Below are 461,373 nucleotides of genomic sequence, written 5' to 3' on the forward strand. Positions count from 1 at the left end.
CCGTCCGCACGCTGGCGGAGAAGCTCAAGAGCCGGATGATCCGCAAGCAGCGCTCGCACCGGCGCGGGTCGCTCCACGCCCAGCGCACGCTGCGCCGTAACATGCCGTGGGACGGCATCCCCATGGTGCCCGTGTTCCGCACCCGCCGCCCGGAGCGTCCGGAGCTGGTGGTGCTCTGCGACGTGTCCGACTCCGTGCGCAACGCGTCCCGGATGATGCTGCTGTTCATGCACACGATGCAGTCGCTGTTCGTGCGCGTGCGCTCGTTCGTCTTCGTGTCCGACGTGGGCGAGGTGACGCAGTTCTTCAAGGACCTGGACGTGAGCGAGGCCATCGACGCGGCGACCGCCGGGCGCACCGTGTCCATGAGCTCCAACTCCAACTACGGCCGCGCGCTGGCGGACTTCACGCGCGACCACCTGGGCAGCATCACGCGCCGCACCACCGTGATGATCATCGGCGACGGCCGCAACAACTACAACGCGAGCAACGCCTGGGCCCTGAAGGACCTGAAGCGCAAGGCCAAGCGCGTGCTGTGGATCTGCCCCGAGGACCGGGGCAACTGGGGCATCGGCGACAGCGAGATGCTCACCTACGAGAAGCACTGCACCCAGGCCGTGGTCGTCACCTCCGTGTCGGACCTGGCCCGCATCGCGGAACAGCTCGTCCCCGTCTGAAAACCCCTTCACCCAACGAGGAGCGCCCCCATGGCCCCGTCCTTCTTCGACGACTACCAGGACGTCCCCAACGTGGAGACCGGTCCGGCCTTCGACGCCGCCGACGACCGCACGCTGCGCATGGCGTCCCGGCCGGTGGACAAGGCGCTGCTCGAACAGCTGGTCCGCTACCAGGAGACCTTCCTGTCGCACGTGGAGGCGGACACCAGCCCGGAGGCCATGGCCGGGGCGGCCAAGGCGGCCCTGGAGTCGAGCGGCCTGGACGTGAAGGCGGCGGAGTGGGGGAGCGCCGTCCTCCGGGCCTTTGGTGGGCGGCGGTGGACCGCGCAGCGGCTGCGCTCGAAGCTGACGGAGCTGGAGTCCCGCTCCGGGCCGGAGGTGGACGAGGTGAAGAAGCGCGTCCAGGACGAGCTGGTGAAGCAGGAGCGGGAGACGGACGCCCTGGGCCGGCGGTACGGCGTGGAGACGGTGGCCCTGCTCCGGGAGCGTGAGCCGGAGCTGGTGGCCCTGCACACCCGGCTCACCAAGGTGCTCAGCCGGGGATGACCCGGAGTGCCCGCCCGGTTGCATTCCGCGTCCGGGCGTTCCATAACGGCCCGTTTTCCTTCAAGGCCCACCCATGAAGCGCTACTTCATCCACACCTTCGGCTGCCAGATGAACGTCAACGACTCGCTCCGCATGAGCGAGGCGTTGTCGAAGATGTCCTACGTCCCCACGCCCGAGGCGGACAACGCGGACCTCATCATCCTCAACACCTGCTCCATCCGGGAGAAGGCCGAGGACAAGATGCTCTCCGCGCTGGGGCGCTACCGCGCCGTGAAGGCCAGCCGGGGCGCCATCCTGGGCGTGGGCGGCTGCGTGGCCCAGCAGGAGAAGGACAAGCTGCTGAAGAAGGTCCCGTACCTGGACTTCGTCTTCGGCCCGGACAACATCGCGAAGCTGCCGGAAGTGATCGCCCGCGTGCAGGACGCCCGCGAGCGCGTGGTGGAGACGGCCTTCGTGGACTCCGAGGAGTACGTCTTCCCGCGCGCCGACGCGGAGACGTCCCGCGGCAAGGTGTCCGAGTTCGTCACGGTGATGAAGGGCTGCGACAACGTCTGCTCGTTCTGCATCGTCCCGCACACCCGTGGCCGCGAGGTGAGCCGCAACTTCCCGGAGGTGCTCAACGAGGTGGCGGACCTGGCCGGCGTGGGCGTGCGGGAAGTCACGCTCATTGGCCAGAACGTGAACTCGTACCAGGGCGGCATCAGCTTCGCGCAGCTGCTCCTGCGCACCGCGGAGGTGCCGGGCATCGAACGCGTGCGCTTCACGACGAGCCACCCGCATGACCTGTCGGACGAGCTGATCGAAGCGTTCCGGGTGCAGCCGAAGATCGCCCCGCACTTCCACCTGCCCGTGCAGTGCGGCAGCGACCGCATCCTGAAGATGATGCGCCGCGACTACACCGTCGAGCAGTACATGGAGCGGCTGGAGAAGCTGCGCGCCGCGCGTCCCGGCATCGCCATCACCACGGACATCATCGTCGGCTTCCCCGGGGAGACCGAGGAGGAGTTCGAGATGACGATGCAGCTCACCGAACGGGTGAAGTACGACAACCAGTTCTCCTTCGTGTACAGCCCGCGCCCCAAGACGGGCGCCGCGCTGCGCGAGAAGGACTGGGGCCCCATCCCGCACGAGGTGAAGGTGGCCCGGCTGGAGCGGCTGCAGAAGCTGCAGCGGCGCATCAGCGGCGAGTACACCCAGGCGCAGGTGGGCCTGGACGTGGAGGTGCTGGTGGAGGGCCGCTCGCGCTACGACGCCACCAAGCGCTTCGGCCGCACGCCGGAGAACCGCACGGTGAACTTCGAGGGTGACGCTGCGGCGGGCTCCGTCGTGAAGGTGCACGTGGAGCGCGCCACGCCCAACCAGCTCGCGGGCAAGCAGGTGGCGGTGCTCCAGGCCCCCACCGTGGCGCCGCCCGCCGTGGAGCTGCCCGTGCCGCAGCATGTCCCGGCGGAGGCCTGACGCCTCCGCCGCTGTCCCGCCGTCGGAGGTGCCACCATGCCGTTGAAGCCGTTTCGCGGGGTGTCCCCCCGCGTCCACCCGAGCTGCTTCATCGAGGACTCCGCCCAGGTGGTGGGCGACGTGGAGCTGGGCGAGGACTCGTCCATCTGGTTCAACTCCGTGCTGCGCGGGGACGTGAACTCCATCCGCATCGGCAAGCGCACCAACATCCAGGACCTCACCATGATCCACGTCACCAGCCAGGGTGACTCGACCACGGTGGGCGACGACTGCACGGTGGGCCACCGGGTCATCCTCCACGGGTGCGTCGTGGGCCACCGAGTGCTGGTGGGCATGGGCGCCATCCTGATGGACGGCGTGGAGGTGGGGGACGACTGCATCATCGGCGCCGGTACGCTGCTGACGCCCGGGACGAAGATTCCCCCCGGGTCGCTGGTGGTGGGCTCGCCCGGCAAGGTGAAGCGCCCCATCCACGACGGCGAACGCGAGTTCCTGGTGCAGTCCGCCCTCCACTACGTGCACACCGCCGCCGAACACCGCGCCAGCCGCTGACGCGGCCGCGCTGTGCGTGTTAGGAACACCCCATGGCGCTCGCCCCCGAGACGACCCTGAAGGCCTGTCCGCTCTTCAAGGGCTTCACCGACACCGGCATCTCCATCTTCGCGGCGGCGGCCGTGTCGCGCGCCTACCCCAAGGGGACGGCCCTGTTCACCGAGGGCAAGGCGGGGGACTCGCTGCTGATCGTGGGTGAGGGCACGGTGCGGCTGAGCGCCCGGAGCCCCTCGGGCGAGGACGTGCCCCTGGGCGAGGTGACCGCCGGTGAGCCCCTGGGTGAGCTGGCGCTCGTGCAGAAGGGCGAGCGGCTGTGCTCGGCCACGGCCCAGACGGACGTGATGGCGCTGGAGATCCGCGCGGCGGACTTCCAGAAGCTGCTCGCCCAGAAGCCGCAGGCCTGCATCAAGTTGTTGATGGGCATCGTCAGCCACTTCGGCGCCAAGGCCCGGGACAACCGGGACATGCTGCGCACGCTGGTGGCGCGGGCCCCGGGAACCTGAACGACTGTCGGACAGGTGGCCCCGGGCTCCTGCCGGGAGGCCAGAACGGCGAACGGTCCTGCCACCCGCACCGGAGGTGGTTACTGTGCTCGCCTGGAGCCTCTCCAGGCTCTCGGGATGTCGCACACCGTGGGTGTGGGTAGACAGACGGGCGGCGGCTTTCGTGATGTGGCGCGGGCGCTTGAGGTGGGAAGCTGGGCGGCCGGAGTTTTCAACTGCCTCACCCGGTTGATGGCTGGGTGATGGACGGGCCGGCCCGGGTGGTTGCCGAGCGGCCCTTCGGGAAGTGATTGGACGGAACGACGCGTGGAAGAACTGCTCACCAACCTGCTCGGTAGCTCCCAGGGCCTCTTCGCCTACCTGTCCGTGTTCGCCATCCTGGTGGCGTGCGGACTGGGCGTGCCGCTGCCGGAGGACATCTCGCTCATCCTCGGTGGGTTCCTGGCGCACAAGGGCGCGGCGCACCTGCCGGTGATGATGGCGGTGGGGTTCTTCGGCATCCTGGTGGGTGACAGCCTCATCTACCTGGCGGGGCGCCGGCTGGGCACGCGGCTGGGGCGCGATCCGGGGGCGAAGGGCGGAGGGTTCTTCTCCAAGATCGTCACGCCGGAGAAGCGGGCGAAGGTGGAGTCGCTCTTCGTCACGCACGGCCAGAAGATCGTGATGATCGCCCGCTTCATGCCGGGCGTGCGCGCGGTGACGTACTTCACCGCGGGCTCCGTGCACATGTCGTACTGGCGCTTCATCTTCTGGGACGGCCTGGCGGCGCTCCTGTCCGCGCCGGTGTTCGTGTGGCTCGGGTTCCACTTCGGTGGCGAGCTGGACATGGTCATCCGCAAGCTGAAGGACGGCCAGGTCGTGGTGATGGGGACGCTGGCGGTGCTGGCGGTGGGCTACTTCCTCTACCGCCGCCGCAAGAACGCGAAGATCAAGGCCGAGGCCGCCGCCCAGGCGCAGATGACGCCGGTGGCCCTGCCGCCCGTGCCGGAGACGCTGGAGAACAGCATGTCGCCGACGCGCGCTTCCAGCCCCAACGCCTTCTTCGACGTGCCCGCCGACAAGGCGCCCACGTCCGAGCCGGACCTGAACGCGCACAAGTAGCCGCGGTCCAGCGGTGACGCGGTTCACGGACCCCGCCCCCTCGACGAGAGGGAGCGGGGTTCTTCGTTGCTACCTGCCTGCGTCCCGGAGTGCCTTCGCCAGCAGCTCCGCCACTGACTGCACCGTGGGCTCGCGCAGCAGCGTGTGGTGGGTGCCCGGCAGTTCGTGCGATTCGAGCTGCTCGCCCACCAGCGCCGCCCAACCGCCGTCGATGGGGCGTGACTCGTCCCGCTCCTCCGCGTGGATGCGCAGGACGTGTTGCTCCATCGCGGGTGGGTGGTAGCGCCGGGCCGCTTCGAGGTTCGCCTCGAAGACCTGGAAGAGGGCCGTGGCGTCCACGCCGGGCGGCAGCGCGCCGGCCTGGACCGCGGCTTCCAGCACCTCCATGATCGACGCGTCAGGTGCCAGGGCCTCCAGCGAAACGCCCAGGTCCTGCGCGAACAGGCCCGCCGCCAGCGTGCGGTCCAGGTCCGGCTCCGAGTCCGGCACCGTCTCTGGGACGTATGAGTCGATCATCGCCACCAGCTCCACGGCTTCGCCTGCTTCGCGGAGCTGGTACGCCATCTCGTAGGCGATGACGCCGCCCAGGGACCAACCGCCCAGGCGGTACGGGCCGTGGGGTTGGACACCTCGCACCGCCCGTACGTAGCTGGCGGCCAGGGCCTCCACGGTGTCCAGCGGCTGATCCGTTCCGTCGAGGCCCCGGGCCTGGATGCCGTAGAAGGGCTGATCCGCTCCCAGCTTCCGCGCGAGCTCCGCGTAGGCCAGCACGTTGCCGCCCACCGGGTGCACGCAGAAGAACGGCGTGCCGGTGCCTTCGGTCGTGAAGGGCACCAGCGGCGTGAAGGGCTTCGGCGCCTCTGGCTCGGCCTCTCCCAGCAGGACCGCGAACCGCTCCACGCTGGGGGCCTGGAAGAGCGCTGACAGCGGGAGCTTGCGGCCCGTCTCCCGGTGCACCGCCGCCATCAGCCGCACCGCGAGCAGCGAGTGCCCACCCAGTTCGAAGAAGCTGGTGCGCACGTCCACCGCGGCCACGCCCAGGGCTTCGGCCCAGAGACGCTCGAGCAGCGCTTCCTGTTCGTCCCTGGGGCCGACCCTCGCTTCGGGGGGCGCGGCTTCATCCAACGGAGCCGGCAGCGCCTTGCGGTCCACCTTGCCGTTGGGCGTCAGCGGCAGGACGGGCAGGGCGACGTAGGCCGCCGGGATCATGTAGTCCGGCAGCGAGCGCTGGAGGTGGCTTCGGAGCGGAGCGGTGTCCACCTCCGGCGCCACGTACGCCACCAGCCGTTGCACGCCCGGCACGTCCTCACGCGCGAGCACCATCGCGTCGCGGATGCCCGGGTGCGTGCGCAGCGCGGCCTCGATTTCGCCCGGCTCGATGCGGTAGCCGCGCAGCTTCACCTGGAAGTCCACGCGCCCCATGAAGTCGAGCGTGCCATCGTGCTTCCAGCGGACCCGGTCGCCCGTGCGGTAGAGGCGGGCTCCGGGCTTCGTGCTGAACGGATGCGGCAGGAAGCGCTCCGCCGTCAGGTCTGGACGGTTGCGGTAGCCACGCGCCAGGCCCTCGCCCGCGATGAACAGCTCACCCGGGACGCCCACCGACACGGGACTCAGGTTCGCGTCCAGCACGTAGGCCCCCATGTTCACCAGGGGCCTCCCGATGATGGGCGTGGGGTGCGCCGTGCCGGAGATGCGCTCCCAGGTCGCATACACCGTCGTTTCCGTCGGGCCGTAGAGGTTGAACGCCCGCGTGCGCCGCGCCTCCGCGAGCGTGCGCCACGTCACCTCGTCCACCGCCTCTCCGGCGAGGAGGATGTGCGCGGGCACATGCCCCTGCTCCAGGAGCCCCGCCTCCAGCAGCAGCTTGAACTGCGACGGCGTGCAGTCCAGGACGTCTACCCTCCGCTGCTCCAGCCACGCGAGCATCGCCTCTGGATCCTGCCGAACGGCTTCCGGGACGAGGCACAGGCAGTGGCCGTCTCCCATCAGCACCCACTGCGCCACCGACACGTCGAAGTAGTACGGCGCGTTGAGGGCCACCCGCATGCCCGGAGGCACTTTGCTGAAGCACGCCTCGGACATCGCGTGCCGCAGGTGCGAAAGCGAGCGGTGCTGGACCATCACGCCCTTGGGCATGCCCGTGGAGCCCGACGTGTAGATGACGTAGGCCAGATGCTCCGGCCGCACGCCCGAACGCGGGTTGCCCGGCGAGGACGCTTCGATGCGCCGCGCGTCCGCGTCCAGTCGCACCACGTGCCGCACCGCCGGCTGCCACGACTCCACCTGATCCTGCATGGTCAGCAGCACGGCCGCGCCGCTGTTCTCCAGGATGAAGGCCCGTCGCGCTTCAGGGGCCGCGGGGTCGAGCGGCACGTACGCGCCGCCCGCCTTGAGGATGCCCAGGAGGGCGACGATGGCCTCCGGCGAGCGCTCCAGGCAGAAGGCCACCGGCGCCTCCGGGCCCACGCCCAGCGAGCGCAGGTAGTGCGCCAGCTGGTTCGCGCGCACGTTGAGCTGGTGGAAGGACACCGTCGTGTCGCCCATCACCACGGCGGGAGCCTTGGGCGTGCGCGCCACCTGCTGTTCGAAGCGTGCGTGGAAGAGCAGGTCGGCGTCGAAGCGGGCTGTTTCGCCACTCCACTCCTCCAGTACCCACTGGCGCTCCTCGGCCGTCAGCAGGGGCAGGGTGTCGAGCGCGGCGTCGGGCTTCGCGACCGCGCCCTCCAGCAGTTGGACCAGGTGCTCGGACAGCCTACGGGCCGTGGCGGGCTCGAAGAGGTCCGTGGCGTAGGAGAGGGTCCCCTCGAAGCCCTGCTCCGTGCGGGACAGCGCGAGGTCCAGGTCGAACTTCGTCGTGGGCAGGTCCACCTCCACTGGACGCAGCGTCAACTCCGGCAGGCGCACCTCCGCGTCCGGCATGTTCTGGAGCGCGAAGAGGGCCTGGATGAGCGGCGTGCGCGACAGGTCGCGCGCGGGCTGCACGGCCTCCACCAGGCGCTCGAAGGGGATGTCCTGGTGCTCGTACGCGCCCAGCGTGGTGGCGCGCACCTGCGCGAGCAGCGTCCGGAACGACGGGCGTCCATCGAACCGCGCGCGCAGCACCAGCGTGTTGACGAAGAAGCCAATGAGGCCCTCCGTCTCCGCGTGACGCCGGCCCGCGATGGAGGTGCCCACGAGCAGGTCCTCCTGGCCGGAGTACCGGTGCAGCAGCGTCTGGAAGGCCGCGAGCAGCACCATGAAGGGCGTGGCACCCTCCGCCTGGGCCAGTGCCTCCACCGCCTCGCTCAACGGCTGCGACAGTCGCACCGGGAAGGTGGCGCCCCTCGCGGAGCGCTGGGGCGGACGCGGCTTGTCAGTAGGCAGCGCCAGGGCCTGAGGGGCTCCGGCCAACTGCTGCGTCCACCACGCGAGCTGCGCGTCCAGCACTTCGCCCTGGAGCCAGCATCGCTGCCACACGGCGAAGTCCGGGTACTGCACCGGCAACGGAGCCAGCGGCGAGGGCTGGCCCTGCCGGAATGCCTCGTAGAGCGCGGTGACTTCACGCACCAGGATGCTCATGGACCAGCCGTCTCCAATGGCGTGGTGCATGCACAACAGCAGCACGTGCTCCGCTTCGCCCAGCTTCAGCAGCGTGAGCCGCACCAGCGGCCCCGTGGCGAGGTCGAAGGGCGTCAGTGCGTCCTCGCTCGCGAGCCGGATGGCCTCCGCTTCCCGCAGGTCATCCGGCAGGCCCGTCAGGTCCACCACCGACAGGACTCCGGTGGGGGCGGGGTGCACGTGCTGGCGGGGTTCACCGTCGTGGGACTCGAAGGTGGTGCGCAGCGCTTCGTGGCGTTCCACCAGCGCGTCGAAGGCCTGCTGGAGCGCGGGCACGTCCACCGTGCCTGTGAGGCGCAGCGCCGTGGGCATGTTGTAGAGCGCGCTGCCCGGCTCCAACTGGTCGATGAACCACAGCCGCTGCTGCGCGAACGATAGCGGATGAGGACCGGGGGGCGCCGCGGGCCGCAGCGCCGGGAGGGCGCTGGCCTCCGGTGCATCCGGCAGCCGCTGGGCGAGCCCCGCCACGGTGGGCGACTCGAACAGCGCCCGGACGCCCACGTCCACGCCGAAGCGGGCGCGGATTCGGGAGACCAGTTGCGTGGCCAGCAGCGAGTGGCCGCCCAGTTCGAAGAAGTGGTCGTTGCGGCCCACGACGGGCACGTTCAGCAGTTCCTCCCACAGCGAGGCCAGGGCCACCTCCGCGGGTGTCGCCGGAGCTTCGTACGAGCGCGACGCGCGCCGCTGCGCTTCCGGTGACGGCAGCGCCTTGCGGTCCAGCTTCCCGTTGGGCGTCAGCGGCAGGGCGGGCAGGGCGACGAACGCGGACGGCACCATGTACTCCGGCAGGTGCCGGCGCAGGTGCTCGCGCAGTCCCTCCGTGTCGCCCTCCGTCACCACGTAGGCCACGAGCCGCGCATCGCCTGGCACGTCCTCGCGCACCAGGGCCACCGCGTCATTGACGCCCGCGTGCGTGCGCAGCGTGGCTTCAATTTCGCCCAGTTCGATGCGGTAGCCGCGCAGCTTCACCTGGAAGTCCAGGCGGCCCATGAACTCCAACGTGCCGTCCGGCTTCCAACGGCCCCGGTCTCCCGTGCGGTAGAGGCGGGCGCCGGGCTCGTCGCTGAACGGATCCGGGACGAAGCGCTCGGCCGTCAGTTCCGGACGGCCCAGGTAGCCTCGCGTGACGCTCTCGCCGGAGAAGCACAACTCTCCCGGCATCCCGATGGGCACTGGCCGCTGCCGCGCGTCGAGGACATATGCGTTCAGGTTCGCCACGGGCCGGCCGATGAAGGGCTCGGTCCGGCGCGTTCCCTGGATGGTGACGCCCGCCGTGCAGACGGTGCACTCCGTGGGGCCGTAGCCGTTGAAGACGCGCGTGCGGTCCGTCGCGGCCAGCTTGCGCCACGACTCCACGTCCAATGCGTCGCCTCCCATCATCACGAGGGGCGGGACCCAGGCGCGCTCCAGCATCCCCGCCGCCAGGAGCGGCTTGAGCTGCGCGGGGGTGCAGTCGAACGAGTCAATGCGGTGCTGCTCCAGCCACGTGAGCATCGCCTCCGGGTCCACGCGCAGCGCGTCCGGGACGATGTGGAGGCAGTGGCCGTCGATTAGCTGCACCACGCGGTCCATCACCGCGTCGAAGTACAGCGGCGCGTTGACGCTGACGCGCTGGCCCCTGGGCTGGCCCGCGTAGAAGGCGCGGATGAAGGCCCGGTGCATGTTGAGGATGGTGCGGTGTTGCACCATGACGCCCTTGGGCCTGCCCGTGGAGCCGGAGGTGTACAGCACGTAGGCCAGGTGCTCCGGGCCTGTCAGGGCGGGCAGGGGCTCGTGAGAGAGGGCGCCCAGTCCGGTCTGCTCCACGTCCAGCCACAGCGTCTGCACCGTGCCCGGACTCCAGTCGCCGCACGCGGCTCCCGTCGTGACGAGCACGGCCGCGCCGCTGTCCTTCAGCACGTAGTCCTTGCGCGCGGGTGGTGCCCTGGGGTCCAGCGGCACGAAGGCGCCCCCGGCCTTGAGCACCGCGAGGAACGCCACGATGGCCTCCACTGAGCGCTCCAGGCACAGGCCCACCCGCACCTCCGGGCCCACTCCCATGGAGCGCAGCCGCCACGCGAGCTGGTTCGCCCGCGTGTCGAGCTGCCGGTAGGTCAACGCCGTCTCTCCGAACACGACGGCCGGCGCATCCGGGGTGCGCGTCACCTGCCGCTCGATGAGGCCGTGCAGGGTGGCGTCACGCTCGAAGTCCACCCGCTCGCCGCTGCCCATGCGCACCAGCCGCACCAGTTCCTCCGGCGAGACGAGCGACACGTCCGACAGCGGCAGGTCCGGCGCGTCGCACACGGCCTCCAGCAGCCTGCGCAGGTGCGCGACGAGCCGCTCGATGGTGCTCGCGTCGAAGAGGTCCGCGGCGTAGTGGATGCGGCCCTCGTAGCCGTCGCGGGTCCGGTTCAGGTCCAGCGCCAGCTCGAACTGCGTCGGCGCGCCGCCCTCGAAGTGGGCCGGCCCCACGGTGAGTCCGGGTACCGCCATCTCCGGCACGGGCGCGTTCTGGAGCGCGAACATCGCCTGGAAGAGCGGGGTGCGCCCCAGGTCACGCTCGGGTTGGAGCGCTTCCACCAGGTGTTCGAACGGGATGTCCTGGTGCTCGTACGCGCCCAGAGTGGTGGCGCGAATCTGCGCGAGCAGCTCGCGGAAGGTCGTCCTCGCGCCGAAGCGCCCGCGCAGCACCAGCATGTTCACGAAGAAGCCGATGAGGCCCTCCGTCTCCGCCTGCCGGCGGTTCGCGATGGGCGAGCCCACCAGCACATCGTCCTGCCCGGACACGCGTGACAGTACGGCCTGGAATGCAGCCAGAAGCGCCATGAAGGGCGTGGCGCCTTCGGCTTGCGCCAATGCATCCACGCGCTCGCTCAAGACTCGCGGCAGCGTCACCCGGACCAGGCCGCCTTGCTGCGTGGCGGTGGTGGTCCTCGGCCGGTCGGTGGGCATGTCCAGCACGAGGGGCGCTCCGGACAACTGGTTCTTCCACCACTCGACCTGCGCTTGCAGCACGCCGCCCTGGAGCCAGCCGCGCTGCCAGACGGCGTAGTCCGCGTACTGCACCGGCAGCTCCGGCAGGACGGCGGCGCGGCCTGTGCGCATGGCCTCGTAGAGGGCCGTGAGTTCCCGCACGAGGACGCCCAGCGACCACCCGTCGGAGACGATGTGGTGCAGGTGCAGCACCAGCACGTGCTCGCGTTCATCCAGCTTCATCAGCAGCGCGCGGACGACCGGCCCGCGCTTCAGGTCGAAGGGCTTCAGCGTCTCCGCGTGGCCCAGGCGCTGGGCTTCGGCCTGCCTCGCGGCGCGGCTGCCCAGGACCGTCAGGTCCACCGTCTCTAGGGGGACGTGGCCCTCCGGGTGGATGTCCTGCACGGGCTTGCCGGACTCCATGCGGAAGGTGGTGCGCAGGGATTCATGCCGCGCCATCAGCGCGTCCAGGCTTCCTTGCAGCGCGGCTACGTCCAGGTCGCCGGTGAGGCTCAGCGCCAGCGGCATGTTGTAGAGCGGGCTGCCCGGCTCCAACTGGTCGATGAACCACAGCCGCTGCTGAGCGAACGACAGCGGCGGCGCGGACGTGCGCTCTGCTCGGACCAGCGGTGGCGCCTGGGTGCGGCGGGCATCCACCAGCCGCTCCGCCAGCGATGCCACCGTGGGCGAACGAAACAGTTCGCCCAGCGGCAGCTCCAGGCCCAGCGTCGAGCGGATGCGCGACACGACCTGCGTGGCCAGCAGCGAGTGGCCACCCAGCTCGAAGAAGTCGCCGTGGATGTCCACCGTCTTCAGTTGCAGCACCTCCGCCCAGATGCCCGCGAGCGTCTTCTCCAGCGCGCTTCGGGGGGCAGCGGTGGAACTGTCCGTGGCACGGGGCTGGGGCGCGGGCAGGGCCTTGCGGTCCACCTTGCCGTTGGGACTCAGCGGCAGCTTCGGCAGTACCACGATGGCCGAGGGCACCATGTACTCCGGCAGCTGCTTCTGCACGGACACCCGCAGTGCTCCCGTGTCCAGGCCTTCGCCGCTCACGACGTAGGCCACGAGGCGCTTGTCGCCCGGCACGTCCTCGCGCACCACGACCACCGCCTCCTCGACTTCCGGCGACAGGCGCAGCACAGCTTCGATTTCGCCCAACTCCACGCGGAAGCCACGCAGCTTCACCTGGAAGTCGGTGCGGCCCAGGAACTCCAACGTCCCGTCACGCTGCCAGCGCACGCGGTCGCCCGTGTCGTAGAGGCGTGCTCCCGGCTCGGTGGCGAAGGGGTGGGGGATGAAGCGTTCGGCCGTGAGGTCCGGGCGCTGGAGGTAGCCCCAGGCCAGACCGTCTCCGCCCACGTACAGCGTGCCCGGCACTCCCGGCGGCACGGGCTGGAGTGCCGCGTCCAGCACCCACACCGTGGAGTTCGACAGCGGCCGGCCGATGGGCACCGAATGGCCCACGGTGTCTCCGGCGCGCAGCGTGTGCGTGGCGGAGAACGTCGTGTTCTCCGTGGGGCCGTAGCCGTTGACCAACACCGCGCCCGGGGGCAACCGCTTCAGGTGTTCGCGCACGCGCTCCACGCTCAGCACGTCGCCGCCCGCGAGCACCTGCTTCACGCGGGCCAGCGCTTCACCCTGGTGCAGCACCATCTGGTCGAAGAGGGCGGCGGTGAGCCACAGCGTGGTGATGCCTTCGCGCCGCAGCAGCGCTCCCGTCTCCTCCAGTGACAAGACCCTGGGCGGCGCCAGCACCAGCGTCGCGCCGTTCAGCAGCGCGCCCCAGACCTCCAGCGTGGACGCGTCGAACGCGAGGGGCGCCAGATGGAGGAAGACCTCCTCGGGGCCGAAGTGGATGAAGTCCGCGCCGCGCACCAGACGCGTGATGCCCCGGTGCGGGACTCTGACGCCCTTGGGCCGGCCGGTGCTTCCCGACGTGAACATCACGTAGGCCAGCGCGTCGGCGTGCACGCTCAGGTCCAGCGGCGTCTCCGGCTGCCTCGCGATCTGGGATTCATCCGCGTCCAGCAGTACCTGGAGGTCCGTCACCTGCGGCAGCTCATCCGCCAGGGACTCCTGCGTGACGAGCACGCTGACGCTGGCGGCCTGGAGCATCCAGGTGATGCGCTCCGCCGGTGTCTTCGCGTCCACCGGCACGTAGGCCGCGCCGGCCTTGAGGATGCCCAGCAGACCGGTGACGAGGTCGAATGACCGCTCCAGGCACAGGCCCACCCGGTGTCCGGGCCGTACGCCCTGGCGCCGCAGGTGGTGCGCGAGCTGGTTCGATGCGCGCTCCAGCGCCGCGTACGTGAGCGTCTCCCCGCCGGACTTCAGCGCGATGGCGTCCGGCGTGCGCGCGGCCTGCTCGGTGAAGAGCGCGGTCACGGACGCGTCACGCGGGTAGTCCCGAGCCGTGTCGTTCCATCCGACGAGCAGCCGCTGACGCTCCGCCTCCGTGAGCCACGGCAATTGCCCCAGCCGCGTGTCCGGTGCGCGGACGACGGCCTCAAGCAACACGCGCAGGTGCTCCACCATGCTGGCCGCCGTGGCCGGTTCGAAGAGGTCCTGGTTGAAGACGAGTGCTCCGTCGAAGCCCTCCGGCGTGCGCTGCATCAGCCACTGGAGGTCGAAGAGGATGACGTCGGCGTTCGCTTCCAGCGGGCGCAGCGTCAGGCCGGGCAGGGACAGCTCCGGCATGGGCGCGTTCTGGAGCGTGAAGGTCACCTGGAAGAGCGGCGTGCGCCCCAGGTCGCGCTCGGGCTGGAGCACCTCCACCAGCTTCTCGAACGGCAGGTCCTGATGCTCGTACGCGCCCAGCGTGGTGGCGCGCACCTGCTCCAGCAGTTCACGGAAGCGCAGCGTGTCGCGGACCCGCGTGCGCAGCACCACCGTGTTCGCGAAGTAGCCGATGAGGCCCTCGACCTCCGCGTGACGGCGGCCCGCGATGGGGGACCCCACGAGCACGTCCTCCTGGCCCGCGTACCGGTGCAGCATCAACTGGAACGCCGCGAGCAGCACCATGAAGGGCGTGGTGGAGGTCTGTCGTGCCAGGGCCTCCAGCGCCTCGCTCAGGTCTCGCGGCAGGGGCATGGGCCGCACGCCGGCCCGGAAGGACTGACGCGCCGGACGCGGGTGGTCCGTGGGCAGCTCCAGGAAGGGCGCGGCGCCTTCCAGCTGTCCGCGCCAGTACGCCACCTGCGAATCCAGCACTTCCCCCTGGAGCCAGCCACGCTGCCAGAGGGCGTGGTCCGCGGCCTGGACCGGCAGCTCCGGCAGCGGCGACGGCTGCTCCTCGGAGAACGCCGTGTAGAGCGCGGCCATCTCGCGCACCAGCACGCCCGTGGACCAGCCGTCGGAGATGATGTGGTGCGTGTTGAGCAGCAGCCGGTGCTCGGTGGGGCCCAGCTTCATCAGGAGGCCCCGGAACAACGGCCCCTGTTCCAGGTCGAACGGGGTGTGCAGCTCCTCCTGCGCCAGCCGCGACACCTCGGCCTCCCGAGCCTCCTGCGTCGGGAGCGCGGAGAGGTCCACGTGCCGCAGGGGCATGGGGAAGGGCGGATGGATGACCTGTGACGGCGTGCCTTCGTGCGAACGGAAGGTGGTGCGCAGCGCTTCGTGACGGCGGACCAACTCGTCGAACGCCGCGAGCATCACGATGATGTCCAGCGTGCCTTGCAGCACGAGCATGCTCGGCAGGCTGTACGCGTTGCCCGCGGTGCCCAGCTGCTCGATGAACCACAGCCGGTGCTGCGCGAACGACAGGGGCAGCACGTCGGGCCGCTCCGCCCGGATCAGCGCGGGCAGGGCGGACGTGGGCGCCTGCGGAGCCTCTGGCTTCCGGAGCGCGTCGATGCGCTCGGCCAGCGCCGCGACCGTGGGGCCTTCCAGCAGGGCTCGCAGGGGCAGCTCCACGCCGAAGTGCGTGCGCACCCGCGACACCAGCTGCGTGGCCAGCAGGGAGTGGCCGCCCAGCTCGAAGAAGCCGTCGTGCCGGCTCACGGCGGGGACTCGAAGCACTTCGGTCCACAGCGGGATCAGCGCCGCTTCGGTGGGCGTCGCGGGCGGTTCGATCACGCGCTCGGTGACGGGGGCGGCCTCCGGTGCGGGCAGCGCCTTGCGGTCCACCTTGCCGTTGGGCGTGAGGGGCAGGGCGTCCAGCGGGATGAACGCGGCGGGCACCATGTACTCCGGCAGGTGCTGACGCACGTGTTCGCGCAGGGGCGACGTGTCCACCTGGGGCGCGATGTACGCGATGAGCCGGTCGTCGTGGACCTGCACCACCGCGTCCCGGATGCCCGGGTGCGCTCGCAGCGTGGCTTCGATTTCGCCCAGCTCGATGCGATTGCCGCGCAACTTCACCTGGAAGTCCAGGCGGCCCATGAAGTCGAGCGTGCCATCCTCCCGCCAGCGGGCCTTGTCGCCCGTGCGGTAGAGGCGCGCGCCGGGCTCCGGGCTGAACGGATCCGGCATGAAGCGCTCGGCCGTCAGGGCGGGCAGGCCCAGGTAGCCTCGCGCGAGGCCTTCACCCGCGAGGCACAGCTCGCCCGGCGTTCCGACGGGTGCCAGGCGCCCGTCCGTGTCGAGCACGTAGGCCCGCAGGTTGGCGATGGGCCGGCCGATGACGGGCACCTGCTGGGGCGCGCCCTGGACGACGCTGACCGTCGCGTCCACGGTGACCTCCGTGGGGCCATAGCCGTTGTAGCCACGACCGCGCTTCGCCGCGGCAAGCTGCCGCCAGGTCACCTCGTCCATCGCCTCGCCTCCGATGGAGAAGTGCTTGGGGACGTGGGCGCGCTCCAGCAGCCCGGCGGACAGCAGGAGCTTGAGCTGTGACGGCGTGCTGTCGAACACGTCGATACTCTGACGCTCCAGCCACTCGAGCAGGACCTCCGGCTCCAGGCGCACGTCCTCCGGGACGATGTAGAGGCAGTGGCCGGACAGCAGCTGGATCACCTGTTCGATGGACGCGTCGAAGTACAGCGGCGCGTTCACGGTGATGCGCTGAGCCGGCGGCAGGTCCTCGTAGATGCTCAACGTCATCGACTTGTGCAGATGGAGCACCGAGCGGTGCTGCACCATCACGCCCTTCGGCGCGCCCGTGGAGCCCGACGTGTAGATGACGTAGGCGAGGTTCGCCGGACCCGCCGCCCGGGGCGGGTTCTCCGAAAACCTGTCCGACTGTCCGACAGGTTCTGCGTCCAGCAGCACCCGGTGGGGCACCTCCGAGTGCCACGCTTCTTGCAGCGCCTGCGTCGTGATCAGCACGGTCGCGCCGCTGTCCTCGATGACGAACGACTTGCGCGCGGCCGGAGCCCTGGGGTCCAGCGGCACGAAGGCGCCTCCGGCCTTGAGCACCGCGAGCAGCGCGACGATGACCTCCGCCGATCGCTCCAGGCACAGGGCCACCGGGACCTCCGGGCCCACGCCCAGCGACCGCAGGTGCCAGGCGAGCGCGTTGGCCTTCGCGTTGAGCTGACGGAAGGACAGCGTCGTTTCCCCGAAGACCACTGCGTCCGCGTCCGGCGTCTCCTCGGCCTGCCGTTCGAAGCGGCCGTGCACCGTGGAGTCGCGCTCGAAGTCCACGACATCACCGAGCCCGGCGCGCAACAGCCACGCGCGGTCTTCGGCCGACACGAGGGACACGTCGGCCAGCCGGGCTTGGGGCCGGGCCAGCTCCTCCAGCGCCTGCCTCCACTGGCCCAGCACCCGGCGGACGGCATCCTCGTCGAAGCGGTTCGCGTCGTAGGTGAGGTGCAACTGGAGCTCGCGGCCCGGCAACACCGAGGCCGCCAGCGGGTAGTTCGTGCTCTCGCCCATCACCAAGTCGCGCAGGTCCAGCGCGGTGGAGCGGCGCAGCAGGGATTCGTCGAAGGGGTAGTTCTCGAAGATGAGCAGTGACTGGAAGAGCGGCTGTCCCCGGGGGATGTCACTCCACCCGTGCGCGGCGACCAGCGGCGTGTGCTGGTGCTGCTGGATGCCCAGGAGCTTCGCCTGGAGGGACTGGAGCCACGGCAGCACGGGCGAGTCCTCGTCAGGGAGCGTGACGCGGACCGGCAGCGTGGCGATGAGCAGGCCCAGCATGGACTCCGAACCCGCCAGCTCCGGCGGACGGCCGGCCAGCGTGGTGCCGAAGAGGACGTCGCGCGTGTCCGCATGGCGCGCCAGCACCAGCGCCCAGGCCGCCTGCGTCAGCGTGTTGAGCGTGAGCTGGTGCTGCTTCGCGAAGGCGTCGAGCGCCTGGGTCCGGGCCTCCGGAACCGCGATCGCCAGGTCGGGCTGCTCCACCACGCCCGAGGGCTGCGCGGCCAGAGGACGCACCGCGGGCAGGGGCGTGGGCGACGACAGGCCGGACAGTTGGCCGCGCCAGAAGCGCTCGTCCCCGGCGGCGTCACGCTGTCCCAGCCACGCGATGTAGTCGCGGAAGGGGGGCCGGCCCGCGGCGGGCAGCGGCGTTCCGGCGCGAAGGGCGTCGTAGAGGGCGAAGACCTCCTGGAAGAACAGCCCCAGGCTCCAGCCGTCGAACAGCAGGTGGTGGTGGCTCCACACGCAGCGCCAGCGCGCGTCCGACAGCCGCACCACCGTCATGCGCGACAGCGGGGCCCGGGACACGTCGAAGCCGCGCGAGCGGTCCTCGGCCATCAGCCGCTCCAGGGCGGCCTGCTGCTCCGCGTCCGGCAGGTGGCGCCAGTCATGCACTTCGAACGGCAGCGCCGCGTGCGAGTGCACCGCCTGCAGCGGCGTCTCCAGTCCCTTCCACACGAACGCGGTGCGCAGGATGGGGTTGCGGTCCACCGCCGTCTGCCACGTCCGCTGGAGCAGCGCGACGTCCACGTCCGAGTGGAACGTCCACGCGGTGTGCTCCACGTAGAAGCCCGCGTGCGGGTCCTCCAGGGCGTGGAAGAGCATGCCCTCCTGGAGCGGAGACAGCGGGAACAGGTCCTCCACCGTGGGGCCCTGCGCAGCCAGCACCGCGTCCAGCGCGGCCTGGGAGAGGTGCGCCAGGGGGAAGTCGCTCGGCGTCCTCCGGCGCGCGTCCTCCGAGTGGCGCTGTGCGATGAGCTCCCGCAGCACGGAGAGGAAGCGCTGGGACAGGGTCCGCACGGTCTCCTCGTGGTGCAGCAGTGGGCTGTAGCCGAAGGCCATGCGCAGCCGCCCGTCCAGCACCGAGCCATCCACCACCAGCGCGTGCGGATGCGCGGCCTGGGGGGCCACGTTCGGGCCCACGGGCTCGTCGCTCAGGGCGAAGAGGGTGCTCGCGGCGGCCGAGCCATCCAGTTGTCCCAGGTAATTGAACGACACCTGCGCCTGGGGCAATGCGGCCAGCCGGGCCCGCGTTTCGACGGGACCCAGGTGGCGCAGCAGCCCGAAGCCGATGCCCCGGCCGGGCCACGCGCGCAGCGTGTCGCGCACGGCGCGCAGCCGGTCTCCCAGCGTGCCCCTGAAAGACAGCCGCAGCAGGGCGGGCGTGAGGGACGTGAACCAGCCCACGGTGCGCGACACATCCGCGTCCGCGAACAGCTCCTCGCGGCCGTGGCCCTCCAGGTCGATGAGGACGTCGGGTTTGCCGGTCCACTCGCCCAGCGCCACGCCGAGCGCGGTCAGCAGCACGTCGTCGATGCGCGCCCTCCACGCGCCGGGCGTCTCCTGGAGCAGGAGCCGGGTGGCCTCCGCGTCCAGCTCCGCGGCCACCGTCCGGTGCGTGGCGTAGGTGCGCGGCCCCGGTCCGTCCACGGGCAGCGGCGCCACGTCCGCGCGCGCCGCCTCCAGCCAGAAGGCGGCCTCCGCGCCGAGCACGTCCGACAGGGCATGCGTCTCCAGCCTTCGGGCCCACGACAGGAAGGACGTCGTCTTCGCGGGCAGCGTGATGCCCTGGCCCGACTGGAGCTGGCGGTAGGCCGTCTCCAGGTCCTCGACGAGGATCCGCCACGACACCGTGTCCACCACCAGGTGATGGATGACGAGCAGCAGGCGCTGCGCCTCGCCCGGCCCGAAGTGGAACAGCACCGGCCGCACGAGCGGCGGCGCGGACAGGTCGAACGACGCCTGGATGCGCGTGGCCTCCGCTTCCATGGCGGACGCGTGCGCCTCGGCCGGCAGCGCGGAGAGGTCCACCTGGAGGAGCGTGAGCGGGGCTTCGTCAGGCCCGGCGTCGCGCTGGCGCCAGGTGCCCTCCGGGCCACGGAGGTAGTGCAGGCGCAGGGCGTCGTGGTGGACGACGAGCGCTGTGAGGGCCTGCTCCAGGTGCGCGGGCGAGAGCGGCTGCCGGGCCTTGAGGAGCAGGGCGTGGTTGAAGTGGTGCGCGTACACCGGCTCGCGCTCCAGGAAGCCCGCCTGGATGGGGGTGAGGGGCACGTCGCCCACCACCGGGCCCTGTTCAGCGAGGCTGGCCGCGCTCACGCGGGCCACGGCCGCCAGCGCGCCCAGGGTGGGGTGCTGGAAGAGGTCCTTCACCAGCAACTGGACGCCGGCCTGCCGCGCCTTCGCGACGACCTGGAGGCTGATGATGGAGTCGCCGCCCAGTTCGAAGAAGTTGTCATCCAGGCCCACGCGCTCCACGCGCAACACCTGGGCGAGCACCTGCGCCAGCGACTGCTCCATGCGCGTGCGGGGCGCGACGTACTCACGGCGCGAGGCGCGCTGGCCCTCGGGAGCGGGCAGGGCCTTGCGGTCCACCTTCGCCTGCGCCGTCAGCGGCAGGGCCGCCAGGGTGACGAACGCGGACGGGAGCATGAACTCCGGCACCCGCTGGCGCATGAAGTCGCGCAGCGCGTTCGCGTCGAGCGGCCCGCCGTCCGGGACGACGTAGGCCACGAGCCGCTTGTCGCCGGGCACGTCCTCGCGCACCCAGGCCACGGCTTCGCGCACGTTGGAGTGGGCGCGCAGGGCGGCCTCCACCTCCGCCAGCTCGATGCGGAAGCCGCGCACCTTCACCTGGTGGTCCACGCGGCCCAGGAACTCCATGACTCCGTCGCGCCGCCAGCGCGCCAGGTCGCCCGTGCGGTAGAGCCGCTCACCGGGCCGCGAGGAGAAGGGGTGCGGGACGAAGCGCTCCGCCGTGAGGTCCGGCCGGGACGCGTAGCCGCGCGCCAGGCCGTCGCCGCCGACGTACAGCTCGCCGGGCACACCCGGGGGGACCGGCTGTCCGTGCACGTCCAGCACGTAGAGCTGCGTCTGCGCGATGGGCCGGCCTATGGGCATCGTCGCGCCCACGGACGCCGCGTCTGGCACGGACCAGGTGGACGCGAGGAGGGTCGTCTCCGTCGGGCCGTAGCAGGCCGTGACGGCGGTCCCCAGGTCCGACTCCAGCACCCGGCGCACGTGGACCGGTGACACGACGTCACCGCCCACGAGCACGCGCCGCACGCCGCGCAGCGCCTCCATGTTGACGTCCACCACCTGCGTGAAGAGGCCGGAGGTCAGCAGCAGCGTGGTGACGCCGTGGCGCTGGAGGACCCTGGCCAGCAGGTCCACGTCCGACGGTGAGGTGGGCGGGAACACCGCCAGCTTTCCGCCGTGCAGCAGCGGTCCCCAGATCTCCAGCGTGGTGGGGTCGAAGGAGATGGGCGCGACGAGCAGGAAGGTCTCCTCCGGCCCCACGTGCCCGTACGTCGGGTGGTGCAGGAGGCGCATCACGGCGCGGTGCTCCACCGCGACGCCCTTGGGCCGGCCGGTGCTGCCGGACGTGAAGTCCACGTAGGCCAGGTGGCGTGAGCGCAGGCCGGTGTCTGCCACTCGCGACGTGGGCTGATCCGCGACGGGCGCCTCCTCCACGAAGAGGGACGGCAGCTCCACCGGCAGCGCTTCGCGCGTCGCGCGTGTGGTGACGAGCAGCTTCGCGGGCGCGTCCTCCAGCATCGCGGCCAGGCGCGCCGCCGGGTAGGACGCATCCAGCGGCACGTAGGCGCCCCCGGCCTTGAGGATGCCCAGCAGCGCGACGATGAGCTCCACCGAGCGGTCCAGGGAGACCGCCACCAGCACGTCCGGGCCCACGCCGTGCTGGCGCAGCAGGTGTGCCCACTGGTTCGTGCGCGCGTCCAACTGCGCGTACGTCAGGCGCTCCTCTCCGAACTCAAGCGCCACCGCGTCCGGGCGCAGCTCGGCCTGACGGGCGAAGAGGTCCGGGATGCACGCGTCATGGGGGTAGTCGCGAAACGTGTCGTTCCAGGCGTCCAGGACCTGGTGCCGCTCCGCCTCCGCCAGCAGCGGCAGCAGGGCGACGGGCGTCCGGGGGCTCGCGACGACGGCGCGCGCCAGGCCCACCAGGTGCTCCGCCATGCGCTCGATGGTGGCCGCGTCGAAGAGGGCGGTGGCGTACTCCAGGCTGCAGCTGAAGCCGTCGCGGCCCTCCAGCACCTCGAAGCCCAGGTCGAACTTGGACGTGTCCGTGGGGACGGTCACTCCGCTGAGCGTCAGGTCCGCGGGACGGGCCTGGGCCTCCGGGGTGTTCACCACGTTGATGCTCACCTGGAACAGCGGCGTGCGGCTCAGGTCGCGCGGCAACTGCATCGCGTCCAGCACGCGCTCGAAGGGGGCGTCCTGGTGCGAGTAGGCCTCCAGGGCCTGGGTGCGCACGCGGACCAGGAGCTCCGCGAAGGACGGCAGGCCGGACAGCTTCGCGCGGAAGGGCAGGGTGTTGATGAAGCACCCCATCAGCCACTCGAGCTCCGGGCGCGTGCGGCCCGCGATGGGGGTGCCCACCACGAAGTCGTCCTGGCCGGAGTAGCGCGACAGCATCGTCTGGAAGAGCGCCATCAGCACCATGAACGTCGTGGCGCCGTGTTTGCGGCCCAGCGCCAGCAGCGGTGTGGACACGTCCGGAGGGAGCGTGAACCGGTGCCGCGCGCCCGCGAAGGAGATGACGGCGGGACGTGGCCGGTCCGTGGGCAGCTCCAGGTTGGGCGCACCGGAGAGCCGCTGCTTCCACCAGGCGAGCTGCGCCTCCATCTCGCCGCCCTCCAGCCACGCGCGCTGCCACACGGCATAGTCCGCGTACTGCACCGGCAGCTCCGGCAGGGGCGACGGCTGGCCCGAGCGGAACGCGGCGTAGTTCGCCGTCAGATCGTGCGCGATGACCATGTTGCACCACGCGTCGGACACCGCGTGGTGGAAGACGAGCGCCAGCACGTGCACCTGGGGCTCCATGCGCAGCAGCGTCGCGCGCAGGACGCCCTTCTCCAGGTCGAAGGGGAGCAGCACGTACGCCTTGCAGAAGCGCAGCATCTCCGCTTCGCGGGCCTCGGGTGTGTCGCCCGTCACGTCGCGCAGCGGGAGCGGCAGGCTTCGCGGCGGGTTGATGTTCTGCACCGCGCGGTCGCCCTCCAGTGAGTATGTGGTGCGCAGCACCTCATGCCGCGCCACCAACGCGTCCAGTGCGGCCTGGAGCGCGTCCACGTCCAGCGCTCCGACGAGACGGAAGAGGGACGGGTTGTTGTACGCGCCGCTGCCGGGCTCCAACTGCTGGAGGTACCAGAGGCGCTGCTGCGCGAAGGACAGGGGCAGCGGCGTGTCGCGCCCCACGCGAGGGATGGGCGGCGGACCCGCGTCCATCCGGACCGGGGGCCGTGTGGCCACTTGCGACACCGGGCGCGCGGTCTGTCCCACGGCGGGATGCGCTCCAGGGCGCGGGGCTTCCGCGCTGGCGGCATGCGCTCCAGGCCACGGACTGTTCGCACCGGCAGGCTGCGCGCCAGGCCACGGGGTGTTCGCACCGGTGGGCTGAGCCCCAGGGCGCACGGCTTCCGTGCCGAGAGTCTGCGCGCCAGGCCACGGGGTGTTTGCACCGGTGGGCTGCGCTCCAGGGCCCAACGCTTCCGTACCGACAGGCTGCGCGCCAGGCCACGGGGTGTTCGCACTGATGGGCTGCGCTCCAGGGCGCAGGCCTCCCGCGGCGACAGGTTGCGCCGCAGGCCGCAGTCCATCCACGCCGACGGGCGCTATGGGACTCAGTGCCTCCACGGCGGGATGCGCCACGGGCGGAGGGGGGAGGCGGGACGGCGAGGCCACCGGCTCCACACGGCCATCCGCGCGCAACCGTGCATGGCGGCCCGTGCGGTACAGCCGGGCCGCGGACTCGCGAGGGTGCGGCACCAGGCGCCGGTGCTCTTCATCACCCGCGCGCCACAGCGCCGTGGGGAGTCCCGCGCCCGCGAGGGCCAGCTCGCCCACCACGCCCGCGGGCACGGGCTGACCGGCCGCGTCCAGCACCCAAGCCTGGAGGTTCGCGGGGATGCGCTCGCGCGGGGTGCGCGGCAGCAGGGCTCCCTCCTGGGCATCACCGGACAGCCACACCTCCACGCCCGCCGTACGGTGCAGCGCCGCGCCCAGCTCCACCGACGCGCCCTCCACCACCAGCGCGCCCACGCGGGACAACGATTCGCGTGCTCCGGGCAGCTCGCTCAGCGTGCGCGCCAGACGCGCCGACGTGTGCACCAGCACCGCGCCGGACTGGCGCGCCAGCTCCAGCAGTCCCTCCACGCCCGCCTCGGCCTCCACCAGCACCTGCTCCTGGCGGGCGGCGGCCTCCGCGTCCATGCGCTCGCGCACCACGGCCAACCGGCGCAGGCCGTCCAGCACCACCGGCGTATCCAGGCCGAAGTCGATGAGCGCCGCCACTTCGTCCACGTCCGCCGCGCGCACGTCGCGCAGCCGCCGCATCGCGCTGTCCACCGTGCCCACGAGGCCCGTCGTCTTGGCGTGGTGCTCGAAGGTGTGCTCCAGCAGCGCGTTGATGTCATCCGCGGACAGTTTCTGGATGTCCCCCTGGTAGCCCTGCGTGAGCAGCAGCGACGTGACGATGTCCACCGAGCTGCGGAAGTACGCGAGCAGCGGCTGGCGCACGAGCTTCAGCACCTGCTCTTCGTCGTCGCCCAGGTACGTGTGCAGCATGCAGGTGACGTGGCCCCGGCCCGGGTGCCCGTTGCGGCGCCACGCCTCGCGGTACAGCGCCACCTTCGGCTTCAGCTCCTCCAGCGAATGGGACAGCAGGCCCGTAAGCACGCCCGCACCCAGCTCGCCCGCCATGCGGAAGGTCTCCGGATTGGACGTGGCGGTGAGCCACACCGGCAGCTCTTTCTGCACCGGCTTCGGCCGCAGGGCGCCCTCCACCGTGGTGCCCGCACCGCCGGGCCGCTTGAAGCGCTCGCCCCGCCACAGGGCGCGCAGCGTGGCCAGCTTCTCCAGGAGGATGTCGCGGCGCTTCTCGAAGTTGGCCGGCGCGAAGGTGAAGTCCTGCGTGTGCCAGCCCGTTGCCACCGATAGACCCACGCGGCCCTGGGACACGTTGTCCACCACGGACCACTGCTCCGCGATGATCAACGGATCATGCAGCGGCAGCACCACGCTGCCGGAGCGCACGTGCACGTGCTTCGTGACGGCCGCGATCGCGGCGGAGATGACCGCCGGCTGCGGGTACAGGCCGCCGAAGGAGTGGAAGTGCCGCTCGGGCGTCCAGATGGCGGAGAACCCGTTCGCGTCCGCGTACTTCGCGCCCTCCATCAAGAGCTCGTACTTCGGCCCCTGGAGCGTGTCCTCGTCGTTGGCGAAGTAGATGAGGCTCAGGTCCATGGCCTTCGCGCGAGGCCCACCCCCGTGCAGGTTCACCAGCCCCGCGGTGATGCGCTCCGGCGGGTACACCACGCGCAGCCCGCGCGTGAGCGCCCACAGGGCCTCCAGCTCCGGCCGATCCGCGGACGGCTCGCTCGCGGACAGCCACGCGCCGCCATCCGGGGGCGACAGGCGCGTGTCCAGGGCGGTGAAGAACTCCGCCAGCTCGCGGTGCCCCAGGGCCCATGCGGGCTGACCCGCGCCCGTGGGCAGCAGCCACGCCAGGGCGTGCGCGTCCGCCACGGCGCCGGAGGAAGCCGCCGCTGCCTCCACGTCCTCCACGTACACGACGCGCGAATCCTCCATGCGCACGGAGGCCACCAGCGCGCGCGTGGTGACGAGCACCGGCACGCGGGCGCCCTCCGGCGCGTAGACGGACAGCCGCGCCAGTTCCGAAGGGCCCAGCGCGATGGCCGCGCCACCGGCGGACAGCACGGCCCACAGCGCGGACAGCTTCTCCGGTGATGAGCGCAGGCACACCGCCACGGGCGTCCCAGCCGACACGCCCAGGGCCATCAGTCGCGAGGCCAGGGCCTCCGCGCGACCGCCCAGCTCCGCCCAGGTCCAGTGGCTGTCCCCACGCGACACGGCGATGGCGTCCGCCTGACGCTCGCGACGTTCCGCGAGGAGCGACGGCACGGAGGTGAAGCCCGGCGAGGCCCGGGGCGCGGGCCAGGCGCGGCGCTCGGCCTCCGTGGCCAGGGGCAGGTGGGAGACAGGCGTCTCTGGCCGGGCGAGCCCGGCGCCGAGCAACACCTGGAAGTGCTCCACGAGCCGTGCCACGGTGGCCGCGTCGAACAACTCCGTCGCGTACTCCAGTGCGCCGTGGACGCGGCCGTGGGACTCGGAGAGCACGAGCGTGAGGTCCGCCAGCGTGGCGCCCCACTGCACGGGCGTGCCCGGCACCTCCACCAGCGAGCCACGCAGGCCGGTGAGGTTCAGCGTCGTGGCGCCCGCGGCCGCGCCCGTGTGGTAGACGAACACGGAGTCCGTCATGCGCCCGCGGCCGATGTCCTTGCCCGGGACGAGGGCTTCCACCAGGGACTCGAAGGGGACGTCGGGACGCGTCTGCGCGTCGGCGACCTCCTCGCGCACCTGGGCCAGCAGCTCGCGGAACGTCAGCCCGTCCGTGAAGCGCGTGCGGAACGCCGCCGAGTGCGCCACGTAGCCGATGAGCGGCAGCAACTCCGGCCGCGTGCGGTTGGCGATGGGCGTGCCGACGATGATGTCCGTCTGCCCGGAATAGCGGTGCAGCAGCGTCTGCCACGCGGCGAGCACCGTCATGTAGCCGGTGAAGCCCTCGCGGCGGCCGAAGGCCGTGAGCTCGCGGGCGAGCGCGGGCGGGAAGTCCACCGTCATGCGAGCGGAGGTGAGCGGGCTGTCGGCGGGGCGCGGACGGTCCGTGGGCAGGTCCAGCCTGCGCGGCATGCCGGCCAGTCGCTGCCGCCAGCCCTGGTCCTGCTCCGGCAGGTGGTTGCCCGCGACGCTGTGGCGCTGCCACGCGCCGAAGTCCGCGTACTGGAGGGGCAGCGGGGGCAGGGGCGAGGGACGGCCCTGGAGGAAGGCGTCGTAGAGCTGGCCCAGCTCCTGGACGAACAGGGCGATGGACAGCGTGTCGCTGACGATGTGGTGGATGCAGCCCAGGAGCAGGTGCACCTGGGGGGCCACGCGCACGAGCGTGGTGCGCAGCACGGGGCCATGAATCAGGTCGAACGGCTTCGCGGCGTCCTCGCGGGCGAGCCGCAGGGCCTCGGGTTCGCGGGTCTCCATGGGGCCGCGCAGCTCCACGAGGGTGAGCGGGACGTGCATCCGCGCGTGGAAGCGTTGCACCGGGCGGCCGTCCACGGCGTCGTAGGTAGTGCGCAGCGCTTCGTGGCGCTGGACGATCTCCTGGACGCCGCGCTCCAGCACCTCGGCGTTCACGTCGCCTTCCAGGCGCAGGACGAACGGGATGTTGTACGCGGACTGACCGGGCAGGTGCTGCTCCAGACGCCAGACGCGCTCCTGCACGAAGGACAGCGGCAGCTCGCCGGTGCGCGAGAGCGGCACCAGGGGCAGCTCCACGGAGACGTGTGCGTGCGGCGCCTGCCGCAGCAGGGGCTCCAGGCGCTCCGCGATGCCCGCGACGGTGGGCGCTTCGAAGAGGGCGGCGAGCGGGAGGTTCACGCCGAACGCGTCGCGCACCTGGTTGAGGAGCTGCGCGGCCGTCAGCGAGTTGCCGCCAATCTCCAGGAAGTCGTCGTTGCGGCCGACGAACTCCAGCCCCAGGCGCTCACGCCACAGCGCGGCCACGCGTTCCTCCACCTCACCGCGAGGCGCGTCGTCACGGGCGGTTCGCGAGGTCGCGGAGGCAGCGGTCTCAATCGCGTCGTGCGAGGCCGTGGGGACCGCGGTTTCTGACGTGTGAATCGAGGACGCGAAGGACCCGGTCTCAGGACCGTCAGAGGAAGGAGCGTCCGTGCGCGTGGACATCGGGCCTCTGTCGACGGAGGCAGCGTCGGTCTGCGCCAGGAGCGGTGTCGTGGCGAAGGACGCGGCGGCGCCGGGAGTTGCCGACGGAGGTTCTTCGGAGGACGAGGTCTGAGTCACTGTCGCTACCCGGCCCGCAGCTCGGCTCTGCATGGAGCCGGACGGCCCGTGGGCTCCTCCGAAGGCTCCAGCGGGTACCGGGCGCGGGGCCTCAACGGAACTTGAAGCGGGGAGGGCTGCAGCCTGCGCCACCACTTCCACTGCGGGAACACGGCCGGACGCAGGGGCTTGCGCCTTGGATTCCACCCAGACGGTCTTCTCCTGGAAGACGTAGGTGGGCAGGTGCAGCCGCATGCGCTGCTCGTGCGCGTAGAACGCGTTCCAGTCCACGGCGACGCCCGCGGACCACAGCTCGCCCACGGCCTGGAGCCAGCCCATCTGCTCCGTCGTCGTCCCGCCCATGCGCAGTGACGCGAGCCCTCGCACGCGGGGCGCTCCGGGCTCCACCGGCAGCAGGTTCGCGCGCACCAGCGGCGTCACGTCCTGGCCGGGACCCACCTCCAGCATCACCGCGCAGCCTTCCTCCTGGAGCGTCTCCACCGCGCGGGTGAAGTGCACCGGCCGGCGCATCTGCTCCGTCCAGTAGGCTGGATCCGCGAGCTGCCCGGGCCTCGCCGCCATGCCCGTGAGGCTGGACACGTAGCGCACCGTGGGCTCCGTCCAGCGCAGCGTGCCCACCACGCGCGCCAGCTCCGGCATCAACGGCTCCACGTCCGCGGAATGGAACGCGTGCGGCGCCGGCATGCGCACCGCGCCGGCCTTCTGGGCCCTCAGCTCCGCCTCCAGCCGCTCCACTTCCTCCACCGGCCCGGAGACCACGCAGCGGTCCGGCGCGTTCACCGCCGCCAGCTCCAGCCGGCCGGACAGCAGGGGCTGGACGCGCTCCACGGGCAGCGCCACCGCGAGCATCGCGCCCGGCGGCATCCGGTGCATCAGCTCACCGCGCGCCACCGTGAGGCGCATCGCGTCCTCCAGCGACAGCGCGCCCGCGACGCACGCCGCCGCGTACTCACCGAAGCTGTGTCCCATCACCGCGGACGGCGTGACGCCCAGGTCCTGCCACAGCCGCGCCAGCGCCACCTGCACGCTGAACAACGCGGGCAGCGCCACGCGCGTGTCCGCGAGCAATACCGAGGCCTCCGCGTCGCCTTCGGGCGCGAGCAGGACCGATACCCGTTCCCGCAGCGGCGCATCCAGCAACGCGAGGCACGCATCCAGGTGCGCGCGGAATCGGGGCGAAGCCTCCGCCAGCTCGCGCCCCATCGCGACCCGCTGCGCTCCCTGGCCGGAGAACACGAACGCCACGCGCGGCGAGCGCTTGCCGGTCTTCACCGCCGTCACCGGCTTGCGCAGCTGCCGCGCCAGGTCCTCCGCGTCCTTCGCCACCACCGCGTGGCGGTACTCGAACACCCTGCGCCCCACGGCGTGCGTGAACGCCAGGTCCGCCAGCGCCCGCGCGTCCACGCCCTCCGCCACGTGCGCATCGAGCTGCCGCGCCGCCGCCTCCAGGGCCTCCGGCGAGCGCGCGGACAGCACGACGAGCTGGTGGGAACGCGTGGTGAAACCACTCTGCCGCATGGGGGCTTCCTCGAGGATGGCGTGGGCATTGGTGCCACCAATGCCGAAGGAGCTGACCGCGGCGAAGCGAGGCGTCTCGCTGCGAGGCCACGACCGCAAGGTGGTGTTGACGAAGAACGGCCCCGCGTCGAAGTCGATTTGCGGGTTGGGCTTCTCGAAGTGGAGGCTGGGGGGAATCTCCCCGTGGTGCAGCGCCAGTGCGGCCTTCATCAGGCCCGCCAGCCCCGCGGCCGTGTCCAGGTGCCCCACGTTCGTCTTCAGCGACGCCAGCGCGATGTGCCCCCGGTGCTCCGCCCCCAGGCCATACGCGCGCGTCAGCGCCGCCACTTCAATCGGGTCGCCCAGAGGCGTCGCGGTGCCATGGGCCTCCACGTAGCCCACGGCCTCCGGTGACACGCCCGCGTTGGTCAGCGCCTGGGACACGACCGCCGCCTGGCCCTGCACGCTGGGCGCGGTGAAGCCGGACTTGTTCCGCCCATCGTTGTTGATGGCCGAGCCCCGGATGACGGCGTAGATGGAGTCCCCATCCCGCACCGCATCTTCCAGGCGCTTGAGCACCACCGCGCCCACGCCATTGCCGGAGAGTGTTCCGCCCGCCTTCTCATCGAACGCACGGCAGTGGCCGTCCGGGGAGAAGATGAGCCCCTCCTGCGCCACGTAACCCGTGCGCTGCGGGACCGACAGACGCGTCGCGCCCGCGAGCGCCACGTCGGACTGCCCCACGCGCAGGCTCTGGCAGGCCAGGTGCACGGCCACCAGACCCGTGGAGCACGCGGTGTAGAGCAGCGTGCTCTCACCCGTGAGCCCCAGCTTGAAGGACGTCTTCGTCGCCAGGCTCTCGTGCGTGGCCGTGCCCTGCAGCTCCATGAACGACGCCGCGTCCATCGGCATCGCCTGGCGCACGGCGTCCGTGTACCCGGAGCCCGTGGCTCCCGCGTACAGCGAGATGGCTCCAGGGAAGCGCTCCGGATCGATGCCCGCGTCCTCCAGCGCGGCCCACGCCGTCTGGAGAAACAGCCGCTGCTGCGGATCCGTGAACTGCGCCTCGCGCAGCGACATGTCGAAGAACGTGTGGTCGAACCGGTCCACGCCGTCGAGCACGCCCGCGGCCGGGACGAACGCCGGGTGCTGCCACAGCTCCACGCCCTCGGGCAGGACGGGCAGGTGCTCCAGTTCCTCCGGTGCGAAGCGCGTGATGGACTCCACGCCCCCGCGCAGGTTGCGCCAGAACTCCGCCACCGTCATCGCGCCGGGGAAGCGGCCCGCCATGCCGATGATGGCGATGGAGCCGGACGCGCCCGGCTTCGACGCCTCGCGCGGACGGTGACCGGGGGCCGGGGCCACGGACGGTGCGGCGTTCGAGCCCTGGGACTCGCGCTCCAGCCGCTGGACGAGCCCTTCGAGCGTGGGGTGCTCGAACAACCACACCACGGGCACCTCGCGCTGGAGCTCCTCGCGCAGACGCGCGGCCAGACGCACCACCGTCAGCGACGTGGCTCCCAGCTCCTCGAAGAGGTGGTCCTGCGCGCCCACGCGATCCGTGCCCAGCTCGCGGGCGAAGAGGGGCGCCAGCCGCTGCTCCAGCGGGTGCGACGGCTCCACGAAGCGGACCTGCCGTCCCGTGGACGCGGCATCCGGCGCGGGCAGCGCCTTGCGGTCCACCTTGCCGCTGGGGTTGAGGGGCAGGGTGGCCAGCGTCACGAACACCGACGGGACCATGTACTCCGGCAGCCGCTGCCGCAGCGCCGCGCGCAGCGCCGAGGCCTCCAGCACCTGACCCGCGCGGGGCATCGCGTAGGCGACGAGCCGCTTGTCTCCGGGCACGTCCTCGCGCACCACCACCGCGGCCTCCTGCACCGCGGGCAGGTCGCGCAGGGCCGCCTCCACCTCCGCCAGCTCGATGCGGAAGCCGCGCACCTTCACCTGTTGGTCCGCACGGCCCAGGAACTCCAGCGTGCCGTCCGGACGCCAGCGCACCAGGTCCCCCGTGCGGTACAGCCGGGCACCGGGCATCGCGCCGTGCGCATCCGGGACGAAGCGCTCCGCCGTGAGGTCCGGCCGTGACACATAGCCCCGGGCCACGCCGTCGCCGCCGAGGAACAGCTCGCCCGGCACGCCCACCGGCACCGGGTGCAGCCGCGCGTCCAGCACGTACACCGACGTGTTGGAGAGCGGCGAGCCAATGGGCACGGACAGGGACACCTGCTCCGGCCGCTCCACCGTGAAGGTGGTGGCGACCACGGAGCACTCGGTCGGTCCGTACGCGTTGGTGAAGGGGATGCCCAGCGACTCCACGGCCCGGCGCACGTGCGGCGCGGACACGATGTCGCCGCCCGCGTGCAGCTCCCGCAGCCGCCCGAGGATGTCCGGCCGGTGCTCCATCAACTGCGAGAAGAGGCCCGCGGGCAGATGCACGAAGGTGACGCCGTGGCGCTCCACCACGTGGGCCAGTGCGTCCATGTCGCTAGCGGGGACGTGGCCCGGGAAGACGACCAGCCGGCCGCCGTGCAACAGCGGCGTCCACAGCTCCAGCACGGAGCCATCGAAGGACACCGGCGCGAAGAGCAGCCCCGTGTCGCGCGCCCCGTAGCGCGTGTACGGCGCCGAGTGCATCAGGCGCAGAAGCCCGCGCTGCTCGATGCCCACGCCCTTGGGCCGTCCGCCGCTGCCGGACGTGAAGATGACGTAGGCCAGGTTGCGCGGCCCTACGCCGGTCTCGGGTGCGGTGACGGGCTGGTCCTCCAGCGCCAGCTCCTCCAGGAACAGGCACGGCAGGGACGCGTCGGGGAGTTGCAGCCGCCCATGCAGCTCGCGCGTGGTGACGAGCAGGTGCGGCCGTGCGTCCTCCAGCATGAAGCGCAGCCGCTGCGCGGGATAGGACGCGTCCAGCGGGACATAGGCGCCCCCGGCCTTGAGGATGCCGAGCACCGTGACCACGAAGCCCACGGAGCGCTCCAGGCACAGCGCCACCGGCACGTCCGCGCCAACGCCCCGCGAGCGCAGGACGTGCGCGAGCTGGTTCGCCCGGGCATCCAGCTGCGCGTACGTGAGCTGGGCTTCGCCGTCCTCCACCGCGATGGCGTCCGGCCGCCGCGCGGCATGCAGCTCGAAGCGCGCCGCGACGGTGCTGTCGGAGGGATAGGGCAGGGCGGTGTCGTTCCACGCGACGAGCACCTGCTGGCGCTCCTCCGGCGTGAGCCACGGCAGTTGGGAGACCGGCACGTCCGGCCCGGAGACGGAGGCCTCCAGCAACACGCGCAGGTGGCCCGCGAGCCGGGCCACGGTGTCACGTTCGAAGAGGTCGGTGCTGTATTCGATGGAGCCGCGCAGCCCGTCCTGCGTCTGCGTGAGCAGCAGGCCCAGGTCGAAGTGCGCCGTGCCCGCGTCCACCTCCAGCAACTCCATCCTCAGTCCGGGCGCTTCGAGCACCGCGGCCGGAGCGTTCTGAAGCGCGACCACGGCCTGCACCAGCGGCGTGCGCCCCAGATCGCGAGACACCTGGAGCTCCTCCACCAGCTTCTCGAACGGCAGGTCCTGGTGCTCATAGGCCGCGACCGTCGTGTCCCGCGCCTGTCCCAGCAGCGCGCGGAAGGAATCCTCCGGACGGACCCGCGCTCGCAGGACCAGCGTGTTGACGAAGAAGCCGACCAGCCCCTCCACGTCGCCGTGGGTGCGGCCCGCGATGGGGGCGCCGACGAGCAGATCCTCCTGCCGGCTGTAGCGCGACAGCAACACCTGCCACACGGCCAGCAGCGCCATGAAGGGCGTGGCGCCCTCCCGCCGCGCGAGCTCCGCCAGCCGGTCCGTCAGCTCGCGAGGCACGTGCACGGGCAGGAGCGCGCCGCGCGGACTTCGCGTCGTGGGGCGCGGCTTGTCCGTGGGCAGCTCCAGCACCCGGGGCGCGCCGGCCAGTTGCTCCTTCCACCATGCGACCTCGTCCGCGAGCACGTCGCCCTGGAGCCAGCCGCGCTGCCATGCCGCGAAGTCCGCGTACTGCACGGGCAGGGCCGGCAGCACCGGAGACACCCCGGAGGCGAAGGCCGCGTAGGCCGTGGCCACCTCGCGCACCATCACCTCCAGCGACCAGCCGTCGGAGACGACATGGTGCATGCCCAGCAGCAGCACGTGATGGGACGGGGGCAGCCGCAAGAGCAGGGTGCGCAGCAGCGGTCCCGTGCCCAGGTCGAAGGGCCGGGCCGCTTCTTCCCGCACGAGCCGCCGCACTTCCGCCTCGCGCTCCTCCGCCGGCACGCTGGACAGGTCCGTCAGAGGCAGGGCCCAGGAGGGCGTGGCCTGGATGACCTGGGAGGGGTCGCGGCCCTTGAGCGTGAAGGTGGTGCGGAGCGCCTCATGACGATCGACGAGCAACTCCAGCGCGCGGCGCAGGGCCTCCGCGTCCAGCGCGCCCTCCAGCCGCACGGCGCCCAGCAGGATGTAGGGCGTGGCGCCGGGTTGCAGTTGCTCCATCACCCAGAGCCGCTGCTGCGCGAAGGACAGGGGAAGCTCGCCGTCGCGAGGCACCTTGCGGATCGCCGGCACGCGCGGAAGGCCGGTGCGCGCGAGGAGCCGCGCCTCCACCTGGTCGGTGACGTCCGCGACGGTGGCGCCGTCGAAGAGGCCGCGCAGGGGCAGCTCCACCTGGAACGTGGATCGCACGCGGGACACGAGCCGCGTGGCCAGCAGCGAGTGGCCACCCAGGGCGAAGAAGTCATCGTGCACGCCCACGTCCGGCACGCGCAGGACGTCACGGAACAGGTCCGCGATCCGCTGCTGGAAGGGCGACATCCGCCGAGGCTTCGAAGGCGCCACGGCGACCGAGCGCGCATCCGGAGCGGGCAGGGCCTTGCGGTCCACCTTGCCCACGGGCGTGAGGGGCAGGGCCTGGAGCGGCACGAACGCGGAGGGCACCAGCGGCGCGGGCAGCCGCTCGGAGACGAAGGCGCGCAGCTCCGCCGCCTCCATCGGTGAGCGGGGCACGTACCACGCCACCAGGCGCGAATCGCCCTCACCGTCGTCGAGCACCGACGCCACCGCGGCCTTCACCGCCGGGTGCTGGCGGACGATGGCCTCCACCTCTCCCAGCTCGATGCGGAAGCCGCGCAGCTTCACCTGGTTGTCCAGGCGGCCCAGGAAGTCCAGCGCCCCGTCCTCCCTCCAGCGCACGCGGTCGCCCGTGCGATAGAGCCGTGCGCCGGGCACGTCACCGAAGGGTGAGGGCACGAAGCGCTCCGCTGTGAGGTCCGGCCGGCCCACGTAGCCCCGGCCGACGCCGTCACCGCCGATGTACAGCTCCCCCGGGACGCCTACGGGCACGGGCTCGCCGCGCGCATCCAGCACGTACGCCCGGACCCGTGTCATCGGCCGACCGATGGGGACCGATGTTGCATCCTCCGGCAGGGCTACGATGTCGTGCGTGGTGACGCCCACGGTCGTCTCCGTGGGGCCGTACAGGTTCACCAGCCGGCCCGGAGGCCCCGCGCGCAGCACCGCCCGAGCCGCGTCCGCGTTCGCGGCCTCCCCGGCGTACAGGACCGTGCGCATCGTGGCGAAGGCATCAGGGACCTCGCGCGCCACGGTGTGGAACAGGGCCGTGGCGAACAGGGCCGTGGTGGCGCCCGTCTCCCGCAACACGCGAGCCAGTCGCACCGGCTCCAGCGTCACCTCGCGAGGCAGGATGACGAGCCGGGCGCCGTTGAGCAGTGCGCCCCAGACCTCGAAGGTGGCCAGGTCGAACGAAGGCGTGCCCGCCTGCACCATGCGGTCGTCGGGCCCGAGCTGGATGTAGCCCGTGTCCCGTACCACGTGGACGATGGAGGCGGCCGTGACGCCGACGCCCTTGGGAGTGCCCGTGGAGCCCGACGTGAAGAGCACGTAGACGCACGCGTCGGGCAGCAGCCGCACGCCCGGAGCGGACACGTCATGGCGCGCGATCGTGTCCCGGTCCGTCTCCAGGCTCACCGTGGGCCATGAGCGATCCTGGACGGACGGGGGCAGCGAGCGCTCCGTCACCACCAGCGACAGCCCGGCGTCCTGGAACATGAACGTCAGCCGCGAGGCCGGGTACGCCGGATCCAGCGGCACGTAGCACCCGCCCGCCTTGACGACGCCGAGCATGCCCACGATGAGGTCCAGGCCTCGCTCCAGACACAGGCCCACGCGGCCCTCGGGCGGGAGGCCCTGGGACAGCAGGTGCCGCGCCAGCTGGTTCGCCCGTGCATCCAACTGCGCGTACGTCAGCGTGCGGCCTTCGTGCTCCACGGCCACGGCCTCCGGAGCCCGCTGGACCTGCGCGTCGAAGCACTCCAGGAGGGACGGCGTGCTCAGCGGCCGGAGGTCCGGTGCGCTGAAGGCTTCGAGCACCCGCGCACGCTCCGCCGCGTCCATCAGGGGCAGCCGCCACACGGGCGTCGCCGTGTCGTGGGCCACGGCCTCCAAAAGGACCCGGAAGTGGGTCGCGAAGCGCGGGGCGGCATCCTCGGAGAAGAGGTCGCGGCTGTACTCGAGCGTGCCCTCCAGCCCGCCGTCCCGCGCGGTGAGCGACAGGATGAGGTCGAAGCGCGCGGTCTCGGTCGAGGTGTGCAGCCGCTCCACGTGGACGCCGGGCAGGGACGGCGTGGCCAGCGGCGCGTTCTGCAGCACGAACATCACCTGGAACAGCGGGGTGCGGTCTCCACCCCGCGCGTGCGCCACCGCCTCCATCAGCTTCTCGAACGGCACGTCCTGGTGCGCGTACGCGGCCAGGGAGGACTCGCGCACACGGTCCAGGAGCTCGGAGAAGCGAGGCGCTCCGTCCAGGCGGGCGCGCAGCACCAGCGTGTTGAGGAACACGCCGATGAGCGGCTCCAGCTCCGGCCGGTTGCGGTGTGCCACCGGCATGCCCACGGCGAAGTCGTCCTGCCCGGAGTAGCGCGACAGCACGGCCTGGTATCCGGCCATCAGCACCATGAACAACGTGGCGTCCCGGTCGCGGCCCACCTGTTCCAGCGAACGCACCAGGGACTCAGGCAGCGTGAAGACATGGCTGCCCCCACGCGTCGACCGGGTCCCCGGCTGTCCCTGCTCGGCGGGCAGGGTGAGCACGGGCACGTCCTTCAGGGACTCCTTGAGGGTGTCCAGCCGGGCCCGGGCCGTCTCGGAGTCCTCCTGCTGGCGCTGCCATGCGGCGAAGTCCGCGGCCTGCACCTCCAGCGCCGGAAGCGGCGACGGACGTCCCGCCGCGAGCGCCGGGTAGAGGCTGGCCACCTCGTGCACGAGGACACCCATGGACCAGCCATCCGTGACGATGTGGTGCATGCACAGCAGCAGCACGTGTTCGTCCGGGGACAGCCTGAGCAGCCGCGTGCGCAGCAACGGACCGGTGCCCAGATTGAACGGCCGGGTCGCGTCCTCCCGCATGTGCTGCCGCAGGAGGGCGTCGCGCTCGGCGCCTTCGGGCAGGGACTCCACCGGCAGCGGCCAGTCCGAGGGCGGCGCGTGGATGCGCTGGAGCGGTTGGCCCTCGTGATCCTCGAAGGTGGTGCGCAGCGGTTCGTGCCGGCGGACGATCTCCGCGAGCGTGCGGCGCAGCACGTCCACGTCCAGGGGACCAGAGAGCCGCAGGGCCAGGGGGATGTTGTAGAGGGTCTGGCCGGGCTCCAACTGGTCCAGGAACCACATGCGCTGCTGCGCGAACGACAGCGGCAGCGCCCCGTCCCGGGACACGGTGGGGATGGGGTCGGCGGGGTATCGGGAGGGGAGCGCTTCGATGCGCTCCGCGAGCCTGGCCACGGTGGGAGCGTCGAACAGCGCGCGCACGGGCAGGTCCACGCCGAACCGGGCGCTCACCCGGGTGACGAGCTGGGTGGCCCGCAGTGAATGCCCGCCTAGCGCGAAGAAGTCATCGTGCGCGCCCACGCGCTCCACGTGGAGCACGTCCTGGAACAGCGCGGCCAGCTTCTCCTGGAGCGGCGTCAGAGGGCCGGTGTCCTCGGTGGCGGCGGGCGTCGCGGGGGTGGGCAGGGCGCCTCGGTCCACCTTGCCGTTGGGCGTGAGGGGCAGGGCGTCCAGGCCGACGTAGGCCGAGGGCACCATGTACTCCGGGAGGCGGGAGCGCAGGTGCTCACGCAGGGCGCCGGCATCCGCCGAGGCTGGGACGACATAGGCCACGAGCCGCTGGTCGCGCACGTCGACCACGGCCTCGCGGACCTCGGGGTGCATGCGGAGCGCGGCTTCGATTTCGCCTGGTTCGATGCGGAAGCCGCGCAGCTTGACCTGGTGGTCGATGCGGCCCAGGAACTCCAACGTCCCGTCCGCGCTCCAGCGCACCCGGTCGCCCGTGCGGTACATCCGCGTGCCAGGCGCGTCGCGGAATGCGTCCGGCACGAAGCGCTCGGCCGTCAGGTCTGGCCGGCCCAGGTAGCCGCGCACCACGCCTTCGCCGCCGATGAACAGCTCACCGGAGACACCGACCGGCACCGGCCTCAGCCGATCATCCAGGACGTGCAGCCCGGTGTTCGCCAGTGGCCGTCCCAGCGGCACCGTGCCGGCCGTGTCCGTCTCCACACGATGCATGGACGACCACACCGTCGTCTCGGTGGGACCGTACATGTTGAGCAGCGCGGGGACGTGCGCCCGCAGCTTCGAGGCGAGGCCTCCCGGAAGCGCTTCGCCGCCCACGAGCATCTGCCGCAGCCCGCCCAGCGCATGCAGTGCCCGGGGCTCCTCCACGAGGGCGCTCGCATACGACGGCGTGCACTGGAAGTGGGTGACGGCGTGGCGCTCCAGCAGGTCCGCGAACGCGGCGGGCTCCAGGCCCGTGGGCGCGAGCACCACCTGGAAGCCGCGCGTCCAGGTCCAGAGCAGCTCCAGCACGGAGATGTCGAACGAGATGCTCGTCATCGCCAGCCACGTTCCCGGGCACGGCGTGACGTGCGCATCCATCGCGCGGAAGAAGTTCATCACCGTCCGGTGCGGCACGCCCACGCCCTTGGGCCGCCCGGTCGAACCCGACGTGTAGAGGACGTAGGCCAGCGTCCGTGCGTCGCTCGCGGACCGCACGAAGTCCGCGCCCAGTGAAGGGTCCACGTCGTCGAGGAGGAGCCGGCGCTCGGCCGGCACCGCGATCACGCCCTCCAGGCGGCGAGGCCCCACGAGGACCTTCGCCCCCGAGTCCTCCCACATCGCCGCGAGCCGCTGCGCCGGGTACGCCGGATCCAACGGTAGGTACGCCGCACCTGCTTCGAGGATGCCAAGCATCCCCACCGCCAGATCCACCGACCGGTCCACGCACAGGCCCACCACCGACTCCGGCCCCACGCCACGCTGCCTCAGCGTGTGCGCCACGGCCCGGACCCGAGCACGCAGCTCCCGGTACGTCAGGCGGTGCTCCCCAGCGACGAGCGCCACGGCATCTGGAGTGCGGGCCACCTGCGCCGCGAAGCGCGAGGAAAGGGTTGCGTCCGACGGGAACTCGTTGCCGGGTCCTCGCGACAGCGCGAGCAGGTGCTCCGACTCGTCGGCATCCAGCCACGGGAGCGCGTCCACCTGGCGCGAAGGATCCGCGACGGCGGCCTCCAGCAGCACGCGCAGGTGGCCAGCGATGCGGATCACAGTGTCCGCGTTGAAGAGGCCGGTGGCGTACTCCAGCCAGCCCTCGAAGCCCCGCGCGGATTCGGAGAGCGAGAGCGTCAGGTCGAACATCGCCGTGCCCGAATGAAGGTTCATCAAGCGCGACTGGAGGCCTGGCAGCACGGGGGCGCCCACCTGCGCGCCCTGGAGGATGAACATCACCTGGAAGAGGGGCGTGTGCCCGCGCTCGCGCGTGGGCTGGAGCGCTTCGACCAGCTTCTCGAAGGGCACGTCCTGGTGCGCGTATGCGCCCATCGCCGTCCCGCGCACCCGGCCCAGCAGCTCACGGAAGGTGGGCGCGCCGGATAGCTTCGTGCGCATCACCAGCGTGTTGACGAAGAAGCCCACCAGGCCCTTCAACTCCGCGCGGTCGCGGCCCGCGATGGCGGTGCCCACGCTGACGTCGTCCTGTCCGGAGTGGCGCGCGAGCACCGCCTGGAAGGCCGCGAGCAGGACCATGAAGGGGGTGGCGCCCTCTTGAACCGCCAGCGCGCGCACCGCATCAGCGAGCCGCGAGTCGAGCACCACCGGCACGCGGGCGCCCTGCGTCCCGCGCTCGGCGGGACGCGGCCGGTCCGTGGCCAGCTCCAGCAACCGGGGTGCGCCCGAGAGCTGCTGGCGCCAGTAGTCCAGGTGCGAAGCCAGCGCGGCTCCGTCCAGCCATTCGCGCTGCCACTCCGCGTAGTCAGCGTAGGTCACCGGCAGCGCGCGCAGCGGCGACGGGCGGTGTTCGCGCAGCGCCGCGTAGAGGGCGGAGAGCTCGCGCACCAGCACGGCCATGGACGTGCCGTCGGAAACGGCGTGGTGCATGACGAGCACGAGCACGTGCGTGCGCTCGTCCAGCGTCAGCAGCGTGGCGCGTACGAGCGGCCCTTGCGTCAGGACGAACGGGCGGCGGGCCTCCTCATGGGCCCACCGGGAGGCTTCGGCCTCACGTGTGTCGGAGGGAAGGGACTCCAGTGACACGCGAGCCAGCGGCAGGGATGCGGACTTCGAGATGACCTGAAGCGGCCTGCCGTCTTGTTCCCGGAAGGAAGTCCTCAGCGCGTCATGGCGCGCGGCGAGCACCATGAGACTGTCCTGGAGCACGGCGACGTCCAGTTCGCCTTCCAGCCACACGGCGGCGGGAAGGTTGTAGGTCACGTCGCCCGGTGCGTAACGGTCCAGGAACCACAGCCGCGCCTGCGCGAAGGACGCCGCCCGGTCACCATGCACATCCCTGCGATGCAGCGTGCTCGATGCAGGGGCGGACGCCTGCGTCCGGGCCGAGAGCAGCTGCCGCGCCAGGGACGTGATGCTCGGCCCCTGGAGCAACCACTCCATGGGCACCGTCAGGCGCGTCGCGCCGACACCCATTTCATGCGCCAGTTCCACCGCGCCCAGCGAGTCCAATCCGTAGCGCGTCACTGGAGCATCGACGTCGATGTCCTCACGGCGCATGCGCATGTGACGGGCCACGACATCGCGCAGCCACGCGACCAACTCTGCCTCATCCGGATTCGCGGGCAGCCCCTTGGAGCCGGACACCGCTTCGCGCGCTTCCGAACCAGCGCCAGGAGAAGTAGAGCTGACGGCTCGGCCCTCATGACCCGCCGACGGACCAGACGAGGCCAAAGGCCTGGTGGCCCCAGTCGCGCCAGAGCCCAGGACGGCTGAAGCAGCGGCTCCAGAACCGGAAGCGGCGGCTCCCGAATCAGCGGCTTCAGTCGAAGCCACCAGCACAGACGCGCTGATGCTCGCTGCTGTGTCGGACCTGGGCCTGCCGTCGCCCGGAATGGATGCAGCGCGGGCCTCAGTCGAAGCCCCCAGTCCAGATGCACCGAAGCCTGGCGCCGCGGATGAAGCGGGGAGGGGAGCCCGAGCCGTGCCGCCTGGCGGCACCGCCCGCCACGCCGTCACCTCCTGCAACGTCCCCGCGAGGAAGGCCGCGCGGCACGCATGCCGCTGCACCTTGCCGCTGGACGTCTTCGGCAGACTGCCCGGCTCAATCAGCACCACCGCGTGCGCCTGTACCTCGTGCGACTCCGCCAGCCGCTGACGGAGGGTGCCCACCGCCGCGTCCGCCGCCGCCAACTGCTCACGCAGTCCGCCCAGCCGCCGCACGTCGATTTCCTGCACGACAACCGCGCGCTCCTCGCCCCCCACCTCCACCGCGAAGACGGCGCCGCCCCCGGGCCTCAGCGCCGGGTGCGCTCCCTCCACCGTCGCCTCCAGGTCCTGCGGGTAGTGGTTTCTCCCTCGCAGGATGATGAGGTCCTTGCGCCGTCCCGTGACGTACAGCTCGCCCTCCGGGCGCAGGAAGCCCAGGTCCCCGGTGCGCAGGTACGGCCCGCCGTCCTCATGGGCGATGCGCGCATGGAATGTCTCGCGCGTCGCTTCCTCTCGGCCCCAATACCCCTGGGCCACGCTCGGCCCCGACACCCAGATTTCGCCCACCTCCCCAGGCCCACGCCGCTCCAGCGTCTCCGGATCCACGATGGCGATTCGCTGCGCCTCCAGCGTCCGGCCGCACCCCACCAGCGTGCGCGCCCCAGGCTCCGCCGCGACCACTTCCTCCGCGCGGTGCCGCTCCATCGCCTCGCCCGAAATCGTCACCGACACCGGCGGCGTCGACTTCTCGCCTCCGGAGACGATGAGCGTGCCTTCCGCCAGGCCGTAGCACGGATAGAAGGCCTCACGCCGGAAGCCACTGGGGCCGAACGCCTCCACGAAACGCTCCAGCGTCTCCGGGCGAATCGGCTCCGCGCCGCAGAAGGCCACCTCCCACCGGCTCAAGTCCAACGCTTGGCGCTGCTCCGGCGTGCTCTTGCGCACGCACAAGTCGAACGCGAAGTTGGGCCCGCCGCTGATGGTGCCCCCGAAGCGAGACACCGCCTCCAGCCACGCCATGGGCCGCTTGAGGAAGGACATGGGCGACATCAACGCCACCGGGAAGCCCCCGTACAGCGGCTCCAGGATGCCGCCGATGAGCCCCATGTCGTGGTACGGCGGCAGCCAGATGACGCCCACGCTGTCCGCACGCGCGCCGAACGCACCGTGGATGAGCGACAGGTTGTGCAGCAGGTTGCCGTGCGTGAGCATCACGCCCTTCGGCGTGCCCGTACTCCCGGACGTGTACTGAAGGAACGCGAGCGACTCCGCGCCCAGTCCCTCCGGAGCCACCCAGTCCCTCTCGCCGCCCTCCGGCAACGCGTCCGTCGCCATCCAGTGCAGCTCTCGGAAGTCCGGCGCCTGCTCGAAGACGAAGTCCGACAGTCCGAGGATGCCCGACGTGGTGAGCACCACCGACGCGCGCGCGTCCTGGATGATGGCGCGCAGGCGGGGCAGGGTGCGCTCCAGCCGCATCGGGTCCGGCGGATACGCGGGCACCGCCACCGCTCCCGCGTACAGGCAGCCGAAGAAGCCCGCGATGTAGTCCAGTCCCGGCGGGTACAGCAGCAGCACGCGCTCGCCTCGCGCGCTTCGCTCACGCAATGCGGTCGCGATTCGCCGCGCCCGGACGTCCAGATCGAACGCGCTCCAGACGGTCTCTTCACCGTCGGACTCACCCAGGAATGTGTAGAGCGGCGCGTGGGCGGATGGCCCTTGGGCGAGCTTCAGCAGGACGCCAGGAAGGGTTCGCGAGAAGTCGTGCACGGGGAGCCATCCATGTGTCGAAAAACCGCCGACACTTAATAGCAGCCCGAGTGCTCAATTCCTCGGCACTCCTGGTCACGAATCCCGGCGGGTTCGCGACGCCAGCCCACTCGGGGAGCGGGGACTCGGCACGCACTCACACGCGGCCGAGAAGCCCCTTCAACCACCCCATGAAACCTTTCTACCTTGATCCAACTGATACATCCCGTATGACCCCGCCCCCTCGATGGAGGGAGCGGGGGTTGGCGCGCTACTCCTTGTCCGCGTCGCGGAGCGCCTTCGTCAGCAACTCCGCCACCGACTGGACCCCCGGCTCGCGCAGCAGCGTGTAGTGGGTGCCCGGCAGGCGGTGCGACTCCAACCGGTCTCCCACGAGCGCCGTCCAGCCTCCGTCACCCGTGCCCGTGTCATCGGCGAGCTCCTCCGCCTGGATGCGCAGCACGCGCTGCTCTATCGCGGGCGGGTGGTAGCGCCGGGCCGCTTCGAGGTTCGCCTCGAACACCTGGAAGAGGGCGGTGGCGTCCACTCCGGGCGGGAGCGCGCCGGACCGGGCCGCGGACTCCAGCACCCTCGCGAGCGACGCTTCAGGCGCAAGCGTCGCCAGCTCCGCCGTGTCCACATCCAGGTCCGCCAGCGACACGCCCATCAGGTCCTGCGCGAACATGCCCACCGCCAGCGTGCGGTCCAGGTCCGGCTCCGAGTCCGGCACCGTCTCGGGCACATACGAGTCGATCATCGCCACCAGCTCCACGGCTTCGCCTGCTTCGCGGAGCTGGTACGCCATCTCGTAGGCGATGACGCCGCCCAGGGACCAACCGCCCAGGCGGTACGGGCCGTGGGGTTGGACACCTCGCACCGCCCTCACGTAGCTGGCGGCCAGGGCTTCCACGGTGTCCAGCGGCTGATCCGTACCGTCGAGGCCTCGGGCCTGGATGCCGTAGAAGGGCTGAGCCGTTCCCAGTTTCCGCGCGAGCTCCGCGTAGGCCAGCACGTTGCCGCCCACCGGGTGCACGCAGAAGAACGGCGTGCCGGTGCCTTCGGTCGTGAAGGGCACCAGCGGCGTGAAGGGCTTCGGCTCGGCCTCTCCCAGCAGGACCGCGAACCGCTCCACACTGGGGGCCTGGAAGAGGGCCGACAGCGGGAGCTTGCGGCCCGTCTCCCGGTGCACCGCCGCCATCAGCCGCACCGCCAGCAGCGAGTGCCCGCCCAGTTCAAAGAAGCTGGCGCGCACGTCCACGTTGGACACGCCCAGCGCCTCCGCCCAGAGCGCCGCGATCCGCGCCTCGGCTTCGTTCCTGGGGCCCACGTGGGTCTCGGTGCTCATGGGTCCGTCCACGGGGACGGGCAGCGCCTTGCGGTCCACCTTGCCGTTGGGCGTCAGCGGCAGGACGGGCAGGGCGACATAGGCCGCGGGCACCATGTACTCCGGCAGCGAGCGCTGGAGGTGGCTTCGGAGCGGAGCGGTGTCCACCTCCGGCGTCACATAGGCCACCAGTCGCGGGAGCCCGGGAACGTCCTCGCGCAGCACCACCGTCGCGTCGCGCACGCCCGGAGACGCACGCAGCGCGGCTTCAATCTCTCCCAGCTCGATGCGGTAGCCGCGCAGCTTCACCTGGAAGTCCAACCGGCCCAGGTACTCCAGGGTGCCATCCTGCATCCACCGGACCCGGTCTCCCGTGCGGTACATCCGCGCTCCGGGCTCCGTGCTGAAGGGGTGGGGGATGAAGCGCTCCGCGGTGAGGTCCGGGCGGTGGCGGTAGCCGCGCGCCAGGCCCTCGCCCGAGATGAACAGCTCGCCCGGGACGCCCACGGACACAGGGTTCAGGTTCGCATCCAGGACGTACGCGCCCAGGTTCAGCAGCGGGCGCCCGATGACGGGCGTGGGCATGGGGCTGCCCTGGATGGGGGCGATGGTGGCGTTCACGGTGCATTCAGTGGGCCCGTAGGCGTTGAAGGCCCAGGTCCGCTCCGTCGCCGCGAGCGTGCGCCACGTCACCTCGTCCATCGCCTCACCGCCGATGGAGCAGAGGCTCGGCACGTGCTCGCGTTCCAGCAGGCCCGCCCCCAGGAGCAGCTGGTATTGCGACGGCGTGGTGTCCAACACGTCGATGCGGTGCTGCTCCACCCACGCGAGCATCGCCTCCGGGTCGCGCCGCACGGCCTCCGGGACGAGGCACAGGCAGTGCCCGTCCAGCAGCAGGGACAGTTGCTGCACCGACGCGTCGAAGAAGTACGGCGCGTTGACGCTGACGCGCAGCGGCCGGGACGACGCCCGCTCGAAGCAGGTTTCGTTCATCGCGCGCCGCAGGTGCGCCAGCGAGCGGTGCTGAATCATCACGCCCTTGGGCATGCCCGTGGAGCCCGACGTGTAGATGACGTAGGCCAGGTGCTCCGGCCGCACGCCAGAGCGCGGGTTGCCTGGCGAGGACGACTCGATGCGCCGCGCGTCCGCGTCCAGCCGCACCACGTGCCGCGCTGGCGGCTGCCAGGACTCCACCTGAGCCTGGGTGGTGAGCAGCACGGCCGCGCCGCTGTTCTCCAGGATGAAGGCCTTGCGCGCCTCAGGGGCTGCGGGGTCGAGCGGCACGTACGCGCCGCCCGCCTTGAGGATGCCCAGGAGGGCGACGATGGCCTCCGGCGAGCGCTCCAGGCAGAAGGCCACCGGCACATCCGGGCCCACGCCCAGTGAGCGCAGGTGATGCGCCAACTGATTCGCGCGCACGTTGAGCTGGTGGAAGGACACCGTCGTGTCGCCCATCACCACGGCGGGCGCCTTGGGCGTGCGCGTGACCTGCTGCTCGAAGCGCGCGTGGAAGGGCACGTCGGCCTCGAAGGCAGCCGTCTCGCCGCTCCACTCCTCCAGCACCCACTGGCGCTCCTCCGCCGTCAGCAGGGGCAAGCTGTCCACCTTCGCGTCCGGCCGGGTGATGGCACCCTCCAGCAACTGGACGAAGTGCTCGGAGAGCCTACGGGCCGTGGCGGGTTCGAAGAGGTCCGTGGCGTAGGAGAGGGCGCCCTCGAAGCCCCGCTCCGTGCGGGCCATGCTCAGGTCCAGGTCGAACTTCGTCGAGTGCAGGTCCACCTCTACCGGACGCAGCGTCAGCTCCGGCAGGCGCACCTCCGCGTCCGGCACGTTCTGGAGCCCGAAGAGGGCCTGGATGAGCGGCGTGCGCGACAGGTCGCGCGCGGGCTGCACGGCCTCCACCAGACGCTCGAAGGGGATGTCCTGGTGTTCGTACGCGCCCAGCGTGGTGGCGCGCACCTGCGCGAGCAGCGTCCGGAACGACGGGCGGCCGTCGAACCGCGCGCGCAGCACCAGCGTGTTGACGAAGAAGCCGATGAGGCCCTCCGTCTCCGCGTGACGTCGGCCCGCGATGGACGTGCCCACGAGCAGGTCCTCCTGCCCGGAGTACCGGTGCAGCAGCGTTTGGAAGGCTGTGAGCAGCACCATGAAGGGCGTGGCGCCCTCCGCCTGGGCCAGGGCTTCCACCGCCTCGCTCAACGGCTGCGACAGGCGTACCGGGAACGTCGCGCCCCTCGCGGAACGCTGCGGCGGACGCGGCTTGTCGGTGGGCAGGGCCAGCGCCTGCGGGGCCCCGGCCAGTTGCTGCGTCCACCACGCGAGCTGCGCGTCCAGCACCTCGCCCTGGAGCCAGCCGCGCTGCCAGACGGCGAAGTCCGGGTACTGCACCGGCAACGGAGCCAGCGGCGAGGGCTGGCCCTGCCGGAAGGCCTCGTAGAGCGCGGTGACTTCACGCACCAGGATGCTCATGGACCAGCCGTCCCCAATGGCGTGGTGCATGCACAACAGCAGCACGTGCTCCGCTTCACCCAGCTTCAGCAGCGTGAGCCGCACCAGCGGCCCCGTGGCGAGGTCGAAGGGCGTCAGCGCGTCCTCGCTCGCGAGCCGCGCGGCCTCTGCCTCTCTCTCTCCGCCAGGGAGATTCGACAGGTCCACCACCGACAGGACACCGGTGGGGGCGGGATGCACGCGCTGGCTGGGTTCGCCGTCGCGGGACTCGAAGGTGGTGCGCAGCGCTTCGTGGCGATCCACCAGCGCGTCGAAGGCCTGCTGAAGGGCGGGCACGTCCACCGTGCCTGTGAGGCGCAGCGCCGTGGGCATGTTGTAGAGCGCACTGCCCGGCTCCAACTGGTCGATGAACCACAGCCGCTGCTGCGCGAACGACAGCGGATGAGGACCGGGCGTCGCGGCGGGCCGCAGCGGCTGGAGGGCGTTGGCCTCCGGCGCGTCCGGCAGCCGCTGGGCGAGGGCCGCCACGGTGGGGGACTCGAACAGCGCCCGCACTCCCACGTCCACGCCGAAGCGGGCGCGGATGCGGGAGACCAGCTGCGTGGCGAGGATGGAGTGGCCGCCCAACTCGAAGAAGTGGTCGTTGCGGCCCACGACGGGCACGTTCAGCAGTTCCTCCCACAGCGAGGCCAGGGCCACCTCCGCGGGCGTCGCAGGGGCCTCGTACGAGCGTGCGGCACGCAGCCGTGCCTCTGGCGAGGGCAGGGCCCTTCGGTCCAGCTTCCCGTTGGGCGTCAGCGGCAGGGCGGGCAGGGCGACGAACGCGGACGGCACCATGTACTCCGGCAGGTGCCGGCGCAGGTGCTCGCGCAGTCCCTCCGTGTCGCCGTCCGTCACCACGTAGGCCACGAGCCGCGCGTCGCCTGGCACGTCCTCGCGTACCAGCGCCACCGCGTCATTGACGCCCGCGTGCGTGCGCAGCGTGGCTTCGATTTCGCCCAGTTCGATGCGGTAGCCGCGCAGCTTCACCTGGAAGTCCAGGCGGCCCATGAACTCCAACGTGCCGTCCGGCCTCCAGCGGCCCCTGTCTCCTGTGCGGTAGAGGCGGGCTCCAGGATCCGCGCTGAAAGGATCCGGGACGAAGCGCTCGGCCGTCAGGTCTGGCCGGCCCAGGTAGCCGCGCGTGACGCTCTCACCGGAGAAGCACAGCTCGCCCGGCATCCCGATGGGCACCAGGCGCTGCCGCGCGTCCAGCACGTAGGCGTTCAGGTTCGCCATGGGCCTGCCAATGAAGGGCTCCGTGCGGGAACTGCCCTGGATGGTGACGCCCGCAGTGCCGACCGTGCACTCCGTGGGGCCGTAGCCATTGAAGACGCGCGTGCGGTCCGTCGCGGCCAGCTTGCGCCACGACTCCACGTCCAGTGCGTCGCCTCCCATCATCACGAGCGGCGGTACCCAGGCCCGCCCCAGCATCCCCGCCGCCAGGAGCGGCTTGAGCTGCGCGGGGGTGCAGTCGAACGAGTCAATGCGGTGCTGCTCCAGCCACGTGAGCATCGCCTCCGGGTCCACGCGTAGCGCGTCCGGGACGATGTGGAGGCAGTGGCCGTCGATGAGCTGCACCACGCGATCCATCACCGCGTCGAAGTACAGCGGCGCGTTGACGCTGACGCGCTGGCCCCTGGGCTGACCCGCGTAGAAGGCGCGGTTGAAGGCCCGGTGCATGTTGAGGAGGGTGCGGTGTTGCACCATCACGCCCTTCGGCCTGCCCGTGGAGCCGGAGGTGTACAGCACGTAGGCCAGGTGCTCCGGGCCCGTCAGGGCGGGCAGGGGCTCATGGGACAGGGCGCCCAGCCCGGTCTGCTCCACGTCCAGCCAGACTTCGTGGACACCGTAGGGGCTCCAGTCGCCGCACGCGGCCTCCGTCGTGACGAGCACGGACGCGCCGCTGTCCTTCAGCACGAAGTCCCTGCGCGCCGCCGGGGCGGAAGGATCCAACGGGACGAAGGCGCCACCGGCCTTGAGCACCGCGAGGAGCGCCACGATGGCCTCCACCGAACGCTCCAGACACAGCGCCACCTTCACCTCCGGCCCCACGCCCAGCGAACGCAGCCGCCACGCGAGCTGGTTCGCCCTCGTGTCGAGCTGCCGGTACGTGAGAGACGACTCCTCGAACACCACTGCGGGGGCATCCGGGGTGCGTGCCACCTGCCGCTCGATGAGGCCGTGCAGCGTGGCGTCGCGTTCGAAGTCCACCCGCTCGCCACTGCCCACTCGCACCAGCCGCACCAGTTCCTCCGGCGAGACGAGCGACACGTCCGCCAGGGGAAGGTCCGGCGCGTCACACACGGCCTCCAGCAGCCGCCGCAACTGGGCGAAGAGCCGCTCGATGGTGGCCGTGTCGAACAGGTCAGCCGCGAAGCCCAGGTGGCCCTCGTAGCCTTCCGCGGAGCGGCTCAAGTTCAGGGCCAGCTCGAACTGCGATGGGGCATCGCCCTCCAGATGGGCCGGCGCCACGGTGAGGCCGGGCACCGCCAGCTCCGGCAGCGGGGCATTCTGGAGCGCGAACATCGCCTGGAAGAGCGGGGTGCGGCCCAGGTCACGCTCGGGTTGGAGCGCTTCCACCAGGTGCTCGAAGGGGATGTCCTGGTGCTCGTACGCGCCCAGCGTGGTGGCGCGAATCTGCGCGAGCAACTCGCGGAAGGTCGTCCGCGCGCCGAAGCGCCCGCGCAGCACCAGCATGTTCACGAAGAAGCCGATGAGGCCCTCCGTTTCCGCCTGCCGGCGGTTCGCGATGGGCGAGCCCACCAGCACGTCGTCCTGTCCGGAAGCTCGCGACAGCACGGCCTGGAACGCCGCCAATAGCGCCATGAAGGGCGTTGTGCCTTCCGCTTGTGCCAGTGCGTCCACGCGCTCGCTCAGGGCGCGCGGCAGCGTCACGCGGATCCGTCCACCGCGCCGATCCGCACCGACCGTCCTCGGCCGGTCCGTGGGCATGTCCAGCACGAAGGGTGCACCGGACAGCTGCTGCTTCCACCACTCCACCTGTGCCTGGAGCACGCCGCCCTGGAGCCAGCCGCGCTGCCAGACGGCGTAGTCCGCGTACTGCACCGGCAGCTCCGGTAGGGCTGCGGAACGACCCGCGCGAAGGGCCTCATAGAGCGCCGTGAGCTCGCGCACGAGGACGCCCAGCGACCAGCCGTCGGAGACGATGTGGTGCAGGTGCAGCACCAGCACGTGCTCCCGTTCCTCCAGCTTCATGAGCAGCGCACGGATGACCGGCCCGCGCTTCAGGTCGAAGGGCTTCAGCGTCTCCGCGTGGCCCAGGCGCTGGGCTTCGGCCTGCCTCGCGGCGCGGTTGCCCAGGACCGTCAGGTCCACCCGTTCCATGGGGACGTGGCCCTCCGGGTGGATATCCTGCACGGGCTTGCCGGCCTCCATGCGGAACGTGGTGCGCAGGGATTCATGCCGCGCCATCAGCGCGTCCAGGCTTCCACGCAATGCGTCCACGTCCAGGTCGCCGGTGAGGCTCAACGCCAGCGGCATGTTGTAGAGCGGGCTGCCCGGCTCCAACTGGTCGATGAACCACAGCCGCTGCTGCGCGAACGACAGCGGTGGGGCTGAAGCGCGCGACACGGGGACCAGCGGTGGCGCCTGGGTGCGGCGGGCATCCACCAGCCGCTCCGCCAGCGACGCCACCGTGGGCGCGCGGAACAACTCACCCAGCGGCAGCTCCAGTCCCAGCGTCGAGCGGATGCGCGCCACCACCTGCGTGGCCAGCAACGAGTGCCCACCCAGCTCGAAGAAGTCGCCGTGGATGTCCACGGTCTCCAGGTGCAGCACCTCCGCCCAGATGCCCGCGAGCGTCTTCTCCAGCGCGCTTCGGGGTGTGGCGGATGCGGGGTCCGCGACGCGGGCCTTCGGCGCGGGCAGGGCCTTGCGGTCCACCTTGCCGTTGGCGCTCAGCGGCAGCTTCGGCAGCACCACGATGGCGGACGGCACCATGTACTCCGGCAGCTGTTTCTGCACGGACACCCGCAGTGCTCCCGTGTCCAGGCCTTCGCCGCTCACGACGTAGGCCACGAGGCGCTTGTCGCCCGGCACGTCCTCGCGCACCACGACCACCGCCTCCTCGACTTCCGGCGACAGGCGCAGCACAGCTTCGATTTCGCCCAACTCCACGCGGAAGCCACGCAGCTTCACCTGGAAGTCGGTGCGGCCCAGGAACTCCAACGTCCCGTCGCGCTGCCAGCGAACGCGGTCGCCCGTGTCGTAGAGGCGTGCTCCCGGCTCGGTGGCGAAGGGGTGGGGGATGAAGCGTTCGGCGGTGAGGTCCGGGCGCTGGAGGTAGCCCCAGGCCAGGCCGTCTCCGCCCACGTACAGCGTGCCGGGTACTCCCGGCGGCACGGGCTGGAGCGCCGCGTCCAGCACCCACGCCGTGGAGTTCGACAGCGGCCGGCCGATGGGCACCGAACGGCCCACGGTGTCCCCGGCGCGCAGCGTGTGCGTGGCGGAGAACGTCGTGTTCTCCGTAGGGCCGTAGCCGTTGACCAGCACCGCGCCCGGGGGCAGCCGCTTGAGGTGTTCGCGCACGCGCTCCACGGGCAGCACGTCGCCGCCCGCGAGCACCTGCTTCACCCGGGCCAGCGCTTCACCCTGGTGCAGCACCATCTGGTCGAAGAGGGCGGCGGTGAGCCACAGCGTGGTGATGCCCTCGCGCCGCAGCAACGCTCCTGTGTCACCGAGCGACAGCGCTCCAGCAGGGGCCACCACCAGCGTCGCTCCGTTCAGCAGCGCGCCCCAGACCTCCAGCGTGGACGCGTCGAACGCGAGGGGCGCCAGGTGGAGGAAGACCTCCTCGGGGCCGAAGTGGATGAAGTCCGCGCCGCGCACCAGACGCGTGATGCCCCGGTGCGGGACGCTGACGCCCTTGGGCCGCCCCGTGCTTCCCGACGTGAACATCACGTAGGCCAGCGCCTGCGAGGACACCGCCACGTCCAACGCCGCTTCGGACTGCCGTGCGATGACGGCAGCGTCCGCGTCCAACAGGACCTGGAGGTCCGTCATGGCCGGCAGCTCGTCTGCGACAGCTTCCACCGTCACGAGCAGGCTGACGCCCGCCTCGCGCAGGACCCACGCGATTCGCTCCGCGGGGGCCTGAGGGTCCACGGGCACGTAGGCCGCACCGGCCTTCAGGATGCCGAGCAGCGCGGTGATGCTCTCGAACGAACGCTCCAGGCACAAGCCCACCCGGTGGCCGGGCCGCACGCCCTGGCGCCGCAGGTGGTGCGCGAGCTGGTTCGACGCCCGGTCCAGCGCCGCGTAGGACATCCGCCGCTCCCCGGCCTTCAGCGCGGTGGCGTCCGGGGTGCGAGCGGCCTGCTCGGTGAAGAGCGTGGCCACGGACGCGTCACGCGGGAAGTCGCGGGAGGTGCCACTCCAGTCGGAGAGCAGCCGCTGACGCTCCGCCCCGGTGAGCCACGGCAACTCCGGCAGCCGCATGTCCGGCGAGCGGAGCGCGGACTCCAGCAGCACCCGCAGGTGCTCCACCATGCCGGCCACGGTGTCCGCATCGAACAGGTCCTGGTTGAACCCCAGCACGCCTTCGAAGCCGTCCGGTCCCCGGGACAGCACGCATTGCAGATCGAAGACGGTGGACGCCTTCAGGTCCTCGCGGCCCTTGAGCGTCAGGCCGGGCAGCGACAGCTCCGGCATGGGTGCGTTCTGTAGCGTGAACGTCACCTGGAAGAGCGGCGTGCGCCCCAGGTCGCGCTCCGGCTGGAGCGCCTCCACCAGCTTCTCGAACGGCAGGTCCTGGTGCTCGTACGCTCCCAGCGTGGTGGCACGCACCTGCTCCAGCAGCTCGCGGAAGCGCGGCGTCCCGCGCACCCGGGTGCGCAGCACGACCGTGTTCGCGAAGTAGCCGATCAGCGACTCCGACTCGGCGTGACGACGGCCCGCGATGGGCGCCCCCACGAGCACGTCCTCCTGTCCGGAGTACCGGTGCAGCAAGAGCTGGAAGGCCGAGAGCAGCACCATGAACGGCGTGGCGGACGCCTGCCGTGCGTAGGCCTCCACCGCTTCGCTCAGCTCGCGCGAAAGCACGAGCGGCTGGGAGCTGGCGCGATAGGCCCCCTGACCGGCCGGACGCGGGTGGTCCGTGGGCAGCTCCAGGTAGGGCGCGGCGCCTTCCAGCTGCGCGCGCCAGTACGCCACCTGCGACGCAAGCACCTCGCCCTGGAACCAGGCGCGCTGCCAGAGGGCATGGTCCGCGAACTGCACAGTCAGCGCGGGCAACGGCGACGGCTGCTCCGCCGCGAACGCCGCGTAGAGCGCGCCCATCTCCCGGACCAGCACGCCGGTGGACCAGCCATCCATGATGATGTGGTGCGTGTTGAGCAGCAGCACGTGCTTCGTGGGGCCCAGCTTCATCAGGAGGCCTCGGAACAGCGGGCCCTGCTCCAGGTCGAACGGAGTGGAGGACTCCTCCCGGGCCAGCCGCGATACCTCCGCCTCCCGAGCCTCCTGCGTCGGGAGCGCGGAGAGGTCCGCGTGCCGCAGGGACATGGGGAACGGCGGGTGGATGACCTGCGACGGCGTGCCTTCCCGCGACTGGAACGTGGTGCGCAGCGCTTCGTGGCGGCGCACCAGTTCGTCGAACGCGGCCAGCAGGACGATGACGTCCAGCGAGCCATCCAGGTCCAGCAGGTTCGGGAGGCTGTAGGCGGTGCCCGCGGTGCCCAGTTGCTCCGCGAACCACATGCGCTGCTGCGCGAACGAGAGCGGCAGCACGTCCGGCCGCTCCGCGCGGACCAGCGAGGGCAGCGCGGACGCCTCATGCGATTGCGGCTGGTGGAGCGCGTCGATCCGGCGCGCCAGCTCCGCCACGGTAGGGCCCTCCAGCAGGGCCCGCAGGGGCAGCTCCATGCCGAAGCGAGCACGCACTCGCGACACCAGCTGCGTGGCCAGCAGCGAGTGGCCTCCCAATTCGAAGAAGCCGTCATGACGGCCCACTGCCGGGACGCGAAGCACTTCGCTCCACAGCGCGGCCAGCGTCACCTCCGTGGGCGTCGAGGGCGGTTCGATGACGCGCTCGGAGGCCGGGGCGGCCTCGGGCGAGGGCAGGGCGTTGCGATCCACCTTGCCGTTGGCAGTCTGGGGCAGGGCATCCAGCGCCACGAACGTGGCGGGCACCATGTACTCCGGCAGGGTCCGCCGGAGGTGCTGACGCAGGGGCGCGGTGTCCACCTGGGGCGCGACCCAGGCGATGAGCCGGTCCTCGCGCACCAGCACCACCGCGTCCCGGATGTCCGGGTGGGTCCGCAGCGCGGATTCGATTTCGCCCAGTTCGATGCGGTAGCCGCGCAGCTTCACCTGGAAGTCCAACCGGCCCAGGTATTCGAGCGTGCCGTCCTCGCGCCAGCGGGCCTTGTCGCCCGTGCGGTAGAGGCGCGCACCGGGCTCCGTGCTGAACGGATCCGGCACGAAGCGTTCGGCCGTCAGGTCCGGCCGGCCCAGGTAGCCGCGCGTGACGCCTTCACCGGAGAGGCACAGCTCCCCCGGCGTGCCCACGGGCACCCAGCGATGGTGCGCGTCCAGCACATACGCGTTCAGGTTGGCCAGCGGCCGACCGATGACGGGCGTGGCGCGTGCCGAGCCTGAGATGCGCTCCCAGGTCGCGTACACCGTCGCCTCCGTCGGGCCGTAGAGGTTGAACGCCTGCGTGCGCCGCGTCTCCGCGAGCGTGCGCCACGTCACCTCGTCCACGGCCTCGCCTGCGAGGAGGACGTACGCGGGCACGTGCCGCTGCTCCAGGAAGCCGGCCTCTAGCAGCAACTTGAACTGCGACGGCGTGCAGTCCAGGACGTCCACCCGCTGCTGCTCCAGCCACTTGAGCATCGCCTCCGGATCCTGCCGCACGGCCTCCGGAACAACGCACAGCGTGTGGCCCTCCAGCATGAGCGCCAGCTGTCCCACCGACACGTCGAAGGAGTACGGCGCGTTGAGGGCGACCCGCAGCGGTCCGGACGCTTGGGTGAAGCACGCCGCGTTCATCGCCTGCCGCAGATGCGCCACCGAGCGGTGCCGCACCATCACGCCCTTGGGCGTGCCCGTGGAGCCCGACGTGTAGATGACGTAGGCCAGGTTCGTCGGACCCGCCACCGGCGGCGGGTTCTCCGAAAACCTGTCCGACTGTCCGACCAGTTCGGTGGTCCCGGCCGCCAGGGCGGTCTCCCAGAACCTGTCCGACTGTCCGACAGGCGCTGCGTCGCTCAGGACCGGCTCGGTCGCCACGAACCTGTCCGACTGTCCGACAGGTTTGGCGTCCCCGGCTCCCGGCTCGGTCTCCGCGAACCTGTCCGACTGTCCGACAGGTTCGGTGGGCCCCGAGGACCGCTCGGCGTCCGTGAACCTGTCCGACTGTCCGACAGGTTTTTCGTCCAGCCGCACCAGGTGGGGCACCTCTGGGTGCCACGTCTCTTGCAGAGCCCGAGTGGTCACCAGCACGCTCGCGCCACAATCCTTGAGGACGAACGACTTGCGCGCTGCTGGCGCGGCCGGGTCCAGGGGCACGTAGGCGCCGCCGGCCTTGAGCACCGCCAGCATCGCGACGACGGTCTCCACCGACCGGTCCAGGCAGAGCGCCACCGTCACCTCGGGGCCCACGCCCAGCGACCGCAGGTGCCACGCGAGCCGGTTGGCCCGCGTGTTGAGCTCCCGGAAGGACAGCGTCGTCCCGTCGGACACCACGGCGTCCGCGTCCGGCGTCTCGGCGGCCTGCCGTTCGAAACGCGCGTGCAGGGTGGATTCGCGCTCGAAGTCCATGGCGCCGCCGGTCCCGGTGCGCAGCAGCCAGTCACGGTCTCCGGCGGACAGCAGCGAGACGTCCTCGATCCGGGCGTCCGGCGGGAGCAGTCCCTCCAGCGCCTGCCGCCACTGGCCCAGCACCCGCCGCACGGCGTCCGCGTCGAAGCGGCCTTCGTCGTAGGCCAGGTTCAGCTGGAGCTCCTCGCGCGGCACCACCGTGGCGGACAGCGGGTAGTTCGTGCTGTCGCCAAACTCCAGGTCGCGCAGGTCCATCGCGGTGAAGCGACGCAACACCGACGCGTCGAACGGGTAGTTCTCGAAGACGAACAGCGACTGGAACAGCGGCTGTCCCCGGGGGATGTCGCTCCAGCCATGCGTCGAGACCAGCGGCGCGTACTGGTGCTGCTGGATGCCCAGCAGCTTCGTCTGGAGCGACTGGAGCCACGGCAGCACCGGCTCACCTTCAGCGGGCAGCGTGATTCGTACCGGCTGCGTGGTGATGAGCAGACCCAACATGGCGTCCGCGCCCGGCAGCTCTGGCGGACGGCCCGAAAGCGTGGTGCCGAAGATCACGTCACGCGTGTCCGCATGGCGCGCCAGCACCAGCGCCCAGGCCGCCTGCGTCAGCGTGTTGAGCGTGAGCTGATGCCGCCGCGCGAAGGACTCCAGCGCGGTGGTGACCGGCGCCGGCAGCGTCACCCTCACGTCGGGCCGCTTCTCGGACGTGGTGGGCCGCACCAGGGACGCCGGCCGCGCCGAGGGCAGGGGCGTGGGCGCCGTCAGGCCCGCGAGCTGCTCACTCCAGAAGCGCTCGTCCTCCCCAGCGTCGCGGCGGTCCAACCACGCGATGTAGTCGCGGAACGGAGGCCGGCCCGCGGGCGGTGGCGTCGTCCCGGCGTGCACGGCGTCGTAGAGGGCGAAGACCTCCTGGAAGAACAGGCCCATGCTCCAGCCGTCCATCAGCAGGTGGTGGTGGCTCCAGAGGAAGCGCCAGCGCGCTTCACCCAGGCGCACCACCGTCATCCGCGACAGCGGCGCTCGCGACACGTCGAAGCCGCGTGCGCGGTCCTCCGACGTGAGCTTCGCCAGCGCGGCCGGCTGCTCCGCCTCCGGCAGGTGGCGCCAGTCATGGACGATGAACGGCAGCGTGGCGTGCGAGTGCACCACCTGGAGCGGCGACTCCAGTCCCTCCCACACGAACGCGGTGCGCAGCATGGGGTTGCGCTCCACGGCCGTCTGCCACGTCCGCTGGAACAGCGCGATGTCCACGTCCGAGTGGCTCGACCAGGCAGCCTGCTCGAAGTAGTAGGCCGCCTCCGGCGTATTCAGGGCGTGGAAGAGCATGCCCTCCTGGAGCGGGGACAGCGGGAACAGGTCCTCCACCGTGGGGCCCTGCGCCGCGAGCACCGCGTCCAGCGCGGCCTGGGACAAGCGGGCCAGTGGGAAGTCGCCGGGCGTGCGCCGCCGCGCGTCCTCCGAATGGCGCTGGGCGATGAGCTCGCGCAGCACGGAGAGGAAGCGCTCCGCCAGCGCGCGCACCGTCGCCTCGTGGTGCTGCTGGTGGCTGTAGCCGAACGTCATCCGCAGCCGGCCCTGGAACACCGAGCCGTCCACCGCCAGCGCGTGCGGCTGCACGGCCCGGGGCTCCACGATGGGCCCCACCGGCTCGTCGCTCATCGTAAAGAGCGTGCTGGCGGCGGCGGTGCCATCGAGCTGGCCCAGGTAGTTGAACGCCACCTGCGCCCGGGGCAGCGCGGCCAGCCGGGCCCTCGTCTCCGGAGGCCCCAGGTGCCGCAGCAGGTTGAAGCCGATGCCGCGGCCGGGCCACGCCTTCAGCGAGTCTCTCACGGCGCGCAACCCGTCACCTGGCGAGCCGCCCTTGGGCAGCCGCAGCAGGGCCGGCGCCACGGACGTGAACCAGCCCACCGTGCGCGACACGTCTACGTCCGCGAACAGCTCCTCGCGGCCGTGGCCCTCCAGGTCGATGAGGACGTCCGGCATCCCCGTCCATTCGCCCAGCGTCCGCCCGAGCGCGGTCAACAGCACGTCGTCGATGCGCGCCCGCCAACCGGTGGGGGTCTCCTGGAGCAACTGCCGCGTCTCCTCCGCGTCCAGCTCCACCGCGACGCTGCTTCGTGACGCGTACGTGTACGGGCCCGGGCCATCCACCGGCAGCGGGGCCACGTCTCCGCGCAGCGCTTCCTGCCAGAAGGCTTCCTGCGCTCCCAGCTCGTCGGACAGGGCGTGCTGCTGGAGCCGCTGCGCCCAGGAGCGGAACGACGTCGTCTTCGCGGGCAGCACCGGCGCGCGCGCGGACTGGAGCTGGAGGTACGCCGTCTCCAGGTCCTCCACCAGGATGCGCCACGACACCGCGTCCACCACCAGGTGGTGGATGATGAGCAGCAGGCGCTGCGGCTCACCGGCACCGAAGTGGAACAGCGCCACGCGCACCAGCGGCGGGGTCGCCAGATCGAAGTCCGCCTGGAGGCGCGCGGCCTCCCGCTCCATCGCGGTGATCCGTGCCTCCGGAGGCAGCATGGACAGGTCCACCTGGGCGAGCTCGGGAGGCGCTTCCACGGGCGCCACGTCCTCCTGGCGCCACGTGCCGTCATCGGCGTGGACGTAGCGCAGGCGCAGGGCGTCGTGGTGCGTGACCAGCGCCTGGAGCGCCCGCTGCAACAGGTCGGCCTTCAGCGGCTGACGGGTCTTGAGCAGCAGGGCGTGGTTGAAGTGGTGCGGGTACGTCGGCTCGCGCTCGAACAGGTCCACCTGGATGGGCGTGAGGGGCACGTCGCCCACCACCGGTCCCTGCTCGGCGAGGGTCGCCTCACCGTCACGCGCCACCGCCGCCAGCGCGCCCAGGGTGGGGTGCTGGAAGAGGTCCTTCACCTGCAACCGCACCCCGGCCTGCCGCGCCCGGGCCACCACCTGGAGGCTGATGATGGAGTCGCCGCCCAGCGCGAAGAAGTTGTCGTCCAGGCCCACGCGATCCACGCGCAGCACCTGCGCCAACACCTGCGCCAGCACCTGTTCCCGCCGCGTGCGCGGCGCGACGTACTCGCGGCGCGAATCGCGTTGGCCCTTCGGCGCGGGCAGCGCCTTGCGGTCCACCTTGTCCTGCGCCGTCAGCGGCAGAGCGTCCAGCGGGACGAAGACCGTCGGCAGCATGTAGTCCGGCACCCGCTGGCGCATGAACTCGCGCAGGACCTCCGGCTCGGGGACGGACGCAGGGACGACGTAGGCAACGAGCCGCTTGTCGCCGGGCGCGTCCTCGCGCACCACGGCCACGGCCTCGCGCACGTCCGGATGCGCGGACAGGGCGGCCTCCACCTCCGCCAGCTCGACGCGGAAGCCGCGCACCTTCACCTGGTGGTCGGTGCGGCCCAGGAAGTCCAACACCCCGTCCGGCCGCCAGCGCGCCAGGTCGCCCGTTCGATAGAGGCGCTCACCGGGGCGCGAGGCGAAGGGGTGGGGGACGAAGCGCTCCGCGGTGAGGTCCGGCCGCGAGATGTAGCCGCGCGCCAGGCCCTCGCCGCCGATGAACAGCTCGCCGGGGACGCCCGGGGGCACCGGCTGTCCGTGCGCGTCCAGGACGTACAGCTCCGTGCACGTGATGGGACGGCCCAGGGGCACGGGGGGCTCCACGTGCGCGGGGTCGGACATCTCGTGCACGGAGGCGATCACCGTCGCCTCCGTGGGGCCGTAGCAGGCCAGGAACGTGAGGCCCGGATGTGCCTCCAGCACCTTGCGCGACTGTGCGGGCGGGATGACGTCTCCGCCCGAGATGAGCCTGCGCACGCCGCGCAGGGCCTCCGGCTTCAGGTCCACCACCTGCGTGAAGAGGCCCGCCGTGAGCATCATCGACGTGACGCCGTGACGCTGGATGACCTGCGCCAGCACCTCCAGGTCCGACGGCGACGTGGGTGGGAACACCACCAACCGCCCGCCGTTGAGCAGAGGCCCCCAGATCTCGAGCGTCGCTGGATCGAACGAGATGGGCGCGACGTGGAGGAACGTCTCACCCGCGCTCATGTCCACGAAGGCCGGGTGGTGCAACAGGCGCATCACCGCGCGGTGCTCCACCGCGACGCCCTTGGGACGCCCGGTGCTGCCGGACGTGAAGTCCACGTACGCCAGGTGGCGCGAGCGCACCCCTGACACCACGGGCGCCGTGGGCAGGTCCGTGGCGCCGAGCTCCTCCACGAAGACGGACTCCACCCCTTGAGGCAGGGGCACCGTCCCGCGCATCGAACGCGTGGTGAGCACCCACTTCGCGGGCGCGTCCTCCAGCATCGCGGCCAGGCGCGGCGCCGGGTAGCTCGGGTCGAGCGGCACGTACGCGCCGCCCGCCTTGAGGATGGCGAGCAGCGAGACGATGAGCTCCAGCGAGCGCTCCAGGCACACCGCCACCAGGACGTCCGGCCCCACGCCGCGCCCGCGCAGCAGGTGTGCCCACTGGTTCGAGCGTGCGTCCAGCTGCGCGTACGTCAGGTGCGCGTCCCCGAACTCCACCGCCACCGCGTCCGGACGCAGCGCGACCTGACGGGCGAAGAGGTCCGGCAGCACGGCGTCGCGCGGGATGTCCTGGAAGGTGTCGTTCCACGAGCGCAGCACCCGCTGGCGCTCCGTCTCATCCATGAGCGGCAGCAGGGCGACGGGCGTCTTGGGATGGGCCACCACCTCGCGCGCCAGGGTCACCATGTGCCCGGCCAGGCGCTCCATGGTGGACGCGTCGAAGAGGGCGGTGGCGTACTCCAGGCTGCAACTGAAGCCGGCGCGGTTCTCCACCACCTCCATGCCCAGGTCGAACTTGGACGTGCCGGTCGGCACCTCCACCTGGGTCAGCTCCAGACCCGCCGGGCGGGCCTTGCCCTCCGGCGTGTTCACCAGGTTGATGCTCGCCTGGAACAGCGGAGTGCGGCTCAGGTCACGCGGCAGCTGCATCGCGTCCAGCACGCGCTCGAAGGGGGCGTCCTGGTGCGCGAAGGCTTCCAGGGCCTGGGTGCGCACGCGGCCCAGCAGCTCCACGAAGGACGGCATGCCGGACAGCCGCGAGCGGAAGGGCAGGGTGTTGATGAAGCACCCCATCAGCATTTCAAGCTCCGGCCGTGTGCGGCCCGCGATGGGCGTGCCCACCACGAAGTCCTCCTGGCCGGAGTAGCGCGACAGCACCGTCTGGAAGAGCGCCATCAGCACCATGAACGTCGTGGCGCCATGCTTGCGGCCCAGCGCGAGCATCGGCGCGGACACCTCCGACGGCAGGAGGAACGTGTACCGCGCGCCCGCGTACGACATCACCGCCGGACGAGGCCTGTCCGTGGGCAGCTCCAGCGGAGGCGCGCCGGTCAGGTGGTCCTTCCACCAGGCCACCTGCTTCTCCATCACGCCGCCTTCCAGCCACGCGCGCTGCCACACGGCGTAGTCCGCGTACTGCACCGGCAGCTCCGGCAGCGGCGACGGCTGGCCCGCGCGGAACGCGGTGTAGTTCACCGTCAGCTCATGCGCGATGACCATGGTGCACCACGCGTCGGACACGGCGTGGTGGAAGGTGACGAACAGCACGTGCTCCCGGTCCCCCAGGCGCAGCAGTGCCCCGCGCACCACGTCCTTCTCCAGGTCGAAGGGTTGGCGGATGGCCTCCTGGCAGAAGCGGTGCATCGCCGCCTCCCGGGCCTCCGGCGTGTCGCCGGGCGCGTCCCAGTGCTGGAGCGGCAGGCCGCGAGGCGGGTGGATGACCTGCACCGCGTGGTCCCCCTCCAGGGAGTACGTGGTGCGGAGCACCTCGTGGCGGACCACCATCATGTCCAGCGCGGTCTGGAGCGCGTCCCTGTCCAGCTCGCCCGTGAGCCGGAAGATGGCCGGGTTGTTGTACGCGCTGCTCGTGGGCTCCAACTGCTGGAGATACCAGAGGCGCTGCTGCGCGAAGGACAGGGGCAGCGGCTGATCCCGGCTCACGCGAGGGATGGGCGGCGGGCCCAGGTTCACCACCGCCGGGGCGGCGGGCGCCACCGGACGCGGCGCCTCCACGACGGCGGGACGCGCCACGGGCGGAGGGGGGAGGCGGGACGGTGACGCCACGGGCTCCAGCCGGCCATCCCCGCGCATGCGGGCGTGGCGGCCGGTGCGGAACAGCTTCGCGGAAGCCTCGCGAGGGTGCGGCACCAGACGCCGGTGCTCTTCATCACCCGCGCGCCACAGCGCTGTGGGGAGCCCCGCGCCCGCGAGGGCCAGCTCGCCCACCACACCCGCGGGCACGGGCTGACCGGCCGCGTCCAGCACCCAGGCCTGGAGGTTCGCGGGGATGCGCTCCGCCAACGTGCGCGGCAGCAGCGCGCCCTCCTGGGCATCACCGGACAGCCACACCTCCACGCCCGCGGCCCGGTGCAGCGCCGCGCCCAGCTCCACCGACGCGCCCTCCAACACCAGCGCGCCCACGCGGGACAGGGACTCACGCGCTCCGGGCAGTTCGCTCAGCGAACGCGCCAGCCGGGCCGACGTGTGCAGCAGCACCGCGCCGGACTGACGCGCCAGCTCCAGCAGGCCTTCGACGCCCGCCTCCGCCTCCACCAGCACCTGCTCCTGGCGGGCGGCGGCCTCCGCGTCCATGCGCTCGCGCACCACGGCCAGCCGGCGCAGGCCGTCCAGTACCACCGGCGTGTCCAGGCCGAAGTCGATGAGCGCCGCCACCTCGTCCACGTCCGCCGCGCGCACGTCACGCAGCCGCCGCATCGCGCTGTCCACCGTGCCCAGCAGGCCGGTGTTCTTCGCGTGGTTCTCGAACGTGCGCTCCAGCACCGCGTTGATGTCGTCCGGCGACAGCTTCTGGACGTCGGTGATGCCCTGCGCCTGGAGCAGCGACGTGCTGATGTCCACGGAGCTTCGGAAGTAGCCGAGCAGCGGCTGGCGCACCGTGCGCAGCACCTCCTGCTCGTCGTCGCCCAGGTACGTGTGCAGCATGCAGGTGATGTGGCCGCGGCCCGGGTGCCCGTTGCGGCGCCACGCGTCGCGATACAGCGCCACCTTCTGCTTCAGCTCCTCCAGCGAGTGCGACAGCAGGCCCGTGAGCACGCCCGCGCCCAGCTCGCCCGCCATGCGGAACGTCTCGGGGTTGCCCGTGGCGGTGAGCCACACCGGCAGCTCCTTCTGCACCGGCTTCGGGCGCAGACCGACCTCCGCCGTGCTGCCGGCACCGGCGGGGCGCTTGAAGCGCTCGCCGCGCCACAGGGCGCGCAGCGTGGACAGCTTCTCCAGCAGGATGTCGCGGCGCTTCTCGTAGTTGGCGGGCGCGAAGGTGAAGTCCTGCGTGTGCCAGCCCGTGGCCACGGACAGGCCCACGCGGCCCTGGGACAGGTTGTCCACCACGGACCACTGCTCCGCGATGAGCAGCGGATCATGCAGCGGCAACACCACGCTGCCGGAGCGCAAGCGCAGGTGCTTCGTGACGGTGGCCAGGCCCGCCGCCACCACGGCGGGCTGCGGGTACAGACCGCCGAACGAATGGAAGTGCCGCTCCGGGGTCCACACCGCGGAGAAGCCGTTCGCGTCCGCGAACTTCGCGCCCTCCAGCAGCAGCTCGTACTTGGGCCCGGTGAGCGTGTCCTCGTCGTTGGCGAAGTAGATGAGGCTCAGGTCCATCGCCTTCGCGCGGGGGCCGCCATCGCCCAGGCTCACCAGCCGGGCGGTGATGCGCTCCGGCGGGAACACCACCCGCAGGCCGCGCGTGAGCGCCCACAGGGCCTCCAGATCCGGACGGTCGGAGGACGGCTCGCTCGCGGCCAGCCACGCGCCGCCGTCCGGGGGCGACAGGCGCGTGTCCAGACCGGTGAAGAACTCCGCCAGCTCCCGGTGGCCCAGGGCCCACGCGGGCTGGCCCCGGCCCGTGGGCAGCAGCCACGCGAGGGCCTGCGGCTCCACGTCCACGGCGGTGGCTTCGGTCGCGGCTGGCACGTCCTCCACGTAGACGACGCGCGCTGCATCCACGCGCACGGAGGCCACCAGCGCGCGCGTGGTGACGAGCACCGGCACCGGAGCACCTTCGGGCGCGTACACGGGCAGGTGGCTCAGGTCGGACGGGCCCAGTGCGACGCACGCGCCGCCAGCGCCCAGCACGCCCCACAGCGCGGCCAGCTTCTCCGGCGACGTGCGCAGGCACACGGCCACCGGTGTTCCAGCCTTCACGCCCAGGGCCTTCAACTTCGCGGACAGGGCGTCCGCGCGGGCGCCCAGCTCCGCCCAGGTCCAGTGCGTCTCCCCCTGGGACAGGGCGGTGGCATCCGCGTGGCGTGCGCGCCGCTCCGCGAGCAGCGTGGGCACGGGGACCAGCCCCGGCGTGGCGCGAGGCGTGGGCCAGGCGCGGCGCTCGTCCTCGGTGGCGAGCGGCAGGTGCGCCACCTGCGTGTCGGGGTTCGCGAGCGCCGCGGCGAGCAGGACCTGGAAGTGCTCCATGAGCCGCGCCGTGGTGGCGGCGTCGAACAGGTCGGACGCGTACTCCAGCGCGCCGTGGACGCGGGTGGGGGACTCGAAGAGGACCAGGGTGAGCGCGCTCAGGGTGGAGCCCCACTGCACGGGCGTGCCTGGCACCTCCACCAACGTGGCGCGCAGGCCGATAAGCTCCAGCGTCTCCGAGGAGCTCGCGCCCGTGTGGTAGACGAATACGGAGTCCGTCATGCGCCCCCGGCCGATGTCATGGCCCGGGATGAGCGCCTCCACCAGGTACTCGAAGGGGACGTCCGGGCGCGTCTGCGCGTCCGCGACCTCGCCTCGCACCTGGGCCAGCAGCTCGCGGAACGTGAGCCCTTCGGTGAAGCGCGTCCGGAACGCCTCCGAGTGCGCCACGTAGCCGATGAGCGGCATCAGCTCCGGACGGGTGCGGTTGGCGATGGGCGTTCCGACGACGACGTCCGTCTGGCCGGAGTAGCGGTGCAGCAGCGTCTGCCACGCGGCGAGCACCGTCATGTAGCCGGTGAAGCCCTCGCGGCGCGTGAAGGCCACCAGCTCGTGGGCGAGCGCTGGCGGGAAGTCCAGCGTCATGCGGTGGGAGGAGATGCGGGGCTCGTTGGAGCGGGGCCGGTCGGTGGGCAGGTCCAGCTTGCGCGGCATGCCGGCCAGCCGCTGCCGCCAGCCCTGGTCCTGTTCGGCCAGACGGCCGCTCGTGATGCCCCGGCGCTGCCACGCGCCGAAGTCCGCGTACTGGAGGGGCAGCGGCTTGAGCGGAGACGGCTTGCCCTGGAGGAAGGCGTCGTAGAGCTGGCCCAGCTCCTGGACGAAGAGGGCGATGGACATCGTGTCGCCGACGATGTGGTGGATGCTGGCGATCAGCAGGTGCAGCTTCGTGTCCAGGCGGACCAGCGTGGTGCGCAGCACGGGACCGTGGACCAGGTCGTAAGGCTTCGCGGCGTCCTCGCGGGCGAGGCGCAGCGCCTCGGGCTCACGCGTCTCCATCGGGCCGCGCAGCTCCACGCGGGTGAGGGGCACGCGCATGCGCGCGTGGAAGCGCTGCACGGGGCGGCCGTCCACGGTGTCGTAGGTGGTGCGGAGGGACTCGTGGCGCTGGACGATCTCCTGGATGCCGCGCTCCATCACGTCCGCGTCCAGGTCCCCTTCGAGCCGGAGGACGAACGGGAGGTTGTACGCGGACAGGCCAGGCAGGTGCTGCTCCAGGCGCCAGACGCGCTCCTGCACGAAGGACAGCGGCAGCTCACTGCCGTCACGAGGCAGCGGCACCAGCGGAAGCTCCGTGGAGACCGGCGCCTGGGGCGCCTGGAGCAGCAGGGGTTCCAGGCGTTCGGCGATGCCAGCGACCGTGGGCGCTTCGAAGAGGGCGGCCAGGGGCAGGTTCACGCCAAAGGCCTCACGGAGCTGATTGAGCAGCTGCGCGGCCGTCAGCGAGTTGCCGCCAAGCTCCAGGAAGTCGTCATGGCGGCCCACGAACTCCAGGCCCAGACGGTCGCGCCACAGCGCCGCCACGCGCTCCTCGATGTCGCCCCGAGGCGCGTCAGCGCGGCCGGGAGGAGGGGCAGCGGGCGCGGGTTCCACGACCATGGGAACGGCAGCCCCGTGCGCGGCCTCCTCCGCCTCCGGACGCAGCCCGTGCACCGGGACCCCGTGTGAGCCACCGGCTGGCTCCGTCGTTGCCGATGCGCCCTGGGAGGAGTCGATTGGATCCGCCATCGCCGAGGTGGATTGAGCCGCACTGGCCGGAGCCGACATCGCGGACGCAACCTGGGGGGCGAGGACCGACGCCGTGGCCGTCATCGCCGATTCGCTTTGTGAAACGCCGTTCGGAGCCGTCACCGTTGAGGACGCGCTCTGGGGAGCACTGGTCGAAGCCGACATCGCGGACGCGGTTTGAGGGGCGCGGACCGACGCCGTGGCCGTCATCGCAGAGGAGGCTTGAGGAGCACGGACTGACGCGGTGACCAGGGCCAGGTCGGAAGTCACTTCGAGCACACGCCCGGTGGACGCGGCAGGCGCCAACGGTTCGGGCGCATGATCAGCGGACGCGGCCGGAACATGCGGCGGCCGGACGGTGCCTGCCGAGGGCGGTGCGAACGGCGACGTCGTGGCGCGTGCCCTCGGCTGCACCCAGACCGGCTTGGTCTGGAACGCGTACGTGGGCAGGTGCAGCCTCAGTCGCTGCTCATGCGCGTAGAACGCGCTCCAATCCACGGACACACCCGCGACCCACAGCTCGCCCACGGCCTGGAGCCAGCCCATCTGCTCCGTCGTCTTCCCACCCACCCGCAGCGACGCCAGCGCGACGACGGAGGCACCGCCGCCCTCGGGCCTGGCGACGTTCGCGCGCACCAGCGGCGTCACGTCCTGTCCCGGGCCCACCTCCAGCAGCACCGTGCAGCCATCCGCCTGGAGTGCCTCCACCGCGCGGGTGAAGCGCACCGGCTGACGCATCTGCTCCGTCCAGTAGTCCGGCGCCGCCAGTTGCCCGGGCTGCACCACCGCCCCCGTGAGGCTGGACACGTAACGCACCGCCGGCTCCGACCAGCGCAGCGTGCCCACCACGCGCGCCAGCTCCGGCATCAACGGCTCCACGTCCGCGGAATGGAACGCGTGCGGCGCGGGCATGCGCACCGCTCCGGCCTTCAGGCCCTTCAGCTCGGCCTCCAGCCGCTCCACTTCCTCGACCGGACCCGACACCACGCAACGGTCCGGAGCGTTCACCGCCGCTACCGACAGCCGGCCCGACACCAACGACTGGACGCGCTCCACGGGCAGGGCCACCGCGAGCATCGCGCCCGGCGGCATCCGGTGCATCAGCTCCCCGCGAACCACCGCGAGGCGCATCGCGTCCTCCAGGGACAGCGCCCCCGCGACACACGCCGCCGCGTACTCACCGAAGCTGTGTCCCATCACCGTGGACGGCGTGACGCCCAGGTCCTGCCACATCCGCGCCAGCGCCACCTGCACGCTGAACAGCGCGGGCAATGCGACCCGCGTGTCCGCGAGGTCCGCCGAAGCATCGGCCTCGGGCGCCAGCACGGCCGACACCTGGGCCCGCAGCGGCGCGTCCAGCAGCGCAAGGCACGCATCCAGGTGCGCGCGGAACAGGGGCGAGGCCTCCGCCAGCTCGCGCCCCATGGCCAGCCGCTGCGACCCCTGGCCGGAGAACACGAACGCCACGCGCGGCGCCTTGCCCGGGCTCTTCGCCAGCGTCACCGGCTTCTGGAGCTGCCGCGACAGGTCCTCCGTGTCCTTTACCACCACCGCGCGGCGGTACTCGAACGCCTTGCGGCCCACGGCGTGCGTGAACGCCAGATCCGCCAGCGCCGAGTCCCCGACGCCCTTCGCCTCCAACCGCCGCGCCGCCGCCTCCAGTGCCTCCGGCGAGCGCGCGGACAGCACGACGAGCTGGTGGGAACGCGTGGTGGAACCACTCTGCCGCATGGGGGCTTCCTCGAGGATGGCGTGGGCATTGGTGCCACCAATGCCGAAGGAGCTGACCGCGGCGAAGCGAGGCGTCTCGCTCCGAGGCCACGACCGCAAGGTGGTGTTGACGAAGAACGGCCCCGCGTCGAAGTCGATTTGCGGGTTGGGCTTCTCGAAGTGGAGGCTGGGGGGAATCTCCCCATGGTGCAGCGCCAGCGCGGCCTTCATCAGGCCCGCCAGCCCCGCGGCCGTGTCCAGGTGCCCCACGTTCGTCTTCAGCGACGCCAGCGCGATGCGCCCCCGGTGCTCCGCCCCCAGGCCGTACGCACGCGTCAGCGCCGCCACTTCAATCGGGTCGCCCAGCGGCGTCGCGGTGCCATGGGCCTCCACGTAGCCCACGGCCTCCGGTGACACGCCCGCGTTGGCCAGCGCCTGCGACACGACCGCCGCCTGTCCCTGCACGCTGGGCGCGGTGAAGCCGGACTTGTTCCGGCCGTCGTTGTTCAGCGCCGAGCCCCGGATGACGGCGTAGATGGAGTCCCCATCCCGCACCGCGTCCTCCAGGCGCTTGAGCACCACCGCGCCCACGCCGTTCCCGGGCAGCGTCCCCTGGGCCCTGGCGTCGAACGCACGGCAGTGGCCGTCCGGGGAGAAGATGAGCCCCTCCTGCGCCACGTAGCCCGTGCGCTGCGGCAGCGACAGCCGCGAGGCCCCCGCGAGCGCCACATCGGACTGGCCCGTCCGCAAGCTCTGACAGGCCAGGTGCACCGCCACCAGGCCCGTGGAGCACGCGGTGTAGAGCAGCGTGCTCTCACCCGTGAGCCCCAGCTTGAAGGACGCCTTCGTCGGCAGGCTCTCGTGCGTGGCGGTGCCGTTCAGCTCGAAGAAGGACGCCGCGTCCAGCGGCATCGACTGCCGCACGGCCTCCGCGTATCCGGAGGCCGCGGCCCCCGCGTACAGCGAGATGGCGCCGGGGTAGCGCTCCGGATTGACGCCCGCGTCCTCCAGCGCGGCCCACGCCGTCTGGAGGAACAGCCGCTGCTGCGGATCCGTGAACTGCGCCTCGCGCAGTGACATGTCGAAGAACGCGTGGTCGAACCCCTCCACGTCGTCCAGGACACCCGCGGCCGGAACGAACGCCGGGTGGTACCAGAGCTCGAACCCCTCGGGCAGGGAGGGCAGGTGCTCCAGCTCCTCGGGGGAGAAGCGCGTGATGGACTCCACGCCCTCGCGCAGGTTGCGCCAGAACGCCTCCACCGTCCCCGCGCCGGGAAAGCGGCCCGCCATGCCGACGATGGCGATGGAGCCGGACGCGCCCGGCTTCGACGCCTCGCGCGGTCGGTGGCCCGGTGCGGTGGGCGACGGCGCGGGTGAACCGGGGGACCGCGACTCATGCTCCAACCGCTGGGCGAGCGACTCCACCGTGGGATGTTCGAACAACCAGACCACGGGCACGTCGCGGCCCAGCGCCTCCTTCAGGCGCGAGGCGAGCCTCATCACGGACAGCGACGTTCCACCCAAATCGTTGAACAGGTGGTCCTGCGTGCCCACGCGGTCGGCCCCCAGCTCACGGGCCCACGCGGCGGCGATCTGCTCCTCCAGCGGATGGGACGGTGCCACGTAGCGCTCGCTCCGGCCGGTGGCCTCCGAGTCCGGAGCGGGCAGGGCCTTGCGGTCCACCTTGCCGCTGGGGTTCAGGGGCAGGGTGGGGAGCGCCACGAAGAGTGACGGCACCATGTAGTCGGGGAGCTTGCGGCGCAGGGCCTCGCGCAGCCGCGTGGGCTCCAGCACCTGACCCGGGCGAGGCATCGCATAGGCGACGAGCCGCTTGTCGCCGGGCACGTCCTCGCGCACCACCGCCGTGGCCTCGTGCACTTCGGGCAGCTCGCGCAGGGCGGCTTCCACTTCCGGAAGCTCGATGCGGAAGCCGCGTACCTTCACCTGGTGGTCCGTGCGGCCCAGGAAGTCCAGCGTCCCATCCGCGCGCCAGCGCACCCGGTCGCCCGTGCGGTACAGCCGCGCCCCCGGCTTCGTGCCCCAGGCATCCGGCACGAAGCGCTCCGCCGTCAGGTCCGGCCGCGACACGTAGCCCCGGACCACGCCATCACCGCCGAGGAACAACTCCCCCGGCACGCCCACCGGCACCGGCTGGAGCCGCGCGTCCAGCACGTACGCCGTGGTGTTCGCGAGCGGCGCGCCGATGGGCACCGACGCGCCCGCCTGCTCCGGCCGCTCCACCGTGAAGAACGACGCGGCCACGGAGCATTCACTGGGGCCATAGGCGTTGATGACGGACCGGCCTCGGAGTTCCACCGCGCGGCGCACATGCGGGGCGGAGATGACGTCGCCCGCCACGTGCACTTCGCGCAGCCGCACGAGGAGGTCCGGCCGGTGCTCCACCAACTGCGAGAAGAGCCCCGACGGCAGGTGGGCGAAGCCGACCGCGTGGCGCTCCACCACGCGCGCGAGCGTGTCCATGTCTCCGGCGGGGACGTTGCCAGGGAAGATGACCAGCCGGCCGCCGTGCAGCAGCATCGTCCACAGCTCCATCACGGAGCCATCGAAGGACAGCGGCGCGAAGAGCATGCCCGTCTCGCGCTGACCGACGCGCGAGTAGGGCTCGGCGTGCACGAGGCGCAGCACGCCGCGATGTTCGTTGGCCACTCCCTTGGGGCGCCCGGAGCTGCCGGAGGTGAAGATGACGTAGGCCAGGTTGCGAGGCCCGACGGTGACCTCCGGCGCGGCGACGGGCTGGTCGTCGAGCGCCAGCGCGTCCACGAAGACGCAGGCCAGGGACGCGTCGGGCACATGCAGCCGCTCACGCAGCGCGCGCGTGGTGAGCAGCATCCGGGGCCGGGCGTCCTCCATCATGAGCGCCAGCCGCCGCGCGGGGTAAGACGCGTCCAGCGGGACATAGGCGCCGCCCGCCTTGAGGATGGCGAGCACCGTGACGACGAAGTCCACGGAGCGCTCCATGCACACCGCCACCGGCACGTCCGGGCCCACGCCCCGAGCACGGAGGAAGTGCGCGAGCGGATTGGCCCGCGCCTCAAGCTGCGCGTACGTCAGGCGAAGGTCCCCGTCCTCCACGGCGACGGCGGCCGGAGTCCGCGCTGCCTGGAGCGCGAACTGCTCGGGGATGGTCCCGCCAGAGGGGTAGTCGAGGGCCGTGTCGTTCCACGCGGTGAGCACCTGGTGGCGCTCCGCGTCCGTCATCCAGGGCAGCTCGTGGATGGACGTCCCAGGGGCCGCGATGGCGGCCTCCAGCAGCACGCGGAGGTGGCCGGCCAGCCGCTCCACGGTGTCCGCGTCGAACAACTCCGTGGAGTACTCCAGCCAGCCCTCGAAGCCGTGGGGGGACTCCGCGAGCGACAGCGTGAGGTCGAACATGGACGTGCCGGTGTGCACGTCCAGGAGCCGGGACTGGAGCCCTTGCAGGACGGGCGCATCCACACGGGCACCCTGGAGGTTGAACATCACCTGGAACAGCGGCGTGTGCCCCAGCTCGCGAGGGGGCTTGAGGGCCTCCACCACGCGCTCGAAGGGCACGTCCTGGTGCGCGTACGCCCCCAGCGCCGTGTCCCGCACGCGGCCCAGGAGCTCCCGGAACGAAGGGGCACCGGACAGTCGCGTGCGCAGGACCAGCGAGTTGACGAAGAGGCCGACGAGCCCCTGGAACTCCGCGCGCTGGCGGCCCGCGATGGCCGTGCCCACGCTGATGTCGTCCTGGCCCGAGCGGCGGGCGAGCACGGTCTGGAAGGCCGCGAGCAGGACCATGAACGGCGTGACGCCTTCGCGCTCCGCCAGCCTCCGGACCGAGTCCGCGAGTCCCGCCTCCAGCACCACCGGGACGCGAGCACCCGAAGATCCACGCCGCGAGGGACGCGGCCGATCCGTGGCCAGCTCCAGCAGCTGGGGAGCACCGGCGAGCTGCGTCCGCCAGTAGTCCAGCCGCGACTCCAGCGCGGCGCCGTCCAGCGAGTCGCGCTGCCAGTCGGCGGCGTCGGCGTAGTCCAGGGGCAGGGCGGGCAGGGGTGACGGACGGCCCTCGCGCAGCGCCGAGTAGAGGGCGGAGACCTCGCGCACCAGCACGGCCATGGACGTCGCGTCCGACACGGCGTGGTGCATGACGAGCACCAGCACATGGGTCCGCGCATCCAGCGTGAGCAGCGTGGCGCGCACCAGCGGTCCGCGCTCCAGGTCGAACGGGCGGCGGGCCTCTTCGTGGGCCATGCGGAGCGCCTCGGCCTCGCGGGCGTTGGCGGGCAGGGACTCCAGTGACACGCGCGTCAGCGGCAGGGACGCATCCTCGGAGATGACCTGCCGGGGCTGTCCCGGAGCCTCACGGAAGGAGGTCCGCAGTCCCTCATGCCGGGCCGCGAGAGCCACGAGGCTCCCCTCCAGCGCGGCCACATCCAGGTCGCCCTCCAGGCGCACGGCGGCGGGCAGGTTGTAGGACACGTCACCCGGGGCGTACCGGGACAGGAAGAACAACCGGGCCTGCGAGGACGACGCCTCACGGTCGCTTCCCACGTCCCTGCGGCGGGGCGCGGGGCCCGCCGCGTCTCGGAGCGAGGCCAGCCTGTGCGCCAGGGACGTGATGCTCGGTCCCTGGAGCAACCACTCCATGGGCACCGTCAGCCCGGTGCCCGTGCCCACTTCGTGCGCCAGATCCACCGCGCCCAGCGAGTCCAGCCCGTAGCGAGTCACCGGAGCATCGACGTCGATGTCCTCACGAAGCATCCGCACGTGCCGGGCCACGACGTCGCGCAGCCACGCGACCAGCGCTGCCTCGTCCGGATTCGCGGGCAGGCCCACGGAGCCGGGCACCGCTTCGCGCACTTCCGAACCAGCGCCAGGAGAAGTAGAGCTGACGGCTCGGCCCTCATGACCCGCCGACGGACCAGACGAGGCCAAAGGCCTGGTGGCCCCAGTCGCGCCAGAGCCCAGGACGGCTGAAGCAGCGGCTCCAGAACCGGAAGCGGCGGCTCCCGAATCAGCGGCTTCAGTCGAAGCCACCAGCACAGACGCGCTGATGCTCGCTGCTGTGTCGGACCTGGGCCTGCCGTCGCCCGGAATGGATGCAGCGCGGGCCTCAGTCGAAGCCCCCAGTCCAGATGCACCGAAGCCTGGCGCCGCGGATGAAGCGGGGAGGGGAGCCCGAGCCGTGCCGCCTGGCGGCACCGCCCGCCACGCCGTCACCTCCTGCAACGTCCCCGCGAGGAAGGCCGCGCGGCACGCATGCCGCTGCACCTTGCCGCTGGACGTCTTCGGCAGACTGCCCGGCTCAATCAGCACCACCGCGTGCGCCTGTACCTCGTGCGACTCCGCCAGCCGCTGACGGAGGGTGCCCACCGCCGCGTCCGCCGCCGCCAACTGCTCACGCAGTCCGCCCAGCCGCCGCACGTCGATTTCCTGCACGACAACCGCGCGCTCCTCGCCCCCCACCTCCACCGCGAAGACGGCGCCGCCCCCGGGCCTCAGCGCCGGGTGCGCTCCCTCCACCGTCGCCTCCAGGTCCTGCGGGTAGTGGTTTCTCCCTCGCAGGATGATGAGGTCCTTGCGCCGTCCCGTGACGTACAGCTCGCCCTCCGGGCGCAGGAAGCCCAGGTCCCCGGTGCGCAGGTACGGCCCGCCGTCCTCATGGGCGATGCGCGCATGGAATGTCTCGCGCGTCGCTTCCTCTCGGCCCCAATACCCCTGGGCCACGCTCGGCCCCGACACCCAGATTTCGCCCACCTCCCCAGGCCCACGCCGCTCCAGCGTCTCCGGATCCACGATGGCGATTCGCTGCGCCTCCAGCGTCCGGCCGCACCCCACCAGCGTGCGCGCCCCAGGCTCCGCCGCGACCACTTCCTCCGCGCGGTGCCGCTCCATCGCCTCGCCCGAAATCGTCACCGACACCGGCGGCGTCGACTTCTCGCCTCCGGAGACGATGAGCGTGCCTTCCGCCAGGCCGTAGCACGGGTAGAAGGCCTCACGCCGGAAGCCACTGGGGCCGAACGCCTCCACGAAACGCTCCAGCGTCTCCGGGCGAATCGGCTCCGCGCCGCAGAAGGCCACCTCCCACCGGCTCAAGTCCAACGCCCGCCGCTCTTCCGGCGTGCTCTTTCGCACGCACAAGTCGAACGCGAAGTTGGGCCCGCCGCTGATGGTGCCCCCGAAGCGCGACACCGCCTCCAGCCACGCCATGGGCCGCTTGAGGAAGGACATGGGCGACATCAACGCCACCGGGAAGCCCCCGTACAGCGGCTCCAGGATGCCGCCGATGAGCCCCATGTCGTGGTACGGCGGCAGCCAGATGACGCCCACGCTGTCCGCACGCGCGCCGAACGCACCGTGGATGAGCGACAGGTTGTGCAGCAGGTTGCCGTGCGTGAGCATCACCCCCTTCGGCGTGCCCGTACTCCCAGACGTGTACTGAAGGAACGCGAGCGACTCCGCGCCCAGTCCCTCCGGTGCCACCCAGTCCCCCTCGCCGCCCTCCGGCAACGCGTCCGTCGCCATCCAGTGCAGCGCACGGAAGTCCGGCGCCTGCTCGAAGACGAAGTCCGACAGCCCGAGGATGCCCGACGTGGTGAGCACCACCGACGCGCGCGCGTCCTGGATGATGGCGCGCAGGCGGGGCAGGGTGCGCTCCAGGCGCATCGGGTCCGGCGGATACGCGGGCACCGCCACCGCTCCCGCGTACAGGCAGCCGAAGAAGCCCGCGATGTAGTCCAGCCCCGGCGGGTACAGCAGCAGCACGCGCTCGCCGTGCGCGCCCCGCTCACGCAACGCTGAAGCAATGCGCCGCGCACGCACGTCCAGGTCGAACGCGCGCCAGACGGTCTCCTCGCCGTCATCTCCGAGGAATGTGTAGAGCGGCGCGTAGGCGGACGACCCTTGGGCAAGGGTCAGCAACAAGCCAGAAAGGCTTCGGGGGGCGAGGTCGGTCACGGGGGGGGCCGTCCAGGTGTCGAAAAATTTCGACACTTCATAGCAGCCCGACTGCTCAATCCCGTAGGCACTCCCGGTGATGGCTCACGGGAGGCCCTGTCTCAGGCGCGGCCGAACAGTCCCTTCAACCACCCCATGAAACCTTTCTGCTTTGACACGACGGAGACGTCCGCCGCCACTTCCGGAACGACCGACGGAGCAGCCGCCACCTTGCGCGCCGCTGGCGCCGCTGCCCCAGGCGTCACAACCGGAGGCGCCGGAGTGGCCGCCGCGGACTCCTCCTGCGCCAGCCGGGCCCTCACCGCCTCCGGCGTGTCGCGGGTGGTGAACGTGCTGACGACCTCGCGCCCCGTGGTGCCTTCCTTCGCGGTCACCTTGAGCAGCGATTCGTTGTTCACCTCGAACGTCACCGTCACCTGCACCGCGCCGCGAGGCTTCTTCGGCAGGCCCGCGAGCCGCAGCGTGCCCAGGTACTCGTTGTCCTGCGCGCGATCGGAGTCGCCCTGGAACACGGTGAGCTCCAGCTCCGTCTGCCCGTCCCGGTGCGTGGAGAGCGTGTAGCTCTTCGCCGCCGGCAGCGACACGTTGCGCTCCAGCACCGGCTTGAAGCGCCCACCCGGCAGCCCCACGCCAATGGCCATGGGCAGCACGTCGATGAGCACCACGCCTTCCAACTGCCCCAGGCTGTGCGCCAGGAGCGCCGCGCCCAGCGCCACGGCCTCGTCCGGGTGCACGCCCTTGCTGGGCGGCCGGCCGAAGAACTTCGTGATCTTCTCGTGCACCAGCGGGAAGCGGCTCTGCCCACCGACCAGGATCACCTCGTCGATGTCCGAGGGCTTCAGCCCCTTGGCCTGGAGCACCTCTTCACAGACCTGGACCGTGCGGTCCACCAGCCCCTCCGTCAGGGCGATCAACTTCTGCCGCGAGAGCGTGACGTCCAGGTCGTACGGCTTGTTGTCGATCATCGTGACGAAGGCCACGTGCACCCGCATCTCGGAGCGCTCGGACAGGGCGCACTTGGCCCGCTCCGCCGCGTCGTTGATGCGCTGCAGGGCCACCCGGTCCCCCTGGAAGGCGCGGCCCGTCTGCCGCTCGAACTCCTGCAGGAGGTACTCCACGATGGCGTTGTCGAAGTCGATGCCGCCCAGGAACGTGTCGCCGCCGGTGGAGATCACCTCGTAGACGGTGTCGTGCAGCTCCAGCACCGACGCGTCGAACGTGCCGCCGCCCAGGTCGTACACCAGCACGCGCTGGTTCAGCTTCTTGCCGTAGCCGTACGCCAGCGCCGCCGCCGTGGGCTCGTTGAGGATGCGCTCCACGTACAGGCCCGCGAGCTTGCCCGCCTCGCGCACCGCGTGCCGCTGGTTGTCGTTGTAGTAGGCGGGCACCGTGATGACCGCCCGGGAGATGGGCTGGCCCAGCTGGTTCTGCGCCACCTCCCGCACCTCGCGCAAAATCAGCGCGGAGATCTGCTGGAGCGAATAGATGCGGTCACCCAACCGCACCGCCGCCTCGCCGGACTGGCCCGCGGCGATCTCGTAGTGGAAGCGGCCTTTGATCTGCCCCACGATGGGCGACGCGTACGGCCGGCCCACCAGCCGCTTGGCGCCGTACACCGTCTGGCGCGGGTTGGTGAGCATCTGCCCCTTCGCGGGGTGGCCCACCACCAGCTTGCCGCGCTGGTTGAACGCGAGGATGGAGGGCACCGTGTTGTGGCCCTCGCGGCTGGGTAGCACCCCGGGCTTGTTGCCGCGCACGAACGCGGCGCACGAGTTCGTCGTCCCCAGGTCGATGCCGATGACGGGCCCCGTGCGGGGCGGCTCCTCGACGCTCAGCCCCAGGGACGCATCCGTCACCATCTCCAGGGCGGGCGCGGGGGCCGGGGAGTCCAGCCGGGCCGGGGCGGCGCCAGACTCCGCGGCCACGGCCTGGGGCAGGGCAGGGGCCGCCGCCTGGACGGGCACGGTGAAGTCCGCCGCGCCCACGCCGTTGGGCACGGGAGGAACGTCCGACTGGGCGTGCGGGAGGATGGCGACCGCGGTCTCCAGGAACCGGCGGGTCGGCGGATCCGCCTCCCCGAACTTCAGCCCCATGCCGGAGATGCCCTGACCCTGCTGGCCCGTGACGAAGTGGACGATGGCCGCCGTATAGAGGAGCCGGTCGCCGCTTGCCAGGCGGAGGTCCAGGGTAACGGCCGTGCCTGGGGGGCGCACGGCCTTGGCGCGCAAATAGATGCCGCCCCGGGTGATGTTGCCCCCGTATTTCGCGAGGAACTCCTCGGGGGTGGCGAAGGGCAGCTTCACCACCAGCCCCACCGCCCCCGCTTGATTCAATTCCGCCAAGGCCCGGTCCAAGTCCCAAAGTGTTGGTGGGACGCCGAGTATCACCTGAAGTCCCCGGGAACGGGCGGCAAAAAACCTTCTTCCGTTGCGCGGCAGCCGCGCAAACCGTATGGACACGCACCCGCCGGGCGCTGGTGCCCCGCGGGGCCTCCGGGAGCCCCCATGTTGAACCCCGATATCCGGCTGGCCCTCACCTTCGACGACGTGCTCCTGCTGCCCGGTGAGAGCGCCGTCACCCCGCGTGATGCCGACCTCACCACCCGCCTGACCCGCAACATCCGCCTGAACGTGCCCCTCCTGTCCGCCGCCATGGACACCGTGACGGAGGCGCGAACCGCCATCGCCATGGCGCAGGAGGGCGGCATCGGCGTCATCCACAAGAACATGACGCCCGAGCAGCAGGCCCTGGAAGTCCTCAAGGTCAAGAAGTTCGAGAGCGGCATGGTGGTGGACCCCATCACCATTGATCCGAAGGCGCCGCTCGCCCGCGCGCTGGAGTTGATGAAGGTCCACGGCGTGTCCGGCGTGCCCGTGGTGCAGGGCAAGCGCCTGGTGGGCATCCTCACCAGCCGCGACGTGCGCTTCGAGAAGAACCTGTCCCAGAAGGTCGAGGACGTGATGACGACGAAGCTCGTCACCGGCCGCGAGGGCATCACCCAGGACGACGCCACGAAGCTGCTGCACGAGCACCGCATCGAGAAGCTGCTCGTCGTCAACGAGTCCTACGAGCTCAAGGGCCTCATCACCATCAAGGACATCGAGAAGCGCCGCACCCACCCGTACGCCGCCAAGGACGCCAAGGGCCGCCTGCTCTGCGCCGCCGCCGTGGGCGTGTCCGCGGACCGCGAGGCCCGCATCGACGCGCTGGTGAAGGCGGGCGTGGACGTCATCGTGGTGGACACCGCGCACGGCCACTCGAAGGGCGTCATCGAAGGCGTGCGCGACACGCGCAAGAACTTCAAGGGCTTCGACCTCATCGCCGGCAACGTGGCCACCGCGGAGGGCACGCGCGCGCTGATCGAGGCGGGCGTGGACGCGGTGAAGGTGGGCATCGGCCCGGGCTCCATCTGCACCACCCGCGTGGTGGCCGGAGTGGGCGTGCCCCAGGTGACGGCGGTGGATGACTGCGCCCGCGAAGCGGACAAGCACGGCATCCCCATCATCTCCGACGGCGGCATCAAGTACTCGGGCGACATCGTGAAGGCGCTCGCCGCGGGCGCCAGCTCCGTGATGATCGGCTCGCTGTTCGCCGGCACGGAGGAGTCCCCCGGCGACGTCATCCTGTACCAGGGCCGCAGCTACAAGAGCTACCGGGGCATGGGCAGCCTGGGCGCCATGAAGCAGGGCGCCAAGGACCGCTACTTCCAGTCCGACGTGGAAGCGGTGAAGCTGGTGCCGGAGGGCATCGAGGGCCGCGTCCCGTACAAGGGCACGCTCTCCATGAACGTGCACCAGATGCTGGGCGGCATCCGCAGCGGCATGGGCTACGTGGGCTGCGCCACCATCGAGGAGCTGCGCACGAAGGCCACCTTCACGCGCATCACGTCCGCCGGGCTCAAGGAGAGCCACGTGCACGACGTCATCATCACCGAGGAAGCGCCCAACTACCGCATGGAGTAGGGCAGGGGACTCTCCCCCGGCGGTGCGCCGGGGGAGGGATGCGGACGGCTACTTGCCGCGGCGCTTGCCGCCGCCCGTGGACGTGTCCTCGGCGGGGGCCGCCGTGGTGGACACGCGCTTCTCCGCCGCGTTGACGCGCTGGAGGAGCGACTCGCGGTCGTCCGGGTCCAGCGTCTCGATGGCCTTCTTCAGGGTGCCGAAGTCCAGGCGGGCCACCGTGACGGTGTTGCCACCCTTGATCTCCTGCACCGTGGGCACGTCCACCAGCTCGCGCAGGTAGGTCTCGAACTCCACCCGGACGTCCGCGGTCTGCTGGATGCAGGTGTCCTTGGCGTTGACCAGGTTCTGGCTGCCCTCGCGGTAGCTCAGGTCCGGGTTGCGGGACATGGCCTCCTCGAAGGTGTGGGTGCGGTCCTTCAGGGAGGAGTAGAGGTTGACGTAGTCCACCAGCCGGTCGGACTCCGGGCGGTTCACGTCGCGCGCCTTGTTGAGGGGCGCGGTGGTGTCGTCACAGGTGAGCTTGGACAGCTGCTCGACCCCGGGCGCGTCCTTCACCGCGACGCTGCGGGTGTCACGCTCCAGACGCTCGTCGGAGGTGATCTCCTTCACGCACCCCGAGGCGGACAGGAGGAGCATGGCTGCTGCAGTGGAAGCGGACAGGCGGCGCACGAACAATTGACGGCCTTTCAGCGTTGATTTCCCGAAGTTTGTAGCGATAAGGGCCCCCACCCGTCAACGACGCCCCCTGGGAGAATCGCCGGTGGACCTGCACTCCGAGAAGATCCTGATCCTTGATTTCGGGAGCCAGTACACCCAGCTCATCGCCCGCCGGGTGCGCGAGCTGGGCGTCTACTGCGAGATCCACCGCCCGGACCTCCCCGCCGCCGACATCCGCCAGTTCGCGCCGAAGGGCATCATCCTCTCCGGCGGGCCGGCGTCCGTGGAAGCGCCCGGCTCCCCGCGCTGCGACCCGTACGTCTTCGAGGCCGGACTCCCGGTGCTGGGCATCTGCTACGGCCTCCAACTGATCTCCAAGCTCCTGGGAGGCCGCATCGACCGGAGCGCCCACCGCGAGTTCGGCAGCGCCGCGGTGGAGGTGCTCGCCGCGCGGGGCCCCTTCGCGGAGTTCCGCCCGGGCGACCAGGTGCAGGTGTGGATGAGCCACGGCGACCGGGTGGACGAGCTGCCGCCCGGCTTCGAGGCCATCGGCCGCAGCGGCAACTCGCCCTTCGCGGCGGCGGCCCACAAGACGAACCCCTGGTACGGCTTCCAGTTCCACCCGGAGGTCGTCCACACGCCGCAGGGCAAGGCCATGCTGCGCGCCTTCCTCTTCAACGACTGCAAGGTGTCCGGCTCGTGGACGATGAAGGGCTTCATCGACGAGGCCGTGGAGACCATCCGCAAGCAGGTCGGTGACGAGGGCCGCGTCATCTGCGGGCTGTCTGGCGGCGTGGACAGCTCCGTGGCGGCGCTGCTCCTGCACCGGGCCATTGGCCCCCGGCTCCAGTGCATCTTCGTGGACAACGGCGTGCTGCGTCAGGGCGAGCGGGCGCAGGTGGAGGCGCTCTTCGTGGACCGCTTCCACGTGCCGCTGAAGACGGTGGACGCGCGCGAGCGCTTCCTGTCGAAGCTGGCCGGCGTCACGGATCCGGAGCAGAAGCGGAAGATCATCGGCCGGGAGTTCATCGCCGTCTTCGAGGAGGCCTCGCGCGACGTGCAGGACGCGGGCTTCCTGGCGCAGGGCACGCTGTACCCGGACGTCATCGAGTCCGTGTCGTGGAAGGGCCCGTCCGTCACCATCAAGAGCCACCACAACGTGGGCGGCCTGCCGGAGCAGATGAAGCTCAAGCTGGTGGAGCCCCTGCGCGAGCTCTTCAAGGACGAGGTCCGCGCGCTGGGCCGCGAGCTGGGCCTGCCGGACGAGATGGTCTCCCGCCAGCCCTTCCCGGGCCCGGGCCTGGCCATCCGCGTGCTGGGCGAGGTGAACGAGAAGCGCCTGGACCTGGTGCGCCGCGCGGACACCATCGTGCAGGAGGAGATCCACAAGGCCGGCCTGTACAAGGAGGTGTGGCAGGCCTTCGCCGTCCTGCTGCCGGTGCAGAGCGTGGGCGTGATGGGCGACGAGCGCACCTACGAGTCCACCTGCGTGCTGCGCGCCGTCACCAGCGTGGACGGGATGACGGCGGACTGGGCCCGCATCCCGTTCCCCATCCTGGAGAAGATCTCCTCGCGCATCACCAACGAGGTGCGCGGCATCAACCGCGTCGTCTACGACATCTCCTCCAAGCCGCCCGCCACCATCGAGTGGGAGTGAGGCGGTAGCGCTTCTCAAGTCACCGCGCGCCGGATGGCCTCCTCCACCGGCGACGTGTCCTCCGGGAGCCGCGCCAGGCTCAGGGGCTCCCGGGGCAAGAGCGGCGGCTGCGCCATGAAGCGCGGCCGCGTTCCCCGGTGCGGTTGGGCCGAGTGCACGAGGAAGGGGTGGCACAGGTACACCGTGCCCGCCTCGCCCGTGGCCAGCACCTCGCGCCGGTGGGCGGACTCCGCGAAACCGTTGGCCGCGAGCTGGCGCAGCGTCAGGCCCGCCTCGCCCGCCGGGCCCAAGAGCCGCGCGATGTCCTGGTGCGAGCCCACGCGGATGCGGGTGGGCGCGTCGTCCTCGCCCACGTCGGAGAAGAGGAAGAGCATGAGCAGCGCCCGGCCCCTGGAGGCGACGTTGGCGCGCCAGTCCATGAAGTCCGGCTTGTCGAAGTCGAAGCCCACGTCGATGTGCCACCCCACGTCGCCCGGGTCCTCGGGGGAGGGGAAGCGCACGGGGAACGTGCCCATGGCCCCGGGCGGCAGCCACCGGCCGGCGCCGACGAGCGCGTCATAGGCCTCGTGGAGCACGGGCGTGTTCGCGGCGTCCACGAAGGGCTTCTGGGTGTACATGCCCAGGCGGATGACGGGGCGGGTCCAGGTGGCGGTCCGGTCCGGGTCGCACCCCGTGTCCCGCCAGAGAAGGGCCCGGGCCTCGTCCGCGACCTCCCGGGGGAAGGCCCCGTCGATGCGAAGGAACCCGTCCCGCATGAACTGCTCGGCGCGCGCGTCCATCTGCCTCCTGTCCCCGGGGGAAGTGCCGGGGCGCCGTGACTTCACTCCAGGTAGCCGCTCTCCCTGACAAACGTCTTCACCGCGGCGGTGTCCGCATAGTCCAGTTCGATCATCCGCTGGAGCGCCGCCTGCTTGTCCGGGGCCTTCGCATGGTAGGCGCGGGCGATCGCGTAGCCCACGTAGTAGCCCAGGTCCGCCACGCCCTCCGCGTTGTCCGGGCCCGACCAGAGCCACGGCGCGAAGCGCGTCGAATCCTGGGCCTCTCGGAACCGCTCGCGCAGCGCCGCGTCGTGCTGGGGGCCGTAGGTGACGTAGGCCAGCGCGGGCAGCCGGCCGGTGACCTGCTCGGCCACGAAGTCCGCCACCCCCTCGTAGACGACCCAGTCCACCAGCACGTCCGCGGGGGCCTTCTGGCGCGTGTGCACGGCCTCGTGGGCGATGAGCAGGTCCATGCCTTCATGCGGGCGGCTCTGGAAGTAGGCCCCCAGGCCCGCGCGCAGCTTCGGTGGCAGCTCCGACACGTCCACCCGCGCGTCGCCGGTGGCCAGCTCCGCCCCCAGCAGCACCCGGCCGTCCAGCGCGGTGCCGCTCGATTGGAGCGCGCCCACGGTGAAGTACACCTCCGTGGTCCCCAGCCGGGGATAGAGGGCGCGGAAGCGCGCCAGCGTGGGGGCCACGCGGGCCACGGCCTCCCGGGCGCGTGCGGTCAGGGGGCGCACGGACTCCCAGAAGCGGGGGTAGTCACGGATGGCGTCCACGTAGCCCTGCGCCGTGTAGCGCCTGGCACGCATGAAGCTGCGCAACCCGGGCGTGCCCCGGTCGATGTAGAGCGCCTGGAAGCGGGCCAACTGCTCGGCGGGCTCCGTCGTGGCCCGCACGGCGTCGTAGGCCTCCCAGAAGTGGTCCACGTCCACCGTGGAGACAACGTCCTGGACCGCGGCGGGGGCGGGCTCCACGGGCGGCCTCGCGGCACAGGCCGTCAGGGCGAGGAGGGTGGGGGACAACAGGGAGCGCAGGCCCATGGGACTCCAGGGGAAGACATGAACGAAGAGGCTGCCCGGTTCGCACCGGACAGCCTCTGGGGACTTCAGGACTCGGCGGGGAGGACTACCCCGCCGGGTTCGCCTTCACCGGCGCGACCTTGGTGCTGCCGGGGCGCAGCTCTTCCAGGACGCGGTTGGCGCCGTAGATCTTCTTGAGCGCCTCGATGATGGCCTCCGAGTGCACGGCCACCGTGCGGTTCACCGACTCGTCGAAGCCGTACTCGCCGCCCAGCGACTGGATGTTGCCGTCGAACACCAGGCCGACGATCTCGTGGTTCTTGTTCACCACGGGCGAACCGGAGTTGCCGCCGATGATGTCGTTGGTGGTGACGAAGTTCATCGGCGTGGTGCCGGTGACGATCTTCTCCGACTTCAGCCACGACTTGGGCAGCGCATACGGCTCCTGGCCCGTGGCGTGCTCGAAGGTGCCGGACATCTGGGTGATGGGGGCGACCTGCTGGCCCTCGTCCATGTAGCCCTTCACGGAACCGAAGGACACGCGCGGGGAGAAGGTCGCGTCCGGGTACTGGCTGGTGCCGTAGATGTCGAACTTCGCCTTGGCGACCAGCTCGCTGTTCTTCTTGATGATGGACTCGACGTCGTCCTCGAACTTCTTGCGGATGGCGCGGGCGTCCGCGTCCGTCAGGACGGCCAGCTGGACCATGGGGTCCTTGGACGCGTCCACGGCCTTCTTGCCGCCGTTCCAGAGCGCCTGGCGCGCCTTCGGGTCGAAGAGCTTCGTGCCCTTCACCACGCGGGTGGCGACCTGCTCCGGGGACTCCTTGCCCAGCACCTTCTTCACGAACGGGTGCTTGGCGCCCAGCTCCTCACGCATCTTGGTGAGGCCGAACGTCAGGCGGGCGATCTCCAGGTCCGCGTAGATGGGCGCGGGGCTGAAGAGCTGCGCCTTGAGGGCGGGCAGGTTGGCGTCGTTGAACTCGCGCAGCCGCTGGCCGTTGTCCTTGGGCAGCTCGTCGCCAGCGCGCACCAGCGCCCGGGCGGTGTGGAACAGGCTGGCGGACAGGCCCTGGCCCTGCTCGATGAAGTTCAGGTCCTTGCGGATGGTGAGCAACTGGGCCTCCGCCTTGGCGATCTCATCCCAGGCGGCGGCGTACTTCTTCTTCAGCTCGGGGTTCGCGTCGACCTTCTTGCGCAGCTCCTGCTCCGCGGCGACCTTGGAGGCGAAGAACTTCTTGTCGAGCAGCGCCTCGTGGCGGCCCTTGGACGCCTTCAGGCCGTTCTCCACGCCGAACAGCAGGTTGCTGGAGATGCGCTTCTGCTCGGGGCCACGCTTCTGGAACTCGGTGAGCACGCCGCGCAGCTCGGAGAGGTACATGAGCGTCTTGGGCAGGGCCACGTCGCGGGTGTACTCCAGCTCCGCGATGGTCAGCGCGCGCGAGGTGCGGCCCGGGTTGCCGGCCACGAACGTGAGGTCGTTCTCCTTCGCGCCGCCCTCGGACCACTTGAAGTAGTCCGGCGTCTTCACCGGCTGCTTGTCCTGGTAGACGCGCACGAAGGACACGTCCAGGTCGTAGCGGGGGAACTCGAAGTTGTCCGGGTCACCGCCGAAGAAGGCGATGGCGTGCTCCGGGGCGAACACCAGGCGCACGTCCTGGAAGCGGCGGTACTTGTACAGGTTGTACTTGCCGCCCTGGTACAGCGTGACGACGTCACAGCGCACCTTGTCGTCGCCGTTGGAACAGGCCTTCTCCGCCTTGGACATCTCCGCCTTCAGCGTGTCCGAGTACTGCTTGCCGGTCAGCGACGCGGTGGCCTTGTTGAGCTGCTCGGTGATGTCGGTGATCTCGACGAGCTGGTTCACCTCCATCGCCGGGCACTGCTTCTCCTCGCCCTGCGTCTTGGCGTAGAAGCCGTTGGCCAGGTAGTCCTGCTTCGCGGTGGACAGCTGCTCGATGCAGCCGCGCGCGCAGTGGTGATTGGTCATCACCAGGCCGTCCGGCGACACGAAGCTCGCCGAGCAGCCGCCGGCCAGACGCACCGCGCCCAGGCGCAGCTTGTCCATCCACTGCTGATCCGGCTGGAAGCCGTACTTCTCCTTCACCTTGGCGGCGGGGAAGTTGTTGAACGTCCACATGCCTTCATCGGCGAGCGCCGGGGCGGCACCCACGAGGGCGGCGATGACGACCAATCGCTTCATTGAATGGGATCCTTTCGGGCCGCGGGAAGGAGCTCCGCGGGGACGGGGCGTTTGTGGTGGATGCCCCAGCGTCGGTCAAGCTGGGAAAACGCCTCCGCCAGCCGCATAACGTACGAGCGCCTGAACGATTCCCTGGGACCCCCACCGGGCAGGCGCTTTCCCCACCCGCCGGGTCCCGACGCAGCGCGTCCGGACCCGCTCAGGCGGCCCGTGCGCGCGCCCACGCGCCCGGCGTGGTGCCCAGCACGGCCCGGAAATCCGCGATCAAGTGGGCCTGATCATAGTAGCCCACCCCGGCGGCGATGCTCCCCCAGTCCGGCCGGCCGCCCTGGGCGGTGGAGGCCTGGAGCGCGCGCTGGAGGCGGACGAGCCGCGCATAGGACTTGGGTCCCATGCCGAGCACGTCATCAAAAGCGCGGCGCAGGTGCCGTTCGCTCACGCCGAGCGTGCGGGCCAGGTCCGCGACGCGGGGGATGTCCCCGGGGCCGGTGAGCAGACGGACGCCGCGCCGCACGAGGTACGCGGCGGCCGGTTCGTAGACGTCGTCGCGGTGGAGCCGGTCCACGAGCGCGGATTCCAATGTGCGCAGGCGGGCCTGGGAGGAGGGGGCCTTCGCGAGCGCCTCGCGGAGCTTCGCGCCATCCGCCTTGCCCCAGAGCGTGTCGATGGAGCGCGACCGGTGGGCCAGCTCCGACATGGGCAGGCCGAAGAAGGGGTAGGCGCCGCCGGGCTTGAACTGTAGGCCCAGCGTGTCGGGAGGAACCTCCGACGGCGCCTTGCGCACCACCTGTTCGCGCGGCCCCAGGGCGTGCACGTCGCAGGTGGTGGAGGTGACGCGGACCACCAGCTCCACGGTGCCGTCCGGCACGCGGACGTAGTCGCCGTGGGAGGGACCGCGCCAGAGGACGCGCACGCGCTGGACGAAGCGGGACAGGTCGGCCCGGGGGGCCAGCGCGTTGTCGGGCGGAGCGGCCATGCGAAGGGAAGCATGGGCTGGCCGGGCCCGCGCTTCAACCCGGGGCCGGGGCGCATGGCCGATTCCTCCAATCGGGGACCGGGGCCCGGTCCGTACCTTGCCGGGCATGCGAATCCATCACCTCAACTGTGGAACCCTGTGTCCCGCCAGTGCCCGGTTCGTCACGGGCTCGGGCGGGCTGTTCGAGCGGGCCCGGATGGTCTGCCACTGCCTGCTGCTGGAGACGCCCCGGGGGCTCGTGCTCGTGGACACGGGCCTGGGGACCCGGGACGTGCAGGACGCGCGGGGGCGGCTGGGACAGCGCTTCCTGCGACGGAACACGCCCCGGTTGGACCCGGCGGAGACGGCGCTGGCCCAGGTGCAGCGGCTGGGCTTCCGGCGCGAGGACGTCCGGCACATCGTGCCCACGCACCTGGACCTGGATCACGTCGGAGGCCTGGCGGACTTCCCGGACGCCCAGGTCCACATCTTCGCGGACGAGCACGCCGCGGCGGTGGTGCCCCCGGTGGCGGGCGCGAGGCACGGCTACAAGCCGGCGCAGTGGGCCCACGGACCAAAGTGGAGCCGGTATGCGGTGGACGGCGAGCGCTGGTTCGGCTTCGAGTCGGTGCGGGTGATTCCAGGCCTGGACGAGGAGGTGCTGCTGGTGCCCCTGACGGGCCACACGGCGGGCCACTGCGGCGTCGCGGTGAAGGGGCCCGGAGGCTGGATGCTGCACGCGGGGGACGCGTACTTCAGCCACCACGAAGTGGACCCGGTGGCGCCGCGAAGTCCGTGGGGCCTGGCGCTGTTCCAGCGGCTATACTCCGAGGACAACGCCGTGCGCCTCCAGAACCAGGAGCGCCTGCGCGGCCTGGTGCGCGCGCATGGGCACGAGGTGAAGGTGTTCTCCGCGCACTGCGCCGTGGAGTTCGACCGGATGCGTGCGTGAGGGTGGGGGCGGTAGCATGGCGGGACCTTGCGACGCGCTCTGCTCTTCGGCTCCCTCTTGTGGTCGCTGTCCTCTGCCTCCGCCGCTGAACCCGCCCGGGTCCAGGTCTTGAAAGCCGCCCGCCTCTTCGATGCGAAGGCGGGGAAGGTCGTCACCCCGGGTGTGGTGGTGGTGTCGGAGGGACGGGTGGTGGGCGTGGGCCCGAAGGCGCCGGTGCCGGAGGGCGCGAGCGTCGTGGACCTGGGCGACGCCACGTTGCTGCCGGGCTTCATGGACGCGCACACGCACCTGACGGTGGAGCCCGGTCCGGACTGGCGGAAGGACCTGGTCGACAGCTTCCAGCGCACCATCCCTGAGCAGACGCTGGACACGCTGCCGTGGGCGCGAGCGACGCTGATGGCCGGCTTCACCACCGTGCGCAACCTGGGCGCGGAGGACTTCATCGACGTGGGCCTGCGCAACGCCACCGCGCGAGGCATCGTGGTGGGGCCGCGCATCCTCGCGGCGACGTCCAGCCTGAGCTCCACGGGCGGGCACTGTGACTACGGCAACTCGTTCCGCAAGGGACTGCTGGCCCACGACGCGAGCCCCGGCGTGGCGGATGGCCCGGACGCGCTGCGCGCCAGGGTGCGCGAGAACGTGAAGTACGGCGCGGACGTCATCAAGGTCTGCGCCACGGGAGGCGTGATGAGCCTCAACGCGGACCCGGACGCGCCGCAGTTCACCCAGGCGGAGCTGGACGCGGTGGTGGACGAAGCGCACGCGCACCGGCGCAAGGTGGCCGCGCACGCGCACGGCGCGGAAGGGGCGAAGCGGGCCATCCGCGCGGGAGTGGACTCCATCGAGCACGGCACGCTGATGGACGATGAGGGCGTGGCGATGATGAAGCAGAAGGGCACCTGGTACGTTCCCACGGCCTTCGCGTTCTTCGGAATCAAGGAACTGGCGGACCAGGGCAAGCTCCCGGCGGACACGGTCGCCAAGCTGCGAGCGGTGGACAAGCGGCGGGAGCACGTGCTGCGCAAGGCGATCTCCCTGGGCGTGCGCATCGCGTTCGGCACGGACGCGGGCGTGTTCGCCCACGGGCGCAACGCGGAGGAGTTCGCGCTGCTGGTGCAGGCGGGGCTCACACCGGCGGAGGCCCTACGCACCGCCACGGTGAACACGGCGGAGCTGCTCGGGGTGTCGGACAAGCTGGGGACGCTGGAGCCGGGGAAGCTGGCGGACGTGATCGCCGTGCCGGGCAATCCGCTCCAGGACATCCGCGCGACGCAGAAGGTCTTCTTCGTGATGAAGGAAGGCGTCATCCACCGAGATGACTCAGCGGCCGGCTCACGCGCCGCGCCATGAAGACTACGGCCCCAGTCGCCAGGCCGACCGTCCGCGTCACGTGCCGGGCCAGCGCGCCCCCGGGCCGCGAGCTCCGCGAACCTGTCCGACTGTCGGACAGGTTTTTCGCCTGCCGGGCCCGCGACCTCGGCCCCCGGGCGACAGGAACCTGTCCGACTGTCCGACAGGTTTTCAGTGTCCGCCGGACCGGCGCAGCCCCGGGTTCGGGAGGCGCGAACCTGTCCGACAGGGTCTCACTGTCCGCTGGGCTGGCGCTGCCCTGGGCCACGGGCGCAGCGAACCTGTCCGACTGTCGGACAGGTTTTCCATCTTCCGGCGGGACGAGCGCGCCCCCGGGCCGCGGGCATCGCGAACCTGTCCGACAGTCGGACAGGTTTTGGCGCACGGTGCTCCTGGCGGGCGGGTTTGCGTCATGGCGGCTGTTTGCGCAGCGCGCCATGGGGCTCACTTTCGGATGAGGACGTCGCTCAGCAGGAAGTCGAGGGTGTTCCCCGTCAGCCAGCGTTCGCTCACGCCCGCGAAGTCCGGCTCCGCTTCGGCGTCGGCCTGGCGCCAGAGGTCCTCCAGGCGGTAGCGCGCGGCGGTGCAGTAGACGTCCGCCAATGCGTCGGCCTGGGGTTGGCCGCGTGAAGCCAGGGCCGACGCGTGGGCCAGCGTGACGGACATCGTGAACAGCTCGTTGCAGAGCTGGTTCATCAGGATGAGCGTCCGCTGCTTCGCGTGCAGGGCCCCCGCGTCCGGATGGCGGCGCGACAGGTCCAAGCTTCGCTTCGCGAGCCGATGCACCTCCCGAGCCGTGTGCTGGAGATGCTCGCGGTTGCGAGGGGACAGGTGCTCCTCCTCGGGGAGCGGGGCCGGGGGCGACTCCAGCTCCGCCGCGTGAGAGGCCATCGGGTAATAGAGTGAGAAGAGGCCCTCCCTCGCGGCCTTGTGGTCCACCAGGAAGTCCACGCCTCCCGCGACCCGGAAGGCCCGGGCATCTCGCAACGTGCGCTCCATCGGGACCGGCGTGGCACCCCGGGCGGCCTTGCTCTCGGACGTCTCGTAGCCTTCGGCGGCGAGCAGCGACATCGTCCGGTCGGTGATCCGCGCGCACGTCAGGGACGCGATGTTCTTGGCCGCCACCTGTTCGAACCAGCGCAGGGGCAGGGTGTCCGCCGTCACGCCCGTGAGGCTCCAGCGGGCCACGCTCTCCATGGCGAAGACCTCCGCCGCCGTGGCGGACACCTGACGCTGGATCTCGTCGAAGTCCCCGAGCCTGCGCCCCTGGGCGAGCCGCCGATGAAGGAACCCGCGCGACCACTGGAGGCACTTCTTGGAGAGCGCCAGCGACGCGGCCACGATGATGTACATGCGGCCCAGGGCGCTGAGCGGCTCCAGCAATGGCGTGTTCCGCCAGTGCTCCTGCGACATCGCGAGCATCCGCTCCTTCGGCACCCGCACGTTGTCGAAGCCCAGCGCGGCGATGGGCAGGCCTCGCAGGCCCATCAGGCTGTGCTCGGCCCGGACGTGGAAGCCGGAGCTGGAGGTCTCCACGAAGAAGAGGCTGATCTGCTCACGGCCGTCCTCCTGGAGCGTCGCGGTGACGTTCAGCAGATCCGCGATGGAGCCGTTGCCGATGAACACCTTCTCCCCGTTGAGGACATACGCCGCTCCGTCCTCCGTGGGCACGGCCGTGGTGGACGCGCGCCGCACGGAGGCTCCAATGGGCTCCGTGTCGGCCCAGCCGGAGATGACTCCGTCGGCGACGCGGCCTCGGACGTAGTCCTTGAGGGGACCGTCCTGCACGGCCTCGATGATGGCTCCCGCGCCCAGGCCGCTGTGGATGGCCAGCGTGTAGCCCACCGGCAGGCACACGCTCATCACGGCCTCGATGACGCGGAACGTGTTCAGCATGGAGAGGCCCCGGCCTCCCAGTTCCCGCTCCACCTGGAGCTTGTAGTAGCCGCGTGAGCGCAGGGCCTCGCGCAGCTCCGGTGGAATGCGGCCCGTGCGCTCAATCTCGTCCGGGTCCACGTGCTCCTGGAGGAACTGCTCGACCTCCGCGATGACGGCGTCACCTTGACGGCGTTCCTCGGCGTCCTGTTCGGGGAACGCGCGGACGAGATCCCAGCGGAGCCTCCCCGCGAAGAGCTGGCCCAGAAAGCCCTCGCGGCTGCGGGTGGCGGGGTGCAGTGGCTCGTGGCTCATGGGGTTGGCGTCCTTCTGGAGAGGGTCTCCGCGATGAGGCGCAGGAGGGTGGACTTCGGTTCTGGGTCGCGAAGGTAGAAGTGCCCACCGGGCAGCAACTGGAGCGCGAAGGGCCCGGAGGTGTGGAGGCTCCACGGCTCCAACTCGGCGCGGGTCAGGTCGTCCTGGATGCCGCCCGTGACGGTCATCACGCAGGCGAGGAGGGCTCGCTCCTGGTGCCGGTGGGACTCCACGAGCCGTAGGTCCGCTCGCAGGCCGGGGAGAATGAGCTCGCGCAGCTCTTCGTCCTCGCGCAGTTCGTGGATCAGCTCGCCGTAGGTGGGCTCCAGGGCGGTGAGGAGTCCGTCCTCGTCCAGGTGGCTCGAGGGGATGCCTCGTGGCGGGAGCTGTGGGGCCGGAGCCGCGGAGAGGAACAGCGCGGTGGGCGGCACCCGGCCCAGGTCGCGCAGGCGGCGGGTCGTTTCGAAGGCCACGACCGCGCCCAGGCTGTGACCGAAGAACGCGAAGGAGGATCCGAAGTCCACCGCTTGCACCAGCGCATCCACCAGTGCGTCCAGTTGGGTGAACGGGGCTTCTTCCGCCCGAGCCCCTCGCCCCGGAAGCTGCACGCCCCAGACCTCGATGTCCGGGAGCAGGTCCGCCCATCGGACGTACTCACCCACGGAGCCGCCGCTGTGCGGGAAGCAGAAGAGGCGCACGGAGGCTTCCGGGCGCCGGATGCGGCACGCGAGCCAGGGAGAAGTCGCCGTCATGCCGGGGCCGACTCCGCGATGAACCGGGTCAGGCGGGCCACGGTGGGCGCGCGGAAGAGGGCCTTCACCTTGAGGGGCGTGGCGACATGCGGGCGCAACCGCGCGATGACCTGCGCCGCCATCAACGAGTCGCCGCCCAGCGCGAAGAAGTTGTCGTGAAGCCCGACGCGGGGCAGCCCCAGCACCTCCGCGAACGCGGTGGCGACCCTGCGCACGACTTCGTCCTCGGGCAGCTCCGGCACCGCCGTGGTCTCAGGTTCGGGCGGCGGTGAAGCAGGCGCGTCGACGAGGTAGCGCTGACGGTCGAATGGATACGTGGGCAGAGGCACCCGGCGACGAGGAGCGCCCCCATGAAGTCCCTGCCAGGAGATCGCGACGCCCGCGCTCCACAGGCGCCCCGCGGCGGTGAGCGCGCTGACCGCATCGGACGTGTTGTCCGAGGGATGGGGCAGGGTGGCCACCGTGAGGTGCGGCCCCGAGCCCGGGTGCTGGCGCGCCAGCGTCGCCAGGGTTCTTCCGGGTCCGATCTCCAGGAACACGGCGGGCGGACCCGCGAACAACGTGTCGAGCGCGTCGCCAAAGCGCACGGTGTGGCGGAGGTGCGCGGCCCAGTAGGCCGGGTCCACGGCCTCCTCCGCGGTGACCGCCACACCCGTCCGGTCGGAGATCCACGGGAGCTGGGGCGGACGCCGTTCGACGCGCTGAACGAAGGCGGTGAACGCGGCCAGGGACGGCTCGACGAGCGGCGAATGTCCCGCGCCCGGGATGCGCAGCAGCTTCGACTCCACACCGCGCTCCATCAGTCGCGCCTGGAGCGCTTCGATCTCCGTCGCGGGGCCAGACACCGCGCACTGCGCGGGACCGTTCACGGCCGCCAACGCGAGTCCTCCGTGAAGCAGGGGCGCCAGCTCCGACTCGGGCAGTGGCACGGCCAGCATGGCGCCGGAGGGCAGGCTCGCGAGGATGCGCGAGCGCTCCAGGACCAGCCGCAGCGCGTCCTCCAGCCGGAACACCCCGGCCACCGTGGCCGCGGCATAGGCCCCCAGGCTGTGACCCACGACCGCCGAGGGCTGAACGCCCCAGCGCTTCCACAGCCGCGCCACCGCGTACTCGATGATGAACACGGAGAGCTGGCCGGTGACGAACTCGCCCATCCGGACAGAGGCCTGCTCCAGCGCGGCGGCATCCGTGGGATCCGGATGGAGCACCGTCCCCAGGTCGAACCCGAGGAGCGGCGTCAGGTGCGCACGGCACGCGTCCACGGCCTCGCGGAACGCCGGCTGCGAACCGTACAGCTCCCGGCCCATGCCCACGTGCTGCCCACCGTGGCCGGGGAACATGAACACCACCTGGCGCTCGCCGGCCTCGTGGTGCGCGGAGCCGTCCTGCTCCGACAGGGCGCGAAGGACCTCCACGGTGTCCTGGCCCACCGCGAACGCCCGGTGCTTGTGAGCGCCGCGTCCCATCTGGAGCGTCCAGGCGACGTCACCCAGCTCCACTTCCGGATGCGCGCGCAGGTGTCCTCCGAGCCGCTCCACGGCACGGGCCAGTGAAGCGGGCCTGTGGGCCGACAGCACCATCAACTGCGGCGTGCGCGAACGCTCGGAGGCGGGCAGGGTGGGGGCCTCCTCCAGCACGGCGTGCGCGTTGGTGCCGCCAATGCCCAGCGAACTGACGCCGGCCCGCCTCGGATGACCGCTGGTGTTCCAGTCCCGCAGCTCCGTGTTCACGCGGAAGGGGCCGTGCTCGAAGTCGATCTCCGGGTTGGGCCGTTCGAAGTTCAGACTCGGTGGCAGCTTCCGGTGCTCCAGCGCGAGCACCGTCTTGATGAAGCCCGCCACACCCGCCGCCGCGTCCGTGTGGCCGATGTTCGTCTTCACCGAACCCAACCAACAGGACCGGGGCTCGCGGGCACCGAAGGCCTTCGTCAGCGCGGCGACCTCGATGGGATCTCCCAGCCGCGTGCCGGTGCCGTGCGCCTCCAGGTAGCTGATGCTCGCGGGGTCCACGCCCGCGGCATGCAGGGCGGTCTCGATGACGCGGGACTGGCCCTCTACACTCGGCGCGGTGAAGCCGATCTTCCCGGCGGCGTCGTTGTTGACGGCGGTGCCTCGGAGGACGGCGCGGAGGGTGTCCCCATCCTCCAGCGCATCCGCGAGCCGCTTGAGCACGACGATCCCCGCGCCGTTGCTGCCCACCGTGCCCTGTGCCCGAGCATCGAATGCACGGCAGCGCCCGTCCGGGGACAGCGGCCCACCTTCGCTGTAGTGACCGAACCGGGGCGGCACATGTACCGACGCGCCGCCCGCGAGCGCGATGTCACAGTCCCCCGCGAGCAGCGCCTGCGCGGCCAGGTGGATCGCGACCAGGGACGTGGAGCACGCGGTCTGCACCGTGACGGCCGGCCCGCGAAGCCCCAGCTTGTAGGCCACGCGGCTGGTGAGGAAGTCCACGCCCGTGGCCAGCCGGAGCTGCCAGTCACTCGCACCCGCCAGCAGGTCCCTCCGGGCCCGCAGCGCGGACAGGTAGTCCGTCTCACTGCCACCCGCGTAGATGCCAATGGCGCCCCGGTACCGGGCCGGATCATACCCGGCATCCTCCAGCGCCTCCCGCGCGCACTCAAGGAACACCCGGTGCTGCGGGTCCAGCATCAGCGCTTCCTGCGGCGACATGCCGAAGGCCTGCGCGTCGAACCGGTCCGCATCCGTGACGAGACCGAACGCGGGCACGGCTTCGCCCACGGCGCGCTCGGTGGGAGGCTCGGCGCAGGGCTGTCCGTCCGGACCGAAGAAGGTGATGGACTCGACGCCGCCGGCCAAGTTGGACCAGAACTCCGCGGCGTTGGCCGCACCGGGAAGCCGGCACGACAGGCCCACCACCGCGAGGTGCGCCGAGCGGTCCTCTTCCTCCATCACGTCGAGCGGCGCGCTCATTCCACTTCCTCCCGCGAGCGGTCCGACGACAGCCGGCCCTGACGCCCCAGCAGGCGCGCACGGCCACTGCGCCGTTGCTCCTGGCGCTGCGCCTGCGCGGCCTCGGCCTCTCCACCATCGTCCCGGCCCTGGAGATGCCCCGCGAGCGCGCGGACGGTGGGGAACTCGAACAGCGTCACCATGGGCACGTCATGGCCCATGCGGTGCTTCAGCAGGTACTGCACCTGCGCCAGCAGCAGCGAATGGCCACCGAGGTCGAAGAAGTTGTCCTCCGCGCCCACGTGCTCCAGGCGCAGCGTCTCGCACCAGATGCCGGCGATCCGCTGTTCAGCCTCGTTCGCGAGCGGGACCCGGGGCGCCTGGGTTCCGGGCGTGGGTTCGGGCAGCGCCCGTTCATCCACCTTGCCACCATGGGTGAGCGGCAGCGCCTTCAGCTCCACGTACGCGGAGGGGATCATGTACGCCGGCAGCTCGTGCGACAGGTGCTCGCGCAGCCGCGCAGGTGTGGGCACGGCCTGTCCCGCCAGGGGCACCAGATATCCGACCAGTTGGGGCGCGCCACCGGGAGGGCTCCACGCCCGGACGTGCGCCTCCGCGAGTCCTGGATGCGTGCGCAGGCGGACAGCGACCTCCGCGGGCTCCACGCGGAAGCCCCGGATCTTGAGCTGCGCATCCATGCGGCCCAGGAACTCGAGCGTCCCGTCCGCACGGCACAGGACCCGGTCGCCCGTGCGGTACATGCGCGCGCCTGGATGTGTCGCGTACGGGTCGGGGACGAAGCTCGCGGCGGTGAGGTCCGGGCGGTTCAGATAGCCGCGCGCCACACCGGCACCGCCGATGTACAGCTCTCCCGCGACGCCCAGGGGGACAGGTTGCAGCTCCGCGTCCAGGACATGGGCCGTGGTCCCGTCGATGGGCCGGCCGATGTCAGGCAGAGTTTCGAAGGACCCCGAGGGCAGCACCTCGCCGGAGGTGGCCGTCACGGTGGCCTCGGTGGGGCCGTACTGATTGAACATCCGCCACGGGAGTCCGGGCACGGGACGCGCGTGGAGCCGGTCTCCACCCGCGAGCACCGTGCGCAACTCACACGACGCCGGCCATGGCAGCGCGAGCAGACGTTCCGCGAGCGCGGTGGGCAGGTCCGTGAAGGTGATGTGCTCGGAGAGGAGCCAGGCCTGGAGCCGCTCCGGGGACAGGCGCACGTCCTGTCCGGGGACATGCAACGTGGCACCCGCGGTGAGGGCAGGCCAGAGCTCCGCGACGGACGGATCGAACGCGGGCGAGTAGAGCAGCGTGGTGCGGCTGTCCGCCGTCAGGTTGAACGCGCGCCGGTGCCACCCGACGAGGTGGGCCAGTGCGCCGTGCTCCACCACCACGCCCTTGGGGGCGCCCGTGGAGCCAGACGTGTACATGACGTAGGCCCGCTGTCCGGGCCGATCCTCCGTGGGCAGACCACCCTGCGGCGTACCAGGGCCATGGAAGGACTCGATGCGCACGCGCTCCACCGTGGCAGGGAGCCGTTCCGCGAGCGGCCCGGTGGTAACAACATGACGCACGCCTGCGTCCGCCAGGATGAGCGCGATGCGTTCAGCCGGATGTTCCGGATCCAGGGGCAGGAAGGCGGCTCCGGACAGCATCACGCCCAGCTCGGCCGTCACGAGCTCCACGCCACGAGGCGCGCAGACGCCGACAACCGACTCCGCGCCTGCACCGTGCGCGTGAAGATGCTCGGCGAGCAGCGTCGCGCGCCGGACGAGCTCCGCGTAGGTGAGGGTGCCTGCCTCGTCGCGCACGGCAATGGCGTCAGGGGTCCGCAGGGCCTGCGCCAGGACCTGCTGATGCACGGACGGATCCGCGCTGAGGGGCTTCGTGGAGCCATTCGCCAGGAGGACCTGTCGCTCCGCGTCCGAAAGCATCGGCAGTCGCGACACCGGCACTCCGGGACTGGCCACCGCGGCCTCGATCAACCGGAGGAAGTGCGCGGCCATCCGCTCCATGGTCGAGCGGTCGAACAGGTCCCGGTTGTACTCCCAGATGAGCGAGATGCGCGCGTCACCGCGCTCGCGGTCGCCCAGGTGCCGGCCCGCGTGCGGAATGGCGACGACGTCCAGGTCCACCTTCGACGACCCGTTGCCCCGCTCGAAGATGGTGCACGAGGCATCCCCCAGCCGGGGGCTCCGCACCGCGGAGTCATGGAAGCTGAACATGGCCTGCACGAGCGGGTTGCGGCTGGGGTCACGCTTCACGCCCAGGGCTTCGATCAGCTTGAGGAACGGATACGTCTGATGCTCGGCCGCCGCCACGGTGAGGTCCCGCACCTGACGGACCAGCTCGCGGAACGTCGGCGCGCCGGAGACGTCACACCGGAGGACCACGGCGTTGACGAACATCCCGATGACATTCTCGATGTTCCGGACGCCGGCCCGGGCCGCGAACGCCGAACCGATGCACAGGTCCTGCTCGCCGGTGTAGCGGTGCAGCAGCGTGGCGAAGGCGGCGAAGAGGGCGTTGAAGAGCGTCACGCCCTCCTGCTGGCAGAACGCGCGCAGGGCGCCGGGCAGGGCGGGCGGCAGCTCCAAGCGAAGCAGGTCACCATTGAACGTCTGCACGCGGGGACGCGGATGGTCGGTGCGCAGCGGCAGCACCTCCGGAGCACCGGCCAGCCGCTTCCGCCAGAAGTCGAGCTGGGTCTTCATGGCCGGGCCGTCGAGCGCCTCGCGCTGCCACGCCGCGAAGTCGCGGTACTGCACGGGGAGCTCCGGGAGCGGCGAGGACTCTCCACGCAGATACGCGTTGTAGAGCGCGTCCAACTCCCGCATCAGCACGGAGAACGACACGCCGTCGTGTACGACGTGATGCTCCACGAGGACCAGTTCGTGATCGTCCTGAGCCAGGCGCACCACGGTCCAGCGCACGAGCGGCGGTTCGAAGAGCGACAGGGGCCGCCGCAGCTCCTGGCGGAGCGCCTCTTCACGCCGCTGTTCACGCTCGACCGGGGGCAGCTCGGACAGGTCGATCAACGGGACCCGCACCGGCGTCACGGGGAGGACGCGCTGCCACGGCCGGCCGTCTACTTCTTCGTAGGTCGTCCGCAGCAGCTCATGGCGCCGGGTGATCTCCGTCAGCGCGCGTTCGAGCACCGCCAGGTCCAGGCCGCCCAGTACGCGGAGGGTCGTCTGCGCCTGGTAGGAGATGCTGCCGGGGGACAGCTTCTGGAGGAACCAGACCTGCTCCTGCTGCACGGACAGGGTGGCCCGTTCGGGGTCGGCGACGCGGACCACGGGCGGCAACACGTCCTTCGCGGGAGCAGTTCGAAGCACGGCCGCCAGTTGGGAGATCCGGCGGTGCGCGAAGAGCTCCGTCAGCGACAGCGGGAGCCCCAGCACCTCGGCGACCCGTGCGGTGATCCGTGTGGCCAGCAGCGAGTGGCCACCCAGCTCGAAGAAGTCGTCCTCGATGCCGACCTGCTCCAGGCGCAGCTCCTCCTGCCACACCTGGACGAGCCCACGCTCCAGCTCCGTGCGAGGCGCGACGTAGGCGCTGCTCCGGGTTGTATCGGGCATCGGCAGCGCCCGGACGTCGACCTTGCCGGTGGGACCCAGGGGGAGGGCGTCCACGACGACGAAGGTCCGGGGGAGCATGGCCTCGGGGAGCCAAGCGCGGAGGTGCTCGCGGAGCTGCTCCGTCCCTGGAACGGCCCGAGCGTCCTTCGGCGCGAACCACGCCACGAAGAAGACGTCCCGATCCTCGGTGCCACGAGCCAGGACGTGCGCGGCGCCGACGTGCGGATGGGTCAGCAGCGCGGCGGTGATCTCCGCGGGCTCGATGCGGATGCCTCGGACCTTCACCTGCCGGTCGGAGCGGCCATGGAACTCCAGCGTTCCATCCGGTAACCGGCGGCCCAGGTCGCCCGTGCGGTACAGCCGTTCGCCGCCGAAGCGGGAGAAAGGATCCGGAATGAAGCGGTCCGCGGTCAGGTCCGGCGTGCCCACGTAACCGCGAGCCAGTCCGGGGCCGCCGATGAACAGCTCCCCGGTCTCGCCATCCGCTACGCGCCGCAGCGCCGGATCGAGGACATGCACCTCCACACCGCCAATGGGACGGCCAATGGACGGCAGCCGCTCCCCGGTCGATGCGTCGCCAGGAGGGACGACACCGGACGTGCTGTAGATGGTGCACTCGGCGGGGCCGTAGCCGTTCACGAACTGGAACGGCAGCCCGGGCCTGGGGTGCAGGTGCAGCCGGTCGCCGCCGGTGAGGATCAGGCGCAGGGCACAGGACTCGGGCCAGGACAGCGGGAGGACGCGTTCGGCCAGCGGCGTGGGAAGGAAGACGCAGGTGATGTCCCGCGCCAGGAGCCAGTCCTGGAGCCGCTGGGGCGACAGGCGGGTCTCCTCGTCGGGCGGCAGCTCCAGCCGAGCCCCCGCCGCCAGCGACGGCAGGAGCGTCATGACGAAGGCGTCGAAGCCGACCGAAGCCACCACGCCGATGCGATCCGCGGGCGACAGGCCGAACGTGTCGAGGTGGTACTCCGTGAAGGCGGACAGCGCCCGGTGGCTGATCATCACGCCCTTGGGCAGCCCGGTGGACCCCGAGGTGTGGATCACATACGCGAGGTGATCCGGTTGGACTGCGACGCCCGGGTTCACGTCCGGGAACGACTGGAGCGCCAGTGCCTCCGGAGCCAGGACCTGGACGCCGTCCGCCGCGAGCCGCTCGACGGACGGGCCCGTGCCGATGACGAAACGGGCCCCCGCGGAGACGGCCATGTATCGCAGGCGTTCAGGAGGGGAGGATGGGTCCAGGGGGAGCCAGGCGGCTCCGGCCTTGAGGACGCCCAGGACGGACGCGACCAGCTCCACGCTTCGCGGAAGGCAGACGCCCACGAGGAGGTCCGGTCCGGCGCCCCGGGCGATCAGCGCATGGGCCACCCGGTTCGCGTGCGCATTCAGCGCGGCGTGGGTGAGGGAGCGGGCCCTGGAGGCAACGGCGATCTGGGAGGAAAGTTCGGTCGCTCGTCGCTCGACGAGCTGATGGACGGGGGGCAGCAAGAATCCTCCAACCGGCGCCGCACCCGTCCGAAGAAAATCAAGCGTTTAGCGGATTTGGGCCGTTTTCAGGATTTTACATGACCCGGTGAAACACCGTGAGACACGTCGGGTGTTTCAGGAGCCCGGGACCCGCACGACGCCAATGATGGCCTCGGCGTCGATGTAGCCGAGCTGCCGCGAGTCCTGGGTGTTCTCGGCGTTGTCTCCCGACACCACCACCTTGCCGGGCGGGACGCGCGTCTGGCTGTCAGCGCCAATCTTCGGCCAAGCCCAGTCCGGTACCGGATCTCCCGCGACGGCGGCCACCCGCTTGATGAGATAGGGCGGGTCCTCCGCGTTCATCACCGCGAGCCGCTCCGCGGGCTGCATGAAGACGATGACGTCCGAGCGCGCGTAGCCGCCGTCTCCCGCCCGGCGCCTCGCGAGGAGTTGCTGCCCGTCGCGCAGCGTGGGCGACATGCTGTTGCCCCGCACCGTGATCACGAGCCAGCGGCGCCGGGCCCAGGCCGTGAGCGCGGCGCCCGCCACCAGGAGCCCCGCACCCACGCCCATCGCCGAGAGCATCACGCGACCTCCCGCGATGTGGACCGGGAGGCAACGCGCTCGTCCTGATAGCCGCTGGCCTGAAGGGTGAACAGGCGTGCGTACTCGCCACCCGCGGCCATCAGCTCGTCATGCGTGCCCTGCTCGATGACGCGGCCGTCGGAGAGGACATAGAGCCTGTCCGCGCTCCGTAGCGCGCTCATCCGGTGGGAGATGAGCAGCCGCGCTCGGCCCGCGCCGTGGCGCTCGAGCGTCTGGTGGATGTGGAACTCCGCGGCCGCGTCCAACCCGGAGCTGGGCTCGTCCAACACCAGCAGGTCCACGTCCTCGCGCATCAATGAGCGGGCCAGCGCCACCCGCTGCCACTGGCCTCCGGAGAGCGACACGCCCGCTGGCGCGTCGTCGTCCTCTCCCGCGAAGACGCGGCTCAGCAGCGTGTCGTAGCCCGCGGGCAGCGAAGCGAGCGTGGCGTCCATCTCCGCCAGCCGCGCCACGTCTCGGATCCGCGCGCCGTCCTTCATCCGGGCCACGTCTCCCAGGCCGATGTTCTCCGCCGCGCTGAAGTCGTAGGTCATGAAGTCCTGGAAGGTCGCCGTCATCCGCGCCCAGAGCGCCGGCGCATCCAGCTCCCGTACGTCCACGCCGTCCCAGAGGATCTGCCCTCGCTCCACGTCGTAGAAGCGGCACAGCAGCTTCACCAGGGTGCTCTTCCCCGCGCCATTGACGCCGACGAGCCCCACCGATCCACCCGCCGGAATGAAGACGTTCACGCCGCGCAAGACCCATGGGCCGTTGGCGTCGTAGCGAAACCAGACGTCGCGCAGCTCGATGCCATGTCGCAGCGGCGCCACCGGACGCGAGGGCCCCGCCGCGCGGACCGGAAGCTCGATGATGTCGAGGTAGTTCTTGAACGTCTGGATGCTGCGGCTCGCGAACTCGATCTGCGAGAGCAGCCCGTTGAAGGCGCTCTGGATGCCCGACACCGCCGCGAGGAAGAGGGCCACGTCCCCGAGCTGGAGCTGCCCCCGGATCGCCCCGCGCGCGACGATGAAGGCTCCCACCGAGGCCACCGCGGCCGTGAGCAGCGACAGCGCCGCCTGCACGCCCAACCCCTTGCGCGTCACGGCCAGCTCCTGGGTCGACGCCTTACGCAGCGACGACACCATCCGCTCCAGCAGCAGATCCCCCAGGTTGAACAGCCGGCTCTCCTTGGCCGCCCGCACGTCCACCAGCAGCAACCGGTAGAAGTCACTCCAGCGGTACGTGGGCACGAGCGCCGCGGTCAGCTCCACCATCCACCGGCTGCGCGCGAGCTGCGCCGCCAGCGCCACGCCTCCGGCCAGCAACAACAACAACGCCATGGGCGGGGACACCATCAGCACCACGGCGCTCAGCGTCCCCACCGACACCAGCGTGCGCACCATGGCGCGCACGAACTCGGCGAGCTGCTGGGGCGCGTCCTGGGCGGCCTCCTTCGCGAGCCGGAGCCGGCCGTGGAAGGCGGGGTCCTCGAAGTGGCGCAGGCCCTCCAGCGCCACCACCTTCGCGAAGAGGGTGCGCTCGACCTCGATGGTGACGCGCCAGCGGATGACCCCGGCCAGGTACTCGGTGACGTTGAGCACCGCCATGGCGCCGCCCGCGACGGCTGCGGCGCCCACCGCGAGCGTGAGCGCCCGCTGCGAGTCGGCGAGCGCACCACGGCTCAGCTCGTCCAGCAGTTGCTTGGTGAGCCACCCGCCCACGGCCGCCACGGAGCCGGTGCACAGCGTGAGCGCGAAAGCGAAGGCCGACGCCAGCGGAGCCGAGCGCCACTGGAGCACCACGGCCGCGCGCACCGTGCGCAGCACCTCACGCACGAGCCTCCGCGCGTTCCGCGGCCCGGTCATGGCAGGACTTCGTGCACGAAGTGCCCCGCGGCCGTGACCACGCCCTTGTCGACGAGCACGAGGGTAGGGTAGCCGGCCTGCTTGACCGCCCGAGTGATGGAGTCCCCATCACTCAGGTACGCCACCCGGGCCACCTGCTTCAGCGACGCCCCGAGCGAGACCACGTCCGGGTCCCCGGGGCTCCCCTCGATGAACGCCAGGATCGGCATTCCGGGCGGCGACGCGATGAGCTTCTCGCGCACCGACGAGCAGGGGCGGCAGCCGGGCGTGAAGAAGCCAATCAGGGTCTGCCCGTCGGCGAGGATGGCATCCGTCACGGAGTCGCCCTCCACCGTGGTGGCCTCGAAGCTGCCCACCTTGTCGCCTTCCAGGGGCAGGGCCGGATCCCGGGTGGGGACCTGGTTGGCCACCGTCTCCTGGAGTGTCCGCAGCCGGCCGATGAGCGCGAGCGTCAGCAACAGGTTGAGCACCACCAGCACGGCCAGGATGGCGCCACCCACGACAAGAATCTCAACCATCGTCTTTCTCAGCTCCTTCGGGCTCGCGAAGACGCGGCGATGGGCGCCGGTCCGCGAAGCAGGAACACCAGATCGTCCCAACGCGTGACGAAGATTCCCGCCAGCACGCCGGCCGTCCCCGCGATGGCCCCCATCGCCACCGTCACGGGCGCGCCCGACGCCGCGTGGCTCACGGCACCCACGGCGGTGACGGCCAGCAGCAGGACATTGCGCACCAGGTGCGCCGCGCCCACGGGGGTATTGCTGGCGCCAAAGCACCGGCAGGCCACCTTGCCGCCCCGGCGCAGCACCCATGCGATGCCCAGCGTGAAGCTCCCCAGGAGCGCCAGCGCCAGCGCATAGCCCGCGGCCACGTTCAAGAGCAGCAGGACCGCGGACGCGGCCTCCGCGAGGATCAAGAAGGCCGCGAGCGGCGAGCCCACCAGGGAGGGCGGAAGGCCGAAGTTCCCAAGCGTCTGGATGAAGTCCTCGAAGGGCTTGCGTCCGCGCGCCTTGCCGAAGGCGGCGACCACGAACACCAGGGACAGCATCAGACGACACGCCAGATTGACCGCGCTCAATGGAAGAGGTCCCAGGGACAACGGCTGGACGCCACGAAGGCGCGTCCAGCCGCGGTCATGAAGCAGAGGTCACTTGCAGCCGACGGACGCGACGCAGGTGCCGTAACAGTTGTGGACCTTGCCCTTGGTGGAGCAGCACTCGCCGTTGGAGGGCACGCAGGCGCCAGCAGGAGCCTCGGACAGGAACAGCTTCAGAAAGCGGTCGCTCAGCGTCTTGAGGATCTTCATGGGTGTGGTCCTTTCGGGACGCGTTGAGAGGGGGGTGAACAACATCCACTCAAACGCGATGCGAACGTTACCGCTCGAAGGTTCCGCAGCGAAAGGGGGCTTTCGCGCAATCTTGGTATTTGAGGATTAACGCGGCGCGCCTTGCGCGGCACGGCTGGACGCGGTGCAGCACGTCCAGCCGTGGCCGTGATGCGGGAATCAGCAGACGGTCGACTTGGTGCAGACGCCATAGCAGTTGTGGCTCATGCGCTTGGTGTTGCAGCACTCGCCATGGTTGATGACGCACGCACCGGCGGAGACCTCGGACAGGAACAGCTTCAGAAAGCGGTCGCTCAGCGTCTTGAGGGTCTTCATGGTGTGGTCCTTTCGGTATGCGTTGAGAGGGTTTCTCCACGCGACGCGAACGTTACATCCCAAAGGTTTGTCACGAGAACAGCCCATCCAGTTCTCTCAGAAAAAAGCGGATAACGCACTGCAAGATTGACTTCGCGGGAGCGGCGCACGGCGACCAGGCTTTACGCATCGCCCCGCGCCCGTTTCATCGCCCGAGCGAGCGCCTCGACCATGCGCGGTCCGGTCGCGAAGCCGCTCGCGAGCACCTCGATGCCGGCGCCGCCACGGAAGAGCACGGTCGGGAACCCGCTCACGCCCAGGGCTCTGACCTCCTGGAACTCGTTCGCCGTCGCCCGCTTCGCGTCCGCATGCTCGAACCGGTTCAGGAACACCTTGAAGTCGAGGCCGTGCGCGGCACAGATGCTCTCGTAGAAGGACGCCACGGTCGGGTCCTCTCCATCGGCGTAGAATTTTCGCTGGATGGCGGCGAATACCGCGTACGCGCGCGGCTCCGGTCCCGGCAGCTCCTCGAGCATCCCGCGCATGACGAGGAACGCGCGGCACGCAGGCTCGGTGTCGTAGTTGAACACCGGCCGGTCGAGGAACCGGGTGGAGAACGGCTGCCCGGTGCGCGCGGCAATTTCCTCCCAGTGATGGCGCAGAAAGCCTTTGAACCGCTCGTTCCAGGGGTCTCCGCCTCCCGCACGGAGCCCGCCCACCCGGATGCGGAAGGGGATGCCCCGACGGCTTGCCTCCGCCTCCAGTTGGAGAAGGCCAGGCGAGACGCCCCAGCACCAGGAGCACATCGGGTCCCCCACATAGAGCACCTCTCCCGCGGCTCCCTCGTCGCCCGACCCGGCGCTCTTCTGGACCACGCCGGGGAGCGCGCACGTCCCGGTCTCCGAATCACACAGAGCCTGTGCGTCAGGGGTCGTCTCGTTCTCGTTTCTCATGGCCAGCTCCTGGTGACGGTCATTGGCACACCCGGAGAGATAGTCCCAACCCCCTGCGTTGACGATTCGCGTGGACGCGCACAGCATGTGCGTTCATGCACATCCCCTGGGACGACCTGCAGACGGTGGAGGCGCTGGTGCGCACGGGGAGCGTCGTGGGCGCGGCGCGCGAACTCTCGCTGCGCCACTCGTCCATCTCGCGGCGGGTGGACGCCCTCGAGCGCACGCTCGGGGTGCCGCTCTTCCTGCGTGGGGCGACGCTGCGCCCGACACCGCTCGGCCTCGCCATCGCCGAGCGCGCGGGCCGCATGCGCCCCCTCGCCGTGGACGTGGGGGCGCTCATCGAGGAGCAGCGCCGGACGCGCGCAGGCCGGCTCGTCATCACCACGAACGAAGTGCTGGCGTCCCTGCTGTTCGGCGCGCTGCGCACGTGCGGATTCACGCAGCGAGTCCAGGTGCGCATCTCCGAGAACGAGCTGGCGCTGGAGCCCGGGGTGACGGATCTGGCCTTGCGACCGAGTCACACGCCGGGCGGGGCGCTGCGGGGACGGCAACTGGGGAGGCTGCGGCTCGGAGTGTTCCGGGCGCGGGCAGCCAAGCAGGACCCGGCAGCGTGGGTCCTGCCGTCCGGGAACCTGCGCACCCGTTCCTCCATGCGCTGGTGGAAGGCGGTCCCCGAGGAAGCGGAGTCCCTCGTGGAGTGTGACACGCTGCTCGGCATCAGGGATGCCTGCGTCGCGGGCCTGGGGCAGAGCGTGCTCCCGGCGCTGCTCGCCGAGGGAGACCCGCGACTGGTGCTGGAGAAGGAGCTCCCGGGCGGCCCACCGGTGTGGCTGCTGTCCGCCGCTACCCGGCGCGCGGACGCGGCGCTCCGGCGGGCTCGGGAGTCACTCTCCGAAGCCCTCCGGAGCGCCCCAGGCGTGTGGGAGGACTGAGGTCCTCGTTCAGCTCTCCGCGCTGGCGTCCGGGTGCTCCTCGCTGCACACCTGCGGGACGTCATCGGACGGGAGCGCTTCGTCCGGCATTACCGACGCCGAGGGCTCGGAGGGGGCGACGACGCCCGAGGCGCACTCGACGATGTTCCAGTCCGCGCACGTGGCCCACCGGTTGTGGAAGGCACACGGGTAATCGCAGGTCTTGTCCCAACAGATGTCATCGCACTGCGGCGGCAGCGCCAGGGCCGCGGTGGGCGCGAGGGTGAGGACCGCCGACACAGCCAGCAGGGACTTCATCAGCGTACGCATGATTGCTCCGTTCATGTGCACTGCAACTCCCAGGTGAATGCCTTTCCATGACGAAGAGGAGAGGCATTCATCCGGGGGACCCAATTCTTAGCAGGACAATGACTTCACAACCACGTCCGCAGCAGGCCGGCCAATGCACCGCTCAACACCAGCCAGGCCGAATTGACCCGCCAGCGGAGCAGTAACATTGCGCCGAGCACGGCCAGGGCCACCGTCCAGCCATCCACCAGGGCCGCGCGTCCCAGCTGCCACGTCACCACGGCCATCAGAGCCAGCGAGGCCGCGTTGACGCCATCGAGCACCGCGCCCGCGGTCCTGGACCGGCGAAGCCGGGGGATCAGCGGACCGCTGAGGGCCACGAAGACGAAGGCGGGCAGGAAGATGCCCAGCGTCGCGAGCCCGGCGCCGGGCGTGCCACCCACCAGGTAGCCAATGAATGTCGCCGTGGTGAAGACGGGGCCCGGCGTGAACTGGCCCACGGCCACGGCGTCCAGGAGCTGGGCCTCGGTGAGCCAGCCCCAGCGTTCGACGAGGTCTGCCCGGAGGAAGGCCAGCAGCACGTAGCCGCTGCCGAACAGCACGCTGCCGACCTTGAGGAAGAACAGGAAGAGGCCGCCGAGGCTGGCCGGAACGGGGGCCGTGGCAGCCATGGCGGTGACGCCGTTGAGGGCGAACGGCGCCAGAATGAGCGTTGGCCTGGGCTCAGGGGACGACCGGAGATGGCTCCAGGCCGCCAGGGAAACGCCGGCCAGGGTCAGGATGAGCAGTTCGTTGGCGCCAAGGGCGCTCGCCACGGCTGAGCCGACGGCCACGGCGCTCCTGGGGCGCGTCGTCAGGGCCGTCTTGCCGAGGCCCCAAAGGGCCTGGAGGACCACGGCCAGGATGACGGGTTTGACGCCGTACAAGAGGGCGCCGGCTTGCGGAAGGGTGCCAAAACGCACGTAGGCCCAGGCCGCCGCGAGCGTCAGGAGCATCGCCGGGACGATGAAGCACGTGCCGGCCACCAGCAGCCCAGGCCAGCCGGCACGCCGGTGGCCCAGGTGGATGGCCAGCTCCGTGGAGTTCGGGCCCGGGATGAGGTTGGTGGCGCCCAGCAGGTCGAGGAACTCCTCACGGGGCAGCCACCGGCGCCGCCGCACGAGTTCGTCTTCCATCATGGCGATGTGCGCGGCAGGGCCCCCGAAGGCCGTCAGCCCCAGCCGGAGGAAGACCCGCGCGACCTCGCCGAGTGAGCCCCGGGTGACGTCACCGGAATGAGGGGAGTCCATGCGCCGAAGGAGCCTCGTGATGAGCCGGAACCAGCGGAATCGCGGCGGATGGTGCCACGGCGCCAGGCAGGGAATGCCGATGAAGCAGGGGAGGGGGCAGGTCGTCTCCGGGGACAGGGACTTCAAGTCGGCCTCGCCCCGCCCCGCCGACACGGGCGCGCTTCGCCATGGGGGTTCGCATCTTCTGCTCGAACCCTCACAACAGGAGGATGTGCGCATGGCCTACCAAGTCTACTTCGATGTCGAGTTTGAAGGTCCCGTCCTTGACGCCGACGGCCGCCCCACCGGCCCCGTCCAAGCACAGAGCGGCCGCATCATCATGAATCTGTTCCACAACGTCGTCCCCAAGACTGCGGAGAACTTCCGTGCCCTGTGCACCGGTGAGAAGGGCTTCGGCTACCAGGGCTCGTCCTTCCACCGCATCATCCCGGAGTTCATGTTGCAGGGCGGCGACTTCACCCGCGGCAATGGCACGGGGGGCAAGTCCATCTACGGGGAGAAGTTCGCGGACGAGAACTTCCAGATCAAGCACAACAGGCCGGGGCTCCTGTCCATGGCGAATGCGGGCCCGAACACCAACGGCTCACAATTCTTCATCACGACGGTCGTGACGTCGTGGCTGGATGGCAGGCACGTCGTCTTCGGCGAGGTGGCCGATGAGGAGAGCATGAAGCTCGTGAAGGCGCTCGAAGCGACGGGTTCAAGCTCAGGCATGGTGAAATTTGGGAAGCGCCCGACCATCGTGGCCTCGGGTGAGCTGTAATCCACGGGCGCTGCTTCCGGCCGTACGGCCTGTGGACGCCAACTCCCAGGCGTGGAGCGACGCGTGGCTCGACGCCCTGGCCGGCGTTGCCGCGGACCACATCGAAGTGAGCTTCGCCGCGGCGACGAGTGGCAAGGTGGCCCGGGATTGAGCGCAGACGTCTGCGCGCGCCCCGTGGGAGACGCACGCGCCTACCGGTTGGCGGGGGACGGCGCCGACGTCGCGGCAGTTGCTTAGCGGGTGGACTATCCGGTTAGTTTACATAACGCTTCTTATCAGACGTAAACGCTAGAAATCTGAATGGTTTCGGGCACTTCCGAGGCCGCTTCCAGTTTCATGACCCACCCCCTGGAGCCCTGAAATCCTACGTTCCAGGTGGTGAGTATTTCCCACTACCTTTCAGGTGGTATGCGGCGGCTGATTTCGCGCTTCCGCGACGTCAACGCCGGGCATTCGCGAGGGACCCCTTCTGGACCTGCGAAAGCCCCGATGGGTGGCGTCACAGGGGGCCGCGCAACCGCCTGGTTCCCGGCTCGTCGGCCTGGCGGTGCCCCACCTGCGGCCGGACGTTCTGCGCCTCGTGCGTGGACGTCCTCATCGATGTCCCGGACGTCTGCGAGCTGTGTCCGCCTGACCTGGTGGCGGCGCTGCTGGAGCCCTCCGGCCCGCGCGCTGACCGCTTCTACGCCCAACCTGCGCTTGAGCCGTGGGGCTCGCGCGGCGCGCTTACTTCTTCCTCCCCAACGTCTGCGCGGCCTGGGGAGGCCGCAGACCTTCCCGCGCTGGAGTTCTGAGCCATGGCCACGAAGAAGAAGCTGACGCTGAGGAACCCTCTCAAGGCGAAGCGCGGCAGCGCCTCCCCGCATGCTGCGGCGCTGCAACACATCGACACCGCACTGACGCTGATTCCATCCGCTGCTGCGATCTCCGAGGCCTTCGAGGGTGACAACCCCCGGGAGCTGTCGGACGCATTCGCGGGGGCGATGGCCGCCATGGATGACGCGGGCAAGGCGTTGCCGGCGAACGCGGCGGCGCAGAGGAAGCTGGACGAAGCGTTCCAGTCTCTCCCCACGCCTCGGGGCGTCCTGGAGGCGTTCCGCCTCTACGAAGGCCAGCAGGAAGAGCTGGAGGAGCTGGACGAAGACGAGGAGCCGAACGACACCACCGACTATCCGTCTGAGATGGCGTCCGCTGCGAGCGGTGCCGTGTTGGCGCTGGAGAGCCTCCGGGGGGCGCTCACGGATGCGGCCCGCCTCACGGGGCTGAGCGTCTGCATTGACTGCGGGTACTGCGCACTGAGCCCCGCCCTCGTGAGTGCCCATGGCATCACCAAGAAGCACAGCGTGACCACCGTTGAAGCGCTGCGCGCGGCCGTGCGGCGGCCGGCGACGATGCCAAGCGTTCCGCTCACGGCGGCTTCGCAGCTCGACAGGGCCAGCAAGGCCGTTGTGCTCGCATCGGAGTGCATGGAGACGTTTGCGGCTGGTCTCGGCACTGAGAAGCGCAAGAACGACACCGCGCGCAGGGCCTACGAGCTGGCGGATGCACTCCGGATCACCGCACGGCAGGTCACGGAGTTGGCGGCCCGGAAGGGGGCTGACGAATGACCACGTTCATGGTCCTGGACCCCCATAGAAACCCGTGGAGCTGCCTGCGGTGCGGCGTGAACTTCGTCAACCCGGAGTCTGCGGCTGCCCACTACGCGGAGACGGGGCACGACTCGACGGGCAAGGCCCCTACTCCGGCGCCCAGGTGCCCGGAGTGTGAGCTGTTCCAGACCGACGAGGACCGGCTGGGGCCTCACGGGTCTGACTGCCGCATGGACCCGATGCAGCCCACGCTCTGGGTCTGCACCGAATGCCCCTGGTCATACCGCGCGCCCCTTGAGGACTTGGAGGTCATCGAGCGGCACCGCCACGAACAGCGGACGGGGCACGTCACGTCCACGGTGCCGGTCCTGGTCGAGAAGTCGCGCCCGCGCCCTTCGTTTCCTCCCGTCCCCACGGACGCGGCGGACCTGGCCGCGTCCGCTGCGCGGGCGTTCGCTTACGCTCGGAGCTGCCTGACGGACCTTTCGGTGGCGCTGGACAAGGACCCTGCGCCGGATGCCGCAAGCGCGTTGGAGGTCCGCCGCTGGGCCCGCTCCGCAGACAAGGACCGGAAGGCGGCGCTGTGGCAGGCGCTCCAGCTCCTCAAGCGGCGCAAAGAGAAGAGTGCGCAGGAACGCACCGCGGAAGGACTGGCGGCGGCGAAGGGCGAGGTGAAGCCTTGAGCGCGAACCCGCAGCAGGACAGCCGGGAAGTTGCGGCTGTGCGTGTCGCGAACGCGCATGCCCAGATGAAGGCCGCAGAGGAGGCGCTGAGCCGCGCACTCCAAGAGCTGGAGGGAATCACCGGGACTGGCCACGCGCCGAAGCGGCTTAAGCAGATGGTCGGGACCCTTCGCTCGGACTCGGCGTTTCTTGCGCTCTACAAGGACCGACGGTGGTTCGACCTGGACCGCATCGGAAAGGCGTCGCTGGAGGCTGAGGAATGAGCCCCCGCGCGAAGTCGAAGCTCGATGAGAAGGGTGCGCTCTTCATCGCGTTGTGGCGGGCCGGCGCGGTGATTCGTGCGGAAGCTCGTCACGGCCTCTGTGAACAGCTGCTGGGCGACGAGGACATGGAAGGCGTGCGCCGGCAGTTGCACGCGCTCGCGGTCGTGCTCGATGCCGTGCAGCACTCCGGCAAGACCAGCCTGACGGATGCCCTGCGCCAGGTTGCACGCGATGCGCTGGACGAGGATGCGCGGGCGCTGCTGGTCTTGCTGTCGGATGCTGCTGAGGCTTCCCATGCTTCGTGACAGCACCGTTGCGGACCAGCTCGAAAGCACGTTGCTGTTCATGCAGCACGTTCGGCAGGAGCTTCACGCGCTGGAGTCTGAGGGCCGCACCGTCCTCGCAGAATCGGAGCGCGCGAGCCTCCGGCGCTCCCTGGCGCGGGCCGAGATGGAAGCGCGGATGCTGCGCCATCGCGCCGTTGCGGAACGCATGGAGGCGAGCCGGCGACGGCCGAAGAAGAAACCGATGCCGGCCGTGCAGCTGCTGCTCTTCGAGATTCCGGCGCTCCCTGTCCCTGATGACGACGTGCCGACGCTCGACGCGTCGGAGTTCGAGGAGGTGCCCGACGAGGGCCCCGCAGTGGTGCTGCTGCCGAGGCCGACGTGCCCGCAGGAGCGGATGCAGTGCTCGCAGCCGGACTTGCCCGCCAACGTGGTGCGGCTGCCGGCGCGCTTCCCCGTTCGTGAGGCCGCGTGCGCGGCTGGAGGTGCGCAGTGAGGACAGAAGGCAGTGACACGAAGTTCACGGTCAACCGCGAGGTGAGGAGCCCGCGCTTCAATGGTCGCGAGTGGGACCGCGTGGTGACGGGGGCTGCGGTGCTACCGCATCCCGAGCGGCGCTGGCAGGACCATACCGAGCCCCTGACGTTCGTTCGGGAAGTTGCGGCTGACTGGGGTGGCTACCTGGCGGAGCGGCCGACGGGCGAGCCGGCGGAGCTGCCCAGTGTGACCGTGCAGCGCCTGCGGGCTCGCATCGCGGAGCTGGAGAGCCGCTCCACGGCCGCTCCCACGAAGAAGCGCACGGCGGGGAGACGGTGATGGACGCCAGCAAGCTTTCACCGTTCATTCAGAAGCACGTGGAGCAGTACGGGCTAAGCCTTCGGGCCGTTGAGTCCTCGCTGAAGGACGAAACGGCGGCCTGTGTGGCCTTCCTCGAAGCCGTCACTGCACACGGGGCGGCTTCCGACGAGGCAGCAAGAGCGCAGCTGGAGCTGGAGAGCATCGCCAATCGTCGTGAGGTGGAAGGGACGGACGCCGCCCGCGCCGCTGGTCGCCTCTTCCTCGCGGTGAGCCTGGAGGACCTGGGGCGGCAGATGAGGAGCACGGGTCTCGACCTCAATGCCCTTGTGATGCGCCATCAACAAACGATGGCGGGCACTGCGGACAGTGGCGCGGCGCTCTTCGATGCGATGGACGCATGGGTCCAAGCTTGGGAGCACGCCGGCATCGGGTCGGAGCATGAGCTGGGCCGGCGTGCGGCGCTCATGGAGGCGATGGACGCACGCAAGGCAGCGCTGACGGCAGAGGCGCTGGCGATGGTCCGCCTGACCTACGTGCTGCGGCACCTGCCCAAGGAACGCCCCACGGAGCGCCCGACGTGAGCCCCGCGACGATGCTTCCGGGAGCCAGCTCAACGCGTTGGGGCGGGCGCCCTGCCCAGACTCCGGCCGAAGTCGAGTATCAGCGCGCGGTGGTTTGGCACGCGGTGAAGCGCGAGCACCTGGCCGAGCGCGTGGCTGAGAACGTCGTGGCGCGGAAAGCCCTGATGGAGGCCGTTGCGTCGGTGGGCCCGCATCACGCGTGGGCTCGGAGCTGCATGACGGACCTGCTGACGTCGCGCGCTGCGGTGAACGCTGCGCACACGGCCGTGGCAAAGGCCGACGTGCGGATCATCAAGGCGCTTGAAGCGTGGGCAGCGGTGGAAGCACACGCAGAGGCGACCCGGTGAGGGCCGCACGCGTTCGACTGCTGGCCATCGGGTTGCCGGTGGCGGTGGTGGCTCCCGTGCTGCTGATGCGCGGGGAGCTGCTTTGCGCCGTGCTGCTCGCGGTGTGCAGCGGGGTTGGCCTGGTGCTGATGGAGGTCGGCGGCAAGCCATGACGACCCAGCGCTGTGAGTTCGTGCGGAACGGGGAGCGCTGCCGGCGCCGTGGCATCAGGCGCGTGCAGGCGCGGTGGTTCTGCCCCGGCTGCGCGGGCCGTGGAGCTGCACAGCTCCTCACGCTGACGAAGAAGAAGCACGCGCACGCCCAGGCGGCAGCGCGGAAGGAGCGGGAGACGTGAGCCCGTGAGCTGGCGGAGGGACGGCGCGGCGGTTGACGCTCGCGCCTCCCTCCCCCAGCCCGCGCAATGCGCGCGCATTGCGCGGGCGAGCTCCGGCGCAATGCGCGCGCTCGAGCTCCACCAGGCCACGCCGTCACCCGTGGGCGCCAGTGCCTGGAGCCCCCCACGGTTCGGCCGGCACTGCGGCACGTCGCCAGAAGCGACCAACGGGAGCGATGCGGGGCACCTGGTGCCGCCCGGCGAGCGGCAGCGGCAGAGGGACGGACGCGGAGCTGCTGCGCTCGATGTCGGGTGGCGGCGCCCGCCACCCGCCGCCTGTGAGTGCGAATCCCACCACCCCCGCCTCCCCGGATGCCAACCGCCCGAGCGTGACGGCCAGGCCGCCCTGCCCCGTGGTGCGCGTGGAGCCCCGGAGGTGTCCCGGTGAGGCTTCGGAGCGCTGCGCGCGTCCAGGAGGCCCCAGCGGCGCCCCAGGTGGGCGTTTCGCTGGCGTCGCCGCTGCCTGGGGTCCAGGGGGCGGCGCCCCCGGCTTGTCGTAGTAACGATAAGTCGGACAAGCGCAGAGGGGCCGGGCAGCCAGAAGCCCCTCCCCCCTCGCCGTGGGTGCCCCGGTCCTGCACGGCCTGTGAGCGCAAGAGCTGGCACATTCGGACCTGGAAGCGGAGTGAGCCCCTTTCGCGCACGGCTACGCCCTACCAGTGCCGCAACTGGCGGCACGCGGGGGACTGCGCCAGGTGGGTCAGCCAGCGGGACTATTCGCGAATCATGGCGGCCCTGGAGGGATGCGCGCTGGAGGGGCTGCTGCTGGTGGTGCTCACGCTGGACCCGAAGAACGCCCCGGCCGAGCTGGATGAGCGCTACCGGTGCCTACAGCCCCGCTGGGCGATGTTGCAGAAGTACCTGACCCGGGGATGGGAGGCCGGTGACGTTCCACGCCTGGGGAAGTTCAAGTTCGTTTCCACGGTGGAGCAGCACCGCAGCGGCACGCCGCACATGAACGTCATCATCTACTCGCCTGAGCTGGCGCAGCTCCTCCGAGAGGAGCCAGCGACGGAGGCGGAGACGGCCCGGGGAGTGGGGCCGCGCTGGTGGCGGGACCTGGTGGCCCACTGCGGATGGGGCCACCGCTCCAGCATTGGCCACGCACGCAGCAAGAGCGACGTCGCCTCCTACGCGGTGAAGGTCGAAAAGGCCGCGGTGCCTCACCCAACGCTGGTGGGCGAGGTGGTGAAGACGAGCCAGCTCCCGACGTGGGCGCCACCGAAGACGCGGCGCATTCGCGCGACGAAGGGATGGCTTCCGCCCGCGCGCCGGCCGACCCATCCGGACTGGACCGGAGAGCTGGTGCAGGCCCCGACGCCGGAGCTACAGCGCCAGGCGCAGGCGGAAGGGCTCGCACAGCTCGGGCAGGCGCTGGGGACTGGGCTGGAGTACCCAACGACTGCGCCGGACCTTCACCGGTCCGTCTGGGCGATGACGACGGGGGATGAGGTTCGCATCCTGGGCGTGAAGACGACGCCGGCGGAGGTCAGCTGTGTCTTCCGCACGGGCTGGTACAAGTTCGCGTGTCCGGAGCGCTTGCGCTGGGCGGATCCACACCGCAAGCGGACGCGTTGGGACGCCTACGCGCCGTTGACCGATGAGGCGCGAGCATGGGTCCGCGCACGGGCGGCTGAATGGGTGGAGGCGCCTCCGCCACGCGTTCTGACGCTCGACGAGCTGGTGGACGTGGAGAGGTTCCGGCGTGCAGCGAAAGCAGCGCTGACGGTCCAGGAGATTCATCGCGCGTGGGAGAACCGCCCAGCGGATGACGTCATGGACGCATGGCACGCGATGCTCGACCGCGCGGAGAAGCCGGAGGCGCCAGAGGTGGATGACGGCGGGCGCCCGGCGGAACAGTGGGAGCCTCCGCGCAGCGCGGCGGACGTGGAGCGCTTCAAGTTCGGAGCGGAGCTGACGGCCCGCTTCGAGTTTTGGCAGGACGTCGCGGAAGCTTCCGCACGCGGCGAGGACGTTGCGCGCATCGAGGCTCCGACAAACTGGCGCATTCGCAAGCCGGCACGAGGGAGGAGTGCATGACGAGGCCGAGTGATGGCAGGTGGACGCCCGCAGCTGCGTTGGGCCAGTTTCTGAGCAGCGTTGACCGAATCGCGCGAGCGCTGGAGCGGCTAGCGGTTGCGGCGGAGGACGCGACCGCTGAGCCCCGTGCGAAACGACAGGCGGAACAAGCACGCCTCTGTGATGCCGAGGGCGACCAGGGCAGAAAGTGCACTCTCCGCCTCAACCACGATGAGTTTTGGCACACGGACGGTCGCTGTCAGTGGCGTTAGGCGGTGGACTTGGAGGTAGCTCACAGGGCGCGAACACCGTGCGTTGAGAAGGGTCCGCGCCCACGCGCTTCCGCCCCTGAGTGCAGTTCGTGGAGGATGTCGGACCCAAGCGCGTCGGTCAGCGCGCTGAGGTGGGCCACGGCGTTCATGACTTCCGCGATGCGCGCAGCCTCTTTGGCGGTGATGCTGGGATGCGCTGTCGAAAGCTCAAGCGCGAGCTTCCCGATAGCGGGATAGAGGCCCTGATGGACGGCGATACACGTCTCGTAGATGGGGAGAAGGCGGTGGTGCCGAAGCTGGGTCTCGCGGTTGTGCATCAGGGAGATCATCGTTGGGAGCCTTTCGCGTCAAGGAAGTCGAGGAGCTGCGCGGCGAGCACTTCCGCGTCCGCCTGGGTCAGGTAGACGAACGGAAAGAGCAGCTCCACGGCGATGCGCGCGAGCTTGAGGCGGACGGGACGCGGAAGCCGGACCCGAAGCACGCGTAAGAGATTGAGCGAGCGCACTGCGGAAGTCAGGGCGCGTGCGCGCACAACTCGGTGAGCCCAGGCGGGACATAGGGCCGAGTGCTGATGGGCTGGTTGTGCGCGTTCAGGGCAATGAGCCATTCGCCCTCACCAGACGCGAGGCGGTCAGCGAGGATTTTCGCGCGCTTCGCCCAGCGATGGATTGTCCGCGGGGAGTGGTTCGAGAGGTGCGCGGCTTCCTTCACGGAGAGCCACTGCACAACAGGTCCGGAGGTTGGGAGGGAAGGCAGGTCCACGGGGCAGATCGTACCGGCAAAGCCTGACGGGTGCGCACCGTGGCGAAAGTGGCGAGGACGGCCGGCCGCTGGCGGCGGAATGGGTTCCGCGTCACCCATTGCGAAACGTGCGACGCGCCATGCCAACGTGGCGAGTCCTGGCGAAACCCCCGCCTGTGATGGCGGAGGCGAAAGCGAGACAACGATTCCCGCTTGCTGACGGCGGCGGTGCGTGGGTCCGCCCGTAAGTCCTGAGTCGTTGCGCCCCTTTCTGTCCTCGCGCTTTTCGCGGAGGTCCAACAGTTCGGGAACAGCTTGGCCCTGCGGGGCCGCCAGGACACGCACCGCCGCTGTCAGCTCTTTCCTCTTTCGCGGGGTGACGCGTGGCCGAAGAGCTGGAGCGGAACGCAGACGACGCGGGCGCATCGAGCGCGGCGGCGGACGCTGAGCTGCCCAGCAACGGCGGCCTGGCCGACGAGCTGCCCGAAGAAGAGCAGCGGCTACCGCCGCGAAACCCGGACCTGTTCGCGCGGAAGGCGGCGCCCGCCCCCAGCGAATACACGCCGGCTCGTGAGGAGGCCGTGCCGGAAGTCCTTCCCCCGGACGAGGCGCAACCCGCGCGGCGCGCCAGCCCCACGGGCAAGAAGATGGGCCGGCCGGTTGGCGATGACCCGCGACGGAGGGAGCGCACCTACCGGGAGAAGGTCGCGAAGTGCCGAACGCCGGAGGACTTCCGCGAAGCCAACATCTGGGCGCTCACCTATGGGGTGGCCATCAAACCGATGGCGCGTGACGCCGAGCTGGCGAAATTCGGGACGGTCGGCGGCCAGAAGTTCGTTGAGCGTGCGCGCGGCGCGGGTGCTGGCCAGGCGAAACCGGCCGTGTCCCCTCCCCCTCCTGGAGGCGGCGCCCCGGGAGCTGCCGGGCCTGTCTCGCCAGGCCCGGCCGCGCCCGCTGCCGCGTCGCCGGGGGCGCAAGCCGCCGGAGCTGCGGCACCTGGTGCACCACCAGAGCCACCACCGCCGCCGGAACCGCCCAAGTACATGGGCCAGGACTTTCAGCGCGTGCGGAAGTTCGCGGAAGCCGCGTTGCCGTTCGCGGCTCTCCTGGGCGAGGTGTCGAAGCGGGTGGGCGTGGACGTGTCACAGCCCACGAAGCGCAGGCTCTTCGCCGGCACGCCATACGAGGGCCAATACGAGGGGGACCCGGTGGCCCGCATGGCGGAGCTGGCGGGCGTCATCATGGCGAAGCGCGCCCCCACGGACGCGGAAGGCGGAATGCCGGCGGAGGTCGAGCTTGCAGGTGTGGCCGGCCTGGTGCTGTTGCCGGCGGCGCCCATCATCGCGAGCAAGGCGGGCGACTTCCTGACGGACCTCGCGGTCCGCGTGACGGGCATCGCCCAGAAGCTCTCGGGGTTCATCCGGAGCCGGCGGCGATGAAGGGAAAGCGGCGGAAGACACAGCACGCGGAGCACGCCGCGAAGAAGGCGGAGGCGTGCAAGGAATGCGGCCGGGCCATTCCGCGACCGTGGGAGCGCGAGCAGCTCGAATTCCACGTCCCGGACGTCTCCGAGTGCGTGCACATCGTCGGCATGGTGCGCATGGGCAAAAGCTACCTGGCCAAGAAATGGGCCGAGTGGCTCATGAAGAAGGGCCGCCCAGTGCTCGCCCTCGACTATCGCGGCGAGTGGGGCATTGACGGCATCAAGCGCAAGCACAACTCCCTCGGGCCGCTCAAGCGGACGGTGACAGTTTCAGAGTTCCTGGCGGATCCGGAAATGATTCTCGCGACGCGCCTGGCGCTCGCGATTCGCCCGGATGACGTGCAGGCGCTCCCGGAAGTGAAGGCTGCGCAGTTCCGCCAGGTGCTCCCGTACCTTCGCGCCCGCTCTGACGACGAGCTGCACCTCTTCGTGGACGAGGTGGGGATGCTCGCGAAGTACATGGCGAAAGAGCTGCACGACATCAGCGCCACGTGGGGCGCGGATGGGGTGCGCCGCTATTTCGTGAAACAGCGCTGGACGGACGACGAGCCGGAGAACCGCGCGCAGTGCACGAAGGTTGTGTCCTTCCGCCAGGTCAAGACGACGGACCTGCGGGGCTTGGCCGTGGACGCGGGGAAGGACTACGCGCGCGCCGTCTCGCAGCTGGCGCCACGCGAGCACCTGGTCGCCAACCTCACCACGGTCCGCATGGACCAAATCGAAGCACTGGAGGCATGAACATGGGCGAGAAGAAATACAGCGGCTGGCACATCCTCGGGGCGTTCCTCGCGGGGAACATCACGGGGGCGGGTGGCGCCGTCGCGGTGGGCGAAGCCACGGACAGCATCCGCAGTCCGGCGGAGCGCGAGGCCGCGCAGAAGGCGCGTGCCGCGACGGCCGCGAAGTAGCTCAACCGCATCACCCACCACCTGAGCAGCAAGGGCTCCAGCGTGCAGCGCGCCCGCTGGAGCCCCATCCCTCGCGCGCTCCCTTCCCTTCCAACTTCCCAGCAGGAGATGACTCCATGGCCGATAACCTGGTTCCCTTCGCGGACGGCACCAAAGACCTTCGCCCCTACGGCGACGCGACGATGACGAAGGGCTCGATGATCATCAGCCCCAAGCAATCGTGCATTGCCATCGAGGCGCGCGTGACCGCGAACGTCCTCAACTCGGACAGCAGCACGGTCGCCGCGCTGGCCATGGCGGACCGCCTGACGCTGTTGAGCGCTTACACGCTGTACGTGAAGCGGTTTCTCAGCGAGAAGGACACCATCCAGCCGTACCAGGGGCAGGCGCTCCCGGTGGTGCGCGACGACTTCCGCACGCAGCAGGAGCTGGACTTCGTGGGGCTCACCGGCAACACGGCCGGCACCCTGGGCGGAAGCTTCGCGGTGGGGATGAACAAGGTGGATTTCACCGTGCTCATCCCCATGGGCCACCTGGCGTTCATCAAGGACTCCGAGAAGTTCACCGGCATCTGCGCCGAGCAGCTCCTGGACTTCGAGGTCAAGCTGAAGATGGGCGCGGACCCGTTCAAGGCGGCCAACGTCAAGTTGGCCCTGTCCTCGCAGACCGTGACCTACGTCCCGCGCACGCGCAAGGCGCGCAGCCGCCGGCATGGCGTGGTGTTCCACTCCGCGGACATCAACAACCCGCAGTCGGACACCATCACCACCGAGTCGGGACTGGTGCTCAACATCTGGAACAAGGGCGCGCTGGCGGGGACGAACCTGGAGACGCTGCGCGTGACCGTGAAGACGGACGAGGGCGCCGTCATCGTGACGGATGAGCCGAACACGCCCGCCGAGGTGTTCAAGAAGTACGACCTCGAACCCGGCTCGGATTCCATCGAGGACTCCGGCCACACCGACGCGCGCACGCCGCTCTTCCTCAACGAGGAGAAGCCCCTGAAGAACATGTTCGCCGGCCCGGTGGCGGTGAAGCAGGTGAAGAAGAAGGAGGACTTCGACGGCATCGTCAACTACTGCCCGACCCCCAGCACCGCGCAGGTGCTGGCGGAGGTCGCGCAGATGGCGGCGAAGCTCCCCAAGAACCGCCAGCTGCTGGCCGTGAACACCGCCATCCTGGAGAAGATGGATGTGGAGGACGCCCACCTGCCCTTCTGCGGCTTCACGGGCCTCACGGACCAGGACGTGCCCTTCTACGACTACGCGGGCCTTCGCTGCCTGCCCGGTGGCGTGCCGTTCGTCGTCATCCCGCCGCAGAAGCTGCGGAACGCGGCGCTTCGCATCCTCGACGCGATGAAGAAGAGCCCCGAGTACCCGGAGGGGAACACTGGCGCCGCGGAGAGCATCCGCCAGCAGCTGGCGCGCGAGATTCCCGGCGCCATCGTGGACGTGGTTGACGGCTTCACGGTGCCCTCCTGGGTCTACAGCCAGGTGCAGTCCATGCTGGCGGCCGAGGTGAACGCCCTGGTCGCGGCGATGCAGGCGCGGCGCGCGGCCTAGTCCGCTGCCCGGAAGCATCGAGGCCGGGCGCCGCATTGCGCGGCGCCTGGCCTGATTCATCTCTCCTCCCCTTCCCGGAGTAGCGCATGCCCGCGCCCAAGTTCCTCGTGACGTTCGTTGACTGGGTGCACAGCCGATTCGGGCGCGCCCCCTCTGGTTGGCCCGTGGCGGTCGAGGATGGAACGCCCCGTCAGCTCCAGGAGGAGACGGCGCCTCATGCCGCGACGCCTGTGGAAGAGCAGGTGCTGACGCAGGCCCCAGCGCCCGCGTTGCTCACACCGCCTGAGCCGCCTCCGCCCCTCCCTCCGCCTCCGAAGCGTGACCTGCGGCCACCGTCCAACGCGCCGCAGGCGGTGGCGAACGGTGCCGCGCTGCTCGCGACCGTGCTCGCTGCAACGCCGCTCGCGCCCCTCGCGCCATTCATTGGCGCCCTGGGGAAGTTGTTGGGCGGGTGGATCAACGAGAACGACAAGGCAGCGAAGGCCCAGGCGAACCTGCTGGACGCGAGGAACGCAGCGCTTGAGCAGGCGCGCTATGTCGCGTTCATGGAGCGGTGGACGGCGGGCGTCAACCTCTACAACGCAGGCGCCTACGCGCTGGCGGAAGAGGCGTTCGCGAGCGCGGAAGCCGCTGGGCAAGAGGCGCGCCTTCAGGTGGGCCGGAAAATCGACGCCACCGAAGTGGGGAGCTACCGCGCGTGGATGGCGAAGGGCTGGGGCGTGACCTCCTCCGAAGAAGACCACTTTTATTTCGACGGGTGGAGGCGGGGTGGTGGTGGGTTCACCGGCCAGCCCGCAATCTCTGGCACGGAAGGCAAGACAAACGGCCTTTGGTACTACCGCGATATCCACGGCGTGAACCGTCGCTTCCACTGGCGCTCGGATCATCCCGACTATGAAGGGACCGTCGTTCCTCCCGTCTCGGCGGAGTACGCGGCCATGGTTGAGGCGGCCATGGAGGAGCGCCGAGCGAAGGCGATGGTAGAGGAACGCACTGGCGCCGGGACCGGCGGCTACATCAACAACACGAAGAGCGACAAGCGAACGGGAACGACGCTCGATGGTGACTGGTACGACCCGGGAGCGGTCACCACTACGACGCCCACGCCGCCCGTCGTGACGCAGCCCGCGCCGTCTCCAGCGCCTGCTCCAAACCCTCCGGTTCCGCCTGCTCCAGCGCCGGCCCCGACTCCGACCAAGCCTCCAGTGCGCGTCATCACCCCGACGAAAAACCGCGACCTCGTGGATTGAGGGCGCGCCCCGCCAACCAACAACACACCGCATGACCTGGCCCGCGCACCGCGGAGTGCAGGAGGAGGAGGCACATGCTGTTCCCATTCATCATCGGATTGGGCGGCCTGGGATTGGGGCTGGGCGCTGCGAGCGTCCAGAACCGCCGCAGGCAGCCGAGAGCGAAGCAAACGCCGCCGGCGGATGTGACGTACTTCCCGAAGCCGGACACGCAGCCCCAGGGTGCCGCAGCTCCCGCATCTGCTGCCGCTGGAGCCACACCGCAGGCCCCCAGCTCGTTTGCCGCGCAGGGGTTCGCGGTGGGCGAGCCCACGGCGCCGAGCTTCCCTGCGGAACGGTTCAGCGACGAAAGCGCCCTCGCGGCCGGAATCAGGACCCTGGTCGCCGGGAGTTCCTCGGGGGACGTCCCGAAGGCGCCGGCATCCCTGGGGGACCTGGCGGTGGTGCAGCCTGGAGCGTCGCTGAAGCTCCGCGCGCCGCTGGTGGCCGAACGCCGCAAGAGGGACATCCCGGCGCCGTCGAGTGAGCTGGAGCTGCCCACCGGAGGCATGCGCAGCACGGATACCAACCTGCCCATCTTCACCCAATGGGCGACGTCCTGAAGGAAGCACGCCATGAGCGAGAAGAGCACCGACACGTGGAAGATTGTTGTGGGCGTACTGACCGGCGTGGGCATTGTTGGCGGTGGCGCTGCGCTCATGAACGCGAACAGCAAGGCGGCCAAGGCCACCGCTGCGGCTGAGCAGGCGAAGCGGGACGCCGACACGGCGGCCCGGGACGCGGCGGCCAAGGTGGAAGCCGCTGCGCGAGAGGCCGCGCTTCAGACCGCGCTCGCGCAGGCCACGGCGCAGAACCAGGCGTCGAAGCCGGGCAGTCAGTACGCGCCGGGCCCTCAGTACACGCCGCCCTCGTACACGACGCAGACGCCCTCGAACCAGGGCGGAGGCGGACTGGCGGATGACATCAACGGCTGGCTCGATGTCGCGAATAGCGCGGCCGGCCTCTGGAACAACCTCAGCGGCTTCTTCTAGCCGCTCGCCGTCGAAGTTGGAGCACGCGCAGCGAACTACACAGCGGAGGGAACGAACGATGATCGGGAAGCCCATGCGGTCCGGTGTTGGTAGCGACGGCAAAGCGACGTGGAATGGTCTGTCGGGCGTGGGCTTTCAGCTCATCCCCGGCGCAGCGAACGTGCAGCGCTACCCGGTGGATGTCGTGCTCAACGGGAACACGAACGATGCGCAGACCGTCACGGGTCCGGGCTTCTTCACGCACTCGACGCTCATCACGACGGTCCAGGTCATCCAGGGACGCCCCGGTGATGAGTGGGAGCTGACGATGCAGCCGGCCGACGAGGACATGCGCTTGCCGGCGCTGCGCACCAACCGGGACGGCTTCACCGCCATGGGGACGCGGGAGCCTCAGTTGCTCTTCGTCATCGACAGCGGCGACGCGGCGACGCTGGCGACCATCATCTCGGACTTCGCTGCGAACACGTTCACCGGGAACATGTTCGTCTACTTCGACCCCGACTATGTGAAGGGGCCGCGCCTGGGCTTCAACCCCTCGCCCAGCGACGCGGCTGCGAACGCGGAGGCCGTCCTCTCCCTCCCGGCCTGGGACCTGCGGGGCTACTCGCACGTGCTCTTCACCGCGGAAGTGGAGTGGGCGACGTCGGTGGGGCTCGATGACCCGCAGGCGGCCATCATCCCGTGCGTGGACCTCTGCCGCGCGCCGGGCGACAACGCCGTGAGCTTCCGCACCATCGAGGCGGGCACTGGCGGGAACATCGGAGGGGCGGGCACTTCGCCCGTCCCCTCCCCTGCCATCAATCACGGCGGCCGAAGCATCCGGCGCGGATACATCCTCCTGGGCGCCGAGGAGTCGAGCCAGACGCTGACCGCGACGGAGGACAGCACCCCGCCGTGGCCGGGCGTGAAGTTCCGCCTGCGCGTGACGGGCCAGCTCGACTCCGGCAATGCGGCCATCTGGAGCAGCACCTTCCGCCTGCGCATCACCGCCCAGGCGTGGTGAGGACGAGGACGTCATGACCATCAGCCCGGCAGACCGGAAGCGCATGGATGATTTGGAAGCTCGCGTGCGCGCGGACCTTCTGAAGGCGGAGAAGTGGATGGAAGGAATCCTCAACTCCGACGGTCTGCTGAGCTACGTCCCGGACTGGCTCGGTGGCGACGAGATTAAGGATTTCGTCGTCACCGAAGGCCAGCGGTCGCAGATCTCCGCCGTGAAGATGGCGCGAGAGAACTACACGCGATGGAGCACCGTCCTTCGTAGCTGGGTGGAGCGCGGCACGCGCGATGATGGGAAGGACTACACCGTCAAGACGTGGTTGGAGCTGGGGAACGCCAATGCGTCCCAGCTCGCGAGCGCGCTGGGCGCGTTCTGGGACTCCAGCATCATCCTCAACGGCGCGGCGGGCACCGCGGAACAGACCGTGGAGTCCGCGAAGGAAGTCGCGGAGGACGTGAAGAAGGCGGTGAGCAACGCGGTGGAGTCCGTCACTTCGCCGTGGAGCACGAAAACGAAGGTGCTCGCCGGGTTCGTGGGCGTGAGTGTGGGGCTCGGGCTCATTGGGTTCGGCCTCAACAGCATCCCGGGCTTTGGCCTGGTGAAGAAGGCGGTCGGATGATCCTCGAATCTCTCGTGCTCGCGGCCGTCGCTGCTGCGGGCGCTCCCAAGGTGGTGAAGAAGATGAAGCCGACGCTCGACCTGTCGGGGCTCACGCTGGCGCAGCTCCAGGCCATCATGCCCAACCTGTCCACCGCGCTCGCGCAGGAGTACGCGCCCCTCTTGGCGCTCGCGATGAACGAGGCGGCCATCAACACGCCTATCCGCCGCGCTGCCTTCCTCGCGCAGCTCGCCCACGAGTCGGGGGAGTTCCGCTGGATGGAGGAGATTGCGTCCGGCGCGGCCTATGAGGGGCGGAAGGACTTGGGCAACACGCAGCCCGGAGACGGCATCCGGTACAAGGGACGCGGACCCATTCAGGTGACCGGCCGCGCCAACTACCGCGACGCTGGCCAGGCGCTGGGCATCGACCTGGAGAACAACCCGAAGCGCGCGGCCGAGCCCGCCATCGGGTTCCGCACTGCGGCCTGGTACTGGACCAGCCGCAACATCAACGCCCGCGCGGATGCCGGTGACCTGGTGGGCGTGACCAAGCTCATCAACGGCGGCACCAATGGCCTGGAGGACAGGCGGAAGTTCTACGACCGCGCGGTCAAGGTGCTCGGGGTGACGGCGTGAGCCCCGAGACGCAGAAGGTTCTGGAGCTGGTAGCGATGGCGGTGGGCAGCGGCGTGTCCGGCGCCCTGGTCCAGAATCGCGCCCTCCGCCGGCAACTGCTGAAGGTGCGGAAGCAGCTCCGCTCGCTCAACGCCGAGTTCAAGGCCTTCAGGCACACCACCAGGAGCCGCATCGCCCTCCTGGAGGCAGCGCACCGCGGCGCCTCCCCGGCCGCGCCGCGCAAGTAGTCCCCTCCCCTTCTCGCAGTCCCACGCAGCTCCGGAGAACGTGATGCCCGAGCCCATCGAAGCGAACGAAGAAATCGAAGTGATGACGACGGCGGAGAGCGGCGCGGCCGTGACGCTGCGGAAGTTCCAGCCGCTGCCGGCGCCCGAGCTGGCGCTGGAGCCGGTGACGGAGCCCATGGGCACGCTCACCACCACCACCGAGGCCCCGGCGGAGGAGCCGCGCCATGGCCTCGTGTCCAAGCGCGTGGCGGCCGTCCTCGCGACGCTGGCCAGCGTCGGCGCGTTCCTCGCGGGCATCCTCCCCGTGCCCTACGACCTGGCGCTGGGCGTGCTGGCGATGGCGCTCGCGGCGGTTGCCGGCGTCGCCACCACCATTCCCAGCATCACCACCGGTAAGCCCCTGGTGAAGGCCAGCGTCGCGGTTCCCTGTCTCGCGGTGGCAGGCATCCTCGCGCAGTTCGCGCAGACGCTGCCGGATGGCCCTGTTCGTGGCTTCGCGCTGGCTGGTGCGGTGGGCCTGTTCGGCCTGGCTGGCGTTCCCCTCCCCTCCACGCTGGGCCAGAAGAAGGGCGGCTGACGCGCCATGAAGACCCTCCTCTTCACCGCGTCGGCGGCGGCACTCTTCGGCGGGCTGGGGTTCGTCGCAGGTCAGCGGCGCGGCCGACAGACGGCCCGTGCCCCGGACATCCTCGTCCGCAAGGAACGGCCTTCCCACCCGGCGCCGTACACGCCTCACGAGCCCCAGGCGCCAGCGGGTGCGGTGGGGATGACGCTCGCCCAGCTCCGGGAGCTGCACGGCGTGACGATGCCCCCGGGCAGCGTGCGTGGGGACACCATCGCGCAGCTGGGACGGGGGCGGTACGCGTATGCCCCGCTGGGGGGCCTGGTGGCGCTCAACAGCGAGACGGTCATTACGGCGGGAAGCGGTGGAGGCGTGGAGGTGCACCGAGACACGGCCGGCAACCTGCACCTGGTCGGCTACGTGGACGCAGCGACCGCGAATGCGCTGCGGCAGCCGAACCCGGCCCCATGCGTGTGGGTAGGCCAGCCGACCGGGGGGCGGACGCAGGTTGCGAGCATCCCCTTCACGCGGATCCAACGCGCGGAGGTGCGAAGCGACCGGGGCTTGCGCGTCCTCGTCACCTACGTGGCGTGACGCGGCACCAGGCACAGTGAACCCACGCCCCCCAGGCCCACGCGGTCTGGGGGGCGTTGTCGTTGCGGGCCACCAGGTGTCCCCCGGCCGGAGGATGGCGCCGCGGTGCCTGGCGGTGTACGCGGCGGCCATGACGGACGAGGATGACGACACGCCCGCTACCCCGGACGAGCTGGTGGCCGAGACGCGCGCGGCAGACCTGCTGCCCCGGGTGTTCCGGCTCGACGGAGCGCGGTCCATCATCGTGGAGGACCGCGAGGGCGTGCACCGCGTGGAGCTGGCCCCCCAGGGGCTCGGCTGGGCCAGGCGGACACCCCACCAGGGGGCGAAGGGCCGGGAGGTGATGAGCCGCGCGCGGCGCCTCCTCCTCCTCATCGAGACTGGCTGGGAGCCAAAGCACGCGACGCTGCACTAGGCTTCCGCTGGCGCCGTGCGTTGCGCGCCGGCAAGGTTGACTCCCTCAAGCATTGTGGCGCCTGACCTTGGAGAGGCGCCCCCAGCGCGGCCCCGCTGGAGCTGGACGGCCCGCCCTCCTCCCCTGGAGGGCGGGCCGAGCTGTCTCCTGGCGGGCGCATTGCGCGACCGGGGATGGCGGGAATTTCGCCTGCGGGTTGAATTCCGCCTGGGCGGAGACGTAGCTTAGGGGCAGGCGGTAGCGAAACTACCGCCCCAGGGTGAGGCTCGGGAAAGCCTCGAACCCTGGGGACTAACCGTCAACGGTGGTGGAACACCGAAGCCGGTTTTCTGGTGGGGACCGGGTGGAACCGGAAGCCTGCTGGAGCGCTCCCCAGACCCCCTGAAACTGTGACCGCCCCTATCCCTGGGCGAGCTTTCGCGGTTGGCCCTGACGACCCGTCAGGACCCTTTCGCTACTGGTGCGCGCCGTGGCAAAAACGGGGACAAAATCGGCACGTTTTTACGCCGAAAACTTGCAATCTTCAAGGGCTCTGACCTCACGCTTCTTATCAGACGTTTCGACCAGGGGTTCCCCAAGGATTCCAGGCGCTTCCCTGGCCCGCCCATGGCCTCCGCGGACGTCCTCGCAACTGGCTCATCCCCGGATGCTCGGGTCCGCCTTCAGGTGTCATCGGGCTCATCGACATCGTCCAGGTCAGTCGGCCACCAACCGGCCGGTGGAATCTCGTGCTTCCCGTGCCCGGGTCCGGAACGTACCTTGCCGCCCCATGCGCCTCTTCCGACGAACCGGACTCGCCGCGCTTTGCGGCCTCACCGCAGCCCTGCTGACGGGCTGTCCCGACAAGACGTCCCAGGCCCCCGTGGACGGCGGCGTCACCGGCGCCACGGCGGCCCCGGACTCGGGCCCCGAGGCCGTGGTCTTCACGCTCCAGTACCAGTCGCCGGATGGCGGCTCCGCGCTCATCCCCCTGGCCCTGGAGGAAAAACCGCTCGTGGAGCCCACGTCCGACCTGGAGCTTCGCAGCACCCTGGGCCTCAAGAACTACCGCGTCCGGCTCATGGACGAAGCCGACCGGGCCATGGTCTCCGACGACTCCGTGTCCGAGGCCGATGACGGCCTCGTGTACCGCATCCACCTGCCGCAGCCGCTCAAGACCGGCTACTCGTACACCCTCGTCGTCGACTCGCAGACCGGCTCGTCGTTCCAGGACTCGCGCGGCCGCGACGTCGAGGACCTCCGGGCCTCGTTCCAGATCATCGGCGACAAGGAGAAGCCCAAGCCGCCTCCGCCGCCCGCCAAGGGCGGCAAGAAGCGCAAGTAGCCGTCATTCCTGGGTCTCTGACTGCCCCGGCGCCTCCTGATCCGGCAACGGCTCGGGCGTGGCCGGCGCCGGGGTCGGCAGGTTCAGCGCCGTGCGCATCTCCCGCAGCTTCGCCTGGATGATCCGCATGTTCCCCGGACCCATCCGCAGCAAGTGCTTCTGGGCCTTGCTCAGCCCCTCCAGCTCCGGCGACGCATACACATACAGCGCGCCCTTGGGCTCCACCTGCACCGGTCCCTTCGGCACCGGCACCGCCAACAGGTGCTGGATGGCCCTGCCGAACGCGGTCTCGAAGCCCTGATCCGGCGGCGCGATCTCCCGGTACGCCTGGTCGATGAGCGGCTTCAGCTCCCGGTACACCATCGCCGCGCCGGACGCGTCCAGCGAGCCCAGCACCCGGGCTACCAGGTCGTAGCGCGCGTAGCTCAGCGGCGCGATCTCCGAGCGCCCGTTCGCCCCGGCCGCGCCCACCTGGAACGCCCCCACGGGCGCCATGAACAACAGCGAGGCCCGGGGGCTCTCACCCTCGGCGATGTTGCTCACGGACGCGGTGAACCGGCGCGCCAGGTCCTGCTCCTGGAGCCACTTCGCCAGCTCCGGGTCCACCGACAGCTTGCCCACCAGGTCGCGGATGCGGCCGTCGCTCTCTGGCAGCGACACCTCCGCGGGCACCTCCGCCACGCCCGCGTCCACCACCGGCGGCGCCGTCACCCCGGGCGCCTCCGACTGGCGCCTCAGGCCGAAGTACGAAGCCACCACCCCCACGACCATCAGCGCGACCAGGACGCCCAGGACCTTGCCCCGCGATGGAGACTTGGGCGGCTCGGCCTCCGGCGACGGCGGAATGGCTCCAGGGCCCTGATTCACGAAGTTCGGATCGCTCATGGTCCCGGACCTTACAGACAGGGCTCCGAGCCATTCCACGCGCGCGTGAACAATCCGCGCCGTCTGTGTTCACCGCTCGGCCAGGACCTCGTCGGGCAGCCGCCAGAGCTGGCCGTCCTCGGGCGACAGGATGAAGCCGCCGGGCAGCAGGTGCACCGACGTGACGGCCTCCGTGGACAACGGCAGCTCCCACGCACACACGGGCCGCAGCGAACCCGGGTCCAGTTGAAGCAGGTACCACTCACCCGCTTCCAACAGGTCCTCCACCGCCACCAGCACCGCCCGCTCCGTCACCAGCCCGCTGTACCCCGTGGCGAGCGTGCCTTGTTCCGGCAGCATGAACTCCGCCGCCAGCGTGGCCTCCGGGTATGTCCAGCGCCGCACCCAGGTGCCACCCACGCCGATGAAGCCCGAGCCGTCCGGAAGGAACCCCGCCGGATAGAACGGCGCCTCCACCGAAGCGACCGTCGCGCCCCGCACGAGCCCCGCCGCGCCGCGCTCCACGAACGTGAGCCACGTGCCCTCCTGGCCCAGGCTCACCGACACGCCCATTACTGGCAGGCGCGGATGCGGCATCCATTCGTGCAGCCCGTCCAGGTCGTCCTCGCCCAACACCGGCGTGTCCAGCTCCAGCCCGGCCTCCGTCCCCGGTACGTCCGATAACGTTCGGGCATCCAGGACACGCACCGAAGCCCGGCCGTCCTGGACGCCGCTCGTCCAGAGGCTCTCGCCGGTGACGTCGAACCCCAGGGACTGCGTGTGCCGGGTCCAGGCCCGAGCGGGCGTCTCCACCGGGCTCCCGTCCTGCGCCCGGCCCACCATCTCGATGCGCCCCGGGCCCAGCACCGCCGCGCACCGGAGCGACGGATGCAACGCCACGAGCCCCGCGGTCCGAGGCAGCTCCAGCGCGAGCCCCGGCGGCCAGGACTCCCGCGCCCCGAGCACGGCCAGGCGCCGCACGCCCAGGGCCAGCCCCACGGACTCGCCCGAGGGAGGCAGCACGAAGCCATCGCCCGCCCACTCCGCGTCCGTCACCGGCAACGTCGTGATTCGAGTGAGCGCGACGCGGCGGCTGGGGATGCCCCACGGCGTGGCGGGCCTCGGCCGGCCGACCCAAGGCACGACCTGGCCGCTCAGGAATCCTGCTCCATGGCCCGCACGCGCGCGAGCGTGTCGAGGTCGCGCTCGGTGGGCCCCAACTCCAGCAGCAGCCGGCTCACGTCGTACAGCAGGTCCCCGCGCTCGAAGACCTTCAGCCGGGGGACGTCCATGTTCAGGTCGTCCGCGCCCTTGTTGTACGCCAGGTCCATCAACGACCGGAGCTGGAACGAGTCGTAGAGGTTGTACTCGACCAGGTAGCGCAGGGCCTCCACGTCGCCGCGCCGCAGGTACGCGCGCCACAGCAGCACTGCGTCGTAGCCATTCACGCCCTTCAGGTGCGGCGGCCGGCCCACGCCCAGCTTGTCTTCAATCTCCTTCAGCCCGCCGCCCATCCCCAGCCGCCGCGTGACGAAGCGCAGGTCGATGTGCGCCTCCGGCACCGGGAAGTTCTTCGCGCCGAAGTACTCCTTCAGCACCGGCACGTCGAAGCACGAGCCGTTGAACGTCACCCACAGCCGCCGCTTCGCCATGGCCTCCGGCAGCGCGTCCATGTTCCGGCCCTGGATGAAGACGTGCAGCCCCGAGGCGTCGAACAGGCTCACCACCGTGGGCACCTGCGTCTTGCTGCCGTCCGTCTCGATGTCGAAGTAGACGGCGTCGTCCTGGAACTCCGGGAACAGGCGCCAGTGCTCGCGCGGCGGCACCATGCGGGCCAGGTCCTTCAAGTCCCTCCGGGCCAGCGCCGCCCGGGCCTCCGCGATGCGCTCGCGGGCCGCCGTGTCCGCCTTGCGGCTGATGACGATGCCGCCGTCCGGGAAGTCATCCCAGGTCCGGATGCCCTTGGACCACAGGTCCTTCTCGCGCCACGGCCCCACGCCGGGGATGAGCTGGAACGTGTGCAGCAGCATCAATCGAGCGCACCCAGCCTTCCCGCCAGGAGGTCGTCGAGGAGCGGAATGTCCGCCTCGCAGAACGGCAGCGCCTGCATCTCCGTGGGCGTGTGGAACGCCAGCTGGTGCGCGCCCAGCGGCTTCGGCTCGCCGGACACAATCGTGGCCGAGAGCAGCACCAGCTCCACGGTGAGGTCCGGGTACGTGTGCCGGCCCTCCCACAGGCGGCGGCCCACGGAGAGCTCCACGTCCAGTTCCTCGCGGCACTCGCGAGCGAGGGCGGCTTCGTCCGTCTCGCCCGCCTCCACCTTGCCGCCGGGGAACTCCCAGAGGAGCGCGCGGCTCCCACCGGGAAGGCGCTGCTGGACCAGGTACCTCGGCCCGCCGCCTTCCGGACCGGGCCGGGGAATCAGCGCCGCCACCACCCGCACCGTCCGGGGCACGGCGCGCGTCACCCGCGCGGCCCCTTCTTCACGTCGTTCATGTCCAGCGCGTACAGGTACGCGTTGTTGGACAGCACGTACACCCGCGAGCCCACCACGAACGGCGGCGCGGAGATGCCCACGCCCGGGTTCCAGGCCATGCGAGACTTGCCCGTCGTCGGGTCCACGAACAGCAGCGCGCGCTCGTTGGGCACCAGCAGCATTCCCCTGGCCAACACCGGAGCGAGCGCCATCCTGTTCTTGAGGGGGAGCGACCAGATGAGCTTTCCCGTCTCTCCCAGGTAGGCGTCCACGCGGCCGTCGCCGGTCGCGAACACCACCTCGCCCCGGGCCAGCAGCGACGTCAGGCCGCCGACGCTGGCGTTCCAGATGACGGCGCCGGTGTCCGCCTCCAGGGCGTACAGGCCGTTCTTGTACGAGGCCACATACAGCCGCCCCGCCGAGTCGATGGCGGGCGTGGTGTCCACGTCCAGGAACTCCGTGCCCGCGCCCGACAGGGACTTCTCCCAGACGACGCCGCCGTCCTCCACCTTGAGGGCGACGAGGAAGCCGTCGGAGAAGCCGATGTACGCGGTGTCCTGGTCCACTCGCGGCGCGGAGGCGCCCCGGACGGTGAAGCCGGACGGCGGGTCGCGCCGGTACTGCCACACCCACGTGCCGTCCGTGGCCTTCACCGCGAACACCGTGTCGGTGTCCGTGGCCACCAGCACCAGGCCGTCCGCGAGCACCGGCACCGTGGCCAGGGACTCGTTGGTGGCGTACTTCCACTTCACCGCGCCGGTGCGGCCATCCAGCGCGTACAGCACGCCGTCACCGCCCGGCAGGTAGATGACGCCCTCGCTGGCCAGACCGCCCGCGAGCGCCCGGGCGCCGGTGCGCAGGGACCAGGCCACCTTCCCGTCCGGCCCCACCGCGCGGACGTAGCCGTCACGCGTCTGCACCACGACGTTCCGGCTCTCCGGGTCGTACACCGGGGAGGCCGGCTCGCGCGGCGAGTACTCCAGCAGCGGGACCTTGTCGACGAGCCCCGCCCACCAGTTCACCTGGAAGTAGTCCACCGGCGGCTGACGGGGCGCCGCGGGCAGCTCCGGGTTGCCGTACAGCGGCGCCGACGCACACCCGGCCAGGAGCCCTGCCCCAGCCGCCACTCCCACCCACCGCTTCCACCGAGCAAGCCGCATGGTCATGAGCGCGCTACGGCTGCCCCGCGTCCGTGGCCGTCGCGGCGGGAGGCGCCGGCGTGGGCACCTTCACGCCCTCCGCGGCCAGCACCGCCATGCGCTCGGTGGCCTGACGGGCCGCGGCGCTGTTCGGATGGTCCGTGGGGATCTTGGACAGCACCTGCGCCGCCTCGTCCTTCTTGCCCTGGAGGATGAGCATGCGCGCCTTGTGGTACGCGCCCATGCCGACCAGGTACTCGCCGGTGTCCGCCTTCTCCATCGCCTCGAAGGAGGTGATGGCCTGGGCGTAGTCACCCTTGGCCTCGTAGGCGTAGCCCTGACCTTCCAGGGCGCTGGCGCGCAGGGCGTCGTTCTCCGGGGCGCCCTTGAGGAAGACGTCCAGGGACGCCAGGGCGTCGTCGTTCTTGCCCAGCCGGAACTCGGCCTTGGCCTGCGGCAGGGCGGCCGTCGTCGCCGAGCGGGTGCCGCCGTGCTCCTTGCGGAAGGCGGCCAGCTGCTTCACGACCTCTTCGTCGCGGGCCTGCACCGTGGGGAACGGGGGCTCCGTGGCGGAGGGGTCCACCGGGTCCACGCCCGTCACGGGGCGGTCCAGGACGGTGAGGGCCTGGCCCAGGGCCATGGAGGCCTGCTCCTCGCCACGCTTGGAGACCTCACTGCCGATGGCCACGCCCACCGCGCCCAGCACGAGCACGCCCGCGCCAATGGCGAGGAACTTCTGGCGCTGCATCAGCCAGTCCCTCGCGTCCGCTCCCGCCCTCTGGAAGGCGTCCGGCTGACGAAGCTCCTGCTGGCGAATCTTCTCGGTCTTCTGCTGGGCCACGATGAAGGGACCTCTCTCCGGCTCGACGGTGCTCTTCGCTCTGGGAAAGCGGCGCACTGTAAAGAGCGCCCGCTGGGAGTGTCAACGCGCGAGCGCGGTCAGTCGCGCCCCGCGCGCTTCCCACCCTTACCGCCCTTCCCCGCCAGATGCGGGTTCTTGCGGGCTTCGCGCTTGGCCTTGCCTGGCCGCTCGCGGAAGAGCAGACGGATGGGGACCCGCAAATCGAACGTCTTGCGGATCTGGTTGGTGATGTACCGCTTGTACATGTCCGGCACGCCCTGCGGTTCGTTGCAGGTGAGGGTGAAGGTCGGCGGGGCCGCCGCCACCTGGGCGATGTAGTACAGGCGCAGCGGCTTGCTCTTCACGATGGGCGCCGGGTTGTTGTCCACCATGTAGTCCAGCAGCTTGTTGAGCTGGGGGGTGGGCGCCCGGAAGCGGAACTGCTTGGCCAGCTCCACCGCCACGTCCACGACCTTCTCCACCTTGGAGCCGTGCAGGGCGGACGTGAAGATGACCGGCGCGTAGCCCACGAACTTGAGGGCGATCTTGAGGTCCTCGCGGAAGGCCTCCTGGCGGCGCTTGTCCTCCGCGATGAGGTCCCACTTGTTCACCACGATGACCAGCGCGCGGCCCCGGTCCATGGACAGGCCCGCGAGCTTCGCGTCCTGATCCACCGCGGGCTCGGTGGCGTCCATCAGCAGCACCGCCACGTCGCTGCGCTCCAGGACCTTCAGCGCCGCGATGACGGAGTACTGCTCCACCTGGTGCGCGATGGTCTTCTTGCGCCGGATGCCCGCGGTGTCCGTGAGGATGAGCTGGTTGCCCTTGTACGTGACCTCCGAGTCGATGGGGTCACGCGTGGTGCCGGCGACGTCGCTGGTGACGACGCGCTTCTCCTTGAGGATGGCGTTGACCAGCGTGCTCTTGCCCACGTTGGGCCGGCCGATGATGGCCACGCGGATCTTCCCGTCGTCCGGCGGCGCCTCGGAGTCCTCGCCCTCCTGCTTCTCCGGGAGCTTGGACACCACGGAGTCCATCAGGCTGCCCATGCCCAGGTTGTGCTCGGCGGACATGGCGTTCACGTCGCCCAGGCCCAGGCGGAAGAACTCGCCGGCCAGCGACTGCATCTGCCCGGACTCGTTGTCCAGCTTGTTGGCCGCCACGACGACGGGCTTGCCCGCCTTGCGCAGGTAGTTGGCCACGGCCTCGTCCGCGGTGGTCATGCCCGCGCGGGCGTCCACCACGAAGATGATGACGTCGCACTCCTCCACGGCGAACTGCGCCTGCTCGCGCACCTGCTTGAGCAGCGAGTCCTTCTCACCGGGGACGAAGCCGCCCGTGTCGATGAGGGTGAAGGCGCGGCCCTCCCACTCCGCGTCGGCGTAGTGCCGGTCGCGGGTGACGCCGGGCTGGTCCTCGACGAGCGCGATGCGGCGGCCCACCAGGCGGTTGAACAGCGTGCTCTTGCCCACGTTGGGGCGACCGACAATGGCGACCAGCGGCTTCATGGAGTCTCTTTCGACAGCGACGACGACTTCGAAGGCAACGACGTCAGCGGTACGGACTTCAGCGGCGACATCACTCGTACCCCAGCTTCCGCAGGCCCGCGGCGCGCTCGCTCCAGCGGGTCTCCACGCGCACGCGCAGGTCCAGGTACACGTGCGCGCCCAGGAGGCGCTGCACGGACTTGCGCGCGTCCGTGCCAATGAGCTTCAGCATCTGCCCCTGCTTGCCAATCAGGATGGCCTTCTGGCTGTCGCGCTCCACGTAGATGGACGCCGCGATGCGGATGAGGCCGCCCAGCTGGCCCGGGGGCGTGCCCGGGCGCGGCTCGCGCTCGGACTCATCGAACACGTCCACCAGCACCGCGGTGGAGTACGGGATCTCCTGGCGGCAGTGACGCAGGACCTGCTCGCGGATGTACTCCGCGACGAGGACGCGCTCCTGCTGGTCCGTGAGCATGTCCTCCGCGAAGAGGGGCTCGCCCTCCGGCAGGTGGCCCAGCACGACCTGGAACAGGTGCTCCACGCCGTCCTTCTCCCGCGCGGAGATGGGCACCACCTCCGCGAAGGGGAACTCCTGGCCGTAGAGGGCGATGAGCGGCAGCAGCTTCGACTTGGGGATGGAGTCGATCTTGTTGATGACCAGGAAGGTGGGCTTGCCCACCTTCTGCAGCCGCTCGAGGATGGCGCGGTTGCCCGGCGTCACGTCCAGCGTCTCGCCCTGGGGCGGCTCGATGAGGAAGAGGACCAGGTCCACCTCCTCGGCCGCGGAGAGGGCGGCCTCCACCATGTAGCGGTTGAGCTCACCCTTGGCCTGGTGGATGCCGGGCGTGTCGATGAACGCCACCTGCCCTTCCGGGCGCGACACCACGCCCAGGATGCGGTTGCGGGTGGTCTGCGGCTTGGGCGAGACAATGGCGATCTTCTCGCCCGTGAGCACGTTGAGCAGCGTGCTCTTGCCCACGTTGGGCCGGCCGATGAGCGCGGCGAAGCCAGCGCGAGGGGTCTTCTTCTGGGACTGAGAGGCCATACTTCCGGAGGTGATCAGTGGGCCTTCCGACTTCGTGAGACGGGAAGGCCCCGGGGGAACTGCCAGGGTACGGCGGCGGACTGCCTTAGGACGGCCGCGCCGTGGAGATGGTCAACGTCTGGATGCGCACGTCCCGGCGGGGACGGTCATTTGAATCCTTGGGAAGCTCGTTGGCGATGCGGTCCACCACGTCCTGCCCCTCCACCACCTCGCCGAAGATGGTGTACCGGTTGTCCAGGTGGGGCTGCGGCGCCGCGGTGATGAAGAACTGACTGCCGTTGGTGTTGGGGCCGGTGTTGCCCATGGCCAGCACACCCTTCTTGTCGAAACGCCGGCCAGCCTGGAACTCATCCTCGAAACGGAAGCCCGGGCCGTTGTTGCCCCGGCTGGTCGGGTCTCCGCCCTGGATCATGAAGTCCTTGATGCAGCGGAAGAAGAGCGTCCCGTCGTACAGCGGGCGGCCGTGCTGGGGCTGGAACGTGATGGGGTCCGTCCAGGTCTTCTCCCCCGTAGCCAGCCCCACGAAGTTCTCCACCGTCCTGGGCGACTCCTTGGAGAACAGGCGCACGACGATGCGCCCCTCCGTGGTCTGGAAGGTGCCGAACAGCTCCGTGCCCGCGCGGGCCTGTTCCATGAAGCTCATTGCGGGGTGCCCTTCTTGGGGGCGGCGGGCTTCTTGAGCGCCTTGTCGCTCAGCGTCACCTTCTCCAGGACCACGGGCGTCTGCGGGCGGTCCTGGGCGCTGCGCGGCACGCTGCCGATCTTCTCCACCACGTCGTAACCGGTGACGACCTCGCCGAAGATGGTGTGGCGGCCGGTGAGGTGCACGGGCGTGCCGGTGGTGATGAAGAACTGGCTGCCGTTGGTGTTGGGGCCGGCGTTGGCCATGGCCAGGATGCCCGGCTTGTCGAAGCCGCGGCCGCTCTGGAACTCGTCCGCGAAGCGGAAGCCCGGGTCGCCCCGCCCGGTGCCGGTGGGGTCGCCGCCCTGGATCATGAAGCCCGGGATGACGCGGTGGAAGACGGTGCCATTGTAGAGCGGCTTGCCCTTCACCTGCTCGCCCGTCGTCGGATCCGTCCAGGCCTTCTCACCCGTGGCCAGGCCCACGAAGTTCGCCACCGTGTTGGGCGCGTCCTTGGAGAAGAGCTTCACGGTGATGACGCCCTGGCTCGTCTTCAGGGTCGCGTAGAGGTCCTTGCCGGCCTGGACCTTCTTCGTCCACGGGCCCGGGGCGGGCTCGGCGGCCAACGCCGCGACGGCGGCCAGCGCCACGGTGAGACCGAGAAGACGGTGCATACGGGACAGCCTCCAGGGCAGGAAGGCGCGGACCCTACCCCCCACCCCCCTCCCGCTCCAAGGGCTTTCACGCCGGAGGGTCGTCCGGGGAAGGACCTCCCGGGACGGGCGCCACGACATCCGGGGATGCCACGACCGCCGCCTCCGCCTTCAGGCGCTCCAGCGTGGTGCGAGCGGCTGCCTGCTCGGCCTCCTTCTTGTTCCGGCCGGTGGCGCGGGCGTACACGGACTCCCCGATGCACACCTCCACCTCAAACACCTTGGAGTGCTCCGGGCCCGTCTCCGCCACCACGCGGTAGCGCGGCGACAGCTTGAGCTTCTCGTGGGACATTTCCTGGAGGAGCGTCTTGTAGTCCAGGCGGCCCGCGCCGGAGGCCACCTCCTCCACCAGCTCCCCGAAGATGCGGTCCACCAGCCCCAGCGCCGGCTCCAGGCCGCCGCTCAGGTACACCGCGCCCAGCACCGCCTCCATCGCGTCCGCGAGCAGCGAGTTCTTGTCGCGGCCTCCGGACTGGGACTCGCCCCGGCCCAGCAGGAGCAGCTCGCCCAGGCGCAGGCTGCGAGCCACGCGGGCCAGGCCCTCTTCATGGACGATGCGGGCGCGCATCTTGGTGAGCTCGCCCTCGGGGACGCCGGGGCAGCGGTCCATCAGCCGGTGGCTCACGGCCAGGTCCACCACGGCGTCGCCCAGGAACTCCAGGCGCTGGTTGTCCTTGAGGTTCTGGTCGCGGTTCTCGTTGACGTACGTCTTGTGCGTCAGCGCTTCCAACGCCAGGTCGCGCTTGGAGAACTGCACGCCCAGGCGGGCCTCCAGGGCCTGCACGCGCTCCACCAGGGTCATCTTCTCCACGCGAATCACTCCTGGGGTGCGTCCGGGCCCACGAGTCGCACGGCCTCCGGGGCGACCTTCAGCAGGTCCGCCACCAGCTGCACGACGCCGGGGAATTCATCCAGTTCGAAGCGGCCCGCCCACACCTTGCCCTGGGTGCCCGCCAGCAGGCCCCGGAAGGTGCGCCCGGCGATGCGCGCGGCCGCGAAGCGGTAGGCCTTGCCCTCCACCTGCAGCTGCGCCAGCAGCTCCAGGCTGGAGCGCGGCGGCACCAGCGACTGCGGGCCGAACTTCTCGACGATCTCCACGAAGCGCACCGGCTCCGCGCCGGGGGCCGCCTGCGGCGCGCGCGGCACGGGCTCGCCGAGCAGCGCGGCCAGGTAGCCCGTCAGCGCGGCCTTCTCGCGGAACTCGGACAGCTCGATGACGTGCCCGGCGGCGGTGACCAGCTCCTCCCGCCCGCGGATGGCCTGCGCGATGCGGAAGTTGCCCTGCCGGTCCGCCACCAGCTTCACCGCGAGCTGGCCCTCCCTCACGTCCGTGGAGAGCACCAGCGACGTCGGGTCCACGTCCGCGGGCAGGCCCAACAGCTGCAGCTCCTCCGAGCGGCGCTGCAGGTGGAAGACGTGGTCGCTGAAGGTGTCCAGCAGGAGCGCCTGCATCTCCTCCGCCGCGTCGATGGCGGACAGGAGGATGGGCGTCATGCCCACCACTGCGGGCGGCGAGATGGGGATGAGCCGGTCCCCCATCACCTGGAAGGTGATCTCGGTGATGAAGTCCTTGGTGATGGGATTCACCAGGGACGCGGCCTCCAGGTCCAGCATCACTTCGACGCCGGACGGCTCCTCACGGACCTGGAGCCCCAGCTCTCGCAGCCGAGCGGTATCCATTACGCGCCTTTGAAGGTCTCGCGGGCGATGATGGTCCGCTGGATCTCGCTCGTGCCCTCGCCAATCTCACAGAGCTTGGCGTCGCGCAGGTAGCGCTCCACGGGGAACTCGCGCGTGTAGCCGTAGCCGCCGTGGATCTGCACGGCCTTGTTGCACCCGCGCATGGCCGCCTCGGACGCGAAGAGCTTCGCCATGGAGGCCTCCTCCGAGTACGGCTGCCCCGCGTCCGCGAGCCGCGCCGCGCGGTGCACCAGCAGCCGCGCCGCCTCCAGCTCCGTCTTCATGTCCGCCATCATCCAGCGCAGGCCCTGGAACTCGCCAATGGGCTGACCGAACGCGGTGCGGTCCTTGGAGTACGCGACCGACTCCTCCAGCGCGCCGCGCAGGAGGCCCACCGACAGCGCGCCGATGGTGATGCGGCCCTTGTCGAGGATTTTGAGCGTGTCGATGAAGCCGCGGTCGACCTCGCCCACGATGGCGTCGTCACCGACCTCCACGTTCTCGAGGATGAGCTCGGCCGTGTCCGACGAGCGCATGCCCAGCTTCCCGTGGATGGAGCGCTGGCTGAAGCCGGGGATGCCCTTCTCCAGCACGAAGGCGGTGATGCCCTTCTGGCGCTTCTCCGGCGACGTGAGCGCCAGCACCACGAACACGTCACCCACCGTGCCCTGGGTGATGAACATCTTCGCGCCGTTGAGCACCCACTTGTTGCCCTTCTTCACGGCGGTGGTGCGCATGCCGGACGCGTCCGAACCGGATCCCGGCTCGGTGAGGCCCCACGCGCCCAGCCACTCACCGGAGGCGAGCTTGGGCAGGTAGCGCTGGTGCTGCGCCTTGTTGCCGAAGACGCGCACGTGGCTCGTCCCCAGGCCGTTGTGGCTGGCCACCGTGAGCGCGAGCGAGCCGTCGTAGCGGGCGATCTCCTCCACGGCCACCGCCACGGCGAGCGAGTCCATGGCCGCTCCGCCGTACTCCTCGGAGACGAGCATGCCGAGCACGCCCAGCTGCCCCAGCTCCTTCACGACCTCCATGGGGAACTTCTCGTCCTTGTCCCACTCGCGCGCGTACGGCTTCACGCGGCGTTCGCAGAATTCACGGAGGGAGGCCTGCAGGGCGCGGTGGCTTTCAGGAAGTTCGAAGTCCATGGTCGGGTGCGGAATCTAGAGCGTGAATGACGGGTGGGGAACTTCAGACCGGGTGAACGCCGTGCTTCTTCTCCGCACGGGGCTGGAACCGGTCCGCATACAGTGAATAACGCTGCATCAATTCCCCGCGCAGGGAGTCGCCGGGGACCACGGCGTCGATGATGAGCTCGCTGGCCAGCTTGAAGATGTCCACGTCCTGCTTGTACTCGTCGCGGAGCTTCTGGACGAAGGCTGGCCGCTCGGCCTCCGGCAGCTCCTGGATCTTGTTGAAGTAGACGGCGTTCACCGCCGCCTCCGGGCCCATCACGGCGATCATCGCCTGGGGCAGCGCCAGCGTGGCCTCCGGGGCGAAACCGGGCCCGCTCATGGCGTAGAGGCCAGCACCATAAGCCTTGCGCACCACCACGCAGATGCGCGGCACGCTGGCCTCGGACACCGCGGAGATCATCTTCGCGCCCGCGCGGATGATGCCCGCGCGCTCCACCTTGGTGCCGATCATGAAGCCCGGCACGTCCGCCAGGTACAGCAGCGGAATGTTGAACGCGTCACACAGCCAGATGAACCGGGCCGCCTTGTCCGCGCTGTCCACGAACAGCACGCCGCCCTTGTACTTGGGCTGGTTCGCGACGATGCCCACCGGCCGGCCGCCAATGCGCGCCAGGCCGGTAATCAGCTCCTGCGCGAAGAGCTTCTTCACCTCGAACCAGCTGCCCTCGTCGATGAGCTCCGAGATGAGGGCGTGCATGTCGAACGGCTTGTTCTGATCCGGCGGGACGATCTCGTCCACGCGCTTGCCGCTGTGCTTGGGCGCCTTGAGTTCGACCTGGGGCGGGGCCTTGGAGAAGTTCTCCGGGAAGAAGGCCAGGTACTGCTTCGCGGCGGCGATGGCGTCCTGTTCGGTCTTCACCAGCACGTCGCCCACGCCGGACACGGAGCAGTGCATCTTCGCGCCGCCCATCTCCTCCAGGGTGACCTTCTCCCCGATGACCATCTCCGCCATGCGGGGGCTGCCCAGGTACATGGAGGCGTTGCCCTCCACCATGATGACCAGGTCGCAGAACGCGGGGATGTACGCGCCGCCCGCGGCGGACGGGCCGAAGAGCAGGCAGATCTGCGGGACGAAGCCCGACAGATGGACCTCGTTGTAGAAGATGCGGCCCGCGCCACGGCGGCCGGGGAACATCTCCACCTGGTCCGTGATGCGCGCGCCCGCGCTGTCCACCAGATAGAGCAGCGGGCACCGCAGCGCCCTCGCCGTCTCCTGGATGCGGAGGATCTTCTCCACCGTGCGAGCGCCCCAGCTGCCCGCCTTCACCGTGGAGTCGTTGGCCATGATGGCCACCGCGCGCCCGTCGATGCGCGCGACCCCGGTGACGACGCCGTCGGAGGGCAGCTCCGGGTCCAGGTTGTTGGCGAGCTTGCCGTCCTCCACGAAGGAGTCCGCGTCCACGAGCAACCGGATGCGCTCGCGCGCGAAGAGCTTGCCCGTCTCCGCGTTCTTCGCGTGGTACTTGGGCGCGCCGCCCTTCTCCACCTGGGAGACCTTCTCGAGCAGTTTCTGATCTGAGGACATGGCCGTCGTCCCATACCAAGAAACCCCCGGCCTGGCTGCCTTCTTGCCAGCCGAAGCACCGGGCGTGCCGTCCAGCGGACGACGCATGGGGCCACGACGGAGCGCTTCGGGGGGTGTCGCTTGGGGCTTCCCTGCCTACCTTCATGTTGCACGGGGGGTGTGCACCCAGGCGGGCCACGAACCGCCCCGTGAACCGCATCCGGCCCAGGAGGGACCCATGTTCAGAGCGAAGAAGGCGACGTGGCAGGCGAAGGCTTTGGCCAAGAGCAAGCTGTACCGTCAGTTCCTGGCACACCAGCTGCTGGATCAGCTGCCCGACTACGCGGACAAGGCGGGCAAGGTGGCCCGGAAGTCCTGGGACAACTTCGATCCGGACGACGCGCTGCGCTATGTGGGATTGACGACGTACAAGCCGGCGCGCACGGGCATGGGCGGCCTGGGGGCGTTCCTGCTGGGCGCGGCCGCGGGCAGCATCGTGGCCCTGCTGATGGCCCCGAGCCGCGGCACGGAGCTGCGCACCACCGTCAAGGACAAGGCGATGGGCTACATCAACAAGCAGGGCGTGAACATCGGCGGCGAGAAGACCGCGAGCGCCTGACGTCCGGCTGAGTCTTGACGCAGGCAGGGGCAGCACGGTCCGCGGGCAACCGCGGGCCTGCCGCCCCTGTCGCTTTCGGAGAGCTCAGCGGCCTTTATAGACAGGGGGACGCTTCTCCGCGAACGCGCGGAGCCCTTCCAGCCGGTCCTCCGTCTTGAGCACCTCCTCGTACTTCTTGAGCTCCAGCGCCAGCGCGTCGTCCAGCTCCAGGCCGGTGCCCTCGTCGATGGCGTGCTTGGCGGTGGCCACGGCCACGGGGGCGTTCTCCACCACGGCCTCCGCGAGCTGGAAGGCGACCTCCAGCAGGTGCCCTTCCGGGGCCAGCCGGTTCACCAGGCCGATGCTGAAGGCCTCCGCCGCGTTCACGCGCCGGGCGGTGAGGATGAGGTCCTTGGCGCGCCCGGGGCCGATGAGCCGCGCGAGCCGCTGCGTGCCGCCGCCGCCGGGGATGATGCCCAGCTTCACCTCCGTGAGGCCCATCTCCGTGGCGGGCGAGGCGACGCGCAGGTCGCACGCCAGGGCCAGCTCCGTGCCGCCGCCGAAGGCCGCGCCGTTGATGGCGGCGATGAAGACGCAGTCGCTCTTCTCAATCGAGCGCAGGGTGACGCGCAGGCCGTTGAGGAAGGCGCGCACCTCGTCTTCCGACATGGTGGTGCGCTCCTTGAGGTCCGCGCCCGCGCAGAAGGCCTTGTCGCCCGCGCCGGTGAGGATGACGGCGCGCACGGCGCGGCCGGAGGACACGCGGGACACGAGCGCGTCCAGCTCCTGGTGCATCGCGCGGCTGATGGCGTTGCGGCGGCTCTCCCCGTCGATGGTCCAGATCTCGATGGCCCCTCGGGCCTCGACCTTGAACTCCGGCATCTTCGCTCCCCGTGACGGACCGCACCGGGCGGCCCGCGTGAATGGCGCGCAGCCTGAAACCTGTTCCCCAGTCTGGCAAGCCGTAAACGGATAGGATCCTGCCCATGCCTTCGTGCTCAACAGCGAAACGCCCGTGGCGGTGGCTGCCCGGCCTGCTCACCGTGTCCGCCCTGCTCGTGCTCGCCCTGCCGCTCGTGGCCCTGGCGCGCGGTGGTGGCGGCGAGCACTACACGTCCGGCCGCGACCGGGGGAACGGTGGTGGCGGGGGCGACGGCCTGCCCATCTGGCTGCTCTTCGAGCTGATCCGCTTCCTCTTTCTCTACCCGAAGGTGACCATCCCGCTGCTGATCCTCGGCGGCGGCGCGTACTGGCTCTACAAGCGCAACCTGCACCCGGACGCCACCACCCGGCGCGCGTTGGATCAGCGCGAGGCGGAGGTGCGCACGGAGGTGTCCGGCCGCGACGTGCAGGGCTGGGTGAACGCGCTGAAGCTCAAGGACCCGTCCTTCCAATTGGAGCCCACGCTGGAGAAGGTGCGCTGGCTCTTCCTCGAGCTGCAGAAGTCGTGGTTCCGCCGGGACATGACGCCGGTGCGCCCCTTCCTGTCGGACGCGACGTGGCAGCGCTTCAACGTGCAGCTGGCGCTGATGCAGGCGCAGGGCGTGCGCGACGCGCTCGCGGACATGAAGGTGCTGGACGTGCAGCTCATCGGCCTTCATCAGACGGAGTGGTACGACAGCATCCACGTGCGCGTGCGCGCCAGCATCCGCGACACGGACGTGCCCGCGAACCAGACGGACGCGCAGGCCATGGCCGCCGCCAGCAAGGTGGCCCCGGAGACGTTCACGGAGGTGTGGACCTTCGTGCGCAAGCCCGGCGCGCAGACGCGCATCGGTGAGGACCTGTTCCAGGGCAAGTGCCCCAACTGCGGCGCGCCCTACAAGGGCGGCGCGTCCAACACCTGCGAGTTCTGCAACGCGGTGGTGAACTCCGGTAACTACGACTGGACGCTCTCCGAAATCACGCAGGGCGTGGAGCATGTGCGCCACCACAAGCAGGTGGACGGGCTGATGCAGGCGCGCGCGGATGACCCGGCGCTCAACCTGGAGATGCTGGAGGACCGCGCGTCGCTCTTGTTCTGGAAGTGGATCGACGCGCAGAGCCGCAACGAGACGCAGCGCCTGTCCAAGGTCGCCAACGCGGACGCGATTACCAAGCTGGACGCGGAGCTGGGCCAGTTGGCGAAGCAGGGCCGCCGCCGCGTCTTCCTGGAGTGCGCGGTGGGCGCGGTGGACGTGCGCGCGCTGGAGGTGCACCCGGAGTCCTTCGACGAGGCCCAGGTGGAGATCCGCTGGAGCGCGCGCATGGGCGTGGGGCCGGTGAACGAGAAGCCGCCCAGCCTGCCCACGGTGCCTCAGCGCTGGGTCTTCACGCTGCTGCGCCGCCACGGCGCGAAGACGAACACGGACACCGGTATGTCCACGGACCGCTGCCCGCAGTGCAACGCGCCCACCACCAACAGCGCGGCCAACACCTGCGAGTTCTGCGGCACGGTGCTGGGCAACGGCGAGCGTGACTGGGTGCTCGCGTCCGCCCTCCCCTTCGAGTCCTGGAACGTCCACCACGCGCAGCGCACGTCCCGGAACGCGGCCCGCTACCAGGAGGCCCGCCGGGCCGAGCGCGGCACCGTGGCGCCCCCGCCCGTGGACGTCGGCGGGCATGGCGTTGGCGACAGCGACGGCGACCGGGTGGTCACGGACGTGAAGGAGCGCGAGCGGCTGCTCTACATGATGGCGTCCATCGCCGCGGCGGACGGTGAAGTCACCGCCGCGGAGCGCCGCCTGCTCAAGCTGTGCGCGGAGCGCTGGAGCGTGTCGTGGGCCAACGTGGAGATGGCCCTCAACGCCGGGCCGCAGCTCTTCGAGCGCCTGGTGCCACGCGGCAGCCCGGAGGCGGAGGTCTTCCTGCGCCACATCGTGGAGATGGCCCTGGTGGACGGCCGCATCGACCGCAAGGAGCGGAAGATGCTGCAGATCGCCGCCCAGCACCTGGGCCTGGAGGAGCGGCTGCCGGCGCTCCTCGGAGACCACTGAGCGGGACTTCAGGTCTGCGCGCGGCGGGAGGCCTTCTTGTCCCGCTCGCCGAGCGCGGCCTGGAGGTACTTGCCCGCGAGCTTCCGGCCGATGAGCTCCTGGGCGATTTCGCCGGCCTCGACCAGCTTGTCCAGGTCGATGCCGGTGTCCACGCCCATGCCGTGCAGCATGAACACCGCGTCCTCCGACGCCAGGTTGCCCGCGGCGCCCGGCGCGTAGGGGCAGCCGCCCAGCCCGCCGATGCTCGCGTCGAACGTGGTGACGCCCGCGGACAGGCCGACGAGCGCGTTGGCCAGCGCGGTGCCTCGCGTGTCGTGCAGGTGCAGCGCCAGCGTGTCCACCGGCATGTGCTGGAGCAGCGCCGTCAGGATCTCTTCCGTCTGGCGGGGCGTGCCCACGCCGATCGTGTCGCCCAGGCTCAACTGGTAGATGCCCGCGTCCACCAGCTGACGGCAGATGTCCACCACGCGCTCCACCGGGACGTGGCCCTCGTAGGGGCAGCCCCACACGGTGGACAGGTAGCCGCGCACGCGCATGCCGGCCTTGCGGGCGGCGGCCGTCACTTCCTTCGCGCCGGCCAGCGCCTCCGCGATGGTCTTGTTGATGTTCTTCTTGGAGTGGGCCTCCGACGCGGAGATGAACACCGCGGCCTCCTCCAGCCCCGCCGCCTGCGCGCGCTCCAGGCCCTTGAGGTTGGGCACCAGCGCGGAGAAGACGACGCCGGGGCGGCGGCCCACGAGCTTCAGCAGCTCCTCCGCGTCCGCCAGTTGGGGGATCCACTTGGGTGACACGAACGACGTCACCTCGATGCGCTTCTCCCCCGCGGCGACCAGGGCGTTGATGAGGCGCGCCTTGTCGCGGGTGGGCAGCGTGCGGAGCTCGTTCTGCAGGCCGTCGCGGGGGCCGACCTCGTACACGTCGACCCGGCGGGGCAGTTGCCCCAGCAGGCCGACCCGCGTTCGCGATGTCTCTTTCGGATCCACTGGACGTGTCCCGGGCTCCGTCACCGGCGCCCGGCTCCCACGATGAGGTCGGTCGACTCGGGTGACACCGGCGCTCCATCCAGACCGCCGTGCACCCACTGCACCGAAAAGCCCGTGCTTTCCAACAGCCCCTTCAGTTCCGCAAGAGGATAGTAACGAAGGGTGTACGCCGCTCGCAGGACACGACCGTCAGACAAGGTGAGCTGACGCTGCCCGACATCCCTTCCACGCGTCGCGTCGAAGCGGCTCTCCTCCTCCAGGAGACTCCCATCCGGTAACCGCTCGCGGAACGACGCGCCCGGACTTCCGGCCAGCCGCTCGTAGGGCACCGTCTGGAACACCAGCCGTCCGCCGGGCTTGAGCGCCCGAGCCACCTCGCGCAGCACCTGGACATGCTCCGCGTCGCTGAAGGCGAAGAGTGTCGAATACCAGGCGTAGGCGCCCCCCAGGGTCGCGTCCTGGAAGGGCAGCGCCCGCAGGTCGCCCCGCACCACGGGGAAGCCGGGGCGGCGCAGGCGCAGGGACAGCGGATCCAGCTCCAGGCCCACCACCCTGCCCGCGAGCGCGCCCTCCGTGTTGAGCCGCGCCGCGTGCCGCCCGTGGCCGCAGCCCAGGTCCACCACCGGGCCCTCCACGTCCGCGAACGCCCGGGACAGGTACTCGACTTCCCGGGCCGTCACCGCCTCGGAGAGGTACGGCAACGTGCTGCGCAGGTACAGCTCTCCGAAGAAGTCGTCCACGGACAGGGGGGCCCGTCAGCGCTTGAGGGCGGGCAGCTTCTCGCGCAGGCGGCGCACGGCTTCGTCCAGCACGCCCTCCGTCTTGCAGAAGGCGAAGCGCGCGAAGCGCTGTCCCAGGTGCCGGTGCTCCGGACCGTAGAAGACGCTGGGCGGGATGCCCGCCACGCCCACCTCCGTCACCAGGTGCCGGCAGAACGCGACGTCATCGTCGAACCCGTAGCCGCGGATGTCCGCGAGGATGAAGTAGCTGCCCTCCGGGGAGAAGGCCTGGAGGCCCGCCTGACGCAGGCCCGTGAGCAGCCGTTCACGCTTGGCGGTGTAGAGCGCCGTCAGCTCCTGGAAGTAGCTGTCCGGAAGCCTCAGCGCCACGGCCATGGCCGCCTGGAACGGCGACGCGGTGGCGAAGGTGACGAACTGGTGCGCGCGCTGCACGGCATCCCGCAGCGGCGGCAGCGCGATGATCCAGCCGATCTTCCACCCCGTCAGGCTGAAGGACTTGCCCGCGCTGCTTACCGTCACCGTGCGGTCCGCGAGCACCGGCACCGTGGCCGCGCGGATGTGGCGCGCGGGGGCGAAGACGATGTGCTCGTAGACCTCATCCGCCAGCACCTTCACGTCGTATTCGGCGCAGAGGTTGCCCAGGAACTCCAGCTCCTCGCGGGTGAAGACCTTGCCCGTGGGGTTGTGCGGCGAGTTGAGGATGAGCAGCCGCGTCTTCGGACCGAAGGCGGCGCGCACCTCGTCCCGGTCGAACCACCAGGTGGCGTGCTCCGCGTCCGGCGGGCGCAGCGGCACGTAGCGCGGCGTGGCGCCCGCGAAGGCGATGTTGGCGTCGTACGAGTCGTAGAACGGCTCGAAGGCCACCACCTCGTCGCCAGGGTCGACCAGGCCCAGGATGACGTCGAGGATGGCCTCCGTCGCGCCGCTGGTGACGGTGACCATGGTGTCCGGGTCCACGGCGTGGTTGTAGAAGCGCTGCGCGTGCTCGGAGATGGCGTTGCGCAGGTCCTTGGCGCCCACGCCGGGGGCGTACTGGTTGACGCCGCCCTGGATGGCCTTCCACGCCGCTTCCTTCACGGCGTCCGGCCCGTCGAAGTCCGGGAAGCCCTGCCCCAGGTTCACGGCCTGGTGCTTCAGGGCCAGCGCGCTGAACTCGGAGAAGACGGTGGTGCCGAAGCGGGAGACGCGCTGCGCGAGCACGGGCCGGGGGGACATGGGTCAGGCCTCTAAAAGGCCAGCGCACGTCCACCCCGAACCCCGGGGCGACCGGCTGGCGGTTCAGGGCCGGACGATAGCGTCCGCGGGCACGGAACGCGCGCCCTGTTCCACCGCGCGCTGCCGGGCGGACCGGGACAGGGCCAGCGCCAGCCCCGTCACCACCAGCACCAGGGGCACCGCGCAGACGAGGTCGATGGCGTAGTGGAAGCGCCCCGCCAGCGTCGCGAAGATGAGCCCCATGCCCGGGAAGAGCATCACCCAGAAGAAGCGCCGGGCGAACCGGAACGCATAGAAGAGCACCACCAGCATCACCCCGGTGTGCCCGGACGGGAAGCAGTCCCGGGTGTACACCGGCGTGCGCATCATGGACTCCAGGAGCGGCGTGAGGATCCACCCCTGCGTCGCCGGACTGTCGAACGCGCCAATGAGGAAGTACCGGGGCCCCACCGCGGGCACCAGCGAGTACGCCGCGTAGTTGAAGCCCAGGAGCAGGCCCAGCCCCAGGAGGTACTCGTCGAAGCCGGGAGTGGCCCCCCTGCCCCGGGCGTACAGGTAGACGCCCAGCAGCAGCGGCCAGATGAAGTGCCCGTAGTAGCAGAGCATCAGCACGTCGTTGGCCCAGGGCGGCACCACGTGCGCCAGCGCCACCGCGGCCTGGAAGCCGAACAGCTTCTGATCCACCGCGACGAGCTGCGCGTCCTTCAGCAGCGGGTTCATCCAGTCCACGATGGGACCCAGCCACCCGTGGGCCAGCGCCGACACCGGCAGGAGCCAGAAGTCCGCCACGATGGCGATGAGGTGGTGGCGCGGGAAGCGCGCCTCCAGCATGCGCATGGCCGGCAGGCCCAGCGCGAAGAAGAGGAAGAGGAGCGCGTTGCGGCCGGAGTGCGGCGCCCAGCGGGCCGGGCCCACGCACATCAGGGCGGCCACCGAGCAGGCCGCCATGAGGACGAGGTCCACCTGCCGGAAGCGCACGAGCGCTTCGTCCGATGACGTCACGAGGGGCCGCACGCGGCCTTCGCTGAATGACCAGATGCTCACGCCGATTTGCGCTCCCCCGGCGACTCGGCCGGCAGCTCGCCGGCCCCCCCGAGATTGAGGCTCCGCACCACCGCGCCCGTCTCCGGCGCCACCGCGGACCGCCGCCCCTTCCACCGCTCCAACAGCGCCAGCATCGCCGGGAAGAACACCGTCGTTCCCAGGAAGGTGCTCACGACCCCCAGTAGGGCAATCTGTCCGATGCTGCGCAAGCCCTGGTGGTTCGCCACGAGGAGCGCTCCGTAGCCCGCCGCGTTGGACAAGGTCGCCACCACCGCCGCGAAGCCGGTGTTGCGCACCACCCGGCCCAGCGACCCGGGGCCCTCTTCCTCGTACCGGTGGAACAGGTGCACCGAGTTGTCCACCGCGATGGCCAGCAGGTTGGGCAGCACCACCGCGTTGATGAAGTTGAGCTGGACGTCGAACAGGTACATGCCGCCCGCCAGGCACGTCATGCCCAGGAACAGCGGGCCCGCCACCAGCAGCGCGCGCTTGAAGCTGCGCAGGCTGGCGAGGATGACCAGGAACACCACCACCGCCGCGGACCAGAGGATGAACGGCCCGTCCCCGCGCACCAGGCTGAAGATGCGCGCGGCGATGCGGTTGCTGTCCAGCACCGCCAGGTCGATGCCCTTCTCCTTCGCCCCGGCGATCACCTCGTTCAGCTGCCCCGCCCAGCGGTTCAGGTCCTGGGTGTCGTAGTTGGACACGGACGGGAAGAGCAGGAGGAACATCCCCTTGCCGTCCAGCGCCTCGAAGCGGCGGCGCGCCTCCACCGGCAGCTGGTCCAGGCCGTAGGGCTTCGCGTCCACCATCTCCCGCAGGTCCTTCACGCGCGGGTCCTCTTGGGCGGACTTCGGCAGCCCGTCCAGCAGCGTCCGGATGCCGTCCATCTCCGCCTCGTGGCCCGCCACGTCGGAGGGCACCAGGTCGCTCAACGACGCGGTGCGAAGGAACACGGAGTTGGCGCCGTTCTTCGCCTTCACCTGGGCGATGACGGCCTCCACCTCGCGGACCTGCTCCAGCGTGTCCACGGCGAGGATGGCGGGGTTCAGCGGCGAGCCGATCTGCTCCGTGATGTGATCATCCAGCCGCGACGCCGGCGAGTCGCCCTTCAGGTTGCGCAGGTTGGTCTCGAAGCCCAGCCGGGGCGCGATGCCCACCGAGTACGCCGCGAAGCCCACCACCGACAGCGCCACCGCGACGATGACGCCCGTGGGCCAGCGCCGCCACTCCTTCGCCGGAGCCGGGGCCTGCTCGGCGTTCTGAGCCGCGGCGGGCGCGGAGGCCTGGGCGGCGGGCGCCGCGTCACGGCGGAACGGGCGGATGCGCTCCGCGATGGCGAGCAGCGACGGGCCCAGCGCGTACGCGGACAGCACCGCCATCAGCACGCCCACGCCCGCGAGCAGGCCGAACTGCTGGAAGGCGTGGAACTGCGCCAGCACCAGCACGAAGAAGGCCGCCGCGTTGGTGAAGGCGGACGTGAGCGCCCCGCTGAAGGTGCCGCGCACCGCCGCCGTGAGCGCCTCCTTCACGCCGTGCTGCTCGCGCTCCTCCCAGTAGCGCATGGCCAGGTGGACGCCGTACTCGATGCCCAGGCCGATGAGGATGGCGACGAGGAAGCCCGTCACGATGTTGAGGTGGCCGATGGCGCCCTGCGCGAACGCGAACGTCAGCACCAGCCCCACCATCACCGGCACGCCCACCACCGCCAGCGCGGAGATGCGCCGGGTGGCCAGCAGGATGAGGCCCACGGCGATGAGCGCGGACAACAGGCCCGCGTTGGACAGGTCGCGGCGCATCACCGCGTCCTCCTCGATGCGGTTCTGGAAGTTGCCCGTCGCCTCCAGCGTCACGCCCGGGTACTTCTCCGCCGCGAGCGTGCGGCCCGTGTCGAACACCGTGGCCACGAAGTTGCGCGCGAACTCCAGGTCCCCCGCCGTCCCCGACGGCTTGATCATCAGGTAGACCTCGGTGCCCTCCTTGTTCGCCAGCGTCTCCGGCAGCGCCGTGTCCGGGGTGTGCTTCCTGGCGATCTCCTCGAAGGTGGGCGGCGCCTCCTCCGTGCCCAGGTCCACGAAGAGGGGGCTCGCGCGCTCCTTCTCGTAGCGGACGCGGGCCTCCAGGTCCTGACGCAGGGAGGCGACCTCCGCCGTGGGTAGGAGAAGCAGGCCGTGGCGGCGGAAGAAGGCCACGTCATAGTGGTGCTCGACGTAGCGGACGGTCGGCAGGGCCTCCAGGCGCCGCTGGAACTCCGTGGCGTAGGCCTTCAGGGCCTCCGGGGCCGCCCCCTTGGCCATGATGACCAGGTAGCCGTCTCCACCCGCCTTCTCTGACACGCGTGTCAGATCCCGGACCTCCGGGGCACCCTCCGGGAGGAGCTCCACGAAGGACCCCCGGAACTCCAGCCGCGAGGCGAAGAAGCCCGCCGCGACCGTCACCAGGGCGACGGCGAGCAGCACCTGCCAGGGGCGCGACATCGCTGCCTGGATGAAGCCCTCGAACCACCGCTGCCGTCGTGCTTGAGACACCGTCTGCTCCTCTGATGCTGGCCGGCAAAGCAATAAGCCGGCCACGATCCAGGCCCCCGGAACAGACGGCCCCTCGGAACCCATTCCCCGTGTGAACCCATGTGTGCCCTGGGTGCGGAAGCATCCACTGGCGAACGAAGGCCCGGGGGCGCGGCGTGCCACCAATGCGGCATGACTGTCAAGGCGCGCCCTGACACGGATGCCCCACACCGGCTGCGATGGAACCGTCCCCGCCTTGACAGTGCGGATTTCCCTCTTTATTGACCCCCTCGCGTCGTACCCCTGGGTGTTCGCGCGGCCGGGCAATCCGAACTTGGAACGCGCCCTGCACATGGAAAGCGGCTCGGATCCACACCCCCCGACGCGTAAGAAAGACCACCATGAGCGACGTGTTCGACAAGTGCCGTACCTGGAAGGACTACCGCATCGCCAAGGCCACGGGGCTGTATCCGTACTTCCGGGCCATCGAGGCGTCGCACGGCGCCACGGAGGTGGAGATCGAGGGGCGGCGGGTCATCATGGTGGGCTCGAACAACTACCTGGGCCTGTCGGCGGATCCGCGCGTGAAGGAAGCGGCCATCAAGGCCACGGAGAAGTTCGGCACCACGTGCTCCGGTTCGCGCCTGCTCAACGGCACGCTGGCGCTGCATGAGGAGCTGGAGGCGCGGCTGGCGAAGTTCCTCAACCGCGAGGCGGCCATCGTCATCTCCACCGGGTTCCAGACGAACCTGGCGCTGGCGTCCATCCTGGGCCGGCACGACATCGTGTTCAGCGACCGCGCGAACCACGCGTCGCTGGTGGACGGCGTGCGCCTGTCGTTCGCGACCGAGCGCAAGTTCCGCCACAACGACATGGATCACCTGGAGCAGCTGCTCGCCGCGGCGGAGCCGGGCGCCGGGAAGATCATCGTCACGGACGGCGTGTTCTCCATGGAGGGCGACGTCTGCAACCTGCCCCGCATCGTGGAGCTGTCCAAGCAGTACAACGCCCGCGTGATGACGGACGACGCCCACGCCATGGGCGTGCTGGGCGAGCTGGGCCGGGGCACCTCCGAGTACTTCGGGCTGGAGAAGGACGTGGACCTGGTGATGGGCACGTTCTCCAAGAGCTTCGCGTCGCTGGGCGGCGTGCTCGCGGGCCCCTTCGAGGTCATCAACTACATCCGCCACAAGGCGCGCTCGGTCATCTTCTCCGCGTCCATGACGCCCGCGTCCATCGCGGCGGCGCTCAAGGCCACGGAGATCATCGAGGCGGAGCCGCAGCGCCGCGAGCGCCTGCTGGACATCGCGGAGAAGATGCACAACGGCTTCCGCGCCATGGGCTTCGACACGGGCGTGTCGGTGACGCCGGTGGTGCCGGTGCACATCGGCGACCAGGTGAAGTGCTTCCGCTTCTGGCGCGCGCTGCACGAGGCGGGCGTGTTCGCCAACCCCGTCATCCCGCCGGCGGTGGAGGCGGGCCACGCGCTCATCCGCACCAGCTACATGGCCACGCACACGGACGCGCAGCTGGATCAGGTGCTGGACACCTTCGAGAAGATCGGCCGCAAGCTCAACGTCATCCCGGAGACGCGCCCCACGGTGTACGAGCCGGTGAAGATCGCCCGGCCGGGCAGCGCGGTGCGCAGCAACAAGGCGAGCGAGACGTGGGCGGCGGGCAGCGCGGGCCTGCTCGCGGACAAGGGCTTCAGCCTGGAGCAGCTGTCGCGGATGTCGTCGCGGGAGATGGCCGGGAAGTTCTTCGACGCGGTGGAGCAGCTCACCTGGCGCGCGGCGAACCTGCAGCCGGAGGACCTGCGGCGGCTGGGCGGCGCGCCCAAGAAGCTGTGGGAGAAGCGCAGCGAGCTGGGCGGCGTGCTCCTGGAGAAGGGCGCGCAGCTCTTCATGCGCAACGGCAGCGACGGTTCCGACGGCAACCCGGCCGAAAGGAACTGAGCCCCACCCATGGCCCACCCCGCCCAGCACGAAGCATCCTCGCCCTCCGCCGCCATGCCCTCCGACGTGCAGGTGACCCCTGTGCGCGGCGCGGCGGACCGGACGGCGTTCATCCGGCTGCCGTACACGCTCTACCGTGACGACCCGAACTGGGTGCCGCCGCTGGAGATGGAGCGCCGCGACTTCCTGGACCCGAAGAAGAACCCCTTCTTCGACTACGCGGAGGTGGAGCTGTTCCTCGCGCGCCGCGGGCCGGACGTGGTGGGCCGGGTGGCGGCCATCAAGAACCCGCGCCACATGGAGTTCCACGGCACGAAGGAGGGCTTCTTCGGCCTCTTCGAGTGCGTGAACGACGCGGGCGTGGCCCGGGGCCTGCTGGACGCGGCCAGCGCGTGGCTGAAGGCGCGCGGCATCGACACCGTGCTGGGGCCGGCCAACTTCTCCTCCAACCAGGACTGGGGCCTGCTCGTGGAGGGCTACGAGAGCCCTCCCGCGCTGATGATGCCCTACAACCCGGCGTACTACGCGGGCCTGCTGGAGACGTGCGGCTTCACCAAGGCGAAGGACCTGTGGGCGTGGGAGCTGTCGTCCTCCACGCCTCCGCCGGAGAAGGTGGCGCGCATCGCGGAGAAGATCCGCCAGCGCGAGGGCGTCACCGTGCGCCCGGTGAACCTGAAGGACTTCCCCGCGGAGGTCGCGCGCATCAAGGAGATCTACAACGCGGCCTGGGAGAAGAACTGGGGCTTCATCCCGTTCACCGAGCGCGAGTTCGACCACATGGCCAAGGAGATGAAGGCCATCGTGCGTCCGGAGCTGTTGCTGATCGCCGAGGTGAAGGGCGAGCCCGTCGCCTTCTCCATGACGCTGCCGGACGCCAACGCGGCGTTCAAGGCGGCCAACGGGCGGCTCACGACGTTCGGCCTGCCCATTGGCCTGGTGAAGCTGGTGCTGGCGTCGCGCAAGCTCAAGCGGCTGCGCCTGCTCACGCTGGGCATCAAGGAGGGCTACCGGCGCCGCGGCCTGGACGCCATCCTCTACCTGGACACCCTGCGCACCGCGAAGGAGCTGGGGTACACGGGCGGGGAAATCTCCTGGACGCTGGAGGACAACCACCTGGTCAACCGCGCCATCGAGTCCATGGGCGGCCAGCGCTCCAAGACGTACCGCGTGTTCCAGCGGCCCGTCTGACGTCCTGAAACACCTCCGCCCGGGCGCTTTGGGCACCCGGGCGGAAGGAATCACCGCGAAGCTGTTCGAAGCGCCCTGCTCTACTTCGCCTGCGGCGCGGCGCCCGAACCCCCGGCAGCCGTCTCCTTCACGGAGGCCGCGCTGGTGTTGGCGTTCTCCTTCTCCAGTTGGGCGCGCTTGGACTTGAGCGTCGTCAGCAGGCCGTCAAAGCCCTTGGTGGAGAGGATCTTCTTGAACTGGCCGCTGTACGTGTCCACCAGCGACACCTCGTCGGTGATCACGTCGTAGATGCGCCAGTCGGCCTTGGGCGTGGCCTTGTAGAGGCGGTAATTCACCGGCACCTGGTCCGTCTTCACGGTGAGCTCCGTGTCGACCGTGGCCTCGTTCCCCTGCACGCTCTCCTTGCCGTACTTCACGTTTGCCTTCGCCTGGCCGATCGCCTTCTGGGCGTAAGAGGCGCGCAGCAGGCCCGTCATCGTCTCGGTGAAGTCCTTGCGCTGGGCCGCGGTGAGGCCCGCCCAGGCCTTCTCTCCCAGAGCGCGCTTGGCGAGCTCCTCGAAGTCCACGAAGGACTCCACGACGGTGGCCAGGGACTGCACGGAGGCGCCAGGGGCGTTGGCCGCCTTCTGCACGGCGGCGTTGCCGTTCTTCACCACGTTGAGCGGGCTCACGGGAGCGGCGGCGAGCAGCGTGGCGGCAAGCAGGGAAGCAATCATAGGGATGAAGCTCCGGGTTGAAGTTCAGGTGTCACGACACCTGTGAGGACTGGCAGCCTGAAAGGGTTATTCATCCGCCGTGGGGACGGCACCGGTGACGCGGGCGAGTGACGCCAATCCGACGCGCACGTCGTGCCAGCTCTTGCCGCGCTCGGCGGAGGCCTGGGCCAGCGCGGTGAAGGCGTCCACCAGTTCCCGCGTGTCGCCGGTGCCCAGGTCGAAGGCGGCGTAGGCGGCGGTGGCCCAGCGCTTCGCGTTCTTCTCCGCCTCCGTGAAGGACTTCGCCCGCGCGTAGGCCGCGGCGAGCTGGCTCTGCACCTGCGTCACCTCCAGCCGGATGCCCGCCTTGAGCGTCTGTTCCTGCGCGTGCATCTTGTCCAGCTCCGCGCGGGCCTGCTCCAGCTGCGCGTCCTTGATGGGGATGTCGAAGGTGCCCCGGATGACCAGGCCCAGGCCCGCGGTGCGGTCGTTGAACGGGTCGTACGCGAAGGGGCTGCGCTGGCGCGTGGCGCTGCTCGTCCAGCGCACGTCGTAGTAACCCGCGAGCCCCAGGTCCGGGTAGTAGCTGCGCTCGCGGATGATGACCTCCTGCTCGCGCGCGATGATGCCCGCGGCGATGGCCTTCAGCTCCGGGCGCCGCTCGTTGGCCAGCTTCAGCGAGCTCTCCAGGTCGGGCACGTTCACGTCGCCCTGGAGCGGCAGGTCCTCCTCCGCCACCTCCACCTGCTCGTCCGGGCCCGCGCTGGCGAGGAGCCGGATGGCGGTGAGCGCGAACTGCTCGCCCTGGATGGCGGTGGCGCGCTGCGACTCCACCAGCTGGCGGAAGTACCCCAGCTTGTAGGTGTCCAGCTTCGTCACCTGATCCGAGTCCTCCTTGAGGAGCGCGTCGATCTTGTCGCCCGCGTCCTTGAGGCGCTTGGACACGTCCTCCAGCTGCTTCAGCCCGGCCCGCGCCAGCTGGTAGCCGAAGTACGCCTGCGCGGCCTGGAAGCCGGCTTCCGCGCGCACGCGCTCACGCAGCGCCGCGCCCACCTTGGGGCCCTGCTCTCCGGCCTTCTCCAGCGCGGAGAGCTTGCCGAAGGTGTACAGCGGCAGCACCGCGTTACCGGTGGAGAACACCGTCACGCCCACCTTGCCGAAGTTCCAGTCGCCCTCCAGCGACGCCTCCGTGGTGGGCGGGCCGCCCAGGCCGTTGTTGCGCGCCTCGGGGACGGGGCCGCCCGCGCCCAGGGTGATCTCGAAGCGCGGGAACCAGGCCCAGCGGGCCTGATCATAAAGGGCCTGGAACTTGCGCAGCTCCGCGCTGGCCTCCGCCACGCGCGCGTCCTGCGTGCGCGCCCGCGCCACCAACTGGGCCAGGGTGATGGGCCCCTTTAGGAGCTTCGTGGCCTGGGCGGTGCCGGGGGCCTGGGCCTCCTCCGGGGCGCCCCGGGGCGTGCCAGGGGTGAGGTCGCCGCGCGCGCCGTCGCCCGAGCCGGGGGAGATGGGGGACGTGCCCAGGTCCTTCGCGCCCGGGGTGGCGGCGGGCGGCCTGGGCGTGCCGGTGGTGGCGCCCTGGGCGGCGTTGCCCGGCTCGGCGGCGGGGCCCGGGTTCACGGTGGAAGGGCTGGGCAAGGGCGCGCGCGTGCCCGGGGTGGGGTTGGCGGCGGACGAACCGGTGCCCGAGGGGCCGGGGGCCGGGGTGGTGCCGGGCGAGGGGGTGGGCACGGTGCCCGGAGACAGGCTGCCGGGCGAGGGAGACGCGGTCCCCGGCGCCCCTGTTCCAGGGGCATTCGAGGGGGCTGTCGTGGGCGAGATCTGCGCGCCCGCCACGCCACCGGTGAGCATCATTGCCACTGCGACGACCCTGCCGACTTCTCTGCCCATGCTGTGGTCCGCCTCGTGTGCGGCCGGGCATATCCGGAAGCCCGCGACGGCGCAGCATTTCTGTGCAGAGGGCGTAACAGTCGCGGACATTCCGTTCAGACAATGCTTTGTGGGCGCGGGCAGGGAACGCAGAATCCCGCGCCGGTTTCGACGCCTTCCTTCAAGGAAAACCCATGGCCTACACCGACCGCGTCAAGCAGATCCTCTCCTGGTATCCCTCCGACAACCCCGGCACGCTGACGAACCTGGCGCGCCTGCTGAACCACGGCACGCTCGCCGGCACGGGCAAGATGGTCATCCTGCCGGTGGATCAGGGCTTCGAGCACGGCCCCGCGCGCTCCTTCGGTCCCAACCCCGCGGGGTATGATCCGGACTACCACGCGCAGCTGGCCATCGAGTCCGGCTGCAACGCGTACGCGGCGCCGCTGGGCTTCCTGGAGGCCGTCGCGGGCAAGCTGGCCGGTGAGATTCCCCTCATCCTGAAGGTCAACAACTCCGACTCGCTGGCCAAGACGGCCGCGCCCATGTCCGCGGTGACGTCGTCCGTGAAGGACGCGGTGCGCCTGGGCTGCGCGGCGGTGGGCTACACCATCTACCCGGGCTCCGCGGCCCGTAACGAGCAGTACGAGGACCTGCGCGACATCATCGCGGAGGCCAAGTCCTACGGCCTGCCCACGGTGCTCTGGGCCTACCCGCGCGGCGCGCTGTCCAAGGAGGGCGAGACGGCCATCGACGTGGTGGCGTACGCGGCGCAGATCAGCGCGCAGATGGGCGCGCACGTCATCAAGGTGAAGCCGCCCTCGGACTTCCTGGAGCAGGCGGAGGCGAAGAAGGCCTTCGAGAAGGCGAACATCCCCACCAAGACGCTCGCGGACCGCGTGCGCGAGGTGGTGCGCTCCGCGTTCAACGGCAAGCGCATCGTCATCTTCTCCGGCGGCGAGGCGAAGGAGACGTCCGCCCTCATGGAGGACATCAAGCAGATCCACCAGGGCGGCGGCTTCGGCTCCATCATGGGCCGCAACGCCTTCCAGCGTCCGCACGCCGAGTCGCTCAAGCTGCTCAAGGACGTGATGAACGTCTTCGCGGGCAAGTAGTCCCCCGCGCGGTCATCCGTGGCGTGGCGTCCTTCCCGGCCCGAAGAGTCCGGGACGGGCGCCAGGCTTATGGGACCGTCTCGCCGTGAACGCTGGCAGGCTGGCAGGCCCTGGAGCGGCCGGCCCCCCATGCTCCTCCTCTGGCCTCCCCGAGGGGCTTCGATTACGCAACGGGGATGAATCACGGTTCCAGGATGTCCGGTGGGCATGGCGCGAACGCACCCGCGCTGGAGCCGGACGACGCCGAACGCGCGGCGGCCCAGGAGGTGCTCGCCGGAGGCGGTGAGATGGGCGCCCTGATGCGCTCCATGGACTGGGCCCGGACGCCGCTGGGTCCGGTGTCCTCCTGGCCGCGGTCCCTGCGCACCATCGCCAGCGTCTGCCTGAACTCGGGCTTCCCCATGATGGTGTTCTGGGGGCCGGACGCGGTGAAGCTCTACAACGACGCCTACAGCCGCATCCTGGGCGGCAAGCACCCCGCCGCCATGGGAAGGCCGGGACACGAGGTCTGGGCGGAGGTCTGGGATCAGATCGGCCCGTGGGTGGAGCAGGTCCGCCGCGAGGGCCGCGTCATCATGACGGAGAACCAGCGCCTCTTCGTCGAGCGCAACGGCTTCCTGGAGGAGACCTACTTCACCTTCTGCTACAGCCCCGTCCGCGACGAATCCGGGGCCGTCAACGGCGTGCTGGACACGGTGGTGGAGACCACCAGCCAGGTGCTGGACTCGCGCCGCCTGCGGACGCTGCAGGAGATGGCGACCCGCGCGGGCGGCAGCCTCCGGGTCCAGGACGCCGCCATGCACGGCATGGAGGCGCTCGCCACCAACCCCGAGGACCTCCCGTTCGCGCTGCTCTACCTCGTGGAGGCGGATGGCACCCGGGCGCGGCTGGCGGGGCGCATGGGCCTGGAGGGGGACGGCGCCTTCTGCCCCGGAGAGGTCGGCCTGGAGCCGGGCGCGGCCTCCCCCTGGCCCCTGGCCCAGGTGATCCGCTCCGGGCATGCCGAGCAGGTCCAGGGACTGGAAGCCCGCTTCGGTCCCCTCCCCCTGCGGGACGGCGTGCCGCAGCCGGGCTCCGCGCTCGCGCTGCCCATGGTCCGCCCCGGCGAGTCGAATCCCCTGGGCGTGCTCGTGCTGGGCATGTCCCCGCGGGTGCCCGCGGACGCGTCGTATCTGTCGTTCCTGGAGCTGGCCGCCAGCGGCCTGGGCGCGGCCATCTCCGGGGCCCGCGCGCACGAGGACGCCCGGCGGCAGGCGGAGGCGCTGGCGGAGCTGGACCGGGCGAAGACGGCCTTCTTCTCCAACGTCAGCCATGAGTTCCGCACGCCGCTGACGCTGATGCTGGGGCCGCTGGGGGACGTGCTCTTGGACGTGGAGCACCCGCTGGCGCCCGAGCACCGCGAGCAGCTGCTGCTCGCGCAGCGCAACAGCCAGCGGTTGCAGAAGCTGGTGAACAGCCTGCTCGACTTCAGCCGCCTGGAGGCGGGCCGCTTGCGGGCCACCTTCGAGCCCCTGGACCTGGGCACGCTGACCGCGGGGCTCGCGAGCGCGTTCGACTCGCTGGTGACGCGGGCGGGGCTGCGGCTCCAGGTGGACTGCCCTGCCCTGTCCACCCCCGTCTGGGTGGACCGCGATCTCTGGGAGAAGGTGGTCCTCAACCTCCTCTCCAACGCCTTCAAGTTCACCTTCCAGGGCACGCTCACCGTCCGGCTCCGCGAAGAGGACGGCCGCGTGGAGCTGACCGTCAGCGACACGGGGACGGGCATCCCCGAGCACGAGCTGCCCCTCGTCTTCGACCGCTTCCACCGGGTGGCGGGCGCGCGGGGCCGCAGCCATGAAGGCAGCGGCATTGGACTGGCGCTCGTGCGGGAGCTGGTGGAGCTGCACGGCGGCCAGGTCTCCGTGGAGAGCACGCCCGGCCAGGGCAGCACCTTCACCTTGTCCCTGCCCACCGGCACGGCGCACCTGCCGCCCGAGCAGCTGCGGGCCCCCTCGCGGGAGGCCGCCCGGGCCCCGAATCCGGAGGTCTTCGTCGAGGAGGCGGCGCTGTGGCTTTCGGACACGGAGGAAGCGCCCGTGCCCGCGCCCGTCCCGGAGGCGCCGCCGGGAGTCGTGCGGGGGCAGGTGCTCGTGGCGGACGACAACGCGGACATGCGCGACTACGTGCGGCGGTCGCTGGAGGGGCGCTTCCGGGTGACGACCGTGGCGGACGGCCACGCCGCGCTGGCCCTGGCCCGGCAGCACCCGCCGGACGTGGTGCTGTCGGACGTGATGATGCCGGGGCTGGACGGCTTCGGGCTCCTGCGCGCGCTGAAGTTGGATCCGCGCACGGCGCACGTCCCCGTCATCCTCCTGTCCGCGCGCGCGGGCGAGGAGGCGAAGGTCGAGGGCCTCACCGCCGGCGCGGACGACTACCTGGTGAAGCCCTTCGGCGTGCGCGAGCTGGTGGCCCGCCTGGAGGGAACGGTGAACGCCGCGCGGGCGCGGGCCCAGCGCGAGGAGCTGCTCCAGGCGCTCAAGCTGTCGGAGACGCGCTACCGGCTGGCCACCCGGGCCACGAAGGACGCCGTGTGGGACCTGGACCTGAGCACCGAGCAGCTCACCTGGAGCGAGGGCATCCACACGCTCTTCGGCTACCCGCCCGGCACGGTGCCCACGGACCTGGACTGGTGGACGGACGCCGTCCACCCCGAGGACCGCCAGCAGGCCGTCGAGAGCCTCCACGCCATCGCGGAAGCGCCCGAAGGCAGCGACTGGCGCGCCCAGTACCGCTTCCGCAAGGCGGACGGCACCTATGCCCAGGTGGAGGACCGGGGCTGGGTGGTGCGGGATGCCGCCGGCACGGCGCTGCGCATGGTGGGCGCCATGCAGGACGTCACCCTGCGCAAGACGGCGGAGGACGCCCTGCGCCGCAGCGAGGAGGAGTTCCGCACGCTCGCGGAGGCGCTGCCGGAGGCCGTCTTCGTCACCGCCCCGGATGGCTCGGTCACCTACGTGAACGGCGTGCTGACGGAGGAGACCGGCGTGAGCGCGCGGACGCTGCTGGACCGGGGCTACCGGCAGGTCATCCATCCGGACGACCTGGGAGCCAGCGGCAAGGCCTGGGTGGAGGCCCTGACGCGCGGCGACCGCTACGAGGCCGAGCACCGGGTGCGCTACCGCGACGGCCTGTACCGTTGGCACCTGGTGCGCGCCCTGCCCGTGAAGGACGCGGAGGGCCGGATCATCAAGTGGGTGGGCACCTCCATGGACGTCCACGAGCTGCGCCAGGCCCAGGCCCAGCAGCAGCAGCGCGCGGACTTCGAACAGCAGCTCATCGGCATCGTGAGCCACGACCTGCGCAACCCCGTGAGCGCCATCCTCCTGGGCGCCGCCAGCCTGATGCGCCGCGAGGAGCTGGACGAGCGCAGCACCAAGGCCGTCAGCCGGATCCAATCCGCCGCGGAGCGGGCCCACCGGATGATCCGCGACCTGCTCGACTTCACCCAGGCGCGCCTGGGCGGCGGGCTGCACATCCAGCGGCGCGCGGCGGACCTGCACGAAGTCGTGGACGGCGTGCTGGAGGAGATTGAAGCCACGCACCCGGACCGGGAGATCCACCGCCGCCGCAGTGGCAGCGGCCTGGGAAGGTGGGATCCGGACCGGGTGGGGCAGCTGGCCCAGAACCTGGTGACCAACGCGCTGAAGTACAGCCCCCGGGACACCGTCGTCCGCGTGGAGACCCACGGCGAGGCGGACGCCGTGACGCTGTCCATCCACAACGCGGGGGCCCCCATCCCCCCGGAGCGGATGGGCCGCCTCTTCCAACCGTTGCAGCGCGCCAGCGGCGAGGTGGACCACAGCAGCCGGAGCATCGGCCTGGGGCTCTACATCGTGAAACAACTGGTGGAGGCCCACCGGGGCGTCATCACCGTGGAGTCCACCGCCGAGGCGGGGACCACCTTCACCGTTCGGCTGCCCCGCGACGTCCCGGCGAACCCGTAGCCAGGACGCCGGGGCGCGGGCCCTCCGGCGGAGGCCACCCCAAAAGCAAAAGGCCCGCGAGATTTCTCTCGCGGGCCTCTCTCACTTCAGTGTGGAGCTAACCGGGATCGAACCGGTGACCTCTTGAATGCCATTCAAGCGCTCTCCCAGCTGAGCTATAGCCCCTTCTTTGCTGCGTGCTGCCCGGTCCGCCGTGGGGGGCGGTCCGTGCCGTGAGGCGGGGCGACTTCTATGGCTTCTTCGTTCCGGACGCCACAACTTTTTGCGGCTTCGCGACGGTTTTTACCTTCAAACGATCCGCCACCTCTTCTCCTTCCCGCAGCAGGTCGGTGAGGGACGCGGCGTGGTCCGCCGCCGCCTTCTCCGCCGCCGCGATGTTCTGGAGCAGCCGGCCGAAGTTCGCGGGCAGCTCCAGCCGGCCTGCCTGGACGGCCTGCCAGACGGCCTCGCCCAGCTCGCGGTGGGTCTGCTCCTTTTTGTCCTTGAGGAAGGCCGCCTTGCCGTTGGCCCGCGCCAGCTCCGTGTTGCGCTCGACGGCCTCCCGCAGCTTGGCCAGCTTGGCCTCGGCCGCCTGGAAGGCTTCGTTGATCTGCCGCATCACTTCCGTCTGCTTCGGATCTGCCGCCACGGCTGTCACCCTCGGGAGAGGAGAAGGTCGTTCGTGCGTAACGTGGCGGCTCGGCGACTGTCAACCCGCCTTGCGGACCAGCCGGGCGGCGAAGAAGCCCCCGCCGGGGACCCGGGGCGGCAGGGCGCGCAGGTAGGGGCCGTCCACGCCCACCAGGAGCTCCGCGGGCCAACCCTCCCCCACCGGCTCCAGGGCGAAGCCCGGGTGCTTCTTCAGGAAGCCCTCCACCACCGCGTCGTTCTCCTCCGGCAGCACGGAGCACGTGGCGTAGACGATGCGCGCGCCGGGCTTCACCTGCGCGGCCACCTCCGCGAGCAGCTGGGACTGCGTGGCCTGGAACTCGGTGATGGCCTTCGCGGACAGCTTCCACTTCTGATCCGGCTCGCGCGCCAGGGACCCCGTGCCGCTGCACGGCGCATCCACCAGCACCACGTCCACGTCCCCCAGCGGCACCGGGTGCGGGAACGCCACCTGCTTCAGGCCGAACTCGCGCACGCGGTCGCGCGCGTCGGAGAGCCGCCGCTTGGAGCGGTCCCCCGCGAGCACCTTCCCCTTCGCGCCCACCAGGTCCGCGAGCCCCAGCGTCTTGCCGCCGGCCCCCGCGCACACGTCCGCCACCGTCAGCCCCGCCAGGGTCGCCCCGGGAGGCAGGCACGCCAGGACGATGAGCTGACTGCCCACGTCCTGCACCTGGAGCCGCCGGGCCTTCATCGTCCGGGACTCGAAGATGCGGTGGCTGGAGTCGGAGACCCGCAGCGCGTCCGGAGCGCACGGCACCGCCTCCGCCGCCACGCCCTCCTCCGCCAGCGCCGCGAGCACCGCGTCGCGAGTGCCCGGGGGCCGCGCGCGGAAGTGCAGCGACGGCTCCTCGTCCAGGGACGCCATCAGCCCCGCGAGCGTTCCTTCCGGATACACCTGCGCCAGCCGCTGCGTGAGCCAGCCCGGGAACGAGTACCGGGTGGCCAGCCGCTCGACGATGGCCTCCGCGCCCTCCGCCGCGGCGGGCTCGGCCAGGGGCTTCGTCGCCAGCCCCTCCAGCACCGCGTCATGCAGCGTGCGCGGCCGCACCGGCCCCGGCAGCTTCACCTCCGGACCAATGCGCGACCAGCCCTCACCACAGAAGAGCCTGCGCCAGAGCGTGTAGCGGACCAGCGCCTGATCCTCCGTGAGCGCGTGCTTGCCCGGGGAGTGTCCCAACTGCCGCGCCGCCAGATCCAACAGCCGCGTGTGCCGGGACAGCTCGCGCGCCGCCAGGGCCACGAAGCGCCGCTCCTGTCCGCCCAGCCCCTCCGCCTCCCGCAGCGCGGTGGCGAGCGCGGCCTTCAGCGGCTCGCCCTTGAGGACGGCGATGTGCGTCTCCACCGCCGCGGTGGCCGCGCGCCGGGACGGACGCCCCAGACGTGACGGCTCATGCGGCGTGGGCCAGAGGGGAATGTCCACGGATGACCTCTACGCCTGGCCGCGCAGCGGAACGCACACGGCCAGCGCACCGGCCCGCGTCTTCACCTGGGGCGACGCGCCCTGGGAGAGGAACAGGTAGCACGGCGCGGCATAACGCTCGCCGTCCAGCTCCAGGTCACCCTCCAGAAGGAGGACGCCATGGGCGGACTGGGAGCGGTTCCAGGGGAAGGCTGCTTCGGCGGCCAGCCGCATCCAGGTCCGGGCACTGTCCGGAGCCGAACCGGCCCACTTCACTCCAGGTAATGCCTCAATCCACTCAGAGGAATCCCCGGCCACGGGCTCCCGGGCGGCGGCGACCACCTGGCGCTTGAGCTCCAGGAAGCGCTCCACCAGGTCCATGATGTCGTCCACCTGGAAGGGCTTGATCAGCAGCGCGTCCGGCACGGAGGGGTGCAGGACCTGGGCGACCTCGTCCGGACCGGCGGCGCTGACGATGGCCACCGGGTGGCGCTGCCGGCGCGCGGCCTCCAGGACGCCCCGGCCGTCCGTGTGCCCTCCGGCGATGCGCATGTCGGTCATCACCAGCTCGAAGCGGTCCGCCGCCAGGGCGCGCAGCGCTTCGTCGAGGGTGCCCACCGCCTGCACGTCCGCCAGCTCGGAGACCAGCTCTCCCATTCCTTCGCGGAGGCTCGGATCATCCTCGACCAGCAGGACCTTCATCGCATCTTCCAGCGCGGGGGACAGGGGAGCGCTTTCAAGTTCGGGCGGCCCGGAAGGGACGGCATCTCGGGCGCCGGGTCTGCGTTTGAAGATGGCCCTCCCCGGACTCGAACCGGGACGCGGGGTCAGCCGCAGCGGATTTTGAGTCCGCCTCGTCTACCAATTTCGACAGAGGGCCCCTTGGGTGTGAACGAGGCGGCCGAACGTATATCGCGCCTTCGGTTCGTGTGCATCCGAAGATTGCGGCTGTCCACGCACACCGCTAAAGGGGCAGCGCATGTACAACCTCCTCATCTCCCTGGCCGTCGGGCTGGCGGTCGGCGTGCTGGTGAAGTTCGCCGGCGGCTTCTCCTGGTGGGCCGGCATCGTGCCCGGCGTCATCGTCTTCTTCGCCACCTACATCGTGCTCGCCCGCCGGGTCTCCACCCGGGTCCAGGCGCTGATGACGACGGTGCAGAAGGATCTCCAGGGCCAGCCCGCCAACCAGAAGGAGGCCCAGGGCCGCGTGGACCGGGCCGTCCAGACGCTCGAACAGGGCCTGGTCTGGGACAAGTGGCAGTTCCTCATCGGCCCGGAGATCCACGCGCAGATCGGGATGCTGAAGTACATGATCAAGGATCTGGACGGCGCGAAGCCCCACCTGGAGAAGGCCAGCGGCCGCAACTACATGGCCAAGGCCATGGAGGGCGCCCTGCACTTCCGCCGCAACGACGTGCCCGCCATGAAGGCCTCCTTCGAGGCCGCGGCGAAGAGCGGCAAGAAGGAGTCCATCGTCTGGGCCGTGTACGCGTGGTGCCTCCTCCAGTTGAAGGACAAGGACGCGGCCCAGCGCGTGCTCGCGCGCGGCGTGGAGCAGAACCCCTCCGACGAGAAGCTCAAGGGCAGCCTCGCCCAGCTGCAGAACGACAAGCGCCTGAAGATGAAGCCCTACGAGCCGCTCTGGTGGCAGTTCGGCCTGGAGGCGCCGCCGATGATGCCGCCCCAGGGTGGCGGGCGCCGCGTGCAGTTCACCCACCGGCGCTGAAGTCCCGGTGGAAGTGATGGCCCGGCGCCACCGCAATGGCGCCAGGGCCTCCCTCCACCGCCTGCCTTGGCCCCGTCGATGGCGCCGCTTCGAGCGCGCGCCTCCGGGGAGTCCCCGACGGATCCGCCGCTCCATCCCACCCGGGGGCACTGGCTCCCGAGCGGCCCGCGTCCGGCAATTCCTACCGTGCGCCCGGGACTTACGCTGCAACGTCTTCCGGCTGTCTTGTTGGCTGTTTCGCGGGCCCCCATGCAACCCCCTGAAAAGAGGCCGTCGCGTCCGTGAAGCGCGGGGCACAGGGCTTGCTCTCGGGCAGGGGCACGCGGGCGATTGGAACGCATGGTTCCCAAAGCCCCCGCGGAGGCGGACGGGCTTGGCAGCCGGAGGTCTCGGGTGAAGTTTGGATGGGTGGGTGGGTGCTTGCAGAACGAGGCGGCGGCGGGTGCGCGTGGGGCGCAAGGGCGTGGGGAGCACCTGGAAGGGCGTGGCGCCCGAGACTTTCGGCCTGCCATTTCGGGACAGGCGAGCGGAGCGAACCAGTTCATGGAACGGCACGGCCGCAGCAGTGAGCGCGCGCTCCTGCTCATCATCGAGGACGACACCGGCGTGCGCGAAGGCTTGATGGACCTGCTCGCCCCGCGCTTCGACGTGCTGGCCGCATCCGACGCGGACGCGGGCGTGGAGCTGGCGCGCGAGCACCGCCCGGACCTGGTGCTGCTGGACCGGTTCCTGCCCTCCGGGGATGGGCTGGCGGTCCTGGAGACACTCCAGGGCGACGTGCGCACGGAGACGGTGCCGGTCATCTTCCTCACGGGGGACGCGGACGAGGCGACCCTGGAGCGATGTCTGGAGATGGGCGCCGTGGACTTCATCCACAAGCCGGCGAGCTCGCGCGAACTGCTCGCCCGCATCGACCGCGCGGTGCGCCAGAGCGAGCAGCAGCGCAAGCTCCAGGTGCTGGCGCAGACGGACGCGCTCACGGGCCTGGCGAACTTCCGGGCGCTGTCGGTGCGGCTGGAGGACGAGTTCAAGCGCGCCCTGCGCTACGGCTACGCGCTGAGCGTGGTGGTCATCGACCTGGACCACCTGAAGGCCATCAACGACGGCATGGGCCACGACGTGGGCAACCGCGCCATCCTGGCCCTGGCCACGCTGATGCAGGGCAACCTGCGCGAGTCCGACTTCGCGGCGCGCTTCGGTGGGGACGAGTTCGTCGTGCTCCTGCCGCACCAGACGTCGTTGGAGGCCGCGGTGTTCGCGGAGCGCCTGCGCTCGGAGCTGCGCGGCGTGAACGTGCAGCGTGGTGACGGGCGCCCGGCGCCCTTCGGGTTGAGCATCAGCGTGGGCGTGGCGGACCACACGGTCGACTCCCCGCGAGAGAGCACGGAGGCCTTGCTGAAGGCGGCGGACGCCGCGCTCTACGAGGCCAAGCGGGAGGGGCGCGACCGGGTGGTGGTGTACGGCCAGTCGGTCCACTCCTCCCCGGCACAGCGGCACTGACGGCGGGAAGGGAGCGAGGGCGCGCGATGAGCGGGACCAGCAAGCTGGCGAGTGGTTCGAGGGTGGCGATCGTCGGCGGCGGCATCGCCGGGGCGGGGCTCGCGGCCTCCCTTCTCTTCAACGGCCGCGCGCGGGGCGTGGCCCTGGACGTGCGCGTCTACGCGGGAGGCACCGAGGAGCGCACCGCGCCCCCTGCCCTGCTCACGCCGGAGTGCCGCTCGCGGCTCGCCGCGCTGGGCTGCCGGATTCCTCCGGAGTGGCGCGCCCATGAGCTGCGCGGCGTGGAGATCATCTCCCAGGGCGAGCGCGAGCTCTTGCCCTGCGCGGCCGGCGGCCTCTGGGTCGTGGATGGCTGGCCCAAGGGTGAAGGCGGCCTGGACATGGTACGCCACGTGCTGTCCACGGCGGCTAGCGCGCAGGGTGCCCGGTTCGTGAACCGCCACGTGGAGCGCGTGGAGCGGCAGGCGCCCGCCCCGGACGCGCCCACGGCGGTGCGCAACGCGGGGCCCCTGGTCGTCCGCGCGCAGGGCAGCGGCGAGCGCTTCCACGCGGTGGCGCTGGCGGCGGGCGCGGGGCCTCTCTTGGGTGACGCCTTCTTCAAGGGCTTCAAGCCAGCGCCGTCCATGCCGGCGGTGCAGGCGCGCATCACGGGCGGGATGCCGGGCCGCGACCTGATGCCGGTGGCGAGGCTGTGGGTGTCGCCGCTGCCTTCCGTGGACGCGCTGTTCCTGATTCCGGGCGCGTCGTCCGTGTACGCGCTGGCCTTCGGCGCGGCGGTGACGCCCGCGGACCTGTGCCAGGTGCTGATGATGGCCGCGCGCGACGGCCTGCTGGACGAGGGCTTCGAGCTCACCTCGCTGGAGACGACGCGCCTGCCCTTCGGCCCCGGCCGCACGTTGGTGGCGCCCGGGCAGTTGGTGGTGGGCCCCGCGGCCTTCGGCCACCCGCTGCAGGTGGGCCTGTCGGAGACGCTGGCGTCGTGCAGCCGCGCCGCGGTGGCGCTGCTGGATGGCGGGCTGGACGCGCCGTCGCTGGAGCGCCGCTACGTGCGCGATGGGCTGGGCGAGCTGATGGAGGACGCGGCGGCGGGAGCGCGCTCCATCACCTGGCTGTGCCGCGCGGGCAAGCGGGCTCCGGCGGCGTTCGTCGCGGCGCGCGCGAAGCACTCGGCGGGCGGCGTGTACGGCGGCGGCGTCTTGGGGTTGAGCTCCCCCACTCCGCTGGGCCTGCTGTCCGCGGCGCGCTGGTCGGGCGTGCGCGAGGTGGTGGGCTCGTGGCTGCGCACGCCCATCGAGCCCGTGCCCACGCTGGTGCCGGAGGTGGAGCCGGACCTCTACTACGTGGTGGACGACGACGCGGACACGCGCGAGGCGCTCACGCTCCTGTTGGAGAGCACCGGCGCGCGCGTGGTGTCCTTCGCGGACGAGCTGGCGCTGTTCTGCGCGGTGGCGCGCCGTCCGCCCACCGCCATCCTGTTGGACGTGGTGCTACACTGGGTGGACGGCCTGCGTCTGTGCGAAGGCCTCAAGCAGCACCCGCTCACCCGCGACACGCGCGTGCTGGTGATGAGCGGCCTCAACCGTCCGCACGTGCGTCAGCGCGCGCTCGACGCGGGCGCGGAGGCCTTCCTGCCCAAGCCGGTGAACCCGGACCGCCTCCTGTGCCAGCTCACCGGCCGCGTGCCGGACCCGCTCGGTTCGCCGCGTGACGTCATCCGGCCCGCGGTCGCGGAAACATTTGGCGAAGACCGTTTTGCGTCCTGACACCTACCTGCACGCAACCACAATCACGCTGACGGGATAATCCCTACAAAAGCATGAAGCTTCGCACTTCATGCTCCACTCAAAGGGAATCCCTCATGCTCGCCACGAAGTTCTTTCGCGCCACGCAGACGTCGTCCCGGTTGCTCAAGCACGCGCCGGAGATCCAGCGCACCTTCTCCACCAAGGTCCCGTCGCAGGAGGAGGTGCTCAAGGCCCGCGCCGATCAGAACCGGATCAAGTTCCAGCAGCACGACGTCATGACCGACATCATGAACGGCCTGGATCGGCGTGACGGCGGCAACAACCAGTTCGCGCCGCGCATCCGGCCGGACGTGGAGCTGACCCGCCGGGACAACTTCCCCTTCAACGAGATCCAGCCGAAGTACGACACGCCCAAGTCGGCCATCGACCGCGACGGCAAGCTGCAGCCGGTGGACGCGAAGGACCGCACGGTGACGCTGACCGCGCACGTGGACGGCGCGAAGGAGACGAAGGCCCACTCGCCCTTCACGTCCTTCAGCGGCGTGCCCGTGGGCGTGGATGGCCAGGCCACGGAGAAGAAGCTCGTGGACAACCCGGACTACGGCCAGAGCCGCATCGTCCACAACCCGGCGCACGACGCGAAGGGCGGTGACGTCTTCGACCAGTTCGACATCCAGCGGGACATCCGCACGTCCATGCACCCGGGCCTGGACGAGACGGCCGTGAACCGCAGCCAGCCCGGCACGCCGGTGTGGCAGCCGGAGGCGCACGAGCGGCCCATCCTCGCGGACGTCGGCGTGGATCCGACCAAGGGCAGCTTCACCTACCGCGAGCGCGCGATGATGAACTCCAAGCGGGATCAGGAGTACCTGGTGCGCGGCACCATCCACGACTTCACGCTGGAGCGCCCGGACGCCAAGGGCGCCCTGAAGCACGTGCCGCGGGATCAGTTCGCCGACCAGTTCGACGACGCGCACAAGAAGACGAAGTAGGCCGCGAACCGGACCGGCGCCGGGATTTCACTCGCGGATATCCTTGACTCACCGCGAGTGAAATGGCACCAGGGGTTCATCTGGCGCTCAGGCCTCCACGCGATGCAGTCCTTTTCGCAGGATGAGCGAGCCGGACATCATCGAGATGCCTCGGAAGAAGACGGCGAGCCCCACCATCGTGCCCACGAGCCACACGGAGGACGCGGGCCACCTGGCCATCACGCTGAGGCCCAGGACCAGGGAGATGAGGCCGTAGGCCAGGTCCCATCCCCACTGGAAGTAGCGGTCCATGACGGAGGTGATGACGTGGAAGAGGCCGCTGGCGAAGAAGTAGCCGGCGATCAGCAGCGTGAGGGAGGCGAGCCCCGCGGCCGGGTACATGACCGTGAGGATGCCGACCACGGTGGTGAGGACGCCTCCCAGCATGAAGGACCAGAAGGCGCTCCGGCTTTCGCTGCGTGAGCGGATGGCCGCGGCGATCTCCAGGACGCCGCCAATCACCAGCATCATGCCCACGAAGAAGACGGTCACCATGCTGGTGAAGAATGTGGCGCCCAGCAGCACGACACCCGCGATCGCCGTCAGCAGGCCCAGGAGGAAGGGGCCGCCCCACATGGCGGAGGCTCCCCGAGAGGGACGGTCCGGCCGGGTCTCCGGCGCGCGTTCGACGTTCGTTCGCATGACAATCTCCACGGTGATGGCTGCCCGCCTCGGGCCCTCGGCCGCCTGTCGGTCCGGGAGTGGACGTGGTGGGGGTAGCGCTTCCTCGTGGAAGATGGGCGCGCGACCGGGCGCGAACAATCGGCGCCGCCGGACGAAATGAGGCGGAACGGCGAGCAGGGGCCAGTGCGGCCTACCGCGCCCGCGGGGCGGGACGGGCGTACGGCGGCGCAAGGAACACCGCGCCGGGCTCCTTGCGGAACCAGGTGAGTTGCCGCTTGGCGTACCGCCGGGTTTCCTGCGCGGTGTCGGCGATGGCCTTCTCGCGGGTCATCCGCCCCTCCACCACGGCGCGGGCCTGCACGTAGCCGACGCTGCGCATGGGGGCCGCGTCCGCGTAGCCCTGCTCCAGCAGGGCCCGCGTCTCCTCCACGAGCCCCCGCGAGAAGAGCGCCTCCGTGCGCGCGTTGATGGCGGCGTAGAGCGCCTCGCGCGGCGGCTCCAACACGTAGAGCTGGAAGGGATAGCGGTCCGGCGCGAAGGCGTGGGCGCGGCGGAACTCGGACGCGGGCACGCCTGTCTGCGCGTGGATCTCCAGGGCGCGGACGACGCGGACCAGATCCTGGGGGGGCAGCTTCGCGGCGGTCTCCGGATCCACCTCGGCCAGCCGGCGATGCACGGCCTCCCTCCCCTGCTCCGCCGCGAGCGCCTCCAGCTCCGCGCGCAGCGAAGGCAGGGCGCCAGGCGCGTCCACCACGCCGTGCAGCAGGATGCGCAGGTACAGGCCGGTGCCGCCGACGACGAACACCGGCCGGCCACGTGAAGCGATGTCCGCGATGGCCGCGTCCGCGCGGCGCTGGTACTCGGCGGCGGAGAAGGGCTCGAGCGGATCCACGCAGGAGACCAGCTGGTGCGGCACGGCGGCCAGCTCCTCGGCGGTGGGCTTCGCGGTGCCGATGTCGAAGGCGCGGTAGACCTGCTGCGAGTCCGCGCTGACGATCTCCCCGCCCACGTCGCGAGCCCAGGCGATGGCCAACGCCGTCTTCCCCGACGCCGTGGGTCCAGCGATCACCGTCAACGGCACCCGCGTCTCAGCCACCAGCGTCCGCCTCCCACGCCCGCTGTAACGCAGACGCGAGGCAAGCGCGAGCCCCCTGCCTGGGACGCGGTGCCGCTTCCGTTCCGGCGCGCGGCAGGAGCCCGAGGCGGGCTCGCTCGGAGCTCCCCACAATGGCGATCGCGCTGCGTCCAGGTGCCCCTGCGCGACACCCACCACACGAGGCCCCCGCGCTATCGCGGTCTCGCTGCCTCCAGCCGCGCCCGCACCACCTCCGCGGCGCTGGCGTCCCGCGCGAACACGAGCCGGGCGGTCTCCACGGACGACAGCACGCGTCCGGCCGCGCCCACCAGCGCTCCCCGGCCCGAGGGCGTGGGCTCGGGCAACAGCGCGTTCAGCAGCAGCACGCGGGCCACCTCCCCCGCCCCCTGCGCCTCCCACCGCGAGGCCGCGTCCCAGCCCAGTGTGCCTACGGCAACGAGCGACGCCTCGGCGGTCCGGACCGGCACGTTCCAGGGCGTCCCCGCCGCGCGCCACCCACCGCCTTCCACGGGCCACACCGCGACCAGCTCATCCGCGAGCACCGTCCCGCCCGCCTCGCGCCACAGCCCGCCCAGGGTGCTCTTGCCCGCGCCGGAGTGCCCGACGAAGAGCGCGGCCCGGCCCTCGTGCACCAGCCCCACGCCGTGGATGAGCAGCCCGCCACGCCTCGCCAGCGCGGACGCGAGCATCACCTTGAGCACGTTCTCCACCGGGTACCGCCCGGATCCGATGACCGCCGCGTGGCACCGGTCCGCGGAGAGCACCGCGGAGTACCCGGCGCCCTCCACGCGCAGCGTCCCCGAGTCACCAGGCGTCAGCCGGGGCAGCTCCTGCACGGTGGGCGGAGCCTGGGGGCTGGGAGGGTTGCGCATCACCAGCCGGGCATCGGGAGCCACGGCCTCCGGAGCGAGGAACGCGCCGAACACGCGCCGGAGCGGACCGGCGAGCGCGTCATCCTCCACATCGAGCGCCACGGTCCACCCGGCCAGGGTGATCCGCAGCGCGCCGTCACGGGGACCCGGCAGGGGGTCCCCACCGTTCACGGCACGCACTCCGATTCGCCGGGGATGGTGCACATGGACAGCTGCGCCAGCGCGACGAAGGGCTGCTCCCACAGGATGGCGGGAGGCACGTACACGGCGGGCGCGGCCGGCGGCTTCGGTACCGAGGGAGGCTGTGAAGGGCGTTGTCTCACGTGATGGCCTCCCTAGAAGGGCACCGGGAAGGCACAGATACGACCATCCTCGGTACCGACATGCAACCGGTTCACGGTGTGGTCGATGGTCGGCGTGTAGAGCCTCTGCGCCGGGCCCACGGTCACCTGCCCGGTCTCGGTCCCCAGTTCGCCATCCAGTTGGTGCACCTTGCCGTCCGCGCTTCCAACGTAGACGCGCACCGAGCCACCCAGGTTGAGGGTGAACAGACCGGTGGGGCGCGCCGGGATGGGCGCTGACCACTTCAGCTCGGGCACACCGGTCCCGTTCGCCTCGACCACCTCGTAGCGCTCGACCTTGTTGTCCTCCGTGGCCACGATGAAGCCCCGGCCCTGGGGCCTCGCGAAGTGGGTGAACGCCTGCGCCGTGCCGGACCGCACGGCGGCCGTCCAGACCCTGGAATGGTTGTCCGGACTCACGCCGTACACCCGGCCGTCATTGGCGGTGACCAGGATCTGGTTGCTCGTGGCGTTGCGGACCACGCCGTACTCCAGGTCGCCCAGCTCCAGCCGCGCGACCTCCGCGCCCGTGAGGCTGTTGAGCACGCGCAGAGTGTCCGTGCTCACGCCAGAGGCCGTCGCCACGTAGAGCCGGTTCTTCGAGTAGTCCACCAGCATGCTGCCGGTCACCATGCCCAGGTCCCCGGGCCGGTAGCGCCAGATGAGCGCGCCGGTGGCCGCGTTCAGCGCGACCACCTGGTTCTGCGCGGACGAGTTGCGCGTGGCGAAGATGGCCAGGTCCACGTTCGAGTACGTCGTCCGGTACTCCGGGTTCGCGTAGTCGAGCAGCTGCGTCACCGGGAACGAGCTGATGCGCCCCAGGCCCAGCGTGGTGTTCTTCCAGAGGAACTCGCCCGTGGCCGCGTTGATCACCGCCGGCACACCGGACTCGTCGCCCACGACGAGCCACTGCTGTCCGGGCCGGCCCAGCAGCGGCACCACCGGGAAGCGGCTGCCAATCGTGCTCGGCATCTTCACGGGCCGGAACCGCTCGGCGCCGTCCTCGGACGGGTTCGCGGTGTTCGTGAGGACGCCCACCACCGAATCGTTGAAGGAGGAGAAGATGCCCACGCCCAGCTCCGTGATGGGCTGGTGCCGCGAGGCCAGGCCCACCGAGTAGCACCACAGCGGGTTGCCCGCCACGCGCGCCCGGGGCGTGGCCAGCAGGCCCACCGAGGTGGGCTGGTTGCCCGGCCCGTACCGCAGCTGATCATCCGCGTTGAACACGCGGTAGAAGTACGTCGTGCCGTTCGTCACCGCCGTGTCCGTGACGGACGACGCGGAGCTGAACTCGTCCACGTAGGCCACCGTCGCGTTGCCCAGCGCCTCGCCTGGCGCGTAGTGCACGCCGCTCGTCGGCGCGGTGTCGGGCGTCGCCCCCACCGCGCGCAGCACCAGGGTGCCGCCGTGGTTGAAGGGGTTGTCCCACGTGAGCGTCACGCTGCCGTCGCGGGCCACGCCCGTGAGGCGCTCCACGTCCGGCGCAGCGGTGACCGCGAGCAGCGTCATCGTCGCCTCCACGCGGATGCGCGGATCGTTCCAGCCCTGGTTCAGCTCCAACCGGTGGCGGAACGCCGTGTCCGAGAGGACGGCGGTGAAGCCCGAATAGGTGATGCGGAAGGTGGCCTCGCCACCCACCGGGATGCCGGACTCCGACTCCCAGAGGTAGCCGGTCGCGTCCGTGTAGACGTTCCAGTCGCCGAACGGCTGCGGCCCCGACGCGGCCACCGCGAAGTAGTTCACCGCGGGCTTGAACAGCTTCACCTCGTAGATGGGCAGCGTGCCCCGGTTCTGCACCGTGTACGCCACCGTCAGGGACGTGGCCGCCGTGGACACCGTCTCCTGGCTCAGCCGCACGCGGTGCTCCACGATGCGGCCCTTGCGAGCCGTGACCGGGTCCCCCGCCACCGACGAACCGTTGAGCGTCCCGTCCACCTGCGCCTGGAACTGGTAGCTGGCGCCGGGCGAGCCCGACACCTGGTAGCGCCAGGTGAACTGGGCGGAGGCGCCCGGGGCCAGCTGCGCCACGCTCTCCGGCGACGGCCCGGACACGAGCGACGCCGTCGCGCTGCCCAGCAGCACCGGCGCGCGCGGGCGCACCTGCGTGTACGTGTTCGTGGTGGACGTGTTGAACACGATCAGGCGCAGCGTCACCTGCTCCGCGCTGAACGCGTCTACGATGTCCATGTCCGCCGCCGCGACCAGGTTGCCCACGTTCGCCAGGGGCGAGTCCACCAGCGGCGCGTTCGCGGTGCTCGTGCGCGCCCGGACGCGCGCGGCCACGGCGCCGGCGGCGGTGGGCCTCAGATTGACCGCGAAGACACCCGCGGCGCGCACCGCCACGGACCTGCCGCCGTCCTTGGTCACGGTGGTGAGGGGCACGTTGCTCGTGGAGGTGGGGTTGTCCACGGACACGGTGGCCGCGCCGGTGCCGCGGTTCTCCACCACCACGCGCGCCACGGTGGAGCCGTTGACCGCCAGCACCCGCGGCGCCAGCGTCACGTTCGCGGCCAGGATGCTCCGCGTCCAGGCGGTCATGGCGTTGACGTTGTACGTGTAGCTCCTGCCGTCGCACTGGTCGCGGGCGTACGTCCCCGCCACCAGGCGTTCGGTGGTGCTGTCGGTGTTGCGGTTGGCCGGGCCCACCACGCTCAGCACGAAGCGCGCGGACTCGTTGTTGGCCAGGCCCCGCCCCTCGTCCACGCAGCCCCGCGTGGACTGGAAGGTGATGCGCCGCTCGTTGGCGTCGATGTACTCGACCTTCCAGTGCGGGTTCTCCTCCGCGGGCAGGCCCCCCAGCAGCTGGTAGCCCGCCGGCAGGACGAAGGACACCTCCGACAGGCGGGAGTCGTTGGTGGACGTGCTCGTGTTCGTCACCTCCAGGACGAGGTCGGACGCGTCCTCCATCACCACGCGCGCGACGGTCTCTCCGGCGGAGGGGACGGGGCGCACGGTCCAGGTCGTCTGGGAGAAGCCCACCGCGGGCAGCAGCACGGCGAAGAGCGCGAGGATGCGGACGTTCATGGCGTGCCTCACGTCACGGCTCCAGGGTGAAGGACGTGGCGGCCAGCTGCGCCCCATCCAGGAAGAAGCGCACCTGCCAGGTGCCCGTCATGCGCGTCATGGACACCGGCGTGCCCGCCACCGGCAGCGAGTAGCGCAGCGTCCGCGTCTCCTCCGGCGGCGCCACCACCGTCGCGCTCCGCTTCTCATACGGACGGCCGCCCGGCGCGATGAACTCCACGTCCACCAGGCCCTTGTTCCGCACGCCGCTCACCACGAAGTCCACGTCCACCTGCTGTACCCGGGACAGGGGCGTGGGCTCCGAACCCGCGCCCACCACCTCCGCGCTCCCGGTCGGGGGCGGCAGCGGCGCCGGCGGCGGCTCTTCTTCCGGAGGCGGCTCTTCTGGAGGCGGCTCTTCTGGAGGCGGCTCTTCCGGGGGCGGCTCTTCGCCCGCGGGGGCCGAAGGCGGCGGCCGGGCCACGCTCCCACCACCGGCCAGCACGTCCGTCGGATCCACGGGGGCGGAGGAACCGCTGCCCTGCCCCGGCTTCACGGCCGAAGGCGGCGGCAGGGGGGACACCCCTTCCGAGCACGCCGACAGCACCATTGCACCCGCCAGCACGGCCACGAGCGCCCGCATCATGTTTCCTCCAGAGGCGCGGCACCGGCCGGCGCGCGCACTTCGTCCAACAGGCCCCGCCGCTGAAGCTCCTCCAGGAAGCGCAGCGTGTCGGTCAGCACCGGACCGACGTCGGTCGAAAACTCGGAAGCCACCTGCTCCGCCACCGCCCGGGCCGTGCGCTGTCCGTCGCACAGCGCCCAGATGCGCGCCGCCGTGGGGTTGAGCCCGCGCAGCGTGCGCCCCTCCGCGTCCAGCACCAGGAAGTCCGCGCCGAAGCCCTCCCCCGAGGTCCCCAGACGCCGCCGGGGAACGCTGCCTTCCTGAAAGCTCATGCGCGGACCGTCCTTCCCAGCCACGCGGCCACCTGGCGCTTCAGCGTCGCGCGCCAGCGGCCCAGCCGCCGCGGCCCCACGTCCCAACGGTCCATCTCCAACAGCGTCCCGCCCCGGCGCACACGCCGCGCGCGTCCCAGGATACGGATGAGAGGCAGCGGCGGATCTTCCATGCCGCCATTGTCCCCGCGAAGCGCGCAGAAGCTGCCGTCGCACCAGCGAACCCGGTGCAGCACCAGCGAGGACTCGAAGCGCGCCAGCACCACCTCACCCGGGCGCGGCGCCTCCACCAGCGGCTCCACCTCCGCCACGTCCCCCGCACGCAAAGACGGCCACATGCTGTCCCCGGCGACAGGGATCCAACGGAGGCCATCGATCATGGAGACGGGCTGCGGAGCGCTCGACATGGAGGATGGAATGTACTCCAACCTCTCAATGTCCGCGAATCTCCAGAGCCTCATTCCCCCAGCGATTCCCGGGACTTACGCTGCTTAACACCTTTACTTCCAGGTTTTCAGGGAAGACAGGCCGCCCCCCTCCCCTCCGGCCTGGCGCGTCATGCCGGAGGGGCTTCTGGATCAGGCCGTGGGGACCGGAGCCGGAGCGTCCGGCTGCGCGCGCACGGTGGCGGCGACGCTGTCGAGCGCCACGGGGACGGGCTCTCCGCCCGCCATGGGCTTGAGCTTCGCCTGGCCCGTGGTGCGCTCCTGCTCGCCCAGCACCAGCGTGAAGCGGGCGCCGGACTTGTCCGCGCGCTTCATCTGGCTCTTGAGGCTGCCGCCGCGCGTGTCGAAGTCCACCTTGAGGCCCTCGCGGCGCAGGCGGCTGGCCAGCTTCAGACCCTCGTCCTGCGAGCCCTCGTCCGCCACGGCGATGAACAGGTCCGGCCGCTGGACGAACGTCTTGCCGCTCTCCTTGAGCAGCAGCACCAGCCGGTCCAGGCCCATGGCGTAGCCCACCGCGGGCACGTCCGGCCCGCCCAGGCCCTTCATCATCTTGTCGTAGCGCCCGCCGCCGCCCACCGTGCTGGCGGTGCCCAGCGCGGGGTGCGAGGCGATGAACTCGAAGACGGTGCGCGTGTAGTAGTCCAGGCCGCGCACCAGCCGGTGGTTCACCACGTACTTGATGCCCAGCACGCCCAGCTTGCGCTGCAGGTCCGTGAAGTGCGCGCGGCACGGCTCGCACAGGAACTCGAGCACGTTGGGCCCGGCGGCGGCCACCGCCTGGCACTTCTCGTTCTTGCAGTCCAGGACGCGCAGCGGGTTGCGCTCCAGCCGCTGCTGGCAGTCCGCGCACAGCTCTTCCCGGTGCGCGTTGAGGTACTCCACCAGCTTCGCGTGGTACGCGGGCCGGCAGTTGTCGTCGCCCAGCGAGTTGATGTTCAGGCTGATGTCCGTGAGGCCCAGGGCCTCCAGGAACTGCACCACCACGTCCATCAGCTCCGCGTCCTGCGCGGGCTCCTTCGCGCCGTAGGCCTCCGCGCCAATCTGGTAGAACTGGCGGTAGCGGCCCGTCTTCATCCGCTCGTAGCGGAACATGGGCCCCATGTAGAACCAGCGGGACACCGGCTCCTGGTTGTTCACCGAGTGCTCGATGTACGCGCGCGCCGCGGGCGCGGTGCCCTCCGGACGCAGGGACAGGCTGCGGCCGCCCTTGTCCTCGAAGGTGTACATCTCCTTGCCGACGATGTCCGTCTCCTCGCCCACGCTGCGCACGAAGAGGGCCGTGTCCTCCACCATCGGCGTGCGCACCTCGCCGTAGCCAAAGCGGCCGAACAGCGTGCGCGCCGTGGACTCGACGAACTGCCAGATCTCGATTTCGCCCGGCAGAAGGTCGTTCATCCCCTTCACGCCGTTGATCTTCTGGCTCACGTGATGACTCCGATACGCGTGCCCATGCGCACCACCGCTTCGGGCTGCATGCTGTCGTCCCAGCGCACGCGGCCGGGCTCGAAGCAGAGGATGACGGTGGAGCCCATCTCGAAGCGGCCCAATTCGCCGCCCTTCTCCACCGGGATGCCCGCGCTGTAGCTGTGCACCTTGCCGGGCTGGCCCACGTGCGTGGTGATGTCCTCGTAGGACGCCTTGATGCGCGACACGCAGGTGGCGCCCACCTTCACCACCGCCACCTTGCCGGCCACGGTGTCCAGGTACGTGACGAGCCGCTCGTTCACGCAGAACAGCGACTGCTTGTTCTTCACCGACGCGGGGTTCACCGGCCAGAACTCACCCGGGATGTACGCGTACCCGGTGATGGTGCCGCCCAGCGGCGAGTGGATGCGGTGGTAGTCGCGCGGGGACAGGTACACCGTCGTCCAGGCGCCGCCGTGGAAGGGCTTCGCCGCCTGCGCGTCGCCCAACAGCTCGTCCACCGTGTACTCAATGCCCTTGGCCTGCAGGCAGCGGCCGTTGTCCGCGTAGCCCACCTGGGACACCCGGCCGTCCACCGGGGACACGACGACCTTCTCGCCGGCGTCCACCGGGCGCAGGCCCGGCTTCAGGCCGCGGGTGAAGAACTGGGCGAAGGTCGGGTACTTCTCGAAGGAGTGCTCCGCCTCCTCCATGTCCACGTTGTACGCCTTGGCGAAGGTGCGCATGGCCCAGTGGTGCACCGGCGCGGGCGCGGGCAGGCGCGTGGCCAGGCCCACCGCGGAGGACACCGCCGACTTGGGCAGCACGCGCATCAACTTCATGAAGGTCTGTTCGTTCATCGAAGGTCGTCAGCTCTTGAAAGAGAGAGGTTCAACGCCCGCCATCATTCACGGGCACCGTGCCGCCGTCCTCATAACGGCGCACGGTCCGCACGGCGCTCTTGGGTAACAGCGCCAACACCCGGCCGTCTTCAATCACCAGCACGGAGTCCCGGTGGCTGGGATACCCCAGCTGGCAGGACGCCCGGTCGCTCAGCTGCCAGGTGTCCCGCATCCCCCGCCCCTCCACCGTGACGGGCGTGCCCCGGCCGAAGCAGCCCTCGAAGCCCGCCACCAGCGCGGAGGCCGGGGTGCCCATCTGGGGCCCGGCAATCACCCCGGCGTCCCCCGGCCCGGCGTCCACGGGCTCGGCCGCCTCGGGCTCGGCCTGGCGCGGGAAGTTCGTCGAGGAGGGGTCCATCGTGGGCAGCGAGCCGGCGTTGGCCACCGCGCGGCGCTGCTCCTCCTGGGCCGCCTGCATGCGCGTGCGGCCCGCCTGGATGCGCTGGAGCAGGTCCTGGGACGCGAGCGAGTCCACGCTGTCCGCGGGCACGCGCTGCAGCTGCGCTTCAATCTCCCCGATGGAGGGGTCCAGATACGCGCCGTCCAGCTTCTGGGCGTAGAGCGCCGTCCACCGGCGGCTGGCCTGCTCGAACTCGGGCGAGGACGGCGCGGGCGAGCGGCTGCACCCGCTGACGAGGAGCAATGCTGCGAGGCCAAGGCCCATGAAGGGCCGCATCGGACGGGGGACCTGGGGGCGCACGGCCCCGGTTTATGCCACCTTCCATCCGGCCGCGCCCCTTTTCCGCATGGGGCGGCGGGTCCGGCCTACACGCCCAGGAACAGCCGCTTGCCGAAGTTGAGCGCCAGGTCCGCGTCGAAGATCTTCTGCGCGGAGGTCTCGATGTCGTACTCCACGCGCAGGTACTCCACCGTGCGCGCGTCCGTGTCGCAGATGACGAAGCAGGCCCGGTTGTCGTAGTCGCGCGGCTGGCCCACGCTCCCCACGGACACGATGTACTTGTAGCCCTTGCGCAGCACGAACTTCTGCGCGACCACGTCGTTCACCTCGCCGTTGCCAATGGCGAACGCGCGGCACAGGTGGCTGTGGCCGATGAAGGTCACTTCCGGCAGCTCCGCCACGTACGGCGTCAGCTCCCGCGCCTGCTCCAGCGCGAAGATGTACTCGTACGCCTTCGGGTCGATGGGCGACCCGTGGCAGAAGCCCACCTCGCCAATGCGGTACGTGTACGGGAGGCTGCGCAGCCAGGCCAGGTTCTCGTCGGAGATGACGTTGGCGCTCCAGTCGAGCGCGTGCCGGGCGGCGTCGTAGTAGTACGAGTAGTCCATCCGCCCCGCCACCGCGGCGTCGTGGTTGCCCAGGAGCGTGATCTCCGCCACCGAGCGCACCAGGTCACAGCACGGGTTGGGGGACGCCCCATAACCGACGATGTCCCCCAGCGACACGAAGCGGTCCACCTTCTGGTGCTCCGCCACCCTCAGCACCTCCGTGAGGGCCTCGATGTTGGAGTGGATGTCGGAGATGACGGCGATGCGCATGGGGACCCTAGGGGTGGGCTTGCTGCTGGGAGATGATGCGCCGCAGACTCGTCAGTGCGTCCGCGTCCAACGCTTCGAATCTCAGGCCCATGCCCGGGGGGCGGCCGGCGGGTTGCTCTTCCTGCCGCAACCAGACGACCGTGGCCTGCGCCTGCAACTGCGTGTCCGTCGCCTGCTGCGTGAGCCTCACCTGCGCCCGCGTCCCCGCCGCCAGCGGGGTGCTCGTCCTCAGGAAGAGGCCGCCCTCGCTCAGGTTGGCGATGCGTGCATACAGGGTCACGTTCTCACCCTCGCACCAGCAGCGCAGGTGGGTGCCGACCCGCGCGTGCTTTCGATTCTCGCTCAACCGGGGGACCTCCCGACGTGACACCTTCCCGTCCACGTCGGCGCTGAAAAAGGACGTCCGCACCGGATTTATTCATCCACTGCGTCCGCCCGAGCCTAGGGAGGGTGGGTGCGGCCCGTCAAGTTCCACACCGGGCCATCCGTCCCCTTGCCAGCGCTCCCCTACCCGCCCAGCGGGCCCAGGTCGTCGAAGTGGGTGAGCTTCTTGAACTCGGCGAAGCGGGCGTGGATCTCCGGGCGCTGCACCTCGCGCAGGCGCTCCAGGCTGAACTTCTCCACGGTGAAGGAGGCCATCACGCTGCCCATGACCATGGCCTTGCGCAGCACCTGCTGGTCCACCTTGCCGCCGGAGCTGGCCAGCGTGCCCATGAAGCCGCCGGCGAAGGTGTCACCCGCGCCGGTGGGGTCGAACACCTCCGACAGGGGGAAGGCCGGGCAGGCGAAGATGTGGTCCTGGTCGAAGAGGAGAGCGCCGTGCTCGCCGCGCTTGATGACCACGCGGGAGGGGCCCATGGCCAGGATGGCGCGGGCGGCCTTCACCACGTTGTGCTCGCCGGACAGCTGGCGCGCCTCCGCGTCGTTGATGAAGAGCAGGTTCACGCGCTGGAGCGTCTTGAGCAGCGCGGGACGGCTGCCCTGGATCCAGAAGTTCATCGTGTCCGCGGCCACCAGCCTGGGCGCCTTCACCTGGTCCAGCACGCGCGACTGGAGCTCCGGGTGGATGTTGCCCAGGAAGACGTAGGGCGTCTCGCGGTAGGCGGCCGGCAGGTTGGGCGAGAAGGACTCGAAGACGTTGAGCTGGGTGTCCAGCGTCTGCGCCTCGTTGAGCTCCCAGCCGTACTTGCCCTTCCAGCGGAAGGTGCGGCCGGCCTCACGGGTCAGCCCCTCCAGGTCGATTCCGCGCCCGCGCAGGAACTGCAGGTGCGACTCCGGGAAGTCCTCGCCAATCACCGCCACCAGTTGCACGGGGCTGAAGAAGGACGCGGAGGTGGAGAAGTAGGTGGCGGAGCCACCCAGCACGTCCTCCTTCTTGCCGAAGGGCGTTTCCAGCGAGTCCAGCGCGATTGAACCGACGACGAGCAGAGACATGGAGGCTTCTTCCTGGGGGTGACCCGGCGCGCGTAAGGCTTCGCGTCAGGGCACGGCGCGTTCCAGGGGAAACCCCGTGCCCGTGCCGGGTACGACACCTTCCCGGCAACGTCAAGGGGACAACGGTCTAGAAGGTCGGGACGCCCGTGGTGGCGATGAGGGCCTTCAGGTCGTCGTCGGTGAAGAAGAAGCCCGCGCCGAAGAAGAAGTCCCGGCCGGCGATGAGGCGCCGGGTGGCCGCGTCGCGCTGCCTGGCGTTGAGGATGTCGTCCATGCCCGCCATGACGTACAGGTGGTCGAACGCCTGGGCTTTCAGCATGGCGCGCAGGCGCGGGTAGCGCAGCTCGTCCGCCGTGAAGTTGAACGCGTCCATCTTCAGCGTCAGCGCGTCGTCGAAGAGGTGCAGGTCCGCGCCCACGCCGCCCGTGGATTCAATGAGGCCCACGCGCAGGGTGGTGAAGTAGTAGCGCTTGGCGAACTGGAGGCTGACCTTGAAGGACTCCTTGGTCACCTTCTGCGTCTGGATGACCGGATCTCCCTCCGACGGCGGGTTCGTCTGCACCACCTGCGTGCTGACGGAGCCGCGCGGGTCGTCGATGATCTCCAGCAGGTAGTACTTGTCCGGCTTGGGGATGAGCTTCAGCGTCAGGCCGTTCTTCGACGCGCCCTGGGCCACGAGGTAGCTGCTGAACAGGCCCACCTCCGTCTGCAGGGTGCTCAGGCGGGTGGCGAACTCGCTCACGTCGGTGACGGCCTCGCTGAGGCGCTGGCCCAGCTGCTCGTCGGTGAGCAGCGCGCCCGCGGCGCCCTCGCCGTCCTTCACCTTGCGGGTGATGTCCTCCAGGTTGGCCAGGGTGTTGTCCAGCCGGCCCAGCGTCTGCTTGAGGCTGGAGACGCTCTCCTTGAACTCCCCTTCCCCGCTGCCCACGATGTTCTTGACGGTGCCCAGCACCTCGCGGACGTCCTGGGTGATGCGCTCCACGTTGGTGACGATGCGCGTCACCTCCGCGCCGTTGCCCTGGGTGATGGCGCGCACGTCGGAGGACACGCCCTCCACGTTCGCCATGATGGTGTCCAGGCGGTCCGTGTTGCGGCGCACCGTCGCGTCCACCGAGTCCGACAGGCGGACCAGGTTCTCCACGATGCGCTCCAGGCTGCCCGCGCCCTTCTCGCCGCCCAGCACCTCGCGCAGCGCGCCCGTCACCTGCTGGATGTCGGAGGTGATCTGCGACAGGGACTCGAAGACGGCCTCCACGCCCTGGGTGTCGATGACGCGGCGGATCTGCCCGCCGTTCTCCAGCTCCGGCGCCTGCTCCGTGCCCGGGTTCAAATCCAGCAGGTAGTCACCCAGCAGCGACTCCGAGCGCTTGGTGACCGCGGCGTCCTGGCGCAGGTCCACGCCCTTGCGGATCTTCAGCCAGATCTTCGCGCGGGTTCCTTCCAGGCTGATGTCGCTGATTTCGCCGACAGGAATACCGGCGATCTGCACCCGGCCGCGGACCGCCAGGCCGGACGCGTCCCGGAAGTAGGCCCACACCTGGGTGGAATCACTGTCGCTCAGCCCGCCCTTCTTGGCGAACAGCACGAACGTGATGAGGAATCCTCCGGCGGCGAGGACCAGCAGGCCAACACGGAAGGGCGTGACGAGCTTCTTCACCTGATGTGACTCCGAGCGCTACCACCGGCCGCGCGCGACTCTAACGATTTGCATGCCGGGTGCCAGCTTTTCATGAGGGACTGGAATCCTTGGGGGACCGGATTCCCTACCTGAATGTCCTAGTTCTTGCCGAACCAGGTCTGGAGGAAGACCTGGACGGCCGGGTGCTGGGACTCCCGCAGCTGCTCCGGCGAGCCGTGCTCCACGATGACGCCCTTGGACAGGAAGGCGATCTGATTGGCCACGTTGAAGGCGGACGCGATGTCGTGGCTGATGACCACGCTGGTGACGCCCAGCTCCTTCTGCGCGGTGAGGATCATGTCGTCCACGGAGTCCGTGGTGATGGGATCCAGGCCGGTGGTGGGCTCGTCATAGAGGACGACCTTCGGGTCCAGCACCACGGCGCGCGCCAGGCCCACGCGCTTGCGCATGCCGCCGGACAGGTCCGCGGGGAAGCGGCCCTCCACCTCGCGCTTGAGCCCCATGAGGTCCAGGCGCTTCCTCACCTGGACGCGGATCTCGTCCTCGGACAGCTTGGTGTGCTGGCGCAGCGGGAAGGCGACGTTCTCGAACACCGTCATGGAGTCGAAGAGCGCGGCGGCCTGGAACACCATGCCGAAGCTGCGGCGGACCTGCTGCAGCCCCTCCACGCTCATGGGGACGATGTCCTGCCCGTCGATGATGACCTGGCCGCTGTCCGGCTTGAGCAGGCCGATCATGTGCTTCATCAGCACCGTCTTGCCGGAGCCGGAGCCGCCCAGGATGACGCAGGTGCTGCCCGCGGGCACGGTGAGGTTGATGCCGGTGAGGACCTTGTTGCCCGCGAACGTCTTGTGCAGGTCCACGATGTCGATCATGGCCCGCTCGGAGCCGGGCGCCGTCGTAGAGCTCATCAGTGCATCAACATGCCGACGATGAAGTCGAGGATGAAGATGGCCAGCGCGCTCGAGACCATCGCCTCCGTGGTCGCCTGGCCCACGCCCTTGGCGCCGCCGGATGCGTTGAAGCCCTTGTAGCAACAGATGAGGGCCACGGAGAGGCCGAAGATGGCGCCCTTGAGCAGGCCCTCGTAGACGTCCGCTGGCGCCATCCACTGCTGGGTGCGGGACAGGAAGGTGCCGGGGGAGATGCCCAGGCCGAAGACGGCGACCACGTAGGCGCCGCTCATGCCCGTGGTGTTGAAGAGCATGGTGAGCGCGGGGACCATGAACAGGCCCGCGAGCACCCGGGGGACCAGGAGGTACTGCACCGGGTTGACGGCCATGGTCTCCAGCGCGTCCACCTGCTCGGTGACGCGCATGGTGCCCAGCTCCGTGCACATGGCGGAGCCGGCGCGCATGGTGACCATCAGCGCGGCGAACACGGAGGCCAGCTCTCGCGTGAGCGTCAGGGCCACGGTGGGGCCCACCAGGCTCTCCGCGTCGAAGAGGGCGAACGCCGTGGACGTCTGGAGGGCGAACACCATGCCGGTGAAGGTGCCTGTGAGCCCCACGATGAAGATGGAGCCCACGCCCACGAAGTCCAGCTGGGTGAAGAGGTTGTGCAGCCGGAACGGGCGGCGCACGCTCCAGCGGAAGACGTCCAGCCCCAGGGCGACCACGCCGCCAATGCTGCTGATGACGTCGATGATGCCCTTGCCGAGCCCCTCCACCGACTGGGTGAAGGCGCCGGTGAACCGGTTGGGTTTGCTGGGGGTCTCGGTGGTCATGCGTTCAGGCGGGCGACTCTACGTGCTCCGGACGGCGGCACAAGGGAACAGAGCGATGGCCCATCCCACCCCCACCTCCATCGGCTGGTTGGCCGGAGGGCTCCCACGCGGCGCGCGGGTGGGATGCGATGGGGCTTCCTCCGCCTGGGGTCGGCCGTTATGTTGCGCGGCCCTCTTTACTTCCACGCCCGGCGCGCCCTCCAGGGGAGTTGCCGGGCCAGAGCGACACGACAGCATGGCTACTCAGAAGGTCGGCGGCGAGGTGGATGCCCAGTGCACCCGCTGCAAGATGAACCTGGCGCACACCATCCTCGCGATGGTCGGTCCCAAGATCGTGCGCGTCCGCTGCAACACGTGCGGCGGGGACCACGCGTTCCGTGGCGCGGCGGGCGTCACGGACCGCCCCACCAAGGCCGCCGCGACGCGCGCTCCCCGCGCCTCTTCCAGCACGCCCCGCGCGGAGAAGGTGGTCATCTCCTTCGACGAGCAGTTGGCGGGCAAGGACATCGCGAGCGCGCCCAAGTACAGCCCCAAGGACACCTACAAGGTGGATCAGGTGCTCCACCACCCGACGTTCGGCGTGGGCCTGGTGACGGCGGTGCGCGGCGACAAGGTGGACCTCACCTTCCGCTCGGACACCAAGACGCTGGTGCACGGCAGGGGCGGCGCTCCGGCGGACAAGCCCGTCTTCAGTCCGCCGACGAACAAGCACACCGGCCCCGCGGACAAGCCCCAGGCCGAGCCGCCCCCGGAGGCGGACACGGCCGCTGAGACTTCCCTGCCTTCCGGGGATTGACCCGGAGGCCGGAGCGGCGGTCAACTGGGGTGCTGGGTGTCCCGTATGCGTCCGCCGCTCCCCCTCGTTCTCTGCCTCCTGATGCTGGGTGCCGCCGTCGCACGGGCGGATCCGCCGGAGGTGGAGGCGACGCCCGGGCGCGTGGTGCTCGGGCAGGACGTCACCGTGGAGGTGCGGGTGCGGGTGCCCAGGGGCGCCGGCCCGGTGCGCGCGGCGGCCTCTTCCGGCACCTGGGAACGGACGCGGGTGGAGGGCGGCGCCGAGCGCGTCTTCCACTGGACGCCGCCGCCGGTGCGCTACCCGCTGTGGGCGGTGCTCGCGTTCTGGGTGGAGGACGGCCGCGCGCCGGAGGTCACCACTGTCCGGCTGCCCCTCTTGGGCCGCACCACGCTGGACGTGTCCACGGCGCCGGGCGCGGAGGTCGTGGTCGTGGTGGGCGACGCGCGCTTCGGTCCGGTGAAGGCGGATGGGCGTGGCCAGGCGCAGGTGCCCGTGGAGGTGCCGCCGGATGCGACGCAGGCGCGCGTGCTCGCGACGCGGGGCACGCTCACCACGGATCGCAGCGCGCCGCTGGAGGTGCCCGCCGGGCGCCCGCTCGTCGCCGCGCTCACGCCGGATCCGCTGCCCGTGGAGGGCGGTGGTTGGCTGATCATCGCGGGGGACGAGGAGCGGATCGCGCCCTCGGAGCTGACCGTGGAGGCGGAGGGCGCCACCGTGAAGCCGGTGGAGCAGGACCGCGCGCGCTACGCGGTGCAGCCGCGCGCGGACGCCACGGACGTGTCCGTCACCGTTCGCTGGAGGGATGCGCCCGTCGAGGACGCGGTGAAGCTCCAGGGCGCGGTGAAGCCCGCCCCCGCACGGCCCGCGGAGGTGGCGATCATCGACACCGACAGACCCTTCCCGGCACACGGTGTCCTGGTCCCGGCGGCGGCGGTACGGCCGTCGCTGTTCCTCCTGGGTGGCGCCGCGTTCGCGAGCGGCGCCAATGGTGGGCCGCTGCTGGGGCTGGGCGTCTCCGTGCCGCTGCCGGTGCCGGTGCCGTACTGGCGCGTGGCGGCGGAGGCGGAGGTGGGCCTGCGTCACGCGAGTCTGGACGGCCAGCAGGGAGGCACGGAGGTGCACTCGCGCGTGTGGGGGATTCCCCTGCTTCTGTCCGCGCGGGCCACCCTTTTCCAGCGGGGTTCCTTTCAGCTGGACGGCCGTGCAGGCGGCGGAGTGCTGGCTTTGAGCCATCACCTGTCGACGCAAGGCATTGGGACCGGTGACGTCTTTCCTGCCGCCGTGGAGGAGCGCAGAGTGCGCGCCATGGGATTCCTGGCCGCGCAGGGCGCCTATCGGTTGGGCCGTTGGAGCCTCCTCACGGAGGTGCGCGCGGCGTTGGCGCCGGTGGAGACACCGTCGCTGCGCGCCCAGTTGGGTGGCGTGTCCGTGTCCGCGGGGCTGAGGTTCGTCCCGTGATGCGCGCGGGCCTGGCCACCACGGTGGGGATGGCGGTGCTGGCGTGGGCCTGCTCGGGGGACCCGTCCGCGTTGCCTCCGCCCACCATTGTCGGCGTGGAGCCCGCGACGCTGCCGGTGAACGCGAAGGACGAGGACGTCACCGTGCGCTTCGACGCGCGCTACAGCATGGCCGTGGACTACGGAGAGGAGAAGGTGGATGCGCGCATGGGCTCCGGCCGCATCTGGATGGATGAGCAGGAAGCGGTGGTGTCGAGCTTCGACCCGGCGGGCGTCGCCATCGTGACGGTGCCCCGGGGGCTGGGCGCCGGCCCGCACGCGGTGCGGCTGCGACTGGATGACGGGCGCGAGGCGGTGGCCGAAGGCGCCCTCACCCTGCGCCCTCCGGGGCAGGAGGTCATCGACCCTCCCCTCACCGAGGACGCCGGCATCCTCATCCTCACCGACGCGGGGCCCCTCGAGAGCGACTTCGACGGCGGGGTCGACACCACGGACGGCGGAGAGCAGGTGGACGCGGGCCCCGGGCCGGACGTGCCGATGCGCGCGGGCGACATCACGGGCTTCAGCTTCGACGTCATCGAAGGCACGCGTGTGAGCCGCACGGCCTTCGCCATCACGGTGCGCGCCCAGGGGCCGAGGGCCGGGCACTTCCAGGGCTCGGTGGAGCTAAGCGCCTCGCGAGGCACGGTGACCCCCTCCAAGATCGGCCCGTGCGACGTCGGCGTGTGCAACGCGAACATCGTCATGGACGCGCCCGCGGGCAACGTGCGCCTCACCGCGATGGACAGCTTCGGGGTGAGCGGCGACTCCAACACGTTCCGGCTGGAGCCGTACAAGTAGCGCCGCGCCTCACCCCGCCGCGCGCAGCAGCTCCAACGTGCGCTGCATGTCCGCGGGCAGCGGCGCATCCACGCCGCGCGCGGGCAGCCCGGGCAACGCGGGCCACTCCACCCGGGCGGCATGCAGCGGCGTCCGGGTCAGCACCTCCTGACTCCCCTGCCCTCCCAGGTCGCCCTCCGTGAGCGGCGCCTCGCGGCCGTACTGGTGGTCCACGAGCAGCGGATGCCCCAGGGACAGCAGGTGCACGCGGATCTGATGCGTGCGGCCCGTCAGCGGCTCCGCCTCCACCAGCGACGCGCTCGCGAAGGTCTCCACCGGGCGCACCCGCGTGCGTGACGGCTTCGCCTCCGGCTCCTCCGGCCTCGCCACGCGCATGCGCCCCTTGCGTCCGGCGACGAGCGGCGCGTCCACCATCCGGGGCGCCTCCAGCCGGCCCTCCACCAGGGCGCGGTAGCGCTTGCGCACCTTGCCTGTCTCGAAGGCCTGGGACAGCGCGCGGTGCACGGCCGCGTCCAGCGCGAACACCAGCGCGCCGGACGTGTCCCTGTCCAACCGGTGCACCACGAAGACCTTGCGGCCCAGGTGCGCTTCCAGCGTGTCGCGCAGGGACGGACCGCCCTCGCGGCCGGGGATGACGAGCACCCCGGCCGGCTTGTCCACCACCATCACGCCCGCGTCCTCGAAGAGGACGCGGGGAACGTCACTGCTCATTCGTAGTCCGACGCCGGCACGACGGTGATGGGGCCCAGCCCTTCCAGGAGCGGCTTCACCTCCGACGCCTTGCCCAGCACCACGATGACGGGCCGGTCCGCGAAGGCGTATTTCTTCGCCGCCGCGGCCACGTCCTTCGGGGTCACCGCGCGAAGGCGGTCACGGAACTTCTCCACCCAGTCGTCGCCCAGGCCGTGCATGCGCATGTCCGCGATGACGGAGGCCACGGACTCGTTGGTCTCCGTGCGCAGCGGATACAGGCCGGCCAGGTAGCTCTGCGCGTCCTTCAGCTCGCGGGGCTTGAGGCCGCCGTCGCGCACGCCGTGGATCTCCTTCAGCGCCACGTCGATGATCTCCCGCGTGGACGCGGTCTTCGTGAACGTGGAGAGCGCGAAGATGCCGGCCGCGCTCATCGTGTCGAAGTAGGAGCTGACGCCGTAGGTGAGGCCCCGGTTGACGCGGATCTCGTTCATCAGCCGCGACGTGAAGCCGCCGCCCAGCGCGATGTTCATCGCCGTGGCCGGGAAGTAGTCCTCGTGGCCCAGCCAGAAGCCGGGGCCGCCCAGGCGCACCTGGGACTGCGTCTGGTCCGGCTTGTCCACCAGCAGCACCGTGCCGGCCTTGGCCAGCGGCTCCTGCTTGCGGGGCAGCATCGGATCCGCGTCGGGGCCGCCCGTCCAGCCGGCGAAGGCGCGCTCGGCCTCCGCGGCCACGGTCGCCGGGTCGATGGCGCCCACCACCGTGAGCAGGGAGATGCGCGGTCCCATGCACTCGGCGTGGAAGCGGACCACGTCGTCGCGGGTGAAGGTGGACACGGTGCGCTTGTTGCCGCCCAGGTCGCGCCCGTATGGGTGGTCACCCCAGATGGCGCGCGTGAAGGCGCGGTCCGCGATGGAGGACGGATCATCCAGGTCGTTGGCGAACTGCGCCAGCGCGCGCTCCCGCGCGTCCACGACCTCCTTCTCCGGGAACGTGGGCTCGCGCACCACCTGCCCCAGCACGTCTAGCATCGCGGAGAAGTGCTCCGCGGGCGTGGTGAGGTAGACGGACAGCACGTCCTCGTTGACGCCCGCGTAGAGGCTGGCGCCCACGAACTCGATGGCTTCACTGATGCCATCCGCGTCCATGCGCTTCGTGCCCCGGCGCAGCAGGCGCGCGGTGAAGTCCGCCAGGCCGTCCTTGCCCGCCGGGTCCCACACCCCGCCCGCGCGCATCACCAGCCGCACGGAGACGAGCGGCAGCGGCCCGCGCTCGGCGGCGATGACCCTCAGCCCCGTGGACGTGGTGCTCTCATGCAGCGCGGGCAGCTTCAGCTCGCCGGTGGCGGCGGACTTCGGCTGCGGCGCGGCCTTCACCAGCTTCTTCAGCTTCTTGGCTTGGGCCGGGACGGCCTTCTTCGCTTGCGCGACCTTCTTGCGAGCGGCGGTGGCCTGCTTGCGCACGGCCTTGGCGGCCTTGCGGACGGTGCTCTTCACGTTGGCGATCTTTCGGGAGGCCATTGGGTTCAAGCCTCCGCCGCTTCGTCACCGGCCTCTTCGGCGCCGGCTTCGGGATGGAGGGTGACCACCGAGCGGCGCTCGGGGGCGAAGTACTTCGCGGCCACGGCCTTCACCTGCTCCGCCGTGACGGACGCGTAGAAGGTCGGCAGGGACAGGCCCTCGCGCCAGTCGCCCAGCAGGGCCTCATAGTGGCCCAGGGCGTGCCCGCGGCCGCTGTTGGTGGACAGCTCCCGCAGGTGGTCCGCGCGCAGGTTGTTCTTCGCCTTCTGCAGCTCCTTGTCGGTGACGCCCTCGCGCGCGAGCCGCTCCAGCTCCGCGTACAGCAGGGCCTCCACCTTCGCCGCGTCCGAGTCCGGCTTGAGCTCCAGGTAGAACAGGATGGTCCCCGGGTCGATGCGCCAGCTCCAGTCGAGCATCACCGACACGGCGGCCTTCTGGTCATACACGAGCGACTTCACCAGCCGGCTGCCCTCACCCTTGGTGAGGATGTACTGGACGACGTCCAGCACCAGCGTGTCCTCGTTGCTGGCGGCGGGGCCGCGGAAGCCGATCATCACGGACGGCGACTGCGCGGGGTGGCGCACCACGGCGCGGCGCTCGCCCTTCTGCTCCGGCTCCGCGTTGAGCACCGGCGCGGGCGTGGGGCCGCGCGGGATGTTGCCGTAGTAGCGCTTCACCAGCGCGAGCGTCTTCTTCGGGTCGATGTCCCCGACGATGTAGAGCACCGCGTTGTTGGGCGCGTAGTACGTGCGGAAGTACTCCTGGCAGTCCTCGCGGGTGATGTTCTCGATGTCCGCCATCCACCCGATGACGGGCCAGCGGTACGCGTGCGCCTTGTAGACAAGCGTGCCCAGCTCCTCGTCCATCATGCCGGGGATTTCGTTGTCCACGCGGACGCGGCGCTCCTCCATCACGACCTGGCGCTCGCTGGCCAGGGTCTGGTCGGAGATGCGCAGGGAGCGCATCCGGTCCGACTCCAGGTCGAGCACCGTCTCCAGCGCGTCCGCGCTGAAGTCGTCGTAGTACACGGTCATGTCGTTGGACGTGTACGCGTTCGAGCGGCCGCCGTTGGACTCCAGCGTCTTGTCGAACATCTTGGGGCCGTACTTCTTGGCCCCGTTGAACATCATGTGTTCGAACAGGTGGCTGATGCCGGTGATGCCGGGCCGCTCGTTGCGGCTGCCCACCTGGAAGAAGGTGTAGAGGCTGACCACCGGGGCCTGATGGTTCGCCAGCAGGCGGACCTTGAGGCCGTTGGGCAGGGTTGCCTCGTGAACGTCGAAGAGCGCTGCGAGGGTGGGGTCCACCGCGCGCACGGCGGTGGACCGCGGGGATGCCTTGGACATAGGTGCCACACCGTAACCACGGCGCGGCTAGAGATCCACGACACCTTGACGCAGGGCCATCACCACCGCGTCCACATGGGAGTTGACGCCCATCTTCCGGTAGATATGCGACAGGTGCGTGCGCACGGTGCGCCGCTCCAGCGTCATCACCCGCCCCACCTCCGCGTTGGACAGGCCCTTGGCCACGTAGCGCAGGACGTCCAGCTCCACGGCCGTCAGCCCCCAGGGCAGCTCGGCGGGCTTCTGGGTGGGCCTGGCTTGGATGGACTGGAAGTAGTTCCAGAAGCGCCGGGCGATGATGGGCTCCAGCACGGTGCCCCCGTCCATGACCTCCTGGATGCCGGAGCGGATCTTCTCCGGCCCCACCCGCTTCACCAGGTAGCCGGACGCGCCCGCCTGAATGGCCTCGTAGACCTTCTGCTCGTCCTCGAAGGACGTGAGGATGAGGATCTCCACCTCGGGCGCGCGGCGCTTGACCTTCTGGGTCACCTGGATGCCGTTGAGGCTGGGCAGCTCCAGGTCCAAAAGGACGAGCTGCGGGCGTTCACGGACGATGTCGTCCACCGCCTGCTCGCCGTCCTGGGACGTGCCCACGATCTCCAGCTCCGGAAAGGTGCCCAGCACCTTGACCAGGTTCCTCAGGAGCTGGGGCTGGTCCTCGACGACGAAGATGCGCGTGCGCTCCACGGAACTCACCGCCTGGTGGGGGGAGGCTGGAACTGCTCCTCCAGCTTCTGGTGCTGGCCCCGCGAGAAGCGGAGCTGGAAGTCCTTCTGCTCTCCGGTGGAGATGGCCACCACGCGGATATCGCGAGTGCCCACGCGCACCGGGTAGTTCAACAGCGGCGTCGCGCGGCGCACCTTCGCCCCGTCGATGAAGACGTTCGCCGGCAGGTTCGTGCGCAGCGTGAGGAACGCGCGCTGGTTCTTGGGAGGAACGCCGGGCTCGGCGGCGTCCTCGTCCGCGTCCTCGTCCTCGATGTCCCGCGCGCCCGGGTTGGGCGGCGGCGCGGGCGGAGGAGGCGCGATGGGCTTGAGCGCGGACGGGTTCGCGGGCGGCGCGGGCGCGTTCGGGTCGTAACGCGGCAGCTCCGGTTCCTTCACCGGCTCCAGGCCCAGCCGCCACGCGGCGACGGCGAACATGAACAGACCCACCAGCGCGATGCCGCCCGCGATGAAGAGCAGGCGCTTGCGGCGGGTGCCGGCGTCCACCGCGCTCATGCGCGGCGTCTCCACCGTGTCGAAGCGCTGGTGCACCGGCAGGTGCCGATCCGACGGCGCGGGCACGGCCATGTCGGAGCGCACGCGGCCTTCCGCCTTCGGAGGCGCCATGCGGCGCTCCGAGCGCGGCTCGGCGGGAAGGGCTTCGGTGGGTTCGGCGCGGCCCCGGCGCTCAGCGGCGGCGGGCACTCCCCCACCCGCGGGGAGGATCGCCGTCTCCTGGCCAGGAGCCCTGCCGCCAGCCCCCTTCGCGGGGCGCAGGGCCGGGCGCTTCGCCGGCTCTTCTTCCGCGCCCCCGGGGCGCATGGCCGCGCGTCGGCCGGTGGGCACGGGCGGTTCATCGTCCCCGAGCGCCGGGCCGGGGCGCATGGCCGCGCGGCGGCCGGTGGGCACGGGCGGTTCATCGTCCCCGAGCGGTGGTCCGGAGAAGTCCTCGATGACCTTCACGCGAGGATTGCGCCCGGCTCGCGCGGACGCCGGGCTGTCCGGGCGGCGGGCCTTCTGCGCGAGCACTCCAGGCGGCGCGTCCCAGCCCTGCTCCAGCGGCCCCGCGGGTGAGAGCTCGGTGCTCCGCGGTTCGCCTTCCGGCCCGGGCTCGTCGTCCAGGGGCGCGTCGTCATCCGGCGCGTAGTCCTCGGGGCGGAACGCCTCGAAGCCGGGCGCGGCCTCCTGCGTCTCGGCGGAGGCCTCCTGCTCCGTGGGCGCGCGGCTGTACGGCGCGCGCTGGACGATGGAGGCCTCGAGCTCCTCCGCGTGCAGGTCGTCCATCTCCGCGCCGGAGACGGGCTCCAGTTGGAAGGGCTCCGCGAACGGCACGGGCCCGGGTACGGCGAGGCTCACCTCGTTGGGGAACAGCTCCGACACGAAGCGCGCCACCTCCTCCGCGCCGGGCAGGCCGCCGCCCGCGGAGAGGAAGTTGCGCAGGGCCTGGGCGAACTCGCCGCACGAGCGGAAGCGCCGCTGGGGCGCCGGATCCAACGCGCGCATGATCGCCGGATCCAGCCGCGAGTTGATCCGCCGGTCCAACCGGCTGGGCGGAGGCAGCGTCTCACGGCGGGTGCTCACGCCGCTGCCGGGCACCACGGCCTCGCGCAACGTGAGCAGCTCGTACGCGATGGCGCCCAGCGAGTACACGTCGGACGCCTCCGTGGGCGGATCCCCGCGGGTGACCTCCGGTGCACGGTACGCGCTGCGGCCCCGGTGCGCGAACGTGCGCTTGAGCTGGGGCACGGACAGGAGCGCCTGGAGCGCGCCGAAGTCGCAGATGGCCGGGAAGCCGTCGCGGGACAGGAGCACGTTGCCGGGGGTGATGGCCCCATGGACGGCGCCCGCGTCGTGCGCGAGCTGCACGGTCTCCAACAACTGGATGACGATGGACAGCGCCACCGTGGGCGGCAGCAACACCTCCTTCGTGTTGAGGCGCTGGAGCGCGACGCCCAGCGTGAAGCCGTCCACGTCCTCGCGCACCACGGCGAGCCGCTGGCGCACGAAGCCCACGTCCACGACGTGGAGGAGGCCCGGGTGGCGCACGGGCTGGAGCAGCCGCACCGTCTCCGCCAGCGAGCGGGCGTAGGCGGGGTCGGAGGTGCGCGGCAGGAAGAGCTTCACCGCGACGGGGATGGAGGGCAGCAGCAGGGACTCGTACAGCTCCGCGAGGTCCCCTGCCTCCGTGCGGCCGATGAGCCGGTACGTCCCGCTCATCGTTGCTTCCGGGGCGCCTTGCGACGGCTCACGGCGGCGAACATGAACCCACACCACACGCACGACTCACCGCGCCGTCCACGGGGCAGCTCCAGGGTGCAGCCGGGGCAGCGCGGCCGGGGCCTGGCGGTGCGGACGGTGGCGGCGGAGGTGCTGGCGCGGGTGCGGACGACGGGCGGCTTGCGGGCCTCCAGGGCGAGCCGGGCCTCCAGACGGCGCACCCGGTCCTCCAGCGCGGTGATGCGAGCGGCCAGGCGCGCGTGGAGGTCCTCGGCCGAGGCCGGGGCTGGACGTGGGGTGCGCATCGTTGGACGGGAGCGTGCCAGCCCCGTGCGAAGCCCGCAAGGACGCGGGCGAACGGCCCGCGGCGCGTGTTATGTCTTGGGGTCCCGTGTCGCCCCTACTCTCGACTGTCAGGCCCATCCCTGGCGGACCCTCCGTGGATCCGCTGCACGGGAGCTTCCGTTCCTCCATCCGCCGCGAGCACGCCGACGACGCGGCCCGCCGGGCGAGGGACCTGCTCACCGACGACGTGCTCGGCCGGCTGCTCACCACGCCGCGCGAGGCCGCGGACCAGGTGCCGCATTCGCGGGACGTGTTCGTCAACCGCAACCTGCGCATGGACCACATCGAGCTCATCGGGTTCGACATGGACTACACGCTGGCCATCTACCACATGCGCCGGCTGGAGCAGTTGTCGTTCGACATGACGCTGGCGAAGCTGATCAGCGAGTACGGCTACCCGCCGTTCGTGGGCGGCCTGCTCTACGACCACCATTTCGTGATGCGCGGGCTGGCGGTGGACCGGGTCAACGGCAACGTCCTGAAGATGGACCGCTTCGGTCACGTGGGGCGCGCGTACCACGGCCTCAGGCCGCTCAAGCGCGACGCGTGGAAGGAGCTGTACCGCAACAAGCGCGTGCGGCTGCGCAACCCGCAGTTCGCGTGGAACGACACGCTCTTCGCGTTGCCGGAGACGTGTTTGTACTCGGGCATCATCGAGCTGATGGAGTCGCTGGGGCACACCGTGAACTACGGCAAGCTCTACGACGACATCCGGGAAGCCATCGACACGGTGCACCGGGACAACTCGCTCAAGCGGGAGATCCGCAAGGACCTGGCGCGCTACGTGTTCCTGGATCCGGAGCTGGGGCCGGCGTTGCACAAGCTACGCTCGGGCGGGAAGCGGCTGTTCCTGCTGACAAACTCCGCGTGGGACTACACGAACGCGGTGATGCGCTACCTGCTGGACGGGCAGCTGCCGGAGTACCCCAGCTGGCGCAACTACTTCGACTTCGTGGTGACGGCGGCGGGCAAGCCGGCCTTCTTCACGGAAGCGCGGCCGTTCCTGGAGCTGGACTCGTCCACGGAGGCCGGCAAGGTCGTGGGCGAGGCGAAGTCGCTGGAGCGCGGCACGGTGTACTCGGGCGGCAACCTGGCCCAGTTCGAGGAGTTCACCGGCTACCGGGGCGAGCACATCCTCTACGTGGGCGACCACATCTACGGCGACATCCTGAAGTCGAAGAAGTCGTCGCTGTGGCGCACGTGCATGATCGTCCAGGAGATTGAAGACGAGATCACGTACACGGACGCGCGGCGCGAGGAGATCACCACGCTGTCAGAGGTGGAGCTGACGCGCGCGCGGCTGGACGACGAGGTGAACCACCGCAAGACGGTGCTGAACACCCTGGAGCGCAGGCTGGAGCGCGAGGAACTGTCTGCTCCGGAGCGCCAGGAGGTGGAGGAGCTGCGCAAGAAGGTGAAGGCGGAGCTGGAGAAGCTGCGCCGTTCGCTCAAGGAGACCAACGGCATCGCGGACACGCTGGAGCGCGACGTCGAGGAGGGCTTCAACCCGTACTGGGGCCTGCTGTTCAAGGAGGGCAACGAGAACAGCCGCTTCGGCTACCAGGTGGAGCAGTACGCGTGTCTCTACACGAGCCGCGTGTCGAACTTCCTGCACCACTCGCCCATGCAGTACTACCGCTCGCCGCGAGACCTGATGGCGCACGAGCAGGCCGGCGCGCTGTCGAGCAAGATGTCCCCGATGGGCAGTGAGGGCCCGCCGAAGGGGTCGGAGAAGGAGTAGCTCAAGGCGTCGCGGGCAGCCGCCCCCAGATGACGTCACTGAAGCGCGAGGTGGGCTCCGGCTGGATGCCCACCTTCTTCAAGTCATCGGTGTGGCGGGCGCCCTTCACGACGACCCACCGGCGAGCGACACGTCTCCCCTCCTCCACGGCCTCAGGAGTGAGGGGGGCATGCTCCGCGAAGCGGCGAAGCACGTCGAAGGCGGGCTGGGCCTTCTTGGGCTTGGCGAACATCGGATCGAAGAAGACGACGTCAAAGGACTTCGAGGGCAGCGTCTTCAGGTACGAGTGAGCATCCGCGTGGAGCACTTCGATGGCGCACGAGTCCGCGCCCCGGTCGTAGCGCTGGAGCCCCTCCGCGGCGACGATGCACAGCGGCAGGCTCTTCTCCAAACCCACAACACGGCCCGTGGGACCCACAGCGAGCGAAGCCACCAGCGCGTCCTGAGCCAGCCCCAGGGTGCAGTCGAGCACGGCATCCCCGGGGACGATCTCCGCGACCTTGAGGAACGCGTCATCGCGCTGTCCCTGCCGCAGCCGCATGCGCCGCAGGTGCGCCATGCCCGCGTGAAAGCCGAACGAACCCTGCGGCTCCCACAGCGTCACGCCATCGCCACCCACGACGAGCAGCGCATCCACCTTGGTGCCCAGCCAGGGCGCGATGCCCTCACTGGAGCGGCGCGAAAGGAACGGCAGGTTCCACCGCTGCGCCACGGCCCGCGCCTCGCGCACCGTGGCCGCATCCGTCTTCGTGCTGGTGGTGACGGCGAGAGGAAGCGGCACCAGCGCCCTACTCCGCGACCGCCGCCAGCTTCCGGCCACCCTGCATCTGCGCCACCGTCACGGACTGGTTCCGGCCGTTGCGCTTCGAGTGGTACAGGCACTGGTCCGCCAGGTCGATCATCTGCTGCTTCTCCATCGCGTTGTCCGGGAACGTCGCGATGCCCAGCGACATGGTGATGCGCAGCGGGCCCATCTCCGTCTGGAAGACCTCCGCCATCACCGCCTCGCGGATGCGCTCCGCGATGATCTTCGCGCCCTGCACGTCCGTCTCCGGCATCACCATCACGAACTCCTCGCCGCCGTAGCGGGCGACGACGTCCGTGTCCCGCGCCAGCGTCTTGATGATGCGCGCCACGCCCTTGAGCACCTGGTCGCCCGTCGGGTGGCCGTAGGTGTCGTTCACGCTCTTGAAGTGGTCCACGTCCGTCAACATGATGGAGCACTTGCGGTTGTACCGCCGCGCCTGCGCCAGGATGTCGTCCGCGCGCGACTGGAACGTGCGGTGGTTGAGCAGCCCCGTGAGGCCGTCCGTCGTCGCCATCTTCTCCATCTGCTCGTAGAGCTGCGCGCGCAACACCGCCTGCGCCGCCTGGATGGCGATGACTTCGATCATCCGCAGCACGTCCTGCTCGAACGCCGCCTTCTTGCGCGACCCCGCCACCAGCGTGCCCAGGATGCGGTCCCCCGCCACCAGCGGGAAGATCTTCAGCGCGCCCAGGCCGCGCACCTGCGTCTCTTCATCGAAGATGACCTGGCGGTCCATCGCCTTGATGTCCCGCCCCGGCAAGGGCGCCCCGTAGCGCACCACGTTCGCCACCAGGCCGTTGTTGTCCTGGAACGTCTGGCCCTCCAGCGCCTTGCCCTGCGCCGTGACGCCCGTCATCCGCGCCACGCGGTGCACCCGCTTGCCCTCGACCTCCGACACCAGCGTCACCGCGCAGAAGTCCAGCCCCGCCAACTGCCGCGTCGCCTCCAGCACCGCCACGAACACCTGGTCCGGGCTGCCCGCGCGGTTGAGCTCCTCAATCGCCCGGAAGAACCGGTCCTTCTCGTCGCGCGTCTTGCGGATGTAGCTCATCACCCGCTCCACCTCGATGGAGCGCAGCACCTCTCCCGCGATGGTGGTCAGCATCTTCTCGTCCTGGTCCGTGAACGGCTCGTTCTTGAGCTTGTCCGCCACCAGCACGCCGCGCACCAGCCCGCTGCCCTCCAGGATGGGCACCGCCAGCAGCGCCTGCACCGTGGGGCCGCCGCCCTCGTAGTAGGTGACGCCCTTGAGCCCCTGCGGCGAGTTCATCCGCACCGGCGCGCGGCGCTTCAGCACGCCGCCGATGATGCCCTCGCCCGCGTTGAACTTCTCACGCTGCACCCGCTCCGAACCCGAGCGGCAGTCGTACAGCTTCAGGCTCCGGTCGTCCGACGTGAGCAGGAACGCCGCGCAGGTGTCCGTGCGCAGGCCCGTCTCCGCGATCTCCAGCGCCGCGTGCACCGCGCCTTCAATCTCCTTCACCGACGCGACCAGCCACTTCTCGTCGGAGTTCATCCCGCTGAAGCTGTCCTGCGTCCCGGAGGACACCAGCCGGAAGGTGCGCGCGCGCTCCTCCACTTCACGGATGCGCTTCTGCACCGCGTCCGACTCCGCCCGCTTCGCCACCAACATCCGCGTGGACAGCACCAGGTGGTACAGCCCCGCGAACAGCGCCAGGAACGCCGCGTGCGTCAGGAACCCGGTGACGTTCACCACCGGCCCACCCAGCGTCACCAGACCGTCGTACACCAGCGCCACGCCCAGGAGCGTCATGCCCGCGTTGCGAGGCAGGAACGCCACCAGGAACGCCATCAAGAGGTAGACGATGGGGAACAGCTCCCCGCCGCCAATGGCCACCACGATGAAGGCCGCGGAGATGAGCGCGCCGCCCAGCTCCAGGTCGTCGCGCAGGTCGATGACCGCGCCCACCGAGGAGCGCATGGCCCGGCGCCACGCCGCCATGCCAATGCCGACGAGCAGCCCCATCACCAGGGCCGCCTCCGTCCACCCCAGCGTGTGCAGGCCCCGGAAGCCGCCGCGCGCCAGGTGGACGAACGTGGCCAGCGCCACCGCCGCGGGGATGGCGCGGAAGGTCGCGCGCACGAGCTTCGCCGGAGAGGGCATCACAGGCAGCGAGGTCATGGCGACTCCAGGTGGAAGACGATTTCGCCCGGCTTCACATAGCCGAGCTCCTCACGTACCGACTGCTCCAGCGTCGCCGGATCCTTGCGCAGCGCCGCGATCTCCTTGCGGAGCGCGTCGTTCTGCGCGGCCAGCGCGCGGTTGCGCTCGTCGAGCGCCTCCACGTCCTGCCGCAGGCGCAGGTAGCGCCGGAAGCCCTTGGCGTCCGCCACCGAAGCGAGGCTCAAGGCCACCGCCACCACCGCCGCCACCATCAGGAGCTTTCGCCGGGACGTCATGAGCGCCGGCGAAGGTACCAGCGGCCCCCCTGCCCGCAACTATTCCGCTCCAGCCCTGTAGCACCCGGGCGGAGGCGGAAAATCAGTCCGCCTTCAGCAGCTTTTCAATGGCCTTCGCCACGTCCGCCTGGCCCTCGATGCCCTGCCACGCGGCCACCGCGCGGCCGTGCTTGTCCAGGAGCACCGTGCTGGGCAGCGCCCGGATGCGGCCAAAGGCGCTCTGGCCGTCGCGCATCCGCTTATCGGACAGGAGCACCGGGTAGGGAAAGGCGTAGTGGTTCGCGAACGGCCCCAGCACCTTGCCCTCGTCCAGGTCCATCCCCACCGCGACGACCTGGAAGCCCTGGGGGCCGTAGGTCTCCTGGAGCTTCGTCAGCGTGGGCTGATCCGCCAGGCACGGGAAGCACCAGGTGGCCATGAAGGACACCAGCACCACCTTGCCCGGGAGCTGGCGCGGGTCGTAGCGCGTGGGCCCCACCGACGGCAGCCACAGCGCCCGGTAGAAAGCGGGCCCGGCGTCCACCGGCCCGCCGTGACTGCAGCCCGCCAACAAGCCCAGGAGGCACAGCGCGCCCAGCGCCACCGCTCGCGAGAGCGTGCGTCGTCGCACCGGGCTCACCGCGCTCAGGCCTCGGACCCCGGAGGGCCGCCGCGCAGCTGACAGTCGCGACACAGGCCGTACAGCTCCATCTTGTGCGACGTCACCGTGAAGCCGTGCTTGCGCGCCACCGCGTCCTGGAGCGTCTCGATGCGGTCGTTCTCGAACTCCACGATGGTGCCGCAGCTCGTGCAGATGAGGTGGTCGTGGTGCTCGCGGCCCGCCGCCGCCTCGTAGCGCGTCTGCCCGTCACCGAAGTTGCGCGCGTGGGCCAGGCCGCACTCGTTGAGCAGCTTCATGGTCCGGTACACGGTCGCCACGGACACCTTGGTGTCCTGCTCGCGCACCTTGTTCCACAGCTCCTCCACGGACAGGTGGCCGCCCACCTCGAAGAAGGTGTCGATGATGAGGCTGCGCTGACGCGTGCTCTTCAGGCCGTGCTGGGCCATGTAGCGCGCCAGCACCTCGTCCTTGTCCTTGTCCGAGGGGCCGTGGGAGTGGGAGTGGCTGTGGTGATGGGTCGTCATCTGCAATCTCTGGAGCACCCCATGTGTTGGGGTGGGGATGCCTGCTCCCGCAAGTCATTCTGGCCGGCCGGACCTGGCAAGCGCCCGCTCCCCCGCTGACTACCATGGACTCGGGAGTCTTCGGCTTGCGCCGCGCGTGGGCTGTTTACATTGAGGCCGGACTGGCTCATTGACACCTGTCTGGCCGCGAAGATAGAGGCATCCGCCCTCGTAAACGAGCAATTTTCCGAACCTTTCCATGATCAGTCCCTGGCAGAGAAGACGGCAGCCCGATGACGTACCCACCCCGGTGGCGGTGGCGGTGTCGGACTTCTGCCGACGCGCGAAGGCTCCGGCCCCCGCACAGCAGGTCCGTGAAGCGCTCGCGCTCCTCACGGAGGACGAGGACTTCCGGGTCCGCGCCCTCACGGACGGTGAACCGGAGACCTCCCCCCTGGGGCCCTTCGCGGTGGTGGACATCCTGCGCGGCGTGACGCCGGCGCTCGCGGCCCAGCGCCAGGAGTGCGGCTACTACGACGTGGCGCAGGAGCTGGCCCAGGTGCGCGAGGAGAAGACGCCGCCTCCCGCGCCCGCCCCCACGACGCCCGTGTTCGCGCTCCCCACCCCGCCCTCCGAGGAGACGGACGCGAAGACCGGCCGCCGCAAGAGCGCGAAGGCGGAGGCCGCCGCCGTCCAGGAGCGCATCGCGCCCAAGAAGCGCACCACCGACGCGGACGACGCCGACACCGCCGCGCCCACCCCGGCGACCCAGGCTCCCCAGGAAGAGGAGGCCCCGCGCTTCCTCAAGCGCGAGCTGCCCCGCCCCCGCGGCCGCTTCACCCGCGTGGAGGCCCAGCGACTGTCGTTCTTCGAACTGACGCGCGCCGAGGGCAAGGAGACGCTGGAGGCCGCCATCGAGGCCACGGAGCACCGCTTCTCACTCCTGCGCACGCTGGAGCACCGCTACAACGGCCCGCGCGGTGAGATGACCCAGGTCGACATGGAGAACGTGCTGCGCCAGCACGGCATCATGGAGACGCTGGAGGCCCGCGAGCGCCACAACATCGAGACCGCCTACGCATCCCAGCGCGGCGCCGCCGGCCGGGTGGCCTGGGCGCTCGGCCTGTCCCCCAGCGAGTTGCAGCGGCTCACGCACGCGCTCAGGATGGAAGAGGTGGTGGAGGCCCTGCGCGAGCGCTTCCGCAACGAGGTGCTGGCCACCGGCCACCTCACCCACCGGTTGGATCTGCTCGGCCGGGACAAGTACCTGGTGGACCTGGGCATCCAGAAGCGCTTCGCCGACGCGCTCCGCAAGGAGCTGGAGCGGCTGGCGAAGGACGCCCTGCCGGACGCCACGGATCTCCACTCGCTGGCCAACGTCGTGGGGCGCAAGCATGGCGCACCCGCGGAGCTGGTGGCCCGCGCCTTCGAGCGCCTGAACATGACGGATGGCCTGCGCAAGCAGCTGTCCGCCCAGGCCCAATCCCCTTCGAACTGACTCATCGAGACGAGGTACCCACCCCATGCCCATCTACGAGTACGGCTGCTCGGCCTGTGGAAAGACCATCGACGTCCTGCAGAAGATGTCCGACCCGACGCCCCCCGCCTGCACCGCGTGCGGCGCCCAGGGCACGCTGAGCAAACAGGTCAGCCGCTCCAGCTTCCACCTCAAGGGTGGCGGCTGGTACTCGGACCTGTACGGCTCCACGAAGAAGGACGGTGGCGGCGGTTCGTCGTCCTCGTCCTCGGCGTCGTCGAGCGCGTCGTCTTCGACCGCGGCGTCGGGCAGCGGCACGAGCACGCCGGCCAGCGCTCCCGCGGCCGCGCCGAGCACGCCGTCCGCGTCCGGCGACAAGTCGTAGCGCCCAGGCTCCAACGTCCCACCGTCCTGCCGCCCCCGGCTGAAAATTCGCTGGGGGCGCGGGGAGGCCGCAGACTTGACGCGTGCCCTTTCCTCCCTCGAAGCGTCCCCCCCGCCACTGCGCGCTGTGCGGCCATCCGGAGCTGACGGATGCGCGGGGGCAGGGGCGGTTCCTCCTGGTCGCGGATCCGCATGGCCGCGGGCCCGTGTGTCCTCCGCAGCGCGGCTGCCGCAACGGCAAGCTCGCGGCGACGGACACGCCGGCGCTGACGCAGGCCATCCGCTAGGCTAAGCAGACACCCGAAGGCACGCGCCGTCCCACCCCGCGCGCCTCCAGGTGCCATGCCGCGTTCCTTCCGCTCGCTGTCGTCGTTGTTCCTGGTGCCGCTCGTGGCCGCCGCGTCCATCGGCTGCGCGTCCGCCACCCGCATGTCCCCCGAGGACCGCGCCGCGTTGAACCGCGGCCTCAGCGGCCCGGACGCGGAGCAGTACCTGCGCGTCTCCGCCTACCTGACGCCCTTCTTCGGGGACGCGTCCAAGCGGCTGCTCACGCCCTACCCGCCGGAGGACGTGCGGCTGGTGGATGACACCCAGGGCAAGCCCATCAACCCCGGCCCCATCCAGGCCACCCTCCCCGCCGGCTCGCGCGTGCGGATCACGAAGGTGGAGTTCCCCACCGCGTGGGTCGTCACCGAGCGCGTCCTGTACTCCCCGCGCACCTGGCCGTGGGTGTACGTGACGGTGGAGGGCGCCCCCGCGGGGGAGCAGGTGGTGATGGTGCTGCCGCCCAACCTCGACCGGCAGGACGCGTTCCGCGCGGAGCTGGGGAGCACGCTGTCCCCCCACCCGCTCACGGAGCAGCTCAACGGCTTCAGCACGGCGGTGAGGGAGGCCGTGCGCACCAAGACGCTGGTGCCGGACATGCCCGCGGACGCGGTGCGCATGGCCTGGGGCCCACCGGAGTCCGTGCGCCGCACGCTGGAGGGCACCGCGAAGAACGAGGAGTGGCGCTACACCGGCGAGCGCCGCAAGGTGTTCCTCACCGACGGGAGGCTGGTGCGCGCGGAGGAGGCAGGGAAGAACATCCTGCCCTGAGGCGCCTAGCGCCGGCCGCCGCGGCGGTGCTGCTTCTTGCCGCCGCCGCCACCGCCCTTGCGCTGGGCCTGGGCCTCTCCCGGACGGGTGAGGCGGGGCAATTCACCGGCCATCACCGGCCAGTAGTCGCCCTTGAAGAGCTCCTCCACCAGCTGCGCCTGGGTGAGCACGTCGCGCTTGAAGAAGGTGGCGCCTCGGCCCATCTCGTCCAGGGAGCCGCGCGCGTCGCTGCCGCCCACGCAGGGCACCTTGAGGACCTCCGCGGCCTCCACGGCCAGGTCATTGGCCGTCTGCTTCACCTTGGCGTTGTAGCCCTCCACGGCGCACAGCACGCCAGACAGCGAGCGCACGTAGTCCATGGCGGGGTTGGGCACGTCGCGGTCGAAGGGGCGGGCCGCGACGATGGCGGCGCCCAGCGCCTTCACCTTGGGCAGGCACTCGGCGGCGCTCCAGGGCTTCTCCCGGTTGCTGCCCCACATCTGCACGGGCTCCGGCGCCAGCTCCGGCTTCGGGAAGAAGCACAGGTACTGGCCCCGGTCCGTGACGAGCTCCAGGCCCACGAAGACCTTCACCTTGGACTTCGCGCCGATCTCGAACAGTTCGTCGCAGCCGTCCTGGGTGTTCGTCTCGGTGAACGCCACCGCGTCCAGGCCGAACATGGCCGCCCGCTCCAGCACGGCGCGCGGCTCCAGGTCGCACCCCTTGGACAGGTGGGAATGGGCGTGTAGGTCGATGAGCATGGGCGACGCGTGCCTAACAGGCCTCCCAGGGCCTGTCGAGCCCGCGCGCACAGGCCCTCAGGCGTACGCGTAGGACTGGAAGTTGCCCTGCTTGGCCTGGCTGTTCTTCTCCTCGTACGTGCGGATGAGGTAGCCCATCAGCATCAGCGAGGACGTGTTCTCCAGCACCCGGGACGGATCCTTGGAGATGAGGTTCGCGCTGTAGTTCAGGAAGAACTGCGCCAGCTCCTCGCCCGCTTCCTTCACGATGAGGGCGTTGAGCGCACTCGGTTCCATGGTGCGGATGGTGTTGATGAAATCGACCGCCAGGTCCTTCTTCGTCTTCATGTCCACGGTCCTGCCCCCTTTTTCCGCCCATGCCCCGTGCCGGAAATGGCCCCGGGCCCCCGCCCCAATCCACGAACCGGGTGCGACCGGGTGAACCTATGCATGCCGGTGCACCTGCAAACCCCCACCCCGTGGCGCCCCCCCGCTCCCTCGCGGATCACGACTTTTGGACCGCAGCATTTTTGACACCCCGAAACGGCGTGTGCGATAACCCCCGGTCAAGCCTTTTCTCACCACCCACAAGGAGTGGCAGGCGATGTTCACGGGCGTGAAGGTCTTCTCCGCGACGAAGGCCAAGGAGCGGGAAGAGTTGGGTGAGAACGTCACCCGCTGGATCAAGAGCAACGCGGACCTGGAGATCGTGGACCGGGTCGTGTGTCAGTCCTCCGACAACGAGTTCCACTGCTACACGCTGGTGCTCTTCTACAAGCACGCGAAGCCGCCGGCCTGACCGCCGCGGCAAGCCCCTGGACTCCTCCCGGCCCGTCCTCTTCCGGCCACGCGCCTTCCGGTGCGTGCGGGGAGGCCGGGCCTTTCTGTTTCCGTATGTTATGGTCCGCGCCGTGGCGCGCTTCGGGGACGACAGCGGGGAGGAGGACCGGCAGCTACGCACGGACGCCCTGCCGGCGATGCGCTCGGCGCGGGTGCGGGTGCGGCTGTTGGTGCTGTCCGGCCCGGACGCGGGCCAGAGCTACCCGCTGACGCCCGGGCGCTACCGGGTGGGCGCGGACGCCAGCTCCGACGTGATCATCGCGGACCGGGCGGTGTCCCGCAGCCACCTGCTGCTGGACGTGCGCGAGGACGGCATCCAGGCGGTGGACGTGGGCTCGCGCAACGGCTCGTTCTGCGAGGGCATGCGCTTCACCACCCTGGAGGTGCGCCCCGGCGCGGTGCTCACGCTGGGCACCACGGAGCTGAAGCTCGTGCCGGAGGCAGAGAAGGCGCACGCCCTGCCCCTGTCCAACCGCGAACGCTTCGGCAACCTGGTGGGCCAGAGCCGCCGGATGCGGGAGGTCTTCACGCTGCTGGAGCGCGTGGCCCAGGGCGAATCCGACGTGCTCATCCAGGGCGAGACGGGCACCGGCAAGGAGCTGTGCGCGGAAGGACTGCACCTGCACGGCGGGCGCTCCAAGGGGCCCTTCGTCATCGTGGACCTGGCGGGCGTGGCGCCGCAGTTGTTGGAGTCAGAGCTGTTCGGCCACGTGAAGGGCGCCTTCACCGGCGCGCAGGCGGACCGGGCGGGCGCCTTCGAGCGCGCGCACGGCGGCACCCTCTTCCTGGATGAAGTCGGGGAGCTGCCCCTGGAGGTCCAGCCCCGGCTGCTGCGCGCGCTGGAGCGCCGGCAGGTGAAGCGCGTGGGCGCCAACGACTACCGCTCGGTGAACGTGCGGGTGGTGGCGGCCACGCACCAGGACCTGGAGGGCGCGGTGAAGGCGGGCCGCTTCCGCGGCGACCTGTTCCACCGGCTCGCGGTGCTGCGCGCGACGCTGCCGCCCCTGCGCGAGCGGCCAGAGGACATCCCGCTGCTCATCGACACCGTGCTGGAGCGGATGGGCAAGCCGCCCAGTGCCCTGTCGGACCAGACGCGCGCCCTGCTCGCCCAGTACCCGTGGCCGGGCAACGTGCGCGAATTGCGCAACGTGGTGGACCGGGTGGTGAGCCTGGGCGAGTCCGCGCTGCCGGAGCTCCCGGACACGCCGCGCCCGCGCCCTGCCCTGTCGCCGGACCTGGACCCGGAGGACACGCTGTCGCTGGCGCTGGAGCTGCCCTTCAAGGAAGCGAAGGAGCGCCTCATCGAAGGCTTCGAGCGCGACTACCTGCGCACGCTGCTCGAGCGATGCGGCGGCAACGTCTCCAAGGCGTCGCGCGAGGCGGGCATCGACCGCGTCTACCTGCGTAAGCTCCTGCGAAAGCACGGGCTGGTGTCCGGCCCGGACTGACGGCGCTCCCCTGCCCCCACTCGCGGTCGCGGTCCTCGTGGCCCGGGCGACACTGGGGTGGGCCTCCCTGTCGGGGGTGGTTGTCGGATCGGGTTTCCGCCCCATCTTGGGAGCACCAACGCTCGCGAGGTGGGTGCCATGCGCCAGGGATGGGGGAGGTGGCTGTTCGCTGGGGGGCTCGTGCTGGGCGTCAGCGCGTGCCAGTCGCGGGACGGGGCCGTCGCGGAGAGCGGCATGGTGCCTCCGCTCGCGGTGTTCTCGTCCCGCGCGGAGGTCCCCACGGAGGAAGGCACCGGCGGGAGCGGCAGCGCGGGCTCGGTGGTGGCCGAGGCCGTGCCGGACTTCTACGGCACGGTGACGCTGTCGGGCGCGCGGGGCTTCACGGTGCGCGACGACGACGGCGTGGAGCGGCCGTTCGTGGTGGCGCCGTCCACGCGAATCCTGCGCGACGGCAAGCGCGTGGCCCGCGCCCAACTGCGCCCGGGCGTGCTGGTGCACACGACCTACGGTGAGCGGCTGGGGTCGTGGGTGGCCACCGACGTGGAGATCTACTCCGGCACGCCGTCGCGCGATTTGACGGCGGTGGCGCCGGTGAAGCGCTGACGGACGGGCGCTGGCGTCAGTAGACGGCGAGCGCCTGCGGCAGGTGGTAGCTGACGATGGTGAGCACGGGGATCTTGGGGCCCTCGTCCTCGTCGTCGGTGGTCATGCCGGAGGTGACGCGCAGGCCGTCGAAGCGCGCGAGGATGACGTAGTCGCGGCGGGTCTCCAGGAAGGGATCCGGCGCGGCCAGCCGGCCCAGGGCCTCGCGGCCGGTCTCCTCGGAGAGGTTGTCGTAGGTGCGCTCGGAGGCGGACTGGGTGGTGCTCTCGCGGGTGAAGATGGAGCCGCCCACGCGGCCCTCGCCGGTGAGCGCCGTGCGTCCGCCCAGGTCGCCGGAGGACTCCATGACAGTGTCCGTGTTGTAGGCGACGCCGACCTCGCGGCGGGAGGCCACGGACTGGAGCCCCTGCTCCACCAGCCACAGCGTGGGGCGCTCCCCTTCCGAGCGCTGGTCGGCCACCTGCGCGCGCAGGAGCACGTAGCGGCCGCGGTAGGTGTCCGGCTGGGCGACGGCGGACGCGAGCGAGAAGATGGGCACCTTGCGCGCGTGGAGCAGGCGCAGCTCGCCTTCCACGCTGCCGCCGCGCTGGGCCACCACGCGGGCGATGAGGTTGGCGGCATCCGGCCGCACGCGCAGGTCCTCCGCCCACGCGCTGCCCAGCACCGCGCCCAGCTGGGTGAAGCCGGGGCCCTCCGCGCAAATCTTCAGGGCGAGCCACGCGTCGTCGCGAGAGGTCGCCTGAAGCCTGCGGGCGGCGGTCTCGCACGCGGCGGGCGTGGAGTAGCGGGCCAGGAACGCACGGGCGTCATGCGGCGACGGAGGCGGTTCCTCCGAGGCGACGGAGTTCCGGGGCGCGGGAGGCGGCGTCCGTGGCGGAGGCGAGTCCGTGAGGGCGCGGTCCTCCAGCGCGACGTGGGAGTGCGAGGCACCGCAGCCGGTGGCGAGCGCACCCAGGAGGGTCAGCATCGGAAGACGGGGCATGGCGCGAGGCTCCTTGAAGTGCGACTGCTCGGTGGGCGCGCTACAGCGAGGCGGAGTCGGTGTGCTGCTGGCCCGCGCGCGACGGCGCCTGGCGAGGAATGGACGCGGACGAGGGCAGCATCATCGAGCACGCGTCGCGGCAGCGCTCGTCCATGCACGCGAGCGTGGTGGGCCCGGCCTGTTGCCGCGACACGGCGGCGTAGCAGCTCTCCCCGTTGCCGGGGCACTGGCTGCGCGCGGCGCACTCACAGCAGGTGGAGGCCACGGAGGCCATCAACTGCACGTCCTGGAGCACGGAGGACAGCGCGCGGTAGCAGGCGCGGGCCGCGGGGGCGAAGCGGCCCTTCGCATCCACCACCGGCGTATTGCCTTCGACGCCGCAGCGGCCCACGACGTCCGCGTACTTGCGCTCGCAGACGGCGACGAGCTTCGGGTCGGGCACGCCGTCCCGCGCGTTGCTCACGGCCTCCGAACAGAGGGCGCGCGATGCGTCCTTCAGCAGCTTGATGTTGGCGGACTCCACGTCCGCGTTCGCGCCCTTGGAAGGCGGAATCTCCGCCTCGAACACGCACTCCTTCCCCGCGCGCAGCGTGTCGATGGTGCACGACCACGCGGTGGGAGACGCGTCCACGAGCGGGGGGGCCCCCAGCGCTTCGGGAGGCAGGGACGACGGCGCGGGGCCGGACGGCGCGGCGCCGAGGAAGAGCAGGGATAGGAGCATCGCCTTCATGGGGTCAGCAGCGTAGGCCTTCGGGCCCCGCTACTCAAACCGCTCCGCCGGGCGGATGTTCGTCCACCAGCATGTCCGTGGGTCCAGGTGGACCGGTCTCCAGCATCCCCGGAAGCGCCTTTGTCCGGCCAATGACGATGGGCGGCTCGATGAGCCGGGGCGGTGTCGCCCGCGTGTCCGCCGGGTCCGGCACCCACACCGGCTCCTCCGGAGAACGTCCGCGCGTCCACCGCCGAGGCACCCGCCGGAAACCCACCGGGTACACCGTGAGCTGACCGTCCGCGTCGAAGTGGAGCCGCAGGAAGTTCTTCCAGTCCGGAATCGACAGCGACGAGAACGCCTCGTTGGGGTGACAGGAGAACACGTTGAGCGACAGCAGCAGGTACACGCCCACCACCAGCGGCCCCACCAGCGCCCCGCCGCCCAACAGCAGCAGCCCGCTGAGGAGGTCCCGCCGCAGGCTCCACTGAAGCTCCGCCGCCAGCGGCGCGGCGACGGCGGACACGCCCCAGGTGAGCAGCAGCGCCACCCCCATGTGCGCCAGTCCATGCATCACGCCAGCGGCCTTCTTCCAGCGCGGTCCCCGCCGGCCGTCCGCGAACCCCACCGCGCCCAGCACCACGCCGGCCCCCAGCACCATGGAGCCCGTGCTCTGCAACGCCGCGTTGATGAGCTCCCGGAACGAAGGGGCGCCCACCGCCCCCGCGTTGAGGTTCGCGGCCACGCCCCAGCCCAGCATCGTGTAGACGACCCCCATGAACAGGCCGAACCACGGGTTGAGCGCGGTGAACGCCAGGTTGCGCCAGGCGAGCCACTGGGACGTCTCCCGCGGCGGATAGCTCGCCTTCTGCACGAAACCGCCTGGACTCTGATCCACCCTGGGCAGGTGCGTGGGATGCAGGAACGCCCCTCCCCCACCCGCGATGATCTTCTGCCGCCCGTCCGCGTTCTCGTGCCGGCGGTAGTGGTGCAGGTCCCCCGCCAGGAAGACGCTCACCTTCTTGCCCAGCACCTTCTGCTCCAGGAAGTCGATGTTGTGGTCCAGGAAGCCGCGCCCCGCGTGAGGCATCACCTGCTGCTTCACCCACGCCGGCTCCGCGTTGCAGAGGATGACGCGGTCCGTGGCGCGCATCTGCCCGGCCACCTTCTGGAAGAACTCCACCTGCGGCGCGTCCAGGTCGGACTCCAGTTGGAAGTCCGTGCCCAGGAGCCACCAGCCGTGCGGCAGCCTCAGCGCGAAGTAGCTGCGCTGCTGTTGCGTGCGCCAGCCATTGGAGCGCCGGCCCTGGCAGAACAGGCGCGTGAAGGACACCAGCCCGTCATACCAATCATGGTTGCCAGGCACCGCGAACAGGTGCGGCCGGTGGCGCCGCTGGTTCAGCGCGTCCTCGTACGGCACCACCGTGCGCGCCTGGTACTCGTCCACGCTCGCGGTCGGATAGACCTCGTCTCCGCCGAACACGAGCACGTCGCCGCCCCGCGTGACATGCGTCCTGCCGTCCTCGTCCGTGAGCGCCAGCTCCGGCGCCATCACGGTGGACGCCACCGCGTAGGTGGAGTCCCAGCCGTCGCCCAGGTCCGCCACGTAGTCCAGCCACAGCTCGTCGCGCGGATGGCCGGTGTCGTCCACCGAGTAGTCGAACGACAGCGGCTGCGGCCGGGACACGGCATCCAGCAGCCGCCGGTCCGCCTGCTTTCCAAACGTCCCGGACAGCAGCGCCTTCATGCCCGACTTCGCGAGCACGGCCGGGTCGTACCACGACACCATCTTCCGGCCCGGAGGTGTCTGGGGCTCGGGCTCGACGCGCTGGCCCGGGAGGCGGCTCACATCGGAGGCACGGACGGCCATGGCCCCTCCTCCCTCACCTGCCACGCACGTCCCCGGGTGCCCCTGCGGTACGAATCGATGAGCGCATCCGCGAACCGGTCCGCGAGCGCCGCGATGGTGAGGCTCGGATTGGGCCCGACGGGGCCCGGCATCATCGAGCCATCCGCCACGTACAGCCCCGGGTGGCCAAAGGCTTCACCCATCGCGTCCACCACGCCCTCGTCCGGCCCGTGGCCCATGGGACAGCCGCCCAGCGGGTGCACGGTGATGACGCGGCTCAAGTAGCTGAGCGGGTTCTGCACCAGCTTCCCCTCCAGCGTCCGGGCGATGTCCGCCATCGACTGGCGCACGTCATTGAAGTACTCGCGCGAGGCGCTCATCCGCCAGTCGATGGCCAGCATCCCGTCGTCCGTCAGCCGCATGTGGCCGTTGGGGAGGTCGCGCCCCATGCCCAGCAGCGGCAACGACGTCGCGGAGCCCAGGCAGTCCCCGAGCAGCTCGGCGATCTCCTCGCTCACGTCGGAGTCGTGCGTGCGCCCCGTCCACCCGCGAATCAGGCGCCACGCCAGCTTGAGGCCGCGCTCCATCAACGGCACCTGGTGCGCGCCCTCGTAGAGCCAGTTGACGAACTCCGGGTAGCCCGCGTCCTCGATGTAGTAGCCCCGGCCGGTGCCGCCCTCCTCCCGGCTCCGGAAGTGCAGCGCGCTGGTGATGACCGGCCCGTGCCCTCCTTCCAGGATGCGCGGCAGCTGCTTGCCGGTGCTCGAATCGTGGCACTGGCGCATGAAGCCCAGCAGGTCTCCGTTGCCGCAGAAGCGCGTGCCCAACCGTCCGCTCAGCCCGGGGAAGTTCCGCTGGTTCTTCAAGAGCAGGAACGGGGTGCCGAACGTGCCCGCCGCCAGCACCAGCCGATCCGCCGTCACGGTGCTGCGCGGCAGCAGGGACTGGGGACCTTCGCGAGGCACGTCCTCCGGCGTGTCCGTGTGGTCCAGGTACCGCACCACATAGCCGCCGCCTTCCGCGGGCCACAGCTCCGTCACCTCCGCGCGCGTGCGCAGCTCCGCCCCCGCGCGCTTCGCCGCGGACAGGTACGTGTAATCGAGCGTGTTCTTGCTGCCCGTGTTGCAGCCGACGTCACACTCGCCGCAGAGGTGACAGGTGGTGCGCGTGCGGCCATGGAGGTTGGGATGCTCCTCGCGGATGGGCTCGCCCGGGACGGGCGCCTCGCCGGGGTTGCCGAACGTCACGGCCAGCGGCGGAAGTTGCCAGTCGCCCGCGCGGCCCAGGCGCTCGGCCGCGAGCTTCATGGCCAGCGTCTTCGCGGTGGAGTTGTACGGCGGATGCTCCAGCGGATAGCGCTGCACGTGCATCATCCGCTCCACGGCGTCGTAGTGCGTCTCCAGGTCCGCGCGGGTGACGGGCCAGTCCTCGTAGCCACCGTCATGCAGGTCCTCGTGGATGAAGGTCTTCTCGTCCTTGCGCAAGAGCACGTTCGCGTAGATGAGCGACCCGCCGCCCAGCCCGGCGGACACCACGCCGCCCAGGCCCTGGAAGGACCAGAGGTTGAACAAGCCGTGCAGGCCCTTGCTCGGGTCCCAGAAGTTGCGGCGCATGTCGTGCGGGCTGCGCGCGAAGGAGCCCGGGGGATACGCCTTGCCCCGCTCCAGCACGCACACCCGCAGGCCGGCCTCCGCCAGGCGCCACGCCATCACCGAACCACCGAAGCCCGAGCCCACGATGACGACGTCGAAGTGCTCATCCCTCGTGGCCATGCGGGGCCTCCTCTTCGCGCTCGCGCACCGGCGCCTCCGGGGCGTAGAGGTCCCAGAGCGCGCCCAGGAACAGGTGGCCGAAGCGGGCCATCATCTCCGCGCCCTCCACGCCCCCGCGTGACGAGCGCATGCTGGACACCAGGTGGAGCAGCTCGCGCATGCCCAGCACCAGGACGCCCGCGCCCACCACCGGGCCGCGCGCGTCCAGGCCCGCGTGCAGGTAGCTGTAGAGCCGCGTGGTGTCGCGCCAGAGGTCCGGGCCCGGGTCGTCACGCAGCGTCTTCGTGCCGTCCAGGTAGTAGTCCTGGCCGTTCGCCTGGAAGCGCAGGCCGTAGGTCATGATCTTCGTGCGGGGATCATCCGTGGCGCGGAAGAGGTTGAAGCTCCCCTCGCGCACGGGCAGGTCCATGCCCAGCGGCTTGTATTGCACGTGCGCCACCAGCCGGGCCGTGTGGTCCGGATCGCGGATGAACGCCTCCATGTCGTCGATGGTGATGGTGCAGTGCATGGTGAAGGGCGTGGAGCGCCCGTCGTGGGCGCCGGCCTCGGGGTCGGTGGTGCCCATCGCGAGCGGACCGGACATGGTCTCGCGGAAGCTCAGGTCATAGGCGGGTTCGGTCATCTGGGTGATCTCCGGGGTGAGGGGCAGGCCCTGGCCGTCCGCTGTCGCCAGGTAGCGGCAGGCGTCCGAGTAGCCCTGGTCGATGAGGGTCTCGGCCGTGATGTGGCCCGCGTAGAAGTCCGGGTCCAGGGGCAGCGGGTGCTCGGGTTTGATGAGGTGCACGGTGACGGGCCGCGAATGTCCCGGCACGTGCTCGCCCGCGAGGATGCGCGCGTTCATTTCGCGCACCTGCTTCAGCTGGGCGAAGAGCGCGCCGTTCGCGCTCAGTTCAATCATGTGGACGTACTGGCGGAAGAAGCCGTTGGCGTACCGGGGCGTGTTGCCGATGCACCAGACGATCCACACCTCGTCCGCGCCCCGGCGCACGGCCTCCAGCACGTTGGCGTCCTGGATCCACACCGAGTCCAGGTACAGGTGGCTGTCCTTCGCCACCGGGGGCATGAAGAGCGGCAGGGAAATGCCGGCCACCAGCAGGTCGCGGTCCACCTCCGTGTGCGGGATGGCCTCGTTCGTCTTCCGGGTGAAGTCGCACACGTTGAAGGTGCCGGAGCGCTCGCGGTTCGCGCGGATGGCGTCCACGTCCACGCCCAGGTTCGGGAAGACGCGCTGGACGATGCCGTCCGCGTCCCCCAGCGAGCCGAGCTTCCAGGGCCGCGCGTATTCATCCAGCGGCATCAGCGACACGAAGTCCTTCACGTCCAGCGTCCGCCACCGCTCGCACATCTCCGCGGGGGACTGGCCGGACAGCCACATCGCCAGGGTGATGATGCCGCCGGAGGTGCCGTCCGCGTGGGAGAAGGACAGCCGCGCGTCCGTCAGCGCGCGCAGCACGCCCGCCTGCCACGCGACGCGCATGCCACCGCCCGCGAGCACCAGCGAGCGCCGGGGCGCCTCCGCCGGGAAGGACGGGACGGCCGCGCCCTCCCCGAACGTGCGCACGGGCCGCCGCGGAGTCGGCACGCCGTTCCGGGTCGCCTCCGCGATCCGCAGCGCGCTGACGGAGGGGGTGGTGACCTCTGGAGCCGCTTCCTCCGTCTCTGGCCTGAGCACGGTGATGATCTGCTCGCGCTGGCGCAGCGACGCGTAGAACCCCAACACCAGCACGGCGGACAGCGCGTCGAACGCCGCCACCCCCAGCGCCAGGGGCGACAGCACGCCGCGCGCCACGCCCACCGCCACCATGCCGCAGGCGCCCACCTTCTGGAGGCCGGTCCACAGGAAGGCGGCGGGGTTCGCCCGGGGCTCGTGCAGGCCGTGCAGGAGCAGGCCGCCGAACAGCACCATGAACATGCCCACGATGCGGAAGAAGTGCGCGGGCGCGGCGGACGCATCCGCGTGCAACAGCCTCAGCTCCAGCCCCGGCATGAACATCTGCGCCGCGCCAGTGACGACGGTGATCCATCCGATGGCCGCGAGCGCCCAGCGCCAGGGCCTTCCGTTGACGCGGGCCTGGCGCTCCAACCATCGCGACGCGGCCGGGCTCATGCGTGGGCCTCCCGGCGCGGCGGCACGGACAGCCCCATGCGCCAGCGCTCCCCAGCGGGCTGCTCCGCGCGCAGCACCCGGTGCACGAAGTAGCCCAGCGTGAGCAGCCACTGCACCGTCCACAGCCCCACGCGGATGCGGTTCATCCGCATCCACGCGTCCAGCACCTCTCTCAGCCGTTCAGGCGACGTGATGCCCGCCGCCATCTCGTCGTTGTACGGGAAGATGTAGATGCGCGTGAGCAGCGTGGCCACCACCACCGCCACCCCCACGCCCACGGGGTACCAGCGCAGGGCCGTCTTGCGCTCGCGCCACGCCAGCACTCCGGCGGACAGCAGCATCACCGCCGTCATCCAGGTGAAGAACCGGGTGGCCGCCTGCACCTGCGGCACGAACTGCAGGTAGTAGTTGTCCACCGTGAGCCGGGGCGCGATGGGGAACGAGAAGAGGATCAGCGACCAGCCCGTGCCCAGGTACATGGACGTGCACAGGAACAGCAGGCACGCGTTCGCCAGATCCAGACGGCCGCCGCGCTTCATGGCCGCGCTTCCTCACGCGGGCGTGCTTCGGGCACCGGCGCCACGGCCTGGAGCGCCCTCGGCGGAGCGCCGTCCGCCTCCGGAGGCGGCATGGGCGTCTGGTCCTGCCCCAGGTCCACCACGCTCTCGAGCCCCTCCGGATAGGTGTCCGGAGGCAGCGTGGGCTGGGTGAGGAACCACGCCTCGCAGTGGTCATCCAGCACGCCGCTGGACGACGGGAAGAACCCGGTGAAGAAGGGGCTCGGGGAGATGCTCAGGTCCCGCAGCGCCTGCACGCGCGGATGGTCCCCCAGTTCCAGCGTCCCCCACGCGCGCTTCCCCAACCGGAAGCCGAAGCGGCCCCGGAAGTAGATGGTGGACTTCATCAGCATCCCCCGGAAGGCGCAGTAGTTCACCGCCGCCATCCGCAAGGGCAGCCACGCGAGCTTCGGCCGCTCGATGCGCACGCGCACCGCCTGCTGGCCGCCCTCCTCGTAGCGGCTGCTCACGGAGCCGCTCTCCACCTGGAAGTCCAGGCGGGCCAGGTGCTTGGGCATGCCCCAGATGCCCTTGCCGCCCTTCACGGAGATCTCCGTGTTCACCGGCAGGTCCACCACGTACTGCCCCACGCCGAAGCGCTTCTGGAACAGCAGGGGCAACAGCGGCGGCGCGGGCCTGCGTCCGTGCGTGCACGCGAGCGCGATGCTGAACTCGATGTACGCGCCGATGTCCGTCCGCTTGTAGTCGATGACGGAGACGAGCAGCACGCTCCGGTCGCGCGACACGCGCAGCGGGTGCAATTCGTTGCCGGGCAGCAGGGCCGCCGCGCGGCGGGCGTCCACGGTGAAGGCGGCCAGCATCGCCGGCGCCCCCTTCGAGTCCACCGGCAGCGCGTACGGGATGTCATCCACCCGCGAATAGCGGCCGTACTGGGTCTGGATGCGTCGAGGCAGGAACATGGCGTTGCCTTTCGTCAGTGGACCGTCGTGCGATCCAACTCGGAGAGGATGAGGGGGAAGACGTCCTGGGACGCGCGCTTGCCCATGAAGACGTCCAGGTGGCCGTAGCCCGGCAGGACGTGCAGCGCGTGCCGGCCCGGGTGGAAGTGCTCCAGATGTTCGAAGCTGCGGCGCTGGCTCTCCGCGAGGAAGCAGCGGTTCTCTTCGCCCGCGAAGAAGACGAAGCGCGCGTCCGTCTGGGGCTCGCGCACGCCCAGGTCCTCTGGCAGCGCGCGGAAGCCCTCCACGGGCACCAGGTGGCCGGCGCGCACGCACTGGTCCATCTGCTTGAAGAAGCTGAAGGGCACGGGGCCGAACTCGTGCTGGAGCCAGTCGTGCGTCTGGGCGTTGAGGTTCTCGTGGCGCCAGAGCACCGGGAAGCCCGTGCCGTAGGTGAAGCTCGTCCAGCGGCAGACCAGGTTGTCGCACTCGTGATGCGTGGCCTGCACCACGCGCGTCAGCATCCGGGCCGTGCGCGTGGGGCCGCCGTAGGCCCACTGCGGATCCAGGAAGGGCGTCAGGTGCGCGACCAGCGGCACGGCGTAGTGCAGCTTCACCTTCGCCGTCCCGGGCACCACCGGGTGCAGCGACACCGCGTTGGTGATGATGAGGTCCACCTCCGGAAGGAGCCCCGCCACCGCGGCCATGGTGAAGCTGGTGGAGCCCTGGCAGTGGATGATGGCCTTGAGCTTGTCCGCGCCCGTCTTCTCCCGCACGGTGCGGATGGCGGGCGGGTGGTCCAGGACGGCGGCCTGGTCCAGGGTCCACTCGCCCGGCTCCACGTCCATGCTGGCGCGCCAGTTCTCCAGCCACACGTCGTAGCCGTCTTCAATCAGCGCATCCACGACGGTCTGGCGCACCGGCGCGCGGAAGATGTTCCCGCGCACGCCGGCGCCGTGCACCAGCACCACCGGCCCCTTGTCCGCCTTCTCGACACCGCGCAGGTGAACCAGGTGCAGCGCGCGGCCGTCACCCGCGAGGAAGGGAACGATCTCCTCGGTGTAGCGCGGCTCATGGATTGTTTCCGCGGACATGACGGCATCCCCCACACCGCAAACGTTGGTCGGTGCGCGAGGGCCGACAACCGGCGTGCAACCCCACCCGGGACACCGCCCGCTGCGCCAGCCCGGGTCCGCGGCCGATGGCGCGGCGCCTCCCTGTCACGCCGCCCGCGTCATCTCTTGCGGGAGCCGCGCGCCGGGGGCTTCGTCTCGCGGCGCAGGAAGTCCACCAACGCGCGGACCGCCGCGGGCGTGTAGCGCTGCTTCGGGTAGTAGAGGTACCAGCCCGGGAACGGCGGCGAGAACTCCTCCAGCACCGGCACCAGCTTCCCCGCGTCGAGCAGGGGGCGGAGCCATTGCTCGGACCAGTAGGCGAACGCGATGCCCACGCCCTGGGCCGCGGCGGTCAGCGCCACGTCGCGATGCGAGACGATGAGCGGCCCCTCCACCGCGATGGAGACCCAGTGGCCATCCTTCTGGAACTCCCATGAATACAGCCGGGTGCTGCCGGGCTTGCGCCAGTTGATGCAGCGGTGCGCGTGCAGGTCCGCGGGCGTGCGAGGCCTGCCGTGGCGCGCGAGGTATTCCGGCGATGCCACCGCGAGCTGCCGGAGCGTGCCGCCCAGCGGCACGGCGATCATGTCCTTCTCCAGCAGCTCACCCAGCGTGATGCCGGCGTCGAAGCCCTTCGCCACGATGTCGGTGGCCGCGTCGTCGATGGACAGCTCCAGGACGATGTCCGGATACGCTTCGCGGAAGCGGCCCAGCAGCGGCTCCAGGAGCGACGCCGACGCGAGCCGGGGCAGGTGCAGGCGCACGGTGCCCGTTGGCGTGTCGCGCAGGTGGCGGACCGCCTCCACGGCCGCGTCCATCTCCTCCATCGCGGGCTTGAACCGCGCGAGCAGCCGCGTCCCCGCCTCCGTGAGGGACATGCTCCGCGTCGTGCGGTTCAAGAGCCGCACGCCCAGGCGCTCCTCCAGGGCGCGAAGGGTCTCGCTCAGCGTGGAAGGAGAGATGCGCAGCCGCGCCGCCGCCCGGGTGAAGTTGCCCTGCTCGGCGATGGTGACGAACGCCCGCAGGTCCGCGAATTCGCTTCCGCGCATTCTACCTCCGATTCCGAAGAGCCCATCCGGTTCATACCGCATGGTCCGATGAATGGCGGGGCGATAGGAGAGGCTCTCCACCCCACGCGAAAGGCGCGGCGAGATGAGCGGCACACGGCACAAGGTCTTCCTGATCACCGGCGTCAGTTCGGGCTTCGGCCAGGCGTTCTCGCGGGCAGCGCTGGACGCGGGCCACACCGTCATCGGGACGGTGCGAAGCGAGGAGGCCCGCGAGGCCTTCGCGCGCCAGCACCCCACCCTCGCCCACGGCGTCGTGCTGGACGTGACGGACTTCCAGGCGATTCCGTCGGTGGTCGCCCGGGCGCGAGAGGCCGTGGGCCCCGTCGACGTGCTGGTGAACAACGCGGGCTACGGCCACGAGGGCACCCTGGAGGAGTCCCCGCTGGAGGATCTGCGGCGGCAGTTCGACGTCAACGTCTTCGGCGCGGTCGCGATGATCAAGGCGGTGCTGCCGGAGATGCGCCAGCGCCGCTCGGGCCACATCGTCAACGTCACCTCGATGGGCGGCTTCATCACCCTGCCCGGCATCTCGTACTACTGCGGAAGCAAGTTCGCGCTCGAGGGCATCTCGGAGGCGCTGGCGCAGGAGGTGAAGGACTTCGGCGTCCGGGTCACAGCGATCGCGCCGGGCTCGTTCCGCACGGACTGGGCCGGCCGCTCCATGGTGCGCTCGGGCCGGAGCATCGCGGACTACGACGCCCTCTTCGACCCCATCCGCCAGGCGCGACAGCAGAAGAGTGGCCGCCAGGCCGGAGACCCGGCCCGGGCCGCGCGCATCCTGCTGGAGGTCGTGGAGGCGGAATCTCCGCCCGTGCACCTGCTGCTCGGCACGGACGCGCTGCGGCTGGTCCGGGCGAAGCTCGACCGTCTCTCCGAGGAGATCGCCGCATGGGAGGCCGTCACCCGCTCCACCGACTTCGACTGAGCGATGCTATGCGTGGGGCATGAGCACGGACTGGAGCGACTACGAGGGCGGCGCGACGCTCGGGGGCATGGGCAGCCAGGGCGGCACCATCGTGCGGGACGAGGGCTTCCGTGGCCTGTCGCGACTCACCTACGAAGCGGACGACTCGCGGTCCTTCCACGTTGTCTCCTGCGGCATCTCCGGCTGGCTGTCGCATCCGCGCTTCTTCGACAACGCGCCGGAAGCGCTCCACGCCTTCGAGGCCATGAAGCCCGCGCTGGAGGAGCTGGGCACGACGCTCCCCGAGGGCGGCCCGAAATCCACGGCGGACGGACGGGCGGCGGGTCCGCTGCTCGCCGCCTTCCGGGTGCGCTTTTCCTGAGCCGCGGTCCTTCCGCGCAAGGATTGCTTAAGGTTCTCTCGAAATAACCCGGTTCGCCGTCCGGTCAGCCCCGGGCGGTCCCGTGGGCGGCACTGCCGCCGCCCCTGGCTCCCGAGCTCCCGGAGGAACCCCGGATGAAGAGCGAATCCCCTCAGGACCTTTCCCCCAAGGTCATCACGCGCCGGAGCATCCTGCGCGGCATTGGCCTGTCGCTGGCCGCGGTTCCCGTGGCGAAGCTGTTGGTCGCCTGCGGTGGCGACGACACGACGGGCGGCGACACGAACACCGGCACCGACGCGGGCGTGGTGGATCCGGGCTTCTGGGCCACGGGCGGCACCGCGGCGATGACGGCCGCCGCCGCGTATCCGGATCCGTTCGCGTCCGGCCTGGGCACGGTGTGCAACCTCGCCTGCGAGGCCACGCTGGGGCCCTGCTACGCGACCACGGTGGACCGCAAGGACATCAGCGAGGGCCATGACGGCCTGCCGGTACGCCTGGCCTTCCTCGTCGTGGACGAGGCCTGCCAGCCCATTCCGAACGCCACGGTGGACATCTGGCACGCGGGCCCGGAGGGCCTGTACTCCGGCGAGGACGCGAGCGACTTCTGCACGTCCGGTGACGCCACGGCCCGAGCGGCGCGGTGGTTCCGAGGCGTGCAGACCACGGACGCCAACGGGCGCGTGGACTTCGATACGTGTTTCCCCGGCTGGTACAGCAGCCGCACCATCCACATCCACTTCACGGTGCGAGTGAACGGCCAGGAGTTCGTCACGTCGCAGCTCTTCTTCGACGACTCGACGAGCGACGACATCGTCAACCACCAGCCGCTCTACAACACGCGTGGCGAGCGCGACACGACCAACCAGAACGACACGGTGGTCTCCGGGGACGCGGTGGGCGACTATCTCTTCGCCACGCAGCGCATGCCGGACGGCGCGATGCTGGCGTCCAAGACGCTGGTCATCCGCTCGTCGTTGAACAATGCGTCCTGCGCCATGCCGGGTGGCAGCGGCGGCGGGGGTGGACCCGGCGGTCCCCCGCCAGGTGGCGACGGTGGCATGGGTCCCCCGCCGGGCTTCGACGGTGGCAGGTCGTGACTTAGTGTGTCCGACCGGAGGCATGACGCATGGGCGACCGCATCCTGCTGGTGGAGGATGACGACCCGCTCGGGTCCCAGATTGTCGGGCACCTGCGCGGCGCGGGCTTCGAGCCCGTGTGGTGGCGCGAGGGCCGGCTGCTGGTGTCCGGCGACCTGCCGGACGTGAGCCTCGTGGTGTTGGACCTGATGCTGCCGGGCACCTACGGCCTGGACATGCTCAAGGCGCTGAGGACCTTCTCGGAGGTGCCCGTGCTCATCCTGAGCGCGCGCAACGACACGCTGGACAAGGTCCGGGCGCTGAAGCTGGGCGCGGACGACTACATGACGAAGCCCTTCTGGCCGGAGGAACTGGTGGAGCGCGTGCGAGCGCGCCTGCGCCGGCCCACGCTGCAGAAGGAGCAGGCGGTGGTGGAGGTGGGCCCGCTGCGCATCGACCTGCAGGGGCACACGGTGCAGGTGCAGGGGCGGCCGGTGGAGCTCACGCGGGTGGAGTTCGGGCTGCTCGCGGCGCTGGCGCGCAGGCCGCGGGAGGCGGTGACGCGGCAGTGGCTGGTGGAGCACGTGTTGGATCCGGAGCGTGAGGGCACGGAGCGCACGCTGGACGTCCACGTGTCGCGGCTGCGGCGCAAGCTGGGGCCGGTGAAGTGCGTGGAGACGGTGTGGGGCGTGGGCTACCGGCTGGTGCCCGGGGAGGATGCGTGAAGCTGCGGCTGCGGCTGCGGCTGGCGCTCACGGCGGTGGCGGTGACGGTGCCCGCGGTGTTCGCCCTGGTGCAGGTGGAGCACTCGGTGCGCCGCCGCACGACGGACGAGGTCATCATCGCGTCCACGATGTCGCAGATGCAGTCCGGGGGCCGCGAGCGCTGCGAGGCCGCGCCCGAGACCTGGATGGTCCGCTCCCGCTCACCCCAGCGTCCACCCTGGGAGCGCGAATTCCTGCACGACGGCACCGTCGCGCCAAACGAGCCTGCGGGCACGAGGCCCGCGGTGGGAGGCCCCAGGCCCGGGGACGAAGGTCCGCCGCGCCGGGGGCCGCCGGGGCGGCGCCTGCCGCCGGTGAGCCTCTACCCGTTCGACGGGCGGTTCGTTTCGAAAAACCCGCAGGCCCCGGCGTTGGACGACGAGCTGCGCAAGGGCGTGCAGGACGACGGCGTGGGCGTGCGCCGCTACTCGAAGGCGGACGGCGCGCTGGTGCAGGACCTGCTGTTGCGCATGCCCTGGGACGGAGGCCCCTGCGAGTACGTGCTCGCGCGCCGGGTGGAGCCCGCGGAGTCGCCGGAGGTGGGACTGCCGCCGCTGTACGTCTGGGGAGTGCCCACGCTCATCCTCCTGTCCGCGATGGTGGTGGCGCTGGGGCCGGTGGTGCAGCGCCTGCGCCGGCTGACGGACGAGGTGCGAGCCTCCTCGGGCAGTGGCTACGAGCAGCCCGTGACGGTGAACGGCAGCGACGAGATCGCGGAGTTGGCCCGCGCCTTCCAGCAGGCGCGAGCGGAGATCCAGGCACGGATGGCGCATCAGCAGGCGCGCGAGCAGACGCTGCGGGACTTCCTGGCGAACACGACGCACGACGTGATGACGCCGCTCACGGTGTTGCAGGGACACCTGGCCGCGATGCAGCAGCGGATGCGCTCGGGTGAGCCATTGGACTCAGGCCTGATGCTGTCCGCGATGAGCGAGGCGCACTACATGGCCTCGCTGGTGCACAACCTGGGAGCGGCGGCGAGGCTGGAGGCGGGAGCACCTCAGGTGCAGCACGCGCCGGTGGACCTGAACGCGCTGGTGTCACGGGTGATGGGCCGGCACCAGCCCATCGCGAGGCCCCAGAGAATCGCCCTGGAGAGCGGAGTCCCGGCGACGCCCACCTGGGTCATGGGCGACGAGACGCTGCTGGAGCAGGCGGTGAGCAACGTGGTGCTCAACGGCATCCGGTACGGGCGCGAGGACGGCCACGTGGCGGTGGTGCTGGAGACGACGCGCCACCAGACCTTCCACCTGCGGGTCATCGACGACGGGCCGGGCATCTCCGAGGAGGAGCGTTCGAGGATCCTGGAGCGCCGCTTCCGAGGCAACGCGGCGCGGACACGCGAGCCACAAGGTCAGGGCCTGGGCCTGCACATCGTGCACAACGTGGTGGAGCTGCACGGCTGGAAGATGACCCTGGCGCCGTCGGAATACGGAGGCCTGGAGGTCGCCTTCACCGGTCCGCTGATGTCTCCGCCGGAGTGACAGGCGGCAGCCTCTCCACGAACCAGTGCTGCTTGTGGCGAGGCTCCTTGTTGTACTGCTCCGCCAGCCACTCCAGCCGTTCAGGCCGGCGTGCGCGCTCGATTTCGTAGCGCACGCCGTTCTCGTCCTGGCGCAGCAGGACCCATGGGTACGGCCCCGGGGCGCCAGACGGCAGTGGAGGCGCTACGCCGCGTGGCTCGACGAAATACCCCTGCTTGTGTCCGCGCGCCTCCAGGAGGTTCGCGAAGCAGCGTGCGGAGCGCTCACGCGAGAAGCTCTCCACCTCGAACGTGCTCCCATGCGTGTCGACCCGGCACACCACCCAGCCGCCATGGCCCGCGCGACGCTGCCGCTCCTCCGCGGAAGGCACCATTCGGAAGGGCGCTTCAACCGCGAAGGGCAGATGCGCGAGGGCGTGCTCGAACTCCGCCGACTCCTCGGCGATGACCCTGACGCTTCCGTCGTAGAGGTCCAGGCAGAGGAGGAACTCCAGGCCGCAGTGTGCCTCGAGCCACCACTCACGCTCCGGGCCCGGAGGGGCGCCGTACTTCCTGAGATACTCCTCCACGTCCGGCGCTTCGACGTTCGGAGCGCCCAGCGAGTCCAGGTCCGCCGGAGCAATCGTCGCGCTGCCCATCTCTCGCAGCCGGGCGAGGCTGGGAGTCGCGACCTGCTTCAAGGGTGGCAACCCGCGGTCGACTGAGCGCATGGGCGAGAACCTACCCAATCCCCACCGTGTCCGCCCCCAAGCGGGGCGGACACAGTCCAGCTCCCCTCCCCCTCACCAGGCCACGAGCTGGACGCGACCCGGCTTCCCTCCCCCTGAATCCGCTACCGCGTCGCGGCCCGGCGCGCTGGCGTCCGCCCCTTCACGGTCCGGTGCGCCTGCGCCTTCATCGCCGGCATGCGCCGCGCCTTGTGCGTCCGCGCCTTCACCGGGCCCCGGCGCGCATGGCCCGCGGGCCGCATCGACTTCTTCGCCACCACCGTCTTCTTGCGCCGCGGCGTGGCGCGGGCCGCCGGCCTCAGCGTCTTCCTCGCCGCCGGCCGCTTGCGCATCACGGGCCTCGCCTTGCGCACCGGCGACATCTCCATCCGCCGCAGCTGCGACTCGAAGCGCGTCAGCGCCTTGCGGAACAGGGCCGCCTTGCGCCGCGTGTCCATGCGCCCACCCATCACGCGGCTCCCCATGGGGACGCGCATCGCTTCACGGCGCAGCCGGTGCGCCAGCTTCTCGTACTGGTCCACCAGGCCGCGTGCGCGCCGCACCATCCCCATCAGCTCGCGCCGGGACAGCTCCATCAGGTTGCGCGGCGCGCTGGCCAACACCAGCCGCATCTCCCGCGCGTTCATCAACGCTGACCCCGTCTCACGCATCTTGCGCATGTCCGCCCCCTCCCTCGGGTTCTCCAAACAGACGCAACGTTTGGGGTCCATCCGGGTCGCGGCAAGGAGGACGCGGCCGGGGCCTGCCCCACCGCCCGTCCCCGCGGACCAGGGCTGCTGTCCTGCACTCAGCCGGACGCGCTCACCGGAGGCGAATCCAGCAGCACCGCCAGCTTCTCCAACGCCAGCCGCGCACGCGTCTTCACCGTCCCCAGCGGCTGGCCCGTCTTCTTGGCGATCTCACTCTGGGACAGCCCGTCGAAGTACCCGAGCAGCACCACCTCCCGCTGCTCCGGCGGCAACTGCGCCATCGCCGCCCGCACCCGCGCCTGGTCCTGCGCCGCGCCCGCGGCGTCATCCGGTGACGGCGGCGTCGCGCTCACCGGCGGAGGCTGCTGCGCCACCCCCTCCACCATCCGCGACACCGTGCCCAGCGAACGCAGCCGGTCGATGGCCCGCGTGCGCGCGATGGTCGTGACCCACGTCTCCAGTCCGCCGCGCTCCGGGTCGAACTCGCGCGCGCGCCGCCAGACCTCCAGGAAGGTCTCCTGCAGCACCTCCTCCGCGTCCGCGCGCGTGGGCAGAAGCCGCACCCCGATGGCGAACGCCCGCGCGGAGCACCGCGCGTAGACATCCCGCATGGCCGCCGCACTGCCGAGCGCTACCTGCTTCAGCAGGTCGCGGTCGGCCGACAGGTCACTCGCTTGCTGGGCAGCGGAGTCGTTGGGCGCCATGTTCGTCCCGGATACCGCAACCGGAGGGGCGGATCCCAGCTTCAACCATCGGAGCCCGTCCACCCAGCCCCTCGGGGTGGGCGACCGCTCCCTCCGTTCCTAACGTTGACAGGCCAACGCGACCAGGCAGCAGCCATCTTCAATCAACAACACCCGCGCATTGCCGCCTGGAGCCACTGACTCAGAGTCCTATAAGGGGCCGCCAGCCGATATGACCGAACGACTCGGAAGCGTGTTCATCGAGAACGTCCAGCCGGAGCTGGACGCGGGGCGCTACGCCATCAAGCGCGTCGCTGGGGAGACCCTCACCGTCCGGGCGGACATCTTCAAGGAGGGCCACGACGTGCTCGTGGCCGTCGCCCGCTGGCGCCAGGTCACCCCCGCCACCCAGAAGACGGACTGGGCGGAGGTCCCTCTCGCCTTCAAGAACAACGACGCGTGGGAAGGCGTCATCCCGCTCGCGAACAACGGCCGCTACGAATTCACGATTGAAGCCTGGCCGGATCTCTTCCGCACCTGGGCGCACGAGCTGAAGCGCAAGGTGGACGCCGGCCGCGACGTGAAGAGTGAGCTGCTGGAGGGCGCCGCCCTGCTGGAAGGCGCCGCCGCGCGCGCGAAGGGCAAGGCCGCGGAGGACCACCGGCTGCTCGCCGAGGCAGGGGCCCGCCTGCGCACGCCGCCCACGCCGGACCACCTCCTCGTCGCGCTGTCCTCCGAGCTGGCGGACGCCGCGTCACGGCACCCGGACCGCACGCTCGCCAGCAGGTACGACAAGGTGCTGGAGGTGTTCGTGGACCGGGAGAAGGCGCGCAACGCCGCCTGGTACGAATTCTTCCCCCGCTCCGCGAAGCGCGACGGCAAGACGCACGGCACCTTCAAGGACGCGCAGGCCTGGCTGCCGTACATCCAGAAGCTCGGCTTCGACACCGTCTACCTGCCGCCCATCCACCCCATCGGGCGCACCGCTCGCAAGGGCAAGAACAACAGCCTGCGCGCGGAGCCCGGCGACGTGGGCAGCCCGTGGGCCATTGGCGCCGCGGAGGGCGGCCACAAGGCCGTGCACCCGGAGCTGGGCACGCTGCAGGACTTCCGCGCGTTCGTGGACGCAGCGAAGGCGCACGGCATCGAGGTGGCGCTGGACCTGGCCTTCCAGTGCTCGCCGGACCACCCGTACGTGAAGGAGCATCCGGAGTGGTTCCAGCACCGCCCGGACGGCACCATCAAGACGGCGGAGAACCCGCCCAAGCGCTACGAGGACATCGTCAACTTCGACTGGATGGGCCCCGCGCGGGACGCCCTCTGGAAGGAGCTCAAGTCCGTCGTCCTGCACTGGGTGGACAACGGCGTGCGGACCTTCCGCGTGGACAACCCGCACACCAAGCCCATGCGGTTCTGGCACTGGCTCATCCGAGAGGTGCAGGACCTGCACCCGGACGTGCTCTTCCTGTCGGAGGCCTTCACCCGCCCGAAGGTGATGAAGGCCCTGGCCAAGGTGGGCTTCACCCAGTCGTACACGTACTTCACCTGGCGCCTCTTCAAGGACGAGCTGCGCACGTACCTGGAGGAGATCACCCAGCCGCCCGTGGCGGACTACTTCCGCGGCAACCTCTGGCCCAACACGCCGGACATCCTCCCGGAGAACCTCCAGAACGCGGGCCCCGGCGCCTTCCGCCTGCGCGTGGCGCTGGCCGCCACGCTTTCGTCCGTGTGGGGCATGTACTCCGGCTACGAGCTGTGCGAGGGCCGCCCCGTGCCGGGCAAGGAGGAGTACCTGGACTCGGAGAAGTACCAGCTGGTCGCCTGGGACTGGGACCGGCCGGGAAACATCTCCGGGTGGATTGCGAAGCTCAACGCCGTCCGCAAGGCGCACCCCGCGCTCCAGCACTACCAGGCGCTGCGCTTCTTCGAGTCCGACAACGACCGCGTCCTCTTCTACGGCAAGCGCTCACCGGACGGCCTCAGCACGGTGCTGGTGGCGGTGAGCCTGGATCCGTACGCGCCCCAGGAAGCATTGCTCCGCGTGCCCATGGAATGGCTGGGCGTCAGCGCGGAGGAGACGTATCAGGTGCAGGAGCTGATGGCTGATCAGCGCTCGCTCTGGCAGGGCCCGGACGTGCAGGTGCGCCTGACGCCCGAACAGCCCGCGGCCATCTGGGCCGTGTACCGCTACCGCCGCACCGAACACGCGTTCGACTACTTCGAGTGACCCCTTCCGAGAGGCGTATGGACCTGGATCCGCTTTGGTACAAAAAAGCGCTCATCTACGAGCTGCACATCCGCGCATTCCACGACTCCAACGGGGACGGCCACGGGGACATCCCGGGCCTGATTGAAAAGCTGCCGTACCTCCAGGAGCTGGGCGTGGACTGCCTGTGGCTCCTGCCGCACTACCCGTCCCCGCTGCGCGACGACGGCTACGACATCGCGGACTACTACGGCATCCACCCGGACTACGGCACGCTGGCGGACTTCCAGCGGCTGGTGGAAGAGGCGCACAAGCGCGGCCTGCGCATCATCATCGAGCTGGTGGTGAACCACACCAGCGACCAGCACCCCTGGTTCCAGGAGGCGCGGCGCGACCCCAACAGCCCCAAGCGCAACTGGTACGTCTGGAGCGACACGGACGAGTCCTACAAGGGCGCGCGCATCATCTTCACCGACACGGAGCGCTCCAACTGGACGTGGGATCCGGTGGCCAAGCAGTACTTCTGGCACCGCTTCTTCAGCCACCAGCCGGACCTGAACTACGACAACCCCGAAGTGCAGGAAGCCATGCTGGACGTCATGCGCTTCTGGCTCAACATGGGCGTGGACGGGTTCCGCTGTGACGCCGTGCCCTACCTCTTCGAGCGCGAGGGCACCAACTGCGAGAACCTCCCAGAGACGCACGCGTTCCTCAAGCGCCTGCGCAAAACCATCGACTCCGAGTACCAGGGCAAGGTGCTGCTCGCGGAGGCGAACCAGTGGCCCGCCGACGTGCGCGTGTACTTCGGCGAGGGCGACGAGTTCCACATGGGCTTCCACTTCCCGGTGATGCCCCGCCTCTTCATGGCGGTGCGCCGCGAGGACCGCACGCCCATCGTCGAAATCATGCAGCAGACGCCGGACATCCCGGAGTCCTGCCAGTGGGCCATCTTCCTGCGCAACCACGATGAGCTGACGCTGGAGATGGTGACGGACGAGGACCGGGACTACATGTACCGGGAGTACGCCACCGACCCGCGCATGCGCATCAACCTGGGCATCCGCCGCCGCCTGGCGCCGCTGATGGACAACGGCCGCCGGCGCATCGAGCTGATGCACAGCCTGCTCTTCACCCTGCCCGGCACGCCGGTCCTCTACTACGGGGACGAGATTGGCATGGGCGACAACATCTACCTGGGCGACCGCAACGGCGTGCGCACGCCCATGCAGTGGACCGGCGACCGCAACGCGGGCTTCAGCCGCGCGGACTACGCGCGCCTCTTCGCGCCCGTCATCGCGGACCCCGTCTACGGCTACCAGTCCATCAACGTGGAGGCCCAGGAGCGGCAGAAGTCCAGCCTGCTGCAGTGGGTGAAGCGGATGATTGGCATCCGCCAGCGCTACCCCGTGTTCGCCATGGGCTCCTTGCGCTTCCTCACCACGGAGAACCGCAAGGTGCTGGCCTTCGTGCGCGAATGGGAGGGCCAGACGGTGCTCGTCGTCTGCAACCTGTCGCGCTTCGCGCAGCCGGGCGTGCTGGACCTGCGCGAGTTCGAAGGCAGCATCCCCGTGGAGTTGATTGGAGAGACGCCGTTCCCCCGCATCAGCGACCTGCCCTATCAGCTGTCGATGGGGCCCTACATGTTCCTGTGGTTCCGGTTGGACAAGCCGCTGCAGGCGAAGGAGTAAACCCGAGTGACCCCCCTGGACCTGACCAAGCTGCCCGACTTCCTCAAGGCCCAACGTTGGTTCGCGGGCAAGGCCTGGCCCATCAAGAGCGTCAGCGTGGTGGACCACGTGACCATGGAGCTGGGCACCTGCTCCTTCACCCTGGCCATCATCGAGGTCGTCTACGAGTTGGGGAACCCGGAGCGCTACCAGCTCCAGGCCCGGCAGACGCCGGAGGGCCTGGTCAGCGCGCTGGAGGACGACGACTGCGTGCGCGCCGTCTTCAACCTGGCGCGCGAGGGCAAGCAGGTGGCCTCCGGCTCCGGCCGCGTGGTGGGTGAATGGATCGCCTCCACGGACAGCGGCGTGGCGCTGCCGGAGCCGCTCACCGTGCGCCGGCTCAACGTGGAGCAGAGCAACACCTCGCTGGTGCTGGGCGAGCGGGTCATCGTCAAGATCATCCGCAAGCTGGAGGCCGGCGTGAACCCCGAATACGAGGTGGGCCGCTTCCTCGCCACGAAGACGGACTTCCGCGCGACGCCGCAGCTGGTGGGCGCGCTGAACCTGGAGGGCCCCGCCGGCGCGACGCTCGCGGTGGCGCACCGCTTCGTGCCGGACGCCGTGGACGGCTGGAAGTACACGCTGGAGCGGCTGCGCCAGGAGAAGGCGCTCTCCGAGCGCTTCCTCGGGGACATGCGCGAGCTGGGCGCGCGGCTGGGCGAATTGCACAAGGCGTTCGCCTCCGCGGGGCCGGACGACCTGGCGTTCTCCCCGGAGCCGCTGCTCCAGGAGGACCTGCAGCGCTGGAGCGCGTCCATCGTGGGCGAGCTGGGCGTGACGCTGGCGGACGCCGGGCGGCTGCACGCGGACCTGGAGTCCAAGCGCGACGGGCTCATCGCGTACGCGAAGCGGCTGGCGCAGGTGGCGCCCTCCGGCCAGAAGATCCGCATCCACGGTGACCTGCACCTGGGCCAGGTGCTGCGTTCGGACAACCAGTGGCTGTTCTTCGACTTCGAGGGCGAGCCGTCCCGCTCGTTCACCGCGCGCCGGGAGAAGTACAGCGCGCTGCGCGACGTGGCGGGGATGATCCGCTCGTTCGACTACGCGGAGGCCACCGTGGCGCTGGAGGGCGGCCAGCCGCGCGGGCGCGTGGGCCCCACCCGCGACGCGTTCCTGGAGGGCTACCGCCAGGCGACGCGCGGCGCGGCCTTCCTGCCCGACAGCGATGAGGCCTTCAACGTGATGTTGCGCGCCTTCGAACTGGAAAAGCTGTTGTACGAAGTGCGCTACGAACTCGCCAACCGGCCGGACTGGGTGCGCATCCCCGTCGAGGCCCTGTTGCGGATGGAGGATGCCCAGTGAGGAAGCCTGCGGACAGAGCACAGGTGGACGCGGAGCTGCAACGTGTGGTGGAGCTGAGCCACCCGGAGCCCCACTCCATGTTGGGCGTCCACCCGGACGGCGACGCGGTGGTGGTGCGCGCCTACCGCCCGGAGGCCGTGGCCATCCACGTGCTGCCGGAGTTCGGCGGCAAGGTACCCATGCAGCACCGCACCGGCGGCGTCTTCGAGGCGCGCATCAACGGCCGCACGGAGCCCTTCAGCTACTTGTTGGAGGTGGAGTACCCGGGCAAGAAGGTCTTCACGCTGCGCGACCCGTACAGCTTCCTGCCCACCATCGGGGAGATGGACCTGTACTTCGCCGGCGAGGGCCGCCACGAGCGGCTCTGGGAGCGCATGGGCGCGCACCTCATCCACCACAACGGCGTGAAGGGCACGTCGTTCGCGGTCTGGGCGCCCACCGCCCGGGGCGTGTCCGTGGTGGGTGACTTCAACGGCTGGGACGGCCGCCTGCACGCCATGCGGCGCATGGGGTCCTCCGGCATCTGGGAGCTGTTCATCCCGGAGGTCGGCGAGGGCACCCGCTATAAGTTCGAGATCCGCCCCGGCCACGGCGGCGGCGCGCTGCTCAAGGCGGACCCCTTCGCCTTCCGCACGGAGACGCCGCCCGCCACCGCGTCCGTGGTGCATGACCTGCAGCGCTACTCCTGGGGCGACAGCGCGTGGTTGGAGGCGCGCGGGAAGCACGTGGACGCGGCCCACCACCCGTGGAGTGTCTACGAGGTCCACCTGGGCAGCTGGCGCCGCGTGGTGGAGGACGGCGACCGGCCCATGACCTACCGTGAGCTGGCGCCGGAGCTGTCGCGCTACGTGAAGGAGCTGGGCTTCACGCACGTGGAGCTGTTGCCCGTGTCGGAGCACCCCTACGGCGGCTCCTGGGGCTATCAGGTCGGCGGCTACTACGCGCCCACCTCGCGCTTCGGGCACCCGGACGACTTCCGCTACCTGGTGGACTACCTGCACCAGGAGGGCATCGGCATCATCGTGGACTGGGTGCCGGGCCACTTCCCGCGTGACAGCCACGCGCTGGGCCAGTTCGACGGCACGGCCCTCTACGAGCATGCGGACCCGCGCCAGGGCTCGCAGCCGGACTGGGGAACGCTCGTCTTCAACTTCGGCCGCAACGAGGTGCGCAACTTCCTCATCGCCAACGCGCTCTTCTGGCTGGAGGAGTACCACGTGGACGGGCTGCGCGTGGACGCGGTGGCCTCCATGCTCTACCTGGACTACAGCCGGAAGCACGGCGAGTGGGTCCCCAACCGCTGGGGTGGCCGCGAGAACGAAGAGGCGATCCAGTTCCTGCGCGAGCTCAACGACACCATCCGCCGCAAGCACCCGGGCGTCGTGGTCATCGCGGAGGAGTCCACCGCGTGGCCCAAGGTGTCCCAGCCCGTCAGCGAGGGCGGCCTGGGCTTCCACTTCAAGTGGAACATGGGCTGGATGCACGACACGCTGTCGTACTTCTCCAAGGACGCCGTCTACCGGCAGTTCCACCACAACCAGCTCACCTTCGGCCTGCTGTACGCGTTCAGCGAGCACTTCATGCTGCCCTTGAGCCACGACGAGGTGGTGCACGGCAAGGGCAGCCTCTACGGGCGCATGCCGGGCGACGCGTGGCAGAAGCGCGCCAACCTGCGCGCGCTGTTCGCGTGGATGTGGGCCCACCCTGGCAAGAAGCTGCTCTTCATGGGCGGCGAGTTCGGCCAGCCGTCGGAGTGGAACCACGACAAGAGCCTGGACTGGCACCTGCTCAATGATCCGGGCCACAAGGGCATCCAGAAGCTGGTGGGCGATTTGAACCGCGTCTATCGCGACGTGCCCGCGCTGTACGACTCGGACAGCGAGCCCGTGGGCTTCCAGTGGCTGCAGCCGGACGCGTCCGCGGCGAACGTGCTGGCCTTCGTGCGCCGCTCGCGCACGCCCGGCCGTCACGTGGTGTGCGTGGCCAACATGTCGCCGGTGCCCCGCGAGGATTATCGCGTGGGCTTCCCGCTCCACGGCCGTTATGTGGAGCTCGTCAACACCGACGCCGGGGAGTACGGCGGCAGCGGCATGGGCAACCGGGGCCAGGTGCACACGGAGCCAACGGGATGGGACGGGCAGCCCGCCTCCGCGACGCTCACCCTGCCCCCGCTGTCGGTGGTGTGGTTCACGCCGGGGTAGGACGACGCCCCGGCCTCACGGAAAGGACCGGGGCATGGCGGCAGCAGCGAAGCGGAAGCTGGGAACGACGGGCCTGGAGGTGTTCCCGCTGTGTCTGGGCGGGAACGTCTTCGGCTGGACGGCGGACGAGGCGACCTCGTTCGCCGTGCTCGACGCGTTCGTGGAGGGCGGCGGCAACTTCGTGGACACTGCGGACGTGTACTCGCGGTGGGTCCCCGGCCACGTGGGCGGCGAATCGGAGACGGTGCTCGGCAGGTGGATCGCCTCGCGCAAGGCGAAGGACCGCCTGGTGGTGGCCACGAAGGTCGGCGCGGAGACGGCGCTGGGCAAGGGCCTCACGCGCGAGCACATCGAGAAGAGCGTGGACGCGTCCCTGCGCCGCCTGGGCGTGGAGCGCATCGACCTGTACTACGCGCACTACGACGACCCAAACACGCCCTTCGAGGAGACGCTGCGCGCCTTCGACGCGCTGGTGAAGGCGGGCAAAGTGAAGGCGCTGGGCCTGAGCAACCACACCGCGGAGCGCGCGCAAGCGGCGCTGGACACGCAGAAGAAGCTGGGGCTTGCGCGCTACCAGGTGATTCAACCGGAGTACAACCTGGTGGAGCGCCCGAAGTTCGAGGGCGCGCTCCAGCAGGTGAGTGGGAAGGAAGGCCTGGCCGTGGCGCCCTACTTCGGGCTCGCTGCGGGCTTCCTCACCGGCAAGTACCAGGAGGGGCAGCCGGCGCCGGCGTCACCGCGCGCGGGCAACGTGCTCAAGAAGTACGGCAACGCGAAGGGCTGGGGCGTCGTCGCCGCGCTGAAGCAGGTGGCGGAGCGCCGGGGGGCCACGCCGTCGCAGGTGGCGCTCGCGTGGCTCGCGACGCGGCCCACGGTGGAGGCCCCCATCGCCAGCGCCACGTCCGTGCCGCAGGTGAAGGAGTTGCTCGGGGCCTTCTCCCTGAAGCTGGAGGCGGACGACCTGCGCGAGCTGGACCGCGCGTCGTCGAGCTAGCGCGGGCTCTCAGCCCTCGTCGGAGACGAGCACGGTCTTCAGACGTGCCAGGACGGGCTCTGGCACGTCGAGGAAGGACAGGCCCACCTCGAAGCGGGCCACGGCGTCCTTGGGTAACTTGATGGCCCAGACGATGCGCGCCGTACATTCCAGCGAGCTACCGTCCGGAAGGAACAGCTCCAGATCCAGGCGCGAGCCCACGTCCTGCGGCTCATCCGAGTAGATGCGCGCGCCCCCGAGGCTGACGTCGAGCACCTGCTTCTTGTCGCCCACCTTCATGCGCGCGGGGCGCGAGTAGAGGGGCGCGTGGATGCGAGGAAAAGCGCGGCGATCAATGGGAGAGGTCATCTGGAGTGTCACGTTCCGCCATCCTAACGTGCCTGTCACGAAACGGCACATCGCCCTCCCATGCGAGAAGGCGGGCCCGTGGGTCGGACCACCTCCTCCGTGGGGTCGGGGCAACCCTACCCAGGGGTACCGCCCAGCCCATCCAGCTCCGGCGCGTCCCGGGCCAACTCGTCGCAGATGAGCGATTGGATGCGGAAGGCCAGCCGCGCCTCCTGCACCACTTCCTGGGCCTCCCCTTCCGTCAGCGACACCTCGTCCAGGCGGGCCACGAGCCGGCCCTGGAAGGCGAGCAGTTCCGTGGCGGACACCGCGTTGTAGAAGGCCGTGCCCCGGCCGTTCTCCAGATCGAACGCCCGCGCGATGAGCTCCGAGCGCCGGGGCGCGGTGTAGAGGTCCTGGACGCAGCGGGCCCAGGCATGGGCGATGAGCAGGTGCGGGGCCACGGCCGCCACCTCGCGGATCCGCTCGGCGTGCAGCCGCGTCTCCGCGCAGGCGAAGGGCTTCGTACGCGTGTCGCCGCAGAACCAGTCCAGGTCCGCCAGCAGCGCGGAGGCCCGCCGCAGCTCCGGCAGCCGCAGCACGCGCGTGAGCGGGCCGTCCTTCAGTGCCGGCAGCACGGACTCCAGCGCCTCGTAGATGACGTGCAGTTGGCGCAGGTGGTTCGCGTAGTGCCGCGCCCGCACGAACTGACCATAGACGCCGCCGTTCCACGAGCCGTGGAAGAGCGCCTCCAGGAACGTGGACTGCTCCGCCTGGCGCCGGGCGATCCCCGTCCCCTCCTCCAGCCGCAGCGACAGCCGCTGCGTGGACGGAAGGCCCGCGGGGGCCGTGGACGCGGACGACAGGCGCTTGTCCCTCGCGGAGCGCTCGATGCCGCCCCAGCGGATCATCCCCTGGACGGTGCTCACTGCTTCCACCCGCCGGTGGGCGCCCCGTGGGCGGCGGAGGGGGCCGGCTCCTGCGCTTCCGCCTCGTGCGCGGGCGCGTGCGGCAGCTCCAACTGGTGGATGGCCTCCACGAGGGTGTGGCCCAGCGCGCGCAGGACGTCCTCCTCCAGGCGAAGCGTCACCGGCCCCACCGCCAGGTGGATGTGCCCACAGCTGCACCGCGTCACCTCGGCGCACGGGCCTCGCGCCAGCACCGCCCTGCAGCATCCCTGACCGAGCATCGCGTCCTCCATTGATTTTGATTATCGAAATCAAATTCATGAGGCCACAACACCCTTCCGCCGTCAAGCCCGGTCCATGCCGTTCTGATCCGGAGGCCTGCAGCCAACACTCCAAAGACAGACATGAAACATGGGAAGCAAACACAAGCAATGCAATCAATTACACAAATACGCCTTTATTTGTTTCATGTTTCACCCCAAGGACGACTGGCTGCCCTTTTGTTCATGTAGGCACGGCCCTTTGCCGGCGCGGCGAAACTCCCTGAAGGTTTGTTCAGGCCTATTCAGGGGCCTTCGGCCTGTCAGGAAAACTGTCTGAAGGTTTGTTCAGGTCGCGTTCAGTTGTTTTTCCGTCGCGACTGAGGTTGGGAAAAGAGGACCATGCGACGCCCCTTCGTGCTGATGACCCTCGTGGCGCTGGCGCCCCTGGGGTCCAGCTGCCGCTCCCAGACCCCCGAGCCTTCTTCGCTCCAGGACTCGGGCGTGGTGGCGGACGCGGGCACCACCGACGCGGGCACGCCCCCGGACGCCGGACCGCCGCCGACATGGACGCTCCAGGCCACGGAGGTCCAGGTCCCGGAAGGCATGCGGGGTGCGCCGTTCGACGTCCCGCGCTTCCTGAACATCCCATCAGGCATGACGGTGTCGGTCTGGGCACGGGTGCCGGGAGCGCGCTTCATCGCGTTCTCGCCGGAGGGCACCCTGCTCGTCTCCGTGCCCGGCCAGGGCAAGGTGATGCAGGTGCGTCCCCGCGGGGCCCAGGCGCCAGAGGTGACGCAGTGGGCGGACGGGCTGGGGCGGCCCCATGACATCGTCTTCCACGAGCGCGACGGGCAGGTGTGGGTCTTCCTGTCGGAGAAGGACCGCGTCACGCGCTCGCGCTGGACGCCCGGCGAGACGGCGCGCGGCGCGGTGGAGACGGTCGTCTCCGGGCTGCCGGACGCGTCCCTGCCGGAGCTGCAAGGGGCCTACGGCCACGAGCTCAAGAACCTCGCCGTGGACTCGCGGCACCGCGTGTACGTGTCCATCGCGTCCACCTGCAACGTGTGCCTGAGCGACACCACCAGCGACCCGCTGCGCGGCGCCATCTACCGGTGGGACTGGAGCGGCGGCTCGCGCGAGCTGTTCGCCCGCGGCCTGCGCAACGCGGAAGGGCTGGCGTGGGAGCCGGGGACCGACACGCTGTGGGTGGCGGTCAACAACCGCGACAACACGCCCTACCCGTTCGACGACGGCACCGGCCGGTACGGGAAGGTCATTCCGGAGTACGTGGACAACCACCCGCCGGAGGCCCTCACCTCCGTGCGCGAGGGCGGCCACTACGGCTGGCCCTTCTGCAACTCCAACCCGGACTCCCCCTCCGGCCTGAAGCACATGCCCCTGGACCGCGACTACGACATGAACCGGGACGGCTCCAGGGCGGACTGCGCCGCGTTGGACAGGACGGACCAGGGCATCCAGGCGCACTCGGCGCCCCTGGGCCTGACGTTCTTCGACGACGCGGAGTTCGGACCGGCCTGGCGGCGCGGCGCGCTCGTCGCCTACCACGGCTCGTGGAACCGCACGGAGCGCACCGGCTACAAGGTCGTCGCCTTCCCGTGGGACCTGGCCACCCACCAGCCCACGGAAGAGGTGGACGTCGTCACCGGCTTCATCAACCCGGACCAGAGCGTGTGGGGCCGCCCGGTGGACGTGGCCCTCGCGCCGCGCCGGGCCTTCATCGTCAGCGACGACCAGGCCGGGGCGCTCTACCGCATCGAGCCACTCACCCTGCCGTAGGCCGGCATCGGGCGACGCGGCGAGGACGCGGTCAGCGCGACTCGCCGCGCGCCAGCTTCTCCACGTAGTCCGCGGGCAGCCCGGCGCTCTTCGCGCCGCGCACCAGTGCCTCCACGAAGCGCGGGCTCACCGGCCCGTCCGACGACGCGCGGCGCGGGTTGGTCACGAACGCGGTGGCCTCTACCTCCTGGCCATCCACGCGCACGCGCACCGTGCGCTCCACGCACATGCTGGTGACGAAGCCCTCCTTGTGCTGGACGATGGGCCAGTCCTTGCCGGGGATCTCGAAGAGCCGGCCGTACACCCGCGCGCCCGGCGCGTCCGTCAGGCCCGCCACCCGGCCGCCCCACCAGCGCGACGGGAAGTCGTAGACGAGGTCCACGTCCAGCGCCTCGGCGAGCCGGCCTTCCGGCAGCTCGAAGAAGCCGTAGCTGTGCTGGTGCTTCCACTCGTCGAAGGCGGCCCGGTCCAGGATGGTCGAGTACGCGAAGTACCGCCGGGGCGCGTTCGCGTCCGCCTGCTCGCGCGCCTTCATCACCTGGTCGTAGTGCGAATCCATTGCGTGTCCTCCCGCCTCTACCGCTCGCCCTTGCCGCGAGCCAGGGCGCCGTCGCGGAACGCGCCCAGCACCCCGCCCACGTCCAGGCGCGACGTCTTGATGAACAGCCGCAGCGCGCGCTCCACGTGGTCGGCCAGCACGGCCATGCGCTCCAGCCGCCGCAGCTTCTCCGCATGCACGCCGCCAGCGCCTTCGGCCAGCCGGCGCGCCTCGGACAGGTCCGCGCGGATGCGGGTGACGAAGGCCGCCTCGCGCTCCTCCACCACGTGCGTCACCATCCGCACCAGGTCCGTCTCCGCCGCGTAGCGCCACACCGTGTCCTGCGGCACGCGCACCCGCTGGACGACGCCCCAGTGCTCCAGGTCGCGCAGCAGCATGGACACGCCGCCCTTGGACAGGTCGAGCTCGCGCTCAATCTCACCGGCGGTCAGGGGTTCGCCGCGCAGGTAGAGCAGGCCCCAGACGCGGCCCTGGTTGCGCTTGAAGCCCCAGAACTCGATGACGTTGCCCACCGCCTCCACCGCGATGGCTTCCCATGGCGCCAGCCGGCCATTCATTGGCGGCGCGACGGTCTTCTGGCTCCCGGGATCCCCCCCTGTCCACAGGTAGCCCTTCATGCAGCGCGTCCCTTCACCTGCTCCGCGATGCCCTCCGACAGCCGGTGCGCCCAGCTCATCAGCTCCGCGCCCGCGGCGTCGTTCGCGAAGGGCCCCAGCTTGTCGAGCGCCGCGCCAATCTCCTGGTTCATCATCTCCATGGACGCCTCCACCGCGCCGGTGGCCTCGATGGCGGCGCCAATCTCCCGGGTGCGCTCCGGGGTGATGACGGAGAACGCCCACGCGTCCTTGAGCTTGCGGCGCAGGGACTCGTCCCGCGACACCGCCAGCAGGATGGGCAGCGACGGCGTGCGCGAGTGCACGTCCGCGTACCGGGGCTTGCCCACGTCCGTGCCCAGGATGTCCCGGATGTCGTCGGCGATCTGGAACGCCACGCCCAGGTGCCGGCCGAACGCGTCGAAGCGCGCCTGCGCCTCCGGCTGATCCGCCAGCGTCGCCGCGGCCTTGCCGCACCAGCCGAACAGCGAGCCCGTCTTGCCCTCGGCGATGTAGCGCAGCCGCGTGAGCGGCAGGTTCATGTCGCCGCGCGCCTCCACCTCCGCGATGGCCGCGCGGGTCATCTCCGTGACGATGGCCAGGCCGCTCTGCACCAGGCGCGCGTCCAGGAGGGACAGCCTTGAGAGCGCCGTGGACAGGATGAGGTCGCCGCTCATCACCGCGACGATGTTGCCCCAGCGCGCGTTCACCGTCGGGCGGCCCCGGCGGAACATGCCTGCGTCCACCACGTCGTCATGCAGCAGGCTGGCCGAGTGGATCATCTCCGCCGCCACGCCTACATCCACCAGCCGGGCGGCCTGCACTCCCACCACGCCACCGAACAGGCGGACGAGCATGGGACGGGCCCGCTTGCCCCCTGCCCCCAGGCACAGATGGCGCGCCGCATCCATCAGCGTGTCGCCCTTCACGTCCGGGCCGACGTCGCCATCCGCGAGCAATTCGGTCAGACGCTGCTCCACCTGCCCCAGAAACTCCGTCAGCTCGTGAGCGACATCCATGTGCGCGGTCTCCTTCCGGGCCGTTCATATAGTTCAAGACCGCGTGAACTGCACCTGAATCCCTCCTGCCCACCAAGCGGGCGGACAGTCAGCGGAAAGCGATGAATAAGGCCGGTTGGTGTCCGGCCGGGCCCAGGGGACTCCTTGGAGGTCCGATTGAGAGGGAATGCGAGCCCATGGGAAACGAATCCCAGTGTCCGCCGCCCTCCGTCGCCGCCTCGTCCAGAGCTTCGCCTCCCTCGCCACCGGCGTCCCCCTCTTCCGCCCTGGCGCCTCGCTGCCCGGCTCGTCCGCGCCCCTGCTGGGGGCCCCTCCGCCCCCGGACGGCCACCGGGGCCCGCCCCTGCACCGGCGCCTGAGGGCGTCGCTGAAGGTGTCCATCGTGGAGGGGATGTTCGCGGAGGTGTTCACCGCGTGCGCGGGTCCCACCGTGCTCACCGCGTGGGCCATCGCGCTGAAGCTGGGGCCCTTCCTGGTGGGCGTGATGACGGCGCTGCCGTTCTTCGCGCAGTTCGTGCAGTTCCCCGCCGCGTGGCTCACCCTCTGCTTCGGTCACCGGCGGGTGGCGCTGACGGCGGTGTGCCTGTCCCGCCTGGCCCTGCTGCCTCTGGCGCTGTTGCCGTGGCTGGGCCTGTCCATGGAGGGACAGCAGCACCTGCTGCTCGCCGTGGCCGGGGCGTCCGCGGTGCTGGCGGTGGTGGGCAACAACGCGTGGGTGGCGTGGATGGGGGAACTCGTCCCCGGCGCCGTGCGGGGCCGCTTCTTCGGCAAGCGCACCGCGCTCACCACGCTGATGGGCACCGGCGCGTCGCTCACCGCGGGCCTGCTGATGGACCGGCTGAAGGGGCTGGACGGGGTGGGCATGGCGCTGCCGCTGCTGGCGCTCGCCGCGTGCGTCATGGGCGTCGTCACCACGCTGATGATGGCCGCGCAGCATGACCCGGCGCCCCCGGGAACTTCTCCGAAGCTGGAGCTCAAGGCGGCGCTGCTCCCCTGGAAGGACGACGGGGCCCGGCGGGTGCTCCTGTACCAGGTGGCGTGGAACGCGGCGGTGGGCGTGTCCGCCCCCTTCTTCGCGCTGCACAGCCTGCAGAACCTCAAGATGACCTTCGTCATCATGGCCCTGCACGCGGCGGCGGTGGCGGGGGTGCGCGTGCTGACGGCGTCCCTGTGGGGCAGCGCCATCGACCGGCTGGGCGCGCAGCCGGTGCTGATGCTCTGCTCGCTGGGCATCAGCGCCATCCCCATGCTGTGGCTCTTGCCCTCCGCGGGGACGCTCTGGCCGCTGCTGTTCGACGTGCTCCTGGCGGGCGCGCTGTGGAGCGGCCACGGCCTGGCCATCTTCGCGCTGCCCCTCACGGTGGCGCCGCGCCACGGCCGGCCCTTCTACCTGGCGGCGTTCGCCACCGCGGGCGGACTGGCCTACGCAGCGGCGGCGGCCCTGGGCGGGGCGCTGGCGGCGCGCGTGCCCCAGCAGTTCATGCTGGGCGGCCACCTCTGGGTGAACCTGCACGTGCTCTTCGTCGTGTCGTCGGTGGCCCGGCTGGGGGCCGCCTTCCTCGCGGCCCGGGTGAACGAGCCCGGCGCCGCCACCACGCGCACCGTGGCCCAGGTGGTGGAGCGCTTCCTGCCCCGCCCGCGCCCGGTTACAGCCGGTAGTCGCGCACCATCGCCGCCACGCGCTCCGACAGGAGCTTGAGCGACACGGCGGACTCGCTGGTGTTGGCGATGCGCTTCACCGTGTCGCCCATCACCGTGTTGAGCTCGTTCACGGCGGTGAAGATCTGCTCGATGCCGGTGGCCTGCTGGTTCACCGTATTCGAGATCTGACGGGCGGACACCACGCTGTCTCGGACGATGGAGGACAGCTGGCGCAGCGTGTCCCCGGACGTGCGCACCTGGGCCAGGCCCGTCTCCATGCGCTGCGTGCCCGCGGCCGTGATTTCCACCGTGGCGAAGATGGCGGTGCTGATGTCCGCCAGGATGCCGCGCACCTGGTTCGTCGCGCGGATGGACTGGTCGGCCAGGCCGCGGATCTCCCGGGCCACCACCGCGAAGCCCTTGCCGTGCTCCCCGGAGCGCGCCGCCTCGATGGCCGCGTTCACCGCGAGCAGGTGGGACTGGTCCGCCAGGTCCTTCACCGTCTCCGTGATGCCGGAGATCTGCTCGGTGCGCTCACCCAGGGCCATGATGCGCTCGGCGATCTGCTCCACCTGCGCGCGCAGGGCCACCATGCCCTCGATGCTCTCCGTGATGGCGATCTCGCCCGTCTTGCCCAGCACCTCCGCGCGCTCCGCCACGTCGATGACCGTCTCCGCGGCGCGGGACGCCACCACCGACGTCTGGCGGATCTCCTGCGCCGTCACCTGCGTCTCCTGGAGCGCGGCGGCGTGGCGGGACACCATCTCGTTCTGCCGGCTCGCGGAGTCGTTCAGGTGGTCCACCGAGCCGCGCAGCAGGTCCGACGAGCCCTGCAGCTGCTGCAGGAGGTCCTTCACCTTGGACACCATCAAGGAGAAGGCCTTGGACAGCTGGGCCACCTCGTCCGAGCCCTCCACGCGAACGGTCTCGCGCAGGTCGCCGTGCTCCGCGATGCGCTGGGCCGCCTCCGTCAGCTGCACCAGCGGCGCCGCCACCCGGCGCGCCAGCACGATGCCCACCACGACGAAGAGCGACAGCGCCAGGATGATCACCACGCTCACCCCGGTGGTGATGGCCCGCACCTGCGCGCGCGCCGCCGTGCGGTTGAAGCCCACGTGCACGGTGCCCGCCCCGTTCGCGAAGCGCGAGCTCACATCCAACAGCTCCGCGTCGCGGACGTAGAACGTCGCCTCACCCTGCGCGCGGCCCAGCCGGTCGCGCAGCTCCCGCATCGCCGTGGCGTACTCGCCCGCCACCGCGCGCATCTGCCCGGTCCCGTCGAAGACGGCCACGTAGGCCACCTGGTGGTGGCGCACCGCCTGCTCCAGCACTGCCTGGAGCGCCTCCGTCTGGCCTCCGGGCATCGCCGCGGGCAGCGTGGCCGCCAGCGCCGAGGGCAGCGCGCCGCCCACGTCCCGGCCCTGCTCCTCGAAGGCGGAGCTGACGCGCGGGATGAGGTACCCGAAGAAGAGGACCGTGAAGAACAGCGCCACGAGCAGCGGCGCCAACGTGAGCTTCTGGGAAAGGGAGAGTCGCATCCGGGAGCGGCGCCAAATCCAGAGGAAGTCTGGGAAACGAAGCCCCCCTGGACCATCCAGTGAGGTGCCTCATTGTGGACATCCCGGAGGAGCCGGCGCAATGGCTCCGCGCATCGAAAGCCCGTGAAAGTCAGACGCCGCGCCCTGGGTAGCGACGAACCCGGGGCGCGGCGACCAGCCCGGCCGCGTCAGCCGGCCTTGAGGTTGGAGTGGGCGCTCTCGTCCCACTTCTCCATCAGGGTGTTGGACGGGAGGGTCTCATCGAGCAGCTTGCGCGCGGCCTCGGCGCCGGTGACGGGCAGCCCCTTGCGGTCAATCAGGCCCAGCTGCACCAGCACCGCGGCCTGATCCCAGTAGATGTGCTCGTGGTAGAGCTTGTCGCCGCGGAAGTTCACCACCGCCACGAAGGCCGCCTCCACGTACTTCCCGGTGGGCGGGATGCCCGGGAGCATCCAGTCCATCTCGATGTCGTGGGTGAAGCTGAAGATGAACTCGTCCACCACGCGGTCCGCGCCCACGGTGCGCGACAGCAGGGTCATCTTCGTGTCCTTGGGGTTCGCGTGGACGAAGTGGTTCGCGTAGAAGCGGTGCAGGTACTCCGCGCCCACGCCCCCCGTCATCACCGGCACGCTGTTGACGTACGGGTGGGGCACCATCGTCTTCATGGTCGCGTCCGCGTCGCGGGCGGCGAACTCCAGCTCCGTGTGCTTGTCCCACAGCGCGGCCAGGTCGTAGCGCGGCCCCATCACGCGCTTGAGCAGCGCGATGGTGCGCGTGTGCGCCGTCATCATCGACGGGCGGTTCCAGGCCGGCGACCCCTCGCGGAAGAACCCGTGGCGCACGCCCTGATAGACGTACAGCTCCACGTCCACGCTCACGTGCTGCTTCACCCGCGCCACCGCGGCCGGGGGCACGAAGCCGTCCCACTCCGCGTAGTGGAGCACCATGGGGGCCGCGCTCTCACCCGCCAGGGCGAGCACGTCCTCCATTCCGGGCGCGCAGTAGGCCACCGCGCAGTCCACGTGCGCGTGCGCCGCCAGCTGCGCGGCCAGCGTCCCACCCAGCCCGTAGCCCAGCGCGCCGACCTGCTTCTTTCCCCGGAGTCCCACCACCTCCGGCAGCGAACGCGCCCAGGCCACCACGGGCTTCAGGTCCACCTCTTCGGGCTCCCCGCGTGACGCGAGGTCCGGCACCACCACCACGTAGCCCTCTTCACTGAAGCGCTCGGCCATCAGCTTCAGGTGGGCGTTTCCCTCGAACGCCTCCACCATCAGCAACAGCAGGGCCGGACCCGTTCCAGAGGCGGGGCGTCGCACCCACGCACGCATCGGGTCGCTTCCTTCCACGGGAATCCACGTCGAGTTGTCGTTCATTTGTCGCGCACCCTCCCCAAAGCGGACACTATTCGCGCCCGGACGGACTGCCTCCCGGACGTCTGGCATTGTAGCAAACCCTCCACATACTTGCCTCAACTTATGAGAGGTTTTGATGTGGATGGATTGTTGTATGGCTTTTACGTGGAGTAATCAGCCACCACTGCAATGCGCTGTCCGTGACGCGAACGGCCTTGTGTTTCAAGCCGTCATCGGCTCGGAGACGCCCGCGCACGCAGGGTGCGCGCGCGTCTCAACCAAAGCCTGACGCGGAAGACAGAGAGAGAAGATTGTCCCGACGTCTGGGGTGGATTCCACCCGGAGGGTCCCGCCGTGCGCCTCCGCGATGCTGCGCGCGATGTAGAGCCCCAGCCCCAGGCTCTCGCGCTGGCCCGCGCCATCGCCGCGGCGGAAGGGCTGGAAGAGCGTGGGCAGCAGGTGCGCGGGGATGGGGGCCCCGGCGTTCTGGACCTCCAGATAGACGGTGTCCGCGCCCTGCTCGAAGGTGCGCAGGCGCACGGGCGTTTCTGGCGGACTGTACTTGAGCGCGTTGTCCAGCAGGTTGGCCACCACCTGCGCCAGCCGGTCCAGGTCCCAGACGCCCGGGAGGCTGTCGCGGACGAAGTCGCACAGGATGGAGCGCTCCGGTCTCGCCGCGCGCAGCTCGTCCACCAGCTTGCGGCACAGCTCGTTGAGGTCGCCCGCGCCCGGCACCACCGGGATGCCGCCGCCCACGCGCGCGCGGGTGAAGTCCAGCAGCTGGTCCACGATGCGCTGGATGCGCTCGCCGCCCCGGGCCACGCGCTCGAAGGCCTTGCGCTGGGCGTCCGGCAGCACCTCGCGCGACAGCTGGGCGTTGGCCGTGGTGAGGATGGCCGCGAGCGGCGTGCGGATGTCGTGCCCCACGATCCCCACCAGTTGCTGCTCGAGCTCCTGCGCGCGCTGCAGCTCCTCCTCCACGCGCCGGCGCTCCGCCAGCTCCAGCGCCTGCTGCCGCAGCTTCTCTCCGCGCAGGTACAGCTCCACGAACACCGACACCTTGGCGCGCAGGATGTCCGGGTCCACGGGCTTGAGCAGGTAGTCCACCGCGCCGTATTCGTAGCCCCGGGTGACGTACGCCGCCTCGCGGCTGAGCGCGGTGATGAAGAGGATGGGCAGGTGCTTCGTGCGCTCGCGGGTGCGCACCAGGCGCGCCGTCTCCAGGCCATCCAGCCCCGGCATCTGCACGTCCATCAGCACGCACGCGTACTCGTCCAGCAGCAGCGCCTTCAGCGCCTCGTCGCCAGAGCGCACCGACACCAGCTGCTGGCCGAGCGGCTCCAGGATGGCCTCCAGGGCGAGCAGGTTCGACGGCGTGTCATCCACCAGGAGGACGCGCGCGCGAGACGCCTCCGTCGATTCATCGGCGCGGCGGTGGGACGGGTCGGAGACGGCGGTGAGCACGGGCGTCCTGGGACCAGCGGAGGGCTTCAAGGCGGTGTTCACTCGGGCGTTGGGGGTGGAGTGGCTTGAGCGGCGCGGTTCCCGTGGGTTCTCGAGCGCCCGCATCCAACATGGCCCCCTCGCCACCTTGTTCCCTGCACCTGTATTCAAAAGCCACAGCAAGACAGGAATTCGAAATCAAAACTGACCCGTTGCAATTCCTGTCAGGGGCGTAGACTCCGCATACATGACGCATTCGGCTCCTCGCACCCTCCTGCTCGGTCCCACTGACTTGCGCACGCTCGTGGAGGGCGTGGGGCTGGACGTCCTGATGGACGAGCTCATCCACGCACTCACCGTGGCATTGAGGGAGTTCGACGAGTCCGTCCTGCAGGTCCCCAAGCGGGAGGGCTTCCAGGTGGTGACCGACCCGCGCCCCTCGGGGACGATGGGCTGGATGCCCGCCCTGCGGCGCGGGGACAGCCTGACCGTGAGGGTGTCCGCCTCCCTGCCCGGCAACCGCGGGGACTCGGGGCTGCCCACGCTGGTCGCGTCCCACAGCGTCTACGACGCGAAGACGGGCCACCTGGTGGCGGTGATGGACGGGGTGTTCGCCACGGCGCTGCGCACCGGCGCGGCGTCGGCGGTGGCCAGCCGCTACCTGGCGTCACCGGACAGCCGGGTGCTGGGGCTGGTGGGCTGCGGCGCGCAGGCCGTGTCCCAGTTGCATGCGCTCAGCCGCGTGTTCCGGCTGGACCAGGTGCTGGTGCACGACCTCGACCCGGACGCGGCGCGCTCCTTCGTGCGGCGCGTGGCCTTCCTGGGGCTGGACGTGCGGCCCACGCTGCTGCCGGACGTGGAGACGCGCTCGGACATCCTCTGCACCGCGACCACCGTCGCCCCGGGCGCGGGAGCCGTCATCTCCGGCCACGCGCTCCGGCCGCACGCGCACGTCAACGCGGTGGGCGCGGACCAGCCGGGCAAGGCGGAGCTGCCCCTGGCGCTCCTGCGCCGCAGCCTCGTCGTGCCGGACTTTCCCGCCCAGGCGCGCCTGGAGGGTGAGTGCCAGCAGCTCCACCCGGACCAGATTGGCCCGGACCTGGCCACGGTGGTGCAGCAGCCGGAGGAGTTCGAGGGCTGGCGCGAGCGCAACACGGTGTTCGACTCCACCGGCCACGCGCTGGAGGACCACGTGGTGACGCGCCTGCTGTTGGATCACGCGCGGCGCATGGGCCTGGGCACCCTGGTGGCGCTGGAGGCGCTGGGTGGGGATCCGTTGGATCCGTACTCGCAGGTGCGGGGGGACGCGGCCGGGCGCGCCGAGTCGCCGCGCCGCGCTACCGGCAGCTGACCGGTTCGTTTCACTCCCGGCACACAACTTCCCGTCCCCGGCGCCGATAATCGCGAAAGCAGCAGCTATCCACTATTCCTGGAATCTTACGCCATGACCGTTCGCGCCACGTCTACCCGCGCCACCGCCACCGCGCCCGCGAGCACCGCCGCCACGGCCCCCCGCACCGCCGCGCCCACGCGCGCCGCCGCCGCGTCCACGGCCCTCACCGCGCCGCCGGCCGGCCTGGGCAAGGGTGACTCCGGGGCGAAGGTGAAGCAGCTGCAGCAAGGGCTGGTGAAGCTGGGCTACATGACGCAGGCGCAGATGAACACGGGCGCCGGCTCCTTCGGTCCGCAGACCGAGGCGGCGGTGAAGAAGTTCCAGGCGGACCACAAGATCTCCGCCACCGGTTACTACGGGACGCAGACGGCGGCGGCGCTGACGAAGGCGCTCAAGACGACGACCCCGCCCACGGAGCCCGGGAAGTTCACCAAGCCCGCGGTCATCAGCGCGCCCTCGCCCAACAGCGACTCGCGAAACGGCGCGGACATCGACACCATCGTGCTGCACCACACCGGCACCAACAACGGCTCCGGGGACCTGTCGTGGATGCGCAACCCGGACAGCAAGGTGTCCGCGCACTACATGCTGGACCGCGATGGGAAGATCTACCAGCTGGTCGGTGACTCCAAGCGCGCGTGGCACGCGGGCAAGGGGGAGCTGCACGGCGTGCCCACGGACGTGAACGCGCGCTCCATCGGCATCGAGATCGTCAACGACGGCAGCGGCAAGACGGCCTTCACGGAGGCGCAGTACAAGTCGCTGACGAAGCTCGTGGGCTACCTGAAGCAGGAGTACGACGTGCCCATGAAGAACATCCTCGGGCACAAGGATGTGGCCGTGCCCAAGGGCCGCAAGGACGACCCGGCGGCCAACTTCGACTGGTCCCGCCTGCGCAAGGGCATTGGCGGCTGAGCAGCGCTCCTCGCGCCGCTCGCCCTGCGCGTGCCGCGTGTGCACTTGCGCCGGAGCGTGCTAGAAGACCGCTCCAGTGCTCCGACTCTGGCTCTTCATCTGCCTGATGCTGCTCGCTCCCATCGGGGGCGGGCTCGCGCATGCCTTCGGGCCGGCGCAGCAGGCGGAGACGTGCCTCACGGGCTGCGCGGATGACGACGCGCGGGGACAGTGCGCCCCCACCTGTGTGGACTGCGCCTGCTGCACGCACGCGAGGCCGCTGGCCGTCGCCGTGCCGTTGCCGGGCCTCGTGGACCCCGTGTTCCGGGAGCCCCCCTTCGCCCCCGAAGCCCTGGAGCCGTCCTCCGCCGACGCGGATGACATCCTCCATCCCCCGATAGTCCCTCTCGTTTAAGGCCCGCGTCCGCCGTCGTTCGCACGCGCCCCGCCACCGGTGTGCCCGGCCTCCTGCCCGGGTGCATGGGTGCGCGCGGCCTCCTTTTCCGAAGAGGTCTTCTCCCGTGTCCATCCGTTCCGCGACGGCCGCCCTCGGGCTGGCCGCCGTCATGCTCTGGCCGCGCCCTGGTGGCGCGGATCCCTCTCCCCTCACCCTCCAGGACGTCTTCGCCCTGGCGCGCGAGCACGCCCCGGCGCTGATCGAGGCCCGGGCCCGCGTGCGCGCCGCCCAGGGGCCCCTGGCGAGCGCCGCGCCGCTCTTGCGCGAGAACCCCCAGCTCGACGTCCAGGTGGGCTCGCGCCGGCTCCCCGATGGCGACCACGGCCTGGACCTCGCGGTGGGCCTGGCGCAGCCCTTCGAACTGGGCGGCAAGCAGGGCCTGCGGCGCGAGGCGGCGCGCGCGGGCCTGTCCATGGAGGAGGCCCGCCTGCGCGACGCGGAGCGGCTCCTGCTGGGGGACGTGGCCGCGGCGTACCTGCGCCTCCTCCAGGCCCGGGAACGCAAGAAGCTGGTGGACGCCGCGACGGAAGCGGCGGCGCGCACCGTGCAGGCCACGGAGCGGCGCTACGCGGCCGGTGACGTTCCGGCCGTGGACGTGAACGTGGCGAAGGTGGCGCACGCCCGGGCCCGCGCGGAGGCCCAGGTCGCGGCCGGCGAGGTCTTCGCGCTGCGCGAGGAGCTGGAGGTCCGCACGGGCTACCGCGCGAGGCCCCTGGTCACCTACGACGATGATCTACGGTCGCTCGCGCGGGCGCCCGTCCGGGAGGTGCCGGACGGCAAGGGAGCACGCGCGGACCTGGTGGCCCTGGAGCAGGAGCAGGTCCAGGCGAAGGCCGCCGCGACGCTGGGCCGGCGTCAGGTGCTGCCGGATGTGACGGTGGGCGCGCGCTACCAGAAGGAGGCGGACGAGACGGTGTTCCTGGGAACGCTCAGCGTGCCCCTGCCCCTCTTCGCTCGCGGCCAGGAGGCGCGCCTCGTGGGTGAAGCGGAGGCGGGCCGTGCCGGGCAGGAGCTCGCCGCCGCGCGCGCCGTCGTGCCCGCCCAGGTCCAGGCCGCGAAGCTCCGCTACCGCGCGAGCCTCGGCGCCCTCGGGGAACTGGAGGAGGTGCTGCCGCTGCTGGATGACAACGAGGCGCTGGCGCAGCGCTCCTATGACGCCGGGGAGATGGACCTCGCGGCCTTCCTCCTCGTTCGTCGCGACACGCTGGAGGCGCGGGCCGCGTGGCTCGAAGGCCTGCTGCGATTGGCCCTTGCTCGTGTGCAGTTGGAAGTGGAAACGGGAGTCCAGCCATGAAGCCCACGCTGATGCTGTTGCTGTCCGTCCTCGTGGGCCTCACCGCCTGCAAGTCCCCCAAGCCGGAGCACGACGACGCGCGCGAACACGGCCACGACGAGGCCGCCGAGGAGAAGCTCCACGTCGAGTCCGGAGACGTCATCCACGTGCACGTCCCCCAGGAGATGCTCCGCGACCTGCGCGTCACCACCGCGAAGGTGGAGGCCCGTCCGGGCGGAGAGAGCGTCACCGCGCTGGGCGAGCTGACCTTCAGTGAAGACGCGTACGCGGAGGTGTCCTCGCCGGTCTCCGCGCGCGTGGCCTCCGTCGCCGTGACGACGGGCCAGGCGGTGAAGCAGGGCCAGCGGCTGGCGGAGCTCCAGAGCCCGGAGCTGGGCCGGGCCCGCGCGGACCTCCAGGCCACCCAGGCCCGCGCCACCGCCGCCCGGCAGGCCGCGGACCGCAAGCGCACGCTGGCCGAGGAGCGCATCGTCGCGCGCAAGGACGCGCAGGCCGCTGAAGCGGACGCCGCCGCTGCGGAGGCGGAGGTCGCCGCCGCGAAGGCCGCGCTCGCGGCGTTGGGCGCGGGCAACGGAGGGGAAGGCACGTCCGGCTTCGTGCTCAAGGCGCCCATCGGCGGCACCGTCGTGGAGCGCGCCGCGCGGCTGGGGCAGATGGCGGATCCCTCGCAGGCGCTCTTCCGCATCGGGGACCTGTCGTCGCTGTGGCTCATCGTCCACGCGTTCGAACGGGACGCCGTGCGCTTGAAGCCCGGCGCGGACGCGCGCGTCACCTTCGCCGCGTTCCCGGGCCAGGAGTTCGCCGCGAAGGTGGGCCACGTGGGGCAGCGGGTGGATCCCCACAGCCGCACCATCCCCGTGCGGCTGGAGCTGGACAACGGCAAGGGGCTCCTCCGGCCAGGCATGTCCGCGTCGGCGTCCATCCCGCTGGGGGATCCGGGCGCCACGCTCACGGCCGTGCCGACCGCGTCGCTCCAGCGACTGGAGAACGGCTGGGTGGTGTTCCTGCCCACGCCGGAGGCAGGTGTCTTCGAGCAGCGCGAGGTGGGCCGGGGCCGCAGCCTGGGCACGCAGGTGGAGGTCCTCAAGGGGCTCGCCGTGGGCGACGAGGTGGTGGTGGAGGGCGCGTTCCTGCTCAAGGCCGAGGTGGAGAAGTCCCAGGGCGGAGGTGACGAGCATGGACACTGAAACCCGCACGACGCTGCCGGGGCGCATCCTCCGCGCGTCCTTCTCCCGGCCCGGGTTGACGGTGCTCGTCGTCCTGGCGCTGGCGGCCTTCGGCGCGATGGCCCTGCGCAACCTGCGCCAGGACGTGTTCCCGGATCTGTCCGCGCCCATCTTCAACGTCATCGTGCAGAACCCGGCCATGGGCGCCGAGGAGCTGGAGACGATGGTGGCCATCCCCATGGAGGTGGCGCTCGCGGGCCTGCCCGAGGTGCGCCGCATCCGCTCCACCTCACAGTTGGGCGTCACGCAGGTGACGGTGGAGTTCGAGCCGGACGCGGACTACTTCCGCAGCCGCCAGTACGTGGCGGAGCGCGTGGCGCAGGCGGCGGGCGAGCTGCCGCCCGGCACCGACACGCCGCTGGTGTCCAGCCTCACCGGCCGGCTCAACGAGGTCTTCGAGTTCACGCTGGAGGCGGAGCCCGGCAGCGCGGACCTGATGTCGCTGCGCGACCTGGCGGAGTTCGACATCAAGAACCGGCTGCTCGCGGTGCCCGGCGTCGCGGGCGTGGAGCGGCTGGGCGGCTACCTGCGCCAGTTCCAGGTGCTGCTGGATCCGGATCAACTGGTGGCGCGCGGCATCACCCTGGACGAGGTCCAGCACGGCCTGGAGGGCGCCAGCGTCAACGCCTCCGGAGGCTTCGTCACGCAGGGCCCCATGGAGTGGGCCGTGCGCGCGGTGGGCCGGGCGGAGACGGTGGAGGACCTGAACAACACCGTGGTCGCGCTGCGCGACGGGACGCCCGTGCTGCTGGGAGACGTGGCGGACGTGCGCGAGGCCCCCGCGCCGCGCCGGGGCATGGCGCACCGGCTGGAGGGCGAGGTGGTGAGCTGCCGCGTGAGCAAGCAGTTCGGCGCGGACACCGTGAAGGTGGCCGAGGGCGTGCGCGCGGCCATCGACGAGCTGCGGCGCTCGCTGCCGCCGGGCGTGCAGCTGCGCGTCGTCTACGATCAGTCGGAGCTGGTGGGCTCCGCGCTGGGAGGCGTGGGCCGGGCCATCCTGCTGGGCGCGTTCCTGGTGGTGGGCGTGCTCTTCCTGCTGCTGGGGGACTGGCGCGCGGCGCTCATCGTCACGCTCACCCTGCCCCTGTCGCTGGCGCTGGCGGGACTGCTGCTCAAGGTGGCGGGCGTCGGCCTGAACACGATGACGCTGGGCGGGCTGGCCATCGCGGTGGGCCTGCTGGTGGACGCGGCCATCATCGTCGTGGAGAACGTCATCCACGACCTGCGCGAGGGCAAGGGCCGCCGCACGGTGCGCGATGAGGCGCTGGCGGCGGCGATGGAGGTGGGCCGTCCCATCGCCTTCGCCACGCTCATCGTCGTCTCGGTGTTCATCCCGCTCTTCGCGATGACGGGCATCGAGGGGCGCATGTACCAGCCGCTCGCGGCGGCGGTGGTGGCGTGCCTGGCCGCGTCGCTCGCGCTGGCGCTCACGCTGGTGCCGGTGGTGTCGGGCCTGCTCCTGCGCGCGCCGAAGGAGGACTCGCCGGAGGACGTGTGGCTCATCCGCAAGGTGAAGGCCGTGTACGCGCCGCTGCTGGACCGGTGCATGCGCCACGCGGGCCTGGTGCGCGTGGTGGCGCTGGCCATCACCGTGCCCGCGCTCGGCCTGGCCTTCATGGTGGGCAGCGACTTCATGCCCCGGCTGGATGAAGGCGCGTTCCTGCTCCAGACGGTGCTTCCGCCGGAGGCGTCACTGGACGAGGTGGACCGCCTCAACCACCGCGTGGAGGACGTGCTGCGCGGGTTCCCGGAGGTAGAGGACGTGGTGCGCCGCACCGGCCGCGCCGAGCGCACCGAGGACCCGATGCCCCACACCCTGTCCGACGTGCTCGTGGTCCTCAAGAAGGACAGCGTCGGAGGCCGCGAGACGCTGGAGTCTCGGATGCGCGAGGCCCTGGAGAAGGTGCCCGGCGTGTCGGTGCTCTTCACCACGCCGCTGGGGATGCGCATCGACGAGGGGCTGGGCGGCAGCCCCGCGGACCTCTCCGTGCGCGTCTTCGGGCCGGACCTGGACACGCTCTCGGAGCTCGCGGAGCGCACGCGCGCGTTGATGTCGAAGGTGGACGGCGTGGAGGACCTGCGGGTGGAGCGGCTGAGCGGCCTGCCGCAGCTGCGCGTCACGGTGAACCGCGCGGCGGTGGCGCGCGTGGGGCTGACGCCCGGGGACGTCATCCGGGCCGTCCGCGTGGGGCTCGTGGGTGAGGAGGCGTCGCAGATCCTGCGGGGCCAGCGCCGCTACGACCTGGTGCTCCGGCTGGCGGACCACCGCCGGGGCGACGTGAACGCCATCCGCAACCTGCTGGTGGACGGGCACGACGGCACGCGCATCCCGCTGAGCCAGTTGGCCACCATCGAGGAGACCTCCGGCGCGGGCAGCGTGCGCCGCGAGGCCGGCAGCCGGCGCATCGCGGTGGAGGCGGGCGTGTCCGGCCGGGACCTGGGCAGCACGGCGGCGGAGGTGCGCGAGGTGCTGGCCACGCAGCTGAAGCTGCCCACGGGCTACTTCGTGGACGTGGGCGGCAAGGTGGAGAGCCAGGAGCGCGCGGCGCAGGCGCTGACGGTGGCCATCTCGCTGGCGCTCCTCGCGGTGTTCGTCCTGCTGTACCTCGCGCTGGACTCCGTGGCGGAGGCGCTGGTCATCCTGGCCACGCTGCCGGACGCGTTCGTGGGCGGCATCCTCGCGCTGCTCCTCGCGGGCGAGACCTGGAACGTCTCCAGCCTGGTGGGCCTCATCGGCCTGTTCGGCATCGCGGTGCAGAACGGCCTGGTGCTGGTGGCGCAGACGAAGGACCTGATGGGCCGGGGCAAGCCCTTCGCGGAGGCCGTGCGCGAGGCGAGCATCGGCCGCGTGCGGCCCAAGCTGATGACCGCGGGCACGGCCATCCTCGGGCTCCTGCCGCTGCTGGTGTTGCCGCTGCATGGGACGGAGATTGAACGTCCGCTGGCGGTGGTGATGGTGGGCGGGCTCGTCACGTCCACCCTCTTCACGCTGCTGGCCCTGCCCACGTTCTACGCGCTGGTGCACGGCTTCCAGGAGCGCCTCGCGGCCCGCGGGGCTGCCAGAAAGCTCCCGGCATGAGCCTGTCACCGGAAGCGATGGACGCGCTGCTGCGCCATCACCACGCGTTCCTGGCCTTCCTCACGCCGCGCGTGGGGAGCCAGGAGGCGGCGCGCGAGGTGCTCCAGTCCGCGTTCGTGAAGGGCATGGAACAGGGAGGCGCCCTGCGCGAGGAGCAGAGCGCGGTGGCCTGGTTCTACCGGCTGCTGCGCAACGCCCTGGTGGACCGCTACCGCCGGGGCCAGCGTGAAGGCGCCGCGCTGGAGTCCCTGGCCCACGAGCAGCCGCTGTCCACCGAGGACGCCCACGGCCTGGAGGCGACGGTGTGCGGCTGCGTAGCGGGGCTCGCGGGGACGCTCAAGCCCGAGTACGCGGAGGCCGTGCGCCGCGTGGACCTGGAGGGGCTCAGCGTGGCCGCGTACGCGCGGGAGGCGGGCCTCTCCGCCAACAACGCCGCCGTGCGCCTGCACCGCGCCCGGAAGGCCCTGGGCGCGCAGTTGGTGGAGCTGTGCGGCCATTGCTGCGCGCAGGGCTGCGTGGACTGCGACTGCGCGCCCGCGTGAAAAATCAGGTGTAAGAGCGCGCGGGGCCGGGCGTCAGCGGGGTGAACGCAGTTGGAGGTCACCCCATGGACGTCGCCACCTTCACCCGGCCGGCCCTGCCCGCCGCCACCCTCGCCTTCCTCCTCTTCGCCATGGTGCTGCCGTCGGTGCGTCTGCGCCGCCGCACGGGCCGCCCGGCGCTGGTGCTCCACCGCTCCGGCCCGCCGCTCCAGCGGGTCATCGGCGTGGGCATGGCGCTGTTCATGGGCGCCATCGTGCTCTGGAGCGCGGCGCACCTCGCCTTCGGGGAGCAGGCGTTGGGCGTGTGGCGCGTGCCGGACGCGCTCCGGTGGACGGGCTGGGCCCTGGTGGCCCTGGGGTTCGTCTTCACCGTGCGGGCCCAGGTGGAGATGGGCGCGTCGTGGCGCATCGGCATCGACTCGGACCGGACGGAGCTGGTGACGGGAGGCCTCTTCGGCGTCGTGCGCAACCCCATCTTCAGCGGGATGCTCGTGGTGGTGACGGGCATGGCGCTCGCGACCCCGAGCGCGTGGACCGTGATGGGCTGGCTCGACTACGTGCTGCTGGTGTCGCTCCAGGTGCGGCTGGAGGAGGACCACCTGCTGCGCCTGCACGGCGCCACCTATCAGCGCTACGCGGCGCGCGTGGGCCGCTTCGTCCCCGGCGTGGGGCGGCTCGGAGCGCCCGGCGTGGACACCGCGCCGCGCATCACAGTGTGACGTGGGCGGTCACACCTCGCACGAAGCGCCCATGCAAGCGTGCGCCTCAAGACGCTGTCATTCCGTGGGCTTGCGATACCTGACGCCGTGGCCCGGCCCTTGCTCGACAGGCGCCGGTGTCCTGGCTGCCGTACAGGCACATCCATTTTCGAGGTCTCGTGTGCATTGGAAATCCCCCTGGCTCCTCGCGGTTCTGCTGCTCGGTGGCTGCGCGTCCATCCAGAAGGAGCGCGGTCACCAGGAAGTGGCGGCGCTCGTGGAGGAGCGAACGGGCTTGAAGACGCGTTGGAACCAGGGAACGCCAGAGGACGCGCAGGTCCAGCAGCACCTGGATGCCCTGCTGGCCGGCGACCTCACGTCGGATCACGCGGTGGAGGTGGCGCTGCTCAACAACCCCGCCCTCCAGTCGACGTATGAGGACCTGGGCGTGTCCCAGGCGGACATGGTGCAGGCCGGGCTGCTCACCAACCCGTCCTTCGACGGGAGCATCGGCTTCCCGCTGACCTCGGACGGCGTGAACGAACACGAGTTCTCCATCGTCCAGAGCTTCGTGGACCTCTTCACGCTGCCCCTGCGCAAGCGCGTGGCGAGCGAGCAGTTCCAGGCGGACACGCTGCGCGTCGCGCACGAGGCGCTGGCCACCACGGCGGAGGTCCGCCAGGCGTTCACGGAGGTGCAGGCCCGGCAGCAACTGGTCGCGCTGCGCCGCGAGGTGTTCCAGGCCGCGGACGCGGCGGCGGACCTGTCCACCCGGCAGCGCGCCGCGGGCAACATCACGGTGCTGGCCCTGGCCACCGAACAGGCCGCGCTGGAGCAGGCGCGGTTGGAGCTGGCGCAGGATGAGCTGGCGCTGGTCGACGCAAGAGAGCACCTCACGCGCCTGATGGGGCTGTACGGCGCGAGGGTCCAGTGGAAGCTGGCGCGGAAGCTGCCGGAGGTCCCCGCCGCCGAGTCCTCGCTGGAGCACCTGGAGACGCTGGCCATGCGGCAGCGGCTGGACATCGACGCGGCCCGCAAGCAGACGTCGCTGCTATGGAACGCGCTGGAGCTGGCGCGCAGCACGCGCTTCTTCGGCCGCGTGGACGTGGGTGTGCACACGCACCAGGACGCGAACGGTCCGCGCCTGCTGGGCCCCACGCTGTCGCTGGAGCTGCCCATCTTCGATCAACGCCAGGCGCTCATCGCGAAGCTGGAGGCGCAGCACCGCCAGGGCGAGAACCGGCTGATGGAGCTGGCCGTCAACGCCCGCTCGGAGGTGCGCGCGGCGAGGGCGAAGCTGGTGACGCTGCGGAACATGGCGGAGCGCTACCAGAAGGTCGTGCTCCCGCTGCGCACCACCATCGTCGAGGAATCCCAGCGCCAGTACAACGCGATGCAGATCGGCCTTCCCGCCCTCCTCCTCGCGCGACGCGAGCAGGTGGAGGCCTGGAGGGCGTACCTGGAAACGGTCCGCGACTACTGGATGGCGCGGGCCGACCTGGAGCGGCTCGTGGGAGGACGCCTGCCGTCCACCGCCGCCCCCGCCCCCGCTCCGACTCCCACTCCTTCGCCCGAGCCCACCCATGAGCACCATGAAGCCCACTGACGAAACCCAGGCTCACTCCGAGGCCTCCGACAACTCCCCCGGGCTTACGCGCCGGGGTCTGCTCGCGCGCACGGGCGCGACGCTGGCGACGGGCGCCCTGCTGATGCACGGGCGCCCCGCCCAGGCGCAATCCAGCGTGCCGGTCGCGAAGGCCCCGCGCGAAGCGGCCCCGGCGGGCCAGGGCTACCGTCCCGTCGTGGTGCCCAACGGGGCGAAGCTGCCGTGGAAGCTCGTGGGCGGCGTGAAGGTGTTCCACCTGGTGGCCCAGGAGGTGGAGCACGAGTTCGCGCCCGGCCTCAAGGCGATGTGCTGGGGCTACAACGGCCACGTGCACGGGCCCACCATCGAGGTGGTGGAGGGCGACCGCGTGCGCTTCTACGTCACGAACCGGCTGCCCGCGTCCACGACGGTGCACTGGCACGGCGTCCTCCTCCCCAGCGGCATGGACGGCGTGGGCGGGCTGAACCAGAAGGCCATCGCGCCGGGAGAGACGTACCGCTACGAGTTCACGGTGCGGCAGTCGGGCACGTGCATGTACCACTCGCACCACGACGAGATGACGCAGATGGCGCTGGGCATGGTGGGCCTGTTCATCATCCACCCGCGCAGGCCGGTGGGCCCGCGAGTGGACCGCGACTTCGCCATCATGCTGCACGAGTGGCGCATCGACCCGGGGACCATGCGTCCGGACCCCAACGAGATGACGGACTTCAACATCCTGACGATGAACGCGAAGGCGTTCCCCGGCACGGAGCCGCTGGTGGTGCGCAAGGGCGAGCGGGTGCGGATCCGCTTCGGCAACCTGAGCGCGATGGACCACCACCCCATCCACCTGCACGGCTTCCAGTTCCGCATCACGGACACGGACGGAGGCCGCATCCCGGAGAGCGCGCAGTGGCCGGAGACGACGGTGCTGGTGCCCACCGGGAGCACGCGCACCATCGAGTTCGTGGCGGACGAGCCCGGCGACTGGGCCATGCACTGCCACATGACCCACCACGTGATGAACCAGATGGGCCACGACATTCCGAACATGATTGGCGTGAAGCCCGAAGGCCTGGCGACGAAGGTGCGCCCCCTGCTGCCCGGCTACATGACGATGGGCCAGACGGGCATGGGCGACATGGCGGGCATGCATCACATGCCCATGCCCGCGAACTCCATCCCCATGGTCGGAGGCAAGGGCCCGTACGACGAGATCACCATGGGAGGCATGTTCACCATCCTCAAGGTGCGCGACCGGCTGGACGGCGATGGGGATCCGGGTTGGTACACGCCGCCCAAGGGGACGCTGGCCCAGCTCGCGCTGGAGGACGAACTGCGCCGGGACGGCATCGACGTGGAGGCGCGTTAGCGCTACGAGCAGCCCATGACGAACGGCTTCTGTTGGTACGAACTGCGGTCTCCCAGGCCCGACGAGGCACGACGTTTCTACGTGAGCGTGCTGGGGACGCACTTCGTGCAGGAGATCTCCCAACTGCCCGAAGCCGCCGCCGCTCGCGGTGCCCCGAGTCACTGGCTGGGGCACATCGGCGTCGCCGACGTGGAGCGCTCCGTGCAGCGCTTCGTCGCGCTCGGAGCGGAGCGGCTCGGACCGCCCCGGAGGTCCGCGGAGGGTGTCGCCTCCACCGTGCTGAGGGATCCCCTGGGTGCCGTGGTCGCGCTGACCTCCCGGGCCGGGCGTGAGGTGCACCGCGAGTTGGCGTGGCACGAACTGCACACGGCCGACCACGTCCGAGCCTTCGCCCACTACCGCGACCTGTTCGGCTGGCGGCCCACGGAAGCGCTCCAGCTCGCTCCCGAGGTCGGGACGTATCAACAGTTCACCTGGCGCGAGGACGGGCGCAACGTTGGCGCGGCGTGCAGCACCGCGCGCCTCCCGCACATCCATCCGCACTGGCTCTTCTACTTCGCTGCCGACGACCTGGACCGAGCACTCGCGACGGTCGTCGAAGGTGGCGGAGTCGTGGCCAACAACGGCCCCCACGTCATGCCCGATGGAACACGTGTCGCCGCGTGCGAGGACCCGCACCGGGCCGCGTTCGGCCTGCGTCAGGCGCCGTGACATGAAGCCCAGTTCAGCTTCACGGGCTTGATGGAGTAGATTCGGGCCTCCCCCCGGAGGTTTCCATGACCGCCCCCCTGCCGACGCTGGAACGCCTCCCTCGCGGAGCGCTCATGCTGTTCCGCATCCGGGCGCTGCTGCGCATGGCCATCTACGGGGGAGTCGCGTTCGCCGTGGCGCTGGGGTTGAGCTTCGCCGGCAACGAGCGCTGGCCGTTCCTGCTGCCATGCGCGGTGGTGTTGGGCTTGAGCGTGTTGACGGCGTGGTATCCGCAGCGCGCGCATGAGCGCTGGGGCTGGGCGCTGCGCGAGCACGACCTGGTCATCTCCCACGGCGTGCTCCTGCACGAGGTGGTGTCCATCCCCGCGGGGCGCATCCAGCACGTGGACGTGCACCAGGGCCCCATCGAGCGCTCACTGGGGCTCGCGCGTCTGCAGATCTACACGGCGGCGGGCAGTGGCGCGGACGGAGAGATCCCCGGCCTGACGCGGGAGACCGCGGACTTCCTGCGCGAGCGGTTGGTGCGGCGCGAGGCCGACGATGTCGTCTGAGCCGGTGGCGCTGGCCGCACCGGAGGAGGTGCCTTGGAAGCGGCTGAGCGCGAAGGCGCCGCTCGCGGCGCTGGTGCCCCTGTCGGGGACGATTGGCCGCATGCTCCTGGGCGCGCTGTTGCCCACGTACTTCGCGGGTGAGCGCGGCCTGCCGGTGGTCCTCTGGGTGATCGTGCTGACCCTGGCGATGCTGCTGCTCGCCGCCGGGCTCTACGAAGTGGCGACGCTGAGCTATCGAATGGTGGGCGCCCAGTTGGAGATCCGATCGGGCATCTTCACGCGCACCTCACGTTTCATCGAAGCCGCGCGGGTGCAGAACACGGAGGTCTTGCAGCCCTTCGTGTCGAAGCTGCTCGGGCTGGTGGAGGTGAAGGTGGAGACGGCCTCCGGAGGCAAGGCGGACGGCCACCTGCGAGGACTGACGCCGGAGGAAGCACAGGCGTTGATCCACGCGCTCCAGACCGTGCGAGGCGAAGGCCCCGCGACGGTGCTCCTGCCCGGAGAAGCCGCGCCGGAGGAGCGCGTGCTCTCCGAGGCCCACCTGGGAGACCTGCTGCTCTACGGAGCCACCGCGTTGGGGTTGGGCGTCATCGCGGTGGTGATGGGCGCGCTGCATGAAATCACGGAGACCTTCCACAAGCTGCTGCTGCCGTGGATGGAGGCGCACTGGAACGCGGTGGCGGCGCCGGGCATGGGCTGGCTGGCCGCGGCGGTGGCGGCGCTCGCGGGGCTGTTCGGTCTGTGGCTGGTGAGCGGCGCGCGCGCCGTGTTGCAGTTCCACGGCTTCCGGCTGGTGGACACGGGCACGCACCTGCGAGCGGTGGGAGGACTGATCACCCGCAGGCAGGTCACGGTACGGCGTGCGCGCATCCAGCAGGTGGTGCTGGACGAACCGCTCCTGCGCCGCACGCTGGGCTTCGGTTCGGTGGAGGTGGAGACGGCGGGCGTCCGCACGGGCAAGGAAGCCGCGGACCGCGCGGAGCTGCTGGTGCCCGTGGTGCCCACGGCGCGGATGCCGGAGCTGCTGCGGGAGTTCGTGCCGGAGTTGCCCGACGCCATGCCATTCCAGCGAGCGCATCCCAAGGCACTCCTGCGGGCAAGGATCCGCGCGGTGGGCCTGAGCGTGCTGGTGGCGGCGCCAGCGACCTGGTTCTGGGGAGCCTGGGGCGCGGTGGCCTGGCTCCTGCTGCCCGCGCAGTTGTTGGGAGCCTGGTTCGACTGGCGCTTCCAGGGATGGCTCATCACGGAGGCCCTGGTGGTGGTGCGCCAGGGTTTCTGGCGCAGGCGCACGACGGTGGTGCAGCGCGCGCGCATCCAGTCCGTGAGAGCAAGACAGGGACCGCTGGAGCGCGGCTACGGCATCGGGCACGTGCGAATCGACGTCGCGGGTTCACACGTCATCCTGCCCAGCGTGGGCTGGGAAGAAGCCCAGTCGCTCATCGACGTACTCCCGGCCCGGCGTCCCGCGCGCCGGGTGGCGCCTGTACGGATTCCCGGATAGGCCCCGAGCCCATGCGCGATGGGGTCTGGGTGTTGTGCGCGGTGTTGCTGGTCTCGGGATGCGCGGGCGTGGAGGCGCCTGAGCGTCGCAGTGGCTCGCGGGTGTTCCGCCAGAGAGCGGCCTTCGCATCCGACGCTATCCCGGAGCGACGGCGAACTGCGGCCCCCCGGATCCGCCCGGCTGCCGACCCAGTCGATCCGCTCATCCATCAAGCAGTCATCGAAGCCCTCAAGGACGTGACGGGCACGGTGGAGGGTGTCGCCAGGACGCTCCCCAGGCTCGCGGAGAACACGAAGGGCCTGGGAGGTTCCGACGGCGTCTTCACCCGGTACACCGACTACGGCGCCATCCAGGTGCCATGGCTGCGGGGCACGACCGCGAGAGTGACGTCGCTCGCGGGCGCCGCGGAGTCGGTTGAGGACGCGGACATGCGAGCGGCCATCCTCCGCCTGACAGGTCCGCGTCTCGAAGCGGTCATGAGTGGCGCGATGCTTCTGGCCACATGGATCGACTTCCTGCGGCTCGCGGAGGTCATTCAGAAGGACTGCCCCTTCTACGGAGTCGAGCGGCTGTTCGTGGACCTGGACCGAGTGCAGAAGCGGATCGAGCCCACGATGACAGCGCTCGCGTCCATGGACCCCGACAAGGTGCAGGCCACGGCGACAGCGATGCCCGGACTGATGGGGCAGCTCACCCTGGAGTTCCAATCCATCCAGGAAGGCGCGCGCGTGGCGATGGAGCGTGGCGGTCGCGTCGTCGCGGCGGCCCAGGTCCTCGAAATGCTCACGCTGGTTTCAGCCCTGAAGGCGACGCTGCCAAGGCCGCCGCCCGCCGCTCCCGTCACGCTGGGAGTCGGGCTCGTGATGGGCTCGGGAGGCGTGATGATGGGCTCGCGCGTCGTCGTCACCGCCGAATGGGTCGAGCGGATGCGCAGGCTGGTACAAGCGGGAGTCATCTCCGCGCCCGTCGTCAGCGCCGCGGTCCGCATCCACGCGGGTCAGGTGCTGATGTCGCAGGCGAAGCAGGACCTGCCGAAGGGTGTCCGCGAGGCACTGGGAGACAGCCCCGAAGTCCGCGCCATGCACGAGACCGGCAGGGCCGGAGCCGGGATGTCCAGCGCCCCCAGGCACCACGTCCTGCCGCAGGAGCATCGCGAGTGGTTCGAGAAGCGCGGGTTCACGGGTGAGATGGACATCGACCAGTTCTGCGTCCGGCTGGAGCAGTCACACCACGAAGCGATTCACGGCGGAGGCGACTGGAGACTGGGCCGCATGTGGCCCAGGGAGTGGAATCAACTCATCATGAGTGAACTCCGCAAAGCGGAAACCCGTCTCGGCCGGACGTTGACGCGAAACGAGGTCCTGGACATCGTGGCGCAGTACATGGACATCTATGACATTCCGCTGAGCTTCGCTCCTGCGAGACGGCGATGACCGACGGACGCTCGTGGCAGGGAAACTGGAAGGTTCGACTGTACGAGCGAGTCCACGAACGCGGCCACGCCTCGCTCACGGAATTCGCCAACTCGCGTCCCACCGTTCCCCTCCTTGAACTCGCCCAGGAGCTTGGCAGGGACGATGTCGCCGCGATCCAGGTCTTCCAGGGTCTGCTCTCCGAGGCGGAGCAGCGTCGGCAGGTAACTCGCCTGCTGCGAGATGTCTTCGCGCGCGAAGTGGCAGGGGATTTCCCCGAGGGTTGGCCCGTCATCACGGATGAGGCGACCCGATTCCAGGTGATCAAGCTGCTTGCCCGATTGGGCGCATTCACGCCGGAAACCCATGAGGCGAGTGTAAGCCGCGCGGGAGACTCACTCCTCGCATCACCGCCTCCGGCCGGCTGGCGCCCCTTGGGTCCTGACGACGCGCTCCTCCTCACGCTCCTGCCCGACAACGAAGCCTGAGCCGCGTCACCCCGCGCGCCCACCCAGCGCCTTCATCCAGATCACGACCGCCACGGCTCCCGCGTCCGGAACCCCCTTCGCGCGCTCACCCAGGTAGCTGGCCCGGCCCAGTCGCGGTGACATGCTCGCGGTCGCCTCCGCGCCCTGCTCCGCCGCGTGTGTCGCCTCCGCCCACGCGTCTCCCAGCTCCCTCCCCTCCCGGACCGCACGCACGAACGTCGTCGCCGCCGGGTGCAGCGCATCCACCATCGTCCGGTCTCCCGGCTTCGCCCCGCCCAGCTCCGACACCGCCTCCACCGCCATCTCGAACGCCTTCGCCCAGGCCGCCGCGTCCGCCGGCTTGTTCGCCAGGAAGCGCGCCGCCCGCAGCAACGCCGTCGCGTAGAACGGCCCGGAGCTGCCGCCGATGCTCCGGCGCAACGCCTGCCCCATCTCCGTCAACGCTCCCGACGGTGTGGCCCACGCCCCCTCCGGCAACGCGCGGATCGCCGCCGCGCCGCGCGCCAGGCTCAAGCCCAGGTCTCCATCCCCCGCCTTGCTGTCCAGCTCCGTCAGCCGAGCCTCCGCCGCGTCCCAGGCGTCCGCCACCGCCAGCGCCGCCGCGCGCACCCGCGACATCACCGGCTGCGGCTTCGGATGTCCCTCCACCGTCGGCAGCGCGGCGCGCGTGGGCACCACCTGGCGCCGCGTCACCACCTGCCCCCGGCCCGGCCACGCGGGCGCCTCTGTCGGCGCGTCCAACCGCGCGAGCCTCGCGTCGTCCACTTTCAGCAACGTCAGCGAGCACCCCGGCATCTCCAGCGCCGACAGGAACGTTCCCTGCCATGCGCGCTCCACCGTCACGCCCCGCTCCGCCAGGAACGCCAGCGCCCGGCGCGTCACGATGGCCAGTTCCATGGGCGGCGTGCCTCCCAACCCATTCACCATCAACGCCACCCGGTCGCCCCGGCCCACCTTCCGGTCCTCCACGATGGTGGACAGCATCGTGTCCGCCAGCACGTCCGCGGGCTGCAACGCCACCCGGCGCACCCCTTGCTCGCCGTGGATTCCCAGCCCCAGCTCCACCTCTCCCTCCCCCAACGCGAAGCCCGGCTGGCCCGCCGCCGGCACCGTGCACGGCCCCAGCGCCACGCCCATGCTGCCCAGCGCCGCGGCTGCTTCGGAGGCCTCGCGCGCCACCTCCGCCAGCGACGCTCCCGCCGCGGCCGCCGCCCCCGCCACCTTGTGCACCAGCACCACGCCAGCGATGCCCCGGCGCCGCTCGGGCTCCACCGTGTCCCGCAGCGCCACGTCGTCCGCCACCACCACCACTTCCGTGGGAATCCCCTCCGCCCGCGCCAGCTCCGCCGCGAGCCCGAAGTTGAGCCGGTCCCCCGTGTAGTTCTTCACGATGAGCAGCGCCCCCGCCGTCCCCGCCACCGCCCGGATCGCCGCCAGCACCGCGTCCGTGCTCGGTGACGTGAACACGTCCCCCGCCACCGCCGCGTGCAGCATCCCCGTCCCCACGTAGCCCGCGTGCGCCGGCTCGTGGCCGCTGCCTCCCCCCGACAACACCGCCACCCTCCGCGCCCCCAGCGCCGCCGGCACGTCCGCGCGCACCACCACCGTCTCCCCCTCCAGCAACGCCTGGCCCGGCGACAGCGCCAGGAACCCCTCCAACATCTCCTGCACCACCGCGCGCGGCGCGTTGACGAGCTTCTTCACCATCGACTCCTTGGATGGAACGAACGGGGACGGACTGCGCTCGGCATCCACCCTTCCGCCCCCATCGCGGACCGTCAAGCCGGACGTACGCCGCGAGGCCGCGGAGAGACGTTCACGTCACAGAACCCGCTTTCCCATTGACTCCGGAAGATTTCTGAGGATGATTCTCATTATCATTCGCTAAGCCGCAACAAAACACGGCGGTCCGGCGCGAAGTGCGCCCGGGCCTGGCCGGGCCCTGTCTGACATTGCCAGGACAGGCCTGGGCCGACGTGCGTCTGGATTCAGGTGATTGTCTTGAATGCTCCATCCTCCGCCCCGCGCGAGCGCACGCTGCTGTGGCTCCTCGCGGCGGTGCAGTTCACCCACGTCGTCGACTTCATGATGTTGATGCCGCTAGGCCCGTTGCTGATGCAGCGGCTCTCGCTGTCGGCGACGCGGTTCGGAGCGCTGGTGTCCGCGTACACGCTCGCGTCCGCAGCCATGGGCGTGCTGGGCGTGTTCTGGCTGGATCGCCTGGAGCGCAAGCGCACGCTGCTGATGCTCTACGCGGGCTTCATCCTCGCCACCCTCCTGTGCGGCGCGGCCACCGGGGCCACGGGCCTGCTCATCGCCCGCACCGTGGCCGGAGGCTGCGCGGGCTTGATGGGCGCCGTCGTCATCGCCATCGTCATCGACACGGTGCCCGCGGAGCGCCGGGGGCAGGCCATCGGCACGGTGATGACGGCCTACGCGCTGTCCGCCGTCGCGGGCGTGCCGCTGGGGTTGGGCCTCGCGAACCTGGGAGGCTGGCGCGCGCCGTTCATCGTCCTCGCGGGGCTCGCGGGCGTCGTGTGGCTCTTGCTCCTTCGCTTCCTGCCGCGCGTGGACGGGCACCTCCTGGCCCAGGCCTCCGGCGCATCCGTCACCCCGGGCTTCACGCCCCGGCTGGCCTTGGGCTGGGGCCTCACCTTCACGGTGGTGTTCGCCAGCTTCCTGCTCATCCCCTACCTGGGCGCCTTCATGGTGGGCAACGTGGGCCTGGCCCTCACGGACCTGCCCTGGGTGTACCTGGCGGGCGGCGCGGCCACCTTCTTCAGCTCGCGTTGGATTGGCCGGATGGCGGACCGCCTGGGCCCCGCTCGCGCGCTGGCGCTGCTGCTCGTCGCCACCATGGCGCCGCACCTGCTCTTCACCCACCTGCCTCCGTCTCCGCTGCCGGTGGTGGCCGCCGTCTTCGTGCTCTTCATGACGCTCACCTCCGGCCGCGCCATCCCCACCATGGCGCTGGTCGCGTCGCAGGTGCCGCCTGCCCTCCGGGGCCGCTACCTCGCGGTTAACATCGCCGCCAGCGACGGGGCCTCCGGGCTCGCCGCGTGGATGGGCGGCCTGCTGCTCACCACCGCACCGGACGGCACGCTCATCGGCTTCGCGCAGCTGGGCTGGCTGGCCGTGGTCATCTCCGCGCTCGCGCTCGGGCTGCTGTGGACCTTCTCGGGCCGCGCCGTGCAACTGGACGCGACGCCCGCGCCCTGAATCCCCTTCCACCCCTCACCAGGACCCTTCATGTCCCAGACAGCGCCGCGTCACCCATCACTGCCCCGTCCCATCGAGGGGGAGCTCAAGCTGGAGCGCTCCAACCAGCTGCTGGCCGAGGCCCGCAGGTGGGTCCCTGGCGTCACCCAGACGATGATGAAGAAGCCGGACCACTTCGCCCCCGGCGCCTTCCCCGTGTTCCTCACCAGGGGCAACGGCGCGCTGGTGGAGGACGCAGACGGCCAGGAGTACATCGATTACATCCAGGCGCTGGGCGCCAACATGCTGGGCCACAACCACCCAGCCGTGGTGGACACCCTCCGCAAGCACCTGTCGGAAGGCATCATCCACTCGCTGCCCACGCCGGTGGAGGTCTCCTCCGTGAAGGCGCTGGTGGAAGTGATTCCCGGCGCGCAGATGGCCCGCTTCTTCAAGACGGGCGCGGACGCCACCTCCGCCGCCGTGCGCCTGTCGCGCCACCTCACCGGCCGCGAGCACATCGTCACCGTGGGCTACAACGGCTGGCACGACCACTTCATGTATGACACGCCGGGCGTGCCCCCGACGGTCGCGAAGCTCACCACGCGCCTGCCCCTCTTCACGCCCCCGGACGAGCCCGCGCTCCTCGAGCACATCGAGAAGCACGGCGCCCAGCTGGCCTGCGTGCTGCTGGCCATCCCGTACAACCGCACCGTCACCCGCGAGTTCCTGCTTCAGGTGAAGGAGACCTGCGCGAAGCACGGCGTGCTGTTCGTCCTGGACGAGGTCGTCACCGGCTTCCGTCTGGCCCTGGGCGGCGCGCAGCAGTTCTTCGACATCCAGGCGGACTTCGTCACCCTGTCCAAGGGCATCGCCGCGGGCATGCCCCTGTCCGCCATCGCCGGCCCGGAGAAGTACCTCTCCCGCCTGAGCGAGCTCCAGGTCTCCACCACGTTCGGCGGCGAGATGCTCTCACTGGCCGTGTGTGAGGCTGTCATCAACGAGTACCGCCGCACCAATTACGTGGAGCACATCGCCAGCCTGGGCCGCCGCCTGCGCGACGGCGTCAATGCCCACGCGCGTGAGACGGGCTCCAGCCTGGAGGTCATCGGCTACGACTCCGTGCCCTTCTTCCGCTTCAGCAAGGTCATCCCCGAGCACATCGAGCAGATGATCCCCTTCCAGGCCGGCATGGCCCGCCGGGGCGTCCTCCTCCGCCGCGACCTGAACTTCATCAGCGCCGTGCACACCGTGGAGCAGATCGATCACACCATCGCCGCCGCCGGCGAGGTGCTCCGCGAGACAGCCTCCGCCAAGGCCAGCGCCGCCTGAGACTGAAACAATCGCTCTACCACCGCCCGTGAAGCCAGACATGGGGCGGCTCCATGCATCAGCCACCTTGACAGGAATTCGCGGCCATGGCACTTCCGGGCCCGTAAATTGAGAATGGTTATCATTTTCATTCAAAGAATCCAGGAGGGCGGCGGATGTCTTCGATGACGGGGCACGCGGTGGTGACGGGCGCGGCGCAAGGCATTGGCGCCGCGGTCGCACGCAAGCTGGCGCGCACGATGCCCGTCGCGGTGTTCGACCAGAACGCCTCGGGATTGGAGCTGCTGGTGGCGGAGCTGCGCCAGCAGGGCCTGAAGGCCACCGCGTTCCCGGTAGACGTGCGCGACAAGGACGGCATCGAGGACGCCATCGCGCACATCGACTCCAAGCTGGGCCCCATCCAGGTACTGGCCAACGTGGCGGGCATCCTGCGCATGGGGTCCGTGCTCACGCAGAGCGACGCGGACTGGATGTCCACCTTCGCCGTCAACACCCACGGCGTGTTCCATGTGTCGCGCGCGGTGGCCCGGCACATGGTCCCCCGCCGCTCCGGCGCCATCGTGACGGTGGGCTCCAACGCGGCCGGCGTGCCGCGCATGCAGATGGCGGCCTACGCGGCGTCCAAGGCCGCCTCCACCATGTTCACCAAGTGCCTGGGGTTGGAGCTGGCCGAGCACGGCATCCGCTGCAACATCGTGTCTCCGGGCTCCACCGACACCGCCATGCAGCGGGGCATGTGGACGGACGAGTCCGGCCCCGCGCGTGTCATCCAGGGCTCGCTGGACACGTACCGCACGGGCATCCCGCTGCGCCGCATCGCCACGCCGGATGACATCGCGGAGGCCGTGGTGTTCCTCGCGTCCGACCAGGCCCGGCACATCACGATGCACGACTTGTGTATCGACGGCGGCGCCACGCTGGGCGTGTAGCGCGCCCGCGGTGTTCGCCGCCCCTTCCCTGACCTTCCCACAGACGTCGTCCCGAGTTGAGAATGATTCCTGATACCAAAATCACTGAGCGACAGCCGGACGCGCGGACGGTGGACGGCGTGGTGGGCGCGCCGGCCGTGTCGCGGGAGCCGGAGCAGGAGGCGCTCTCTTCGCGGCTCCTGCGCGACTACGACGCGGGCGCGTTCTTCTTCGCCTCTCCCAAGCGCACCATGCTGGCGCGCGGCGTGTTCGCCACGGTGCCGGACGCGGGCGGGGTGAACTCGCTGGACGGCCTGCCGGAGCGCGTGGCCTCGGTGCTCAACGCCTCGCGGGACGCGGCGCATGACATCCCGGTGGCGGTGGGCGCGGTGCCCTTCGACGGCAAGGTGGCGGCGCACCTCGTGGTGCCCAACACGATCCAGCGCGCGGGGCCCATGGTGTTCGACACGGCTGCCCTGGCGCGGGCTCCCCTGGCCGGTCAGTACACGCTGCGGCCGGTGCCGGAGCCCTCCGCGTACAAGGACGGCGTGGCTGCGGCGCTGAAGCTCATGCAGGAGGGCCCGCTGCGCAAGGTGGTGCTGTCGCGCTCCCTGCACGTGGACACGGCGGCGCCCGTGGACCTGCGGCAGCTCTTGCACAACCTGGCCCGGCGCAACCCGCATGGGTACACCTTCGCGGTGGACCTGCCGCAGCGCGCGGACGCGGCCCCCGGCGCGGGCCGGCGCACGCTCATCGGCGCGAGCCCGGAGCTGCTGGTGGCGCGCTCTGGCCTCCAGGTCCTGGCCAATCCGCTGGCGGGCTCCGCCGCGCGCAGCACGGATCCGGTGGAGGACCAGGCGCGGGCCACGCGGCTGATGGCGTCGCCCAAGGACCTGCACGAGCACGCGGTCGTCATCGACGCGGTGGCGGAGGCGCTTCGGCCCTTCTGCAAGACGCTGGACGTGCCCAGGGGCCCGTCGCTCGTGAGCACCCAGACGATGTGGCACCTGTCTACCCGCATCACGGGTGAGCTGAAGGACCCGTCCATCACTTCTCTGACGCTGGCGCTGGCCATGCACCCCACCCCGGCGGTGTGCGGCCACCCGACGGCGCTCGCGCACGAGGCCATCGCGAACCTCGAGCCGTTCCACCGCGGCTACTTCACGGGCACGGTGGGCTGGTGCGACGCGAACGGCGACGGTCAGTGGGCGGTCACCATCCGCTGCGCGGAGGCCGATGAGCGCACGCTGCGCCTCTTCGCGGGCGCGGGCATCGTCGTGGGCTCCACGCCGGAGGCGGAGCTCGCGGAGACCGAGGCCAAGTTCCGCACCATGCTCCAGGCCATGGGCCTGGGCCTCGAGGTGCAGCCGTGAGCACCGCTCGGGAACACCTGGCCGGCTGCCCCACGTGGCCGGAGGACTTCGCCCGGCGCTACCGTGAGGCCGGTTACTGGCGTGGGGAGACCTTCGGCCAGCTCCTGCGCGACCGCGCCCGGGATTTCGGGGCGCGCGTGGCGCTGGTGGGCGGCACGCACCGCTGGACGTACGCGGAGCTGGATGCGCGCGTGGACCGCATGGCCGCGGGCTTCCACGCGCTGGGCATCCGCGCGCGCGACCGCGTGGTGGTGCAGCTGCCCAACGTGCCGGAGTTCTATGAGGTCATCTTCGCGCTGTTCCGCATGGGCGCGCTGCCGGTGTTCGCGCTGCCGGCGCACCGCGCTTCGGAGATCGGCTACTTCTGCGCCTTCACGGAGGCCGTCGCGTACGTCATCCCGGACCGCTTCGGTGGCTTCGACTACCGGGGGCTCGCGGAGCAGGTGAAGGCCGCCACGCCCACGCTGAAGCACGTGCTGGTGCTGGGGGACGCGGGTGCGCATACGGCGCTGGCCTCCGTGCCCGCGGAGCCCCTGGCGCTGGAGGGCCCTTCGCCCTCCGACGTGGCGTTCTTCCAGCTGTCCGGCGGCAGCACCGGCGTGCCGAAGCTCATCCCGCGCACGCACGACGACTACATCTACAGCCTGCGCGCCAGCGTGGACGTGTGCCAGTTCACCTCGGAGACGGTGTACCTGTGCGCGCTGCCAGCGGCGCACAACTTCCCCATGTCCTCGCCCGGCGTGCTGGGGACGTTCTACGCGGGCGGCACGGCGGTGATGGCGCTGAACCCCAGCCCGGACGTGGCCTTCCCGCTCATCGAGCGCGAGCGCGTCACCGTCACCGCGCTGGTGCCACCGCTGACCATGGTGTGGCTGGACTCGACGCTGGCGAAGAAGCACGACCTGTCCAGCCTGAAGGTCCTCCAGGTGGGCGGCGCCCGGTTGAGCGACGAGGCCGCCGCGCGCGTGCGCCCCACGCTGGGCTGTGGGCTCCAGCAGGTCTTCGGCATGGCCGAGGGCCTGGTGAACTACACGCGGCTGGACGACCCGGAGACGCGCATCGTCACCACGCAGGGCCGCCCCATGTCGGACGCGGACGAACTGCGCGTGGTGGACGACGACGACGTGCCGGTGGCTCCGGGTGAGACGGGGCACCTGCTCACGCGCGGGCCGTACACGATCCGCGGCTACTACAAGGCGGACGCGCACAACGCGAAGGCCTTCACTCCGGACGGCTTCTACCGCACGGGCGACCTGGTGCGCCTGACGCCCGAGGGCTACCTCGTGGTGGAGGGGCGCGCGAAGGATCAGATCAACCGGGGCGGCGACAAGGTCGCGGCGGAGGAGGTGGAGAACCACCTGCTCGCCCACCCTTCCGTCAGCGACGCCGCGGTGGTGGCCATCCCGGACAAGTTCCTGGGCGAACGCACCTGCGCCGTCGTCATCCCCCGAGGCGAGGCCCCCGCCCCCTCCGCGCTCAACGCCTTCCTGCGCCAGCGCGGCCTGGCGTCGTTCAAGATCCCCGACCGCATCGAGTTCGTCGCGGCCTTCCCGCAGACGGGCGTCGGCAAGGTCAGCAAGAAGGCGCTGCGCGACAGCCTGCGCCAGTCCCTCTCCACTCCTTCTCCCTGAAACAGGAGCCCTCCATGGCACTGCCTGCCATTGCCCCCTACTCCATGCCCGGCGCGGCGGACCTGCCCCGGAACAAGCTCGCCTGGACGCCGGAGCCCCAGCGCTGCGTCCTGCTCATCCACGACATGCAGCGCTACTTCGTGGACGCCTTCACCCAGGGGCAGTCCCCGGTGACGGACCTGGTGGCCAACATCCAGCGCCTGCGCGAGCACGCGGTGAAGCTGGGCATCCCCGTCATCTACTCCGCGCAGCCGGGAGACCAGACGCCGGAGCAGCGCGGCCTCCAACTGGAGTTCTGGGGCCCCGGCGTCCGCGCCGGCCCGAAGCAGCAGATCATCGACGAGCTCACCCCGGCCCAGGGCGACACCGTCCTCACCAAGTGGCGCTACAGCGCGTTCCGCAACACGCGCCTGATGGACCTGATGCGCGAGCACGGGCGCGACCAGCTCATCATCTGCGGCATCTACGCGCACATCGGCTGCCTGCAGACGGCCAGCGATGGCTCCATGAGTGAGATCCGCCCCTTCCTCGTCGCGGACGCCGTCGCGGACTTCTCGCTGGAGAAGCACCAGATGGCGCTGGAGTACGCCTCGAAGCTCGTGGCGTTCGTCACCACCACGCAGCAGCTCATGGACGCGATGCCGGTTCAGTCGGCCGGCGCGGCGGTGGACCGCGATCAGCTTCGCGCGGACGTGGCGGAGCTGCTGATGGAGTCCGCGTCCGCGATTGGCGAGGACGACAACCTGCTCGAGCGCGGCATGGACTCCATCCGCCTGATGAGCTTGGTGGAGCGCTGGCGGCAGGGAGGCACGGAGGTGTCCTTCGTGGAGCTCGCGGAGAAGCCGACGCTCACCGACTGGTACGCGCTGCTCGCCGCGAAGCAGCCTGTCGCGATGGCCCCTGGCGCTCGCGTCTCTTGACCCGCCCTCGGGGCGGCCCCTTCTTCCCCTCGGAGTTTCCCCGTCATGCTTCCCCCATCCCAGGACCACCGCCCGCTGACCGCGGCCCAGCACGGCATCTGGGTGGGGCAACAGCTCGACCTGAAGAGCCCCGTCTACAACGCCGGGGAGTGCATCGAGCTCCGCGGCGCCGTGGACCCCGTGCGCTTCGAGTCCGCCCTGCGCAAGGCGGTGGCGGACGCGGACGCGCTGCACTCGCGCTTCGTCGCGGGCGCGGAGGGTCCGGTCCAGCGCATCGACGCGGGGACGGACTGGACGCTCCAGCACGTGGACCTGAGCGGCGAGGCCGATCCCTGGGCCGCCGCGCGGGAGTGGATGTGGAGGGACCTGGGCCGCACGGTGGACCTGGGCACTGGCCCGCTGTTCGCGCAGGCGCTGCTCACCGTGGGGCCGGAGCGGTCCTTCTGGTTTCAGCGCATCCACCACATCGCCATGGATGGCTATGGTTTCTCGCTGCTCGCCCGGCGGGTGGCGGAGCTCTACACGGCGGAGGTGACGGGCAAGGCCGCGCCGGCGGGGTTCAACCGGCTGGGCCCCGTGCTGGAAGAGGACGTCGCGTACTGGAGCGGCGCCCAGTTTGAGAAGGACCGCGACTTCTGGGTGAAGCGCTTCGAGGACGCGCCGGTGCCTCCGCTGCTCGCGGAGGCGGCCCCCATGTCGTCGCGCTTCCTGCGGCGGTCGGAGCACCTGCGGCCGGAGTTGATGGCGGCGCTGCAGGCGGGCGCGAAGCAGGCGGGCGTGAGCTGGTCCGACCTGGTGCTGGCCGTGACGGCCATCTACCTGCACCAGCGCACGGGCGCGCCGGAGGCCGTGCTGGGCCTGCCGGTGATGGGCCGGCTGGGTTCGGCGTCGCTGCGCGTGCCGTGCATGGCCATGAACATCGTTCCGCTGCGCGTCTCCGTAAGGCCGGACGCGGGGCTGTACGCGCTGGCTCGCGACGTGGCGGCGGAGATGAAGGCCGCGCGTCCGCACCTGCGCTACCGCTACGAGCAGCTGCGGCGCGACCTGCGCCTCGTGGGTGGACAGCGCAAGCTGTTCGGCCCCGTCGTCAACATCATGCCGTTCGACTACGCCCTGGACTTCGCGGGCGTGCCGGGCACGGCGCACAACATCTCCGCGGGTCCGGTGGAGGACCTGTCCTTCGGCTTCCATGCGCGGTCGGGTGGAACGGCCCTGCGCGTGGATCTGGACGCGAATCCCTCCTGCTACACGGAGGCCGCGCTCAAGGAACACCAGCGCGGGTTCCTCCAGTTGCTGGAGTCGTTGCTGGCTCAGCCGGAGCAGCCGGTGCGGCGTTCCGCGACGGGCGAGGTTGGCTCCGTCCTGGATGGCGGACCGGTGCCGCCGGTGCGCCCGGTGCTGGAGCTGCTGAAGGCCCAGGCCGAGGTCCGTCCGGACGCGGTCGCGCTGGAGCACGGCCGCTGGCGGATGACCTACCGCGAGCTGGTGACGGCGTCGCAGGCGCTGGCTTCGCGGTTGGTTGAAGCGGGCGTGCGGCCCGACACGGCGGTGGCGGTGAAGGTGCCCCGGGGCATCGACGCCATCGTGTCCAGCCTGGGCATCCTGTTCGCGGGCGCGGGTTACCTGCCCATCGACCCGACCGGACCGGCCACGCGCAACGCGGCCATCCTCCAGGACGCGCGGCCCGCCGTGATGGTGGTGTCCGAGCGCCCCTTGCCCGACACGGATCCAACCGCGCCGGGTGGGCTCGTCGTGCAGCGGCTGGACCAGGCCGCCACCTCGGCGCCGGATTCGACGGAGCCTGCCAGCGCGGCGGCTCCAGCTGCCCAACGGCCAGGTGCACGCGATGCGGAAGCCGCGTCGAGCGCCGAGGTCCGGCTCGCTTACGTCATCTACACATCTGGCTCCACGGGGCAGCCCAACGGCGTGCAGATTTCGCACGGGGCGCTGGCCCACTTCGTCGCGAGCGCGACGCAGCGCTACCGCGTCGGTCCCGAGGACCGGGTCCTCCAGTTCGCTCCGCTCCACTTCGACGCGAGCGTGGAGGAGATCTTCGTCACGCTGTGCGCGGGCGGGCGGCTGGTGCTGCGCACGGACGAGATGCTCCAGTCGGTGCCGCGCCTCATGGAGGCCTGCGCCGAAGCGGGCATCACCCTGCTCGACCTGCCCACCGCCTTCTGGCACGAGCTGGCCTACAGCCTGTCCACCGGCGCTGCCCGGCTGCCCGACGCGCTTCGCACCGTCATCATCGGCGGCGAGGCGGCGCTGCCGGAGCGCATCGTCCGCTGGAAGGACGTCGCCGACGACCGCGTGCGCCTGCTCAACACCTACGGCCCCACCGAGGCCACCGTCGTCGCCACCGTCGCGGAGATCGCGGGGCCGGACGCCCTGCCCTCCAGTGACGAGGTCCCCATCGGCCGCCCGCTGCCCGGTGTCATCGCCGCGGTCGTCACGCCGCAAGGACGGCTGGCCGCCCCCGGCAAGGAGGGCGAGCTGTGCCTCATGGGCGGCGCGCTCGCTCGCGGCTACCTGGGCCGCCCGGAGCTGGATGCCGCCCGCTTCACCCGCCTGGACGCGGTGGAGGGAACGCCCCGCGCCTACCGCACCGGCGACAAGGTGCGCGTGCGCGAAGACGGCCAGCTGGTGTTCGTGGGCCGCGTGGACGATGAGTTCAAGATCAGCGGCCACCGCATCGACCCGGCTGAAGTCGAAACCGTGTTGCTGAAGTACCCCGGTATCCGCGAGGCCGCCGTCGTCGGACAGGTGCTGCCGGGCGGCTCCCGCCGGCTGTGCGCGCACCTGGTGGCCTCGCCCGAGCCGTCGCCCGCGGAGCTGCGCAAGCACCTGCTCGCGGCGCTGCCCGCCCCCATGGTGCCCGGCGCCTTCGCCTTCGCGGAGCGGCTGCCGCGCACCAGCACCGGGAAGATCGACCGCAAGGCCCTCCAGAACGCGACGCCCGCGGACGAGAGCGCCGCGCTGCTCGCCTCCGCGACCCCCATGGAGCGCACGGTGCTGGAGGTCTGGGAGCAGGTGCTGGGCCGCGCCGCCACGTCGCTCCAGGACGACTTCTTCGAGCTGGGCGGCCAGTCCCTCCAGAGCATCCAGGTGGCCAACCGCCTGGGCATCGCCGTGGGCCGCGACGTCCCCGTGGCCACCGTCTTCAAGCACCCCACCGTGTCCGGCCTCGCCCAGGCGCTCCAGGGAGGAAGCACGGGCGGCGCGGAGGCTGGCGGCCTCACCGCCGCGATGCTCGCGGACGCGGAGCTCGGCGAGGACATCGTCCCCTCCACGACGGGCGAGGCCTGGGCGCGCGAGCCGTCGCGCCAGGACTACCGCCAGGTGCTGCTCACGGGTGCCACCGGCTTCGTCGGCGCGCACCTGCTCCACCAACTCCTGACCCGAACGGACGCGCGCATCATCTGCCCCGTGCGCGCGAAGGACGAGGCGCAGGCGATGGAGCGGCTGCGCTCGGCGCTGACCGGCCAGAAGCTGCCCCTGAACGGACTGGAGGCGCGGGTGCTCGCGCTTCCGGCGGACCTCTCCCAGCCCCTGCTGGGCCTGGACGCCACGCGCTTCCACGGGCTCGCGGCCGAGTGCGACGCGGTCATCCACAACGCCGCCGTGGTCAGCGTGGTACGCGAGTACGGCAGCCTCCAGGGCGTCAACGTGCGCGGCACGCGCGAGCTGCTCAAGCTGGCCGCCGCCGTCCGCCCCAAGCCCTTCCACTACGTGTCCACGCTGGCGGTGGCGCCCCAGGCGAACCTGTCCCCGGACGTGCCGGAGGCCTTCGTCCCCGCGCACCCGGGCCTTCGCGACGGCTACCAGCAGAGCAAGTGGATCGCGGAGCGGCTGGTGCAACAGGCCTCCGAGCGCGGCCTGCCCGCGACGGTGTACCGCCTGGGCCGCGTGGTGGGCGCTCCGGACACCGCGCTCGTCAACACGCAGGACCTGGTGTGGCGCATCGTGCTCGCGGGCCTGCCCGTGCGCGCCCTGCCGCTCCTGGACGTGGGCGAGGTCTGGACGCCGGTGGACTTCGTGGCCAGCGCCATCGTCCAGCTCTCTCGCGCGTCGCATCCGGGCGCGGTGTTCAACGTGACGCCCGCCGCGGAGGTGCGCCTGTCGGAGCTCTTCGGCTGGGTGCGCGACTACGGCTACCCGCTGGACTTGTGCCACGTGCCGGAGTGGCGCGACCGCGTCGCGAAGGGCTCCGGCGGCCACGACGCCACGCTCGCGTTCTTCGACTTGCGCAGCGGGGACTCCACTCCGGCCTTCGGCCTGGGCCCCATCCGCTGTGAGCGGTTGTTGGCCGCGCTGGAGGGCACCGGCGTCCGCTGCCCTCCCACGGACCGGACCCTCCTCTACCGATACCTCGACTCCTGCGTCGCGCAGGGAATCCTGCCCCCGAAAGTGACGGCGCTCCCGTGACGAACTCCTCCTGGTCCCCCTCCTCCTGGCGGGCGAAACCGGTCCGCTACATCCCCGACGACTACCCGGACCCGTCCGCCCTGGCGCGCGTGGAGGCGGAGTTGGCGCGCCTGCCGCCGCTCGTGCACGCCGAGGAGACCCGCCGTCTGCGCGAAGCCCTGGGACAGGTGGCCGAGGGCAAAGCCTTCCTGCTCCAGGGCGGCGACTGCGCGGAGAGCTTCAAGGAGTTCTCCGCGCGGAACGTGCGCGACACCTTCCAGTTGCTGCTCCAGATGGCGGGCGTGCTCACGTTCGCGGGTGGCTGCCCGGTGGTGAAGGTGGGCCGCATCGCCGGCCAGTTCGCCAAGCCGCGCTCCAACGCCACGGAGACCGTCAACGGCGTCACCCTGCCCAGCTACCGCGGCGACATCATCAACGGCATGGACTTCGACGCGCGCGAGCGCACACCGGATCCCCAGCGCCTGCTGCGCGCGTACCACCAGTCCGCGGAGACGCTGCAACTGGTGCGGGCCTTCGCGCGCGAGGGCTACACGGACCTGACCCGCCTCCTGGGCCACCGGCCGGAGTCCGAAGGCGCCGTGCGCCCGGTGGACTTCTTCACCAGCCACGAGGCCCTGCTCCTCAACGTCGAACAGGCCATGACCCGCGTCGATGAGGCGACGGGCGGCTGGTACGACACGTCCGCGCACATGCTCTGGATTGGCGAGCGCACCCGCCAACTGGACGGCGGCCACGTGGAGTTCATGCGCGGCATCCAGAACCCCATCGGGCTCAAGTGCGGTCCCACGATGGAGCCGGACGACCTGGTCCGCCTCATCGACACGCTCAACCCCCAGGGCCTCCCCGGAAAGCTCACGCTCATCGGGCGCTTCGGTTCGGATCAGGTCGCCGCGCGCCTGCCCCGGCTGATGGCCGCCACCCGGCGCCACGGCAGCCCCGTGGTGTGGTCCATCGACCCGATGCACGGCAACACGCACAAGGCCAGCAACGGCTACAAGACGCGCTCGCTGGAGCGGATCCTCGCGGAGGTGATGGGCTTCCTCCAGGTCGCCGCCGCCGAGGGCGTGCACCCCGGTGGCCTCCACCTGGAGATGACCGGTCAGGACGTCACCGAGTGCCTGGGCGGCCCGCTGGACGTGTCCGAGGACGACCTCTCCGACCGCTACCACACGCACTGTGATCCGCGCCTCAACGCAGACCAATCCCTCCAGCTCGCGTTCCGCGTCGCGGACGGCCTCCACACCACGGTGCGCACCCCTCAGGACCGCGCTGCCTGACTTGCCATGGAGCCTTGACAGTCCGGAGTACGTGCGGCTAAACGTCGCGCCGTTGAAAATGATAACCATTTTCATAATCACGACCCAGGCGAAGCGCAGGTGGCGGTCCCAGGTGGGCGTGGCCCTGCTGTCTTCCATCTGCTTCGGGGGCCTGGCGCACGCGGGAACGACCCAGGCGGAGGCTCCGGCGGCCACACCCGAGGCCGCTCCGGCGGAGCCCGTCATCGAGCTGCCGAAGCTGATCCACGCCGTGGAAGCGCCCTACCCCGAGGAGGCGGAGCGCGCGCGGTTGGAGGCGAACGTCCGTCTGCGCCTGCGCGTGGACACGCAGGGCGTGGTGACGGAGGCGGAGGTGATGGAGCCCGTGGGCCACGGCTTCGATGAAGCCGCGCGCACCGCCGCGCTCCAGTTCCGCTTCATGCCCGCGAAGCGCAACGGCGTCCTGGCCCCCGCGCGCGTCACGTACACGTATGTCTTCCAGTTGCCCGGCCGCTCCAAGGCCGTGGCCGCCACGCCCCCGCCCGCGCTGTCCAGCGGCCCGAAGGCCCCGGCCTCCCAGGACGACGAGGCCCCGACCGAGTACGAGGAGGACGTCGAGGTCACCTCCGTGGGCGAGACGCGCGCCGAGCGCCGCCGCAAGTCCGCGGAGGCCGTGCAGGTCATCGAGCTGGAGCAGGCCCGCATGGAGTCCGCCGACCTGGGCACCGCGCTGGCGCGCACGGAGGGCGTGGACGTGCGCCGCACGGGCGGCCTGGGCAGCGGCGCGCGCATCTCCATCGCGGGCCTGTCGGATGATCAGGTGCGCTTCTTCATCGACGGCGTGCCGCTGGAGTTCGCGGGCTACGGCCCGGGCCTGGCGAACGTGCCCGTGAACCTGGTGCAGCAGATGGAGGTCTACACGGGCGTGGTGCCCATCCGCTTCGGCGCGGACGTGCTTGGCGGCGCGGTGGAGCTCGTCACGGACCAGGACGTGCGCGGCTCGGCCGTGGCGGGCTCCTACGAGCTGGCCTCCTTCAACACCCACCGCTTCACCGCGAGCGGGCGCCACTACCAGGACTCCACCGGCCTGATGGTGCGCGCGCACGGCTTCTACGACGACGCGCGCAACGACTACCCCGTCAACGTGGAGGTGCCCAACGACCTGGGCAAGCCCGTGCCCGTGGAGGTGCGGCGCTTCCACGACGGCTACCGCGCGGGCGGGGCTAGCGTCGAGGCGGGCTTCGTGGACAAGCCCTGGGCGCGGCGGCTGCTGGTGCGCGGCTTCTTCAACGCCGCCGGCCGCGACATCCAGAACGACGTCAACATGGAGTCCGCCTACGGCGAGGTGACCACCGCCGACGGCTCCGCGGGCGCCACGCTGCGCTACGCGCAGACCTACGACCCGGGCGTGAGCGTGGACGCGGTGGGCGGGTACACGTTCCGCCGCAACCGGTTCCTCGACATCGGCTCGTGCGCCTACGACTGGTATGGCCGCTGCTTCCTCACCCTGCCCCAGCCCGGGGAGATCACCGAAGGCGGCACGGAGCGCTACGTCAACCAGCACACCGCGTTCGCGCGGCTCAACGCCGCCTGGACGCCCGTGCCCGGCGGCCCGCACACGCTGCGGCTCGCGGTGTCGCCCACGTTCGTGGCGCGGACGGGCGAGGACCGCCGGCTCCAGGCGAACAACCAGCCGGATCCGCTCTCCGCGCCCCGAGGCGTGACGTCGCTGGTGACGGGCCTGGAGTACCAGTTCGATGCCATGGACGGGCGGCTGCAGAACATCGCCTTCGTGAAGGACTACCTCCAGGACGTGCGGGCACGGAAGCTGCTGGCCAGCGCGGAGTTCCTGGACCAGGGCCGCACCGCGCACGAGCTGGGCGTGGGGGACGGCCTGCGCTTCCGCATCACCCCCGAGCTCAGCGCCAAGGCCTCGTACGAGTGGGCCACGCGGCTGCCACGCCCGGATGAGCTCTTCGGTGACGGGAACCTCATCGACGCGAACCTGACGCTCCAGCCGGAGACCAGCCACAACTTCAACCTGGGGCTGGGCTACGCGTCCGAGCCCGGCCGCGCCGGCAGCTTCCGCGCCAACGTGGGCGGCTTCGCCCGGCTGACGGATCAGCTCATCATCCTGATTGGCCAGGGCAGCTCGTTCACGTACCAGAACGTCCATGGCTCCCGCTCGCTGGGCGGAATGGGCTCCGTGGGGTGGACGTCGCCGGGCCGCTACCTGAGCCTGGATGGCAACGCCACGTATCAGGACCTGCGCAACACATCCGGCGAGGGCAACTACGCCGAGTTCAACGACCAGCGCATCCCCAACCGTCCCTACCTGACCGCCAACGGCAGCGCGCAGGCCCGGGTGACCGGCCTGCTCAAGTTCCAGGACGAGCTGCTCGTCACGTGGCGCACGCGCTACTTGGACGGCTTCCTCCTCTCCTGGGAGGCGCTGGGCAACGACGAGAAGCTGGGCATCGATTCACAGCTCACGCACGGGCTGGCGCTCACCTACGTCATCCGCGACATGACGACGCGGCTGAGCTGGACGCTGGACTTCCAGAACATCACCAACGCCCAGACCTACGACTTCTACGGGGTCCAGCGCCCCGGTCGGCTCATCGCCGCCAAGTTCACGCTGGAGCGCTGAACATCGCCTCCCTGTCTTTCGCCGCACCCACACCCCACTTGAAAGGGAAGTCCTTTGAAGCCTTCACCCTTCCTCCGCACCTCCGCGCGTCTGCTCCTGACGCTCTCCCTCGCCTTCACGACGGCGGCCTGCAGCGACGACGACGACAACACCACCCCGGACGCGGGCACGGGCACCGACGGTGGCACGACGACGACGCCGATGTACGCGTTCGTCGCGCAGGTCAGCGTCGAGGGCAACTCCACGAGCTACGTCATCCTGACGGAGACGCTGGACCCGGCCACGCCGCTGTCCACGGCCAACGCCACGCAGATCAACGGCCGCGCGCTGGGCTCCGGCATCTCGAAGACGGGCTCCCTCTTCGTCTCCAGCAGCGCCGGCGCCACCGTCACCCGCTACGACCTGACGGCCAGCAACACGCTGGAGAAGACCGGTGAGGTCACCTTCGCGGGCAAGGGCGTCACCTCCATCGGCGAGTACCAGAACCAGTTCCAGTTCGTCTCCGAGACCAAGGCCTACTACTTCGACGGCCGCAACTCGCAGGTCATCATCTGGAACCCGAAGGACATGACGCTGACGAACAGCATCTCGCTGCCGGCGATGACCGTCGCCGGCAGCTCGACGACCTTCGCCTCCAACCCGCTGCGCGTGGGCACCAAGGTGCTGATGCCGCTGGGCTGGCGCGCGGGCGCCGCCGTCACCAAGAAGGCGGGCATCATCGTGGTGGACACCACGAACGACGCCGCGGAAGTGGTGACGGATGAGCGCTGCGGCTACGTGCGCGACGGCATCGTGGGCACGGACGGCAAGGTCTACCTGGCGACGGAGGCGTACGGCGCCGCGGAGAAGCGCGTGTCCGGCTCCAACCCCAGCGTGCCCACCCCGTGCCTGCTGAAGTTCGACCCGGCGACGAACAAGTACGACGAGTCCTTCTTCAAGGAGCTGAGCACGCTGACGAACGGCGGCGCCACCGGTTCGCTGCTCGCGGGCCCCAACGGCACGGGCTACCTGCGCGTGCTGGATGAGACCGTCTCCCCGGTCGCGGCGGACACGGTCGCGCGCACCCTGGCGAGCGCCGTGGCCTGGAAGTGGTGGAAGATCGACCCGGCCGCCGGCACCCAGGCGACGCTGGTGGACACGCTGCCGGCCAGCACGGGCAGCTCCTTCCTCTACGAGATGAACGGCCGCACGGTGTTCAGCGAGTTCACCAATAACAGCGGCACCACGAACTACCGCGAGCTGACGGACCTGAGCGGCAACCTGGTGGCCACGCACCAGGGCCTGTCGTTCTCGTTCCTGCAGCTGCGCTAGTCCGCAAGGCCGCCTGAAACATCCGGCCCCCGGGATCCGAAGATCCCGGGGGCCGTTTCATGACGGGAAGCTCACGTGCACATCAGCCACGAGCACTTGCCGGACTGGCACTCGCGGCCGGAGGAGCACAGCGAGCCCTTGGGGCGCTTGTTCACGCACTTGCCGTCATTGGTGCCCCAGCCGCAGAACTGGTTCGAGGCGCAGTGCGAGTCCGTGGAGCAGGTGCAGACACCCGGCACGTCACCGCAGTCGTCCCACGCGCTGCACAGGCTGGACTTGCACTCCGCGTCGAAGCGGCACGTCTCCGACACCAGCTTGGTGCTGGGGGCGTAGGCCTTGCCGCAGATCTTCGGGTACGCCGCCTCGCGGGTGGCCTTGGCGACGTAGGGGTCCACGCCGCCGGTGTCGATGTCGTTGGCCGCGTCCGCCATGCCGGTGCGCGTCCCGTTGGCGCGCTCCCACATCCGGATGAAGTTCTCCGCGGAGCCCTCCAGGCCCGAGGTGTTGACGCCCAGTTGCTTCAGGTCCTTCACCACGTCGGGCAGCAGGCCCACGTGGGCCAGGCCGTACACGTCGAAGTCGGTGCCCAGCGGCGGCGGGCCGGAGACGCGCTGCTGCTCCTCCTGCGCGTCCGCCTCCGCGCGGAAGCCCGCGGAGCACGCGCCGAAGTCACCGAAGCGCGGGCGCGTCTGCTGGATGAAGCCGTTCAGGTCCGCGCCGAAGCCCATGTTGACCTTCAGGCCCTGGCGGCCGAACTCGTACGCCTGCGCCAGCGAGCGCGTGGAGCCCTGGCAGTTGTTGGCCACCGGCGTGCGGTTGTAGTTGCGCGTCTCGTCGTGCGCGGTGCGCAGGCCGAACATGCCGCCCGTCTGGCGCACGTAGCGGACCACCCACGACGGCGTCGTCTTCTCGTTGGCGGCCAGCTCCGGGTTCATCACCTCGCGGAAGTGGCCGTGGGAGATGAACAGCGGGTAGTACGTCCGGCCCTGGGACAGGGCATAGGCGTCCTGGACGCTCTTCTCGGACATGTGGGCCATGTCGATGAGCATCCCCTTGTTCATCATCTCCTGGACCAGCGCCTTGCCGTCCGCGGTGAGGCCCTTGGTGTTCTTGCAGTTGGCGTCCACGTCGAAGCCCAGCGTGAAGCCGTTGCCGGTGAGGCCGCAGTCCGTGTCGATGTGACAGTTCTCCAGGAACTGGGCCACCTGGAAGATGGCGTTGTGCGGGGCCGCGCCGCCAAAGCGGTTGTCCAACTGGTGCACGGGCTGCAACGAGCGCACGCCCAGCGAATAGACGCGGTTCAACTCCGCGCGCCAGTCCTTGGTGCCAAAGAGCTTGCTGGACTCGATGGAGAGCACCATGGCGAGCTTGCCCTGGGCGATGATCTGCCGGGCGTGCGCGGGCGACAGGGCGATCTCCGCCCAGTCCGTGCGCGCGTCGAAGTCACGGGCCATCTGGAGCTGGACGTCCACGTCCATCATCTCGTCACAGGGCCGCTTGAGGTTCTGGTACGGCAGCGCCTTGCAGAGGAACTCGTTGCTGACGAGCGACACCATGACCAGGGACATGCCGCCCTGGCGGGCCTTGTTCAGCCAGCCCTCCCACGCCTGCTGGTGCGCGATGGTGTCCCAGCGCGGCCACTGGGTGGGCGTCTCCATGCGGCCCAGGTGCAGGCCGGTGTCGCCCTCGGTGCCCTCCACCTGCCCGATGACCTCCGACGCCACCGCGCCCCCCACGCCGAAGACGTCCGACAGGATGGGGATGCCGCCCAGGTTCACGCTGCCGGAGTTGGGACAGAGGTTGAGCATGTCCCGCAGGTCCATGCGGACGCGCGCGTGGTCGCTCTCCGGCATGCCGCCGTCACAGCTCGCCAGCGTGCCGGTGTGGCCACCGTGGAACCACCCGCCGCCAAAGGCCTCTTCCGCGAACATGTGGTGATGCATCTCCGCGAAGCCGCTCACCGCGAGCGGCTGGGCCACCTCCGCGGGCGCTTCCGCGGGTGCGGGCGGCTCGTCGGTGACAGGCCCGCAGGCCAGCGCGAGCGACGTGGCCGCGAGCAGCGGTGAAGACAGAAATCTTGAGACAATTCGGGAATGACGCGACATGCGATGCACCTTTCCGGGTGGAGGTGCACCGGGCGTATCAGCACCGGTTCCAGCTAATCAAATCTCACGGTCTAAGCGCGGTGACGCATGACATTGACGCACTGCGCGGCGCGGCGGGTTGTCACCTGCTCGCGCCGTGGCCATGTGTGCTTCATGGCGGCCATCGACACGCTTCCAGATCCTCCGTTGCCGGAGCTGCTGAAGCGCGTGGGCTTCCGGCGGAGGCGGCGGGGGTTTGGCTCGGCCACCCAGTTGCTCTGGAACAGGGTGGAGAGCAACACCTCGCTCCTGGAGCTGTGCCGGATCCGCAAGGACCTCACCGACGAGGACGAGACCGTCCTGAAGCAATGTCAGGAGAAGCTGGACGCCGCCTGCTGGTGCCTGGACAAGCCCTCGGGGCGCTGGTCCTTCTCCTACTGGGAGCTCATCCACGAGGTGGACGGGCTGCTGCTCCTGGTGATGCCCGCGTCCATGCTGGTGCCCCGGGCGCTGGAGATCCAACAGCAGTTCGAGCGCCGGGTGACGGACTCCGCGCGCGCCCAGCTCTGGCTCGGCGCGGACAGGACGAGCGGTCCCCTGCCCCGGTGCGTGCGCGGGCTCACCCACGTGGACGATCCCCCGCCGCTCAGCACCGAGCAGGGCCGGTATTGCCGCAGCGTGCTTCGCGGGGCGCTCGACACCGTCAACCAGCAGGTGGACAAGACGTTCTGGCAGCTCTCCATCAATGTCTCGCTGCAGATCTTCAGCACGCTGCTGTTGCTGGCGGTCTTCGGCATCTCCTTCCTGCTGCTCTCGCGCGAGCTGCTCCAGACCTGGCCGGGGGAGCTGATTCCCCGGGGCCTGCTGCTGGTGGGCTTCGCGGGGGCCTCCGGGGCCATCATCTCCAACATGCTGTCGAAGGAGCGCTTCCTCGTCGCCACGGGAGCGACGGGCCGCTTCTTCGCCTACCACCTGATGGTGAAGCCCGTCATCGGCGCGTTCGCGGCGCTGATGCTCCTGTTCCTGGAGCAGTCCCGCATGCTCCTGTCGGTGGACACGCGGGCGGGAAGCACCGGCGTGGATCCCAGCCCTGCGCTCCTCCACATCGTCGTGAGTGACAACCAGGCCGTGTTCTTCACGCTGATGGCGCTGTCGGTCGTCGCGGGCTGGTCCGCCGACAAGCTCCTGGGTTCCATCATGGACAAGGTGCTGGGCCGGCTCCTCGGCCAGTCGGAGAAGGTGCTGCCTCCGTCCAGCCCCGCGGGCACGCCTCCGCCACGCGCGCCGGCGCCGGCCGCGCGGTGAGGCCTCAAGCGGGCGCGGGGGCTTCGTGGCGGGGCATGGCCCTCCGGGCGAAGCGGGCCAGCGCGGCAAGCAGCTCGTCCGCCATGTGCAGCGCATTGGGGCGCCAGGGCGCGGTGAAGCGCGCGTCCATGCTGGTCTGGCGGATGGTGGACAGCCACTCGTGCACCACCCGCTCGGAGTAACCCGCGCTGCGCGCCGCCTCGTGCAGGAGCGAGTATTCGCGCAGGAGGAAGGTGGAGAACGTGACGGGGTCGTCCGCGCCCAACGCGATGGGCACCGGCGGGGGCGCGCTGTCATCGGCGCGCGGGGGATTGAGGCGAAGGATGGGGTGGTTGCGCAGGTCCATCAGGTTGCCGATGAGCAGGTTGCTGGACGGGTTCACCTCCACGACGGTCCCCCGCGCGCCCACGTGCCGGCGCATCGCGTCCTGCGCCGCCCGGAGCGCCTCCACCTCCGACGCATCCAGCGGGATGTCCACCAACTGCTGCCCGCGCTGGAAGACGCGCTCGTCCTCCCGGTAGGCGATGAGGAGGCTGCGGACCTGCTCCGCGTTGAGCACCCGGGTCCAGTCCAGCCGGCGGAAGGCGCGGCTGAAGGCATCCAGGCCCACGCCGCCCTCCTCCCGCGCCAGCGGCGGGCTCCAAAGCGTATGCAGCACGTGGTGCGCTTCGGCCAGCACGTGCGGCGCGACGCAGTCTCCGAAGACGGACTCGGACAGCTCGCGCAGCATGTTCTCCACGCGCTGCGGGCGTCCGGGAGGTGCCTGCGCGGCGAGCGCCGGTGGCAGCCGGTAGTCGCCGTAGAGACGCCACTCGAAGACCAGGTCCCACAGCCGGTCCTCGGCCGGCATCATCACCGCGCCCACGGACTCGGCCCACATCCCGGGCTCCACGCCCAGCGCGGTGGCGTGGCCCAGCCGTCCTCCCGTGCGGTCCAGCAGGTAGTGCAGGCTCTCATAGATGCGGCGCAGGCCCTCCATGAGGTGCCGGTAGTCCTCTCCCACGTGCGACGTCAGCCGGAGCGGCGGCGCGCCCCGGGCCTCACGCCTCGTCGCGGCGCGCGCGGCGCCCCACCGCACGTAGCGGTACAGCGGCGCCAGCACCCACGTGGGCACGCTCAATTCGTCCGACGCCACGTCCAGGCCCCGCACCAGCCAGAGCGACAGCGGCACCGCCTTCAGCAGGTCCACCAGCGCCTCCGCCTGCACCGACTGCGCGGCGAAGTAGTCGGAGAACCGTCCGCCCAGCCGCACGCGTCCCTCGGGCACTGGCTCCGCGTACGTCCCCACGCCGTGCGCGGGCGGCTGCCCCTGCGTCCAGTGCCGGCCGGGGTCCCGGGACTTGATGAGGTGCATCACCACGCCGAACTCCGGCGGGCGCCCTCCGACAGCGCGCTCACCCGTGCGGCCCAGCACGCCCCGCCACGAGCGCGTGAGGGAGGCCAGCTCCTCCGCGATGAGGATGGGGTCGTTCGCGAGGCTCGTGCGGACCTCCAGCGCGGCGATGGGCTGGTCGCCGCCCGCCACGGCGTAGGACACCTCCGCGCGCACGGCGCGCAGGGGGCGCTTCATCGCGCCCGGGCGGCCATAGAAGCGGATGAACCACTGGAGGCCCGCGGTCAGCGGCCGCTGCACGTAGGCGCGGTAGCTGAGGCACCGCACGCGCTGGACCTGCCAGAAGAGCCGGTCGAAGTGCACGTCATGGAGGCCCGCGCGCTCCATGCGCCCCAGGTGGTTCAGGCCCGCGCGCACCAGCCAGCGCTCCCCTCCGTTGGGGCTGCTCAGGCGCAGCCGCAAGGCGACCGGATCACACCGCCGCCACACCTCATCGAGCGTGGCGGGCGGGTCGGTCACGTTGCGGACCGCCAGCGGGTGGAGGTCTTCGTACAGGCCGCGCAGCTCATCCAGCGCCGGGAGGACCTCCCGCCGGCCCCGCGAGAGCGCCTCCAGCGTGCGGGAGAGGACGCGCCGCCGCTGCGGCAGCCACGCCTGGGATTCGGAGAGGCCGCGCACGAAGTCCAGGAGCGGAGGCGTCTCGCGGCGCAGCAGGACCTCCGCGAGCACACAGCGGGTCACCGCCGCCGCCAGCAGCCAGCGCAGCATCAGCTCCCCTTCGTCGAAGGGCAGGCCGGGCCCCGTCAGGGCGCGAGGATCCAGGCCCGCGTCGCCCACGGCGGACAGCAGTGACGCCCACAGGAGCGGGAAGTCCATGCCCGCGCCGACGTGGTGGTGGACCTCCGCCACGCCCCGGTCCAGCAGGTGGCGCACCAGCAGCGGCGGTTCGATGTCCACGCGCGTGGGAGGCGGCTCCACCGGCACGGCCGCCAGCAGCAGGTCCTCCGGCATCGCGAAGGTGAGCCAGCGGTAGTGCGTCAGCGCCTCCACCGCCTCCGCGCCCGTGCCCTGGAAGATGACGGTGACGCCGGGCCTGCGCTCCAGGTGCGTGTCCGCCAGGTGCCGCAGGTAGTGGAACATCGACACGCCCGTGCGCGGAGCCTGCCGGTGGCTGGCGTGGCCTCGCGAGGGGAACCAGAACGCGTCGCGCACGGCGATGATCCGGTCCAACGACCAGCCGCTGGCGTGCTCCGACAGGCTCTTCTCGCACTCGCGCCAGAGCGCGCGCGTGGGCTCGCCGGAGGCGCCTTCCAGCGACGGAACCAGCTCCGTCACCGCTGAACGGAAGGCCCCGAGGCTCGTCAGCGGGAAGCTGGCCACCTCGGCTCGCACGTAGGCCTCCGGGACGCGGCGCGGGGCCAGGTTTCCCGGAGGGGGGCGCGCGCCCTCGTTGCTCACGGGTGCTCATCCGTGGACGGAGGCGCCATGCGGGGCGGCGCGCCCATCACCACCCCCACCAGCGGATCCCCGTCGTGGTCCATGACCGTGAACCAGGCGTCCACCAGTGTGTCGAGCCAGCCGTAGTACGTCTCCGACGCGCGCCCGCCGCCCGCGCCGAGCGCCTGACGCAGCGACTCCGCCGCGCTGGAGCGGTTCACCGCGTCGCGCACCCGCTGCTGCCGGAAGGCTGCCAGTCGGGGCGCCTGGGTGCGCCAGTCCTTCATCAGCGTGTCCCAGCCTTCATTCGGGCGGGCGACGCCGGGCGGCTGGCGCAGCAGGCTCCGCGCATCGAAGGCGAGCGCGAACTCCGGCAGCACCTGGAGCGGCAGCGTGTCGCGCAGCCAGGTCCGAGCCGTCCAGAGCCGGTCGTATCCGGCGCTGTGCTCGCGGATCCGCGAGACGAGCTCCGCCACCGTGTCGCGCACCTGCTGCTCATAGCGCTCCAGCGCCAAGGCCAGCCGTGGAGCCTTCAGCACGGACACGGCGCCCTGGCGTTCATCCCCCCAGCTCCACTGCCCCAGCGCCATCCCGGCCACGGAGCAGATGTTCTCCACCCACGCGGCCTGGATGAAGCGGGCGCGCAGGGTGACCTCCTCCGCGTCGCCCGCGGTGAGGAAACCCCTGGGGAGCCGCGCGAGGAACGCGCGCCACTGCGCGGTGAGGATGGCGAACTCGATGAAGGTGTTCCACGAGGGCGGCGTCCACCAGAACGCGGCCTGGACGAACGGCTCGCCGCGCGCGCGGCCCGACCAGAGCTCGTGCACGGTGACGACCATCTCCGGGCTCATCTCCAGGGCCGTCACGTCCGCGCTCAGCACTCGGGGCCGCTCGAAGAGCATCAGCACGTCATGCAGGACCATGAACCAGCCGGCGACGCTCGCGGGCAGTGGCGCTTCGCGGCCGGGCACCTCCAGGTCCTCCAGCATCAGCACCACCTCGTGGAAGCGGCGCAGGTGCACCTCCGTGCCCAGCACCCGGGCGTGCGCGCCAATCCCATCTCCACCGGGATCGCGCGGCGGCGCCTGGAGGACGCCGTGGAGGCTGGTGCGCTTGGAGCGGCGGATGGGCTTGCCCGTCAGGTCCAGGCAGACGCGGCCCTGGTCGTCCTGCCGGAGGATGCGGTGGTGCAGTTGCTCGCTGGCCCAGGCCGGCAGGTCGCTCTCGTCGATGGCGTTGCGGAGCATCTCCGACGCGATGCGGACCACGGGCTCGCCCTGCTCCGGCGCGGCCCCGGCGGTGGGCGCGGTGGAGGACAGGACCTCACGCCGGACGGCGTGCCACAGGTCCTGCAGGGTGCGCGCGGGCAGCGTGAGCGCGAGCCTCCCCACGTGGTGGAGCAGCGGCCCGTCCGGACGCTCCTCGGTTTCGCGGACCTCCGCGTCGTCGGTGCGGAGGGCTTCGCGGTAGCAGCGCGCCACGTCGGGCGCGAGCCGGCCCTGCAAGTCGAAGAGGTCCGCGAAGGTGTCCAGCACGCGCGACTCCGTCCGCTTGCCGGCCGGGAGCCGCAGGCGCCGCAGCAGCGAGCCCAACGGCTCACCCCGGCCATCCACGGGGAAGCGCCAGGACTCGTGGGGCTCCACCAGGTCCAGCACGATGCGGTAGCTGGGCGGCAGCGCGCGGCGCAGCGTGGTGGCCGCCTGGCGCCGGGCGATGGCGAGCGTCTCCTCCTGCCCGCGCGCGCCAATGCCGGCCTGCCCGGAGATGATCAACTCCTTCTGGAAGGAGCGCTCCATGAAGCGCTGGAACTCCTGGTGGCCGGCGGCCAGGACGAACCAGAGGTGGCGGCTGGCCACCATGCGCGTGAGCTTCACGATGTTGTATAGGTGCTCGATGCTGCGGTCCACGTTGTCGATGGGCAGCACCAGCAGCACCTGGTCACCGCCGGACGCGCCGAAGCGCGGCATGGACAGCGTGCGCGCCACGTCCTCCATGGCGTCGGCGAAGCGCGGCTGGAAGTTGGCGTAGATCTCCGATGCGCGGATCTGCTGCTCCGCGCGCACGCGGGCATCGGTGGTGGACGGGATGTCCTCCCACATGAAGGACGCGTCGCGGATGAGGTGATCCAGCTTCCCCCACGTCTCCTCCGCGCCCTCTTCCAGGATGGAGGAGGACCACCGGGCGGACTCGCCGCGCGTGCCCTTCGCGCGGCGGGGTTGATCCAACGCGGCCCGCACGCGGACCAGCAGCGTGGCCAGCAGGTTCGCCTGCGTCGGGACGGGCTCCAGGTCGAGCGGCTCCAGCCAGAGGATGCGGCGCTCCAGCCGTTCGAGCGTCCGAGACAGCGCGGCCACCTCCGGACCGGGCGCCCCGGCCACGAAGGACTTCCAGTCCCGCAGCGCCTGCACGGCGCTGAGCAGGAGGGTCGTCTTCCCGGAGCCCCTGGAACCGGACACGAGCAGGCTGGTGGAGAGGTGTTCGGTGTTGGCCTCATCCCGCGCGCGGGTCTCACAGGCCGCCTCCAGCCAGGAGAAGAGCTCCTGGAGGCCCTGGCGGGTGGGGCTCAGCAGGTCGTCCCAGGCGAAGGCCTGCGCCTCCGGCTGGGGCGTGGGCAGGTAGGGCTGGCCCGCCTCCGGGGCATCGTGCGGTGTCGTGGCCATGGCCCCGGAGGATGGGCGGGCGACTCCTCCATGCGAATCGCCCTGGAGTCAGGCGGGATGTCGCGAGGTGGAAGCAGCCCGGGCGCGAAGTCCGAACCGCGCGACGTGCACACCGTTGCGGGAGGAGGCGGCGCATGAAGCCAGGGCAGCACACCCCCGAAATCGAATCCTTCTACCACCTGGGGCCTGGCCCCCTGGGGACGCATGCCTGTCAGGGCACCGCCTGCTTCGTCGCGCGCCACCTGGATGCCACGCGCTGGCGGCAGGCCACCTCGGGTGACACCCGCCTCTACTGCCTGGGCCAGTGCTACCAGGCGCCCTCCGTCACGGGAGAGCAGGCCCGCCCTGAAGTGCACATCCGGGCCCCACACGCCATCACGCTGGGGCGCGTGGCCAGCGGCGGAGCCCGCTCCCTCACTGAGGCCACCCGCCAGGGGGCCTACGCGGCGCTGGACTTGGCGTTGTCCTCGCCTCCCGAAGTCCTGGTCGCGCAGTTGGAGCGATCCGGGTTGCGCGGCCGTGGGGGCGCGGGCTTCCCCACCGCACGCAAGCTCCGCGCGGTGGCCGCCGCTCCCGGCGAGGAGAAGGTCGTCGTTGCCAACGCGGATGAGGGCGACGCTGGGGCATACATCGACCGGTTCCTGATGGAAGACGACCCCCACGCCGTGCTGGAGGGCCTGCTGCTGGCGGCATACGCGGTGGGCGCCCGCCGGGGCGTCATCTACGTGCGCAAGGAGTATCCGCTCGCGGCGTGCGCGCTGCACGTGGCTTTGCACGAAGCCCATCGCGTGGGCCTGTTGGGTCCACACATTCTAGGCAGCGCGTTCTCCTGCGAGGTCTCCATCGAAGTGGGACGCGGCAGCTACCTGTGTGGCGAGGAGACGGCGCTGCTCAACGCCCTGGAGGGACGCCGGCCCTTCGTGCGCGCGCGGCCCCCCTACCCCGCCCAGGCTGGCCTGTTTGGTCGGCCCACGCTGGTGCAGAACGTGGAGACGCTCGCCAACCTCCCGTGGATCGCACGCCACGGCGGTGAGGCCTACGCGGCGCTGGGCATCCCGGGCAGCCGGGGCACGAAGGTGCTGTCCCTCAACTCGCTCTTCCACCGCCCGGGGCTCTACGAAGTCGAGCTGGGCACGCCGGTGCGCACCGTGGTGGAGGAGCTGGGCGGCGGGCTGCGCACCGGTCCGCTGAAGGGCGTCCTCATTGGAGGGCCGCGGGCGGGCATCCTCCCTCCGCACCTGCTGGACACGCCGCTGGGCTTCGAGGAGCTCCAGTCCGTGGGCGCCTCCGTGGGGCATGGCGGCGTGGTGGCCTTCGACGCGAACACGTCCATCGCGGCGCTGGTACACCACGTCTTCTCCTTCGGCGCGTACGAGTCGTGCGGAAGGTGCACGCCCTGCCGCCTGGGGGCGTCGCACGTCGAGCGGCTCTTCGCGCACGTGCTGGACGCCGGCACCGCCCCGCGTGACAGCGCGGCGGACTGGGAGGAGGTCGCCGAAGCGCTGCGCCTCACCAGCCTGTGTGGACACGGCACCGGCCTGGGGGAGTTCGCCCGGAGCGTGCTGCGCTACTACCGGGAGGAGGTGGAGGCATGCTTCGCGTGACCATCGACGGGCAGCCTCGCGAGTGCGCGCCCGGCACCGTACTGGAGGCACTGGAGTCCCTGGGCATCTCCATCCCCGCGCTGTGCGCCGACCGACGCCTGACACCGGTGGGCGCGTGCCGCACGTGCATCGTGGAGGTGGAGGGCTGCGTGCATCCTGTGGCCGCCTGCACCACCCCGCTGGCGGAAGGCATGCAGGTGCGCACGCGCGGTCCCCGGGTGGAGGCGCAGCGAAAGGTGCTGCTGCGGCTGCTGGCCTCCCAGTACCCGGCCGAAGCGGTGGCGCGCCATCCGGACAAACCCTTCCACCGCGCGCTGCGCGAGTACGGCCTAGCGGACGAGGCGCGCGGCGCGCACCGGCCGGAGTCGCCGGACGACTCGCACCCGTACATCCACGTGGACATGTCCCAGTGCATCCACTGCTACCGCTGCGTGCGCATCTGCGACGACGTGCAGGGTCAGTTCGTCTGGCGGGTGTGGAACCGGGGGGAAGAGACGCGCATCCTCCCGGACGGGCCGGACCTGAGGCAGAGCTCGTGCGTGTCCTGCGGGGCGTGCGTGGACAGCTGCCCCACCGGCGCGCTGGAGGACCGCACGCTGCTGGACCGGGGCTGGCCGCAAGCGTGGACGCGGACCACCTGCTCCTACTGCGGCGTGGGCTGCGAGATGGACGTGGGCACGCGCGAGGGCCGCATCGTCACCGTGCGCCCCTCGCGCGAGGGCCCGTCCAACCGGGGCCACCTGTGCTCCAAGGGGCGCTACGCCCACGACTTCGTGACGGCGCCGGACCGCGTCACCGTGCCGCTGCTTCGAGAGGCGGGAGGCTGGCGGCGGGCCTCGTGGGACGAGGCGCTCGGCTTCATCGCGGAGCGCCTGCGCCGCCTGCGGGACGCGCACGGCCCGGACTCGGTGGGCATGCTGGGCTCCGCGCGGGCCACCAACGAGGAGAACTACCTGGCGCAGAAGCTGGCCCGCGTGGTGCTGGGGACGAACAACGTGGACTGCTGCGCCCGCGTGTGCCACGCGCCCAGCGCCGCCGGGCTCAAGCGGATGCTGGGCACGGGCGCCGCCACCAACTCCTTCGAGGACGTGGAGCACGCGCGCACCCTGCTGGTGGCGGGCAGCAACGCCACCGAGTGCCACCCCGTCGTCGGCGCCCGCATCAAGCAGGCGGTGCTCCGGGGCGCGAAGCTCATCGTCATCGACTCGCGGCGCACGGAGCTGGCGCGCTACGCGGACGTGCACCTGCGGCCCCGGCCCGGCACGGACGTGCCGCTGCTCAACGCGCTGGCCCAGGTCATCATGGCCGAGAGCCTGTGCGACGAGGACTTCCTGCGCGAGCGCGTGGACGCCCTGGAGGACTTCCAGACCTTCATCCGCGACTGGACGCCCGAGCGCGCCGCGCGGTTGTGCGAGGTGGACGCGGAGGACCTCCGGACGGCCGCGCGCCTCTACGCCACGCACGGCCCGTCCATGATGGTGCACGGGCTGGGCATGACGGAGCACGTGCAGGGCACGGAGACGGTCATGGCGCTGGTGAACCTGGCGCTCCTCACGGGCAACCTCGGCGGGCCGGGCATGGGCGTCAACCCGCTGCGCGGGCAGAACAACGTGCAGGGCTCGGCGCACATGGGCTGCGAGCCGGGGCAGCTCACCGGCTACGTCCCCCTGGAGGAGCACCGCGCCCGCTTCGAGGCCGCCTGGGGCGCTCCCCTGCCCGCCACGCCAGGCATGGATCTGATGCGGATGATGGAGGCGGCGCACGGCGGGCGGCTCAAGGCGCTGTGGGCCTTCGGCTACGACGTGCTGCTCACCAACCCGGGGGCGAACACCACGCGCGAGGCGCTGGAGCGGCTGGAGCTGCTGGTGGTGCAGGACCTGTTCCTCAACGAGACGGCGAAGGCCTGCGGCCACGTCTTCCTGCCCGCGTGCACCTCCTTCGAGAAGGACGGCACCTTCATGAACGGCGAGCGGCACGTGCAGCGGGTGCGCGCGTCGCTGCCCCTCGCGGGGGAGTCCCTGCCGGACTGGGAGATCCTCCGCCGCGCGGCCCGCGCGCTGGGACACCCCGAGGGCTTCGACTTCAGCTCTCCGGAGGAAATCTGGGACGAGGTGCGCAGCGTGTGGTCCGCGGGCGCCGGCCTGTCCTACGCGCGCCTGGAGCACGGCGGCCTCCAATGGCCCTGCCCCGACGAGGCGCATCCCGGCACCCGGGTGCTGCACACCGATGGCTTCGCCCTGGGCCCTCGGGCGGCGCTGCGCCGCGTTGGCTACACGCCGTCCCCGGAGGCGCGCACGGAGGACTTCCCCTTCGTGCTGATGACGGGCCGGCGGCTGTATGGGTTCAACGCGGGGACCATGACGTCCCGCACGCCGCACGCGCGGCTCCAACCCGGCGACTGGCTGGACATGGCCCCGGCGGACGCGCTGCGGCTGGGGCTCCAGGATGGGGCGCGCGTGCGGGTGCGCAGCCGGCACGGTGAGGCGGTGCTGCCCATGCACCGCGCGGAAGGGCTGCGGCCCGGCGAGCTCTTCACCACCTTCCACACCGCGGAGACTCTCATCAACGCCGTCATCGGCCCGCATCAGGATCCGTATACCCATACGCCCGACTACAAGGTCACCGCCGTCCGGGTGGAGTCCGTGGAGTAGCCGGGGCGCGGCGCCAGGCGGCGCCCCGCTCGTGGCACCCCGCCCCGCGCCTCCCTACCCTCATCCTCGAGGGCCCGGGATCCTCGCCGGGAGGTGCCATGGCCGACGCACAGTCCCAGACCGCGTTGAGCGCCCTGCGCATCGACCGCTCCGCTGCCCCCATGAAGCGCCGGCGCAGGCTGCGCTGGCTCATCCCCGTGGGGCTCCTGGTGGCGGTGCTCGTCCTGGTGGCGGGCGCGGTCACACGCCGCGCGCCCACCGTGCGCGTGGCCGAGGTGCGCGAGCCGCTTCCCGGCGAGCAGCAGACGGAGCTGTCCGCCTCCGGCTACGTCGACTCGCGGCGCCGCTCGGTCATCGCGCCGCTCGTCGCGGGCCAGCTCGTGGAGGTCGCCGTGGAGGAAGGAGAGCCCGTGCGGCGGGGGCAGGTGATTGCCCGGCTGGATGACCGGGATGCCCGCGTGGTGCTGGATCGCGCCGAGGCGGCGGTGCGGGCCTCCGAGGCCCAGCTCGCCTCCTCCGAGGCCCAGGCCCTCAACGCGCAGCGCACCACGCAGCGCACGCGCAACCTCGCCCGGCAGGGCGTCGTCCCCCGGGCCCAGCTCCTGGACGTGGAGACCGCCGGCCGCGCCACGCAGGAGGCCCTCAACCTGGCCCGAGCGCAGCTCGCCGTCGCACGCCGGGCGAGCGAAGCGGCCCGCCTCCAGCTCTCGCACACCGTGGTGCGCGCGCCGTTCGACGGCACCGTGTCGAAGAAGCTCGCGAACGAGGGCGCGGTGCTCGCGCCGGCCGCCCTCACTGGCACCAACCTGGGCGGCATCGTGGAGCTGGTGGACCTGCACGCCCTGGAGGTCGAGGCCGAGGTCAGCGAGGAGCAGCTCTCGCGCATCCGCATCGGCCAGCCCGCCCTCATCTTCCTGGACGCCCTGCCCGGGCGCGCCTTCCCCGGCCAGGTGGCCACGGTGCGCCCCGCCATCGACCGCTCCAAGGCCACCGCCACGGTGCTGGTGCGCTTCCAGTCCGTCCCCCAGGGGGCGCTGCCGGACATGGGCTCCAAGGTGTCCTTCCTCCGCCAGCCGCTGCCTCCCGGACAGCTGGCCGCGCACGGACAGCCTCCGCGCGTGCCCGCCAGCGCGGTGGTGCGCGACGCGAAGGGCACCGCCGTGTGGGTGGTGAAGGACGGACAGCTTGCGCGCCAGCCGGTGCGCGTGGGCGAGCGCGTGGGGGACGAGGTGTCCCTGACACAGGGCCCGGGGGCGGGCACACAGGTGGTGGTGGCCCCGGACCCGAAGCGCCTTCACGACGGCCGGCGCGTGAAGGTGGAGGCGGGGAGCGGATGAACCCGGACGCGCTGCCCGAGGCCCCGCCCCCCATGGTGCGCCTGTGGGGCGTGTCGAAGACGTACCGGCGCGGCACGGTGGAGGTGCCCGTGCTGGCCGAGGTGGACCTGACCATCGGCACCGGCGCCTTCGAGGCCTTCATGGGCCCGTCCGGCTCCGGCAAGTCCACGCTGCTCAACCTCGTCTCCGGGCTGGACCGGCCCACCACCGGTGTCGTCGAGGTGGCCGGACGCGACCTGGCGCGGATGGACGACCGGGAGCTCAGCGACTGGCGCGCCGCTCACGTGGGCTTCGTGTTCCAGCTCTACAACCTCATCCCCGTGCTGACGGCGGCGGAGAACGTGGAGCTGCCCCTCCTGCTCACGCCGCTGACGCGCGGGGAGCGGCGCCAGCACGTGGCCGCCGCGTTGGAGCTGGTGGGACTGGGCCACCGCGTGGGCCACCGCCCGCCGCAGATGTCCGGCGGCGAGCAGCAGCGCGTGGCCATTGCCCGCGCCATCGTCACCGACCCGGACCTCATCATCGCGGACGAGCCCACGGGGGACCTGGACCGCAAGGCGGCGGAGGCCGTGCTGGATCTCTTCGGCGTGCTCCACCGGGAGCTGCACAAGACGCTCGTCATGGTGACGCACGACCCGCAGGCCGCGGAGCGCGCGGGCCGCGTGCACCACCTGGACAAGGGGGTGCTCCAGTGAACTACGTGGGATTCGCGAGCCGCGACCTGATGCGAAATCCGCTGCGGCTGACGCTCACCGTCCTCGCGGGCGCGGTGGGAGTGACGGCCTTCATCTTCCTGAGCACCGTCGTCGACCTCTTCTATTACAACGCGCGGGCGGCGCAGGTGGACCGGCTCATCGTCCGCAACAAGGTGTCCTTCACCCAGCCGCTGCCGCTGTCCTACTACGCGCGCATCGCCGCGCTGCCGGGCGTCACCTCGGTCACGCACCAGGAGTGGTTCGGCGGCAAGCTGGGCGACTCGCAGAAGGACTTCTTCGCCAACTTCGCCGTCGACGCGACCACCTTCCTGGACGTCTTCCCGGAGTACGTCGTTCCCCCCTCGCAACTCGCCGCCTTCCGGGGCGACCCGTGCGGCGCGCTCGTGGGGGAGCAGCTGGCCCGGCGCTTCGGATGGAAGGCGGGGGACCGGGTGACGCTCAAGGGGCAGCTCTATCCCGGCGACTGGACGTTCAACGTGCACGGCGTCTACCGCGGCGCGCGGCCCGGCGTGGACACCAGCACGCTGGTGTTCGGCTACCGCTGCCTCAACGAGAGCGACCGGTTGACCGACGCCATGAAGGACAAGGCCGGCATCTACGCGGTGCGCGTGGACGACCCGTCGCGCTCTGCCGAGGTGGCGGCGGCCATCGACCACCTGTTCGACAACAGCCCCTACCCGACGAAGACGGAGAGCGAGAAGGCCTTCCAGCAGGGCTTCGTGGCCATGTCCTCGGCCATCGTCACCGCGGTGCGGGTGGTGTCCAGCGTCATCCTGCTCATCATCCTGCTCGTCATCGGCAACACGCTGGCCATGGGCGTGCGCGAGCGCACCCGCGACATCGCCACCCTGCGCGCCCTGGGCTTCCGCTCGCGCGCCGTGGTGGCGCTGGTGCTGGCCGAGTCCTCCTTCATCGGCCTGTGCTCGGCGGCGCTGGGGGTGACGGCCGCGCCGGTGCTGGTGGGAATCTTCGCGAACGTCATCGCCTCGCGGTTCGGCCCCATGCCGGACCACCTCACGCGCGGGCACACGCTCTGGGTCTCCGCGCTCGCGGCGGTGGCGGTGGCCCTGCTGGCGGGCGTGGGGCCGGCGCTGCGCGCGGTGCGGCTGCCGGTGGCGGAAGGCCTGAGGAAGGTGGCCTGAGCGATGGTGCCGCTCTACTACAACGCCCGCAGCCTGTGGGCGCGCCGGCTGTCCACCGGCCTCACGGTGGTGGGGCTGGGGCTCGTCGTCTTCGTCTTCTCCGCGGTGCTGATGCTGGCCAACGGCATCGAGTCCGCGCTGGCCTCGGGTGGAGACGCGTCCAACGTCGTCGTGCTGCGCAAGGGGGCCACCAGCGAACTGGTCAGCGGCGTGGAGCGCGACGCGGTGCGCATCCTCGCCACGGATCCCCAGGTGGCGTCCGGGCCGGACGGCCAGCCGCTGGCGGCCGGAGAGCGGGTGGTGCTGCTGACGCTGCCCAGCGGACGCACGCAGGCGATGAACACGTCGGCGCGCGGCGTCAGCGCGGAGAGCTTCGAGGCGCGGCCGGAGGTCCAGCTCGTCTCCGGGCGCAGGCCCCGGCCGGGCACCAACGAGGTGGTGCTGGGCCGCTCGCTCGTCGGGACCTCGCCAGAGGCCACGCTGGGAGGGGAGCTGCGGTTCGCCCGGCAGCGCTGGCCGGTGGTGGGCGTCTTCGCCGCCCGGGGTGGCGCCTTCGAGTCCGAGGTGTGGGCGGACGCCATGCGCCTGGGCACGGCCTTCGGGCGCGAGGACTACAACTCCGCGGTGGTGCGGCTGCGCTCGCCCGCGGAGGTGGAGGACTTCGTGAAGCGCGTGGAGGCCAACCCGCGCTTCACGCTGGAGGCCAAACCCGAGCCAGTGTACTGGGCGGACCAGGCCAGCGGGCTGGCCGCCTTCATCCGCGTGCTGGGCCTCTTCGTGTCCTTCGTCTTCAGCGTGGGCGCGGTGCTGGGGGCGATGATCACCATGTACGCCCAGGTGGCGACGCGCGTCGCGGAGCTGGGGATGCTGCGCGCGGTGGGCTTCCGGCGGCGCAGCGTGCTGGCCAGCGTGGTGGTGGAGTCCGCCATGCTGGGCGCGGCCGGGGGCGTGCTGGGCGCGCTGGGGGCGTTGGCCACGCGGTGGATCCACATCCGCACGCTCAACTTCCAGACGTTCGCGGCAGTGAGCTTCGGCTTCTCCCCCACCCCCGCCATCCTGCTGGGCGCGCTGCTGTTCGGCACGGGGATGGGGCTGCTGGGTGGGCTGCTCCCCGCGCTGCGCGCCTCGCGCCTGTCCATCCTGGACGCGCTGCGAGCCTGAAGGCCCGAGGCCCATGAGCACCTCCCCCCAGCCTCGGGACGCGCACCACGGGCTCCCCGCCATGTGGGGCCGGGCGCTCCTGATGGGGCTGCTGCTCGCCGGCCTCGCGCTACTCGCGTCCTCTGAGGCGTTCCAGTCCCTGGTGGACCGGGCCATCGACGCGGCGGCGCCGATCATCTCCACGCATCCCGTCTGGGGCGCGGTGCTCTTCGTGCTCCTCTCCGCCCTGTCGGCGATGCTGGCCTTCTTCTCCAGCGCGCTGCTGCTGCCGGTGGCGCTCCAGGCCTGGGGAAAGGCGGTCTGCGCGCTCCTGCTCTGGTTGGGCTGGATGCTGGGCGGCGCGTGCGCCTACGGCATCGCCCGCGCATGGGGCAGACCCGTCATCCGCCGGCTCACCTCCGAAAACCTGCTCGCCCGTTACGAGGAGCGCATCTCCCGGCGCACGCCCTTCGGGGTAGTGCTCCTCTTCCAGCTCGCCGTCCCCTCGGAGATCCCGGGCTACGTGCTCGGCCTCGCGCGCTATGGGCTGCGCCGCTACCTGGCCGTGCTCGCCCTGGCGGAGCTTCCCTACGCGGTGGGCACCGTCTACCTGGGCGCCAGCGTCCTGGAGCGGCGCACCCCCGCGCTGCTGGGACTGGGCGCGGCCGGCATCCTCGCCGGCCTGTGGGCCTTCCATCTGCTGCGCAAGCGACTGGGCGCGCGGCCGCCAGGGGCCCGGAAGCGGGATGACACGTCGTGACCTGTCACGGGCCGGCCGCGGACCCCAATGAAGAGGTGGTGGACCTGCTGGCGCTGTCGCGGAGCACCTTCGAGCAGCCCCGCGGCACGGCTCCGGGATGAGCGGCTTCAGGGCCCCTGGTTGTCGCGCACGACGGATGCCGTCTGATCCAACTCCGCGGACAACAGCACCCAGAAGTCGTCGAGCGAGACGAGCCCCACCACCTGTCCCTGCCCGTCCACGATGGGCAGGCGGCGCACGCCGTGCTGACGTAGGGCGAAGAGGGTCCTGTCGATGGAGTCCTCCAGACGGGCGACGAACGGCCTGGGCGACATGACGTCCGCGACGGAGGTGGCGGTGGCGTCCTTCCGCGCGGCCAGCACCCGGGTCACGATGTCCCGGTCGGTCAGCATGCCCACCGGGCGCAGGTCGTCTTGAACCACCACGAGCGCGCCCACGTGCTGGTCGCGCAGAGCCTCCGCGGCCTCGGCCACGCTCTGCGTGGGCTGGATGATGGCCACCGGTTTGCGGCAGAACCTTGCGAGCGACATGGTGCCTCCCCGGGACGTCGCGGCCATGCGTCCAATCGCACGGCCGGATGGCGGGGCGTCCCCGCGTGCGTCCTCCACCCATGGACGCAGCGCACGCCAGCGGCCAGATGCAACCCGGCGGATCACGGCGCGTCGTCGTGGCCCGAGCCATCCCGGAGGGCAGGCCAGACGCCCGACGATGTCGGCTGCCCCACGAGAGCTGGAGCCGGAGGTCGCATTGCCGCAATCCCTCTCAAGCCTCAGCCTGCGAGGCCATGCAATCCCTCAAGCTGGCACTGATTGGTTTGTTGTTGCTGGGGAGCCAGGTCGCCTGGGCGCACTCGTCGCGTCCGGCTGTCTGGGGCGAGAGCGCGATGGTGAAGGTGCGCCCGGAGACGCCTCCCCGCGTCCAGCGCTCCGTGTCGCTGACCGCCGCGCGCAACGAGTTCGTGTCCTTCCAGGTGGTGGTGCACGGAGGCCGGTCGGGCCTAAAGGGCGTGAGCGCCGCCCTGCCGGAGCTGCGCGCGGGCCGCTCGCGCATCCACGGCGGGGACCTCCTGCTCTACCGGGAGGCGTTCCTGGACATCACGACCCCCACGCCTCCGAACACGACGCCCGGGCGGTGGCCGGATGGCCTGGTGCCGGACGTGGACGAGGTGGTGGGCGAGAAGCGTCTGGCCTTTCCCTTCGACGTGCCCGCGGGCGAATCCCGCGCCATCTGGATCGACGTGCACGCGCCGCCCCACGCGCGTCCGGGCAACTACCGTGGCGCCGTGTCCGTGAAGGGCGACGGCTTCAACTCGCGGGTGGAGGTGCGCCTCCAGGTGGTGGACGCGCGGCTGCCGAGCACCTCCTCGCTGCGCAGCGCCTTCCTGCTCTGGCCGCCCCACGTGTGCCGTGCCTTCACCGGGGATCCCGTGTGCCCCGTGGACACCCAGGTGCGCCTCTTGAAGCTCTTCCACCGGATGGCGCTGGAGCACCGCCTCACCCTGGCGAGCGGCTTTCCCCGGGAGGTGAACCTGCCCACGTGGGATCTGCCGGACTACGACACGTTCAGTGAGCGCTGGGGCCCGTTCCTCGACGGCTCCGCCCCCAACCGCCTGCCCGGGGCGCGCATGACGGCCTTGCAGTACCTGGGGCCCGCCAACGGCGCGGCGCTGACCGAGTTCCAGACGCAGGCGGAGGCGCGCGGCTGGCTGTCGCGCTCATTCGACTACGTGGGGGATGAGCCGCCCTACGGCTCCACCTGGGAGGCGGTGGCGGCACGGGCGGCGCTCACCCGCGCGGCGGCCCCGAAGCTGCGCACGCTGCTGACCAGCACCGTCACCGAGGTGGAGGCCCACGGGCTGCTGGAGGAGATCGACATCATCACCGTGCTGGTGAACTTCATCGACGGGACCCGGCCGCCCTACGAGGGCGACCAGCGCCCGAAGTACGACGACTTCCTCGACCTTCCCCACCGTGAGCTGTGGCTGTACCAGAGCTGCGCGAGCCACGGCTGTTCTCCCTCGGAGCCGCCCCCGCCGGAGAACAAGCCCGGCCAGGGCTGGCCCTCGTACATGGTGGACCGCTCGGCGGCCAAGGCCCGCGGCATGCAGTGGCTGGACTTCATCAACGGGGCCAGCGGCGAGCTGTACTACCAGACGGTGGGCCTGCTCTACACCGCGTGGACCACGCAGTTCCGCTTCAATGGCAACGGCGACGGCACCCTCTTCTACCCGGGGCTGCCCTCCTTCATCGGCGGCACCACCGAAATCCCCCTGCCCTCGCTGCGCATGAAGCTCATCCGGCAGGGCATGCAGGACTACGAATGGCTGAAGCTGGTGAGCGACGCGGGCGACCCGGCGTACGCGCGCGCCGTGGCCCGCAAGCTCATCCCGCACGCCTGGGCAGTCCCGGACGACGGCGAGGCCTTCGACCGGGCACGGCTCCAGCTCATCCGGCGCTACCTGCAGCTGTGCCGTGACCGCGCCACGCCGCCGTAGGCCACGGCGGGCGCGGACGCGCCGCTCACGGTTCGTAGCAGGGACCGCACTGGCGCACCTCGACGGTGGACCACTCCGCGGCGGGGCACTGCGTGGCCAACTCCAGCGCCTCCTCGCGCGTCTTCACGTCCACGAGGAAGAAGCCGCCGATGATCTCCTTGGACTCCGTGAACGGCCCGTCGCTGAAGCTGAGCTTCCCGTCACGCCGCTCCACCCGGACGCCCTCGGCGTCCGAGCGCAGGGAGTCCCCCGCGAGGAAGATGCCTCGCTCCTGGAGCGACGCCCCGAAGCGCAGCATCCGCTCCATGCGAGCCGCCGCCACCCGATTCTCCTCCTCCGTGAACGCCTTGCTGTTCCCCACCTGCTTCACCACCAGCATGTACGCCATCGCCTGCTCCTTGTTGGGGGCGCAGCCTATGCCACCGGTCCCACGCGGCCACCACTACCCTCGCGGTCGAGGATACCGGGCCTAGAACGGATATCCTTGTCAGCCCTGCTTGCGAGGCTGACGACCCATGCGCACATCCCGAATCCCCCTTTCCCTGTTGCTGACCCTGACGGCGTTCGGCGGCTGCCGGAACGACGATCCACCCGCCTCCACCCCGCTCAAGGCCACCCTTCACCGCACGTCCTACGGCGTCCCGCACATCCAGGCGGATGGCTATCGCGGCCTGGGCGCCGGCATCGGCTACGCGCAGGCGCAGGACGCGGTGTGCATCCTCGCGGATCAGTTCCTCAAGGTCCGTGGCGAGCGCGCCCGCTATCTGGGCCGGGGCCCGCAGGATGCCTTCCTCGAAAGTGACTTCACCTACCTGGGGCTCGCGCTGCGGGCCCGCGCCGAAGCCGGCTTCGCGGAGCAGTCGCAGGAGCTGCGCGACCTGATGCAGGGCTATGCCGCCGGTTACAACCAGTACCTCGCGGACGTGCCGGCGGATCAGCGTCCCGAGCCCTGCCGGGACGCCGAGTGGGTGAAGCCCATCAGCGCGTACGACCTGATGGCGTACCACCTGGACCTGTCGCTGTTCGACACGCTCATCCCGCTGCTGGGCTACGTGGGCAACGCGCAACCACCGGGCGCGGAGACCGGAGGTGAGCGGCTCCAGTCGAGGCCGCTCGCGCTGTCGCCGCGCAAGGACGAGCTGGGCAGCAACGGCTGGGCGCTGGGCCGAGAGAAGACCGCCAGCGGCCGGGGCATGCTCGTGGCCAACCCGCACTTCCCCTGGGAGGGCAGCCTCCGCTTCCACGAGAGCCACCAGACCATCCCCGGCAAGCTCGACGTGTACGGCGTGTCCCTTCTGGGCGTGCCGGCGATCAACATCGGCTTCAACCGGGACCTCGCGTGGACGCATACGGTGACGGCGTCCAGCCACCTCACGCTGTACCGGCTCAAGCTCGTGCCGGGCGACCCCACGGCATACGTCTACGACGGAGCGACCCGCCGCATGACGTCTCGGACCGTCACCGTCTACGTGCGCGGGGACGACGACCGCATGACGCAGGAGACGCGCACCTTCTGGCGCAGCCACTACGGCCCCATCCTGGCCGGCCCCGGCGCGGACTGGACGGGCGAGACCGCGTACACGACGCGCGACGCGACCGAGGACAACCCGCGCTTCGCGGAGCACTGGGTGCGCCTGAACACGGCCCACGGCATCGACGAGGCCGCGGACGTGGAGCGCACGGTACGCGGCGCGCCCTGGGTGAACACGCTGATGACGAGCGCGGCTGGAGACACGCGCTACGTGGACGCGTCCCGGGTCCCCTACTTGAGCCCCGCCACCGTCGCGGCGTATCGCGAGTCGCTCGAGTCCACCCCGGACGCGCCGGTGTTCGCGTCGCTGGGGCTCGTGCTCCTGGATGGCAGCACGTCCCGCGACGAATGGGTGGGCCTGGACAGCGAGTCGCACGGCCTGGTGCCCACGGACGTCATGCCGCAGCTGCGCCGCACGGACTTCGTGATGAACGCGAATGATCCAGCGACGTTCACCAACCCCGCCCAGCCCCTGCTGGACCTGCCCTTCCTCTACGAGATCTTCGGGACCCGCGGCCGGATGAGCACGCGCTCGCACATGAACCTCACCCTCATCACCGAGCAGGGGGACACCGCGGCGGCCGGGAGCGACGGGCGCTTCACGCGCGAGGAGGCCGAGCAGGCCATCCTGAGCAACCGCACCTGGGTGGCGGAGCAGCTGCGCACGGCCGTGGTGCAGCGCTGCCAGGGCGCGGAGCCCATCGTCGTCGACGGCGCGCCGGTGGACATCGCGGAGGCGTGCGGGCTGATCGCGGCGTGGGATGGCCGGCTGGATGCGGACCGCACGGGCGCCATCGTCTGGCGCGAGTTCCTCAACGGCTTCAACCGCTCCGACCTCGTGGACCGGGGCGCCCTCTTCGCGCAGCCCTTCGATCCGGCCCGCGCCGCGGTGACGCCGGCGGGCCTGGTGCCCGCGCCGGAGTCCGGAGCGGATCCGGTGAACCAGAAGCTGGCGGAGGCCGTGGCGCTCCTGGGCAAGGCGGGCCTCCCGGTGGGGACGAAGCTGGGCGACGTACAGTTCGCCTGGAAGGGAAACCGCAAGGTGCCGCTGCACGGCGGCGCGGCCTTCGAGGGCGTCACCAACGTCGTCGGCTACTCCGGCGCGAACGCGACGCTGCTGCCCCAGTCCCAGCCGCAGGGCCCGCTGCTCTCCTCCGGCACGGGGCTCACGCCGGAAGGCTACCTGGTCGACTTCGGGACCAGCTTCCTCATGGTGATGGAGTTCACGCCGGAAGGCCCCAAGGCGAACGCGGTCCTCTCCTACGCGGAGTCCACCGACCCGGAGTCCCCGCACTTCGCGGACCAGACGGACCTCTTCGCCAGCAAGCACTTCCGCCCCGTGCTCTTCAACACGGCGGACATCCTCGCGGATCCGGCGCTCACCACGCTGGAGCTGCGCATCGAGGCCACGTCGAAGCTCGAGTAGCGGGGCGTGCTCAGCCATGGCCATGTCCGCCGGGATGTCTTGATAATCCGTCACTCCCATGTATCAGTGACTTGCGTTGACAGTCCCTTCGAAGCCCTGTAACCCCGGGGCTTCGGAGCCAGACACCATGATCGTCCGGGACGCGCTCGAGCACGCGAAGCATTGGGTGGACACCGAAGGCAGCCGGATCCCCGGCTTCATGGGGGCCTACGTCGCGGGGCGCATGGCGTCGCTCCCGCTGGACACCCCCTTCAGCACGTGGCGCGACGTCGACCTCGTCGTCGCCACGAGCGACGCGGAGCAGGCCCGGGCCTCGCGCCTGGAGATGCTCCACAAGGGCGTCATCGTCGAGTGCTCCGTCCTGGACGCGGCGCTGTTCCAGAAGTTCGAGAGCGTCGTCTCCAATCCGGAGCACGCGGACAACGTGCGCGAGGGGCGCATCCTCGCGGACCCCACGGGCGCCTTCCAGACGCTGCACGAACAGGTGGCCCGGGAGTTTCCCCGCCGCACCTGGGTGAAGGCCCGCTGTGACTCCCACCGGCGCGCCGTCCTGGGTCACCTGGAGCAGGCCATGCAGGACGCCGGCGCCGGAGCCATTCCGCGCATGCTCCTGAACTTCCACGCCGCCATGGTGTACCTGTCGGGGCTGGTGGCGCTGTCCCACCTGAAGCCCATCACCGTCCGCCAGTGCTACGTCCTGTCGGGTGAGCTGCTGGAGCGGCAGGGGCACGCGGCGCTCCACGAGGAGTGCCTGGCGCTGCTGGGCTGCGCGGACCTGTCTCGGCAGGACGTGGAGGGCTACCTCGCGGACTTCATGAAGGCCTTCGACCGCGCCGTCGAGGTGAAGAAGGGCGACGTGCCCTATGGCTTCAAGCTCCGCGCGCACCTGCGGGGCGCGTACCTGGAAGGCACGCGGGAGATGATCGACGCCGGACGGCACCGCGAGTCGCTGTTCTGGTTCTTCGGCCTGTACTTCCTGGCCCTGATGGTCATCCAGAACGACGCCCCCGAGGCGGAGAAGGCCGCGTTCCAGGCCCGCTTCCACGCCTTCTTCGGCCGGCTCGGCTTCCTGCCCAACTCCCCCTGGGCGGCCCGGTTCCAGCAGGCGAAGGCGGTGTTCGAGAAGATCTCCCGCGCCGCGGACGAAGCCATCGCGGGCAACACCTTCCTGCCGGACTGACGCGGCCTCCTGCCCATGGCGAACGTCCTCATCGCGCCCTACCCCAGCCACGGCCACGTCAACCCCACGCTCAAGGCCGCCCGGGCCCTGCGCGAGCGCGGCCACCACGTGGTGTACGCGGGCCCCGTGGATGCCCGGGAGCTGGTGCTGCGCGCCGGGTTCGAGTTCCTCCCCGTCCTGGAGGAGCAGTTCCCCGAGGGCAGCTTCCACGCCTTCGGGGCCCGGGGCTTCCTGGAGCACGTGCGCAAGCTGCGCCAGTACTCGCGGCGGGTGGATGACGCGCTGAAGGCCATTGGCGACGGCGCGCTGGACGGGCTCTTCGAGCGCACGCGGCCGGACGTGGTGGTGTGCGACTCCATGCTGCCCTACCCCGCCATGGTGGCGCGCAGCCGCCAGGTGCCCGCCGTCTTCTTCAACGTCACCATCCCGCGCGAGCTGGTCCACCCGTTCCTCGCCCGTCCCTCCACCACCCTCTCGCGCCGGGTGCGCGCCATGGGCGTGCACACGCTGCTGTCGCTGATGGAGCTGCTGGGCGTGGCGCCCAGGATGCGCAAGCGCCACGCGCGGATCGCCCTGCGCTACGGCTATCCCGTGGAGGAGCTGGCGACGGAGCCCGAGCCCATCCTCGTGCGCGGCATCCCGGAGCTCATCCTCGCCCCGCGCGAGTTCGCCGAGCCTTCCGGCAGCGTGGACTCCACGTACCTCTACGTGGGGCCGAGCGTGGACCTGGACCGGCCTCCGTCCGACTTCCCCTGGGAGCGGCTGGCGGCGGACAAGCCGCTGGTCCTCTTCTCCCTGGGAGGCATGGGCGGCTACAGCCGCGCCCTGGAGACACGGGTGCTGGACGCCATGTTCGAGGTCGCCCGCGAGCGGCCCCAGTGGCAGTTCGTCTTCGCGGTGAACCCGACCCACGAGACGCAGCGCTTCGACGCGCTCTCCAACGTGGTGGCGGTGAAGCACGCCCCGCTGCTCCAACTGCTGGAGCGCGCCACCGCGGTCATCACCCACGGCGGCTTCAACACCGTGAAGGAGTGCATCTACTTCGGCGTGCCCATGGTGGTCGTCCCGCTGGCGTTCGATCAGCCGGCGGTGGCGCGCCAGGTGGAGCTGCGCGGCCTGGGCGTCCACTGCCCGCCCAAGACGCTGGAGGCCTCACAGATGCTGCGGCACCTGGACGCGCTGGTGGGCGATCCCCGGTGGCGCAAGGCCATGGAGCCGCTGCGCGAGCGCTTCCACGACAGCGAGCGCAACGCCTCGGCCGCGGACGCCATCGAGCAGCTGCTCCAGGCGCCCACGGCAGGGAGCGCCGCGATTACGCCGGCTGCTTCCGCACGGTGAGCTGGAAGCCCTTGCGCACCACCTGCAGGCGCCGCCCGGCCGCGGAGACGAAGGCGTCGATGCCGATGTCGGGCCGGTCGATGCTCTCGTAGTTCGCCAACTGCGCGGTGGCCATGCCGTAGTCGTCGAAGGTCATGATGCCGCCCGGCTTGAGCAGCCGGAAGCACAGCACCGCGTCCTCCAGCGTGTCGTACGCCTCGTGGGAGCCGTCCACGTAGATGTAGTCGTACACGGGCTCCGCCGGGAGCTGCCGCAGGACGACGCCGGACGGGCCCGCGCGCTTCTCCACGCGCTCGGCCGCGCCGCTCGCCGCCAGGTTCTCGTCGAACAGCTTCGCGGCGTCACCCTGGAACAGGTCCACGCAGGTCAGCCGGGAGCTCGCGTGCGTGAGCACGTTCTCCAGGAGCCAGAGCGAGGAGCGCCCCTCGAAGCTGCCAATCTCCAGCGCCCGGACGCCAGGGGCGCCCATCAGCGGGGCGAGCGTCTCGCGCCACTCGGCCTCGCAGTTGGACATCCAGTCCGAGGAGAAGCGGTACTTGCCCACCTGACGCGCAGCGGGGTTGCGCTCCAGGTACCCATGCACCGCCGTCTTCACCTCCGGGCTGACCCACGGGAAGTCCAGGAGCCGCGTGAGCGCGGTGCGCACCGTGAGCTTCAGGTTGTCCACCGAAGCGGCGTGCGGCCCCAGCCGGGCCACCGCCCCGTCCGTCAGCATCCCGCTCAGGCCCTCCACTTCCTTGATCCACCCGAGGATGGCGGGGTTCGCGGCGGCGGGCTCCATCCGCAGGAACCCCTGGAATCGGGCCGCGAGCGAGGACACCTGCGATGCGAGATCAATCCCGGGATTCACTCTGCGACCTGCCTTTCACTTGGGAGGGGGCCGGGATGGTTCCATGACGCAACTCGCGTGGTCAACGAGAGGCAGGCAATACAAGAAATAAAACCCATCCAGGAAATCGCTTATAAGGGCGCCCCATCCTCGACAGGGCCTCACGGCCCAGCCCGCCTTCGCCATGAACGACACGCGCCTCCTGGTCAGCAGCATCATCCGGATCACCGAGCCGGGCGCGCACAGTGGCTCCGTGCGGCTCGTCAGCGTGAACGAGCGACGCGTGCTGGCGAAGTGGCCCATCCCCGAGTCGCCGTTTCGCGCCTTCGATCCCAACCCGCGCGGCGGGCTGCGCGGCGCCCGGGGCATCAGCGGGGACGCGGAGCGCATTGTGGTGTCGGTGACGGACCGCCTCTATGTCTTCGACCGCGCCTGGAAGCAGGTGGGCGAGCTGACGCACCCGCTGCTCGGGCAGGTGCACGACATCCTGGTGGAGCCGGACGGCGTCTGGGTCACGGCCAGCGCGTCGGACGTGGTGATGAAGCTGGGCTGGGACGGCGCCGTCCTCCGCGCCTGGAGCTGGCGGGAGGACAAGGCGCTCGCCCGGGAGCTGAACCTGCTGGACGCGCTTCACGGCGAGCCGTGCGACGACTACCGGGACCCGCGCAAGCTGCCCACCGCGTTCGACTTCGTCCACGTCAACAGCGTGGCGCGCTGTCCCGAGGGACTGCTCCTGTCCTTCGGCTTCGTCCCTTCGCGAGCGTCGCGGCGCATCCAGTGGCTGTTCGACCTCCCCGGCGCGCTGCAGCGGCGCCTGGGCAAGAAGGAGCAGGCGGCGCGGCCCTCCAGCCTCTTCGCGCTGCGCTTCATGGCCTCCAGCTTCACGTCGTCATCGTGGGTGGGCGTGCTGCTGCCGGACCAGGGGCCCGCGCGCGTCGTGGCCCGGCAGGACCGCATCATGCGGCCCAACCACAACCTGCTGCGGCACGGGGACACGCTCGTCTACAACGACACCCACGGCAACCGGCTGGTGCAACAATCCTGTGACGGGAGCTGGAGGAAGCACGTGGAGATCCCCGGCGATCCGCCCTTCGTCCGGGGGCTCGCGCCGTTCGGTGGCAACCGCTTCCTCGTGGGCAGCCAGCGGCCCGCGGCCCTGTACGTCGTGGACCTGGACGCGGGGAGCTGTGACCGCCTGATGGAGCTGGAGGGCGGCTCGCCCCACGAGTGCGTCTACGGCATCCACGCCGTGCCGGACGGCTTCGGCGAAGCGCCGGCCTCGCTCTGGGGACAAGGCACCGCCGCGCCCGGCGACGACATGCCCTCACGGGTCGCTTGAGCCCCTGTCACACGCGACCGCGTTACATCCTTTTTGTCTCGAAGAACGAATTAATACCGCTGTAATGGTTTGGCTGAAAATCAAGGCTGGTCAATTTGACCTTGCGAATCAGGTTTTCCTATCCTCCGCGCGCGATGCCCCCTGCCCGCTCTCCGAGGATCCCTTCCGCCGTCCCCTCCCACTCCACGCGTCGCGGTCCCTGGCAGCGTCGTGCGCTCGCGCTCGCCGTGCTGCTGGGCGTTTCCGCGTGCGATGACGACCCGGAGGCGCCGCCCACGCCAGAGCCGGCGCCACGCTACGAGGCGACGATCCGGCGCTCGGGCAACGGGGTGCCCCACATCACGGCGAAGAACCTGGGCAGCGCGGCGTTTGGCCAGGGCTACGCGTTCGCCCAGGACAACGTGTGCACGCTGGCGGATCAGATCCTCAAGGTGCGCAGCGAGCGGGCCCGGTTCCTGGGCCCGGGCGCGGGCAACGCCAACGTGGCGAGTGACTTCGGCTACCTCTCCCTGGGTGTCCATGCGCGCGCGAAGGACGCGCTGCCCGCGCTGCCCGAGGACGTGCGGGCGATGATCCAGGGCTACGCCGCCGGCTACAACCACTACCTGTCCCAGGTGGAGCCCGCCGCCCGCCCCGCGGCCTGCGCCAACGCCGCGTGGGTGAGGCCCATCGACGACGTGGACCTGATGGCGTACCACATCAGCCTGGCCCTGCTTTCGAGCAGCTACCAGTTCGTCGCGGCGGTGACCAACGCCCAGCCGCCCACGGTGACCGGCGGGCAGCGCATCGACGTGCCGCCGCCGCAGGCATTCCAGCAACTGCGCGATCACGACCTGGGCAGCAACGGCTGGGCCATTGGCGCGGAGCGCTCCGCCAACGGCCACGGCATGCTCGTGGCCAACCCGCACTTCCCCTGGCAGGGCGAGCTGCGGCTGTGGGAGAGCCACCTCACCGTGCCGGACGTGATGAACGTCTACGGCGCGTCCCTGGTGGGCGTGCCCGGGGTGCTCATCGGCTTCAACGACAACGTCGCGTGGACGCACACCGTGTCCGCCGGCCAGCGGATGACGCTGTACCGGCTGAAGCTCGTGCCGGGCAAGCCGACGCACTACCTGTACGACGGGCAGGAGCGCGAGATGACCGCGCGCACGCACACCATCCTGGTGCGGCTGCCGGATGGCTCGCTCACGAACATCTCGCGCACGCTCTACAGCAGCCACTTCGGTCCCATGCTCGCCATCCCGGGCGTGACGGACTGGACGGCGCAGGTGGCGTTCACCTACCGGGACGCGAACCTGGAGAACACCGTCCTGCTGGCCCAGTTCCACGCGATGAACCGGGCGAAGAACCTCCAGGAGTTCAAGAACGCCTTCGCCACCGTGCAGGGCATCCCCTGGGTCAACACCCTGGCCACGGATCGCGACGGCAACGCCTGGTACACGGACGCGGCGGCCACGCCCAACTTGAGCCCCGCGGCGCTGGATGCGTGGCAGCAGGCCACCTCCGGCGCGGATCCGGTGGCGACGCTGTTCTTCCGCAACCTCAACCTGGTGCTGCTGGATGGCAGCACCTCCGTCAACGAGTGGGTGGAGGCCCCCGGCGCCCGCAGCCCCGGCCTGGTGCCCTTCGCCCAGGTGCCGCAGCTGGAGCGCCGCGACTTCACCTACAACGCCAACGACAGCTACTGGCTCACCAACCCGGCGCAGCCCCTGTCGGGCTACTCCCCGATGCACGGGCCCGGGCCCCGCAGCCAGCAGCCGCGCTCGCGCATGAACCTGGTGATGCTGACCGAGCAGTCGGCGGACGGCGCCTCGGGCGCGGACGGCAAGTTCACGCTGGAGGAGCTCCAGGCGTCCATCCTCAACAACCGCAGCTCGGTGGCGGAGCTGCTGCGCCCGGCGCTGGTGGCGCGCTGCCAGGCCACTCCGTCCGCGACGTACCAGGGCAAGGCGGTGGACCTCACGCAGGCCTGCGCGGTGCTCGCCGCGTGGAACGGCCGCTTCGACACGGACAGCGTGGGCGCGGTGCTTTGGCGCGAGTTCATCGGCGCGTATCCGGTGAACCAACTGCTCAACAAGGGCACCCTCTTCGACACGGCCTTCGACGTGAGCGCTCCCTTCACCACGCCCAGCACGCTCCCGCCCGCGCCCGCGCAGGGGGAGGACCCGGCGCTCGTGAAGCTGGCGCAGGCCGTGACGCTGCTGGACACGGCGAAGATCGCCGTGGACGCCCCGCTGGGCAGCGTGCAGTTCGCGGAGCGCGCCGGCCAGCGCATCCCCATCCACGGCGGCCACAACCACGACGGCGTGGCCAACGTCGCCATCTACGGCACGCTCCAGTCCTCGCTCGTCGACCCGGTCCCTCCCCGGGGGGCGGTGCTCAACGGTGAGACGGGCCTGAGCACGACCGGCTACGTCGTCAGCACCGGCTCCAGCTTCATCCTGGCGCTGGCGTACACCGCCACGGGCGTGGACGCGCGCGCCCTGCTCACCTACGGCCAGTCCGGCGACCCCGCCTCGCCCTACTTCACGGACCAGACCCAGCGCTTCTCCCAGAAGCAGTGGCGCACCGTCCTCTTCAACGAGGCGGACATCGCCGCCGACCCGGCGCTCACGCAGCAGGTCGTTTCGGCGCAGTAGGTCCCGTATCTCGCAGCAAGGGCCGCTGGCCCGGAACGCTTCACCCCGGTCACCCGTCCCCGTCGGGTGACCGGGAACACCCTTCGCCCATGCCTTCGCGGGCGGTCCGCCTCCCTCCCCGTGGGAGCGCGGACCGTCACGCCACGGCGCCGGACCGCCCCGGGCCCCGGGCTCCGCCGCATCTCCATACATAACAGTAAATCGTGAAAAACATGTATGTCAAACTTCACGTGAATCACGGCGCTGCTTCGTCACTCGTCGCGCTCCTGCGCCAGCAGGCAGAGGCACGCGAGGAGGCGCCGCTCTACACGTTCCTGGAGGAGGACGGCTCCGAAGTCACGATGACGCGGGGGGAGATGGACCGCTGGGCGCGGCGCATTGGCGCGGCGCTGGAGGCAGTGAGCCCGGCGGGGGCGCGGGTGGTGCTGCTGTATCCGCCGGGGCTCCAGTACATCGCGGGGTTCTTCGGCTGTCTGTACGCGCAGCGGGTCGCGGTCCCGGCCTATCCGCCGGATCCGATGCGGCTGGGCCGGACGCTGCCCCGGCTGCGCTCCATCATCGAGGACGCGCGGGCGACGGTGGTGCTCACCACGTCGTTCATCGCGTCGTTCGCGGAGATGTTGTTCGAGCAGGCGCCGGAGTTGAAGGCGTTGCACTGGGTGGCCACGGACGAACTGCCGGAGGAGACGGGGCAGGACTGGCGGCCCGCGGACGTGGGGAGTGATGCGCTGGCGTTCCTCCAGTACACGTCCGGGTCCACGGGCACGCCCAAGGGCGTGATGCTGAGCCACGGCAACCTGCTGCACAACCTGGGGCTCATCTCGCACGCGTTCGAGAGCCGCCAGGACTCCGTGGGCGTCATCTGGCTGCCGCCGTACCACGACATGGGGCTCATCGGCGGCATCCTCCAGCCGCTGTACGCGGGCTTCCCCGTCGCCCTGATGTCGCCGCTGGACTTCCTCCGGCGCCCCATGAAGTGGCTGGAGGCGGTGTCCCGGTTCAATGGCACCATCAGCGGCGGTCCGAACTTCGCGTTCGATCTGTGCGTGCGCAAGAGCACGCCGGAGGAGCGCGCGGCGCTGGACCTGAGCAACTGGGAGGTCGCGTTCTGCGGCGCGGAGCCCATTCGTCCAGAGACGCTCGCGAGGTTCACGGACGCCTTCGCGCCCTCCGGCTTCCGCCCGGAGTCGCTCTACGCCTGCTACGGCCTCGCCGAGGCGACGCTCATCGTCTCTGGTGGCAAGAAGGGCGTGTTTCCCGTCCACCGTCCCTTCGCCTCGGACGCGCTCGCGCGGGGTGAGGCGCGGGAGGATGCCGGCGGTCCGATGCTGGTGGGCTCGGGTGGAAACCTGCCCGACCAGGAGATCCGCATCGTGGACCCCGCGACGTGCGAGCCGTGCGCGCCGGGCCGCGTGGGAGAGATCTGGGTCCACGGTCCGAGCGTGGCCCGGGGCTACTGGGAGCGTCCGGAGGAGACGGCCCGCGCGTTCCACGGCCGCGTGGCGGGCGGCGGCGACACGGTGTACCTGCGCACGGGGGACCTGGGCTTCATGCAGGACGGGGAGCTGTTCGTCTCCGGCCGGCTCAAGGACCTGATCATCCTCCGGGGACGCAACGTCTACCCGCAGGACCTGGAGCAGACGGTGGAGCTGAGCCACCCGGCGCTGCGCCCGGGGTGCACCGCCGCGTTCGCCGTGGACGTGCAGGGAGAGGAGCGGCTCGTCGTCGTCCAGGAAGTGGATCCGCGCCGCATGACGGATCCCGATGAGGTGACCGCGCGGGTCCGTCAGCGGCTGGCGGAGCTGCACGAGGTGCCCCTCCACGCCCTGGTGCTCATCGAGCCCGGGAGCATCCCCAAGACATCCAGCGGGAAGATCCAGCGAAGCGGCACCCGGGCGGCCTTCCTCGCCAACGAGCTGCCCGTCGTGACCGCCTGGCGCGAGGAGGCCGTGACACCGGCCACCCCGGCGCCGTCCGCCCCTTCCCTGCTGGCACCGGACGCGTCGCTCGCCGACACCACGGCGTGGCTGCGCGGGACGATGGCCCGGAGCCTGCGCCTTTCCCCCGATGCGCTCGACGGGGAGCTGCCCATCACCCGCTTCGGCTTCGACTCGCTCGGCGCCATCGAGCTGGGCCACGCGCTGGAGACCGGCGCGGGCGTCGCCGTGCGCATGGAGGAGCTGCTCCGTGGGCCCACGCTCGACGAGCTGGCGGTGCTCATCCACGAACGCCGCCGGTCCGCGAGCGCCAGGCCCGCGCCCATCGCGCGCCGGGGCGACGACGCGCCGCCGCGCCTGTCCCCCGGCCAGGAGCGGTTGTGGTTCCTGGAGCAGTTGGAGCCCGGGAGCGCGCTGTACAACATCACCGCGGCCGTGCGGTTCCAGGGACCTCTGGAGCCCGCCGCCCTGGAGCGCGCCTTCCAGGACGTCGTGCGCCGCCACGAAACCCTGCGGACCACCTTCCACGCCGCGGAGGGCGCGGCCGTCGTGCGCATCGCGCCGGAGGCGTCCTTCACGCTCGGCACCGGTGACCTGCGCGCGTTGTCCGCGCCCGCGCGCGAGCAGGAGCTCCAGCGCCGCGCCGACGCGGAGGCGCTCCGGGGCTTCGACCTGGGCACGGGGCCGCTGCTGCGCGCGGTCCTGCTCAGGACCGAGGAGCACGAGCACGTGCTGGTGCTCACGATGCACCACATCATCGCGGACGGCGTGTCCATGGAGGTGCTCGTCCGGGAGCTGGCGGTGCTCTATCCGGCGCACGCCGGAGGCCGCCCGGCCGCGCTGCCGGAGCTGACGCTGCGCTACTCCGACCACGGCGCGTGGCAGCGGGAGATGCTCCAGGGCACCAATCTGGAGGAGCTGCTCGGCTTCTGGCGGCGCGAGCTGGAGGGCGCTCCCGAGGTCCTGGACCTGGCCGTGGCACAGCCCCGGCCGTCCGCGTCCACGCACCAGGCCGCCAGCGTGGAGGTGGGCCTCCCCGCCGCGCTTCTGGAGCGGATGAAGGGGCTCGCGCGTGAACAGGGCGTGTCGCCCTTCGTCGTCCTGCTGTCGGCCTACCAGCTGCTGCTGGCCCGCTACTCGGGTCAGGACGACATCCTCGTGGGCACGCCCGTCCATGGCCGCGAGAGGCCGGAGGCGCGGGAGCTCATCGGCTTCTTCGTCAACACGCTGGTGCTGCGCACGCGGCTGACGGGCGTGACGACCTTCCGCGAACTGCTCGCGCGCGTGCACGACGTGACGCTGCGGGCCTACGCCCACCAGGACCTGCCGTTCGAGAAGCTGGTGGAGGCGCTGCGGCCGGCGCGGCACCCGGGAGCTTCGCCGCTGTTCCAGAACGTGCTGGCCATCGTTCCGGATCCGCTCGCCACGCAGCCGCTGCCGGGCCTCACCCTCCAGCAACTGGAGCTCCCCAGCCACTTCCTCCAGGGCGACCTGCGCCTGGCGCTGTCCGAAAGCGCCGCGGGACTCCGGGGCCGGCTGGAGTACAGCACGGACCTGTTCGACGCGGCGGCGGCGCGCCAGTTGGTGGCGCACCTGAGCGGCCTGCTCACGGCGGCGGTGTCCCAGCCGGATGCCCCGCTGGAAAGCCTGGACATGCTGGAGGCCGGTGAACGGCACCGGCTCCTCGTGGACTGGGCGGAGACCCGCGCCGGTGAGCCGGACGAGAGCTGCGCGCATCGTCTCTTCGAGGCCCAGGCCGCGCGCACTCCGGACGCCACCGCGCTGCGTCTTGGCGACGCGGCGCTCACCTACCGGGAGCTCAACGCGAGGGCCAACCGGCTCGCGCGCGTGCTGCGGCAGCGCGGCGTGGGCCCGGAGACGCTCGTCGGGCTGTGCTTCGAGCGTTCGTTCGACATGGTCGTGGGCCTGCTCGCCATCCTGAAGGCGGGCGGTGCGTACGTGCCGCTCGATCCGGCCCAGCACCCGGAGCGGCTCGGCTTCATCCTGGAGGACACGCGCGCACCGATCGTGCTCACGCGTCACGCCCTGCTCCCGAAGCTGGGCGGACGGGATGCCCGCGCCCTGTGCATCGAGGACGTGGAGGACGCGTGCGCCCGGGAGTCCGGCGAGGACCTGGAGGGCGGCGCCACCAGCGGCTCGCTGGTGTACGTCATCTACACGTCCGGTTCGACGGGCCGTCCCAAGGGGACGCTCCTGCAGCACCGCGGCCTGTGCAACACGGCTCGCGAGACGGCCGCGATGATGCGGCTGGGCGCGGGCAGCCGCCTGTTGCAGTTCTTCGCGCTGAGCTTCGACGCGGCTGTTTCGGACATCTTCCCGCCCCTGCTGTCAGGCGCGACGCTGGTGCTGGCGCCCCGGGACGCGGTGATGCCGGGCGCCCCGCTCGAGCAGACCCTGCGGGAGCAGGAGATCACCGTCGTCACGCTGACGCCGTCCGTGCTGGCGCAGTTGGATCCGTCGCAGGCGACCGGGCTCCAGACGCTGCTCACGGCGGGCGAGGCGTGCACGCCGGAGCTCGCGCTGCGCTGGGCGGACCGGCTTCGCTTCGTCAACGCCTACGGCCCCACGGAGGTCACCGTCTGCGCGACGTTCAACCCGAACGTGGATCCGGAGCGGCCTACGCTCGGCCAGCCGCTGGCCCACGTGCAGGTGTACGTGCTGGACGCGGGGCTGCGGCCCGTGCCGGTGGGCGTCCCCGGTGAGCTGTGCGTCGCGGGCGTGGGGCTCGCGCGCGGCTACCTGGGCCGGCCCGACCTGACCGCCGCGCGTTTCGTGCCCAACCCCTACGCCCGCGTTCCCGGCGCCCGGCTGTACCGCACGGGCGACCGCGTGCGCCGGCTGCCCGACGGAGGCCTGGAGTACCTGGGCCGCGTCGATGATCAGGTGAAGCTGCGCGGCTACCGCATCGAGCCGGGAGAGATTGAAGCGGCGCTGCGTGCCCGGCCGGGCGTGCGCGACGCGGCGGTCATCCTGCGCGAGGACAGCCCGGGAGATCCGCGACTGGTGGCCTACGTGGTGGCCACGCCCGACGTGGCGCGCGGCCTGCGCGAGGCGCTGGAGTCCCAGCTGCCGGACTACATGGTCCCGTCGGCCTTCGTGCCCTTGGAAGTGCTCCCGCTGACGCCGCACGGGAAGCTGGACCGCAAGGCCCTGCCGCCGCCGGGAGCACCGGACACGGCGCGGGACGGGAGCTTCGCCGCGCCCACGACGGACACGGAGCGCCGGGTGGCCGCGCTCTGGGCCGAGGTGCTGAAGACCGACCGCGTCGGCCTCCACGACGACTTCTTCGACCTGGGGGGCCACTCCCTCATGGCCACGCAGGTGATCGCGCGCATCCGCACGGCCTTCGGAGTGGAGCTGCCCCTCAGCGCCTTCATGAACGACGTGACGACGGTGGCCGCGATGGCCCGTCACATCGACGCGAACACCCAGCCCCGCCGGGCCGTGCCCCCGCTGACCGCGCTGCCGCGCACCGGTCCCCTGCCCCTGTCGCTGGCGCAGGAGCGGCTGTGGCTGGCCGACCAGCTCTCCCCGGGCTCGCCGCTCTACAACGTGCCCGCGGCGGTGCGGATGCACGGCACGCTGAACCCGCTGGCGCTGGCGCAGGGTCTGGCCGAGCTCATCCGCCGTCACGAGGCGCTGCGCACCGTCTTCCGCCAGGACGAAGCGCGCGCGGTGCAGGTCATCTCGCCCGCATCCCCTCCGGCGCTTCCGCTGGTGGACCTGTCGGGTCGCCCGCGCGACGAGGCCGAGGCCGGCGCACGCCGGCTGGCGCGCGAGGAGGCGGTGCGCCCGTTCGACCTGGAGAAGGGCCCGCTGTTGCGCGCGGTGCTCTTGCGCCTGGCCGAGCAGGAGCACGTGCTCTGCCTGACGCTGCACCACATCGTCTCCGACGGCTGGTCGGGCGGCGTGTTCCTGCGCGAGCTGGCGGCGCTCTACGGCGCCTTCAGCCAGGGACAGCCCTCGCCGCTGACGGAGCTGCCGTTCCAGTACGCGGACTATGCCGCGTGGCACCGCGGCTGGCTGGAGTCCGGCACGCTGGCGGAGAACCTGGGCTGGTGGCGCAAGCAGTTGGAGGAGCTCCCCACGTTGCAGCTGCGCGCGGACGTCCCGCGCCCGCCCGGCGAGCGCTTCCAGGGCGACGGCCGACGCTTCACCCTCCCCGCGAAGCTGACCGGGGAGCTGGAGGCGCTCGCGCGCGCCGAGGGCGCCACGCTATTCATGGTGCTGCTCGCCCTGTTCGACGTCCTGTTGCAGCGGCACACGGGCCAGGACGACATCGTCGTCGGAACCGACATCGCGGGCCGCGAGCACGAGGCGCTCGAAGGCATCATCGGCTTCTTCACCAACCAGCTCGTCCTGCGCACGCGGTTGTCCGGGCAGCCCACCTTCCGGGAGCTGCTCGCGCGCGTGCGGCAGGTGGCGCTGGACGCCTACGAGCACCAGGAGACCCCGTTCGGGCGGCTGGTGCAGGAGCTGCGTGATCAGCGCGCCACCACGGGCCAGCCGCTCTTCCAGGCCAAGCTCGTGCTGGAGAACGCCCCCATGCCCGCGATGCGGCTGCCGGGCCTCTCCCTGGAGCTCATGGAGGGTGAGAGCAACGGCCTGGCGCGCTGGGACCTGCTCTTCATCCTCACCCCCGAGGAAGGCGCGCTGAAGGTCGTCGCCGAGTACAACACCGACGTCCTCGACGGCGAGGCGATGGAGCGGATGTGGGAGCACTTCCTGCGTCTGGCCCACTCCGCCGTGGCGAACCCCGGACAGCGCATCCACGCGCTGTCCATGCTGCCTCCCGGGGAGCTCCAGCAGTTGGCGGCCTGGAGCGGCCCGGTGCGCGGTGTTCCTCCCGCGCTGTCCATTCCCGCGTGCTTCGAACAGCGCGTGGCGCAAGCCCCCGGCGCGGTGGCGCTCGTGTTCGAGGGACAGACGCTGGACTACGCCGGGCTCGACCGCCGCGCGAACCAACTGGCTCACCACCTGCGCGCGCAGGGCGTGGGGCCCGGGGCCCGGGTCGCGCTCGCGCTGGAACGCTCGCTGGACCTGGTGGTGGCGCTGGTGGCCATCCTCAAGGCCGGTGCGTCCTACGTGCCGCTGGACGTGAACGACCCGCCGGAGCGCCTGGGCTTCCTGCTGGAGGAGACGCGGCCCGCGACCATCGTGACGACGTCGGAGATCGCGGACGGCCTGACTGCACAGTGGATCCCCTTCGTGTGCGTGGACACGGACGCAGCGGCGATCGCCCGCGCGCCGGTGCACGCCCCCGCGCACGGCGTGGGCGCGGAGTCCGAGGCCTACGTCCTCTTCACCTCCGGTTCGACGGGCCGTCCCAAGGGCGTCGCGGTTCCGCACCGAGGCGTGCTCCGGCTGGTGAGAGAGCCCGGCTGGGTGCGCCTGTCGCCGGAGGAGACGCTGCTCCAGCTGGCGCCGCTCGCCTTCGACGCGTCCACCTTCGAGGTGTGGGGCGCGCTGCTCAACGGCGCCCGGTTGATCATCGCGCCGCCCCAGGCGCTGTCGCTGGATGCGCTCTCCGGGCTCATCGCGCGCGAGCGCGTCACCACGTTGTGGCTCACCGCGGGCCTCTTCCATCAGGTCGTCGATTCCCACCTGGAGGCGCTCGCGCCGGTGCGCCAGCTGCTCGCGGGCGGTGACGTGCTGTCGCCCCCGCACGTCGCGCGGGTGCTGGAGGCGCACCCGGGCTGCCAGGTCATCAACGGCTATGGCCCCACGGAGAACACGACCTTCACCTGCTGCTTCCCGATCAAATCCCGCGAGGACCTCCGCGCGGGCGTGCCGCTGGGCCGTTCCATCCAGGGCACGCGCGTCTACGTGCTCGACGCCGCCATGGAGCAGGTGCCCATGGGCGCGCCCGGCGAGCTATACGCCGCGGGCGACGGTCTGGCGCACGGCTACCTGAACCAGCCGGAGCTGACGGCGGAGAGGTTCGTCCCGGATCCGTTCAGCACCCTGCCCGGCGCGCGGCTGTATCGCACGGGCGACCGGTGCCGCGTGCGCAGGGACGGCACGCTCGAGTTCCTCGGCCGCGTGGACCAGCAGGTGAAGGTCCGCGGCTTCCGCATCGAACCGGGTGAAATCGAGACCGCCGTGCGGCGGCACCCGGCGGTGCAGGACACCGTGGTGATGGTGCGGGAGATCGCCGGGGAGAAGTCCCTGGTGGCCTACGTCGTGTCCACCGAGGGACGGACGCTGACCATCGACGCGGTGCGCGCGTTCCTCGCGGACAAGCTGCCCGCGCACATGCTGCCCGCGGCGCTGGTGACGCTCGCGGAGTTGCCGCTCACGGCCAATGGCAAGGTGGACCGGCGCGCGCTGCCGGCGCCGGACGGCGAGCGCCCCGAGCTGGGCACGAGCTACCAGGCCCCCCGGACTCCCACCGAGGAGATCCTCTGCGCCGTGGGCGCGGAGCTGCTCGGCGTGGCGCGGGTGGGCATCGACGACAGCTTCTTCGACCTGGGAGGCGACTCCATCCGCGCCATCCAGTACGTGGCGCGCTCCCGCGAGCGGGGGCTGGAGCTGTCGGTGGCGATGCTGCTGGAGAAGCAGACCGTCCGCGCAATGGCGGAAGCACTCCAGGGACAGGTGCGCGCCGCGGCGGACGCGGCCGCCCAGGCGCCGTTCGCGCTGCTCTCCGCCGGAGACCGTTCGCGGCTGCCTCCGGACCTGGAGGATGCCTATCCGCTGGCGACGCTCCAGGCGGGCATGCTCTTCCAGAGCGAGTTCAGCCAGGAGACCGCGCTCTACCACGACGCATTCAGCTTCCACCTGGAGGTGGACCTGGAGCCCGTGACGCTGCGGCGCGTGCTGCGAGAGCTGGCCATGCGCCACGCGGTGCTGCGGACCTCGTTCGACCTGGCCCACTACGACGTGCCCTTGCAGTTCGTGCACCGCGAGGTAGAGGTGCCCCTACACGTGGAGGACCTGAGCGCCATGTCCCGCGCCGATCAGGACCGCCACCTGGTGGCGTGGCTGGAGCGCGAACGCTCCCGCCCCTTCGCCTGGGAGCACGCGCCGCTCATCCGCTTCGGCTTCCACCGGCGGACCGGACGGACGGTGCAGCTCTCCGTCATCTTCCACCACGCCATCCTGGATGGCTGGAGCTTCGCCTCGCTGCTGGCGGAGTTCCTCCCCCGCGCCCTGGCCGTGCGACAGGGTGCAGAGTCGCCCGTCCCACCGCTGGCGGCGGCGTACCGCGAGTTCGTGGCGCTCGAGCGCCAGACGCTCGACTCCGAAGCGGCCCAGCGGTACTGGCGCGAGCAACTGGCGGAGGTGGCCCGCGCGAGGGCGAACGCCGCGCCCCGGTCCCCGGCGCAGGGGCCCGGGCCGCTGCTGTTCCGCGAGTTCCCCCTGTCGGCCTCCACCACCCAGGGCCTGCGCGCGCTAGCGCACCAGGCGGTGGTGCCCCTCAAGAGCGTGCTGCTCGCCGCGCACCTGCGCGTGCGCGGCGTGCTCGACGGGTCCTCGCACGTGGTGTCGGGCTTCGTGGTGAACGGACGTCCGGAGGTGACGGATGGCGAGCGTGTCCTGGGCCTGTTCCTCAACAGCGTGCCCTTCGCGCTGAAGCTGGGAGGCGGCAGCTGGGTGGAGCTGGTCCGCGACGTATTCGCTCGCGAGCAGGCGCTCCTCCCCCACCGGCGCTACCCGATGGCGCGGCTACAGCAACAACTGGGCGGCCGTCCCCTGTTCGACGCGCTCTTCAACTTCGTCCACTTCCACGTCTCCGCGGGCCTGACGGGCATCCCGGGCGTGCGACTGGTGGAGCCGTACTGGGAGACGTCGTGGCTGGACCTGCCGCTCGACACGACGTTCAGCGTGGATCCGGAATCACAGGACGTGAAGCTCACGCTGCGCAGCCACGGACGCGACTGGGACGAGGCGAAGCTGGACCGCATCGCCGGCATCTACCTGCGCACGCTGGAGCGGATGGCCCTGCATCCCCGCGAGCGCTACGAGCACAGCCAGCTCCTGGACGCGAGCGAGTACGGACACCTGCTGCGCACCTGGAATGACACGGCTACGGCCTCCATGCCGGCGCCCCACGTCGCGGCGCTGTTCGAGTCCCAGGCGCGGCGCACGCCCGACGCCGTGGCCGTCGAGTCCGGCACCGAGCAGCTGACATATGGCCAGCTGAACGCGCGGGCGAACCAGTTGGCGCGCGTCCTGCGCCGCGGCGGCGTGGGGCCGGAGGTCCGCGTGGCGCTCGCGTTGCGGCGGAGCCCGGACCTTGTGGTGGCCGTACTCGGCGTGCTCAAGGCCGGAGGCGCATACGTGCCCCTCGACCCGAGCTACCCGCACGAGCGGCTCGCCTACGTGCTCGAAGACAGCGGCGCACGGGTGCTGGTCGCCCACTCCGAGCTGCGCGGCGCGCTGCCCCGCATCAACGGGAACACGCTGTGCCTGGACGAGACCGACCTGTCCTCCGAGGACGGCACGGACCTGGGTGTGGCGGTGGCCCCGGAGCAGCTGGCGTACGTCCTCTACACGTCGGGGAGCACCGGCCGGCCCAAGGGCGTCATGGTGACGCACGGGGGCGCGGTGAACTACCTCGCTTGGAGCCGTGACGCCTATGACGCGGCGGCGGGCGCGGGTGCACCTGTGCACTCGCCGCTGGGCTTCGACCTGACCATCACCAGCCTCCTGACGCCGCTGATGGCCGGTGGACGCGTCGTCCTGGTGCCGGAGGGCCGCGCGGGCGAGGGCCTGGCGCAGGTGCTGCGCTCGGGCATGGACCACTCCATCGTCAAGCTGACGCCCACGCAGCTGTCCCTCCTGGAGGCGCAGCTGTCGGACGTGGACGTCGCGGGACGGGTGCGCTGCTTCGTCGTGGGCGGCGAGGCCCTGACGTCCGCGACGCTCGCGTCCTGGCGGAAGCGCGCACCGGCCACGCGCATCATCAACGAGTACGGCCCGACCGAGACGGTGGTGGGCTGCTGCACCTTCGAGGTGGGGCCGGACGCTCGCTTCGACTCCGCGGTCCCCATTGGCCACCCCATCGCGAACACGCGGCTGTACGTGCTGGACGCGCACGGGGCTCCCACCGCGGTCGGGGTCTCGGGCGAGCTGTACATCGGCGGTGCGGGCGTCGCGCGCGGCTATAGCCAGCGTCCGGCCCTGACGGCCGAGCGCTTCGTGCCGGATCCGTTCGCCTCCACGCCGGGACAGCGCCTCTACCGCACGGGCGACATCGTGCGCTGGCGCGCCGACGGGCAGCTCGAGTACCAGGGCCGCGTCGACGACCAGGTGAAGGTGCGCGGCTTCCGCATCGAGCTGGGAGAGATCGAAGCGGTGCTGGCGGAGCACGCGGCGGTGCGTGAAGCGGCCGTGGTCGTCCGCGACGCGGGCGGTGACCGCAAGCTGGTGGCGTACGTCGTGCCCCACGACTCGATGCCGGACCCGCTGGAACTGAGGCGCTGGTTGCTCACGCGGCTGCCGGACCCGATGGTGCCCTCCGCGTTCCTGTCGCTGGCGGCGCTGCCCCTCACCGTGAACGGCAAGGTGGACCGCCGGGCGCTACCCACCGTGGACGCGGATGAGGCCACGCCGGGCACGACCTACGTCCCGCCCGCGACGCCAGTGGAGGAGCGGCTCGCGGAGATCCTCGCCCGGGTGCTGGGCGTGCCGCGCATGGGCCGGGAGGACGACTTCTTCGCGCTCGGCGGCCACTCCCTGACGGCGACCCGGGCGGCCGTGCGCATCCGCGAGGCCTTCCGCATTCAGTTGCCGGTGGGGACCCTCTTCGAGGCGCCCACCGTGAGCGCGCTCGCCGCCCATGTCGAACGCGCCATCGGCACCAGCACCGGCATCCAGTGGACCGCCATGTCGCGCATCCCCCGCGACGGCGTGCTGCCCCTGTCGTTCGCCCAGCAGCGCCTGTGGTTCATGGATCAGCTGGAGCCGGGGAGCGCGTCATACAACATCCCGGCGGCGGTGCGCATCGACGGCGCCCTGGACGTGGCCGCGCTGGAGCGAGCCTTCGCCTCACTGGTGGAGCGTCACGAATCGCTGCGGACGACGTTCCGCGCCGAGCACGGCCAGCCAGTCCAGGTCATCTCCCCGGACGCCACGGCGCCGCTGCGCCACGTGGACCTGCGCGGGCTGCCTCCGGCGGAGCGCGCCTCCGAGGAAGCCCGCCTGATGGCGGAAGAAGGCCGCACGCCGTTCGACCTTCAGCGAGGCCCCCTGCTGCGCGTCACGCTGCTCCAGCGGGACGACCGCGCGTTCATGCTGCTGGTGACGCTGCACCACATCATCTCCGACGGCTGGTCCACCGGGGTGCTCATCCGCGAGGTGGCGGCGCTCTACGAGGCCTTCACGCAGGGACGCGGCTCGCCCCTTGAGCCCCTCCCCTTCCAGTACGTCGACTACGCAGCCTGGCAGCGGCGGTGGATGGAGGGGCCGGCGCTCTATGCGGAGCTCGACCACTGGCGCAAGACGCTCGCCGGCGCGCCGCCGCTGCTGGAGCTTCCCACGGACCGTCCGAGGCCGCCCGTTCGCGCCTACCGCGGCGCCATCCATCCGATGGCCCTGCCCCGGGACCTGTCCGAGCGGGTGAAGGAGCTGGGCCAGTCCGAAGGGGCCACGCCATTCATGGTGCTGCTGACGGCGTTCCAGACGTTGCTGTCGCGCCTCTCCGGCCAGCACGACTTCTGCGTGGGAACGCCGATCGCCGGACGCACGCGCGCGGAGATCGAAGGCCTCATCGGCTTCTTCGTGAACACGCTCGTCCTGCGGGCGAACACCGAGGGAGATCCCACGTTCGTGGACCTGCTGTACCGGGTGCGCGAGGTGACGCTGGCGGCGTACTCCCACCAGGACGTGCCGCTGGACAAGCTCGTCGAGGAGCTGCGGCCCGAGCGAAGCCTGAGCCATCCGCCCCTCTTCCAGGTGGTGTTCGCGCTCCAGGACGCGTCGACGGCCGAGCTGGCGCTCCCCGGGCTCGTCTTCCGTGAGCTGCCCACCGGCAGCCAGGCCTCCAAGTTCGACCTCTCGCTGTCGCTGCGCGACGGGCCGGACGGCTTCGACGGCGTCATCGAATACGACACGGACCTGTTCGACGCCGGCACGATCGACCGGATGGCTGCGCGGCTGCGCGTGCTGCTGGAGGCCATCGTGGCCGCGCCAGAGGATCGGCTCTCCCAGCTGACGCGTGCGCTCGCGACCGACCTCGTCGAGGCCACCGCCCTCCCCGCCCACGACTCCCCGGGCGTGCTCCCGCGCATCCAGGGCTGGGTGGACCGCACGCCCTCCGCGCCCGCGGTCATCGACGCAGAGCACGTCCTCACCTACGCGCAGCTCGACCGTGAAGCCACGCGCCTCGCGCGCGTGCTGCCGCGCCCGTCCCCCGGGAACATCCGTCCCATCGCGGTGCTGATGGAGCGCTCGGCGTCGATGATCGTCGCGCAGCTGGCCATCCTCCGGGCGGGAGGCGTGTTCATGCCGCTCGATCCGACGCTGCCGGACGCGCGCCTCCACACCCTCCTCATGGAGTCCCAGGCCACGACCGTCGTGACCACCCCGGCGCACGCGGCGCGCATTCCGCCGTCGCTGCGGGTGCTCTTCGCGGATGGCACGACGCCCGGCGCCGAAGCCGCGCCGGGAGCCACGGCCCTGCCCGCGGACCCGCCGCCGTCCGCGCCCGCCTACGTCATCTTCACGTCGGGCACGACGGGCGTCCCCAAGGGCATCACCGTCTCCCATGGCGCGCTGGCCCACCTGACGGACTGGCATCAGGTGGACATGCCCGTAGGCCCCGGTGACCGCGCGGCCGTGCTGGCCTCTCCGGCCTTCGACGCGTCAGTGCTGGAGATCTGGCCCAAGCTCGCGTCTGGCGCGGCGCTGGTCATCGTCCCGGAGGCGGTGCGCGCGGATCCCGCCGCGATCGCGCGCTGGCTCGCGGAAGCCGCCATCCAGACGGTGTTCTTCACCACGGCGCTCGGGGAGCTCGTCCTCGGGGAGCAACTCCCGGAGCACCACACCCTGCGCATCATCAGCGTCGGTGGTGATCAGCTGCGCCGGCGTCCGCCCCAGGGGGCACCGTACCGCTTCCTCAACGTGTACGGCCCCACCGAGGTGGCGGTCCTCGCCACCTGTGACGTCGTGGCACCCGAGGGCACCGAGGAGGGACTGCCGACGATTGGCCGCGCGATCTCCGGAGCACGCGTCTACGTCCTGGACGCGTCCCTGCGGCCGGTGCCGGCGGGCGTACCCGGTGAGCTGTTCCTCGCGGGCGGCGGCGTCGCCCAGGGATACCTGAACCGGCCGGACCTGACGGCCGAGCGGTTCCTGCCGGATCCGCATGGCCCCGCCGGAGCGCGCATGTACCGCTCGGGCGACCGCGCCCGCGTGCGGGCCGATGGCCGGTTGGAGTTCCTGGGCCGGCTCGATGGCCAGGTGAAGATCCGCGGCTTCCGCATCGAACTGGGCGAGGTCGAAGCGGTGCTCGGCTCGCATCCCGCGCTGAAGGAGGCGGTCGTCACGGTGCAGGACGTGGCGGGAGACCGCCGGCTCATCGGCTACGTCGTGGGCCGCGAGGCGGTGCCGTCCGCGGCGCGGCTGCGGCACTGGATGCTCGAAAGGCTGCCGGACTACATGGTGCCCGCGGCCTTCGTCGCGATGGACGCGATGCCCGTGTCCACCAGCGGCAAGGTCGAACGCAAGGCCCTGCCCGCCCCGGACGCGCGCGCCTTCGCGAGCGTCGAAGGCGCCGCCCCGCCGCGGACCCCCACGGAGGAGATCCTCGTGGGCCTCTTCTCGCGGCTGCTCGGCGTGGAGACGGTGGGCATCCGCGACAGCTTCTTCGACCTGGGCGGACACTCGCTCCTGGCCACGCAGCTGGTGTCCCGGCTGCGCGGCGCCTTCGGCGTGGAGCTCCCCCTTCGGGAGCTGTTCCAGGCCGCGACGCCGGAGCACCTGGCCACGCGCGTGGAGGCCTTGAAGCGCGAGCAGGGCGCGCCCGGCATCCCGGCGCTCACGCTGATGCCACGAGGGGAACGGCTGCCGCTGTCGTTCGCGCAGCAGCGCCTGTGGTTCCTCGACCGGCTGGAGCCCGGCAGCGCGAACTACACCCTCTCCCAGGCGATGCGGCTGAACGGACCGCTCGACGTGGACGCGCTGGAGTGGAGCCTGTCGGAAGTGGTGCGCCGCCACGAGAGCCTGCGCACCACCTTCGCGATGGAGGAAGGCATGCCCTACCAGGTCATCGCCGGGGACCTCCCGTCCATCCTCGAACGCGTGCGCCTGGACGGCACACCCGAGGAGCGCGAAGCGGCCGCCCTGCGCCGGTGCGCGGAGGAGGTGCGCCGTCCGTTCGACCTGGCGCGCGGCCCGCTCATCCGGGCGGTGCTGATGGAGTGCGCCCCGGACGCGCACGTCCTGATGATGACGATGCACCACATCATCTCCGACGGCTGGTCCGTGGGCGTGTTCGTGCGGGAGATGGCCACCCTCTACGAGGCACGCCGTCGCGAGGAGCCCTCCGTGCTCGCGCCGCTGCCCATCCAGTACGCGGACTACGCGCTCTGGCAGCGTCAGTGGATGGAGGGCGGAGTCCTGGAATCGCAGCTGGCATGGTGGAAGGCCCACCTGGCCGGGGCACCCCGCGCGTTGGAGCTGCCCACGGACCGTCCTCGTCCCCCGGTGCGCACCTCGAACGGCGCGAGCCACCGCATCCGGTGGTCCTCGGAGCTGTCCGCGCGCGTGCGGACCGTGAGCCGAGAGGAAGGGGTCACGCCCTTCATGACGCTGCTCGCGGCCTTCCAGTCCCTGCTCGGCCGGTATGCCGGACAGGACGACGTCAGCGTGGGCTCCCCCATCGCCGGGCGCACGCGCGAGGAGACCGAGCCGCTCATCGGCTTCTTCGTGAACACACTGGTGCTGCGCACGAGCCTCGCCGGTGAGCCCACCTTCCGTGAGCTGCTGGGACGCGTGCGCGACGTCACGCTGGGCGCCTACGCCCACCAGGACGTGCCGTTCGAGAAGGTCGTCGAGACGCTCCACCCGGAGCGGGACCTCAGCCGCACGCCGCTGTTCCAGGTCCTGTTCGCGCTCCAGAACACGGCGCAGCCGACGCTCGCGCTGCCGGGATTGGCGGTGACGCCGCTGGAGCCGGACCTGCCCACCGCGCGCTTCGACCTGAGCCTCACGCTCATGGAAGAGAACGGCGTGCTGACCGGGGCCATGGAGTACAACACCCAGCTGTTCGACCGGCTGACGCTCGAGCGGATGGACGCGCACCTGGTGGCGCTGCTCGAAGGCGTGCTCGCGGATCCGGGGCGGCGGCCCTCTTCCGTGGACCTGCTCTCCGAGTCCGAGCGGCATGAAGTGCTCACGGGCTGGAGCACCACGTCGGTGGCCTTCCCCGACGGCCTCGCGCACGAGCGGTTCGCGCAGTGGGCGGCGCGCGCTCCGGAGGCGACCGCGCTGCTGTTCCAGGATCAGCGAGTGAGCTACCGCGAGCTGGAGCGGCGGTCGAACCAGCTCGCGCACAAGCTGATGACGCTGGGCGTGGGCCCCGAGGTCCGCGTCGCGCTGTGCCTGGAGCGGTCGGTGGAGCTGGTGGTGGGCATCCTCGCGGTGCTCAAGGCAGGCGGTGCATACGTGCCGCTCGACCCGAGCTTCCCGCGCGAGCGGCTGGCGTACATGCTCGAGGACAGCGGGGCCCGGCTGGCGCTGACCCAGCCGCCGCTGGCGAAGGACCTGACCGCGCTGGGTGTGGCGGTGCACGTGCTGGAGCCCGGCGCGCCCCTGTCGCAGGGGATGCCGGAGACAGCTCCCGCTTGCGCCATCCACCCGGACACCCTCGCGTACCTCATCTACACGTCGGGTTCGACGGGCCGGCCCAAGGGCACGCTGCTCACGCATCGCGGCCTGCGCAACACGGCGCTCGCGGCGGTGGAGGCCCATGGCTTCCATCCGGAGAGCCGCGTGCTGCAGTTCGCCCCCATCGGGTTCGACGCGTCCGTGTGTGAGGTGTTCGCCACGCTGCTCGCGGGAGCGACGCTGGTCCTGGCGACTCGCGAGGCCATCCTGCCTGGACCTCCGCTCCACGCGGTGCTGAAGGACCAGGCCGTCACGGCGGTCACGCTGACGCCGTCGGTGCTGGCGCAACTGGAGCCCGAGGGCCTGCCCGCCCTCACCACGATCATCTCCGCCGGCGAGGCCTGCCCGCCCGAGGTGGCCCGCCGCTGGAGCCGTGGCCGGAAGCTGCTCAACGCCTACGGCCCCACGGAGGTGACCATCTGCGCCTCCATCAACGACGCGGTGGACCCGGAGGCGCCCACCATCGGCCGGCCGTTCCCGAACGTGCGGGTATACGTGCTGGACGCGCGCCTGAGGCCCGTCCCCGTGGGCGTGGCCGGTGAGCTGCTCGTGGGCGGACCGGGCATGGCCCGCGGCTACGGCGGACGTCCGGAGCTGACGGCGGAGCGGTTCATCCCGGATCCGTTCGGCCAGGAGCCCGGAGCGCGCCTGTACCGCACGGGCGACGTGGTCCGCTGGCGCGCCAACGGCGAGCTCGAATACCTGGGACGCGCCGACGCCCAGGTGAAGCTGCGCGGCCTGCGCATCGAGCTGGGCGAAGTGGAGTCCGTGCTGCGCGAGCACCCGGCCGTGAAGGACGCCGCCGCGGCCGTGCGCGATGACGCCGGAGCACGCCGATTGGTCGCCTACGTCGTGAGCAGCGGGCAGGACCTCCAGGCCTCGCAGCTGCGCGAGCACCTGGCGCGGCGGCTGCCGCAGTACATGGTCCCCGCGACCTTCGTGGCGCTGGAGTCCCTGCCGCTGTCGTCGAGCGGCAAGCTGGATCGCAAGGCGCTGCCGGCCCCCGACGCGGGCCAACTGGGCACGGCGACGCCATACGAAGCGCCGCGCAACGACATCGAGCGGACCGTCGCGGGCATCTGGCAGGAGGTGCTCAACGTGCCACGCGTGGGCCTGCACGACGGGTTCTTCGACCTGGGCGGCAACTCGCTGTCGCTCGTGCAGATCCACAGCAAGCTCCAGAGCGCGCTGGGCATGCAGCTCCCCCTGGTGGAGCTGTTCCAGCACCAGAGCGTGGCCGCGCTCGCGGCCCACCTGCGCCGCGCCACGGAGGCCGCGCCGCCCGCCACGGAGACCGCCGCCGACGAGGAGCGCTTCGACACGCGGCGCGCCCTGCTCTCGCGGCAACAGGCCCGCCGAAGGGGCCGCGCCGAACCCACCGAGTCCGACCTGGACGGCGAACCCGAGGATTCCCATGAGTGACACCCCCGAGCGCTCCGCATCCCGTCCAGAAGGCGTGGCGATCATCGCCATGGCCGGACGGTTCCCCCAGGCTTCGACGCTCGAGCAGTTCTGGGACAACCTGCGCCGTGGCGTCGAGGCGCGCACGGAGTTCACCGACGTCCAGATGATCGCCGACGGCGCGGACCCGGCACGCATCCACCAGCCCGGCTACGTGCGCGCGGGCTTCGTGCTGGACGACGTGGACCGCTTCGACGCGGGCTTCTTCGACTTCAGCCCGCGCGACGCGGAGGTGCTGGACCCGCAGCACCGCGTCTTCCTGGAGGTCTGCTGGGAGGCGCTGGAGCGCGCGGGCTACGCGACGCGTGCGTTCCGCGGGCTCGTCTCCGTCTTCGGCGGCGCGGGGCCGTCCTCGTACATGTACAGCAACCTGCTGTCCCGCCCGGACGTCCTCCAGGCGATGGGCACGTTCCAGGTCACGCTGAGCAACGACAAGGACTTCCTGCCGCCGCGCGTCTCCCACAAGCTGGGGCTGCGCGGCGCGAGCATCGCGGTGCAGACAGCGTGCTCGTCCTCGCTGGTCGCGGTCCACCTCGCGTGTCAGAGCCTGCTGACGGGTGAATCCGACGTGGCCCTGGCGGGTGGCGTCTCCATCGCCACGCCCCAGCGCACCGGCTACCCCTATCAGGAAGGCGGCGTCGTCTCGCCGGACGGGCACTGCCGCACCTTCGACGCGCGAGCCGCTGGCACCGTGCGGGGCTCGGGTGCGGGCGTCGTCGTGCTCAAGCGCGTGGCGGACGCACTGGCGGACGGCGACACCATCCTGGCCGTCATCCGGGGCTCCGCCATCAACAACGACGGCGAGGCGCGGCTGGGCTACACCGCCCCCAGCGTCGAGGGACAATCCGCCGTCATCGCCGAGGCCCTGGGCCTGGCGGACGTGCCCGCGGAGACGGTGACCTACGTGGAGGCGCACGGGACGGCCACGCCCCTGGGCGATCCCATTGAAGTCACCGCGCTCGCCAAGGCCTTCCGCTCAAGGCTCAAGCCCGGTGCCACGGCGCGGTGCGCGCTCGGCTCGGTGAAGACCAACATCGGGCACCTGGACGCCGCCGCCGGCATCGCCGGGCTCATCAAGACGGTGCTCGCCCTCCAGCATCGCGAGCTGCCGCCCAGCCTCCACTCGGAGACGCCCAACCCCCGGCTCGACCTGGCGAACAGCCCGTTCTTCATCAACGGGACGCTGCGCCCCTGGTCGTCGGATGGTGCGCCCCTGCGCGCGGGCGTGAGCTCGTTCGGCATCGGCGGGACGAACGCGCACGTCATCCTCGAAGAGGCGCCTCCCCGGGAGCCGGCGAAGGCACCCGGCCGCGCCTGGCAACTGCTGCCCCTGTCCGCGCGCACCGCTCCGGCCCTGGAGGCCGCCACGAACAACCTCCGGGCCTGGCTGGAACAGCACCCGGAAGCGGAGCTGTCCCAGGTAGCCCACACCCTCCAGGTGGGACGCCAGCGGTTCGAGCACCGCCGCGTGCTGCTCTGCCGCGACACGAACGACGCGCTCACCGTGCTGGGCGCGCAGGGCCCGGAGACCGCGCAGCGCCTGAGGACGGAGGTCCAGGAGGCCTCCACGCGTCCTGTCGTGTTCCTCTTCCCCGGACAGGGCAGCCAGTACGTGGGCATGGGCCGGGAGCTGCACGCCTCGGAGCCCGTCTTCCGCAAGCACGTGGATGACTGCTGCAACCGCCTGAAGCCCCTGCTCGGCTTCGACCTGCGCGAGGTGCTGTTCCCGCCCCAGGGAGCGGACATCGCGGCGGCGGAGGCCCGGCTCACCCGGACCGAGGTCACCCAGCCCGCGCTCTTCGTCATCGAATACGCGCTGGCGAAGCTGTGGGGTTCGCTGGGCGTGACGCCCCAGGGAATGCTCGGTCACAGCGTGGGCGAGTACGTCGCCGCGTGCCTCGCGGGGGTGCTGTCGCTGGAGGACGCGCTCGCGCTGGTGACGGCGCGCGGTCAGTTGATGCAGTCGCTCCCCGAGGGCGCGATGGTGTCCGTCGCGCTACCGGAGGCCGAGCTGCGGCCCCTGCTGGGCCCGGCGCTCTTCATCGCCGCGGTCAACGCGCCCTCGCTCTGCGTGGCCTCGGGGCCCACGGAGATGGTGGAGGCGCTGGAGGCGGTGCTCACCCGGCGCAAGGTCGCCTTCCGCCGGCTGCACACGTCGCACGCCTTCCACTCGGCGATGATGGATCCCATCCTCGACGCGTTCGCAGCGAAGGTGCGCGGCGTGAAGCTGTCACGGCCGAGCAGGCCGTTCGTCTCGAACCTGACCGGCACGTGGATCACCGAGAAGGAGGCCACGGATCCGGGCTACTGGGTGGAGCACCTGCGCCAGGGCGTGCGCTTCTCGGACGGAGTGCAGCGGCTGCTCGAGGATCCGTCGAACGTGTTCCTGGAGGTCGGCCCGGGCACCACGCTCGGCGCGCTGGTGCGGCAGGCGTCGCGGCCCCAGGGGCAGCCACCGCTCACGCTCCTGTCCACCCTGCGCCACCCGCGTGAAACGGTCTCCGACCGGGAGCGCTTCCTGGAGACCGTGGGCCGGCTGTGGATCGCCGGGGCCACGTTGGAGTTGAACGGGCTCCAGCCCGCGGACCACCGCCGCCGGCTCCCCCTTGCCACCTACCCCTTCCAACGGGAGCGCTACTGGATCGACGCGCGTCCCGCCAGCGCACCGGCGCTCGCACGCGCGGCATCCCCGGGGCTCGCGCGCAAGGAAGGCACGCTGGCCGACTGGTTCTATGTCCCGGGCTGGAAGCAGACGGCCCCGCCCGTTCCACGCACGTCCTCCGCGCGCTGGCTGGTGTTCCTCGACGACAGCCTGGGACCGGCGCTCGCGGATCAACTGGAGGCCGCGAGCGAGGACGTCGTCCGGGTCGCGACGGCGGACGCCTTCAGCCGCCAGGGCCCCCGGCGCTTCACCCTGCCGTCTGGACAGCCGGAGGCCTATGCGCGGCTGCTCGCGGAGATGGACGCCGAAGGCTGGAAGCCTGAACGAATCCTCCACCTGGGGAACGTGCGCGCTGAGGGCACGGCCCTGGACGAAGCGGTGCGCGGGTTCCACGACCTGCTCCACCTGACGCAGGCGCTGCACGCGAGAGGGACGGCGGACGCAGTCGAGTTGAGCGTCATCACCGCGGGAGCCCAGGACGTCACGGGCGCTGAGTCCCTGCGGCCTGAGAGCGCGCTCCTGGTGGGCGCGTGCCGCGTCCTGCCGCAGGAGCACTTCCCGGCGCTGCGCGTGCGCACCATCGACCTCGACCCCACGGAACTGGGGACCGCACGGCTCGCGAAGCATCTGACCCAGGAGCTGCGGGCGGAAGCCACCGAGCCAGTCATCGCGTACCGCAAGGGCCGCCGCTGGACGGAGACCTACGAGCGCGCGCGCCCGCCGGACCCCGGCACGGGCCTGCTGCGCGAGCGGGGCGTGTACCTCCTCACGGGCGGACTCGGACGCATTGGCATGGCGCTGGCCGAGGAGCTCGCCACAGCGTTCCAGGCCCGGCTGGTGCTCGTGGGCAGGTCCGCGTTCCCCGCGCGCGAGGAATGGGACGCGTGGCTCGAAGCCCACGCCGCGGAAGACACCACGTCCCAGCGCATCCGCCGCCTGCGCGAACTGGAACGCCGGGGCGCCGAACTCCTGGTGCTCCGCGCGGACGTCAGCGACGAGAAGGACCTGGCGCGGGTGCTCGCGCGAACCGAGACCCGCTTCGGCGCGCTCCATGGCGTCATCCACTCGGCGGGCAGCCTGGGCGCCAGCGCCCATGTGCCCACGCTCGAAGCCAACGAGGAGCGGCACGCGGAGCAGTTCACGGCGAAGGTGCGGGGCACGCGGCTCCTGGAGCAGGCGCTGCGAGGCCGGCCGCTGGACTTCGTGCTGTTGCAGTCATCCCTGGCGGCGGTGCTGGGCGGCATCGGGTTCGCGGCCTATTCGGCGGCCAACCTTTTCCTGGACGCCTTCGCCGCGCGCCAGGCACGCAATGAAGACACGCCGTGGTTCAGCGTGGACTGGGACGGCTGGAGCGAGGAGGACGCACTCGAGCCTGAACGGATGGCGCTCACGCTCGCGGAGGGAGTCGCAGCGTTCCGCCGCGTGCTGGCGGGAGACGTCCGCCGCTGGGTCGTGTCGACGGGAGACCTCGCCGCGCGCAGGGCCACGTGGATCCAACCAGCGGCGGCGAAGCGGGAGCTGACGGGCGCGGCCTCGCACGCGCGGCCTGAGCTGCCCACCGGCTACGTGGCGCCGCGCGACACGCTGGAGAAGGAACTGGCGGACGTGTGGCAGGACCTCCTCGGCGTGACGCCGGTGGGGATCCACGACAGCTTCTTCGAACTCGGCGGTCACTCGCTCCTGGGCACGCAGTTGCTGTCCCGCTTGCGAGAGACGTACCGGGTCGAGCTGCCCATCCGGACGCTGTTCGAAACGCCCACGGTGGCGGGGCTCGCCCAGGCCATCACCGCGAGCCGCGGCACGGCGGAGCCCACCCATCCGGCCGCTGCGGCCGAAGCCCCCATCGCGGCCACCGGTCCCACGAAGGCCCCGCTGTCCTTCGCCCAGCAGCGCCTCTGGTTCTGGGAGCGCCTGGAGCCGGGCACCTCGGTCTACTCCATCCACACCGCGCTCCAATGCGACGGGGACCTGGACGTGAGCGCCCTGGTGCGCAGCCTCCAGGCGCTGGTGGCCCGCCACGAATCCCTCCGGACCACGTTCGTGGAGGACGGCGATCAGGTCTTCCAGGTCATCGCGCCCCGGCTGGACCTGGAGGTGCCCATCACCGACTTGCGCGACCTGCCGGAGTCCGCGCGGGCGCAGGAAGCCCGCCGCGTCGCCGAGGCGGAGGGGCACCGCCCCTTCGACCTGGAGCGGGGGCCGCTCATCCGCGCCGGGCTCATCAAGCTGGGCGCGCGACAGCACGTCGTCACCCTGACCGTGCATCACAGCGTGTTCGACGCCTGGTCGCTGGGCCTCGTCATCGGAGAGCTGGCGGAGTTCTACGCGTCCTTCGCGGAAGGCCGGCGGCCCCGGCTGCCCGAGCTGACCCGGAGCTACGCGGACTTCGCTCGCTGGCAGCGCGAGCGGCTCCAGGGTGAGGTGCTGGAGGCGGAGCTGACGCACTGGCGCGGCCAGTTGGCCGGAGCCCCTCCGGCGCTGGAGCTGCCCACGGACCGTCCCCGTCCGGCGACCCCGTCCTATGACGGCACGAGCCAGCCGCTGGACCTGCCCCGGGAGCTCACGGACGGCCTGAAGGAGCTGAGCCGCCGTGAAGGCGCCACGCTGTTCATGGTGCTGCTCGCGGGCTTCCAGGCGGTCCTTGCCCGGCACTCGGGCCAGGACGACGTCGTGGTGGGAACGCCCATCGCGGGACGCAACCGCAAGGAGCTCGAGGGCACCGTCGGCTTCTTCATCAACACGCTCGCGCTGCGCACGCGCCTGTCGGGCAACCCGACGTTCCGAGAACTGGTGGGACGCGTGCGCGAGGTGACGCTGGCCGCGTACGCGCACCAGGACATCCCCTTCGACAAGCTGGTGGAGGCGCTGGCGCCGCCGCGGGACCGCAGCCGGTCGCCGCTGTTCCAGGTGCTGCTCATCCTGCAGAACGCGCCGGTGCCCGAGCTGGCCCTGCCCGGAGGCCTGACGCTGCGCTCGCTCGCGGGAGCGGAGGAGGCGGCCCGCTTCGACTTGAGCCTCTCCTTCATGGAGACCCCCGACGTCCTGCGAGGCACGCTGCGCTACGCGACGGCGCTGTTCGACGCCGCCACCGCGCGCCGCCTGCTGGAGCACCTGCGCGTGTTCCTGGAGGCCGTGGTCGCGAAGCCCGATCAGCGCGTGGACGGAGTGCCCCTGCTGTCCACGGACGAGCGCCGCGAGCTCCAGCGTCTGGAGTCGGGCGTGCGCGAGCCGCCCACGCCCCAATCCATCCTCGAGCGCTTCCACGGCCACGTGCAGCGCGCACCGGCATCGCTCGCCGCCCTCATGGGCGCACGCACCGTGAGCTACGCGGACCTCGCGCGCGAAGCCCGCCGCATGGCCGCCGAGCTGGCGCGGCTCGGAGTCCGCCGGGGGACGCCGGTCGCCGTCTTCCTCCCCCGCTCGCCCGAACTGCTCTCCACCCTGCTGGGAGTGTTCGAAGCGGGCGGCGCCTACGTGCCGCTCGACCCGGGCTATCCGGCGGAGCGCATCGCGTACATGCTCGACGATGCGAGCCCCCGCGTTGTCGTCACGGACGGGCCTCGGTGCGAGCAGCTTCCGGAAGCATGGCGGCGGCACGCGGTGCGCATCGAGAGCATCGCCAGCGCGTCCATCGAAGGCTTCCAGCCGGTCCCGGTCCAGGGCGATGACATCTCGCACCTGGTCTACACGTCCGGCTCCACCGGCAGACCCAAGGGCATCATCTGCCACCACGCCGGCATCCTGAACTACGTGGGCTATCTGGAGCGCACGTACAGACCGGGCCCGGGGGATGTCGCCCTGCAACTGGCGTCGGCCTCGTTCGACGCCTCACTGCGCGACATGCTGGCGCCGGTGTTGATGGGCGTCCCCGTCGTGTTCGCCGAGGGCGAGCGTGGGCGCGACCCTGAGGAACTCCTCGCCACCATCGAGCACCACCGGGTGACGCTGCTGCCCAGCGTGGTGCCCAGCCTGCTGCGCCTCTTGCTGGCGGCGGCGGACACGCGCCCTCGCGACCTGCGCACGGTGCGGGTCATCCTCTGCAGTGGTGAGCGGCTCCTCGCCACGGACGTCGAGCGGGCCCGCGCTGTCTTTGGCCCGGACGTGGGAATCGTCAACCAGTACGGCCCCACCGAGTGCACGCTGACGAGCACGTTCCACCGGGCGACGCCCCAGGACGTCACGAGCGTGGTGCCCGCCGGGCGGCCCATCGACAACGCGGAGGTGTTGCTGCTCGACGCGTCGGGCGAGCGCGTGCCCACGGGCGTCGTCGGCCACATCCACATCGGCGGCAAGGGCGTGACGCACGGGTTCCTCGGGAGGCCGGACCTCACCGCGGAGCGCTTCGTCCCCCACCCGGGCCCAGACCGGATGGGCGCGAGGCTCTACGCCACGGGCGACTACGGCCGCTGGCGCGCGGACGGCATGCTGGAGTTCGTCGGCCGGCGTGACGACCAGGTGAAGGTGCGCGGCAACCGCGTGGAGCTGGGAGAGATTGAATCCACGCTGACGCGCCACCCCGGCGTGCGCGCGGCCGTGGTGCTCGCGATCTCCGAACCGGACGGCGGCGCGAGGCTCGTGGCCTGCGTCGTCCCCAGCGACGTGGGGGCGCCCGGCGACAACGACCTGACCGCGTTCCTCGCGGCCCGTCTGCCGGAGCCCATGCTCCCGTCCGCCTTCATCAGCGTGGACGCCCTGCCCCGCACGCCCAACGGCAAGGTGGACCGCGCGGCGCTCATGCCCGCGGCGACTGAGGCCCGGCGGCGCGGAGGTGCCGGCGGCGATCAACCTGTCGTGGCGCCGAGGACACCGACGCAAGAGATCCTCGCCGGACTCTTCGCGCGGCTCCTGTCGGTGGAGCGCGTGAGCATCCAGGACAGCTTCTTCGACCTGGGCGGCCACTCACTGCTCGCGACCCAGGCCGTGTCGCGCATCCGCGCGGCCCTGGGCGTGGAATTGCCCCTGCGCGAGCTGTTCGCGCACCCGACCGTGGAGGCCCTGGCCGAGCGCATCGACGAGCGCCTCCAGCGCCAGGGCACGGGCGTGGACCGGCCGGCCATCGTCCCCGTCCCGCGTGGACAGGCGCTGCCGCTGTCCTTCGCGCAGAAGCGCCTGTGGGTGGTGGACCGGATGCGGCCCGGCAACGCGGCCTACAACATCTCCGGCGCCATCCGGGTGGAGGGCGAGCTGGACGCGGACGTGCTCGAGCGCAGCATCGCGGAGATCGTCCGCCGCCACGAGAGCCTGCGCACGAGCTTCGATCTCGTGGACGGCGAACCCGTGCAGCGCATCACCGCGGAGCTGGAGGTCCCGCTGGGACGCGTGGACCTGTCGGACGTCCCCCGGCCGGAGCAGGACGCGGTGGTCCTTCGCTACGTCAGCGATGAAGCGGGCGGCTCGTTCGATCTGGCCCGGGCACCGCTCTTGCGCGTGTCCCTGCTGCGGCTGTCCGCGCGGGAGCACGTGCTCGTCTTCGTGATGCACCACATCATCTCCGACGGCTGGTCGCGGGGCATCCTCGTCCGGGACCTCATGGCGCTCTACGTCGCCTTCGTCGCGGATCAGCCCTCGCCCCTGCCGCCGCCGGTGCTCCAGTACGCGGACTTCGCCAGCTGGCAGCGCGGCTGGCTGAAGGGTGAAGTGCTGGAGGCCCAGCTCGACTACTGGCGGCGGCAGCTCGCGGACGTGCCGCCGGTGCTGGCGCTGCCCACGGACCGCCCGCGCCCGCTGACGCAGAGCCTGCGAGGCGCCCACCACCGCGCCACGCTGCCGCCCGCGCTCGTCGAAGCGCTGAAGGGCCTCAGCCGCGCGGAGGGCGCCACGCTGTTCATGACGCTCATGGCCGGCTTCCAGGCCCTGCTCGCGCGCTACACGGGCCAGGAGGACCTCACCGTGGGCACCGATGTGGCCGGCCGCAACCACGCGGACATGGAAGGCCTCATCGGCTTCTTCGTGAACCAGTTGGTGATTCGCGGACGCCTGGGCGGAGACCCGGCCTTCCGCGAGCTCATCCGCCGCGTGCGCGAAGCCTCGCTGGAGGCGTACGCGCACCAGGACCTGCCATTCGAGGAACTCGTCCGCGCGCTGAACCCGGAGCGCAGCCTGGGCCACACGCCGCTGTTCCAGGTGAAGCTGGCGCTCCAGAACCAGCCGCTCACGGAGCTGAAGCTGCCGGGCCTGACGCTGGGGGGCGTGGCGTTCGAGAACGCCTCCTCCAAGTTTGACCTCACCCTGGTGCTGGAGGAGTTCCAGGGCAGCCTCGTCGGCGTGTGGGAATACAGCACGGACCTCTTCGACGCGGCGACCATCGCCCGCATGGCGGAGGCCTACCAGCGCGTGCTGGAAGCAGCGGTCGCGGCACCGGAGACGCGGCTGGCCACCCTGCCCGTGCTCGCGGACGCGGAGCGCCACCAACTGCTCGTCGAATGGAACGCCACGGACGCGGAGCTGCCCGCGGACCTGCGCGTGCACGCGCTCATCGAAGCGCAGGCGCGCCGCACGCCGCATGCGCTGGCGGTGTCCCTCCAGGGACAGGCGTTGACGTACGCGGAGCTCGACCGGCGCGCAAACCAGCTCGCGCGCCATCTGCGAGGCCTGGGCGTGGGCCCCGAGGTGCGCGTCGGCGTCTGCATGGAGCGGGCGCTGGAGCTGGTGGTGGCGCTGCTCGGAGTGCTGAAGGCAGGCGGCGGCTTCGTCCCGCTCGATCCCGGCTACCCCACCGAACGGCTCTCCCTGCTGCTCCAGGAGTCGGCGGTCTCCGTCCTGCTCACGCAGGCCGCGGTGCTGGATGAGCTCCCCCTGCGCTCCGAGCTGCCGGTGTGTCTGGACACGGAGTGGGCGGGCATCGCGCGCCATCCGAACACGCCGTCGGACGTCGCCGTGGCCCCCGGGGCGCTGGCCTACGTCATCTTCACCTCGGGCTCGACGGGGAAACCCAAGGGCGTCCTGCTCACCCACCAGGGCCTGTGCAACACGGCCCTGGCCCAGGCGGCCGCGTTCGACATCACGTCCGGCAGCCGGGTGCTCCAGGCCGCGGCGCTCGGCTTCGACGCCTCCGTCTCCGAGGTCTTCGCCACGCTCGTGGGCGGCGGCTGCATCCACCTGGCCCCGCGCGACGCGCTGATGCCGGGGGCACCGCTGCGCAATCTGATCCAGCGCGAGGGCATCACCACCGTGACGCTCACGCCGCCGGTGCTGGCGCAACTGGACCCGGCCGGACTGGAAGCGCTGCGGGTGGTCATCTCCGCGGGCGATGCGTGCACGCCGGAGATCGCCGCGCGGTGGAAGCCGGGACGGCGCCTGCTCAACGCCTACGGGCCCACCGAGGTGACGGTGTGCGCGAGCATCAGCCCTGACGTGAACATCGAGCGGCCGAGCATCGGCCGTCCGCTGCCGAACGTGCGGGTGTACGTGCTCGGCGCCCGCCTCCACCCCGTCCCCCGGGGCAGCACGGGCGAGCTGTACGTCGCGGGCGCGGGTCTGGCGCGCGGCTATCTGGAGCGTCCGGACCTCACGGCCGAGCGCTTCGTTCCCTCCCCCTTCTCGACCACGCCCGGAGCCCGGCTGTACCGCACGGGAGACCTCGTGCGCGTGCTCGCGTCCGGAGAGCTGGAGTTCGTGGGGCGCGCGGATGATCAGGTGAAGGTCCGTGGCTTCCGCGTCGAGCCGAGGGAGATTGAAGCCGTGCTCGCCCAGGCCCCCGGCGTGAACGAGGCCTGCGTCGTCGCCCGTCCCGATCCGTCGGGAGGCAAGCGGCTCGTGGCCTACTTCGTCACGCAGGACGATGGCACGGCCGCCATCGATTCCCTGCGTGCGTTCATGAAGGGCCGGCTCCCGGACTACATGGTGCCGTCCGCGTGGGTCCCCCTCGCGGCACTGCCGCTCACGCCCCACGGCAAGCTGGACGTCAAGGCGCTCCCGGAGCCTGAAGCGGTCAGCGGAGAGCGCAGGACGCGTCAGCGCACTCCGCCCCGCACGCCGACCGAGGAACTCATCGCTGGAGTGTGGAGCGACGTCCTCCAGGGCGCGCCCCTGGGCGTGGACGACGACTTCTTCGAACTGGGAGGCCACTCCCTCATGGCCACCCAGGCTGCCACGCGCATGAGCGGCATCTTCGGCCTGGAGCTGTCGCTGACGGACTTCTTCGCGAAGCCGACCATCGCGACCCTCGCCGCGCACATCGATTCACTCCGAGGCACGGCAGGGCCGAGCCTCCCGCCCATCACGCCCACGGCCGCGTGCGAGCTGCTGCCCCTGTCGACGCGGCAGCAGGTGTACTGGTCGGATCCCGCGAAGGGCCCCGAGGACCTCGCGCACTCCACTCCGACGGTGTTCCGGCTGGAAGGCCCGCTCGACGCTGGCGCCCTGGGCGAAGCGCTCGATGCGCTCATCCGGCGCCATGAAATCCTCCGGACGTCCTTCCCCCGCATTGACGGCATCCCCATGCAGCGCATCGCTCCGCACGGAGACGCGCGGCTCCAGGTCACCGACCTGGGCGAGCTGCCAGCGCCCGCGCGCGAGTCCGAGGCGTCGCGGAGGATCGACGAGGAGCTGCGCCTGCCGTTCGACGTGGAGCGGGGCCCCGTGTTCCGGGCCCGGCTCTACCGCCTGGAGGCGGAGCAGCACCTGCTCTTCATCAACCAGCACCACGCCATCACGGACTACGTGTCCACGGCCCTGCTGCTCGGGGAGCTGGCGGAGCTCTACGCCACGCGCCGTCAGGGCCTGCCCTCACGGCTCCCCGAGCCCGCGTTGCAGTACCGGGACTTCACCCGCTGGGAGCACGCCTGGCTCCACGACGGAGCCCTGGAGTCCCTGCGCGCGTACTGGAGCCGCAAGCTCGCGGGACCGCTCCCCGCGCTGGCGCTCCCCTACCGTCCGGCACGCACGGGTGACGAAGCTCGCGGGAGCGCCGCCCATCCCTTCCAGCTCACGCCCGAACAGGCCAGGGCCTTGCGCGCGCTCTGCCGCAAGGAAGGCGTCACGCCGTTCATGTTGTTGCTCGCCGTCTTCCAGGTGCTCCTCGCGAGGGACGCGGATCAGGAGGACGTCTGCGTCGGCTTCTCGCACGCGAACCGCCCGCGTCCGGAGCTGGAGAAACTGCCGGGCATGTTCGCGGGCTACCTGGTGGTCCGCACGGACCTGACGGGAGACCCCGGCTTCGTGGACGTCCTGCGACGGGTCCGGAGCACGTACCTGGAGGCGTTCCATCACCAGGGGCTTCCCCACGCCGAACTGGCGGCGAGGATGCCTCCGCCCTGGCAGGTCGGCTTCTCCTTCACCGCCATGGAGCCGCACCGCCCCGCCCCCGTGGCGGACCTGACGGTCTCCGTGCTGCCGCTCCAGCGCGAGCAGTCGCTGACGGACCTGAAGCTCAACGTCGTCGAGGACGCGGCGGGCCTGGGAGGTACGTTCGAATACCGGGCCCACCTGTTCGACCGGGAGCGCATCGCGGCGATGGCGGAGGACTTCCAGACACTGCTCGACGCCATCACCCAGACGCCCACGCGGCGCCTGAGCGAGCTCCCCCGGCGAGGACCGGCCCCCGTGCTCGCCCTGCCCGGTGACGACACGCCGTAAGGGGTGCGGCAGGCGGAGCTTCATGGAGAGCATGGACAGCCGAGCCCCCCTGCTCTCCATGGGACGCTGCCGCACTTCCCCCATCCTGGTGGGATGCGCCATCGTTCCGCATGCAACTGACAGCTTCCGGAACCCCTTATCTGTTCTTCACGGGTAAGGGCGGAGTGGGCAAGACCTCGCTCGCCTGCGCGACGGCCATCCGCTTGGCGGATGCGGGCAGGCGCGTGCTGCTCGTCAGCACGGACCCTGACTCCAATCTCGACGAGATGCTGGGCGTCGAGTTGTCGCGCCAGCCCAGGGCTGTTCCCGGAGTCCCGGGCCTGATGGCGCTCGACATCGATCCCGAAGCCGCCGCTGACGCCTACCGGGAGCGGGTCCTCGCGCCCTTCCTCGGGCACGCGCCCGAGACGGAGGTGAAGAAGATCCGGGAGGAGCTGTCCGGCGCCTGCACCACGGAGATCGCCGCGTTCGACGAATTCGCCGGGCTGCTGGAAGCGACGTGGCGCCAGCAGTTCGATCACGTGGTGTTCGACACGGCACCCACGGGCCACACCCTGCGTCTGCTCAGCCTGCCCCGGGCCTGGACCGACTTCCTCGACAGCAACACCCGCGGCGCCTCCTGCCTCGGGCCCCACTCAGGGCTCACGATGCGCAGGGAGCGCTTCTCCGCGGCCCTCGCCGCCCTCGCCGATCCCCAACTCACGACCGTCGTGCTTGTCACGCGGCCGGAGCGCGCGGCGCTTCAGGAGGCGGAGCGGACCGCTGGCGAGCTGCGCGCCTTGGGACTGGTCCACCAACGACTGGTCATCAACGGCGTCTTCCGGCCCATGGCCCCGTCGGATCCGGTCGCCCTGGCCATCAGGGAGCGGGAACAAGCCGCGCTGGCACGCATGCCGCCAGCGCTCCGGTCGCTGCCGGCCGAGCAGGTGGCTCGAGTCGTGCGCGACCATGCCCGACGTGTCGCGCTCGTGCCGTGGATGGCCCAGGAACCTACCGGGCTGGAGCGGCTCCACGCACTGGCAACCCACCCAGCCCGAGGGGAGCGTGACTCAAACGCTCCGGACTCCATCCTCCCTGCCCGCCCGGCGAGTCCAGCCCTCGTGCTCCAGGAACGCCATGACGCGGGCTCGCACGTCATCGCGAATCTCGCGCACGCGCTCCACCGGCTTGCCCTTGGGGTCTTCCAGCGGCCAGTCCTCCCGCTTCAACCCCGGCACGTACGGGCAGGCGTCGCCGCACCCCATGGTGATGAGCCACTGAGCGCCCTGCGCCAGTTCGTCCGTGAGGCGCTGGGGCCGGGCGCCCGACAGGTCGACGCCCACCTCGGCCATGGCGGCCTGCACCTCGGGATGAACGCGCTCACCGGGCTGGGTCCCGGCGGAAACGGCACGCGCCCTGGCCGGATCCACCAGGGCGTTGAAGAAGGCCGCCGCCATCTGCGAGCGGCCGGCATTGTGGACACAGGCGAAGATGACCGTGTTCATCGCGAGGACTCCGATGGAGGAGGCGAGGTGTTCTCGAAGCGGCGGGGCAGCACGGCGTCACGGGCCTCAGGGAAGAGCCGCCGCCTGAGCCACAGCGACAGGTAGACGAGCGCGGCGTCACGGGGGGAGGTGTCAGCTCCCGGTTGCCTGGGGCGGAGGCGAGGCAACCGGCCCGCTACGCGCTCGCCCGTCGATGAACGCCTCGATGGGGCCCGCGGCCTCGTGCGTCTGCTCGGACCGAACGAAGTGCGTCCGCAGCTGCTCACACGCCTGCTTGCAGGCCGGATCCCGGAGGACGGCATCGAGCGCGGTGAGCAGCCGCTCCGCGGTGAAGTCGCGAGGCGCGATCGTCCGCCCCACCCCGTGCAGTTCGACCAGCCGCCCGATGTCCGGCTGATCGAACTGGAGCGGGATGGAGACCATGGGCACGCCGAACGCGATGCACTCCTTCACGCTGTTCGTGCCGGCGTGGTTCACCATGACCGCCGCCTTGCGCAGCAACCCCAGCTGGGGCGCGACCTTCACGGCGATGACCCCGGGAGGCACGTCGAACATCGACGGCTCCATCGATGAGCCCACCGCGATGACGAACTGGAGGTCCGGACGCCGCGAGGCCGCCAGGAAGGCCTCCCGGAGGATGCGCAGGTTGTGCGCGGACGTCGCCGCGAGCGTCCCGAGCGCGAAGAAGACCAGCGGACGCTCTTCGCTCACCTGCTCCCAGGGGAAGTCGGGCTCGCGGCGGTCCCGGTCGATGCACGGCTCGATGTAGCAGTATTCGCCCGGAGCGCTTTGCACGCGGACCTCCGCGAACTCGCGAGGGCACAGCAGCAGCTCCGGAGAGAGCGCGCGGTCCAGGCCGGGCATGCCCCGGACGTCTTTCAGCGGATAGCGATGCTTGCGCGCGAGCGCCAGCAGCGAGGGCTTCAGGCGGGGAAAGAACCCGAGCGCCGTCAGGAGCCACTCGCCCGGCATCGCGCCGCCGCGGCCCGGTCCGCGCTGCGCCCCGGCCTCACGCGGAATGAGCTCCGGGGGAATCGTCACATTCATCTGGAGCACCGGGATGCCCAGGCCATGCCCGATGACGGAGAGGTGCCGGAGCTTCTCGTCGCAGATGAGCAGGTCCGGACGCAGCCCCCGCAGGGCGTCATCCACCTCCCCGTCCACCATCCGCTTCAGCGCCTGATTGAAGCGCGCGGCCTGTGTGCGCAGGAACCACAAGAGCCGAGGGCCCTTCAGCCGCGCCGCGGTCGCGCGCAGCTCGCTCAGCTTCCCCTTGGGGAAGACGTCCGCGAACAGGGGCGTGAACTCGAAGCCCTCCGCGCGCACCTCCTCCTCCAGCTCCAGGATGCCCAGGTAGTGCACCCGGTGCCCCCGCCGCTGCAGCGACCGCGCGATTCGCAGGCTGGGATTGACGTGACCCGGCACGGGCAGGGGCGCGATGACGATGGTGGCCATGGGGCACTTTCGGGCGTGAGAACGGGCAATCCTGTTTATCAGGTGCTTTTATCTTGGAAATATTGTAAAACACGCCAGCTTGGATCTCCCGTGAGCCACTCCTTGGACATCGCGCCAGTTCAGCCCGTCCGCACTCCGGCATGGGACGTCGAAGGGGTCCCGGCTCCGAGGGAACTGCTGGGCATCGTCGGAGGCCTCGGGCCCCTGGCCTCCGCGGAGTTCCTGAAGACGATCTACGAGGAGAACCCCTTCGAGCTGGAGCAGGAGGGGCCGGCGTGCATCCTCCTGTCCTATCCGAACGTGCCGGATCGCACGCAGGCCATCCTGCGAGGCGAGGAGACGGCGGTCGTGCGGTGGCTCGAAGGCGTCATGAGCCGCCTGCGTTCGCTCGGCGCACAGCGCATCGTGATCGCATGTGTCACGATGCACCACTTCCTGGGATACGTCTCACCGGCGCTGCGTGAGCTCACCGTCTCGCTCGTGGACATGGTGCTCGACGAGGTGATTGCGTCCGGCAAGCGCTGGCTCATCCTCTCCAGCCAGGGCACTCGCACCGCGCGCGTCTTCGAGCGCAACGAGCGTTGGCGCGTGGCGGAGCCGCACCTGCACTGGACCACGCCCGAGGAGCAGGCGGAGCTGCACGAGGTCATCTACCGGCTCAAGAAGCACGGGGACGCCACCGAGGCGACCGCGCTGTGCGAGCGGCTGGTCCGCACCCACGACGTGGACGGCTTCATCGCGGGCTGCACGGAGCTGCACCTCGTCACGAGGCAGCTGCGCACGCTGCCTCCGGACGAGCGGGTGCGGAGCATCGACCCGCTCTTCCTCGTGGCGAACCGCATGCCGGGCCGGCGTCAACCGGCCTGAGCGCGGCGCCGGGCCCTGCTCAGTTGAGGAAGGCCTTCCAGGACGACATGAGGAACGTGAGCGCCTGACGCTCGACCTCGGACAGGTCCGGATGCCAGGTGTCGACGAGGAGGACGGCCCGGAAGCGGTCGGAGTCGTTGCGGACTTCGTGCTCGAAGGAGTCGTCGAACACGATGCAACGGCCCTCTTCCCAGCCGCGCGTCTCGCTGCCGACGCGCATCTCGCAGGCCGGGGGAACGACGAGCCCCAGGTGACACCGGATGCGGGTGTTGGTGAAGCCGCAGTGGGGCTTCACCTGCGTCCCCGGGGCCATGACGGAGAAGTAGGCCATGCCCGCCACCTCGATGCCCGGCACGTGCGCGAGCGCCCGGGTGGTGTTGGGGCACGAGGCCTGGTTCTCCACGAAACGGTGGCCCGTGTTGAAGAAGTAGAACGTGTCCCACTTGCCGCGGACCGCGAGCATGCGGGACTCGGGGTGGGTGCTCAGGCTGCCGTACTGCTCCAGCAGCTCCGCGCGGATGGCCGGAAAGGCCTGCTCCAGCGCTGCGACGAAGGCATGGCGCTGGGGGTCATGCCACGGCTTCGCCTCCAGCCCCGGGCACATCATCACCGGGTTCTGGAGCGGCGCGCCGCGGACCTCCGAAGAGGACAACCCCTCCACCAGGCGCGCGATCTTCGCGGGCTCGATTTCACGCTGCTGCGCCCAGTTCTTCAGCGCCATCAAACTCGCGGCTCGGGGATCCATCGGCATGGCTTTGCGTCTCCAGAGGGCCGCCATCCTGACTGGTGGATGGGAGACAAATCAATAAAATCCCACAAGGCTAGTTAAACGGTTCTATCTAGCTTGGATGGCGTGACCATCGCCAAGCCGCGCGTTTCCCAGACAGGGCCAGGGTGGAGGCTCCGGTTGAGGTACCAGTGGGCGGGCCTGCGGGGGGCCTATGCCTGGTTCCGGGCGCGGTACGTCCTGCTCAGGCCCCTGCCCGGGGACATCTACATCGCGACCGCGGCGAAGGCCGGGACGACGTGGATGCAACAGATTGTCTTTCAATTGCTACACAAGGGACACGGAGAGTTCGAACACATCCAGGACGTCTCGCCCTTCCTGGACACGCTGGGGACGAAACCAGAGAGCCGTGCACTGCTGGCCGCGCTGCCGTCGCCCCGGGTCATCAAGACGCATCAAAATCACGCGCTGTTGAGGCCACCGGCCAGCAGCCGGATCATCTACGTCACGCGGGCGGCCTCGGACAGCTTGCTCTCCTACTACCACCAGCAGGTCCTCCGTCAGGGCGGGAGCCAGGACTTCGGGCAGTACCTCCAGGGGGCGCTGCGGCACAACGGCTGGTCGTCGCATCTGCGGTCCTGGTGGCCGCACCGCAAGGACCCGAACGTCCTGCACGTGCGCTACGCGGGCCTGGTCGCGAACCGGGAGCAGGAGTGCCGGCGCATCGCCGCGTTCCTGGGCCTGCGCCTGGAAGAGGCGTGGCTGCCGGGCATCCTGGAGAAGACGAGCTTCGACTACATGAAGCGAAACACCCACCGCTTCGACCCGCTCCGAGGCAGGCCGGGAAGTGGCAGCTTCATCCGCGAGGGGAAGGTAGGCAGCGGCCACGGCGCGCTCGACCTGGAGCACCAGGCCCTGCTGGAGCAGGCGTTGGCGCCGCTGTACCGCGAGCTTGGCATCCAGGGCGGCGAGGTCTGAAGCCTCCCGCCGCCCGCGTTACCGCTCAGTCCTCCAGTTGCTCCGGAGTGAGGCAACCCGCCGCGAGGTCCAGATCCTCCAGCGGGATGCGCTGGATGTGCTCACGGGGCTCATCGACGTTGTCGCGGTACTTGTGCGAGCCGCTCTCGTAGGTGACCCAGATCTCACCATCGATGATGTTCACGCCCTGGGCATAGGGGTCGATGAGCCCGTTGCCAATGTCCACGCGCTTGTCGATGTCCGCGGAGAACGTGTCCTCGGTGGACGTGAACGGCTGGTAGATGAGCTTCTTGTCGCCCGTGGTGAAGATGATGCCGTCGTCGGTGACGGTCATCCCCTGCGCGCGGTCCGGGGCACGGATGGGCCCCTCACGAGAGTCCTCGATGAGTTCGCCGGTCTTCTCGTCGATCTCGTAGCGCCAGACGGCGCCCGCCTTGCCGTCGCCGTCCTTGCTGTAGCCACCGATGTACGCGTAGCCATCCTTCACGGTCATGTAACTGCCAGCGGAGACCAGGCCGATGCCCGTGGCCGGATCCTTCAGGTCTTCAGGCTTGGGGACATCCATGACCTGCGAGGGCATGGCCTCGCGGCACTCGTTCTGCGCGGCTTCGATCTCCTCGCGCGTGTAGACGTAGATGTGATCCGTGTCGGAGACATAGACGTGGTCACCATCCGTGGAGACGCCGCCACCATGGCTGGGAGGACCCGCGGGCGGCGGTCCACCGAGCACGGCCTGATGCGTCTCCTTCCCGGAGTCCTTGTCCTGCACGGACAGGAGCACCCGGTGGTCGTCGTTGTAATAGGTCGTGAGCACTTCACCGCGCTTGGCGTCGTAGCCCTGTCCCTGGGGAGTCCATCCGGCGTCCAGGTGGATGAACTCCGGGCCGACCTTCTCCCCGCTGCTCGCCTTCGTCAGCGGCGAGTCCACGCTCGCGGCAGCCGCGGCCGAAGGCGTGTTCCCGTAGCCGCTGAGGTTCACCGGGCTGGCCTTCGCCGCGTCCAGACCGTCCTGGAAGTACGGCGCGGCGGTGGGAGCGGGCGTGGGCGGAGGCTGGGGGGCCACCGGAGGCTTGGCGAGCGCGGTCTGGACCGTGCTGACGACCTGGCGGATGAGGGAGCTGATCAAGGGCCTGTCTCCGGGTGAAGATGCGTGGGGCACGAATCCTAAATGACGGAATGGTGGCGTTCCTCCCGCCATTCCCGGGGAATTATCGGCACTCGACGCTTCGGAGTTTCCGATTCCATGTTGATTCGAATGTTTCAGGAGGTAGGCCTGACTTGGCGCGCCGACGGCGGGATGGCGCCTCGATGCCTGCCACCTGCTGGTGGCGGATCGCATCCTTTCTTCAAGGGGAGCACGCCATGCCCATCTACGAGTTCTTCTGCCGCAAGTGTCAGGAGCCCTTCACCGCGTTCATGTCCATGCAGGAGCACGACGAGCGAGCACCGAAGTGCCCGCGCGGCCACGACGCGAAGGAGGTGGAGAAGCGCATCTCCTCCGCCCATGCCGTGACGACAAAGAAGTCGCTCACCTACTGAAGGACTCGGGGCCTCCGGTCCTTCGTCGATGATGACTCCCAGCCAGCAAGACAAGGGGTTGGTTACCCTCTTCCTCTGCGGCGACGTGATGACCGGCAGGGGCATTGATCAGGCACTGCCCCACCCTGCTCCACCCGGCATCCATGAGTCCTACCTGAAGGATGCCCGGGCCTACGTCGCGCTGGCGGAAGAGCGCAACGGCCCCATCCGCAAGCCGGTCGGCTTCGGAGAAATCTGGGGAGACGCGCTCGCCGCGCTGGATCAGGCCGCGCCCGACGTCCGGCTCATCAACCTGGAGACAAGCATCACCACGAGCGATCAGTGGTGGCCCGACAAGGGCATCCACTACCGCATGCACCCGGAGAACGCCGCCTGTCTCAAGGCGGCCCGAATCGACTGCTGCGCGCTGGCGAACAACCACGTGCTGGACTGGGGTTACCCGGGGCTGACGCAGACCCTGGCCACCCTCCGCCGTCAGGGAATCGCCACCGCGGGACTGGGGGAAGACCTGGAGGAAGCCCAGAAGCCCGCGCTCCTGGCCGCCGGTGCCGGGCGGAGGGTCGTGGTGTTTTCGGGTGGAGATGTCAGCAGCGGCATTCCGCCATCCTGGGCGGCGAGGAAGGACAGACCGGGCGTGGACCTGCTGCCTGGTTGTGCGGAGTCCTGGACCGCGAGGGACGCCGGCTGGCACCGCGGACGCGGGTGGAGCTGGATGGGAACGGGGTCCTCCTCCTGCAATGGGAGTGAGGAAGGAGCCCGGCGCGGGCGGTGACGAACGCCACCGCCCGCTTCGATTCATCAGGGACTACTGGATGGTGTACGCCACCGTGCCGCTGCAGCTCCCGCTGGAGTAGCAGCCGGCGCGGATCTGATAGGTGCCCGCCGTCGTGGCCTTGAAGCTCGCGTAGGACAGCGTGCCGCAGGCGTCGTCGTTCGAGGCCACCTGGGTGGTCCCGTTGTACAGGCGCAGGTACGTGTCACCCGAGCCGGAGGCGCCCGGCACCGTGCAGGTGCCGAACTTCAGGGTCTGTCCGGCGGCCAGCGTGACGTTCTGGTTGACAGTGTTCTGGTTGGCGCTGTTGGTGTTGGTGGCGTTGAAGGTGAACGTCACCGGCGTCGGGGGCGGCGGGTAGCCAGCGCACAGGCGCGTGCTGGTCGCCACGCCGCAGTACTCGTCGATGGCCGGCCGGACGTACGTGATGTCCTCGCCGCGGCAGCCCGTCTCCGTGCAGGTGTTGACGACGTTGCAGCTCCCGTTGGCTTTGTAGTCAGTCTCACCGCGCACCAGGATGCCGGCCACGGTGTAGCCATTGTTCTCATACACGCCCGAGCCCGAGTTGCCGCCGAACGTGTCCGTGGTGCCCACGAAGTAGTCCAGCGTGCCCGCGCGCGCGTCACGCACCGAGCCACCCGAGTCGATCTTGAAGGGAATGCCGCTGCCCGATCCGATGACCGTCACGTTGGTGCCCACGGGCAGCGCGGCGTTGCCCGCGCGAATGGGGGCGGGCGTGAAGCGCGGGGTGGCCGGCCGGTCCAGCCGGACGACGGCGAAGTCCAGGTTGCGACCGCCCACCGTGGCCTGCTGGCGCGCGACAATCGCCTGGCAGGAGAAGATGTCCGCGGTCGTCACCGTCTGCAGGGTGCCGGCGGCGGTGCGGTAGAAGTTGAAGACGAAGCGCGTGCTGGAGCAGGCCGACGCGCTGGTGATGCAGTGGCCCGCCGTGAGCACCAGGTCATCGTCGATGAGCGTGCCGGAGCAGAAGGCCGGGGTCAGGTCGTCCAGGAAGCGCTCGGAGGTGCAGAGGTTGTACGCGGAGCGCAGCGTGGACGCGTTGAAGGTGACGTTGTTGGGGTTGGTCGCGTTGAAGTCCGACGGGTTCATCAGCGCGACGGTGGACTGCTGAGCGCGAGCGCGCAGCGTGGCGTTCGCGTGCGCGTACACGTCCGTGCGGTTGTCGGTCCCGTAGACGACGGGCTGCTGCTCCGTGCCCACGGGAGCGCTGTCGGTGGGCTCGGTCTCGGGGGCCGGTCCACAGGCCACGAGGGAAAGGGTACACAGCAGCGTTCCAAGCAGCGTCCTACGGCCGGAAGTCCGGGGGATTCGCATGTGCTGAACACTCCTTGAGGGTAAGGACCGCCCGCCAGGAGGCGAGCAGCGGACCGCATGCTCGCGCCAACCATGCATTTTCTGCAACCTGCACTTAACGATAACTCAGCGTGATACCGGAAGTCCCCGCAGCCAGGAGTGCATCATTCCTGCGGGGATGAACTTCGCTGTGTCACGCGTCAAGGTCGCGAATGGCTCGTCGGCAGTTCCGCTCGAGTTCCTCCAAACCCGCTGCAAGAGCCCGGCGCGACTTCGCGCGCAGGAGGAGCTCTCCGGCAAGCTCCCGTGTCTTCGCAATGGGCTCGTCGTAAAGCCTTTTCACAACTCCGTCCGCCTGCTCCATCAACGTCGCCCGGAACTGGTCGCCGGCATCGTCGAACTGAATCCGAACGTCTGCGCGAGCGCGGCGCATGGCCCGTTCGCCTTCCTCACGAGCCTTCTCCTCGCGGTAATTCAAATACACCTCAAGGCCGACAAGAAGCGGCCCCAGCGCCTTGCCTGCCTCTCCGAAGAAAGATCCAAGCTTCTTGATGCCCCACGGTTTGAACTTGCCACCAAGGAACTTGTAAATCTTCGCGACCGCCTCGCCGACCTCCTTTCCGTTCTTCGCGATCTGCGCCGCCCCAGAACGTGCCGACTTCAGCAAGGAGTCGCGAAGGCCCTTCGAAATGCCGTCGCCCTCCTCTGGGAGGTCGGGCCGGGAAAAGTCGACGGAGAAGTCCTCAAGGACCTTCTTCGCTGCGGGTGACGCTTCCAGTTCCTCAAGCCGGTTGGCGATGTCGTGGGAGAGCCGTTCGACAAGAGCGCTGAACTCATGGCCGGTCTCTTCGACCACGCGCTCGATCTCGCCGTTGATCTGCCTCCAGAGCGCCTCGATTTCCTCGGGCGCCACCTTGCTATCTAGCGCCTTGAGGATCCGCTCGCAGGGCTTCACCAGGCGAGCGCGTGCGCGATCACAAAGCGCGTTGAATTCGTTACGACCAGCGGTGCGGCCTTCACTGAGCTGGAAGGCCTTCCGGCGAAGAAACGCCTCGGCGTTTTGCGCGGAGGGATCCTCAGCGAGCGCCAGCGCACGAGCATCTCCGATCAAATCGAGCAACTGCTGGAGCGGGCGAGCCGCCTGCCCGAGCAGCCCCCGCTCCCGCGTAATGATGTCGATTGCCTCGAAGAGGGTGTCGAAGCGGCTCTCCATGAGGCGGCGCTGCTTGCGCGCCTCATCCGTTTGAGAGAGCGCCGAGACGTAGTCTCGCGCCGAAACGACGACCGGGCCGAATGGCTCGATCGACAAGGGCTGGATTTCCTCGGCCAACGTCGACTTGATGAACGCGACTGCCTCTTCGGGAGTGCGTCGATCGAGGTTGAACCGATCGAACTTGTTCACGACGAGGAGCATCTGGTGGCTCTTCGCGAGCCTGTCGGCGGCCATCCGGAAATACGGGAGGCTCGCAGCATTGAACAATTCGTTGGTCACCACGTAGAGCAGCAAGTCCGCATCGGCGATGGCCCTGCGGGCGCGCTCGTCGTGCTCGAACTGTCCCGACAGCGTGCCTGGCATGTCGACGAGGTCGATGTCTCCAAACGGGTAGAATGTCACCTCGGAAGTCGTCGGTCCCGCGGCGACGGCGATGCTCTGCCCCGTGAGCGCCTGAACAAGGCTGCTCTTTCCAACGGAGTACTCACCGGCGAGCGCGAGCGACAGGCGCCGCGGATCCAGCCGCACTGTTTCCCGAGTGCGGTCGAGCAGTTCGCGGGCAGGCTCACCGGCGTCCTCAAGGAGGCAGGTGAACTGGTCGAGTGCGTGGCGCGCAGTCTCTCGGGCCTCTGCGAAACGGAGCCGGCGTTGCCTCATCGGGAGCCTCGCTGTTCAGCCCGCGCTTTCGTCACGAGCGAGATTTTGACACCGAGCACTTCGCTGGCGAGGAGCAGGTTTCGGCTGCGCCTGCCGCGGATGGCTCCGACGAGTGGCCCATCCGCCTGAACCGAAATAACCTGGCTGATGGAGACCGCTCGAGGGTCGAGCCGCGCTGGCCGAAGCGCATCCACCACCATTTCACGTGTCGTCCGCTCGCCGGTATCAGCAACCACGTCAATGGGCGTACCGATGTGGGCCTGGATCGCCCTCAGTTGCGCTCCGCCACGGCCTACAACGAGGCCGATGGGCGAGCCTCCGTCGGAGCACCACACGCGGAGCTTGGCGCGGTAGCGCATCCACTGGGTCGCGTCGACGAGTTCGACCTTTCCCGACCGGAATGCCGGGTGGCACTGAGTGAGGAGGACACGGTAGGAGGCACGTGCCAGAACATGACGGGAGTGGTGCAGCGTATCGACAAGGGTCCCTGTCGCCCGCACGAGCCCGTCGAACGCATCGCAGAGACCACCGAGGAAGTCACCGACGGAGTGGCCCGTTTTCGCGGTGGCCGCCTTCGTCCACTCGTAAAGACGGTCATTCAAGCTCCGGTACGCGGTCCAGAGCTGGTCCTGCATGGCCTGCCGGAGGTCCCGATGCTGGCGGTTCAGCTCTCGCGCTGCACTCGCATCCAATTCCTCAGCCATCGTTTCGACGCCCGACGAGAATAGCCAGCCCCCAAGAAGCGATCCGACAAGCGCGCCAATGGGTCCGAGCAGCCCACCGATGGCGCCTCCCAGGACGGCGCCGCCTCCGCCAGCAAAAGGCTTGCTGCGACGCAGAAGGCGCGCCGCCCCCTTCTTCCAATCCTGACTCTCGAATTCCGGCTCGTCCACGTTCTCGATTTCGGCTTCGATTTGCATGAGAGCGACGAGGTCGCTTCGCAGACCCTCGCGAAAATCCTCGACGTTCCGTTGCAATCGCTTGATCACGCCCTGTTGATATCCGTGGGCCATCTCTTGGACCGTCTTCCAGCGGCAGACCCGGCGGAACGCATTCTTGGGCGATTCGGATTTCTCCCCTCGGATGATCTCTCCTGCGAGGTCGTAGAGCTGGTCATTCACCCGTAGAAAATGGCCTTTGAGTTGCGAGAGCTCGGTGGCCGAGTCCACGGTGACGCGCTCGAAACGCCTTGCGGCCTCGCCCCGCTTGCGACGCAATTCCGGGAGCTGCCGCTGCAACACGGGCAGGTCCTCTTCCAGTTCATCCGCGATGCTTTGCGCGAACCACGCGAGCGCATCGAACGGTGCCGTCGCACGGATGGCCAGGCCATCCCGCGTGAGGGTGTTCGCCACGACGCGGATGACATCGTCGATGCGACTGTGTTCCCAGAGGAACGCTCGACGGTCTGGGTCTTCCTCACGCTGCGCCTCGAAGGCGACGTTCGCGCAATACGGAATGATGGGGACCTCGTCCCCCGGAAAAGCGCTCTGAAGCTGCACGCGGATGAGTTCGACGTATTCGCTGACCTCACGCGCATCCCACGCATCATCCAGGTCTCCGGCAAGGAGCCTCCTGTTCGCGGCCTTCACGTTGAGCAGGACGGCCAGACGCTTGTGCTGGCCGCGGATCTCCCGCATCCGCTCGAACAGTTCGGGTTCGATGGAGTCGTCCGCGACGACCATGCAGATCAGGTCGGCACGGGTGACGTAGGACTCAGCGACTCCGGCGAGTTCCTTTCGAAAGCCCAGCAGTCCAGGTGTGTCGACAAGAAGCAGGCCGTCACAGGGCACGCCTTCAATCTTCTTCGTGTAGTCGGGTCCGCCGTCGCCGATCGTATCCCCACTCCCTGCGCTGATCGCCTCGATCGTGGTCGACTTCCCGGCCATGGTCTTGCCGAAGAACAAGACCGTGAACGTGTCGAGTTGTTCCCGCCGGAGCTCGTGCGCGTCGACCAAATCCTTGAAGCGCTCCTGGATACGCGCACGCTTCTGCTCGAGCAGCGGAGCGACCGCCTTGCGGAGCTGCGCATGCGAGTGACGGCCGAGCTCCATCCGCGCGACCTTTTCAAGCTCCGCATCAAAGGCACGGAGCGCCTTCTCCATGCGGCCGAACTCGGCCTGGGTGGCCGCGAAGCTCTCGCGAGCCACGTGACGGCACCGCGCGACACTGCTCTTCAGGTCAACGCGACCGAGACGCTCGCGACGGGCACTCGGACGAACGGCGGGCTGCGACATGCCAGGCCTCCCCTCGGCTCTCGGTCACACTGGCCGACGAGATTCCACCGTTCAAGGTGACTCCCCATGAGAGGTAGGCGGAGCTGTAGGCGCGGAGGTTCTCCCAGGGGAAGCGCAGCGAAGTGTCTAGCCGGCTCACGCCCACGTAGGGCCAGGGCTCGCCACCTGCCCGCTCGCGGAAAAAACAAAGGCCCTGGAGTCACCGGCTTGCACCGGAAACTCCAGGGCCTTCATTTTGGTCGGGGCGACAGGATTTGAACCTGCGACCACTTGCACCCCAAGCAAGTGCGCTACCAGGCTGCGCTACGCCCCGAGAACCGCCGTCGTGAAACGGTGCTGCCTTATGCCCTCGCCGCTTTCTTGGGTCAAGCGCGAGGTGACGGACACCGGTGAAAAAAACCTACTCGTCACCCTCTTCCATTCCCTCGTCGAAGTCCTCGCCCCGGGCTTCCGCCGCGTCCGCCGCCGCCTCTTCCTGCGCGTCGATCTCCGCGTGGTTCTCCGGGGGTGCCTCGCCGTTCAGGGCACTCTTCAACACCTGGCTCGGCCGGAAGGTCAGGACCCGGCGGGCACTGATCTCGATCTCCTTGCCCGTCTGCGGGTTGCGGCCCACGCGCGCCTTCTTCTGGCGCACCTGGAAGTTTCCGAACCCGGAGATCTTGATCTTGTCCCCGCGCTCCAACGTCTCCTTCACGGTGTCGAAGACGAGCTCGACGATCTCCGCCGACTCCTTCTTGGAGAAGCCGACCTTCTCGTAGACCCCCTCGATGATGTCCGCTTTCGTCATGCGAGTCCTCTGGCACCCGTGATTGGCCGGTGAACGCGGGGCATGGTGTCAGCCTTCCCCGAACCGTGTCAACGTCCTGACTTCATTCAGGAATTCAGGCGCGCAGCGCCGCTCCCAGCCGCTGGTTCACCTCGGTGATGATGCGCTGGTGGGCCGCCGTGACCTCCGCGTCGGTCAGCGTCCGCTCGGGCGAGCGGTACCTCAAGGCGTACGCCAGGTTCTTCTTCCCCTCGGGGATGGGCTTGCCCGTGTAGACGTCGAACACCAGCGCGTCCTCCACCAGCGGGGCTCCCACCTCCAGGATGACCCGGCGCACCTCCTCGTTGCGCAGCTCCAGCGGCACCACCACCGCCAGGTCGCGCAGCACCGCCGGGTACTTCGGCAGCGCCGCCGCCTGCGGCACCAGCCGCGCCGCCGCGTACAGCGGATCCGTGTCCAGTTCGAACACGAACACGCCCTCCGGCAGGCCCAGCGCCTTCGCCACGCGCGGGTGCACCTCGCCCACCAGGCCCAGCACCGTCCCGTCATTGAGCGCCACCTGCGCGCAGCTCCGCGGGTGGTACGCGGGGGCCTCCGCAGGGGTGAAGGCCGCGCCCTCCACGTGCAGGGCGTGCAGCAGCGCCTCCACCGCGCCCTTCGCGTCGTAGAAGTCCACGCGCGAGTCCTTCTGCGTCCAGCTCCGGCCACCGCCCCGCAGGCCCCACACCAGGCCCGCCACGCGCGGCACCTCGCGAGCCGCCGGGCGCATGCCCTGCCCGCCCTGCGCGTCCCGGAAGTACGCCCGGCCCGTCTCGTAGAGGCCCACCGACTCCACCTGATGGCGCACGCTGCGCGACAGGTTCTCCAGCAGGCCCGGCAAGAGGCTCGTGCGCATCACCGACTGCTCGACGCTCAGCGGGTTCATCAGCGCGATGGGCGCTTCCTTCCCGCCCAGCACCTCCAGCGACTTCGGCGCCACGAACGAGTAGTTCACCACCTCGGACAGGCCCACGCCGCCCAGCGCGTGGCGCAGCCGGCGCTCGGCCTCCATGGACAGGGGCTCCGGCGCCAGCGTCTCCAGCCCTCGCGGCAGCCGCGCCGGGATGTTGTCGTAGCCGTACACGCGGGCGACCTCCTCCATCAGGTCCTCCTCGCGCTCCACGTCCACGCGCGCCCGGGGCACCTCGTACGTCGTCTGCCCCTGCGCCTCCTCCACGGACTTGAAGCCCAGCGCCGTCAGGATGCGCCGGACCTCCGCCTCCGGCACCGCCACGCCCAGCACCTTCTCCACCCGCGCGTAGCGCAGCGTCGCCCGGCGCGGCGCCAGGGGCTCCGGCTGCACGTCCACCCGGCCCGGCGCCACCGTGCCACCCGACAGCTCCGCGATGAGCTGAGCGGCCCGGTCCAACGCCGGCAGCACCGCGTCCAGGTCCGCCCCGCGCTCGAAGCGGTGCGACGCCTCCGTGTGCAGCGCGTAGCGCTTCGCGGACCGGCGCACGCCCGAGCCGTGGAAGTGCGCGGACTCGATGACGATGCGCTTCGTGCCCTGCGTCACCTCGCTGTCGCCGCCGCCCATCACGCCCGCCAGCGCCTGGGCGCGGTCGCGGTCCGCGATGACCAGGTCGTCCGCGTCCAGCGTGCGCTCCTTGTCATCCAGCGTGCGCAGCTTCTCGCCCGGCTTCGCGGTGCGGACGACGATCTCCTGGCCCGCCACCTTCTCCAGGTCGAACGCGTGCAGCGGCTGGCCGTACTCCAGGAGCACGTAGTTGGTGACGTCCACCACGTTGTTGATGGCACGCACGCCGCACGCCTTCAGCCGGTCCTGCATCCACTGAGGCGACGGCTGGACGGTGATGCCCTCCACCACCCGCGCCGCGTAGCGCGAGCAGCGCTCCTTCGCGTCGATGCGCACCTTCACCAGCTCCGCCACGTCCTTGCCGGACTCGGTGGGCTTCGGCTGCGGCGGCTTCAGCTGCGCGCCCGTCACCACGCCCACCTCGCGCGCGATGCCCAGGTGGCTCAACGCATCCGGCCGGTTCGGGGTGACGTTCACCTCCAGCACGGAGTCATCCAGCCCCAGGGCCTCCGCGATGGGGAGGCCCAGCTTCGTGTCCGCGGGGAGGATGAGCAGGCCGGACGAGTCCTCAGTGATGCCCAGCTCCTTCGCGGAGCAGAGCATGCCGAAGCTGTCCACGCCCCGGAGCGCGGCCTGCTTGATCTCCATGCCGTTGGGCAGCTTCGCGCCCACCGTGGCCAGCGGCACCTTGTCACCGACCTTGAAGTTCTTCGCGCCGCACACCACCTGGAACAGCGCGGAGCCGCCGATGTCCACCTGCGTGACGGACAGCTTGTCCGCGTTGGGGTGCTGCACCGACTCGCGGATCTGCGCCACCACCACGCCGCGCAGGCCCTCGCCGGGGCGCTCCACGCCTTCGATCTCCAGGCCCGCCGCGGTCAGCTTGCGCGCCAGCTCGTCCACGGACGGCGGCAGCGCGACGTAATCACCCAGCCACTTCACTGAAATCTTCACAGGGTTGTCCTCTTGAGTGGTGGGCCGGAATCAGAACTGCGCGAGGAAGCGCGCGTCGTTCTCGAACATCATCCGCAGGTCGTCGATGCCGTAGCGCAGCATGGCCAGGCGCTCCACGCCCATGCCGAACGCGTAGCCCGTCACTTCCTTCGGGTCGTAGCCCGCGGCGGTGAAGACGTTCGGGTGCACCATGCCGCTGCCCAGCACCTCCAGCCAGCCGGTCTGCTTGCACACGCGGCAGCCCTTGCCGCCGCACGACGCACAGGTGACGTCCACCTCCGCGGAGGGCTCCGTGAAGGGGAAGAACGACGGGCGGAAGCGCGTGCGCGTCTCCGAGCCGAAGAACGCCTTCACGAACGCGTCCAGCGTGCCCTTCAGCTCCGCGAAGCTCACGTCCTTGTCCACCAGCAGGCCTTCCACCTGGTGGAACATGGGCGTGTGCGTGATGTCCGAGTCCCGCCGGTACACCCGGCCCGGCATCACCGCGCGGATGGGCGGCTTGCGCGACAGCATGTGCCGCACCTGCACCGGCGACGTGTGCGTGCGCAAGAGCGACGGGCTGTCCGCCTTCTTCGCGTGGCCCAAGGAGGGCTCGTCCACGTAGAACGTGTCCTGCATGTCCCGCGCGGGGTGGTCCTTGGGCAGGTTCAGCGCCTCGAAGTTGAAGTAGTCGAGCTCGATCTCCGGCCCAACGGCCACCTCGAACCCGAGGCGCGCGAACGTGCGGACGATGTCCTCCAGCGTGCGCGACACCGGGTGCCGTCCGCCGGGCAGCACCGCGCGCCCGGGCAGCGTCACGTCCAGCTTCGGGCCCTTCAGCTGGGCCTCCAGCGCGGCCTCCTCCGCCCGCTTCGTGGCGTCCGCCAGTAGCTGCTCCAGCTCCGCCTTGACGGTGTTGGCGATCTCTCCCAACGCGCGCCGCTCATCCGGGGGCAGCTTGCCCATGCCGCCCAGCACCGCGGACAGCTCGCCCTTCTTGCCCAGGTAGCGGATGCGCAACGCCTCCACCTGCGAGGGCTCCGACACGCCGGAGATCTCCTGGCGCGCCGCGTCCGCCAACGCCTGCAACCGGTCTCGCATGGTCCTCTTCCCGCCTTCCATTCACGCCCCGGAACGCCTTCTGGCACCGGGCAAAAAAAAGGGCCGCCCCCTGGTGGAGGCAGCCCGTTTCAGCTTCGGGAGCCGGCGTCACCGCCGGCCGTGTCTCAGGCTGCCTTCGCGATGTTGGCGATGGCGGCAAAGCCCGCGGGGTCCGCGATGGCCAGATCCGACAGGACCTTGCGGTCCAGGGAGATCTTCGCCTTCGCCAGGCCGGCGATCAGCTTCGAGTAGGACAGGCCCACGGTGCGGGCGGCCGCGTTGATGCGGACGATCCACAGGGAGCGGAAGTTGCGCTTGCGCACCGCGCGGTCGCGGGTGGCGTAGTCCAGGGCGCGCTCGACGGCCTGGTTCGCACGGCGGTAGCAGTTCTTGCGACGGCCGCGGAAGCCCTTCGCAAGCTTGAGAATGCGATTACGACGACGACGAGCCTTGAAACCCTTTTTGACGCGCATGACACACTCCTGACTTCTGGAAGGGAGCCCGGGGCGCTGGCCTCACGCCGCTCCGCCAGGACTCACGATTGGTTCAAACCCGAGGACGACTCAGGCGCCGTAGGGGAACAGCTCCTTGATGACCTTCTTCGCGTCCATGTCGCGCAGGTGGCCCGTGCCACGGTTGCCGCGCTTCTGCTTGGGCGTCTTGGAGAAGGTGAACAGGTGCTTGCTGAACGCCTTGCCGAACTTCACCTGGCCGCTCTTCTTCACGTGGAAGCGCTTCTTCGCGGCGCTGCGGGTCTTCAACTTGGGCATGATCCCAAACCTTCCTTCTGCCTGTCGGCCGGCAGTCTTCGTGACTGACGGCGGACCGGGACACACGGTTCCCGGACGCTTTGGGCGGAAGCCTCTATCACTCTTTTGCCGCGACGGGGGCAGGATTTCCTACCGCCGACGCGGAAACGACCGCCGTGGCGACCGCCGGCCTGGCTTCCTGCTTCTTCGCGGCCGCCTCCACCGCCTGGCGGGCAAGCTCCCGGGCGCGCTGGGCCACCTTCGGGTTGGGGGCCAGAATCATGAACATCTGGCGCCCCTCCATCCGGGGGTTCTGCTCCACCACCGCGATTTCCTTCAGGTCCTTCACCACGTCGTCCAGGATGGCGCTCCCCAGCTCCTTGTGGGTGATTTCACGACCCCGGAACTGGATGGTGATCTTCGCCTTGTTCCCTTCCTCCAGGAACCGGCGGGTGTTGCGGACCTTGAACTCGTAGTCGTGCTCCTCCGTCTTGGGGCGGAGCTTCACCTCTTTCAGGTGGACCACGACCTGCTTCTTCTTGGCGTCCGAGGCCTTCTTCTTCTCCTCGTACTTGAACTTGCCGTAGTCCATGATCTTGCAGACTGGCGGCTTGGCCATGGGGGAGATCTCGACCAGGTCGAGACCGTCCGCCTGGGCGCGCGCCAGGGCTGCTTCGAGGGACATGACTCCGAGCTGCTCGGCGTTGGGCCCGACGACGCGGACCTCCCGGGCTCGGATACGGCGATTGGTTCTCTGATCGCGGACGATGGGAGGACCCTCCGACGGCTCGGGGGATGAGGGCGTGCCTCAATCCCCGGAAGTCGCGCAAGTAGTCCAGCCCGGACGGGGAGTCAAGTCCCCTACACAACTCAGGGCAGCGCGGCTTCCTTCGCCAGCAGCGCCTCGAAGTCCGCGGCATTCATCGTCTTCAGGTCCTCGCCGCCGTACCGGCGGGGGGCCACGGCGCCGGCCTCCACCTCGTTGTCACCCACCACCAGGGTGAAGGGGACCTTCTGCATCTGGGCTTCGCGGATCTTCGCGTTGAGCGTCATGCCGCGCTCGTCCAGCTCCACGCGGAAGCCCTTGGCGCGCAGGTCGTCACGCACCTTGCGGGCGTAGTCCAGCTGACGGTCCGCCACGGTGACGATGGTCGCCTGCACGGGGGCAAGCCACGCGGGGAAGGCGCCTGCGAAGTGCTCGATGAGGATGGCGGTGAAGCGCTCGAAGGAGCCGAAGATGGCGCGGTGGAGGACCACCGGGCGGTGCTCGGCGTTGTCCTCGCCCACGTAGGTGAGGTCGAAGCGCTCCGGGGCCAGGTAGTCCAGCTGCATGGTGCCCAACTGCCACTTACGGCCGATGCTGTCGGAGACCGCGAAGTCGATCTTCGGGCCGTAGAAGGCGCCGTCGCCGGGGGCCAGCTCGTACGCCAGGCCCAGCGACTCCAGGGCCGCCTTGAGGCCGCCCTCCGCGCGGTCCCAGAGGGAGTCGTCGCCCAGGCGCTGCTCGGGGCGCGTGGACAGCTTCACCGCGTAGGTGAGGCCCACCGCCTTGTAGACGCGATCCAACAGCTGCACGAAGCGCCGCACCTCGTCGGTGATCTGGCTCTCCATGCAGTAGATGTGCGCGTCGTCCTGCGCGAACTGGCGCACGCGGGTGAGGCCGCCCAGGGAGCCGGCCGCCTCGTTGCGGTGGAGCACGTCCTGGGTGTGCAGGCGCAGGGGCAGGTCGCGGTAGCTGTGCTTCTTGAAGCCGTAGAACAGGTGGTGCGACGGGCAGTTCATCGGCTTGAGGGAGAAGTCGTGCTCGCCGGACTCGCTGTCGAGCACCAGGAACATGTTCTCCTTGTACTTGCCCCAGTGGCCGCTCGTCTCCCAGAGGCCCTTGTTGAACATCAGGGGCGTCTTGATCTCCACGTAGCCGTCACCGGCCGTGAGCGAGCGCATCCAGTCCGACAGCGTCTGGTAGAGCGCGGTGCCCTTGGGCGTCCAGAAGGCGGCGCCCGGCGAGTACGGGTGGAAGTGGAAGAGGTCCAGCTCCTTGCCCAGCTTGCGGTGGTCGCGCTTGCGGGCCTCTTCGATGCGCGTGAGGTAGGCGTCCAGGGCCTTCTTGTCGAAGAAGGCCGTGCCGTACACGCGCTGGAGCATGGGGTTGCGGTGGTCGCCGCGCCAGTACGCGCCGCTGGAGGAGAGGATCTTGATGACGCCGATCTTCCCGGTGCTGGGCGCGTGGGGCCCCAGGCAGAAGTCCACCCAGTCGCCGTGCGTGTAGAGCGTGAGCGTCTTGGCGCCCTTGGCGGCGATGTCCTTGACGATCTCCACCTTGAACTTCTCGCCCTTCTCCTCGAAGAGCTTGATGGCGTCCTCCATGGAGATCTCGGTGCGGACGAACGGCATGTCCTGCTTGAGCTCCGCGTTGGCGGCCGCTTCGATCTTCTCCAGCTCCTCCGGCGTGAAGGGCTTCTCGCGGAAGAAGTCGTAATAGAACCCTTCTTCCGTCGCGGGACCGATGGTCACCTGCGTGCCGGGGAACAGCTTCTGCACGGCGCTGGCCACCACGTGCGCGGCGTCATGGCGGATGAGGTCCAGGCCTTCCGGGCTCTTGGACGTGAAGATCTGCAGCTTCGCGTCCTCGTCGAGCGTGCGGGCCAGGTCCATGTCCTGGCCGTTGACCCGGGCGAACAGGGCCGCCTTCGCGAGCCCCACGCCGATGCTGCCCTTCACGAAGTCCGCGATGGTCGTGCCCCGGGCGGTCTGCTTCTGGCTGCCGTCGGGGAGCGTCACCGTGATGGATTCGGACATGGCGGATAAACCTCTGCGCTGGAAAAAACCGCGGGCGGCAGGCTTTTGAGAAAGCCGGCCGCCCGCGAGATGGATCACTTACTGATGATGGGTCGTAGTGGGATCGAACCACTGACCCCTACCGTGTCAAGGTAGTGCTCTACCGCTGAGCTAACGACCCGTCGTGCGGATGGGCGCGGGGAATAACAGCGGGCTCCCGCACCTGTCAAGGAACATGAGCAGGGGCCCTGATCTTCCCCATGCTCACGACTCCAACAACGCGCGGACGCGTTTCATCACCGCGTCGAACATGGCGGGGGTGAGCCTCCCCGTCTGGGTGTTCTGCTGGCTGACGTGGTAGCTGCCCACCAGCCACCGGCCGTCCGGCAGCCGGAACTCGGCGCCATGGCCGAAGGCGGGACGGGGCGTGGGGAGCGGACCGCCCGTGCGGGCGGCGGACGCCAGCGCGGCGTTCCACCCGATGGCCCCCAGGGCGAGCAGCACCCGTCCGGGCAACAGCGCCATCTCCCGGTCCAGGAACGGCGCGCAGCGGGCCAGCTCCTCCGGCAGCGGCTTGTTGTCCGGCGGCGCGCACCGGCCGGCGGCGACGATGAAGGCGTCCGTCAGCTTCAGCCCGTCATTCCGGTGCTCGCTGTGCCCCTGGTTCGCGAAGCCCGCGCGCTGAAGCCCCGCGTAGAGGAAGTCGCCGGAGCGGTCCCCGGTGAACATCCGCCCCGTGCGGTTGGCCCCGTGCGCGGCGGGCGCCAGGCCCACGATGATCAGCCGGGCCTTCGGGTCGCCGAAGCCGGGGACGGGCTTCCCCCAGTAGTCCCAGTCGCGGTAGGCGCGCCGCTTCACGCGGGCCACCTCCTCGCGCCACGCCACCAGCCGGGGGCAGGCCCGGCACGCGATGATCTCCTGGTGCAGCTTCTCCAGCTTCGTCACGGCGCCTGGACGCTCCCCTTGTAGAGCTGCGTGCGGCGGTAGCGCTGGAGGACGACGCTCAGGACGACCTTCAGGATGGCGCTCGCCGGGACGGCCAGGAGGATGCCCACGAAGCCGAACAGCTCACCGAACGCGAGCACGGCGATGATGACCGCCACGGGGGCCAGGCCCACCTTCTCCCCCACGACGCGCGGGGTGATGACGAAGCCCTCGGCCAGCTGCCCGACGATGAAGGTCGCCGCCACCACCGCCAGCTGCCACGGCCCCTGCCAGGACAGCAGGACGCCCAGCACGGCCAGTACCACGCCGATGCCCGTGCCCAGGTAGGGCACCATGTTGCCGAAGCCTGCAATGAGGCCAATGGCGATGGCCAGGTCGATGCGCGCCACGGACAGGCCCACCGCGTAGAGCACCGACAGGATGGCGCCCACGGTGAGCTGGCCCTGCACAAAGGCGGACAGCACCTCGTCCACCTCGCGGAAGCGCTGGGTCACCAGCACCACGGAGCGGCGCGGCAGCAGGTCCTGGATGCGCCCCATGAGGCGCGGGTAGTCCTGGAGGAAGAAGAACGCCAGCACCGGCACCACCGACAGGCCCAGCAGCGTGGCCGCGAAGCGCGCGGTGTTGCCGGCGAAGCTCGCCACCAGCCGCGCCGCCGTGGGGCCCGCGCTCTGGAGCAACTCGGAGGCCTTCTCACCCAGCTCCGCGGTGCGCTGGCTCACCAGGTCCGGCAGCGACACGCCCAGGAGCGACTCCACCTGCGGCACCACCTGGGTGCTGGCGCGCTGGAAGAAGCCGGGCAGCTTCGCCGCCTCGTCGCGGAACACCGGCACCAGGTACAGGCCCGCGCCCACCATCAGCAGCGTGCCCGCGAAGAAGAGGATGGACGTGCCCCAGGTGCGGTCCACGCCGCGCTTCTCCAGGAGCGTCACCAGCGGGTTGAACGCGTACGCGCCCGTCAGCGCCAGCAGCACCGGCACCGCCACCCCGCCGAACACGGACAGGAGCGCGAACACCAGCGCCAGCGAGCCCACCATCACGCCGGACCAGATGAAGTCGACCCGGCGGGCCTCCGCCTCGTCCAACGCGGAGGGGTCGCCAGGCGGGGGCACGGGCTCCGGGTGCACGACGTGCAGCACCGGGGATACTTCCGGGGTGGCGATGGGCTGGGGGACCGCCTTCACCGCGCGCTCACTGCCTCTCTTGCGACGTCCGATGACCGCCTCCTGTCCCCGCCCATCCTACGGCGTCTTCGGCCCCTGATTGCGGTCCTTGAGCGGTCGCCCGCCTCCTCGCGGTGTAGGGGGCCAGCCCTGGTGGACCCCTCAGGGAGGAGCCCCGCCTTCGGGCGCCAGGGGCCGGAGCTTCACCTTCAGCGTCATCCGCGCGCCGTTGGGCTGGTAGTAGGTCGTGTAGGGGTAGAACCCGCGCTTCTTCACCTCCACCTGATGGAAGCCTGAGTCCCCCATCCGCAGGCTCCGGGACACCCCGGCGAAGTCGCTGCACGTCCCCTGCTCCACCCCGTCCAGGAGGATCTGCGCGTCCGAGGGCTCGCACCGGAGCACCAGGTCGCCGCGCTTGGCGGCGTTGGACGCCATCAACTGTTCCGCGCGGGCCACCGTCGCAGGCTGCTCCTGCTTCGCCGCGCAGCCGCTCATCAGCGCCGCGGCCAACGCGATGCGCGTGAGGGAGCGCGCGGACATCACTGCGTGACGATGACGACCCGGCCCTCGGCCAGGAAGCGGGTGTTGGCTTCGGTGAGCGCGCGGATGCCTTCGGCGCTCAGGACCAGGTCGGAGCCCTGGAGCTGCGCGGCCTTCACCACCAGCGGCTTGTCGCCCACGCGCGAGGCCTTCCGGGCCGCGTCCAGGCTGTTGAACCAGGCCGCGACGCCCGCGGTGCCGCGCGCCTCCTCCGTGAGCACCGTCGCGCCGTAGAGCGCCCTGCCCGTCCCGTCCACCAATCGGGGCGCGAGCACCGGCTGCGCGCCCAGCCCTCGCGCGTCCACCACGAGCCCCGTGTACTTCGCCGCGCCTTCGGCGTTGAGCACGATGGCCGGCTCCTGCGCGGGCGTCAGCGCCGCGCTGAGCACCGCGAGCGGCACCTCCACGTCCATCTCCACGCCGCTGTCGGAGAAGTAGCGCGTGGCCACGACCTTGTAGCCACGGATGGCGCCCTCGACGCGGCTCTTCACTTCGTCGCGCGCCAACTCGTCGCCCACCGTGCGGCCCGCGCTCACCTGGATGCTCCGGGCCTGCTCCAGCAGGTTGCGGAACGCGTCCTGCTTCGCGGCGCGCTCGGCGCCCAGGCGCGCCTGGCCTGGATTCGCGGCCTTGAGGTCCGGGGCCCCGGCGCCCGTGGCGCGCAGGATCTGGCCCTCCCAGTTGATGCCCGGGTTGCCCACGCCGCGCACAGGTTCAGCGGCGGGCGTGGCGGGTGCGGCGACCTTCGCGTCCTTGCCCTGGCCCAGCGCCGTCAGCGGCACGACCAGCAACAATCCCCACAGCGAACGCCTCACGGAGCACTCCTCCCGTTGTCGCCGCGACACGTCGGCGAGCGCACAGGGAACCTCTCCGGTCATTCAAGGGGGTCACTTCGCGCGAAGTCAAGGCGACCCGGAGACAGTCGGATCCGCCTGATGAGCCCGGCGCGGGGTACCGCGAACCGCCGGTGGCACCGCGCAATCGCGGTGACGCACGCGGAGGGTAACGCCTTGTGTCAGTTGCCTTCGGTGTGACGGTCGACGTAGGCGTCGATCATCTTGCGGTGCCGCTCGGTGAGCAGCGTGAAGCGCACGCCGGACTGCTCCTTGCGGCCCAGTTCCTTCCACTCGCGTACGACTTCACCCTCGGCGTAGATGATCTCCTCGGAGCCGGGGAGCTGGAACTGGAGGCCCACGCGGCGCGCGTCGTGCTGGGGCTCGATGAGGCGCGAGAGACTGACACCTTCCTGGCTGATGTCCGCGGCCCGGGTCATGTACGGCACGCCGCCCATGTACTTGTTGAGGTAGATGTCCAGGGGCGCCCGATTGGCCTTCCGCTTCTCGCTCATTGGCTCATGACCTCCGGCTGGTGCAACAGGCTGCTGCGGGGGTGCAGCGACCTGAAGGCACAGTACGTTCAGACGTCATGCGCGCAAGAAAACGGCGCCCTTCCCGACCGCCGGGCAGGCCTGCGTGCGCTGGGGTTTTCCGCTCGCTGGATTCTTCGCGTTGGCCTGTGCGCGAGGATGGCCGACCCACGGCGCACGAGCGGCGCTATGGTCCCTCTCATGCTCGTGAAAGGCGGAAGCATGCGTATGCAGTGGAAGGCGGCCCTGGTCCTGATGCTCGGTGCTCCGGGCATTGCCCTGGCCCAGGCCCCGACGAAGAGCTCCAAGCCGGCCGCCGCGCCCCAGGCCGCCGCGAAGGCCGCCCCCGCCCAGGCGCCCGTGGAGCTCCAGACGGATGATCAGAAGACCATCTATTCGCTCGGCGTCTCGCTGGGCCAGAGCGTGACGGCGCTCGCGCTCACCCCCGAGGAGCTGGCCCTGCTCCAGCGCGGCATCCAGGACGCGGTTGCCGGCACTCCGCCCGCCGTGGATCCGAAGGAGTACGGGCCGAAGATCCAGACGCTGGCCAAGTCGCGCATGGCGCAGGTCAACGTCACCACGTTGGATCGCGCGTCCAAGGAGCCCGGGGCCACGCGGCTGCCCTCCGGCGTCATCTTCCGCGAACTCAAGGCCGGCACCGGCAAGTCGCCCCGCGCCATCGACACCGTGAAGGTGCACTACCAGGGCACGCTGGTGGACGGCTCGGAGTTCGACAGCTCCTACAAGCGCGGCATGACGGTGGAGTTCCCGCTCAACGGCGTCATCCCCTGCTGGACCCAGGGCGTGCAGAAGATGAAGGTCGGCGGCAAGGCGAAGCTCACCTGCCCCGCGAGCACCGCGTACGGAGAGCGCCCGCCCACGGGCTCGCGCATCCCGCCCAACGCCGTGCTCACCTTCGAGGTGGAGCTGGTGGACATCCCCGGCAACACCGCCGCCACGCCCTAGCCTCCTTGCGACGGGGACCCGCGCGCGGCGGGTCCCCGCGAAGGCTTCACTGCACGGGCACCTTCACGGACCGGCCGCCAAAGGGCGGGTTGGCCATGATGGCCTGGGCCAGGCGGTCCGCGAAGGCACGTCCCTCCTTCTGGAAGGACGCTGTCTCCTCCGCGTTCAGGCGCACGCGCACCTCGAACTGGACGAAGCCGCCCACCACGACCTCGATGGACAGCCCCCCGTCCCGGCCGCGCAGCACGCGGTACAGGAGCGGGCTCTGGAGGAGCACCTCCTCGTCGCTCACGGGATCTCCGCCACCTGCGTGTCCGCCACCGGCGCGTTGATGACCATCACCTCCGGCGCGCCGCCGGACGTGTAGCCACCGAACTTGAAGCAGTCGGTGTCCTCCGGCGTCTGGCACTTCCACACGCCGGGGTCCGCGTCCACCGGCAGGCGCGTGCAGACCTTCTGCGCGCCCAGGTCCAGCGTCATCATCCGCAGCGGGCCCTCGAAGTTCTTCGCCGGCAGGCCCAGCGCCTGGCCCAGCACCGCCGGGTCGTGCGTGCCGTCCGCCGTCTTCGACTTCTCCACCGCGCCGTGGATGGCCGCCGACGGCGCCGCGAACAGGTAGCAGGCCGTGTCGTTGCAGCGGCCGAAGTTCTTCGCGCCCGTCTGCACCACGAACTTCTGGTACGCGCTGTCCGTCATCAGCCACGACACCTTGCGGTCCGGGAAGTTCTTGGCGATGTGCTGATCAATCCCGTAGGGGCTGGCCATCGTGTCCGCCTCCTTGGAGATGGCCTTCTGCGTGTCGTCGCAGTAGTCCACCAGCGACGCGGTCGCGGGGGTCGGCTCGGTCGTGTCCGGGGTCTTCGTGCCGCCCTTCGTCGTGGCACAGCCCACCATCGTCGACAGGGAACCCAGCACCAGCGCACGAGAGATGAAATTCAAGGTCAATCCTCCAGAAGAGTTAAATGGGGAATGCCCGAACTATCACAGCGCGGCTTCGGTGGCGCGCAACAAAGCGTCCGCGCTGACGGGGGCGCCGGTGGCGTGGCGCATCCATTCGTCCGGGGTGACGGAGCCGAAGGTGGCCATGCGCTCGAACTCCGCGCCCAGCGGGCCGTGCTGCTTCAGGTGCTCCTCAATCTGGAAGGCGATGAGGTGCCCGAGCGGGTAGTCCGGCAGGTACAGCGGGTAGCTGATCATGTGGCTGTAGATGCCCAGCACCGGGCTGTCCTTCCGCCCCAGCACCGGCGCGTAGTAGCGGTTCCACACGTCGCGGGACAGGCCGGCCACCGCGTCGCGCAACTGGGCGGGCGTGGCGTCCGGGTGTTCGTACATCCAGTGCCACGTGGCCATGTCCACCAGCGCCACGCCGGCGATCTCCCACGCCTGCCAGAAGTCGTTGAGCACCCGCTCGCGCTCGCTGGCCGCGTCCGGCTGGCCCAGACCCAAAAGCTCCAGGTCGCGCGCCTGGAAGACGAACGCCAGCGCCTCCGTGAAGGCGTTGTTGGGGACGCCGGACAGCAGCGTGTGGTCCACCTGGTACAGGCTGAAGACCTGCTCCACGTTGTGCCCCAGCTCGTGCACCGCGATGTTGTAGCCCTTGTAGTCCATGCCCCCCTTCTCCACGCGCGTGCGCAGGCGGGGGAAGTCGCCCCGGCGCAGCGCCTGCTGGGCATGGCCCGCGCCCCGGGAGGCGTCCACGCGGATGTATGAGGCGAGCACGTCCGCCTTCTCCCGCGTGAAGCCCAGCCCCTGGAGGATGCGCGGGATGTCGCGCGCGAAGGCGTCTGCCGTGGGGTAGCGCTTGCGCGTCAGCGCGTCCAGCTGCGCCTCCGGCACCTTCGAGCCCGGACGGAAGCCGGGGTACCACAGGTCCTGTGGCTCCAGCGGGCGGCCCAGGCGCGTCTCAATGAGCTTCGCCACGCGCGGCACCAGCGGGGATTCCAGGAGCTGGGTGAGCAGCGCGCGCACGCGCTCCTCCGGCAGGCCCCGGTCCAGCTCGAACGCACGGGCGATGCGCGTGGGGGCCACCGGCGAATGCGGGTCCACCTTCCGCGATGCATTGAACGTGGCGAGCAGCCGCGCGTAGCGCGTGTCCGGCTCCGGCGCGGTGTCCGCCTTCACGGCGCGCTGGGGCGCGTTCGCCTCCACCGTCTCCGGCGGCGCCACCGTGACCTTGTTGGTGAACGGATCCCAGTCCACGCGCGGGTTGTCGATGACGGCGGCGGGAATCGTCTGCGTGACGATGCGCTCCATCACCTGGACGATGGTCCGCTGCTTCGCCAGGCCGAGCGGGTCCGTGTAGTCGGCCTTCAGCTCATCGCGCAGGTTCCAGTGGCTGATGAGGCGCAGCCCCTGGGGGAAGAGCCGCTGGCCCTTCGCGTCCACCAGGTGGTGCATCCAGACGTTGTACTCGGCGATGTAGAGGTTCGCGTCCGCGATGGCCTGCGACACCTTCTGCTCCACCGCCGCGGGCACGCGCCGGTTGAAGCGCGACGCGAGCTTCGCCTCCGCCCACTGGCGCCGCGTCCACGACGGGCCCTCCTTCACGCGCTCGGCCAGCGTGGTGAGCGGGAAGTTGAGCAGCACGACGAAGCCCGGCTTCGCGTTGAACAGGTCCGACGTGACGTTGGCGGACGGATCATACGCCGCGAGCAGCGGCTCCACCGGCAACAGCGGCCCCAGGTCCAGGTCCGTGAACCACTGGAGCTCCCGGCCCAGCTCGTTCATGTGGCCGTCGAACTGTTCGAACAACCCTTCGAAGCGCGTGAACGTCGCGTCCAACTGGGGGCCCGTGGGCAGGAACTGCTCGCGCGCGAAGGCGGCCAGGTCCCCGTCCTCCGGGCGCCAGAGCACGGCCACCTGGTCCACGCCTCGCTCGATGCGGGCGCGCTGCGCCTCGCCGTGCTGCTTCACCAGCTCCTGCTTGAGCGCGGCCAGCGAGGCCTTCGACACGGGGGCGGACGGCGCGGCCATGACGGCGCTGTCCGGGGGCGTGGCGGGGGGGGTGGGCGACGTCGTGGCGCACCCGAGGGCGGCCACCAGGGGGAGGAAGCGCGGACGGAAAGCGGGCATGCGGGCTCCGGAAAATACAGAAGGCCCGACCCGGTGAGAGTCGGACCTTCTTGGGTGAATCAGGAAACGGTCAGGCTCAGGCGGCGCGAACGTTCTGCGCCTGCAGGCCCTTGGGGCCCTTGGTGACTTCGAACTCCACCTTCTGGCCCTCGGCCAGGGTGCGGAAGCCGTCCATGTTGATGGCGGTGTGGTGGCAGAACACGTCCTCGCCGCCGCCATCCTGCGTGATGAAGCCGAAGCCCTTCGCGTCGTTGAACCACTTCACGGTACCAGTCGCCATTTGCTGTTCTTCTTTCATCGCGGACAGGAAGAGTCGCCGTCCGGTCCTACAGAGTTCAACCCTACAAGACGGGCGCCAGCCTAAGCGCCCGTCCCGGGGGAAGTCCACTCCCTGCTCACGTCACCAGCCGCACTTCTGGCCCTTGTTCTGCTCCTGGAGCCAGCGGCGCAGCGGGGCGAAGTACTCCAGCATCGGCGTGGCATCCATCTGGCGCGTGCCCGTCATCGCCGCCAGCGCGTCCGGCCACGGCTTGCTCGCGCCCATCTCCAGCATGGCCTGCAGGCGCGCGCCCGCGGCCTTGTTGCCGTAGATGGAGCACTCGTTGAGGGGGCCCTTGATGCCGGCCGCCTCGCACAGCGCCTTGTGGAACTGGAACTGGAGGATCCGCGCGAGGAAATAGCGCGTGTACGGCACGTTGGCGGGCACGTGGTACTTGGCGCCCGCGTCGAAGTCCTGCTCCGTGCGCGCCACCGGCGCGGCGATGCCCTGGTACTTCGTGCGCATCGCCCACCAGCTCTTGTTGTAGTCCGCCGGCTTCACCTTCCCGCTGAACACGTCCCAGCGCCACTGGTCCACCAGCAGGCCGAAGGGCAGGAAGGCCACCTTCTCCAGCGCGTCCTTCAGCTGGAGGTTGATGACGTTCTTGTCGTTCTTCTCCACCGCGTTGAGCAGCCCCGCCTGCTGGAGGTAGGCCGGGGTGATGGAGAGCGTGAGCGCGTCGCCAATGGCCTCGTGGAAGCCGTCGTTGGCGCCGGCCTGAAAGAGGACGGGGAGCTTGTAGTAGTACGTGTAGTAGTAGTCGTGGCCCAGCTCGTGGTGGATGGTGACCAGGTCCTCCTCGGTGGGCTTGATGCACATCTTGATGCGCAGGTCGTTGTCGTACGTCACGTCCCAGGCAGACGCGTGGCAGACGACGTCGCGGTCCTTCGGCTTGGTGAACTGCGAGCGCTCCCAGAAGGTCTGCGGCAGCGGCTTGAGGCCCAGCGAGGTGAAGAACTTCTCACCCAGCTTCACCATCTTCTGCGCGTCGTAGCCCTGCTTCACCAGCGCGCTGTCCACGTCCAGGCTGGCCTGGCCGGGGAACGGCTCCACCAGCGGGTAGATGTTGTTCCACTCCTGCGCCCACATGTTGCCCAGCAGGTGCGCGGGGATGGGCTTGCCGGCGGGCACGGCGGCCTCGCCGTACTGCTTCGCGAGCCGGCCGCGCACGTAGCAGTGCAGCTCGTCGTACATGGGCTTGACCTGGCCCCAGAGCCGCTGCGCCTCCTGCTCGAACTCCGCGGGGGTCATGTCGTAGGACGACCGCCACAGCGTGCCCAGGTCGTTGAAGCCGATGTCCTTCGCGCCCGAGTTGGAGAGGTTCACCAGCTGCGTGTAGAGCGGGCGCATGGGTCGGCTGATGGCGTGCCAGCCGGTCCACGCGTCCAGGAGCGCGTTCGCGTCGCGGCTCTCCGCCATGACGTCGGACAGCTCCTCCAGGTCGCGGCACTTCCCCTTGCCGTCCTTGCCGCAGTACTTGCCCTTGCCGTAGAGGCCCTCCAGCTTCGCGGCGGTGGCGGCCAGCTCCGCGCGCTGCTTGGGGTCCGCCGGGGCGGGCAGCGTCTGGGACACGCGCAGGAGGTGCAGCATGCGCGCGGTGTCCGCGTCCAGCTTCAGCCCGTCGAAGCGGCGCGCGTCCTTGATGGCATTGTTGACGTAGGCCATCACCTCTTCGTTCACGGACGCGGCGTTCCGCTCCGTGTCGTCGGTGATGTACGTGCTCTTGATCCACTCGGCGGTGGCCTGGCGGGTCCAGAGCTGCTTCAGGTCCGCGTTGAGCTTCTCGGCGAACTGCTTCGCCTCCGCGGGCGTGGCCTTCGCGGCCGGAGCGGGCGTCGTCTTCGTCTGCGCGCTGGCCGCGGGCGCCGCGAGCGACAGGGCGGCCAGGGCCGCGCGAATGAGGGACTGGGGAGTGCGGGTCATGGGCGCGGACACTATGGGAAGTGCCCTGCCCTCGCACCCGCGAAGTCACGGCGCCCGCGCGCCCTGTCCCTTGTGTGGACGTTGCGACATCGCCTCCCGACGCAGTGCGAAAACCGCGCGGTCCTTCTCCTTCGCCTCCAGCATGAAGTCCGCGGGCCCGTCGAGCGCGGCCACCATGGCGCGGAAGTCCACCGGGTCGACGAGGTCCGAGTGCGCGCCGGGCCGCCCGCCCGCCTTCTGTGACGCCAGGTGGAATTTGGGCCGCAGGTCCAGCGCGCGCCAGGTGGTGGACGCTTCGCGCACCAGCTCCTTCACCGACATGGGTGGATCCGACGGCAGCACCGCGTTGTGCAGGTTGTCCCCCACCATGGGGACGCCGTGCTCGCGGGCCAGCGGCAGCACCTCGCGAGCGGTCCAGACCTTGTCATCGTGCTCGATGGTGAGCCGCTGACGCAGGTCCTCCGGCATCGAGTCCAGCATCCGGTGCGCGGCGTCCAGCGCCTCCGGGCGGCTGGGGGCGGCGCCGCCCACGTGGATGACGACGCGGCACTCGGGCCCCGCCTCCAACAGGTCCAACACGCGCGCGCTGTAGCGCAGCTCCGCGATGGCGGCGTCGCGTACGCGCTCGTGGCGCGAGGACAGCGACGCGCCGGCCGGAGACGGATGCAGCGACAGCCGCTGGTGGGACTGGCGCGCGATGCGGGCCAGCGTGGCGAAGGTCCCCGCGAAGGTCTTCCACCAGGGCAGCGTGTTCACCGGGTGTGAGCCGAACGGGATGAGCGACGACCCGATGCGGAACACGTGGATGGCGTGCTCCGCGTTGAAGCGCAGCAGTTGCTCCAGCTCCTCCAGGTTCTGCGCGGCGAGCGCCTCCAGTCTCTGCGGCGTCGCCGTGGCGAGGCGGCAGGTGTGACCGGCGCTTACGCCGAGCGTCAGGGATTGGGCCACGTAGCCCAGGCGGTAGCTCGAAGGGCCTTCCATGCCAGCAAAGGTCACCACGCTCGGGCCGTGCGACCGCAGCGGTGGGGCCGTCCGGAGGGCAACCAGCCTCGACGGGCGCGCCCTGCCGTGCTGCTACAGGCAGTGACAGCTTTCCTTCATGCTTCTAGGACACACGAAGGATGCGCACTGGCCCGCGCCAGAGGCGGCGATGGACCAGGCGCGCGAGTTCCTGGAAGCGTGCCGGGACAAGCACGTGCTCGTCGTGCCGCACACGGACGTGGACGGGCTCACCTCTGGAGTGCTGATGCTCCGCGCACTCCAGTCGCTGGGCGCCCGGCCGACGGCGCGCCTGCCGGGCAAGGGAGAGGACGTCCACCACCCGGGCTTCCTGGAGCGCCTGGGAGCCTCCTCCACGGAGGCACTGGTGGTGCTGGACATGGGCAGCCGCGCGGAGCCGCTGCTGCCCGGCGTGCCCACGCTGGTGGTGGACCACCACGCGTCGGAGGCGTTCCCGCCCGACGCGCGGGTGCTCACCGCCTACGGCCATGCGCCCGTGGCGAACACGAGCCTGCTCACGTACGTGCTCACGTCCTCGTTCATCGTGCCGGGCCCACTGGAGTGGCTGGCGGTGCTGGGGACGGTGGCGGACCTGGGCGCGGACGCGCCGATGCCGTTCCTCAAGGACGCGCTGCGGCGGGCGAAGCGCTCGTCCATCACGGAGGCGGTGGCGCTGCTCAACGCGGCCCGCCGCTCCAGCCGGTTCGCGGCGCCGCTGGCGATGCAGGTGCTGCTGCGCGCGGGCAACGCGACGGACATCGCGGAGGGGCGCGTGCCCGGCGTGGACGCGCTGCGCGACTGCCGCCTGGAGGTACAGCGCGAGGTGGCCCGGTGCGCGAAGACGCCGCCGCGCTTCGCGGGCAACCTGGCGCTCCTGTTGTTCAGCTCCGAGGCGCAGGTGCACTCGCTGGTAGCCATGCGCTGGATACAGCGGCTGCCGGACCACATCGTCGTCGCCGCCAACACGGGCTACCTGCCCGGCCGCGTGAACTTCGTGCTGCGAAGCCGCGAGCCCGTGGACCTGCTCGCCCTGCTGCGGGGCCTGGACCTGCCGCCGATGGGAGGCTCGTTCGCGCATGGCCATTCGCGAGCCACGGGCGGCAGCCTGCCTCCCGCGGACTTCCTGCGCATGATGGACGCCCTGGGCTTCCGGGGGCTGAGCGACCGGGACGTGGAGCGGCGCGGCGTGGCGCCGGGCTGAGGCGCCCAGGGCCGTTGCGATATGACGGAGGGGATGACTCGCGCCCTCCCCGCCCTCCTCTTCTCGCTGTGTCTCGCCTGCGGTTCGACGAACGATGATCCGCCCAACCCCGGTGGCGAGGCCTGCGAGCGGTACTCGTTCCCGCTTTCGGACACGTCGCCGGCCAATCACGTGAGCTCGTGCGGCAGCACCGCGTGCGGCAACGGTGAGAACCCGCCCAACTCCGGCCTGCATTGCTCCACGTGGCTGTCGTGCCGCAACTACACCGAGGAGCAGCCGCGCTGTTCGTGGATCCACAACCTGGAGCACGGCCACGCGGTGTTCCTCTACAACTGTCCGGAGGGCTGCCCCGACGAGGTCGCGAAGCTGGAGGCCGCGATGGCGAAGGCCGCGGTAGGCAGCAACGGCGTGCGCCGCGCGCTCGTCACGCCGGACTCGCAGTTGCCCAAGCGCTTCGCGGCGCTGCTGTGGCGCCGCACCTACCTGATGGACTCCGTGGATCCGGACGCGCTCACGTGTCTGCTCGCGCTGCAGGATGTAGACGCCAATGAACCAGGACTGACCTGCCCTCCATGAAATGTCAGCAATAACGGAACAAATTGCATACACGAACACCGCGCCAAATTTTTGCGTGCGCTGCCTCAGGGTCTCTTAATCCGAGACACGCGCCGCCCCTGTTTGACCCGCCTGCGCTTCCCCGGGCGGTCCTGAGTCCACCACCCCCTTTGTCGGGGGTGGCGCGTCGACATGACCGACACCGTCGACGCCCCCGTGTCCCCCCGGGGTCTGGCTCCTCGAAACATCGCTGATGCGTTCGAGGTCCAGGCCGCGCTCCGTCCCCAGGCCGTCGCCGTCCGGTGTGACGGGCAGCAGCTCACATACGCGGAGTTGGATGCGCGGGCGAACCGGCTCGCGGGCTGGTTGAAGGCGCGGGGCGTGGGCCGCGAACGCCCCCAGGTGGGCGTGTGCCTACCACGCTCGGTGGACCTCATCGTCACGCTGGTCGGCGTCCTCAAGGCTGGCGGTGCGTACGTCCCGCTGGATCCGGAGTACCCCTCGGAGCGGCTGGCCTTCATGGCCACGGATTCGCGCGTGCGGATCATCGTCACGCATGCCGGGCTGGAGTCACACCTGCCGTCGGGGGACTGGCACACGCTCCGGCTGGACACGGACGCGGACGCATTGGCGGGGTTCAGCGACGGGCCCATCGCGCGCGACGTCGTGGAGGACGACCTGGCCTATGTCGTCTTCACATCGGGTTCGACGGGCCGTCCCAAGGGCGTGTGCGTGCCCCACCGGGGCGTGCTGCGGCTGGTGCTGGACGCGGACTACGTGAACCTGGGGCCAGATGAAGTGCTGTTGCAGTTGGCACCGGTGGCGTTCGACGCGTCCACGTTCGAGCTCTGGGGACCGCTGCTCAATGGAGGCCGCGTCGCCGTGTTCTCGCGAGGGGCCTCCGCGCTGGATGAACTGGGAGACTTCCTGCGCGAGGAGCGCGTGACGACCGCGTTCCTCACCACCGGCCTGTTCAACACGCTGGTGGACCGGGGCCTGCCGGGCACGCAGACGCTGCGACAGCTCTATACGGGCGGCGAGGTGATGTCGCTGCCCCACGCGCGCCGGGCGCTGGAGGCCCTGCCGCGCACGCGCATCTTCAACTGCTACGGCCCCACGGAGAACACCACCTTCACGAGCTGCCAGCTCCTGTGCGCGCCGCTCGGCTCCGAGCCGGCGCCCATCGGCCACGCCATCTCCGGCACGCGGATGTACGTGCTGGACCCGGAGGGCCGCGAGCTGCCCGTGGGCGCCGTGGGCGAGCTGTACACCGGAGGCAGCGGCGTCGCGTGGGGCTACTGGGAGCGTCCGGACCTCACCGCCGAACGGTTCCTGCCGGATCCCTTCAGCACCGAACCGGGCGCGCGCATGTATCGCTCGGGGGACCTCGCGCGGCGGCTCGAGGACGGCGCGGTGGACTTCGTGGGACGCGTGGACCACCAGGTCAAGGTGCGCGGCTTCCGCATCGAGCCGGGAGAGATTGAAGCGGCGCTGCGCCTGGAGGCCTCCGTGCAGGAGGCCGTGGTGATGGTTCGCGAGGACGTGCCGGGAGACCGGCGGCTCGTGGCGTACGTGACGGCGTCAGAGCCCCTCACGGCGCCGGTGCTGCGGGCGCACCTGAAGAGCCACCTGCCCGCGCACATGCTGCCTTCGGCCATCGTCGTCCTGGACGTGATGCCGCTCACGGCCAACGGCAAGGTGGAGCGCAAGGCGCTGCCGGATCCGCGCGACTGTCCCGGGGCCGAAGAGGACTTCGTCGCGCCGGAGACCGCGCTGGAACGGACCGTCGCCCGCGTCTGGGCGGACGTGCTGCACGTGGAGGCAGTCAGCGCCACGGCGGACTTCTTCGAGCTGGGTGGGCAATCCCTCCTGGCCACGCAGGCCATCGGCCGGCTGTGCGATGTGCTCCAGCGTCCCGTGCCGCTGCGCCTGCTGTTCGCGAACCCCCTCCTGCGCGACTTCGCCGCCGCGCTGGAGATGGCCGCGCCGACGGTCGAACGCGCCGAGGCGCCCATCCCTCCGTGCACGGATGCGGCGCGGGAGCAGTTGTCGTTCGCGCAGCAGCGGCTGTGGTTCCTGGATCAGTGGATGCCGGGCTCCGCGTTGTACTCGCTGCCGTTCGCGTTCCGGCTGGAAGGGCCGCTGGACACTGCCGCGCTGGAGCAGGCGCTTCAGGCCGTGGTGGACCGGCATGAGTCCCTGCGCACCACCTTCCCTGGTGAAGGCACCGCCATCCAGCACGTCGCCGCGCACCTGCCTGTGACGCTGGAGCGCGCGGAGTCCAGCTCGGAGGCGGAGACGCTCGCGTGCATGCAGCGTGAAGCGGAACGGCCGTTCGACCTGGCCCGGGGGCCGTTGTTCCGGGCGCTGCTCATCCGTGAAGCGGAGCAGCGGCACGTGCTGGTGCTGAACCTGCACCACATCGTCTCCGACGGCTGGTCCTTTGGCGTGCTGTACCAGGAGCTGTCCACGGCGTACCTCGCTCGGGACCTGGCGCCCCTGCCCCTCCAGTATCCCGACTACGCGGCGTGGCAGCGCCAGTGGATCCAGGGCGATGTGCTCCAGCGGGAGCTGGGCTTCTGGGAGCGGGAGCTCGAGGACGTGCCGCATGTGCTGGAGCTGCCCACCGACCGGCCTCGTCCCGCCGTGCAGCGGTTCGCGGGTGCCATCCATCGCTTCACGGTCCCGGCGCGGCTTCACCGTTCGCTGGAGGAGCTGGCCCGCCGCGAAGGGGCCACGTTGTTCATGGCCCTGCTCACCGGGTTCCAGGTCTTGCTGTCGCGCTACAGCGGACAGCGGGACTTCGTGGTGGGCACGCCCATCGCGAACCGCACGCGGAAGGAGCTGGAGGGGCTCATCGGCTTCTTCGTCAACACGCTGCCCATCCGTGCCCGCTTCGAGGGAGAACCGTCGTTCCTCCAGCTACTGGGACAGGTGCGTGACCGCGCGCTGGGGGCTTACGCCCATCAGCACCTGCCGTTCGAGAAGCTGGTGGAAGCGCTCCAGGTCGAGCGCGAGCCGAGCCGGACGCCCCTCATCCAGGTGCTCTTCGCGCTCCAGAACGCACCCACGTCGCGGCTCCAGTTCCCGGACGTCACCGTCACCCCGCTGACACTGGACACGCGCACGTCCAAGTTCGACCTGTTCCTCGCGCTGGAGGAATCCGGTGACGCGCTCGCGGGCACGCTCGAATACGCCACGGCGCTGTTCGATGCGGCCTCCATCGAGCGCCTGACGGAGCACTACCTCCAGGTGTTGCGGTGCTTCGTGGAAGCGCCGGACCGGGCCACCGGAGACGCGGTGCTCTTGTCGGAGGCGGAGCAGCGGCGGGTGCTCCGCGATTGGAACGCTTCGGCGCGCCCCTACCCTTCGGAGCTGTCCATCGTGGACGCCTTCGCGCTCCAGGTCGCGCGGCGGCCCGATGCCATCGCAGTAAGCCATGGCGCCGTGACGCTCACGTACGCGGAGCTGGATGCCCGCGCGGAGCACCTGGGCCGGCGGCTGCGGTCGCTTGGCGTGGGACGGCACACGCCGCAGGTGGGCGTGTGCCTGCCGCGCTCGGTGGACCTCATTGTGTCGCTCCTGGCCATCCTCAAGGCGGGCGGCGCCTACGTCCCGCTGGATCCGGAGCACCCTTCCGAGCGGCTCGCTTTCATGGCCACCGACGCGCGACTGGTCGCCATCGTCACGCATGAGGCGCTGGCGTCGGGGTTGCCTCCAGGTTCATGGACGCCCGTGTGCCTGGATGTGCCGTGGGAAGCCGTGGAGGCACCGGCGGCCGGGCCCGTGATGCCGGTGGACCTGGCGCACATCATCTACACGTCCGGTTCCACGGGCCGTCCCAAGGGCGTGTGCATCCCGCATCAGGGCGTGGTGCGGCTGGTGCTCAACCCGGACTACGTGCGGCTGGGGCCCGGCGACCGGATGGCGCAGTCCACGACCATCGCGTTCGACCTGTCCACGCTGGAGATCTGGGGCGCGCTGCTCAACGGCGCCACGCTGGTCCTGTTCACCAAGGACGAGATCATCGACCCGGATGTCCTGGCGCGCAGGCTCCAGGACGAGCGCATCACGCACATGGTGCTGGCCACGGCGCTGTTCAACCACGTCGCCCGCTCGCGCCCCGAGGCCTTCCGCCACCTGTCCTGGATGATCTTCGGCGGCGAGGCCGCGGATGCCGCCAGCGTCAACGCGGTGCTGTCGCACGGCGGGCCCCTGGCGTTGCTCAACGGCTATGGCCCGACAGAGAACACGTCGTTCAGCACGTGGCACCGGGTGCCGCACGCGGGCGTCGACTCCGTGCCCATCGGTGGGCCGATCTCCAACAGCACGGCGTATGTGCTCGATGCCCGGTTCCACCTGGTGCCTCCAGGCGTCGTGGGCGAGCTGTTCGTCGGGGGTGACGGACTGGCGCTCGGGTATTGGGACCGGTCCGGCCTCACAGCGGAGAAGTTCATTCCCCATCCGTTCAGCGACGTGCCCGGGGCCCGGCTCTACCGCACGGGCGACCTGGTCCGGCAGCGCGCGGATGGCGTGCTGGAGTACGTGGGCCGCCGCGACCATCAGGTGAAACTGCGAGGCTTCCGCATCGAGCTGGGCGAAGTGGAAGCAGCCCTGCGGCAACACCCCGCCGCGAGGGAAGCGCTCGTGCTGCTGCGCGAGGACACACCGGGAGACCGCCGGCTCGTGGCCTATGTCGCGGCCACGGACGCCACGGACACGGTCTTCCGCGAGTTCCTCCACGCACGGCTCCCGGGCCACATGGTGCCCGCCGCGTTCGTGGTGCTGGAGTCGTTGCCCCTCACGCCCAACGGGAAGATCGACCGGCGCGCGCTACCTGTTCCCGAGGCCCCCAGCCCCGAAGGCTTCATCGCGCCACGGAGCCCGATCGAAGCGCGGATCGCCAGCATCTGGGCCGCCGTGCTGGGCGGACGCGAGGTGGGGGCGCACTCCCACTTCTTCGACCTGGGCGGGCATTCGCTGCTGGCCACGCAGGTGGTGTCCCGCGTGCGGGATGCGCTGGGTGTATCGCTTCCCGTGCGCGCGCTCTTCGAGGCACCGCGCCTGGAGGCGTTCGTCCGGACCGTGGAAGGCCTGCTCGCGGAAGGACACCGGGAGGCCTCGCGAATCCCGGTGACACTTTGCGGGGCCGGACTGCTTCCGCTGTCCTTCGCGCAGGAGCGGCTGTGGTTCCTGGGCCGACTCCACGACGCCCCCGGCGTCTACAACATGCCCATGGCGCTGCGCCTGGACGGTCCACTGGATGTCCCGGTGCTGCGCGCCAGCCTGGAAGCGCTCGTGTTGCGGCACGAGTCCCTCCGCACCACGTTCCCCGAGGGCGACCGTCCCACGCAGCACATCGAGGAAGCGCCTGTCTTCACGCTGGAGGTTCAGCAACTCGACGACGGGGCGCGGGTCCAGGCTCTCTTGCGGCAGGAGGCGGAGCGGTCCTTCGACCTCGCGAAGGGGCCACTGTTCCGAGCGCTGCTGCTCCGGCTCGGAGACACGTGCTCGGTGCTGGTGCTCAACCTGCATCACATCGTGTCCGATGGCTGGTCGCTGGGTGTGCTCTACCGTGAGTTGTCCGCGGAGTACGGCGCACGGCTCCAGGGACAGCCGGCGCGACTGTCACCGCTGCCCGTGCAGTACGCGGACTACGCGGCCTGGCAGCGCGAGTGGCTCCAGGGCGACGTGCTCCAGGGGCAGCTCCGCTTCTGGAAGGAACAGCTCGCGGACGCGCCGCATGTCCTGGAGCTGCCCACCGACCGCCCACGCCCCGCGGTGCAGCGGTTCGATGGCGCCACGTTCCGATTCACGCTGCCTTCCGCGCTCCGCCATTCACTGGAGGCCCTGGCCCGTGAAGAAGGAGCCACGCTGTTCATGACGTTGATGGCGGGCTTCCAGCTGCTGCTGTCGCGTTACAGCGGGCAGCGGGACTTCATCGTCGGCACGCCCATCGCGAACCGCACGCGCGCAGAGGTGGAAGGCCTCATCGGCTTCTTCGTCAACACGCTGCCGCTGCGCGCCCACCTGCGCGACGGTGCCGCCTTCCGGGATGTGCTCAGACAGGTGCGGGACCGGGCCCTGGGGGCATATGCGCATCAGGAGCTTCCGTTCGAAAAGCTCGTGGAGGAGCTGCACGTCGAGCGCGCCCTGAGTCACGGGCCGCTGGTGCAGGTGATGTTCGCCTTGCAGAACGCGCCGGGCACGTTGCCCCAGCTTCCGGGCCTCCAGGTCCAGGCGGTGGAGCTGCCGCTCCAGACCTCCAAGTTCGATCTCAGCTTGATGCTGGAGGAGACCGGCGACGGACTCTCGGGCGTCCTCGAATACGCGAGCGCGCTGTTTGAACCGCACACCATCGAGCGGATGGCGGGCCACTTCCACCGCCTGCTCGAAGGCGCGCTCCATCAGCCGGATGCGGCCATCCATGCCCTGCCCTGGCTCTCTGAGGCAGAGCGGCATCAGGTCCTCGTCGGCTGGAACGACACCGCGCGGCGCTACCCACGCGACGCCTCCCTCGTGCGCGCCTTCAACGCGCAGGTGGCAGCGCGCCCGGAGTCCATTGCCGTACGACACGGTCCGGAGGCGCTCACCTACGCGGAGCTGGACGCTCGCGCCAATCAGGTCGCGTGGGCGCTCAAGGCCCAGGGGGTTGGACGGGATGCGCCGCGTGTTGGCGTGTGCCTGCCACGCTCCATCGATCTCATCGTCGCGCTCGTCGCCATCCTCAAGGCCGGTGGCGCCTACGTGCCGCTGGACCCGGACTATCCGGCGGATCGGCTCGCCTTCATGGCCTCGGATGCCCGGCTCGTCGCGGTTGTCACTGCGTCGGCATTCGTGAGTCATGTCCCGGAAGGACCGTGGAAGGTCCTGCGACTGGATGCGCTCCCGAACGGGTTGGAGCGCCACGCACCTCCGGATGCGTGCACGGGCGATGACCTGGCGCACGTCATCTACACGTCCGGCTCCACGGGCCGGCCCAAGGGCGTTTGCATCCCGCACCGGGGTGTTGCCCGTCTGGTCCTCGACCCTGACTTCATCCAACTCCGCCCCGAGGACCGCATCGCCCAGACGTCCACGGTCGCCTTCGACGCCTCGACGTTCGAGCTATGGAGCGCACTGCTCAACGGCGCGACGCTGGTCCTGCTGTCGAAGGAAGAGGTCATCGAGCCCGCGGTGCTCGCGCGGCGCGTCCGCGAAGAGGGCATCACGGTCCTGTTCCTGACCACGGCGCTCCTCAACCACGTCGCGCGCACGGACCCGTCGCTGCTCAAGGGCCTGCGGTGGCTCCTGTTCGGTGGCGAGGCCGCGGACCCGGCCTGCGTCCGCGCCATCCTCTCCCACAGCGCACCGGAGCACATCGTTCACGCCTACGGGCCCACGGAGAACTCCGCCTACAGCACGTGGTTCTCTCCGACACACGTCGAACCCGATGCGGTGACGGTGCCCATCGGGCGCCCGGTCTCCAACAGCACGGCCTACGTGCTGGACGCGCACCTGCACCCGGTGGCACCCGGCATCGTCGGTGAGCTGTTCGTCGGCGGTGACGGCCTTGCCTGGGGCTACTGGGAGCGGCCTGAGCTCACCGCCACCGCGTTCATCCCCCACCCCTTCGCGAACACTCCGGGTGCCCGCCTCTACCGCACCGGCGACCTCGTCCGTCAGCGCCACGACGGTGCCTTCGACTTCGTGGGCCGCCGCGACCACCAGGTCAAGGTGCGCGGCTTCCGCATCGAGCCCGGTGAAATCGAGGCCGTCCTGCGCCAGCACGCGTCCGTGCGCGAAGCGCTGGTGCTCGTGCGCGAGGACTCCCCAGGCGACAAGCGGCTGGTGGCCTACGTCACGTTCCGCGACGCGGTGACGGGCAGCGACCTGCGCGCCCACGTCCAGGGCTCGCTCCCCAGCCACATGGTCCCCTCCGCGTTCGTGCTGATGGACGCGCTGCCCATGACGCCCAACGGGAAGGTGGACCGCCGCGCACTACCCGTGCCCGAAGGCGAGGCGCCGACCACGGCAGGCACACGAACGCTGACCGCACTGGAGCAGACGTTGAGCGCCATCTGGTGCGCGGTGCTCCAGCGGGCCCACGTCCCGGTCGATGCGAACTTCTTCGACCTGGGTGGACACTCGCTGCTGGCCACGCGGATCGTCTCCCGGACGTCGCAGGTGCTGGGCGTCCCCGTCCCAGTGCGGACCCTCTTCGAGTTCCCCACCATCGAAGCCCTGGCACGCGCACTGGAAGGACTCACGCGGGACACGTCGCAGTCCGTTCCGGTGCTTCGGACGTGGAACCGCGAAGCACCGCCACCCCTTTCATTCGCGCAGGAGCGGCTCTGGTTCCTCAACCAGTTCCACTCGGACCGGGCCGCGTACAACATGCCCATGGCGCTTCGGCTGGATGGGGCGCTGGACGTGGAGGCGCTGGAGCACGCCCTCCAGGTGCTGGTGGACCGGCATGAATCCCTGCGCACGGTGTTCCCGGGTGAAGGCGTCCCCGTCCAGCGCATCCTGCCCCGCATGCCCGTGTCCCTCCGCCGGGTCGATGCATCCTCCAGGGACGAAGCGGAAGCCCTGCTGCGCGAGGACGCGGAGACACCTTTCGACCTCGCGGAGGGTCCGCTGTTCCGTGCCCTTCTGGTGCGCGAGGACGCTGAGCACCATGTGCTGCTGCTCAACCTCCACCACATCGTGTCCGACGGTTGGTCGATGGGCGTGCTCTACCGCGAGCTGTCCGCCGGATACGGAGCGCGTCACGCGGGCCTGACGCCCCTGCCCGTGCAGTACGCGGACTACGCGGCGTGGCAGCGACAGTGGCTCCAGGGCGATGTGCTCCAACGGCAGCTCGACTTCTGGAAGCAGCAACTGGCGGATGCGCCGCACGTCCTGGAGCTGCCCACCGACCACCCCCGCCCGGCCGTGCAGCGGTTCGCGGGGGCCACCCACGTCTTCACCCTTCCGCGAAGCGTGCTCGAAGGATTGGAGGACCTGGGCCGCCAGGAAGGAGCCACCCTGTTCATGACGCTGATGGCGGGCTTCCAACTGCTGTTGTCGCGCTACAGCGGGCAGAGGGACTTCATCGTCGGCACGCCCATCGCGAACCGCACGCGCGAGGAGGTGGAGGGCCTCATCGGCTTCTTCGTCAACACGCTACCGCTGCGGGCCCACCTGAGCGACGGTGCCGCCTTCCGCGAACTGGTGCGGCAGGTGCGCGACCGGGCCCTGGGTGCGTACGCGCATCAGGAGCTTCCGTTCGAAAAGCTCGTGGAGGAGCTGCACGTCGAACGTGCCCTGAGTCACGGGCCGCTGGTGCAGGTGATGTTCGCCTTGCAGAACGCACCTGGGACGCCGCCGCGGCTTCCAGGCCTCCAGGTCCAGGCGATGGAGCTTCAGACCCCGACCTCCAAGTTCGACCTCACCCTGGCCCTGACCGAAACCCCGGAAGGCCTCAGCGGCACGTTCGAGTACGCGACCTCGCTGTTCGAACCTCGCACCGTCGAGCGGATGGCGGACCACTTCCGCCGGCTCCTCGAAGGCGCGCTCCATCAGCCCGACGCGGCCATTCATGCGCTCCCCTGGCTCTCCGAAGCGGAGCGCCAGCAGGTCCTCACGGCCTGGAACGACACGGGCCGGCCCTATCCGAGGGACCTCTCCCTGGCGCTGGCCTTCGAAGCCCAGGTGGCCACGCGTCCGGAGGCCATCGCCGTGCGCCAGGGCTCGCAGGCGCTCACCTACGCGGAGCTGGACGCCCGCGCCAATCAGCTCGCGTGGACGCTCAAGGCGCAGGGCATTGGACCGGATGCGCCCCGCGTTGGCGTGTGCCTGCCGCGCTCCATCGATCTCATCGTGGCGCTGGTCGCCGTGCTCAAGGCGGGCGGCGCCTACGTGCCTTTGGACCCGGACTACCCGGTGGATCGCCTGGCCCTCATGATCTCCGATGCGAAGGTGCATCGGATCATCACGAGCTCGGCGTCCTCGATCCGGTTCACCTCGGACAGCGCCAGTTGCATCCGCATCGATGCGTTGGAGGCCCCTGCCCATCCAGGCTCTCCCTACGACGCGACGCGCTTCCATCCCCTGGAGCCCGCGTACGTCATCTACACGTCCGGCTCCACGGGCCGGCCCAAGGGCGTCTGCGTCCCGCAGCAGGCCGTGATGCGGCTGGTGATGGACCCGGACTACATCCCCTTCGGCCCGGACGACCGCGTGGCCCAGGCGGCGACGGTGTCCTTCGATGCCTCGACCTTCGAGGTGTGGGGCGCGCTGCTCAATGGCGCCACGCTCGTCCTGTTCTCCAAGGAAGACATCATCGATCCCGCGACGCTGGCCCGGGGTCTGCGGGACGAACGCATCACCGCCCTGTTCCTCACCACGGCCCTCTTCAACCACGTCGCCCGGACGGAGCCCACGGCCTTCAATGGCCTGTCCACGCTCCTCTTTGGTGGCGAGGCCTCGGACCCGGCCTGCGTGAACCGGTTGCTCGAGCACGGGGGGCCGCGCAGGCTGGTGCACGTCTACGGCCCCACGGAGAGCACCACGTTCAGCACGTGGCACCTCGTCACGGAGCCCGTCACGGGCACGGTGCCCATTGGGAAGCCCCTGTCCAACAGCACGGCCTACGTGCTGGACGCGCACCTGCACCCGGTGGCACCCGGCATCGTCGGTGAGCTGTTCGTCGGCGGTGACGGCCTCGCCTGGGGCTACTGGGAGCGGCCCGAGCTCACCGCCACCGCGTTCATCCCTCACCCCTTCGCGAACACTCCGGGTGCCCGCCTCTACCGCACCGGCGACCTCGTCCGTCAGCGCCACGATGGTGCGTTCGACTTCGTCGGCCGCCGCGACCATCAGGTCAAGGTGCGCGGCTTCCGCATCGAGCCCGGTGAAATCGAGGCCGTCCTGCGCCAGCACCCGGCCGTGCGCGAAGTGCTGGTGCTCGTGCGTGAGGACGCCCCAGGCGACAAGCGGCTGGTGGCCTACGTCACGTTCCGCGACACGGTGACGGCCAGCGACCTGCGCACTCACGTCCAGGGTTCGCTCCCCAGCCACATGGTCCCCTCCGCGTTCGTACTGATGGACGCACTGCCGCTCAACGCGAACGGCAAGGTGGACCGCCGCGCACTGCCCCGTCCTTCCGACACCACGGAGACGGACGAAGCCGGCGTGATACCTCGCACGCCGCTGGAACAACAGATCGCGAACGTCTGGGCGGAGGTCCTGGGGCGCACGGCCATCAGCGTCACCGCGAGCTTCTTCGATCTGGGCGGCCATTCGCTGCTCGCGGCACAGCTCGTGTCCAAGCTGTCCGAGCACTTCCCGTTCAAGGTCCCGCTCCAGGTCCTCTTCCAGAGTCCGACGGTCGCGGCGCTCGCGCAGTGGATCCAGGCGAAGCTCACGCCCGATGCACCGGTGGTTACGCAGGGGCCCACGCTTCCGGAGGGCATCGTGCGGCTCCAGGAAGGACGGTCCGACCTTCCGCCGCTGTGGTGCATGCACCCGGTGGGCGGCACGGTGTTCTGCTACCAGGACATGGTGCGTGCGCTCGGTCCCGACCGCACGGTGTATGGCTTTCAGGCTCCGGGAGTGAACGGCGAGTGCCCGCCGCTGGGCAGCATCGAAGTGCTCGCGGCACACCATCTGGGCGCCATGCTCCAGTGGCAGCCCCAGGGGCCCTACTACCTCGTGGGCCTCTCCATGGGCGGCACCATCGTCTACGAGATGGCCCAGCGCATGCTCGCGTTGGGCATTCCTCCGGCGCTGCTCGTCTTCCTCGACACGCCGGGTCCTGGCCAGATGCCCACGCAGTTCGAGGACGACGCCGCGCTGCTCGCGGCCATGTTCGGCGATGACACCCCGGCGCTCGCCCAGCGCCTGCGCGCCCTTCCTCCGCATGAGCAGATGAAGGAGGTGCTGCGCCAGGCCCGCGAGGGCGCGACCGTGCCGGACTCGTATTCGCTGCGCGACCTGGAGATCTTCCTGGACGTGTGGAAGGCCCACATGCGCGCCCTCTTCAGCTACGCGCCCGTGCCCTACGAGGGCACAGCCACGTACCTGAAGGCCCAGGTCCACGTGCCACCCCACCCGCTGCACCCGGAACAGCCGTGGCAGGGGCTCGTGCGGCGCGGGCTGGAGGTGCTGCCCGTGCCCGGCAACCACCAGACGATGATCGAACCGCCGAACGTCGACACGATGGCGCGGCACCTGACCGCGTGCCTGCGGCGCATCGAGGACACCGCGCCCCGAAGCTCGGTCGCATAGCGGTCCAGGGAGCCACCGCTGGCCTGACCGGGAAGTGGACGGTCAGGGGAACGCGAGGGGCATCAGCGGAAGGACTGAGGGCGCCGGAGCGTACTAGCGCCCCCATGACCAACACCATTCGACGCGCCTTCGCGGCGCTGCTGACGCTGACGTGTCTCGGGGCGATGTCCGCCCAGGCCGCCACGGGTGTGCAGGGCCCCGTGCCCCCGGCCTTCCAGAATCGCTTGATGGTGGGCCTCTTCGAGGAGGCCGGCCAGAACTGGATGCGCGACAGCAACGTCCCCTGGGACGCGCGCTACCGCTACTTCACCAAGGGCTGGGCGGACAACTGGGGCTACGGCGCCCGTGACGGCAGCTGGGCGGCCAGCTTCTTCACGGAGACGAAGGCGCAGGGCTACGTCCCCGTCGTCACCTACTACCAGCTCTTCGGTGAGCCGGGCGGCGGCGAGCAGGAGACGCTCGCGAAGCTGAAGAACGCCTCCACCATGCGCAGCTACTTCGAGGACGTGAAGCTGCTCCTCCAGCGCGCGAAGGCCTTCGGAAGCCCGGTCATCCTCCACGTGGAGCCGGACGCGGTCGGCTTCATGCAGTTCCAGACGGCCTCCAACCCCAACGCCCCCGCGGCCATCGCCTCCTCGGGGATGCCGGAGCTCGCGGGCCTGCCCAACACCGTCGCGGGTTGGAGCCTGGCGTTCCTCCAGCTGCGCAAGGCCGTGGGCGCGAACAACGTCGTGCTGGGCCTGCACATCTCCGCGTGGGCCAGCGGCAAGGACATCGCGTTCAACTCGCTCACGGATCCGCTCCAGCCGGAGGTGGACAAGGTCGTCAACTTCCTCAAGCCGCTGGGACTGGGCACCAACGTCACCGGCGCCACCTACGACGTGCTCGTGGGCGATCCGCTGGACCGCGACGCGGACTTCTACCGGCTCACGCAGGGCGCGGACCACACGTGGGACATGAGCGATTCCGCGTCCCTCACGTCGCGCTCGTACAACCGCTACGCGGAGTGGCTGCGCCTCTGGAACCAGACCAGCGGCAAGCGCTGGATGCTGTGGCAGATCCCGCTGGGCAACTCCAACCACCTGAACATCAACAACAGCGGTGGGCCGCGCCAGGGCTACAAGGACAACCGCACCGAGTACTTCTTCGGCACAAGTGGTGATGCGCACCGGCGCAAGTTCGCCAACGTGGGCGTCGTCGCAATGCTGTACGGCGCGGGCGCGGGCGGCCAGAGCTCCTACCAGAACGACCAGGGCACCGACGGCCAGCCGTACCTGAAGCAGCGCGCGGGCACGTTCCTCAACGCGGGCGGGCTCACCCTGCCCGCGGCCGGCACCACGCTCCCGTCCCCGGGCGGCGGCGGATCCACCGATGGCGGCACCGTGGACGCTGGCACCCCGCCGGCCGATGCGGGCACCTCCGACGGCGGCGTGGACGGCGGCACGCGTCCGGACGCAGGCACTGACGGCGGCACCGGCTCCTCCGACGCGGGCACCCCGGCCGACCCGTCGAAGTACGGCTTCGAGTCCAGCGCGCAGGGCTGGAGCGCTGGCGGCGCCGCGCTGTCGGCCGTGAGCAGCACCACGGCCAGGGCCTCCGCGGGCATCCGTTCGCTGGCCGTGCCCTTCAACGGCACGTCCGGCAACGGCACCGTGGCCGTGTCCAACGCGGCTGTGCCGTCCGGCAAGACGGTGACGTTCCAGCTGTGGCTGCCCACCGGCAGCGGCATCACCGGCGTCCAGCCCTACACCCTGGAAGGCGCCTCCGCGAACTGGCGCTGGACGGGCAACTGGATCCCCGTGAGCAACCTCAAGGCCGGCGCCTGGAACGCCATCACCGTGAAGCTGCCCTCCGGCTCCACCAGCCCGCTGTACCAGTTGGGCGTGGAGTTCCAGACGAAGGGCACGTGGAAGGGCTCGGTCTACCTCGACGCCGTCAGCTGGTAGTCCAAGCAGTTCCCGGTCCCGCGGGCGCGTGCATCCGTCCGCGGGACCGACGTAGGGTAGCGCCCCCCGTGAGCACCCTGCCCTCCGCCGTCCCCGCCTCCCGCGAGCGCGTGCGCGCCATCGACTGGCTGCGCGGCCTCTCCGTCCTCTTCATGATCCAGACCCATGCGCTCGTGCTGCTCACCCCCGAGCTGCGCAAGAGCGTGTGGACCGGACGGCTGCTCAAGGTGGACGGGCTGGTGGCCCCCGCGTTCATCTTCTCCGCCGGGTTCGCGCTGGCCCTGCTCCTGGTGCGCAGCGCCGCCTCGGGCGTGCTGAACGAGCGCGTGCGCCGCAACCTGCGCCGCATCACGGAGGTGTTCGCCGTCGCCGCGCTCGTCAACTGGGTGTGGTTCCCCATCCGCTCCGAGCCCGTGTGGCTCCTGCGCCTGGACATCCTCCACTGCGTGGGGCTGTGCCTGCTGCTCACCCTGCCCATGGCCGCGCTGCTGGCCCCGCGTCCGCGCGTGCTCGCGGGCACCGCGTTCGTCCTGGCGATGGTGGCGTTCGCGCTCGCGCCCTTCAGCGACTCCGCGGGCGAGCCCTGGGCGTCGTTCCTGCGCAAGTCCAACTGGGCCCCCTTCCCGCTGGTGCCGTGGGTGGGCTTCGCGTGGCTGGGCGCCTTCGCGGGCTGCATCGCGGGAGCGTGGGGCCGCAAGGGCCTGGCGCGGGCCCTGGGCTTCCTCATCGCGCTGGGCCTCGTGGGCACGTTGATGCCGGGCGTGCTCAACGACCTCTACCCGCCCCACCGCTTCTTCGTCACCAACCCGTCCAACTCCGCCACCCGCTTCATGTGGGTCTGCGCGGTGCTGCTCGTGCTGTTGTGGGTGGAGGGACAGATGGCGCCGGACGCGAAGCCTTCCCGCGCGCGGCGCTTCCTGGAGGTGTTCGGCACCGCGTCGCTGTCCGCGTACTTCTTCCACGAGATGCTGCTGTACTACCGCGTCTTCGGCGTCTTCTCGTTCCAGAAGCTGTGGGGCGACTCCAGTGGGTGGCTGAAGTACACGGGCCTGCTCGCGCTGCTCATCGCGTGCACGTTCGTGCTGTGCGTCGCGTGGGATCCGGTGGAGCGCGCGGGCAAGAAGGCCTTCGCGCGCGCCGGACAGTGGCTGCTCAGTGCGCCGCGCTGGCCGCGGCCTGCTCGAAGGCGCGGATGATCTCCGGCGGGGCCTGCACCAGTTCGATGAGGACACCCTCGCCGCTCAGCGGGAACTGATCGCTGGCCTTCGGGTGGATGAAGCACACGTCGAAGCCCGCCGCGCCCTTGCGGATGCCGCCGGGCGTGAAGCGCATGCCCTGCCCTTCCAGCCACTTCACGGCCACCGCCAGGTCGTCCACCCAAAGCCCCACGTGGTTGAGCGCGGGGTCGTGGACCTTGGGACGGCCGTCGGGATTGACGGGCTGCATCAAGTCCACCTCCACCTTGAAGGGGCCCGCGCCCGCCACGACGATGTCCTCGTCCACGTTCTCCTTTTCGCTGCGGTAGGTGCCGTGGGCGGTGAGGCCCAGCGTGTCCACCCACAGCTTGCGCAGGGCGCCCTTGTCGAGCCCCCCGATGGCGATCTGCTGGATGCCCAGAATCCGGAACGGTCGTGTCGTCTCCATGGCCGGGGACCGTCGCAAATGGGGTCCCCCCACGCAAGCGCGGCCCACGTCAGGCCCCGGGAAAAATTCACCGGATAAACCCATTCCGGAGGTCGGTCGTTTCCAGGGGCACGCTGACTTCCTCCCGTCGTCCCGGAGCCGCCCATGTCCCCTTTCTTCTCGAAGCGCCGCGTGTCCTTCGTCAGTGGTGCCCTCCTCTGCGCCAGCCTCGCGGGCGCGTGCTCCTCGCTGGAGCCGGCGCAGGGCGTATCGGCGCGCAACGAGCTCAAGCCCCAGGCCGTGGCGAGAACCCAGAGCGCCCCCAAGGATGAGGACTTCGCCACCGCCCAGATGGCGCCTCCGCCCCCCTCCACCCCGGCCCCGGCCGAGGCCCGGAAGAAGGTCCGTGAAGCCGCCGCGCCCTCGCCCGTCGCCGACGCCGAATACGACAGCGCCCCGTCCGCGTCCCTGGCCGCCCCTCCTTCGGAGCCGGCGATGCGCCGTGCGCCGGGCAAGGTGATGGCTGGCGCGGGCGGCGCCACGGCCATGGGCGCCGTGGCCCCGGCCCCCTTGCAGCAGCCGATGGAGAAGTCCAAGAGGGAGCTGACCGACGACAAGTCCCAGGTCGAGGGCGGCAACGTCTTCGAGACCTACAAGGCCAACGCCTTCACCGAGACGGCGAAGGACAACCTGTCCACCTTCGCGGCGGACGTGGACACGGCCTCCTACTCCATGGCGCGGCGCTACCTACAGAACGGCCAGCTGCCGCCCACCCAGGCGGTGCGCGTGGAGGAGTTCGTCAACTACTTCAAGTACCGCTACACGCCGCCGGAGGAAGGCGCGTTCACGGTGCACCTGGAGGGCGCGCCCTCGCCCTTCAACGCGCGCCGCCAGTTCGTGCGCGTGGGCGTGCAGGGCAAGGTCGTCTCCAGGTCGCAGCGCAAGCCCGCGCACCTGGTGTTCCTGGTGGACACCAGCGGCTCCATGGCGTCGTCGGACAAGCTGCCGCTGGCCATCGAGTCCATCAAGGTCGCGGTGAAGAACCTCAATGAGAACGACACCGTGGCGCTCGTCACCTACGCGGGCTCCACGCGGGACGTGCTGCCCCCCACGCCCGCCACGGACGTGAAGAAGATCCACGCGGCGCTGGACACGCTGGTCGCCGGTGGCGGCACGGCCATGGGCTCCGGCATGGAGGCGGCCTACAAGCACGCGGTGAAGAAGGCGGCGGGCGGCGTGGTGTCCCGCGTGGTGGTGCTCACGGACGGCGACGCCAACATCGGCCCCAACCTCTCCCCGAAGCAGATGCTGTCCAGCATCGAGAAGTACGTGGCCGAGGGCGTCACGCTCACCACGGTGGGCTTCGGCATGGGCAACTACCACGACTCGCTGATGGAGCAGCTGGCCGACAAGGGCAACGGCAACAGCTTCTACGTGGACAGCATGAAGGAGGCGCGCAAGGTCTTCGAGACGCAGCTGACCGGCACGCTGGAGGTCATCGCGAAGGACGTGAAGTTCCAGGTGGAGTTCAACCCCAAGGCCGTCAGCCGCTACCGCCTGATGGGCTACGAGAACCGCGACATCGCGGACAAGGACTTCCGCGACGACAAGGTGGACGCGGGCGAGATTGGCGCGGGCCACACCGTGACGGCGCTCTACGAGGTGGAGCTCACCGCCGAGGCGCCGCAGGAGCTGGCCACGGTGCGCATCCGCGCCAAGGCGCCCAACGGCACGGAGGCGAAGGAGCAGGCCTTCCCGCTCACCCGCGCCAACCTGAAGCCGTCCATGGACGCCGCCTCCAATGACTTCCGCTTCGCCGTCGCCGTGGCCGCCACCGCGGACATCCTCCGCGCCGCGCCCGCCGCGGAGGGCTGGAGCCTGGCCACCACGCAGAAGCTGGCGGAGGGCGCCGTGGCCGGCGACTCCGACCGCACCGAGTTCGTCCGTCTCATCGGCCAGGCGCGCGCGCTGACGACCGCGTCCGCCAACGGCCGCTGAAGGCAGCACCCAGCAAGACGCAACGGGGACGCGCAGCAAGGGGGGCTCTGCCCGCCACCGGGGATGCACCGGTGGCGGGCAGGGCTTTTTCAGGGGTGCGTCAGATGACGGTGATGTTGGGGGGCGTGGTGGTGGTGAAGAAGTCCACGAAGCTCGCGTACCAGTAGGTCCCCGACTTGCCGTTGATCTTGCACGCCTTGGTGCCGGAAGAGGCCACGGTGGTCCCGTTGCTGCTGACGCTGAGGCTGCCCGTGCTGATGCTGCCCGTCATGTAGTCGCAGTAGATGTCCGCGTTGCGAGTGGTGGACAGCGTCGTGGGGTCCACCCGGCGCACGGCGAAGACGTACGGCGACGAGCCGGTCCAGCTGTTGCGCTGCACGAAGCCCACCACGAGTCCCAGGCTGGAGCCGGCGAGCGACACCGGACCCGGCGCATCCAGCGGGACGGTCTGGACGACGTACGACGCGCCAATGGTCAGGGTGCAGCTGGCGCCGCCCGTGCGGGTGACGACGACGTTGTACTGCGGCGGAGACGTGGTGATCTGCACCGTGGTCGCCTCGTAGTCACAGCCCTGCGAGGACGCCGTCGTCAGCCGCGCGCCCTGCTGCGCGAGCTCCGCGCCGTCCTCCTGCTCCGGGGCACCACAGGCGGAGAGCATGAGGGCGGAACCCAGACACACCACGGACATTCGCTTGTTCAGCATGGGAATTCCTTTCCGATTTTGGGGAGGGGGAAGGCCCGGACGCTAACAAGCCGGCCTGACGGAACCAAGACGCGGAGTCCTGTCTGTCCTTGACGCGGAGCGACGCGTGTATACTGCGCGGTATGAACCGACCCGCTTCGTTGCAAAATGCGTTGGTGTTGGCCCTGGCCTCGTTTGCCTGTGGGGCATGCGGCGACTCAGCCTCGGGCGGAGGCGTGGCGCTGGGCTCCGAGCAGAAAGGGATTGCGACCTTCTACGACGCCACCGGGGCCGGCAACTGCGGCTATGATCCGGGCGGCGACCTGATGGTGGCCGCGATGAACCGCGAGCAGTACGACAACAGCGCCGCCTGCGGCCAGTGCGTGGACATCGTGGGGCCCAAGGGCAACGTGCGCGTGCGCATCGTGGACCAGTGCCCGGACTGCGATAAGGGCCACCTGGACCTGTCGCGCGAGGCCTTCGACAAGGTGGCGGAGGCGAAGGACGGCCGGGTGAGCATCACCTGGACGCCGGTGTCCTGCGACGTGTCCGGCCCGGTGAAGTACCACTTCAAGGACGGCAGCAATCCCTGGTGGACGGCCATCCAGGTGCGCAACCACCGGCTGCCCATCAAGAAGCTGGAGTGGAAGCGCGACGGGGATTGGAAGACGCTGGAGCGCCAGAGCTACAACTACTTCGTCACCGACTCCGGCGTGGGCGAGGGCCACTTCCAGCTGCGCGTCACCGCCAGCGACGGCCAGCAGTTGGTGGACTCCGTGGAGAAGGTGCTGGACGACGACACGGTGGACGGGGCGGAGCAGTTCGCGCCCCAGAAGTAGGCGCGCCCCTTTTCGCCGCCCCGTCCGTCAGCGCGTCAGAACGTGAAGATGGACGGGGACGTGGTGCTGGTGAAGAAGTCCGGGTAGCTGGCCACGTAGTTGTTCCCGGAGCCCGTCTGGCCGGAGATGGTGCCGCTCTTCGTGCCGGACACGGTGAGCGTCGTCCCATTGGATGCGATGGACAGGCTGCCCGAGTAGATGGAGCCCGAGCCCAGGAAGATGGACAGCCCCGTGGAGCGGACGATGGCCAGCGTGTCCGGAGCCACGTGCCGGATGCCCAGCGACTGGGGCGAGCTGCCGCTGACGCTCGTCTTGTACGTGTAGCTCACCGCCACGCCCAGGTCGTTGGCCGCCAGCGACAGCGTGGGCGCGGTGCCGGTGGACGAGCCCACCACCACGCTGCCCGCGCCGAAGGCACAGGCGGCATCCGCCGCGCGCGTGACGGTGACGTCGTAGATGGGAGGCAGGGTTCCCGGCCGCGCCGCGGACGACACCGTGAACGAGCAGCCCTGGGACGTCCCCGTCACCAGCGCGGACTCCTGGGTGGCGAGGCCCTCCTCACCTTCCACGCCAGCACCACACGCCGTGAGTCCGGCAACCGCGCAAAGGGAGACGACCGACTTGAAATCCAGCATGACATTGCACTCCAGGCTTGGGGACAGACAACACTCCCCGTCCTAGAGCGCAATGCCAGACTTTGAAAGCCTTCTTCGCAATCCCTAGCGCCGGAGCATGCCGCGCAGCAGCTCCAGGGCTTCCGTGACCCCCTGCCAGACCTGGAGCGCCTTGATGCCCTCCCCTTCGCCCTGCACGTTGCGGCGGGCGGCGCGCTCCAGCGGCAGCAGCGCCCCCTCCACCAGCTCAATCTGACGGCTCAGTTCCGCCGGGGACGGACCATTCGCGGCGCGCTGGAGCGACTCCGCCTGAGAAGGCAGGGACACCGACACGGGCCGGTCCGCCAGGGCCGTGATCGCCTTGGAGAGCTGCGCCATGTACGGACCGAAGTCCGGCGCGGGCGCCTGGGGCATGGGCGCGTTGCGCAGCGTGGGCGCCTCCTCTGCCTGGGCGGCCACGCGCTCGGTGAGGGCCTTGAGCAACTGCGCCAGGTGCTTGAGGTACGGGGCCAGGTCCGTGGCCGGCGCCTGGGCCACCGGGGCGGGCATGGCCGGGAGGGACACCTGCACCGGCGCGGGCGGCTTCTGGGCGGCCTCGCGGCTGACGCGGGCCACCTCCAGCACGGCCTCGCGCAGGGCCTCCAGGTGCGGGGCCACGGGCGTGTCCTCGCTGGGGGCGTTCGCCTGCGCGGCGGCCTGCACCACCGCGTCGCGCACGGAGCCCAGTTGTTCCTCGATGGCGCCCAGCTGTCCGGTGACGCGCGCCACGGGGTCGTCCTCCTTGCCCCCCATGCGCTTCACGCGGGCGAAGCCCTGCTTGATCTCCTCCCAGCGCTTCGCCTTCTCCGGCGTCAGGCGCCCGCGCATCTCCGCGAGCTTGAGCAGGTTCTGCTCCGCCGCGGTGGTGAGCGTCTGGGATTCGCCCTGGTAGTGGTCGTCGATGCGGCGCTCCAGCTCGTCGTCCGTCATCGCGGAGACGACCTTCTCCGCCATCTTGCCCATGTTGCGGTAGCTGCCCTGCAGCTTGAACGGCGGCTCCGTGCGGAAGCGCTCGTCCTGCGCGGCGGACGCGATGTACTGGAGGTTCACCTTGAGCAGCACCTGCTGCACGCGGAACAGCCGCTGGAAGACGGCGATGATCTCCTGGAGCTCCGCCGCCGCGTAGCCGTGCTTCAGCTCGCCGGACGGGACGTCCTCGCCCTTGGCCATCCGGATGAGGCGGTGCACGTCCTGCGGGTCGCGCGTGGCCAGCGGCGCGAGCACCGGGTTGGAGGTGAGCGCGTTCTCCAGGTAGCTGAGCGCGAACAGCTCCTCCTTGCCGTCCAGGATGTCACCCAGGTTGTAGGTGTCCGCGCGGTTGGCGAGCATGTCCGGGATGCGGAAGCGCTCGCCCGTCTCCGTGTACGGGTTGCCCGCCATCACCACGCAGAACTTCTTGCCGCGCAGGTCATACGTGCGCGTCTGGCCATTCCAGACACCCTCCACGCGGCGCTGGCCGTCGCACAGGGAGATGAACTTCTGGAGCAGCTCCGGGTCCGTGTGCTGGATGTCGTCGAGGTAGAGCATCACGTTGTTGCCCATCTCGAAGGACAGGTTGATGCGCTCCACCTCCTGCCGCGCGGTGGCGTTGGGCGCCTCCGACGGATCCAGCGACATCACGGAGTGGCCCAGCGCCGGCCCGTTCACCTTCACGAAGGTGAGGCCCAGGCGGCTGGCCACGTACTCCATCAGCGTCGTCTTGCCGTAGCCCGGCGGCGACATGAGCAGCAGCATGCCCATGCGGTCCGTGCGCTTGCCCTCGCCCGCCGCGCCCAGCTGCTTGGCCAGGTTCGCGCCGATGAGCGGCAGGTACACCTCGTCGATGAGCCGGTTGCGCACGAAGCTCGTGAGCACCTTGGGCGTCAGCTCCTCCAGCCGCAGCTTGCGCCGCTCGCGGTCCAGCAGGTCACGCAGGTACGCGCGGTAGGCCACGTACGCGGGCACGCGCACCTGGCGGAACTCGCCCAGCCGCGCCAGGAACTCGTCCAGGCGCAGGGACAGCTTGCGGTCCTGGATGCGCGGGTGGCTGCCCAAGAGGCCCGTGGCCTCCGTGGCGGTGAGGGCGCCCGCCGTCTCGCGGTCCAGCTTGCGCTCGGTGAGCAGCGCCACCGCCGTCTCCAGCGCGACGTGGGCCGCCTCGCCCGGGCCGCCTTCACGGCGGGCCAGGAACGCGTCCACCCAGGCGCGGGCGATGCGCAGGCGCTCCGGCAGGTTCTTCTCCAGGCCGCGCAGGTCGTCGTCGAACGCGGCGCGCGAGCCGTGGCGGTCCAGGTGCGCGAGGAAGGCATCCTTCAGCGCCAGGGCCTCGCGGCTGGTGGTGAAGCGGGGGCGGTCCACCGCCAGCTCCTCCACGAGGTAGCGGCCCGCCTGCCGGCCCTCCGCGGGCGAGGCCGTGAGGCCATGCCCCTGGAGGAACGCAAGCACGCGCTCGCCCAGTTCATCCCCCAGCGCCACCAGGTCCGAGCCGATGTCGAACGCCTGCCGCAGCCGCGCGAGGCTGCGCGCGCGCCGGTGGAACACGCCGCGCAGCGCGTCGTCCGGGTCGAACGCCCAGTACAGCGCCGCCCAGGCGCGGGGCACCGGGGCGAAGCGCAAGAGGCCCGCGCCCTGGTGCAGCGCGAGCAGCTTCTCCAGGAGCGCCGTCGCGTCCGCATCGTGCACGCCGCGCTCGTAGCCCTCGTCGAAGCGCTCCGCCGCGTACGCGCGCACGCGATCCAGCAGTTGCCCCTGCGCGCCGGCCTCATACAGCGCCGCGAGCGTGAGGCCGCCCTTCCCCTCCTCCGCGTCCATCAGCAGGCCCGCGGCCAGGTACTCCGCGCGGTACACGTCGCGCGTCTCGGAGACCAGGTGTTGATCCCAGAGCTCGCGGTACTTGAGCAGCTCCGGGTCCTCCAGCTTCTGGGTGTAGTCGGAGCCGGTGAGCTGGAGGTACAGCGCGCCGTCGCGAGGGACGAGCGTCAGCTCCAGCGGCTGCGTGTTCACGTGGAAGCGATAGGGCCCCAGCTTGATGAGGCCTTCGCCACCCTCGAACAGGTCCTGCTTGTCGCGCAGGGCGCGCAGGGCGTCCTGCTTCGCGGACTTCACGCGCGACAGCACTTCGTCCGCGCGCACGCTGTCCTGGAGCGCCAGCAGCTGTTCGGACAGCTGCCGCAGCTTGAGGATCATCGCGTCGGACGCGAAGTAGGCGTTGAGCTCGTCGTCCGCCTTGAACGACTTCGCCCGGCGCTGCACGCCCTGGAGGATGCGTTCCGCCGCGCCGAAGAGGCCCGAGGCCCGGCGCTGACGCTCGTCCACCAGCGCCTGCTTGCGCGCGCCGAAGGCCTCCAGCAGCTCCTCGCGCTTCTGGGTGATCTGCCCCAGGAACTCGTCGAACTCGCCGAAGCGGCCCTCCAGCTCCTCCAGCAGCACGGTGAGCTTGGAGAGCGCCTCGTCGCACTTCTCCGGCGAGTCCGCCTGCGACAGCGCGTTCTCGATGCTCTGGCCCAGCAGCTTGAACTGCGCGCCGAACTCCGCGCGCTTCTCCTTGCCGGACAGCTCCTTGCGCTTCGCCTGGAGCCCCGCGCGAACGCGGTTCAGGCGGCTGAACAGCTCGGAGATGCCCTCCAGGATTCTGGCCCGGGCCAGCGGATCCCCCACCTGGAGCCCGCCCACCACCTCCCCCAGCACCTCCAGGCCCTGGCCGGTGCGGTCCACGTCCTCGGCCAGCGGGGCCAGCTCAGCCGTCGTCGTCAGCGGCTCCAGCCGCTCCAGCAGCCCGTCCAGCCGCGAGGCCAGGGGCTGGAGCGCCTCGCCCTTCTGGAGGAAGTCCACGCACGCGGTGCTCACCGCGTCGGACGCGGCCACCACCGCCTGCTCCAGGGCGTCCACGCGCCCCAGGTCCATGTAGCGGATGTCCTTCAACGTGATCAGGTGCCCGCGGTGCCGGCGCAGGTCCGCCAGCGCGCGCATGAACCCTTCCGCGTCCGTGAGGCCTTCCGGCTGCGCGTTGAGCAGGAGCGTCTCCTGCGTCTGCATCGCCTGCGCGAGCGACTCCTCCGCGCGCTTGCGCATCGCGAGGACCTTCTCGAACTCATCGATGATGAGCTCGGAGGTGCGGCGCAAAAGCTCGATGGGCTCCTGGAGCCCCACCTCCGCGTGGGACAGCCAGTAGTAGGCGTCCAGGGCCCGCGTGGCCGCGTTGACCAGGTCCTCGTAGGTGCGGCGCGTGGGCTTGTCCGTCTTCGCCACGCGCGGCAGCGTCAGCGCGTCGCTGATGCCGCGCACCAATTCGGCGTTGCCCACCTTGCCCAGGTAGCCCGGCGCGGGGGGCAGCTTCGCCGCGTGCTCGTCGGAGACGAACGGCGTCTGCCACACCTGCATGGGGTGCACGCGCGTGGGCTCCTGCGACGTGGCGCGGAACACCACCAGCCCGCCGTCCGCGAAGAGGCTCATGCCGTTGGCCTGCAGCGGCGTCTGGACCTCCTTGCGCACCAGGTTGTACGGGAAGAGCACGTAGGCGCCATCATCCCGGCGGTGGAAGACGTAGAGCACGTCCTCGCCGTTGGGCGAGCGCACCGCCTGGTGGAACTCCATGCCCTCCGACGCGCCGTCGAAGACCTTGTAGTCGCCCGTCTGCAGGTAGTAGCCGCCCGGGAAGACGATGCCCTGGTCCTCCGGCAGCCGCACGCACGACTGGCCGATGGCGTCGATGCGCACCACGTGCTGGGTGCGCGAGTTGAAGACGAGGTAGCGGTGCGCCTTCTCCCGGAACGGGAGGATGCGCAGGAGGATGAGCCCGCCCACCTGCGTCCAGGCGAACTCCGCGTCGTCCAGCGACTGATCCGGGTCGTCCACCGGCTCGCTGTAGATGCCCAGGCCGGTGGTGGTGTTGTCCTCCACCTTCACGGTGAGGTCGCCCTTCACCGTCTCCACGAAGACCTGATCCAGCACGTTGACGTGCGGGTGCTGGCCCAGCACGTACTGTTCGCGCGTGGCCACCGTCCACTCGAAGTCGTGGGACGGCGGGTAGACGTGGTCGCGCTCACCCTGGTTGTCCACGTAGGTGGCGCGGCCCTCCACGTCCACGTTGAAGCGGAAGACCTTGAGGTCGCGCGCGGACTGGCCCGTCTGGAACACCGCGAGCAGGCGCGAGTCCCGCCGCCGCAGCTGCAAGAGCTTCGCGTCCTTGTAGTACTTGTACAGCTCGCTGAAGTCCTTCACGAACCGGGGGTCCGCGAGGAAGCCGCCGGCCTCCGTGGGAGGCACGGCGGAGAGGTCGAACCCCTCGGCCGTCTTCTCGAAGCGGTGCAGCGAGAAGACGTCCGAGACGTTCGTCTCCTTCTTCAGGCCGATGAAGACGTTGTAGCCGAAGAGGAGGTACTTCCCGACGCTGACGATGTCGCGGGGGACGCAGTTGTTCTCCGTGCGCACCCGCTCATTGCCGATGACGGTGAGCTCCGTGCCGCCGAACAGCGCCTTGCGCCGGGCGTTGAGGTCGTTCGCCTGGGTCGCCAGCGCGTCCGCCTGGGAGAGGAGGCGCGCGCGGATGACCTCGTAGCTGCCGCCCTCCAGCGTCGCCTCGCCCCCGGGCGCCTGGGCGCCCGGGGTCTTGGTGCTGTCAGTTGCCATGGATGTTCACCGGAAAGGGAGTTGCGATTGGCGGGAGGCTTTCAGCCCTGCTGCTTCTGCGCGAGGGCCGCGGCTTCCGACTGCACCAGCGCCTTGATGCCGGCGGCGGTGGACTCCGTGGGGCTCACCGACATCCGGTTGAGCAGCGCCGCGACGGCCAGGTTCTGCGCGTCGTTGCTGAGGCCCGGCTTGGAGAGGATCTCCTTCAGGTCCGCCGGCAGGTCCTTCTCACCGTTGAGGTAGCCGCCGAGCGCCTTCTTCAGCGACTCGCTGTGCTCCAGCGCGCCGTCCACCGAGCTGCCGACGGACACGGCCTTGACGAAGTTCTCGAAGAACTTCCCGTCGCCGCCGACGATCTGGAACTTCGCGTTGGTGAAGGCCTGGGCCAGGACGGTGGCCTGGGCCTGGGCAATCTCCTTGCGGACGTTGATGGCGGCCAGCTCCACGTCGCGCTCCTTCTGGAGGCGCAGGCGGTACTCCTCGTGCTCGCGGCCCACGCCGTCCAGGGCCTTCATCGCGGCGGCCTTCTCCGACAGGCCCCGGGCCTCGGCCATCAGCTTCTCCTGGATGGCGGCGGCCTCGGCCAGCTGCTTCTCGCGCGTGGCGAACGCCTCCGCCTCGCCGCGCTTGTGGATGGCGGTGGCCTCGGCCTCCTGCACGCGGGCGTGGGCCAGGCCCTTCTGCTCCGCGCCAGCGGCCTCGGCGAGCAGCTTCTCGCGCACCGCGGAAGCCTGCGCCTGGCCCTGCTTCTCGATGACGGAGGCCTCGGCCTCCTTCACGCGCACCTGCGCCATGCCCAGCTTCTCCGTGGCGACCGCGTCCGCTTCACGCACGCGCACGGTGGCGAGCCCCGCCGCGGCGGACTCGGCCTGGATGCCCTCGGCCAGCCGCATCTTCGCCTTGGCCTGCTTGTCCGCGGCCTCCAGGTCGGCCTCGGCCAGGGTCAGCTTCTCCTTGGCGAGGAACACGGAGATCTTCGCGCTCGCTTCCGCGGCGGTGACGTCCTTCACGGACGCCTCTTCCGCGTGCGCCTGGGCGGTGATGATGATGGCGTCCTTGGTGCGCTTGGCATCCGAGGTCACGCGCAGGTCCTTGATGTTCTCCTCTTCCTGGGCGACGGTCTTCTCCACCGCGATGCGGGCGCGGACGACGTCGGCGATGGCCTTCTTCTCCGACTCCAGCGCCTTCTCCTTCGCGATGCGCTGCAGCTCCGTCTCACGCTCGCGGTTGATGGCCTCCAGGGCGCGGTCCTTCTCCACGCGCTCGGACTCCACGCCCACCACGCGCTCACGGTTCTTCTGGGCCACCTGCACCTGGCGCTGCTTGTTCTCCTCGTTGATGGCGATCTCTTCTTCCGCCTTGATGCGCGCCAGCTGCGCCTTGGCGAACTCCTCGCTCTTCACGCGGTCGGCCTCGGCCGTCTCACGCGCCTGGATGCTGTCGATTTCGCGGCGCTGCTTGGCGGCTGCCTCCTCGCGCTGACGCTCGAGGGCGAAGATGGCCTCGTCGGCCTCCACGTTGCGCTTGGTCACCGCCATGCGCTCGGACTGGCGCAGCTCGTTGGTGAAGACGTTCTGCTCGGTGGTGAGCTGGGTGATCTTCCGGATGCCCTGGGCGTCCAGGATGTTGTCCTTGTCGAGCATCTCCACCGGGGTCTGCTCGAGGAAGTCGATGGCGCAGTCCTCCAGCATGTAGCCGTTCAGGTCGCGGCCGATGGTCTCCACGACCTTGTCCTTGATCTCGTCGCGCTTGGTGTAGAGCTGCTCGAAGTTGAAGGACTTGCCGACCGTCTTGAGGGCCTCGGAGAACTTGGCCTCGAAGAGGTTCTCCAGCGTCTCCTGATCCGACGCGCGGGCGCAGCCGATGGACTGGGCCACCTTGAGCACGTCCTCACGCGTCTTGTTCACGCGCACGAAGAAGGTGACCTTGATGTCCGCGCGGATGTTGTCCTGGCAGATGAGGCCTTCCTTGCCGCGGCGGTCGATTTCGACCGTCTTCAGCGAGATGTCCATCACCTCCGCGCGGTGGACGATGGGCAGCACCACGGCGCCGGTGAAGGTGACCGTGGGCTCGACCTTCATGGTGTTGACGATGAGCACCTTGCCCTGATCCACCTGGCGGTAGAACTTGGCCACGCTGACGAAGATGCCGAAGAGGATGATGACGCCGCCGCCGATGATTGCTGCCAGGCTGATGGGATCCATGGCCTATCCTGTGAAGTCCGTTGGGCGGGCCTTGTTCCAAGCACTCGGGGTCCCCCGCGAAAGCCACCCGGTGCCGATTGTCGCGCCCGTCCGGAGGAGCCCGGCGGACGCCAATGTTCATCGCTGTGAGCGGGCCCGCGCGACGGCCGCTGCCTTCAGCGGATCCCGCAGCTGCTCCATTTCCTGGGGGAGGAGCCAGTCCACCGGCTCCACCTCGTACACGCCCCGCTCCGCGTCGTAGCCGAGGATGAGTGCCGGCTGGCCGCGCTTGAGCTCGTTGGGCTTGTCACAGAAGACATTCAGGATGAGGCCCGCGGCCCCATCGTCGAAGGTGGCGTGGCCGTCCTTCGCCGTCACGCTGCCGCTGGAGATGGTGCACACGCGGCCCATCAGCGCGTCGCGGCCCGGGGCCTTCTTGGCGATGAAGATGGGGCGCAGGGGCCGCACCGCGAGCCCGGCCACCACCGTGCCCACCGTCGCGCAGACGAGGCCCAGGCCCGTGCTCACGAGCCACGAGGGAAGCATGGACAGCGCCGAGTGCGTGGCCTGTCCGCCGAGCAGCGACAGCGACCAGGAGAGGAACACCACCAGGCTCACCGACACGGTGACGGGGATGCCCCCGAAGCCCAGCGCCGCGAGCAGGCCGGTGGCGGCCTCCGCGTCGTGCAGGTGCGAGTGCCCCGCGTGGTCGCCGATGTCATGGCCCCCGACGGCCTTCGCGCCCCCCTCCAGCAACCCCGAGGTGGCCTTGGCGCCGCCCTCGAACGCGCCGCTCACCGCCTTGGCGCCGCCCTCCAGGTCCACGTCGCCATCCAGCATGTCGATGCCCGCCGCGCCGATGATCACGCACAGCCAGTACGCCAGCACCACCCCCAGGAGGATGGTGAAGATCGCGGTCGGGAACGCCAGCAGGGCGGCGAGGAAGGTCGTCATGCCTCGGGAATAAATTGAGAGGTGGGAGTCACAACGAACTCTAAACGACTGCACCCATATCCGAAAATGCCACCGGGGCTTTTCCGGCTGCCTGCTGTCCGTGCCGCCAGGGGGCAACCGGTTTGCCGCCCCGGCGTGGGCTGCGCACTACAGGGAGGCGATGCCCTACCACGCCACCGTCTCAGAATCCGAGCGCGTCCCCTCCGCGAGCCGACGGGGGATGACCCAGCTGGAGCGGCTGCGGCAGGACGGCCACCGGCGGCTGGGGACGATGAAGCGGGGCTTCCGCTACGTGGACGCGCGGGGCCGGGCGGTATCGCCAGCGGAGCGGGAGCGAATCGACGCACTGCGGCTGCCTCCCGCCTGGACGGACGTGGCCATTTCGCCCAGGGGGTCCGCGCGCCTTCAAGCCGTGGGGCGGGACGGGGCGGGCCGCTGGCAGTACCGCTACAGCGAGGCGCACACGCAGAAGCAGCGGGACGCGAAGTACCAGCGCATCGTGGGCTTCGCGCAGGCGCTGCCGAAGATGCGGCGCCAGGTGAGCAAGGACTTGCGCAAGCGGGGGCTGGGCCGGGAGCGGGTGCTCGCGGGGATGCTGCGCATCCTGGGCACCTGCTTCATCCGCCCGGGCAGCGAGCGCTACGCGGAGGAGCACGGCAGCTTCGGGCTGGCCACGCTGCGCGCCCGGCACGTGAAGGTGCACGGCGACACGGTGGTGTTCGACTACCCGGGCAAGTCCGGCGTGCGGCAGCACCGCGAGCTGAAGGACCGGCGCGTGGCGACGCTGGTGCGGCAGTTGTTGAAGGTGCCCGGGCGCGACGTCTTCAAGTTCGTGCTGGATGACGGCGCGGTGGTGGACGTGCGGCGCCGGCACATCAACGAGTACATCCAGCAGGTGATGGGCCCGGGCTACAGCGCGAAGGACTTCCGCACCTGGGCGGGCACGCTCATCTGCGCCTGCGCGCTGGCGAGGGCCCGCGAGCGCGTGAAGGAGGACGGCGACGGCGGCCCGGTGAAGAAGACCGTGCTCAAGAAGAGCATGGTGGCCGCGGTGCGCGAGGCCTCCGAGCAGTTGGGCAACACGCCCGCGGTGGCGAAGGCGTCGTACATCTACCCGTCCGTGCTCGTCCTCTTCGAGCGGGGCCAGGTGGTCGACCGCTACTTCAAGTCCGTGGACGAGCTGGCGGCGAGCGCGGGCGAAGGCATGCACTGCTCGGAGAAGGCGCTGCTGCACATGCTGGGCAAGACGAAGCTCAGCGCGAAGCAGGCTTCCGTGTAAGAATCACGCGGAAGGAGGCAGTCCCTGGCACCTTTCCTCGGCCCCACTCGCGCGATGGTCCTCCAGTGGCTGCGGGCTCCCGGCGCGGAGCAGCGACTGCCCTTGCACCTGGGAAAGGGCAGTCCGGCCGCCATCATCTCCTTGAAGGAGGGGCAGTGGCGGTTGGAGCCCTTGGTCCTCGACGCTGCCGCCAATGACCGCCGGTACCAGGAGTCCATGCGGAGCACGGGGATGTGGGTGCCCGAGATGGCCTGGCCCAGCCTGAAACCGGGGGAACCGATCATCTCCGTGGGGACTCGCGAGGAGTTCGTCGCGAAGTTGGAAGCGTTGAGCTGGACCTACGGCTGACCGTGCCCGAGTACGTCACCCACCGCGGCGCCCTGCCCCGCGCCGAGCTGGAGTCCCTGGGGGATGCCCTGCTCGGCTCCCGCTTCGTCGCGCGCAGCCCGTTGATGGGGACGTTCCGCGCGAGCCGGGGCTTCGCGTTCGTCTTCACGCGCGAGGGCCGCGCGACGCTGGAGGCCCGCTTCCCGTTCCTGTCCGTCTACCTGCGCCGCATCCTCGACGACGACAGCGCGCGCGGGCTCCTGCCCTGGACGCAGCGCTGGTTCGGAGGCCGGGACACGCGTCCGCGTCCCAATGCGTTCTACCTGAACCTGCTCTTGCTGGACGCGGGCACGCCGGTGGGACGCCACATCGACGCGACGTTGCAGGAGCCCAGCGGCGTCCCGGACGCGACGCCCGAGCACGTGAGCGTCCTGTACCTACGGGTGCCACGGGGCGCGCGGGGAGGCGCGCTGCGGCTCTTGCGAGACAACCGGCTCCAGGGCGAGGTGCGGCCCCGGCCGGGCCTGCTGGTCCACTTCCGGGGCGACCTCCAGCACGAGGTCCAGCCCTTCACCGGAGGCCCGGAGGGCGCCCTGCGCGCGAGCCTCGTCTGCGAGCAGTACGCCTTCGCGGACGACGTGCTGCCCCGGCTGCCGGTGTTCCGCATCCAATCCAAGGCGGGCTTCTCCGCCTTCCTGGAGGCCCAGCGCGAGCGCGACGGCGCGGCCCCTTCCGTGGGAACGCTGGAGGAGTGAGCGCGCGCTGGAGCCCTGCTCCTGGAGCGTGCGGGCGCACGGGCAGACCACCGCTTGCGCCCACCGGGCATCATCCCAAGGCTTGAGGTTCACCTTTCTCAGGGGAGGACGACCATGGCGGGCAAGAAGCTGGAGGGCTACGGCGAGACCAGTGAGCAGCGCCAGCGGCACCTGGAGAACGACGGGTTCTCCGAACGGGCGCCCCAGACACCCGAGGAGCTGGAGGAGGCGCGCACCGAGCCGGAGGACGGCCATCAGGTGGTGACGCTCCATCCGCTGGAGACGGAGCGTCCGGACGACGAAAGCTGAGGCCCTCCTCGCGCCGGCTCAGAAGGGCGCGCCGACGAGATCGACCTTCACCTTGCCGCTGTTGATGTTGACGATGAGCGTGCGGGTGAGCTCCTGCTGCTGCTCCAGGGGAAGCTGGGCCAGCAGCGCGCGCAATTGCTCGCGCTGCGACCCGCTCCAGCGCCCGGCGGCCACCGCGTTCTCCACCAGCTCCCGCCCCTGGCTGAAAGCGGCCACGCTGCGTGGGGCCGGTTCAGGGGGCCGGGGTTCTGGCGCGGAGGGTGCTGGCGCGGGGGCGGCGGCACGCAGCTCCTCCTTGAGGATCTGACGGATGTCCTCGCGCAACCCGGCGGTGTCCACGGATACCGCCGCGCGCAGGTGCGGCGGCTCCACGGAGGGCTGGCATGCCTCCAGCTTCCGCAGCGCCTCCTCGAGCCGGGCCTCCCGCCGCTCCAGTGCGTCGGACCGCACGGCGTGTCCCTCCGAGGGCCTCAGCCAGGCAGCGGCGCCGAAGCCGGCGCCTCCGGAGAGGATGGCGATGCCCACGAAGGGCCACAGGCGGGAGGTGCTCATGGGCGCGAAGAAATCACGGCGCCTTCGGTTCGAAGTACGAACTGGTGTCGACCATGAGCTGCGTGCACTCGCCGAGCGCGTCCCACGCGAAGTAGACGTACGAGTCGCTCTTCAGCGCGCGCGCCGCCGCGATGAAGCTGGCCCGGCTGGAGTTGCAGGTGACGTAGTTGCCGGAGGCGTCCTCCGCGTAGGCGGTCATGGTCTCGCCGCCCAGGGTGACCATTGTCGACACGCCAATGAACTGCCGGGTGTCGGCCGAGTTGCGGGCACTGCCAAGCGTGCCAAACGCGAACCGGGCCGAGGGGAGGACGTTCACGGGCGACGTGAGCTTGTAGCCTGCCCAGGCCGTGGTGCCGAGCCCCAACGCAGCGACCGCCAACCCCGCGACGAGTGTCTGCTTCTTCATGATGTTTTCCCTCTGGAATGACGCAGCCGAAGAGCCACGAAAGAGCGGGCCTCCGTAGCGGACCGCCGCATCTCCCGTCAAGCGCGGAACACCGGCAATCACAGCACTCTGTTGTCGCCTGTCAGGCAACGACAGACGTCAAGTGCTTTTGAAGAAACTCCATCTGAAGCCATGGAGCCGGTGAAGGTGCTCGCGCTCTGGAACGACGCGAGCGGGACGTGGCACGAGGAGGACTGGAGCGATTACGAGTACGTGGGCCTCTGCCGCGACCTGTCCTTCGGGTTTACGCGTTCCGAGCGGGCGTGAGACAAGGCTCCATGCCCGACTGGAAGCGGTTGCAGAAGCTCAACGACGGGGAGCCCATCTGGTACTCGGATCCCCAGCTCGATACGAAGGACGAGGTCTGGCTCTACAACAAGGGAGGTGCCCTGCGCGTCTGGAGCGCGGGCACGCTCGACAAGGAGGACCCGAACGTCTTCAAGGGGCTTGGGCCCGTCGAGCGGCGGCACACCCTGTACCGGCTCAGCTCCCTGCTCCACGTCGATGTCGAGGTGCGTGGCGCGCGGTCGCTCGTCCGCCGCGGGACGCTGAACGGCGCGCACCTCGCCTCCCGCATCGAGACCTCCCGCGTCGAGGCCCTGCTGGCGCGCTACCGCAAGCTGGGCTTCAAGGACGGCGCGCCGTGGAACGCGACGAAGAAACTCGTGACGCGCCGCCAGTACCACCGGGCTCCGGACAAGTCCTGGGAGGTCCTCGTGGACGGCGAGCATGTCTTCGAGGACTACTCGGAGCAGACGACCCTCGCGAGCCGTGAAGCCGCCCTTGCCCGGGCCGAGCAGCGCGTTCGCGCCAAGGAGAAGGCGGGCTTCGTGCTCCAAAACATCGAGCTCACCGAAGCCAGGTTCTCCAATCCGGAGCCCAAGCCCGCCCCCAGCGCGCCCAGGCCTGCGCCCCTGCCCAAGGGGCCCTCCTTCCCGAAGCCCCAGGACGCCTTCGAGGCCGTCGACGTGGCCATCGCGATGCTGAAGGACCTGCACGCGCGCTTTCCCACGGGGCACTTCGTCGCGGAGCAGCTCGACGCGGCGAAGGAGAAGAAGCGCATCGCCACGGCCGAGGAGCATGTGTCCTTCTTCAAGCGCATGCACAAGGCGCGCATCGGCCGTTGGAGGACGGCGAAGCCAGGCAAGCCAAAGAAGCGTGAGTCCAGTTGGGACTACTTCCTGCGCGTGTATGGCTCCATCACCTGGATTGTCGGCAGCGGTGCCGACCAGGATCTGCCCATGTTCCTGTGCGGCAACGTCACCGGCGGTGGCTGGAGCTGCCTGGAGGTGGCGGAGGACCTCTACGCGATGGAGGACCTCGTCGAAGCCACCGGCAACACGGACCTGGAGGACCTGAGGGTGTTCCACGGCGGGTGGCACACCTCCAGGTCCTTCGCGTTCGATCCCCGCATGAGGTCCGCTACGGGAGAGCTGTCCATCATCCCGTTCGACGAGGGCATGGAGAAGCGACCCAGGGCCGTGAAGCGCGAGCGCGTGCAGCCCTTTGGCCTGTGGCTCCACAAGCGCGTCACCCAGCTCGTTCGCATCGCGGAGCGGAACCTGCACGCGGCGCGGTGAACCGCGCTCAGAACGCGACCTGGAACCGGGACATCACCACGTTCTCGGCTTCCCGGTCGCCATCCACCGCCCCGCCTTCGTAGCGCGTGTGGTGGTAGTTCAACGCGACGCGCACGCGCCGGTTGAAGGCGAAGAGGGTGGCGACGCCGAAGCCCTGGGCCTGGCTCACGGAGCGGGTGGGGTCCGCGAACACGGGGAACGCGTCGTCGTCCAGATCCAGGCCCTGGTAGCGCACGGAGATCTCCAGCGCGCCGCCCTTGCCCGTCTTGGGGTCGAAGGGGCGGTGCGGCTTGGGGCCCGTGAAGGACGCTTCCCCGCCCAGCACATACGACGCATACGCCTGCCACGCGTGGTGGCGCAGGCGCGCGCGCTGGTCACCGATGCTCACCTCCTGCGACGACAGGACGTACTCCGCGAGGAGCCCCACCGGGCCCCAGTAGAAGTAGCCCTGGGGCGACAGACGCAGGTGCTCTCCGTCCGCGATGACGGTCGGACCGGCGGTCCCGTTGTTCAGATAGTTGAAGATGATCTCCTGGCCGGTGCTGCGCTGCGGCGCCAGGGCGGTGGTGGAGGTGTTGGCGGAGGGCGTGCCGAACTGAAGTCCCCGGGTGACGGCGAAGCCCAGGCCCAGGCCCTGGAGCGCGGAGCCCGTGTCGCCCTTGAAGGGCTGGGCGAAGACGCGGGCCACCAGGTCGAAGCTGTCGTCCGTGTTGACGTCGATGCTGGCGCCGTCGGGATCGCCGTTGACCACCGCGAACGCATAGCTGAGGCGCCCCCCGGCGATGTCTCCGTGCAGTTGCAGGCCCGCGTCGCGGATGGGGACCAGGCCGAAGGTGAGCGAGCGTTCGATGAAGGGGACGTCCGTGTTGGCCTGGAGCAGCTCCAGCCCGAAGGGCGTCTTGAAGCGGCCCGCGCGCAGGCGCAGCCACTCGACGGGGCGCAGGTCGATGTACGCGTCCTGGACGAGCGGTTGATTGACGCCGAAGTCCGGCATCAGCCGGAAGTCCACGAAGCCGAACAGCGTCCCGTCCAGGAAGGGGCGCAGGCGCCGGATGAGGAACGTGTTGGTGCCGGTCCGGTCCGAGTCCGCCACGTAGAAGCGGCCGTCTCCCTGGAGCTGTCCGCGGATCTTCAGCACGAAGGCCTTGTCGGCGGTGGAGAAGACATAGCCTTCCTCGGAGAGCTGGACGCTGGGGGGCTCCGGGGACTTTTCGGGCTCGGTCGCCTGGGCGCGGGCTGGGGGCGCGCAGAACAACAGCAACCCCAGGGTGGCGAGGTGGGCGGCGGAGAAGGCGGACACGCGGGACCTTTCAGTCGAGGGACGCCAGGGACGGGAGGGGGCGCCGGGCAGGCACCCTTCCCGCGTGTCGTGAGGCTGTCAAGCGACCCTTCGCCGGTGTTGCATCCGCTCAACGGCTACGGCGCGACCTCGGCGATGCTGTATGTGAAGTCCCTTGGGAAGAAGAACTTATAGACACCGCCCCCCCGGACGCGCCGAAGCGAGAGGAAGTAGCGCGCGGTGGCAGGCGCCGTGAACTCCGTGCCCGGCGGATAGTCACTCTCCAGGCTCTCCGCGACGATGGCGCCCTGGGCATCCAGCACCGTCGTGCCTGCATAGAAGGGGGCGGTCCCCTGCGAGGAGAGCCGGTACTTGTGACCTTCCACGAGGTCCACCGCGAGCACGTCCACGTCGCCCACGGGCCAGAACGACACATCGGTCGTCGAGGGCACCGTCACCACCGTGGCCTCTGGCGGCGCATCCGGATGGTCGTCCAGCCCGCTGTCCCCCGCCGTGCACTGATAGCCCTCCACCGCCCCTCCTCCCTTCCCCGCCCTGGAGAAGACACGCACGTAGAGATCCTCTCCGGTGTCGTTCTCGCCGGACAGCGCAACCTCCCCGTCCCTGGGCCCCGAGTAGGAGTACGTGTTGAGCACGGTGCCATCCGCCCTCACCATCTCCGATTGGGGGCCGAAGTTCGGCCCGGCGCAGCGCACCGACAGGATGTGTCCCTTTGGAATGGAGAACCGGAAGACATCCACGTCGTCCGGGAACGGGGCGTTCAGGACGCCGCTGAACTCCGACGGGACCGCCTTGGAGACGGCGTCCTGCACCGTGTCGCCCTCGGCGTCCTGGGGCTCGGTGAAGTCGAAGGTGTACCGGCCGAACTTGACCGACGAGTTGATGGACGCGCGCACGTCCACGATGACGGTCTCATCCAATGCCGCACGCCAGGTGATGGTGGAGTCGGCGTAAGCCTTGTAGGTGACGGGCGGGAGGGGCTCCAGCGTGACCGGATCGAGCCTCCGCACCTCGCAGCCAGGCAGGGTGTCCGCCTGGCAGGAGAACCGGTAGAAGTGTCCGGCCTGCGTGGCCAGTTCGTGGCTGCTCAACGGCTCCGCCTCCGTCAGTTCCCCTTCCCCGCTGTCCCCGGGATTCAGCACTCCCGACCCGGCGTCCGGAACCGGCTCGGGCTTCGCCGGGTCCTTCTCACAGGACGTCAGCAGCAACCCTCCCACCAGCAAGGACAGCGCTCCGTAGCGTCGGAAGGTTGTCTTCGAACTCATGACGGCTTTGCCTTTCATTGGTTCCCCCCCGGCCATGTTGCGCCCGTTCCAACGCAAAGCCAACCTCTGGGTGAGACGTCAGCCCGCGAGCGCCTTGGGGCGTGAGGGCATTTCGAGCTGGGCCTGCACGAGCCGTGCGTAGGCCCCACCTCGCGCGAGCAGCTCCGCGTGCGTGCCCTGCTCCACGATGCGGCCCTTCTCCATGACGAAGAGGATGTCCGCGCCGGCCACGGTGCTCAGCCGGTGGGCGATGGTGACGCGGGTGCATGAGAGGGATTGAAGCGCCTGCTGCACGCGCCGCTCGGTGACGGCGTCCAGCGCGCTCGTCGCTTCGTCCAGGAGCAGCACCGAGGGCCGGCGCACCAGCGCGCGCGCCAGGGCCAGCCGCTGCCGCTGTCCTCCGGACAGGCTGGCCCCCTGGTCTCCCAGGGGTGTGTCGTAGCCCAGCGGCAGCGCGAGGATGTCCTCGTGGATGCCCGCGCGCGTCGCCGCGTCCACCACGGCGGACAGCGGGATGGACGGATCCGCGAAGGCGATGTTGCTGCGCACCGACGCGTTGAACAGCCGCGTGTCCTGCACCACGATGCCCAACTGCTGGCGCACCGAGTCGCTCTCCAGCTCCGTCAGGTCCATCCCGTCGAAGAGCACCCGCCCCGCCTCCGGCCGGTACAACCCCAACAGCACGCGCGCCAGCGTGGACTTGCCTCCGCCGGAGGGGCCGACGATGGCCGCCCACTGCCCCGGGGCGATCCTCAGCGACACGTCGTGCAGGGACGGTGACTCCAGCGCGCCGTAGCGGAAGCGGACGCCCTCCACGGTGATGCCGCCCGCCAGCTTCGGCGCGGGCCGCACCTTCCGCGCGTCCTGCTCCGGGGCCGTCTCCAGCAGATCGTCGATGCGCTCCAGATAGCTGCCCGCGAGCTGCAACTGCCCGCCCACCGCGACCAGGGAAGCCAGCGGGGCCAGCGCGCCCAGGGCCAATGCCTGCGCTGTCAGCATCGCCCCCAGCGTCAGCTCGCCGCGCAGCACCTGCCAGAGCCCCGTGCCCAGCAACACGGAGGGCGCGCCCACCTGGAGCCCCGCCGCCAGCGCGTCCACCACGCCCTGGTAGTAGCGCTTGCGCGAAGAGGCATTGAGCTGCCGCGTGTAGAGCTCCTCCCAGTGCCCCACCGCCTGTCCCTGCGCGCCGGAGGACTTCAGCACCTCCATGCCGGACAGCATCTCCACCGTGAAGTCCTGGGACTTCGCCTGGGCGTGCATCTCGCTGGCCAGCAACTCCTCGCGCTGGCGGCGTGTCAGCAGCAGCACCAGCACCTGCGCCACCGCAACCGCCCCCACCGCCAGGAGCAGAGGCCGGCTCAGGCCCGCCAGCATCGCCACCGAGGACACGATGAGCAGCCCGTCCAGCATCACCGCCAGCGTGGCCGAGCCCAGCGCCTCGCGGATGATGGCCAGGCTGTTGATGCGCATCATCAGGTCGCCCGACGAGCGCTGCTGGAGGAAGGCATACGGCAGCGACACCAGGTGCCGCACCAACTGGCCCGCCATGCCCACGTCCAGCGCCACGCGCAGCCGCACCAGCAGGGCCGAGCGCAGCGACGTGGCCAGGACGTGGCACACCAGCACCAGCCCCACGCCCACCCCGAGCGCGGCCAGCAGGCTCGTGTCCTGACGCGGCACCACCCGGTCCACCGCCATGCCCGTGAGGAAGGGCAGCACCAGGGACAGCACCTGCAGCACCAGCGACACCGCGAAGATGCGCGTCCAGTTGCCTGCGTGCCCGCGCAGCAGCGCAGGCAGGCGGCGCAGCAGGGCCGGCCGCGTGTGGCCTCCACGGAGCGCGGGCGTGGGCTCGAACAGCAGCGCCACGCCGGTGAAGGCGTCGCGGAACGCGTCCCAGGACAGCCGCCTCCGTCCCAGCGCCGGGTCCACCACGTCCACCCCACCCCGCCACAGCCCGTCGAAGACGACGTAGTGGTTGAACTCCCAGTGGAGGATGGAGCCGCGGTCCAGCGCGGGCAGTTCGTCCATGCCCACGCTCACCCCACGCGCGTCCAGGCCGAAGCGCTTCGCCGCCTCCACCAGCGCCAGTGCGTGCGCGCCACCACGCCCCGCCCCCACCGCCCCGCGCACCTCCGCGGGCCGCGCGGGGGCGCCATGGTACGCGAGCACCATGGCCAGGCACGTGGGGCCGCAGTCCGCCGCGGTGAACTGCTGGAGGAACGGCACCCGGCGCCACCGCCGCTTCAGCTCACGCCACGCTCCCATGGCTCACCTCCGCCCGCCGCGAACTTGCGTCCACAGCGCGGCCAGCAGCGACTCCGTGCCCACCTGCACTTCGACCGTGCCCGGGGTGCCCGGGGGGCCCGACGCCTCGCCACTCGCGGACGAGACCTCGTGCGCCCGGACGAGCACGCCCGAGGCCAGCTTTCCGAGCGCCCCGTTGAACGCACCCGGCCCACGTGGCTCCGTGTCCACCCACTCCACCTCGTAGTCGCGCGGCCCCTGCGCCATCCGTGCTCGCACTCGCAGCCCAGGACGCAGCGCGCCCTGGTGCGGGCCGGGCACGGAGAAGAACAGCCGCGTCCGAGCTTCGCCCTCGGGTGGAGCGCCCTGGGACAGCACCTCCACCACACCTGGGACGCTCACCACGCGGGCCACCGGCACGCGCGTCGCGAAGAGCCCCAGGCCCGCGAGCGCTATCGCCAAGGGCAATGGCAGCCAGCGCACCCATCCCGGATGCTCCAGCGTCGCCCGCTCCACGGCGGACCCGCGCGCGTGGCGCTCCAGGGCCTCGCGCCTGAAGGGTGTGCTCCCGTCCTCAGCGGCCATGTCCCGGCTCCAACGGCGGACGGAAGGACGCGAGCAGCATCCGATCCCACGCCGGCTCCTCGTCGCTGATGGCCGCCAGCAGCGCGAGCGCGATGCCCACCGAGCCCGTCAGGAAGCTGGCGTTGTCCTCCACCCGGTCCGGATAGATCTCGCGGGGGAACCACACCGCGTAGCCGCCGACGCCTTCTCCGGGCACGCGCCGCGCCAGGAGCCTCGCGAAGCACTCGCGCGCCTCGCGGCCGAAGGCCTCCTCCCCCGTCAGCCGATACATGCGGTGGAACAGGTGCGCCAGCCCGGCCTCGCCGTGGCACAGGCCGCCGTCCATCACGTCGCGCGTCTCCTCGGGTCGGCGCACCGCGCGCAGGCCCGTCTCCACCGCCACCCGCTCCCACTCCGCGTTGCCCACCGCTCGCGCGGCCATCAGCAGCGTCGCGGCCACGCCCGGATCCCCGTAGCACCACGCGCCCCGCGACACCTGGGAGCGCCGCACTTCGTCGTCCGCGTAGTAGGCGAAGGCGGACAGCGAGCCCTCCGGCTGCCTCTGCGCGAGCAGCCATCGCACCGCCTCCTCCAGCGCGGGCCCCACCCGCGCCCGGTCGACGCCGTGCGCCCACGCGGCCGCCAGCAGGCCCACCACGCCCGGGTTGCCGTGGGCCACGCCCAGGTTGTAACCGCCGTCCTGCTGCTTCTTGCGGGTGGACGTGGGGATGAGCTCCGGAGGGGTCCGCCACGCGCGTCCTTGCGGCCCCAGCTCCGACACGGCCAGCAGGTGGTGGACGACGCGCTCCAGGCACCGCCGCGCCCGGGCCCCCGGCAGCCGCTCCAGCGCGAAGACGCCCAGGCCCACCAGCCCGGCGATGAGATCGTAATGCTGCACCCAGCGCTCGACGCCCAGGACGTCCTCCAGCGCCGCCTCCACGTCCTCCAGCGGATCATCCTCCGCGCCCAGTTGATCCGGCAGCAGGTGCGCGCCCAGGTGGTGCAGCACCCACGACACCTGGACGAAGCCGCCATGCAGCGCCGGGCGCATCCCCCGGCGCCCCACTTCATCCAGCGCCCCGTCCAGGAAGCGCGCCGCGTGCTCCGGATCATCTCCCCCGGGCCACACGCGAGCCAGGTAGCCGTGCAGCAGCGCCTGGCTCGACAGACGCTCCGCGATGCGCGCGCCCTTGTGGGTGAAGGGCTTGTGCAGCTCGGAGGTGATGGCACGCACCGTCTCCGCGGCCTGGTCCGCCAGCGAGCCGGTGAGCAGCGGCCACCACCGGGGGGACTCCTGTGGGGGACGGATGGAATGGGCCATCATGGGCGCGGCTCCTGCGCGCGGGCGCGCGCGAGCTGGGATTGGTACATCCGGGCGAGGAAGTCGTAGAGCACCAGCTCCTGCGCGCGCGCCGCCGAGCGCAGCATCCGGTTGGCGTGCATGTGCAGCAGGGTTCCAGCCAGCGCGGGCAGCGCCACGCCGAGCCGGCCCTCATGGGAGGCCGCCACCAGGCGCCGCCGCACGGGGGCAAGCCGCTCCGAACGTTCGCGCAGCACGGCGAGGCCCTCGACGAGCAGCGGGCCTTCTTCCGCGTCTGGAGCCCAGGCCGCCTCCAGTGCGGCGCGGGCCTGCCGGTAGCGGGCACCGAGCTGGTGCGTGAAAGCCGTGTCCATGCGGAACTCCCGCCCGAAGTAGTCGCGGGAGCGCTCGGCCACCGTCAGCTTCGCGCGGAGGTCCAGACCCAGGTCGTCCAGCAGCAAATCCATGCCCCGCAGGGTGAGCTGCCACCGGGCCTCCGCGCCCGCGTCACCGTCCAGCAGCGCCATCAGCTTCAGCACCGCGTCGCTGTCCACGTGGAACAGCTCCTCGGCCAGGGCCATGCCCTCCGGACCACCGTAGCGCTCCAGCTCCCGCTCGTACGTGTCGAGCTGCACCTTCCACACCACGCCCTCCCGAGCCAGCGGCGCCACCGCGGCGGACAGCGCGGGCAGTGCGTCCCGGTGCAGGCGGGCCGGATCCCCGTGCAGCCGCAGGCGCAAGTGCCAGTCCGGATCCTCGAAGCGGATGAAGAACCAGCGGTCCACCACGCCCTCGCGGACGAGCCGCTCCACCAGCGGCGCCACCGCGTCGCACAGCACGTCATCCGCGCCAGCGGTGCCCGCGTACAGCTTCGCGTAGAGCCACTCCGAGCCGGGCGCGAAGTGCCGGGGGGCGCCCGCGGCGGGAGCCTGGCGCGGGGCCGGCGCGGAGACCGTGGGCTCCTGACGCCGCACCATGGGGAGGAACAGCTCATGGACGAAGCGTCCCTCCGGGCCGTGGGCGCACAGCGCGTCCGGCCCGACCAGTTGCTCGCGCAGCACGGCGCGGGCGCTGTCCTTCACCAGCGACGCGAGCGTCTCCACGCACAGGACGTTGTCCAGGTCCAGCGGCAGCACGTTGTCGCCATTCACCAGCGCCACGTGGCGCGGCAAGCCCAGCCGCTCGCGAAGCGCCTGCACGGCGCGGAAGCACTCCTCGCCTCGCGCCGCGCTCAGCGGCTTCAACACGTCCGGCCCCAGCCGCCACCTCGCCAGTGACAACACCACCCGGCCGGACACCACCCGCGGCAGGAAATCCAGACCCTCCAGCGCGCCCCAGCTCCACGACAGGCCCACCGCGCGTCCCTCGTGCTGGAGCATGCACAGGAAGCGGTAGACGCCCAGGCCCCGGGAGAAGTTGTGCGCGGTGGTGAGCCTCGGCAGCACCTCGCGGCCCAGCCGCTTCGAGCGCAGCACCACGCGCCCATCCACCACCGACACCCGCAGGTCCTCCACCGGGATCTGCCGCGCGTCGGGCGCACCGGAGGCTCCCAGGAAGGGAATCTCGTGCCCGCGCAGTTGGGGCCGCAGCAGCACGTTGCCGATGCGCCCCTCCGGCAGGTGCACCACCTCCGCGAAGACGGCGTCCGGGCGGAGCGCCTCCTCGGCGCGCAGGTGCCGCCCCACCGCGTCGCGCAGCGCCTCATCCCCATGACAGAAGCGGCCCAGGGTGTTGGCGCCAGAGGGCCCTCCCGCGCCGCGCAGCACCAGCGAGAAGTCGCCTCGCGTGAAGGCCTCGTCCGAGCCGGCCAGCACGCTGAAGCCCACGGAGATGGCGTCCGGCGGCGGCGCGGCCTTCTCCGAGGACAGCGCCTTCAGGTCCTCCTCGCCCAGCGTCAGCACGCGGGCGCCAGGGCTGCCGGTCAGCCGGCGCATCAGGTGCAGCTCGCGCGCGCCAAACACCCCTCCGGCTTCCGTCGCGGCGGGGAACGCCAGCCCGCGCAACAGCGGCGCCCCATCCGCGGCGGGCGCGTTGGACACCTGGAAGCCCACGCCGGACTCCTCGTCGAGCGCCTCCAGCAGCGGCACCTCGCGGCCCTCGTAGCGGCGGGTGAAGGCCTCGCAGAACGCGCTCAGCGGCGAGCGGCCCACCTGAGGCCCCATGTGCCGGACGAGCTCCACCGCGCGCGTCACCTCCGCCAGCACCTCCGGCCCCAGCGTGGCGCCGGGCGCCGGACGGTAGAGGTCCACCTGGAAGAGGCGCGGGAGCTCCACCTTCACGGGAAGCGCCTCGAGCCGCGTGGCGATGGCGACGTAGGCCTCCTTCGACCGGCCTGGACCTTCCGCATCCAGTCTGGTCAGGTGATCTCCAACGTCCGCCAGGCACGTGGCCGCATCCATCGCCACCCGCGCGGCCTCACCCGGGCCCGCCTCTTGCGCCAGCACGCGCAACCGCTCCACCAGGTACGGGAGCGGCTCCGGCCCGGTGACGGGCACGGCCAGCTCCGGCACCAGCAGATCGTTGTCCACGAGCGTGCGCACGTACTCAGCGGCCTCGTGGGCATCCACCTCTGCGTCCAGCGCCACCAGCGTCCGCACCAATTGCTCCGGCCGGGCTCCTGCGCGCGCGCTCTCCAGCACCGCTTCCAGGTACGCATCCGGCCGCACCGAGGACAGGTGGTGCCGGCGCACCGCGCCTGCGTGCCGCGTCTCCACGTAGCGAAGCCGCCCGGCCGCGCGGTACAGGCTGCCATTGGGACGGTAGCGCAGCACCTCGTGCAGGGCCGGATGGCGCACCAGCGCCCCCACCAGCCGCGTGAGGTAGTCCATATCCAGACGCGTGTCGCGCTGGCACTCGCGTGCGTCCGCCACCGCCAGGTGCGTGCGCGCGCCCAGACGCCCCACGGAGCACGACGCGAAGAGACCGAAGGGCGTGCAGCGCCCCGCCATGCGCAGGAAGTAGCGCACCAGGGCCCGCTCCACCTTGAGCCCGTACTCGCTGTCCGGCGACTGGAACCAGAGCGGCAGCCCCTCCTCCAGTGAAGGCGACGCGACGAAGAGGGCCTCGCGAACCTCCGGCCGCTCCACGTACGCGCGCAGCCGCGTGCGTAACAGCGTGCGATCCGCGTCCAGCGCGTTCGCGAGCGACCCGGTGGCGTGCGGCGCGGTGAGCTGCGAGCTCCACTGCTCCACTGCGTCGAAGGGCAGGAGCGGAGTGCGCAGGACGAAGAAGTCCGCGGGTTCCATCAGGGACGGGGCGGGAGGCGGGCGCTGCCCCTCGGGAGCGCGGCGGCGGGGCTGGGACATCGCGACGGACCTCGGAACCGGAAACCGGGTGCGGGAAACGCCCCGGGCCGGCGAACACCGGCCCGGGGCAAAACCTCTCACCATGCCTCGGAAGCGAACCTCACCTCCGAGCACACGGCGCGAACCGCATCAGAAGCAGCAGCCGAAGTATTCCTGCGTCTGGCAGAGCGCGTTCGTGTAGCAGACGGTGGCCTCGGTCGGATCCGTACCATCGCAATCGTAGACGGAGGGCGGAATGCCACCGGCAACCTGCTTCAGCTGGGTCTCGTTCAGCGCGCGCAGGGTGTCCTTCGACAGCGTCAGCTTCTTGGTGGGCTTCTTCATGGTTTCGTTCCTGGATGTAAGGCCGCACGGAATTGCGCGGTCGAAACGAAATACGAAGCACCCCCGAATTCCTGGTCGTTGCTCCAATCGCTTATCAGCGATTCGCGTCCAGCGGAGGCAGCCACGTCAGCACGTTGCGCGTCCACAGCTTGCGAAAGGTGGCGACGAGCTTCGCGCGCTCCGCGGGATCCGCCATCCCGTTGGCGTCGGCGATCTCCCCGATGCTGGAGGTTCCATCCGCCAGCCCGAGCAGCTCCCGCTCCAGGTCGCTGGCGCCCAGCCCCGGGGGCAGCAGGAAGCGGGTCGGATCCAGGCCGGTGGTGCGCTCCGCGCTCCGCGCGGTGGGGCTCTCCAACAGATGCGGGTGCACCCACGCGCGGCTCCAGGAGCCCACCGCCAGCGGGCGCAGCGACTCCACGCGCTCTGGCGGCACGTCCTCGCGCAGCACCTGGAGGAGGGACTCCAGGTTGAGCAGCGCCCGCGCAAGCGGCGGTGCCATGCCCGAGGGCACCGGCGCACCCGCCATCGCGCGCACCGCGAACACGGCGGTGGCGATGGACACCATCACCCCCGCGTTGGAGGCCCCGACGTGCAGGGGCCCTCCGGCCAGTCGCACGCGTCGGCGGCCCTCGAAGACGAGCGGCCACAGGTCCGGCCGGGACTCCACCGCCAGGCGCTCCTGCTCCGCCGGGGACCGATGCGGGTGCGCGTGCTTCACCTCCTCCAGGCTGACGGACTCCCCCAGCCCACGCACCTCGTCCTCCGTCAGCACGCCCGCGCGCGTGAGCAACCCCAGCACGTGCGGGGACAAGCGCGCGCCGCACGCGGCCACCAGCACATCGCATGGCAGGTGACGCGCCTCGCCGTCCTCGTGGTACGTGACGCCTTCTCGGGTGACGCGCACCGCGCTGGCGTTCGGCACCAGCCGCGAGCCCGTGGCTTCCACCAGCCGTGCGAAGTGCGGCAACCGGTGGAGCCCCCGCGACTCGCCGCGCATCAGCAGTGTCACCGGATGGCCCGCCATCATCAAAGCTCCGGCCTGTTCGAAGCCGGAGATGCCGCCGCCCAGCACCGCCACGCGCCGGCCGGCCACCTCCGCCGCGGAGCGCAATCCCTCCCGCACCTCCACTCGCGAGCCGGGCTCCACCGCGTCCGGTGGCAGGGGCCGCCGCTCATACCAGGCGGTGACGAGCACCTCTTCGGCGCGCACCTCGACGCGGCCCTCGGGCGTCTCCACCTCCACCGTCACGCCGTCCGCGTCGGGGCGCAGGCCCACACAGCGGTGGCGGCAGCGGATGTCCAGGCGTCCCATCTGGATGACGCGTGCGTAGTAATGCAGCACGTCCTCGCGCTCGCACTCCAGCGCGTCGCGGCAGTCCAGCGGCAGGCCACCCACCTCCCAATGCGAGGCGGGCGACAGGTAGACGAGGCCCTCGATATGGGCATGCAGCGAGGCCAGCGGGGTGGCGCCAGCCTCCAATGCCAGGGCGGGAATGCCACGCGCCCGGGCCTCGAAGAGCGCGGCCACCGCGGTGGGGCCGCCGCCAATGACACACAGCTTCGTCGTGAGGAGCGTCATGCGCGTGGCAGCCTATACACGCTTCGGACGGCCGAAAGCGATGGGACCTTTTTTGAAAGGAAATCGAGCCAGGATCGCCGCCTCGATTCGTATGCGGTGTGGACCATCCAGTGAGCGGGGAATCGCATGCGCATCTTCCAGGACATGGGGAGGCTCCTTCAGGAGCGGTGGCTGAAGGTCCAGCACAGCGAGGAGGCCTTCCCCGACATCGCGGCCGAGGTGCTGCGGGAGATGGCTCCGCACCAGGCGTTCAAGACGCTGGAGCCGCTGGAGTGGCTCTACGGCACGCGCGACTTTCCGAAGCAGCTCACCACGCGTCCGGGCTTCGGCCAGCCGGCGCTGACGGTGTTCTCCGACGCGCGCCTGCTCATCGACCTGTACTACTGGGTGGACGGCACCACCGACATCCACCAGCACGGCTTCTGTGGCGCCTTCCAGGTGCTCCAGGGCAGCAGCATCCACGGGCACTACCGCTGGCACGAGCGGCACAAGGTGAACAGCCGCGTCGCGTTCGGTGACATGGAGCTCTTGTCCGTGACGGGGCTGCGCACGGGAGACATCCACCGCATCCTCGGAGGGGACCGGTACATCCACTCCCTCTTCCACCTGGAGCGGCCCTCGGTGACGTGCGTGGTGCGCACGCTGCACTCGCCGGAAGGGGGCTACCAGTACTCGTACAAGAAGCCCCACCTGGCCTACTACCCGGGCGGCGAGGACGCGCACACCCACAAGGTGCTCCAGTCCCTGTCATTGCTGGCGGAGCTGAACCCGCCGGAGCGCACGCGGCTCATCAGTGGCCTCATCGAGCGCTCGGACCTCCTGACGTGCTTCCTCGTCTTCGAGCGGCTGCTCCAACTGCACAAGAAGCTGGAGGCGCTGGATCCGTACTGGGACGTGGCGGTGCGAACGCATGGCGCGCTGGCGGAGGAGCTTCGTCCGGTGTTCAAGGAGTACATGCGCCAGGCGCTGCTCATCGACCGGCGAGGACAGGTGAAGGATCCGGAGCACCGTTACTTCCTCGCGCTCCTCTTGAACGTCGAGCGTGGCGAGCACATCCAGCAGCTCGTGCGTCAGCGATATCCGGACCGGGATCCGGTGGACCTGATCATGAAGTGGGTCACCGCGCTGACGCAGCCGGCGGAAGGCGGGGGCCGGACGCGCGACTCGCTCGGGGTGCCGCTGGACGAGTCCGCGCTCATCGTCTTCCGCGAGCTGCTGTACTCCCGCGGCCATGCGGAGGTGATGGCCCGGATGAAGGAGACTTTCGACGAAGAGGAGGTGGACGGTCAGTCGGACGACATCGCCGCGCTGGCCGCCTCCCTGCGCGAGTCCACGCTGTTCCGCCCCCTCTTCCAGGGGTGAGCGGGCCCGGGTACCTTCCCCTGTCAGCCCTTACCCTTCGGACGGCTCACCGTATACATGACGATGTTGTGATCCGAGCCCCCGGTCGGGCCGGCCCTCACGTTCGTGACCTTGGCCCCGTAGGACATCGCGTAGTCGATCTTGCCGTGGCCGTGGCTCTCCACGCCGCCGTGGAGCTTCATGCCCGCCTGCTGGGCGATCCAGCCGGGTGACCACTTGCCCTTCGTGGACGCCGGCTCGTTCCAGTCACCGCCGATGAGCAGGCCTTCGTCAGGATTCTTCGCGATCTTCCGCTGCGCGAAGCCGAGCAGCTTCTCGGAGAGCGACTTGTAGGTGCTCACGCGGTTCTTCGGCCCGACGGGCTCGCCGCCCTTCCAGTCGACCGATGGCGGCTGGTGCGCGGAGACTACCTGCAGCCAACCCGCGAGCTTGACCGCCGTGGCCGCACGCGGCGGAGCATGGCCACCGCGCACGGTGGTCCAGCCGCCGCCCTCACCCTGGATGGACGTCTTCTGCCCCTGGAGCAGGCTGTCCTTCACGAGGATGCCCGTCTCGCCATGGTCCTTGGCCCCGGGGAAGGTCACCAGGTGGTAGCCGGGGATGTTCTCCAGGGCCTTGTGGTAGCCGTTGATCTCCTGGAGCTGGACGAAGTCGAGCTTGTTCTTCTTGGCGAAGTCGCCCAGCCACTTCTTCACGTCCTGGGGATTGCGGTCGCGCTCGACGTTGTAGGTCGCGCCCCTGAGCTGCGACGGCGTCTTGCCCTTGCGGTCGCTTCCGCCGGCCGCGCTGGCCTCGGCGGTCGTGGCGCCCTCCGTGCCAGGGGTGGCGGTGGCGCTGACGCGCTTCAGCGATGAGTCCATCCGCTCGCCGACGACCCCCTTCGGATTCCCATCCCAGCCGTTGTCGCGTTTGAAGGCGACCACCGCCTTGGCGGTCTTGGCGTCGAAGCGGTCGTCCGCGGGGCCCTTGAGGTAACCGGCTGACTTCAGGCGCTCCTCGACCTTCTGAACGCGGTTGCCAGTGGAGCCAACGTGGAGGGGACGGTGGGGATGGGCAGTGGTTCGCATGATTTCCCTAATTCTCGCCCATCGAGAGGAAATGTTTCTTCGGTTCTTGTCGGCGGGGTCAGGCCTGCCGCGCTGCGGCAAGAAGGCGCGGTTTCGTGGAAAAGAATGCAGTGATTGAAGGGCCCTCTCGACACGGGCGTGCGGACCCTTCACACCCAGCCTTTCACAGGGGGGAATGACACGATGAGCACTGGAAGCTTCATCTGGTACGAGCTGATGACCCAGGATCCCAGCGCCGCCGCCAGCTTCTATGGCGCCGTCGTGGGATGGAAGATCTCCGACCCGCCCGCGCCCATACCGGACGGAATGGACTACCGGATGATCATGCGCGGCGATGGTGGCTCCGCCGGCGGCGTGCTGCGCCTTTCGCAGGACATGGTGCAGCACGGGGCACAGCCTTGCTGGCTCGGCTACCTGCACGTGGCCGATGTCGATGCGTCCCTCCGGGCCATGGTGGCCGATGGTGCCAGGGTGCTGATGCCACGCAGGGATCTCCCCGTCGGTACCATCGCGATGGTCGCCGACCCGATGGGCACGCCTTTCTACGTGATGGCGCCCATTCCGCCGCCCGGCAAACCCCAGGCGAAGAGCGACGTCTTCGACGTGAAGGAAGCACAGCGCATCCGCTGGAACGAGCTGGCGAGCCCTGAGCTCACGCGCGCCAAGGCGTTCTACGCGAAGCACTTCCACTTCCAGTTCAACGACGTGATGCCCATGGGCCCGATGGGCGACTACTGCTTCATCGACCACGACGGCGTTCGGCTTGGCGCCATCATGCAGAAGCCCGCCGAGAACCCCGGCCCCACCGGCGCCTGGCTGTTCTATTTCGGCGTTCCCTCTGTCGCCGAGGCACAGCGCGCCATCACCGCCAACGGCGGTAAGGTGCTGCAAGGCCCGCACGAGGTGCCCGGAGGCGACTGGATTGTCGTCGCAACGGACCCCGCGGGGGCCACGTTTGGTGTTGTAGGACGCAAGGGCGAGTGAGCCCAAGGAGCGAAATCGTGACGACCCCTGTGAACAAGACCGTCATCTGTCTCTGGTACGAAGGCGGTGCCGCGGAGGCGGCCGCCTTCTACGCCCGCACCTTTCCCGGCAGCTCCGTCGGCGCCACGCACCGGGCACCGGGCGACTACCCGGACGGCAAGGAGGGGGACGTCCTCACGGTGGATTTCACCGTGCTGGGCATTCCGTGCCTTGGCCTCAATGGCGGCCCTGCCTTCAAGCACAGTGAGGCCTTCTCGTTCCAGGTCAGCACGAAGGATCAGGAAGAGACGGACCGCTACTGGAATGCCATCGTCGGCAATGGCGGTCAGGAAAGCCAGTGCGGCTGGTGCAAGGACAAGTGGGGCATCTCGTGGCAGATCACCCCTGCCGCCCTGTCGGACGGCATGAGCGATCCGGATCCGGCCGCGCGCAAGCGGGTGTTCTCCGCGATGATGGAGATGAAGAAGATCGACATCGCGAAGATCAACGCGGCGCGCAAGGGCTGAGGAGACGCTGTCGCCGCAAGCAATCCCCTAGAGCCAGGGCCGCAGCCGCTCCCGCAGCGTGCGCACTCCAGGCAACGCCTGCGCCAGGGTGCGGTAGAGCGGCCGGCCGAGCCGGAGCGTGGCCTCCGCCCACTCCGGAGGACTGGGAGCCGGAGACTCCGGAGGACTGGGAGCCGGAGACTCCGGGGGCTGGGGCCGCGAGGGCCCCGGCGCTGACGCCGCTTCGAGCGCCGCCGCGCGCAGCGAGCGCACGCGGTTGGCCCGCTCCTGCTCGCTCTCGGTGCCCTCGATGCGCATCAGGCTGACGAAGAACTCGACCTCTCCTGGAGAGGTCGACGCGAAGTCCGCGAGCTGGAATGGGAACATCTCCAGCTCCGCCAGCGTGGCCGCGGCCTCCAGGAACGAGTGCGGAGTGAAGACCCAGCAGTGCACGTCCGTGTAGCCGGTGGCCGTCACCGCCTCCTGGGACTTCTGAAGCGCGTTCTGGAGCGTGCCGGAGCACGGGAGCTGCTCCGCGTCGATGGCGCCGCTCCACATGGCGTTCGCGTCCACCTGGCAGTAGTAGGCCCAGAAGTCGAAGACCTGCTTCACGGTGGGGGCGGTGCGGCGCGACAGGAAGGCGTCCACCAGCTCCCCGGGGGTGCTGACCGGGCGCTTCGCATCGAAGCAGAAGCGCTTGTCCGGGATGGCCAGCGAGATGATCCCGCCGGGACGCAGTGCCTTGCGCAGGTCCTCCAGCCAGCTCACGGGGTCCGGCACATGTTCGATGACGTGGCTCGCGATCACGAAGTCCACGCGCCGGTCGCCCAGCGCGGCGGACAGCGTTCGCGACGAGAGGTCCACGTCGACGTCCACGATGGTCGCGGTATCCCAACCGTGCCCCGCGTACTTGCGCCGGAGCACGTCGGTGCTCGCGTGGTCGGCGTAGAGAATCCGCCCGGCGGCACGCGTGACGATCGGGTTGGCGAGCGGCCCTATCTCCACCCCCTCCATCGTCGAGAGTTGGATGGCGCCCAGAAGTCGCTCCTGGCGAGTCTTCACCTGCACCGGCTGCATCGACGTCTCCTCATTCATCGTGGCCGGCCACTATGCCAGCACCCTTCCAAGGCCTCCAGCGCCCGGCATCCACATGCCGTCACCCAGGTCATGCCGGGCGACATTCACCGGGGCGCGGGGCGCCGACGAGGAGGTCTGGGGACTTGGGGTTCTTGCACCGGATTCGCTAGAAACCCCGCCGTGCCGACCCCATCCCTCTCATTACGCGGTGGCTTCGCGTCCTCCACGCTCGCGCTCTGGCTGATGTGTCTGGCCCTGTTCGGCATCTACACCGTGAGCGAGGCACGGCTGCAGACGGACTCGCTGTGGTCCATCCCCTCCGCGGCCAGCATCCTCCATGAGGGCAACACCGACCTGGACGAGTTCCGGCACTCGTTCTTTCCAGGCACCGCCTATGCGCGCAACGAGGCCGGCGGACACACGTACTACGTGTACCCGATGGGAGTGGTGGTCTCCGCGCTCCCGCTCCTGGCCGCCGCCGAGGGACTCATCTCCCTGATGGAGCCGGTGTTGCCCCGCCTGGGGACGCTCGGCGCCGACGCGCTGGCGTGGCGTACCCTGTTCCGGCATACCGGCCGGGAGTACCTGGGCTCCTTCGCCCGCACCGAGCAGCTCATCGCGTCGTTCTACGTCTGCGCCGCCGCGGCGGTGCTCCTCGTCACCCTGCGCAGACGGGTGTCCCCGGGAGCGGCGCTCGTCAGCGTGCTGCTCTTCGGATTGGGGACCACGGCATACTCCACCGCGAGCCGGGTGCTCTGGCAGCACGGGCCCGGGCTCCTCGCCATCGCCTGCGTCATGCTGTTGATGGCGCGGCCCGAGCAGACCGCGCGCACCGCGTTCCCGCTGGGCTTCTGGGTGGCGGCCGCCTACGCGTGCCGGCCCACGCACTCCCTGAGCGTCCTGGTGGTCACCGGGTTCATGGCCCTGCGCTTCCGCCGCCAGTTGCCGGCCTACTTCGCGGGCGCGGCGGTCGTGGCGATTCCCTTTTGCGCGTACCACCTGTCTGTCTATGGGTCGGTGTTCTCGCCCTACTACCGGCACTCGGTGGATCCATTCGCCGGCCCGTTCTTCATGGCCCTGGCCGCCAACCTCGTCAGTCCCTCGCGAGGCCTCTTCACCTTCTCACCGTTCCTGGTGCTGGGCGTCGTGGGCTTCGTCCAGCGGTGGCGCCGCCGGAGCCTGGAGCCCTATGAGGTCGCCTTCGCCCTCATCCTGGTCCTGCACTGGGCGGCCATCTCGTCCTTCTTCATCTGGTGGGCCGGGCACTCCATTGGCCCGCGCTTCTTCACCGACGTGCTGCCGTACCTCGTCTACTTCCTCGCGTTCCCCGTGCAGACGGTCCTGGAGGCCCCCTCACGGCACCGCATCCTCGCGGGCGCGCTCGTCGTGACGGCCGTGTTCAGCGTGTTCATCCACTGGCGGGCCTCCAATTCATATGACGTCCACAACTGGAACTCCTCGCCAGTGAATGTGGACAAGGATCCCATGCGCGTCTGGGATTGGAAGGACGCGCAGTTCATGCGCGCTTTCCATCAACCTGTTGTCGGGCGCTGACGGAAGGCGCGCGGTGATGTCCCTTCCCGGCTACCTCGCGCTCCAGCTCAGATGCCAGTTGAGACTGTTGGCCATAGCAGGATTGATGTCCGGGAACCGGACGTAGACCCGGGAGCCTGTGGGCGAGGGATAAAGATGGCCGTGGCACCAAAGCGCTCCCATTGGCCGCCGTCGCCTCCAATGGAGGTGAAGTACAGCGGCGCCGTGCCGAAGCCGCATCCCGCCGTGTTCACGTCCAGGTAGATGCCGCTGGCGCCGTACTGCTGCCAGGCCGTGGCACCAGCAGGGGGCTTGCCCTTGCAGACGGCCGTGGAGGCGTACAACGCATTCGGCTCGGCGATGTCGCTGGAGGTGAATTCCCCCATTCCCACCTAGCGGAAACAGGAGTTCATGAGGAAGCCCCCGGTGGTTGCTGTGATGGGTGAACCCGGGACGTGGTGGGTCGCGTCGACGCCAGCGTCTCCTTCGTTGCCGCCGATGCCGCAACTGGTGGCGCGGTTGTAGCCGTTGGCGAAATAGATGCCCTTCATGAGGGGCCAGACCTCCCCCGTCCCAGGCTCGTAGACCACCCCACGCGCCCGTTGGCCTTGCCCTCCAGGAAGGCATAGGGCCAAGCGCTGTCGTACCGCATGGAGGCATTCGTGACGTAGGCCGTCCCGTCTGCGGCGATCGCGACCTCATCCGCGAACTCCAGCCAAGCGCCTTCGACCCGGTCCGCCAGCGTGCGCACGATGCCCTCCAGACTGATGCCGACGAGCCCCCGCAGTGCCAAAGCGCTCAGTGCAACAGCGCTGGCAGCTCCGGCCCTGCTTTGGCTCAGCCCCCTGCGCTTCGGGGTGGTCCATGCGCCGGGGCCTGCTTCACGGGCCGTGAGGGCCCAGGTGCTCTACAATGGCGCGCGACCCAGCTGGGCGGCGCCACTTACGCCAACACCTGGCTCCTGCCCCATCCAACGGTAAGGCCGCCCCGCTTCCTCGGCACCGGCAACGTGCCGGCCCCGTGCGCGCCTCGCTCACTTGCATTGACGCACTGCCCAAAGTGGCGTTGACGATCCCACGACGCAGCAGCCGAGTATCGGAGAAGCGCAACTGGAACATAATACTACCCGGTCACTTGAATCCAGGGGGCCCGTGTGATCTACGGCCGGGATGACACCCGCGCAGCTCAAGAAGCTGGATGAGGCGCTGAGCGCCTATCTCGAAGAGATGGTCGCCGGCATGGGGCGACTGGAGAGACGGCGCGCCATGGAGGCCTATGTCACGGGCCTACTGCTGGATGGGGAGCGCAAGAGCATCGAGCCGATGGCGGCCCGGCTGGTAGAGGACGCCAGGGATGTCGAGGCAATGCGCCAGCGACTGCAGCAGTGCGTCTCGCAAGGGACGTGGAGCGACGAGGCGCTGAGGGAGCGACTGGCGCGGAAGCTGGAAGAGTGGCTGCCGGAGGTGGAAGCCCTTGTGGTGGACGACACGGGCTTCCCGAAGAAGGGGAAGCACTCGGTGGGAGTCGCCCGTCAGTACTCGGGGACGCTGGGGCGCACGGACAACTGCCAGGTGGCCGTCAGCCTGCATTTGGCTGGGGCTCGTGGCAGCGGGTGTATCGGCATGCAGCTGTACCTGCCCGAGGAGTGGGTGACGGAGAAGGACCGACGCAAGGCGGCCGGAGTCCCCGAGGCGGTAGGCGCCTCGCGCAAATGGGAATTGGCGCTGTCGCAGTTGGATGACGCGTTGGAGTGGGGCGTGCGCAAGCACGTCGTCCTGGCGGATGCGGGGTATGGCAATTGCCGGGAGTTTCGCGAAGGACTCACGGCACGCGGGCTGCCCTACCTCGTCGCCGTGCCGGGGCAGCACAAGGTGTGGCCTCCGGGGGCGACGCCGCACCTGCCCGTGAAGAAGGCGGGCGCGTACGGACGCCCCCGGACTCGCTTCGTCGACGACAGCGGCGTGCAGCCCTGGACGATTGAAGAGCTGGCGCGCCAGTTACCCGAGGAGGAGTACCGCCGCATCAGCTGGCGCGAGGGCAGCCGCGGCACGCAGTCCTCCACTTTCGCCGCGGTGCGAATCCAGGTCGCTGAAGGCCATGTCGTGCGCAAGGCGCCCGGCGCTCCCGAGTGGCTCCTGTGTGAGTGGCCGCCGGGCGAGGCCGCGCCAACGAAGTACTACCTCTCGTCTCTGCCGGAAGACACGCCCCTCAAACGCCTCGTCACCCTGGCGAAGCTGCGCTGGCGCGTCGAGCGCGACTACCAGGAGATGAAGGGCGAAGTCGGCCTGGACCATTTCGAGGGCCGCACCTGGAGAGGCTTTCACCACCACGCCACCCTCTGCATGGTGGCCCATGGCTTCCTCGCGCTCCGTCGAGCGCTTTTTCCCCCGGAGGAGGATTCCCTGGACCCTTCCCCAGGTGCGTCGGCGGCTTCAGCATCTGCTGCTGCGCCGCCTCGGCCATTGTCCGCTGTGCCTCCGCAGACTCGGCGCTCGCGCTCCTCCTCGAGGACCGTCACGCATCTGATCAAGTAGTAATAACAGCTCCTAACAAATGCCAGGACACAGGCGTCGTAGGAGCATGATGCAGCAGCCGAGGACGAGAAAGCCGAAGTGGACATCGTCCCTGCGCTCGTCGCGGACGCGAAGGCGGCGCAACTGGTTCTTCCAGGCCAGCGTGCGCTCCACGACCCATCGGTAGCGTCCGAGCCTTTCCTTGGACTCAACGCCGGGACGCGCGATGCGGGCGGCAATGCTGCGTAGACGAAGCCCGCTCCGGTTCTTCCTGGAGGCGTAGGCCTTGTCGGCGTGGAGTTTTCCCGGGCGGAAGCGGCGCTGCCCCGAAGGCATCCGCACCGCAGGCACGGAGTCGACGAGCGGGAAAAGTTCGTGCGTGTCGTGGACGTTGGCGGCCGTCACGGACTCGGTGAGCGGCAGCCCCTGGGCGTCTACGAGAAGATGATGCTTGCTACCCGCCTTCGCTCTATCCGTCGGGCTTGGGCCCGTGAGGGCCCCCTTTTTGACGCCCGGACGGACGAGGAGTCGATAGCGGCGCGGGAGAAGTCCACCTTGCCGCGCAGGCCCAGTTCATCCAGCAATCGCGCCTGGAGCTTTTCCCACACGCCAGCCCGGGTCCATTCCTCCAGCCTGCGCCAGGCCGTCATGCCCGACAGGCCGAACTGCTTGCGAGGCAGCATCTCCCAAGGGATGCCACTTCGGAGCACGAAGACGATGGCTTCCAGCGCCGCGCGGTCATCCGCCCGAGGACGGCCCACTTTCTTCTTGGGCCGGGGCGGCGGCAGCAGCGGTGCCACGCGCTGCCAGAAGGCGTCGGGGACGAGTTCGCGGACCATGCCCCTCAACCTGGGGACGCCCCTTGCGCTCTGCCAGCCCAGTCCTGACTTTCGTTAGGTGCTGTAAACCAAAGCGGTCGCCTCATTCGAGGGCTCATGAGTCCTATATGTAGTGCTATCGTCGAAATAGCTGAAAGGGCGCATGTTCACGCGGCTACCACATGACTTCTCCAAGCATCCCCCGCGACCCACTCACTGAAGCGCATGCCTCCATTCGAGGGTACGTTCATCAGTTGCTGCGCGCCGTAGAGTTGCTGACCTCCAACGCCCCTGCCCTCGTGGTGGCCGTCGAGGCGTTCGAGGACGTGGTGACCGTTGCTGGTGCCTCGGTGGTTGCAACCCAGGTAAAGGATCGGATTGGCACCTTTTCCCTCACTCAGGAGAAAGCATGCAGGATGCTCGAACGCTGGGCCGTGGAGGCTTCAAGCAACAACAACATCCGTTTCATATTCCTTAGCACCCAGCAACCGGGAAACCTACACGACTCTAGCTCGGCCTTTATTCGCTGGGTACAAGGCAAGCAGGATTCTGCTACACGGGAGGAAATCCGGAGTTCGCTCGGAGGCTTTCTCGCGGGATTCAAACCCTCCACATTCCCGAAACTCACAGGCTTCGTTACTGACGAACTGAAATTCGAGAGATTCTGGAGCCTCGTCCAGTGGGATCTCGGAGCCGAGAGCCTAACCCAGCGGTTTGATCGCTTGGTAACGCACACCGCTTCATCGCGGGGGATTGACAGCGAACATGCGCGAAACATCGTCTCGGGATGGCTCGGGGAGATGGCGCTCTCTGCGTCCTCGTCCGAGTTTAACGAGCGCATTTGGACCTATTCACGACTCCAGAATAGCACTCCAAGTTTGCGGGACCGCCAACTGGCGGAGCTTCTGCTCAGGATGGATCGCAGCGAAGAGGTCCTGGCTGCCATCGCGAGCATACGCGACTTGCTTCAACAGCGAACGTTCAACAGCAAAGCGTCTCTAAAGCCCCCAACCAGCGCAAGCTCTACTCGGCTCGACAGTAAGATGAAGCAGATCCTAGACTCACTCTTGAGCGGCAAGCAGCGCGTCGCACTTAGAGGGCGTCCAGGAGATGGCAAGACCCAGGTAGCTTGCCAGGTTGCTGCCGTTCACCCAGACGGCGCCTACTTCGAACTCCCTCGCTCCAACGGCCGCACTCCAGAGGAGGTCTGGTTGCAGGGCCTTCAGCAACTTGGGGCGGAACTCCTCGTCACGGATGTTACCAAGCTTGAGTTGAAGCCCCTGGTCGGCCGCGTGCGTGATGCGCTGGTCGAAAATGGTAGAGGACGTGTTCTTGTAATCGATAACGCGGATGTCGCGCCATCGTTCGATATCCGGGACTTGCTCAGAGCTGGCGCCGGGGGAGCCTGTATCTTGGTTGGACCAGGGGTGAACGACGTCGATGCCTCCTTCAGCCTTGAAGCTCCGTCCGCCGAGGAGTTTCTCGAGATTGCGACGGAGGGAGCGCAGCTAGAGCCGAAGAGCCGCGATTTGGTACGTGTCATTGGCGAACTCTCAGATCACAGCGCGCTCATCGCGAGCTGCCTCAAGTGGCTCAATCAGGCCACTGGGTTCGTGCCTGACGATCTGGAGGAGTTCGAGCAGACCCTTCGCGCGGGAAATTTCGGGTCAATCGACCAGAAGATCGAAGCCGGCATTCACAAGACCTGGGCATGCCTTTCAGACCTCGACCGCAAGCGGTTGGCCTTCATCATTGCCCTCGGCCAAGTACAGGTTCCCATTCTGTGGCTGCCCGAGCCACTGCGGGTCGGCTCTCCCCGAAATTGGGCGATGCTTAATGACGCCGGTGTCGCTTTTCGCGCAGGCATGGGAGGGGAGCGGTTCGTGCGCATTCACCGACTCATCGCGGCGTGGGTAGACGCTCATGGCGATGTCGATGTGGGCTCGGAGGTGCGTAACGCGCTGTTGTCATGGACTCGACAATCAGACTTGGCGGACGAGTTGAAGAGTCACCCGCTTCGCATTCAGTCCTTTGTGAACGGCTATCGATACCTTCTGCGAAAGGCACGTACGAGTGGTGGTCCAATCGCGGAGGATGCCGCGCTGGTCGAGACTTACATTGACTGCCTCTCTCACGTGCCCGATGTAGAGGCAGGGCTTCGACGAATCGCGTCAGACCCGGTCGTAGACGTGGCTCGGCTGCCACCGGTCGCCCTCGGCCAATTAGTGGACACGGTGGGGCCGGTGACCGCGAGCAAGTCAGATTATTTGAGACTCACCCGGCTGACAGCTCTGACTGAGCTTGCGCTGTTCGTCGAGACACATGGAGTGCCCACCGATGTTGTCACGGATGAAGACGAACAACAGGTTTCTGCTGCACACCACTATGCAAAACAGCTTCTAAGAGATCCAAACTCCACCGATGAACAGCGAGCGAAAGGGACAGACCTCTTGCTCGCGATTGATGCTCTCTCGACGGCGATGATTCAGAAGGGGGGCCGCATTGTTGCGTGGGAGATCCATCGAGCCCAAGCAAGACTCCAGCTGGCAAGAGGCCGGAGCACACTGGATTCAGCTCGTCGTGCGCGACTCCTTCTCGATCTGGAGGATCGATCTTCGGCAGTCCTTCCGATCTACCTATTGGTAGATCTTATCTTGCTGGTACTAAGGCTGGACGACGTTCCAGAGAGCATCGTTTCACCCAACATGCGCGTTCACCTGTTGGACTCAGGTCTGAAACTATGCCAACACCAATCAAACCCTCACGTCCAGGCGCGATTCCTGCGGGAGGCGGCACAGGCCATTCGCCGACATGGAGTGGGCTCATCTCGGGACGTGCTCGACACTTTGCGATCGTTCATTGGGCGCGTCCGGGCAAATGAGGCCGTCCTGCGGGAGACCAGCCCCGATCTAGCTCAGGCCCTCTTTAAATCTGCGGAAAGTTTGACGGATCCGAGTGCGTTTGATGCCATCGCCGAAGCAATGGACTTGTTCGCGAGCGCACGTTCGTATTTCGACACATACATAGTCACGCGAACAGCTGCCGTGGCGCGCGAACTTGGACTTCCGCTACTCGCACAACGCCTACTGACGGAGGTGGTGTCGCAAGACGAGAAAGACAAGTACTGGAGTACATTAGAACTCGCAAAGGCGTATCGATGGGCGGGAGATGCGGCGACAGGCATTAAGACGCTGGAGGCGCTGCTGGCGGCTCCGAACCTAGGCGCGACCAGACCGCATTCTTCTCTCGAGCATGCCCGTCGGAACTGCGCGCTGAGAGATGAGCTAGCAAAAGCTCATCTAGCGCACCGTGCCCAGGAGAATGCACGCAGGCTTCTAGAGGATAATGCGATTAAATATGCTGAGCTTGGAATGAAGCAGATGGTGATGGACTGTCAAAAGTGGCTATCCAGTCTCGACAATCCCCGAGCTAAAGGAGGGGCCCTGGAGGACGAGTGGCGCAAAGGCGAACGCCTCAGGCACCTATCTCCCGAACGACTGCGGGCAACGGAGGAGAGGGCGAATGCGGTTGTCGCAAGGCTACTCAGTCTACCTCGTCGATAATGCTGCAACGGAAGGCCAATTGGTGTCTTTGGCGACTTCGCTTCGCCGACACAGGAGTTCAGCAGACTCGTACATTCCTCGCTCACCTACTTTGAGAAAAACGCCCACAACTTGGGGCAGCTTCGGCGGCGGATGCTTCGCGAAGTACGCAGGCGTGGCGACGATGGCTGAACGCAGGCGCGGCCCCAGCGGAACCGCCACCATGTCCACAACCACGCGCTCTTGGAAGCGTACGCCCGCGACGGCTGCACCCGGCAATCCATCCACGAAGGGGCCCCTCCCCGCCCCCTCCGGCCCGCGCTTCCTGCTGACGGGCCAGCTCGGCCCGGCGGCGGCGCCTATCGTCGGAGACGAGCACTTCGGCCGGGGGATACGTTACTTGACGACGCGGACGGCGGTGAACGCGCGGCGGACATCGCAGCGGTAACCCTCGTACTGCGAAAACGTGTTCCCGCGTGTTTCACCCTGTACGTGCCCGGCAGGGGCAGGGGCAGGGGCATTGTGGTGGTCTCCGGAACGGCGCCGAGGGTGCCTTCCAGTTCGAACTCGTGGAGGTCACCGTACGTGCTGGTGTGATAATCATCATCGGCATCCACCTTCCGGCCACCATTGCCTTTTAAGTGGCCCGACAGCCGCCGCTTGCCAGTGTGCACGTTGAACCAGTCGTTGGAGGAGTCGTACTGGTTTTGGGTCTTGAAGGGCTGAGGACAATAGCCAGTCAGCCGCAAATCCACGAGAGTGGGCTTTCAGCGCTTCAGCCACATCGGCTCGCCGGGGCACAGCCGGCAGCGGGCCTCGCCGTTGGAACAGGAGGTCGCGCAGGACGGGAGCGCCGCGCGGGCCGAGCTTCCAGCGCGGTACAGCAGGTCCTGGTACGCGATGGAGCCCACGATGGGGTGCATGCTCTGGAATTGCACCACGGTGGCCCCCGAGCGCTTCAGCCGGAAGGTCGGCGTCCCCACCGCCAACGCCGTCCGGATGGCCTGCACGCCGCCCGCTGTCTTGTCCACGCCGTAGGTCGTCGTGCCCTGCGTGATTTCGAGCCGGCCCGCCGACGTGAGGAAGCCCACCAGCTCCACTTCATTCGTCGCCGGGCACCCTGCCCTGCACACCGCGAGGTTCGCTGATGTCTGGGTCGTTGGCACGAGGGACTGATTGTGGATGCGGTGGTTGTAATACAGCACGTCGCGCTCGATGGTCGGCCGCGTGCCCGTCTTGAACCACTGGATGTAGTACGCGGTCATGTCGTACGCGGGCCACTGCTTCCCCGTCGACGGCCGGATGTTGTGGTGCTCGTGCTGGTCGTTCCAGGTGACGATCTGGACTTCGTCCAGGCCGTCCGCGATCACATTCTCCCAGATGGAGCGGAGCGTCAGGGAGTTGCGCGCCTCCCAGAAGGCCTTGTCCTTGGGCCGGTAGTCCTGGCTGCTCATCGGGTGGATCCATGACTTCCCGTACCCGGCCGCCTTCGTCTTCAGGCTCCCGGAGTACCCCGCCGTCGTCACCGGGACGGCCGTTCCCCACCCGGCGTAGGCATCCCCTACGTTCTTGTACTCCTCGAAGAGCGCCGTGCTTCCGGTGCCCAGGAAGACGGGCACCAGGTACAGGCTCATGCCCAGCTCCGTCGACGCGCGCTGCTTCACGGTGGCGTAGAACGCCGCCGTCCGGCCCTGCGCGGCGGGATTGAACAGGCCCACGACATACTTCCCATCCGGCCGCCGCAGGAGCGCCGTGTAGCTCTTCAGCTGGTCCAGGATGCGAATCATCCGGTCCTGGTCCCCTGCCTGGCTCCCCGTGCTCAGGATCGTCATGTCGAAGTTGGGGATGATGTCGAAGTTGCCGGCCTGCGAGGCCGCGTCGGCAATCGTCTTCGCCCGCGTCCACACCGCGCCGTTGTTCACGTCGCTGTCGGTCCACAGGTTCAGATAGAAGCCGTCGATGCCGATCCTGGCCGCGAGCTCGATTTCGTCCTTCGCGTCGCGAAGCCGCCAGTCCGTCTCCGTGCGGGGCTGCCTGGGGAGCGGCCGCTCCCGCATCATGCCGCCGTAGGCCGCGTGGGTTCCGCCCTCGCCGTTCACCGCGATGTAGTTGCGCTCGTAGTAGTCGTTGGACGTCGGGTTGGTGTTGTCCATCGACACCGGGTAGTAGTGCCAGTGCGCGTACACCCGCTTCGCGGAGTTCCGGAGCGTGGTGCGCGGCACCGCGGTAAACGGCCACTCACACGGGCCACAGTCCGGCCCGCAGTCGACGCCCGTCTCGGTGCCGTTGCGCACCCGGTCCGAGCAGGTCGCGGCGGACGTCACGCTCAGCGGGACGCTGTACCGATTGTCGCTCTCGTTGGTCTCCGCTGGCAGGCGGTTGATGTCATCCACATGCGCGAGGAGCGTGTGAGCCCCCGCCGTGGCCGGCGCGGTCCACACCTTCGTCCCCGCAGGACCGGAGTTGGCGGTGAGCGTGACGCTGGCCCCCGGCGCGAGGGAGCTCGTGTGCGTGTCCGACCACGACACCTGCGTGCCGTCCACCCAGAAAGAGAGGCCATGGACGATGCCCGCGGGCGTCGCGACGTTCCCCGCGTTCTGGATGGTTGCGCTGAAGGTGACAGCGCCAAGCGGGGCCACCGTGGTCGGGATCACGCCCGTGACGACGAGGTTGTATCCATCCACGAGCGCATCCTGCCGCGAGGACAGGGGCTCCTCGATCGGATCCCCGCCACAGCCCATCCACGCGGCCAGCAGCCCCACGGATAGGACCTTCCATACGCTCTTCAAGTTGTGAATCGCCGGTTGCATCCAGAGGCTCCGTTCAGGATCCCGCCTCTTGCTATCGCGTTCCACCGGCGGGCCGGCTCCATTGTCGCGGTGAGGATGAAAGGGTTGCTTCGGGAAGCGCCCACCGCGACGTGGTGCTGTCACGGCTTCGGTGCGGGCTTCTGGGCCTGGGGGGTGCGCAGGTCCGCGCGCACCACGGCGTCGCCGAAGCGCTCCACGTTGGTCAGCCAGGCCGCCGCGTTCTTCACGTAGCGCGCGGTGCCCGCCGTGTCCCACTTGTTGTAGAGGCGCGTGAAGCCACCGTCGAAGATGGCCCGCTTGCCGCCGTGGTCGTAGAAGGCCGCCACCAGGTTGCCCGCCGAACCATGAAGCAGCGGCGTGAGCTGCTGGCTCGGCTGGAGGGTGGCGATGGTGATGCCCTCGTAGAGGTACTCCAGGCCGGTGGTGAGCAGGTGCCGGCGCAGCAGCCCCGGGCCCTCCCCGTCCTTGCGCAAGCCGACCGTCTGGTCGCCGATGACGTTGCCCTCCATGACCGTGCCCAGCAGCGCCTGGCCCACCACGTTGGCGTCCGCGTAGTAGGGCGCGTTGTCGCCCCAGATGTACACGCCGTGGCCCGCGTCGAAGTACTCCTTGATGACCTTCACGTGCTCGGGCGTCAGGCGCGGCGTCGAGTCCGAGATGATCCACAACTGACACGCCTTCTGGAGCCCCTTGCGCAGCTCCTTGGGGCTGGGCGCGTCATTGACCCAGCGGTACACGGAGAAGCCCTTCTCCTTCAGCGCGGCCTTGGGCAGCGAGAAGTCGAAGTCCTGTGTGTAGAACTGGAGCACCGCCACCGTCTGGCCTTCGAAGGCGCCATCCACCGCGAGGTCGTTCTGGTTGCCTTTCGCGTTGCCAAAGCTGTCGCGTGCCGCGGGGCGCACCTCTTCGCGCGCCTCCTGGGTGCCGTCATTGCGCGTCACCACCTTCTGAATGCGCTCCATGGGAGCGTTCTCACCCGCGGCCTTGTTGTACTGCGCGAGGGCCGGAGTGGCGGACAGGACGAAGGCAATGCAGCAGAACAGCGGGCGGAGGGCACGCACGGGAACCTCGACGGGAAGGATGTGGCACCTTCCACGCACGGCCCCGCGAAAAGTTCTTCAGCTGGCCTCGGCCATCAGGGCAGGCGCGGGCGGGGCTCCGAAGAAGCGCGAGAGCTCGGCCTGGGCCTCGCGGGCTTGCGCCGCGCTGATGCGCCCCTCGCGCTCCAACCTTCCGATGATGACGCCCGTCCGGGTGCGCAGGGTCTCGGGCCGCTGCGCCGGCAGCCAGCGGCGGGGCGCGGGCAGCATGGCCGCGAGCATCGCGCCCTGCGCCACGCTGAGCGCCCGGGCCGGGACGCCGAAGTGCTCGCGCGCCGCGGCGTCGATGCCGTAGACGCCCTCTCCCCACTCCACGACGTTCAGGTACAGCGCGAGGATGCGCTGCTTGGACAGGTGCGACTCCAACTGACGGGCGAGCAGCAACTCCTTGCCCTTGCGCAGCAGGCTGCGGTCCGTGGAGAGGTAGAGGTTCTTCGCCAGTTGCTGCGTGAGGGTGGAGGCGCCGCGTCCCAGGCGCGCCTCGCGCACCGACTGCTCGAAGGCGTTCTCCACCTCGGTCCAGTCCACGCCCTCGTGCCGGTAGAAGCGCGCGTCCTCGGAGATCAGCACGGCGTCCACGGCGTGCGGGGCCACCGCGCCCAGCGACACCCAGGACTGGCGCACGCGAGGCTTCGTGCCCGCCTCCAGCGCCTCCTCGGCTCGCTGGGCCATGAGCGCGGTGGTGCGCGGGTTCTGCGTCCGCAGGGCGCCCACGTCGGGCATCCGCGCGAACTCCACGCCGAGCCAGAGGGCCAGCAGCAGCCACCCGCCGAGCACCCAGCGGCCCCAGCCCGAGCCGGAGGACTTCCCCACGGCGCGCCGGGCGCCAGCAGAGGGCGGCTTCGGCTTCGTCTTCTGGGTCCGGACGGTGGAAGCACGCGCAGAGGGCGAACGGGATGTCATGGCTACACCTACATCTACCCTGATCAGCCCCCGCTGTCCAGAAGACGGCCGGGGCGGCCCGGCGGATTTAACCCGGCTTAATTCGTCCGCTGCGGCGGTCCGCGCGACAACCCCTGTGACTGTCTCAGAGGGGGAAGTCCACATGCAGTGGCCAATTCGGAGCTTTCAGCCGTTCATCAACACCGTGAAGCCGTCGAGCAGCGGAGCCGTGAGCGCGCCGCGGCAGGCGCCGGCCGGTCCGCCGCGGCCGTCGGGCGGTACGTCGTCCTGGGGAGGCGCGTTCACCGACGGCTTCAGCGCGAGCACGCCGGGGGCCTCGAAGCGCAACCCGCTGAACGTGCCGGACGCCCCGCCCTCCCCCACCGACACGCCGATTCTCTCGAAGCCGACCGCCGGCGGGGATTTCGCCGCCAGTGGCTCGGTGATGCTGGGCCCCCATGGCATCTCCGGGAGCGCGAGCCTCGATGCGGGGGTGAAGCTGGAGACTGGCATCTTCTCCATGACGGTGGCCGGGTACACCGAGGTGGGGGCGAGCTTCAGCCGGGACGCGTCGATGACGACCTTCAGCGTGGAGGCCGAGGTCGGCGTGAAGGGAGAGCTCGAAGCGGACACGCCGCAGGTCACCGTTACCGGCACCGCCCAGGCGGGCGTGCGTGGCAGCTACCAGGTGACGCTGCCGACGGCGGCCGCGGCGGGCATCACCTCTCCGGAACAGGCCGCCCAGCAGCTCAACCCGTCCCTGCCCCAGAACCTGCCGGTGGGCGCCACCGTGACCCTCACTGGCGAGTCCTTCGTGGGTACGGGCATGGAGGTGGTGTTCAAGAACATCTCCGGCATCTTCGGCGCCATCGGGGGGATGAGCACCGAGAAGGCCAGCGGCATGTCTCTCGCCGTCACCCGGCTGGATGACAAGACCGTCCGGGTCACCGCCGGTCCCACGGAGGCGGTGTCGCGCACGCTCGAGGGGAAGCTGGGGGTGTTCGGTGTCGCGTTCGGCGCGACGGACACGCGGCGCGTGGAGGGGCAGCTGAGCTCGCGCCAGGTGGACTTCGACATCTCCACGCCCGCGGGACAGGCGGCCTACGACCGCTTCCTCGCCACGGGCGAGCTGCCGAAGAACGACCCCGCGAACGGCACGTCGAACGCGGCGACGGTGCAGATTGCTTCCGACACGCTCACGCGGGAGGTCATCTTCGCCATCGACCTGGGCGCGGCCGTGATCGACAGCAACGTGTACGTCGCCACGACCTACGACGCCGGTGGCCCGACGGAGTTCCAGTACACGGGCACCAAGGGGCCCGTCACCTTCACGGTCAATGGTGAATGGAAGGACCCCGAGGACCCGTCCACGTACACCTATGCGGCCACGTTGCCAGACCTGGCCTCCGGTACCGCGAATGGGCTCCAGGACGTCTTCCCGAACACGACGGGGAGTGGCACCACGGCGTCCGTGTCCTTCACCTACGCGGAGGCACAGCAGGTCCAGCAGCTCGCCAAGGATTGGTTGACGGCCATCGAGCAGGGCCGCCCCGGATACGCGGGCAACACGCCGGAGCCCTGGGTGATGGATGTCGCCAACGCGGCGACCCCTGAAGAGGCCATGGCCCTGCTGCTGACGCCGGAGACGAACAACGTCCCCGATGTGGTGGCGGAGCGCGTGTCCAAGCTCAGCGGCTTCCAGATCAACAACGGCGGAGGACAGATGCCAGGGTCGCTCACGCTTTCAGAAGGCTGACCTGGAGATTGGGCAAACTCGACCCACGGGCGAAATCGACCCATCAACAAAACGGTGTCTGTCTTCTCGGATCCGAGGTCCGGTGCGTCAAAACGTGAGCTTTGTTGCTTACTGGATGTATTCCAGGCTCTAAGACGCGTTTCATGCACAAAGCCAGACTTTCCCTTCTCCTGCTCAGCGCGCTCGCGCTGGGTAGTTTGAGTTGCAACTCAAAACCCGTGAGTCCCACGCCGGCTGTCACCGCGAAGTCTCGGGCGACCCTCACCACGGGATGGCAGGAGACAGGCTCGATGAGCCTGGCTCGCAGGTTCCCGACGGCCACCGTGCTCGACTCCGGCAAGGTGCTCGTCGTGGGCGGCTGGGACCGCGATTTCCACGCCTCGGCGGAGCTCTATGACCCGAGTACGGGCACGTGGCTCTCTACAGGCGCCATGCCCCTGGGACGCGAGGGACACACCGCCACCTTGCTGTCTTCGGGTGAGGTGCTCGTCGTCGGCGGCGAGATTCAAGCCACGCCGGGCTACACCGCCTCCGCGCTGCTGTATTCGCCGCAGACGGGCCTCTGGACGCAGGCGGGCGCCACCTCCAGTGCTCGCGCCTACAGCACGGCGACGCGGCTGCCCTCCGGCAAGGTGTTCGTCGTCGGTGGCGGCGACAACAGCGGCTCTCTGGCCCGGGTGGATGTGTATGACCCGGCAACAGGCTGGTCCGTTCTGCCCTCCGCGACGAACGACGAGCGCAGGCGCCACACCGCGACGCTGCTTCCCTCCGGAAAGCTCCTCGTCGTCGGCGGACGGGGCTGGCGCATCTTTGAAACGGCGGAGGTTTACGACCCGAACAACCCGGCCTCGGGCTGGACCTTTGTCGCCCCCATGGCCACGCCTCGCTACGACCACACGGCGACGCTGCTGCCCTCCGGCAAGGTGCTCGTCGCGGGCGGCAGGAATGCAACAGGCCCGCTCAACACGTCCGAAGTCTATGACCCGGCCACGAACAGTTGGACCGTCGCGCAGATGGCCACGCCCCGGACGCTCCACACCGCGACGCTGATGCCCTCCGGCAAGGTGCTTGTCGCGGGCGGCGAGACGTCCTCCCCTCTGGATTCGACGGAACTCTACGACCCGGAGACCAACTCCTGGTCCGCCAGCGTCTCACTGCGGGCTCCCCGCCGACTCCACGCGGCGGTCCTGCTGAGCGCCACCTCCAAGGTCCTCGTGCTGTGCGGGGAGAACGTTGTCGCGGGCCAGACCGTGAAGCTCAACACCGCGGAGCTGCTCGGCACCTGTGAGACCGTCACCTGCAACACCGCGCCGAGCCAGTGCCACTCCTCGGCGGGCGTCTGCTCCAACGGCGGCACCTGTACCTATCCGCTTCTGCCGGCCGGCGTCAGTTGTAACGACGGTAACGCCTGCACGGGGAATGATGTCTGCAGCAGCACCGGGACGTGCTCCGGCACCGCCATCGCCTGCGAGGCGCCTCCCGGGCAGTGCTACCAGAGCGCGGGCTCCTGCTCCGGCGGCTCCTGTTCCTATGCATACAAGGCGGCGGGGACCCAGTGTAACGACGGCGATGCATGCACGCTGGGCGAGACGTGCAACGGGGCCGGAGGATGCGCGGGCACGCCCGTGAGCTGCACGACTCCGCCCGGCCAGTGCTATCAGGCCGCCGGCACCTGCAACGGCGGCACGTGCAGCTACTCGCCCAAGGCGACAGGCACCGCTTGTGATGATGGCAACGCGGGCACCATCAACGACGTGTGCAACGGCTCCGGAAGCTGTGCCGGCGTGGTGGCGTGCACGACGCCGCCGGACGCGTGCCATGGCTCACCAGGGACGTACTCCAACGGCGCATGCACCTACCCGCTCAAGCCGACGGGGACCTCCTGTGGCGCCCCCTCCTCCGGCACCTGGGGCAGCTGTGGCGGCTTCAGCGACACGTGCGATGAGACGGGGACCCAGTCGCGCACCGTCACTTCGTACGCCTGCACCAGCACGGGCACGTGTGCCAGCACCCAATCGAGCGAGACGCAGGCGTGCACCCGCGGCACCACGGGGACTGCGTGCAACACGACCTACAGCAACTGTGGCGCGTGCACCGGCTTCAGCGACACCTGCGATGAGGGGGGCACGCAGTCCTGCACCGTGACGAACTACACCTGCGCGAGCGGTGCCTGTAGCGCGTCGAGCTCCGGCGCTGGAACCCAGGCGTGCTTCCGCGACACCGACGGCGTCCAGTGCAGCTCCTCCACCAGCTGTGGCGCCTGTGGTGGCTTCAGTGACTTCTGTGACACCACGGGCACCCGCTCCTGCACCGAGAGCTCCGTCTCTTGCTCGGGAGGCGCGTGCAACTCCGGCAGCAACAGCACCTATCCGGAGTCCTGCTCCAGGACCGTCAACACCAACTGCCCGGCCACCAGCTATGGGTCGTGGAGCGGGTGCAACAACAGCTGTGGCAGCTCCAGCCAGTCCCGCACGGTGACCACCTACAGCTTCAACTGCGGCACGGGCACCTGTGTCCCGAATTCCTACACCGAGACGGCCTCGTGCCCGATTCAACCCTGCCCCTCGCCCAGCTATTCGAGTTGGAGCGCCTGCGGCGGCTTCGATAATGCCTGCGACTCCACGGGCACCCAGTCGAGGACCAAGACGTCCTACTCCTGTTCAGGTGGGACGTGCGCTTCGAGCACCAGCACGGAGACACAGTCGTGCTCGCGGACGACCAACCCACCGACGTGCTCGGGGACCACCTACGGGGCGTGGAGCGCATGCAGTGGCGGCAATGGCTGCGGAATCGGGAGGACGCAGTCCCGGACGGTGACGACCTCCAGCCTCAACACCGCGACCTGCCAGTGCGTGGGGAGCACCACCACCGAGACGCAGGCGTGTCCGGACAACCCCGTACCGCCGACGTGCCCGGGGACGACCTACGGCGCGTGGAGCACGTGCAGTGGCGGCAATCCCTGCGGGCAGGGAGGGTCGCAGACGAGGTCCGTGACGAACTACACCCCCAACGCAGCAACCTGCCAGTGCGCGCCGAGCAGCAGCACCCAGACGCAGGCGTGCACTGCCGCTCCAGCTCCCTTGTGGGCGATCTGCAATGGCGCGTGTGTGAGCACAGCCAATGACAGGAACAACTGCGGTGGCTGTGGGAATCGATGCCCGTCCCCGACCAACGACTGGACTTGCGACGAGGGAATGTGTGTCTGCGTAGGGATCACGTGCGGCTAGCGCCGCTGCGCTGAACGGCTGGCGCGCGGCGGGCAACTTCGACCCAGGGGCGGACCAGACACTTTCTGTCTGGTCCGCCGCGATGGCGGTGAGCGTCAAAAACATGGGCCCTGTTGCCTGTTTGGCTTACTTCAGGCTCTAAGGCTGCTCATGCACAAAGCCAGACTTTCTGCTGTCCTGTTCAGCGCGCTCGCGCTGGGTATTTTGAGTTGCAACTCAAAACCCGCGAGTCCTGCACCGACCGCCACCGCGAAGTCCCAGGCGGCCCTCGTCACGGGTTGGCAGGAAACAGGCTCCATGAGCCTGCGCCGTAGGCTCCCCACGGCCACCGTACTCGACTCCGGCAAGGTGCTCGTCGTGGGCGGCTGGGACGGTGAGTTCCTGGCCTCGGCGGAAGTCTATGATCCGAGCCCGGGCACGTGGCTCTCCACGGGGGCCCTGGCTTTGGGACGGGAGGGGCATACCGCCACCCTGCTGTCCTCGGGTGAGGTGCTCGTCGCTGGCGGGGAGATTCAGTCCGCGCCGGGCTACACCGCCACCGCGTCGCTGTATTCGCCTCAGACGGGCCTCTGGACGCAGGCGGGCGCCACCTCCATGGCACGCGCCTACAGCACGGCGACGCTGCTGCCCTCCGGCAAAGTGCTGATCGCTGGAGGCGGTGACAACAGTGGCTCTTTCGCCCGGGTGGACGTGTATGACCCAGCAGGAGGCTGGTCCGTTCTGCCCTCCTCCATGAATGACGAGCGCAGGCGGCACACCGCGACGCTGCTGCCCTCCGGAAAGCTCCTCGTCGTCGGTGGGCGGGGCTGGCGCATCTTCGAAACGGCCGAGGTGTACGACCCGAGCAATCCGCAATCGGGCTGGGCCTTTGTCGCCCCCATGGTCACGCCCCGCTACGACCATACGGCGACGCTGCTGCCCTCCGGCAAGGTGCTCGTTTCCGGTGGCAGGAATGCAACGGGCCCTCTCGACTCGTCCGAAGTCTATGACCCGGCGACGAACAGCTGGACCGTCGCGCAGATGGCCACGCCCCGGACACTCCACACCGCAACACTGCTGCCTTCCGGCAAGGTGCTCATCGCGGGTGGTGAGACATCCACCCCTCTGGACACGACGGAGCTCTACGACCCGCAGACGAACTCCTGGTCCGCCAGCATCACGCTGCGGACTCCGCGCAGGCTCCACGCAGCGGTCCTGTTGAGCGCCACCTCCAAGGTCCTGGTGCTGGGAGGAGAGCAAGTTGTCGCGGGCCAGACCGCGAGGCTCAACACCGCGGAGTTGCTCGGCACCTGCGAGACCGTCACCTGCAACACCGCGCCGAGCCAGTGCCACTCCTCGGCGGGCGTCTGCTCCAACGGTACCTGTACCTATCCACTTCAGCCGGCCGGCTTCAGCTGTAACGACGGCAACGCCTGCACGGGGAACGACGTCTGTAGCAGCACGGGCACCTGCTCCGGCACTGCCATCGCCTGCGAGGCGCCTCCCGGGCAGTGCTACCAGAGCGCGGGAACCTGCTCCGACGGCTCCTGCTCCTATGCCTACAAGGCGGCCGGGGCCCAGTGCGATGACGGAGATGCATGCACGCTGGGCGAGACGTGCAATGGGGCCGGCGGGTGCGCGGGCACGCCGGTGAGCTGCTCCACTCCGCCCGGCCAGTGCTACCAGGCCGCAGGTACCTGTAGTGGCGGGACGTGCAGCTATGCGCCCAAGGCCGCGGGCACCGCCTGTGATGATGGCAACGCGGGCACCATCAATGACGTGTGCAGCGGATCCGGAAGCTGTGCCGGCGTGGTGGCGTGCACGACTCCGCCGGACGCGTGCCATGGCTCACCGGGCACCTACTCCAACGGGGCATGCACCTACCCGCTCAGGCCGGCTGGCACCTCTTGCGGCCCGGGACAGATCTGCACCGCGACGGGGATGTGCGCGAGTGGGTGCTTGATCGCGGGGACGTTCCACGCAGCGGGGACGACGAACCCGAGCGGGGCGTGTCAGGTGTGCAACCCGAGCGTGTCGACGACCAACTGGAGCTTCAAGCCGGCCGCGACGGAATGCCGCGCCGCAAGTGGACCGTGCGATGTGGCGGAGTCCTGCTCTGGGACAGCAGCGGACTGTCCGGCGGATGGCTTCAAGGGCTCGGGCACGGCGTGCACGAGTGACAACAACGCGTGCACCCAGGACACGTGCAATGCAGCGGGAAGCTGCACCCACCCGCCGGTGGCGACTGGCACTTCATGCGGATCGGGGCAGCTGTGCAATCCAGCGGGCCAATGCCAGAGCGCGTGCTGGATTGCGGGGGTGTATTACTCGGCTGGAGCGACCCACCCCAGCTCCGCGTGCCTGGAGTGCAACCCCAGCCTCTCGGTGTCCCAGTGGAGCAACAAGTCCGCTGGCGCCACCTGCGGCCCCACCACCTACGGCGATTGGGGGTCGTGTTCTGGCGATACTATCTGTGATGAGTGGGGGCACCAGTCGCGCCCAATCACGACCTATACCTGCACCAGCGGCGGGATCTGTGCCAACTCCAGCGTGAGTCAAACGCAGGACTGCCAGCTCAATACGAACGGCCAGGAGTGCGGCTATAACGAAAGCTGCGGCTCGTGCGGTGGCTTCAATGGCACCTGCGGTGAAACGGGTGGCCAGACTTGTTCCTACACGTATTACACATGTAGCAACGGAGCGTGCCAGGCTTCGGGCGGCGGGTCCTGGCAGGAGCCCTGCTCGCGCGACACGGGCGGCATTTCCTGCGGCACCTACAAGACCTGCGATGCAAGCTGTTTCATCGTCGACCAGTGCACCGCTGGGGGGTCGAAATTCTGCGGCACGTACGAACTCAAGTGCGGCGGAGGCTCTTGCAATACTTTTGGGAACATCCTTGAGACCCATACAGAGTACTGCTCGTACACACCGCCTGGGCCTCCCACCTGCCCTGCCCCCTAGCGGCGTCACGCCGCGGAGGCCCGCCTGGCCATCACGGACGGGCGGGCCGGGTACACGGCCGCGAGCGCTCCGAGCAGGATGTGCAGCAGGAAGAGGAGCGGCGTCTGCCGGTACTCCCACTCGGAGAGGCTCTGGACGAAGGCGCCTAGCAGGCCAAAGAAGACTCCAATCCCAAAGCGTGAGCGGAACGCGGACGAACGGCTGAAGAAGAAGCTGGCGCTCATCGTGAACCAGCGCAGCCAGACACCCGCGAACAGGATGACTCCGGGCCAGCCTGTCTCACCCAGCGTAATCTGATACAGGCTGTGCGCCGGAGGCGCCTGCGCCGCGTCCACGTTCGAACCCGCCGGAATGGGCCCGTCCGGCGGTGCCTCGTCGGTACCCGTATAGGGGAGGTAGCCGTAACCGAGCCTCCTGCCGTACGTGTTCGAGACCCAGTAGGACCAGTTGTTCAGCCCGACGCCGAAGAAATGGTCCTCGCGCATCAGCCGCGCGAGATAGACGTACGTGCCGCGCCCTTCGTACTCCCTGCCTCCGAACTCCTTGGACAGTCCACCCTCTGACTCGAAGCGGGCCTGGAAGGACGGCGCCAGCTTGAGCCCCACGGGGATGGCCGCGAGGAACAGCGCGAACGACACCGCGAACATCTTCGGGGTGGGCTTCAGCGCTCCGCACGTCAGGGCCACCCCCACCAGGAGCAGCCCGAGCGAGACGAGCCCCGCGCGCGACACGGTGCACAGCACCGAGAAGGAGCCCAGGAAGGTGGCCACTCCGCACAGGCGCTGGAGGCGGGGCCCCACGTCCGAGAGCGCCACCGCCAGCAGCACCGGGACGGCGATGAGGTTGAACATCGACAGCGTGTTCGGGTGGAACAGCGTCCCATCCGCCCGCGCGTGCCCCAGCACGACGCGGGAGTGGATGACCCAGAACCACTCGTAGATGATCGTGATGGCCAGCGCCGTGACGATGCGGCGCAGGTCCTGCTCGTTCTTCACGTAGTACGCCACCGCCACGTACACCATGAGGCCGCGGACCATCTTCGACAGCTCGAACAGGCCGAACAACTGGGGCTCGGAGAGGAGGATGTTCACCGCGTTGTAGACGATGAAGACGACCATGCTCACGAGCGCGCAGGGCACCCCGAGCCGCTGGCCCGGCTGGCGCTTCCGCAGTTCGTCCGCGAGCAGGAAGATCCACAGGAAGTCGAGCCAGCAGAACTCAAAGCCTCGGGTGGTGCCGCGGTACCACTCGCGGCTGAAGAAGTTGATGGTCCGCGCCGAGTAGTGGGTCGTGCCCCAGATGAGCAGGCCCGCGCAGAGGTGCTTCAGTCGCGGAGACCTCCCCACGGCGGCGATCCCCGCCGGAATCGCCACCGTGCACAGGCTCAGGAAGATGAGGGACTTCGTCTCCATCAGCGCGCCGCGATGTCGATGCGGCGGTAGAGCTCGTAGTCCTCGAAGAAGCACGCGAGGAATTCGCCCCCGTCTACGTCCTCCAACGTGTGCCAGCGCGGCTCCGCGACACGACGCTCCATCTGCGAGGCGTGACTCGCCAGCGCGGCGCGCTTCCGTGCCAGCACGTCCCGGATGAGCACCTTCGTCCGGAACTCCCTGGCCATCCAAAGCCCCATCCGCGTGGATACCGCCACCGACAGCAACGACCGCCGGCTCTCCTCGAAGCCCACCATGGGCCAGTGCCGCCAGGCCCACACCGCGTACTCGTACAACGTCACCGGCAGCCCCACCCTCTCCACCGCCTCGCGCACGATGAGGTTCGTGCTCACATGGTCGGGGTGCTCGCCCCGGGCGTACGGGACGAAGAGCTGCTCCGGCCGATGCCGCCACAGCAGCTCCGCCACCCGCGCCACCGCCGCCTCGCGGCACGCGTCCAGCTCGCGGTCGGGAAAGCCCAGCAGGAAGACGTCCTTCTCCTCCACCTCCAGGACCTTCGCCGCGCCCCGCACCTCCCGCGCCCGCATTGCCTTCAACTCGTCGCCCGGCAGCAGGGACGGATGCGAACCGGCGCCATCCGTCAGGCAGACAATGCGAACCGTCGCCCCCACGCGCCGCTTCTGGAGGATGGTGCCCCCGCAGCCCAGCGTCTCGTCATCCGGGTGCGGCGCGAACACCATCGCCGGACGCCGGAGTGCGTCCGCGTCGAACGCGCGGGCCCGCCGCTCCAACGACATCCGCTGCAAGCGACGGAGCGCCCGCCGCACCGGGGTCCCGTTCATCATCGCCGCACTCCCTCTTCGAGGACGGCCTGGTAGAGGGCCTCGAGCTTCCGCGTCACCGCGTCCCAGCCGAAGCGCCGGCGCACCAGCTCCGCGCCCGCGCGCGCCGCAACCTCCAGCCGCTCTGGATGGGCGAGCGCCTGATGCAGCGCCGCGGCCCAGTCCCGCACCTCCAGCGTCGGCACGCTCAAGCCTTCATCGCCAATGGCGCGGGCGAGGTCTGCCAGCCCCGAGTGCACCGCCAGCATCGCCGGCCGGCCGGCCGCCCACGCCTCCAGCACCACCAGCCCGAAGGCCTCATGCACCGACGGCATCAGCGCCAGCCGGGTGAGCGCCAGCAGGTCCGGGACTTCCGTCTCCGCGTCCAGGTTGCCCAGCAAATGGACGCGCGCCCCGAGGCCCAGCGCCGCGATCTCGCGCCTCAACTGCTCCTGGTAGTCGGCGTCCACCACCGCGCCCGCGAGGACGAGGTGATGATCCTCGGGTGCTCCCGCGGCGAAGGCCCGGATGGCCAGCAGCTGGTTCTTCTGCGGCGTGATGCGCCCCACCAAGGTGACGAGGGGCACGCCCGCGAACCGTGGCCAGCGCTCGCGCGCTCGGGCTGCGCTCCCGGAGGCCAGCCGCTCCAGGTCGACGCCCTGGTCGATCCGCACCACCCGCGCCCCCACCACCTCGGACAGGGCGCGCCGCTCCTCCTCGTTGAAGGTGATGACACGCGCGGCGTCGTGGAGGACGCGCCGGGCGCCGAGCAGCATTCCGATGGGCTGCCCCACGTCGATGCCCCCTGAGTGCCGCCGTGCGGTGTCCCGCGCCAGCTGCTCCCTTTGCGCCAGCAGGGGCCCATGCACCGAAAGGACATACGGGCGCCCCGTGAGGCGCATGGCGGTCCGCACGGCGCCACCGATGCGCCCGGCCGTGTGCAGGTGCGCCAGGGCGAGGCCCCGGTCGCGCGCGAGCCGGAGGGGCTCATCGAAGGTGATCAGATTGCCTGCGTTGGCGACCAGCGCCTTGCGCTTCTCAGCCGAGCCGATGAAGGGATTGAAGGCCCTGAAGCGCACCAGTGGCACCTCGGGGCCCAGCGCGCCATCCGGCTCCGAAGGACCACCGGGTGCGTGCACCTCCGGGCCCCAGCCCCACCGCGCCAGCCGCCGTGTGACCTCCACGACGTGCGTCTCCGTCCCGCCCCACTCCCTCGGATTGTATTTGCGAAGGACGTGCACCACGCGCTGCGCCGGACGCTCCACGACAATCATGGGCGCAGGCCTCACGCAATTCGCGGACCAGACACACCGCCCCACCTCCAACCTGGCCCATTTGGAGACGTCTCAAAGAGAGACATGCGCGCTATCTCAAACGAGGAGGAGCGCCTCGCGCGGCGGCATGCCCCCTGCAAAGTGGCGCCCGCACCCGAGCGGAGGAAGCGTCAGCGCGTGAAGGTCACCGTCCTCACCAACCTGTACCCCCCTGATGTCCTCGGTGGCTACGAGCTGCTCGCGCGGGACGTCGTGGAGGCGCTGGAGCGGCGAGGACACGCGGTGGAGGTGCTCACCACCGGCGATGGCTCGGAGGCCGGACGCGTGCTGCGCACGCTGTACCTGGCACGTCGCTTCGGCCGGTCCGCGGGCCGGGATCGCCTTCGTCACTTCGTGGCCGGCGCGCTGAACACGGCGGCGGTGCGCCGCTACCTGCGCGTCCACGGAAGGCCGGACGCGGTGCTGGTCATGAGCCAGCGACGGATGGGGCTCGCGCCGCTGCGGGCGCTCCAGGAAGCTGGCGTGCCCGTGGTCGTCACGGTGAACGACGACTGGCCGGTGGCGTTCAGCGTGGGGCGGGACGCGCGGCCCAGGGCCCGGCTGGGCGGTCTGCTCGATGAGTTCCTGGTGCCTTCGCGGACGTGGAGAGGCATCCAGCCCGCCGCGGTCGCGTGGCTCTCGGACGCGGTCCGGCGCACGGCTCTCGCGGCCGGCGTGCCGCTGGGCTCCGGCGTGGTGCAGCCGCAGGGCGTGGACCTCTCTTGCTTCACCGCGCGGCCCTTCCGGCCCATGCGCCCGGAACCCCGGCTGCTCTTCGTCGGCCGGCTCCACCCGAGCAAGGCCCCGGACGTGGCCATCGACACGCTGGCGGAGCTGGAGAAGCGCGGCCTGCGGGCCACCCTCACGCTGGCGGGCGCGGCGGACGAGCCGGCCTACCTTGCGGCCTTGCGTCAGCGGGCGCGAGCGCTGCGGGTGGACGGACGCGTGACCTGGGCCGGCAAGCTGCCTCGCGAGCAACTGCCCGCGCTGTACCGGGACGCGGACGCGCTCCTGTTCGCGTCGAAGCTGGAGCACGAGGGCCAGGGCCTCACCTACCTGGAGGCGATGGCCTGCGGTCTGCCGGTGGCGGCCTCCCCCAGCGGTGGCGCTCGCGACTTCCTCGAACGGCACGATGCGTCCCTGCTGGTGAAGGCCTGCACGGGGGACGCCTTCGCCGGGACGCTCGCGGCCCTCCACCGGGATGCCTTGGCGCAGGAGGCGCTCGTCCAACGCGCGCTCGACATCGTGAGGAGGCACGCATCCCTCGATGCTTACGTCCGCTGCCTCGAGCAGCTCCTGCGGCGCGCGGCGGCCACCACGGTGCGGTGAAGGCTCACTGCCTCCGCAGCACCACCTGCTGACCGAGGCTCGGGTCGGTGTTCCCACTCCGCAGGCGCTTCTCCCCCCACTGGTGACCCTTCCACCAAGCCCAGTGGTACACGAGCCGCCGAGGGAGGCAGAGCGCCAGGCCCGCGGCGTCACGCGCCTGGAGGTGCACGGCCGCATCCCGAGCCCATGACGTCCCCACCCGGCGGGCCAGCCCCATGAGCGACGCGCGGTCCCCCAGGATGAAGGCGTCCGCCTCACCCTCGATGAAGCGGCGCCCATACAACTGCTTGAGCGTGTAGTTGTGCGAGTGCATCACCAACGCGTCCGGCACGTAGCGCACCCGCAGCCCGTGGTTGCGCGCCCAGTGCCCCCACTCCGTGTCTTCGGAGCCCCACGCGTCCTCGTAGAACGGGTGCTTCCGCCACGCTTCGCGCGTCATCGCCGCGAATGGCAGGGAGTACGTCATCCAGGGTGGCGCCTCTCCCTTCTCCGGGAACGCCACCGCGTAATCGCGCCGCACCCACGTGTGCGCCTCCGGCCGCGGAAGCTGCCGGGCGAACGTCGCGTCCGCCTCCCCGCGCTCGATGGGCGCCAGCAGCCGGTCCAGCGCTTCAGGCGTCAACGGCACCACGTCGGAGTTCTGGAAGACGACGAGGTCTCCCGTGGCTTCGCGGATGGCCCGGTTGAGCACCGCGCCTGGAAAGTACGCCTTCGCCTCGATGCGGATGAGGCGTGCCGGGAAGCGGGAGACGATGTCCAGCGTCGCGTCCCGGGAGCCCGAGTCCACCACGAGGAGCTCGAAGTCCCGGCGCGCCTGCGAGCACAGGCCGGAGAGCGCCTGTCCGATGACCCAGGCCGAGTCCTTCGAGCGCATGATGACGGTGACCTTGCGCTTCATGAACCCGCCTCCAGGACGAGGCCGAGCTTCCGCGCCACGTGCGTGAAGTTGGGGTCTCCGGACTCGCTCCAGAACCGCAGATAGGCGTGCCGCAGGTCCGCTGGCGAGGAGCTCGCCGCGCCCAGGACCGTCCGGGCGAACCCGGCGCCCTCGGTCTCTCCCACGCCGAACGCCACGAATGGAAACGCCGCCGCAAGCACTCCGCGCGGTCCACCGAGCCTCAATCCCAGCCGGGCCCGGAGCCCCAGTTCCGGCGAGACCTCTGGCCGGAACCGCACCGCGTTCCGGGCCCGCCGTAGCAACACCCCCGGCCGCAAGCCGCCCTCTCGCAAGGAGTGCTTCAGCGTCCGTTCGACGTACCCGTCCCAGCTCAAACCGGGCACAGACAGCCGCGCGGCCTCACACACGAGGTGCACGTCCGCGAGCCTCGCCCGCACCTCGTCCATCCAGGGCCCCAGCTCGCGCCCGGCGAAGCGCGTGTCATCCGGCTCCAGGCGGAAAGCGCTCGCCTCGTCGTACAGCCGTCGGAAGCCGTCCGGCACGTCGCGCCGACCGGCCATCCGCCGCCGCTTCTCGACGTAGCTCCAGTCGTACGCTCCCAGGAAGTACAGCAGCGCGTCGCCGTAGCCGATGATGGCCTTCGCCGTGTGCCGGAGGATGGTGCGCCGCGCCTCCCCACCCAGCGAGCCCTGGTCCCGCAGCGCCTCGTTGATGACGAGCAGCGTCCCCCGGTTCACCGCCAGGTTCCGAATGTCGTCCGGGAGGATGGCGTCGCGCGTGAAGTGCTTCAGCCCTGGCAGGAACGACGCATCGCCCGCCACCGTCTTGTGGCCGAACCGCATGTCGTACCACATCACCAGGCACGGGGACCTCCGCAACGCCCGCGCCGTGATGATGCCCAGATCCAGTCCCAGGCCATGCCGCTCGCGCAGCGGCTCCAGCGCGGCGTCCAGCTCCGCCTTCAGCTCCGCGCGTGGCGCCCGCTCCAGCACCAGCAGGAAGTCGAGGTTGTTGTGGGGCCGCTCGGCTCCGTCCCGCCGGTCCACGCCGCCCTCGCCGCGCCCGTAGCCGCCCATGAGGGCCAGCGTCCGCAGCGCGCTCCGGGGGACGTGCCAATCGACGACGTTCGCGGCCTCGCCCACCACTTGGGCGATGCGCGCCTCCACTTCGGCCGAGCCCTTCAACGTGAAGCGTCCGTCCATCACGCAGCCCTCCTTCCCGCGCGCGCCACGGACTCCAGCAGCGCCAGCAGCCGTGTCACGTGCCGCTCGGGGGTGAAGAGCTCCTGGTAGACCCTCAGCGCGCTCTCCCCGAGCCTCTCGCGCCGGTCCGGCCCGGCCATCATCCAGTCCATCGCCGCCGCGAGCCCCCGTGGATCATTGGGCCGCACGCCCCGCCCCGTTTCGTCCGTCAGCCACTCGCCCACGCCGCCCACGAGACTGGCGATGACGGGCGTGCCGTGCGCCATCGCCTCGACGCCCACCAGGCCGAACGTCTCCGGGGCGCGGCTCGGGAAGACGACACACGCCGCGCGCCGATACAGCGCGGACAGGGACTCGGGCGCCAACGCGCCCAGGAAGCTCACCCGCCCCGAGAGCCCGAGCCCGTCCACCATCGCGCGCAGCTCCGGCTCCTGCCGCCCCTTCCCCGCGATCTCCAGCCGGCAGGGACGTGTGGTGCGCGCCAGGGCCTGGAGCAGCACGTCCAGGCCCTTGCCCGCCGTCAGCTGCCCGGCGAAGAGGAACAAATCCGACTCACGCGCCACGGGCGACTGTGGCGCTGGCGGGACCTGTGCGTACAGCGGAAGGACGTGCATCCGCTCGCGCTCGAAGCCATGCGCCACCACGTGCTCGGCCATGTACCGCGATCCCACCACGAACGCGTGATGGCGTTGGGCCAGCGCCTGCTCCGTTCTCAGGCCCCGCAGCGAGGCCAGCTTCAGCCCGGGCCAGGCCTCCGAGCGGCCCAGGAAACCGAGGCACGGGTAGCAGGCCGCGCCCACCGTCTTCGTGCACGTCTGCTTCCCGAGCACCGTGTACTTGTGCTCGCGCAAACAGAACAGCCGATGGTCATGGAAGAAGCGCACCACCGGCGCGGGCTGTTCCAGCAGCGCGCGCTGCGCCGTCAAGCTCGCCAGTTGGTGCACGTAGACGACGTCCGGCTCCAGCTCCCTCAGTTGCCGCGACAGGTCCACGATGGGAAACACGCCCGCGAACGGCTCCTGCATCACCGGATGCGGATCCGGCGTGACGTTCACGTCGTAGAAGAGCAGCGACTCCACGCCCCGCTGGCCCAGCTCCCGCGCGGTCTCCCGCACGTAGCGCTCGGCGCCGCCGAAGGGGCTGGCGCCGTCGTTGATCCATGCGACCCTCAAGCCCCTGCCCATGGCGTCCTCCCGCCCAGCCCGAGCATCAAGCGCACCCACCCGGCCACATCCACCAGCGCGCCATGGCCTCCGGGCAATGATGTATCCGAGGCGATGGCGGCGTACGCCGAGGGGCTGTCCACGTCGTAGCCGTGCATCCCCCGCATCGCGCCTCCCACGAAGCTGGGGGCGAACAGCGCGCCCTCCTCCAGGACGAAGAGGGCCCTCCCATACGGCGCTCCACGCACCGGCGCCCGCCGCTCCCTCAGCGCCCCTTCGTCCAGCCACCGCCCCCGCAGCCCATGCGCCTCCACCCGCTCACGCGCCCGCGCCAGCACGGGCTCCTCTCCCCAGAAGCGCATCATCGTGCTGTCCACGAACAGCCGCGTCCCGCGCAGATCCCGGAGCAGCCGGCGCGGATCCACCACATCGCGGATGTCCGCCATCCCGTGGTCGCCCACGACCACCGTCGTCACCTCGCCGCCCCCGGCGCGCATGGCCTCCACCGCCCGCTGGATCCATTCGGAGACGCGACCCGCCGCCGCCCGCGCTTCCCGGCTGCCGTTGCCCGCGCGGTGCAGCGCTCCGTCCAGCTCCGTGGCGTACGCGAACGCCAGGTCCGGCTTGCGCGCCCGCAGCACCGCGCAGGTATGCGCCCAGCGCTCCTCCTCCGGCAGTTGCCACGGCGCCGCGAACACCCGCATGCCCGCGCGCCTCGCCTCCGACAGGAATGTCTCCACCCCGCCGATGCGCTCCGCGTTGAACAGGTCCTCCCGCTCCGGCAGGTCGAGCCAGCGGAACAGCTCCGGCGGTACCCGGTACAGGTCCACGTACCCCGTCAGTCCCGCGGTCTTCCGCAGCACCCTCGCCGCCGCGCGCCGCAGCTTGCTTCGCTCGTGCACCAGCTTCGGCAACAGCCCCAGCCATCTCAGGGGCGACAGCACCCCGTCTCCATCGTTCCGCGCGTGGGCGAAGAGGCACATCCGCCCGTGCCGCTCCGGGGGCGTCCCGGTGAGGATGGTCGGCAGCGCTCCGCATGAATAGCCGAGGATGCCGCGGAGCCTGCCCCGGTGGGGCAGCCCGCCCAGCCCTCCGAAGGACTCCAACTGGGACGGGCCCAGCGCATCGACGAAGACGACGAGGACGCGGCGCTGACCGGAGGGGCGCGCCAGGACGGGCCCACCCACCGGCGCCTCGGTGCCGTCTCCGTATGGACGCATCTCATTGCGGGACATGGTGTTGTCTCATTGCGAGAGGGACGCCGCGCTCACGTCCATCGCGAGGAAGCGAAGGCGCGTCATGCGGGGCCGCGCTTGCCAGAAGCACGCCAGCAGCAGTGCTGGCATTCACCGTGCACCGGGCCCGTCCCCATGGAGCACTCCAGCGCCGCGGTTCGAACCCTCACGCCCACGGAGAGCGAGCTCGCCGACGTCGGAGCTCCTCTTCTCCTCGGGGATGCCCAGCGGGCCTTCGCCACGGGAGTCACCACCCTGCTCATCGATCTGCGCCGCGTTTCACGGCTGGATGCGCGCGCCGCGGACACCCTGGTGCGGTTGGCGCGGCGGGCGCCCGGGCACGTCCGCCTCGTGCTGCTGAGCCCCGCTCCCTCCGCGCGGTTCATCCTCCAGGCGCTGAGGCTCGAGGAGATCTTCGATCTCCACGAGGACGCCGCCGAGGTCCTCAGGGCCGCAGGCTGACGGAGACGCCCGGGATGTTCTCACTGGAAGAAGGCGCGGAGCCGGGTGCTCCAGCGCCGCGCATGCGGCAGGAGACAGGGCGCTCCGGCCACCCCATCGATCCCCTGCGCATCGCCCGGGTCCTGCGGCGCGGCTGGCGCGTCATCGCGGGAGTCTTCCTGGCGGGCACCCTCTTGAGCGTCGCGCTGGCCAAGACGGTGGTGCCCCGCGAGTTCACCGCGCGCACCGTCCTGCTGTGGGAACCCGTGCACGTCTCCGCGGTGACCTCTCCCGAACGGGAGATCCAGACGTTGATGGACACCCTCAAGCTCCCCAACAACCTGGAGGAGCTGCGCAAGCGCGCGCGCCTGCCCATGACGCTCGATGCGCTGGCGCGGCGGCTGGACATCGCCGTGGCCCGCGACTCCAACATCCTCACCCTCTCCGCCATCGCGGACAGCCCCGAGGAGGCCTCGCGGCTCGCGGACATGATGACGCGGGTGTTCCTCGACAGCCGGCGGGACTCGGAGCGGACCCGGGCCGAGCAGCAGCTCCAGGCCCTCACCTCGGAGGTGGACAAGGTGCAGGCCCAGTTGGAGGAGGCCCGGGCGCAGTACGACCGCTTCCGAGGGGAGACCGGCATCGCGGACCTCACGCTCGACCGGCAGGCCGCCATCGAGGAGGCCGCGCGGCTGCGCACCGAGATGAACCGCTTCCGGATCGAAGCGGAGTCCTCGGAGGCCAAGGCCGCGCTGCTGAAACAGGCGGCCCGCGAGCAGCCCGGCAAGGTGGTGCTTTCGGAGACGGAGAGCCACTACGAGCAGCGCAAGCTGGCCGAGCTGCGCGCCGAGCTCACCGCCCGCAAGGCGAGCCTCTCCGAGGAACACCCGGAGGTGCTGGGACTCTCCAGCGCCGTCCAGGCCCTGGAGTCCTCGCCGGACAGGGGCACCATCTCCGACCGCGTGGTGGGGACCAACCCCGCGTGGACCTTCCTCCAGAACAGCCTGATCGACGTCGACACGCAGCGCGAGGTGGCCCAGAAGAAGTGGCGCTCCTACGCCGAGGTCGAGTCCTCGGTGCGCGACCGCATCACCCGCCTGTCCTCCATCGAGGGCCAGGCCAGCGTGCTGCTCGCGCAGGTCCAGCTCACCGCGGCGCGCCTGGCGGACCTCAAGACGCGCCAGAAGGTGGTGGAGAGCGAGGTGCGCCAACCGCAGGTGGAGCTGCGCGTCCTCACCCCCGCCACCCCGCCGCTGCTCCCCTCGAAGTCCTACCGCCGCCTGGTGGCCCTCCTGCTGCCGCCCCTCTTCGCGCTGCTGGCCGCGGTGGCCCTCGGCGCCTCCGCGCTGCGCGGCCTCAGGTTGTGGACGCCGGCAGAGCTCTCCTTCTGGGTCCACGGCCCGGTGGTGGCCGCCACGACGTGGCCCGCCACCTCCGAAGGATTGGAGGATCTCGCCGCGGACCTCCGCGCCGCGCTGGACGAGGCGAAGGGCACCACGCTGCTGTTGCCCCTGACGGCGGCGCAGGCCGGGCCGGCGCGGGAGCTGCTGTCCCGGCTCGGGGCGGGGAACGTCCCGGCCCGGGATGGCGTCCCGGAGCAGGATGCGCGGGTGGTGCCATGGGAGGAGGCGGAGCGCGCCATGGCGCTTCGCCGCGCGGCCCGCCAGTGCGACCGGGTGCTCGTGCTCGTCGCGTCGGGCGCGCACTCGCTCTTCGAGTTGGTGGCGCTGCGGCGGTTGCTCGGGAGCGAGGGGCGCATCGGACTGGTGGTGGTGGGGCTCGGCACCGACCTTGCTACCGCTCCGGATCGCGTGGGCGAGGTGCCGGGCTTCTGGTCCGGGGCCGCAGCGTCGAAGGGCGCCGCGCAGGGAGCCGCAACGACATGAAGACGACCTCTCTCTGCTTCATCACCGAGCCGCCCGCCCTCCGCCGGAACTGGGATGCCCTGCCCCCCGCCCTGCGCGGACGCGCGGCACGCATGCGGGCCAAGGCGCGGCGCGCGAGCCAAGCGCTGGCGCTGCTGTCCGTCGAGCTGGGCCCCGTGCTGCGGCGGCTCATCGACATCCTGGCGATGGGCGTTGGCCTGCTGCTCGTCTCTCCGCTGCTGCTGGTGACGGCCGTCCTCATCAAGCTCGACAGCCGCGGCCCCGTCCTCTTCCGCCAGGAGCGGATCGGTCAGCACGGGCGCCCCTTCCAGCTCCTCAAGCTGCGCACCATGCGCGTGGGCGCGGACGCGGAGAAGGCGCGACTGGCCGCCCAGGTGCCGGGCGCGGTGGACGGCGGGCGCTTCAAGCTGCGCGTGGACCCGCGCACCACCCGGGTGGGCCGCGTGCTGCGCAAGTACAGCATCGACGAGCTGCCCCAGCTTTGGAACGTGCTGCGAGGGGACATGACGCTGGTGGGCCCGCGCCCGACGCTCTGGAGTGAGGTGGCGAAGTACCGCGCCCGCGAGCTGCGCCGGCTGGAGGTGCGACCCGGGCTGACGTGCCTGTGGCAGGTGGAGGGCCGCAGCGACCTCTCCTTCGAGCAGCAGGTGTCGCTGGACCTCGAGTACATCGACCGCGTCACTCCGCGGCAGGAGCTGCGCATCCTGGCCAGGACGATTCCCGCGGTACTCACCGGCCGAGGGGCCTACTAGCAACGGGAGTGACACCGCCGTGTTCGCCGTCATCCAGCGGAGCGCCGCCACTCCCGGCGCGGGGTTGCTGTCCGTGGCCGGGCACCCGCTCGTCACCCGCCAGTTGCAGTGGCTGCGCGAAGCGGGCTTCGAGAAGGTGGCCATCGACATCGGCTCCGACGCCCGGGACGAGGCGCTGCGGCACGTCGTCTCCCAGCAGGAGGCGCTGGCCCGGAACGTGGTGTTCGTCCCCACGCCCTCGTTGCTCCAGCCGGGCGTCATCGCGGACTCGGCGGGCTTTCCCGCCGAGGCGCCCTTCCTGGTGCTGCCGGACGCCGTCCTCGGCAACTCCGACCTGGCGGCCTTCTACCGCCGGGCGCCGGACCGGGGCGTGCGCGTGGGCCGCCTGGCGCCCCCTCCCGCCGTGGAGCCCTTCACGCCGGCCGAGGTGCACCTGTTCACCGCGACCACCGGTCCCGTGGAGTTGGAGGACCTGCCCGGGTGGGGCACGCGCATCGAGACGCCCGGCGCGGCGCTGCGGCTCGCGTGCAAGGC

At 70.4% G+C, this 461,373-nt stretch carries 306 protein-coding genes, 4 tRNA genes and 1 pseudogene (2 of these 311 cut by a window edge); 145 read left to right on the forward strand and 166 right to left on the reverse strand.

The window, feature by feature from the left end; translation table 11 throughout:
- From JYJ93_RS23125 to JYJ93_RS23150, 6 genes are all read left to right on the forward strand, one after another.
- Nucleotides 1-677, forward strand: partial view of a VWA domain-containing protein gene (locus JYJ93_RS23125; protein WP_206794705.1) — the end only. It extends 721 nt beyond the left edge of the window; the window shows 677 of its 1,398 coding nt (coding positions 722-1,398); its start codon lies off the left edge, out of view; the stop codon is at nt 675-677.
- Between the two features lie 30 nt (nt 678-707).
- Nucleotides 708-1,223: a hypothetical protein gene (locus JYJ93_RS23130; RefSeq protein WP_206794707.1), complete on the forward strand. Its 516-nt coding sequence runs from the start codon at nt 708-710 to the stop codon at nt 1,221-1,223.
- Between the two features lie 73 nt (nt 1,224-1,296).
- Complete coding sequence (miaB, locus tag JYJ93_RS23135) at nt 1,297-2,682, forward strand: tRNA (N6-isopentenyl adenosine(37)-C2)-methylthiotransferase MiaB (RefSeq protein WP_206794709.1); 1,386 nt, start codon at nt 1,297-1,299, stop codon at nt 2,680-2,682.
- A gap of 36 nt (nt 2,683-2,718) precedes the next feature.
- Nucleotides 2,719-3,234 (forward strand): gamma carbonic anhydrase family protein, encoded by a 516-nt coding sequence (locus JYJ93_RS23140; RefSeq protein WP_120563250.1) that lies wholly within the window; start codon nt 2,719-2,721, stop codon nt 3,232-3,234.
- 32 nt (nt 3,235-3,266) lie between these two features.
- Nucleotides 3,267-3,737 carry a cyclic nucleotide-binding domain-containing protein gene (locus tag JYJ93_RS23145; RefSeq protein ID WP_206794711.1) on the forward strand — a complete coding sequence of 157 codons (471 nt, stop codon included), beginning with the start codon at nt 3,267-3,269 and terminating at the stop codon, nt 3,735-3,737.
- 306 nt (nt 3,738-4,043) lie between these two features.
- Nucleotides 4,044-4,838: a DedA family protein gene (locus tag JYJ93_RS23150; protein ID WP_206794714.1), complete on the forward strand. Its 795-nt coding sequence runs from the start codon at nt 4,044-4,046 to the stop codon at nt 4,836-4,838.
- A 69-nt stretch (nt 4,839-4,907) separates the two neighbouring features.
- Here JYJ93_RS23150 and JYJ93_RS40225 read toward each other — a convergent pair whose 3' ends face one another.
- The 3 genes from JYJ93_RS40225 to JYJ93_RS23175 all read right to left on the reverse strand — a co-directional run bounded on the left by JYJ93_RS40225 (nt 4,908) and on the right by JYJ93_RS23175 (nt 76,061).
- Nucleotides 4,908-42,341, reverse strand: a complete 37,434-nt coding sequence (locus JYJ93_RS40225; RefSeq protein WP_347402701.1) for a non-ribosomal peptide synthase/polyketide synthase — start codon at nt 42,339-42,341, stop codon at nt 4,908-4,910.
- 250 nt (nt 42,342-42,591) lie between these two features.
- Entirely contained in the window at nt 42,592-73,686 is a 31,095-nt protein-coding gene (locus JYJ93_RS23170; RefSeq protein WP_242543902.1) for a non-ribosomal peptide synthase/polyketide synthase, read from the reverse strand.
- A gap of 134 nt (nt 73,687-73,820) precedes the next feature.
- Nucleotides 73,821-76,061, reverse strand: a complete 2,241-nt coding sequence (locus JYJ93_RS23175) for a TIGR02266 family protein (RefSeq protein ID WP_206794718.1) — start codon at nt 76,059-76,061, stop codon at nt 73,821-73,823.
- A 162-nt stretch (nt 76,062-76,223) separates the two neighbouring features.
- Here JYJ93_RS23175 and guaB point away from each other — a divergent pair, with 162 nt between their 5' ends.
- The gene (gene guaB, locus JYJ93_RS23180; protein ID WP_206794720.1) at nt 76,224-77,681 is read left to right on the forward strand and encodes an IMP dehydrogenase; all 1,458 of its coding nucleotides are present in this window, start codon (nt 76,224-76,226) and stop codon (nt 77,679-77,681) included.
- A gap of 48 nt (nt 77,682-77,729) precedes the next feature.
- Here the strand turns inward: guaB and JYJ93_RS23185 are convergent, their stop codons facing one another.
- Complete coding sequence (locus tag JYJ93_RS23185; protein ID WP_206794722.1) at nt 77,730-78,317, reverse strand: hypothetical protein; 588 nt, start codon at nt 78,315-78,317, stop codon at nt 77,730-77,732.
- 124 nt (nt 78,318-78,441) lie between these two features.
- Between JYJ93_RS23185 and guaA the strand changes: the two genes are divergently transcribed.
- On the forward strand, nt 78,442-79,995 hold the full coding sequence (gene guaA, locus JYJ93_RS23190; protein ID WP_206794724.1) for a glutamine-hydrolyzing GMP synthase: 1,554 nt from the start codon (nt 78,442-78,444) through the stop codon (nt 79,993-79,995).
- A gap of 14 nt (nt 79,996-80,009) precedes the next feature.
- Here guaA and JYJ93_RS23195 read toward each other — a convergent pair whose 3' ends face one another.
- From JYJ93_RS23195 to JYJ93_RS23210, 4 genes are all read right to left on the reverse strand, one after another.
- Nucleotides 80,010-80,774 (reverse strand): phytanoyl-CoA dioxygenase family protein, encoded by a 765-nt coding sequence (locus JYJ93_RS23195; RefSeq protein ID WP_206794726.1) that lies wholly within the window; start codon nt 80,772-80,774, stop codon nt 80,010-80,012.
- A 41-nt stretch (nt 80,775-80,815) separates the two neighbouring features.
- Nucleotides 80,816-81,796, reverse strand: a complete 981-nt coding sequence (locus JYJ93_RS23200) for a DUF2268 domain-containing putative Zn-dependent protease (RefSeq protein ID WP_206794728.1) — start codon at nt 81,794-81,796, stop codon at nt 80,816-80,818.
- 85 nt (nt 81,797-81,881) lie between these two features.
- The gene (locus JYJ93_RS23205; protein WP_206794729.1) at nt 81,882-83,975 is read right to left on the reverse strand and encodes a S46 family peptidase; all 2,094 of its coding nucleotides are present in this window, start codon (nt 83,973-83,975) and stop codon (nt 81,882-81,884) included.
- 199 nt (nt 83,976-84,174) lie between these two features.
- Nucleotides 84,175-84,951: an AraC family transcriptional regulator gene (locus JYJ93_RS23210; protein ID WP_206794731.1), complete on the reverse strand. Its 777-nt coding sequence runs from the start codon at nt 84,949-84,951 to the stop codon at nt 84,175-84,177.
- A gap of 106 nt (nt 84,952-85,057) precedes the next feature.
- Between JYJ93_RS23210 and JYJ93_RS23215 the strand changes: the two genes are divergently transcribed.
- Both JYJ93_RS23215 and JYJ93_RS23220 read left to right on the forward strand, forming a co-directional pair.
- Complete coding sequence (locus JYJ93_RS23215; RefSeq protein ID WP_206794733.1) at nt 85,058-85,882, forward strand: MBL fold metallo-hydrolase; 825 nt, start codon at nt 85,058-85,060, stop codon at nt 85,880-85,882.
- A gap of 27 nt (nt 85,883-85,909) precedes the next feature.
- Nucleotides 85,910-87,232: an amidohydrolase family protein gene (locus JYJ93_RS23220; protein WP_206794735.1), complete on the forward strand. Its 1,323-nt coding sequence runs from the start codon at nt 85,910-85,912 to the stop codon at nt 87,230-87,232.
- Between the two features lie 444 nt (nt 87,233-87,676).
- Here JYJ93_RS23220 and JYJ93_RS23225 read toward each other — a convergent pair whose 3' ends face one another.
- The 11 genes from JYJ93_RS23225 to JYJ93_RS23275 all read right to left on the reverse strand — a co-directional run bounded on the left by JYJ93_RS23225 (nt 87,677) and on the right by JYJ93_RS23275 (nt 103,179).
- Complete coding sequence (locus tag JYJ93_RS23225; RefSeq protein ID WP_206794736.1) at nt 87,677-89,422, reverse strand: acyl-CoA dehydrogenase family protein; 1,746 nt, start codon at nt 89,420-89,422, stop codon at nt 87,677-87,679.
- A complete protein-coding gene (locus JYJ93_RS23230) occupies nt 89,419-90,174 on the reverse strand; it encodes an alpha/beta fold hydrolase (protein ID WP_206794738.1) in 756 nt (251 codons plus the stop codon). Before JYJ93_RS23230 ends, JYJ93_RS23225 begins: the two co-directional genes overlap by 4 nt.
- Nucleotides 90,171-93,107: a type I polyketide synthase gene (locus JYJ93_RS23235; protein WP_206794741.1), complete on the reverse strand. Its 2,937-nt coding sequence runs from the start codon at nt 93,105-93,107 to the stop codon at nt 90,171-90,173. Before JYJ93_RS23235 ends, JYJ93_RS23230 begins: the two co-directional genes overlap by 4 nt.
- Nucleotides 93,104-98,158, reverse strand: coding sequence for a non-ribosomal peptide synthetase (locus JYJ93_RS23240; RefSeq protein ID WP_206794743.1), 5,055 nt, complete (start codon nt 98,156-98,158; stop codon nt 93,104-93,106). The genes JYJ93_RS23235 and JYJ93_RS23240 overlap by 4 nt, the downstream gene beginning before the upstream one ends.
- Nucleotides 98,159-98,272: 114 nt before the next feature.
- A complete protein-coding gene (locus tag JYJ93_RS23245) occupies nt 98,273-98,722 on the reverse strand; it encodes a S26 family signal peptidase (RefSeq protein ID WP_206800425.1) in 450 nt (149 codons plus the stop codon).
- Nucleotides 98,722-100,587: an ABC transporter ATP-binding protein gene (locus JYJ93_RS23250; protein WP_206794745.1), complete on the reverse strand. Its 1,866-nt coding sequence runs from the start codon at nt 100,585-100,587 to the stop codon at nt 98,722-98,724. Before JYJ93_RS23250 ends, JYJ93_RS23245 begins: the two co-directional genes overlap by 1 nt.
- Nucleotides 100,584-101,105: a hypothetical protein gene (locus JYJ93_RS23255; protein WP_206794746.1), complete on the reverse strand. Its 522-nt coding sequence runs from the start codon at nt 101,103-101,105 to the stop codon at nt 100,584-100,586. Before JYJ93_RS23255 ends, JYJ93_RS23250 begins: the two co-directional genes overlap by 4 nt.
- Nucleotides 101,106-101,113: 8 nt before the next feature.
- On the reverse strand, nt 101,114-101,686 hold the full coding sequence (locus JYJ93_RS23260) for a MauE/DoxX family redox-associated membrane protein (RefSeq protein ID WP_347402702.1): 573 nt from the start codon (nt 101,684-101,686) through the stop codon (nt 101,114-101,116).
- Between the two features lie 48 nt (nt 101,687-101,734).
- Nucleotides 101,735-101,893 (reverse strand): hypothetical protein, encoded by a 159-nt coding sequence (locus JYJ93_RS23265; protein WP_171427344.1) that lies wholly within the window; start codon nt 101,891-101,893, stop codon nt 101,735-101,737.
- A 198-nt stretch (nt 101,894-102,091) separates the two neighbouring features.
- Nucleotides 102,092-102,247 (reverse strand): hypothetical protein, encoded by a 156-nt coding sequence (locus tag JYJ93_RS23270; RefSeq protein ID WP_206794750.1) that lies wholly within the window; start codon nt 102,245-102,247, stop codon nt 102,092-102,094.
- 161 nt (nt 102,248-102,408) lie between these two features.
- Nucleotides 102,409-103,179 (reverse strand): DsbA family protein, encoded by a 771-nt coding sequence (locus JYJ93_RS23275; protein WP_206794752.1) that lies wholly within the window; start codon nt 103,177-103,179, stop codon nt 102,409-102,411.
- 95 nt (nt 103,180-103,274) lie between these two features.
- On the opposite strand from JYJ93_RS23275, the gene JYJ93_RS23280 reads away from it, so the two are divergent.
- Nucleotides 103,275-104,114 (forward strand): LysR family transcriptional regulator, encoded by an 840-nt coding sequence (locus JYJ93_RS23280; protein WP_206794754.1) that lies wholly within the window; start codon nt 103,275-103,277, stop codon nt 104,112-104,114.
- Nucleotides 104,115-104,123: 9 nt separating this feature from the next.
- On the opposite strand, the gene JYJ93_RS23285 is transcribed toward JYJ93_RS23280, so the two are convergent.
- Both JYJ93_RS23285 and chrA read right to left on the reverse strand, forming a co-directional pair.
- The gene (locus JYJ93_RS23285; RefSeq protein ID WP_242543903.1) at nt 104,124-104,438 is read right to left on the reverse strand and encodes a hypothetical protein; all 315 of its coding nucleotides are present in this window, start codon (nt 104,436-104,438) and stop codon (nt 104,124-104,126) included.
- Between the two features lie 89 nt (nt 104,439-104,527).
- Nucleotides 104,528-105,691, reverse strand: coding sequence for a chromate efflux transporter (gene chrA / locus JYJ93_RS23290; RefSeq protein WP_206794757.1), 1,164 nt, complete (start codon nt 105,689-105,691; stop codon nt 104,528-104,530).
- A 217-nt stretch (nt 105,692-105,908) separates the two neighbouring features.
- On the opposite strand from chrA, the gene JYJ93_RS23295 reads away from it, so the two are divergent.
- From JYJ93_RS23295 to JYJ93_RS23350, 12 genes are all read left to right on the forward strand, one after another.
- Nucleotides 105,909-106,454 carry a peptidylprolyl isomerase gene (locus tag JYJ93_RS23295; protein ID WP_206794759.1) on the forward strand — a complete coding sequence of 182 codons (546 nt, stop codon included), beginning with the start codon at nt 105,909-105,911 and terminating at the stop codon, nt 106,452-106,454.
- Nucleotides 106,455-107,251: 797 nt separating this feature from the next.
- Nucleotides 107,252-108,061: a hypothetical protein gene (locus tag JYJ93_RS23300; protein WP_206794761.1), complete on the forward strand. Its 810-nt coding sequence runs from the start codon at nt 107,252-107,254 to the stop codon at nt 108,059-108,061.
- Nucleotides 108,058-108,726 (forward strand): hypothetical protein, encoded by a 669-nt coding sequence (locus JYJ93_RS23305; RefSeq protein WP_206794764.1) that lies wholly within the window; start codon nt 108,058-108,060, stop codon nt 108,724-108,726. The genes JYJ93_RS23300 and JYJ93_RS23305 overlap by 4 nt, the downstream gene beginning before the upstream one ends.
- Nucleotides 108,723-108,989 (forward strand): hypothetical protein, encoded by a 267-nt coding sequence (locus JYJ93_RS23310; RefSeq protein WP_206794767.1) that lies wholly within the window; start codon nt 108,723-108,725, stop codon nt 108,987-108,989. Before JYJ93_RS23305 ends, JYJ93_RS23310 begins: the two co-directional genes overlap by 4 nt.
- Nucleotides 108,986-109,294, forward strand: a complete 309-nt coding sequence (locus JYJ93_RS23315; RefSeq protein ID WP_206794769.1) for a hypothetical protein — start codon at nt 108,986-108,988, stop codon at nt 109,292-109,294. Before JYJ93_RS23310 ends, JYJ93_RS23315 begins: the two co-directional genes overlap by 4 nt.
- Nucleotides 109,284-109,769 (forward strand): hypothetical protein, encoded by a 486-nt coding sequence (locus JYJ93_RS23320; RefSeq protein WP_206794771.1) that lies wholly within the window; start codon nt 109,284-109,286, stop codon nt 109,767-109,769. The genes JYJ93_RS23315 and JYJ93_RS23320 overlap by 11 nt, the downstream gene beginning before the upstream one ends.
- Complete coding sequence (locus JYJ93_RS23325) at nt 109,766-110,089, forward strand: hypothetical protein (protein ID WP_206794773.1); 324 nt, start codon at nt 109,766-109,768, stop codon at nt 110,087-110,089. The genes JYJ93_RS23320 and JYJ93_RS23325 overlap by 4 nt, the downstream gene beginning before the upstream one ends.
- Nucleotides 110,089-110,652 carry a hypothetical protein gene (locus JYJ93_RS23330; RefSeq protein ID WP_206794775.1) on the forward strand — a complete coding sequence of 188 codons (564 nt, stop codon included), beginning with the start codon at nt 110,089-110,091 and terminating at the stop codon, nt 110,650-110,652. Before JYJ93_RS23325 ends, JYJ93_RS23330 begins: the two co-directional genes overlap by 1 nt.
- Nucleotides 110,649-110,999, forward strand: a complete 351-nt coding sequence (locus JYJ93_RS23335) for a hypothetical protein (RefSeq protein WP_206794777.1) — start codon at nt 110,649-110,651, stop codon at nt 110,997-110,999. The genes JYJ93_RS23330 and JYJ93_RS23335 overlap by 4 nt, the downstream gene beginning before the upstream one ends.
- Entirely contained in the window at nt 110,996-111,151 is a 156-nt protein-coding gene (locus tag JYJ93_RS23340; RefSeq protein ID WP_206794779.1) for a hypothetical protein, read from the forward strand. The genes JYJ93_RS23335 and JYJ93_RS23340 overlap by 4 nt, the downstream gene beginning before the upstream one ends.
- Complete coding sequence (locus JYJ93_RS23345) at nt 111,148-111,333, forward strand: hypothetical protein (protein WP_206794781.1); 186 nt, start codon at nt 111,148-111,150, stop codon at nt 111,331-111,333. The genes JYJ93_RS23340 and JYJ93_RS23345 overlap by 4 nt, the downstream gene beginning before the upstream one ends.
- A gap of 765 nt (nt 111,334-112,098) precedes the next feature.
- Nucleotides 112,099-113,412 (forward strand): hypothetical protein, encoded by a 1,314-nt coding sequence (locus JYJ93_RS23350; RefSeq protein WP_206794783.1) that lies wholly within the window; start codon nt 112,099-112,101, stop codon nt 113,410-113,412.
- A 271-nt stretch (nt 113,413-113,683) separates the two neighbouring features.
- Here JYJ93_RS23350 and JYJ93_RS23355 read toward each other — a convergent pair whose 3' ends face one another.
- Nucleotides 113,684-113,992 carry a hypothetical protein gene (locus JYJ93_RS23355; RefSeq protein WP_206794785.1) on the reverse strand — a complete coding sequence of 103 codons (309 nt, stop codon included), beginning with the start codon at nt 113,990-113,992 and terminating at the stop codon, nt 113,684-113,686.
- The gene (locus JYJ93_RS23360) at nt 113,989-114,144 is read right to left on the reverse strand and encodes a hypothetical protein (RefSeq protein WP_206794788.1); all 156 of its coding nucleotides are present in this window, start codon (nt 114,142-114,144) and stop codon (nt 113,989-113,991) included. The genes JYJ93_RS23355 and JYJ93_RS23360 overlap by 4 nt, the downstream gene beginning before the upstream one ends.
- Before the next feature lie 643 nt (nt 114,145-114,787).
- Here JYJ93_RS23360 and JYJ93_RS23365 point away from each other — a divergent pair.
- The 15 genes from JYJ93_RS23365 to JYJ93_RS23435 all read left to right on the forward strand — a co-directional run bounded on the left by JYJ93_RS23365 (nt 114,788) and on the right by JYJ93_RS23435 (nt 125,996).
- Nucleotides 114,788-115,843, forward strand: coding sequence for a hypothetical protein (locus JYJ93_RS23365; protein WP_206794791.1), 1,056 nt, complete (start codon nt 114,788-114,790; stop codon nt 115,841-115,843).
- Nucleotides 115,840-116,625, forward strand: coding sequence for a hypothetical protein (locus tag JYJ93_RS23370; RefSeq protein ID WP_206794793.1), 786 nt, complete (start codon nt 115,840-115,842; stop codon nt 116,623-116,625). The genes JYJ93_RS23365 and JYJ93_RS23370 overlap by 4 nt, the downstream gene beginning before the upstream one ends.
- Before the next feature lie 2 nt (nt 116,626-116,627).
- Complete coding sequence (locus JYJ93_RS23375) at nt 116,628-116,795, forward strand: hypothetical protein (RefSeq protein ID WP_206794795.1); 168 nt, start codon at nt 116,628-116,630, stop codon at nt 116,793-116,795.
- A gap of 116 nt (nt 116,796-116,911) precedes the next feature.
- Nucleotides 116,912-118,357, forward strand: a complete 1,446-nt coding sequence (locus tag JYJ93_RS23380; RefSeq protein ID WP_206794797.1) for a hypothetical protein — start codon at nt 116,912-116,914, stop codon at nt 118,355-118,357.
- A 353-nt stretch (nt 118,358-118,710) separates the two neighbouring features.
- Nucleotides 118,711-119,607 carry a hypothetical protein gene (locus tag JYJ93_RS23385; protein WP_206794799.1) on the forward strand — a complete coding sequence of 299 codons (897 nt, stop codon included), beginning with the start codon at nt 118,711-118,713 and terminating at the stop codon, nt 119,605-119,607.
- Between the two features lie 74 nt (nt 119,608-119,681).
- Nucleotides 119,682-120,209: a hypothetical protein gene (locus JYJ93_RS23390; RefSeq protein ID WP_206794801.1), complete on the forward strand. Its 528-nt coding sequence runs from the start codon at nt 119,682-119,684 to the stop codon at nt 120,207-120,209.
- A 12-nt stretch (nt 120,210-120,221) separates the two neighbouring features.
- A complete protein-coding gene (locus JYJ93_RS23395; protein WP_206794803.1) occupies nt 120,222-120,638 on the forward strand; it encodes a hypothetical protein in 417 nt (138 codons plus the stop codon).
- A 127-nt stretch (nt 120,639-120,765) separates the two neighbouring features.
- Nucleotides 120,766-121,641 carry a hypothetical protein gene (locus JYJ93_RS23400; protein WP_206794805.1) on the forward strand — a complete coding sequence of 292 codons (876 nt, stop codon included), beginning with the start codon at nt 120,766-120,768 and terminating at the stop codon, nt 121,639-121,641.
- Between the two features lie 64 nt (nt 121,642-121,705).
- Nucleotides 121,706-122,257 carry a hypothetical protein gene (locus JYJ93_RS23405; RefSeq protein ID WP_206794807.1) on the forward strand — a complete coding sequence of 184 codons (552 nt, stop codon included), beginning with the start codon at nt 121,706-121,708 and terminating at the stop codon, nt 122,255-122,257.
- Nucleotides 122,254-122,874 (forward strand): glycoside hydrolase family 19 protein, encoded by a 621-nt coding sequence (locus tag JYJ93_RS23410; RefSeq protein WP_206794809.1) that lies wholly within the window; start codon nt 122,254-122,256, stop codon nt 122,872-122,874. Before JYJ93_RS23405 ends, JYJ93_RS23410 begins: the two co-directional genes overlap by 4 nt.
- Nucleotides 122,871-123,101 (forward strand): hypothetical protein, encoded by a 231-nt coding sequence (locus JYJ93_RS23415; protein WP_206794811.1) that lies wholly within the window; start codon nt 122,871-122,873, stop codon nt 123,099-123,101. Before JYJ93_RS23410 ends, JYJ93_RS23415 begins: the two co-directional genes overlap by 4 nt.
- A gap of 43 nt (nt 123,102-123,144) precedes the next feature.
- Nucleotides 123,145-123,678, forward strand: coding sequence for a hypothetical protein (locus JYJ93_RS23420; protein ID WP_206794812.1), 534 nt, complete (start codon nt 123,145-123,147; stop codon nt 123,676-123,678).
- Nucleotides 123,679-123,684: 6 nt separating this feature from the next.
- Nucleotides 123,685-124,257: a hypothetical protein gene (locus JYJ93_RS23425; RefSeq protein ID WP_206794814.1), complete on the forward strand. Its 573-nt coding sequence runs from the start codon at nt 123,685-123,687 to the stop codon at nt 124,255-124,257.
- 94 nt (nt 124,258-124,351) lie between these two features.
- A complete protein-coding gene (locus JYJ93_RS23430) occupies nt 124,352-124,672 on the forward strand; it encodes a hypothetical protein (protein ID WP_206794818.1) in 321 nt (106 codons plus the stop codon).
- Nucleotides 124,673-125,441: 769 nt separating this feature from the next.
- Complete coding sequence (locus tag JYJ93_RS23435) at nt 125,442-125,996, forward strand: hypothetical protein (protein WP_206794820.1); 555 nt, start codon at nt 125,442-125,444, stop codon at nt 125,994-125,996.
- Between the two features lie 3 nt (nt 125,997-125,999).
- On the opposite strand, the gene JYJ93_RS23440 is transcribed toward JYJ93_RS23435, so the two are convergent.
- From JYJ93_RS23440 to JYJ93_RS23505, 14 genes are all read right to left on the reverse strand, one after another.
- The gene (locus JYJ93_RS23440; protein ID WP_206794821.1) at nt 126,000-126,881 is read right to left on the reverse strand and encodes a DUF3014 domain-containing protein; all 882 of its coding nucleotides are present in this window, start codon (nt 126,879-126,881) and stop codon (nt 126,000-126,002) included.
- A 69-nt stretch (nt 126,882-126,950) separates the two neighbouring features.
- Complete coding sequence (locus JYJ93_RS23445; RefSeq protein WP_206794823.1) at nt 126,951-128,003, reverse strand: hypothetical protein; 1,053 nt, start codon at nt 128,001-128,003, stop codon at nt 126,951-126,953.
- A gap of 11 nt (nt 128,004-128,014) precedes the next feature.
- Nucleotides 128,015-128,890 (reverse strand): ribonuclease H-like domain-containing protein, encoded by an 876-nt coding sequence (locus JYJ93_RS23450; protein ID WP_206794825.1) that lies wholly within the window; start codon nt 128,888-128,890, stop codon nt 128,015-128,017.
- Nucleotides 128,890-129,327, reverse strand: a complete 438-nt coding sequence (locus JYJ93_RS23455; protein WP_206794826.1) for a (deoxy)nucleoside triphosphate pyrophosphohydrolase — start codon at nt 129,325-129,327, stop codon at nt 128,890-128,892. Before JYJ93_RS23455 ends, JYJ93_RS23450 begins: the two co-directional genes overlap by 1 nt.
- A complete protein-coding gene (locus JYJ93_RS23460) occupies nt 129,324-130,502 on the reverse strand; it encodes a PQQ-binding-like beta-propeller repeat protein (protein ID WP_206794828.1) in 1,179 nt (392 codons plus the stop codon). Before JYJ93_RS23460 ends, JYJ93_RS23455 begins: the two co-directional genes overlap by 4 nt.
- Nucleotides 130,503-130,509: 7 nt before the next feature.
- Nucleotides 130,510-131,316, reverse strand: coding sequence for a tetratricopeptide repeat protein (locus tag JYJ93_RS23465; RefSeq protein ID WP_206794830.1), 807 nt, complete (start codon nt 131,314-131,316; stop codon nt 130,510-130,512).
- Nucleotides 131,317-131,414: 98 nt separating this feature from the next.
- Nucleotides 131,415-132,824 carry a ribosome biogenesis GTPase Der gene (gene der / locus JYJ93_RS23470; RefSeq protein ID WP_206794832.1) on the reverse strand — a complete coding sequence of 470 codons (1,410 nt, stop codon included), beginning with the start codon at nt 132,822-132,824 and terminating at the stop codon, nt 131,415-131,417.
- 70 nt (nt 132,825-132,894) lie between these two features.
- A complete protein-coding gene (era, locus tag JYJ93_RS23475) occupies nt 132,895-133,848 on the reverse strand; it encodes a GTPase Era (RefSeq protein ID WP_206794834.1) in 954 nt (317 codons plus the stop codon).
- Between the two features lie 85 nt (nt 133,849-133,933).
- Nucleotides 133,934-134,491, reverse strand: a complete 558-nt coding sequence (locus JYJ93_RS23480) for a peptidylprolyl isomerase (RefSeq protein ID WP_206794836.1) — start codon at nt 134,489-134,491, stop codon at nt 133,934-133,936.
- Nucleotides 134,488-135,144 carry a peptidylprolyl isomerase gene (locus tag JYJ93_RS23485; RefSeq protein WP_242543904.1) on the reverse strand — a complete coding sequence of 219 codons (657 nt, stop codon included), beginning with the start codon at nt 135,142-135,144 and terminating at the stop codon, nt 134,488-134,490. The genes JYJ93_RS23480 and JYJ93_RS23485 overlap by 4 nt, the downstream gene beginning before the upstream one ends.
- Nucleotides 135,145-135,211: 67 nt before the next feature.
- Complete coding sequence (rnc, locus tag JYJ93_RS23490; protein WP_269012416.1) at nt 135,212-136,003, reverse strand: ribonuclease III; 792 nt, start codon at nt 136,001-136,003, stop codon at nt 135,212-135,214.
- Complete coding sequence (locus JYJ93_RS23495) at nt 136,000-136,863, reverse strand: hypothetical protein (protein ID WP_206794837.1); 864 nt, start codon at nt 136,861-136,863, stop codon at nt 136,000-136,002. Before JYJ93_RS23495 ends, rnc begins: the two co-directional genes overlap by 4 nt.
- Nucleotides 136,863-138,008 (reverse strand): acyl-CoA dehydrogenase family protein, encoded by a 1,146-nt coding sequence (locus JYJ93_RS23500; RefSeq protein WP_206794838.1) that lies wholly within the window; start codon nt 138,006-138,008, stop codon nt 136,863-136,865. The genes JYJ93_RS23495 and JYJ93_RS23500 overlap by 1 nt, the downstream gene beginning before the upstream one ends.
- Nucleotides 138,009-138,051: 43 nt before the next feature.
- Nucleotides 138,052-139,581 (reverse strand): acyl-CoA carboxylase subunit beta, encoded by a 1,530-nt coding sequence (locus JYJ93_RS23505; RefSeq protein ID WP_206794840.1) that lies wholly within the window; start codon nt 139,579-139,581, stop codon nt 138,052-138,054.
- Nucleotides 139,582-139,798: 217 nt separating this feature from the next.
- Here JYJ93_RS23505 and JYJ93_RS23510 point away from each other — a divergent pair, with 217 nt between their 5' ends.
- Nucleotides 139,799-140,179, forward strand: coding sequence for a YtxH domain-containing protein (locus JYJ93_RS23510; protein ID WP_206794842.1), 381 nt, complete (start codon nt 139,799-139,801; stop codon nt 140,177-140,179).
- 84 nt (nt 140,180-140,263) lie between these two features.
- On the opposite strand, the gene JYJ93_RS23515 is transcribed toward JYJ93_RS23510, so the two are convergent.
- The gene (locus tag JYJ93_RS23515) at nt 140,264-141,040 is read right to left on the reverse strand and encodes an enoyl-CoA hydratase-related protein (protein WP_014397059.1); all 777 of its coding nucleotides are present in this window, start codon (nt 141,038-141,040) and stop codon (nt 140,264-140,266) included.
- 104 nt (nt 141,041-141,144) lie between these two features.
- Between JYJ93_RS23515 and JYJ93_RS23520 the strand changes: the two genes are divergently transcribed.
- Complete coding sequence (locus JYJ93_RS23520) at nt 141,145-143,133, forward strand: TIM44-like domain-containing protein (RefSeq protein WP_206794844.1); 1,989 nt, start codon at nt 141,145-141,147, stop codon at nt 143,131-143,133.
- An 8-nt stretch (nt 143,134-143,141) separates the two neighbouring features.
- On the opposite strand, the gene JYJ93_RS23525 is transcribed toward JYJ93_RS23520, so the two are convergent.
- The 5 genes from JYJ93_RS23525 to JYJ93_RS23545 form a co-directional block, all read right to left on the reverse strand.
- The gene (locus tag JYJ93_RS23525; RefSeq protein WP_206794845.1) at nt 143,142-144,116 is read right to left on the reverse strand and encodes a hydroxymethylglutaryl-CoA lyase; all 975 of its coding nucleotides are present in this window, start codon (nt 144,114-144,116) and stop codon (nt 143,142-143,144) included.
- Nucleotides 144,117-144,136: 20 nt separating this feature from the next.
- Entirely contained in the window at nt 144,137-144,856 is a 720-nt protein-coding gene (locus JYJ93_RS23530; protein ID WP_206794847.1) for a class I SAM-dependent methyltransferase, read from the reverse strand.
- 15 nt (nt 144,857-144,871) lie between these two features.
- The gene (locus JYJ93_RS23535; protein ID WP_206794849.1) at nt 144,872-146,071 is read right to left on the reverse strand and encodes an aminotransferase class I/II-fold pyridoxal phosphate-dependent enzyme; all 1,200 of its coding nucleotides are present in this window, start codon (nt 146,069-146,071) and stop codon (nt 144,872-144,874) included.
- A 63-nt stretch (nt 146,072-146,134) separates the two neighbouring features.
- Complete coding sequence (locus tag JYJ93_RS23540) at nt 146,135-147,115, reverse strand: phosphatase PAP2 family protein (RefSeq protein ID WP_206794851.1); 981 nt, start codon at nt 147,113-147,115, stop codon at nt 146,135-146,137.
- Entirely contained in the window at nt 147,112-149,592 is a 2,481-nt protein-coding gene (locus JYJ93_RS23545) for an MMPL family transporter (RefSeq protein ID WP_206800430.1), read from the reverse strand. The genes JYJ93_RS23540 and JYJ93_RS23545 overlap by 4 nt, the downstream gene beginning before the upstream one ends.
- Nucleotides 149,593-150,023: 431 nt before the next feature.
- On the opposite strand from JYJ93_RS23545, the gene JYJ93_RS23550 reads away from it, so the two are divergent.
- A complete protein-coding gene (locus JYJ93_RS23550; protein WP_206794852.1) occupies nt 150,024-151,577 on the forward strand; it encodes an aminotransferase class I/II-fold pyridoxal phosphate-dependent enzyme in 1,554 nt (517 codons plus the stop codon).
- Between the two features lie 9 nt (nt 151,578-151,586).
- Nucleotides 151,587-152,765, forward strand: a complete 1,179-nt coding sequence (locus JYJ93_RS23555) for an N-acetyltransferase (protein WP_206794854.1) — start codon at nt 151,587-151,589, stop codon at nt 152,763-152,765.
- A gap of 80 nt (nt 152,766-152,845) precedes the next feature.
- On the opposite strand, the gene JYJ93_RS23560 is transcribed toward JYJ93_RS23555, so the two are convergent.
- Together JYJ93_RS23560 and JYJ93_RS23565 are read right to left on the reverse strand one after the other, a co-directional pair.
- Nucleotides 152,846-153,481, reverse strand: a complete 636-nt coding sequence (locus tag JYJ93_RS23560) for an ABC transporter substrate-binding protein (protein ID WP_206794856.1) — start codon at nt 153,479-153,481, stop codon at nt 152,846-152,848.
- Nucleotides 153,482-153,547: 66 nt separating this feature from the next.
- Nucleotides 153,548-155,347 (reverse strand): TolC family protein, encoded by a 1,800-nt coding sequence (locus JYJ93_RS23565; RefSeq protein ID WP_206794858.1) that lies wholly within the window; start codon nt 155,345-155,347, stop codon nt 153,548-153,550.
- Between the two features lie 173 nt (nt 155,348-155,520).
- Here JYJ93_RS23565 and JYJ93_RS23570 point away from each other — a divergent pair, with 173 nt between their 5' ends.
- Complete coding sequence (locus tag JYJ93_RS23570; protein WP_206794860.1) at nt 155,521-156,441, forward strand: class I fructose-bisphosphate aldolase; 921 nt, start codon at nt 155,521-155,523, stop codon at nt 156,439-156,441.
- Nucleotides 156,442-156,635: 194 nt separating this feature from the next.
- Complete coding sequence (locus JYJ93_RS23575; protein ID WP_242543905.1) at nt 156,636-160,424, forward strand: ATP-binding protein; 3,789 nt, start codon at nt 156,636-156,638, stop codon at nt 160,422-160,424.
- 92 nt (nt 160,425-160,516) lie between these two features.
- Here the strand turns inward: JYJ93_RS23575 and JYJ93_RS23580 are convergent.
- From JYJ93_RS23580 to JYJ93_RS23600, 5 genes are all read right to left on the reverse strand, one after another.
- Nucleotides 160,517-160,589 (reverse strand) — tRNA-Ala (locus JYJ93_RS23580).
- Nucleotides 160,590-160,653: 64 nt separating this feature from the next.
- On the reverse strand, nt 160,654-161,052 hold the full coding sequence (locus JYJ93_RS23585; RefSeq protein ID WP_206794863.1) for a hypothetical protein: 399 nt from the start codon (nt 161,050-161,052) through the stop codon (nt 160,654-160,656).
- A 60-nt stretch (nt 161,053-161,112) separates the two neighbouring features.
- Nucleotides 161,113-162,492 (reverse strand): RsmB/NOP family class I SAM-dependent RNA methyltransferase, encoded by a 1,380-nt coding sequence (locus tag JYJ93_RS23590; protein ID WP_269012415.1) that lies wholly within the window; start codon nt 162,490-162,492, stop codon nt 161,113-161,115.
- Nucleotides 162,493-162,501: 9 nt separating this feature from the next.
- Nucleotides 162,502-163,173 carry a response regulator gene (locus JYJ93_RS23595; protein ID WP_206794865.1) on the reverse strand — a complete coding sequence of 224 codons (672 nt, stop codon included), beginning with the start codon at nt 163,171-163,173 and terminating at the stop codon, nt 162,502-162,504.
- A 92-nt stretch (nt 163,174-163,265) separates the two neighbouring features.
- Nucleotides 163,266-163,351: transfer RNA gene (locus JYJ93_RS23600), tRNA-Leu, on the reverse strand.
- A gap of 99 nt (nt 163,352-163,450) precedes the next feature.
- Here JYJ93_RS23600 and JYJ93_RS23605 point away from each other — a divergent pair.
- The 4 genes from JYJ93_RS23605 to JYJ93_RS23620 all read left to right on the forward strand — a co-directional run bounded on the left by JYJ93_RS23605 (nt 163,451) and on the right by JYJ93_RS23620 (nt 168,434).
- On the forward strand, nt 163,451-164,197 hold the full coding sequence (locus tag JYJ93_RS23605; protein WP_171426309.1) for a tetratricopeptide repeat protein: 747 nt from the start codon (nt 163,451-163,453) through the stop codon (nt 164,195-164,197).
- 543 nt (nt 164,198-164,740) lie between these two features.
- Nucleotides 164,741-165,697, forward strand: coding sequence for a diguanylate cyclase (locus tag JYJ93_RS23610; protein ID WP_206794867.1), 957 nt, complete (start codon nt 164,741-164,743; stop codon nt 165,695-165,697).
- A gap of 26 nt (nt 165,698-165,723) precedes the next feature.
- Entirely contained in the window at nt 165,724-167,460 is a 1,737-nt protein-coding gene (locus tag JYJ93_RS23615; RefSeq protein WP_206794869.1) for a response regulator, read from the forward strand.
- A 95-nt stretch (nt 167,461-167,555) separates the two neighbouring features.
- On the forward strand, nt 167,556-168,434 hold the full coding sequence (locus tag JYJ93_RS23620) for a hypothetical protein (RefSeq protein WP_206794870.1): 879 nt from the start codon (nt 167,556-167,558) through the stop codon (nt 168,432-168,434).
- 87 nt (nt 168,435-168,521) lie between these two features.
- Here the strand turns inward: JYJ93_RS23620 and JYJ93_RS23625 are convergent, their stop codons facing one another.
- The 17 genes from JYJ93_RS23625 to JYJ93_RS23705 form a co-directional block, all read right to left on the reverse strand.
- Nucleotides 168,522-169,115: an HdeD family acid-resistance protein gene (locus JYJ93_RS23625; RefSeq protein ID WP_242543906.1), complete on the reverse strand. Its 594-nt coding sequence runs from the start codon at nt 169,113-169,115 to the stop codon at nt 168,522-168,524.
- Nucleotides 169,116-169,287: 172 nt separating this feature from the next.
- On the reverse strand, nt 169,288-170,178 hold the full coding sequence (gene miaA, locus JYJ93_RS23630) for a tRNA (adenosine(37)-N6)-dimethylallyltransferase MiaA (protein WP_206800433.1): 891 nt from the start codon (nt 170,176-170,178) through the stop codon (nt 169,288-169,290).
- 206 nt (nt 170,179-170,384) lie between these two features.
- On the reverse strand, nt 170,385-171,236 hold the full coding sequence (locus JYJ93_RS23635; RefSeq protein ID WP_269012414.1) for a hypothetical protein: 852 nt from the start codon (nt 171,234-171,236) through the stop codon (nt 170,385-170,387).
- A complete protein-coding gene (locus tag JYJ93_RS23640) occupies nt 171,233-171,388 on the reverse strand; it encodes a hypothetical protein (RefSeq protein ID WP_206800723.1) in 156 nt (51 codons plus the stop codon). The genes JYJ93_RS23635 and JYJ93_RS23640 overlap by 4 nt, the downstream gene beginning before the upstream one ends.
- A 12-nt stretch (nt 171,389-171,400) precedes the next feature.
- The gene (locus JYJ93_RS23645) at nt 171,401-174,430 is read right to left on the reverse strand and encodes a PQQ-binding-like beta-propeller repeat protein (protein ID WP_206794875.1); all 3,030 of its coding nucleotides are present in this window, start codon (nt 174,428-174,430) and stop codon (nt 171,401-171,403) included.
- Between the two features lie 13 nt (nt 174,431-174,443).
- On the reverse strand, nt 174,444-175,055 hold the full coding sequence (locus JYJ93_RS23650) for a hypothetical protein (protein ID WP_206794877.1): 612 nt from the start codon (nt 175,053-175,055) through the stop codon (nt 174,444-174,446).
- Nucleotides 175,052-175,366, reverse strand: coding sequence for a PqqD family protein (locus JYJ93_RS23655; protein ID WP_206794879.1), 315 nt, complete (start codon nt 175,364-175,366; stop codon nt 175,052-175,054). Before JYJ93_RS23655 ends, JYJ93_RS23650 begins: the two co-directional genes overlap by 4 nt.
- Complete coding sequence (locus JYJ93_RS23660) at nt 175,363-175,773, reverse strand: S24/S26 family peptidase (RefSeq protein WP_277989476.1); 411 nt, start codon at nt 175,771-175,773, stop codon at nt 175,363-175,365. The genes JYJ93_RS23655 and JYJ93_RS23660 overlap by 4 nt, the downstream gene beginning before the upstream one ends.
- Before the next feature lie 171 nt (nt 175,774-175,944).
- Complete coding sequence (gene hisS / locus JYJ93_RS23665) at nt 175,945-177,207, reverse strand: histidine--tRNA ligase (RefSeq protein ID WP_242544628.1); 1,263 nt, start codon at nt 177,205-177,207, stop codon at nt 175,945-175,947.
- A gap of 26 nt (nt 177,208-177,233) precedes the next feature.
- Complete coding sequence (gene asd, locus JYJ93_RS23670) at nt 177,234-178,076, reverse strand: archaetidylserine decarboxylase (RefSeq protein ID WP_206794882.1); 843 nt, start codon at nt 178,074-178,076, stop codon at nt 177,234-177,236.
- Nucleotides 178,077-178,107: 31 nt separating this feature from the next.
- A complete protein-coding gene (locus JYJ93_RS23675) occupies nt 178,108-178,782 on the reverse strand; it encodes a hypothetical protein (protein ID WP_206794884.1) in 675 nt (224 codons plus the stop codon).
- A gap of 101 nt (nt 178,783-178,883) precedes the next feature.
- The gene (locus JYJ93_RS23680; RefSeq protein ID WP_120526312.1) at nt 178,884-179,615 is read right to left on the reverse strand and encodes a metallophosphoesterase family protein; all 732 of its coding nucleotides are present in this window, start codon (nt 179,613-179,615) and stop codon (nt 178,884-178,886) included.
- 7 nt (nt 179,616-179,622) lie between these two features.
- Nucleotides 179,623-179,961, reverse strand: a complete 339-nt coding sequence (locus JYJ93_RS23685) for a TIGR02266 family protein (protein WP_206794886.1) — start codon at nt 179,959-179,961, stop codon at nt 179,623-179,625.
- 161 nt (nt 179,962-180,122) lie between these two features.
- Nucleotides 180,123-181,049 carry a PfkB family carbohydrate kinase gene (locus JYJ93_RS23690; RefSeq protein ID WP_206794888.1) on the reverse strand — a complete coding sequence of 309 codons (927 nt, stop codon included), beginning with the start codon at nt 181,047-181,049 and terminating at the stop codon, nt 180,123-180,125.
- Between the two features lie 127 nt (nt 181,050-181,176).
- Nucleotides 181,177-182,706, reverse strand: coding sequence for an MlaD family protein (locus tag JYJ93_RS23695; RefSeq protein WP_206794890.1), 1,530 nt, complete (start codon nt 182,704-182,706; stop codon nt 181,177-181,179).
- A 119-nt stretch (nt 182,707-182,825) separates the two neighbouring features.
- Nucleotides 182,826-183,599 carry an ABC transporter ATP-binding protein gene (locus JYJ93_RS23700; protein ID WP_242543907.1) on the reverse strand — a complete coding sequence of 258 codons (774 nt, stop codon included), beginning with the start codon at nt 183,597-183,599 and terminating at the stop codon, nt 182,826-182,828.
- Nucleotides 183,599-184,414: an ABC transporter permease gene (locus tag JYJ93_RS23705; RefSeq protein WP_206794892.1), complete on the reverse strand. Its 816-nt coding sequence runs from the start codon at nt 184,412-184,414 to the stop codon at nt 183,599-183,601. The genes JYJ93_RS23700 and JYJ93_RS23705 overlap by 1 nt, the downstream gene beginning before the upstream one ends.
- A gap of 235 nt (nt 184,415-184,649) precedes the next feature.
- On the opposite strand from JYJ93_RS23705, the gene JYJ93_RS23710 reads away from it, so the two are divergent.
- Genes JYJ93_RS23710 through JYJ93_RS23720 form a run of 3 tightly spaced genes read left to right on the forward strand, consistent with a single transcriptional unit; the run spans nt 184,650 to nt 187,507 of the window.
- Complete coding sequence (locus JYJ93_RS23710; protein WP_206794894.1) at nt 184,650-185,210, forward strand: hypothetical protein; 561 nt, start codon at nt 184,650-184,652, stop codon at nt 185,208-185,210.
- 45 nt (nt 185,211-185,255) lie between these two features.
- Entirely contained in the window at nt 185,256-186,668 is a 1,413-nt protein-coding gene (locus JYJ93_RS23715; protein ID WP_206794896.1) for a hypothetical protein, read from the forward strand.
- On the forward strand, nt 186,665-187,507 hold the full coding sequence (locus JYJ93_RS23720) for a hypothetical protein (protein ID WP_206794898.1): 843 nt from the start codon (nt 186,665-186,667) through the stop codon (nt 187,505-187,507). Before JYJ93_RS23715 ends, JYJ93_RS23720 begins: the two co-directional genes overlap by 4 nt.
- A 9-nt stretch (nt 187,508-187,516) precedes the next feature.
- On the opposite strand, the gene JYJ93_RS23725 is transcribed toward JYJ93_RS23720, so the two are convergent.
- From JYJ93_RS23725 to JYJ93_RS23750, 6 genes are read right to left on the reverse strand one after another with little or no spacing between them, the layout of a single operon-like run.
- Nucleotides 187,517-188,218: an RluA family pseudouridine synthase gene (locus JYJ93_RS23725; protein ID WP_206794900.1), complete on the reverse strand. Its 702-nt coding sequence runs from the start codon at nt 188,216-188,218 to the stop codon at nt 187,517-187,519.
- On the reverse strand, nt 188,215-189,717 hold the full coding sequence (locus tag JYJ93_RS23730) for a pitrilysin family protein (RefSeq protein ID WP_206794901.1): 1,503 nt from the start codon (nt 189,715-189,717) through the stop codon (nt 188,215-188,217). Before JYJ93_RS23730 ends, JYJ93_RS23725 begins: the two co-directional genes overlap by 4 nt.
- A 5-nt stretch (nt 189,718-189,722) precedes the next feature.
- On the reverse strand, nt 189,723-191,063 hold the full coding sequence (locus JYJ93_RS23735) for a pitrilysin family protein (RefSeq protein ID WP_206794903.1): 1,341 nt from the start codon (nt 191,061-191,063) through the stop codon (nt 189,723-189,725).
- A gap of 27 nt (nt 191,064-191,090) precedes the next feature.
- On the reverse strand, nt 191,091-191,750 hold the full coding sequence (locus JYJ93_RS23740; protein ID WP_206794905.1) for a response regulator transcription factor: 660 nt from the start codon (nt 191,748-191,750) through the stop codon (nt 191,091-191,093).
- 5 nt (nt 191,751-191,755) lie between these two features.
- Nucleotides 191,756-193,984 (reverse strand): serine/threonine-protein kinase, encoded by a 2,229-nt coding sequence (locus JYJ93_RS23745; RefSeq protein ID WP_206794907.1) that lies wholly within the window; start codon nt 193,982-193,984, stop codon nt 191,756-191,758.
- Complete coding sequence (locus tag JYJ93_RS23750) at nt 193,981-194,289, reverse strand: hypothetical protein (RefSeq protein ID WP_206794909.1); 309 nt, start codon at nt 194,287-194,289, stop codon at nt 193,981-193,983. The genes JYJ93_RS23745 and JYJ93_RS23750 overlap by 4 nt, the downstream gene beginning before the upstream one ends.
- Nucleotides 194,290-194,360: 71 nt before the next feature.
- Between JYJ93_RS23750 and JYJ93_RS23755 the strand changes: the two genes are divergently transcribed.
- Nucleotides 194,361-196,070 (forward strand): HAD-IG family 5'-nucleotidase, encoded by a 1,710-nt coding sequence (locus tag JYJ93_RS23755; protein ID WP_206794911.1) that lies wholly within the window; start codon nt 194,361-194,363, stop codon nt 196,068-196,070.
- Nucleotide 196,071: 1 nt separating this feature from the next.
- Here the strand turns inward: JYJ93_RS23755 and JYJ93_RS23760 are convergent, their stop codons facing one another.
- From JYJ93_RS23760 to JYJ93_RS23780, 5 genes are all read right to left on the reverse strand, one after another.
- Entirely contained in the window at nt 196,072-196,851 is a 780-nt protein-coding gene (locus JYJ93_RS23760) for a class I SAM-dependent methyltransferase (RefSeq protein ID WP_269012410.1), read from the reverse strand.
- A 7-nt stretch (nt 196,852-196,858) separates the two neighbouring features.
- Entirely contained in the window at nt 196,859-199,021 is a 2,163-nt protein-coding gene (locus JYJ93_RS23765; protein WP_206794912.1) for a diguanylate cyclase, read from the reverse strand.
- Entirely contained in the window at nt 199,018-199,299 is a 282-nt protein-coding gene (locus tag JYJ93_RS23770) for a septum formation initiator family protein (RefSeq protein ID WP_120551597.1), read from the reverse strand. Before JYJ93_RS23770 ends, JYJ93_RS23765 begins: the two co-directional genes overlap by 4 nt.
- 82 nt (nt 199,300-199,381) lie before the next feature.
- Complete coding sequence (locus JYJ93_RS23775) at nt 199,382-199,918, reverse strand: TlpA disulfide reductase family protein (RefSeq protein ID WP_206794914.1); 537 nt, start codon at nt 199,916-199,918, stop codon at nt 199,382-199,384.
- Nucleotides 199,919-199,923: 5 nt separating this feature from the next.
- Entirely contained in the window at nt 199,924-200,424 is a 501-nt protein-coding gene (locus tag JYJ93_RS23780; protein ID WP_206794917.1) for a transcriptional repressor, read from the reverse strand.
- Nucleotides 200,425-200,662: 238 nt separating this feature from the next.
- Between JYJ93_RS23780 and JYJ93_RS23785 the strand changes: the two genes are divergently transcribed.
- The 4 genes from JYJ93_RS23785 to JYJ93_RS23800 all read left to right on the forward strand — a co-directional run bounded on the left by JYJ93_RS23785 (nt 200,663) and on the right by JYJ93_RS23800 (nt 203,359).
- The gene (locus JYJ93_RS23785) at nt 200,663-201,901 is read left to right on the forward strand and encodes a hypothetical protein (protein WP_206794918.1); all 1,239 of its coding nucleotides are present in this window, start codon (nt 200,663-200,665) and stop codon (nt 201,899-201,901) included.
- A 25-nt stretch (nt 201,902-201,926) separates the two neighbouring features.
- On the forward strand, nt 201,927-202,265 hold the full coding sequence (locus tag JYJ93_RS23790) for a zinc ribbon domain-containing protein (RefSeq protein ID WP_206794921.1): 339 nt from the start codon (nt 201,927-201,929) through the stop codon (nt 202,263-202,265).
- 82 nt (nt 202,266-202,347) lie between these two features.
- Nucleotides 202,348-202,551, forward strand: a complete 204-nt coding sequence (locus JYJ93_RS23795; protein WP_120530714.1) for a hypothetical protein — start codon at nt 202,348-202,350, stop codon at nt 202,549-202,551.
- A gap of 55 nt (nt 202,552-202,606) precedes the next feature.
- Nucleotides 202,607-203,359: a hypothetical protein gene (locus tag JYJ93_RS23800; protein ID WP_206794922.1), complete on the forward strand. Its 753-nt coding sequence runs from the start codon at nt 202,607-202,609 to the stop codon at nt 203,357-203,359.
- Nucleotides 203,360-203,364: 5 nt separating this feature from the next.
- Here JYJ93_RS23800 and JYJ93_RS23805 read toward each other — a convergent pair whose 3' ends face one another.
- The gene (locus JYJ93_RS23805; RefSeq protein WP_206794924.1) at nt 203,365-204,099 is read right to left on the reverse strand and encodes a PHP domain-containing protein; all 735 of its coding nucleotides are present in this window, start codon (nt 204,097-204,099) and stop codon (nt 203,365-203,367) included.
- Between the two features lie 57 nt (nt 204,100-204,156).
- The gene (locus JYJ93_RS23810) at nt 204,157-204,432 is read right to left on the reverse strand and encodes a hypothetical protein (protein WP_043321624.1); all 276 of its coding nucleotides are present in this window, start codon (nt 204,430-204,432) and stop codon (nt 204,157-204,159) included.
- A 250-nt stretch (nt 204,433-204,682) separates the two neighbouring features.
- Between JYJ93_RS23810 and JYJ93_RS23815 the strand changes: the two genes are divergently transcribed.
- The 3 genes from JYJ93_RS23815 (at nt 204,683) to JYJ93_RS23825 (ending at nt 206,969) form a co-directional block, all read left to right on the forward strand.
- Entirely contained in the window at nt 204,683-204,877 is a 195-nt protein-coding gene (locus JYJ93_RS23815; RefSeq protein WP_014397120.1) for a hypothetical protein, read from the forward strand.
- 100 nt (nt 204,878-204,977) lie between these two features.
- Nucleotides 204,978-206,366, forward strand: a complete 1,389-nt coding sequence (locus JYJ93_RS23820) for a sigma 54-interacting transcriptional regulator (protein ID WP_206794926.1) — start codon at nt 204,978-204,980, stop codon at nt 206,364-206,366.
- 138 nt (nt 206,367-206,504) lie between these two features.
- Nucleotides 206,505-206,969, forward strand: coding sequence for a hypothetical protein (locus JYJ93_RS23825; RefSeq protein WP_206794928.1), 465 nt, complete (start codon nt 206,505-206,507; stop codon nt 206,967-206,969).
- A 16-nt stretch (nt 206,970-206,985) separates the two neighbouring features.
- Here JYJ93_RS23825 and JYJ93_RS23830 read toward each other — a convergent pair whose 3' ends face one another.
- The 9 genes from JYJ93_RS23830 to JYJ93_RS23870 form a co-directional block, all read right to left on the reverse strand.
- Complete coding sequence (locus tag JYJ93_RS23830) at nt 206,986-207,951, reverse strand: hypothetical protein (RefSeq protein WP_206794930.1); 966 nt, start codon at nt 207,949-207,951, stop codon at nt 206,986-206,988.
- 40 nt (nt 207,952-207,991) lie between these two features.
- Nucleotides 207,992-208,681: a hypothetical protein gene (locus tag JYJ93_RS23835; protein ID WP_206794932.1), complete on the reverse strand. Its 690-nt coding sequence runs from the start codon at nt 208,679-208,681 to the stop codon at nt 207,992-207,994.
- 34 nt (nt 208,682-208,715) lie between these two features.
- Nucleotides 208,716-210,530: a metallophosphoesterase gene (locus JYJ93_RS23840; protein ID WP_206794934.1), complete on the reverse strand. Its 1,815-nt coding sequence runs from the start codon at nt 210,528-210,530 to the stop codon at nt 208,716-208,718.
- Complete coding sequence (locus JYJ93_RS23845; protein WP_206794936.1) at nt 210,506-212,281, reverse strand: GMC family oxidoreductase; 1,776 nt, start codon at nt 212,279-212,281, stop codon at nt 210,506-210,508. Before JYJ93_RS23845 ends, JYJ93_RS23840 begins: the two co-directional genes overlap by 25 nt.
- Nucleotides 212,265-214,388: a patatin-like phospholipase family protein gene (locus tag JYJ93_RS23850; RefSeq protein WP_206794938.1), complete on the reverse strand. Its 2,124-nt coding sequence runs from the start codon at nt 214,386-214,388 to the stop codon at nt 212,265-212,267. The genes JYJ93_RS23845 and JYJ93_RS23850 overlap by 17 nt, the downstream gene beginning before the upstream one ends.
- Entirely contained in the window at nt 214,385-214,927 is a 543-nt protein-coding gene (locus JYJ93_RS23855; protein WP_206794940.1) for a DUF1772 domain-containing protein, read from the reverse strand. Before JYJ93_RS23855 ends, JYJ93_RS23850 begins: the two co-directional genes overlap by 4 nt.
- Complete coding sequence (locus JYJ93_RS23860; protein WP_206794943.1) at nt 214,924-215,865, reverse strand: acetoacetate decarboxylase family protein; 942 nt, start codon at nt 215,863-215,865, stop codon at nt 214,924-214,926. The genes JYJ93_RS23855 and JYJ93_RS23860 overlap by 4 nt, the downstream gene beginning before the upstream one ends.
- Before the next feature lie 14 nt (nt 215,866-215,879).
- Nucleotides 215,880-216,938 (reverse strand): alpha/beta fold hydrolase, encoded by a 1,059-nt coding sequence (locus tag JYJ93_RS23865; protein WP_206794944.1) that lies wholly within the window; start codon nt 216,936-216,938, stop codon nt 215,880-215,882.
- 140 nt (nt 216,939-217,078) lie between these two features.
- Complete coding sequence (locus tag JYJ93_RS23870) at nt 217,079-218,008, reverse strand: LysR family transcriptional regulator (RefSeq protein WP_206794946.1); 930 nt, start codon at nt 218,006-218,008, stop codon at nt 217,079-217,081.
- Nucleotides 218,009-218,111: 103 nt separating this feature from the next.
- On the opposite strand from JYJ93_RS23870, the gene JYJ93_RS23875 reads away from it, so the two are divergent.
- The 5 genes from JYJ93_RS23875 (at nt 218,112) to JYJ93_RS23895 (ending at nt 222,639) form a co-directional block, all read left to right on the forward strand.
- The gene (locus JYJ93_RS23875; protein WP_206794948.1) at nt 218,112-218,954 is read left to right on the forward strand and encodes an oxidoreductase; all 843 of its coding nucleotides are present in this window, start codon (nt 218,112-218,114) and stop codon (nt 218,952-218,954) included.
- Between the two features lie 19 nt (nt 218,955-218,973).
- Complete coding sequence (locus tag JYJ93_RS23880) at nt 218,974-219,315, forward strand: hypothetical protein (RefSeq protein WP_206794950.1); 342 nt, start codon at nt 218,974-218,976, stop codon at nt 219,313-219,315.
- A 134-nt stretch (nt 219,316-219,449) separates the two neighbouring features.
- On the forward strand, nt 219,450-220,412 hold the full coding sequence (locus tag JYJ93_RS23885) for a protocatechuate 3,4-dioxygenase (protein ID WP_206794952.1): 963 nt from the start codon (nt 219,450-219,452) through the stop codon (nt 220,410-220,412).
- Between the two features lie 29 nt (nt 220,413-220,441).
- Complete coding sequence (locus JYJ93_RS23890; RefSeq protein WP_206794954.1) at nt 220,442-221,116, forward strand: response regulator transcription factor; 675 nt, start codon at nt 220,442-220,444, stop codon at nt 221,114-221,116.
- Nucleotides 221,113-222,639 (forward strand): HAMP domain-containing sensor histidine kinase, encoded by a 1,527-nt coding sequence (locus JYJ93_RS23895; protein ID WP_269012409.1) that lies wholly within the window; start codon nt 221,113-221,115, stop codon nt 222,637-222,639. Before JYJ93_RS23890 ends, JYJ93_RS23895 begins: the two co-directional genes overlap by 4 nt.
- Here the strand turns inward: JYJ93_RS23895 and JYJ93_RS23900 are convergent.
- From JYJ93_RS23900 to JYJ93_RS23910, 3 genes are all read right to left on the reverse strand, one after another.
- Complete coding sequence (locus tag JYJ93_RS23900) at nt 222,608-223,348, reverse strand: hypothetical protein (RefSeq protein WP_206794956.1); 741 nt, start codon at nt 223,346-223,348, stop codon at nt 222,608-222,610. The two genes, JYJ93_RS23895 and JYJ93_RS23900, sit on opposite strands and share 32 nt — an antisense overlap.
- A gap of 122 nt (nt 223,349-223,470) precedes the next feature.
- The gene (locus JYJ93_RS23905) at nt 223,471-224,025 is read right to left on the reverse strand and encodes a hypothetical protein (RefSeq protein ID WP_206794958.1); all 555 of its coding nucleotides are present in this window, start codon (nt 224,023-224,025) and stop codon (nt 223,471-223,473) included.
- A gap of 128 nt (nt 224,026-224,153) precedes the next feature.
- A complete protein-coding gene (locus JYJ93_RS23910; protein ID WP_206794960.1) occupies nt 224,154-224,759 on the reverse strand; it encodes a sigma-70 family RNA polymerase sigma factor in 606 nt (201 codons plus the stop codon).
- A gap of 211 nt (nt 224,760-224,970) precedes the next feature.
- Here JYJ93_RS23910 and JYJ93_RS23915 point away from each other — a divergent pair, with 211 nt between their 5' ends.
- The 5 genes from JYJ93_RS23915 to JYJ93_RS23935 are packed head-to-tail and all read left to right on the forward strand — an operon-like array spanning nt 224,971 to nt 233,168.
- On the forward strand, nt 224,971-226,965 hold the full coding sequence (locus JYJ93_RS23915; protein ID WP_206794962.1) for an alpha-1,4-glucan--maltose-1-phosphate maltosyltransferase: 1,995 nt from the start codon (nt 224,971-224,973) through the stop codon (nt 226,963-226,965).
- Between the two features lie 17 nt (nt 226,966-226,982).
- Nucleotides 226,983-228,632 carry a maltose alpha-D-glucosyltransferase gene (gene treS / locus JYJ93_RS23920; RefSeq protein WP_206794964.1) on the forward strand — a complete coding sequence of 550 codons (1,650 nt, stop codon included), beginning with the start codon at nt 226,983-226,985 and terminating at the stop codon, nt 228,630-228,632.
- Nucleotides 228,633-228,638: 6 nt separating this feature from the next.
- Entirely contained in the window at nt 228,639-229,973 is a 1,335-nt protein-coding gene (locus JYJ93_RS23925) for a phosphotransferase (RefSeq protein WP_206794966.1), read from the forward strand.
- Nucleotides 229,970-232,174, forward strand: coding sequence for a 1,4-alpha-glucan branching protein GlgB (gene glgB, locus JYJ93_RS23930; RefSeq protein ID WP_206794968.1), 2,205 nt, complete (start codon nt 229,970-229,972; stop codon nt 232,172-232,174). Before JYJ93_RS23925 ends, glgB begins: the two co-directional genes overlap by 4 nt.
- A 34-nt stretch (nt 232,175-232,208) precedes the next feature.
- Entirely contained in the window at nt 232,209-233,168 is a 960-nt protein-coding gene (locus JYJ93_RS23935) for an aldo/keto reductase (RefSeq protein WP_206794970.1), read from the forward strand.
- Nucleotides 233,169-233,177: 9 nt separating this feature from the next.
- On the opposite strand, the gene JYJ93_RS23940 is transcribed toward JYJ93_RS23935, so the two are convergent.
- The 3 genes from JYJ93_RS23940 to JYJ93_RS23950 all read right to left on the reverse strand — a co-directional run bounded on the left by JYJ93_RS23940 (nt 233,178) and on the right by JYJ93_RS23950 (nt 234,684).
- Entirely contained in the window at nt 233,178-233,528 is a 351-nt protein-coding gene (locus JYJ93_RS23940; protein ID WP_269012408.1) for a PilZ domain-containing protein, read from the reverse strand.
- 104 nt (nt 233,529-233,632) lie between these two features.
- The gene (locus JYJ93_RS23945; RefSeq protein ID WP_206794974.1) at nt 233,633-234,424 is read right to left on the reverse strand and encodes a biliverdin-producing heme oxygenase; all 792 of its coding nucleotides are present in this window, start codon (nt 234,422-234,424) and stop codon (nt 233,633-233,635) included.
- The gene (locus JYJ93_RS23950; protein WP_206794976.1) at nt 234,421-234,684 is read right to left on the reverse strand and encodes a hypothetical protein; all 264 of its coding nucleotides are present in this window, start codon (nt 234,682-234,684) and stop codon (nt 234,421-234,423) included. The genes JYJ93_RS23945 and JYJ93_RS23950 overlap by 4 nt, the downstream gene beginning before the upstream one ends.
- A 381-nt stretch (nt 234,685-235,065) precedes the next feature.
- On the opposite strand from JYJ93_RS23950, the gene JYJ93_RS23955 reads away from it, so the two are divergent.
- Nucleotides 235,066-236,463 (forward strand): sugar dehydrogenase, encoded by a 1,398-nt coding sequence (locus JYJ93_RS23955; protein ID WP_206794978.1) that lies wholly within the window; start codon nt 235,066-235,068, stop codon nt 236,461-236,463.
- 31 nt (nt 236,464-236,494) lie between these two features.
- On the opposite strand, the gene JYJ93_RS23960 is transcribed toward JYJ93_RS23955, so the two are convergent.
- From JYJ93_RS23960 to JYJ93_RS23970, 3 genes are read right to left on the reverse strand one after another with little or no spacing between them, the layout of a single operon-like run.
- Nucleotides 236,495-237,022, reverse strand: a complete 528-nt coding sequence (locus JYJ93_RS23960; RefSeq protein WP_120590935.1) for a gamma-glutamylcyclotransferase — start codon at nt 237,020-237,022, stop codon at nt 236,495-236,497.
- A 17-nt stretch (nt 237,023-237,039) separates the two neighbouring features.
- Complete coding sequence (locus tag JYJ93_RS23965) at nt 237,040-237,639, reverse strand: MarR family transcriptional regulator (protein WP_206794981.1); 600 nt, start codon at nt 237,637-237,639, stop codon at nt 237,040-237,042.
- Nucleotides 237,636-238,634 (reverse strand): polyprenyl synthetase family protein, encoded by a 999-nt coding sequence (locus JYJ93_RS23970; RefSeq protein WP_206794983.1) that lies wholly within the window; start codon nt 238,632-238,634, stop codon nt 237,636-237,638. The genes JYJ93_RS23965 and JYJ93_RS23970 overlap by 4 nt, the downstream gene beginning before the upstream one ends.
- Nucleotides 238,635-238,800: 166 nt before the next feature.
- Here JYJ93_RS23970 and JYJ93_RS23975 point away from each other — a divergent pair, with 166 nt between their 5' ends.
- The gene (locus JYJ93_RS23975) at nt 238,801-240,333 is read left to right on the forward strand and encodes an MFS transporter (RefSeq protein ID WP_206794985.1); all 1,533 of its coding nucleotides are present in this window, start codon (nt 238,801-238,803) and stop codon (nt 240,331-240,333) included.
- Here the strand turns inward: JYJ93_RS23975 and JYJ93_RS23980 are convergent.
- From JYJ93_RS23980 to JYJ93_RS23990, 3 genes are all read right to left on the reverse strand, one after another.
- Nucleotides 240,281-241,813: a methyl-accepting chemotaxis protein gene (locus JYJ93_RS23980; RefSeq protein ID WP_206794987.1), complete on the reverse strand. Its 1,533-nt coding sequence runs from the start codon at nt 241,811-241,813 to the stop codon at nt 240,281-240,283. The genes JYJ93_RS23975 and JYJ93_RS23980 overlap by 53 nt on opposite strands.
- A gap of 188 nt (nt 241,814-242,001) precedes the next feature.
- Nucleotides 242,002-243,186 (reverse strand): alpha/beta fold hydrolase, encoded by a 1,185-nt coding sequence (locus tag JYJ93_RS23985; RefSeq protein ID WP_242543909.1) that lies wholly within the window; start codon nt 243,184-243,186, stop codon nt 242,002-242,004.
- Nucleotides 243,187-243,387: 201 nt separating this feature from the next.
- Entirely contained in the window at nt 243,388-244,659 is a 1,272-nt protein-coding gene (locus tag JYJ93_RS23990) for an ATP-binding protein (protein ID WP_242543910.1), read from the reverse strand.
- 196 nt (nt 244,660-244,855) lie between these two features.
- Between JYJ93_RS23990 and JYJ93_RS23995 the strand changes: the two genes are divergently transcribed.
- The 15 genes from JYJ93_RS23995 to JYJ93_RS24065 all read left to right on the forward strand — a co-directional run bounded on the left by JYJ93_RS23995 (nt 244,856) and on the right by JYJ93_RS24065 (nt 261,814).
- Entirely contained in the window at nt 244,856-245,959 is a 1,104-nt protein-coding gene (locus tag JYJ93_RS23995) for an ornithine cyclodeaminase family protein (protein ID WP_206794993.1), read from the forward strand.
- A gap of 93 nt (nt 245,960-246,052) precedes the next feature.
- The gene (locus tag JYJ93_RS24000) at nt 246,053-246,916 is read left to right on the forward strand and encodes an N-acetylmuramoyl-L-alanine amidase (protein ID WP_206794995.1); all 864 of its coding nucleotides are present in this window, start codon (nt 246,053-246,055) and stop codon (nt 246,914-246,916) included.
- A 76-nt stretch (nt 246,917-246,992) separates the two neighbouring features.
- The gene (locus JYJ93_RS24005; RefSeq protein ID WP_206794997.1) at nt 246,993-247,310 is read left to right on the forward strand and encodes a hypothetical protein; all 318 of its coding nucleotides are present in this window, start codon (nt 246,993-246,995) and stop codon (nt 247,308-247,310) included.
- A 106-nt stretch (nt 247,311-247,416) separates the two neighbouring features.
- A complete protein-coding gene (locus tag JYJ93_RS24010; RefSeq protein WP_269012407.1) occupies nt 247,417-248,646 on the forward strand; it encodes a TolC family protein in 1,230 nt (409 codons plus the stop codon).
- A complete protein-coding gene (locus tag JYJ93_RS24015) occupies nt 248,643-249,833 on the forward strand; it encodes an efflux RND transporter periplasmic adaptor subunit (protein WP_206794999.1) in 1,191 nt (396 codons plus the stop codon). The genes JYJ93_RS24010 and JYJ93_RS24015 overlap by 4 nt, the downstream gene beginning before the upstream one ends.
- Nucleotides 249,823-252,951, forward strand: coding sequence for an efflux RND transporter permease subunit (locus JYJ93_RS24020; RefSeq protein WP_206795001.1), 3,129 nt, complete (start codon nt 249,823-249,825; stop codon nt 252,949-252,951). The genes JYJ93_RS24015 and JYJ93_RS24020 overlap by 11 nt, the downstream gene beginning before the upstream one ends.
- The gene (locus JYJ93_RS24025) at nt 252,948-253,493 is read left to right on the forward strand and encodes a sigma-70 family RNA polymerase sigma factor (RefSeq protein ID WP_206795003.1); all 546 of its coding nucleotides are present in this window, start codon (nt 252,948-252,950) and stop codon (nt 253,491-253,493) included. Before JYJ93_RS24020 ends, JYJ93_RS24025 begins: the two co-directional genes overlap by 4 nt.
- A gap of 65 nt (nt 253,494-253,558) precedes the next feature.
- Nucleotides 253,559-254,212, forward strand: coding sequence for an isoprenylcysteine carboxylmethyltransferase family protein (locus tag JYJ93_RS24030; RefSeq protein ID WP_206795005.1), 654 nt, complete (start codon nt 253,559-253,561; stop codon nt 254,210-254,212).
- A gap of 160 nt (nt 254,213-254,372) precedes the next feature.
- Nucleotides 254,373-255,797: a TolC family protein gene (locus JYJ93_RS24035; RefSeq protein WP_269012406.1), complete on the forward strand. Its 1,425-nt coding sequence runs from the start codon at nt 254,373-254,375 to the stop codon at nt 255,795-255,797.
- Nucleotides 255,775-257,151 (forward strand): copper oxidase, encoded by a 1,377-nt coding sequence (locus JYJ93_RS24040; protein WP_206795007.1) that lies wholly within the window; start codon nt 255,775-255,777, stop codon nt 257,149-257,151. Before JYJ93_RS24035 ends, JYJ93_RS24040 begins: the two co-directional genes overlap by 23 nt.
- 15 nt (nt 257,152-257,166) lie before the next feature.
- A complete protein-coding gene (locus JYJ93_RS24045; RefSeq protein WP_206795009.1) occupies nt 257,167-257,862 on the forward strand; it encodes a VOC family protein in 696 nt (231 codons plus the stop codon).
- 65 nt (nt 257,863-257,927) lie between these two features.
- Nucleotides 257,928-258,413: a PH domain-containing protein gene (locus JYJ93_RS24050; RefSeq protein WP_206795012.1), complete on the forward strand. Its 486-nt coding sequence runs from the start codon at nt 257,928-257,930 to the stop codon at nt 258,411-258,413.
- Nucleotides 258,403-259,914 (forward strand): PH domain-containing protein, encoded by a 1,512-nt coding sequence (locus JYJ93_RS24055; RefSeq protein ID WP_206795013.1) that lies wholly within the window; start codon nt 258,403-258,405, stop codon nt 259,912-259,914. The genes JYJ93_RS24050 and JYJ93_RS24055 overlap by 11 nt, the downstream gene beginning before the upstream one ends.
- A gap of 236 nt (nt 259,915-260,150) precedes the next feature.
- Nucleotides 260,151-261,347: a DUF2380 domain-containing protein gene (locus JYJ93_RS24060; protein ID WP_330166737.1), complete on the forward strand. Its 1,197-nt coding sequence runs from the start codon at nt 260,151-260,153 to the stop codon at nt 261,345-261,347.
- Nucleotides 261,344-261,814, forward strand: coding sequence for an NUDIX hydrolase (locus JYJ93_RS24065; RefSeq protein ID WP_206795017.1), 471 nt, complete (start codon nt 261,344-261,346; stop codon nt 261,812-261,814). The genes JYJ93_RS24060 and JYJ93_RS24065 overlap by 4 nt, the downstream gene beginning before the upstream one ends.
- A 6-nt stretch (nt 261,815-261,820) precedes the next feature.
- Here JYJ93_RS24065 and dhaL read toward each other — a convergent pair whose 3' ends face one another.
- Nucleotides 261,821-263,521, reverse strand: coding sequence for a dihydroxyacetone kinase subunit DhaL (gene dhaL / locus JYJ93_RS24070; RefSeq protein ID WP_242543911.1), 1,701 nt, complete (start codon nt 263,519-263,521; stop codon nt 261,821-261,823).
- 285 nt (nt 263,522-263,806) lie between these two features.
- On the opposite strand from dhaL, the gene mxcK reads away from it, so the two are divergent.
- From mxcK to JYJ93_RS24120, 10 genes are all read left to right on the forward strand, one after another.
- Entirely contained in the window at nt 263,807-265,033 is a 1,227-nt protein-coding gene (mxcK, locus tag JYJ93_RS24075) for a myxochelin export MFS transporter MxcK (RefSeq protein ID WP_206795019.1), read from the forward strand.
- Between the two features lie 30 nt (nt 265,034-265,063).
- The gene (gene mxcL / locus JYJ93_RS24080) at nt 265,064-266,344 is read left to right on the forward strand and encodes a myxochelin B biosynthesis transaminase MxcL (protein WP_206795021.1); all 1,281 of its coding nucleotides are present in this window, start codon (nt 265,064-265,066) and stop codon (nt 266,342-266,344) included.
- 155 nt (nt 266,345-266,499) lie between these two features.
- A complete protein-coding gene (locus tag JYJ93_RS24085) occupies nt 266,500-267,273 on the forward strand; it encodes a 2,3-dihydro-2,3-dihydroxybenzoate dehydrogenase (RefSeq protein WP_206795023.1) in 774 nt (257 codons plus the stop codon).
- Nucleotides 267,274-267,335: 62 nt separating this feature from the next.
- Entirely contained in the window at nt 267,336-268,625 is a 1,290-nt protein-coding gene (dhbC, locus tag JYJ93_RS24090) for an isochorismate synthase DhbC (RefSeq protein ID WP_206795025.1), read from the forward strand.
- Nucleotides 268,622-270,256 carry a (2,3-dihydroxybenzoyl)adenylate synthase gene (locus JYJ93_RS24095; RefSeq protein ID WP_206795027.1) on the forward strand — a complete coding sequence of 545 codons (1,635 nt, stop codon included), beginning with the start codon at nt 268,622-268,624 and terminating at the stop codon, nt 270,254-270,256. Before dhbC ends, JYJ93_RS24095 begins: the two co-directional genes overlap by 4 nt.
- A 14-nt stretch (nt 270,257-270,270) precedes the next feature.
- On the forward strand, nt 270,271-271,176 hold the full coding sequence (locus tag JYJ93_RS24100) for an isochorismatase family protein (RefSeq protein WP_206795029.1): 906 nt from the start codon (nt 270,271-270,273) through the stop codon (nt 271,174-271,176).
- A gap of 45 nt (nt 271,177-271,221) precedes the next feature.
- Nucleotides 271,222-275,601 carry a myxochelin non-ribosomal peptide synthetase MxcG gene (gene mxcG / locus JYJ93_RS24105; protein ID WP_206795030.1) on the forward strand — a complete coding sequence of 1,460 codons (4,380 nt, stop codon included), beginning with the start codon at nt 271,222-271,224 and terminating at the stop codon, nt 275,599-275,601.
- The gene (locus JYJ93_RS24110; RefSeq protein WP_206795032.1) at nt 275,598-276,878 is read left to right on the forward strand and encodes a 3-deoxy-7-phosphoheptulonate synthase class II; all 1,281 of its coding nucleotides are present in this window, start codon (nt 275,598-275,600) and stop codon (nt 276,876-276,878) included. Before mxcG ends, JYJ93_RS24110 begins: the two co-directional genes overlap by 4 nt.
- Nucleotides 276,879-276,996: 118 nt before the next feature.
- On the forward strand, nt 276,997-279,507 hold the full coding sequence (mxcH, locus tag JYJ93_RS24115; protein WP_269012405.1) for a TonB-dependent siderophore myxochelin receptor MxcH: 2,511 nt from the start codon (nt 276,997-276,999) through the stop codon (nt 279,505-279,507).
- 54 nt (nt 279,508-279,561) lie between these two features.
- Nucleotides 279,562-280,818 (forward strand): hypothetical protein, encoded by a 1,257-nt coding sequence (locus tag JYJ93_RS24120; RefSeq protein ID WP_206795036.1) that lies wholly within the window; start codon nt 279,562-279,564, stop codon nt 280,816-280,818.
- Between the two features lie 71 nt (nt 280,819-280,889).
- Here JYJ93_RS24120 and JYJ93_RS24125 read toward each other — a convergent pair whose 3' ends face one another.
- Nucleotides 280,890-282,923 carry a membrane dipeptidase gene (locus JYJ93_RS24125; RefSeq protein WP_206795038.1) on the reverse strand — a complete coding sequence of 678 codons (2,034 nt, stop codon included), beginning with the start codon at nt 282,921-282,923 and terminating at the stop codon, nt 280,890-280,892.
- A gap of 153 nt (nt 282,924-283,076) precedes the next feature.
- Here JYJ93_RS24125 and JYJ93_RS24130 point away from each other — a divergent pair, with 153 nt between their 5' ends.
- Nucleotides 283,077-284,207, forward strand: a complete 1,131-nt coding sequence (locus JYJ93_RS24130) for a hypothetical protein (RefSeq protein WP_206795040.1) — start codon at nt 283,077-283,079, stop codon at nt 284,205-284,207.
- Nucleotides 284,208-284,211: 4 nt separating this feature from the next.
- Here JYJ93_RS24130 and JYJ93_RS24135 read toward each other — a convergent pair whose 3' ends face one another.
- Nucleotides 284,212-286,998: a hypothetical protein gene (locus tag JYJ93_RS24135; protein WP_206795042.1), complete on the reverse strand. Its 2,787-nt coding sequence runs from the start codon at nt 286,996-286,998 to the stop codon at nt 284,212-284,214.
- Nucleotides 286,995-289,637, reverse strand: coding sequence for an ATP-binding protein (locus JYJ93_RS24140; RefSeq protein ID WP_206795044.1), 2,643 nt, complete (start codon nt 289,635-289,637; stop codon nt 286,995-286,997). Before JYJ93_RS24140 ends, JYJ93_RS24135 begins: the two co-directional genes overlap by 4 nt.
- Before the next feature lie 134 nt (nt 289,638-289,771).
- Between JYJ93_RS24140 and JYJ93_RS24145 the strand changes: the two genes are divergently transcribed.
- From JYJ93_RS24145 to JYJ93_RS24175, 7 genes are all read left to right on the forward strand, one after another.
- On the forward strand, nt 289,772-291,241 hold the full coding sequence (locus tag JYJ93_RS24145; protein WP_206795046.1) for an NADH-ubiquinone oxidoreductase-F iron-sulfur binding region domain-containing protein: 1,470 nt from the start codon (nt 289,772-289,774) through the stop codon (nt 291,239-291,241).
- Complete coding sequence (fdhF, locus tag JYJ93_RS24150) at nt 291,229-293,892, forward strand: formate dehydrogenase subunit alpha (protein WP_206795048.1); 2,664 nt, start codon at nt 291,229-291,231, stop codon at nt 293,890-293,892. Before JYJ93_RS24145 ends, fdhF begins: the two co-directional genes overlap by 13 nt.
- 98 nt (nt 293,893-293,990) lie before the next feature.
- On the forward strand, nt 293,991-295,229 hold the full coding sequence (locus JYJ93_RS24155) for an efflux RND transporter periplasmic adaptor subunit (protein WP_206795050.1): 1,239 nt from the start codon (nt 293,991-293,993) through the stop codon (nt 295,227-295,229).
- Nucleotides 295,226-295,924, forward strand: a complete 699-nt coding sequence (locus tag JYJ93_RS24160) for an ABC transporter ATP-binding protein (RefSeq protein WP_242543913.1) — start codon at nt 295,226-295,228, stop codon at nt 295,922-295,924. The genes JYJ93_RS24155 and JYJ93_RS24160 overlap by 4 nt, the downstream gene beginning before the upstream one ends.
- The gene (locus JYJ93_RS24165) at nt 295,921-297,087 is read left to right on the forward strand and encodes an FtsX-like permease family protein (protein WP_206795052.1); all 1,167 of its coding nucleotides are present in this window, start codon (nt 295,921-295,923) and stop codon (nt 297,085-297,087) included. Before JYJ93_RS24160 ends, JYJ93_RS24165 begins: the two co-directional genes overlap by 4 nt.
- A 3-nt stretch (nt 297,088-297,090) precedes the next feature.
- Nucleotides 297,091-298,248, forward strand: coding sequence for an FtsX-like permease family protein (locus JYJ93_RS24170; RefSeq protein WP_206795054.1), 1,158 nt, complete (start codon nt 297,091-297,093; stop codon nt 298,246-298,248).
- Nucleotides 298,249-298,261: 13 nt separating this feature from the next.
- Nucleotides 298,262-298,987 carry a VTT domain-containing protein gene (locus tag JYJ93_RS24175; RefSeq protein ID WP_242543914.1) on the forward strand — a complete coding sequence of 242 codons (726 nt, stop codon included), beginning with the start codon at nt 298,262-298,264 and terminating at the stop codon, nt 298,985-298,987.
- Between the two features lie 107 nt (nt 298,988-299,094).
- Here JYJ93_RS24175 and JYJ93_RS24180 read toward each other — a convergent pair whose 3' ends face one another.
- Nucleotides 299,095-299,517 carry a CBS domain-containing protein gene (locus tag JYJ93_RS24180; protein WP_206795056.1) on the reverse strand — a complete coding sequence of 141 codons (423 nt, stop codon included), beginning with the start codon at nt 299,515-299,517 and terminating at the stop codon, nt 299,095-299,097.
- A gap of 254 nt (nt 299,518-299,771) precedes the next feature.
- On the opposite strand from JYJ93_RS24180, the gene JYJ93_RS24185 reads away from it, so the two are divergent.
- The gene (locus JYJ93_RS24185; RefSeq protein ID WP_206795058.1) at nt 299,772-301,481 is read left to right on the forward strand and encodes a DUF4091 domain-containing protein; all 1,710 of its coding nucleotides are present in this window, start codon (nt 299,772-299,774) and stop codon (nt 301,479-301,481) included.
- Nucleotides 301,482-301,506: 25 nt separating this feature from the next.
- Here JYJ93_RS24185 and JYJ93_RS24190 read toward each other — a convergent pair whose 3' ends face one another.
- On the reverse strand, nt 301,507-301,869 hold the full coding sequence (locus JYJ93_RS24190; RefSeq protein ID WP_206795060.1) for a YciI family protein: 363 nt from the start codon (nt 301,867-301,869) through the stop codon (nt 301,507-301,509).
- A gap of 127 nt (nt 301,870-301,996) precedes the next feature.
- Here JYJ93_RS24190 and JYJ93_RS24195 point away from each other — a divergent pair, with 127 nt between their 5' ends.
- The 3 genes from JYJ93_RS24195 to JYJ93_RS24205 all read left to right on the forward strand — a co-directional run bounded on the left by JYJ93_RS24195 (nt 301,997) and on the right by JYJ93_RS24205 (nt 306,956).
- On the forward strand, nt 301,997-304,438 hold the full coding sequence (locus tag JYJ93_RS24195; protein ID WP_206795062.1) for a penicillin acylase family protein: 2,442 nt from the start codon (nt 301,997-301,999) through the stop codon (nt 304,436-304,438).
- Nucleotides 304,439-304,565: 127 nt separating this feature from the next.
- The gene (locus JYJ93_RS24200) at nt 304,566-305,618 is read left to right on the forward strand and encodes a hypothetical protein (RefSeq protein WP_206795064.1); all 1,053 of its coding nucleotides are present in this window, start codon (nt 304,566-304,568) and stop codon (nt 305,616-305,618) included.
- Nucleotides 305,619-305,633: 15 nt separating this feature from the next.
- A complete protein-coding gene (locus tag JYJ93_RS24205; RefSeq protein ID WP_206795067.1) occupies nt 305,634-306,956 on the forward strand; it encodes a glycosyltransferase in 1,323 nt (440 codons plus the stop codon).
- Here the strand turns inward: JYJ93_RS24205 and JYJ93_RS40830 are convergent.
- Nucleotides 306,931-307,806 carry a class I SAM-dependent methyltransferase gene (locus tag JYJ93_RS40830; protein WP_269012404.1) on the reverse strand — a complete coding sequence of 292 codons (876 nt, stop codon included), beginning with the start codon at nt 307,804-307,806 and terminating at the stop codon, nt 306,931-306,933. The genes JYJ93_RS24205 and JYJ93_RS40830 overlap by 26 nt on opposite strands.
- A 163-nt stretch (nt 307,807-307,969) precedes the next feature.
- On the opposite strand from JYJ93_RS40830, the gene JYJ93_RS24215 reads away from it, so the two are divergent.
- The 5 genes and pseudogenes from JYJ93_RS24215 to JYJ93_RS40235 form a co-directional block, all read left to right on the forward strand.
- Nucleotides 307,970-309,124 (forward strand): hypothetical protein, encoded by a 1,155-nt coding sequence (locus tag JYJ93_RS24215; protein WP_206795069.1) that lies wholly within the window; start codon nt 307,970-307,972, stop codon nt 309,122-309,124.
- Between the two features lie 227 nt (nt 309,125-309,351).
- The gene (locus JYJ93_RS24220; RefSeq protein WP_269012403.1) at nt 309,352-311,763 is read left to right on the forward strand and encodes an acylase; all 2,412 of its coding nucleotides are present in this window, start codon (nt 309,352-309,354) and stop codon (nt 311,761-311,763) included.
- A gap of 212 nt (nt 311,764-311,975) precedes the next feature.
- Nucleotides 311,976-329,975: a non-ribosomal peptide synthase/polyketide synthase gene (locus JYJ93_RS24225; protein ID WP_206795071.1), complete on the forward strand. Its 18,000-nt coding sequence runs from the start codon at nt 311,976-311,978 to the stop codon at nt 329,973-329,975.
- Nucleotides 329,968-342,252 carry a non-ribosomal peptide synthetase/type I polyketide synthase gene (locus JYJ93_RS24230; RefSeq protein WP_206795073.1) on the forward strand — a complete coding sequence of 4,095 codons (12,285 nt, stop codon included), beginning with the start codon at nt 329,968-329,970 and terminating at the stop codon, nt 342,250-342,252. The genes JYJ93_RS24225 and JYJ93_RS24230 overlap by 8 nt, the downstream gene beginning before the upstream one ends.
- 110 nt (nt 342,253-342,362) lie before the next feature.
- Nucleotides 342,363-343,169: pseudogene (locus JYJ93_RS40235) on the forward strand (TRC40/GET3/ArsA family transport-energizing ATPase); the annotation flags it as partial.
- 132 nt (nt 343,170-343,301) lie between these two features.
- Here JYJ93_RS40235 and JYJ93_RS40240 read toward each other — a convergent pair.
- The gene (locus tag JYJ93_RS40240; RefSeq protein ID WP_242544641.1) at nt 343,302-343,736 is read right to left on the reverse strand and encodes an arsenate reductase ArsC; all 435 of its coding nucleotides are present in this window, start codon (nt 343,734-343,736) and stop codon (nt 343,302-343,304) included.
- 132 nt (nt 343,737-343,868) lie between these two features.
- Nucleotides 343,869-345,191 carry a glycosyltransferase gene (locus JYJ93_RS24240; protein ID WP_206795077.1) on the reverse strand — a complete coding sequence of 441 codons (1,323 nt, stop codon included), beginning with the start codon at nt 345,189-345,191 and terminating at the stop codon, nt 343,869-343,871.
- Between the two features lie 90 nt (nt 345,192-345,281).
- On the opposite strand from JYJ93_RS24240, the gene JYJ93_RS24245 reads away from it, so the two are divergent.
- The gene (locus JYJ93_RS24245; protein WP_206795079.1) at nt 345,282-346,058 is read left to right on the forward strand and encodes an amino acid racemase; all 777 of its coding nucleotides are present in this window, start codon (nt 345,282-345,284) and stop codon (nt 346,056-346,058) included.
- A 19-nt stretch (nt 346,059-346,077) separates the two neighbouring features.
- Here the strand turns inward: JYJ93_RS24245 and JYJ93_RS24250 are convergent, their stop codons facing one another.
- Entirely contained in the window at nt 346,078-346,809 is a 732-nt protein-coding gene (locus JYJ93_RS24250; RefSeq protein WP_206795081.1) for an aspartyl/asparaginyl beta-hydroxylase domain-containing protein, read from the reverse strand.
- A 156-nt stretch (nt 346,810-346,965) separates the two neighbouring features.
- On the opposite strand from JYJ93_RS24250, the gene JYJ93_RS24255 reads away from it, so the two are divergent.
- Nucleotides 346,966-347,763, forward strand: a complete 798-nt coding sequence (locus JYJ93_RS24255) for a sulfotransferase domain-containing protein (RefSeq protein ID WP_206795083.1) — start codon at nt 346,966-346,968, stop codon at nt 347,761-347,763.
- Nucleotides 347,764-347,788: 25 nt separating this feature from the next.
- Here the strand turns inward: JYJ93_RS24255 and JYJ93_RS24260 are convergent, their stop codons facing one another.
- Nucleotides 347,789-348,889: a hypothetical protein gene (locus JYJ93_RS24260; RefSeq protein WP_206795085.1), complete on the reverse strand. Its 1,101-nt coding sequence runs from the start codon at nt 348,887-348,889 to the stop codon at nt 347,789-347,791.
- Between the two features lie 236 nt (nt 348,890-349,125).
- On the opposite strand from JYJ93_RS24260, the gene JYJ93_RS24265 reads away from it, so the two are divergent.
- Together JYJ93_RS24265 and JYJ93_RS24270 are read left to right on the forward strand one after the other, a co-directional pair.
- Nucleotides 349,126-349,302 (forward strand): zinc ribbon domain-containing protein, encoded by a 177-nt coding sequence (locus JYJ93_RS24265; protein WP_206795086.1) that lies wholly within the window; start codon nt 349,126-349,128, stop codon nt 349,300-349,302.
- A 58-nt stretch (nt 349,303-349,360) separates the two neighbouring features.
- Entirely contained in the window at nt 349,361-350,074 is a 714-nt protein-coding gene (locus tag JYJ93_RS24270; protein ID WP_242543915.1) for a CapA family protein, read from the forward strand.
- 33 nt (nt 350,075-350,107) lie between these two features.
- Here JYJ93_RS24270 and JYJ93_RS24275 read toward each other — a convergent pair whose 3' ends face one another.
- From JYJ93_RS24275 to JYJ93_RS24355, 17 genes are all read right to left on the reverse strand, one after another.
- A complete protein-coding gene (locus JYJ93_RS24275) occupies nt 350,108-351,409 on the reverse strand; it encodes a serine protease (RefSeq protein ID WP_206795088.1) in 1,302 nt (433 codons plus the stop codon).
- 172 nt (nt 351,410-351,581) lie between these two features.
- The gene (locus JYJ93_RS24280; protein ID WP_206795090.1) at nt 351,582-353,258 is read right to left on the reverse strand and encodes a GTPase domain-containing protein; all 1,677 of its coding nucleotides are present in this window, start codon (nt 353,256-353,258) and stop codon (nt 351,582-351,584) included.
- Nucleotides 353,255-355,492: a GTPase gene (locus JYJ93_RS24285; RefSeq protein WP_206795092.1), complete on the reverse strand. Its 2,238-nt coding sequence runs from the start codon at nt 355,490-355,492 to the stop codon at nt 353,255-353,257. Before JYJ93_RS24285 ends, JYJ93_RS24280 begins: the two co-directional genes overlap by 4 nt.
- Before the next feature lie 236 nt (nt 355,493-355,728).
- Nucleotides 355,729-355,805, reverse strand: a tRNA-Pro gene (locus JYJ93_RS24290).
- A gap of 87 nt (nt 355,806-355,892) precedes the next feature.
- Nucleotides 355,893-356,279, reverse strand: a complete 387-nt coding sequence (locus tag JYJ93_RS24295; protein ID WP_014397244.1) for an integration host factor subunit alpha — start codon at nt 356,277-356,279, stop codon at nt 355,893-355,895.
- Between the two features lie 94 nt (nt 356,280-356,373).
- Entirely contained in the window at nt 356,374-358,788 is a 2,415-nt protein-coding gene (pheT, locus tag JYJ93_RS24300; RefSeq protein WP_206795095.1) for a phenylalanine--tRNA ligase subunit beta, read from the reverse strand.
- 30 nt (nt 358,789-358,818) lie between these two features.
- Entirely contained in the window at nt 358,819-359,868 is a 1,050-nt protein-coding gene (gene pheS / locus JYJ93_RS24305) for a phenylalanine--tRNA ligase subunit alpha (protein ID WP_014397246.1), read from the reverse strand.
- A 125-nt stretch (nt 359,869-359,993) separates the two neighbouring features.
- Nucleotides 359,994-360,341: a 50S ribosomal protein L20 gene (gene rplT, locus JYJ93_RS24310; RefSeq protein ID WP_014397247.1), complete on the reverse strand. Its 348-nt coding sequence runs from the start codon at nt 360,339-360,341 to the stop codon at nt 359,994-359,996.
- A gap of 90 nt (nt 360,342-360,431) precedes the next feature.
- On the reverse strand, nt 360,432-360,638 hold the full coding sequence (rpmI, locus tag JYJ93_RS24315) for a 50S ribosomal protein L35 (RefSeq protein WP_014397248.1): 207 nt from the start codon (nt 360,636-360,638) through the stop codon (nt 360,432-360,434).
- 97 nt (nt 360,639-360,735) lie between these two features.
- Entirely contained in the window at nt 360,736-361,386 is a 651-nt protein-coding gene (gene infC / locus JYJ93_RS24320) for a translation initiation factor IF-3 (protein ID WP_206800448.1), read from the reverse strand.
- A 101-nt stretch (nt 361,387-361,487) separates the two neighbouring features.
- Nucleotides 361,488-363,416, reverse strand: coding sequence for a threonine--tRNA ligase (gene thrS, locus JYJ93_RS24325; protein ID WP_206795097.1), 1,929 nt, complete (start codon nt 363,414-363,416; stop codon nt 361,488-361,490).
- 88 nt (nt 363,417-363,504) lie between these two features.
- Nucleotides 363,505-363,576 (reverse strand) — tRNA-Val (locus tag JYJ93_RS24330).
- 83 nt (nt 363,577-363,659) lie between these two features.
- Nucleotides 363,660-364,340 (reverse strand): uracil-DNA glycosylase, encoded by a 681-nt coding sequence (locus JYJ93_RS24335; protein ID WP_206795099.1) that lies wholly within the window; start codon nt 364,338-364,340, stop codon nt 363,660-363,662.
- On the reverse strand, nt 364,337-365,467 hold the full coding sequence (locus JYJ93_RS24340) for an AI-2E family transporter (protein WP_269013129.1): 1,131 nt from the start codon (nt 365,465-365,467) through the stop codon (nt 364,337-364,339). Before JYJ93_RS24340 ends, JYJ93_RS24335 begins: the two co-directional genes overlap by 4 nt.
- A gap of 198 nt (nt 365,468-365,665) precedes the next feature.
- Nucleotides 365,666-366,043: a hypothetical protein gene (locus tag JYJ93_RS24345; protein WP_206795101.1), complete on the reverse strand. Its 378-nt coding sequence runs from the start codon at nt 366,041-366,043 to the stop codon at nt 365,666-365,668.
- Entirely contained in the window at nt 366,043-366,858 is an 816-nt protein-coding gene (locus JYJ93_RS24350; protein WP_206795103.1) for a hypothetical protein, read from the reverse strand. The genes JYJ93_RS24345 and JYJ93_RS24350 overlap by 1 nt, the downstream gene beginning before the upstream one ends.
- 200 nt (nt 366,859-367,058) lie before the next feature.
- Complete coding sequence (locus JYJ93_RS24355; protein WP_120566093.1) at nt 367,059-367,391, reverse strand: PilZ domain-containing protein; 333 nt, start codon at nt 367,389-367,391, stop codon at nt 367,059-367,061.
- 240 nt (nt 367,392-367,631) lie between these two features.
- On the opposite strand from JYJ93_RS24355, the gene JYJ93_RS24360 reads away from it, so the two are divergent.
- A complete protein-coding gene (locus JYJ93_RS24360) occupies nt 367,632-368,375 on the forward strand; it encodes an FKBP-type peptidyl-prolyl cis-trans isomerase (protein ID WP_206795105.1) in 744 nt (247 codons plus the stop codon).
- A gap of 46 nt (nt 368,376-368,421) precedes the next feature.
- Here JYJ93_RS24360 and JYJ93_RS24365 read toward each other — a convergent pair whose 3' ends face one another.
- From JYJ93_RS24365 to uvsE, 6 genes are all read right to left on the reverse strand, one after another.
- Nucleotides 368,422-368,667, reverse strand: a complete 246-nt coding sequence (locus JYJ93_RS24365; protein WP_206795107.1) for a hypothetical protein — start codon at nt 368,665-368,667, stop codon at nt 368,422-368,424.
- Nucleotides 368,664-369,314, reverse strand: a complete 651-nt coding sequence (locus tag JYJ93_RS24370) for a hypothetical protein (RefSeq protein ID WP_206795109.1) — start codon at nt 369,312-369,314, stop codon at nt 368,664-368,666. Before JYJ93_RS24370 ends, JYJ93_RS24365 begins: the two co-directional genes overlap by 4 nt.
- Before the next feature lie 42 nt (nt 369,315-369,356).
- A complete protein-coding gene (locus JYJ93_RS24375) occupies nt 369,357-371,447 on the reverse strand; it encodes a hypothetical protein (protein ID WP_206795110.1) in 2,091 nt (696 codons plus the stop codon).
- Between the two features lie 76 nt (nt 371,448-371,523).
- Nucleotides 371,524-371,727, reverse strand: a complete 204-nt coding sequence (locus tag JYJ93_RS24380; protein WP_014397260.1) for a cold-shock protein — start codon at nt 371,725-371,727, stop codon at nt 371,524-371,526.
- A gap of 120 nt (nt 371,728-371,847) precedes the next feature.
- A complete protein-coding gene (locus JYJ93_RS24385; protein ID WP_206795112.1) occupies nt 371,848-373,689 on the reverse strand; it encodes a M2 family metallopeptidase in 1,842 nt (613 codons plus the stop codon).
- Between the two features lie 45 nt (nt 373,690-373,734).
- Nucleotides 373,735-374,670 carry a UV DNA damage repair endonuclease UvsE gene (gene uvsE, locus JYJ93_RS24390; protein ID WP_242543916.1) on the reverse strand — a complete coding sequence of 312 codons (936 nt, stop codon included), beginning with the start codon at nt 374,668-374,670 and terminating at the stop codon, nt 373,735-373,737.
- Between the two features lie 118 nt (nt 374,671-374,788).
- Between uvsE and JYJ93_RS24395 the strand changes: the two genes are divergently transcribed.
- The 5 genes from JYJ93_RS24395 to JYJ93_RS24415 all read left to right on the forward strand — a co-directional run bounded on the left by JYJ93_RS24395 (nt 374,789) and on the right by JYJ93_RS24415 (nt 391,838).
- Complete coding sequence (locus JYJ93_RS24395) at nt 374,789-375,889, forward strand: DHH family phosphoesterase (protein ID WP_206795116.1); 1,101 nt, start codon at nt 374,789-374,791, stop codon at nt 375,887-375,889.
- Nucleotides 375,890-375,922: 33 nt separating this feature from the next.
- On the forward strand, nt 375,923-376,465 hold the full coding sequence (locus tag JYJ93_RS24400; protein WP_242543917.1) for a DUF3105 domain-containing protein: 543 nt from the start codon (nt 375,923-375,925) through the stop codon (nt 376,463-376,465).
- A 171-nt stretch (nt 376,466-376,636) separates the two neighbouring features.
- On the forward strand, nt 376,637-388,696 hold the full coding sequence (locus tag JYJ93_RS24405; protein WP_206795120.1) for a non-ribosomal peptide synthetase: 12,060 nt from the start codon (nt 376,637-376,639) through the stop codon (nt 388,694-388,696).
- 104 nt (nt 388,697-388,800) lie between these two features.
- On the forward strand, nt 388,801-390,642 hold the full coding sequence (locus tag JYJ93_RS24410; RefSeq protein ID WP_206795122.1) for a hypothetical protein: 1,842 nt from the start codon (nt 388,801-388,803) through the stop codon (nt 390,640-390,642).
- Nucleotides 390,643-390,710: 68 nt separating this feature from the next.
- Entirely contained in the window at nt 390,711-391,838 is a 1,128-nt protein-coding gene (locus JYJ93_RS24415) for a heparan-alpha-glucosaminide N-acetyltransferase domain-containing protein (RefSeq protein WP_206795123.1), read from the forward strand.
- Here JYJ93_RS24415 and JYJ93_RS24420 read toward each other — a convergent pair.
- Entirely contained in the window at nt 391,795-392,286 is a 492-nt protein-coding gene (locus JYJ93_RS24420) for a VOC family protein (protein ID WP_014397268.1), read from the reverse strand. The genes JYJ93_RS24415 and JYJ93_RS24420 overlap by 44 nt on opposite strands.
- A gap of 144 nt (nt 392,287-392,430) precedes the next feature.
- On the opposite strand from JYJ93_RS24420, the gene JYJ93_RS24425 reads away from it, so the two are divergent.
- Nucleotides 392,431-394,263 (forward strand): von Willebrand factor type A domain-containing protein, encoded by a 1,833-nt coding sequence (locus JYJ93_RS24425; protein ID WP_206795125.1) that lies wholly within the window; start codon nt 392,431-392,433, stop codon nt 394,261-394,263.
- A 100-nt stretch (nt 394,264-394,363) separates the two neighbouring features.
- On the opposite strand, the gene JYJ93_RS24430 is transcribed toward JYJ93_RS24425, so the two are convergent.
- Nucleotides 394,364-394,966 (reverse strand): hypothetical protein, encoded by a 603-nt coding sequence (locus JYJ93_RS24430; protein ID WP_206795127.1) that lies wholly within the window; start codon nt 394,964-394,966, stop codon nt 394,364-394,366.
- 215 nt (nt 394,967-395,181) lie between these two features.
- Here JYJ93_RS24430 and JYJ93_RS24435 point away from each other — a divergent pair, with 215 nt between their 5' ends.
- A complete protein-coding gene (locus tag JYJ93_RS24435; RefSeq protein WP_206795129.1) occupies nt 395,182-395,784 on the forward strand; it encodes an expansin EXLX1 family cellulose-binding protein in 603 nt (200 codons plus the stop codon).
- Between the two features lie 35 nt (nt 395,785-395,819).
- On the opposite strand, the gene JYJ93_RS24440 is transcribed toward JYJ93_RS24435, so the two are convergent.
- The 4 genes from JYJ93_RS24440 to JYJ93_RS24455 all read right to left on the reverse strand — a co-directional run bounded on the left by JYJ93_RS24440 (nt 395,820) and on the right by JYJ93_RS24455 (nt 405,181).
- Nucleotides 395,820-396,419 (reverse strand): hypothetical protein, encoded by a 600-nt coding sequence (locus JYJ93_RS24440; protein WP_206795131.1) that lies wholly within the window; start codon nt 396,417-396,419, stop codon nt 395,820-395,822.
- Nucleotides 396,420-396,503: 84 nt separating this feature from the next.
- The gene (locus JYJ93_RS24445) at nt 396,504-402,044 is read right to left on the reverse strand and encodes a DNA repair ATPase (RefSeq protein WP_206795133.1); all 5,541 of its coding nucleotides are present in this window, start codon (nt 402,042-402,044) and stop codon (nt 396,504-396,506) included.
- Nucleotides 402,045-402,085: 41 nt separating this feature from the next.
- Nucleotides 402,086-404,248: a hypothetical protein gene (locus tag JYJ93_RS24450; RefSeq protein ID WP_206795135.1), complete on the reverse strand. Its 2,163-nt coding sequence runs from the start codon at nt 404,246-404,248 to the stop codon at nt 402,086-402,088.
- Nucleotides 404,249-404,365: 117 nt separating this feature from the next.
- Nucleotides 404,366-405,181 (reverse strand): hypothetical protein, encoded by an 816-nt coding sequence (locus tag JYJ93_RS24455; RefSeq protein ID WP_206795137.1) that lies wholly within the window; start codon nt 405,179-405,181, stop codon nt 404,366-404,368.
- Nucleotides 405,182-405,401: 220 nt separating this feature from the next.
- Between JYJ93_RS24455 and JYJ93_RS24460 the strand changes: the two genes are divergently transcribed.
- From JYJ93_RS24460 to JYJ93_RS24475, 4 genes are all read left to right on the forward strand, one after another.
- Nucleotides 405,402-406,460, forward strand: a complete 1,059-nt coding sequence (locus JYJ93_RS24460) for a DNA topoisomerase IB (RefSeq protein ID WP_206795139.1) — start codon at nt 405,402-405,404, stop codon at nt 406,458-406,460.
- A 102-nt stretch (nt 406,461-406,562) separates the two neighbouring features.
- Nucleotides 406,563-406,808, forward strand: coding sequence for a hypothetical protein (locus JYJ93_RS24465; protein ID WP_206795141.1), 246 nt, complete (start codon nt 406,563-406,565; stop codon nt 406,806-406,808).
- 2 nt (nt 406,809-406,810) lie between these two features.
- Nucleotides 406,811-407,542, forward strand: a complete 732-nt coding sequence (locus JYJ93_RS24470; RefSeq protein ID WP_206795143.1) for a 2OG-Fe(II) oxygenase — start codon at nt 406,811-406,813, stop codon at nt 407,540-407,542.
- A gap of 114 nt (nt 407,543-407,656) precedes the next feature.
- Nucleotides 407,657-407,851, forward strand: coding sequence for a hypothetical protein (locus JYJ93_RS24475; protein WP_206795145.1), 195 nt, complete (start codon nt 407,657-407,659; stop codon nt 407,849-407,851).
- A gap of 18 nt (nt 407,852-407,869) precedes the next feature.
- Here the strand turns inward: JYJ93_RS24475 and JYJ93_RS24480 are convergent, their stop codons facing one another.
- Together JYJ93_RS24480 and JYJ93_RS24485 are read right to left on the reverse strand one after the other, a co-directional pair.
- Nucleotides 407,870-408,403, reverse strand: a complete 534-nt coding sequence (locus JYJ93_RS24480) for a hypothetical protein (RefSeq protein WP_206795147.1) — start codon at nt 408,401-408,403, stop codon at nt 407,870-407,872.
- Nucleotides 408,404-408,416: 13 nt separating this feature from the next.
- Entirely contained in the window at nt 408,417-408,809 is a 393-nt protein-coding gene (locus tag JYJ93_RS24485; protein ID WP_206795149.1) for a hypothetical protein, read from the reverse strand.
- A 171-nt stretch (nt 408,810-408,980) separates the two neighbouring features.
- Between JYJ93_RS24485 and JYJ93_RS40665 the strand changes: the two genes are divergently transcribed.
- A complete protein-coding gene (locus JYJ93_RS40665) occupies nt 408,981-409,115 on the forward strand; it encodes a hypothetical protein (RefSeq protein WP_269012402.1) in 135 nt (44 codons plus the stop codon).
- Nucleotides 409,116-409,126: 11 nt separating this feature from the next.
- Nucleotides 409,127-410,428, forward strand: coding sequence for a hypothetical protein (locus JYJ93_RS40245; protein WP_242543919.1), 1,302 nt, complete (start codon nt 409,127-409,129; stop codon nt 410,426-410,428).
- A gap of 7 nt (nt 410,429-410,435) precedes the next feature.
- Here the strand turns inward: JYJ93_RS40245 and JYJ93_RS24500 are convergent, their stop codons facing one another.
- The 8 genes from JYJ93_RS24500 to JYJ93_RS24535 all read right to left on the reverse strand — a co-directional run bounded on the left by JYJ93_RS24500 (nt 410,436) and on the right by JYJ93_RS24535 (nt 422,312).
- Nucleotides 410,436-411,728: a porin gene (locus tag JYJ93_RS24500; RefSeq protein ID WP_206795151.1), complete on the reverse strand. Its 1,293-nt coding sequence runs from the start codon at nt 411,726-411,728 to the stop codon at nt 410,436-410,438.
- A gap of 116 nt (nt 411,729-411,844) precedes the next feature.
- Nucleotides 411,845-412,993, reverse strand: coding sequence for a hypothetical protein (locus JYJ93_RS24505; protein WP_206795153.1), 1,149 nt, complete (start codon nt 412,991-412,993; stop codon nt 411,845-411,847).
- 78 nt (nt 412,994-413,071) lie between these two features.
- A complete protein-coding gene (locus JYJ93_RS24510) occupies nt 413,072-415,261 on the reverse strand; it encodes a peptidase domain-containing ABC transporter (RefSeq protein ID WP_206795155.1) in 2,190 nt (729 codons plus the stop codon).
- A gap of 3 nt (nt 415,262-415,264) precedes the next feature.
- A complete protein-coding gene (locus tag JYJ93_RS24515) occupies nt 415,265-415,825 on the reverse strand; it encodes a hypothetical protein (protein WP_206795158.1) in 561 nt (186 codons plus the stop codon).
- Nucleotides 415,815-417,128, reverse strand: a complete 1,314-nt coding sequence (locus JYJ93_RS24520) for a lanthionine synthetase C family protein (RefSeq protein WP_206795160.1) — start codon at nt 417,126-417,128, stop codon at nt 415,815-415,817. The genes JYJ93_RS24515 and JYJ93_RS24520 overlap by 11 nt, the downstream gene beginning before the upstream one ends.
- Nucleotides 417,125-420,409, reverse strand: coding sequence for a lantibiotic dehydratase (locus JYJ93_RS24525; protein WP_242543920.1), 3,285 nt, complete (start codon nt 420,407-420,409; stop codon nt 417,125-417,127). The genes JYJ93_RS24520 and JYJ93_RS24525 overlap by 4 nt, the downstream gene beginning before the upstream one ends.
- 129 nt (nt 420,410-420,538) lie before the next feature.
- A complete protein-coding gene (locus JYJ93_RS24530; RefSeq protein WP_206795162.1) occupies nt 420,539-420,733 on the reverse strand; it encodes a class I lanthipeptide in 195 nt (64 codons plus the stop codon).
- A 94-nt stretch (nt 420,734-420,827) separates the two neighbouring features.
- Entirely contained in the window at nt 420,828-422,312 is a 1,485-nt protein-coding gene (locus tag JYJ93_RS24535; protein ID WP_206795164.1) for an NAD(P)-binding domain-containing protein, read from the reverse strand.
- A gap of 126 nt (nt 422,313-422,438) precedes the next feature.
- Between JYJ93_RS24535 and JYJ93_RS24540 the strand changes: the two genes are divergently transcribed.
- On the forward strand, nt 422,439-423,674 hold the full coding sequence (locus tag JYJ93_RS24540; RefSeq protein ID WP_206795166.1) for a hypothetical protein: 1,236 nt from the start codon (nt 422,439-422,441) through the stop codon (nt 423,672-423,674).
- A 23-nt stretch (nt 423,675-423,697) separates the two neighbouring features.
- Here the strand turns inward: JYJ93_RS24540 and JYJ93_RS24545 are convergent, their stop codons facing one another.
- The gene (locus tag JYJ93_RS24545) at nt 423,698-424,741 is read right to left on the reverse strand and encodes a peptidoglycan-binding domain-containing protein (RefSeq protein ID WP_206795167.1); all 1,044 of its coding nucleotides are present in this window, start codon (nt 424,739-424,741) and stop codon (nt 423,698-423,700) included.
- A 183-nt stretch (nt 424,742-424,924) separates the two neighbouring features.
- On the opposite strand from JYJ93_RS24545, the gene JYJ93_RS24550 reads away from it, so the two are divergent.
- Nucleotides 424,925-425,725 (forward strand): VOC family protein, encoded by an 801-nt coding sequence (locus JYJ93_RS24550; RefSeq protein WP_206795169.1) that lies wholly within the window; start codon nt 424,925-424,927, stop codon nt 425,723-425,725.
- A 17-nt stretch (nt 425,726-425,742) separates the two neighbouring features.
- Nucleotides 425,743-426,231, forward strand: a complete 489-nt coding sequence (locus JYJ93_RS24555; protein ID WP_269012401.1) for a VOC family protein — start codon at nt 425,743-425,745, stop codon at nt 426,229-426,231.
- 27 nt (nt 426,232-426,258) lie between these two features.
- Here the strand turns inward: JYJ93_RS24555 and JYJ93_RS24560 are convergent, their stop codons facing one another.
- Nucleotides 426,259-427,305 (reverse strand): class I SAM-dependent methyltransferase, encoded by a 1,047-nt coding sequence (locus JYJ93_RS24560; protein WP_206795171.1) that lies wholly within the window; start codon nt 427,303-427,305, stop codon nt 426,259-426,261.
- 162 nt (nt 427,306-427,467) lie between these two features.
- Here JYJ93_RS24560 and JYJ93_RS24565 point away from each other — a divergent pair, with 162 nt between their 5' ends.
- The gene (locus tag JYJ93_RS24565; RefSeq protein WP_206795173.1) at nt 427,468-428,841 is read left to right on the forward strand and encodes a hypothetical protein; all 1,374 of its coding nucleotides are present in this window, start codon (nt 427,468-427,470) and stop codon (nt 428,839-428,841) included.
- 371 nt (nt 428,842-429,212) lie between these two features.
- Here the strand turns inward: JYJ93_RS24565 and JYJ93_RS24570 are convergent, their stop codons facing one another.
- On the reverse strand, nt 429,213-429,371 hold the full coding sequence (locus JYJ93_RS24570) for a M57 family metalloprotease (RefSeq protein WP_206795175.1): 159 nt from the start codon (nt 429,369-429,371) through the stop codon (nt 429,213-429,215).
- Between the two features lie 618 nt (nt 429,372-429,989).
- Here JYJ93_RS24570 and JYJ93_RS24575 point away from each other — a divergent pair.
- Entirely contained in the window at nt 429,990-431,354 is a 1,365-nt protein-coding gene (locus JYJ93_RS24575; RefSeq protein WP_206795177.1) for an IS701 family transposase, read from the forward strand.
- Nucleotides 431,355-431,366: 12 nt separating this feature from the next.
- On the opposite strand, the gene JYJ93_RS24580 is transcribed toward JYJ93_RS24575, so the two are convergent.
- Nucleotides 431,367-432,172, reverse strand: a protein-coding gene (locus JYJ93_RS24580) for an IS5 family transposase (RefSeq protein WP_206795179.1) whose coding sequence is annotated in 2 segments (ribosomal slippage) — nt 431,367-431,827 and nt 431,827-432,172 — 807 coding nt in all. Because the reading frame shifts where the segments join, the coding sequence is not laid out codon by codon here.
- A gap of 161 nt (nt 432,173-432,333) precedes the next feature.
- Here JYJ93_RS24580 and JYJ93_RS24585 point away from each other — a divergent pair.
- The gene (locus tag JYJ93_RS24585; RefSeq protein WP_206795180.1) at nt 432,334-435,714 is read left to right on the forward strand and encodes an ATP-binding protein; all 3,381 of its coding nucleotides are present in this window, start codon (nt 432,334-432,336) and stop codon (nt 435,712-435,714) included.
- Nucleotides 435,715-436,460: 746 nt separating this feature from the next.
- On the opposite strand, the gene JYJ93_RS24590 is transcribed toward JYJ93_RS24585, so the two are convergent.
- From JYJ93_RS24590 to JYJ93_RS24605, 4 genes are all read right to left on the reverse strand, one after another.
- The gene (locus JYJ93_RS24590; RefSeq protein WP_206795182.1) at nt 436,461-438,503 is read right to left on the reverse strand and encodes an endo-1,3-alpha-glucanase family glycosylhydrolase; all 2,043 of its coding nucleotides are present in this window, start codon (nt 438,501-438,503) and stop codon (nt 436,461-436,463) included.
- Between the two features lie 119 nt (nt 438,504-438,622).
- On the reverse strand, nt 438,623-439,564 hold the full coding sequence (locus JYJ93_RS24595; RefSeq protein ID WP_206795184.1) for a hypothetical protein: 942 nt from the start codon (nt 439,562-439,564) through the stop codon (nt 438,623-438,625).
- Nucleotides 439,565-439,621: 57 nt separating this feature from the next.
- The gene (gene mtgA, locus JYJ93_RS24600) at nt 439,622-440,506 is read right to left on the reverse strand and encodes a monofunctional biosynthetic peptidoglycan transglycosylase (RefSeq protein WP_206795186.1); all 885 of its coding nucleotides are present in this window, start codon (nt 440,504-440,506) and stop codon (nt 439,622-439,624) included.
- 165 nt (nt 440,507-440,671) lie between these two features.
- Nucleotides 440,672-440,998: a hypothetical protein gene (locus JYJ93_RS24605; RefSeq protein ID WP_206795188.1), complete on the reverse strand. Its 327-nt coding sequence runs from the start codon at nt 440,996-440,998 to the stop codon at nt 440,672-440,674.
- Here JYJ93_RS24605 and JYJ93_RS24610 point away from each other — a divergent pair.
- From JYJ93_RS24610 to JYJ93_RS24620, 3 genes are all read left to right on the forward strand, one after another.
- Nucleotides 440,979-442,241, forward strand: coding sequence for a hypothetical protein (locus JYJ93_RS24610; RefSeq protein ID WP_206795190.1), 1,263 nt, complete (start codon nt 440,979-440,981; stop codon nt 442,239-442,241). The two genes, JYJ93_RS24605 and JYJ93_RS24610, sit on opposite strands and share 20 nt — an antisense overlap.
- 290 nt (nt 442,242-442,531) lie before the next feature.
- Nucleotides 442,532-445,468, forward strand: coding sequence for a kelch repeat-containing protein (locus JYJ93_RS24615; protein WP_206795192.1), 2,937 nt, complete (start codon nt 442,532-442,534; stop codon nt 445,466-445,468).
- A gap of 297 nt (nt 445,469-445,765) precedes the next feature.
- A complete protein-coding gene (locus JYJ93_RS24620) occupies nt 445,766-448,408 on the forward strand; it encodes a kelch repeat-containing protein (protein WP_206795194.1) in 2,643 nt (880 codons plus the stop codon).
- 5 nt (nt 448,409-448,413) lie between these two features.
- Here the strand turns inward: JYJ93_RS24620 and JYJ93_RS24625 are convergent, their stop codons facing one another.
- Genes JYJ93_RS24625 through JYJ93_RS24635 form a run of 3 tightly spaced genes read right to left on the reverse strand, consistent with a single transcriptional unit; the run spans nt 448,414 to nt 451,894 of the window.
- Nucleotides 448,414-449,820 (reverse strand): hypothetical protein, encoded by a 1,407-nt coding sequence (locus JYJ93_RS24625; RefSeq protein WP_206795196.1) that lies wholly within the window; start codon nt 449,818-449,820, stop codon nt 448,414-448,416.
- Nucleotides 449,820-450,644, reverse strand: a complete 825-nt coding sequence (locus tag JYJ93_RS24630; protein ID WP_206795197.1) for a PIG-L deacetylase family protein — start codon at nt 450,642-450,644, stop codon at nt 449,820-449,822. Before JYJ93_RS24630 ends, JYJ93_RS24625 begins: the two co-directional genes overlap by 1 nt.
- Nucleotides 450,641-451,894 carry a glycosyltransferase family 4 protein gene (locus tag JYJ93_RS24635; RefSeq protein ID WP_206795199.1) on the reverse strand — a complete coding sequence of 418 codons (1,254 nt, stop codon included), beginning with the start codon at nt 451,892-451,894 and terminating at the stop codon, nt 450,641-450,643. The genes JYJ93_RS24630 and JYJ93_RS24635 overlap by 4 nt, the downstream gene beginning before the upstream one ends.
- Before the next feature lie 177 nt (nt 451,895-452,071).
- Here JYJ93_RS24635 and JYJ93_RS24640 point away from each other — a divergent pair, with 177 nt between their 5' ends.
- Nucleotides 452,072-453,262, forward strand: coding sequence for a glycosyltransferase family 4 protein (locus JYJ93_RS24640; RefSeq protein WP_206795201.1), 1,191 nt, complete (start codon nt 452,072-452,074; stop codon nt 453,260-453,262).
- A 4-nt stretch (nt 453,263-453,266) separates the two neighbouring features.
- Here JYJ93_RS24640 and JYJ93_RS40670 read toward each other — a convergent pair whose 3' ends face one another.
- The 4 genes from JYJ93_RS40670 to JYJ93_RS24660 are packed head-to-tail and all read right to left on the reverse strand — an operon-like array spanning nt 453,267 to nt 457,760.
- The gene (locus JYJ93_RS40670; RefSeq protein ID WP_206795203.1) at nt 453,267-454,160 is read right to left on the reverse strand and encodes a glycosyltransferase family A protein; all 894 of its coding nucleotides are present in this window, start codon (nt 454,158-454,160) and stop codon (nt 453,267-453,269) included.
- Nucleotides 454,157-455,362 carry a hypothetical protein gene (locus JYJ93_RS24650; protein WP_206795205.1) on the reverse strand — a complete coding sequence of 402 codons (1,206 nt, stop codon included), beginning with the start codon at nt 455,360-455,362 and terminating at the stop codon, nt 454,157-454,159. The genes JYJ93_RS40670 and JYJ93_RS24650 overlap by 4 nt, the downstream gene beginning before the upstream one ends.
- Nucleotides 455,362-456,534: a glycosyltransferase family 4 protein gene (locus JYJ93_RS24655; RefSeq protein WP_206795207.1), complete on the reverse strand. Its 1,173-nt coding sequence runs from the start codon at nt 456,532-456,534 to the stop codon at nt 455,362-455,364. The genes JYJ93_RS24650 and JYJ93_RS24655 overlap by 1 nt, the downstream gene beginning before the upstream one ends.
- The gene (locus tag JYJ93_RS24660) at nt 456,531-457,760 is read right to left on the reverse strand and encodes an alkaline phosphatase family protein (protein WP_206795209.1); all 1,230 of its coding nucleotides are present in this window, start codon (nt 457,758-457,760) and stop codon (nt 456,531-456,533) included. Before JYJ93_RS24660 ends, JYJ93_RS24655 begins: the two co-directional genes overlap by 4 nt.
- 135 nt (nt 457,761-457,895) lie before the next feature.
- On the opposite strand from JYJ93_RS24660, the gene JYJ93_RS24665 reads away from it, so the two are divergent.
- The 4 genes in view from JYJ93_RS24665 to JYJ93_RS40835 are tightly spaced (at most 19 nt apart) and all read left to right on the forward strand, a layout consistent with a single transcriptional unit that may run on beyond the window.
- A complete protein-coding gene (locus JYJ93_RS24665; RefSeq protein WP_206795211.1) occupies nt 457,896-458,222 on the forward strand; it encodes an STAS domain-containing protein in 327 nt (108 codons plus the stop codon).
- Nucleotides 458,223-458,236: 14 nt separating this feature from the next.
- Complete coding sequence (locus JYJ93_RS24670; RefSeq protein WP_206795213.1) at nt 458,237-460,087, forward strand: hypothetical protein; 1,851 nt, start codon at nt 458,237-458,239, stop codon at nt 460,085-460,087.
- On the forward strand, nt 460,084-460,839 hold the full coding sequence (locus JYJ93_RS24675; RefSeq protein ID WP_206795215.1) for a sugar transferase: 756 nt from the start codon (nt 460,084-460,086) through the stop codon (nt 460,837-460,839). The genes JYJ93_RS24670 and JYJ93_RS24675 overlap by 4 nt, the downstream gene beginning before the upstream one ends.
- Nucleotides 460,840-460,858: 19 nt before the next feature.
- Nucleotides 460,859-461,373 carry the 5' portion of a hypothetical protein gene (locus tag JYJ93_RS40835; protein ID WP_206795217.1) on the forward strand. Its footprint extends 418 nt past the window's final position, so 515 of the gene's 933 nt are visible here — the first part of the coding sequence; it begins with the start codon at nt 460,859-460,861; its stop codon lies beyond the right edge, outside the window.

Source organism: Corallococcus sp. NCSPR001, from assembly GCF_017309135.1.
In the GTDB taxonomy this organism is placed as follows: domain Bacteria; phylum Myxococcota; class Myxococcia; order Myxococcales; family Myxococcaceae; genus Corallococcus.

Bases quoted from the DNA above. Each gene is read 5' to 3' on its own strand.
- JYJ93_RS24140 (WP_206795044.1), bottom strand. From the start codon at position 289,637: ATGGCCACGACACCGCACGATGCCCCGGAGGCGGGCCAGCCCTACCTG.
- JYJ93_RS23145 (WP_206794711.1), top strand. From the start codon at position 3,267: ATGGCGCTCGCCCCCGAGACGACCCTGAAGGCCTGTCCGCTCTTCAAG.
- JYJ93_RS23815 (WP_014397120.1), top strand. From the start codon at position 204,683: ATGTTCACGGGCGTGAAGGTCTTCTCCGCGACGAAGGCCAAGGAGCGG.
- JYJ93_RS23885 (WP_206794952.1), top strand. From the start codon at position 219,450: ATGAAGAGCGAATCCCCTCAGGACCTTTCCCCCAAGGTCATCACGCGC.
- JYJ93_RS24100 (WP_206795029.1), top strand. From the start codon at position 270,271: ATGGCACTGCCTGCCATTGCCCCCTACTCCATGCCCGGCGCGGCGGAC.
- JYJ93_RS23460 (WP_206794828.1), bottom strand. From the start codon at position 130,502: ATGACCATGCGGCTTGCTCGGTGGAAGCGGTGGGTGGGAGTGGCGGCT.
- JYJ93_RS23910 (WP_206794960.1), bottom strand. From the start codon at position 224,759: ATGGCGCCCAACGACTCCGCTGCCCAGCAAGCGAGTGACCTGTCGGCC.
- JYJ93_RS23645 (WP_206794875.1), bottom strand. From the start codon at position 174,430: ATGAACGTCCGCATCCTCGCGCTCTTCGCCGTGCTGCTGCCCGCGGTG.
- miaB (WP_206794709.1), top strand. From the start codon at position 1,297: ATGAAGCGCTACTTCATCCACACCTTCGGCTGCCAGATGAACGTCAAC.
- JYJ93_RS23330 (WP_206794775.1), top strand. From the start codon at position 110,089: ATGGACGCCAGCAAGCTTTCACCGTTCATTCAGAAGCACGTGGAGCAG.
- JYJ93_RS24605 (WP_206795188.1), bottom strand. From the start codon at position 440,998: ATGCCAGTCTCCAGCTTCACCCCCGCATCGAGGCTCGCGCTCCCGGAG.
- JYJ93_RS23350 (WP_206794783.1), top strand. From the start codon at position 112,099: ATGGCGGCCCTGGAGGGATGCGCGCTGGAGGGGCTGCTGCTGGTGGTG.
- JYJ93_RS24345 (WP_206795101.1), bottom strand. From the start codon at position 366,043: ATGTCCGCGCGCTCCCTCACGCGCATCGCGTTGGCCGCGGCGCTGATG.
- JYJ93_RS24265 (WP_206795086.1), top strand. From the start codon at position 349,126: ATGCCCATCTACGAGTTCTTCTGCCGCAAGTGTCAGGAGCCCTTCACC.
- JYJ93_RS23855 (WP_206794940.1), bottom strand. From the start codon at position 214,927: ATGAAGCGCGGCGGCCGTCTGGATCTGGCGAACGCGTGCCTGCTGTTC.
- JYJ93_RS23515 (WP_014397059.1), bottom strand. From the start codon at position 141,040: ATGCCGGAGTTCAAGGTCGAGGCCCGAGGGGCCATCGAGATCTGGACC.
- pheS (WP_014397246.1), bottom strand. From the start codon at position 359,868: ATGCGAGACCGGTTGCAGGCGTTGGCGGACGCGGCGCGCCAGGAGATC.
- JYJ93_RS23395 (WP_206794803.1), top strand. From the start codon at position 120,222: ATGAGCGAGAAGAGCACCGACACGTGGAAGATTGTTGTGGGCGTACTG.
- JYJ93_RS24405 (WP_206795120.1), top strand. From the start codon at position 376,637: ATGACCGACACCGTCGACGCCCCCGTGTCCCCCCGGGGTCTGGCTCCT.
- JYJ93_RS23275 (WP_206794752.1), bottom strand. From the start codon at position 103,179: ATGAGAAACGAGAACGAGACGACCCCTGACGCACAGGCTCTGTGTGAT.
- dhbC (WP_206795025.1), top strand. From the start codon at position 267,336: ATGATTCCTGATACCAAAATCACTGAGCGACAGCCGGACGCGCGGACG.
- JYJ93_RS24055 (WP_206795013.1), top strand. From the start codon at position 258,403: ATGTCGTCTGAGCCGGTGGCGCTGGCCGCACCGGAGGAGGTGCCTTGG.
- JYJ93_RS23950 (WP_206794976.1), bottom strand. From the start codon at position 234,684: ATGCTCGGTCAGGGATGCTGCAGGGCGGTGCTGGCGCGAGGCCCGTGC.
- JYJ93_RS23425 (WP_206794814.1), top strand. From the start codon at position 123,685: ATGAAGACCCTCCTCTTCACCGCGTCGGCGGCGGCACTCTTCGGCGGG.
- JYJ93_RS23825 (WP_206794928.1), top strand. From the start codon at position 206,505: ATGCGCCAGGGATGGGGGAGGTGGCTGTTCGCTGGGGGGCTCGTGCTG.
- JYJ93_RS23480 (WP_206794836.1), bottom strand. From the start codon at position 134,491: ATGAGCTTCATGGAACAGGCCCGCGCGGGCACGGAGCTGTTCGGCACC.
- JYJ93_RS24240 (WP_206795077.1), bottom strand. From the start codon at position 345,191: ATGGCCACCATCGTCATCGCGCCCCTGCCCGTGCCGGGTCACGTCAAT.
- JYJ93_RS23935 (WP_206794970.1), top strand. From the start codon at position 232,209: ATGGCGGCAGCAGCGAAGCGGAAGCTGGGAACGACGGGCCTGGAGGTG.
- JYJ93_RS23295 (WP_206794759.1), top strand. From the start codon at position 105,909: ATGGCCTACCAAGTCTACTTCGATGTCGAGTTTGAAGGTCCCGTCCTT.
- JYJ93_RS24475 (WP_206795145.1), top strand. From the start codon at position 407,657: ATGGCGGGCAAGAAGCTGGAGGGCTACGGCGAGACCAGTGAGCAGCGC.
- JYJ93_RS24130 (WP_206795040.1), top strand. From the start codon at position 283,077: ATGGCGGCCATCGACACGCTTCCAGATCCTCCGTTGCCGGAGCTGCTG.
- JYJ93_RS24250 (WP_206795081.1), bottom strand. From the start codon at position 346,809: ATGCCGATGGATCCCCGAGCCGCGAGTTTGATGGCGCTGAAGAACTGG.
- JYJ93_RS23280 (WP_206794754.1), top strand. From the start codon at position 103,275: ATGCACATCCCCTGGGACGACCTGCAGACGGTGGAGGCGCTGGTGCGC.
- JYJ93_RS23690 (WP_206794888.1), bottom strand. From the start codon at position 181,049: ATGTCTCTGCTCGTCGTCGGTTCAATCGCGCTGGACTCGCTGGAAACG.
- JYJ93_RS23430 (WP_206794818.1), top strand. From the start codon at position 124,352: ATGGCGCCGCGGTGCCTGGCGGTGTACGCGGCGGCCATGACGGACGAG.
- JYJ93_RS23850 (WP_206794938.1), bottom strand. From the start codon at position 214,388: ATGAGCCCGGCCGCGTCGCGATGGTTGGAGCGCCAGGCCCGCGTCAAC.
- JYJ93_RS23970 (WP_206794983.1), bottom strand. From the start codon at position 238,634: ATGGATGTCGCTCACGAGCTGACGGAGTTTCTGGGGCAGGTGGAGCAG.
- JYJ93_RS23205 (WP_206794729.1), bottom strand. From the start codon at position 83,975: ATGAAGCGATTGGTCGTCATCGCCGCCCTCGTGGGTGCCGCCCCGGCG.
- JYJ93_RS23705 (WP_206794892.1), bottom strand. From the start codon at position 184,414: ATGACCACCGAGACCCCCAGCAAACCCAACCGGTTCACCGGCGCCTTC.
- JYJ93_RS24230 (WP_206795073.1), top strand. From the start codon at position 329,968: ATGAGTGACACCCCCGAGCGCTCCGCATCCCGTCCAGAAGGCGTGGCG.
- JYJ93_RS23140 (WP_120563250.1), top strand. From the start codon at position 2,719: ATGCCGTTGAAGCCGTTTCGCGGGGTGTCCCCCCGCGTCCACCCGAGC.
- JYJ93_RS23200 (WP_206794728.1), bottom strand. From the start codon at position 81,796: ATGGGCCTGCGCTCCCTGTTGTCCCCCACCCTCCTCGCCCTGACGGCC.
- JYJ93_RS24225 (WP_206795071.1), top strand. From the start codon at position 311,976: ATGTATGTCAAACTTCACGTGAATCACGGCGCTGCTTCGTCACTCGTC.
- JYJ93_RS24285 (WP_206795092.1), bottom strand. From the start codon at position 355,492: ATGTCGCAGCCCGCCGTTCGTCCGAGTGCCCGTCGCGAGCGTCTCGGT.
- JYJ93_RS23575 (WP_242543905.1), top strand. From the start codon at position 156,636: ATGTCCGGTGGGCATGGCGCGAACGCACCCGCGCTGGAGCCGGACGAC.
- JYJ93_RS23230 (WP_206794738.1), bottom strand. From the start codon at position 90,174: ATGACGGCGACTTCTCCCTGGCTCGCGTGCCGCATCCGGCGCCCGGAA.
- JYJ93_RS23680 (WP_120526312.1), bottom strand. From the start codon at position 179,615: ATGCGCATCGCCGTCATCTCCGACATCCACTCCAACATCGAGGCCCTC.
- JYJ93_RS23830 (WP_206794930.1), bottom strand. From the start codon at position 207,951: ATGCCCCGTCTTCCGATGCTGACCCTCCTGGGTGCGCTCGCCACCGGC.
- JYJ93_RS24485 (WP_206795149.1), bottom strand. From the start codon at position 408,809: ATGAAGAAGCAGACACTCGTCGCGGGGTTGGCGGTCGCTGCGTTGGGG.
- JYJ93_RS23900 (WP_206794956.1), bottom strand. From the start codon at position 223,348: ATGCGCTCAGTCGACCGCGGGTTGCCACCCTTGAAGCAGGTCGCGACT.
- JYJ93_RS23370 (WP_206794793.1), top strand. From the start codon at position 115,840: ATGAAGGGAAAGCGGCGGAAGACACAGCACGCGGAGCACGCCGCGAAG.
- JYJ93_RS24360 (WP_206795105.1), top strand. From the start codon at position 367,632: ATGCGTATGCAGTGGAAGGCGGCCCTGGTCCTGATGCTCGGTGCTCCG.
- JYJ93_RS24665 (WP_206795211.1), top strand. From the start codon at position 457,896: ATGGAGCACTCCAGCGCCGCGGTTCGAACCCTCACGCCCACGGAGAGC.
- JYJ93_RS24510 (WP_206795155.1), bottom strand. From the start codon at position 415,261: ATGGGAGCGTGGCGTGAGCTGAAGCGGCGGTGGCGCCGGGTGCCGTTC.
- mxcG (WP_206795030.1), top strand. From the start codon at position 271,222: ATGCTTCCCCCATCCCAGGACCACCGCCCGCTGACCGCGGCCCAGCAC.
- JYJ93_RS24590 (WP_206795182.1), bottom strand. From the start codon at position 438,503: ATGCAACCGGCGATTCACAACTTGAAGAGCGTATGGAAGGTCCTATCC.
- JYJ93_RS24040 (WP_206795007.1), top strand. From the start codon at position 255,775: ATGAGCACCATGAAGCCCACTGACGAAACCCAGGCTCACTCCGAGGCC.
- JYJ93_RS23980 (WP_206794987.1), bottom strand. From the start codon at position 241,813: ATGCGACTCTCCCTTTCCCAGAAGCTCACGTTGGCGCCGCTGCTCGTG.
- JYJ93_RS24155 (WP_206795050.1), top strand. From the start codon at position 293,991: ATGGCCGACGCACAGTCCCAGACCGCGTTGAGCGCCCTGCGCATCGAC.
- JYJ93_RS24505 (WP_206795153.1), bottom strand. From the start codon at position 412,993: ATGAGTTCGAAGACAACCTTCCGACGCTACGGAGCGCTGTCCTTGCTG.
- JYJ93_RS23300 (WP_206794761.1), top strand. From the start codon at position 107,252: ATGGCCACGAAGAAGAAGCTGACGCTGAGGAACCCTCTCAAGGCGAAG.
- JYJ93_RS23610 (WP_206794867.1), top strand. From the start codon at position 164,741: ATGGAACGGCACGGCCGCAGCAGTGAGCGCGCGCTCCTGCTCATCATC.
- uvsE (WP_242543916.1), bottom strand. From the start codon at position 374,670: ATGGAAGGCCCTTCGAGCTACCGCCTGGGCTACGTGGCCCAATCCCTG.
- JYJ93_RS23495 (WP_206794837.1), bottom strand. From the start codon at position 136,863: ATGGATACCGCTCGGCTGCGAGAGCTGGGGCTCCAGGTCCGTGAGGAG.
- JYJ93_RS23595 (WP_206794865.1), bottom strand. From the start codon at position 163,173: ATGAAGGTCCTGCTGGTCGAGGATGATCCGAGCCTCCGCGAAGGAATG.
- JYJ93_RS24430 (WP_206795127.1), bottom strand. From the start codon at position 394,966: ATGCTGAACAAGCGAATGTCCGTGGTGTGTCTGGGTTCCGCCCTCATG.
- JYJ93_RS23510 (WP_206794842.1), top strand. From the start codon at position 139,799: ATGTTCAGAGCGAAGAAGGCGACGTGGCAGGCGAAGGCTTTGGCCAAG.
- JYJ93_RS24445 (WP_206795133.1), bottom strand. From the start codon at position 402,044: ATGGCAACTGACAGCACCAAGACCCCGGGCGCCCAGGCGCCCGGGGGC.
- JYJ93_RS23380 (WP_206794797.1), top strand. From the start codon at position 116,912: ATGGCCGATAACCTGGTTCCCTTCGCGGACGGCACCAAAGACCTTCGC.
- JYJ93_RS24085 (WP_206795023.1), top strand. From the start codon at position 266,500: ATGTCTTCGATGACGGGGCACGCGGTGGTGACGGGCGCGGCGCAAGGC.
- JYJ93_RS23545 (WP_206800430.1), bottom strand. From the start codon at position 149,592: ATGTCGCGCCCCTGGCAGGTGCTGCTCGCCGTCGCCCTGGTGACGGTC.
- JYJ93_RS24545 (WP_206795167.1), bottom strand. From the start codon at position 424,741: ATGCGAACCACTGCCCATCCCCACCGTCCCCTCCACGTTGGCTCCACT.
- JYJ93_RS23435 (WP_206794820.1), top strand. From the start codon at position 125,442: ATGCGCCTCTTCCGACGAACCGGACTCGCCGCGCTTTGCGGCCTCACC.
- JYJ93_RS24190 (WP_206795060.1), bottom strand. From the start codon at position 301,869: ATGGCGTACATGCTGGTGGTGAAGCAGGTGGGGAACAGCAAGGCGTTC.
- JYJ93_RS23975 (WP_206794985.1), top strand. From the start codon at position 238,801: ATGCGAGCCCATGGGAAACGAATCCCAGTGTCCGCCGCCCTCCGTCGC.
- JYJ93_RS23285 (WP_242543903.1), bottom strand. From the start codon at position 104,438: ATGAACGGAGCAATCATGCGTACGCTGATGAAGTCCCTGCTGGCTGTG.
- JYJ93_RS23840 (WP_206794934.1), bottom strand. From the start codon at position 210,530: ATGGCCGTCCGTGCCTCCGATGTGAGCCGCCTCCCGGGCCAGCGCGTC.
- JYJ93_RS24175 (WP_242543914.1), top strand. From the start codon at position 298,262: ATGAGCACCTCCCCCCAGCCTCGGGACGCGCACCACGGGCTCCCCGCC.
- JYJ93_RS24635 (WP_206795199.1), bottom strand. From the start codon at position 451,894: ATGATTGTCGTGGAGCGTCCGGCGCAGCGCGTGGTGCACGTCCTTCGC.
- JYJ93_RS23870 (WP_206794946.1), bottom strand. From the start codon at position 218,008: ATGCGCGGAAGCGAATTCGCGGACCTGCGGGCGTTCGTCACCATCGCC.
- JYJ93_RS24530 (WP_206795162.1), bottom strand. From the start codon at position 420,733: ATGAAGAAGCCCACCAAGAAGCTGACGCTGTCGAAGGACACCCTGCGC.
- JYJ93_RS24560 (WP_206795171.1), bottom strand. From the start codon at position 427,305: ATGAATGAGGAGACGTCGATGCAGCCGGTGCAGGTGAAGACTCGCCAG.
- JYJ93_RS23905 (WP_206794958.1), bottom strand. From the start codon at position 224,025: ATGCGCAAGATGCGTGAGACGGGGTCAGCGTTGATGAACGCGCGGGAG.
- JYJ93_RS23845 (WP_206794936.1), bottom strand. From the start codon at position 212,281: ATGGCCACGAGGGATGAGCACTTCGACGTCGTCATCGTGGGCTCGGGC.
- treS (WP_206794964.1), top strand. From the start codon at position 226,983: ATGGACCTGGATCCGCTTTGGTACAAAAAAGCGCTCATCTACGAGCTG.
- JYJ93_RS23315 (WP_206794769.1), top strand. From the start codon at position 108,986: ATGAGCCCCCGCGCGAAGTCGAAGCTCGATGAGAAGGGTGCGCTCTTC.
- JYJ93_RS23265 (WP_171427344.1), bottom strand. From the start codon at position 101,893: ATGAAGATCCTCAAGACGCTGAGCGACCGCTTTCTGAAGCTGTTCCTG.
- JYJ93_RS23955 (WP_206794978.1), top strand. From the start codon at position 235,066: ATGCGACGCCCCTTCGTGCTGATGACCCTCGTGGCGCTGGCGCCCCTG.
- JYJ93_RS24540 (WP_206795166.1), top strand. From the start codon at position 422,439: ATGCGCATCTTCCAGGACATGGGGAGGCTCCTTCAGGAGCGGTGGCTG.
- JYJ93_RS23875 (WP_206794948.1), top strand. From the start codon at position 218,112: ATGAGCGGCACACGGCACAAGGTCTTCCTGATCACCGGCGTCAGTTCG.
- JYJ93_RS23345 (WP_206794781.1), top strand. From the start codon at position 111,148: ATGACGACCCAGCGCTGTGAGTTCGTGCGGAACGGGGAGCGCTGCCGG.
- JYJ93_RS24425 (WP_206795125.1), top strand. From the start codon at position 392,431: ATGTCCCCTTTCTTCTCGAAGCGCCGCGTGTCCTTCGTCAGTGGTGCC.
- JYJ93_RS23655 (WP_206794879.1), bottom strand. From the start codon at position 175,366: ATGAGCTTTCAGGAAGGCAGCGTTCCCCGGCGGCGTCTGGGGACCTCG.
- JYJ93_RS40665 (WP_269012402.1), top strand. From the start codon at position 408,981: ATGGAGCCGGTGAAGGTGCTCGCGCTCTGGAACGACGCGAGCGGGACG.
- chrA (WP_206794757.1), bottom strand. From the start codon at position 105,691: ATGGACTCCCCTCATTCCGGTGACGTCACCCGGGGCTCACTCGGCGAG.
- JYJ93_RS24030 (WP_206795005.1), top strand. From the start codon at position 253,559: ATGGACGTCGCCACCTTCACCCGGCCGGCCCTGCCCGCCGCCACCCTC.
- JYJ93_RS24180 (WP_206795056.1), bottom strand. From the start codon at position 299,517: ATGTCGCTCGCAAGGTTCTGCCGCAAACCGGTGGCCATCATCCAGCCC.
- JYJ93_RS24440 (WP_206795131.1), bottom strand. From the start codon at position 396,419: ATGCTGGATTTCAAGTCGGTCGTCTCCCTTTGCGCGGTTGCCGGACTC.
- JYJ93_RS24295 (WP_014397244.1), bottom strand. From the start codon at position 356,279: ATGACGAAAGCGGACATCATCGAGGGGGTCTACGAGAAGGTCGGCTTC.
- JYJ93_RS23765 (WP_206794912.1), bottom strand. From the start codon at position 199,021: ATGACCTCGCTGCCTGTGATGCCCTCTCCGGCGAAGCTCGTGCGCGCG.
- JYJ93_RS24200 (WP_206795064.1), top strand. From the start codon at position 304,566: ATGATCGTCCGGGACGCGCTCGAGCACGCGAAGCATTGGGTGGACACC.
- JYJ93_RS23715 (WP_206794896.1), top strand. From the start codon at position 185,256: ATGCGTCCGCCGCTCCCCCTCGTTCTCTGCCTCCTGATGCTGGGTGCC.
- JYJ93_RS23225 (WP_206794736.1), bottom strand. From the start codon at position 89,422: ATGAGCCACGAGCCACTGCACCCCGCCACCCGCAGCCGCGAGGGCTTT.
- JYJ93_RS24625 (WP_206795196.1), bottom strand. From the start codon at position 449,820: ATGGAGACGAAGTCCCTCATCTTCCTGAGCCTGTGCACGGTGGCGATT.
- JYJ93_RS23305 (WP_206794764.1), top strand. From the start codon at position 108,058: ATGACCACGTTCATGGTCCTGGACCCCCATAGAAACCCGTGGAGCTGC.
- JYJ93_RS23745 (WP_206794907.1), bottom strand. From the start codon at position 193,984: ATGAGCGGGACGTACCGGCTCATCGGCCGCACGGAGGCAGGGGACCTC.
- JYJ93_RS23675 (WP_206794884.1), bottom strand. From the start codon at position 178,782: ATGGGCCTTGGCCTCGCAGCATTGCTCCTCGTCAGCGGGTGCAGCCGC.
- JYJ93_RS24670 (WP_206795213.1), top strand. From the start codon at position 458,237: ATGTTCTCACTGGAAGAAGGCGCGGAGCCGGGTGCTCCAGCGCCGCGC.
- JYJ93_RS23250 (WP_206794745.1), bottom strand. From the start codon at position 100,587: ATGACCGGGCCGCGGAACGCGCGGAGGCTCGTGCGTGAGGTGCTGCGC.
- JYJ93_RS23780 (WP_206794917.1), bottom strand. From the start codon at position 200,424: ATGACGACCCATCACCACAGCCACTCCCACTCCCACGGCCCCTCGGAC.
- JYJ93_RS23215 (WP_206794733.1), top strand. From the start codon at position 85,058: ATGCGAATCCATCACCTCAACTGTGGAACCCTGTGTCCCGCCAGTGCC.
- JYJ93_RS23130 (WP_206794707.1), top strand. From the start codon at position 708: ATGGCCCCGTCCTTCTTCGACGACTACCAGGACGTCCCCAACGTGGAG.
- JYJ93_RS24025 (WP_206795003.1), top strand. From the start codon at position 252,948: ATGAGCCTGTCACCGGAAGCGATGGACGCGCTGCTGCGCCATCACCAC.
- JYJ93_RS24015 (WP_206794999.1), top strand. From the start codon at position 248,643: ATGAAGCCCACGCTGATGCTGTTGCTGTCCGTCCTCGTGGGCCTCACC.
- JYJ93_RS24575 (WP_206795177.1), top strand. From the start codon at position 429,990: ATGACACCCGCGCAGCTCAAGAAGCTGGATGAGGCGCTGAGCGCCTAT.
- JYJ93_RS23755 (WP_206794911.1), top strand. From the start codon at position 194,361: ATGTCTTGGGGTCCCGTGTCGCCCCTACTCTCGACTGTCAGGCCCATC.
- guaB (WP_206794720.1), top strand. From the start codon at position 76,224: ATGTTGAACCCCGATATCCGGCTGGCCCTCACCTTCGACGACGTGCTC.
- JYJ93_RS24450 (WP_206795135.1), bottom strand. From the start codon at position 404,248: ATGGATCCCATCAGCCTGGCAGCAATCATCGGCGGCGGCGTCATCATC.
- JYJ93_RS23500 (WP_206794838.1), bottom strand. From the start codon at position 138,008: ATGGACTTCGAACTTCCTGAAAGCCACCGCGCCCTGCAGGCCTCCCTC.
- JYJ93_RS23565 (WP_206794858.1), bottom strand. From the start codon at position 155,347: ATGGGCAGAGAAGTCGGCAGGGTCGTCGCAGTGGCAATGATGCTCACC.
- JYJ93_RS23730 (WP_206794901.1), bottom strand. From the start codon at position 189,717: ATGGCCTCCCGAAAGATCGCCAACGTGAAGAGCACCGTCCGCAAGGCC.
- JYJ93_RS24385 (WP_206795112.1), bottom strand. From the start codon at position 373,689: ATGACCCGCACTCCCCAGTCCCTCATTCGCGCGGCCCTGGCCGCCCTG.
- JYJ93_RS23420 (WP_206794812.1), top strand. From the start codon at position 123,145: ATGCCCGAGCCCATCGAAGCGAACGAAGAAATCGAAGTGATGACGACG.
- JYJ93_RS23660 (WP_277989476.1), bottom strand. From the start codon at position 175,773: ATGTCGAGCGCTCCGCAGCCCGTCTCCATGATCGATGGCCTCCGTTGG.
- JYJ93_RS23860 (WP_206794943.1), bottom strand. From the start codon at position 215,865: ATGTTCCTGCCTCGACGCATCCAGACCCAGTACGGCCGCTATTCGCGG.
- JYJ93_RS24620 (WP_206795194.1), top strand. From the start codon at position 445,766: ATGAGCCTGCGCCGTAGGCTCCCCACGGCCACCGTACTCGACTCCGGC.
- JYJ93_RS23410 (WP_206794809.1), top strand. From the start codon at position 122,254: ATGATCCTCGAATCTCTCGTGCTCGCGGCCGTCGCTGCTGCGGGCGCT.
- JYJ93_RS23735 (WP_206794903.1), bottom strand. From the start codon at position 191,063: ATGTCCAAGGCATCCCCGCGGTCCACCGCCGTGCGCGCGGTGGACCCC.
- JYJ93_RS24400 (WP_242543917.1), top strand. From the start codon at position 375,923: ATGACTCGCGCCCTCCCCGCCCTCCTCTTCTCGCTGTGTCTCGCCTGC.
- JYJ93_RS23195 (WP_206794726.1), bottom strand. From the start codon at position 80,774: ATGGACGCGCGCGCCGAGCAGTTCATGCGGGACGGGTTCCTTCGCATC.
- JYJ93_RS23615 (WP_206794869.1), top strand. From the start codon at position 165,724: ATGAGCGGGACCAGCAAGCTGGCGAGTGGTTCGAGGGTGGCGATCGTC.
- JYJ93_RS23605 (WP_171426309.1), top strand. From the start codon at position 163,451: ATGTACAACCTCCTCATCTCCCTGGCCGTCGGGCTGGCGGTCGGCGTG.
- JYJ93_RS23650 (WP_206794877.1), bottom strand. From the start codon at position 175,055: ATGATGCGGGCGCTCGTGGCCGTGCTGGCGGGTGCAATGGTGCTGTCG.
- JYJ93_RS23995 (WP_206794993.1), top strand. From the start codon at position 244,856: ATGACGCATTCGGCTCCTCGCACCCTCCTGCTCGGTCCCACTGACTTG.
- era (WP_206794834.1), bottom strand. From the start codon at position 133,848: ATGGCCTCTCAGTCCCAGAAGAAGACCCCTCGCGCTGGCTTCGCCGCG.
- JYJ93_RS40240 (WP_242544641.1), bottom strand. From the start codon at position 343,736: ATGAACACGGTCATCTTCGCCTGTGTCCACAATGCCGGCCGCTCGCAG.
- JYJ93_RS23520 (WP_206794844.1), top strand. From the start codon at position 141,145: ATGCCTTCGTGCTCAACAGCGAAACGCCCGTGGCGGTGGCTGCCCGGC.
- JYJ93_RS24185 (WP_206795058.1), top strand. From the start codon at position 299,772: ATGCAATCCCTCAAGCTGGCACTGATTGGTTTGTTGTTGCTGGGGAGC.
- der (WP_206794832.1), bottom strand. From the start codon at position 132,824: ATGAAGCCGCTGGTCGCCATTGTCGGTCGCCCCAACGTGGGCAAGAGC.
- JYJ93_RS23570 (WP_206794860.1), top strand. From the start codon at position 155,521: ATGGCCTACACCGACCGCGTCAAGCAGATCCTCTCCTGGTATCCCTCC.
- JYJ93_RS24585 (WP_206795180.1), top strand. From the start codon at position 432,334: ATGACTTCTCCAAGCATCCCCCGCGACCCACTCACTGAAGCGCATGCC.
- JYJ93_RS23270 (WP_206794750.1), bottom strand. From the start codon at position 102,247: ATGAAGACCCTCAAGACGCTGAGCGACCGCTTTCTGAAGCTGTTCCTG.
- JYJ93_RS23785 (WP_206794918.1), top strand. From the start codon at position 200,663: ATGATCAGTCCCTGGCAGAGAAGACGGCAGCCCGATGACGTACCCACC.
- JYJ93_RS24455 (WP_206795137.1), bottom strand. From the start codon at position 405,181: ATGACGACCTTCCTCGCCGCCCTGCTGGCGTTCCCGACCGCGATCTTC.
- JYJ93_RS23550 (WP_206794852.1), top strand. From the start codon at position 150,024: ATGAGCGACGTGTTCGACAAGTGCCGTACCTGGAAGGACTACCGCATC.
- JYJ93_RS23915 (WP_206794962.1), top strand. From the start codon at position 224,971: ATGACCGAACGACTCGGAAGCGTGTTCATCGAGAACGTCCAGCCGGAG.
- JYJ93_RS23625 (WP_242543906.1), bottom strand. From the start codon at position 169,115: ATGCGAACGAACGTCGAACGCGCGCCGGAGACCCGGCCGGACCGTCCC.
- JYJ93_RS23710 (WP_206794894.1), top strand. From the start codon at position 184,650: ATGGCTACTCAGAAGGTCGGCGGCGAGGTGGATGCCCAGTGCACCCGC.
- JYJ93_RS24535 (WP_206795164.1), bottom strand. From the start codon at position 422,312: ATGACGCTCCTCACGACGAAGCTGTGTGTCATTGGCGGCGGCCCCACC.
- JYJ93_RS23790 (WP_206794921.1), top strand. From the start codon at position 201,927: ATGCCCATCTACGAGTACGGCTGCTCGGCCTGTGGAAAGACCATCGAC.
- asd (WP_206794882.1), bottom strand. From the start codon at position 178,076: ATGAACGAACAGACCTTCATGAAGTTGATGCGCGTGCTGCCCAAGTCG.
- rplT (WP_014397247.1), bottom strand. From the start codon at position 360,341: ATGCGCGTCAAAAAGGGTTTCAAGGCTCGTCGTCGTCGTAATCGCATT.
- JYJ93_RS23805 (WP_206794924.1), bottom strand. From the start codon at position 204,099: ATGCTCATCGACCTACACGCCCATTCCCACCTGTCCAAGGGGTGCGAC.
- fdhF (WP_206795048.1), top strand. From the start codon at position 291,229: ATGCTTCGCGTGACCATCGACGGGCAGCCTCGCGAGTGCGCGCCCGGC.
- JYJ93_RS24195 (WP_206795062.1), top strand. From the start codon at position 301,997: ATGCGCACATCCCGAATCCCCCTTTCCCTGTTGCTGACCCTGACGGCG.
- JYJ93_RS23450 (WP_206794825.1), bottom strand. From the start codon at position 128,890: ATGCTGCTGCACACGTTCCAGCTCATCCCCGGCGTGGGGCCGTGGCGC.
- JYJ93_RS23985 (WP_242543909.1), bottom strand. From the start codon at position 243,186: ATGAACGACAACTCGACGTGGATTCCCGTGGAAGGAAGCGACCCGATG.
- JYJ93_RS23865 (WP_206794944.1), bottom strand. From the start codon at position 216,938: ATGTCCGCGGAAACAATCCATGAGCCGCGCTACACCGAGGAGATCGTT.
- JYJ93_RS23255 (WP_206794746.1), bottom strand. From the start codon at position 101,105: ATGGTTGAGATTCTTGTCGTGGGTGGCGCCATCCTGGCCGTGCTGGTG.
- JYJ93_RS23820 (WP_206794926.1), top strand. From the start codon at position 204,978: ATGGTCCGCGCCGTGGCGCGCTTCGGGGACGACAGCGGGGAGGAGGAC.
- JYJ93_RS24275 (WP_206795088.1), bottom strand. From the start codon at position 351,409: ATGCGAATCCCCCGGACTTCCGGCCGTAGGACGCTGCTTGGAACGCTG.
- JYJ93_RS24065 (WP_206795017.1), top strand. From the start codon at position 261,344: ATGACCGACGGACGCTCGTGGCAGGGAAACTGGAAGGTTCGACTGTAC.
- JYJ93_RS23375 (WP_206794795.1), top strand. From the start codon at position 116,628: ATGGGCGAGAAGAAATACAGCGGCTGGCACATCCTCGGGGCGTTCCTC.
- JYJ93_RS24460 (WP_206795139.1), top strand. From the start codon at position 405,402: ATGACCCAGCTGGAGCGGCTGCGGCAGGACGGCCACCGGCGGCTGGGG.
- JYJ93_RS40245 (WP_242543919.1), top strand. From the start codon at position 409,127: ATGCCCGACTGGAAGCGGTTGCAGAAGCTCAACGACGGGGAGCCCATC.
- JYJ93_RS23560 (WP_206794856.1), bottom strand. From the start codon at position 153,481: ATGATTGCTTCCCTGCTTGCCGCCACGCTGCTCGCCGCCGCTCCCGTG.
- JYJ93_RS23725 (WP_206794900.1), bottom strand. From the start codon at position 188,218: ATGAGCAGTGACGTTCCCCGCGTCCTCTTCGAGGACGCGGGCGTGATG.
- JYJ93_RS23235 (WP_206794741.1), bottom strand. From the start codon at position 93,107: ATGAGCGCGCCGCTCGACGTGATGGAGGAAGAGGACCGCTCGGCGCAC.
- JYJ93_RS24420 (WP_014397268.1), bottom strand. From the start codon at position 392,286: ATGGAGACGACACGACCGTTCCGGATTCTGGGCATCCAGCAGATCGCC.
- mtgA (WP_206795186.1), bottom strand. From the start codon at position 440,506: ATGACATCCCGTTCGCCCTCTGCGCGTGCTTCCACCGTCCGGACCCAG.
- JYJ93_RS24125 (WP_206795038.1), bottom strand. From the start codon at position 282,923: ATGTCGCGTCATTCCCGAATTGTCTCAAGATTTCTGTCTTCACCGCTG.
- JYJ93_RS23800 (WP_206794922.1), top strand. From the start codon at position 202,607: ATGCCGCGTTCCTTCCGCTCGCTGTCGTCGTTGTTCCTGGTGCCGCTC.
- JYJ93_RS24660 (WP_206795209.1), bottom strand. From the start codon at position 457,760: ATGTCCCGCAATGAGATGCGTCCATACGGAGACGGCACCGAGGCGCCG.
- JYJ93_RS24215 (WP_206795069.1), top strand. From the start codon at position 307,970: ATGAACGACACGCGCCTCCTGGTCAGCAGCATCATCCGGATCACCGAG.
- rpmI (WP_014397248.1), bottom strand. From the start codon at position 360,638: ATGCCCAAGTTGAAGACCCGCAGCGCCGCGAAGAAGCGCTTCCACGTG.
- JYJ93_RS24160 (WP_242543913.1), top strand. From the start codon at position 295,226: ATGAACCCGGACGCGCTGCCCGAGGCCCCGCCCCCCATGGTGCGCCTG.
- JYJ93_RS24000 (WP_206794995.1), top strand. From the start codon at position 246,053: ATGACCGTTCGCGCCACGTCTACCCGCGCCACCGCCACCGCGCCCGCG.
- JYJ93_RS24395 (WP_206795116.1), top strand. From the start codon at position 374,789: ATGCTTCTAGGACACACGAAGGATGCGCACTGGCCCGCGCCAGAGGCG.
- JYJ93_RS23960 (WP_120590935.1), bottom strand. From the start codon at position 237,022: ATGGATTCGCACTACGACCAGGTGATGAAGGCGCGCGAGCAGGCGGAC.
- JYJ93_RS40670 (WP_206795203.1), bottom strand. From the start codon at position 454,160: ATGAAGCGCAAGGTCACCGTCATCATGCGCTCGAAGGACTCGGCCTGG.
- JYJ93_RS24145 (WP_206795046.1), top strand. From the start codon at position 289,772: ATGAAGCCAGGGCAGCACACCCCCGAAATCGAATCCTTCTACCACCTG.
- JYJ93_RS24205 (WP_206795067.1), top strand. From the start codon at position 305,634: ATGGCGAACGTCCTCATCGCGCCCTACCCCAGCCACGGCCACGTCAAC.
- mxcL (WP_206795021.1), top strand. From the start codon at position 265,064: ATGTCCCAGACAGCGCCGCGTCACCCATCACTGCCCCGTCCCATCGAG.
- hisS (WP_242544628.1), bottom strand. From the start codon at position 177,207: ATGAACGACCTTCTGCCGGGCGAAATCGAGATCTGGCAGTTCGTCGAG.
- JYJ93_RS23505 (WP_206794840.1), bottom strand. From the start codon at position 139,581: ATGTCCTCAGATCAGAAACTGCTCGAGAAGGTCTCCCAGGTGGAGAAG.
- JYJ93_RS24520 (WP_206795160.1), bottom strand. From the start codon at position 417,128: ATGATGGCCCATTCCATCCGTCCCCCACAGGAGTCCCCCCGGTGGTGG.
- JYJ93_RS24675 (WP_206795215.1), top strand. From the start codon at position 460,084: ATGAAGACGACCTCTCTCTGCTTCATCACCGAGCCGCCCGCCCTCCGC.
- JYJ93_RS24515 (WP_206795158.1), bottom strand. From the start codon at position 415,825: ATGGCCGCTGAGGACGGGAGCACACCCTTCAGGCGCGAGGCCCTGGAG.
- JYJ93_RS23185 (WP_206794722.1), bottom strand. From the start codon at position 78,317: ATGCTCCTCCTGTCCGCCTCGGGGTGCGTGAAGGAGATCACCTCCGAC.
- JYJ93_RS23355 (WP_206794785.1), bottom strand. From the start codon at position 113,992: ATGATCTCCCTGATGCACAACCGCGAGACCCAGCTTCGGCACCACCGC.
- JYJ93_RS24375 (WP_206795110.1), bottom strand. From the start codon at position 371,447: ATGCCCGCTTTCCGTCCGCGCTTCCTCCCCCTGGTGGCCGCCCTCGGG.
- JYJ93_RS24380 (WP_014397260.1), bottom strand. From the start codon at position 371,727: ATGGCGACTGGTACCGTGAAGTGGTTCAACGACGCGAAGGGCTTCGGC.
- JYJ93_RS23880 (WP_206794950.1), top strand. From the start codon at position 218,974: ATGAGCACGGACTGGAGCGACTACGAGGGCGGCGCGACGCTCGGGGGC.
- JYJ93_RS23965 (WP_206794981.1), bottom strand. From the start codon at position 237,639: ATGAAGGGCTACCTGTGGACAGGGGGGGATCCCGGGAGCCAGAAGACC.
- JYJ93_RS23390 (WP_206794801.1), top strand. From the start codon at position 119,682: ATGCTGTTCCCATTCATCATCGGATTGGGCGGCCTGGGATTGGGGCTG.
- JYJ93_RS24045 (WP_206795009.1), top strand. From the start codon at position 257,167: ATGACGAACGGCTTCTGTTGGTACGAACTGCGGTCTCCCAGGCCCGAC.
- JYJ93_RS24410 (WP_206795122.1), top strand. From the start codon at position 388,801: ATGACCAACACCATTCGACGCGCCTTCGCGGCGCTGCTGACGCTGACG.
- JYJ93_RS23750 (WP_206794909.1), bottom strand. From the start codon at position 194,289: ATGCGCACCCCACGTCCAGCCCCGGCCTCGGCCGAGGACCTCCACGCG.
- JYJ93_RS23210 (WP_206794731.1), bottom strand. From the start codon at position 84,951: ATGGCCGCTCCGCCCGACAACGCGCTGGCCCCCCGGGCCGACCTGTCC.
- JYJ93_RS23485 (WP_242543904.1), bottom strand. From the start codon at position 135,144: ATGCACCGTCTTCTCGGTCTCACCGTGGCGCTGGCCGCCGTCGCGGCG.
- JYJ93_RS23440 (WP_206794821.1), bottom strand. From the start codon at position 126,881: ATGAGCGATCCGAACTTCGTGAATCAGGGCCCTGGAGCCATTCCGCCG.
- JYJ93_RS23770 (WP_120551597.1), bottom strand. From the start codon at position 199,299: ATGACGTCCCGGCGAAAGCTCCTGATGGTGGCGGCGGTGGTGGCGGTG.
- JYJ93_RS23245 (WP_206800425.1), bottom strand. From the start codon at position 98,722: ATGCTCTCGGCGATGGGCGTGGGTGCGGGGCTCCTGGTGGCGGGCGCC.
- JYJ93_RS24570 (WP_206795175.1), bottom strand. From the start codon at position 429,371: ATGAAGGGCATCTATTTCGCCAACGGCTACAACCGCGCCACCAGTTGC.
- JYJ93_RS23555 (WP_206794854.1), top strand. From the start codon at position 151,587: ATGGCCCACCCCGCCCAGCACGAAGCATCCTCGCCCTCCGCCGCCATG.
- JYJ93_RS24050 (WP_206795012.1), top strand. From the start codon at position 257,928: ATGACCGCCCCCCTGCCGACGCTGGAACGCCTCCCTCGCGGAGCGCTC.
- JYJ93_RS24355 (WP_120566093.1), bottom strand. From the start codon at position 367,391: ATGAGCGAGAAGCGGAAGGCCAATCGGGCGCCCCTGGACATCTACCTC.
- JYJ93_RS23320 (WP_206794771.1), top strand. From the start codon at position 109,284: ATGCTTCGTGACAGCACCGTTGCGGACCAGCTCGAAAGCACGTTGCTG.
- JYJ93_RS24170 (WP_206795054.1), top strand. From the start codon at position 297,091: ATGGTGCCGCTCTACTACAACGCCCGCAGCCTGTGGGCGCGCCGGCTG.
- JYJ93_RS24630 (WP_206795197.1), bottom strand. From the start codon at position 450,644: ATGATGAACGGGACCCCGGTGCGGCGGGCGCTCCGTCGCTTGCAGCGG.
- JYJ93_RS23620 (WP_206794870.1), top strand. From the start codon at position 167,556: ATGCTCGCCACGAAGTTCTTTCGCGCCACGCAGACGTCGTCCCGGTTG.
- JYJ93_RS24650 (WP_206795205.1), bottom strand. From the start codon at position 455,362: ATGGACGGACGCTTCACGTTGAAGGGCTCGGCCGAAGTGGAGGCGCGC.
- JYJ93_RS24525 (WP_242543920.1), bottom strand. From the start codon at position 420,409: ATGTCCCAGCCCCGCCGCCGCGCTCCCGAGGGGCAGCGCCCGCCTCCC.
- JYJ93_RS23700 (WP_242543907.1), bottom strand. From the start codon at position 183,599: ATGAGCTCTACGACGGCGCCCGGCTCCGAGCGGGCCATGATCGACATC.
- JYJ93_RS23535 (WP_206794849.1), bottom strand. From the start codon at position 146,071: ATGTCCCCCCGGCCCGTGCTCGCGCAGCGCGTCTCCCGCTTCGGCACC.
- thrS (WP_206795097.1), bottom strand. From the start codon at position 363,416: ATGTCCGAATCCATCACGGTGACGCTCCCCGACGGCAGCCAGAAGCAG.
- JYJ93_RS24480 (WP_206795147.1), bottom strand. From the start codon at position 408,403: ATGAGCACCTCCCGCCTGTGGCCCTTCGTGGGCATCGCCATCCTCTCC.
- JYJ93_RS23835 (WP_206794932.1), bottom strand. From the start codon at position 208,681: ATGAAGGCGATGCTCCTATCCCTGCTCTTCCTCGGCGCCGCGCCGTCC.
- dhaL (WP_242543911.1), bottom strand. From the start codon at position 263,521: ATGGTGAAGAAGCTCGTCAACGCGCCGCGCGCGGTGGTGCAGGAGATG.
- JYJ93_RS24550 (WP_206795169.1), top strand. From the start codon at position 424,925: ATGAGCACTGGAAGCTTCATCTGGTACGAGCTGATGACCCAGGATCCC.
- JYJ93_RS23890 (WP_206794954.1), top strand. From the start codon at position 220,442: ATGGGCGACCGCATCCTGCTGGTGGAGGATGACGACCCGCTCGGGTCC.
- JYJ93_RS24280 (WP_206795090.1), bottom strand. From the start codon at position 353,258: ATGAGGCAACGCCGGCTCCGTTTCGCAGAGGCCCGAGAGACTGCGCGC.
- JYJ93_RS24020 (WP_206795001.1), top strand. From the start codon at position 249,823: ATGGACACTGAAACCCGCACGACGCTGCCGGGGCGCATCCTCCGCGCG.
- JYJ93_RS24615 (WP_206795192.1), top strand. From the start codon at position 442,532: ATGAGCCTGGCTCGCAGGTTCCCGACGGCCACCGTGCTCGACTCCGGC.